The sequence below is a fragment of the Sphingomonas sp. SUN039 genome (genome assembly GCF_024758725.1).
Lineage (GTDB): Bacteria > Pseudomonadota > Alphaproteobacteria > Sphingomonadales > Sphingomonadaceae > Sphingomonas_O.
The window spans coordinates 740,761-1,202,133 of the sequence record NZ_CP096972.1 but is presented as its reverse complement, the minus strand read 5'-3'; the positions used below and the strand labels follow the sequence as shown (position 1 = coordinate 1,202,133).

Annotated in this window: 429 protein-coding genes, 8 tRNA genes and 1 riboswitch (2 of these 438 cut by a window edge); of the genes, 233 read left to right on the top strand and 204 right to left on the bottom strand. The window is 64.2% G+C overall.

The genetic code is table 11. From position 1 onward, the window contains the following. Window positions 1–620 carry the 5' portion of an SMP-30/gluconolactonase/LRE family protein gene (locus tag M0209_RS05860; RefSeq protein WP_258889578.1) on the bottom strand. Its footprint begins 256 nt before the window's first position, so 620 of the gene's 876 nt are visible here — the first part of the coding sequence; its start codon is at window positions 618–620; the stop codon falls past the left edge of the window. A gap of 68 nt (window positions 621–688) precedes the next feature. Here M0209_RS05860 and M0209_RS05855 point away from each other — a divergent pair, with 68 nt between their 5' ends. From M0209_RS05855 to M0209_RS05825, 7 genes are all read left to right on the top strand, one after another. Continuing rightward, on the top strand, window positions 689–1,660 hold the full coding sequence (locus tag M0209_RS05855; RefSeq protein ID WP_258887353.1) for a phosphotransferase family protein: 972 nt from the start codon (window positions 689–691) through the stop codon (window positions 1,658–1,660). A 26-nt stretch (window positions 1,661–1,686) separates the two neighbouring features. Then, entirely contained in the window at window positions 1,687–2,868 is a 1,182-nt protein-coding gene (locus M0209_RS05850; RefSeq protein ID WP_258887352.1) for a hypothetical protein, read from the top strand. Window positions 2,869–2,877: 9 nt separating this feature from the next. After that, entirely contained in the window at window positions 2,878–3,930 is a 1,053-nt protein-coding gene (locus M0209_RS05845; protein WP_258887351.1) for a cyclase family protein, read from the top strand. An 86-nt stretch (window positions 3,931–4,016) separates the two neighbouring features. Next, window positions 4,017–5,762: an amidohydrolase family protein gene (locus tag M0209_RS05840; RefSeq protein WP_258887350.1), complete on the top strand. Its 1,746-nt coding sequence runs from the start codon at window positions 4,017–4,019 to the stop codon at window positions 5,760–5,762. 2 nt (window positions 5,763–5,764) lie between these two features. Continuing rightward, window positions 5,765–6,406 carry a TetR/AcrR family transcriptional regulator gene (locus tag M0209_RS05835; protein WP_258887349.1) on the top strand — a complete coding sequence of 214 codons (642 nt, stop codon included), beginning with the start codon at window positions 5,765–5,767 and terminating at the stop codon, window positions 6,404–6,406. Continuing rightward, window positions 6,403–6,765, top strand: coding sequence for a nuclear transport factor 2 family protein (locus M0209_RS05830; RefSeq protein ID WP_258887348.1), 363 nt, complete (start codon window positions 6,403–6,405; stop codon window positions 6,763–6,765). Before M0209_RS05835 ends, M0209_RS05830 begins: the two co-directional genes overlap by 4 nt. Before the next feature lie 141 nt (window positions 6,766–6,906). Further along, window positions 6,907–7,263 carry a hypothetical protein gene (locus M0209_RS05825; protein WP_258887347.1) on the top strand — a complete coding sequence of 119 codons (357 nt, stop codon included), beginning with the start codon at window positions 6,907–6,909 and terminating at the stop codon, window positions 7,261–7,263. A 267-nt stretch (window positions 7,264–7,530) separates the two neighbouring features. On the opposite strand, the gene M0209_RS05820 is transcribed toward M0209_RS05825, so the two are convergent. The 3 genes from M0209_RS05820 to M0209_RS05810 are packed head-to-tail and all read right to left on the bottom strand — an operon-like array spanning window position 7,531 to window position 9,571. Next, the gene (locus M0209_RS05820; RefSeq protein ID WP_258887346.1) at window positions 7,531–8,532 is read right to left on the bottom strand and encodes an NAD-dependent epimerase/dehydratase family protein; all 1,002 of its coding nucleotides are present in this window, start codon (window positions 8,530–8,532) and stop codon (window positions 7,531–7,533) included. Then, window positions 8,529–8,957 carry a nuclear transport factor 2 family protein gene (locus M0209_RS05815; protein ID WP_258887345.1) on the bottom strand — a complete coding sequence of 143 codons (429 nt, stop codon included), beginning with the start codon at window positions 8,955–8,957 and terminating at the stop codon, window positions 8,529–8,531. Before M0209_RS05815 ends, M0209_RS05820 begins: the two co-directional genes overlap by 4 nt. Continuing rightward, window positions 8,957–9,571 (bottom strand): TetR/AcrR family transcriptional regulator, encoded by a 615-nt coding sequence (locus M0209_RS05810; protein ID WP_258887344.1) that lies wholly within the window; start codon window positions 9,569–9,571, stop codon window positions 8,957–8,959. Before M0209_RS05810 ends, M0209_RS05815 begins: the two co-directional genes overlap by 1 nt. Window positions 9,572–9,654: 83 nt before the next feature. Between M0209_RS05810 and M0209_RS05805 the strand changes: the two genes are divergently transcribed. From M0209_RS05805 to M0209_RS05780, 6 genes are read left to right on the top strand one after another with little or no spacing between them, the layout of a single operon-like run. Beyond that, window positions 9,655–11,442: an NAD(P)/FAD-dependent oxidoreductase gene (locus tag M0209_RS05805; RefSeq protein WP_258887343.1), complete on the top strand. Its 1,788-nt coding sequence runs from the start codon at window positions 9,655–9,657 to the stop codon at window positions 11,440–11,442. Further along, the gene (locus M0209_RS05800; RefSeq protein WP_258887342.1) at window positions 11,439–12,206 is read left to right on the top strand and encodes an SDR family NAD(P)-dependent oxidoreductase; all 768 of its coding nucleotides are present in this window, start codon (window positions 11,439–11,441) and stop codon (window positions 12,204–12,206) included. Before M0209_RS05805 ends, M0209_RS05800 begins: the two co-directional genes overlap by 4 nt. 26 nt (window positions 12,207–12,232) lie before the next feature. Further along, complete coding sequence (locus M0209_RS05795; protein ID WP_258887341.1) at window positions 12,233–12,694, top strand: hypothetical protein; 462 nt, start codon at window positions 12,233–12,235, stop codon at window positions 12,692–12,694. Beyond that, a complete protein-coding gene (locus M0209_RS05790; RefSeq protein WP_258887340.1) occupies window positions 12,691–13,797 on the top strand; it encodes an alpha/beta hydrolase fold domain-containing protein in 1,107 nt (368 codons plus the stop codon). Before M0209_RS05795 ends, M0209_RS05790 begins: the two co-directional genes overlap by 4 nt. A 51-nt stretch (window positions 13,798–13,848) precedes the next feature. Further along, complete coding sequence (locus M0209_RS05785) at window positions 13,849–14,673, top strand: SDR family NAD(P)-dependent oxidoreductase (RefSeq protein ID WP_258887339.1); 825 nt, start codon at window positions 13,849–13,851, stop codon at window positions 14,671–14,673. A gap of 28 nt (window positions 14,674–14,701) precedes the next feature. Continuing rightward, a complete protein-coding gene (locus tag M0209_RS05780) occupies window positions 14,702–15,541 on the top strand; it encodes an SGNH/GDSL hydrolase family protein (protein ID WP_258887338.1) in 840 nt (279 codons plus the stop codon). A gap of 27 nt (window positions 15,542–15,568) precedes the next feature. Here the strand turns inward: M0209_RS05780 and M0209_RS05775 are convergent, their stop codons facing one another. The 8 genes from M0209_RS05775 to M0209_RS05740 are packed head-to-tail and all read right to left on the bottom strand — an operon-like array spanning window position 15,569 to window position 25,303. Then, window positions 15,569–16,597, bottom strand: coding sequence for an acyl-CoA dehydrogenase family protein (locus tag M0209_RS05775; RefSeq protein ID WP_258887337.1), 1,029 nt, complete (start codon window positions 16,595–16,597; stop codon window positions 15,569–15,571). Window position 16,598: 1 nt separating this feature from the next. Continuing rightward, window positions 16,599–17,759, bottom strand: a complete 1,161-nt coding sequence (locus tag M0209_RS05770) for an acyl-CoA dehydrogenase family protein (RefSeq protein ID WP_258887336.1) — start codon at window positions 17,757–17,759, stop codon at window positions 16,599–16,601. Beyond that, on the bottom strand, window positions 17,756–18,649 hold the full coding sequence (locus M0209_RS05765) for an enoyl-CoA hydratase (RefSeq protein WP_258887335.1): 894 nt from the start codon (window positions 18,647–18,649) through the stop codon (window positions 17,756–17,758). Before M0209_RS05765 ends, M0209_RS05770 begins: the two co-directional genes overlap by 4 nt. Then, window positions 18,646–20,760: an acetate--CoA ligase family protein gene (locus M0209_RS05760; protein ID WP_258887334.1), complete on the bottom strand. Its 2,115-nt coding sequence runs from the start codon at window positions 20,758–20,760 to the stop codon at window positions 18,646–18,648. Before M0209_RS05760 ends, M0209_RS05765 begins: the two co-directional genes overlap by 4 nt. Next, on the bottom strand, window positions 20,757–22,709 hold the full coding sequence (locus tag M0209_RS05755) for an NAD(P)/FAD-dependent oxidoreductase (protein ID WP_258887333.1): 1,953 nt from the start codon (window positions 22,707–22,709) through the stop codon (window positions 20,757–20,759). Before M0209_RS05755 ends, M0209_RS05760 begins: the two co-directional genes overlap by 4 nt. A 14-nt stretch (window positions 22,710–22,723) precedes the next feature. Next, window positions 22,724–23,722 carry an alpha-ketoacid dehydrogenase subunit beta gene (locus M0209_RS05750; protein ID WP_258887332.1) on the bottom strand — a complete coding sequence of 333 codons (999 nt, stop codon included), beginning with the start codon at window positions 23,720–23,722 and terminating at the stop codon, window positions 22,724–22,726. Beyond that, complete coding sequence (locus tag M0209_RS05745) at window positions 23,722–24,732, bottom strand: thiamine pyrophosphate-dependent dehydrogenase E1 component subunit alpha (RefSeq protein ID WP_258887331.1); 1,011 nt, start codon at window positions 24,730–24,732, stop codon at window positions 23,722–23,724. The genes M0209_RS05750 and M0209_RS05745 overlap by 1 nt, the downstream gene beginning before the upstream one ends. A 40-nt stretch (window positions 24,733–24,772) precedes the next feature. Then, the gene (locus tag M0209_RS05740; protein WP_258887330.1) at window positions 24,773–25,303 is read right to left on the bottom strand and encodes a hypothetical protein; all 531 of its coding nucleotides are present in this window, start codon (window positions 25,301–25,303) and stop codon (window positions 24,773–24,775) included. A gap of 213 nt (window positions 25,304–25,516) precedes the next feature. Here M0209_RS05740 and M0209_RS05735 point away from each other — a divergent pair, with 213 nt between their 5' ends. The 7 genes from M0209_RS05735 (at window position 25,517) to M0209_RS05705 (ending at window position 32,263) form a co-directional block, all read left to right on the top strand. Continuing rightward, on the top strand, window positions 25,517–26,581 hold the full coding sequence (locus M0209_RS05735; protein WP_258887329.1) for an aromatic ring-hydroxylating dioxygenase subunit alpha: 1,065 nt from the start codon (window positions 25,517–25,519) through the stop codon (window positions 26,579–26,581). Window positions 26,582–26,591: 10 nt separating this feature from the next. Next, window positions 26,592–26,903 (top strand): DUF4286 family protein, encoded by a 312-nt coding sequence (locus M0209_RS05730; RefSeq protein ID WP_258887328.1) that lies wholly within the window; start codon window positions 26,592–26,594, stop codon window positions 26,901–26,903. Next, window positions 26,900–27,670 carry an SDR family NAD(P)-dependent oxidoreductase gene (locus M0209_RS05725; protein WP_258887327.1) on the top strand — a complete coding sequence of 257 codons (771 nt, stop codon included), beginning with the start codon at window positions 26,900–26,902 and terminating at the stop codon, window positions 27,668–27,670. The genes M0209_RS05730 and M0209_RS05725 overlap by 4 nt, the downstream gene beginning before the upstream one ends. 17 nt (window positions 27,671–27,687) lie before the next feature. Further along, window positions 27,688–28,128: a hypothetical protein gene (locus M0209_RS05720; RefSeq protein WP_258887326.1), complete on the top strand. Its 441-nt coding sequence runs from the start codon at window positions 27,688–27,690 to the stop codon at window positions 28,126–28,128. After that, window positions 28,128–29,462 carry an alpha/beta fold hydrolase gene (locus M0209_RS05715; protein ID WP_258887325.1) on the top strand — a complete coding sequence of 445 codons (1,335 nt, stop codon included), beginning with the start codon at window positions 28,128–28,130 and terminating at the stop codon, window positions 29,460–29,462. Before M0209_RS05720 ends, M0209_RS05715 begins: the two co-directional genes overlap by 1 nt. Window positions 29,463–29,553: 91 nt before the next feature. Continuing rightward, window positions 29,554–30,771, top strand: a complete 1,218-nt coding sequence (locus M0209_RS05710) for a CaiB/BaiF CoA-transferase family protein (RefSeq protein ID WP_258887324.1) — start codon at window positions 29,554–29,556, stop codon at window positions 30,769–30,771. 13 nt (window positions 30,772–30,784) lie between these two features. Beyond that, window positions 30,785–32,263, top strand: coding sequence for a class I adenylate-forming enzyme family protein (locus M0209_RS05705; RefSeq protein WP_258887323.1), 1,479 nt, complete (start codon window positions 30,785–30,787; stop codon window positions 32,261–32,263). 1 nt (window position 32,264) lies between these two features. Here M0209_RS05705 and M0209_RS05700 read toward each other — a convergent pair whose 3' ends face one another. Beyond that, on the bottom strand, window positions 32,265–33,116 hold the full coding sequence (locus M0209_RS05700; protein ID WP_258887322.1) for an alpha/beta hydrolase: 852 nt from the start codon (window positions 33,114–33,116) through the stop codon (window positions 32,265–32,267). Further along, window positions 33,113–33,907, bottom strand: coding sequence for an SDR family NAD(P)-dependent oxidoreductase (locus tag M0209_RS05695; RefSeq protein WP_258887321.1), 795 nt, complete (start codon window positions 33,905–33,907; stop codon window positions 33,113–33,115). The genes M0209_RS05700 and M0209_RS05695 overlap by 4 nt, the downstream gene beginning before the upstream one ends. A 142-nt stretch (window positions 33,908–34,049) precedes the next feature. Here M0209_RS05695 and M0209_RS05690 point away from each other — a divergent pair, with 142 nt between their 5' ends. Next, window positions 34,050–35,000, top strand: a complete 951-nt coding sequence (locus M0209_RS05690; RefSeq protein ID WP_309547051.1) for a LysR substrate-binding domain-containing protein — start codon at window positions 34,050–34,052, stop codon at window positions 34,998–35,000. Beyond that, window positions 34,997–35,314, top strand: coding sequence for a hypothetical protein (locus M0209_RS05685; RefSeq protein WP_258887320.1), 318 nt, complete (start codon window positions 34,997–34,999; stop codon window positions 35,312–35,314). Before M0209_RS05690 ends, M0209_RS05685 begins: the two co-directional genes overlap by 4 nt. An 8-nt stretch (window positions 35,315–35,322) precedes the next feature. On the opposite strand, the gene M0209_RS05680 is transcribed toward M0209_RS05685, so the two are convergent. Beyond that, complete coding sequence (locus M0209_RS05680) at window positions 35,323–36,372, bottom strand: ecdysteroid 22-kinase family protein (RefSeq protein ID WP_258887319.1); 1,050 nt, start codon at window positions 36,370–36,372, stop codon at window positions 35,323–35,325. A gap of 83 nt (window positions 36,373–36,455) precedes the next feature. Between M0209_RS05680 and M0209_RS05675 the strand changes: the two genes are divergently transcribed. The 12 genes from M0209_RS05675 (at window position 36,456) to M0209_RS05620 (ending at window position 54,360) form a co-directional block, all read left to right on the top strand. Then, window positions 36,456–37,511 (top strand): phosphotransferase family protein, encoded by a 1,056-nt coding sequence (locus tag M0209_RS05675; protein WP_258887318.1) that lies wholly within the window; start codon window positions 36,456–36,458, stop codon window positions 37,509–37,511. A gap of 99 nt (window positions 37,512–37,610) precedes the next feature. Next, on the top strand, window positions 37,611–39,191 hold the full coding sequence (locus tag M0209_RS05670; RefSeq protein ID WP_258887317.1) for an MFS transporter: 1,581 nt from the start codon (window positions 37,611–37,613) through the stop codon (window positions 39,189–39,191). Between the two features lie 196 nt (window positions 39,192–39,387). Continuing rightward, window positions 39,388–41,973, top strand: a complete 2,586-nt coding sequence (locus tag M0209_RS05665) for a TonB-dependent receptor (RefSeq protein ID WP_258887316.1) — start codon at window positions 39,388–39,390, stop codon at window positions 41,971–41,973. Window positions 41,974–42,060: 87 nt separating this feature from the next. After that, a complete protein-coding gene (locus M0209_RS05660; protein WP_258887315.1) occupies window positions 42,061–43,215 on the top strand; it encodes an alpha/beta hydrolase in 1,155 nt (384 codons plus the stop codon). A 101-nt stretch (window positions 43,216–43,316) separates the two neighbouring features. Then, window positions 43,317–45,833, top strand: a complete 2,517-nt coding sequence (locus M0209_RS05655; protein ID WP_258887314.1) for a glycoside hydrolase family 2 TIM barrel-domain containing protein — start codon at window positions 43,317–43,319, stop codon at window positions 45,831–45,833. A gap of 104 nt (window positions 45,834–45,937) precedes the next feature. Then, window positions 45,938–47,119, top strand: coding sequence for an amidohydrolase family protein (locus M0209_RS05650; RefSeq protein WP_258887313.1), 1,182 nt, complete (start codon window positions 45,938–45,940; stop codon window positions 47,117–47,119). 32 nt (window positions 47,120–47,151) lie between these two features. Beyond that, the gene (locus M0209_RS05645; protein WP_258887312.1) at window positions 47,152–48,174 is read left to right on the top strand and encodes an NADP-dependent oxidoreductase; all 1,023 of its coding nucleotides are present in this window, start codon (window positions 47,152–47,154) and stop codon (window positions 48,172–48,174) included. A gap of 2 nt (window positions 48,175–48,176) precedes the next feature. Then, on the top strand, window positions 48,177–49,637 hold the full coding sequence (locus M0209_RS05640; RefSeq protein ID WP_258887311.1) for an aldehyde dehydrogenase family protein: 1,461 nt from the start codon (window positions 48,177–48,179) through the stop codon (window positions 49,635–49,637). Window positions 49,638–49,639: 2 nt separating this feature from the next. Beyond that, window positions 49,640–50,794, top strand: a complete 1,155-nt coding sequence (locus M0209_RS05635) for a thiolase family protein (protein ID WP_258887310.1) — start codon at window positions 49,640–49,642, stop codon at window positions 50,792–50,794. Continuing rightward, window positions 50,791–51,189: a Zn-ribbon domain-containing OB-fold protein gene (locus M0209_RS05630; protein ID WP_258887309.1), complete on the top strand. Its 399-nt coding sequence runs from the start codon at window positions 50,791–50,793 to the stop codon at window positions 51,187–51,189. The genes M0209_RS05635 and M0209_RS05630 overlap by 4 nt, the downstream gene beginning before the upstream one ends. 10 nt (window positions 51,190–51,199) lie before the next feature. Then, entirely contained in the window at window positions 51,200–52,798 is a 1,599-nt protein-coding gene (locus tag M0209_RS05625; RefSeq protein ID WP_258887308.1) for a GMC family oxidoreductase, read from the top strand. Further along, complete coding sequence (locus M0209_RS05620; RefSeq protein WP_258887307.1) at window positions 52,795–54,360, top strand: alpha/beta hydrolase domain-containing protein; 1,566 nt, start codon at window positions 52,795–52,797, stop codon at window positions 54,358–54,360. Before M0209_RS05625 ends, M0209_RS05620 begins: the two co-directional genes overlap by 4 nt. A 9-nt stretch (window positions 54,361–54,369) precedes the next feature. On the opposite strand, the gene M0209_RS05615 is transcribed toward M0209_RS05620, so the two are convergent. From M0209_RS05615 to M0209_RS05605, 3 genes are all read right to left on the bottom strand, one after another. Continuing rightward, window positions 54,370–55,599, bottom strand: coding sequence for an amidohydrolase family protein (locus tag M0209_RS05615; RefSeq protein WP_258887306.1), 1,230 nt, complete (start codon window positions 55,597–55,599; stop codon window positions 54,370–54,372). A gap of 16 nt (window positions 55,600–55,615) precedes the next feature. Beyond that, the gene (locus M0209_RS05610) at window positions 55,616–57,352 is read right to left on the bottom strand and encodes an amidohydrolase family protein (protein ID WP_258887305.1); all 1,737 of its coding nucleotides are present in this window, start codon (window positions 57,350–57,352) and stop codon (window positions 55,616–55,618) included. A gap of 79 nt (window positions 57,353–57,431) precedes the next feature. Further along, window positions 57,432–58,817: an aromatic ring-hydroxylating dioxygenase subunit alpha gene (locus tag M0209_RS05605; RefSeq protein WP_258887304.1), complete on the bottom strand. Its 1,386-nt coding sequence runs from the start codon at window positions 58,815–58,817 to the stop codon at window positions 57,432–57,434. Window positions 58,818–58,946: 129 nt separating this feature from the next. Here M0209_RS05605 and M0209_RS05600 point away from each other — a divergent pair, with 129 nt between their 5' ends. From M0209_RS05600 to M0209_RS05590, 3 genes are read left to right on the top strand one after another with little or no spacing between them, the layout of a single operon-like run. Further along, on the top strand, window positions 58,947–59,708 hold the full coding sequence (locus tag M0209_RS05600; protein WP_258887303.1) for an SDR family NAD(P)-dependent oxidoreductase: 762 nt from the start codon (window positions 58,947–58,949) through the stop codon (window positions 59,706–59,708). After that, window positions 59,705–60,877: an acyl-CoA dehydrogenase family protein gene (locus tag M0209_RS05595; protein WP_258887302.1), complete on the top strand. Its 1,173-nt coding sequence runs from the start codon at window positions 59,705–59,707 to the stop codon at window positions 60,875–60,877. Before M0209_RS05600 ends, M0209_RS05595 begins: the two co-directional genes overlap by 4 nt. Further along, entirely contained in the window at window positions 60,867–61,931 is a 1,065-nt protein-coding gene (locus M0209_RS05590) for a phosphotransferase (RefSeq protein WP_258887301.1), read from the top strand. Before M0209_RS05595 ends, M0209_RS05590 begins: the two co-directional genes overlap by 11 nt. Before the next feature lie 3 nt (window positions 61,932–61,934). Here M0209_RS05590 and M0209_RS05585 read toward each other — a convergent pair whose 3' ends face one another. Both M0209_RS05585 and M0209_RS05580 read right to left on the bottom strand, forming a co-directional pair. Next, window positions 61,935–62,270 (bottom strand): hypothetical protein, encoded by a 336-nt coding sequence (locus M0209_RS05585; protein ID WP_258887300.1) that lies wholly within the window; start codon window positions 62,268–62,270, stop codon window positions 61,935–61,937. Window positions 62,271–62,272: 2 nt separating this feature from the next. Then, entirely contained in the window at window positions 62,273–63,523 is a 1,251-nt protein-coding gene (locus tag M0209_RS05580; protein ID WP_258887299.1) for an MFS transporter, read from the bottom strand. A 148-nt stretch (window positions 63,524–63,671) separates the two neighbouring features. On the opposite strand from M0209_RS05580, the gene M0209_RS05575 reads away from it, so the two are divergent. The 7 genes from M0209_RS05575 (at window position 63,672) to M0209_RS05545 (ending at window position 71,970) form a co-directional block, all read left to right on the top strand. Then, window positions 63,672–65,405 (top strand): class I adenylate-forming enzyme family protein, encoded by a 1,734-nt coding sequence (locus M0209_RS05575; RefSeq protein WP_258887298.1) that lies wholly within the window; start codon window positions 63,672–63,674, stop codon window positions 65,403–65,405. Between the two features lie 69 nt (window positions 65,406–65,474). After that, the gene (locus M0209_RS05570; protein ID WP_258889576.1) at window positions 65,475–65,900 is read left to right on the top strand and encodes a Zn-ribbon domain-containing OB-fold protein; all 426 of its coding nucleotides are present in this window, start codon (window positions 65,475–65,477) and stop codon (window positions 65,898–65,900) included. After that, complete coding sequence (locus M0209_RS05565) at window positions 65,897–67,039, top strand: thiolase family protein (protein ID WP_258887297.1); 1,143 nt, start codon at window positions 65,897–65,899, stop codon at window positions 67,037–67,039. Before M0209_RS05570 ends, M0209_RS05565 begins: the two co-directional genes overlap by 4 nt. A gap of 2 nt (window positions 67,040–67,041) precedes the next feature. Next, on the top strand, window positions 67,042–67,821 hold the full coding sequence (locus M0209_RS05560; RefSeq protein ID WP_258887296.1) for an SDR family NAD(P)-dependent oxidoreductase: 780 nt from the start codon (window positions 67,042–67,044) through the stop codon (window positions 67,819–67,821). A gap of 20 nt (window positions 67,822–67,841) precedes the next feature. Then, window positions 67,842–69,863 (top strand): FAD-dependent oxidoreductase, encoded by a 2,022-nt coding sequence (locus M0209_RS05555; RefSeq protein ID WP_258887295.1) that lies wholly within the window; start codon window positions 67,842–67,844, stop codon window positions 69,861–69,863. Window positions 69,864–69,875: 12 nt separating this feature from the next. Further along, window positions 69,876–71,045: an acyl-CoA dehydrogenase family protein gene (locus M0209_RS05550; protein WP_258887294.1), complete on the top strand. Its 1,170-nt coding sequence runs from the start codon at window positions 69,876–69,878 to the stop codon at window positions 71,043–71,045. 7 nt (window positions 71,046–71,052) lie between these two features. Next, on the top strand, window positions 71,053–71,970 hold the full coding sequence (locus M0209_RS05545) for a ThuA domain-containing protein (protein WP_258887293.1): 918 nt from the start codon (window positions 71,053–71,055) through the stop codon (window positions 71,968–71,970). Between the two features lie 22 nt (window positions 71,971–71,992). On the opposite strand, the gene M0209_RS05540 is transcribed toward M0209_RS05545, so the two are convergent. Both M0209_RS05540 and M0209_RS05535 read right to left on the bottom strand, forming a co-directional pair. Then, the gene (locus M0209_RS05540; protein ID WP_258887292.1) at window positions 71,993–72,733 is read right to left on the bottom strand and encodes a 2OG-Fe(II) oxygenase family protein; all 741 of its coding nucleotides are present in this window, start codon (window positions 72,731–72,733) and stop codon (window positions 71,993–71,995) included. A gap of 20 nt (window positions 72,734–72,753) precedes the next feature. Beyond that, complete coding sequence (locus tag M0209_RS05535; RefSeq protein WP_258887291.1) at window positions 72,754–73,608, bottom strand: amidohydrolase family protein; 855 nt, start codon at window positions 73,606–73,608, stop codon at window positions 72,754–72,756. Window positions 73,609–73,776: 168 nt separating this feature from the next. Here M0209_RS05535 and M0209_RS05530 point away from each other — a divergent pair, with 168 nt between their 5' ends. From M0209_RS05530 to M0209_RS05505, 6 genes are read left to right on the top strand one after another with little or no spacing between them, the layout of a single operon-like run. Then, window positions 73,777–74,757: a nitronate monooxygenase family protein gene (locus tag M0209_RS05530; protein WP_258889575.1), complete on the top strand. Its 981-nt coding sequence runs from the start codon at window positions 73,777–73,779 to the stop codon at window positions 74,755–74,757. After that, a complete protein-coding gene (locus tag M0209_RS05525) occupies window positions 74,754–75,881 on the top strand; it encodes an acyl-CoA dehydrogenase family protein (RefSeq protein WP_258887290.1) in 1,128 nt (375 codons plus the stop codon). The genes M0209_RS05530 and M0209_RS05525 overlap by 4 nt, the downstream gene beginning before the upstream one ends. Then, the gene (locus M0209_RS05520; protein WP_258887289.1) at window positions 75,878–77,104 is read left to right on the top strand and encodes an acyl-CoA dehydrogenase family protein; all 1,227 of its coding nucleotides are present in this window, start codon (window positions 75,878–75,880) and stop codon (window positions 77,102–77,104) included. The genes M0209_RS05525 and M0209_RS05520 overlap by 4 nt, the downstream gene beginning before the upstream one ends. Before the next feature lie 2 nt (window positions 77,105–77,106). Next, entirely contained in the window at window positions 77,107–78,075 is a 969-nt protein-coding gene (locus M0209_RS05515; protein WP_258887288.1) for an aromatic ring-hydroxylating dioxygenase subunit alpha, read from the top strand. Next, window positions 78,072–78,950 carry a TIGR03620 family F420-dependent LLM class oxidoreductase gene (locus M0209_RS05510; RefSeq protein ID WP_258887287.1) on the top strand — a complete coding sequence of 293 codons (879 nt, stop codon included), beginning with the start codon at window positions 78,072–78,074 and terminating at the stop codon, window positions 78,948–78,950. Before M0209_RS05515 ends, M0209_RS05510 begins: the two co-directional genes overlap by 4 nt. Window positions 78,951–78,987: 37 nt before the next feature. Continuing rightward, window positions 78,988–79,959 (top strand): alpha/beta hydrolase, encoded by a 972-nt coding sequence (locus M0209_RS05505; protein ID WP_258887286.1) that lies wholly within the window; start codon window positions 78,988–78,990, stop codon window positions 79,957–79,959. A 10-nt stretch (window positions 79,960–79,969) separates the two neighbouring features. On the opposite strand, the gene M0209_RS05500 is transcribed toward M0209_RS05505, so the two are convergent. From M0209_RS05500 to M0209_RS05480, 5 genes are all read right to left on the bottom strand, one after another. After that, on the bottom strand, window positions 79,970–80,197 hold the full coding sequence (locus tag M0209_RS05500) for a hypothetical protein (RefSeq protein ID WP_258887285.1): 228 nt from the start codon (window positions 80,195–80,197) through the stop codon (window positions 79,970–79,972). Window positions 80,198–80,214: 17 nt separating this feature from the next. Further along, entirely contained in the window at window positions 80,215–80,715 is a 501-nt protein-coding gene (gene msrB / locus M0209_RS05495; protein ID WP_258887284.1) for a peptide-methionine (R)-S-oxide reductase MsrB, read from the bottom strand. A 13-nt stretch (window positions 80,716–80,728) separates the two neighbouring features. Further along, a complete protein-coding gene (locus M0209_RS05490) occupies window positions 80,729–81,550 on the bottom strand; it encodes an enoyl-CoA hydratase-related protein (RefSeq protein WP_258887283.1) in 822 nt (273 codons plus the stop codon). 2 nt (window positions 81,551–81,552) lie between these two features. Then, complete coding sequence (locus tag M0209_RS05485) at window positions 81,553–82,359, bottom strand: sugar phosphate isomerase/epimerase (RefSeq protein ID WP_258887282.1); 807 nt, start codon at window positions 82,357–82,359, stop codon at window positions 81,553–81,555. 152 nt (window positions 82,360–82,511) lie between these two features. Further along, window positions 82,512–82,892, bottom strand: coding sequence for a nuclear transport factor 2 family protein (locus M0209_RS05480; RefSeq protein WP_258887281.1), 381 nt, complete (start codon window positions 82,890–82,892; stop codon window positions 82,512–82,514). A gap of 115 nt (window positions 82,893–83,007) precedes the next feature. Here M0209_RS05480 and M0209_RS05475 point away from each other — a divergent pair, with 115 nt between their 5' ends. Then, window positions 83,008–83,781 carry an SDR family NAD(P)-dependent oxidoreductase gene (locus M0209_RS05475; protein ID WP_258887280.1) on the top strand — a complete coding sequence of 258 codons (774 nt, stop codon included), beginning with the start codon at window positions 83,008–83,010 and terminating at the stop codon, window positions 83,779–83,781. Here the strand turns inward: M0209_RS05475 and M0209_RS05470 are convergent. Then, a complete protein-coding gene (locus M0209_RS05470; protein ID WP_258887279.1) occupies window positions 83,771–86,056 on the bottom strand; it encodes a TonB-dependent receptor in 2,286 nt (761 codons plus the stop codon). The genes M0209_RS05475 and M0209_RS05470 overlap by 11 nt on opposite strands. Window positions 86,057–86,310: 254 nt before the next feature. Between M0209_RS05470 and M0209_RS05465 the strand changes: the two genes are divergently transcribed. From M0209_RS05465 to M0209_RS05420, 10 genes are all read left to right on the top strand, one after another. After that, a complete protein-coding gene (locus M0209_RS05465; RefSeq protein ID WP_258887278.1) occupies window positions 86,311–87,855 on the top strand; it encodes an AMP-binding protein in 1,545 nt (514 codons plus the stop codon). 434 nt (window positions 87,856–88,289) lie between these two features. Continuing rightward, the gene (locus tag M0209_RS05460; protein WP_408988227.1) at window positions 88,290–89,768 is read left to right on the top strand and encodes an acyl-CoA carboxylase subunit beta; all 1,479 of its coding nucleotides are present in this window, start codon (window positions 88,290–88,292) and stop codon (window positions 89,766–89,768) included. An 11-nt stretch (window positions 89,769–89,779) separates the two neighbouring features. Beyond that, the gene (scpA, locus tag M0209_RS05455) at window positions 89,780–91,924 is read left to right on the top strand and encodes a methylmalonyl-CoA mutase (RefSeq protein ID WP_258887277.1); all 2,145 of its coding nucleotides are present in this window, start codon (window positions 89,780–89,782) and stop codon (window positions 91,922–91,924) included. Then, window positions 91,921–92,931 carry a biotin synthase BioB gene (gene bioB, locus M0209_RS05450; protein ID WP_258887276.1) on the top strand — a complete coding sequence of 337 codons (1,011 nt, stop codon included), beginning with the start codon at window positions 91,921–91,923 and terminating at the stop codon, window positions 92,929–92,931. The genes scpA and bioB overlap by 4 nt, the downstream gene beginning before the upstream one ends. Beyond that, window positions 92,928–93,677: an electron transfer flavoprotein subunit beta/FixA family protein gene (locus tag M0209_RS05445; protein ID WP_258887275.1), complete on the top strand. Its 750-nt coding sequence runs from the start codon at window positions 92,928–92,930 to the stop codon at window positions 93,675–93,677. Before bioB ends, M0209_RS05445 begins: the two co-directional genes overlap by 4 nt. Continuing rightward, window positions 93,674–94,603: an electron transfer flavoprotein subunit alpha/FixB family protein gene (locus tag M0209_RS05440; protein WP_258887274.1), complete on the top strand. Its 930-nt coding sequence runs from the start codon at window positions 93,674–93,676 to the stop codon at window positions 94,601–94,603. The genes M0209_RS05445 and M0209_RS05440 overlap by 4 nt, the downstream gene beginning before the upstream one ends. Before the next feature lie 49 nt (window positions 94,604–94,652). Continuing rightward, window positions 94,653–95,855 carry an ADP-forming succinate--CoA ligase subunit beta gene (gene sucC, locus M0209_RS05435; RefSeq protein ID WP_258887273.1) on the top strand — a complete coding sequence of 401 codons (1,203 nt, stop codon included), beginning with the start codon at window positions 94,653–94,655 and terminating at the stop codon, window positions 95,853–95,855. Next, window positions 95,852–96,748 carry a succinate--CoA ligase subunit alpha gene (gene sucD / locus M0209_RS05430; protein ID WP_258889573.1) on the top strand — a complete coding sequence of 299 codons (897 nt, stop codon included), beginning with the start codon at window positions 95,852–95,854 and terminating at the stop codon, window positions 96,746–96,748. The genes sucC and sucD overlap by 4 nt, the downstream gene beginning before the upstream one ends. A gap of 4 nt (window positions 96,749–96,752) precedes the next feature. Continuing rightward, a complete protein-coding gene (locus tag M0209_RS05425) occupies window positions 96,753–98,774 on the top strand; it encodes an acetyl/propionyl/methylcrotonyl-CoA carboxylase subunit alpha (RefSeq protein WP_258887272.1) in 2,022 nt (673 codons plus the stop codon). A 140-nt stretch (window positions 98,775–98,914) separates the two neighbouring features. Next, window positions 98,915–99,916: a nucleotidyltransferase domain-containing protein gene (locus tag M0209_RS05420; protein WP_258887271.1), complete on the top strand. Its 1,002-nt coding sequence runs from the start codon at window positions 98,915–98,917 to the stop codon at window positions 99,914–99,916. Between the two features lie 367 nt (window positions 99,917–100,283). Here M0209_RS05420 and M0209_RS05415 read toward each other — a convergent pair. Further along, window positions 100,284–100,358: transfer RNA gene (locus tag M0209_RS05415), tRNA-Glu, on the bottom strand. A gap of 43 nt (window positions 100,359–100,401) precedes the next feature. Next, on the bottom strand, window positions 100,402–101,520 hold the full coding sequence (locus M0209_RS05410; protein ID WP_258887270.1) for a DUF3089 domain-containing protein: 1,119 nt from the start codon (window positions 101,518–101,520) through the stop codon (window positions 100,402–100,404). A 52-nt stretch (window positions 101,521–101,572) separates the two neighbouring features. On the opposite strand from M0209_RS05410, the gene gatC reads away from it, so the two are divergent. The 9 genes from gatC to M0209_RS05365 all read left to right on the top strand — a co-directional run bounded on the left by gatC (window position 101,573) and on the right by M0209_RS05365 (window position 109,063). Continuing rightward, the gene (gatC, locus tag M0209_RS05405; RefSeq protein WP_258887269.1) at window positions 101,573–101,860 is read left to right on the top strand and encodes an Asp-tRNA(Asn)/Glu-tRNA(Gln) amidotransferase subunit GatC; all 288 of its coding nucleotides are present in this window, start codon (window positions 101,573–101,575) and stop codon (window positions 101,858–101,860) included. Then, window positions 101,861–103,342, top strand: a complete 1,482-nt coding sequence (gene gatA / locus M0209_RS05400; RefSeq protein ID WP_258887268.1) for an Asp-tRNA(Asn)/Glu-tRNA(Gln) amidotransferase subunit GatA — start codon at window positions 101,861–101,863, stop codon at window positions 103,340–103,342. Window positions 103,343–103,394: 52 nt separating this feature from the next. Next, window positions 103,395–103,679, top strand: coding sequence for an AbrB/MazE/SpoVT family DNA-binding domain-containing protein (locus M0209_RS05395; protein WP_258887267.1), 285 nt, complete (start codon window positions 103,395–103,397; stop codon window positions 103,677–103,679). Then, window positions 103,676–104,077 (top strand): type II toxin-antitoxin system VapC family toxin, encoded by a 402-nt coding sequence (locus M0209_RS05390; RefSeq protein ID WP_258887266.1) that lies wholly within the window; start codon window positions 103,676–103,678, stop codon window positions 104,075–104,077. Before M0209_RS05395 ends, M0209_RS05390 begins: the two co-directional genes overlap by 4 nt. Window positions 104,078–104,132: 55 nt before the next feature. Then, entirely contained in the window at window positions 104,133–104,918 is a 786-nt protein-coding gene (locus tag M0209_RS05385) for an FkbM family methyltransferase (RefSeq protein WP_258887265.1), read from the top strand. Between the two features lie 41 nt (window positions 104,919–104,959). After that, complete coding sequence (gene gatB / locus M0209_RS05380; RefSeq protein ID WP_258887264.1) at window positions 104,960–106,426, top strand: Asp-tRNA(Asn)/Glu-tRNA(Gln) amidotransferase subunit GatB; 1,467 nt, start codon at window positions 104,960–104,962, stop codon at window positions 106,424–106,426. Window positions 106,427–106,470: 44 nt separating this feature from the next. Next, window positions 106,471–107,223, top strand: coding sequence for a hypothetical protein (locus M0209_RS05375; RefSeq protein ID WP_258887263.1), 753 nt, complete (start codon window positions 106,471–106,473; stop codon window positions 107,221–107,223). Between the two features lie 104 nt (window positions 107,224–107,327). Continuing rightward, window positions 107,328–108,476 (top strand): M48 family metallopeptidase, encoded by a 1,149-nt coding sequence (locus M0209_RS05370; RefSeq protein ID WP_258887262.1) that lies wholly within the window; start codon window positions 107,328–107,330, stop codon window positions 108,474–108,476. Further along, window positions 108,473–109,063, top strand: coding sequence for a hypothetical protein (locus M0209_RS05365; RefSeq protein ID WP_258887261.1), 591 nt, complete (start codon window positions 108,473–108,475; stop codon window positions 109,061–109,063). Before M0209_RS05370 ends, M0209_RS05365 begins: the two co-directional genes overlap by 4 nt. Here the strand turns inward: M0209_RS05365 and M0209_RS05360 are convergent. Continuing rightward, window positions 109,060–109,194, bottom strand: coding sequence for a hypothetical protein (locus tag M0209_RS05360; protein WP_258887260.1), 135 nt, complete (start codon window positions 109,192–109,194; stop codon window positions 109,060–109,062). The genes M0209_RS05365 and M0209_RS05360 overlap by 4 nt on opposite strands. A 101-nt stretch (window positions 109,195–109,295) precedes the next feature. On the opposite strand from M0209_RS05360, the gene M0209_RS05355 reads away from it, so the two are divergent. The 3 genes from M0209_RS05355 to M0209_RS05345 all read left to right on the top strand — a co-directional run bounded on the left by M0209_RS05355 (window position 109,296) and on the right by M0209_RS05345 (window position 111,963). Further along, a tRNA-Leu gene (locus M0209_RS05355) sits at window positions 109,296–109,380 on the top strand. Window positions 109,381–109,432: 52 nt separating this feature from the next. Then, window positions 109,433–111,007 (top strand): trigger factor, encoded by a 1,575-nt coding sequence (gene tig, locus M0209_RS05350; protein WP_258887259.1) that lies wholly within the window; start codon window positions 109,433–109,435, stop codon window positions 111,005–111,007. Between the two features lie 32 nt (window positions 111,008–111,039). After that, window positions 111,040–111,963, top strand: a complete 924-nt coding sequence (locus M0209_RS05345) for a glycosyltransferase family 2 protein (RefSeq protein ID WP_258887258.1) — start codon at window positions 111,040–111,042, stop codon at window positions 111,961–111,963. On the opposite strand, the gene M0209_RS05340 is transcribed toward M0209_RS05345, so the two are convergent. Then, complete coding sequence (locus M0209_RS05340; RefSeq protein WP_258887257.1) at window positions 111,960–115,925, bottom strand: autotransporter domain-containing protein; 3,966 nt, start codon at window positions 115,923–115,925, stop codon at window positions 111,960–111,962. The genes M0209_RS05345 and M0209_RS05340 overlap by 4 nt on opposite strands. A gap of 66 nt (window positions 115,926–115,991) precedes the next feature. Further along, on the bottom strand, window positions 115,992–116,384 hold the full coding sequence (locus M0209_RS05335; RefSeq protein ID WP_258887256.1) for a hypothetical protein: 393 nt from the start codon (window positions 116,382–116,384) through the stop codon (window positions 115,992–115,994). 246 nt (window positions 116,385–116,630) lie between these two features. On the opposite strand from M0209_RS05335, the gene M0209_RS05330 reads away from it, so the two are divergent. The 5 genes from M0209_RS05330 to M0209_RS05310 all read left to right on the top strand — a co-directional run bounded on the left by M0209_RS05330 (window position 116,631) and on the right by M0209_RS05310 (window position 123,091). Then, window positions 116,631–117,998, top strand: a complete 1,368-nt coding sequence (locus tag M0209_RS05330; protein WP_258887255.1) for a sensor histidine kinase KdpD — start codon at window positions 116,631–116,633, stop codon at window positions 117,996–117,998. Continuing rightward, complete coding sequence (locus M0209_RS05325) at window positions 117,995–118,645, top strand: response regulator transcription factor (protein ID WP_258887254.1); 651 nt, start codon at window positions 117,995–117,997, stop codon at window positions 118,643–118,645. The genes M0209_RS05330 and M0209_RS05325 overlap by 4 nt, the downstream gene beginning before the upstream one ends. Before the next feature lie 97 nt (window positions 118,646–118,742). Further along, window positions 118,743–119,375: an ATP-dependent Clp endopeptidase proteolytic subunit ClpP gene (clpP, locus tag M0209_RS05320; RefSeq protein ID WP_258887253.1), complete on the top strand. Its 633-nt coding sequence runs from the start codon at window positions 118,743–118,745 to the stop codon at window positions 119,373–119,375. A gap of 84 nt (window positions 119,376–119,459) precedes the next feature. Beyond that, window positions 119,460–120,728: an ATP-dependent Clp protease ATP-binding subunit ClpX gene (gene clpX / locus M0209_RS05315; RefSeq protein WP_258887252.1), complete on the top strand. Its 1,269-nt coding sequence runs from the start codon at window positions 119,460–119,462 to the stop codon at window positions 120,726–120,728. A 104-nt stretch (window positions 120,729–120,832) separates the two neighbouring features. Continuing rightward, window positions 120,833–123,091: an EAL domain-containing protein gene (locus tag M0209_RS05310; RefSeq protein WP_258887251.1), complete on the top strand. Its 2,259-nt coding sequence runs from the start codon at window positions 120,833–120,835 to the stop codon at window positions 123,089–123,091. Between the two features lie 3 nt (window positions 123,092–123,094). On the opposite strand, the gene M0209_RS05305 is transcribed toward M0209_RS05310, so the two are convergent. Both M0209_RS05305 and M0209_RS05300 read right to left on the bottom strand, forming a co-directional pair. After that, window positions 123,095–124,690 carry an AMP nucleosidase gene (locus M0209_RS05305; RefSeq protein WP_408988183.1) on the bottom strand — a complete coding sequence of 532 codons (1,596 nt, stop codon included), beginning with the start codon at window positions 124,688–124,690 and terminating at the stop codon, window positions 123,095–123,097. Further along, window positions 124,629–125,108 (bottom strand): peroxiredoxin, encoded by a 480-nt coding sequence (locus tag M0209_RS05300; RefSeq protein ID WP_258887249.1) that lies wholly within the window; start codon window positions 125,106–125,108, stop codon window positions 124,629–124,631. The genes M0209_RS05305 and M0209_RS05300 overlap by 62 nt, the downstream gene beginning before the upstream one ends. Window positions 125,109–125,251: 143 nt before the next feature. Between M0209_RS05300 and M0209_RS05295 the strand changes: the two genes are divergently transcribed. Continuing rightward, the gene (locus M0209_RS05295; protein WP_258887248.1) at window positions 125,252–125,734 is read left to right on the top strand and encodes a hypothetical protein; all 483 of its coding nucleotides are present in this window, start codon (window positions 125,252–125,254) and stop codon (window positions 125,732–125,734) included. Between the two features lie 95 nt (window positions 125,735–125,829). Next, entirely contained in the window at window positions 125,830–127,245 is a 1,416-nt protein-coding gene (gene ahcY, locus M0209_RS05290) for an adenosylhomocysteinase (protein WP_258887247.1), read from the top strand. Window positions 127,246–127,287: 42 nt separating this feature from the next. Here the strand turns inward: ahcY and M0209_RS05285 are convergent, their stop codons facing one another. Then, window positions 127,288–127,815 (bottom strand): hypothetical protein, encoded by a 528-nt coding sequence (locus M0209_RS05285; protein ID WP_258887246.1) that lies wholly within the window; start codon window positions 127,813–127,815, stop codon window positions 127,288–127,290. Next, window positions 127,809–129,368, bottom strand: coding sequence for a YadA-like family protein (locus M0209_RS05280; RefSeq protein ID WP_258887245.1), 1,560 nt, complete (start codon window positions 129,366–129,368; stop codon window positions 127,809–127,811). Before M0209_RS05280 ends, M0209_RS05285 begins: the two co-directional genes overlap by 7 nt. 196 nt (window positions 129,369–129,564) lie before the next feature. Here M0209_RS05280 and M0209_RS05275 point away from each other — a divergent pair, with 196 nt between their 5' ends. From M0209_RS05275 to M0209_RS05235, 9 genes are all read left to right on the top strand, one after another. Further along, window positions 129,565–130,290 (top strand): LuxR C-terminal-related transcriptional regulator, encoded by a 726-nt coding sequence (locus M0209_RS05275; protein WP_258887244.1) that lies wholly within the window; start codon window positions 129,565–129,567, stop codon window positions 130,288–130,290. Window positions 130,291–130,393: 103 nt separating this feature from the next. Further along, on the top strand, window positions 130,394–132,679 hold the full coding sequence (locus tag M0209_RS05270) for a PAS domain-containing sensor histidine kinase (RefSeq protein ID WP_258887243.1): 2,286 nt from the start codon (window positions 130,394–130,396) through the stop codon (window positions 132,677–132,679). A 10-nt stretch (window positions 132,680–132,689) separates the two neighbouring features. Then, window positions 132,690–133,136: a tRNA (adenosine(37)-N6)-threonylcarbamoyltransferase complex ATPase subunit type 1 TsaE gene (gene tsaE, locus M0209_RS05265; protein WP_258887242.1), complete on the top strand. Its 447-nt coding sequence runs from the start codon at window positions 132,690–132,692 to the stop codon at window positions 133,134–133,136. Further along, window positions 133,133–134,110 carry an aminoglycoside phosphotransferase family protein gene (locus M0209_RS05260; protein ID WP_258889572.1) on the top strand — a complete coding sequence of 326 codons (978 nt, stop codon included), beginning with the start codon at window positions 133,133–133,135 and terminating at the stop codon, window positions 134,108–134,110. Before tsaE ends, M0209_RS05260 begins: the two co-directional genes overlap by 4 nt. Beyond that, window positions 134,107–134,832: a nucleotidyltransferase family protein gene (locus M0209_RS05255; protein WP_258887241.1), complete on the top strand. Its 726-nt coding sequence runs from the start codon at window positions 134,107–134,109 to the stop codon at window positions 134,830–134,832. Before M0209_RS05260 ends, M0209_RS05255 begins: the two co-directional genes overlap by 4 nt. Next, window positions 134,825–137,851, top strand: a complete 3,027-nt coding sequence (addB, locus tag M0209_RS05250; RefSeq protein WP_258887240.1) for a double-strand break repair protein AddB — start codon at window positions 134,825–134,827, stop codon at window positions 137,849–137,851. The genes M0209_RS05255 and addB overlap by 8 nt, the downstream gene beginning before the upstream one ends. Further along, a complete protein-coding gene (gene addA, locus M0209_RS05245; protein ID WP_258887239.1) occupies window positions 137,835–141,281 on the top strand; it encodes a double-strand break repair helicase AddA in 3,447 nt (1,148 codons plus the stop codon). The genes addB and addA overlap by 17 nt, the downstream gene beginning before the upstream one ends. A gap of 49 nt (window positions 141,282–141,330) precedes the next feature. Next, window positions 141,331–141,651 (top strand): thioredoxin TrxA, encoded by a 321-nt coding sequence (gene trxA / locus M0209_RS05240; RefSeq protein ID WP_258887238.1) that lies wholly within the window; start codon window positions 141,331–141,333, stop codon window positions 141,649–141,651. A 66-nt stretch (window positions 141,652–141,717) separates the two neighbouring features. Then, complete coding sequence (locus M0209_RS05235; RefSeq protein WP_258887237.1) at window positions 141,718–142,002, top strand: virulence factor; 285 nt, start codon at window positions 141,718–141,720, stop codon at window positions 142,000–142,002. On the opposite strand, the gene argJ is transcribed toward M0209_RS05235, so the two are convergent. After that, on the bottom strand, window positions 141,999–143,222 hold the full coding sequence (argJ, locus tag M0209_RS05230; protein WP_258889571.1) for a bifunctional glutamate N-acetyltransferase/amino-acid acetyltransferase ArgJ: 1,224 nt from the start codon (window positions 143,220–143,222) through the stop codon (window positions 141,999–142,001). The genes M0209_RS05235 and argJ overlap by 4 nt on opposite strands. Before the next feature lie 60 nt (window positions 143,223–143,282). Here argJ and M0209_RS17410 point away from each other — a divergent pair, with 60 nt between their 5' ends. The 6 genes from M0209_RS17410 to M0209_RS05205 all read left to right on the top strand — a co-directional run bounded on the left by M0209_RS17410 (window position 143,283) and on the right by M0209_RS05205 (window position 149,798). Then, window positions 143,283–143,666: an energy transducer TonB gene (locus M0209_RS17410; protein ID WP_408988182.1), complete on the top strand. Its 384-nt coding sequence runs from the start codon at window positions 143,283–143,285 to the stop codon at window positions 143,664–143,666. A gap of 39 nt (window positions 143,667–143,705) precedes the next feature. Beyond that, window positions 143,706–143,999 carry a hypothetical protein gene (locus M0209_RS05225; RefSeq protein ID WP_258887236.1) on the top strand — a complete coding sequence of 98 codons (294 nt, stop codon included), beginning with the start codon at window positions 143,706–143,708 and terminating at the stop codon, window positions 143,997–143,999. Between the two features lie 77 nt (window positions 144,000–144,076). Beyond that, the gene (gene secA / locus M0209_RS05220) at window positions 144,077–146,806 is read left to right on the top strand and encodes a preprotein translocase subunit SecA (RefSeq protein WP_258887235.1); all 2,730 of its coding nucleotides are present in this window, start codon (window positions 144,077–144,079) and stop codon (window positions 146,804–146,806) included. A gap of 187 nt (window positions 146,807–146,993) precedes the next feature. After that, window positions 146,994–147,740 (top strand): sulfite exporter TauE/SafE family protein, encoded by a 747-nt coding sequence (locus tag M0209_RS05215; RefSeq protein WP_258887234.1) that lies wholly within the window; start codon window positions 146,994–146,996, stop codon window positions 147,738–147,740. Between the two features lie 47 nt (window positions 147,741–147,787). After that, on the top strand, window positions 147,788–149,251 hold the full coding sequence (locus M0209_RS05210; RefSeq protein WP_258887233.1) for an NAD(P)/FAD-dependent oxidoreductase: 1,464 nt from the start codon (window positions 147,788–147,790) through the stop codon (window positions 149,249–149,251). Between the two features lies 1 nt (window position 149,252). Beyond that, window positions 149,253–149,798, top strand: a complete 546-nt coding sequence (locus M0209_RS05205; protein ID WP_258887232.1) for a hypothetical protein — start codon at window positions 149,253–149,255, stop codon at window positions 149,796–149,798. Between the two features lie 103 nt (window positions 149,799–149,901). Here M0209_RS05205 and M0209_RS05200 read toward each other — a convergent pair. The 3 genes from M0209_RS05200 to moaA form a co-directional block, all read right to left on the bottom strand. Then, window positions 149,902–149,976, bottom strand: a tRNA-Asn gene (locus tag M0209_RS05200). 53 nt (window positions 149,977–150,029) lie between these two features. Then, window positions 150,030–150,806, bottom strand: coding sequence for an NAD kinase (locus M0209_RS05195; RefSeq protein WP_258887231.1), 777 nt, complete (start codon window positions 150,804–150,806; stop codon window positions 150,030–150,032). Further along, window positions 150,803–151,807: a GTP 3',8-cyclase MoaA gene (gene moaA, locus M0209_RS05190; RefSeq protein ID WP_258887230.1), complete on the bottom strand. Its 1,005-nt coding sequence runs from the start codon at window positions 151,805–151,807 to the stop codon at window positions 150,803–150,805. The genes M0209_RS05195 and moaA overlap by 4 nt, the downstream gene beginning before the upstream one ends. Before the next feature lie 73 nt (window positions 151,808–151,880). On the opposite strand from moaA, the gene M0209_RS05185 reads away from it, so the two are divergent. Then, a complete protein-coding gene (locus M0209_RS05185) occupies window positions 151,881–153,551 on the top strand; it encodes a GGDEF and EAL domain-containing protein (RefSeq protein ID WP_258887229.1) in 1,671 nt (556 codons plus the stop codon). Here M0209_RS05185 and mfd read toward each other — a convergent pair. Next, a complete protein-coding gene (gene mfd, locus M0209_RS05180) occupies window positions 153,502–156,954 on the bottom strand; it encodes a transcription-repair coupling factor (RefSeq protein WP_258887228.1) in 3,453 nt (1,150 codons plus the stop codon). The genes M0209_RS05185 and mfd overlap by 50 nt on opposite strands. Beyond that, window positions 156,951–157,217, bottom strand: coding sequence for a succinate dehydrogenase assembly factor 2 (locus M0209_RS05175; protein ID WP_258887227.1), 267 nt, complete (start codon window positions 157,215–157,217; stop codon window positions 156,951–156,953). Before M0209_RS05175 ends, mfd begins: the two co-directional genes overlap by 4 nt. 86 nt (window positions 157,218–157,303) lie before the next feature. Here M0209_RS05175 and recG point away from each other — a divergent pair, with 86 nt between their 5' ends. Then, window positions 157,304–159,358, top strand: coding sequence for an ATP-dependent DNA helicase RecG (gene recG / locus M0209_RS05170; protein ID WP_258887226.1), 2,055 nt, complete (start codon window positions 157,304–157,306; stop codon window positions 159,356–159,358). Window positions 159,359–159,509: 151 nt separating this feature from the next. Here the strand turns inward: recG and M0209_RS05165 are convergent, their stop codons facing one another. Then, window positions 159,510–159,842 carry a PilZ domain-containing protein gene (locus M0209_RS05165; protein ID WP_258887225.1) on the bottom strand — a complete coding sequence of 111 codons (333 nt, stop codon included), beginning with the start codon at window positions 159,840–159,842 and terminating at the stop codon, window positions 159,510–159,512. Window positions 159,843–159,912: 70 nt separating this feature from the next. Continuing rightward, window positions 159,913–161,136 (bottom strand): tyrosine--tRNA ligase, encoded by a 1,224-nt coding sequence (gene tyrS, locus M0209_RS05160; RefSeq protein WP_258887224.1) that lies wholly within the window; start codon window positions 161,134–161,136, stop codon window positions 159,913–159,915. 133 nt (window positions 161,137–161,269) lie between these two features. Between tyrS and M0209_RS05155 the strand changes: the two genes are divergently transcribed. From M0209_RS05155 to M0209_RS05145, 3 genes are all read left to right on the top strand, one after another. After that, entirely contained in the window at window positions 161,270–162,160 is an 891-nt protein-coding gene (locus tag M0209_RS05155; protein ID WP_258887223.1) for a GIY-YIG nuclease family protein, read from the top strand. Window positions 162,161–162,269: 109 nt separating this feature from the next. Then, window positions 162,270–163,463, top strand: a complete 1,194-nt coding sequence (locus M0209_RS05150) for a DUF1343 domain-containing protein (protein ID WP_258887222.1) — start codon at window positions 162,270–162,272, stop codon at window positions 163,461–163,463. 117 nt (window positions 163,464–163,580) lie between these two features. Further along, the gene (locus tag M0209_RS05145) at window positions 163,581–163,748 is read left to right on the top strand and encodes a hypothetical protein (protein WP_258887221.1); all 168 of its coding nucleotides are present in this window, start codon (window positions 163,581–163,583) and stop codon (window positions 163,746–163,748) included. A 1-nt stretch (window position 163,749) separates the two neighbouring features. Here the strand turns inward: M0209_RS05145 and M0209_RS05140 are convergent, their stop codons facing one another. Further along, window positions 163,750–164,928, bottom strand: a complete 1,179-nt coding sequence (locus M0209_RS05140; protein ID WP_258887220.1) for a VWA domain-containing protein — start codon at window positions 164,926–164,928, stop codon at window positions 163,750–163,752. 137 nt (window positions 164,929–165,065) lie between these two features. Here M0209_RS05140 and M0209_RS05135 point away from each other — a divergent pair, with 137 nt between their 5' ends. From M0209_RS05135 to M0209_RS05125, 3 genes are all read left to right on the top strand, one after another. Beyond that, window positions 165,066–165,737 (top strand): DUF6975 family protein, encoded by a 672-nt coding sequence (locus M0209_RS05135; protein ID WP_258887219.1) that lies wholly within the window; start codon window positions 165,066–165,068, stop codon window positions 165,735–165,737. A gap of 84 nt (window positions 165,738–165,821) precedes the next feature. Beyond that, complete coding sequence (locus M0209_RS05130; protein ID WP_258887218.1) at window positions 165,822–166,673, top strand: MoxR family ATPase; 852 nt, start codon at window positions 165,822–165,824, stop codon at window positions 166,671–166,673. A 4-nt stretch (window positions 166,674–166,677) separates the two neighbouring features. Next, window positions 166,678–167,535 (top strand): DUF817 domain-containing protein, encoded by an 858-nt coding sequence (locus M0209_RS05125; protein ID WP_258887217.1) that lies wholly within the window; start codon window positions 166,678–166,680, stop codon window positions 167,533–167,535. On the opposite strand, the gene M0209_RS05120 is transcribed toward M0209_RS05125, so the two are convergent. Together M0209_RS05120 and leuB are read right to left on the bottom strand one after the other, a co-directional pair. Next, window positions 167,520–168,929 carry a methyl-accepting chemotaxis protein gene (locus M0209_RS05120; RefSeq protein ID WP_258887216.1) on the bottom strand — a complete coding sequence of 470 codons (1,410 nt, stop codon included), beginning with the start codon at window positions 168,927–168,929 and terminating at the stop codon, window positions 167,520–167,522. The genes M0209_RS05125 and M0209_RS05120 overlap by 16 nt on opposite strands. A gap of 52 nt (window positions 168,930–168,981) precedes the next feature. Further along, entirely contained in the window at window positions 168,982–170,037 is a 1,056-nt protein-coding gene (gene leuB / locus M0209_RS05115; RefSeq protein ID WP_258887215.1) for a 3-isopropylmalate dehydrogenase, read from the bottom strand. A gap of 275 nt (window positions 170,038–170,312) precedes the next feature. Here leuB and M0209_RS05110 point away from each other — a divergent pair, with 275 nt between their 5' ends. Continuing rightward, the gene (locus M0209_RS05110) at window positions 170,313–170,969 is read left to right on the top strand and encodes a hypothetical protein (RefSeq protein WP_258887214.1); all 657 of its coding nucleotides are present in this window, start codon (window positions 170,313–170,315) and stop codon (window positions 170,967–170,969) included. A 16-nt stretch (window positions 170,970–170,985) separates the two neighbouring features. On the opposite strand, the gene M0209_RS05105 is transcribed toward M0209_RS05110, so the two are convergent. The 3 genes from M0209_RS05105 to dnaG are packed head-to-tail and all read right to left on the bottom strand — an operon-like array spanning window position 170,986 to window position 175,583. Further along, on the bottom strand, window positions 170,986–171,663 hold the full coding sequence (locus M0209_RS05105; protein WP_258887213.1) for a nitroreductase: 678 nt from the start codon (window positions 171,661–171,663) through the stop codon (window positions 170,986–170,988). A 12-nt stretch (window positions 171,664–171,675) separates the two neighbouring features. Next, window positions 171,676–173,712, bottom strand: a complete 2,037-nt coding sequence (gene rpoD, locus M0209_RS05100; protein ID WP_258887212.1) for an RNA polymerase sigma factor RpoD — start codon at window positions 173,710–173,712, stop codon at window positions 171,676–171,678. A gap of 17 nt (window positions 173,713–173,729) precedes the next feature. Further along, window positions 173,730–175,583, bottom strand: coding sequence for a DNA primase (gene dnaG / locus M0209_RS05095; RefSeq protein WP_258887211.1), 1,854 nt, complete (start codon window positions 175,581–175,583; stop codon window positions 173,730–173,732). Between the two features lie 111 nt (window positions 175,584–175,694). Between dnaG and M0209_RS05090 the strand changes: the two genes are divergently transcribed. Next, window positions 175,695–176,318 (top strand): hypothetical protein, encoded by a 624-nt coding sequence (locus tag M0209_RS05090; RefSeq protein ID WP_258887210.1) that lies wholly within the window; start codon window positions 175,695–175,697, stop codon window positions 176,316–176,318. On the opposite strand, the gene ald is transcribed toward M0209_RS05090, so the two are convergent. Then, window positions 176,315–177,412 (bottom strand): alanine dehydrogenase, encoded by a 1,098-nt coding sequence (gene ald / locus M0209_RS05085; RefSeq protein WP_258887209.1) that lies wholly within the window; start codon window positions 177,410–177,412, stop codon window positions 176,315–176,317. The two genes, M0209_RS05090 and ald, sit on opposite strands and share 4 nt — an antisense overlap. Before the next feature lie 139 nt (window positions 177,413–177,551). On the opposite strand from ald, the gene M0209_RS05080 reads away from it, so the two are divergent. Next, window positions 177,552–179,474 (top strand): potassium transporter Kup, encoded by a 1,923-nt coding sequence (locus M0209_RS05080; protein ID WP_258887208.1) that lies wholly within the window; start codon window positions 177,552–177,554, stop codon window positions 179,472–179,474. A 94-nt stretch (window positions 179,475–179,568) separates the two neighbouring features. On the opposite strand, the gene M0209_RS05075 is transcribed toward M0209_RS05080, so the two are convergent. Next, on the bottom strand, window positions 179,569–180,195 hold the full coding sequence (locus tag M0209_RS05075) for a carbonic anhydrase (RefSeq protein ID WP_258887207.1): 627 nt from the start codon (window positions 180,193–180,195) through the stop codon (window positions 179,569–179,571). A 65-nt stretch (window positions 180,196–180,260) separates the two neighbouring features. On the opposite strand from M0209_RS05075, the gene lipA reads away from it, so the two are divergent. Both lipA and M0209_RS05065 read left to right on the top strand, forming a co-directional pair. Further along, window positions 180,261–181,187, top strand: a complete 927-nt coding sequence (lipA, locus tag M0209_RS05070; RefSeq protein ID WP_258887206.1) for a lipoyl synthase — start codon at window positions 180,261–180,263, stop codon at window positions 181,185–181,187. Beyond that, window positions 181,187–181,657 (top strand): type II toxin-antitoxin system RatA family toxin, encoded by a 471-nt coding sequence (locus tag M0209_RS05065; RefSeq protein WP_258887205.1) that lies wholly within the window; start codon window positions 181,187–181,189, stop codon window positions 181,655–181,657. Before lipA ends, M0209_RS05065 begins: the two co-directional genes overlap by 1 nt. On the opposite strand, the gene M0209_RS05060 is transcribed toward M0209_RS05065, so the two are convergent. The 3 genes from M0209_RS05060 to M0209_RS05050 all read right to left on the bottom strand — a co-directional run bounded on the left by M0209_RS05060 (window position 181,606) and on the right by M0209_RS05050 (window position 183,558). Next, a complete protein-coding gene (locus M0209_RS05060) occupies window positions 181,606–182,085 on the bottom strand; it encodes a CinA family protein (RefSeq protein WP_258889570.1) in 480 nt (159 codons plus the stop codon). The two genes, M0209_RS05065 and M0209_RS05060, sit on opposite strands and share 52 nt — an antisense overlap. 65 nt (window positions 182,086–182,150) lie before the next feature. After that, complete coding sequence (locus tag M0209_RS05055; protein WP_258887204.1) at window positions 182,151–183,296, bottom strand: bifunctional 2-C-methyl-D-erythritol 4-phosphate cytidylyltransferase/2-C-methyl-D-erythritol 2,4-cyclodiphosphate synthase; 1,146 nt, start codon at window positions 183,294–183,296, stop codon at window positions 182,151–182,153. A gap of 52 nt (window positions 183,297–183,348) precedes the next feature. Beyond that, complete coding sequence (locus tag M0209_RS05050; RefSeq protein ID WP_258887203.1) at window positions 183,349–183,558, bottom strand: type II toxin-antitoxin system prevent-host-death family antitoxin; 210 nt, start codon at window positions 183,556–183,558, stop codon at window positions 183,349–183,351. Between the two features lie 244 nt (window positions 183,559–183,802). Between M0209_RS05050 and M0209_RS05045 the strand changes: the two genes are divergently transcribed. The 8 genes from M0209_RS05045 (at window position 183,803) to hflX (ending at window position 194,090) form a co-directional block, all read left to right on the top strand. Beyond that, the gene (locus tag M0209_RS05045; protein ID WP_258889569.1) at window positions 183,803–184,990 is read left to right on the top strand and encodes a restriction endonuclease; all 1,188 of its coding nucleotides are present in this window, start codon (window positions 183,803–183,805) and stop codon (window positions 184,988–184,990) included. Window positions 184,991–185,062: 72 nt separating this feature from the next. Next, window positions 185,063–186,061: a tRNA dihydrouridine synthase DusB gene (gene dusB, locus M0209_RS05040; RefSeq protein WP_258887202.1), complete on the top strand. Its 999-nt coding sequence runs from the start codon at window positions 185,063–185,065 to the stop codon at window positions 186,059–186,061. Continuing rightward, on the top strand, window positions 186,037–187,134 hold the full coding sequence (locus M0209_RS05035) for a nitrogen regulation protein NR(II) (RefSeq protein WP_258887201.1): 1,098 nt from the start codon (window positions 186,037–186,039) through the stop codon (window positions 187,132–187,134). Before dusB ends, M0209_RS05035 begins: the two co-directional genes overlap by 25 nt. Next, entirely contained in the window at window positions 187,131–188,555 is a 1,425-nt protein-coding gene (gene ntrC / locus M0209_RS05030) for a nitrogen regulation protein NR(I) (protein ID WP_258887200.1), read from the top strand. The genes M0209_RS05035 and ntrC overlap by 4 nt, the downstream gene beginning before the upstream one ends. Window positions 188,556–188,623: 68 nt before the next feature. Next, window positions 188,624–190,819 (top strand): ATP-binding protein, encoded by a 2,196-nt coding sequence (locus tag M0209_RS05025; RefSeq protein WP_258887199.1) that lies wholly within the window; start codon window positions 188,624–188,626, stop codon window positions 190,817–190,819. Then, window positions 190,819–192,195: a sigma-54 dependent transcriptional regulator gene (locus M0209_RS05020; protein ID WP_258887198.1), complete on the top strand. Its 1,377-nt coding sequence runs from the start codon at window positions 190,819–190,821 to the stop codon at window positions 192,193–192,195. The genes M0209_RS05025 and M0209_RS05020 overlap by 1 nt, the downstream gene beginning before the upstream one ends. Further along, entirely contained in the window at window positions 192,192–192,788 is a 597-nt protein-coding gene (gene hfq / locus M0209_RS05015) for an RNA chaperone Hfq (protein ID WP_309547086.1), read from the top strand. The genes M0209_RS05020 and hfq overlap by 4 nt, the downstream gene beginning before the upstream one ends. Further along, a complete protein-coding gene (gene hflX, locus M0209_RS05010) occupies window positions 192,789–194,090 on the top strand; it encodes a GTPase HflX (protein WP_258887197.1) in 1,302 nt (433 codons plus the stop codon). Window positions 194,091–194,690: 600 nt separating this feature from the next. Here the strand turns inward: hflX and mazG are convergent. The 10 genes from mazG to M0209_RS04960 form a co-directional block, all read right to left on the bottom strand. Continuing rightward, on the bottom strand, window positions 194,691–195,428 hold the full coding sequence (gene mazG / locus M0209_RS05005; protein ID WP_258887196.1) for a nucleoside triphosphate pyrophosphohydrolase: 738 nt from the start codon (window positions 195,426–195,428) through the stop codon (window positions 194,691–194,693). Window positions 195,429–195,475: 47 nt separating this feature from the next. Continuing rightward, window positions 195,476–196,069 carry a TIGR02281 family clan AA aspartic protease gene (locus tag M0209_RS05000; protein ID WP_258887195.1) on the bottom strand — a complete coding sequence of 198 codons (594 nt, stop codon included), beginning with the start codon at window positions 196,067–196,069 and terminating at the stop codon, window positions 195,476–195,478. Continuing rightward, a complete protein-coding gene (locus tag M0209_RS04995) occupies window positions 196,066–196,830 on the bottom strand; it encodes an MBL fold metallo-hydrolase (RefSeq protein ID WP_258887194.1) in 765 nt (254 codons plus the stop codon). Before M0209_RS04995 ends, M0209_RS05000 begins: the two co-directional genes overlap by 4 nt. After that, window positions 196,827–197,600 carry a TatD family hydrolase gene (locus tag M0209_RS04990; protein ID WP_258887193.1) on the bottom strand — a complete coding sequence of 258 codons (774 nt, stop codon included), beginning with the start codon at window positions 197,598–197,600 and terminating at the stop codon, window positions 196,827–196,829. The genes M0209_RS04995 and M0209_RS04990 overlap by 4 nt, the downstream gene beginning before the upstream one ends. Next, window positions 197,600–199,216, bottom strand: coding sequence for a methionine--tRNA ligase (gene metG, locus M0209_RS04985; protein WP_258887192.1), 1,617 nt, complete (start codon window positions 199,214–199,216; stop codon window positions 197,600–197,602). Before metG ends, M0209_RS04990 begins: the two co-directional genes overlap by 1 nt. Window positions 199,217–199,335: 119 nt before the next feature. Next, the gene (locus tag M0209_RS04980; protein WP_258887191.1) at window positions 199,336–200,313 is read right to left on the bottom strand and encodes an AAA family ATPase; all 978 of its coding nucleotides are present in this window, start codon (window positions 200,311–200,313) and stop codon (window positions 199,336–199,338) included. After that, complete coding sequence (gene tmk, locus M0209_RS04975; RefSeq protein WP_258887190.1) at window positions 200,310–200,969, bottom strand: dTMP kinase; 660 nt, start codon at window positions 200,967–200,969, stop codon at window positions 200,310–200,312. Before tmk ends, M0209_RS04980 begins: the two co-directional genes overlap by 4 nt. After that, a complete protein-coding gene (locus M0209_RS04970; RefSeq protein WP_258887189.1) occupies window positions 200,936–202,102 on the bottom strand; it encodes a D-alanyl-D-alanine carboxypeptidase family protein in 1,167 nt (388 codons plus the stop codon). Before M0209_RS04970 ends, tmk begins: the two co-directional genes overlap by 34 nt. A gap of 18 nt (window positions 202,103–202,120) precedes the next feature. Further along, window positions 202,121–202,897, bottom strand: coding sequence for a septal ring lytic transglycosylase RlpA family protein (locus tag M0209_RS04965; RefSeq protein WP_258887188.1), 777 nt, complete (start codon window positions 202,895–202,897; stop codon window positions 202,121–202,123). Further along, a complete protein-coding gene (locus tag M0209_RS04960) occupies window positions 202,887–203,933 on the bottom strand; it encodes a lytic transglycosylase domain-containing protein (RefSeq protein ID WP_408988181.1) in 1,047 nt (348 codons plus the stop codon). Before M0209_RS04960 ends, M0209_RS04965 begins: the two co-directional genes overlap by 11 nt. A 93-nt stretch (window positions 203,934–204,026) precedes the next feature. On the opposite strand from M0209_RS04960, the gene M0209_RS04955 reads away from it, so the two are divergent. Then, a tRNA-Ser gene (locus M0209_RS04955) sits at window positions 204,027–204,116 on the top strand. A 43-nt stretch (window positions 204,117–204,159) separates the two neighbouring features. On the opposite strand, the gene M0209_RS04950 is transcribed toward M0209_RS04955, so the two are convergent. The 3 genes from M0209_RS04950 to M0209_RS04940 all read right to left on the bottom strand — a co-directional run bounded on the left by M0209_RS04950 (window position 204,160) and on the right by M0209_RS04940 (window position 209,878). Further along, complete coding sequence (locus M0209_RS04950) at window positions 204,160–205,668, bottom strand: tryptophan halogenase family protein (RefSeq protein ID WP_258887187.1); 1,509 nt, start codon at window positions 205,666–205,668, stop codon at window positions 204,160–204,162. Between the two features lie 148 nt (window positions 205,669–205,816). After that, window positions 205,817–207,274, bottom strand: a complete 1,458-nt coding sequence (locus tag M0209_RS04945; protein WP_258887186.1) for a putative 2OG-Fe(II) oxygenase — start codon at window positions 207,272–207,274, stop codon at window positions 205,817–205,819. Window positions 207,275–207,370: 96 nt separating this feature from the next. Continuing rightward, window positions 207,371–209,878 carry a TonB-dependent receptor plug domain-containing protein gene (locus M0209_RS04940; protein WP_258887185.1) on the bottom strand — a complete coding sequence of 836 codons (2,508 nt, stop codon included), beginning with the start codon at window positions 209,876–209,878 and terminating at the stop codon, window positions 207,371–207,373. 187 nt (window positions 209,879–210,065) lie between these two features. Between M0209_RS04940 and M0209_RS04935 the strand changes: the two genes are divergently transcribed. From M0209_RS04935 to M0209_RS04925, 3 genes are all read left to right on the top strand, one after another. Further along, window positions 210,066–211,394, top strand: a complete 1,329-nt coding sequence (locus M0209_RS04935; protein WP_408988226.1) for an MFS transporter — start codon at window positions 210,066–210,068, stop codon at window positions 211,392–211,394. 1 nt (window position 211,395) lies between these two features. Then, a complete protein-coding gene (locus tag M0209_RS04930; protein ID WP_258887184.1) occupies window positions 211,396–213,456 on the top strand; it encodes an alpha-galactosidase in 2,061 nt (686 codons plus the stop codon). A 75-nt stretch (window positions 213,457–213,531) separates the two neighbouring features. Further along, window positions 213,532–214,650, top strand: coding sequence for a glycoside hydrolase family 68 protein (locus tag M0209_RS04925; protein ID WP_258887183.1), 1,119 nt, complete (start codon window positions 213,532–213,534; stop codon window positions 214,648–214,650). Here M0209_RS04925 and M0209_RS04920 read toward each other — a convergent pair. The 8 genes from M0209_RS04920 to ccmC are packed head-to-tail and all read right to left on the bottom strand — an operon-like array spanning window position 214,647 to window position 220,508. After that, complete coding sequence (locus M0209_RS04920) at window positions 214,647–215,678, bottom strand: LacI family DNA-binding transcriptional regulator (protein WP_258887182.1); 1,032 nt, start codon at window positions 215,676–215,678, stop codon at window positions 214,647–214,649. The genes M0209_RS04925 and M0209_RS04920 overlap by 4 nt on opposite strands. Before the next feature lie 48 nt (window positions 215,679–215,726). After that, window positions 215,727–216,377, bottom strand: a complete 651-nt coding sequence (locus M0209_RS04915; protein ID WP_258887181.1) for a cytochrome C biogenesis protein — start codon at window positions 216,375–216,377, stop codon at window positions 215,727–215,729. Beyond that, window positions 216,377–216,784 (bottom strand): cytochrome c-type biogenesis protein, encoded by a 408-nt coding sequence (locus M0209_RS04910; protein ID WP_258887180.1) that lies wholly within the window; start codon window positions 216,782–216,784, stop codon window positions 216,377–216,379. The genes M0209_RS04915 and M0209_RS04910 overlap by 1 nt, the downstream gene beginning before the upstream one ends. After that, window positions 216,781–217,305 (bottom strand): DsbE family thiol:disulfide interchange protein, encoded by a 525-nt coding sequence (locus M0209_RS04905; RefSeq protein ID WP_258887179.1) that lies wholly within the window; start codon window positions 217,303–217,305, stop codon window positions 216,781–216,783. The genes M0209_RS04910 and M0209_RS04905 overlap by 4 nt, the downstream gene beginning before the upstream one ends. Further along, window positions 217,302–219,227 carry a heme lyase CcmF/NrfE family subunit gene (locus tag M0209_RS04900; protein ID WP_258887178.1) on the bottom strand — a complete coding sequence of 642 codons (1,926 nt, stop codon included), beginning with the start codon at window positions 219,225–219,227 and terminating at the stop codon, window positions 217,302–217,304. Before M0209_RS04900 ends, M0209_RS04905 begins: the two co-directional genes overlap by 4 nt. After that, the gene (gene ccmE, locus M0209_RS04895) at window positions 219,224–219,658 is read right to left on the bottom strand and encodes a cytochrome c maturation protein CcmE (protein WP_258887177.1); all 435 of its coding nucleotides are present in this window, start codon (window positions 219,656–219,658) and stop codon (window positions 219,224–219,226) included. Before ccmE ends, M0209_RS04900 begins: the two co-directional genes overlap by 4 nt. After that, a complete protein-coding gene (locus M0209_RS04890) occupies window positions 219,655–219,795 on the bottom strand; it encodes a hypothetical protein (protein ID WP_258887176.1) in 141 nt (46 codons plus the stop codon). The genes ccmE and M0209_RS04890 overlap by 4 nt, the downstream gene beginning before the upstream one ends. Then, entirely contained in the window at window positions 219,792–220,508 is a 717-nt protein-coding gene (gene ccmC / locus M0209_RS04885; protein WP_258887175.1) for a heme ABC transporter permease CcmC, read from the bottom strand. Before ccmC ends, M0209_RS04890 begins: the two co-directional genes overlap by 4 nt. A gap of 180 nt (window positions 220,509–220,688) precedes the next feature. On the opposite strand from ccmC, the gene M0209_RS04880 reads away from it, so the two are divergent. The 5 genes from M0209_RS04880 to M0209_RS04860 all read left to right on the top strand — a co-directional run bounded on the left by M0209_RS04880 (window position 220,689) and on the right by M0209_RS04860 (window position 224,693). Next, window positions 220,689–221,660 (top strand): nitronate monooxygenase family protein, encoded by a 972-nt coding sequence (locus M0209_RS04880; RefSeq protein ID WP_258887174.1) that lies wholly within the window; start codon window positions 220,689–220,691, stop codon window positions 221,658–221,660. Between the two features lie 78 nt (window positions 221,661–221,738). Further along, window positions 221,739–222,422, top strand: coding sequence for a 3-oxoacyl-ACP synthase (locus M0209_RS04875; RefSeq protein ID WP_258887173.1), 684 nt, complete (start codon window positions 221,739–221,741; stop codon window positions 222,420–222,422). Then, window positions 222,419–223,480, top strand: a complete 1,062-nt coding sequence (locus M0209_RS04870; RefSeq protein WP_258887172.1) for a 3-oxoacyl-ACP synthase III family protein — start codon at window positions 222,419–222,421, stop codon at window positions 223,478–223,480. The genes M0209_RS04875 and M0209_RS04870 overlap by 4 nt, the downstream gene beginning before the upstream one ends. Window positions 223,481–223,562: 82 nt before the next feature. Beyond that, window positions 223,563–223,952 carry a thioredoxin family protein gene (locus M0209_RS04865; protein WP_258887171.1) on the top strand — a complete coding sequence of 130 codons (390 nt, stop codon included), beginning with the start codon at window positions 223,563–223,565 and terminating at the stop codon, window positions 223,950–223,952. A 15-nt stretch (window positions 223,953–223,967) separates the two neighbouring features. Further along, window positions 223,968–224,693, top strand: a complete 726-nt coding sequence (locus M0209_RS04860) for a cytochrome c biogenesis CcdA family protein (RefSeq protein ID WP_258887170.1) — start codon at window positions 223,968–223,970, stop codon at window positions 224,691–224,693. A gap of 6 nt (window positions 224,694–224,699) precedes the next feature. Here the strand turns inward: M0209_RS04860 and M0209_RS04855 are convergent, their stop codons facing one another. After that, the gene (locus tag M0209_RS04855) at window positions 224,700–225,161 is read right to left on the bottom strand and encodes an Lrp/AsnC family transcriptional regulator (protein ID WP_258889565.1); all 462 of its coding nucleotides are present in this window, start codon (window positions 225,159–225,161) and stop codon (window positions 224,700–224,702) included. A gap of 65 nt (window positions 225,162–225,226) precedes the next feature. On the opposite strand from M0209_RS04855, the gene M0209_RS04850 reads away from it, so the two are divergent. Further along, a complete protein-coding gene (locus M0209_RS04850; RefSeq protein ID WP_258887169.1) occupies window positions 225,227–225,820 on the top strand; it encodes a LysE family translocator in 594 nt (197 codons plus the stop codon). Here the strand turns inward: M0209_RS04850 and fabG are convergent. Both fabG and fabD read right to left on the bottom strand, forming a co-directional pair. Continuing rightward, entirely contained in the window at window positions 225,817–226,554 is a 738-nt protein-coding gene (gene fabG, locus M0209_RS04845; protein ID WP_258887168.1) for a 3-oxoacyl-[acyl-carrier-protein] reductase, read from the bottom strand. The two genes, M0209_RS04850 and fabG, sit on opposite strands and share 4 nt — an antisense overlap. Beyond that, a complete protein-coding gene (gene fabD, locus M0209_RS04840) occupies window positions 226,554–227,489 on the bottom strand; it encodes an ACP S-malonyltransferase (protein ID WP_258887167.1) in 936 nt (311 codons plus the stop codon). The genes fabG and fabD overlap by 1 nt, the downstream gene beginning before the upstream one ends. A 311-nt stretch (window positions 227,490–227,800) precedes the next feature. Here fabD and rpsF point away from each other — a divergent pair, with 311 nt between their 5' ends. The 4 genes from rpsF to M0209_RS04820 all read left to right on the top strand — a co-directional run bounded on the left by rpsF (window position 227,801) and on the right by M0209_RS04820 (window position 230,033). Beyond that, window positions 227,801–228,214 (top strand): 30S ribosomal protein S6, encoded by a 414-nt coding sequence (gene rpsF, locus M0209_RS04835; protein WP_258887166.1) that lies wholly within the window; start codon window positions 227,801–227,803, stop codon window positions 228,212–228,214. Between the two features lie 12 nt (window positions 228,215–228,226). Then, window positions 228,227–228,451, top strand: coding sequence for a 30S ribosomal protein S18 (gene rpsR / locus M0209_RS04830; RefSeq protein ID WP_258887165.1), 225 nt, complete (start codon window positions 228,227–228,229; stop codon window positions 228,449–228,451). An 8-nt stretch (window positions 228,452–228,459) separates the two neighbouring features. After that, window positions 228,460–229,056: a 50S ribosomal protein L9 gene (gene rplI, locus M0209_RS04825; protein WP_258887164.1), complete on the top strand. Its 597-nt coding sequence runs from the start codon at window positions 228,460–228,462 to the stop codon at window positions 229,054–229,056. A gap of 119 nt (window positions 229,057–229,175) precedes the next feature. Then, a complete protein-coding gene (locus tag M0209_RS04820) occupies window positions 229,176–230,033 on the top strand; it encodes a fatty acid desaturase (protein WP_258887163.1) in 858 nt (285 codons plus the stop codon). Here M0209_RS04820 and M0209_RS04815 read toward each other — a convergent pair. Further along, window positions 230,013–231,161 (bottom strand): sterol desaturase family protein, encoded by a 1,149-nt coding sequence (locus M0209_RS04815; protein WP_258887162.1) that lies wholly within the window; start codon window positions 231,159–231,161, stop codon window positions 230,013–230,015. The genes M0209_RS04820 and M0209_RS04815 overlap by 21 nt on opposite strands. A gap of 84 nt (window positions 231,162–231,245) precedes the next feature. Further along, window positions 231,246–231,863 (bottom strand): GTP cyclohydrolase I FolE, encoded by a 618-nt coding sequence (folE, locus tag M0209_RS04810; protein WP_258887161.1) that lies wholly within the window; start codon window positions 231,861–231,863, stop codon window positions 231,246–231,248. 205 nt (window positions 231,864–232,068) lie between these two features. Between folE and M0209_RS04805 the strand changes: the two genes are divergently transcribed. Beyond that, window positions 232,069–234,675, top strand: a complete 2,607-nt coding sequence (locus M0209_RS04805; RefSeq protein WP_258887160.1) for a TonB-dependent receptor — start codon at window positions 232,069–232,071, stop codon at window positions 234,673–234,675. A 79-nt stretch (window positions 234,676–234,754) separates the two neighbouring features. Here the strand turns inward: M0209_RS04805 and M0209_RS04800 are convergent, their stop codons facing one another. Next, on the bottom strand, window positions 234,755–235,219 hold the full coding sequence (locus M0209_RS04800; protein WP_258887159.1) for a DUF3237 domain-containing protein: 465 nt from the start codon (window positions 235,217–235,219) through the stop codon (window positions 234,755–234,757). A 49-nt stretch (window positions 235,220–235,268) separates the two neighbouring features. On the opposite strand from M0209_RS04800, the gene M0209_RS04795 reads away from it, so the two are divergent. Then, on the top strand, window positions 235,269–236,639 hold the full coding sequence (locus M0209_RS04795; protein ID WP_258887158.1) for an aromatic ring-hydroxylating dioxygenase subunit alpha: 1,371 nt from the start codon (window positions 235,269–235,271) through the stop codon (window positions 236,637–236,639). On the opposite strand, the gene M0209_RS04790 is transcribed toward M0209_RS04795, so the two are convergent. From M0209_RS04790 to M0209_RS04765, 6 genes are all read right to left on the bottom strand, one after another. Then, window positions 236,636–236,893, bottom strand: coding sequence for a hypothetical protein (locus M0209_RS04790; RefSeq protein WP_258887157.1), 258 nt, complete (start codon window positions 236,891–236,893; stop codon window positions 236,636–236,638). The genes M0209_RS04795 and M0209_RS04790 overlap by 4 nt on opposite strands. Before the next feature lie 26 nt (window positions 236,894–236,919). Continuing rightward, window positions 236,920–236,996 (bottom strand) — tRNA-Arg (locus M0209_RS04785). 34 nt (window positions 236,997–237,030) lie between these two features. Continuing rightward, window positions 237,031–237,441, bottom strand: a complete 411-nt coding sequence (locus tag M0209_RS04780) for a DUF1178 family protein (protein ID WP_258887156.1) — start codon at window positions 237,439–237,441, stop codon at window positions 237,031–237,033. After that, window positions 237,438–238,259: a carbon-nitrogen hydrolase family protein gene (locus tag M0209_RS04775; RefSeq protein ID WP_258887155.1), complete on the bottom strand. Its 822-nt coding sequence runs from the start codon at window positions 238,257–238,259 to the stop codon at window positions 237,438–237,440. Before M0209_RS04775 ends, M0209_RS04780 begins: the two co-directional genes overlap by 4 nt. Beyond that, a complete protein-coding gene (grxC, locus tag M0209_RS04770) occupies window positions 238,256–238,516 on the bottom strand; it encodes a glutaredoxin 3 (RefSeq protein ID WP_258887154.1) in 261 nt (86 codons plus the stop codon). Before grxC ends, M0209_RS04775 begins: the two co-directional genes overlap by 4 nt. 44 nt (window positions 238,517–238,560) lie before the next feature. Next, window positions 238,561–239,262 (bottom strand): ComF family protein, encoded by a 702-nt coding sequence (locus M0209_RS04765; protein ID WP_258887153.1) that lies wholly within the window; start codon window positions 239,260–239,262, stop codon window positions 238,561–238,563. Between the two features lie 42 nt (window positions 239,263–239,304). Here M0209_RS04765 and M0209_RS04760 point away from each other — a divergent pair, with 42 nt between their 5' ends. Next, window positions 239,305–240,093: a class I SAM-dependent methyltransferase gene (locus M0209_RS04760; RefSeq protein WP_258887152.1), complete on the top strand. Its 789-nt coding sequence runs from the start codon at window positions 239,305–239,307 to the stop codon at window positions 240,091–240,093. Here M0209_RS04760 and M0209_RS04755 read toward each other — a convergent pair. Beyond that, window positions 240,090–240,503: a (deoxy)nucleoside triphosphate pyrophosphohydrolase gene (locus M0209_RS04755; RefSeq protein WP_258887151.1), complete on the bottom strand. Its 414-nt coding sequence runs from the start codon at window positions 240,501–240,503 to the stop codon at window positions 240,090–240,092. The two genes, M0209_RS04760 and M0209_RS04755, sit on opposite strands and share 4 nt — an antisense overlap. Window positions 240,504–240,547: 44 nt before the next feature. Between M0209_RS04755 and M0209_RS04750 the strand changes: the two genes are divergently transcribed. The 3 genes from M0209_RS04750 to M0209_RS04740 all read left to right on the top strand — a co-directional run bounded on the left by M0209_RS04750 (window position 240,548) and on the right by M0209_RS04740 (window position 241,324). Beyond that, window positions 240,548–240,748 (top strand): Flp family type IVb pilin, encoded by a 201-nt coding sequence (locus M0209_RS04750; RefSeq protein WP_258887150.1) that lies wholly within the window; start codon window positions 240,548–240,550, stop codon window positions 240,746–240,748. Window positions 240,749–240,881: 133 nt separating this feature from the next. Further along, a complete protein-coding gene (locus M0209_RS04745) occupies window positions 240,882–241,049 on the top strand; it encodes a Flp family type IVb pilin (protein ID WP_258887149.1) in 168 nt (55 codons plus the stop codon). A 95-nt stretch (window positions 241,050–241,144) separates the two neighbouring features. After that, window positions 241,145–241,324 carry a Flp family type IVb pilin gene (locus tag M0209_RS04740; RefSeq protein ID WP_258887148.1) on the top strand — a complete coding sequence of 60 codons (180 nt, stop codon included), beginning with the start codon at window positions 241,145–241,147 and terminating at the stop codon, window positions 241,322–241,324. A gap of 20 nt (window positions 241,325–241,344) precedes the next feature. On the opposite strand, the gene M0209_RS04735 is transcribed toward M0209_RS04740, so the two are convergent. Genes M0209_RS04735 through M0209_RS04720 form a run of 4 tightly spaced genes read right to left on the bottom strand, consistent with a single transcriptional unit; the run spans window position 241,345 to window position 245,615 of the window. Further along, window positions 241,345–242,793 (bottom strand): M48 family metalloprotease, encoded by a 1,449-nt coding sequence (locus M0209_RS04735; protein ID WP_258887147.1) that lies wholly within the window; start codon window positions 242,791–242,793, stop codon window positions 241,345–241,347. Continuing rightward, complete coding sequence (locus M0209_RS04730; RefSeq protein WP_258887146.1) at window positions 242,790–243,695, bottom strand: tyrosine-type recombinase/integrase; 906 nt, start codon at window positions 243,693–243,695, stop codon at window positions 242,790–242,792. The genes M0209_RS04735 and M0209_RS04730 overlap by 4 nt, the downstream gene beginning before the upstream one ends. Continuing rightward, the gene (locus M0209_RS04725; protein WP_258887145.1) at window positions 243,692–245,491 is read right to left on the bottom strand and encodes a hypothetical protein; all 1,800 of its coding nucleotides are present in this window, start codon (window positions 245,489–245,491) and stop codon (window positions 243,692–243,694) included. The genes M0209_RS04730 and M0209_RS04725 overlap by 4 nt, the downstream gene beginning before the upstream one ends. After that, window positions 245,475–245,615, bottom strand: coding sequence for a hypothetical protein (locus M0209_RS04720; protein WP_258887144.1), 141 nt, complete (start codon window positions 245,613–245,615; stop codon window positions 245,475–245,477). The genes M0209_RS04725 and M0209_RS04720 overlap by 17 nt, the downstream gene beginning before the upstream one ends. A gap of 79 nt (window positions 245,616–245,694) precedes the next feature. Between M0209_RS04720 and M0209_RS04715 the strand changes: the two genes are divergently transcribed. Genes M0209_RS04715 through M0209_RS04705 form a run of 3 tightly spaced genes read left to right on the top strand, consistent with a single transcriptional unit; the run spans window position 245,695 to window position 247,498 of the window. Continuing rightward, window positions 245,695–246,237 carry a shikimate kinase gene (locus M0209_RS04715; protein WP_258887143.1) on the top strand — a complete coding sequence of 181 codons (543 nt, stop codon included), beginning with the start codon at window positions 245,695–245,697 and terminating at the stop codon, window positions 246,235–246,237. Beyond that, window positions 246,234–247,343, top strand: coding sequence for a 3-dehydroquinate synthase (gene aroB / locus M0209_RS04710; protein ID WP_258887142.1), 1,110 nt, complete (start codon window positions 246,234–246,236; stop codon window positions 247,341–247,343). Before M0209_RS04715 ends, aroB begins: the two co-directional genes overlap by 4 nt. After that, window positions 247,343–247,498, top strand: coding sequence for a DUF2256 domain-containing protein (locus M0209_RS04705; RefSeq protein ID WP_258887141.1), 156 nt, complete (start codon window positions 247,343–247,345; stop codon window positions 247,496–247,498). The genes aroB and M0209_RS04705 overlap by 1 nt, the downstream gene beginning before the upstream one ends. On the opposite strand, the gene M0209_RS04700 is transcribed toward M0209_RS04705, so the two are convergent. Genes M0209_RS04700 through M0209_RS04670 form a run of 7 tightly spaced genes read right to left on the bottom strand, consistent with a single transcriptional unit; the run spans window position 247,489 to window position 251,513 of the window. After that, entirely contained in the window at window positions 247,489–247,761 is a 273-nt protein-coding gene (locus tag M0209_RS04700) for a hypothetical protein (protein ID WP_258887140.1), read from the bottom strand. The two genes, M0209_RS04705 and M0209_RS04700, sit on opposite strands and share 10 nt — an antisense overlap. After that, on the bottom strand, window positions 247,758–248,093 hold the full coding sequence (locus tag M0209_RS04695; protein WP_258887139.1) for a DUF423 domain-containing protein: 336 nt from the start codon (window positions 248,091–248,093) through the stop codon (window positions 247,758–247,760). Before M0209_RS04695 ends, M0209_RS04700 begins: the two co-directional genes overlap by 4 nt. Then, window positions 248,090–249,868, bottom strand: coding sequence for a cation:proton antiporter (locus M0209_RS04690; RefSeq protein WP_258887138.1), 1,779 nt, complete (start codon window positions 249,866–249,868; stop codon window positions 248,090–248,092). The genes M0209_RS04695 and M0209_RS04690 overlap by 4 nt, the downstream gene beginning before the upstream one ends. Continuing rightward, window positions 249,865–250,290, bottom strand: coding sequence for an iron-sulfur cluster assembly scaffold protein (locus M0209_RS04685; protein WP_258887137.1), 426 nt, complete (start codon window positions 250,288–250,290; stop codon window positions 249,865–249,867). Before M0209_RS04685 ends, M0209_RS04690 begins: the two co-directional genes overlap by 4 nt. After that, window positions 250,287–250,799, bottom strand: coding sequence for a CvpA family protein (locus tag M0209_RS04680; RefSeq protein WP_258887136.1), 513 nt, complete (start codon window positions 250,797–250,799; stop codon window positions 250,287–250,289). The genes M0209_RS04685 and M0209_RS04680 overlap by 4 nt, the downstream gene beginning before the upstream one ends. A gap of 10 nt (window positions 250,800–250,809) precedes the next feature. After that, a complete protein-coding gene (locus M0209_RS04675; RefSeq protein ID WP_258887135.1) occupies window positions 250,810–251,259 on the bottom strand; it encodes a DUF1465 family protein in 450 nt (149 codons plus the stop codon). 56 nt (window positions 251,260–251,315) lie between these two features. After that, window positions 251,316–251,513, bottom strand: a complete 198-nt coding sequence (locus M0209_RS04670) for a YdcH family protein (protein ID WP_258887134.1) — start codon at window positions 251,511–251,513, stop codon at window positions 251,316–251,318. 154 nt (window positions 251,514–251,667) lie between these two features. Between M0209_RS04670 and M0209_RS04665 the strand changes: the two genes are divergently transcribed. Continuing rightward, window positions 251,668–251,823 (top strand): DUF465 domain-containing protein, encoded by a 156-nt coding sequence (locus tag M0209_RS04665; protein WP_258887133.1) that lies wholly within the window; start codon window positions 251,668–251,670, stop codon window positions 251,821–251,823. 13 nt (window positions 251,824–251,836) lie between these two features. On the opposite strand, the gene M0209_RS04660 is transcribed toward M0209_RS04665, so the two are convergent. The 3 genes from M0209_RS04660 to M0209_RS04650 form a co-directional block, all read right to left on the bottom strand. Further along, window positions 251,837–252,196 (bottom strand): PilZ domain-containing protein, encoded by a 360-nt coding sequence (locus M0209_RS04660; RefSeq protein ID WP_258887132.1) that lies wholly within the window; start codon window positions 252,194–252,196, stop codon window positions 251,837–251,839. 92 nt (window positions 252,197–252,288) lie between these two features. Continuing rightward, the gene (dksA, locus tag M0209_RS04655) at window positions 252,289–252,759 is read right to left on the bottom strand and encodes an RNA polymerase-binding protein DksA (RefSeq protein ID WP_408988180.1); all 471 of its coding nucleotides are present in this window, start codon (window positions 252,757–252,759) and stop codon (window positions 252,289–252,291) included. A gap of 496 nt (window positions 252,760–253,255) precedes the next feature. After that, window positions 253,256–254,167 (bottom strand): hypothetical protein, encoded by a 912-nt coding sequence (locus tag M0209_RS04650; RefSeq protein WP_258887131.1) that lies wholly within the window; start codon window positions 254,165–254,167, stop codon window positions 253,256–253,258. Window positions 254,168–254,235: 68 nt separating this feature from the next. Here M0209_RS04650 and serS point away from each other — a divergent pair, with 68 nt between their 5' ends. The 3 genes from serS to M0209_RS04635 are packed head-to-tail and all read left to right on the top strand — an operon-like array spanning window position 254,236 to window position 257,190. Then, window positions 254,236–255,537 (top strand): serine--tRNA ligase, encoded by a 1,302-nt coding sequence (gene serS / locus M0209_RS04645; RefSeq protein WP_258887130.1) that lies wholly within the window; start codon window positions 254,236–254,238, stop codon window positions 255,535–255,537. Continuing rightward, window positions 255,537–256,307: a 5'/3'-nucleotidase SurE gene (gene surE / locus M0209_RS04640; protein WP_258887129.1), complete on the top strand. Its 771-nt coding sequence runs from the start codon at window positions 255,537–255,539 to the stop codon at window positions 256,305–256,307. The genes serS and surE overlap by 1 nt, the downstream gene beginning before the upstream one ends. A gap of 10 nt (window positions 256,308–256,317) precedes the next feature. After that, the gene (locus M0209_RS04635) at window positions 256,318–257,190 is read left to right on the top strand and encodes a M23 family metallopeptidase (protein WP_258887128.1); all 873 of its coding nucleotides are present in this window, start codon (window positions 256,318–256,320) and stop codon (window positions 257,188–257,190) included. Here M0209_RS04635 and M0209_RS04630 read toward each other — a convergent pair. Both M0209_RS04630 and M0209_RS04625 read right to left on the bottom strand, forming a co-directional pair. After that, window positions 257,187–258,989 carry an acyl-CoA dehydrogenase C-terminal domain-containing protein gene (locus M0209_RS04630; protein WP_258887127.1) on the bottom strand — a complete coding sequence of 601 codons (1,803 nt, stop codon included), beginning with the start codon at window positions 258,987–258,989 and terminating at the stop codon, window positions 257,187–257,189. The genes M0209_RS04635 and M0209_RS04630 overlap by 4 nt on opposite strands. Window positions 258,990–259,009: 20 nt before the next feature. Continuing rightward, on the bottom strand, window positions 259,010–259,435 hold the full coding sequence (locus tag M0209_RS04625) for a MerR family DNA-binding transcriptional regulator (RefSeq protein ID WP_258887126.1): 426 nt from the start codon (window positions 259,433–259,435) through the stop codon (window positions 259,010–259,012). 109 nt (window positions 259,436–259,544) lie between these two features. Here M0209_RS04625 and M0209_RS04620 point away from each other — a divergent pair, with 109 nt between their 5' ends. Beyond that, window positions 259,545–260,045 carry a hypothetical protein gene (locus M0209_RS04620; RefSeq protein WP_258887125.1) on the top strand — a complete coding sequence of 167 codons (501 nt, stop codon included), beginning with the start codon at window positions 259,545–259,547 and terminating at the stop codon, window positions 260,043–260,045. Here the strand turns inward: M0209_RS04620 and hisI are convergent, their stop codons facing one another. Beyond that, window positions 260,046–260,405, bottom strand: coding sequence for a phosphoribosyl-AMP cyclohydrolase (hisI, locus tag M0209_RS04615; protein WP_258887124.1), 360 nt, complete (start codon window positions 260,403–260,405; stop codon window positions 260,046–260,048). A gap of 87 nt (window positions 260,406–260,492) precedes the next feature. On the opposite strand from hisI, the gene purF reads away from it, so the two are divergent. Genes purF through M0209_RS04600 form a run of 3 tightly spaced genes read left to right on the top strand, consistent with a single transcriptional unit; the run spans window position 260,493 to window position 263,041 of the window. Next, on the top strand, window positions 260,493–261,962 hold the full coding sequence (gene purF, locus M0209_RS04610) for an amidophosphoribosyltransferase (protein ID WP_258887123.1): 1,470 nt from the start codon (window positions 260,493–260,495) through the stop codon (window positions 261,960–261,962). Then, entirely contained in the window at window positions 261,959–262,660 is a 702-nt protein-coding gene (locus tag M0209_RS04605; RefSeq protein ID WP_258887122.1) for an SDR family NAD(P)-dependent oxidoreductase, read from the top strand. The genes purF and M0209_RS04605 overlap by 4 nt, the downstream gene beginning before the upstream one ends. A 57-nt stretch (window positions 262,661–262,717) precedes the next feature. Then, entirely contained in the window at window positions 262,718–263,041 is a 324-nt protein-coding gene (locus M0209_RS04600; RefSeq protein ID WP_258887121.1) for a PilZ domain-containing protein, read from the top strand. Window positions 263,042–263,044: 3 nt separating this feature from the next. On the opposite strand, the gene M0209_RS04595 is transcribed toward M0209_RS04600, so the two are convergent. The 5 genes from M0209_RS04595 to M0209_RS04575 all read right to left on the bottom strand — a co-directional run bounded on the left by M0209_RS04595 (window position 263,045) and on the right by M0209_RS04575 (window position 269,572). Further along, window positions 263,045–264,190: a serine hydrolase gene (locus M0209_RS04595; RefSeq protein ID WP_258887120.1), complete on the bottom strand. Its 1,146-nt coding sequence runs from the start codon at window positions 264,188–264,190 to the stop codon at window positions 263,045–263,047. Further along, entirely contained in the window at window positions 264,187–265,527 is a 1,341-nt protein-coding gene (locus tag M0209_RS04590) for a deoxyribodipyrimidine photo-lyase (RefSeq protein WP_258887119.1), read from the bottom strand. Before M0209_RS04590 ends, M0209_RS04595 begins: the two co-directional genes overlap by 4 nt. A gap of 127 nt (window positions 265,528–265,654) precedes the next feature. After that, window positions 265,655–266,689, bottom strand: a complete 1,035-nt coding sequence (locus M0209_RS04585) for a 2-oxoacid:ferredoxin oxidoreductase subunit beta (RefSeq protein ID WP_258887118.1) — start codon at window positions 266,687–266,689, stop codon at window positions 265,655–265,657. 36 nt (window positions 266,690–266,725) lie between these two features. Then, window positions 266,726–268,600, bottom strand: coding sequence for a 2-oxoacid:acceptor oxidoreductase subunit alpha (locus tag M0209_RS04580; protein ID WP_258887117.1), 1,875 nt, complete (start codon window positions 268,598–268,600; stop codon window positions 266,726–266,728). 78 nt (window positions 268,601–268,678) lie between these two features. Then, entirely contained in the window at window positions 268,679–269,572 is an 894-nt protein-coding gene (locus M0209_RS04575; RefSeq protein ID WP_258887116.1) for a histone deacetylase, read from the bottom strand. Window positions 269,573–269,702: 130 nt separating this feature from the next. Between M0209_RS04575 and M0209_RS04570 the strand changes: the two genes are divergently transcribed. From M0209_RS04570 to M0209_RS04560, 3 genes are read left to right on the top strand one after another with little or no spacing between them, the layout of a single operon-like run. Beyond that, a complete protein-coding gene (locus tag M0209_RS04570; protein ID WP_258887115.1) occupies window positions 269,703–270,674 on the top strand; it encodes an alpha/beta hydrolase in 972 nt (323 codons plus the stop codon). Further along, window positions 270,671–271,150, top strand: a complete 480-nt coding sequence (locus M0209_RS04565; RefSeq protein WP_258887114.1) for an RNA pyrophosphohydrolase — start codon at window positions 270,671–270,673, stop codon at window positions 271,148–271,150. The genes M0209_RS04570 and M0209_RS04565 overlap by 4 nt, the downstream gene beginning before the upstream one ends. Further along, on the top strand, window positions 271,147–271,521 hold the full coding sequence (locus tag M0209_RS04560) for a DUF1761 domain-containing protein (RefSeq protein WP_258887113.1): 375 nt from the start codon (window positions 271,147–271,149) through the stop codon (window positions 271,519–271,521). The genes M0209_RS04565 and M0209_RS04560 overlap by 4 nt, the downstream gene beginning before the upstream one ends. 4 nt (window positions 271,522–271,525) lie before the next feature. Here M0209_RS04560 and M0209_RS04555 read toward each other — a convergent pair whose 3' ends face one another. The 3 genes from M0209_RS04555 to M0209_RS04545 form a co-directional block, all read right to left on the bottom strand. After that, window positions 271,526–272,062, bottom strand: a complete 537-nt coding sequence (locus M0209_RS04555) for a DUF4199 domain-containing protein (protein WP_258887112.1) — start codon at window positions 272,060–272,062, stop codon at window positions 271,526–271,528. Between the two features lie 93 nt (window positions 272,063–272,155). After that, window positions 272,156–272,569 carry a response regulator transcription factor gene (locus M0209_RS04550; RefSeq protein WP_258887111.1) on the bottom strand — a complete coding sequence of 138 codons (414 nt, stop codon included), beginning with the start codon at window positions 272,567–272,569 and terminating at the stop codon, window positions 272,156–272,158. Window positions 272,570–272,575: 6 nt separating this feature from the next. Then, on the bottom strand, window positions 272,576–274,675 hold the full coding sequence (locus M0209_RS04545; protein WP_258887110.1) for a malate synthase G: 2,100 nt from the start codon (window positions 274,673–274,675) through the stop codon (window positions 272,576–272,578). A 122-nt stretch (window positions 274,676–274,797) separates the two neighbouring features. On the opposite strand from M0209_RS04545, the gene M0209_RS04540 reads away from it, so the two are divergent. The 4 genes from M0209_RS04540 (at window position 274,798) to M0209_RS04525 (ending at window position 278,575) form a co-directional block, all read left to right on the top strand. Next, window positions 274,798–276,003 (top strand): hydrolase, encoded by a 1,206-nt coding sequence (locus M0209_RS04540; RefSeq protein WP_258887109.1) that lies wholly within the window; start codon window positions 274,798–274,800, stop codon window positions 276,001–276,003. Beyond that, a complete protein-coding gene (locus M0209_RS04535; RefSeq protein WP_258887108.1) occupies window positions 276,003–277,004 on the top strand; it encodes an arginine N-succinyltransferase in 1,002 nt (333 codons plus the stop codon). Before M0209_RS04540 ends, M0209_RS04535 begins: the two co-directional genes overlap by 1 nt. After that, entirely contained in the window at window positions 277,001–278,245 is a 1,245-nt protein-coding gene (locus M0209_RS04530) for an N-succinylarginine dihydrolase (protein ID WP_258887107.1), read from the top strand. The genes M0209_RS04535 and M0209_RS04530 overlap by 4 nt, the downstream gene beginning before the upstream one ends. Window positions 278,246–278,335: 90 nt before the next feature. Further along, window positions 278,336–278,575, top strand: a complete 240-nt coding sequence (locus tag M0209_RS04525) for a hypothetical protein (protein ID WP_258889563.1) — start codon at window positions 278,336–278,338, stop codon at window positions 278,573–278,575. Window positions 278,576–278,581: 6 nt separating this feature from the next. On the opposite strand, the gene M0209_RS04520 is transcribed toward M0209_RS04525, so the two are convergent. After that, a tRNA-Arg gene (locus tag M0209_RS04520) sits at window positions 278,582–278,658 on the bottom strand. 81 nt (window positions 278,659–278,739) lie between these two features. Between M0209_RS04520 and M0209_RS04515 the strand changes: the two genes are divergently transcribed. Continuing rightward, window positions 278,740–279,195 (top strand): hypothetical protein, encoded by a 456-nt coding sequence (locus tag M0209_RS04515; RefSeq protein ID WP_258887106.1) that lies wholly within the window; start codon window positions 278,740–278,742, stop codon window positions 279,193–279,195. Here the strand turns inward: M0209_RS04515 and M0209_RS04510 are convergent. The 5 genes from M0209_RS04510 to M0209_RS04490 all read right to left on the bottom strand — a co-directional run bounded on the left by M0209_RS04510 (window position 279,185) and on the right by M0209_RS04490 (window position 284,975). Further along, window positions 279,185–279,739, bottom strand: a complete 555-nt coding sequence (locus M0209_RS04510; protein ID WP_258887105.1) for a gamma carbonic anhydrase family protein — start codon at window positions 279,737–279,739, stop codon at window positions 279,185–279,187. The genes M0209_RS04515 and M0209_RS04510 overlap by 11 nt on opposite strands. Then, entirely contained in the window at window positions 279,724–281,952 is a 2,229-nt protein-coding gene (locus M0209_RS04505) for a spermidine synthase (RefSeq protein WP_258887104.1), read from the bottom strand. Before M0209_RS04505 ends, M0209_RS04510 begins: the two co-directional genes overlap by 16 nt. Window positions 281,953–282,013: 61 nt before the next feature. Beyond that, window positions 282,014–282,550 (bottom strand): GNAT family N-acetyltransferase, encoded by a 537-nt coding sequence (locus M0209_RS04500; protein WP_258887103.1) that lies wholly within the window; start codon window positions 282,548–282,550, stop codon window positions 282,014–282,016. Then, window positions 282,547–283,539 (bottom strand): porphobilinogen synthase, encoded by a 993-nt coding sequence (gene hemB, locus M0209_RS04495; RefSeq protein ID WP_258887102.1) that lies wholly within the window; start codon window positions 283,537–283,539, stop codon window positions 282,547–282,549. Before hemB ends, M0209_RS04500 begins: the two co-directional genes overlap by 4 nt. Continuing rightward, window positions 283,536–284,975, bottom strand: coding sequence for an MATE family efflux transporter (locus M0209_RS04490; protein WP_258887101.1), 1,440 nt, complete (start codon window positions 284,973–284,975; stop codon window positions 283,536–283,538). Before M0209_RS04490 ends, hemB begins: the two co-directional genes overlap by 4 nt. Before the next feature lie 71 nt (window positions 284,976–285,046). On the opposite strand from M0209_RS04490, the gene M0209_RS04485 reads away from it, so the two are divergent. Then, window positions 285,047–285,955, top strand: coding sequence for a diacylglycerol kinase family protein (locus M0209_RS04485; protein ID WP_258887100.1), 909 nt, complete (start codon window positions 285,047–285,049; stop codon window positions 285,953–285,955). Window positions 285,956–286,107: 152 nt separating this feature from the next. Here the strand turns inward: M0209_RS04485 and M0209_RS04480 are convergent, their stop codons facing one another. The 8 genes from M0209_RS04480 to ligK form a co-directional block, all read right to left on the bottom strand. After that, window positions 286,108–288,921, bottom strand: coding sequence for a valine--tRNA ligase (locus M0209_RS04480; RefSeq protein ID WP_258887099.1), 2,814 nt, complete (start codon window positions 288,919–288,921; stop codon window positions 286,108–286,110). A gap of 48 nt (window positions 288,922–288,969) precedes the next feature. Next, the gene (locus M0209_RS04475) at window positions 288,970–289,596 is read right to left on the bottom strand and encodes a zeta toxin family protein (RefSeq protein WP_258887098.1); all 627 of its coding nucleotides are present in this window, start codon (window positions 289,594–289,596) and stop codon (window positions 288,970–288,972) included. 212 nt (window positions 289,597–289,808) lie between these two features. Continuing rightward, a complete protein-coding gene (locus M0209_RS04470; protein ID WP_258887097.1) occupies window positions 289,809–290,321 on the bottom strand; it encodes a DUF2497 domain-containing protein in 513 nt (170 codons plus the stop codon). A gap of 35 nt (window positions 290,322–290,356) precedes the next feature. After that, window positions 290,357–291,811, bottom strand: a complete 1,455-nt coding sequence (locus tag M0209_RS04465) for a TolC family outer membrane protein (RefSeq protein WP_258887096.1) — start codon at window positions 291,809–291,811, stop codon at window positions 290,357–290,359. A 19-nt stretch (window positions 291,812–291,830) separates the two neighbouring features. After that, window positions 291,831–292,493, bottom strand: a complete 663-nt coding sequence (locus M0209_RS04460) for a protein-L-isoaspartate O-methyltransferase (RefSeq protein WP_309547050.1) — start codon at window positions 292,491–292,493, stop codon at window positions 291,831–291,833. A gap of 108 nt (window positions 292,494–292,601) precedes the next feature. Beyond that, complete coding sequence (locus tag M0209_RS04455) at window positions 292,602–293,471, bottom strand: amidohydrolase (protein WP_258887095.1); 870 nt, start codon at window positions 293,469–293,471, stop codon at window positions 292,602–292,604. Then, the gene (locus tag M0209_RS04450; RefSeq protein ID WP_258887094.1) at window positions 293,468–294,517 is read right to left on the bottom strand and encodes a 4-oxalomesaconate tautomerase; all 1,050 of its coding nucleotides are present in this window, start codon (window positions 294,515–294,517) and stop codon (window positions 293,468–293,470) included. Before M0209_RS04450 ends, M0209_RS04455 begins: the two co-directional genes overlap by 4 nt. After that, on the bottom strand, window positions 294,510–295,184 hold the full coding sequence (gene ligK, locus M0209_RS04445) for a 4-carboxy-4-hydroxy-2-oxoadipate aldolase/oxaloacetate decarboxylase (RefSeq protein WP_258887093.1): 675 nt from the start codon (window positions 295,182–295,184) through the stop codon (window positions 294,510–294,512). The genes M0209_RS04450 and ligK overlap by 8 nt, the downstream gene beginning before the upstream one ends. 101 nt (window positions 295,185–295,285) lie before the next feature. On the opposite strand from ligK, the gene M0209_RS04440 reads away from it, so the two are divergent. From M0209_RS04440 to M0209_RS04390, 11 genes are all read left to right on the top strand, one after another. Then, window positions 295,286–296,434, top strand: a complete 1,149-nt coding sequence (locus M0209_RS04440; RefSeq protein WP_258887092.1) for a LysR family transcriptional regulator — start codon at window positions 295,286–295,288, stop codon at window positions 296,432–296,434. Between the two features lie 49 nt (window positions 296,435–296,483). Further along, on the top strand, window positions 296,484–296,687 hold the full coding sequence (locus tag M0209_RS04435; RefSeq protein ID WP_258887091.1) for a hypothetical protein: 204 nt from the start codon (window positions 296,484–296,486) through the stop codon (window positions 296,685–296,687). Further along, entirely contained in the window at window positions 296,684–297,262 is a 579-nt protein-coding gene (locus M0209_RS04430) for a Fic family protein (protein WP_258887090.1), read from the top strand. The genes M0209_RS04435 and M0209_RS04430 overlap by 4 nt, the downstream gene beginning before the upstream one ends. 63 nt (window positions 297,263–297,325) lie before the next feature. Next, a complete protein-coding gene (locus tag M0209_RS04425) occupies window positions 297,326–298,093 on the top strand; it encodes an NAD(P)-dependent oxidoreductase (protein ID WP_258887089.1) in 768 nt (255 codons plus the stop codon). After that, window positions 298,090–299,106, top strand: a complete 1,017-nt coding sequence (locus tag M0209_RS04420; protein WP_258887088.1) for an amidohydrolase family protein — start codon at window positions 298,090–298,092, stop codon at window positions 299,104–299,106. Before M0209_RS04425 ends, M0209_RS04420 begins: the two co-directional genes overlap by 4 nt. Then, window positions 299,103–299,549, top strand: a complete 447-nt coding sequence (ligA, locus tag M0209_RS04415; protein ID WP_258887087.1) for a protocatechuate 4,5-dioxygenase subunit alpha — start codon at window positions 299,103–299,105, stop codon at window positions 299,547–299,549. The genes M0209_RS04420 and ligA overlap by 4 nt, the downstream gene beginning before the upstream one ends. 1 nt (window position 299,550) lies before the next feature. Continuing rightward, entirely contained in the window at window positions 299,551–300,393 is an 843-nt protein-coding gene (locus M0209_RS04410) for a class III extradiol dioxygenase subunit beta (protein ID WP_258887086.1), read from the top strand. Continuing rightward, window positions 300,390–301,328, top strand: a complete 939-nt coding sequence (locus tag M0209_RS04405; RefSeq protein WP_258887085.1) for a Gfo/Idh/MocA family oxidoreductase — start codon at window positions 300,390–300,392, stop codon at window positions 301,326–301,328. Before M0209_RS04410 ends, M0209_RS04405 begins: the two co-directional genes overlap by 4 nt. 176 nt (window positions 301,329–301,504) lie before the next feature. After that, window positions 301,505–302,659 (top strand): 4-hydroxybenzoate 3-monooxygenase, encoded by a 1,155-nt coding sequence (gene pobA / locus M0209_RS04400; protein ID WP_258887084.1) that lies wholly within the window; start codon window positions 301,505–301,507, stop codon window positions 302,657–302,659. Between the two features lie 16 nt (window positions 302,660–302,675). Then, window positions 302,676–303,545 (top strand): amidohydrolase family protein, encoded by an 870-nt coding sequence (locus M0209_RS04395; protein WP_258887083.1) that lies wholly within the window; start codon window positions 302,676–302,678, stop codon window positions 303,543–303,545. Window positions 303,546–303,552: 7 nt separating this feature from the next. Further along, window positions 303,553–304,548: an aldo/keto reductase gene (locus M0209_RS04390; protein WP_258887082.1), complete on the top strand. Its 996-nt coding sequence runs from the start codon at window positions 303,553–303,555 to the stop codon at window positions 304,546–304,548. A gap of 333 nt (window positions 304,549–304,881) precedes the next feature. Here the strand turns inward: M0209_RS04390 and manD are convergent, their stop codons facing one another. Further along, complete coding sequence (gene manD / locus M0209_RS04385) at window positions 304,882–306,090, bottom strand: D-mannonate dehydratase ManD (RefSeq protein ID WP_258887081.1); 1,209 nt, start codon at window positions 306,088–306,090, stop codon at window positions 304,882–304,884. 86 nt (window positions 306,091–306,176) lie between these two features. Here manD and M0209_RS04380 point away from each other — a divergent pair, with 86 nt between their 5' ends. From M0209_RS04380 to M0209_RS04280, 21 genes are all read left to right on the top strand, one after another. After that, on the top strand, window positions 306,177–306,929 hold the full coding sequence (locus M0209_RS04380; protein ID WP_258887080.1) for a FadR/GntR family transcriptional regulator: 753 nt from the start codon (window positions 306,177–306,179) through the stop codon (window positions 306,927–306,929). Next, window positions 306,926–308,326: a glucuronate isomerase gene (gene uxaC / locus M0209_RS04375; protein ID WP_258887079.1), complete on the top strand. Its 1,401-nt coding sequence runs from the start codon at window positions 306,926–306,928 to the stop codon at window positions 308,324–308,326. Before M0209_RS04380 ends, uxaC begins: the two co-directional genes overlap by 4 nt. 32 nt (window positions 308,327–308,358) lie before the next feature. Next, window positions 308,359–309,705, top strand: coding sequence for a mannitol dehydrogenase family protein (locus M0209_RS04370; protein ID WP_258887078.1), 1,347 nt, complete (start codon window positions 308,359–308,361; stop codon window positions 309,703–309,705). A 246-nt stretch (window positions 309,706–309,951) separates the two neighbouring features. Continuing rightward, a tRNA-Cys gene (locus M0209_RS04365) sits at window positions 309,952–310,025 on the top strand. A 170-nt stretch (window positions 310,026–310,195) separates the two neighbouring features. Further along, window positions 310,196–313,252, top strand: a complete 3,057-nt coding sequence (locus M0209_RS04360) for a CHAT domain-containing protein (protein WP_258887077.1) — start codon at window positions 310,196–310,198, stop codon at window positions 313,250–313,252. Window positions 313,253–313,254: 2 nt separating this feature from the next. Continuing rightward, entirely contained in the window at window positions 313,255–315,261 is a 2,007-nt protein-coding gene (locus M0209_RS04355; RefSeq protein ID WP_258887076.1) for an adenylate/guanylate cyclase domain-containing protein, read from the top strand. Next, the gene (locus M0209_RS04350) at window positions 315,248–315,979 is read left to right on the top strand and encodes a hypothetical protein (protein ID WP_258887075.1); all 732 of its coding nucleotides are present in this window, start codon (window positions 315,248–315,250) and stop codon (window positions 315,977–315,979) included. Before M0209_RS04355 ends, M0209_RS04350 begins: the two co-directional genes overlap by 14 nt. 120 nt (window positions 315,980–316,099) lie before the next feature. Then, the gene (locus tag M0209_RS04345) at window positions 316,100–317,872 is read left to right on the top strand and encodes a ShlB/FhaC/HecB family hemolysin secretion/activation protein (RefSeq protein ID WP_258887074.1); all 1,773 of its coding nucleotides are present in this window, start codon (window positions 316,100–316,102) and stop codon (window positions 317,870–317,872) included. Between the two features lie 17 nt (window positions 317,873–317,889). Further along, a complete protein-coding gene (locus M0209_RS04340; RefSeq protein ID WP_258887073.1) occupies window positions 317,890–325,719 on the top strand; it encodes a hypothetical protein in 7,830 nt (2,609 codons plus the stop codon). Window positions 325,720–325,766: 47 nt separating this feature from the next. Next, window positions 325,767–327,281 (top strand): cysteine--tRNA ligase, encoded by a 1,515-nt coding sequence (gene cysS, locus M0209_RS04335; protein ID WP_258887072.1) that lies wholly within the window; start codon window positions 325,767–325,769, stop codon window positions 327,279–327,281. 217 nt (window positions 327,282–327,498) lie between these two features. Next, entirely contained in the window at window positions 327,499–328,437 is a 939-nt protein-coding gene (locus tag M0209_RS04330) for a D-2-hydroxyacid dehydrogenase (protein WP_258887071.1), read from the top strand. A gap of 97 nt (window positions 328,438–328,534) precedes the next feature. Then, on the top strand, window positions 328,535–330,196 hold the full coding sequence (locus tag M0209_RS04325; protein WP_258887070.1) for an acetolactate synthase large subunit: 1,662 nt from the start codon (window positions 328,535–328,537) through the stop codon (window positions 330,194–330,196). A gap of 140 nt (window positions 330,197–330,336) precedes the next feature. After that, complete coding sequence (locus tag M0209_RS04320; protein ID WP_258887069.1) at window positions 330,337–331,767, top strand: aldehyde dehydrogenase family protein; 1,431 nt, start codon at window positions 330,337–330,339, stop codon at window positions 331,765–331,767. Window positions 331,768–331,834: 67 nt separating this feature from the next. Then, window positions 331,835–332,308 (top strand): hypothetical protein, encoded by a 474-nt coding sequence (locus M0209_RS04315; protein ID WP_258887068.1) that lies wholly within the window; start codon window positions 331,835–331,837, stop codon window positions 332,306–332,308. Next, a complete protein-coding gene (locus M0209_RS04310; RefSeq protein WP_258887067.1) occupies window positions 332,308–332,658 on the top strand; it encodes a hypothetical protein in 351 nt (116 codons plus the stop codon). Before M0209_RS04315 ends, M0209_RS04310 begins: the two co-directional genes overlap by 1 nt. A 114-nt stretch (window positions 332,659–332,772) precedes the next feature. Continuing rightward, complete coding sequence (locus M0209_RS04305) at window positions 332,773–334,164, top strand: multiheme c-type cytochrome (RefSeq protein ID WP_408988225.1); 1,392 nt, start codon at window positions 332,773–332,775, stop codon at window positions 334,162–334,164. Next, entirely contained in the window at window positions 334,161–336,083 is a 1,923-nt protein-coding gene (locus M0209_RS04300) for a heme-binding protein (protein WP_258887065.1), read from the top strand. Before M0209_RS04305 ends, M0209_RS04300 begins: the two co-directional genes overlap by 4 nt. 90 nt (window positions 336,084–336,173) lie before the next feature. Then, entirely contained in the window at window positions 336,174–338,072 is a 1,899-nt protein-coding gene (locus M0209_RS04295) for a hypothetical protein (RefSeq protein ID WP_258889561.1), read from the top strand. Further along, window positions 338,072–342,076, top strand: a complete 4,005-nt coding sequence (locus M0209_RS04290; RefSeq protein ID WP_258887064.1) for a hypothetical protein — start codon at window positions 338,072–338,074, stop codon at window positions 342,074–342,076. The genes M0209_RS04295 and M0209_RS04290 overlap by 1 nt, the downstream gene beginning before the upstream one ends. A gap of 57 nt (window positions 342,077–342,133) precedes the next feature. Continuing rightward, on the top strand, window positions 342,134–342,379 hold the full coding sequence (locus tag M0209_RS04285; protein WP_258887063.1) for a type II toxin-antitoxin system VapB family antitoxin: 246 nt from the start codon (window positions 342,134–342,136) through the stop codon (window positions 342,377–342,379). Continuing rightward, window positions 342,379–342,771: a type II toxin-antitoxin system VapC family toxin gene (locus tag M0209_RS04280; RefSeq protein WP_258887062.1), complete on the top strand. Its 393-nt coding sequence runs from the start codon at window positions 342,379–342,381 to the stop codon at window positions 342,769–342,771. The genes M0209_RS04285 and M0209_RS04280 overlap by 1 nt, the downstream gene beginning before the upstream one ends. Here the strand turns inward: M0209_RS04280 and M0209_RS04275 are convergent. From M0209_RS04275 to M0209_RS04260, 4 genes are all read right to left on the bottom strand, one after another. Further along, window positions 342,768–343,616 carry a phosphodiesterase gene (locus tag M0209_RS04275; RefSeq protein ID WP_258887061.1) on the bottom strand — a complete coding sequence of 283 codons (849 nt, stop codon included), beginning with the start codon at window positions 343,614–343,616 and terminating at the stop codon, window positions 342,768–342,770. The genes M0209_RS04280 and M0209_RS04275 overlap by 4 nt on opposite strands. A gap of 61 nt (window positions 343,617–343,677) precedes the next feature. Then, window positions 343,678–345,399: a cytochrome c3 family protein gene (locus tag M0209_RS04270; protein WP_258887060.1), complete on the bottom strand. Its 1,722-nt coding sequence runs from the start codon at window positions 345,397–345,399 to the stop codon at window positions 343,678–343,680. Between the two features lie 7 nt (window positions 345,400–345,406). Then, window positions 345,407–346,279: a hypothetical protein gene (locus tag M0209_RS04265; RefSeq protein WP_258887059.1), complete on the bottom strand. Its 873-nt coding sequence runs from the start codon at window positions 346,277–346,279 to the stop codon at window positions 345,407–345,409. Further along, window positions 346,279–348,804, bottom strand: a complete 2,526-nt coding sequence (locus M0209_RS04260; RefSeq protein WP_258887058.1) for a cyclic nucleotide-binding domain-containing protein — start codon at window positions 348,802–348,804, stop codon at window positions 346,279–346,281. The genes M0209_RS04265 and M0209_RS04260 overlap by 1 nt, the downstream gene beginning before the upstream one ends. A 92-nt stretch (window positions 348,805–348,896) precedes the next feature. On the opposite strand from M0209_RS04260, the gene M0209_RS04255 reads away from it, so the two are divergent. The 4 genes from M0209_RS04255 (at window position 348,897) to M0209_RS04240 (ending at window position 352,930) form a co-directional block, all read left to right on the top strand. Further along, the gene (locus M0209_RS04255; RefSeq protein ID WP_258887057.1) at window positions 348,897–349,811 is read left to right on the top strand and encodes a tetratricopeptide repeat protein; all 915 of its coding nucleotides are present in this window, start codon (window positions 348,897–348,899) and stop codon (window positions 349,809–349,811) included. 28 nt (window positions 349,812–349,839) lie between these two features. Then, the gene (locus tag M0209_RS04250; RefSeq protein ID WP_258887056.1) at window positions 349,840–351,213 is read left to right on the top strand and encodes a class II 3-deoxy-7-phosphoheptulonate synthase; all 1,374 of its coding nucleotides are present in this window, start codon (window positions 349,840–349,842) and stop codon (window positions 351,211–351,213) included. A gap of 97 nt (window positions 351,214–351,310) precedes the next feature. Beyond that, entirely contained in the window at window positions 351,311–351,769 is a 459-nt protein-coding gene (gene ruvX, locus M0209_RS04245) for a Holliday junction resolvase RuvX (RefSeq protein ID WP_258887055.1), read from the top strand. A 228-nt stretch (window positions 351,770–351,997) separates the two neighbouring features. Further along, window positions 351,998–352,930, top strand: a complete 933-nt coding sequence (locus tag M0209_RS04240) for a helix-turn-helix transcriptional regulator (RefSeq protein WP_258887054.1) — start codon at window positions 351,998–352,000, stop codon at window positions 352,928–352,930. 585 nt (window positions 352,931–353,515) lie between these two features. Here the strand turns inward: M0209_RS04240 and proS are convergent. Continuing rightward, window positions 353,516–355,048, bottom strand: a complete 1,533-nt coding sequence (gene proS / locus M0209_RS04235; protein ID WP_258887053.1) for a proline--tRNA ligase — start codon at window positions 355,046–355,048, stop codon at window positions 353,516–353,518. A gap of 47 nt (window positions 355,049–355,095) precedes the next feature. Between proS and M0209_RS04230 the strand changes: the two genes are divergently transcribed. Together M0209_RS04230 and M0209_RS04225 are read left to right on the top strand one after the other, a co-directional pair. Beyond that, window positions 355,096–356,013 carry a DMT family transporter gene (locus tag M0209_RS04230; RefSeq protein WP_258887052.1) on the top strand — a complete coding sequence of 306 codons (918 nt, stop codon included), beginning with the start codon at window positions 355,096–355,098 and terminating at the stop codon, window positions 356,011–356,013. Between the two features lie 38 nt (window positions 356,014–356,051). Continuing rightward, window positions 356,052–357,914, top strand: a complete 1,863-nt coding sequence (locus M0209_RS04225; RefSeq protein ID WP_258887051.1) for a DUF885 family protein — start codon at window positions 356,052–356,054, stop codon at window positions 357,912–357,914. A gap of 23 nt (window positions 357,915–357,937) precedes the next feature. Here M0209_RS04225 and M0209_RS04220 read toward each other — a convergent pair whose 3' ends face one another. The 6 genes from M0209_RS04220 to M0209_RS04195 all read right to left on the bottom strand — a co-directional run bounded on the left by M0209_RS04220 (window position 357,938) and on the right by M0209_RS04195 (window position 363,906). Next, a complete protein-coding gene (locus M0209_RS04220; protein WP_258887050.1) occupies window positions 357,938–358,126 on the bottom strand; it encodes a hypothetical protein in 189 nt (62 codons plus the stop codon). A 151-nt stretch (window positions 358,127–358,277) separates the two neighbouring features. Continuing rightward, window positions 358,278–359,813: an aminomethyl-transferring glycine dehydrogenase subunit GcvPB gene (gene gcvPB, locus M0209_RS04215; RefSeq protein WP_258889560.1), complete on the bottom strand. Its 1,536-nt coding sequence runs from the start codon at window positions 359,811–359,813 to the stop codon at window positions 358,278–358,280. A 32-nt stretch (window positions 359,814–359,845) separates the two neighbouring features. After that, window positions 359,846–361,219: an aminomethyl-transferring glycine dehydrogenase subunit GcvPA gene (gcvPA, locus tag M0209_RS04210; protein WP_258887049.1), complete on the bottom strand. Its 1,374-nt coding sequence runs from the start codon at window positions 361,217–361,219 to the stop codon at window positions 359,846–359,848. Window positions 361,220–361,354: 135 nt separating this feature from the next. Then, on the bottom strand, window positions 361,355–361,732 hold the full coding sequence (gene gcvH, locus M0209_RS04205; RefSeq protein ID WP_258889559.1) for a glycine cleavage system protein GcvH: 378 nt from the start codon (window positions 361,730–361,732) through the stop codon (window positions 361,355–361,357). After that, the gene (gene gcvT, locus M0209_RS04200) at window positions 361,729–362,847 is read right to left on the bottom strand and encodes a glycine cleavage system aminomethyltransferase GcvT (RefSeq protein ID WP_258887048.1); all 1,119 of its coding nucleotides are present in this window, start codon (window positions 362,845–362,847) and stop codon (window positions 361,729–361,731) included. Before gcvT ends, gcvH begins: the two co-directional genes overlap by 4 nt. Window positions 362,848–363,008: 161 nt before the next feature. Continuing rightward, window positions 363,009–363,104, bottom strand: a riboswitch (glycine riboswitch). A gap of 79 nt (window positions 363,105–363,183) precedes the next feature. After that, on the bottom strand, window positions 363,184–363,906 hold the full coding sequence (locus tag M0209_RS04195; RefSeq protein WP_309547049.1) for a hypothetical protein: 723 nt from the start codon (window positions 363,904–363,906) through the stop codon (window positions 363,184–363,186). Here M0209_RS04195 and ispH point away from each other — a divergent pair. From ispH to rnhA, 3 genes are read left to right on the top strand one after another with little or no spacing between them, the layout of a single operon-like run. Continuing rightward, window positions 363,905–364,858: a 4-hydroxy-3-methylbut-2-enyl diphosphate reductase gene (gene ispH / locus M0209_RS04190; RefSeq protein ID WP_408988179.1), complete on the top strand. Its 954-nt coding sequence runs from the start codon at window positions 363,905–363,907 to the stop codon at window positions 364,856–364,858. The genes M0209_RS04195 and ispH overlap by 2 nt on opposite strands. After that, window positions 364,859–365,797: a homoserine kinase gene (gene thrB, locus M0209_RS04185; protein WP_258887046.1), complete on the top strand. Its 939-nt coding sequence runs from the start codon at window positions 364,859–364,861 to the stop codon at window positions 365,795–365,797. Next, on the top strand, window positions 365,794–366,237 hold the full coding sequence (rnhA, locus tag M0209_RS04180; protein WP_258887045.1) for a ribonuclease HI: 444 nt from the start codon (window positions 365,794–365,796) through the stop codon (window positions 366,235–366,237). The genes thrB and rnhA overlap by 4 nt, the downstream gene beginning before the upstream one ends. A 4-nt stretch (window positions 366,238–366,241) precedes the next feature. Here rnhA and M0209_RS04175 read toward each other — a convergent pair whose 3' ends face one another. Genes M0209_RS04175 through M0209_RS04165 form a run of 3 tightly spaced genes read right to left on the bottom strand, consistent with a single transcriptional unit; the run spans window position 366,242 to window position 368,494 of the window. Further along, complete coding sequence (locus M0209_RS04175; protein ID WP_258887044.1) at window positions 366,242–366,415, bottom strand: DUF1508 domain-containing protein; 174 nt, start codon at window positions 366,413–366,415, stop codon at window positions 366,242–366,244. Between the two features lie 49 nt (window positions 366,416–366,464). Next, window positions 366,465–367,556: an FAD-binding oxidoreductase gene (locus M0209_RS04170; protein WP_258887043.1), complete on the bottom strand. Its 1,092-nt coding sequence runs from the start codon at window positions 367,554–367,556 to the stop codon at window positions 366,465–366,467. Next, window positions 367,553–368,494: an alpha/beta fold hydrolase gene (locus M0209_RS04165; protein WP_258887042.1), complete on the bottom strand. Its 942-nt coding sequence runs from the start codon at window positions 368,492–368,494 to the stop codon at window positions 367,553–367,555. The genes M0209_RS04170 and M0209_RS04165 overlap by 4 nt, the downstream gene beginning before the upstream one ends. A gap of 46 nt (window positions 368,495–368,540) precedes the next feature. On the opposite strand from M0209_RS04165, the gene M0209_RS04160 reads away from it, so the two are divergent. The 8 genes from M0209_RS04160 (at window position 368,541) to M0209_RS04125 (ending at window position 376,112) form a co-directional block, all read left to right on the top strand. Then, the gene (locus tag M0209_RS04160; RefSeq protein WP_258887041.1) at window positions 368,541–369,104 is read left to right on the top strand and encodes a prepilin peptidase; all 564 of its coding nucleotides are present in this window, start codon (window positions 368,541–368,543) and stop codon (window positions 369,102–369,104) included. Window positions 369,105–369,188: 84 nt separating this feature from the next. Beyond that, entirely contained in the window at window positions 369,189–370,208 is a 1,020-nt protein-coding gene (cpaB, locus tag M0209_RS04155; protein WP_258887040.1) for a Flp pilus assembly protein CpaB, read from the top strand. Window position 370,209: 1 nt separating this feature from the next. After that, window positions 370,210–371,904 carry a type II and III secretion system protein family protein gene (locus M0209_RS04150; protein ID WP_258887039.1) on the top strand — a complete coding sequence of 565 codons (1,695 nt, stop codon included), beginning with the start codon at window positions 370,210–370,212 and terminating at the stop codon, window positions 371,902–371,904. Between the two features lie 17 nt (window positions 371,905–371,921). Then, entirely contained in the window at window positions 371,922–372,545 is a 624-nt protein-coding gene (locus tag M0209_RS04145; protein WP_258887038.1) for a CpaD family pilus assembly protein, read from the top strand. A gap of 1 nt (window position 372,546) precedes the next feature. Further along, the gene (locus tag M0209_RS04140) at window positions 372,547–373,842 is read left to right on the top strand and encodes a pilus assembly protein CpaE (protein ID WP_258887037.1); all 1,296 of its coding nucleotides are present in this window, start codon (window positions 372,547–372,549) and stop codon (window positions 373,840–373,842) included. Window positions 373,843–373,845: 3 nt separating this feature from the next. Next, window positions 373,846–374,820, top strand: a complete 975-nt coding sequence (locus M0209_RS04135; RefSeq protein ID WP_258887036.1) for a type II secretion system F family protein — start codon at window positions 373,846–373,848, stop codon at window positions 374,818–374,820. Window positions 374,821–374,836: 16 nt separating this feature from the next. Then, window positions 374,837–375,832, top strand: a complete 996-nt coding sequence (locus M0209_RS04130; RefSeq protein WP_258887035.1) for a type II secretion system F family protein — start codon at window positions 374,837–374,839, stop codon at window positions 375,830–375,832. 58 nt (window positions 375,833–375,890) lie between these two features. Continuing rightward, window positions 375,891–376,112, top strand: coding sequence for a hypothetical protein (locus M0209_RS04125; RefSeq protein WP_258887034.1), 222 nt, complete (start codon window positions 375,891–375,893; stop codon window positions 376,110–376,112). 67 nt (window positions 376,113–376,179) lie between these two features. On the opposite strand, the gene M0209_RS04120 is transcribed toward M0209_RS04125, so the two are convergent. The 5 genes from M0209_RS04120 to M0209_RS04100 are packed head-to-tail and all read right to left on the bottom strand — an operon-like array spanning window position 376,180 to window position 381,105. Beyond that, a complete protein-coding gene (locus M0209_RS04120) occupies window positions 376,180–376,650 on the bottom strand; it encodes a glutathione peroxidase (protein ID WP_258887033.1) in 471 nt (156 codons plus the stop codon). Window positions 376,651–376,663: 13 nt separating this feature from the next. Further along, window positions 376,664–377,422 carry a class I SAM-dependent methyltransferase gene (locus M0209_RS04115; protein WP_258887032.1) on the bottom strand — a complete coding sequence of 253 codons (759 nt, stop codon included), beginning with the start codon at window positions 377,420–377,422 and terminating at the stop codon, window positions 376,664–376,666. 5 nt (window positions 377,423–377,427) lie between these two features. Beyond that, the gene (gene aspS / locus M0209_RS04110; protein WP_258887031.1) at window positions 377,428–379,200 is read right to left on the bottom strand and encodes an aspartate--tRNA ligase; all 1,773 of its coding nucleotides are present in this window, start codon (window positions 379,198–379,200) and stop codon (window positions 377,428–377,430) included. Window positions 379,201–379,246: 46 nt separating this feature from the next. Further along, window positions 379,247–380,767 carry an FAD-binding protein gene (locus M0209_RS04105; protein WP_258889557.1) on the bottom strand — a complete coding sequence of 507 codons (1,521 nt, stop codon included), beginning with the start codon at window positions 380,765–380,767 and terminating at the stop codon, window positions 379,247–379,249. Continuing rightward, window positions 380,767–381,105, bottom strand: coding sequence for a hypothetical protein (locus M0209_RS04100; RefSeq protein WP_258887030.1), 339 nt, complete (start codon window positions 381,103–381,105; stop codon window positions 380,767–380,769). Before M0209_RS04100 ends, M0209_RS04105 begins: the two co-directional genes overlap by 1 nt. A gap of 70 nt (window positions 381,106–381,175) precedes the next feature. Here M0209_RS04100 and rnd point away from each other — a divergent pair, with 70 nt between their 5' ends. Continuing rightward, window positions 381,176–382,378 carry a ribonuclease D gene (gene rnd / locus M0209_RS04095; RefSeq protein WP_258887029.1) on the top strand — a complete coding sequence of 401 codons (1,203 nt, stop codon included), beginning with the start codon at window positions 381,176–381,178 and terminating at the stop codon, window positions 382,376–382,378. Between the two features lie 240 nt (window positions 382,379–382,618). Further along, entirely contained in the window at window positions 382,619–382,894 is a 276-nt protein-coding gene (locus M0209_RS04090) for an I78 family peptidase inhibitor (RefSeq protein ID WP_258887028.1), read from the top strand. 50 nt (window positions 382,895–382,944) lie between these two features. Here the strand turns inward: M0209_RS04090 and M0209_RS04085 are convergent, their stop codons facing one another. From M0209_RS04085 to M0209_RS04060, 7 genes are all read right to left on the bottom strand, one after another. Beyond that, entirely contained in the window at window positions 382,945–383,409 is a 465-nt protein-coding gene (locus M0209_RS04085) for a HEPN domain-containing protein (RefSeq protein WP_258887027.1), read from the bottom strand. Further along, entirely contained in the window at window positions 383,410–384,522 is a 1,113-nt protein-coding gene (locus tag M0209_RS04080; RefSeq protein WP_258887026.1) for a DUF262 domain-containing protein, read from the bottom strand. Window positions 384,523–384,569: 47 nt separating this feature from the next. After that, window positions 384,570–384,797 (bottom strand): DUF1778 domain-containing protein, encoded by a 228-nt coding sequence (locus M0209_RS17405; protein ID WP_408988178.1) that lies wholly within the window; start codon window positions 384,795–384,797, stop codon window positions 384,570–384,572. Window positions 384,798–385,001: 204 nt separating this feature from the next. Then, window positions 385,002–386,450: a Ppx/GppA family phosphatase gene (locus M0209_RS04075; RefSeq protein WP_258887025.1), complete on the bottom strand. Its 1,449-nt coding sequence runs from the start codon at window positions 386,448–386,450 to the stop codon at window positions 385,002–385,004. Further along, window positions 386,451–388,559: an RNA degradosome polyphosphate kinase gene (locus tag M0209_RS04070; protein WP_258887024.1), complete on the bottom strand. Its 2,109-nt coding sequence runs from the start codon at window positions 388,557–388,559 to the stop codon at window positions 386,451–386,453. 9 nt (window positions 388,560–388,568) lie between these two features. Continuing rightward, window positions 388,569–389,183, bottom strand: coding sequence for an HdaA/DnaA family protein (locus tag M0209_RS04065; protein WP_258887023.1), 615 nt, complete (start codon window positions 389,181–389,183; stop codon window positions 388,569–388,571). Further along, window positions 389,180–390,397: a heavy-metal-associated domain-containing protein gene (locus M0209_RS04060; protein ID WP_258887022.1), complete on the bottom strand. Its 1,218-nt coding sequence runs from the start codon at window positions 390,395–390,397 to the stop codon at window positions 389,180–389,182. The genes M0209_RS04065 and M0209_RS04060 overlap by 4 nt, the downstream gene beginning before the upstream one ends. Before the next feature lie 61 nt (window positions 390,398–390,458). Here M0209_RS04060 and purM point away from each other — a divergent pair, with 61 nt between their 5' ends. The 3 genes from purM to M0209_RS04045 all read left to right on the top strand — a co-directional run bounded on the left by purM (window position 390,459) and on the right by M0209_RS04045 (window position 393,145). Then, window positions 390,459–391,565 carry a phosphoribosylformylglycinamidine cyclo-ligase gene (gene purM / locus M0209_RS04055; protein WP_258887021.1) on the top strand — a complete coding sequence of 369 codons (1,107 nt, stop codon included), beginning with the start codon at window positions 390,459–390,461 and terminating at the stop codon, window positions 391,563–391,565. Between the two features lie 183 nt (window positions 391,566–391,748). Beyond that, window positions 391,749–392,696, top strand: a complete 948-nt coding sequence (purN, locus tag M0209_RS04050; protein ID WP_258887020.1) for a phosphoribosylglycinamide formyltransferase — start codon at window positions 391,749–391,751, stop codon at window positions 392,694–392,696. A gap of 146 nt (window positions 392,697–392,842) precedes the next feature. Beyond that, a complete protein-coding gene (locus M0209_RS04045; RefSeq protein WP_258887019.1) occupies window positions 392,843–393,145 on the top strand; it encodes a hypothetical protein in 303 nt (100 codons plus the stop codon). Here M0209_RS04045 and ndk read toward each other — a convergent pair whose 3' ends face one another. Both ndk and M0209_RS04035 read right to left on the bottom strand, forming a co-directional pair. Continuing rightward, complete coding sequence (gene ndk / locus M0209_RS04040) at window positions 393,146–393,568, bottom strand: nucleoside-diphosphate kinase (protein WP_258887018.1); 423 nt, start codon at window positions 393,566–393,568, stop codon at window positions 393,146–393,148. Window positions 393,569–393,636: 68 nt separating this feature from the next. Further along, the gene (locus M0209_RS04035) at window positions 393,637–395,094 is read right to left on the bottom strand and encodes a leucyl aminopeptidase (RefSeq protein WP_258887017.1); all 1,458 of its coding nucleotides are present in this window, start codon (window positions 395,092–395,094) and stop codon (window positions 393,637–393,639) included. A 193-nt stretch (window positions 395,095–395,287) separates the two neighbouring features. On the opposite strand from M0209_RS04035, the gene M0209_RS04030 reads away from it, so the two are divergent. The 4 genes from M0209_RS04030 to rsmA are packed head-to-tail and all read left to right on the top strand — an operon-like array spanning window position 395,288 to window position 400,730. Continuing rightward, the gene (locus M0209_RS04030) at window positions 395,288–397,489 is read left to right on the top strand and encodes an LPS-assembly protein LptD (RefSeq protein ID WP_258887016.1); all 2,202 of its coding nucleotides are present in this window, start codon (window positions 395,288–395,290) and stop codon (window positions 397,487–397,489) included. 13 nt (window positions 397,490–397,502) lie between these two features. Next, the gene (locus tag M0209_RS04025) at window positions 397,503–398,921 is read left to right on the top strand and encodes a peptidylprolyl isomerase (protein ID WP_408988177.1); all 1,419 of its coding nucleotides are present in this window, start codon (window positions 397,503–397,505) and stop codon (window positions 398,919–398,921) included. Window positions 398,922–398,925: 4 nt separating this feature from the next. Further along, window positions 398,926–399,909, top strand: a complete 984-nt coding sequence (gene pdxA, locus M0209_RS04020) for a 4-hydroxythreonine-4-phosphate dehydrogenase PdxA (RefSeq protein ID WP_258887015.1) — start codon at window positions 398,926–398,928, stop codon at window positions 399,907–399,909. Then, entirely contained in the window at window positions 399,906–400,730 is an 825-nt protein-coding gene (gene rsmA, locus M0209_RS04015) for a 16S rRNA (adenine(1518)-N(6)/adenine(1519)-N(6))-dimethyltransferase RsmA (RefSeq protein ID WP_258887014.1), read from the top strand. Before pdxA ends, rsmA begins: the two co-directional genes overlap by 4 nt. A gap of 166 nt (window positions 400,731–400,896) precedes the next feature. Here rsmA and M0209_RS04010 read toward each other — a convergent pair whose 3' ends face one another. Genes M0209_RS04010 through guaB form a run of 3 tightly spaced genes read right to left on the bottom strand, consistent with a single transcriptional unit; the run spans window position 400,897 to window position 404,103 of the window. Beyond that, window positions 400,897–401,406 carry a M48 family metallopeptidase gene (locus M0209_RS04010; RefSeq protein ID WP_258887013.1) on the bottom strand — a complete coding sequence of 170 codons (510 nt, stop codon included), beginning with the start codon at window positions 401,404–401,406 and terminating at the stop codon, window positions 400,897–400,899. A gap of 31 nt (window positions 401,407–401,437) precedes the next feature. Then, window positions 401,438–402,604 carry an RsmB/NOP family class I SAM-dependent RNA methyltransferase gene (locus tag M0209_RS04005; protein ID WP_258887012.1) on the bottom strand — a complete coding sequence of 389 codons (1,167 nt, stop codon included), beginning with the start codon at window positions 402,602–402,604 and terminating at the stop codon, window positions 401,438–401,440. Further along, window positions 402,601–404,103, bottom strand: a complete 1,503-nt coding sequence (guaB, locus tag M0209_RS04000) for an IMP dehydrogenase (RefSeq protein ID WP_408988176.1) — start codon at window positions 404,101–404,103, stop codon at window positions 402,601–402,603. The genes M0209_RS04005 and guaB overlap by 4 nt, the downstream gene beginning before the upstream one ends. A gap of 98 nt (window positions 404,104–404,201) precedes the next feature. On the opposite strand from guaB, the gene M0209_RS03995 reads away from it, so the two are divergent. Both M0209_RS03995 and M0209_RS03990 read left to right on the top strand, forming a co-directional pair. Next, a complete protein-coding gene (locus M0209_RS03995) occupies window positions 404,202–405,185 on the top strand; it encodes an SPFH domain-containing protein (protein ID WP_258887010.1) in 984 nt (327 codons plus the stop codon). Next, window positions 405,182–405,625 (top strand): NfeD family protein, encoded by a 444-nt coding sequence (locus tag M0209_RS03990; RefSeq protein WP_258887009.1) that lies wholly within the window; start codon window positions 405,182–405,184, stop codon window positions 405,623–405,625. The genes M0209_RS03995 and M0209_RS03990 overlap by 4 nt, the downstream gene beginning before the upstream one ends. Window positions 405,626–405,628: 3 nt before the next feature. Here M0209_RS03990 and M0209_RS03985 read toward each other — a convergent pair whose 3' ends face one another. Genes M0209_RS03985 through M0209_RS03965 form a run of 5 tightly spaced genes read right to left on the bottom strand, consistent with a single transcriptional unit; the run spans window position 405,629 to window position 409,372 of the window. Then, complete coding sequence (locus tag M0209_RS03985) at window positions 405,629–406,195, bottom strand: Uma2 family endonuclease (RefSeq protein WP_258887008.1); 567 nt, start codon at window positions 406,193–406,195, stop codon at window positions 405,629–405,631. Between the two features lie 47 nt (window positions 406,196–406,242). Then, window positions 406,243–406,575 (bottom strand): hypothetical protein, encoded by a 333-nt coding sequence (locus M0209_RS03980; RefSeq protein WP_258887007.1) that lies wholly within the window; start codon window positions 406,573–406,575, stop codon window positions 406,243–406,245. 26 nt (window positions 406,576–406,601) lie between these two features. Further along, the gene (locus M0209_RS03975; RefSeq protein WP_258887006.1) at window positions 406,602–407,243 is read right to left on the bottom strand and encodes a DUF937 domain-containing protein; all 642 of its coding nucleotides are present in this window, start codon (window positions 407,241–407,243) and stop codon (window positions 406,602–406,604) included. Between the two features lie 37 nt (window positions 407,244–407,280). Further along, window positions 407,281–407,721, bottom strand: a complete 441-nt coding sequence (locus M0209_RS03970; protein ID WP_258887005.1) for a hypothetical protein — start codon at window positions 407,719–407,721, stop codon at window positions 407,281–407,283. A 43-nt stretch (window positions 407,722–407,764) separates the two neighbouring features. Then, window positions 407,765–409,372 carry a phosphoenolpyruvate carboxykinase gene (locus tag M0209_RS03965; protein ID WP_258887004.1) on the bottom strand — a complete coding sequence of 536 codons (1,608 nt, stop codon included), beginning with the start codon at window positions 409,370–409,372 and terminating at the stop codon, window positions 407,765–407,767. A 178-nt stretch (window positions 409,373–409,550) separates the two neighbouring features. Here M0209_RS03965 and M0209_RS03960 point away from each other — a divergent pair, with 178 nt between their 5' ends. The 7 genes from M0209_RS03960 to M0209_RS03930 are packed head-to-tail and all read left to right on the top strand — an operon-like array spanning window position 409,551 to window position 414,675. Then, window positions 409,551–410,267 (top strand): response regulator transcription factor, encoded by a 717-nt coding sequence (locus M0209_RS03960; RefSeq protein WP_258889555.1) that lies wholly within the window; start codon window positions 409,551–409,553, stop codon window positions 410,265–410,267. After that, the gene (locus M0209_RS03955) at window positions 410,260–411,789 is read left to right on the top strand and encodes a sensor histidine kinase (protein ID WP_258887003.1); all 1,530 of its coding nucleotides are present in this window, start codon (window positions 410,260–410,262) and stop codon (window positions 411,787–411,789) included. The genes M0209_RS03960 and M0209_RS03955 overlap by 8 nt, the downstream gene beginning before the upstream one ends. Window positions 411,790–411,806: 17 nt before the next feature. Further along, complete coding sequence (locus M0209_RS03950) at window positions 411,807–412,244, top strand: HPr kinase/phosphorylase (protein ID WP_258889554.1); 438 nt, start codon at window positions 411,807–411,809, stop codon at window positions 412,242–412,244. Further along, window positions 412,241–413,182 (top strand): RNase adapter RapZ, encoded by a 942-nt coding sequence (gene rapZ, locus M0209_RS03945; protein ID WP_258887002.1) that lies wholly within the window; start codon window positions 412,241–412,243, stop codon window positions 413,180–413,182. The genes M0209_RS03950 and rapZ overlap by 4 nt, the downstream gene beginning before the upstream one ends. Next, complete coding sequence (locus M0209_RS03940; RefSeq protein WP_258887001.1) at window positions 413,179–413,598, top strand: PTS sugar transporter subunit IIA; 420 nt, start codon at window positions 413,179–413,181, stop codon at window positions 413,596–413,598. The genes rapZ and M0209_RS03940 overlap by 4 nt, the downstream gene beginning before the upstream one ends. Continuing rightward, window positions 413,595–413,861 (top strand): HPr family phosphocarrier protein, encoded by a 267-nt coding sequence (locus M0209_RS03935; protein WP_258887000.1) that lies wholly within the window; start codon window positions 413,595–413,597, stop codon window positions 413,859–413,861. The genes M0209_RS03940 and M0209_RS03935 overlap by 4 nt, the downstream gene beginning before the upstream one ends. 4 nt (window positions 413,862–413,865) lie before the next feature. After that, a complete protein-coding gene (locus tag M0209_RS03930) occupies window positions 413,866–414,675 on the top strand; it encodes an RNA methyltransferase (protein ID WP_258886999.1) in 810 nt (269 codons plus the stop codon). Here the strand turns inward: M0209_RS03930 and M0209_RS03925 are convergent. The 6 genes from M0209_RS03925 to recR form a co-directional block, all read right to left on the bottom strand. Further along, entirely contained in the window at window positions 414,649–415,017 is a 369-nt protein-coding gene (locus M0209_RS03925; RefSeq protein ID WP_258886998.1) for a type II toxin-antitoxin system VapC family toxin, read from the bottom strand. The two genes, M0209_RS03930 and M0209_RS03925, sit on opposite strands and share 27 nt — an antisense overlap. Next, window positions 415,014–415,223 carry a type II toxin-antitoxin system VapB family antitoxin gene (locus M0209_RS03920; RefSeq protein WP_258886997.1) on the bottom strand — a complete coding sequence of 70 codons (210 nt, stop codon included), beginning with the start codon at window positions 415,221–415,223 and terminating at the stop codon, window positions 415,014–415,016. The genes M0209_RS03925 and M0209_RS03920 overlap by 4 nt, the downstream gene beginning before the upstream one ends. Continuing rightward, window positions 415,223–416,620 (bottom strand): DNA recombination protein RmuC, encoded by a 1,398-nt coding sequence (rmuC, locus tag M0209_RS03915; protein WP_258886996.1) that lies wholly within the window; start codon window positions 416,618–416,620, stop codon window positions 415,223–415,225. Before rmuC ends, M0209_RS03920 begins: the two co-directional genes overlap by 1 nt. Before the next feature lie 167 nt (window positions 416,621–416,787). Then, the gene (def, locus tag M0209_RS03910) at window positions 416,788–417,324 is read right to left on the bottom strand and encodes a peptide deformylase (RefSeq protein ID WP_258886995.1); all 537 of its coding nucleotides are present in this window, start codon (window positions 417,322–417,324) and stop codon (window positions 416,788–416,790) included. A gap of 32 nt (window positions 417,325–417,356) precedes the next feature. Continuing rightward, the gene (locus tag M0209_RS03905) at window positions 417,357–417,716 is read right to left on the bottom strand and encodes a VOC family protein (protein WP_258886994.1); all 360 of its coding nucleotides are present in this window, start codon (window positions 417,714–417,716) and stop codon (window positions 417,357–417,359) included. Between the two features lie 15 nt (window positions 417,717–417,731). Further along, window positions 417,732–418,328: a recombination mediator RecR gene (gene recR, locus M0209_RS03900; RefSeq protein ID WP_258886993.1), complete on the bottom strand. Its 597-nt coding sequence runs from the start codon at window positions 418,326–418,328 to the stop codon at window positions 417,732–417,734. A gap of 113 nt (window positions 418,329–418,441) precedes the next feature. On the opposite strand from recR, the gene fmt reads away from it, so the two are divergent. Together fmt and truA are read left to right on the top strand one after the other, a co-directional pair. Further along, complete coding sequence (fmt, locus tag M0209_RS03895) at window positions 418,442–419,341, top strand: methionyl-tRNA formyltransferase (RefSeq protein ID WP_258886992.1); 900 nt, start codon at window positions 418,442–418,444, stop codon at window positions 419,339–419,341. Window positions 419,342–419,350: 9 nt separating this feature from the next. Further along, on the top strand, window positions 419,351–420,088 hold the full coding sequence (gene truA, locus M0209_RS03890; protein WP_258886991.1) for a tRNA pseudouridine(38-40) synthase TruA: 738 nt from the start codon (window positions 419,351–419,353) through the stop codon (window positions 420,086–420,088). A 139-nt stretch (window positions 420,089–420,227) separates the two neighbouring features. Here the strand turns inward: truA and M0209_RS03885 are convergent, their stop codons facing one another. From M0209_RS03885 to M0209_RS03830, 12 genes are all read right to left on the bottom strand, one after another. Next, window positions 420,228–422,105, bottom strand: coding sequence for an XrtA/PEP-CTERM system amidotransferase (locus M0209_RS03885; protein ID WP_258886990.1), 1,878 nt, complete (start codon window positions 422,103–422,105; stop codon window positions 420,228–420,230). Between the two features lie 6 nt (window positions 422,106–422,111). After that, window positions 422,112–423,608, bottom strand: coding sequence for an exosortase A (gene xrtA / locus M0209_RS03880; protein WP_258886989.1), 1,497 nt, complete (start codon window positions 423,606–423,608; stop codon window positions 422,112–422,114). Next, on the bottom strand, window positions 423,605–424,771 hold the full coding sequence (locus tag M0209_RS03875; protein ID WP_258886988.1) for a TIGR03087 family PEP-CTERM/XrtA system glycosyltransferase: 1,167 nt from the start codon (window positions 424,769–424,771) through the stop codon (window positions 423,605–423,607). The genes xrtA and M0209_RS03875 overlap by 4 nt, the downstream gene beginning before the upstream one ends. Continuing rightward, on the bottom strand, window positions 424,768–425,784 hold the full coding sequence (locus M0209_RS03870; RefSeq protein WP_258886987.1) for a FemAB family XrtA/PEP-CTERM system-associated protein: 1,017 nt from the start codon (window positions 425,782–425,784) through the stop codon (window positions 424,768–424,770). The genes M0209_RS03875 and M0209_RS03870 overlap by 4 nt, the downstream gene beginning before the upstream one ends. Further along, window positions 425,784–426,623 carry an XrtA system polysaccharide deacetylase gene (locus M0209_RS03865; RefSeq protein ID WP_258886986.1) on the bottom strand — a complete coding sequence of 280 codons (840 nt, stop codon included), beginning with the start codon at window positions 426,621–426,623 and terminating at the stop codon, window positions 425,784–425,786. Before M0209_RS03865 ends, M0209_RS03870 begins: the two co-directional genes overlap by 1 nt. A gap of 19 nt (window positions 426,624–426,642) precedes the next feature. Continuing rightward, the gene (locus tag M0209_RS03860) at window positions 426,643–427,761 is read right to left on the bottom strand and encodes an XrtA/PEP-CTERM system-associated ATPase (RefSeq protein ID WP_258886985.1); all 1,119 of its coding nucleotides are present in this window, start codon (window positions 427,759–427,761) and stop codon (window positions 426,643–426,645) included. Window positions 427,762–427,778: 17 nt separating this feature from the next. Then, window positions 427,779–429,383 (bottom strand): hypothetical protein, encoded by a 1,605-nt coding sequence (locus M0209_RS03855; protein WP_258886984.1) that lies wholly within the window; start codon window positions 429,381–429,383, stop codon window positions 427,779–427,781. After that, complete coding sequence (locus M0209_RS03850; protein WP_258886983.1) at window positions 429,380–430,339, bottom strand: AAA family ATPase; 960 nt, start codon at window positions 430,337–430,339, stop codon at window positions 429,380–429,382. The genes M0209_RS03855 and M0209_RS03850 overlap by 4 nt, the downstream gene beginning before the upstream one ends. Then, window positions 430,336–431,868, bottom strand: a complete 1,533-nt coding sequence (locus M0209_RS03845) for an XrtA system polysaccharide chain length determinant (protein WP_258886982.1) — start codon at window positions 431,866–431,868, stop codon at window positions 430,336–430,338. The genes M0209_RS03850 and M0209_RS03845 overlap by 4 nt, the downstream gene beginning before the upstream one ends. A gap of 13 nt (window positions 431,869–431,881) precedes the next feature. After that, window positions 431,882–432,526, bottom strand: a complete 645-nt coding sequence (locus tag M0209_RS03840; protein WP_258886981.1) for an XrtA/PEP-CTERM system exopolysaccharide export protein — start codon at window positions 432,524–432,526, stop codon at window positions 431,882–431,884. A 136-nt stretch (window positions 432,527–432,662) separates the two neighbouring features. After that, entirely contained in the window at window positions 432,663–433,874 is a 1,212-nt protein-coding gene (locus tag M0209_RS03835; protein WP_258886980.1) for a pyridoxal-dependent decarboxylase, exosortase A system-associated, read from the bottom strand. After that, window positions 433,871–435,364, bottom strand: a complete 1,494-nt coding sequence (locus M0209_RS03830; RefSeq protein WP_408988175.1) for an acyl-CoA ligase (AMP-forming), exosortase A system-associated — start codon at window positions 435,362–435,364, stop codon at window positions 433,871–433,873. Before M0209_RS03830 ends, M0209_RS03835 begins: the two co-directional genes overlap by 4 nt. Before the next feature lie 46 nt (window positions 435,365–435,410). Here M0209_RS03830 and M0209_RS03825 point away from each other — a divergent pair, with 46 nt between their 5' ends. The 4 genes from M0209_RS03825 to M0209_RS03810 are packed head-to-tail and all read left to right on the top strand — an operon-like array spanning window position 435,411 to window position 438,177. After that, the gene (locus tag M0209_RS03825; protein ID WP_258886979.1) at window positions 435,411–436,436 is read left to right on the top strand and encodes a GNAT family N-acetyltransferase; all 1,026 of its coding nucleotides are present in this window, start codon (window positions 435,411–435,413) and stop codon (window positions 436,434–436,436) included. 33 nt (window positions 436,437–436,469) lie between these two features. Then, window positions 436,470–436,736 (top strand): phosphopantetheine-binding protein, encoded by a 267-nt coding sequence (locus M0209_RS03820; RefSeq protein ID WP_258886978.1) that lies wholly within the window; start codon window positions 436,470–436,472, stop codon window positions 436,734–436,736. Further along, window positions 436,733–437,416 (top strand): hypothetical protein, encoded by a 684-nt coding sequence (locus tag M0209_RS03815; RefSeq protein ID WP_258886977.1) that lies wholly within the window; start codon window positions 436,733–436,735, stop codon window positions 437,414–437,416. The genes M0209_RS03820 and M0209_RS03815 overlap by 4 nt, the downstream gene beginning before the upstream one ends. Then, entirely contained in the window at window positions 437,401–438,177 is a 777-nt protein-coding gene (locus tag M0209_RS03810) for a hydrolase 1, exosortase A system-associated (RefSeq protein ID WP_258886976.1), read from the top strand. The genes M0209_RS03815 and M0209_RS03810 overlap by 16 nt, the downstream gene beginning before the upstream one ends. A gap of 138 nt (window positions 438,178–438,315) precedes the next feature. Here the strand turns inward: M0209_RS03810 and M0209_RS03805 are convergent. The 3 genes from M0209_RS03805 to rpmE form a co-directional block, all read right to left on the bottom strand. Then, a tRNA-Met gene (locus tag M0209_RS03805) sits at window positions 438,316–438,392 on the bottom strand. 51 nt (window positions 438,393–438,443) lie between these two features. Further along, window positions 438,444–438,953, bottom strand: a complete 510-nt coding sequence (locus tag M0209_RS03800) for a 2'-5' RNA ligase family protein (RefSeq protein ID WP_258886975.1) — start codon at window positions 438,951–438,953, stop codon at window positions 438,444–438,446. 35 nt (window positions 438,954–438,988) lie between these two features. After that, the gene (gene rpmE / locus M0209_RS03795) at window positions 438,989–439,216 is read right to left on the bottom strand and encodes a 50S ribosomal protein L31 (RefSeq protein WP_258886974.1); all 228 of its coding nucleotides are present in this window, start codon (window positions 439,214–439,216) and stop codon (window positions 438,989–438,991) included. A gap of 109 nt (window positions 439,217–439,325) precedes the next feature. Between rpmE and M0209_RS03790 the strand changes: the two genes are divergently transcribed. Beyond that, window positions 439,326–439,865, top strand: coding sequence for a hypothetical protein (locus tag M0209_RS03790; protein WP_258886973.1), 540 nt, complete (start codon window positions 439,326–439,328; stop codon window positions 439,863–439,865). A gap of 265 nt (window positions 439,866–440,130) precedes the next feature. Here the strand turns inward: M0209_RS03790 and fabZ are convergent, their stop codons facing one another. From fabZ to rpsB, 11 genes are all read right to left on the bottom strand, one after another. After that, window positions 440,131–440,577: a 3-hydroxyacyl-ACP dehydratase FabZ gene (gene fabZ / locus M0209_RS03785; RefSeq protein WP_258886972.1), complete on the bottom strand. Its 447-nt coding sequence runs from the start codon at window positions 440,575–440,577 to the stop codon at window positions 440,131–440,133. Window positions 440,578–440,585: 8 nt separating this feature from the next. Further along, complete coding sequence (locus tag M0209_RS03780; RefSeq protein WP_258886971.1) at window positions 440,586–441,185, bottom strand: OmpH family outer membrane protein; 600 nt, start codon at window positions 441,183–441,185, stop codon at window positions 440,586–440,588. Continuing rightward, window positions 441,185–443,845, bottom strand: a complete 2,661-nt coding sequence (bamA, locus tag M0209_RS03775; protein WP_258886970.1) for an outer membrane protein assembly factor BamA — start codon at window positions 443,843–443,845, stop codon at window positions 441,185–441,187. The genes M0209_RS03780 and bamA overlap by 1 nt, the downstream gene beginning before the upstream one ends. 75 nt (window positions 443,846–443,920) lie before the next feature. Beyond that, on the bottom strand, window positions 443,921–445,045 hold the full coding sequence (rseP, locus tag M0209_RS03770) for an RIP metalloprotease RseP (RefSeq protein ID WP_258886969.1): 1,125 nt from the start codon (window positions 445,043–445,045) through the stop codon (window positions 443,921–443,923). Continuing rightward, a complete protein-coding gene (locus M0209_RS03765) occupies window positions 445,042–446,223 on the bottom strand; it encodes a 1-deoxy-D-xylulose-5-phosphate reductoisomerase (RefSeq protein WP_258886968.1) in 1,182 nt (393 codons plus the stop codon). Before M0209_RS03765 ends, rseP begins: the two co-directional genes overlap by 4 nt. Further along, complete coding sequence (locus tag M0209_RS03760) at window positions 446,205–446,882, bottom strand: phosphatidate cytidylyltransferase (protein WP_258886967.1); 678 nt, start codon at window positions 446,880–446,882, stop codon at window positions 446,205–446,207. Before M0209_RS03760 ends, M0209_RS03765 begins: the two co-directional genes overlap by 19 nt. Next, on the bottom strand, window positions 446,883–447,626 hold the full coding sequence (locus M0209_RS03755; RefSeq protein ID WP_258886966.1) for an isoprenyl transferase: 744 nt from the start codon (window positions 447,624–447,626) through the stop codon (window positions 446,883–446,885). A gap of 67 nt (window positions 447,627–447,693) precedes the next feature. Then, entirely contained in the window at window positions 447,694–448,251 is a 558-nt protein-coding gene (frr, locus tag M0209_RS03750) for a ribosome recycling factor (RefSeq protein WP_258886965.1), read from the bottom strand. Beyond that, complete coding sequence (pyrH, locus tag M0209_RS03745; RefSeq protein WP_258886964.1) at window positions 448,251–448,973, bottom strand: UMP kinase; 723 nt, start codon at window positions 448,971–448,973, stop codon at window positions 448,251–448,253. Before pyrH ends, frr begins: the two co-directional genes overlap by 1 nt. A 64-nt stretch (window positions 448,974–449,037) precedes the next feature. Further along, window positions 449,038–449,976, bottom strand: a complete 939-nt coding sequence (tsf, locus tag M0209_RS03740) for a translation elongation factor Ts (protein WP_258886963.1) — start codon at window positions 449,974–449,976, stop codon at window positions 449,038–449,040. A gap of 102 nt (window positions 449,977–450,078) precedes the next feature. Next, entirely contained in the window at window positions 450,079–450,969 is an 891-nt protein-coding gene (gene rpsB / locus M0209_RS03735) for a 30S ribosomal protein S2 (protein ID WP_258886962.1), read from the bottom strand. A gap of 211 nt (window positions 450,970–451,180) precedes the next feature. Here rpsB and M0209_RS03730 point away from each other — a divergent pair, with 211 nt between their 5' ends. Then, the gene (locus M0209_RS03730; RefSeq protein WP_258886961.1) at window positions 451,181–451,411 is read left to right on the top strand and encodes a hypothetical protein; all 231 of its coding nucleotides are present in this window, start codon (window positions 451,181–451,183) and stop codon (window positions 451,409–451,411) included. Here the strand turns inward: M0209_RS03730 and M0209_RS03725 are convergent. Together M0209_RS03725 and M0209_RS03720 are read right to left on the bottom strand one after the other, a co-directional pair. After that, entirely contained in the window at window positions 451,350–452,213 is an 864-nt protein-coding gene (locus tag M0209_RS03725) for a phosphatidylcholine/phosphatidylserine synthase (protein ID WP_258886960.1), read from the bottom strand. The genes M0209_RS03730 and M0209_RS03725 overlap by 62 nt on opposite strands. Then, the gene (locus tag M0209_RS03720) at window positions 452,210–452,944 is read right to left on the bottom strand and encodes a phosphatidylserine decarboxylase (protein WP_258886959.1); all 735 of its coding nucleotides are present in this window, start codon (window positions 452,942–452,944) and stop codon (window positions 452,210–452,212) included. Before M0209_RS03720 ends, M0209_RS03725 begins: the two co-directional genes overlap by 4 nt. Before the next feature lie 120 nt (window positions 452,945–453,064). On the opposite strand from M0209_RS03720, the gene M0209_RS03715 reads away from it, so the two are divergent. Next, complete coding sequence (locus M0209_RS03715) at window positions 453,065–454,285, top strand: NADP-dependent isocitrate dehydrogenase (protein WP_258886958.1); 1,221 nt, start codon at window positions 453,065–453,067, stop codon at window positions 454,283–454,285. On the opposite strand, the gene M0209_RS03710 is transcribed toward M0209_RS03715, so the two are convergent. Then, window positions 454,282–455,487, bottom strand: a complete 1,206-nt coding sequence (locus tag M0209_RS03710) for an FAD-dependent oxidoreductase (RefSeq protein WP_258886957.1) — start codon at window positions 455,485–455,487, stop codon at window positions 454,282–454,284. The genes M0209_RS03715 and M0209_RS03710 overlap by 4 nt on opposite strands. A 39-nt stretch (window positions 455,488–455,526) precedes the next feature. Between M0209_RS03710 and M0209_RS03705 the strand changes: the two genes are divergently transcribed. After that, a complete protein-coding gene (locus tag M0209_RS03705; protein WP_258886956.1) occupies window positions 455,527–457,266 on the top strand; it encodes a cation:proton antiporter in 1,740 nt (579 codons plus the stop codon). Between the two features lie 113 nt (window positions 457,267–457,379). Here the strand turns inward: M0209_RS03705 and alaS are convergent, their stop codons facing one another. The 3 genes in view from alaS to M0209_RS03690 are tightly spaced (at most 45 nt apart) and all read right to left on the bottom strand, a layout consistent with a single transcriptional unit that may run on beyond the window. After that, window positions 457,380–460,037, bottom strand: a complete 2,658-nt coding sequence (gene alaS / locus M0209_RS03700; protein ID WP_258886955.1) for an alanine--tRNA ligase — start codon at window positions 460,035–460,037, stop codon at window positions 457,380–457,382. A gap of 31 nt (window positions 460,038–460,068) precedes the next feature. Beyond that, on the bottom strand, window positions 460,069–460,641 hold the full coding sequence (locus tag M0209_RS03695; RefSeq protein WP_258886954.1) for a hypothetical protein: 573 nt from the start codon (window positions 460,639–460,641) through the stop codon (window positions 460,069–460,071). A 45-nt stretch (window positions 460,642–460,686) separates the two neighbouring features. After that, window positions 460,687–461,373, bottom strand: partial view of a Xaa-Pro peptidase family protein gene (locus M0209_RS03690; RefSeq protein WP_258886953.1) — the 3' portion only. 540 nt of this gene lie beyond the right edge of the window; 687 of the gene's 1,227 nt are visible here — the last part of the coding sequence; its start codon lies off the right edge, out of view; it ends in the stop codon at window positions 460,687–460,689.

Sequence of the window (461,373 nt, the reverse complement as noted above, 5' to 3'; positions counted from 1 at the left end):
CCTTCGGCATCGACCGTGGCACCATCGATATGGCCGTCCCCCGAGGGCAGCGACAGAAAGATGCGCTCGTTCGACAACGCTCCCGATCTCGGATCGATATCGAATGCTTTGACGGTACGTTGCGGGGTGCTGGCCGCGAACATCGTGCGACCGTCAGCGCTGAAAGCCAGACCATTGGCGACTGCAATGCCCTCGATAACCGGCGTGAGAACTTGGTTGTCCAGCCGGAAAAATGCGCCGCCCGCAGCGCTGCGGTCCGCCGGAAAACGATGATCGAACGCGCCCACCCAAAACCGGCCGTGCCGGTCGCAGTGACATTCGTGCAGCGTCACATGCGCCGGAAGCGGCGACGCCGCGCGTAACGTCACCGTGCCGCGGACGGCATCGAAATCATAGATACCGTCTGCAAGCGCGACGACCAAACCGCCGTCGGCCTTGGTCGCGAGGCCCCCGATGCGCTGGGGCATCGGCCAGCGGTTGAGCGCCTGCGTCGACGGCACCCAGCGAAGGATTTCAGCCGGGTGCTCGCAATTGACCCACCACAGGGCTTGGGCATCAACCGACCAGACCGGCGACTCGCCCAGATAATTGTCGGCATCGAGAACACATGTCGCTTGCATCACGACGCAATCATTGTCGCTTGCGCGCGCTAATGCAATGCACGATGTTCAATCGCGAGAGGATGGGCATGCGCGATTTGGATTTGATTCGGGACGGGTTGACGCGCGTCCTGCCTGACGGCGGCGGCATTACGGGCATCCGAGCGTTTTCGACGGGCCATTCGAACGAGACCTATCTGGTCGAAGGACTTGATCAGATATTGCGACTGCCCGCGTCGGCCGAGCCGCTGATGCCTGGCAGTCATGACGTCCTTGCCCAGGCACGCATCTATGGAGCGGCGGCAGCGCAGGGTTTGCCGGTTCCGGCAATTCTCTGGACGGGCGAAGATACCGCCGTCCTCGGCGATCCCTTCTTCGTGATGGCGCGCGTCGCCGGCGAGGAGGTCAACGACTATCAACCCCAGGCCAGTTTCGCCGATGCTTCGCCCGAAGCGCGCGCGGCGATGTGTGAAACATGGATGAACCTTTTTTGCGGCCTGGCCCGCAGCGCACCGCTCGACGTTCTGGGAGCGACGATCGGCCCGGAGGATCAGGCGCGGCGCTGGCAGGACATGGCATGCGCGGCACATTGTCCCGAACTGGTCGCGCAGATCGACCGCCTGCTTGCTGTGCCTGCACCACGGTCGGGGCCGGTTGCTGTCGTCCATGGCGACCCCAAACTGGCCAATCTGATGTGGGACGCGGGCGCGTTGACCGCCGTGCTCGACTGGGAACTGGCCTATAATGGCGACCCGCTTGCCGACCTCGGCTATATCCTGTTCTTCTTTGCGTCGGACAACCATCCGGCCAATCGCGCTTGCGGCTACCCCGGTATGTGGACCCGCGACCGGATTATTGCGAACTGGACTGCCAAGACCGGGCGTCCCACCGCCGGAATCGAATGGCACGAAATTGCCGCTGTCGCGAAAATGTCCGCGATCATCGCCTATGGCCATTACCTCTATACCAGCGGGAAAAGCGCCGATGCGCGCTTCCTCCAGTGGAAAGTGCCGCTCGACCGCAATCTCGTGCTGATCGACACGCTCCTCACCCACCTCTGAGCCGGCTGGCCAAGGAGACTTCCATCATGGTTCCCACGATTTCGGCCCTGATCGGTGCCGACGAATTCTTTAACCACCAGGTCGTCAACACGCACGCGAGTGTCGGGACCGGCGACCGGAGCTGGACCGAAAAGATCTGGTTCACGCTGATGCGCAAAGATGCGGCGTTGCAGGCCAGCTTCGGGCTCGGCAAATACACAAACCGCAACGTCATGGACGGCTTTGCCGGCATCCAGCGCGGCACGACGCAGCGCACAGTCCGCGCCAGCCGCGTTCTCTTGCCGCAGATCGACGAGATGGTGGTGGGGCCGCTGTGCTATGAAGTGATCGAGCCGTTCCGCAAGCTCAGGATCGCCGTCGCCGAAAACAGCGCTCAGCCGTTCCGCTACGACCTGATTTTCACCTCCGACTTGCCCGCCTTTTTCGAAAACCGCGATATCGTGCTCGCGGGCGGTCGCACCGCATCCGATGTCATCCGCTATCATCAGGGCGGCACGGTCGAAGGCTGGATCGAGATCGAGGGCGAACGCATCACCGTCGAGCCCGGCGACTGGTACGGGTTCCGCGACCACAGCTGGGGCATTCGCGAACATGTGGGTCTCGATCCGACAGACCTCGTTCCCGGCAATCTGGTACCGACCTCGGCGAGCAAGGCGGGCAGCAATTATCATTTCAACTGGCTGGTGTCGCAAATCGTGCGTCCCGACGGTAGCCGCTACGAGCTCGCTTATTATTTCCGCGATTTCGGCGGCGACGGTCCGCCACAATTTCTCAGCGGTTTCATCAACGAGGCCGACGGGCAACAGACGCCGATCCTCCATCTTTATCCTGAAATGACCTATCGCACGATCGACATGGCCGCGATTCAGGGGCGTATCCATGTGTTCGTGGCGGGCAAGGGCAGGGAGGTGATCGAACGCATTTTCGAGATCGAGGCGATCGACAGTGAAATGGGCTTCCGCCTGCTTCCCGGTATGTACGGCGCGTGGAAAGGTCAGCTTCACGGCAGCTTCAAGGGCGAGGACTTCCTCGACGGCGAAAGCATCGACGATGTCAACCACCCCGACAAAACGACCGAGAACTACCGTTGGCAAATCCGCGACCGGCCGGTGCGAATACGCGAGGGCGAGAACAAGGGCTATGGCGATATGGAAAGCATCATTCTCGGCAACTATCCCGGCGTGACGTTCGCCGAAGGCAGAGGCTAGAGCGAACTTATGACCGCATCGCCGACCGATCGTTGGACTGCCAGACCCGAAGGGTCAAACTGGGGCGACTTCGGTCCTGACGACCAGATCGGGCGCCTCAATCTGATCACCCCCGAACGGCGTCGTGCCGCCGCGGCCGAAGTGCGCGAGGGGATTGCGTTCTGCCTGTCGCTACCGCTCGACTGCCCGCGTCATGTCGAACTCCACCCGCGCCGCAAGTCGCCCGAGATCGGCTATTTCCTGCGCGGCGACGACCCGACAATGAATTATCCGATGGCACGCGTGACGCCGGGGCAGGACGATGTCGTGTGCGACGACAAGGCGCTGATCTCGCTCCAGTTCTCGACGCAATGGGACAGCCTGTGCCACATCGGCGCGCTGCACGACGGACATGGCGACGGCACCCGCGACGTCACTTACTATAATGGCTATCGCGCGCCCGACCATATCTGCGGCCCGGTCGATTATCTCCACGGCAAGGCCGCTCTCCCGGCGCCTTATGGGGCCCGCGCGCTGGGGATCGAAACAATGGCGGCCACAGCGTTACAGGCACGTGGCGTGATGATCGACCTGTTCAGCCATGTCGGGTTGGAGCGGGTCGCCGTCGGCTACGACCGGCTGATGTCGATCCTCGAGGCCGACGCGATCGAGGTGGAGACCGGTGACGTGCTTTGCTTCCGCACCGGCTTTGACCGTGCCTTGCTCGCGCGCTACGGCGATCCTCGCGCGTCGTTCGAGCAGCACCGGTGCGCCGGACTCGACGGGGCCGATGAGCGTCTGCAGCGCTGGATCGACGATTCGGGTGTCGCTGCGCTGGTTTCGGATAATGAGGCGGTCGAAGTCCTTCCGCCGACAAGCGTGCCCGACGGACACGGCACGCATATTCCGCTTCATCATCTTTGCCTGTTCAAGCTCGGCATCCCGCTGGGCGAGTTGTTCCTGCTGTCCGATCTTGCCGACTGGCTCCGCGCGCATGGTCGCGCACGCTTCCTGTTCACCGCGCCGCCGTTGCGCTTGCCGGGGGCGGTCGGGTCGCCCGTAACCGGTGTCGGCACCGTCTAGCACGTCAACTTTACAGTCCATTCCGTTATCGTTACACCCTGTCACAGTAGCGAGCGAGACTCGCGCGGCGGCAGAGGATAACGGCCATGGAAATCCGGATTTTGATCAAGGGCGGCACTGTCGTCGATGGATCGGGCGCACCTGCCTATCCGGCCGACGTGCGCGTCGCGCGCGGCAAGATCGTCGAGATCGGCAAGGGGCTGGTCGCATCCAAAGGCGAGCGCACGGTCGATGCGACCGGTTGTTTTGTCACGCCCGGCCTCATCGAAACCCATAATCACTGGGACGGGGGCGTCTGGTGGTCGCCCAACCTCGATCCATTGCCCGGCTATGGCGCGACGACGTCGATCAACGGCAATTGCGGCTTCTCGATGGCCCCCGCGCCGCAGAGCGCCGAGGGCAAGCAGGACGTCATCGACATCTTCAATTACTTCGAGGACATCCCCGAAGAACCGATGCGCGAAATCGTGCCATGGGACTGGACCAAGTGGAGCGAATACAAGGCATCGATGCAGCGCAACGTGCGTGTTCCGATGAATTTCTGCGCGTTTTGCGGTCACATTCCGCTGCGCCTGTCGGTGATGGGACAGGACGCCTGGACGCGGGCGGCGACATCGGCCGAAATCGCGGCGATGTGCGATTTGCTTGACGATGCGCTTGCGGCAGGCGCAATGGGCCTTTCGTCGAACTATCTCGACTATGACAAGTTTGAACGGCCGCTGCCGTCGCAGCTTGCCGACGATGCCGAATTTGCCGCCCTGCTTGGCGTGATCGGGCGCTATCCCGGCGCCACCTTCCAGGTCATTCTGGACTATTTCATGCGGATGTCTGCCAACGACATGCTCGAACGCTTCGGGCGTCTCGCCAAGGATGCCGGCATCCGGATGCAATGGGCAGGGATGCCGACACTCGAATATATGGCCCCGCAACTGCCGCGCGCCGAGGCACTGCACGCGAAGTTCAAGGCGGAAGGGTTGGAGATTTACACCAGCTTCAACGTGCTGTCGCCGACCTCGGTGATCAATTTTGGACGGACTCTGGTCTTTGGCCAGAACGGCAATCCGGTGTGGCAGGAGCTCGTCAACACGCCGGGCTGGGACGCGAAGGTGGTCATGCTCAACGATCCCGTGTGGCGGGACCGCGCCCGTGAATCATGGAACAACCAGTTCGCGCACAGCTATCTGCATGTGCCTTCCGCCCTGTTTTTGCGCGAAAGCGAATCTGGCTATGGCCCCATCGGCGTCACGCTCGCCGATGTGATGGCCGAAACCGGCACGGCGCATGCGTCGGACGCGCTGGCGGACTGGGTGCTCAACAACGGGCAGGAATCGGTTATCCTCAAAAAATCGTGGGAAAAAAGCGAGCCGATTCTCGAAAAGCTGCTCGAAGACTCGCATTCTCTCGCCAACGTCAGCGACGCGGGAGCGCACGGGAAGCTGTTCTGCGGCGCGGGCTATAATGTCTTTCTGCTCACCGACTATGTGCGTGACCGCAAGATCATCTCGATCGAGCAGGGCGTGCACATGCTCACGGGGCGGCTTGCGGACTTTTTCGGCCTGCACGACCGTGGCGTGCTCGAGGTCGGCAAGGCCGCCGATATCACGGTGTTCGACCTCGACGAAATCGAGATGCGGCCCGAGATCAAGACCTGGGACGTGTGGGACGGCACCGGCGGGCGCACCTATCGCTACACGCGCGATCCCGCGCCGATGCGGCTGACCCTGGTGAATGGCGAGCCCACGTTCGACCGGGGCGAGTTCACCGGGCGTTATCCCGGCCAATTCATCGGGCCGGTGGCGGCGGTCGAGGCGTATGCCCTCGCGGCGGAATAAATATGTTCGACTTGTCTCAGGAAACGCAGGTCACGGGGCTGGCGGCATTCCATCGACAGCGCAAGGCCGACAGCCGCGAGCGTCTGCTCGCTGCTGCGGTCGAGCAGTTCGGTCGGTCGGGCTACTCGCCGGTGTCGGTCGAGGACATTGCGACCGTCGCCGGGGTCAGCCGAATGACCTTCTATCGCCACTTCCGGGGCAAGGCCGACATCGCGACCGCGCTGTTCGACCGCAACGTCGTCGAGGCGGGGCCGGACCTTCTACGCGTGCGCGAGATCGACTGGCGGTCGCGTGGCGCTGTACACGGCTGGCTCGAACGGTTGTTCGCTGCCGATCACGCCAACCGCATGCTGCTGCGTGTCTTTGTCGAGGCTGCTGCCATTGAGCCCGAATTTACCAGGCAGGCGCATGCCCAAATCGATGCCTGGATCGCAGAGATAGGCGAGGCAATTCCGGCGTTTGCGCTCGACGGTTCCAACGCTGGGGACCGCCGTCGCTGGCTCGAGGCGTGGTTGTTGGTTTACGAAATCCTCGACCAGAGCAACCATGCCGCGCTCGATTCCGGCATCGCCCGCGATCCGTTGATGCTCGACGTCCTCGCAGACCGGTTTCTTGCTTTTGTTGTTCCTGGAATGCCCGCATGACCGAGACGAACGTGATCGACCGTATGTACGCCGCGCTGGTGGCAGGCGATGTTGCGGGAGCGTGCGACTGCTACGCAGCAGATGCGGTTATCTGGCACGGCTTCGACCGCCTTGAAATGACCCGCGATGAAGCCGCGCAAAGCTGGGCCGCCATGACCGCCCATTTTCCCGAGCGCCGCATTTCCGACGTGCGCCGCCAGGCAACTTCCGCCGGCTATGTCCAGCAACTCAACTGGCACGCGCGCACGCACGAAGGGAAATGGATGGGCTGGCCGGTATGCATCGTGGTCGATATCCGCGACGGGCTGATCGCGCGAATCGACGAATATATCGATCGGGCAGGGTGGTTCGAGGGGTAAGGGGTCCGGCTACATTGGCCGAGCTGTACGGCATTGAGCGCGCTTGCGGGGGCTAAGGACCGTATCGGAGGTTCCTCAAATCTGACGATTATTCGTGTAGTTCAGGGGCGCGCGGGATAGCCTAAAACCCACTCATTTTCCATGCATCAGAACGTCGCTCGCATTCACCGGGGAGGTGATGCGATCAATCAAGAAAGTCAGTCAATGCGTAATTCGCTGTTCGCCATATGGATAGGAATCGGCTTCGACGCCTTAAAGCTCGGCATGGACGCGAACAGCGTCATCGGTCTTCGGCTCGCAAAAATCGCGACGGGCGGCGTTGCCGGAACCGAAGAAGCGCGTTTGATGGTTGCCGAGAAAATGCAAGCGGCGGCACAGTTGCAAACCGCGTTCCTGACGGGCAGGCTCGGGATTACGCCTGTGGCCGTGGCGCAAACAACGCTTCGGTACTGTTCGAAAATGGTGGTGGCAAACCAGCGCCGGTTGCGAATCGGTTAGCCATCGCCACCCTGCTTGCGATTCTTGGCCTGCCCAAGTCAGCCGAAGGTGCAGGTCGAGTCTCGGCTGGGACAAGAGTCCTTTATTCCAGTGTCGGTCCATCAAAGCGCTGGTCAGCACTGCGCCAAGTGCTGGTAGTCGGGTGACTCTTTCAGCGCGCTTCAAGACAGACATTGCTCGCCGCGTAGGGTGTGCCTGTGTGCCTGTGTGCCTGTGTTTTGGGACGCCCGATGCCAGAAAACGTTGCATCGTCATGCGATGGTCTGACTAATTTATTTCGGCATCGTGCGCCGCGAACCAGTTCACCGCGTCGCGCACGGTCTCGCTAATCGGTCGCGGCGCCCAGCCGAGTTCGCGGCGCGCTTTGCTGCTGTCCATTCCCCGGAAGACCTTCGACAGGAAAATTGCGTCGGTACTGACGACATAATCCTTGCGACGCAGGAGTTTCATTGCCCGCTCGACGCCCCACGCGATTGCATGGGCGGTGCGATAGGAGATCAGCATAGGCGCGGCGGTGCCGCGATCCACCGTGGCAAGCGCATGGAATGCGCGCGCACCGATGAACTCATTGGCGATGATGTAGCGCTGGCCGGTTCTGCCGCGCGTTTCCGCCGCAACTGCAGCTTCGGCGACGTCGCGGATGTCGACCGTCGGCTGGGCCACATCGAGGGCAACTTTGGCTTTGCCTTGAGCGATCTGCCACAGCTGGCCGTTGTGCGGTGTCGGCTGATAATCCTGCGGACCATAGGTGTTGGCAACGCAGAGCGCGACGCCCGGTAAGCCCTTTTGACGACAGTATTCGAAAAAGCGGTTTTCGGCTTCGAGGCGCGCCCTGATGTAGGGCGGGGCGCGGTCGAGCCAGTTGAACGGAATGTCTTCGGTCACTGGTCCATCGGGGTTGAGTCCCAATGTTCCCATGGTGCTGGTGAAAACGAAGCGGTTCACGCCACAAGCGAGCGCGGCGTCCATGGCATGGACCAGGCCGTCGACATTGTTCCGGAAGATCGGCGTCTGGTCGGTAAGCCAGAAGCGCGGATCGACGACGCTGTGAAAAACAGTGGCGCATCCCTGCATCGCTGCCTGCAACGATGCCGGATCGAGCACATCGCCGTAAACGATCTCGATCGGCAGATTGTGCAGGGCCGCTTGGCTGCTGGACTTCCGGAGCAGAACACGGACCTTGCGGCCCCGCGCCGTCAGAAGTCGGACGATATGGCTGCCGACAAATCCGCTCGCCCCGGTGACAAGTGCGAGACTTTCGCCCTTCACGCCGCCTCCGCTTCTTTGAAATCAATGAACAGTCGAGCGAGTTTACTTGCCGCAATCCGCCAGGTGCCGTCGCGCTTTACATAGGTTTCGGTGTAGTGGCCGTAGCCGGTCAGGCTGGGGCCAGCGCCGAGGACGACGCGGTCCTGCATCGCGCAGATCCCATGCGCAATATTACGATCGATGCTGATTTCCGGTGCGTGTACATGGTGCACTGTCCGCGCCGCTTCGATGAACGCCCGAACCGAGGCGAGTGCTTCATCGCGCCCGGCGATAGGCGGCGGGCCGCCTGCTTCGGACGTGTCGAGCGCGAAATCCTCAGTGAACAAGTTCGACCACGCGTCCCACTGCTTTGTGCCGAGCAAGCCGCAGTAGCGTGCCTTGAGTTCGCAGATCGCAATACGATCGGCGAGGGTCTCGATCGTCATTACCCAACCCCGTCCAATTGTTTGATCGCTGTTTCTGGTGCCGTGGCGCCATCGGCAATCTTTTGCGTCGTCTCAGACAGCCAGCGCAACGTGGCCTCCTCAAAATCATGGACAGGTCGCGTCGGCAGGATCTGACGCGCCACCATGTAGCCGACCCAAAGCAGGTTTAGCTGGCCAGCACGCGCCAAGGCATCAGCGCCCCCGAGCCATTCGGCTAACGGCTTAATAATCTTATCATGAAGCAGGTCAGCGCACAGCGCGCGCGCGGCTGGATCTGCTGTCGCCAGAATCATCATCGCGACCGGGTTGGGTAGCGTCTCTGCATTGAGGAGGAGCCTGACCGAACGGGCGCCGAAGTCCCCCCGGTTTCCCTCGAAGAAGACGTCGATGATCAGGAACTCCTCGACAGCTGCACGAAGCAGTCCTTCCTTCGACCCGAAATAGCGGCGCACCAGCGCCGAGTTTACGCCTGCTAAGGCTGCGACCTCGCGAACGCCTGTGGTCGTATATCCTTGGGCGGCGAACAGCTCCTGAGCTGCACGCAAGATACTCTGCGCCGTGCGCGCGGCGTCGCGTATTCTGGGCTGCTCGTTAATGTTATTGCCAACGTTCATTGTCGTTTACATAGGATGTGCAGGCTGTTACGTCCAGTAAGTACACAGTCGTAGACTAACGGCGAAGCGAGGATCTGAAAGCCATGTCGGACACTGAATCGGCGCGCGCGTCGCTCGACTCGATCAAGGCCAAATATAGCGCCGAACGCGAGAAGCGGCTTCGGTCTGATGGTGCCGACCAGTATCGCGACCTGACCGGCCTGTTCGAAGAGTTCGACCGCGATCCCTATGCCGATCCGGATTTCCAGCGCGATCCTGTCACAGCTGACACGGAAGTCGCGATTATCGGCGGCGGTCTCGGCGGCTTGTTGGCCGCTGCCCGTCTGGCGCAGCGCGGCATTACCGATGTGCGCGTGATCGACAAGGCGGGAGATTTCGGCGGCACGTGGTACTGGAATCGCTACCCGGGCGCGGCGTGCGACATCGAATCCTACATCTACATGCCGATGCTCGAAGAGACGGGGTACATTCCGACCGAGAAATACGCCAAGGCCCCCGAAATCTTTGCCCACTGCCAGCGCATCGCCAAGCAATATGACCTTTATTCCGGAGCGCTGTTCCAGACGCTGGTTCAGGAGGTCCGGTGGCAGGACGACACCGGGCGCTGGGACATTTCGACGAACCGCGGCGACAAGCTTCACGCGCGCTTCCTGATCATTGCGGGGGGCATCTTGCACAAGGCCAAGTTGCCCGGAATTCCAGGCGTCGAGACGTTCAAGGGCAAGAGCTTTCACACCAGCCGCTGGGACTATGGCTACACCGGCGGCAGCCCGACGGAACCGATGGCGAAACTCGCGGACAAGCGGGTCGCGCTGATCGGGACGGGTGCCACATCGGTGCAGGTGATGCCGCGCGTGGCGGAACAGGCCGCACATCTTTTCGTGGTGCAGCGCACACCTTCCACGGTGGGCGAGCGTGCCAACCGGCCGACAGATCCCGACTGGGCGACATCGCTCCAGCCGGGCTGGCAAACCGATCGGATGGAGAACTTCACCCGGATCGTCGCAGGGCAGGAGGCGGGGGCTGACCTTGTCGACGACGGCTTCTCGCGGATTTTCGGGCGCAATCCCAAGGCACTGCAGATTTCGACCGAGGAAGAGGAACTGATCGATCTCGCGGCGATGGAAGAGGTTCGCGCGCGGATCGAATCCATCGTCACTGATCGGGCAACGGCCGAAGCGCTAAAGCCCTGGTATAACCAGATGTGCAAGCGGCCCTGCTTCCACGACGATTATCTGCCCGCTTTCAATCGACCCAACGTCACGCTGGTCGACACTGGCGGAAAGGGTGTCGAACGCATCACCGAGGATGCGCTCGTCGTGGATGGTGTGTCTTACCCCGTCGATTGCATCATCTATGGCTCGGGGTTCGAGGTCGGCACGGGATATAAAAGCCGGTTGGGGTTCGAAATCTACGGTCGCGGCGGTGTCAGCTTGACCGATGCCTGGGCCGGGGGACCCGCCACCCTGCACGGAATGCTCGCCCGAGGATTTCCCAATCTGATGATCTTCGACCAGCTCCAGGGCGGCGTCGCGATCAATTTCGCGCATCTGATGACCGAGCTCGCCAATCACGCGAGCTGGCTGATCGCGCAGTGCATCGAGCGGGGAATTGGGGAATTCGAACCCACCGCCGAGGCACAGGAGGCGTGGTTCCATACCCTGCTCGGCAAGATCGGCGCGCAGGCCATGTTCTTCGCGCAGTGTACCCCGGGCTATTTCAACGCCGAAGGGCGCATGGACCCGTCGGCGATACGCCAGATCCCCTATTTCGGCCCGCTGCTCGATTTCATCCAGATCCTGCGTGACTGGCGAGCCGACGGGACGCTCGCAGGCGTCGAGACCCACGCCACCCACAAGGCGACCGCATGATGACGACGGCACATGGAGAGTTTCTGGGCAAGGTCGTCGTCGTGACCGGCGCAGCATCGGGCCTGGGCCGCGCGACCGCGCTGGCGTTTGCGCGCGAAGGGGCCAGGGTCGTCGTGGCGGATATCGATGCGGCCGGACTTGAACAGACCGCCGACGCGGTTCGTGCGGGCGGCGGCGAAGCGCTGAGCGTCCGCACCGACATCAGCGATGCCGACGCCTGTATCGCGCTGCCCGGCAAAGCCGTCGCAGCTTACGGACAACTCGACGTGCTGTGCAACGTCGCGGGCGCATTCCGCTTCGATCGGGCGACAGACATCACACCGGCGGGCTGGGACAGAATCCACGGCGTGAACGTGCGCGGTCCGTTTTTTATCATGCAGGCTGCACTGCCCTATCTGGTCGAAAGCGCGGGGAGCATCGTCAATGTCGCCTCGGCATCGGCATTTCTAGGACACGCCTATCTGACGCATTATGCGTCGAGCAAGGCGGCGCTCGTCAATCTGACAAAGTCTCTGGCGATGGAATATATGAACACGCCGGTGCGGATTAACGCGGTCGCGCCCGGCGGCATCAACACGGCGATGACAGCATCGTCCGTCATGCCCGAAGGCATCGAGGTCCCGCTGCTCATGCGCTACGTCCCGTTGCGCGGCTCATCCGACCCCGAGGATCTCACCGACTTGATCCTGATGCTCGCCGGACCGCGCGGCAAACCGTTCCACGGGGCCTGCATCAACGCGGACCGCGGCATAACTGCCGGATAATCACCTTCCTACGGAGACATATTGCCATGCCGCATAGCAAGCTCGAAGACCTGCCAAGTGGTGGCGACCGTTGGCCCGCCATCGGTCGCGAAGGATTCCGGTCGACCCAGTGGGGCGACATGGAAGTCGGCCTGACGACCGTTCACGCGCCGCTCGACTGCACCGAGCAGTACAAGTTCGGCGGTTTGCCCGGTGGCGTCTGCCCCTGCCCGCATTACGGCTATGTGTTCGAGGGACGCCTTCGCGCCCAATATCCCGGATCGGACTGGCCTGAGGAAGTCATCGAAGCGGGCGAGGCCTATTTCATCCCGTCAGGTCACGTGCTGATCTACGACGAGCCGAGCCGGGTTTTGGAATTCAACCCCGCAGCGGCCTTGCAGACATGCATGGATGCCATCTCGAAGGCGATCGAGAAAATGACGGCGGCGGGTATCGCCGCAGCGCCGGCGCCTGCCGAGACGCAGGGCAGTGCTGACACCTCATCATGAATATGAATCGGCATGGCGCGCTGACTGCCTGTGTCGCAGCACTGACCATTGGCACGGCAATTCGGGCATCGGCGCAGGACACGGCTGCCAGGCGCCCGACATTTGCCAAGGACGGGACGGTTCACGTTCCCGCGTTCGACCTGCCGCCATCTGCGTTCTCGAGCAAGCAAGCCGCTGACGCGCTCAAGGCAAGAGCCGACGTCCCGCCCTTCGACATCCCGCCGAACATCGACATCAAAATGATGCGAATGGGGATGGAGGCCGTGCTGAATCCGGCCGTGAAGCTGATGCAGGCGCGCTATCCCGCCGATGTTACGCAGCAGCTCATTGCGGGCGTGCCAACCCGGATCGTCCTGCCGAAAGGGATGAAGACCAGCAGCAACCGCGTGCTCATCAATCTGCACGGCGGCGGCTTTTCGATGTGTGCAGACGCCTGCGCGCTTCTCGAATCGCTGCCGATCGCAGCCGTAGGGGGCTATAAGGTCATCAGCGTCAATTACCGCCAGGGCCCGGAAGCGAAGTTCCCGGCCGCGAGCGAAGACGTGGCGGCGGTTTACCGCGAACTTCTGAAAACCTACAAGCCGTCGCAAATCGGTATCTATGGATGCTCGGCAGGCGGCGCGCTGTCGGGGCAGGTTGCCGCCTGGCTTCCAGCGCATGGCTTGCCGGTGCCTGGCGCGATCGGCATCTTCGGGTCGGGCGCGGCTAGGTTTGCCACCGGCGATTCCGCCTATCTGTCCGGCTATATCGACGGCTCGTTTCCAGCGCCGGCCCCCGCCGGAACCAACCCGCCGCCATCGGCGCTGATGAAGACGATGATGTCGTACTTTGAAGGTGTCGATTCCAACGACCCGCTGGTTTCACCCGCAGGGCATCTCGACGTGCTGGCCAAATTCCCGCCGACGTTAGTCATTACCGGTACGCGTGCGCCCGACATGAGCCCGGCAATCTACACCCACTCGCAACTGATCAAGGCAGGCGTGCCGGGCGATTTGATTGTGGGGGAGGGACTTGGACACTGCTATATTTATCAAGCCGATCTGCCGGAGGCGCAGGACGCCTATGCCGCGATTGCCAAGTTCTTTCGCGCGAATCTGCATTGAGGATGCGACAGCAAGCTTCGCCCACGCTCTCGCAGAGACTAAGGTGACATCGTGAACGAACAGGTAGACGAGGTTGCTATCGTCACCGGTGCTACGGGCGGGATGGGTGCGGCAATCGCCACGGCGTTTGCCCGCGACGGTCGGTCCTTGGTCCTCTGCGACCTGCACGCCGAGCCGCTCGAAACCTTGGCTGCGTCGCTTCGCGCGCATGCGCCCGTAGCGTGCCTCGCGGCCGACGTTACCGATCCGGAATATCCGTCTCTAATCGTCAAGGCCCTCGACGGCCGAAAGATTGCGGCCTTGGCCCATGCCGCAGGCGTCTCGCCGTCAATGGCCGACGCTCGGCGGGTGTTTGCAATCAACTACACGGCAACGACGGCACTCGTGCAAGCCTTGTTGCCGCATATGGCAAAGGGCGGGACGGCGGTGCTGATCGCGTCCAACTCGGGGCAGATCATGGGCCATCCCATTTTCGACCGCGCGGTACGGCAGGTGATGGACGGTCGATGGTCGATGCTCGGCGGTCTGGCCTTGCGCAATTCGCGCACCGCCTATCCGTTGTCGAAGCGGGCCGTGCAGTTTTACGCACAAAAAATGTCCCCGGCGTTTGGCAAAGCCGGCGCACGGATCGTATCGCTCTCGCCGGGTATTATCGACACTGCGATGGGGCGGCTGGAGAATGACGCCGGGCCGGAGATGCAGCGCATGATCGACGTCACGCCGCTCGGTCGCCAGGGCCGCCCCGAGGAGATTGCTTCGGTCGTAGCCTTTCTTGTTTCGCCGGCCGCAAGCTACATCACGGGAACCGATATTCTGGTCGATGGCGGCACAGTTGCCGGCATTGAGGATATCGGCGGCGTGCTGAAGCTGCGATGATGTCCTTGTGAACCTCCGGCGCATTCTTATGTGGCTGCTGCTGTTCCTCGCAGGTGTCGTTTTTTTGGGCGGTGCTTCCCTCGTGAAACAGATGCGTACGCCGCCTGTCACCAATTCCGCTTACGTGGCGCTCGGCAGCTCCTATGCCGCTGGTTTGGGGTTGGGTCCGCGCGCGCCGGGCAGCCCGATCGTCTCGGGGCGCACAGTGAACGGCTATCCGCAGCAACTGGCCCGCTTGCTCAAGGTGCCGAGCTTCTCCGACATGTCGTCATCGGGATCGACCGTTCAACACGTGCTACACGGTGGCCAAATGCTGCTGGGTCCCCAGATCGATGCGCTCGGTCCTGACACGCGGCTCGTAACGTTGACGGCTGGAGGCAACGATGTTGGATATGTCGGCGATCTGACGGCGATGGCTTACGCCAACCGGGGCGGAGTTGTCGGCGTTTTAGTCGGCGTGTTCTGGAAGGGAGCCAAACCCTTGGCTGAGCGCAAGTTTTCCGAACTTGAGAGTAATTTGACGGCAACCTTGGCGGAAATCCGCAAGCGCTCTCCTCGCGCACGGATCGTAGTTGTCACCTATCCGACGATCCTGCCCGACAGCGGGACCTGCGCCACACTCGGCATTTCAAAAGAGCAGGCGGACCTGATGCGTGCCGTGGGTGTGAAGCTTGCCGAAGCGACCCGAACGGCGGCGATCAAAGCCGGCGTCATCACCGTTGACATGGCAAGCCGGTCGCAGGGCCATGACGCGTGCAGCAGCGACCCCTGGGTCAACGGGTTTCGCCCGAAGGCCGGCGCCGATTTTCATCCGACGCTGGCGGGCGCGCGGGCTACCGCACAGGCTGTAGCGGCGACAATCCGCTAGGCCCCGGCCATTCGCTGACTCAAGAATTTATGCCAGTTCGCTGGCAAAGGTTGCGTCGGGTCCTGTCCGCAAGGTCTTTACGCGTTCCACCACCGTCTCACGGTGCGCGGCAGCTGTGCCCCAGGCATAATTCAGCGCCATTGCGCGCTTGAGAAAGAAGTGGAGATCCACTTCCCATGTCATCCCCATCGCGCCGTGCGCCTGCACCGCCATGCGGGCTGCGACATCGGCGGCTTCGCCCGCAGCGATCTTGGCATGGGCGACGCGCGCGCGCGCCGCCAGGGTGCCGAGCGGCAGTTCGGCGGCAGCGGCGTGAACAACCGGCTTCGCGAACTCGACCTTGACCTGTGCCGAGGCAATCATGTGCTTGACGGCCTGCGTGCTGCCGATTGCTTTGCCGAATTGCTGGCGGTCCTTGGCATAGGCGACTGCCATGTTGATGCAGCGCTGGGCGAGCCCGACCATCTGTGCAGCGGCAAGCAACGCGCCGCGATCGGCCGTATCGCCCCAGCCGCTGCCGACCTTAGTGGCGGGCGAGGGTGTCCATTCGACCGCATACAGACGACGGAACGGATCGAAGCTCTCGGTGCGCGTCAGCGCAACGGCGCCGCGCTCGACGAGGTGGAGGTCCTCCCCGTCTCCCAGCAGTAAGGCATCGGCGGTGTCGGCGTCGGCAACAAGCGGATTGACCGGGTGACCGATGGCGACGACCGCGCCTGCCATTGCCCGTTCGAGCCAGCCGCGCGTTTCGTCGAGCCGCGACAGCAGGGGCAGCGTAACACCTGCCAGCTCGATGAGGGGCTCGGGCAGGGCGACATAGCCTGCTGCTTCGGCGATGCCTATAAAATCGACAAGCGTCATGCCCATACCGCCCGCGTTCTCGGGCGCGAGCATCCCGATCAGGCCCATCTCGTTGATCGTCGACCAGCGCGCGTCGTCGCGGGGCTCATCACTTTCGAGCAGACGGCGCAGATCTGCGGGCTGACAACTATCGACCAGCATCTCGCGAGCGGCCTGGGTCAGTGCCAGCTGGTCGTCGGTAAAGGCGAATTCCATGCTAGGCCCTTGGTAGCCCGAGCATACGCTCGGCAATGATGTTGCGTTGGATTTCGTTCGACCCGGCATAAATCGGCCCGGCGAGCGCGAAGATATAGCCATCGAGCCAGTTGTCGTCAGGCGCGTTGCCCTGGTCTTGCGCGACCAGTTCGGCACGCGAACCCAATATGTCGAGCGCGGTCTGATGCAGCGCCACATCGAGTTCGGACCAGAAAATCTTGTTGGTCGATGATTCTGGGCCGATCGTGCCGCCGGCTTCGAGTCGCGATGCGGTCGAGTAGATCGACAGGGCATAAGCTTCGGCATCCATCCAGCTTTGCGCGACGCGCTCGCCGACCGACGCGGGCAATTGTTTCTTGTTGGCCTCGTAGAGTGCGGCGAGTTTCGACGCGGCCATCTGGTAACGTGCGGGCGAGCGGAGCATGAGTCCGCGCTCGAAGCCGGCGGTCGCCATGCAGACATGCCAGCCCTGGCCCTCGTCCCCCAGCCGGTCGGCGACAGGTACGCGGACATTGTCGAGGAAGATTTCGGCAAAGACCAGCTCGCCGTCCATGCGCGCAATCGGGCGGCGGGTGACACCGGGTGCGTCGAGCGGGAACAGGATGAGCGACATCCCCTTGTGCCGCTCGCTGCCGGGCTCGCGGAACAGGCCGAATGCCCAGTCGGCGAAGACGGCGCGCGACGACCAGATTTTCTGGCCGTTGAGAACATATTCGTCGCCATCGCGGGTGCACGTCGAGCGCACCGCGGCCAGATCGCTGCCGGCGCCGGGTTCGGACCATGCCTGGGCCCAGATATCGTCGCCGGCCGCCATGCGCGTCAGAAACCGCGCCTTCTGGTCGTCGGTGCCGAACTCCATCAGCGTCGGGCCGAGCAGAAAAATACCGTTCTGGTTGACGCGGGTGGGAGCACCGGCGCGGTAATATTCTTCCTCGAAAATCAGCCAGCGAATGAGATCGAGTTCACGACCGCCGTAGGCCTCTGGCCAGGTTACCATGCCCCAACGGCCTTCGCTGAGTTTGCGCTCCCAGTCACGGTGCGCCTCGAACCCTTCGCGGGTCAGATCGAACGAAGGCAGGCGGGCAGGGGGCACATTGGCGGTCATCCAGCTCCGCACTTCCTGCCGGAACCGCTGCTGATCCGGGGTATAGTCGAGCTTCACTGGCCGGCCTGCCGCTTGTTTTCGGCCGCCATCGATTTGGCATCGAGCCCGCCAAGGCTGTTGTCCGAAGTCAGATCGTTCTGGGCGTGCGCGAAGTGGTGCATGTGGAAGACCGCGTCCATTGCGGCGCGTTTGCCACGCAACTCCTCGACGTGATTGACGGCTTGTTTGGTCAGCCATGCGCCGAGGCGCGGCTGGGCCGCGAGCTTGGCTGCAATCGCTGCCGTCTCTTCACGCAGCTGGTCGCGCGGGAAGATCTTGTTGACCATGCCGAATTGTGCGGCGCGTGCGGCCGGCATGCGCTCGCCAAGCAACAGGAATTCCTTGGCGATGCGTGGCGGGAGCTCGAAGGCGTGCGCAAAATATTCGACGCCGGGAATTCCCATGCGGACGACCGGATCCTGGAAGAAAGCGTCTTCGGACGCAATGATGAGATCGCAGCACCATGCCAGCATCAGCCCGCCCGCAATGCATGCGCCCTGAACCATCGCGACGGTCGGCTTGGCGACATCGCGCCAGCGGCGGCACATGCCGAGATACTGCTCCTGCTCACGCGTGTAGAGAAGCTCGGCGGCCGGACGCGTGACGTGCGGCGGCACCATCAGCCGGTTGTCGAACTGCTTCAGCAGATCGCGCCCCGGTGTGCCGATGTCGTGACCGGCGGAGAAATGCTTGCCGGTGCCACCCAGCACGATGCAGCGGACGTTGTCGTCGTTGGTCGCGCGCTGGAAGGCGTCGTCCAGCGCATAGGTCATCTGGCCGTTCTGCGCATTGTTGAAGTCGGGCCGGTGCATCGTGATCCATGCGACCTGATCGATCACTTCGTACAGGATCGGCGTTTCGGTTTCATAGACCGGCTCGAAGGGCTTGGGTTCGACCAGATCGCTCATGCAGCCTTCTCCATCATTTCGGGTGCCGCTTCGCCCAGCAGCACCAATGCATCCACCGCCACCGCACCGCGCCCCTCGGGCATCACCAGCAGCGGGTTGATCTCGACTTCGCGCAAGGCATCGCCGCCGGCAAGCACGGCCTCGCCCAGCGCCGCAATCGCCTTTGCCGCAGCCGCAACATCAGCCTTGGGCGCGCCGCGATAGCCGTCAAGCAGCTTGAATCCCTTGAGGGCGCGCAGCATCGCTTCAGCGCCCACGACATCGACCGGCAACAGCCGGTGCTGCACATCCTTCATCAACTCGGTCCACACCCCGCCAAGGCCGACGGTGAGCATCCACCCGAACACCGGGTCGCGGGTGACGCCGGCGAGGATTTCGACGCCGCCGGTCAGCATCGGTTCGAGCGTGACACCCTCGATATGGATGCCGGTCATCGCCTTCGCTTTGGCCATGACCTCGTCGAATGCGCCGGCGACCGCGTCAGCACTGTCGAGGCCGAGCCGGATCAGGCCGTATTCGGTCTTGTGCGCGACATCGGGGCTGACCAGCTTGAGGACCAGCGGATATCCGATAAAGTCGGCGGCGCGGCGCGCTTCAGCGCGGTCATGAACGAGCTTGTCGGTGACAACAGGCACGCCGAAGCGTGCAAGTGCCTCCTTGCCCTCGGTTTCGGACAGCGCCGCGCGTCCCGCCTCGATCACCGGCCATTGAACGCTGCTGGACTTATGCATAGCGGCAGTTCCGCCCGCCTTGCGCCATTGGCCATAGGCCGAGATCGCGCGTGCGGCGCGGTCGAAGTCGTCGAAATAGCCGATGCCATGCGCGGCGAGCCGGTCCTGATCGGCGGTCGCAAATGTATCGATAACGATCAACGTCTTGTGGGTCGTTGCTGCCACCAGCTCAAGCTGCTCCAGAGCCTGCGTCAGGAAATAACCCGGCAGATAAAGCAACAGCACATCGATCTCATCGGGTTGTAGTGCCAGCCTGATGCATTCGGACAGGAACGTGTTCGAATTGACGATATTTCCGGTCAGATCGACCGGGTTCGAGACCATCGAATGCCCGGGAATCTGCGCGGCAAGCCCGTCCTGGACATTTTTGGGGAATGTCGGCGTGTCACCGCCCGCCAGCGCCAGCGCGTCGGCAAGGATCGCACCTGCTGCGCCGGAAATGCTCAGCACACCGCAATTGCTGCCGCCGATTTTGCTGGTGCCGGACTTGGTGCCGAGGGCGTGGAGATAGGCGAGGTCGGCAAGTTCGGCGAGCGAACTCGCCCGCGCGACCCCGGCGCGGGTAAAGGCAGCGTCATAGGCCGCACTGTTGCCGGCCAGCGCCGCGGTGTGCGACCGCGTGGCCTCCGCCCCCTTTTCTGACGCCCCGACCTTGTAAACCGCCAGCAGCTTGCCTGCCGCGCGGAACCGGGCGGCGGCGTCGAGGAACTTGCGACCATCGCGCAGCTCTTCGATATAACAGACGGCAGCATGGGTTGCCGCATCGTCCGCCAGATAGTCGAGATAATCGCTGAATTCGACTGAGGCTTCGTTACCCGTGTTGATGACATGGCTGAACGTCACGCCCGCACGCCGTGCCATGCGGAACACTGTGGCGCACATATTGCCGCTTTGGGTCAGCAGCGCCGTGTTGCCCGCAGGCTCACCCGGCTGGAAAGACTGGCCGAAGCTGGTGAAAATGCCGTCGGTAAAATTGGCATTTCCCATGCAATTCGGACCGGCGACGTTCATGCCGGTGCGACGCGTAAAGGCGGTCAGCGCGTCCTGACGCTGCATGCCTTCGGCTTCGTTGGTTTCGGCGTATCCCGATGCATAAGCCATTGCCGCCTTGATTCCCAAAGCGTGGCAGCGTTCGAGCATGGGCAGGGTCGCATCCGCAGACACGGCGATGATGGCGAGATCGACCACCTCGGGGACCGACTCGATGTCCTTGTAAGCCGCCTTGCCTTGCACCGTGTCGTTTTTGGGATTGACCGCATAAACACGCTCGAACCCCGCACGCAGTAACAGATCCATCGGCACGCCGCCGATGCGCGCCTTGTTGTCGGAGGCACCGATGATCGCGATGGATTTCGGCTTGAGCAGTGCAGCGAGACTCATGCGGCGGCCTTCTTGGTAAAAACATATTCGGTGGGGTCGAATTCAGCGGTCAGATTGCGATAATCAACCAGCCGCCATGGTGAGTTCTGGGTCACGCGACCCTTGGAATTCTTGTACCAGCTGCTCATGCCGGGATGCGCCCACGCCATCTTCGAAATCGCTTTGTCGACCTTTAACTGGTAGGCCTCGAAGGGTTCGTGTCGCACCTCGACCGTCGCTTGATTGCCTTCGATCAGCTCGCGGATAGCGAGCATGATGTAGCGAACCTGGCATTCGGAATGGAACACCGCGCTGCCGCCATGGGCAAGGTTGGTGTTAGGTCCGTAGGTGACGAAGAAATTGGGAAAATTGGGCACGGTGATGCCCAGATGCGCGCGCGGATCGTCCTCGCCCCATTGGTCGCGGATCGAGATGCTGTTGCGACCGACGACGTGCATCGGCGACAGCATCCGGCGCGCCTGAAACCCGGTTGCCAGCACCAGGATGTCGAGCTCGTGGCGGACACCGTCTTTGGTGATGACTGCGCCTTTTTCGATATGGTCGATGTGCTCGGTGACCAGATCGACATTGGGGCGCGTCAACATCCGGTACCAGTGGTTGTCGCGCAGCATGCGCTTGCCATAGGGCGGATATGCGGGGGTGGCCTTGCGGATCAGCTCGGGGTCGTTGCCGACTTCGCTGGCAATGTGGGCCACGAGCATCTCGCGTACCTTCGCGTTTTCGGCGTTCAGCGAATGCTTCTGGTCGGGCCAGTTGGGATCGACCTTCAGATTGTGGTGGAATGTGTCGGACGAGGACCAGAAGAGCTGGAACCGGAACCATTTTGTGTAGAAGGGGATGTTCTTGAGCACCCATTTCTTGCCGTCGCTGACGGTCTCGAAATAAAGCGGGTTATGCATCGCCCAGTGCGGCGAGCGCTGGAAGATTGTCAGATTCTCGACTACCGGCGCAATCGCCGGGCCGACCTGCATCCCGCTTGCACCGGTGCCGATCATGCCGACGCGCTTGCCTGCATATCCTACGCTGTGGTCCCAGCGCGCGGTGTGGAAAACCGGCGCCTGAAAATCTTCGAGCCCCGGGATCGTGGGATATTGCGGCTGATTGAGCTGGCCCGTCGCGGTGACCAGAACATTGGCCGCGATCTGGTCGTGTTTGCCATCCTTGGTGACGGTGTCGATACGCCACAGCATCGCTTGTTCGTCCCAGACCGACTGCGTAACTTCCTCGTTGAAGCGAGTATGATCTTTGAGTGCCGCCAGCTCGGCATTGCGCCGGATATAGGCGAGGATGTCCGGCCCCTTGGCAAAGAAATGATTCCAGTCGGCATTGTTGTTGAACGAATAGGAATAAAAATGATTGGCGGTATCGACGCCAATGCCGGGATAGGTGTTTTCGAACCAGGTGCCGCCGACGCTCGGGTTCTTTTCGATGATCGTGAAGGGAATGCCCGCCTCTTTGAGCTTGATCCCCATGGCAACGCCAGTGAAGCCCGAGCCGATGACCGCGACATGGAAATCGGCCAGCACGGCGGGCGCAGGCGGGATGCGCCACTTGACGGTTTTGGGATCGCTGTCCTCGAGGTCCATTTCCTCGATGACCAGCGGATAATATTCGGGCGGCACCGTACCGCCGGTGCAGACGTCGAGCATTCGCGGCAACAGGTCCATCGGGGGCGAGAGCGGCAGCGACCGACCGGAGTGGGCATAGTCGGTCAGGACATCGACCAGCGCCTGCCGTAGCTCGGCCTTAAGTTCTTCGGGCGCTTCCTCGTGAAAGCTCCAGGGGCCTTTGATAAACGGCGCAATCCGGTCGAGCCACACCGGATCGCCGCCGAGATGCACGAGCACCATCAGTAGGGGGGCAACGTCGGCCGACTTCAGGGCTTCCTGAAGGTGCGTGCGGTCCCCAACAAGAGCGCGAAGGGCCGCGATGTCTTTGGTGACGGTCATGCGCCCAACGCCATTCAATTGGCCGCCATCGTGGCACGCGCCGCCTCGACGATGGCGCCGGGCTGCACGAGGAACGCCTGTTCGAGGTTGCCGGCGAACGGCACGGGGGTGAAGGGCGCGCCCAACCGACCGACCGGTGCCTTGAGTTCGCGAAACAGCTTTTCGTGCAAGATTGCGGCGATCTCCGCACCGACGCCGAACGTCCGCACCGCTTCATGAACGATGACCGCGCGTCCGGTCTTGCGAACCGACGCCAGCACGGCTTCTTCGTCCCACGGTGAGATTGTCCGCAGATCGACGACCTCGGCGGAGATGCCGTCCTTTTCCAGCTCGGCCGCTGCCGTCAGGCAGCGGGTGACCATTTCGGCATAGCTGATGAGGGTCACATCCGCGCCTTCGCGCGCGAGGCGGGCCTTACCGAGGGGGATCGGGGTCGCGTCCACCGGAACGTCGCCCGCAACGCCATAGGCGCGCGAGGTCTCGATGAAGATGCACGGGTCGGGATCAGCGATGCACGACAGCATAAGCCCCTTGGCATCCGCCGGGTTGGACGGCGCCACAACTTTCAAGCCTGGCGTATGCGCGAACCATGCCTCGAGGAAGTCGCTATGCTGCCCGCCGCTCGAGATGCCGGCACCCGTCATCATGCGGATGACGATGGGAACCGTCGTCTGCCCGCCCGACATATAACGCAATTTGGCGGCATGGTTGACGATCATGTCCATGCAGACCGTGGTGAAGTTCATCAGCATGATTTCGGCAACGGGCTTGTAGCCATCGATGGCGGCGCCGATCGCCGCGCCGATAATGGCCTGTTCCGAAATCGGGGTGGATTTGACCCGGTCGTCGCCGAAGCGGGTGGACAATCCCTTGGTCACCCCGACGACGCCGCCGCCTTCGCGGTCGGCGATGTCTTCGCCGAGCACCAAAATCGTGGGGTCGGCATCCATTGCCTGGACCAGGGCCTGATTAATCGCCTGAATGAAATTCAGTTTTTTGGTTTCTACAGACATCAAGCGGCTCCCGCTTCGGCATAAACATCGCGTGTTAGTTCTTCGAGCGGCGGCATTTCGCTCGACAGCGCGAACTGGATGGCATCCTCGATCTGGGCGCGAATGTCGGCATCGAGTTCGGCGAGCGTCGCCTCGGTGGCCACGCCGTCCGCGATCAGGCGCGCCCGGAATAGCGGCAACGGGTCTTTTGCCAATGCCGCTGCTTTCTCTTCCTTGGTCATATAATGGTCGTCGTCGCCGAACACATGGCCATAGAAGCGAAACGTCATGGCTTCGATCAGCGTCGGCCCCTCGCCGTCGCGCGCGCGGTTGATGGCGGCGTGCGCGGCGGCGTACATCTCGAACGGGTCGTTGCCGTTCACCGTGACCCCGGGCATGCCATACGCCACGGCGCGTTTGGAAATCTGGTCAACCGAGGTCGAGTTCTCGAATCGGGTGTGTTCGCCGAACAGATTGTTCTGACAGATAAAGACGACCGGCAGCTTCCATACCGAGGCCAGGTTGAGGCTCTCGTGAAACGCGCCGATATTGGACGCCGCATCGCCGAAATAAGCTACCGTGACGCGTTTGCTGCCCGACAATTTCGCGGCCCAGGCAAGGCCGTTGGCTATCGGCATCGATGAACCCACGATACCTGTCGTCAGGATCGCCCCCGAAGCCGGGTGCGTGACGTGCATCGGGCCGCCCTTGCCCTTGCAGGTGCCCGTCACCCGCCCTGCCATTTCCGCCCAAAGGTCGCGCAACGGCACCCCTTTGGCGAGCATGTCGTGCGTCCCGCGATAGATCGTGCAGATGCGGTCGTCATCGTTGAGGTTGACCGAGACAGCCGACGGAATGACTTCCTGTCCCTTGGGCGAATAATAAGGCATCATCAGCCGGCCCGACTTGACCGTTTTGCGTGCGGCCTCGTCGTTCTGCGAAATCAGCGACATCCGTCGATAGATGTCGATCTGTGTCGCGGCGTCGGGAATCGCGGCGTTGGTGCCCGATTCGGGGGATGCTGTGGTCATGGGCAAGGCTTCCTCGGCGTAGGGCTCATTGTTGGTCGGTTTATGCGGTTGCGGGTTCGGCGAAGGCATCGCTCGGTCGACGCGCGGTTTTCCACTGCGCGGCATTGGCGGCGACGGTCGCCGCCGCTTTTGCCCACCAGGCTCCGCCTTTGGCCAGATTGAGGAAATTGAACTGCGTTGCCTGACGAAATTCGAGCACTTCGACGCCGTCGGGTCCGGGCCGATAGCTGTAGGGCACGCCCGCGGGCACGAAAAAGCTGTCGCGCGGGCCCAGTGCCTCGGTGCCCATCGTCAGCGTTCCGGCAACAATATAATACAGGCAGTCCGAATCGTGGCTGTGCAGCGGCAGCGGATAATCCTTTTTGAGCCAGGCGTGCGTGAGCGAAAAGCCGGGAATGTCGCACAGCACTTTGACCTCGTCGCCTTCGCCGTAACCGGCTGCCAAGAGCGCCGTGACACCGGCACGCTGTACGTCCGAATAGGGCTCGATCGACATGCAGCCCGCCGCCATGAGGGCAGGCGCGTCACCCGCGCGCATGATTCTGAAGCCTGTCGGCGAACCCTCGGTCATGCATCCTCTCCTCGATTGAAATGCCATAGCGCAGTTGCATTAGCTGGCCAAGTCAGGATTTTGATTCACCGGGACCGTTGTGCGGCGATCTGCGCGATTCCGCTATCGCATCTGGCGAAACAATGCGCTACAGGCGTTGCATTAGTCGACGCTAGGACATAGCGCGCCGCGAAGACGGTCGAACCGGATGGATGAAGGAGCCTCGAAAGCGCCATGACTTTCCTGAAGAACACCTGGTATGTTGCTGCCAGTGCCGCCGAGCTCGACGAGCCGATGGTGAGCCGCAAGATCTGCAACGAGCAGGTCGTCATGTTTCGGCGGAGCGACGGCAGCGTCGCCGCGATTCAGGATCGTTGCCCGCACCGGTTCGTCCCGCTGTCGATGGGCAAGCGCGTCGGCGATACGCTCCAGTGCGGCTATCACGGCCTGCGTTTCGACGGCAGCGGGGCCTGTGTCGAGGCCCCGCACGACGACGACAGCCAGAAAGCGCGTGCGTGCATCAAGGGCTATGCGGTCGTAGAGCGCCACAAGTGGATCTGGATCTGGATGGGAGCGGCTGCAGACGCCAATCCCGACCTTATCCCGGACTTCGGTTTCTTCGACGACACGGCAAAGTTCACCTGTTGCCAGGGCTACACCCATATGAAAGGAAATTTTCAGCTCATTTCGGACAATTTGCTCGATCTTAGCCACATTCACTATCTGCATCCCGGCGTCCATGAAGGGTCCAATTTCGAAGACTTCACCAATAAGGTGAAGCGTGAGGGCGACACCGTCTATTCGATGCTTTACCGCCATCATTATCACATCAACGCGGCGATGCGCCCGGTCTATGGCATGGGGGAGGGTCCCGAGGACGTCGAGGGCCAGGGCCATTCGCGCTGGGATGTGCCGGGTGTTCTTTTTGTTGACACCGCCTTTTGGGATCACGGCAAAACCATCGACGAGGGCTATCGTACGCCCAACGCGCATTTGATCACGCCTGAAACCGAGTTTTCCAGCCATTATTTCTGGGGATCGGGGCGCACCTTCGCGCTCGATAGCGAGCAGTTTACCGCAGGTGCTGCGGCGACGATGAAGAACGTGTTCGAAACACAGGACGGCCCGATGATCGAGGCGCAGCAACGCGACATGGGCAACTCGACCGATTTCCTGAAACACAACCCGATCATCCTGAAGGCCGATGCAGCAGGGGTGATGGCGCGCCGTATCATGCAGCAGAAAATCCGCGCCGAAGCAGGTGGCACAGCTGCCGAGATGCAGGTCGCAGCTGAATAGGAACCGCAGAATGGCGAGATACATGCTGTTCGCGCTTAACGGTCCGACCGAAGGCGCGGGCGATGAGGCGACCTATAATGAATGGTATCACAGCGTGCACATGCCCGATCTTCTGGCATTGGACGGGGTGATCGCGGCGCGACGTTTCAAGGCGGTCAGCAGCAAGCGGATCGACTGGCCCTATGTCGCGACCTACGAAATCGAGACCGACGACCTTGCCGCCGTTCTGAAGGATATGGAAACCAAAATCCGCCCGTTCACGCCGACCTTCGACCGATCGAAGTCGGGCATGGTCATCGCGATGGAGATCACCGACCAATGAGCGACACATTGGCAGGCAAAGTCGCCATCGTCACCGGCGGTGCGCGGGGAATCGGCCGGGCTTATGCCGACGCGCTGGTCGGGGAGGGTGCTGCCGTCGTCATTGCCGATATGCTCGAGGCGGAGGGGCAAGAGACCGCAGCGGCAATTCGCGCGGGTGGTGGCCGCGCCGTTTTCCAGCGGGTGGATGTGGCGGACCAGGCTTCGACTGAAGCCATGGCCGATCAGGCGGTCGCCGAATTCGGGGGCATCGACATTCTCGTCAACAATGCCGCGATGTTCGCCAGCTTAAAGGGTGGTCCGCTGACCGATCTTACGGTCGAGCGCTGGGACAAGACGATGGCGGTCAACGTCAAGGGCGCATGGCTGTGCATTAAGGCCGTCGTGCCGCACATGCGCACCCGCGGCGGCGGCGTCATCGTCAACCAGTCGTCGATATCGGCGTTCGGCATGCCGTATATGCTCGACTACACCGCTTCGAAAGCCGCTGTTATCGGCCTGACCAAGAGTGTCGCGAGCGAACTCGGCCGCGACAATATTCGTGTCAATTGCATCGCGCCGGGCGGCACCGCCACCGAGGGTTATTCGGAAATCATGGGCGGCAACATGGCCATGGCCGAAGAGCGCGCCAAGGCTACCCAGCTGATCGCCGAGCAGATGAAGCCCGATGCTATGGTCGGCACTTTGCTTCATCTGGTCAGCGACGGGTCGCGGTTCGTAACGGGCCAGACATTGGTCGTCGATGGCGGGCGATATTTCCTGGGTTAGAAAATCGGAGAGAGACGATGCCGCATTGCAAACTGGAAGATCTGCCGAGCGGCGGCGATCGCTGGCCGGCGCTCGGCCATGAAGGCTTTCGCACAGCACATTGGGGCGACATGGAAGTGGGGTATACCACCCTAAATTCGACGCTCGATTGCACTGAGCAGTATAAATGGGGTGGCCTTCCTGGCGGGGTCTGCCCGTGTCCCCATTATGGCTATCTGTTCGAAGGGCGCATCCGCGTGAAATATCCCGAGTCGGCGTGGCCCGATGAAGTGATCGAGGCCGGGGAAGCTTATTTCGTTCCATCGGGGCATGTGCTTGTTTACGAAACCGACAAGACCCGCTGCTTCGAGCTCAATCCCGCGCATGCTTTGAAAATGTGCCTCGATGCGATGCAGGTCGCGGTGATCAAGATGGGCCAAACTGCCGATACGCCCACCGCAGCGCCCACCGCGGCGTGATGGAACAGCTTGACTTTAAGGGTTTCGGTGGGCTTCATCTTGCCGGAAGTGCGTTCGGGTCGCCGGACAACCCTTCGGTCCTGCTGCTCCCATCACACGGTCAGACGCGCGAGTTCTGGTACGGGTCGGCGGCTGCACTGGCCGAGGCGGGGCGCTACGCGATCTGCGTCGACCTGCGCGGCCACGGCGACAGCGCGCCTTCGCCCGACGGACAGTATCGGCTCGACAGCTATATCGGCGATCTACGCGCCATATTGGCGGCGCTGCCCAACCGCGCCGTGGTGGTGACGGCGGGACTGGGTGCCCTGATCGCAATGGCCGCCGTGGGCGAAGGCGCGCCCGATCTGGTCAGCGGGCTGGCGCTGGTCGATGCTAATATATGGGTCGAACAGGCCGTCGCTGCGCATATGGGCCAGGCACTCGCATCGCGCACTATGGAGTTCGACGACCCGACGCAGATCGTCGACGCGATTGCCGCCGCCTATCCTTCGGAGCCGCGCCCGGTCACCGTTCGCATCATGGCCGCCTATGCCCGTCGCGACGACGGTCGGTTCTATTGGCGCGGCGATCCCAGGGCGCTGGCGAGCGGCAGCCTGCCGGAGTTCGAATCGCGCCTGACCGACGCGGCTTCCCGCCTAGTCTGCCCCGTCACGCTGATCCGGGGTTCGCTCAACGCGACCGTATCTTCGGCAGTCACGGAAAAGCTTCAGGCACTCATCAGGGGGGCAGAAATTGCCGAGATCGAAGGGGCGGGCCATTACGCCACCTCGGACCGCGAAGATGATTTCAACGCCATTTTGCTCGACTTCCTTGAGCGCAAGGCACCGCGCCAGGCGCTAACCTTCATCGAGGGGTCCGAGCCGCGCATCCTTCGCGATGCGCTAGGCTGTTTCGCAACCGGTGTGACCGTGGTCACAACGTTCAATGAGGCCGGCGAACCGCTCGGGCTGACGGCCAACAGCTTTACCTCGGTCTCGCTCGATCCGCCGCTGATCCTGTTCGCGCTTGCCCGCAAATCGGCCAATCTCGCCGCTTTCGAAAAAGCGGGCCATTTTGCAGTGAATGTGCTCCACATCGGCCAGCAGCCGGTAGGCGGGCGTTTCGCCTCGCGCGATGTCGCACGTTTCGACGGCGTGGACTGGGCAGTTCGCGGCGTGGGCGGCTCGCCGATCCTTGCCGGATCTCTGGCGTCGTTCGATTGCCGTACCCATGCCGTTCATGACGGCGGCGATCATTTGATTTTCGTCGGGCATGTCGATCACGCTTGGTTCGAGCCGCACCGCGACCCGCTGCTCTATTTTCGCGGCAAGTTCCGGCGTCTCCATTTCGCGTGACGGATTGATAATGCATATAGGTATGTGCATAATGCCGGTTGAGTTGGTATGCGCATGCTGAACGATGTGCGCGCCGCCACAGGGGACAGTGATGACTGATATTTTCGAGGGCGTCCGGGTGGTAGAGCTGGCACAATATGTGTTCGTACCGGCGGCGAGCACGCTGCTGGCTGATCACGGCGCCGAGGTGATCAAGATCGAGCCGCCCGGCACCGGCGATCCCTACCGTACGCTCAAAATCGGTGATGGTCGCGAAACCGCGACGGCCAATCTGGCGATGGAACAGAATAACCGCGGCAAGAAGAGCGTCGCCATCGACCTGAAGAACGAAAAGGGTCGTGACGCGCTGCTGCGCCTCATCGATACGGCAGATGTGTTCATAACGAGTCTGAGGCCGCTGGCGCTGAGGGCGCTGCGGCTGGAGCCGGAAGACCTGATGTCGCGCAATCCACGCCTGATTTACGCGCGCGGTAACGGCTTAGGGTTCAAGGGCGCCGAGTTTAACAAGGCGGGCTATGACGCCTCGGCGTTCTGGGCCCGTGGCGGTTTTGCCGATCTGTTGACCGCCCCCGACGCGGATATTCCCACGCGTCCCCGCCCGGCGCTGGGTGACCACAGCAGCGCGATCTCGCTGCTCGCCGGGATCTCGTCGGCACTGTTCCGGCGCGAACGTTCGGGCAAAGGCATGGTTGTCGAGACCTCGCTGTTGCAGAATGCGGCGTGGATCCTGTCGTCCGATCTTGTCTACTCGCGCAACAACGCCAGCTATGACCCGCATGCCGGATTCGCCAATGGCCACCGCGCGCCGCTGATGCGTGCCTACAAGACGAGCGACGGCCGCTTTATCCAATTGATGCTGCTGTCACCCGACAAACCCTGGCCCGAGCTGTGTGCGATGATCGGCAAACCCGAACTGGCTGACGACCCGCGCTTTATGTCCAATGCGCTGCGTATCGAGAATGGTGCTGAACTGTGCGGCATACTCGACGCCAGCTTCCGCGCGCGCAGCTGGGCCGAATGGGCGCCGCTGTTCCTTGCGTGGAATGCGCCGTGGGAATTGATTGCCAATATCCGGGAACTCGGGGACGACCCCCAGCTCGCGGCCGCCGGAACCGTGTTCAAGCTACCGCTGAAGAGTGGCGAAATCGTCGATGTCGTCGCGGGGCCGATTGGGTTCGACTCGCAGAGCGCGCCGACCAAGCTCGTCTGCTCGCCCGATCTCGGCGAACATAGCGATGCGATCTTGGGCAGCATCGGTTTCAGCGCGGACGAACTCGCCGCGCTGCGCGCCGCGCAAGTCATCGGGTAAGGACGCGGCAGTCATGAGCACGCTCGACCAACTCAGCCGCGCTGCGCTCGACCGCGCGCCCGAGTCCCAGGCTCTCGAATATGAGCATCGCTGGTTCAGTTGGGGCGAATTGCGCGGCATCGGGGACGAAGTGGCGCGCCTGCTCGCCAAGGCCGGGGTTGCCGAACGGCAGACCGTCGCTTTCGTGCCGCGCAACCGCCCGTCGGCGTGTGCCGCCGAACTGGGCATGATCGCGGCGCGGTATTCGATCAGCATGATCTATGCGTTTCAAGCCGCCGCCGGCATCGCGCGCGATGTCGGCAAGGTGGGCGCGGCTGCGGTTGTAGCGGGAGAGGATGATTTTACGCCCGAACTGCTCGCGGTCGTTGCCGAACAGGGATTGGCAGCGATTGCGCTCGGCGAAACCAGCGCGCGCGTCATCGAGGGGGCGGCACGTTCGACCGCTGCGGGTGTCGCACCCACACCCGAACCGCAGATCGCGGTGCATACCAGCGGCACGACGGGCGCGCCCAAAAACGTCGGTTTCACCTATGATACTATCGCGCGGTACATGGTCGGCCAGAATGTCGCTTCCGCCGCGGCTTCCGGTACAATAGATGAGACGACGCCGCCGACCTTGCTAACCTTTCCACTCGGCAATATTTCCGGGATCTACGGTCTTTTGCCGACTTTGCTGGGCGGCAAACGCGCCGTTTTGCTCGACCGCTTCACGCTCGATCACTGGCGCGATTTCGTGCGCCGCTATCAGCCACCGATGCCGATCCTGCCGCCGGCCGCGATTACGATGGTGCTCGACGCCGATATCCCGCCGGAAGAATTGTCATGCATCACGATGATCATGACCGGCGCGGCACCGCTCGACCCGACTGTGCAACAGCGCTTTCAGGACCGCTACAATGTGCCGATCCTGTTGTCCTATGGCGCGACCGAATTCGGCGGGCCGGTCACGTTGATGACGCCCGAAGATTACAAGCAGTTCGGCGTCGCCAAGATCGGCACCGTCGGTCGCCCCTTCGCAGGGGCGCAGCTGCGCGCCATCAACGCCGAGACGGGCGATATTTTGCCCGCTGGCGAGGAGGGCCTGCTCGAAGTCGTCGCCCCGCGCATCGGCGACCACTGGATTCGGACCACCGACATCGGGATGATCGACGCCGACGGCTTCCTGTTCCTGCGCGGCCGTGCCGACGGGGCCATCGTGCGTGGCGGGTTCAAGCTGCTGCCAGAAACGATCGAGCGCGCGCTGCTGCTCCATCCGGCGGTCGTCTCAGTAGCAGTGGTCGGTGTGGCCGACAAAAGGCTCGGGCAGGTTCCGGCGGCGGCAATCCAGATCAAGTCGGGCATGACCGAACCGAGCATCGCCGAACTCGACAAACATCTTCGCCAACACGTCTATGCGACGCACGTCCCGACGATGTGGAAGTTTGTCGATGCCATCCCGAAGAACAAATCGCTCAAGACCGATGCAGCAGCGGTACGGGCGCTGTTCGAGTGACCTAAACGGCGCGCACGCGTTCGTCGACGAACGCAGCGACCGTTGCGAAGGTTTGCGCTGCACCGGGTAGGGCGAGATCGCGGGTGACGGCGACGTGGTCCATGCCTTCGATGATCTCGACGAGCGATTCCACACCGGCAGCTCGGAGGCGATCAAAGAACGCGCAGGCATCGTCGATCAGCACTTCGCCTGCGCCGATATTGATTAGCGTCGGCGGGAAATTGTCCACGGCAGCGAACATCGGCGACGCGCGCCCGTCGTCAGGAGAAAAGCCTTGCAGGTAGAGTGTTGCCGCTTCGCGCGCGGCTTCGCCTGAAAACAGCGGGTCGTGCGCGGCATTCGTGGCAAAGCTGGCGGCGCTGACGGTCAGATCCAGCCACGGCGACAGCAGCGCCAGCCCGGCAAGCGCCGGGGCTTCGTTGGAATTGCGAGCAGCCAGCCCCGCTGCGATGCCGCCGCCCGCCGAATCGCCCGATACAATCAGCCCGCCCGTGTTGAGTGCCGTCATCACGCGGATGGCATCGTTGAGTCCGGAAGGGAAGGGATGTTCGGGCGCGAGACGGTAAGCCGGACAGATGACAACGACCCCGCAACGTGTTGCCAGTGCCGTGGCAAAAGGCCCGATCATCTCCGGGCACCCCTGCCGGAATGCACCGCCATGGATATGAAGGACCGTCCCCCGCGATTCTGTCGACGGTAAGAAACGTAGACAGCGCACGCCGCCAATCTCAAGCTCTTCAGGGGCATTGTCCGTACGCCACACGCCTGCAGCAACCGCCTCGGCAATCGCGGCGCGACGCGCGATCAGGTCGGCAGAGGCGGCGTGCCCCGTGCGTTCGGGCGGCAGCATCATGGTGCGGACGCGTGGCCGTCCGCCAGCGGGATGAACGGATTGGTGGCAAGCGAGCCGCCATCGACCGCAAGCGTCTGCCCTGTGACATAGGGCGATAGGTCAGAGAGGAAGAAAGCGATGCCCTTGGCAATGTCCTCGACACTGCCGCGCCGGTGCATTGGCACATTGACCATCATCTTGCGTTCGCCTTCTTCGCCGGTGTGGGGGATGCGCGGGGTGACGATCGGACCGGGAGCGACGACGTTGACGCGGATGCCGAACGGCGACCATTCGGTGGCCATTGTGGCGACGAGGTTGATCAGACCCGCCTTGGCCGCGCCATAGGCTCCGTGGTTCGGTGCGGACCGGATGCCATTGACCGACCCGACGCAGACGATGCTGCCCGCTGCGCGCCGCGCTATCATGCAGCGCGCAACTTCGCGGGCGGCGAGGAAAAAATAGCGCAAATTGCGGTCCTGGTCAGCGTCCCAGGTCGCCATATCGATGTCGATCAGGGCGCCCCAGGCGGCCATCCCAATCACCGTCGCCATGCCATCGAGCGGGCCGAAACCGCGCTCGATCTGCGCGATGCCGGCCACGAGCGCGTAGTCATCGAGTACATCGATGCAATAGGCCACTGCCGTGCCGCCGTGTGCGGCAACAGCGTCCGCGACGGCCTGCGCGCGTTCGAGCTCGCGGTCGACGATGGCAACATGGGCGCCTTCCACTGCGATTAGCCGGACCGTCGCCTCACCGATCCCGAGCCCGCCGCCGAGCACGAGGATGCGTTTGCCTTCGAACCCCAGATCCATCGTCGCTCTCCGCCACATTGTATTGCACACATGTAATAGCATTATTTCGCGCTTGCAGCCGGAATCATTTGGCGCGACGCAAATTCGCATTTACCGGTTTGGTGGCGACTGGTGATCGAGCCAGCTAGAGGAGCGAGATCACATGGACCTGCGGCACATGCGCCATTTCGTCGCGGTTGCCGAGGAACTGCATTTCGGACGCGCTGCGCTCCGCCTCAACATCGCGCAGCCGCCGCTCAGCCAGTCGATCCAACGGCTCGAGCTTGATCTCGGTGTCTCGCTACTCAACCGGTCACGGCGCGGCGTCGAGATGACTGATGCCGGACGCGCGTTCCTGATCGAGGCGCGGCGCACGCTGATGCAGGCCGAATTATCGCGCAAGATGGCCAGGCGCGCCGCCGAGCATAACGACGAGCTCCGCATCAGCTTTGTGGGTCCCGCGCTCTATCGCGTCCTGCCGCAGCTGCTTGTGACGTTCCGCGAAAAGCAGCGGCATGGAAGCACCTTGCTCTACGAAAAGGCATCGCCGGAGCAGATGCTGGGGATGCTGGCGGGCGAATTCGATATCGGTTTCGTGACTGCTGCAACCGACCAGATCGAACGATGCGAATCCTTGCTGGTCGAACGCTCCGCCTTTCTGGCGGCGGTTCCCGGCGACTCAGTTTTGGCCCATCACGCGTCGGTCTCGCTGGCCACGCTCGCCGAGCAGGATTTCATCTCGCCGCCGCGCAAATTCGCGCCGCAGGGCTATGACGCGCTGTCGATGTTTAAAAGTGCAGGTGTCATTCCCAAGGTCACCCAGGAAGCGACCCAGACCAACACTACCCTCAGCCTTGTCAGCGTGGGCCTGGGCTGCGGCATCGTCGCCGGAACGGCAGCTTTGCGGGAGACACCCAATGTCATCTTTCTGCCGATCACCGACATGCCGCCCTATATGCGCTGGGAACTGGTCATGGTCTGGCGCCCCGATCATCTGAGCGCGACAGCGGCGGCATTCGTCGATGTGGCCAAATCGCTCATTGCGGCGCATCCGGAGTGGCTCGACGTCGATGCACCGATCAATCCCGCAACCGCAGCAAAGGAACGACGATGAACAAGATGACCGTATTGGCAAAGGCGAAGCTCGGGCAGGTCGAGGCACTGGCCAAATGGTATGACGAAACGCACATTCCCGACCTACTGGCGGTGCCGGGTCTGGTGTCGGCGGAAAGGCACAATGTGATGCCGCTAAAGGCACCCGACGGCGTTCCCGCCTGGGATTTCATGCTGATCTACGGGCTCGAGGGCGATCCGATGGCAGTGCTTGGAAACATGGCCAAGGCGCAGGTTGCGCTGTCGGATCTTATGGACAGCACATTGACGCTGTCGATCGTTGCCATGTCGCAAGGTGTGCGGAACAAGGGCTGACGTGCCGATCAACCTGCGGCGACGGTAAAGCTGTCGAGGTCATCAACGGCAATGCCGAGGCGATGGGTGAAGACCTCGGTGATCACCGGATCGACCCGCTGGGTGATCGCCCACAGGAAATAGCCGTATATCATCGCGGCGCGGTACCGCAGCCAGGCTTCTTCAGCGTCGAGCCGGGGGCCGCCCAATGCTGCAAGCCGATCGCGATAATGGTCGAGCAGGGCGCGTTCGTGCGCGCGCCGGTCGTCGGGCAAGAGCACGGCCGCCAGATGATAGGCTACATCCTGTGCCCATTCGCCTTTTTGCAAGACCTGCCAGTCGACGAGACCGAAGCCCTCCGCGCTGCGATAGATGTTCCCGGCATGGGCATCGCCATGGACGAGGCAGGCAGGGCGCTCGCGGATTTGTGCGGCAAATGCGGCTACACCGGCTTGCAAGCGCGTTGCGTCCTTGACCGCGGGCGGCAACCGTGCGGCTTTCGGCCCATCGAGCAGCGCTTGAAGCCTGTCGAGCGGCATGATCGGCGCGGCAGCGATCTGGTCGAGAAAGCGCGGCACCCAGGGCTGATCGAACAACGGGCGGTCGTGCCATCCCGCAGCATGAAGCCGCGCCAGTTGCTCGAGAGTCTGGCGCACCTCATCGAGCGTGAACGGCAGCAGCGCGGACAGAAAAACACCGCCCGCCGCAATCTCGTCGCGCATGACGATCACGCCATTGTCGCCTGCCGCGTTGAGCGCCGCATAGATGCAGTGGGGTACGCGGACGGGCTGGTGCGCGGCACAATCGCGGTAAAAGCGCGTCTCGACGACCGACGCGGTTCCGGGCACCTGTGTCGGCGTCAGGATACCCTTGATGCAGATGTCCAAGGGTCCCTCATCGCCGACCCCGGCAACATCGAGGACGAGACGCACCTTGGTCGCTTGGGTGACAAGCGTTTCGGCGACCGTCACGTCGCGTACGACTGCGTCGGGCCAGCGGGCAGACAGCATTCTCGTCAGCCAAGCTGGATCGAGCACATCGTCGAGACGGGTCGGCGCCGGGTCGAATGATAAGGGCATATCGGTTCCCGTTGGGACGGAGTCCGGGTTGTCACTGGACACCGGGAGCGGCAGCGTCAATCAACCCATTGGGAGAAGGCCAGATGAGCATCACCGATCCGGCGATCGTTGCACCGAATGTGCGCGATCTCAATATCTTCGCGACCACGATGGCAGGGTGGCTCGGCGAGCGCATTCCCAAGGCGCGCGATCTGCGCCTCACCGATCTGCGCTATCCGCTCGGCGCGGGCATGTCGCACGAGACGATCCTGTTCGATGCCTCATGGACCGAAGATGGCCGTACCATGCATCGCGGCATGGTCGTCCGCATCAAGCCGACGCGCCACTTCGTCTACCAAGACGACATGTTCGACCAGCAATATCGGCTGATGCAGCTGATGCACGATAGCGGCGGTGTTCGGGTAGCCCGGCCGCTGTGGATCGAGCACGACCCTGAGCTTCTCGGTGCGCCGTATTTCGTCATGGAAAAAGTAGCAGGGCGCGTCGCGGTCAGCTACCCGCCCTATTCGCAGACTGGCTGGCTGGTGGATGCAGCCCCAGCCGATCGACGGCGCATGTGGGTCGATGCAGTGACCCAGCTCGCCGCGATCCAGAAAGTGCCGGTCGCTGACGGCGCCTTCCTTAATCTGCCGGGAGATTTCGCCGAGCATTTCGACCAGGAAACCGATCGCTGGCGACGCTATCTCGACTGGATCGATCCGGTCGGCAAACTCGTGCTGCTGCGCGACGGGTTCGACCGGTTGCGCGCGCGCAAACCGGTCAACCGCCCCCCAGGGATCGTCTGGGGCGATGCGCGCCTGGGTAACATGATGATCGCCGATGATTTCAGCGTCGCGGCAGTTATGGACTGGGAACAGCCGTCGCTCGGCGGCGCGCTGCACGATCTCGGCTGGTGGCTCTATAGCGACCATGTCCAGACCGCGGGGCGCGGCATTCCTGTGCTTGACGGCATGGGGTCGCGCGACGAGACGATTACGCTCTGGTCCGAAATTGCCGGGAAGTCGGCTGCCGATATCGACTGGTATGAAATCTTCGTCGTGTTCAAGATGGAATGCCTCGGCGTGCGGATGCAGGTGCTCCGCGGGATGGCGGCGGTAGCCGAACCCGGCAGCCAGACTGCCCGTTACCTCGCGCGCTGACCGGCACGCCCCGTTTGCACAATGCACAAGGCGTGTTGCATTATCCACGTGATATTTTACGGTGTCGTTCAAGAACATTGAACCGAAACGAGGATGAGCATGGCAACCCAGGCACGCAATGCCGCAGGAGTCGGAACCGGACAGGGCGGAATCCAACGCGCCACGCCTTACGCCTATTACGCGCTGTTCCTGCTGATCCTTGCCAATCTGTTCAATTACCTGGACCGCCAAATCGTCTCGATTTTGGCTCCGGCGATCCAAGCGGAGCTCCACTTGACCGATACCCAGCTGGGGTTCCTGCTGGGCACCGCCTTCTCGGTGCTTTACGGCGTTTTGGGAATCCCGATGGGCCGGATCGCCGACGCCCTCAGCCGCACACGCCTCATGGCGTTCGGACTGGCGCTATGGTCGGCAATGACGGCCGTTGGGGCCGGTGCGACGAGTTTCTTCGGTCTCGGTGTCGCGCGCATCGGTGTCGGTGTCGGGGAGGCGACTGCGAGTCCCGTCGCGCACTCGCTGCTCTGCGATTACTTTCCGGCTCGCAACAGGGCGGCCGTGCTGGGCACCTATCTGGCGAGCGTGCATTTGGGGATCGGCGGTTCGCTCGTGCTGGGAGGATTGCTCATCCAGAACTGGTCGCAGTGGTGTCATAGCTTTCCCGGCAATGCATGCAGCTTGTCGAACTGGCGCGCCAGCTTTCTGATCGTCGGGATTCCGGGCCTTCTGCTAGCGATTCTGATTGCCTTTCTGCGAGAGCCGCCGCGCCCTGCGGCGCATGTCGCAGTTCCCGCGCGTACCCTGATCCTAAACGAGCTTTCCGCCGCGATTCCTCCGTTTACGCTATTCACACTCGCGCGGGTGGGCGGCCAGCATGCGGTCAAGGCGAACCTCGCTTTCTTGGCGGTGCTGACGATCACCGTGGTCGGCCTCGCCAGCGTGACTGGCGATTGGGCTCAATGGATAGCGGTGGGCATCGGGGGCTATTCGATCACGACCTGGGCGCAGGTGCTGCGTCATGTCGACCGTCCGCTCTATGCGCTGACCTTCGGCTGCCCCACCTTCATGTTCTCGATGCTCGGTGGGGCGTTTCTGACGTGCTTCGTCGGCACCGTGAGTACCTGGGCCGCCCCCTATGCCATGCGGACATTGCCCGGCACCGCTGGACAGATCGGTATTGCGCTGGGGCTCGCCCAATTGGGTTCGGCGGCGGTCAGCGTCATCGTCGGCGGTTTCCTGTCCGACTGGTGGAAACGTCGCGACAGGCGCGCGCCGATATGGATTGCGCTTGTTGCGCTCGCCGTGCCGGTTCCCATGCTATTCGTTCTCCTCAGCGCCACGACGCTGGGGGGTTTTATCGCCGCTTTCTGCGTGCTGACCTTCTTTTCGATGTCATGGCCGGGTGCCTTCGCCGGTCTCGTGCAGGATCTGGTGCTGGTACGGATGCGCGGCGCGGCGGCGGCGATTTTCACACTCGTCATGATCGTGATTTCATCGGGATTCGGCCCGTATTGGGCGGGCAAGATCAGCACGATGACGGGATCGCTCACGACTGGGCTTTACGGTCTCCTCGCCTTCGTTCCGTTGGCCGCAGCGATGCTGATCATGGCGGCCCGGCGTATCGGGCGGGAGACGCCGGAGGTACGCGTGGCGCGTGCGACAGCGGCGGGTGAAATCGGTTAGGCAGGGCCCGCCGAAAAGAACTCAAAAAGTGTCCATTTGAACTAAATCTGCCGTCTACGGCAGGACCTCAGCCATGTTGCTCATTTCACGCAATGCGCTTTTGCCATTGCATTAGTTTTCTGTCCGATTTAGGGGCGGGAATTATGTTCAAGTGATCCCGAGAGGGAGGGTCACAACAGCTAAAGGGGAGATGGTGATGCGCCTTCAGGCACAACAGCAGATTGAGTTGCCACGGACAGTCCGCGTCGCGCTTCTGGCGTCAGCCGGATCGCTTGCATTGTGCGCGCCGATTGCAGCACTCGCCCAAGCGGCACCGGCCCCGGCAGAAGACCGGGCTGTCGTCGAAGCCGACATCATCGTTACGGCGCGCCGTTCGGACGAGCGGCTGCAGGACGTGCCAGTGAGTGTTCAGGTTGTCACCGGCGACAAGCTTTCGCAGCTTTCAATCACGTCGGCCGACGAACTCGGCAAGCTGGCGCCGGGTCTTACACTCGTCAACGACAACGCCGCCACCCAGGTTTCACTGCGCGGCGTATCGTGGCGTCCGGGGTCGGGCACGCCCGCCACCCCGATTTATTTCAACGAAGTGCCGTTCGATCCGGGCAACACCGTTGTGTCGCTCTTCGATATCGGTCAAATCGAAGTGCTACGCGGGCCGCAAGGCACGTCGCGCGGCGCGCCATCGATCTCGGGTGCGGTTACGATCGCCACGAAGAGGCCGAACCTGTCCGAAATCGGTGGCTATGTGCAGGGCTTCTATGCTTCGGCCAATCATTGGGACGTGCAGGCCGCGATCAATGTCCCGATCGTCAAAGACGTCCTGGCCATTCGCCTAGCGACCAATATCGAGAACAGCGAAGGCAACCGGGTCTATAGCGTCAACAGCGCGATCAAGCCGAGCATCAAGGATCGATCGTTCCGCGCTACAGTGTTGTTCACGCCGACCGACACAGTCAGCATTCTGGCCATGTACCAGCGCCGCACGACGGACAAGATGTTCTACAACCAGGTTGTGGGCACGGGCAGCCCCGGTGCCGCCGCTTCGCCTGTCGCGTTCCTCGGCGCACTCGGTGCCATTCCGGCAAATTTCAACGGACCGGCACTGACAATTGGTCAACGCGCGTCGGTCCAGGACGCGCCCAGCATCTTCAAGGAGCAGATCGATCTGCTCACCGTCAACGCCAGCTGGGAAGTGTTCGGCCAGAAGCTGAGCTACAACTTCGGTCGTCAGTTCAATCGCGGGCCGGCCAGCTTTACGACGTCGGACCCGCTCAACATGATTCCCGGCTTCGAATCGTACACCTCGCCGAGCAACGTCGGGCTGCCAGCCTGGTCGTCCCACGAAGTGCGCCTGTCGTCGATGCCCGACTCCGACCGGCCGTTCGATTATGACATCGGCTGGTTCTCGAAGCATTCGCAAGGAACGATCAATTTCAACGCGCCTACCTACCTTGCGGGCGCCTTCGGCGGACCGACGTCGCTGCCAGGGACCGTCAGGACGCCGAACCCCGCCTACGTGCTCAACAGTTCGACGAATATCGCCATCGGGCAGGTGTTCGACTCGTTCTATGGCGACGTGAAATTCCATATCGGTCCCAAAACCGAACTCACCGGCGGCCTGGCAATTGTGCGCGACCGGGTGCCTGTAACCCTCAATATTACGACGTTCCCGGCGCTGAACAACATCGGTAATCTCAATGTCGTCCGGCTGGGTTTCCCGGCTGCGTTTCAGCCGCTGGTGACGTCATGCGCGGTGGTGGGCGCGTTTTCCGGTGCCAACATTGTCGCGAGTACCGCTTATCCCGGAACGTGCGATGCGGTCGTGGCGGCTGGCGTCGGCAATGCGACCCAGAGCAACAACGACAAATATACCGATGCGCTCTATAACTTCTCGCTGTCGCACAAGTTTACCGACGACATTCTCGTCTATGCAACAACCGGAAGCTCGTTCCGCACCGGTCTGCCGGCGATCAACAATCCCGGCCTGCCTGCCAATCTGGTAACGCCCGCGCCTGAAACAGCAAAATCGTACGAGGTCGGCATCAAGACGAGCTGGGGACGCGCGCTGCAGATCAATGCGTCGGTGTTCCAGCTCGACTACAAGAACCAGCTGACAACGTTCGAAGGCGTCCAGTACTGGAATACGGTGTCGAGCCGGGTGGCGCGGACCAGCCTCGCATTCTATCGCAACGTCGACTCGCAGGTTCGCGGATTCGAGCTCGAGATTAACGCGCAGCCGGTCAGGAATCTGACGCTGAACGCGACGCTCGCCTATTCGCAGATCAAGTCGAAGGGCGGTCTCGTTCCGGCCAATCCCGGCGATTGCGCCGGAACGGCTCCCGTTACAGCCGCCAATCCGATCAACTTCTGCCCTTCTGCTGCGGGACAAGTGCTGAATCAGGATGCGCCCTTCTCGGCCACGGCGAGCGGGAACTACAACATCCCGATTACTGACTCGCTCGAGGGCTATCTGCGCTTCAACGTCGCGTACAAGGGCAACAATCCCAACTACGGCAACTTTAGCACGGCGGGCGTTTTCAGGGCGACACCTGCATATGCCATCGTCGATCTCTACGCCGGTCTGTCGGGGGGACACAGTGCCTGGAGCCTCGGCGTCTATGCTAAAAATGTGTTCGACAAGCAGGCGGAACTGGCGCGGATCACCCCAGTGAACAATGTATACAGTCCCTATGCCGTGGCACCGGGCGGCTACGATCAGGTCCGCACGACCCTGCCGCGCGAACTTGGCGTGACGTTGCGTTACGCCTTCGGTTCGAAGTAGGATCGGGACGAACATGAAAGGCGCGGCTTCTTCGGATGGCCGCGCCTTTTTTGTGTTCGGGAACGGAGCGCGCGGGTGGCCACAGCCTTGAAGTTCCTTGCCTATGCGGTGCTTTCGCTCTTCGGCTTTGCGGCGATCGGCAGCTTGATTCCGGCCATTCCGGTCTTAGGCGAACTTGGACCAATTCTCACGTCGACGGCCGGCCCGTGGGTCACTCTGATTTCTCTGTTCGGCGCGGTCTGGCTTTTTTTGCGTTCGCGCCGCAACCGTCGCCGACGTACATATTTCGTGGCTGCACTCGCGGCGACGGCCGCGCTGGGATTTGGCTATGTTCAATCGCAGCAGATTAGCGTCGCGCGGGCAAATGGTGTCGGTATCGATATGACCCAGGCCTTGTTTGCGACCTCGCAAAACGCGGCAAGCCCGAAGCCCGAAACGGTCATTTACGCAGCCTATGACGGCCAGAAATTGCCACTCGACATTTACCGCCCTGCGTCCGGCAGCCGTCCTGCGCCGGTGATCGTCTATATTCACGGCGGTGGCTGGGTCAGCCAGACGCTCAAGCAGCGCGAGGCGGATTATCGCTGGTTCGTCGCGCACGGTTATCTGGTGATTTCGCTCGAATACAGCCTCTCGACCGATAAGCGTCATACCTGGAATGTCGTCGAGCCGCAGCTTGGCTGCGCGCTTGCCTGGGTCGGGGCCAATGCCGGGCGATATGGCGGCGACGCGTCCAAGCTGGCGCTGTGGGGAGAGTCTGCCGGCGGGAACCTCGTTCTCAACATTTCCTATCGCGGCAACGCCGGAACGTTGAAGCCTTCATGCACGGGCACCATGCCGCATATTGTCGCGGCGCTCGCGCTCTACCCCGTCGTCGACCCAGCGCGCATGTACCGCCCTGTCGATTCCGTGCTTGGCGGGTTCGGGCGAATGATGGGAGACAATTACACGGGCGGCTCGCCTGAGAAATTTCCCGACCGCTATATGGCAATTGCCTCGGCGACGCACATCGGTGCCAAAGCGCCGCCGACGCTGCTGATCGTTCCTGAGGCCGACCACCTGGTCGACCCGCAAGCGGCTTATTTTTTCGAAGCACGGGCGCGGGCCGCGGGTATCCCTACGCGATTGATCAAAGTGCCTTATGCAGAACACGCCTTCGATCTTCGCAGCGGCAGCATCGGCAACCAGCTGGTGCGGCGGGCTATGCTGCGCTTTCTCGACGAACATGGAATGAGGGCGTGAATCCGATGACTGACATCTCCAGACGAAGCGCACTCAAAGCGTCGGCAACCGCCGCTGCTGTCATTACCGCCCCACGCCTCCACGCCGCTGCCGGCTCGAGCATGCCTGTCGCACGCGACATGTCGTTCGACGAAGGCTGGAAATTCTTCCTCGGCGATCCTGACAACGGGCAGGCTCCCGGGTTCGCCGATGGCAACTGGCGCACGCTCGATCTGCCGCACGACTGGCGGATCGAGGATTTGCCGAATGCCTCCGACGACGGCGGTGCGACCGCCGATCCGTCGCTCTATGCCTTTCACACCTTGCCCTCACCCGATGGCGTCGCGCCGCCGGTGATCGGCCCGTTCGATCTGAATGCCGATCCGAAGCCCGACATGGACATTACGATCCCCGGTTTCGGGCGCATCCTGATGCCGGGCGGGCGCGGACAAGGCTATACGGTTGGCAACATCGGCTGGTATCGCAAGCACTTCGACATGCCGCCCGGCGGAAATCGCCGTATCGAACTGCGTTTCGATGGCATTTACCGCAACGCCGACGTCTGGATCAACGGCAAACACCTTGGGTTTCACCCCAATGGCTACACCAGCTTCGCCTATGACTTGACGCCGCACCTCGACCCGCGCGGAAACAATGTTGTGGCGGTGCGCGTCGACAATCGCGGCAAACCGAGCCGTTGGTATACTGGATCGGGCATTTATCGGCATAGCTGGCTGACCGTCACGGACTATGTACGCATTCCCACATGGGGCGTGCAGGTGACGACGCCGGTGGCCGACCCGAAACGATCGGTGGCGCGCTTTGCGGTGACGACGGCCAACGCGCACACTGCGCCGGTCGACGCAAGCGTGCGCCTGACCGTACTCGATCCGCAAGGACGCGCGGTCGCAACCCAAACTGCAGAGGCGCAGACCGTAGCGGGCGCTGGCGAGGCCATCTATCACGCTGAGATTGCGCTCAAGGGAGCCGCGCTGTGGTCGCCCGAGCACCCCAATCTCTACAAGGTCCGCGCCGAAGTTCTGATCGGCGGAAAAGTCGTCGATACGGTCACCACGCCCTTCGGCATCCGCACGTTGTTGTGGAACGGTACTGTTGGCTTCCAGCTCAACGGCAAGACCTACAAGCTGCGCGGCGGCAACATCCATCACGACCATGGCCCGTTGGGCGCGGTAGCCATCGACCGGGCTGAAATCCGCACGGTCGAAGTGATGAAGGCGGCCGGCTTCAACGCCATCCGCGCGGCGCACAATCCGCCATCGCCCGCGATGCTCGATGCCTGCGACCGGCTTGGCATTATGGTGCTCGAAGAGTTTTCAGACATCTGGGACATCCCGAAACTCTCTGACGACTACCACACCCATTTCGTCGAATGGTGGGAGCGCGACTTGAGCGCGATGATCCGGCGCGACCGCAACCATCCGAGCGTCATCTATTGGTCGGTTGGCAACGAGATACCGTCCGACCCAAACAAATATGGTCCCAAGCTCGCGGCGCTCGTGCGGTCGCTCGATACAACACGCCCGGTCGGGCGCGGCGGCATGAATGTGGCCGGGTTCACCGGCAACGGGGCCGGGCCCGAAATCTGGGCCTATGTCGATGTTGGCGATTTTCATAGCGCGCCGTCGTCGGCTCAGCGCGCGGCCCATACCGACAGGGCGTTCTTCCAGAGCGAGAATACCGTCGCGCATATCTATGATGACTGGAAGCTGGCGAATGACAACGCTTGGTACGTCGGCAGCTGGGTGTGGTCGGGCTGGGACTATATGGGAGAAGCAGGATCGGGCGCGCCGATCATTGGGCGTTCGCTTAAGGAAATGGCCGTCCACGCCTATGATCCTGTCACGGGCAAAATCCCCTATCCCTGGTTCAGCAATGCCCAAGGCGACATCGACCTGATCGGCCAGCGCCGACCGCAGAGCTATTACCGACATGTCGTCGAGGGGCTCAGCCCGCTGGAGATGATGGTCGAACGGCCGATCCCCGGTGGGCTCAGTGCTTTCAACGTCGGCTATTCGTGGTTCGATGAACTGAAAAGCTGGACATGGGGCGTCCCTGCAGGACAGCCGATGCTGGTGAGGGTCTACACGCGGGGCGACAGCATCACGCTGATGCTCAACGGCAAGCCAGTCGAAACCAAAGCGCTGGTCGAAACTGACAAGTGCATTGCTGTGTTTAAGGTGCCCTATGCGCCGGGCACACTGGTTGCGGTCGCGAGCCGGGGCGGCAAGGAAATCGCCCGCAAGATGCTGGCGACCACAGGCAACCCCGCCGCGCTGCGCCTCGTGTCCGACGTGCGCGGTTTGACGACCGGTCGTGCCGACCTCGCGCATGTGCTCGTCGAAGTGATCGACGATCGCGGAAGCGTCGTGCCGGATGCAACACTCAGGATCGACTTTGCGGTCGAGGGCGCGGGTGAACTCGCCGGGGTCGCGAACGGCAACCCGCACAATGTCGACAGCTTCAAGCGGCCGCGACGCTGGACCTGGCATGGGCAGGCCCTGGCAATCCTGCGACCGGGCAAGCAATCGGGGTGGCTGGTGCTTACGGCAAAGGCGGCGGGCCTAAAACCTGCGCGGCTCAACCTGCAAGTGGCCGCCGCGAGCCGTGAGTCTGGATGAACTGACCATCGCTTGATACCTGTATGATATCAATTTGCCGTTGTTTCATATTTGTCTCGATAGGCTGGAGCAGGTAATTTCAACGGCAACGAAGGAGAGACCGCATGGCTGAACACACCGACACGCTCATCGCCCCCCGGCCCGACACCCGCGCGAAGGCGCTGATCGTCGATGCCGACGCGCACGTGAATCCGTCGCATGATATGTGGGCAGACTATCTGCCTGAACGCTTGCGCGAACACGCGCCGCAAGTCGAGCATGGCGAGGACTGCGATTACATCGTGTTTGAAGGCAAGCGCCGGAAGGTCAACCTGATCAGCGCGCAAGCCGGTCGCAAGGGCGAAGATTTCAAGATGGAAGGCCGCGTCGCCGATGCCCGCGCAGGCGGCTGGATGCCCAAGGCGCGGATTGCCGATATGGATGAGGACGGCATCGACACTGCCGTGCTGTTCGGCGGCGGGCCGCTCGGCACGTCGAACATCGAACTCTTCACCGCGAGCTTCACCGCATACAACAATTGGCTCGCCGATTTCTGCGCGCACGACCCGAAGCGCTTCGTCGGTGTCGGCTACATTCCGATGCAGGATGTCGATGTCGCGATTGCGCTGATGCGCGACTGCGTGAAGCGCGGCCTGAAGGCGATCAACATTCCTGCCTTCCCGATGAAAAAGCTCGAGTCGCTGAAAAGCAGTGAATCGCAGACAATGGCGCTAACCGGCGACGTCACGGGCGACCGCAGCTATGCCGATGCCGAGTTCGATCCGTTCTGGAAAGCGGCGTGCGATCTCGGCGTGCCGATCACGATCCATCTCGGCGGTCGCGCCGTGCGCTTCACCGAGCCGAAATTCTTCCTGTCCGATCTGCTGATGTCGAAATTCGGCATGGCCGAACCGATTGCGATCATGATCTATGGCGGCGTGTTCCAGCGCTTTCCCGATTTGAAGCTCGTTTCGGTCGAGAGCGGCGTCGGCTGGCTCGCGTTCGCGGCGAATTACATGGATGAAACCTGGCATAAACAGCGCCACTGGGTGAATAGCGTCCTCGAAAAGCCGCCGAGCTATTTCATGGACCGCAACATCTATGGGTCTTTCATCCATGACCGCGTCGGCATCCTGACGCGCGATATGCCGGGTGCAGGCAACATCATGTGGTCGTCGGATTATCCGCATTCGGAAACGACATTCCCGCACTCGATGGACAAAATCGAGGAACTGTTCGCGGGCGTCCCCGAGGCTGACAAGAACATGATCATCGGCGGTCGGGCGAAGGTGCTCTACAACCTCTGATCGACCCGTACGACAACAAGCCGGAGAGATAAATGCCGAACGGACAGCGCGTCGTCCTGCGCCACTACCCGCACGGGGCGATGCAGCCGTCAGATTTCGGCATCGAAGAGCTGTCCTTGCCCGACATCGGCGCCGGCGAGTTCCTCGTGCGCGCGCTCTATGTCTCGGTCGACCCGATGCTGCGGCTGTTCATCGATCCGGCACCGCTCGGCGGTAAAATGCCGCCAATGCCGCTGGGAACGACAATCCCGGGACCGGCTGTCGGTAAGGTCATCGAGTCCAATCATCCCGACTTCGCCGTCGGAACGATTGTCGAGGGCCGTTTCGGCTGGCAGCATTTTGCCGTGTCGAACGGGACGGGCGTGCAGCGGGTCAGCTCGAAACTCGGCAGTCCCGAGAACGCGTTGAGCATCGGGGGCCTGCCGGGATTCACCGCCTACGTCGGGCTCGAGGTCGCCGGTGGCGTCAAGTCAGGACAGACATTCCTCGTTAGCGGCGCGGCAGGCGCGGTCGGGTCCGCAGCGGGGGCGCTCATCCACGCGCGCGGCGGCCGCGCCGTCGGAATTGCAGGCGGTGCGGACAAATGCCGCTATCTGGTCGAGGAGATCGGCTATGACGCGGCCATCGACCGGCTCGCGCCCGATTTCCTGGCGCAGCTTGCCACCGCTTTGCCCTCCGGCGCAGACGTCTATTTCGATAATGTCGGTGGGGCGATGCTCGCATCGATCGTGCCAATGATGGCGCGCGGCGGACTCGTGCTGATCTGCGGCCTGATGGCGCAATATCAGGGCGAAGCGGCGACCAGTGTCGATCACCTGCCCGATGTTTTGCGCGCGGTGATGTTCAACAGCTTGCGAATTCAGGGCTTCACTCAGGTCGGGCAGGACGCGCTGCGCCCTGCTTTCGAGGCTGAACTCGTCGACCTCGTCGCCAGCAATCGCATGAAGGTGGCGATGCATATCGAGGACGGCATCGAGCGCCTGCCGCAGGCGATGGCCGGGCTGTTCGACAACAGCGTAACCGGCAAGGTCGTCGTCCGCGTAGGAGAGATTTGATAATGATGACTGACATGCTGATCGACGGCCGGCTCGTGAAGGGCGCAGGTGCGCCGGTCATGGTGCACAATCCGTCGTCGGGAGAAGTGGCCGCGACCTTTCCCGGGGCCTCGATCGACCAGTTCGCGGCGGCGATTGCCTCTGCCCGCGCGGCTGCCGACAAGGGCGTGTGGGCGGCACTTAAGCCGAGCGAACGCGTCACCGTACTTCGCCACTTTCTGGAATTGCTGGTCGATCAGACCGCCGCGCTCAAGTCGCTCATCACCCTTGAAACCGGTGCGCCAGTGGGTGGGTTCATCATCGAAGCCCAGGTCGCCGGCCCGCTGCGCCAGATCGGCGAGATGTTCGATCTTTATGCGAAACTGCCCGAGCTCGAGGAAAACCCCCTGACGCTCGAGGAGCGAATCAACAGTTCGGGCGGCTTTGTCCAGAGCATCAAACGTTATGTTCCAGTTGGCGTCGTCGCGGCAATTTCGGCGTACAATTTTCCGCTACATATCAGCCTGTGGAAGCTGATGAGCGCGCTCGTCACCGGCAATTGCGTTATCCTGCGTCCCAGTCCGCTCACACCGCTCGCGACCCTTGCCCTTGGCGAGGCAGCGCTCGCGGCGGGTCTGCCAGCCGGGGTGCTTCACATCGTTGCCGAAGCCGGGCCGGAGGGCGCAACGCTGATGACCAGCGATCCGGCCGTCGATATGGTCAGCTTCACCGGCTCGACCGAAGTCGGCAGCAAGGTTGCCGCGCAGGCTGCGCCCTCGATGAAGCGGTTGCAACTCGAACTGGGCGGCAAGTCGGCGCAGATATATCTGCCTGACCGGATTGAGGCAGCGTTCTCGGCCGCGATCGGCGTGTGCCTCGCCCATGCCGGACAGGGCTGTGTGCTGGGTACGCGGGTGTTCGTGCCAGAAGCGGACAAACCCAAGGTCCTTGCGGCGATGGCGGCGAGCCTCGCCTATGCCAGGATCGGTGATTCGACCGACCCGACCACGACGATGGGGCCAGTGATCAGCGCGGCACAGGCGGCGCGTTGCGAACGCTACGTCCAGCTGGCGGTCGATGCGGGTGCGACGGTGGTTGCCGGTGGCAAGCGCCCCGACCGGCCGGGATTTTACTTTGAGCCGACCATCCTCGACGTTCCCGACAACAAGAACCCCGCCGCGCAGGACGAGATTTTCGGCCCCGTGGTCTGCGTGATCGGCTACCGCGATGTCGATCATGCGGTTGAAATGGCGAATGATTCCTCGCTCGGCCTGTCGGGCTATGTCTATGGCAAGGATGCGCGCGCTGCGCTTGATGTCGCCAAACGGATCCGCACCGGCACGATCAACGTCAATTCCTTCTTTTCCAGCCCCACAGCCTCGATCGGGGGACACAAGATGAGCGGTGTCGGGCGCGAGAAGGGGATCGAGGGCTTCAGGGCGTTCCAGGAAATCCAGGTCATGAACCTTGGCTCGGCCGTCTGACGATGGAACGCGCTAGCATCGCCATCGTCGGCATGGGAGTGACGAAACAAGGCCGCGCGCTCGGCGTCACCGAGGTCGAACTGCGGCGGCAGGCGCTGGAACTTGCGCTGGTCGATGCCGGGATCGGGCGCGACGCCATCGATGGGTATATCCTTGCGTCGCACGAGCGCGAGGATCTGCGCTATCTCGGTCTCTCGCCTAATTTTTCCTGGCCGGTGCAGACCGGCGGAGCGACGGCGCCGTGCACCTTCATCATGGCAGCAGGCGCAATCCTGTCGGGCCAGGCGGACATGGTCGCCTGCGCCTATGCCATGGCCCCGTCCTCGGGCGGCATGCCGGGCTTCGGCGGCAAGATGTCGTTCGGGTCGCTCGGCTATGGCTATCCCGCGCAGGTCGGGATGATCGGCGCAGCCAGCGCTCACGCGCTCCATGCGCGTTGGCATATGGACCATTATGGCACCACCAGCGAGCATCTCGGGGCGGTCGCGGTGCAGCTGCGCGACCACGCCGTCAACCGTCCCGATGCGATGGGTTACGGCCAGCCGATCACGCTGGCGGACCATCAGGCCTCGCCGATGGTCGTCGATCCGTTTCATATGCTCGATTGCTGCCGCGACACCGATGGCGGCGCCGTTTTCATCGTGACGAGCGCCGAACGCGCCAAGTCGATGGCACAGAAGCACCCTGTGTTCCTGCTGGGGGCGGGCACGGGGCATAATATCGGCAATTGGCACAAGCGGGACGTCTACGCGCATCACGACGCCATTGCCCCGGCGATCGGGCGCGCGCTGGCGCAGGCCGGCGTGTCGCTCGGCGATATCGATACCGCCCAATTCTACGACCCGTTCACGATCTCCATAATCATGCAGCTCGAACATTATGGGTTCTGCGCGCCGGGGACGGGCGGGCCGTTCGTTGCCGACGGTGGCATTTCGCTCGGCGGCAAAATCCCGTCGAACACGGGCGGCGGACAGATTTCCGGCTTTTACGCTGCAGGATTTACGCCGCTGATCGAGGCGATGAAACAATTGCGCGGCGAGGCCGGGGCAACGCAGGTCAAGGGCGCTCGCATCGCGCTGACGAGCGGGCATGGGTTGAACGGGGGCGTGCAGAATACCTGGTCGCACGGCACGCTGATCCTGGGAGCCGAGGCATGACCGCCGAAAACGTCGGGCCGCTCGTGGCCGGTGAACTGGACGCACCATTCTGGGATGCATGGAAAGCCGATGAGAGCTTTCTGCTCCACCGTTGCAGCACCTGCGGCCGCCACGACTGGCCCGCGTCCTGCTGTATCGACCACGGCCAGGCACCGATGGTCTGGGTGCCGACATCCGGTGCCGGAACGATCGACACCTACACGATCTTCTACCGGGCCTATGTGAAGGAACTGGCGGGCGACGTGCCTTATGTCGTCGCCGTGGTCCGCCTCGACGAAGGACCCTATTTTCATACGCGCATCACCGGCATTGCGCCTGATGCCGTGAAGACCGGCATGCGCGTTCGCGTTCGGAAAGGGGAGGGCGACGCCTTCCCGCTTTTCCAGCCTGAATGATAAAGGTCTGATGCTTCCGGCGGAAGCCGACTTCGTGATTGCCGGGGGCGGCGCCGCAGGGTGCGTGCTGGCGGCGCGACTGTCGGAAAACCCTGCGCACAGGGTCGTCCTGCTCGAAGCCGGTGCGCGCAGCGATGGCTTTCTCGTCAAAATGCCGGTCGGGTCGTACCTGATGCTCGGCAAGCCCGCGAGCGACTGGCTGTACACGACCGAACCTGACCCTTCGCTGCTGGGGCGCGAAAGCATCTGGTCGGCGGGAAAAATGCTCGGCGGGGGGTCGGCGATCAATGGCATGGTCTACATTCGGGGGAGCCGGGCGGATTATGACGACTGGGCCGACCGGCTGGGGTGCGTCGGGTGGGGCTGGGACGACGTCCAGGCTTATTTCCTGAAGTCCGCAAGCTATGCAGGTGAATCCCGTCGGACCCATTCGACGTCGGGACCGCTCGGCGTATCATGCCCGCGCAGCGTGCATAAGCTCTCGCGTGCCTTTGTTGCCGCCTGCAAAGAGCGGGGCTTAGCCGAGATCGAGGATTATTGCGTCGGCGACATCGACGGTGCGTTCGTCAATCTGGTCACCCAGCGGAACGGCCAGCGGTCGAGCGCGGCGCGCGCGTTCCTCGAACCGGCGATGCGACGGCCGAACCTGACCGTGGTCACCGGGGCGCTGGTCGACAAGGTGGTGATTGCGGACGGGCGCGTCACAGGGGTGCGCTATATCAAGGGCGCCCAAATCCGCGAGATTACGGTACGACGTGAAGCAATCGTCAGTGCCAGCACGTTGCAATCGCCCGCAATCCTGATGCGCTCGGGCATCGGTCGTGCCGCGGCGTTACGGGCGCTGGGCATCGACGTGCAGGTCGATGCACTCGAGGTCGGGCGTAATCTTCAGGAACATGCCAGCGTTCAAACCAGCTATTTCGTCGATGTGCCAACCTACAACACGATGGTCAGTCGCTGGCGGATGCCGATGAATCTCTTGAACTATTTGGTGTTCAGTCGCGGGCCGTTGTCGGCGACGCCGGTCGAAGCGATGGCTTATTTGCGGTCTCGGCCCGAACTGGCCGAACCCGATATCAAGCTTCAGTTCGGCCCGCTTGCCTTCGACCCGGCCACACGCCGCCCGCACAAGCGACCGGGTGTGGTGGTCTTCGCCAATGTCGCCAAGCCGCGCAGCCGGGGCGAAATTCGTCTTCGCAGCGCAGACCCTGCGGATAAGCCGGTCATCGATCACCGGTTGCTGGGCGACCCGTACGATGTCGCGGCGTTGATCGGGGGATTGAAACAGGTCGACGATATCCTGAACGCCGCGCCGTTCGGCAACCATCTCCGGGGTCGGCTCAGCCCTGACGCCAGGCCGACGAGCGATGAGGAATGGGAACACCGCATCCGCTCGACGGCCGGCATCGGCTATCACCCCGTCGGCACCTGCCATATGGGCGGGGATTCGGCAGCGGTGGTCGATCCCAGACTCCGGGTACGCGGCGTCACAGGGCTGCGCGTCGCCGATGCGTCGATCATGCCGATCATGCCCGCCGCCAATACCAATGCGCCGGCGATCATGATCGGTGAAAAGGCCGCCGATCTGATCAAGGAGGATGCGAGATGAAAGTCCATACGACATGCACGCGCTTTGCTTTGGCCGTCGCGTTGTTGATGCAGCCCGCGCTGACAGCGGCGCAGGTCCCGGTATCGAAGGCGATTCCGCAAGTTTCCGGACCCATTCCCGTCACCGCGGACTCCAAACCCTTCCTCTACGCCCAAAAGGCGCTCGACGCCGTCGACTATGTCGAAGAGGAATACTTCCTGTCGGGTATGGCCAATGTCTATGACTGGGCAGGGTCCGGCCACCAGGTAAAGGTCGTCGCCGGGCCGGGCAAATATGTGACGCGCATCCTCGTCATGCGCCCGCGCGACGCCGCCAAATTCGGTGGCAATGTCGAAGTCACCGTCCTTAACGCCAGCCTCAACCTCGATTTTGGCGGGCCCACCGACTTCGCGCAAATGGTCAAGCAGGGCGATGTCTGGATCGGGATTACCACCAAGGCGGTGACGGCCAATGCGCTGAAGAAGTTCGACCCTGTCCGCTATGCACCGCTCGACTGGAGCAACCCCGCGCCACCGGCCAGCCGCTGCCCCCAGCCGACGATGATCCCGACCTATATGGTCGGGGACAAGGCGGCGCTGGACGCGGCGCTCAAATCGGGCGTGAAAAGCAGCTGGCCCGAATATGAGGACGGGCTGGTCTGGGACATGCTCGGGCAACTGGGGCTGCTGTTGAAGAACGAGCAGCGACAGCGCCTTCTGCCCGGGTTCGGCAAGCCGTTTGTCTACATGTCGGGCATTTCCCAATCGGCCATCTACATCCGCACCTGGATCGCGGGCCTTCATAATCGATATCGGACCGCGGATGGCAAACCGGTCTACGACGGATATCTCGGCATCGTCGGGCCTGCGATGATCCGGATGAACCAGTGCGCCGCCGACCTGGCGCTTACGGACCCGCTCCAGAAACTCATCCCGCCCGACGTGCCGTTCATCTCGCTCTCGTCGGAGGGAGAAATGTGGCAGGCGCGCGCCACCCACCAGCCCGATCGCTTCACGGCCAGAGGCGGGATCGTGACTTATGAAGTGGCCGGAGCCTCGCACCGGGGTGGCAATGTGCCGGGTCTCGCGCCGGATGCGATCTCGTTCGCGGCGATTCCGGATATGATGAAGGCCGGCTTCAAGATGCCCGACACCGGGGGGCTGGCAAAACTTTTCCCCGCCGGCGCGGTTCCCAATGACTTTATCTGGCAACCGCTGGAGCGCGGCGCGTTTCGCAACCTCCAGCTTTGGGTGCGCCACGGCATCAAGCCGCCACAAGCGCCCGGCATCGCGCTGGATGCGCGGCGCGAGATTCGGCGCGACGCGAATGGAAATGCACTGGGTGGGGTGCGGATGCCGTACATTGATGTGCCGGTCGCCAGCTATACCGGCTATTTGTCGGCGGGTGGCATGGGTGGCGTAACGGGGGCGAAGAAAGCCTTCGCGCCGGAAACGCTTAAATTGCTCTACCCCGATCACGCCGCTTATGTGGCGACGTTCTCGGCGTCGACGGACCGCCTGGTCGCGGGCCGATGGATTTCGCCTGAAGATGCTGCCGCAATGAAAGCGGCAGCCGCAAAATAGCTCGGCGACCTAGGCGAAGGTCAGTTCGCGGGCATTCTCCAGCATGATCTTGCGCTTGTCGGCTTCGGAGAAGCCCGCCAGATTGTCGAAGAAATCGCGCGGATTGCCGACGCCTTCGGCATGCGGCCAATCCGAGCCGAACAATATGCGTTCGACCGGGATGTGTTTGGCGAGGTCGGCGACATCATCTTCGACGAACGGCGCGACCCAGCAATTGCGGTGAAATTGATCGACGGGGTGCTGCGCGAACATGCCGGGATGCTGGACATGCGCGACCGACAGATCGCGCAGCAGCGATGCGACCCAAGTGCCGCCGTTTTCGATGAAGGCGAATTTGAGCCGGGGGAAGCGGACGAACAGGCCGTGCGCGACCAGCACAGCGGCAAAGTCGCGGACCAGCCGGTGTTTCTGGATCATGCTGATCAGGTTTGTGTCGAAATCCGATGTGTCCTCGAGGCCTACCGACATCGTCTTGGTCTTGCCCTCGAGGTCGAGGTTCCAGACCTTGCCGACCGCAGAATCGACCGAGCCATAGCCATCCTCGAACCCGGCATGGACCGTCGCGGTAATCCCCGCTTCCTCGACCCGCGCCCAGAAGGGGTCGAAAACGGAATCGGCGGGCGAGCGCATGCCGGACGCGGTGAACACCGGCCCGTTGCGGATCGTGATAATCCGTGCGCCGCGCGCGATCGCCCATTCGAGGTCGCGGACGGCCGCATCGAGGTCGGAGAGCGACAGCAGCGGCGCAGCGAAGATCCGGTTCTTATAGGCAAAACCCCAGTCCTCTTCGATCCAGCGGTTGAACGCGCCGAGGATGTGGAGCGATGCCTCGATATCCGGCTGCATCGGGCCTTCGATGCAGACGCCGTGCGACGGAAACAGCCAGCACGCCTCGATCCCCTGGTCGTCCATGCAGGTCAGGCGGGCGTCGCGGTTGTACCACTCGGGATGGTCGGCTGGCCGTTCGGACCATAGCGACGGCTGGTGCGGGTCGCTCGGCGCCGTGCCCGCGAAATAATCGAACAGCGATCCCGGCACCGGGCGACCGTGCAGGTCGCCGGGACCCGGCAGGATCGGGTGGACCTTGTCGCTGATATAATAGCGGACGATGCCATCTTTCTCGACCAGCCTCAGCCCGCGATCTTTGAATTTGGGGTCGCGATACCGGGTGAAGGCGTCGTGCGCTTCCCAATAATGATTGTCCGCATCGAATATGGTGCCGAATTCGCTGTTCCGCATCGCTCAGCTCCTATCGTCAAGCCACGCCGTGGCGCAGTAATTTACCGGGTGTCGCCTCGGTGCATTCGCCATCGATGAACGTGATCTCGCCATTGACGATGATGTAGTTATAGCCTGTCGCCTTCTGGATCAGCCGCCACTCGCCCGCAGGATAGTCCCACGCGCGCTCGGCGGGGAGGCTGTCGAGCTGCTCATAGTCATAGACGAGAATATCGGCAGGCATGCCTATGGCGAGCGACCCGCGTCCTTTGAGACCCGCGGCCTGGGCGGGCATGGCGGAAAGCCTCCAGTGCGCCTCTTCGAGCGACATGATGTTGTGCTCACGCACCCAATAGCTGATCAGCTCGGTCGGGAAACGGCCGGTGGTCACGAATTTGGTATGCGCGCCGCCGTCGCTGACGCCCGGCAGCGAGACAGTCCCGTTGGCGATTTCCTTCATCGCTTCGGGCGGGGTGATGATCAGCTTGGTCTCGAACCCGCTCTTCAGTTCGCCGTAAAGGGCGATATCGAGCAGCACGTCGAGCGGGTGCTTGTTCTCGCGCGCGGCAATCTCGCCGATTTTATAGCCTTCGTATCGGTCCTGAAGGGCGAGCCCATCGGGCACATCGAGCGGAATCCAGCCGACCTTGATTTCATCGACGACATAGCCCGCCCCGAACAGCCCGCCGCGCTCTTCGTGAATGGCCTTCAACGCCTTACGCCGCTCGGGATCTTTGAATTTCGCGGTTTTCTCCGCAATCGTCCCCATGCACAGGTCTTTCCACGCCGGGATCGCGTCGGCGAGGTTGTAATCCTCGAAGGTGAATTGCGAGGCGAAATTGGTGGTCAGCGCCTGGGCGAAGACGCGCAGCCCGTCTTGTTCATTGAGCTGCCGTAGCCGCGCCAGGGCATCCCTGGGCAGAATCTTCATGCCCCCATGCTGGTTGAGCGCGCCTTCGGCGATCAACGCGTTCCAGATCACCGGACGCCCGCTTTCGCGCGCCATGATTTCGGCGAGGTCCATGTCTCCCGTGATCTGGGAAACGCCGCGGCCGAGCTTGCCCATCGTCCGGCAGAACGCCGTCAGGTCGCGCTCGCTCATCAGGTCGGTGACCATGGGCGTGCCGTCATGGTCGAGCTGGACATTGCCCTCGACGCCGAGAATCTGCGCGCTGATGCCGCAGCCGCCGACTTCCATGCCTTCGGTCAGCAGGTCGCACATCTGTTGAAGTTCGTCATCGGTTGCCGCGCGCCGCTTGGCTTCGTCGGTGCCGACAACATAACCATAGAGCGGGGCGAGCGGGACGAACGACATCACGTTGATGCCCTTTGGGGTGCGCTCGACGCTGTCGAGATATTCCTTGAAGCTCACCCAGTCCCACGGCATCCCTTGCCGCATTGTCTCCAGCGGCACCGCCTCGTTGCGGACGAGCGAAAGCATCGTCCGCTCGCGGTCTTCGGGCTTGCAGGGCGCAAAGCCGAAACCGCAATTGCCGATCACGACGCTGGTTACGCCGTGCCAGCCCGAGATGGTGCACCACGGGTCCCAGAAAATCTGACTGTCGTAATGGGTGTGGAGATCGACCGCGCCGGGGGCGACGATTTTGCCGCCCGCGTCGATGACCCGCTCCGCATCGGTGACCGGGATGTTCCCCCCGATCTCGACGATCTTGCCGTCGCTGATGCCGATGTCGGCACGATAGCGCGGGGTTCGCAGGCCATCGATGACCGTGCCGCCCTTGATCACGAGGTCGTATGTGCGTCCTCTCGCCATGCTACTCTCCGACTCGGCGGCGATAGCCCCGCTCTTTCGGAAAGAATGTATCACACGATGTGCATTTACTAAAGAACGATCAGAAGCCGATGTCGGCAATCGGCGCTTCGAACCCGCTGTTGACCACATGCGCGGCCTTGGCGAGCACCTGCGGGTCGCGTCCGGCGAGATAGCCATCGATCAGGCGCTGGTAATTGCTGATCAAGCCCTCGTGCGAATGCGACAGACGCATGTGCGTGAAGCCGCCTGCGTGCAGGCCCAACTGTTGCAGCGGCAGGTTGTAATAATCCTGGCGCGGAATTTCGGGGAATTGATCGCTGTTGTAGGGCAGCACGGTCGGTTCGCGCGGGGTATCATGTGGCTCACCTTCGGGGCGCAGCGCGAGCGACCAGATTTCGAACAGGCACGTCTCCGGGGTCAGCGGGCGGATCCGGTACGACGACATGGCGCTGATCATCGGCAGCAAGAAGAAATGCGGGAACATGTATTCCACCGCGTGAAAAGGCTGTTCCTGCATGACCTTGTTAACGTCGAACATCGGAACGCCGCGGGCATAACCGTCGGCCGTCACGGCCTCGTTCGCCTTGCCGTAGAACATCATCGTCGCCTGGACCGGATCGTCAGGCACTTCCATGTCGTGAAGTTTCTCGATGACCGCGATTTCGCTTTCATGGACCATACCGGCCATGCCCGAGCTAAGCCGCGCCATAAACTCGATGTTGACCTTGACGGTATCTTTGGCGCTGATGCCTTTGTTCGGCGTCATGCCCTCGGCGTCGTTGCCATAAGGGTTGCCCAGCGCCGACAGCGTATTGAGCTGCGGGTGGGTCTTCATCGTGTGATAGCCTTCCTGGAAGGCCTCCATCGCGAGCTTCCAGTTGGTCGGGAGCACGGTGGCATACCACCAGTCCATCTTCAGCTTGTCGACATTGCGCGCGTTCAACCGGTCGACGACCGGTCCGAGGCTGTCGAGCAGCGACGGGGCGCTGTCGTCGAAATTGATGAACGCGCAGCCCGCCCAGAATTCGACGCGGCAGGGGGCAAGATCGATCTCTGCGTGGTCGAGCAGCGCGGCGTTGAACACCTGCTTGCCGAACACGAAGGTGTTGGCACCGTCCATATTGTAGCGCCAGCCATGGAAAGGGCAGATGAAGCCGGTGGTCTTGCAATTGCCCGGACCGGTCGCAAGACGTACGCCTCGATGGCGGCAGGCGTTATGGAGCGCCTTCACGCCGGTCTTGGTGCGGACGATGATGACAGACTTTTCGAGGATCGAATATTCGACATAGTCCCCGACCTCGGGAATTTCCTCGAGGCGGCACGCCATCTGCCAGACGTGTGGCCAGAGCTTTTCCTTCTCCAGCTTGAAGAACGCCTCGTCATAATAGCGCTCGACTGGAATCATTTCGGGGTCAGTAACCGCATAGGGAACGGGGGTCAGCGGCGTATCCATCGTGTCAGCCATCGAGTCTCTCACAATCAGAATTCTCCGGGTTCTGCGACCACGGCGACGGGTGCACCATAGCCAATGACAAAATGCATTGCTAGATGTGCATTATGCACATAGCGGGGATGGCAAAGGGAGAGGGGTCCGATGAAAACGCTTGATGGCCGCGTATGTCTGGTCACCGGGGCGTCGTCGGGTCTCGGCGCCCATTTCGCGCGGATCATCGCCGCAGCCGGGGCAAGCGTTGTGGTTGCGGCCCGGCGTACCGGCCGGATCTCGGCGCTGGCGACTGAGCTTGCCGAGAGCGGCGGAAGGGCGTTGGCAGTGGAGATGGACGTCACCGACGCGGCCTCTGTCGCCGCTGCTTATGATGTCGCCGAAAACGCCTTCGGGACCGTCGACACGATCATCGCCAATGCCGGGGTCTCCGCACCAGGTCGCTCGACCGATATTTCGGTCGCCGAGATTCGTTCGGTGCTCGATACCAACGTGGTGGGCGCGATGCTGACCGCGCGCGAGGGCGCGCGACGTCTTATTGCAACGGGCGGGCGCGACAGCGGGCGTGGGCGCATTGTTCTCATCGGTTCGATCACCGCCGACATGACGGGTCAGGGCGAAACAATCTATAGCGCGAGCAAGGCCGCCGTCGCCCATTTGGGCCGCAATCTGGCGCGCGAATGGGTGCGCCAGGGCATCAACGTCAACGTCATCCAGCCCGGCTATATCCAGACCGAATTGTCAGGCGACTGGTTTGCCAGCGACGGTGGCCAGGCACAGATCGCCGCCTTTCATCGCCGTCGGTTGCAGCCGATCGGCTCGCTCGACGCGCCTTTGCTCTACCTGTGCGCCGACGTATCGGCGCAGACGACCGGCGCGGTTTTCACCATCGATGACGGACAAAGTCTATGACGATCACCCAGCGCGCCCTCGAGATATCCGACCGCGTCGAAACTTTCGTTCGGGACACCATCATCCCTTATGAGCGCGATCCACGCCGCGATCATCACGGCGCCCCCCTCGACGAGCTGGTGGTCGAGATGCGCGCGGCTGCGCGCGGGGCGGGCGTCCTCACCCCGCATATCCTGCCCGACGGCAGCCACCTGACCCAGCGCGAGACGGCGGTCGTTCTGATCAAGTCGGGGCTGTCCCCGCTCGGGCCGCTGGCGTGCAATACCATGGCTCCCGATGAGGGGAACATGTATCTGCTCGGCCATGTGGGGAGCGCCGATCTCAAGGCGCGGTTCCTGGCACCGATGATCGATGGCAGCGCACGCTCCGCGTTCTTCATGACCGAGCCTGCCGAGGACGGCGGTGCCGGATCCGATCCGTCGATGATGAAAACGACCTGCCGCCTCGACGGCAACCACTGGGTTATCGACGGGCGCAAGACGTTCATTACGGGCGCGCAAGGGGCCAGCGTCGGGATCGTCATGGCCAAGGCAGAGGAGGGGGCGTGCATGTTCCTTGTCGACCTGCCAGATCCGGCGATCCGCATCGACCACGTGCCCAATACGATCGACAGCTCGATGCCGGGTGGCCATGCCACGCTCACCATCGACAATTTGCGCGTGCCCGCCGACCAGATGCTCGGCGTCGCTGGGGAGGGGTTCAAATACGCGCAAATCCGCCTCAGTCCCGCGCGGCTTTCGCACTGCATGCGCTGGCTCGGCTGCTGCATCCGCGCGCACGAAATCGCGACGGACTATGCCAACCGCCGCACGGCCTTCGGCAAAACGCTGATCGATCACGAAGGCGTCGGGTTCATGCTCGCCGAGAACATGATCGACCTGAAGCAGTGCGAACTGATGATCGACTGGTGCGCGGGCGTGCTCGACACCGGATCGCTCGGCACGGTCGAAAGTTCGATGGCGAAGGTCGCCGTGTCCGAGGCGCTGATGCGGATCGCCGATCGCTGCGTGCAGGTGATGGGCGGGACCGGTGTGACCGACAAGACCATCGTCGAACAGGTGTTCCGCGAAGTCCGTGCTTTCCGCATCTATGACGGTCCGACCGAAGTCCACAAATGGAGTCTGGCCAAGAAGATCAAGCGCGACTGGAAAGCGGCGCATGGCGTCTGACACGTCCGTGAACCAAGGCGTCGGCGCTGTCCGTACGGCGCTCGACGCGATCGCACTCGAACGCTGGCTGTCGGCTAATGTTGCGGGCTTTGCCGGCCCGCTGGCCGTCGGGCAGTTCAACGGCGGCCAGTCCAATCCGACATACCGGCTCACGACCCCTACCGCGACTTATGTCCTGCGGCGCAAACCGTCCGGCGATATCCTGAAAGGTGCGCATGACGTACTGCGCGAAGCGCGCGTGCTTTCCGCGCTTGCTGCGACCGATGTGCCGGTGCCGCGCATCTTCGCCACCTGTAACGATTCCGCTGTGCTGGGATCCGACTTTGTCGTCATGGAAATGATCGAAGGCCGCATCTTCTGGGATGCTGGCTTTCAGGACGTGCCGAAGGGCGAGCGCGCCGCCTATTTCGACGCCATGAACGGCGCGATCGCTGCCCTCCACGCGCTTGAACCGGCGAACATCGGGTTGGCGGATTATGGCAAGGCGGGAAATTATTTCGACCGGCAGATCGGTCGCTGGTCGCAACAATATCTGGCTGACGACCTTGCCGGACGCGATGCGAATATGGATGCGGTGGTCGCATGGCTGCCGACCGCGATTCCGGACAGCGACGACACACGTCTGGTGCACGGCGACTTCCGCTGCGACAATATGATCTTCCACCCCGCCGAGCCGCGCATCGTTGCCGTCCTCGACTGGGAGCTGTCGACGCTGGGTCATCCGCTCGCCGATTTCGCCTACCACGCGATGATGTATCACATGCCGCCCGATATCGTTGCCGGATTGGGCGGTGCCGACCCGGTCGCGTTCGGCTTGCCGATCGAGGCAGAGTACATCGCCGCCTATTGTCGCCGGACGGGTCGCGCGGGGATTGCAGACTGGAACTTTTATGTGGCGTTCAGCTTCTTCCGGCTGGCGGCGATCTTCCATGGGATCAAGGGGCGGGTGCTGCGGGGCAATGCCTCTTCCACAACGGCCCGCGAACGTGCAGAAGCGTTCCCCCGACTTGCCCGGCTGGCGCGCGAAGCGATGGTACGGTGCGAAACGCGTTGAAGGTCAGCCGACCACCGCGATCTGTCGACCCACGGTCTGGATCATGCCCGACCGGTCGAGCGCATCGCTGAGCGGCATGACGTCGGTGCCCGCAACAGCAAGAATGGCATCGATGACTCTTTGGGGGTCGTCACCCGCCAGTTCGTAAATCGTCATCAGCGTCCATTGCGGCGCGTCGAGGTCATAGACCTTCTGGAGCGCCAGCCGGTGCAGCGTGCCGCTGACGACGCCCTCGATGCGGCAGACGTCAGCCAGATGCTGCTCGCTGTACCAGCGGATATAGTCTTCTTCTTCGCCGGGCTTGGATCGTGACAGGATGACGTACCGGTAAAGTGCCATGATCAGTGTCCTGCCGGTTCGGCCCGGTCGGCAGCAGGATAGGTGCCGAGCAGCAGAAACAACAGCGCCGCAACGCCACAAATCGGAATCGTCGCCCAGAGCGCGGGAATGTACGAACCCGTCGCATCGAAAACGGCATTGAGCGCGACAGGCCCATTGCTGGCCGCAAGCCCGAGGAATCCGGCGATCGTGCCGAACAGGAACCCGAAATTTTCAAGCCGGAAGTAGCGCGACGTCAAATAGGCGATGATGTCGAGTTCGGCCCCGAGCGAAAAACCGATGATCAGTACGGCCAGGGACGCGGCAGGGATCGAGCCGGGAAAATGGATCAGGATGAGGACGCCGATGATTGGCAACAACACGCAGAATGCCGCAAGATACCGCCCATGTATCCGGTCAAGCAGTGCACCGATGCCAAGCCGCCCGATAATGGCTGACACCCCGAGCAGCGACGCGATCCCCGCTGCCTGGCCTCGCGTAAGGCCGTTCGAAGAAAGGACCGGGACCAGGCTTGTTCCCAGTGTCACCACGACAGCGGCAATTCCGACGCCGCCGAAGAGCAATTGCGCGTAGCGGCGGGTGAGCATGCCGCTCTCGCGCAGCGAGCGCCGCGGCGGCGCGACGGTTGCGGGCGTTGACGAACGCCGGGCACTGTCTTTTGCGCTGGTAAAGAACAACCAGATGAGCGGCAGGGCCAGCGTCGCCCAGAAGGCCGCGATGCCGATCCATGCCACCCGCCAGCCATATTGTTCGATCAGGAAATAGGTAAGGGGGGGTGTGACGATCGACGAGAGGCTCCCGCCGCACAGGATCACCGCCAGAGCGAGACCGCGCCCTGCCGAGAACAGGCTGGTAATCGCCGCCGTCCAGACCGACGGCTGGATAATGACGATGGCCAGCGACATGGGCACCCAGAGCGCCCGCCACATCCAGATGTCTGGTCCGGCAAGGCTGAACAACGCGGTGGCGAGACAGATTGCCGCGACTGCGAAAATACCGAGGCGTCGCGGGCCGATCCGATCGACGAGCAGTCCGGTAAACGGGGCGGCGATCACACCGGTGACCGAGGCAATGCTGTGGCCGGACATGATCTGTGCACGGCTCCAGCCAAATTCGTGCTGGAGCGGCTGGATGAACAGGCTGCTCGAATAGGAGATGATCGTCGAGGCCCCAAAGCCCGCGCAGGCCGCCAGAACGACCGTCCAGTGCGCACGCCATTCGGCGCCGGCATTGCCTTCGATGCGTGCCGACATCATTCTCTCCATCGACCTTTGTTCTGCGTAGCGGCCTAGCGAACCGAACTTGCCATGTCGCGCTGGTATTGCAATGGCCGTGTTGCAATATGAGCTTTCGGGGTGTCGGGTCGTGGCATCACCGACTGTCTGGCCACTGGAGAGTATTGTGACGGAAAGCGACGCGACGACAGGGGTGGGGCACCGACCCAATGTCCGCGACCCGCTAGCGGATCGGCTCATCGGACCAGATCGGGCGTTCGAACTGATCGATACCCGTATCGGGAATGCGACCGTGCCGGTGTTCAAGGACGCGCCGCGCACCCTGGCGGCCCTGTACCGTCAGGGCATGGCGTTCGGCAGTCGCCCGATGATCGTGCAGGACGATGTCGAGCTGACGTTCGACGAGGTTTTTTCCAAGGCGGCAGCCCTGGCCGACGCCTTGCAGCACCGCTTTGACGTGACGCACGGAACCAAAGTTGCTGTCGTCGCCAGCAATCGTCCCGAATGGATTGTCGCCCTGATCGCGGTCACGGCGGCCGGTGGCATCGCGGCGCTGGTCAACAGCCGGGGCGCAGCGGAGGAAATGCTGCGCGCAATCGCCGCTGTCGGATGCGAAGTCGCGATCGTCGATGCCGCCTTGGCCAATGCGATCGCCGTCGAAGCCCCCGATCCCGGTTTTCGCAGGATCGTTATCGGTACGCCCGACGCGCCCTTGCGCCCGGGGCGCGACGGCGATTTCGACAGCCTCATCGCGAAGCCGCGGGCCTTCTCGCCGATCGATATGGATCCCGCTGACGGCGCGGTGATCCTGTTTACGTCGGGCACGACCGGGTTTCCGAAGGGCGCGCTGCTCAGCCACGGGGCGATCGCCCATTCAGTGTCCCTGTCGCGGTTCATGGGAACGCTGCAAGACATCCGGTACGACGAAGAAACCGGCAAGACCCTGTCCAGCGACCGTCGTTCGATGGCGACGCCGACGGTGATTCTGGGGCCGATGTTTCACCTCAGCGGCATGGTGCCGATTTTCCGGTCGGTGAGCGTTGGCACGGCAATCCACATCATGGGCAAGTGGAACGTCGATATTGCCTTCGACATGATCGAGCGCGTCGGCATGACCCGGCTTTCCTTCGTGCCTGCGATGTTGTGGGACATGCTGCGGAGCCCGCGCGCCACGCCCGAGATGCTCGGCAAGGTCTGCTATATGGCGAATGGCGCGGCAGCGCTGAACCCGGCGCTGCTTGCCGAAATCCGCGCGCGAATGCCCGATTGCCTGATGTCGAACACCTACGGCCAGACCGAGACGACGGCATGGACCTGCACGATCAGTGGCCGGGCCTATCTCGACAATCCGGCATCATGCGGCTGGGCCTGCCCGACGGTCGATGTGCAGGTCCGCCGCGACGACGGCAGCGCCGCCGAGATCGGCGAGCCCGGCGAACTCTGGGTCCGCAGCGCGGGGTTGATGACCGAATATGTCGGCGATCCGGCGGCGACGGCCGAGGCACTTCACGACGGTTGGCTGGCATCGGGCGATGTCGGGATCGAGGATGCCAATGGCATCTTCACCATTGTCGATCGCAAGAAGAACATGGTCATATCGGGGGGTGAAAACATCTATTGCGCCGAAGTGGAGCGCGTTCTGTCGGATCATCCCCAGGTCCGCGATGCCATTGCCTATGGGCTCCCCGACGAAAGGCTGGGCGAGCGGCTGGTCGCGACCGTGGTTGTCGAGACCGCGTCCATGGTCAGCGAAGACGAACTGAAGACTTATTGTCGCGGACGACTCGCGATCTACAAAGTGCCGCGCAGCATCGCTGTGTCGCCCGACCCGCTGCCGCGCACAGCGTCCGGCAAGGTCGATCGCGGCACCTTTTTGAAAGCGCGGCAAGCCAAACGATGACTCGCCTTTGATAATGCATTACCATATGTGCAATGCGTCGTTGTTCGACAGGAGAGAGTGGCTTTGACGATGGAAAACTCGACCTTGGCCAAGCCGGGAACCAAAGTCGTTCGGGTTGGCCCCGACGGGTCTGCCTGGATCGAGGGGTACCGCTGCCAAGCGTGTGGTGCGGTCGTGACCGTCGCCACTATGGCATGCCGCAGCTGTACCTCGCGGACGCCGCCCGCGGCGTTTCGTGCGACGGACCATGGGAAGCTGTTTTCATGGGCGGTCGTCCATCGCAGCTATCCCGGTATCGCTGTGCCGTTCGTCTCGGCGATCGTCGACCTCGATGACGGACTAAGCCTTAAAGGCACGCTTCGGAACGTCGAGGCGAACGCGTTGCGGTCAGGAATGCCGGTCGTCGTCGTTCTCGACGACGCCGGCGGGACCCATGACAAGCATGGGGCATCCTATGTCGGCTTTCATTTCGTCCCTGAAGGAGCACACGCATGACCGATGTGTTCATTGTCGGTGCCGGGATGATCAAATTCGGGCGCTATCCGGACCGCACCTATTTTCAACTCGGGGCGGAAGCCGCGCTGATGGCGCTCGACGACGCGGGTCTCGGTATCAAGGATGTCGGTGCGGTCTACGCCTCATCCACCTTCAACGCGGCTTCGATGCTCGGCCAGAAAATCCTCCAGCAGATCGGCCAGACCGGCGTGCCGTGCATCAACGTTTCGAACGCCTGCGCGTCGGGCGCGAGCGCAGTGCGCGAAGCGTTCACCGGCATCAAGAGCGGGCTTTATGACATCGTCCTCGTCGTGGGCGCCGAGAAGAACCCGAGCGGCATGCTCGGCGGGTCGCCCGTCGACGGACCGCCGCCCGAGGGGCTGTTCGGATCGGTCACGATGCCGGCGCTGTTCGCCGAGGCGGGGATGGTCCATACCAACGCCTATGGCACGACGCTCGAACAATTTGCGCAGGTCGCGGTCAAAAACCATCATCACGCGACGATGAACCCCAAGGCGGCATATCAGAAGGAAACGCCGCTCGACATGGTTCTGGCAAGCGAGATGATCGCTTATCCCCTCACCAAGCTGATGTGTTCGGCCAATGTCGATGGCGCGGCAGCGCTGGTGTTGGTGTCGGAAAAGCGAGCGCGCGAGCTTGGCATGGCGCGCGCCGTCCGCATCCGGGGCTCGGCGATGGCGTCCGATGTGTTCGAGCCGCGAAGCCCGGAAATGCTCGAACCCAATTCGGTCACGCGTCTGGCGGCGGCGCGCGCCTATGAAATGGCAGGCGTCGGACCCGAAGATCTCGACCTTGTCGAGCTGCACGATTGCTTCGCAACCGCAGAAATTCTGCATTACGAAAACCTCGGGCTGTGCGCCGCTGGCGAAGCCGGGCGAATGATTTCGTCGGGCGAGACAGCGCTGGGTGGACGGATCCCGGTCAATGTTTCGGGCGGGCTGTTGTCCAAAGGGCATCCGATCGGCGCGACAGGTGTCGCCAACATGATCGAGATCGTCGAGCAACTTCGCGGCGAAGTCGGCGCGCGACAGGTCAGCGGCGCGCGGATCGGCATGACGCATGTGCTCGGCTTCGGCGGGTCGTCAGCGGCCGGCGTCCACATCTTCGAAAAGGCCTGAAGGTGGACGGTCCCTGGATCGATCTGTCGGGCCAAGTCGCCGTGATTACCGGTGCGGCGGCCGGGATCGGACAGGCGTCTGCGGAAGCGATTGCACGCGCAGGCGCCGCAGTGATTTTGCTCGACCGCGATCACGTCGGCGTTGCGGCGGCGGCAGCTGCACTCGACAAGGTCGGTTGCAAGGTCGTCGCCAGAACCCATGACGTGACGCAAGAGAACGACTGGCAGGCGCTGGGCGACTGGATCGCTGCTGAATGGGGGCGGCTCGACATATTGGTCAACAGCGCAGGCATTGCGCGTTTCGACCGGGTCGATGCGAGCATCTTTCCGACTTATCATGAGGTTTTCGCAGTCAATGTCGAGGGAACCTTGCGCGGCATGGCGCTGGCCCTCGATCACATGCGCCTTGTCGGCCGTGGCGCCATCGTCAACGTGTCATCGACGGCTTCGCTTAAGGGCAATCCGGCAATGGCATCCTATGGGGCGAGCAAGGCGGCTGTCTCGCATTTCACGCGCAGTGCCGCGCTCGAAACCAACCGCGCGGGACTCGATATCCGGATCAACGCGGTCCTGCCGGGCTTTACCGAAACCGGCATGGCACAGCAGGTCTACGACCAGTTCGACGCAAAGCTGGGCGGCCGTGAACAGACGCTGCAGGTCTTCGCCAGCGGCAGGCCCGCGCAACCCGCTGAAATTGCCGACCTGATCCTGTTTCTCGTGTCAGATCGCGCCAGTTTCATTTCCGGCTCGATCTACAGCATTGACCGCGCCCAGGGCGCGTGAGACTTCCTTTGGAGCATCCCGTGAACGATCCGCTACTCGAACCTTTCCAGACCAGGCATCTGACGTTCAAGAACCGTATGGTCCACGCGCCGACGACGATGAACATGTCGGATGACAAGGGCTACATTACCCGGCGCGCCGTCGGGGCGTATGAAGCCTTTGCGGCGGGGGGATTCGGCGCCGTGTGCGTTGGCGCGACCTGTGTGCGCTGGGACGGACTCATCAACGAACGCATGTTCGGCATCTATGACGATACCTATATCATCAGCCACCGTGAGCTCGTCGAGGTCATCCACAACAACGGCGCTCTTGCTGGTTTGCAGCTTTTTTACGGCGGTTTGATCCCTGGCGTTGGCGCGACGTCGCCCCTCGAACCCGGCAAGGGGTGGATTCCGGGCACGGTTTCATGGGGACCGACGGGCAAATATCCGATTGGTAACCAGCAGCCCGGTGTTTTGACGACGCAGGATTATGACGACCTCGTAGAAGTCTTCGCGCAGGCGGCACGCCGCGCGAAAGAGGCGGGTTACGATTATGTTTCCTATCATTTCTGCCACGGGTCGTTGCCGCACGTCACTTTGTCGCTGCTCGAGAACCAGGGCCGCAACGACGCTTATTCGGATCGCTTCCTGTTTTGTGAACGCATCATCCAGCGCGCGCAGGCATTGTGCGGGGTCGATTACCCGCAAATCCCGCGCATGGTGTGCGAAGAGAACTTCGACGGCGGCTACGATGTCGAATATTTCATCGAGCATTACGCCACGCGCCTCCATGCGCTCGGCATCGATGCGATGGACTGCACCTTTGGCTCGATGCTTCCGGCCAAGAGCCGTAGCCAGGAAGTGACTTCAGGCGAAGTGATCGGCGGCGGGTTTTACGTGCCGAACCTTGTTGCCCTGCCCTATATCAAGCGCATGCGCGAAGGGCTGAGGGCGCGTGGCATCGACATGCCTTTGATGGGCTCGTGCAACATCAACACGCCCGAACAGATGCGCGAAATGATCGGCGAGGGCGCAGCGGACTTTTTCGCGTCGTGCCGTCAGTCGCTCGACGATCCTGATTTTCCGCGCAAGATTGCCGAGGGGCGCGAAGCAGAAATCCGCAAATCCACGCGAACCGGCGCTTCGCTGTTGGCCGGGAATATCTTCAACAAGGGGGTGGCCGGTTCCGCGCAGAACGCTGCGTTCAGTCGCGATCGCGACTATCGAATTGTCCCAACGACAAAGCCCAAGCGTGTGTTCATCGCGGGCGGCGGTTCGGGCGGTATGGAATATGCCATTACGGCAGACGAGATCGGCCATGACGTAACTCTGTTCGAAAAGTCCGACAGGCTCGGCGGCGTAATGAACTGGGCGGGCAATTACCGCACGCTGCGCAATATGGAACAGATTGCCTATCAGCCCGAATGGCACCGTCTCATGATCGGCAAGTCGAACGTGACGGTGCATCTCAACACCGAGCTGACCCTCGAACGCATTCTGGATGAAGAGCCCGATGTTCTGGTCGTCGCCACGGGTGCCGTTGCCGCACTGCCCGAGGTCGAGGGACTTTCGGCAGCGCTAATCAGCGGCTTTGCCCGTACGATCGACCGAGCGCTGGCCGAGGGGCCCGAAACGCTCCCGCCAGGCGCTGTTGTTGTCTGGGGCGCGGCCGAAGGTGTCGAACTGGCGCTCGATCTGGCGCGGGCGGGGCGCGTCGTCCGGCTGCTCGAGCCCGCCGCGACCTTCGTACCGACTTCGTACATCGGCTCACGTGCGCGCTTCGTGATGATGTGGGCAGGAGAGGTCGGACTGACACCAGAAACCGGCGTCTCGCTGGAAACCATCGGCGATGGCAGTGTTGCGGTGCGCCACGCCGATGGACGTATGGAATCTCTCGCCTGCGCTGCGATAGTGGTGTCGCCGGGACGGGTCGCCTATGATCCGCTGTCGATCAGATTGGCGAAGACCGGCATCCAGGTGCAGGTTATCGGCGACGCGCGCAAGCCGCGTTCCTACGGCAATTCGATCCATGAGGCGGCCTACCTCGCGCGCAATATTTAGGAATCTTTTTTGATGCTCGACTGGCTGAACGACGAACAGCGTGCCCTGCGCGATATGGCGCAGGCCTTTGCGGCGAAGGAAGTCGAACCGCTGGCGGCGCAGATCGACCGCGATGAGCACACGCCCGACGCGCTGATTGCCAAGGCGTCTAAGGTGGGGCTGTTCGGCCTTTACACCTCGCCCGACTATGGCGGGTCAGGCGCCGATCTCGTTTCAGTGTGCCTTGTTTCCGAACAAATCGCCAAGGCCAGCCCCGCATTTGCAGGCGCATTGACGGTGCAGATGGTGCTGTCCCCACGCACGGTCGAGATGCTTGGCACCGCGGACCAAAAGCAACGGCTTCTTCCACCGTCCGCCAGCGGCGAACGGGTGATCGCCTATTCGCAGAGCGAGCCCGCGGGAGCGGCGAATGTCGCATCTCATCTGACCAAGCTGACGCCCGACGGCAACGGCTGGCGGCTCGATGGGGCAAAGCTTTATTGCACGCAGGCGAATGCCAAGGTCGTGCTGGTCATGTGCAAAACCTATGGCCGCGATGGCAAGGAAGGCTATGGCTGCATCGCGGTCGACCTGGACCGGGCCGGCGTCGAGATCCTACCCCATGAGCACAAGCTCGGCTGGCGCGGAACCAACACGGGATCGATCAACTACAACAACATCCGAATTGAGGATGACGATATCCTAGGCGACGTGCTGACCGGCGGCTTCTCACACCGCCCGGCCAACCACGCCAATGTGCTCGCCCATGCCGCGACGTCGCTCGGCTGTGCACAGGGGATGCTCGACAAGACGCTCGACTATGTGAAGGCGCGTCGCCTCTACGGCAAGGACATGGCCGAGTTGCAGCCGATCAGCTACTGGCTGGCAGAGGCGCACGCCAAGCTCGTTGCAGGGCGCGCGTTGCTTTACGCCAACGCCCGCGCGTTCGATGCAGGCGCGATGGAACCGGCGATGGGCAGCGTCTGCAAGGCGTGGATCGGCGACACTGCGTTCGAGGTATGCGCCAAGCTCCTCCAAATGTGGGGCGGCAGCGGCATCATGGATGCCACCGGCGTCAACCGCTACATGCGCGATGCCAAGGCAAAGTGCATCGCCGAAGGGGCGTCCGAAATGCATTATGCGATCATTGCCAACCAGTTGCTGCACGGCGTCGGGACACTGGTGCGGCCAATAGCGGCTTAATGCGGCCATGCGCCGCGTACTCAAATGGGGCGGCGGCTTGGTCTCGGCGCTGGTCCTGCTGCTGGCAGCGCTGTTGTTGTGGGGCATGGGGCCGGGTAATATCGGTCGGATGATCCTAGGCGTGGGAATCGTTTACGACGCGGACGCGCCGAAGCTGCCCGACTTCAACGCGCCGACGATCCTGATTTTTTCCAAGACCAACGGATTTAGAGATTCTGCCCAGATCGACGCCGCCAATAGCGCGCTCGAGAAGCTCGCTAAAGACAAGGGCTGGTCGACCTACACCACCCAGAATGCCGCCGTGTTCAACGGGGCGCAGCTGAGCCAATTCAGGGCGGTAGTCTGGAACAGCGTCAGCGGTGACGTACTCACGGTCGGCCAACGCGCAGCGTTCAGGACCTGGCTTGAAAGCGGCGGCGGTTATGTCGGGCTGCACGGTGCGGGCGGCGACCCTTCGTATAAATGGCGCTGGTATGCCGACGAGCTGATCGGGGCGCAGTTCATCGGCCACACGCTCAGCCCGCATATTCAGCGCGGCCGGTTAATCGTCGAAGACCACACCCATCCCGCCACGCGCGGACTCGGCGCCGAATGGATCCGTAATGACGAGTGGTACAGCTTCGACAAAAGTCCGCGCGCCAAGGGTTATCTCATTCTCGTCACACTCGACGAGACATCCTACGCTCCGCGCCTCAGGTTTCCGCTCGTGATCGACAAGGATATCAGCATGGGCAAGGACCATCCGATGGTCTGGGCCCACTGCGTCCGCAATGGCAGCGCGTTTTATTCAGCGCTGGGGCATCAGGCGGGGGCCTATTCCGAATCTAGGCACTTGGCGATGATTTCAGGGGCGATTAGCTGGGCGGCAGGGTTTGAGGGGCCGAAGTGCGCGGGGGGCAGAGAAATCTTGCGCTCCAACGGATAATGCAGCCATTTTCGCGTTGTCTCTATCGGCAAAGCCAGCCAGTGATTGCGTAGCGTGGCAATGCGGCGAAAGGGGCGACAAAGGTGACGCTGTGCACTTGGGGTACGCGAAACAGGTGGATAGTGTTGAACCCGGGCTTAAGCGCGAGCGGGACGTCGCCGGAACCTGTCTGGAATTGCAGCAATCCGCCCCAATCGGTCCGCCAGCCCTTGGTGAGGTTGATGACATAGGCGGCGACGCGGTTTTCACCGTCGATGCCATCGTCGTGGCTCGTCAGGAAATGCCCGGGCAGATACCGCGTCGCCTGGCCGTTGACGCGGTAGATATCGGGCGTCCCGGTGATCGCGCGGAACGCGTCGAGCGAGGCTGGATGGTTGAGTGCGTCGACTACCCGGTCGATCAATAATCCACGGTCAGCGCGCGCATCGGCATCGTCGGACACGATCAGCGAGTCGAACAAAAACTGGAAACCATCGCGCGCCGTGTCGTGGACGGCAGTTAGAAAGGCCTTCTGCTTGTCCCCGTCCAGCGCGGCGATCGCCTCCGGCGTCAGATCCCAGGCATCCTTCTCTCCTCGGCTGAACGTTCTGCCCCAGGAGATTTCCGTGTCGAGATGGCGGTGCAGCCGCTCGGCGACATCGGCGGAAAAGGGTTCGGCAATCCGGATGATGCCGCTGCGGGCAAAGCTGCTCGCGGCATCGCCGATCTGTGCGGCGGACAACGCCATCTGCAGCTCGGCGTCGTGATGCGTCATCTGTTTCATCCGCCCTACGTCGGGTACCGCTACGCCGAAAGGCCAAGCACCTTTGCGGCATTGTCATGCAGGAATTTCGACCAGACTTCATCCTTGAACGGCACGTCGTCCATCTCGCGGAAGATGCGCTCGAGATCCAGCCCCATCGGGAAATAGCCGCCGTAGATGATCTTGTCGCTGCCACGCGTGTTGGCGAAGTCGATGATCTCCTTGGGCCAGTATTTCGGCGCGAAGGCAGTCGTCGAATAGTAGAGGTTCGGCCATTTGAGCAGCAACTTGACCGCGAGGTCGACCCACGGGTCCGCACCGTGGCGCATGACGAATTTCAGCTCGGGAAAGTCGTAGCAAACTTCGTCGATCAGCTCGATCTTCTGCGGGGCGAGCGGGATGCGCGGACCGGGGACGCCCGTGGTGCAGAACACCGGGATGCCGAGCTCGCAGCATTTGGCATAAACCGGATACCAGTGCTTGTCGTTGATCGGGCAGGGCGGGTTTTGCCCCGAGGGGAACATCGACACGCCCTTCAGACCATAGGTGTCATACGCGCTCTGAATGTCGCGCACCGCGTCCATGCCACGGTGCGGATTGGTCGGCATGATGCCGACGAACCGGTCGGGGTAACGGCGCAGGGCTTCGGCGGTGCGGTCATCGTTGGTATGGATGACACCGACGCGGATGTTGAATTCGTCCATCTTGGCGAGCGTTTCCTCGATCGAGGAATCGCGCGTTCGTCCCTCGGCCAGTTCGCCGGGCAGGTCCTTGAACATATATTCCGCCGGGTGCCGGTCCCACTTCACCTTTTCGCTGGCGACCAGCGGCGCATGGGTGCGGTCTCGAAAGCCGATCAGCGTATCGATAACGCCAATGTCGCGGGGACGGGGCATGGTTTTCCTCTCGCAAGCGCGCGTTTCGTCAGCTATTGCGACAGGGCATGTGCATTGTAAAGCATGCGCTGAGGGCCTTGCCCGAAGCGGCTTTTTCCGACAGGAAAAAAGTGTAATGCAACAGACGCGTTACATTAATGACGTGAAAGACAAGGGACGGGATTGGCACTGGGACCGGCACTGGCATCGGCGGACGTGAGCGGCGGTGCGACATTGCGCGGCTGGCGTGACCGGCTACGCGTGCCTGTCATCGCCGCGCCGCTGTTTCTGATCTCGACCCCGAAACTAGTCATCGCCCAGTGCATGGCGGGCGTGATCGGCACCTTGCCCGCACTTAACGCGCGTCCGTCGGCGCAGTTCGGCGAATGGCTGGCCGAGATCGTCGAGACCCTCACCGGTTGGAACCGGCGCAATCCGGACAAGCCCGCTGCACCCTTCGGCGTCAATCTGGTCGTTCACCGAAGCAATCCGCGACTCGACGACGATCTGGCTCGGTGCGCGCAATATCGGGTGCCGCTTGTCATCAGCTCGATGGGCGCGCGTGGCGACGTCAACACGGCGGTACAGGCCTATGGCGGGGTGACGCTGCACGACATCACCAATCAGGCGCATGCGCGCAAAGCGATCGAGCGCGGCGCAACCGGGCTGATTGCGGTCGCCGCAGGCGCGGGGGGGCATGCCGGGGCCGTGTCGCCCTTCGCGCTGATGCAAGAATTGCGGACATGGTTCGACGGGCCGCTGGTGCTTGCCGGGTCCATCGCGTCGGGGCGGGCAATCGCGGCGGCGGGGATGCTCGGCGCGGACTTCGCCTATGTCGGGTCGGCGTTTATCGCGACCGACGAAGCCCGCTGCGGCGTGGCGCAAAAAAACGCTGTTGTGGCCTCTGGCGCCGACGACATTGTCTATACGCCCGCGTTCAGTGGCACGCCGGCCAATTATCTGCGAAGTTCGATCGTCGCGGCCGGACTCGATCCCGACGATCTGCCGACGACACGGCGCGCGACCGACGTAGCCGCGCAGGCCAGCGCGGCCAAAGCCTGGACCGACATCTGGGGCTGCGGCCAGGGCATCGGCACGACGCACGCCATCGAACCGGCGGCCGCAGTCATCGATCGGCTCGCCCGCGAATACGACGAGGTCAGCCCATGAATTTCGATTATACCGACGACCAGAAGGCGCTGAAGGACGAAGCGCGGCGATTCCTGCTCGCTGCCTCGCCCCTGTCGGTCGCGCGCGGGGTGCTCGAGAATTCTGCCGCTGGATATGACGCGGCACTATGGGCGCGCATCGGCGAGCAGGGCTGGTGCGGAGCCGCAATCCCCGAGACTTACGGCGGCCTGGGCCTCGGCTATGTCGAATTATGCGCGCTGGCCGAGGAACTGGGCCGAGCCGTCGCGCCGATCCCGTTTGCGTCGAGCGTCTACCTGTTCGCCGAGGCGCTGCTGCTGGCAGGGTCGGAAGACCAGAAATCGATGCTGCTGCCCCTGATCGCCAGCGGAGAATTGATCGGGACGCTCGCCGTGTTCGAAGGACAGGGAGCGCTCACGGCGGAACGGATCGCGGCGCGCGTGACGGGCGGCAGGTTGTCGGGGATGAAGCTGCCTGTTGCCGACGGCATGGCGGCGGGCAAGGCTGTGGTGCTGGCGCAGGGTGAGGCGGGGCTCTCGCTCTACCTTGCCGATCTGAACGGCCCCGGTGTCAGCCGTGAAACCGTGTCGACGCTCGACCCGACGCGTGGCATGGCGCGCGTGCGCTTCGACGACGCGCCGGTGGAACCGCTCGGCACGCCGGGTGAGGGACTGGCTTTGCTCGCACGTATTCAGGAACGCGGCGCCATCCTGCTCGCGTTCGAACAATTGGGCGGTGCGGATCGTTGCCTTGAAATGGCGCGCGACTATGCGCTTGAACGCTATGCCTTCGGCCGCCCCATCGGCAGCTATCAGGCGATCAAGCACAAGCTCGCCGATGTGTTCGTGAAGAACGAAGTAGCCCGCGCCAACGCCTATTACGGGGCATGGGCGCTGTCGACCGATGCGCCCGAGCTGCCGCTGGCAGCGGCAGCAGCGCGCGTCGCGGGATGCGCCGCTTACTGGATGGCGTCGAAGGAAATGATCCAGACCTATGGCGGCATCGGCGTGACATGGGAGGCGGACTGCCATTTCTTTTTCCGTCGTGCGCGTCACCTGGGACTGGTCGTCGGCGCGCCACGCGACTGGAAACGGCGGCTCGCCGACCGGCTTGAGGAACGTGTCGAAGCGGAGAAGCGGTCATGAACTTCGACGACAGCCCGGCGGAAGCCGAATATCGCGCGACCGTCCGCGCCTGGATCGAGGCGAACGGACCCGATTTGTCGGTCCTTGCGCCCGAAGAACGCCGCGCCTGGCACGACAAGCACAAGGAAATTGCCCGCGTCTGGCAAGCGACCAAGGCCGATGCAGGCTATGCCTGCATTTCGTGGCCGAAGGCGCGCGGCGGCGCAGGCGGAACCGCGATCGACGAAGCGATCTTCAATCAGGAGGAAGCGCGGGCCGGCTTGCAGTTCACTTATTTCATGACCGGGCTGCACATGCTGCTGCCGCCGTTGATGGAATTCAGCGCCGACCCGGAATCGCTCGCCCGTGTCGCCCCGGCGGTGCGCGGCGATGAAATCTGGTGTCAGCTGTTTTCCGAACCGTCGAGCGGATCGGATTCGGCGGCCACGCGGACAATGGCGGTTCGCGTCGGCGACGATTGGGTGCTGAACGGGCAAAAAGTCTGGAACAGCGGGGCGCATGCCGCCGATTACGGCATGGTCATCGCGCGCACCGACCCCGAGGTGCCCAAGCACAAGGGTTTGTCGGCGTTCTGGCTCGATATGAAGACGCCGGGCCTCGAAGTCCGCCCGATCAAGATGATGTCGGGCGACAGCGAGCTCAACGAAGTGTTCCTCGAAAACGTTCGGATACCGGCCAACCAGATGGTCGGTGCGCCGGGCGATGGCTGGAAAGTCGTGATCTCGACCTTGATGAACGAACGCGCGGCGCTTGGATCGGGGACAGGTCTTGGCTGGCGCGACGTGATGGAGATTGCGCGGCGCAGCCCCGCGTTCGACGGCTCGACGCTCGAGGATCCGGCGTTCCGCGAATGGCTCGCGGACTATTATGTGAATGCCGAGGCCATCCGCCTGCTCAGCTTCCGCACCCTGACCGCGCTGTCGCACGGCAAGGCACCGGGGCCCGAAGGATCGGCGGGCAAGCTGCTCTGGGCGACGCAGACGCAGGAGCTCACCAATCAGGCACTGGATATCCAGGACGCATTCGGCCTTATCGACGATCCCGATATCGCACTGCTGAACGGCGGATTCCAGCACCGCTTCATGTGGGCGCCCGCGCTGAGGCTCGGCGGGGGCACCGACGAGATCATGAAGAACATCATTGCCGAACGCGTGCTCGGCCTGCCTGGCGACGTCCGCGTCGACAAGGCCGTGCCGTTCCGCGAAATTCCGACCGGGAGATGACGATGGCAAGCAACCCAAGATCCGACCGCGGCTATACAAGCCTGCCGATTCCTTTCGGCTGGTTCGGCGTCGCGATGTCGAGCGAGATCGCGATCGGCGAGATCAGGACGATGCGCTATTTCGACACCGAGTTTGTGATGTGGCGCGGGGGCGATGGCGTGCTCAATGCCGTCGACCCCTATTGCCCGCATCTTGGCGCCCATCTCGGCGTGGAAAGCACGGTCAACGGCAACGATCTGCGCTGTGCGTTTCATCACTGGAGCTTCAGCGGGGAGGGCGGTGTCACCGACATTCCCTACACCAATGTCATCGCGCCGCGTCTGAAACGGCAATGCCTGCCCACCTGGCCCGTCAAGGAATCCGAAGGCGTTGCCTATGTCTGGTATCATCCGGGAAAGGCGGCACCGAAATGGGAGGTGGCAACGATGCCCACCTGTCCCGAAGGCGACTGGATCCTGCATTCGACCTATGAATGGGTCATCGACATCCACGTCCAGGAAATTACCGAGAACGGCCAGGATCATGCCCATTTCAACGCTGTCCATGGCGTTACCGGGCCTGCCGAGGGCGATTTCAAAATCGACGGCTGGGTGCGGTCTAACAAGGTCGTCGCCGAGATGGTGACGCCACGTGGGCCGATGACGGGCATCATCGATGTAACGGCGACGGGTCCCGGCCAGTCAATTACCGAATTCAAGGACGTGACGCACGTCGTTCACAACCAGCAGCAGACGCCGATTGATGCGGAACATACCCATTTGCGCTGGCAAATGTACCATGCGCCGGGCTTGAGCGAGGGCCGCCTGCGCGTCACCGACGCGCGCATTCGCGATCTAGTGAAGCAGGTCAACCAGGACATTCCGATCTGGAATGCGAAGATTTTCAGGGCCGAGCCGCTGCTCGTCAAGGGCGATGGGCCCATTCTGGCCTATCGCCGACAATATCAGAGATTCTATGAGGTCGGTGCATGACCACAGCGGTGACGCCACGGATCGGGCGGATCGGAATCTGGTCGATGGAGCTGCGGTTCGGCGATTCCGCCGAGCCAGCTGAGGCAGCAGCAGAACTCGACGAACTCGGATATGGCGCATTGTGGATCCCGGGGGCAACGGGCGGCGACCTGCTGAACGACCTGTCCCACCTGCTGGCGGCGACGCAGCACACAACCATTGCCAGCGGCATTCTCAACATCTGGAAGCATCAGGCGACCGACGTGGCAGGCTGGTGGCACGAACTGCCCCATAACCAGCGCGCGCGCTTTCTGCTCGGGCTTGGCGTCAGTCACAGCGAGGCTGTTGGTGCCGCCTATGCCAAGCCGCTGACAGCGATGAAGGCGTATCTCGACCGGCTGTTCGACGCGGGGGTAACTGCCCGCGCGATCGTGCTGGCCGCGCTCGGGCCGAAAATGACCGAGCTTGCGCGCGACCAGACCGCAGGCGCGCATCCCTATCTCGTCACGCCCGAACACACCGCGATTGCGCGTGCCGCCCTCGGCCGGGGACCGATCCTTGCGCCCGAGCAGGGGGTAGTGCTCGACGCGAACCCGGCGCGGGCGCGTGATCTCGCACGGCCCTATGTCCAGGGCTATGGGCGACTGGAAAATTATGCGAACAGCTGGCGGCGACTGGGGTTCACCGATGACGATATCGCGCAGACAAGCGATCGGCTCGTCGATGCGGTATTTGCCTGCGGCGATGTGGAGGTGATCTCGGCCCGGCTCGATGCGCACTTCAGTGCCGGCGCGGATCATGTCTGTTTGCAGGTGGTCGGAACCGCCGCACCTGGCACGAACGACCTTGCCGCGTTACGCCCTGTCTGGCGCAGGCTGGCGGAAGCGCTTTTATAACAAGTGGCGCTTGGCGCGCCGAACAAAGGAGAAGGCTGTGCAAGAGGGCGACAACAGCGGCGCCATTCATGTGCCCGCACGCGATGTTCCGATACCCGAATACCTGAGCCCCGTTGCGCGCGCCTACCTGACGCCCTTGCCGACATGGGGAGAATATCCCCCCCTCGACGACAAGGACGCGTGGCGGGCCTATGTAACGGCGGTCGACGAGGCGGTCCTGTCGCGGTTCCCGGCATGGAGCGAAGCGACGGGAACGCGGGCAGACGAACGCGACGCCGGTGGTGCGCGCGTCTTCGACATCGCGCCGTCAGGGCTAGACCCGGAGGACAGAAGCGTGATTCTCGATCTTCACGGCGGCGCGCTGATCCTGTGCGGCGGCGAGATGTGCCGTATGATGGGCGTCGGCACCGCTACGCGGTTGCAGCGGCGCGTCTGGTCGGTCGATTACCGCATGGCACCCGATCACCCCTATCCAGCAGCGCTCGATGATTGCATCGCAGCTTATCGCGCACTGCTCGGCGAACGCACGCAGAACGAGATCATCGTCAGCGGCGGGTCGGCGGGCGGCAATCTCGCTGCGGCGTTGATGCTGCGTGCGCGTGACGAGGGGCTGCCGATGCCGGCGGGTCTGATCCTCGGCACGCCCGAGATCGACCTGACTGAATCGGGCGACAGCTTCCACACCAACATGGGCATCGATCCCGGCCTGCGGAGCCTAATGCCGGTCAACTTGCTCTACGCCGCCGGGTATGATCTGGCCCACCCCTATCTCTCACCCCTGTTCGGCGACCTCAGCGCTTTTCCGCCGACGATCCTGACGACGGGGACGCGCGACCTGTATTTGTCGAACACGGTGCGGATGCACCGGGCCCTGCGCGCGGTAGGTGTCACGGCGGAGTTGCATGTCACCGAGGCGGGGCCGCATACCGGCTTCCCCGGCGGACCCGAGGGTGCGGAAATCGACAAGGAACTCCGCCGCTTCGTCGAGAGTGTTCTGAAGCGGAACTAGCCGCGAGTCCTCATTTGCCCTTGTAATAGCTCGCGCGAGTGTTGCTCCACCAAATCTGGCCGACCCCGACGAGCGCAAGGAGTGTACCCCACATCGCCCATTGCTTGTCGTTCGCCATGAAGCTGTTCAGGAAAGCAATGTTGAAGCCCTGCAGGATCCAGATGCCGCCCATCAAGACCATGCACAGGCCGATCAGGCTGCTGATGCCGCGCATGACGCCGTTGAAAAAGTCGCTCATCGTCTAACTCCCGTTGTTCAAGCCTGTGCCGCGTGAAAGGCCAGCGCCACGCCATTCATGCAATAGCGATAATTTGTCGGCTTCGGCCCATCGTCGAAGATATGGCCGAGATGGCTGCCACAACTGCTGCATCGCACCTCGGTCCGCATCCTGGCCATGGTGAAGTCGGGGCGTTTAAAAATGGCACCCGGCAGGCTGTCCCAGAAACTTGGCCAACCGGTGTGGCTGTCATATTTGGTGCTCGAGGAGAACGCTGGTTGGTCGCACCCGGCACAAGCGAACTTGCCGGGCCGGTGCTCGTTGACCAACGGGCTGGAAAACGGCTGTTCGGTCGCATCCTTCCGTAGCACATTATAGCTCGCCGGGCTCAGTCTTGCGCGCCATTCGGCATCGGTGTGACGAACCCGAAAACCGGTATCTGCGCGTTCGGTATCGCCGATCGTTAGGGCGACGCGCCCGACCAGCGCGGCTGCGACAACGCCAACGCTGGCCATCCCCAAAAATTCCCGTTTTGTCATGCGAGCGTCCTCCTCATCCGTTCAGATCGATATGTGCCAATTCCTGCGGGAGTGCAGGGAAGTTCGGCGGCCGTCCTTCCTGCCAGCTTGCCATGCCTTCCTTGAAATCGGGCGCAGCAAATGCAGTGTCGAGCAAGGCAACCGATCGGTCGAAACTTTTCAGAAACGGCTGCATCAAATCCGCAAAGCTTTGCTGCTTGATCGCGCGCATCGAATAGGGCGAGCAGTGCCTGACAAGCTGCGTCGCATAGGCCTGCGCCTCGGCCAGCAGGTCGCCGGCGGGAACGACGCAATTGACCAACCCGATCCGTTCCGCTTCGGCAGCGCGCACGAGGCGCGCCGAGATCAGCAGGTCCATGGCATGGCCGGTCCCGACGAGACGGGGAAGCAGCCAGCTCATGCCCATTTCCGCAACCAGCCCGCGCCGCGCATAGGCTGTGGAGAATTTGGCGTCTTCCGAGGCAAAGCGGATGTCGCTGACCAGCGCCTGTTGCAAGCCGATGCCGAAACACGCGCCGTTGATCGCGGCGATGATCGGCTTGCCGATGGTGAGCGGAAACCAGTAGGGTTGCGGGGCAGCGGATTTGATGTCGCCGGTATCGGCCACGACCGCCAGCTTTTTGCCGTCGCCGCCGACGCAAAAAGCCTTGCCCGCGCCAGTGACGATGATCGCGCGCACTTCGGGGTCTTGTGCGGCTTGTTCGAGCAGCGCGAAATACCCTTGGGCCATCGGCCCGTTCCACGCATTGCCCCGGTCCGGGCGGTTGAGCGTGATTGTCATGATTCCGTCTGCGACGTCGGCCAGAACCGTCTTTTTGTCGTCGGCGTGCGCCATGATTAGTTCGCCCTGGCTTGTTCGATCAAGGCGCCGATCAAATCGCCAGCGCGGCGGAGACCCATTTCCTCGCCTTCGGCCCGAAGACGCGGCCCGATGATTTCCAGATCGAAATATCCGCCATAGCCCGCGTCGACAATCGCGGGGATCAACCGGGCGAGAGGAACTGCACCATCGCCGGGTACTGCGCGACACGGCAGCCCCCGATCCCCGTAAATATAATCGCTGACTTGCACGAGCGAAGCGAGCGGCGCCGCTTCCGCGATCGCTGCTTCAATATCGGCGTCGAACCAACAGGCGAACAGGTCGATAACGACCGCAATGTCCGCCTTGCGGGCGATCTGCACCGTGTCGGACAGGCGGTGCGCGATCGAGACGTCGGCGTAGAGGTGCGAAGTGGGCTCCACGCCGAGCGCGATACCCGCCGTCAGCGACTTGGCCGCGCATGGCGCGATGGCTTCGGCGAACCGGTCGGTGGCGTCAGCCCAACCGCACGAACCGCGTCCACCGGTCGTCAAGACAATAGACCGTGCGCCGATCTCAATGGCTATATCGATGGTTCGGTCCAGTCGCTCGTGCGCTGCCGCCACGTCATTTCGTGTGGCGAAAGCAAAAGCGCGGTGGGTGAGGGCGGCAGTCTCAAGGCCTGTGTCGCGGAACAGAAGCGCGGTTGCGGTGGCCCCAAAGGCCAAGACCTGCTCTAAATCGGGGCTTATCGCCTGTGCGCCGATCCGGGCAACCTGGTCGGCAAGCTTATCCAGCCGGGCGGGCGCGAAGCTCAACGCGTTGATCGAGATGTCGGCGTGCATCGCCTTAGCGACGCATCGGGCTGATATCTGCTTCGCGTAACGGTTCCACTACGGTGAAACCGGTGCATTCGGGATAACCTCCGACGTGACCTGGAAAACAGCCGCAAAACGCACCCCAGAACCGCAGACCTTCATGTGCATATGTCTGCTCCTCATCCCGCGATCGGCGTCGATTGGAATGCCACCAACCGCCACATCCCATCGGTCCGGCCCCAGACGCTCATGACGCGGTTCCTGAGCGCCTTGGCAGCACCCTCGACGGAAACATTCGTGGCCATCCCTCCGGTAAGCAAAGCGACGTCGGGCGCGAGTTCGGTGACGACTTGCTCCGTCCAGTCGATGCCGATGTAGACGATCCGCCCTCCGGCCATCTTGGTCAGATACGTCCGCTTGTCATCGACCACCCCCGTCGCATGCGCGAATTGCAGCCGCGGATCGAGGATTGCGTCGAGCACTGCTGCGTCATTGGCGAGCATGGCGGCGCAGCGCTGTTGCTCGGCCGCGCGGACTGCCGCGGCAAGGCTTTCGGTCATGCATGCATCCTCGGATTTGCTGTGTTTTTGCTATGCTGAAAAACGACAATGCACAAGCGCATTGACGATAATCATGCGACTGGCCAGTCACTGCGTGAGGGTGCAAGGAACGGACATGAACAGATTCCATGACAAGGTGGCCATCGTCACCGGCGGCTCGAACGGCATCGGCGCGGCGATTGTGGCGCGGCTGGTTGCCGAAGGCGCGAAGGTCATCATTGCCGACCTTGCGCCGCCGGCAACGCTGCATGATGCCGTGCGCTTCGTACGCACCGACGTGGCCATCGCCGCCGATGTGCCGGCTGCCGTGGCGGCAGCGCTCGCGGCTTGGGGCCGTCTCGATGTGCTGGTCAACAACGCCGGGATAGGCGCGCTTGCCGAAACCGCTGACATGGCAGAGGAACTCTGGGACCGGGTTTTCGCAGTCAATATCCGGTCGGTCTATTTGTTCTGCCGCGCTGCCATTCCGGCGATGCGGGGGCAGGGCGGGGCGATCGTCAACATCGCGTCGATCTCGGGCCTCGTCGGCGATTATGGCATGGGCGCGTATAATGCGTCCAAGGGCGCGGTGATCAACTATACACGTTCCTTGGCTCTGGACTGCGCGCGCGACGGCATCCGGGTAAACGCATTATGTCCGGGGCTGATCGAAACCGCGATCATCGGCGCAACACTGGCGACCGAAGAGGGACGCGCTGCCTGGCTGACGCCGATCCCGCTTGGGCGCCCGGGCACGCCCCAAGAGATGGCCAGCGTCGTCGCCTTTCTCGCGTCGGACGACGCCGCCTATATGACTGGATCGATCCTCACGGCCGACGGGGGTGTGACCGCGCACACCGGCCAGCCCAACATCCCGCTTCGCCAGAGACTGCGCGACGCTAAAACTTGAACCCTGCGCGCACGCCATAGGTCGCGGGCTCGTTACCTTGCGAGTAATCGCCGAACGCGCCGCCCGACAGGACGAAATTATAGCGCGTATTGGTGATGTTATCGCCGTAGACGCCGAAAGTGTAATGCCCGCTCGGATCGGTCCAGTTCACCTGCGCGTTCAGCAATGCATAGCCGTCCTGGCGATAGCGTTGCGTATTGGCGAGCGCAGGGTTCGCGAGCAGCCCATATAAGGATGGATTGGCGACAACGTAGGATGACGTGTAGCTTCCGTTCGCCGACAGTGCCAGTTTGCCACCCGCCAGATCGGTCTCGTAATTGAACCCCAGATTTGCGGTAAACGATGGCGCGCGGGCCATTTGCTGCCCTGTCCAGTTCTGGACCTGACCGGTGACGTTGAGACCGGTCGTGGCGTTGAATCCGGTGCCCGTCGCGTTGGAAAAGTCGGTGTAGCGTGCGTGGATATACGAAGCACCGGCGCGGACGCTGAGCTGCGGCGTCGGGGTGTAGGTGACTTGTGCTTCGGCGCCGTAACTCTCGGCCTTTTTGGCGTTGCTGATCAGCTGGACGACGCTGTTGGGAACGATCGGGTTGGGGATGGAAACGCCGACCTGCAAATCGCGGAAGTCATAATAATAGATGGCGGCATCCAGACGCCAGGTCGGTGACGCCGTTTTGAACCCAAGCTCGAAAGCACGCAGCTTTTCGGGGTTGATCGGGATCACAAGTCCAGGGTTGGGTAGCACCGTCGTGTTGAAAACCCCCGCCCGGAACCCTTCCGAATAGGACGCATAAATGTTCGTTCGCGGTGCGATTTCGTAGCGCAGCACGGCCCGCGGCGTTACCGAACTGAACGTGGCCGAGTTGCTGGCTGGCGGAGCAATGGCGGTTACCGTCCCCGGCACCTCATAATAGCTGATGCCGCGCTTTTCGTTGCTGTAGCGCAGACCGCCGGTGAGAAACAGGCGGTCGGAGATGTGCCATGTGCCGTCGATGTAAAACGCATAGGACCGTGATGTCAGGCGGATGAACTGGCTGCGCTGAAGCCCGGCAGGCGTGACGGAGCCGGCATAGCTCTCGCCCCCGTCCACGCGCAGCTTGTCGTCATAGAAAAAAGCGCCGACGATCAGGTCGAGGCGATCGATCGCCTTGATGCTATAGTCGAGCGTCTGCTGAACCGTATATTCGCGGATGTTGTTCGATACCGACTGCGTTATGACCGGTTTGCTGGCGTCAAAATCGAACGTCGAATGGCTCAGGCGCGTGGCATAACCCGTGTACGATGTGAGCGTGCCGATGCCTGTTTCGAGCACGATCTTGGCTGTGGCTTCGGTTGCGCGCGCTTTGGCATCGGCCGGAATAGTGGGCGATGCCGTGTCGCGGAGCGTCGCGCGTGCGGGCGGGGTGGGAATGAACGATGCGGGAAACGCATTGATCGTATAGAGGAGCCCGCGCGAGTCTTCGACGAAGCCGTGATTCAAGCCGAGCGTGACGCTGAGGTTGTCGGTCGGTGTCAGCAGCAATTTCGCCCGGAGCGACAAATTTTTCTGCGGCGCGGCGTTGGTGTCGTCGGCTGCCGACAACGGATCGGCCCCGATGTCGCGAATATACCCGTCGCTCGTGCGGTAATAGGCGGCCAGGCCCAGTGCGATCTTGTCGCCGAGCGGACCCGAGACATAGCCCTGCAGCCGCAAATCGTTGAAGCGCCCATAGGATGCCTGGCCACTTGCAGTAAACTCCTTCGCCGGGGCCAGCGTGTCGATAACAATCGCGCCGCCCGTCGCGTTGCGTCCATACAAGGTGCCTTGCGGCCCCTTGAGAACCTGAACACTGGCCAAATTCGCAAAGTCTCCGTTGATCGTCACCATATCGGGTTGGTAAAAACCATCGACATAGACCGCGACATTGTTCTCGAACCCGAAGCCGAGTGTCAGCGTCGTAATACCGCGGATCGCCGGTTGGGTGAACGCGCCCGCGCGGTTGATCTGGACGCTAGTGGCCACCTGACCGAGATCGGTCATGTGCTGGACCCCTGATTTTGCCAGCGTGTCGCCCGTCAGCGCCACAATAGCGACGGGCACATCCTCGAGCCGCTCTGCGCGGCGCTGGGCGGTGACGATAATGTCCCCGGCACCGACTGCATCGGCGCCCTGAGTATCGGCCTGCGGTGGCGCAGTGGCCGTCTGGGCATAAGCGACGCCCGCCGTCAGGGCAGACAGAGCACCGCCAACCCGCAACACCGTCGATAGGGCTCGACCCATATAATATCTCGACATCCCACGCTCCTCATCCCGAATTTATACTTCTAGGCAGAATTTAGCGCTCAGCTCGGCTCTGACGGCCGACTTCTTGGAGCATATTAAAGACACAAGCGATGTGCAATAAGATTCAATGCACGTGTTGCATTGCGTTTTGGGGATGAGCATGTGTTGCGGCATCAAAGGTGTTACCCGGGCTGACACGCTTGAAAATAATGCACATGTAGCTATGCATAAAATTGCCCGACAGGGTGTATCGGTGAGGATCAAGGATGGCTCCAGAATTGTTTCGATCGGTGCTCGGCACCGACTTGCTGGCCCACGCCCTGAACCGCGATCTGGACCGCACGGTCCTGATGCTGGCCGACGGAACCAGGCTGACGGCAGGCGCGCTGCGCGACTCGGTCAGCAGATGCCAGCAGGTCTTCGAGGCGATGTCGCCGCGCCCCGCGCGCGCGGCCGTGCTTGCGCGCAACCGGATCGAAGTGCCGGGCGTCATGACGGCGCTGTCATTTGCCGGTGTTGTCGCGACGGCGCTTCACCCAATGGGCGCGCTTGAGGACTACCTCTATGTTCTCGACGATGCCGCGATCGACCTGCTCATCTACGACGGCGATCATTATGAGGATGTCGCCATCGCGCTGAAAGAACGGGCACCCAGTCTGCGTCACGTCGTCGCGCTGGGCGGGGAGGGCGCCGAATCGCTCGACCGCATGGCAGCCGCCTTTGAGGCTCATGTGCTCGTTGCCCCGACCGCCGATCCCGAGGCTTTGGCGCGGATCGCCTATTCGGGCGGCACGACCGGCAAGCCCAAGGGGATCATGATTTCGCATCGCGGCATCGTGACGTCGGCGCTGATCCAGCTGACAGAATGGGAATGGCCCGCCCAGATCCGCCATCTGATTTGTGCGCCCCTGAGCCATGCCGGGGCAGCCGTGCTTACGGCAATCCTGATGAAGGGCGGGTCGATGGTGGTCCTGCCCGGTTTCGACCCCGTTCGTGTCATGGAGGCGATCGAACTGCACCGGATCACTTCGGTGCTGATGGTGCCAACGATGGTGCTGGCGCTGATCGATCATCCGCGCTTCGGCGAATTCGATCTCTCGAGCCTCGAAATCGTCTTTTACGGAGCGTCGGCCTTTCCGGCGGCGCGGCTGAAGGACGCGATCGGCAAGCTCGGGCCGATCTTCTTTCAATTCTATGGCCAGGCCGAGGCCCCGATGTCGGTCACGCTACTGCGTCGCGATGAACATCTGGTCGGTGACCCGCTGCGCCTCGCGTCCTGCGGGAGGCCGACGCCCTGGGTTCGGGTCGCGCTGATGGACGACGCGATGCTCGAAGTCGCCGACGGAGAGCCCGGAGAAATCTGCGTGCAGGGGCCGCTGCTGATGAAGGGCTATCTCAACAAGCCCGAGGAAACCGACGTGGCTTTCGCGAATGGCTGGCTGCACACCGGCGATGTTGCGATCCGCAGCGACGACGGTTTCCTTCGGATCGTCGATCGCAAGAAGGACATGATCGTGACAGGCGGCTTCAACGTATTCGCGCGCGAGGTCGAAGATGTCCTTGTCAGCCATCCCGCCGTGCGTCAGGCGGCCGTCATCGGGATCCCCGATCCAAGATGGGGTGAGACGGTAAAGGCCGTGGTCGTGATCGACCCCGAGCAGAGCGTCACGCCCGAAGAGTTGATCGCCCTCGTCCGTGATCGCAAGGGATCGGTGCAGGCGCCGAAAAGCGTCGATTTCGTTGACGTCATTCCGCTGTCGCCCCTCGGTAAGCCAGACAAAAAGGCCCTTCGCGCGCGCTATGTCGAATGACGCCTGCGGGCCGCTTATTAAATAGATTGCATCTCTAGCGATTCATTATGTATTGGTCGGGCGGGCCAGTTTCTGCCGTCGGATTTAGCGACGTGAGAGCGGGCCCGCTTCGCGGTCAGGCAGGCCGATCTGGGAAGGAATGGCGGGGATGAAAGTCGATTGGGTAGCAAAGATGTCAGCGGATGCCCGATCGCTGGGCGGGAAGCCCTGCGACAATTTTCGGCCCGACTTTGTTTCGATTGACTGCATTTGTGGTCACCCGATCAATGAGCACGGGTCTTCGGTCGAAGTCGCGGCCGCGACGCCAAGGAAATTCACAGCCAGATAGGCTGAACCGGGGCCGCCAACGCATCGGTTGTGGCTCGGTTCATGAAATTCGGGAAAATCTGATTTTGCATTTAGCGGACCTGGAACGGCGGCGCGATGCCGCACGTATGGGCGGCGGGCAGAAGCGCATCGACGCGCAGCACGCCAAGGGTCGCCTGACCGCGCGCGAACGATTGGACGTGCTGCTCGACGAGGGGTCGTTCGAGGAACTCGACATGTTCGTCGAGCACAATTGCGCCGACTTCGGCATGGGCGAGCAGAAATTTTCCGGCGATGGCGTCGTGACGGGGTCGGGCACGGTGAACGGCCGTCTGGTGTTCGTCTTCTCGCAGGACTTCACCGTATTCGGCGGCAGCTTGTCCGAACGCCACGCGCAGAAAATCTGCAAGGTGATGGACATGGCGATGAAAGTCGGCGCGCCGGTCATCGGCCTGAACGACAGCGGCGGCGCCCGCATTCAGGAGGGCGTGGCCAGCCTCGGCGGCTATGCCGAAGTGTTCCAGCGCAACGTGCTCGCGAGCGGCGTCGTGCCGCAATTGAGTCTTATCATGGGGCCATGCGCGGGCGGCGCGGTCTATTCGCCGGCGATGACCGACTTCATCTTCATGGTGAAAGACTCGAGTTACATGTTCGTGACCGGTCCTGACGTCGTGAAGACGGTGACGAACGAGGTTGTCACCCAAGAGGCACTGGGCGGAGCCGTGACGCACACGACCAAGTCGGGCGTGGCCGACAATGCCTTCGACAACGATATCGAGGCGCTGCTCGCGGCCCGCGACTTCGTGGACTTTTTGCCGGAGAACAACCGCGCGCCGGTGCCCGAACGCCCGACGGCGGACGATTGGGACCGGATCGAGCCGTCGCTGGATACGATCATCCCCGACAGCGCCGCCCAGCCGTACGACATGCACGAAGTCATCCGGAAGACGGTCGACGAGGGTGACTTCTTCGAGCTGCAACCTGCGCATGCGGGCAACATCCTGATCGGATTTGCGCGGATCGAGGGGCGCACCGTGGGCGTGGTCGCCAATCAGCCGATGGTGCTGGCCGGGTGCCTCGATATCAACTCGTCGAAAAAGGCCGCGCGCTTCGTGCGGTTCTGCGATGCGTTCGACATTCCGATCGTGACTTTCGTGGACGTGCCGGGCTTCCTGCCGGGCGTCGCGCAGGAGCACAGCGGCATCATCAAGCACGGCGCGAAACTGTTGTTCGCCTATGCCGAGGCGACCGTGCCGAAGATCACCGTCATCACGCGCAAGGCCTATGGCGGGGCATACGACGTCATGGCGTCGAAGCACTTGCGCGGCGACCTCAACTACGCCTGGCCGACCGCCGAGATCGCGGTGATGGGTGCGAAGGGTGCGGTCGAGATCATCTTCCGGGGCAAAACCACTGAGGAGATCGCCGAGCGCACGGCGGAGTACGAGGCGCGGTTCGCCAACCCGTTCGTGGCGGCGAGCAAGGGATTTATCGACGAGGTCATCATGCCGCACTCGACCCGGCGACGGGTGGCGCTGGGGCTGCGCAAACTGCGGAACAAGAACCTCGAGAATCCGTGGAAGAAGCATGATAATATTCCGCTTTAGGGACATGCCTCATGCCTGACCGCAAAGACTGGGAAGCGCTCGCCGCCAAAGAGGTGAAGGGCAAATCGCTCGACTGGGCGACGCCCGAGGGCTTCACGATCAAGCCGCTCTACACCGCAGAGGACAGCGCCAATCCCGGTCTGCCCGGTTTCGCCCCGTTCACGCGCGGCGTGCGGGCGAGCATGTATGCAGGGCGTCCCTGGACGATCCGGCAATATGCAGGGTTCTCCACTGCCGAGGAAAGTAACGCCTTCTACCGCCGTAATCTGGCCGCCGGGCAAAAGGGGCTGAGCGTCGCCTTCGACCTCGCCACGCACCGCGGCTACGACAGCGACCACCCCCGCGTCGTCGGCGACGTCGGCAAGGCGGGCGTCGCGATCGACAGCGTCGAGGACATGAAGATCCTGTTCGACGGCATCCCGCTCGACCAGATGTCGGTCAGCATGACGATGAACGGCGCGGTCATCCCGATCCTCGCCTTCTTCATCGTCGCGGGCGAGGAACAGGGCGTGCCGCAGGCGCAGCTCGACGGGACGATCCAGAACGACATCCTGAAGGAGTTCATGGTCCGCAACACGTACATCTACCCGCCCGAACCATCGATGCGGATCATCTCCGACATCATCGCCTACACCTCGGCCAACATGCCGAAATTCAACAGCATTTCGATCAGCGGCTATCACATGCACGAGGCCGGCGCGACGGCGGTTCAGGAACTCGCCTTCACCATTGCGGACGGCAAGGAATATGTCGTGCGCGCCATCGAAAGCGGCCTCGACATCGATGCGTTCGCGGGGCGGCTGAGCTTCTTCTTCGGCATCGGCATGAACTTCTTCATGGAAGTGGCGAAGCTCCGCGCGGCGCGCACCCTGTGGCACCGGGTCATGGATGGGCTGGGCGCGAAGGACGAGCGCAGCAAGATGCTCCGCACCCACTGCCAAACGTCGGGCGTGTCGCTGCAGGAGAGCGACCCGTATAACAACGTCATCCGCACCACTGTCGAGGCGATGGCGGCGACGCTCGGCGGCACCCAGTCGCTGCACACCAACGCGCTCGACGAGGCGATTGCGCTCCCCACCGAATTCAGCGCCCGCATCGCGCGCAACACGCAGATCGTGCTGGCCGAGGAGACCGGGATCACCCGCGTCGTCGATCCGCTCGGCGGCAGTTATTACGTCGAGGCGCTGACGAGCGAACTCACAGAGCAAGCATGGAAGATCATCGGCGAGGTCGATGACCTCGGCGGCATGACCAAGGCGGTCGCGACCGGCATGCCGAAACGACTGATCGAGGAAGCCGCCGCCGCCCGGCAAGCCCGCGTCGACAAGGGCGAGGACGTCATCGTCGGGGTCAACAAGTACAAGCCCGAAAACGCCGACAACATCGACTTCCTCGACGTCGATAATGTAAAGGTCCGCGAGGGCCAGGTCGCCCGGATCGCGGCGACCAAGGCGGCGCGCGGTGAGGCGGCGTGTCAGGCAGCATTGGCGGCGCTGACCGAGGGGGCGAAGGGCGGCGAGAACCTGCTCGCCCTCGCCGTCACTGCCGCCCGCGCACGCGCGACGCTCGGCGAAATCTCGGACGCGATGGAGCTGGTGTTCGGCCGCTACGCCACCACCCCTGAGCCGGTGCGCGGCATTTATGGCAGCGCGCACGAATTCGACGCGGCCTGGGCGCGCGTCACAGACGGTGTCGAGGCGACCACCCGTCGCCTCGGCCACAAGCCTCGCGTGCTGATCGCCAAAATGGGCCAAGACGGGCATGACCGCGGCGCAAACGTGGTCGCGAGCGCGTTTGCCGACATGGGCTTTGACGCGATCAGCGGCCCGCTGTTCCAGACACCCGAGGAGACGCTGGCGCTGGCATTGGAGCGCAACGTCGACGCCATCGGCGCGTCGAGCTTAGCTGCGGGGCACAAGACGCTGATCCCCGAACTCATCCGGCTTTTGCGCGAGGCCGGGCGTAGCGACGTCAAGGTTTTCGCCGGCGGCGTCATCCCCCCGCAGGATTACCAGTTCCTCCGCGACGCAGGCGTGGTCGGGATTTACGGGCCGGGCAGCAACATCGTCGAATGCGCAGCGGACGTGCTGCGACTGCTGGGGCATAATATGCCGCCTGAGGGCCAAGGACTAGAGCCTCGCGAGGCAGCGGAATGACACGCACCGACTGGACCCGTGCCGACGTTGCCGCGTTGTTCGACTTGCCCTTCGACGATCTCATGTTCCGCGCGCAAACTGTTCACCGCCAGCACCATGCGCCGGGCGAGGTTCAACTTTGCACGCTGCTCTCGATCAAGACCGGCGGCTGTCCCGAGGATTGCGGCTATTGCTCGCAAAGCGTGAAGGCGGACAGCGGGCTTAAGGCCGACAAGCTGATGGACGTGACCGCCGTCCTCGCCAGCGCCGCCGAGGCGAAGGCCGCGGGCAGCCAGCGCTTCTGCATGGGCGCCGCGTGGCGCGAGCCCAAGGACCGCGACATGGACGCCATTGTGGAGATGGTGTCCGGCGTTCGCGCGATGGGGCTGGAAACCTGCATGACGCTCGGCATGCTGACCGCCGATCAGGCGCGGCGGCTGGCCGAGGCGGGCCTCGATTACTACAACCATAACATCGACACCTCGCCCGAAAATTACGGCAACGTCATCACCACGCGCACTTTTCAGGAACGCCTCGACACGCTGAGCGAAGTCCGCGCCGCGGGGATCAGCGTGTGCTGCGGCGGCATCGTCGGCATGGGCGAGACGCGGGCCGACCGGGTGGGTTTCGTCCACGCGCTCGCCACCCTGCCGCAGCATCCCGAAAGCGTGCCGGTCAACGCGCTGGTCCCGGTCAAGGGCACAGTGCTGGGCAACATGCTCGCCGACACGCCGCTGGCGAAGATCGACGACATCGAATTCGTCCGCACCGTCGCCGTCGCGCGGATCACCATGCCGCGCAGCATGGTCCGCCTGAGCGCGGGCCGCGAAAGCGTGAGCGAGGCGACGCAAGCCTTGTGTTTCATGGCGGGTGCGAATTCGATCTTTACCGGCGACAAGCTGCTGACCACCGGCAATGCAGGCGGCGGCGCGGACGCGGCGCTGTTCGCGAAACTAGGGCTGAAGCCGATGGTGGCGGAAGAACCGATGCGTGCATCAATCAAGATCGGAAGCGGAGAAAGCGAATGAAAATCCTCGTCCCCGTGAAACGGGTCATCGACTATAACGTGAAGCCCCGCGTGAAGGCGGACGGCAGCGGTGTCGATCTGGCCAACGTCAAGATGAGCATGAACCCGTTCGACGAGATCGCGGTCGAGGAAGCCATTCGCCTGAAGGAAAAGGGCGTCGCGACCGAAATCATCGCCGTCAGCATCGGCGAACAGAAGTCGCAGGAAACGCTGCGCACCGCGCTCGCCATGGGTGCCGATCGCGCGATCCTGATCGTCAGCGAAACCGAAGTCGAGCCGCTGGGCGTGGCCAAGCTGCTTGCGAAGGTCGTCGAGGAGGAAGCTCCCGGCCTCGTCATCCTCGGCAAGCAAGCAATCGATGACGATTCGAACCAGGTCGGCCAGATGCTTGCCGCGCTGACGGGCCGTCCGCAGGGCACGTTTGCGAGCGCGGTTGTCGTCGAAGGCGACAGCGTGACCGTCACCCGCGAGGTCGATGGCGGGCTTGAAACCGTCAAGCTGGCGACCCCTGCCATTGTCACCACCGACCTGCGCCTGAATGAGCCGCGCTACGCGTCGCTGCCCAACATCATGAAGGCCAAGTCCAAACTAATGGCGCAGAAGACACCGGCCGATTACGGCGTGGATGTCGCACCGCGCCTGACGACGCTGAAGGTCGTCGAACCGCCCAAGCGCACCGCCGGGATCAAGGTCGCCGACGTCGATGCGCTGGTCGCCAAACTCAAGGACATGGGAGTCGCAGCATGAAGACCTTGGTCTGGGTTGAATATGATGCCGCGGGCATCAAGGACGCCACATTGTCGGCGATAACCGCCGCGTCGCAACTGGGCGAAGTCCATCTGATCGTCGCGGGCAAGGGTATCGACGGCGTTGCCGCCGACGCCGCCAGGATCGCGGGCGTGGGCAAGGTGCATGTCGCCGACGATGCCGCGTTCGACCATGCACTCGCCGAAAACGTGGCTCCTCTGATCGTCGAACTGATGGGCCATCACGACGCCTTCGTCGCGCCCGCCACGGCCAATGGCAAGAACATCGCGCCCCGCGTGGCCGCCCTGCTCGACGTGATGCAGATCAGCGAAATCCTGTCGGTCGAAAGTGCCGATACCTTCACGCGCCCCACGTACGCGGGCAACGCCATCGCGACCGTCCAGTCGAGCGACGCGAAGAAAGTCATCACCGTGCGCGGCACCTCGTTCGCGAAGGCCGAACGCAGCGGCGGCAGCGGCACGGTCGAGGCGGTCGCCTCGACCGGTGACAAGGGGCTGTCGAGCTTCGTGGGCGCCGAGCTGTCGAAGTCCGACCGCCCCGAACTGGCCAGCGCCAAGATTATCGTCTCGGGCGGTCGCGCGCTGCAGAACAGCGAGAACTTCCACAGCCTAATCGAACCGCTCGCCGATAAACTCGGCGCGGGCGTCGGTGCGAGCCGCGCGGCAGTCGATGCGGGCTATGTCCCCAACGACTATCAGGTCGGCCAGACCGGCAAGATCGTCGCCCCCGAGGTCTATATCGCCGTCGGCATCTCGGGCGCGATCCAGCACCTTGCGGGCATGAAGGACAGCAAGACGATCATCGCGATCAACAAGGACGAGGACGCGCCGATTTTTCAGGTCGCGGACATCGGCCTGGTTGGGGATCTGTTCAAGATCGTGCCGGAGTTGACGGAGAAACTGTGATCGCGGGTCGAACGCAGAACCAATCCTACTTTCCAGGTCAACCGATCTTATGAACATCCATGAATATCAGGCCAAGGAACTGCTGGCCAAGTTCGGCGTCCCTGTTCCCATCGGCTATGCCGCGATGTCGGTCGACGAAGCCGTTGCCGCATCGGCCAAGCTGCCTGGGCCGCTTTATGTGGTGAAGGCACAGATTCATGCCGGTGGCCGCGGCAAGGGCAAGTTCAAGGAACTGGGCCCCGATGCCAAGGGCGGTGTGCGACTGGCCAAGTCTGCCGATGAGGTTCGTGCCGCCGCGGCCGATATGCTCGGCAACACGCTGGTGACGATCCAGACGGGCGACGCGGGCAAGCAGGTCAACCGGCTGTACGTCACCGACGGCGTCGACATCGCCAAGGAATTCTACCTCGCGCTGCTGGTCAACCGCGCATCAGGGCGCATCGGCATGGTCGTTTCGACCGAAGGCGGCATGGATATCGAAGCGGTCGCGCATGACACGCCCGAAAAGATCGAGACACTCGACATCGACCCGGCGACCGGCTTCATGCCGCACCACGGGCGTGCGGTTGCGGCGGCGCTCGGATTATCGGGTGATCTTGCGAAGCAGGCGGCGAACGTCGCGTCGAAGCTGTACGACGCCTTCCTCGGCACCGATGCCGAACAGATCGAAATCAACCCGCTCGCGGTGACGAACGACGGCAAGCTGCTGGTGCTCGATGCCAAGGTCGCCTTCGACGGCAATGCCATGTTCCGCCACAAGGATCTGGCCGAGCTGCGCGACCTGACCGAGGAAGACCCAGCCGAGATCGAAGCGTCGAAATACGACCTCGCCTATATCAAGCTCGACGGAAATATCGGCTGCATGGTCAATGGCGCGGGCCTTGCCATGGCGACGATGGATATCATCAAGCTCAACGGCGAGTTCCCCGCGAACTTCCTCGACGTCGGCGGCGGCGCCACGACCGAAAAGGTGACGGCCGCGTTCAAGATCATCCTGCAAGACCCGGCGGTGAAGGGAATCCTTGTCAACATTTTCGGCGGGATCATGAAATGCGACATCATTGCCGACGGCATTGTTGCTGCGGCAAAGGAGGTCAATCTTTCGGTGCCGCTCGTCGTGCGCCTGGAAGGCACCAACGTGCAGCAGGGCAAGGACATCCTCGCCAATTCGGGCCTGCCGATCATGGCAGCGAACGATTTGGGCGATGCCGCGAAGAAGATTGTCGCCGAAGTCAGAAAGGCAGCATGTTGAGTATTCTTGTCGACAAGAACACCAAGGTCATCACACAGGGGATGACCGGCAAGACCGGTGAGTTCCACACGCTGGCCGCGCTCGAATATGGGTCGAAAATGGTCGGAGGGGTCACCCCGGGCAAGGGCGGGACGACGCATATCGACCTGCCGGTGTTCGACACGGTGGCCGAAGCAGTCGAGAAGACCGGCGCGACCGCGTCAGTCGTGTACGTGCCGCCGCCCTTTGCTGCAGATTCGATCCTTGAGGCCATTGACGCCGAAGTGCCGCTGATCGTGTGCATCACCGAGGGCATTCCGGTGCAGGACATGGTCAAGGTCAAGCGCTCGCTGTCGGGCAGCAAGTCGCGCCTGATCGGCCCGAACTGCCCCGGCGTGCTGACGCCCGGCGAGTGCAAGATCGGCATCATGCCGGGCTCGATTTTTTCGAAGGGCAGCGTCGGCGTCGTGTCGCGTTCGGGCACTTTGACCTATGAGGCGGTGTTCCAGACGACGGCCGAGGGCCTCGGCCAGACGACGGCGGTCGGCATCGGTGGCGATCCAGTCAACGGGACGAACTTCATCGACGTGCTCGAGCTCTTCCTGGCAGACGACGCGACGAAATCGATCATCATGATCGGCGAAATCGGTGGAGATGCCGAAGAGCAGGCCGCGCAGTTCCTGATCGACGAAGCGAAACGCGGTCGCAAGAAGCCGATGGTCGGGTTCATCGCGGGCCTGACCGCGCCGCCGGGACGTCGCATGGGCCATGCCGGCGCGATCGTGTCGGGCGGCAAGGGCGATGCGGGCAGCAAGATCGCGGCGATGGAAGCTGCGGGTATCATTGTGTCGCCTTCACCATCCGAATTGGGGACGACGCTAAAGGCCGTGCTCGATAACCGAATTGAAGCGTAGGAAGATGTTCACTAAAATCCTCATTGCCAACCGGGGCGAGATCGCCTGTCGGGTCATCCGCACGGCTAAGAAAATGGGCATCGCGACGGTTGCCGTCTATTCGGACGCCGACGCGCGGTCCCCCCATGTCCTGATGGCCGACGAGGCCGTCCATATCGGCCCAGCGCCCGCTGCCGAGAGCTATTTGATCGCCGACAAGATCATCGCGGCGTGCAAGGCGACGGGCGCGGAGGCGGTGCATCCCGGCTATGGGTTCCTGTCCGAACGCACGAGCTTCGCCCAAGTATTGGCCTACAATGGCATCGCTTTCATCGGACCGCCGATCAATGCCATCGCCGCGATGGGCGACAAGATCGAGTCGAAGAAGCTGGCGCTCAAAGCTGGTGTCAACGTCGTCCCCGGCTTCGTCGGCGAGATCGAAAACACCGAACACGCCGTCGAGATCGCCAATGGTATCGGCTATCCGGTGATGATGAAGGCGTCGGCCGGCGGCGGCGGCAAGGGGATGCGGCTGGCGTATAGCGAGGCCGACGTCCGCGAAGGGTTCGAGGCGACCAAACGCGAGGGGCTCGCCAGCTTCGGCGACGACCGGGTCTTCATCGAGAAATTCATCCTCAATCCGCGCCATATCGAAATCCAGATCCTCGGCGATCAGCAGGGCAATATCCTCTACCTCAACGAACGCGAGTGCAGCATCCAGCGGCGGCACCAGAAGGTGGTCGAGGAAGCGCCGTCGCCGTTCGTCACGCCCAAGATGCGTCAAGCGATGGGCGAGCAGTGCGTCGCGCTGGCGCGGGCGGTGGGCTATTATTCGGCTGGCACGGTCGAGCTGATCGTCTCGGGCGCGGACCCGACGGGCGAGAGCTTCTACTTCCTCGAGATGAACACCAGGCTTCAAGTCGAACATCCGGTAACCGAATGCATCACCGGCATCGATCTGGTCGAACAGATGATCCGCGTCGCGGCGGGCGAGTCGCTGGGCTTCGCGCAGGCGGATGTGAAGCTCGAGGGCTGGGCGGTCGAGAACCGTGTCTACGCCGAGGATCCCTATCGCGGGTTCCTGCCCTCGACCGGTCGCCTCGTCCGCTACAATCCGCCCGAAAAGAGCTGGGTAGACGACGGCGACGGCAACAGCCGGCGTGGCGTTGGCGGCGTACGTTTGGACGAAGGCGTGTATGAAGGCGGCGAGGTCAGCCGTTTTTACGACCCGATGATTGCCAAGCTGATCACTTGGGCCCCGACCCGCATGGAAGCCATCGACAAGCAGATCACCGCGCTCGACAGTTTCGAGATCGAGGGCGTCGGTCACAATATCGATTTCGTCAGCGCGATCATGCAGCACCCGCGCTTCCGCTCGGGCGAGATCACCACCGGCTTCATTGCCGAGGAGTATCCCGAGGGCTTCCACGGCGCGCCCGCCTCATCCGAACTGCTCCGCGCCCTGGCTGCCGTCGCCGCGTTCGCCGCAACCGCCGAGGCCGACCGCGCGCGGCGCGTGGACGGGCAGCTCGGCAAACGGCTGCAACCGCCCGCTGACTGGCAGGTGCACGTCGGCGGCGCGGACCATGAAGTCTCGATCAGCCCCGATGGCATTGTCGTCGATGGCGATGAGCTCGACGTCGAACTCGAATATACCCCTGGCGACCGGATCGTATATGCCAACCTTAACGACGCCCCGCTCGCGGTCCGCATCCTTCGCACGCGCGCCGGGTTCAAACTGACAACGCGGGGCGCGTCGCACATCGCCCGCGTGCTCCCTGCGCACGTCGCGCCGCTCAGTGCGCACATGATCGAGAAGATCCCGCCCGACCTCTCGCGCTTCCTGCTCTCGCCGATGCCCGGCCTGCTGACCGCGCTCCACGTCGGCGCCGGCGACAAGGTCGAGGCCGGACAGCCGCTGGCGGTGATCGAGGCGATGAAGATGGAAAACATCCTCCGCGCGGGCAAAACCGGCACGGTGAAGAGCATCAGTGCGGCCCAAGGTGAGAGCCTGAGCGTCGATCAGATCATCCTCGAACTCGATTAGTGATCAACGGCCGTTTATTACTGCTTTGAGGTCGTAAAACGGAGTGACAGCTTCACAAAAGATTTTCGGGCTTTAGCATATACATACAGAATTTATCCCACATATTGACAGATAAAGGAATTGTGGGATAAATCTCATTCATGGCTGCGGTCTTACCTTTTTCCGACGAGCAGGCCCGCCTGCTTGTAAACCTTCGTCAGCGTTACGAAGTGTGGATGGCCGCCGAGCAAACGCTGTCAGTGATGCCCTATGATCTGCGGCGCAAGCTCATCAACGGTAACTACTATCTGTATGAGATTTTTGACCGAAACGGCAACGGCAAGTCGTTAGGCCGCTGGACCGACTCTGCTGCGGAACAGCTCAATGGATACCGCGAAGCAAAAGCGCTTGAAAAGGAACGACGGGACGGTAGCCGCGCTCTGCTCGATGAAAGCGCGCGACTGTATCGGGCACTGAGGCTGCCCTTGCTGTCAAGCGACGCTGGCCCGATCCTGCGCGAGACAGATCGCCGCCAATTGCTCGGCTCCCACCTGTTCGTCGTCGGCACGAATGCTATGCTGGCCTATAGTGTCGAAGCTAACGGCATCATCGTTGCACCGGATGAAACCGAAGATTTCGACTTGGCCTGGGTATCGGAAACGCCTGACGATGGCGAACGTCGCGTTTGGGACCTGCTGAAAGCGGTCGATCCGACCTTTACGATCAACAGCGAGCGCGATTTTCAGGCACGGAATGCCAAGGCCTATGAGGTCGAGCTCCTGGTCGCTCCGTCGCGTGCCACCACGCTCGGGCCCACGGATCGACCAAGACCTATTCCGCTTCCCGAGCAGGAATGGCTCTTGCTCGGTCGGCCCGTCGATCAGGTCGTCGGCTGTCGCGACGGCTCACCTGCGCGCATTGTGGCGCCAGATCCGCGCTGGTTCGCACTTCACAAGCTCTGGATGGCGGCACAGTCAAAGCGCAATCCGCTTAAGCGTCCCAAGGATCGCAAACAGGGTTTGGCGCTTCTCGACGCGATCGCCACGGCAATGCCGCATTATCGGCTAGACACCGAATTCGAGAGGGCTCTGCCCGACGAATTGAAATCGCACTTTTCGCAATGGCAGGATGGCCGACCGACGCTTCCCAAGCCGGAATGGTAAGGTGTGCCCCATTCGCCAGAGGCAGCAAGGCTTTTCTCGGCGAATAGTGCCTGACCCGCTCCCACACTTGGTCGAGAAGAGTAACGCTCGTCGGCGGACACGCGTGGACAGTTCCAAAATAATTGCCAGATTTAATGGAATTTTTCGACAACGATGGACACGCTGGTGCTGGTCAAAAAAGCGCAAGTTCCGCCTCTCGACGGCGGCATAGGGATCCTGCGGGCATATGCGTCGCGCTTAATTCTACTTGTCCGCCAAGACTCCACTTTATTCCTAGAGCGAGCAACCGCGCACCAAGAGCCAAGAATGTATATTAGATATCCATTGGATAAATACGCCGCCAGCAAGTCAAAAATGGCGGAAAAGCTGGTGACCCCTACGGGAATCGAACCCGTGTTTCAGCCGTGAGAGGGCCGCGTCCTAACCGCTAGACGAAGGGGCCGTGCCAGCGAGGCTGCGCCCCTACGCGTTGGCCGCCGCCAAGGTCAAGGTTTTGCAGCGAATGCCGCCAGCCGCCGTGCCGCGTCGGCACGGATGTTTGACCAGAACAGGCTATAGTCGAACACATGGTAATTATTGCCCGGCAGGACATAGCTTTTGATGTCCGCAGGCGATGCTCCGATCAGCAGAAACCCGCGCGCATCGCACCGCGCGGGGATGGTGCCGACCTGCAGGGTGCCATCCTTCAGGTCGCCGGTGGGAATGACCGCACCGAGATTTGCCTTGGCGTCCGCCGCCATATTCGGTGCGCCGGTCAGCGGGTTGGTGCACAGCATCGCCGTCCCCTTGCGCGCGCGACCGTCGAAGCCGGTCGTCGCGTCGTACACATCGGTGATCTGCCTGGTATCGGCGGGTTCGGCGAAGCTCTGCCACGACAGGATGCATCCGCTCTGGTCCGCGGTCGCGCACGCAGGCAGACCCATCGCGGGGATGTCGGTGTCAACAGACACCGGCCAGCCGATGACATAGGCTGCAACGATCCGGGTGGCGATCGGCTTGCCTGCGACCTTCTCGCGCAGCAGCCGTGTCAGGTGCAGTGCGCCCTGACTATGGCCCGCCAGGATGATCGGCCGGTCCATCGGGGCCTGTTCGACGAACGCATCGAAGGCGAGGGCGACATCGCTGTACGCGGCATCGAGCGCCTTTTGCGCCTCCGCCTTGGTGGTCAGGAACGATCCGAACGTCGCCTGACGATATCGCGGGGCCCAGATCGCGCCGACGCCGTTGAACACGCTCGCCTGCCCCTTGATGAAAGTGCGCGCCAGATCTGCCGACGTCTGGTCGTCGAGCGGCGCATTCCACGCGGCGCGCGTCAGATAGCTGGTCGGGTGGACGAAAAACACCGATGCGCCGCGCGCTGCCGGACTCGCCGCGACTCCCGTGGGCCGCCATTCCGCCGGATTGCCGGGGCCGGCATCGGGATGCGCGTACCACATCGCGCGGTCGGAATAGGCGTTCGCTGCCATCGGTCCCTGCACGACGAACGGCGCACCGGGCACGAAGGCCATCCGGATCAGCCGGTCGCTGAACAATGCCCAGACAACCCCCGCGAGAATCACGAGGAACGTCAGGAACGCGACGACATACAGAAACTTGCGGGCCATGCGGGCGTCCAACCGTTGAAGGGGCAGGATGTTGCTGCTAGCGGCCACCCGCATGTCAGTCGATAGCGCAACCGTCCGGAAAATCGCGTCGCTCGCGCGCATCGCCGTCACCGACGATCAGGTCGCGGCGATGGTGCCCGAGCTCAACAACATCCTCGGCTGGATCGAGCAACTCGGCGAAGTCGATACGAAGGATGTCGCGCCGATGACGGCGGTGATCCCCAACACGCTGCGCCTGCGCGACGATATCGTCTCCGACGGCAACGTGCGCGACGCCGTACTCGCCAATGCGCCCGCACCCGAACACGGGTTCTTCGGCGTGCCGAAAGTGATCGAATAAATGTCCGAAGTTACCGACCTTGGTATAGCCGCTATCCGCGACGGTGTGCGCGACGGCGCATTTTCGGCGCGCGAAGTCGCGACCGCGTTTATCGACAAGGTCGCGGCGGCCAAGGCGCTGAACGCATTCCTCGTCGAGACTCCCGATCATGCGCTGGCGGCGGCGGACGCGGCGGATGCGGCGCGCACCTCGGGCGACCTCAAACCCATGTCGGGCGTCCCCATCGGGATGAAGGATCTGTTCTGCACCAAGGGTGTGGCGACGACAGCGGCGAGCGACATTCTCGGCGGCTTTACGCCCCCCTATGAATCGACCGTGTCGGGCAAGCTGTGGGACGCGGGCGCAGGGATGCTCGGCAAGCTCAACATGGACCAGTTCGCCATGGGATCGTCGAACGAGACCAGCGCGTTCGGCAATGTCATTTCGCCGTGGCGGCGCAGCGACGGCGGCAATGCATCGCTTGCGCCGGGCGGTTCGTCCGGTGGGTCGTCGGCCGCGATTTCAGCGCGGCTGTGTCCGGGCGCGACCGGCACCGATACCGGCGGCTCGATCCGCCAGCCTGCCGCCTTCACGGGCATTTCGGGCATCAAGCCCACTTACGGACGCTGCTCGCGCTGGGGCGTGGTCGCCTTCGCCTCCTCGCTTGATCAGGCGGGCGCAATGGCGCGCGACGTGCGCGACTGCGCGATCATGCTGGAGGCCATGGCAGGTTTCGATGCGAAGGATTCGACGTCGCTCGATCTGCCCGTGCCCGACTGGGAGGGCGGCCTGAACGCCAGTCTCAAGGGGAAGCGCATCGGCATTCCGAAGGAATACCGCGTCGATAACATGCCGGCCGAGATCGACGCCCTGTGGGAACGCGGCATTGCCTGGGTCAAGGATGCGGGCGCCGAAGTCGTCGAGGTCAGCCTGCCGCATACGAAATACGCGCTGCCTGCCTATTACATCATTGCCCCTGCCGAGGCGTCGTCGAACCTCGCCCGCTACGACGGCGTTCGATACGGCTTGCGCGACCTGCCCGAAGGGGCGGGGTTGCAGGACATGTACGCCGCCACCCGCGCCGCCGGGTTCGGACCGGAGGTCAAGCGCCGCATCATGATCGGGACTTATGTCCTGTCGGCAGGCTTTTACGACGCATATTTCACACAGGCTTCGAAAGTCCGCACGTTGATCGCGCGCGATTTCGACGAGGCGTGGAAGTCGTGCGACTTGCTGCTCACGCCGACCGCCCCCAGCGCCGCCTTCGCGCTTGGCGAAAAGAGCGCCGACCCGCTGGCGATGTACCTCAACGATGTGTTCACGGTGCCGAGTTCGCTCGCGGGTCTGCCGGCCATGTCGGTCCCCGGCGGGCTCGACGCGCAGGGCCTGCCGCTCGGGCTTCAGGTGATCGGCAAGGCGCTCGACGAACAGGGCGTGCTGAACGCCTGCCTCGCGATCGAGCAACGCGCGGGGTTCAATGCGCGGCCGGAGGCTTGGTGGTAATTGCGTGCCCCTCCTTGATGTGTTACCAGGAGTAACACCGAAGGGATTTGCGATGCCGCTCGCGAACGAACAGGTCAGCCGCGTCACTAGTAAAGGTCAGGTGCTGCTCCATAAGAGCGTGCGTGAACGGGCCGGGATTGCGCCGGGTGCGCGGGTCCGCGTGGGTACAAACGATCAAGGGCAAGCCATCGTCGAACCGGTCGATGTCTGGCCGACCGATCCCGAGGAACGGAGTCGCAGGATCCGGGCAGCGATTGCCGAGTATGCTGGCAAGTTCGCCACCGGCACTAGTACCGACGAGCAGATGCGCGAGCTGCGCGGCGACCGCGAACTTTGATTCTCGTCGATTCCAACATCCTTATCGACATTCTCGAGCAGGACCCGACGTGGTTCGGCTGGTCGTCCGAACGGCTCGATCACGCGAAAACCAGCGACGCAGCCGCGATAACGCCGGTTGTAGTGGCCGAAGTCGGACCCAAGTTCCCGACGCTCGAGCAATTTAATACGATGATCGGTAAAATGCTGCTTACCGTTGAGCCGCTCACGGACGAAGCGGCCTTTGCAGCAGGTCAGGCGTTCCGCGAATACCGCCGAGGTCGCGAAGGTCCCAAATCGGTCATCGCCGACTTCCTCATCGGCGGGCAGGCGGCAGTGTCGGGCGCGACGATCCTGACCCGCGATCCGGTCATTTACGCCCGCTTCTTTCCGACGGTGCCCTTGATTGCGCCCGTTTAAGGCTGTTGTAATCACCCGCTGTTAAGGCGACCGTCGAACAATCGGCGGGGGTTTCGTGGGCAGGCTCGATCATCTTATCCTGACGCTGACCGACCTGCGTCATCTCGGGCTGCGCTTCGCCTGGGCGGCACTGATGCGCTGGCGGCGGCCGTTGCCCTATGCCGTGGCCATCGAGGGTGTGGGCGATGTCTGGGTGCGCGGGCGCGACAGCGATCTGGACACGTTACGGACCGTTTTCATCCACCGCGATTACGAATTGCCCGCCGCCGTGCAGGAACGCCTTTCGACCCGCTACGACGCGATCCGGGCAGCAGGAAAACAGCCGCTGATCGTCGACGCGGGAGCAAACACCGGCATGTCCGCCTTGTGGTTTGCGCGCCTCTATCCCGAGGCGATCATCCTGGCGGTCGAGCCCGATCCGGCGACGCTCGCCATGCTTGACCGCAACGTCGAACGCTTTCCCGATATCCGCGTCGTCCGCGCGGCCATCGGCAGCGAGGCGGGGACCGTGGCGCTCGAACACGGCCATGCCTCCGACGCGACGCGCACGGTGCGCTCGGACAGCGGCATGCAGGTCACGACCTTTGCCGAACTGCTCGCCTCGGCCCCCGACGCCGTACCCTTCATCGCCAAAATCGATATCGAGGGATTCGAGGCCGATTTGTTCGCGTGCAACACAGGCTGGATCGACGATTTCTACGCCATCGCGGTCGAACTCCACGACTGGATGCTGCCGGGCCAGCGCAGCAGCGGCAGTTTCCAGGCCGCCATGGCCGCGCACGACGGTTTCGAGGTGTTCCTGAAGGGCGAGAACCTGATTTACGTCCGCCTGAACGCCTAAGCCGCTTGTCAGAAGCCACCGCGCGCGGCATCGGTCGCCGCATGGAACAGAGCAGCTACCGCATCAAAGGGGCAACCGGCGACTGGGAAGTCGTCGTCGGCCTCGAAGTCCACGCCCAGATCACCTCGAACGCCAAGCTGTTCTCGGGCGCGTCGACCGCGTTCGGGGCGGAACCGAACTCGCAGGTGTCGCTCGTCGATGCGGCGATGCCGGGGATGTTGCCGGTGCCGAATGCCGAATGCGTGAAACAGGCCGTCCGTACCGGCCTGGCCATCGGGGCCGAAATTCACCGCTGGAGCCGGTTCGACCGCAAGAATTATTTCTACGCCGATCTGCCGCAGGGTTACCAGATTTCGCAGCTGTTCCACCCGATCGTCGGCGAGGGGGCGATCACCGTCACCACCGACGAAGGCACCAAGACCATCGGCGTCGAGCGCATCCATATCGAACAGGACGCGGGCAAGCTGATGCACGACCAGCATCCGACGATGTCCTATGTCGACCTCAATCGGTCGGGCGTGGCGCTGATGGAAATCGTGTCGAAACCCGACATGCGAAGCCCGCAAGAGGCCGGCGAATATGTCCGCAAGCTGCGCCAGCTGGTCCGCTATATCGGCAGCTGCGACGGCAATATGGAGCAGGGCTCGATGCGCGCCGACGTCAACGTCAGCGTCCGCAAGACCGGCGATGTATTCGGTACGCGGACAGAGACCAAGAACGTCAATTCGGTGCGCTTCATCCAGACCGTCGTCGAGATCGAGGCACGGCGTCAGGTCGACGTCATCGAAGGCGGCGGCACCATCGTACAGGAAACCCGGCTGTTCGACCCCGACAAGGGTGTCACCCGCAGCATGCGGTCGAAGGAAGACGCGCACGATTATCGCTATTTCCCCGATCCTGACCTGCTGCCGCTGGTGCTGACCGAGGATTTCGTCGCCGAATGCGCGGCGAGCCTGCCCGAATTGCCCGATACCAAGCGCGCGCGCTTTACCGACGCGCTCGGCATCTCCGCCTATAATGCCGACGTGCTGACGGCAGATGTCGACACCGCCAACTGGTTCGAAACACTGCTGGCCGAGGGCGTCGAAGGCAAAGCAGCGGCGAACTGGGTGACCGGTGAGCTGTTCGGTGCGCTCAACCGCCTCGGCCGCGACATATCCGACAGTCCGGTCAGCGCCGCGCATGCCGCCGAGCTGCTCAAGCTCGTCGGCGACGGCACTTTGTCGGGCAGCATGGCCAAGACCGTGTTCGAAAAGATGCTCGAGACCGGCGACGGGGCAGGGGCCATCGTCGAGCGCGAGGGGCTGAAACAGACCAGCGATACCGGCGCAATCGACGCCGCCATCGCGGACATCCTGGCGGCAAACGCCGACAAGGTCGCCGAATACAAGGGCGGCAAGGAAGCGCTGTTCGGCTTCTTCGTCGGCCAGACGATGAAGGCCATGGCAGGGAAGGCTAACCCAAAACTGGTCAATGAGCGGTTGCGGGAATTGCTCGCATCTGCCTAACCTGCCGCAACGACCGACAGAGTCGGATTGTAGCAGGGGGTTATATGGGTCGCACCATCACCATCGCGCTGGCTTGTGCTGCGTTCGCGGCATCGCCGGTGCTTGCCGGTACCAAGGCGATGACGGCGTCGGGCTATGCCCTGCCGAAGGACAAGCCGGTTACCATCGTGCTGATGCGTCCCGACACCGATGTCGGCGAGTTGGCAGCGGGCGGGCTGCCGCAGCCCAACGCCGACTGGACCAAGGCAGCGCGGGCCAACATCGCCGAAGCACTGCGCGCGAACGGCGCGGCCAAGAAAATCGAATTCAAATTCATCGACGAACAGTCGGGCGATGCGGCGCAGCTCATGGCCGATTACACCGCGCTGCATAAATCGGTCGCCGATGCGATCATCGTCCATAAATATTATGGGGCGAAACTGCCCACCAAAAAGGGCAAGTTCGACTGGACCATGGGGCCCGGTGCCCAGCGCATCGGCGATCTGTCGGGCGGCAATTACGCGCTGTTCCTCTACACCCGCGACAATTTTGCCAGCGCCAGTCGCAAGGGGATGCAGGTCGCGGGAATGCTCGGCTGCATCGTCGGTTTTTGCGTGATCGTCACCGGCGGCCAGCATGTCGCCTATGCCTCGCTGGTCGAACTGTCGTCGGGTAATGTCGTGTGGTTCAACGTCCTGCGCGGGTCGAAAGGCGATATCCGCGAGAAACCGGGCGCACAGGGGATGATCGACTCCATCATGGCCTCGATGCCGACGCAGCCCGGTGAAGCCCCCAAGGCCGAGGTGGCGGCGAAGTGAAATCCAAAAGCCTCGTCGGCCCGGACTTGATCCGGGCCTTGGCTTCTTCTTCTGAGACTTCGGTCCAAAGGCAGCCCAGCCCCGGATCAAGTCCGGGGCGACGGATGCTTTGGGGAGCGATTGCTCTATCGCTTACAGCCGCCGCGCCGCCGCCCGTCACGGTGACACCGGGCTACACGCCCCAGGATGCCGACGAGCGCGGGCTGTGGATGCAGGTCGACGAGTACGAACGCCAGTTCAAGACGTCGAACTTCGTCATGCGCGATGCCGCGCTCAACGCCTATGTGCGGCAGGTGTTCTGCAAGACGGTGGGCGAGGCGGAGTGCAAGGACGTCCGCATCTATGTCGTCCGCACCCCCTATTTTAACGCAAGCATGGCGCCCAATGGCATGATGCAGGTCTGGTCGGGCCTGTTCCTGCGGTGCCGCAACGAGGCACAGTTCGCCGCCGTGCTGGGACACGAATATACCCATTACCGCAACCGCCACACGGTCCGGCAGTTCCGCGACATCAAGAACAAGACTGATGCCATTGGCTGGCTGTCGGTTATTCCGCTGGGCGGCGCGATTGCGGGCGGCATTGCGCTGGCACAACTCGGCATGATCGGTTCGGTGTTTTCCAACTCGCGCGAGATGGAACGCGAGGCGGACACCGGCGCACTGCCGATGCTGGTCAAGGCCGGGTACGACCCGTCGGCCGCGTCGAAAGTATGGGGCCAGATTCTCGCCGAGGACGCTGCCACCGCCGCCGAACGCAAGCGCGCCAAACGCCGCGAGGGCGGCATGTTCGCGACCCACCCGCAGAGCATCGAACGACAGGCCGAACTCGACAAGCAGGCAAAGGCGCTGGCTTCGCCGACCGCAACCGCGCTCAACGCTGCCGAATATCGCGCCGCGCTCGCCCCTTGGTGGGCCGATTTCATCGATGACCAGATCAAGCTCAACGATTTCGGCGCGACCGAATTGCTGCTGGGGCAGCTGGCCGACGGCAACTGGACCGGCGAACTGCTCTATGCCCGCGGCGAACTCTATCGCTCACGCGGCAAGCCGGAGGACTTCAAGGCTGCGGCGGGCTTTTACCGCGATGGGCTGGCCAAGGGTGCGCCGGTCGAAGGCTGGCGCGGTCTGGGTGTCGCGCTGCTCCGAAGCGGCGACACGCCCGGCGGGCAGGCGGCGCTCAGGACCTATCTCGAGAAAAAGCCCGATGCGAAGGACAAGGCGATGATGGCAATGATGGCCGGGGTGACGTCATGAAGCGCATTTTTCTGGCGCTGATCCCGGCAAGCCTGATCGTGGCCCCTGCACAGGCGGGCTTCAAGCTCATGCCGACCGGCAAAGTTCAGCTCGTGGGCAAAATGGGCTTGAACGTGACCCCGCCCAACGACTGGAACCGGCTCGGTGCCAAGATCGGGCGCAATGCCGAGAGCTGGACGCTCGACGGTCTGTCGCTCAACGACCTGAGCTTTTACGCCGGGATCGAGGAAGGGCGCACGCTGTTCCGCGAAGTGGACAAGAAAAACCGCCCGCTGCCCAAATTCACTGCGGCCATGCTGCCGACCGACATCGTTTCGCTGTTCGAGGGCAGCTACCGCGTCGCGGCAGGCACTTCGCTCTTCGAAATCGGCAAGGTCGAACCCGCGACCTTCGCGGGCAAGCCGGGGGTGCATTTCACCTACAGCTTCGTCCAGCAGGGCGAAGAAGTGCGACGCAACGGCGAGGGCACCGGTGCGATCATTGGCGGGAAACTGTACCTGATTACCTTCGAGGCACCGGTGATCCACTATTTCGACCGCGATATCGCGCAGTATCGCACCTTGGTAGGCACCGCGCGCGTCGGCTAACCGTTCATCTGCTTCACCGGCTCCGGCACATCCACATCGCCCGGCATGGGCGGCAGTTCGCTCGGCGGGACGGTCGGTTGCGGGCTGTCGACGGGACCGTAATCGGGTTCGGGGTTGGGGACGCTGGCCATGGAACTTCTCCTTCGCGGCTCCAACGCGCAGAACCCGCAACGGCTCCCTTGCCCTTCGCGGCAACCGCCCATATAGACCCGCGCCTTGTCGGCGCTTCCGTGCGGGCGTGGCGGAACTGGTAGACGCAGCAGGTTTAGGTCCTGCCATCGCAAGATGTGGGGGTTCGAGTCCCTTCGCCCGCACCAGAGCCCGCCGCACCTGGAAACGCCAAAAATCTAACTGGATTGCTGTTTGACCATGCAGATTGCCGAAACGCTGAACGAGGGCCTCAAGCGCGCCTTCATGCTCACCATCCCCGCCAAGGATATCGAGGCGATGGTCGAAGCCGAGGTCAAGAAAGTCGCGCCGCAAATGCGGATGCCCGGCTTTCGCCCCGGCAAGGTGCCCGCGAACCTGATCCGCAAGATGCACGGGCCCGCGCTCCAGCAGGATGCGCTCAATTCGGCGATCCAGGACGGCGTTTCGAAGCTGGTTGCGGACAACAAGTTCCGCCCCGCGATGCAGCCTTCGGTCGAACTGACCGACGGCTATGAGCCCGGCAAGGATGCCGAGATCAAGGTCGCGCTGGAAATCCTGCCAGACGTTCCGACGCCCAATATCGAGGGGATCAAGCTCGACCGCCTGACCGTCGAGCCCGACGAAGCGGCAATCGACGAGCAGGTCAACGCGCTGGTCGCCCAGCAGAAGTCGTTCGAGGACGCGCCCGCCAAGCACAAGGCCGCGACCGGCGACCTCGTCACGATGGACTATCTCGGCAAGGTCGACGGCGAGCCCTTCGACGGCGGCAAGGGCGAAGACATGTCGGTCGAGATCGGCACGGGGCGTCTCATCCCCGGCTTCGAGGACCAGCTTGTCGGCGTGAAAGCCGGTGACGAGAAGCAGATTTCGGTGACCTTCCCCGAAGATTACAACGCCGCCTATCTCGCCGGAAAGCCCGCGACGTTCGATCTCGTCATCAAGAAGGTGCAGACGGCGAAGGCCGCGACCGCCGACGATGCGTTCGCCAAGACGCTCGGTCTCGAAAGCCTCGAGCAATTGCGCGGTTTGTTCAAGGGACAGGTCGAACAGGAACTCAACGGGCTGACCCGCACCTATATGAAGCGCAAGCTGCTCGACCATCTGTCGGAAACGCACAGCTTCGACGTGCCGCCGTCGATGGTCGAGGCCGAGTTCGGCCAGATCTGGCAGCAGCTCGAACATGAAGCGGGACACGAGGCCGATCCCGCCGCCGCGCGCGCCGAGATGGAGAAGGACCGCGACGATTACCGCCGCATCGCCGAGCGCCGCGTGCGTCTGGGCCTTTTGCTGTCCGAAATCGGCCAGGCGGGCGGGGTGGAGATCAGCCAGAACGAGATGAACATGCTCGTCAACCAGGCCGCGCAGCAGTACGACCCGAAGGACCGCGAGCGCTTCGTCGAATATCTCCGCAACGAGCCGATGGCACAGGCCCAGCTCCGCGCGCCGATGTACGAAGACAAGGTTGTCGATTATTTGTTCTCGAAGGCCGAAATCACCGACCGCGCGTCGACCAAGGCTGAGCTCGAAGCGCTGATCGAGACCGAGGAAGGCCATGTCCACGGCCCGGGCTGCGGACACGACCATATCGACGAAAAGCCTGCCAAGGCGAAGAAAGCTGCCGCACCCAAGAAGGCGAAAGCCGAGGAATCGGCACCGGTCGAGGCAGAGCCGAAGCCCGCAGCCAAGGCCAAGAAGGCAGCAGCGCCCAAGTCTGTCCCGAGCGAAGTCGAGGGGGCCGAAGCGGCGCCTGCTGAAAAGCCCGCAAAAAAGGCTCCGGCCAAAAAGAAGGCTTGATCTTAACCGGACGGCGCTAGGGGGCGCACCCTATGAAAATCGCCGTCCTGCTCCCCTGCTATAACGAGGAAGCCGCGATCGTGCAGACGGTCGCGGGCTTTCGCGCCGCGCTGCCGACCGCAACGATCTACGTTTACGACAATAATTCGTCGGACCGCACCGTCGAAGTCGCCCGCGCCGCCGGAGCCATCGTCCGCACCGAACGGATGCAGGGCAAGGGCAATGTCGTGCGCCGCATGTTCGCCGATATCGACGCCGATGTGTACGTCATGGCCGATGGCGACGCGACCTATGAGGCCGCCGCTGCACCCGCGCTGGTCGCCCGGCTGGTCGACGAACAGCTCGACATGGTCGTCGGCGCGCGCAAGTCCGAAGTCGAGGAAGCGTATCGGCGCGGACACCGTCTCGGCAACAAGCTCCTCACCGGCATGTTGACCCAAGTCTTCGGGCGGAGTTTCACCGATATTTTATCGGGTTACCGCGTGTTCTCGCGACGATTTGTTAAAAGCTTCCCGGTGCTCTCGGCGGGCTTCGAAATCGAAACAGAAATCAGCGTCCATGCGCTCGAACTCAAAATGCCGACCGCCGAGGTGGTCACCGCTTACGCCGCGCGGCCCGAGGGGTCGGTGTCGAAGCTCAGCACCTACAGCGACGGCTGGCGCATCCTGAAAACGATCGCAATGCTCGCGCGGTTCGAACGCCCGCTGGCGTTCTTCGGCTTTGCCGGGTTCGTTTTCGCGCTGATGGCGGTGTTCCTGTCGATCCCGCTCGTCATGACCTATCTGGAAACAGGTCAGGTGCCGCGCTTCCCGACCGCCATCCTCGCCACCGGCCTGATGATTCTGGCTTTCCTCAATTTCTTCGCCGGACTCATCCTCGACACTGTCGTGCGTGGGCGGCGCGAAGTGCGGCGGCTGGCCTACCTCCAATATCCGGCACCGGTGGCGGACGCCTAGAAGGCGACCGTTACCCCGGCCTTCGCAGCATGGCTGCGTGCGCCGCTGCGGAAACTGCCGTCATAGCCCGCCCACAGGTGCACATTCCCGCCGACGGCAGCGTCGAGCGAGCCGCCGAGTTCGGCGACCGTGCGTCCCACGCCGGGGCCGACCGCCTGCATGACGGGACCGTTCGGCGCGCTGACGAAGACGAGATCGGCAACCCCGCTCGCGTCGCCGCTGTCGCTCGCCGCACGGGCGTGGACGCGGGGGGTGATGGTCACGCCGCCGAGGTCGAGGCGCGTCGCGACTTCGACGCCGCCATAGAGGCGCGTGCGGGTCACGGTCTTGGACAGGCCCGATAGCGGCGTCGGGCCGCCGGTTTCGGTGAAGGCATCCAGCTTGGCCGAGGTGTGCCGTACGCCCGCGACCAATGTCACGCGCGTCGCATCAACATCGAACCCGTATCCCGCCTGTGCACCGACCGACCAGCTCCGCACATCGCGGGTGGCGGTGGCGGGGGTTGTCGGCGTGGTCAGGGTCGTTCGCACCGTGCCGAAGCCATAGGCCGCCGCCCCGTCGAGGCTGAAGCCACCGCTCTTCCAGTTGGCGAACAGCCCCACTTGCGCGTGCTTCATCGACAGCGCCTCGGGACAGGTCGCATCGCGGACGGTGTAGTCGGACGTGCCATGATCGACCGCCACGCCGATCCGCGCGTCACCGAGCGTCTTCTCCAGCCCCAGCACGAACCCATCGGTGTTACCGCGCACACTGGCAACGGGCACGCGGCTGTCCGCATCGATGCTGGCCCAATTGCCAAAGTATCCGCCGAACATGGTCAGCCCGCTGCCGCCGACCGCCGCGCGGGTAACGGGTGCCGCACCGCCCGCGCCGCCCATATCGATCAACTGCCCGATCAACCGGTCGCCGCGCTCGAACGCCACCGGCCCGACCAGCGCATGCACCGTGCCGAACTGGTTGCCCGCCGTCGCGCTGACCTGCCACTTGGCGCTGACCAGCTGGTTGACCGTGGTCGTGGTCGTCGGCGTCACCGAATTGATCGTGTTGGTGAAGGTGTTGGTGTTGATCACATTGGCGTTCACCGTCACTGGCGTCCCGGGCAGCGAGCAGCCGGTCGGATTGATGCCATCACTCGCCGCCCGGGCGCAGATGCCGAGGTCGCCCGTTGCGACCGTGGCAGGGCCATTGGTGACCACTGCGGCCGTCGTGACCTGCGTGCCGGAGGCGACGTTGACCGTGTTGCTGGTGCTGCTTTGCACGGTGGTGGTGTTGGAGATCAGCACCGGCGCGCCAATCACCACCCGGCGCAGGCCGCTGGTCTGCTGCAACGATGTGCGCGCATCGGCCAGCGCGGTGACGCCAAGGCTGCCGGCGATCTGATCGCCCACCGTGCGCGTGAACACGGTTGTGCCGTTGAGCCTAGCATCAACCTGCGTCGAGAAGGTCTGGTTGACAATCGAGGTCTGCGTGACACCCGGCAGAGTCAGCGTGACGATCAGGCGCGCCGTGGTGCTGAGCGTGGTGGGTGCCGCGACGCGCGCGATCTGGAACACATAGCCACGAAACTGGGTGCCGTCGGTCGAGTTGCCGGTGACGACTTCCCCGTTGTCTGACAGACCCACCGCATCGGTCAGGACGTAGCCGCCCAGATTGATACCTGCATTGGCCGCAAACACGTTCAGGTCTTGCATTCCGCCCGACGCCGTCCAGCGCCACGCGCGGTCCAGTGTCGCCGTCGATGCGCGTCCGACGATGACCGACCCGTCGAGATTGGCAGCAAGCGCATGTGTCGCCCCCGCTGCGTTGGTACCAGTGCCGGTCGGTGCAGCCACACCGGGCAAGAAGCCGAGGCTGTTTATCGCACTACCGCGCCAGTACACCGCTTGCACTTGGCCCGTGCTACCCCGCGATTCACCCACGATCGTCGTGCCGTCCCGGCTGATGCCGCTGGCGATGGAGTGGCTCCGTACGGTTCCCCCGACCGGAGCTGCGGACAAATCCACCAGACGGCTCATGCCGCCGGTTTCGCTCCACCGGAAAGCCGCCCTATCGAAAACAGGCAGGGCGATGCCCGGTTGTCCGGCGGGTACGCCGGTAAAATCCAGCGGCTGGGGAATGCTTAAATCGTCGGCTTCGCCCACGATTATGCTGCCGTCGCCGCTGATGCCGTTTCCTTGCATCCCCCATGTCGCGCCAAAGCTGCCGATGCTCTGATACCCACCGGCCATTGTGTAGCGATACGCAGAGCGAATGCGGTTTATGGCCGTCGATCCCGGGTCGTACGTGCCGGTGTTCACGGCAAAATAGGTGCCAGTTGAATCTATGGCCGCTGACCCCGTCGCGATCTCCCGCGCCGAACGATTGGCGATCAGAAACGCACCGGTCCCCGCCGTCCAGACGATGGCATTTCGGTCGGGGCTATCCGGATTGAAACCGGACATTGCCAGCCCGTTCCCGCTAATCCGCTCGTTGATGTAGAGGAAGCCCGGACTGAAACTGACGGGCACACCGTTTCGCCAGACGACCGGGATATTCAGGTTGCTGCCCGACACCTGCGTCCCGTCTGCCGTAATGCCGCGTACCGAGGTGTTCGTCCCGGCGTCGCTGCCCGCAGGTGCGGCAAGGAAGTTCAGGCCTACCACCGGCGCCGCGGCGATGGAGAGGACGTAGCCCTGCTGTTCCGCTGGCGTTCCAAAGGCATCCAGCGCGCCCTTACGTGCTGACCCGGTAATGTACTGACCACTATCGGAAATTCCCAGAGCATCGTTCAGGACAAAACCATTGAGATTGAGGCCAGCATTGGATGCAAGCAGATTGAGGTTTTGCATCCCCTCAGCTGCCGTCCAGCGCCACGCCAAACCGCCACTGCCGCCAATGGCACTGCCCACAATGATTGATCCGTCGGCACTGGCGCGCAAAGCGGTTGTCACGCCTGTCGCGGCAATATCGGTTGTGGTGGGCGATGCCAGACCGGGGAGATAACCCAGTGCATGGATGCCATCGCTGCGCCAGTAGGTGGCCTGAAACCGCCCGTCGCTGCCGCGTGATAGCCCGACAATCGTCGAGCCATCGCGACTGATGCCGCCTGCCTCGGAATAGGTTGCCAGTGTGCCACCAAGTGGTGCAGCCGACAGATCGGGCAGGCGACTGAGGCCCGCCGAGCTATCCCAGCGAAATCCGCCAAGGCTGATCGGGTTGCCATTCACATCGATATTTGCAGCCGAGAGATCGTGGGCAGTTCCAAAAATCACATTACCCGCGCCGCTGATGCCGGTGGCCACCATGTTGATGGTCGCGCCAAGGCTGCCCACGCTGAGATAGCCATCTGTCGGGCTATAGCGGAAGACCTTGCCCGGCGTGGTCAGGCGCAGTGGATTAGGCGTGCCATCGGACAAGTATGGAAACAGGCGGCTGGTGACTGCGAAATAGCTGCCGTTCGTGTTTACATAAGCGTTGCCGAGCGCAATTTCAGTCGCCGAAATATCAGGGAAATAATTGATGCCGGTCGCTTGCGTCCAGTAAACTGGTCGAATGACAGCGGGCCGCTGGCTTGTCCCCGGAAAGGCATTCACAAAACGCCCCGTAATGGTTTTGCCGTCACCGCTTATCCGGTTCGAAAAATAAAACCCGGACACCTCGCCATTGGCAAGTGTCGGGCGATTGATGGCAATCGTCCGCGGTATTCCGTTGTCCCATACCCAGATATTGCGAGCTTGATTAGTGATAAGCGCGTTTGGGCTGTTGGAGGGCGTCGAGGGGTCGGCAAGCACGGTGCTACCGTCGGCAGTGATACCGGTTACGGTGATGTAGCTGTCGGGGAACATGTCACGGTTCGCCGAAGGTGTGGCGGGCGGCGCGATGAAGGTAACACCGGACGCCACGGTTTGGGCATTCGCCAATTGCGGGGCGGTGAACATTGCCAGCGCGGTTGCGGCCAGCAGAATGGATTTGGTGCGTTTCATGGGTGCTTCCCCTGTCCGATTTCTGATCTGGTGTGCCGCTACCGGCTGACGATGTGCCGTTAGTCCTCAGTCTTCGCGCCGATGCTTGATTTTGTGCATTCCCGGGCTGCCGTCGTCTTCGGTTTCGCGCTCGCAATAGGAATAACACATGCTCATTGCGCTCAGGCCGTCGCGCCACGCCCATGCGACCGGCACCATGGTATCCAGACGTTCGCGCAGACTCTCTCTGGTCTCGAATGTCACCTCAAGTCCGGCTTCGACCTGCAATATTCCATCAGGCAAAACCTGAAACGCGCCGGTTTGTTCGCAGTGCATATGCGGCATGCAGATGCCGAGGTTATAGTCCGCCAGCTTTTTAAGCATCGACTGGACTTCCGGAAGTTGGACCGAAGCCAGCGCAGTCTTTAACGCTGGCGGCAGATCGGCGACTGCGCGATCTGTTACATTTACTGCTGTCATACCTCATTCCTTTCATGATCGGGGTGCGCGCCACTTTGCCGCATCCGGTTTGACGTCGACGCTACGCACCGACTGAACTCTGCTTCTGCGAACCCGGATTGTTTTATGCCCCAAGGCTAGCGGCCCCGATGGGCAGTCCGCCATCGGCCAGATGGGGGAAGGCGGCGCATTTCCCTTCCCCCAAATGGGGGAGGCCATGCCCGTCGTTGACGTAAGGCAGCGGCGGGGCGCATTTCGGGTGCCGAGATGACCGAGGGCAAAACGACCGGGGCAGCAATGCTTCCTGTGGACGCGGCGGACTATGCCGTGCGCCATCCGCTGCGCCCGCTATTGCTCGCGGGGACGTTGACCTTCGTCGCGTTCGGGCTGGTCGGCTTTGTCGTCGGGACGTTCATCATCCCTTATGTCCCGCCTGCGCGCCTGCTGCCATGGGCGGTGTGCGTGGCGTTGTTCTGGGCGAGCTGGGCAATCATCCTGATCGTGATGGCGATCCGCCGGCCCGACGCCGCCGAAAGCGTACGGGTATGGAGCCGGGCCGCGCAATTTCTGGTCATCGGGTCGCACACCCTTGCCGTGTGGGCGATCTGGGCGTTTCTGCCCTATTGCCCGCAGGCGCTGCGTTTCATGCTGGCCGCATTGCTGATGTGCAATTCACCGTGCCAGATCATCTGCACACCTGAAAATGTGGCGGTGAACCGGATCGGCGTCGTCGCGACGAGCGGATCGCTGGTGCTGTGGTTCGTGATGGCGGGCGGCGCGACCGAATGGGCGTTTGCCGCTTTTGCCGGGGTGTTCGGGCTCATCCAGTTCGTGTTCTGCAGCATCGCTCGCAACGCGACCGATGCAACAGTCGCCGCGCGGCTTGAAAGCGATGCGGCGGCGCGGCGGCTGGAACGCGCGCTGGCCGACGTCGCCGAGGAACGCGATGCCAAGACTCGGTTCATCGCCGCCGCATCGCACGACCTTGGCCAGCCGTTGCAAGCGGCCAGCCTGTTCTTCGACCAGACGCTGCGCGCGCCTGACCCCGACCAGCGCAACCGCGCGGCGGACGGCGTGCGTAAGGCGTTTGCTTCAGCCGACCAGTTGCTGTCGCATATGCTCAACCATTTGCGGCTGGAGGCCGATGCCGTCGATCCGCATTTTGCTCGGTTTTCGGTGGGGGCAGCAATGGGCCGGATTGCTGCGCAGTTCGGCCCGGCCGCGGGCTCGGCCGGGATCGACATTCGCCTCGTCAAATCGCGCGCGCAGTTGCGGCTCGACAAGGTGCTGTTCGAACGCGCGCTCGGCAATCTCGTCAGCAATGCCATCGAACACAGCGGCGCAAAGCGGATCGTCATCGGTGCGCGAGCCTCGGGCGACCGCATCCGCATCTGGGTCATCGACGACGGCAGCGGCATCGCGCGCGTCGATGCAGGGCGCATCTTCGACGATTATTATCGCGGGTCGGATTCGCGCGCGGCGGTGAAAAGCGGGTTCGGCCTCGGCCTGTCATCCGTTCGGCGCATCGCCATTTTGATGCACGGCACGGCGGGGCTCGACCCGCGCTGGTTGGGTGGCTCGGCGTTTTTCCTCGAATTCCCGGTGGCGGGCGCCACCAAGGAGACGACATCATGAAGTCCTGCCTGATCTGCGACGACCACGCGCTGGTCCGCGAAGCACTGGCGGGCACCGTCCGCATGGGCTGGCCCGGGGCGACCGTCGATGTCGCGGGAGATTTCCCGAGTGCGTGGGCGATGGCAGCGGCGACGCGATACGACCTGATCCTGTGCGACCTCATCATGCCGGGCAGCGGGCCGCTGGCGGGCATCGACGGTGTCATCCGCGCCGCGCCGGATGCGAAGCTGCTGGTCGTGACGGGGACCGAGGACGACGCGCTGCTGCTCGACCTGCTCGACCGCGGCGTCGCCGGGTTCGCGCCCAAGACCGCGAGCGGCTCGATCATCGACGCCGCGATGCGCCTGATCCTCGCCGGAGGGCGCTACCTGCCGCCGCGCCTTGCCGAGATCGCCTCGGCACGCATCGACGATGGTTCGGTCACCGCGATCCGCGACGATGTCGCCCGTCTCGCCGAACGGCTGACCGACCGGCAGATGCAGGTACTGCGGCTGATGGCACAGGGCCAATCGAACAAGGAAATCGCCCGCGCGCTCGACCTCGCGCCCTCTACGGTCAAGACGCACCTGAGCCAGTTGCTGGTGCACCTGGGTGCCGCCAACCGTACCGACGCCTCGATCAAAGCGCGGATGCTCGATTTGGTTTAGGTGCCTCGGTAAAGCAGCCAAATCTAATCCCCACTTGAACCGGCTGGCATGACCGCCGAAATAGGGCGCGGCAAAAGGATCAAGGACAAATATTCGCATGAGCACGCCCGACCACGCCGACATCATCGGCGGCCTCGTCCCCATCGTTATCGAACAGTCGACGCGCGGCGAACGCAGCTTCGACATTTATTCGCGCCTGCTGCGCGAACGCATCATCTTCATCACCGGCGGGGTCGAGGACCATATGGCCTCGGTCATCACCGCCCAGCTGCTGTTCCTCGAATCGGAAAATCCGAAGAAGGACATCTACATGTACATCAACTCGCCGGGCGGCGTCGTGACGGCGGGTCTCGCGATCCATGATACGATGAACTACATCCGCCCCGAAGTCGGAACCGTGTGCATCGGTCAGGCCGCGTCGATGGGGTCGTTCCTCCTTGCCGCCGGACAGCCGGGCAAGCGCGTGGCGCTGACGAACAGCCGCATCATGATCCACCAGCCCTCGGGCGGCGCGCAGGGCATGGCCTCGGACATCGAAATCCAGGCGAAAGAGATTTTGCGGATGCGCCACCGGCTCAACACGCTCTATGCCAAATACACCGGCAAGACCGTCGAAGAGATCGAGCGGGCGATGGACCGCGACAATTTCCTCGAAGCCGACGAAGCCAAGGCTTTCGGCCTGATCGACGAGGTGATGGACAAGCGTCCGGCCCCGGTCGAGGAGGCGTAACGCGATATTCGGCATTGCCCGTTAGTTTCTTGACGGTAATGTGACCAAAGCCGCGCGCGACGCGCGGCAGCAGGATTAGATTTGATGACGAAACTCAGCGGCAGCGACTCGAAGAGCACGCTCTATTGCTCCTTCTGCGGCAAGTCGCAGCACGAGGTGCGAAAGCTCATTGCCGGGCCGACGGTGTTCATCTGCGACGAGTGCGTCGACCTGTGCAACGACATCATCCGCGAGGAGACGAAGTCGGCGCTGGTCGCCAAGAAGGACGGCGGCGTGCCGACACCGCAGGAAATCTGCGACGTTCTCGACGATTATGTCATCGGCCAGAAAAAGGCGAAGCGCGTCCTCTCGGTCGCGGTGCATAATCACTATAAACGTTTGAATCATGGCGCAAAAGGTGCCGATGTCGAGCTCGCCAAATCGAACATCCTGCTCGTCGGGCCCACCGGCTGCGGCAAGACCCTGCTTGCGCAGACACTCGCCCGTATCCTCGACGTGCCATTCACAATGGCTGACGCAACGACGCTCACCGAAGCCGGCTATGTGGGTGAGGATGTTGAAAATATCATCCTGAAGCTGTTGCAGGCGTCCGACTACAACGTCGAGCGTGCCCAGCGCGGCATCGTCTACATCGACGAAATAGACAAAATCAGCCGCAAGGCAGAGAACCCCTCGATCACCCGCGACGTGTCGGGCGAGGGCGTGCAGCAGGCGCTGCTCAAGATGATGGAAGGCACGGTTGCCAGCGTTCCTCCGCAGGGCGGCCGCAAGCACCCCCAGCAGGAGTTCCTGCAGGTCGACACGACGAACATCCTGTTCATCTGCGGCGGCGCGTTCTCGGGCCTCGAAAAGATCATCGGCGACCGCTTGCAGGGCAAGAGCATCGGCTTCGGTGCGCACGTCGCCGCGCCCGACGAGCGGCGCACGGGCGAGATCCTGCAAAAATGCGAGCCCGAGGATTTGTTGAAGTTCGGGCTGATCCCCGAATTTGTCGGTCGGCTGCCGGTCATCGCGACCCTCGAGGATTTGGACACGACTGCGCTGGTCAAGATCCTCACCGAGCCGAAGAATGCGCTGGTCAAGCAGTATCGCAAGCTGTTCGACATGGAAGACGTCGAGCTGGGTTTCAACGATGAAGCCCTGATGGCCATCGCCAAAAAGGCCGCCGAGCGTCGCACCGGCGCGCGGGGCCTTCGCTCGATCCTTGAGGGTATCTTGCTCGATACGATGTTCGACCTGCCCAGCATGGACGGTGTCGACGAGGTGATGATCGACAAGGATGTCGTCGCGGGCACCAAGGAGCCGGTGCGCGTCTACGCCAAAAAGCAGGAAGCGGCAGACGAGGCCGCCTGACCTTTTCCGCTAAGAGCGGGCAGGTGGTTATTTACGTATCCGAAATGTGTCTTGTGTAACGCCTCCCTGTTGAACGGGACCAAGGCGAGCGGGATTTCATGGGCATGTCTGGCGCAGAAGAGCGTGCGGCGAGCGACGAGGCTGGCGACAACGGCCCCGCGCGCCGTTTGCTGGCCACGCTCGGCAGCCGTTTCGAACGGCGCAAGGCTGTCGCACAACCCCATGTGGTGCTCGACAACAACAGCGAGGCCCTGCTCATCCTGAAGAACCACGAGGAATCGGGACAGGGGTGGTTCTGGGCGACGAACGCTGCGGGCGAACTTACCTATTTGACCGAAAGCATCTCGAAAGTCCTGTCGCCGGAAGCGGAGTCGTTGATCGGCACGTCCTTCTCGAACCTCTTTTCGCACGGAGAGGATAGCGCGGGCAACCGCCGGACTCTGGCCTTTGCCCTGTCGAAGCGATCGAAGATCGGCAAGCTCGCCGTGGTCGCCGCGAACGCGGACGAAGAACGCTGGTGGGAAGTCTCCGGTTCCCCCCAGTTCGACAAAAGCGGGGAATTTTGCGGCTTTCGCGGTAGCGGGACCGATGTCACCGAACAGCGCCGATCCACTGAACAGGCATCGCAGATGGCGATGTACGATGCGCTGACCGGACTGACCAACCGCCGCCATATGGGGCAGGTTCTCGAATCCACGCTCCAGGCATTCGCGCACCAGAACCGCTCCTGCTCGATCATGCTGATCGATCTGGACCGTTTCAAACAGGTCAATGACACGCTTGGCCATCCTGCAGGCGACGCACTGCTCAAACAGGTGGCCGAACGGTTGCTCAAGATCATCGGCGACAAGGAAAAAGTGTGCCGCCTCGGTGGCGACGAATTCCAGATCATCCTGCCCGACAGCGAGGACCGCGGGGCGATCGGCGATCTGGCCGCACACATCATCTCCAGCCTGTCGCAACCCTATTCGGTCGAGGGATCGCGCTGCGTCATCGGCGCGTCCGTCGGAATCGCGGTCAGTCCCTATGACGGATCGACCAGCGAAGAAATCGTCCGCAACGCCGATCTGGCGCTCTATGCCGCCAAGGGCAGCGGTCGCGGCCGGTTCCGCTTCTTCAGCAGCGATTTCCTGCGTTCCGCAGAAGACAAGCGGGTGCTGGAAGAGGACTTGCGCGACGCCGTTACCAAGGGCGAGATGGCCATGCACTACCAGCCGGTCGTCTGCGCCAAAACCAATTGTGTGACCGGGGTCGAGGCGCTGATCCGCTGGAACCACCCTGAACGCGGCTGGATATCGCCGGCGCTGTTCATCCCGATTGCCGAAGAAGCCAATCTGATCGAACAACTCGGCGAATTTGCGCTGCGCCGGGCCTGCGAGGATGCGGCGAGATGGCCAGGCAAGCTGCGTGTCGCGGTCAATGTCTCGCCGATCCAGTTCGCCAACGAGGCATTGCCCGGCATCGTGAAGCAGGCGCTTGTCTCCTCGGGGCTTCCCGCGAGCCGCCTCGAACTGGAAATCACCGAGGGCGTTTTCCTCAGCAATTCGGACGAAACCGACGACATGTTCGGCGCGCTCAAACAGGTCGGTGTTCGCCTTGCGCTCGACGACTTCGGGACCGGCTATTCCTCGCTCGGCTATCTGCGGACAGCACCGTTCGACAAGATCAAGATCGACCAGAGTTTCGTACGCGGCGCCACCGAACCCGGATCGCGCAACGATGCGATCATCGCGGCCATTGTGGCGCTGGCCGAGGCGCTCGACATGGACACCACGGCCGAAGGTATCGAATCGCTCGACCAGCTCGCGCTGATGCGCAAACTCAATGTCAGTCACATCCAGGGCTTTATCTACAGCAAGGCCGTGCCCGACGAGGATGTGCGCCGCATGCTGGAGGCCGGGGACTGGGTCATCGAACCCGTCGGTCCCGCCCGCCAGCGCGACGACCGCCAGTCGGTCTATCGCAAGGCGACGGCCGTGCACGAGGATCACTGCTACCAGATCGTCATCCGCAATATCTCGGTTTCCGGTGCGCTGATGGAAGGATTGGTCGATGTTCCGGTCGGCACGCGCTTCGTTATCGACCTCGGCGAGGGCCAGCTGGCAATCGCGACGGTGCGCCGCTCCGAAGGGCACCAGCAGGGCGTCGAATTCGACGAACGGCTGGTCAGCGACGGCAATGGCGGGCTGTGCACGCGGCACCGCGTCTCGCAGTATCTGCTGGCCCTCGCCGGCCTGCCCGATGTTGCGGGCCAGAACATCGGTCTATCGGGGCAGCGAGTGAAGGGCGTGCAGATGAACGTGCCTTCGTTCAAGGCGGCCAAGCTGTGGAACAGCGCCCAGCGTTACACCGAGGCGGCCTGAGTTCTACCGGAACGGCGGCTCGTTGAAGGCGCGCAGCTTGCGGCTGTGCAGCTTGCCGCCCTCGCGGCGGAGCTCGTTGCACGCCTCGATGCCGATCTTCATATGCTCGGCAATTGCGCGTTCGTAGAATTTGTTCGCCTGTCCCGGCAGCTTGAGTTCGCCGTGCAGCGGCTTGTCCGACACACACAGCAAGGTGCCATAGGGAACACGGAACCGGTACCCTTGCGCGGCAATCGTCGCCGATTCCATGTCGATCCCGACCGCGCGGCTCTGTGAAAAGCGCAGCGCGGATTTCGAGAACATCAATTCCCAGTTGCGGTCGTCGGTGGTGACGATCGTTCCGGTACGAAGCCGCCGTTTGAGCACATCGCCGGTCTCACCCGACACTGTCTCCGCCGCGCGCGCCAGCGCCTGCTGGACCTCGGCAATCGCGGGAACCGGAATTTCGGGCGGCAGGACGTCGTCGAGGACATGGTCGTCGCGCAGATACGCATGGGCCAGCACATAGTCGCCGATGCGCTGCGACGGGCGAAGGCCGCCGCAATGCCCGATCATCAGCCAGGCTTCAGGCCGCACGACCGCCAGATGGTCGGTAATCGTCTTGGCATTGCTCGGCCCGACGCCGATGTTCACCAGAGTGATACCGCTGCGGTCGGGTGCGCACAAATGCCACGCCGGCATCTGGTGCCGCCGCCACGCATCGCCCGCAATGACGCTTTCGGCATCATGTGTGTCGCGCGTCACCTTGATCCCGCCCGCGCCCGACAAATGGGTATAAGGTGAGTCCCCGCCCAGCTGGCTCAGGGCCCAGCGCGCGAATTCATCGACATAACGGTGGTAATTGGTGAACAGCACATAGCGCTGGACGTCCTCGACGGGCGTGCCGGTATAGTGCCGCAGCCGCGCCAGCGAAAAATCGGTGCGAAGCCCGTCGAACAGCGCGAGCGGTCGTGCACCCTCCGCACCCATGTCGAAAACGCCATCGGCGATTTCGTCGCCGATATGCGCCAGTTCGGTCGCGGGAAACCACCGCGCGAGCTCGGTCGGCGTGATGTCGCCCAGCTCCATCTCGGCATCGAGCACATAGGGGAAGGGAATCTCCTGGTCCGATGCCCCGACTTCGACCGTGACGTCATAGTCCATCATCAGCAGGTCGAGCTGTTCGGTCAGATAATCCGCGAACAGGGCAGGGCGGGTCACGCTAATCGCGTAATGCCCGGGCTGGGTCAGCCGCCCGAACGAGCGCATCGGCACCTGACGCTTCTCGTCTTCGCCGCCATAGGTGACGCGGATTTCCGGATAGGCGAAGCTGCCGTCGCTACGTGCCGAGGGATCGGGGCGGGTGCCATGCGCGACATAGGCCTCGATCGCGGCACGAAGCCGCGCGGTCGCAGCGGTGAAGAGGGTGTCGAGTTGCGCGACGATTTCGCGTGCGGATTGCGGTGCGGTTTTCGGTTCTGTCATTGCAGGCATGTAAACGCCCGTCGTTACGGGGGCAAGTCGCACCCCCTCCCACACCGGGAGGGGGTGGCGCGCCTCACATGTGTTCGAGCATATACTCCGCGCTCGACACGCGGAATTCGCCGCCCGCCTCGACATGAAGCGCCTCGACCGTGCCGTCGTTGACGACCATCGCGAAGCGCTGGCCGCGCGTGCCCATGCCGAACTTGCTGCCGTCCATGGTCAAGCCCAGCGCCGTCACGAACTCCGCATTGCCGTCGGCCAGCATGGTCACAGCGTCGGCCCCGTTGGCCTTGCCCCAGGCACCCATCACGAACGCGTCGTTGACGGCGGTGCAGGCGATCTCGTCGATACCCTTGGCCTTCAGCGCGTCGGCCTGTTCGACGAAACCGGGCAGGTGCTTGGCCGAACACGTCGGCGTATAGGCACCCGGCACCGAGAACAGCGCGATCTTGCGGCCCGCGAAGTAATCGGCGGTCGAGACGGCTTCGGGACCGGCGGCGGTGACCTTGGTCAGGGTAGCGGCAGGGATTTTGTCTCCAACGGCGATGGTCATGTCAGGCTCCTTCAGCTGAATTGCGGCAGCCCGCATCGCCCGCCGCCACATCGAATGCAAGGTCATTAACCGTAACGATCAAGGAACGCGCAACCGACTGTTGAGACCCTCCCTTCCGCCACAGGGGCAAAGGGGAAATGAAAATGAAAAAGGCGATGACAGTCGCGGGGGCGGTGCTCGCGCTCGTGTCGACACCGGTAAACGCGGCCTGCTGGACGCAAAGCGAAGTGGCCGCCGCCAAGGTCCGCGATTTCGACACGATGCTGATGGTGTCGGGCCTGCGCTGCCGGTTCCAGAGCGCGGCGCTGCTCACGACGTATAACGCCATGGTCGTGCGCCACCGGGCCGCGCTGACCGAAGCGAATATGCGGTTGAAGGGGCATTTCGTGCCCGCAATCGGCGGTGCGAACGCCCTCGATCGCTACATCACCCGCGTCGCCAATCGCTACGGCGCGGGGGCCGAAGATCTTAGCTGCGACTCGCTCCAGTCGATTGCCGAGGCCGCAATGAACGAGCCGCCGACGCTGGCGGCACTGACCGCGTTGGCAGAGCGTGCTGCTGTCCGGCCCGACCTGCCCGAGGGGGCCTGTCCGGCGCTGCCGCTCCAGATCGCAGCGCTCCGATAGGTCACATATAAAGAAGTCTTTATATTCGATTTGACGAAACACCGGCGTCGAGCTAGGGGCCACGGCAACCAATCCTGAAACCGGAGTTTGCCGCCGTGGCCACTGTTCTCGACCGCACCGATTATGTCGTTGCCGACATCGACCTTGCCGATTTCGGCCGTCGCGAAATCCTGATCGCCGAAACCGAAATGCCCGGCCTCATGGCGCTGCGCGACGAATTTGGCGTGTCGCAGCCGCTGAAAGGCGCGCGCATTGTCGGGTCGCTGCACATGACGATCCAGACTGCCGTGCTAATCGAAACGCTGACTGCGCTCGGTGCCGACGTCCGCTGGGCGACGTGCAACATCTTCTCGACGCAGGACCATGCCGCTGCCGCCATCGCCGCCTCGGGCGTCCCGGTGTTCGCGGTGAAGGGCGAGAGCCTGGCCGATTACTGGAACTATGTCGGCGATATTTTCAACTGGGGCGCCGACACCGACGGCACCACGGCCAATATCATCCTCGACGACGGCGGTGACGCCACGATGTTCGCGCTCTGGGGTGCCAAGCTCGAGGCCGGTGCCACGCTCGGCGAGCCTGAGAACGAAGAAGAAGTCGAGTTCCAGCGTGCGCTCAAGGCGTTCATCGCGAAATACCCCGGTTATCTGACCGAAACCGTCAAGAACCTGAAGGGCGTGTCGGAGGAAACGACCACCGGCGTCCACCGCCTGTACGAAATCGCCAAGAAGGGCGAGCTGCCGTTCCCCGCCATCAACGTCAACGACAGCGTCACCAAGTCGAAGTTCGACAACCTGTACGGCTGCAAAGAGTCGCTGGTCGACGCCATCCGTCGTGCCACCGACGTGATGTTGGCCGGCAAGGTCGCCTGCGTCGCGGGCTTCGGCGATGTCGGCAAGGGGTCGGCCCAGTCGCTCCGCAACGGCGGCGCGCGTGTGATGGTCACTGAAGTCGATCCGATCTGCGCGCTGCAGGCAGCGATGGAGGGCTTCGAAGTCGTGACGATGGAAGAGGCCGTGACCCGCGCCGACATCTTCTGCACCGCGACCGGCAACGCCGACGTCATCACGGCCGATCACATGAAGGCGATGCGTCCCAACGCCATCGTCTGCAACATCGGCCACTTCGACAGCGAGATCCAGATTGCGGCGCTCAGCAACTACAAGTGGACCGAAGTGAAGCCCGGCACCGACCTGGTCGAGTTTCCCGACGGCAAGCAGATCATCGTGCTCGCCAAGGGTCGCCTGGTGAACCTCGGCTGCGCGACCGGCCATCCCTCGTTCGTGATGTCGGCCAGCTTCACCAATCAGGTGCTGGCGCAGATCGAGCTGTGGACCAAGAGCGAGAATTACCAGAACCAGGTCTATGTCTTGCCCAAGCACCTCGACGAAAAGGTCGCGATGCTCCACCTCGAAAAGCTCGGCGTGAAGCTGACCAAGCTCAGCGAGAAGCAGGCCGGCTATATCGGCGTGAACACGAGCGGGCCGTTCAAGCCGGACCATTACCGCTACTGAGCTAAGGCGCGCCCCGCTCCACTGGAGCGGGGCCGCTCGCGGCTACTTCCGCACTCCCGCTACAGGCTGTTCGTTGCCCATCGTGCTCGGCACGATCGACACGCCCAGCAACCGCCATTTGCCCTGCACCCATTGATAATAGAGCTCGAAAGTAATCGCGGTGGGGCGCAGGCCGAAATATCCCTGCACATACAACACCCCGGGCTGCACCAGTTTCGGCACACTACGGTACGTCGGGGCAAGCAGCAGCGTGTTCGATAAATCCGTACCGCTCGCGCGCAGGCTCGCGAAAATCTGGGTCAACTTGGCCGGATCGTTGGCGATCTGGAAACTCGGCGAGGCCAGATCGCGCAGCACCGAATAATTGCCCGATTGGTTGGCGTGATCGACCGCCGCCATCGTCGTCCACACCAGCTTGACGATTTCGAGTTCGCCGGGGATCGGTACAGCCGAGATTGCGGGCGGGGACGCGGGCGGCGGGGTCGCCGGTGCAGGCTGTTGGGCCTGCACCGGTATGGCCGCAATCATCAACGCCGCAGCCCCGAACAGGCGTGCGGCGCGGCTTACCACGCGATCTGGAACCCGCCGCGTGCGCCGACTTCGCCGCTGTTGAAGCCGACGCCGATGCCCGCCGAGACCGAGGCGTTGGCGCCCACCCGCGCGGTGATCGCGGTCGTCGCGGCCGTCCGGTCCTTATAATAACCGATCCCGCCCGACAACGCGAACTTGGTCCCTTCGGGCAGCGAGGGCGACTGCATCGCCAGCGCCATCGCGACGCCTTCATACGCCTTTTGCACGCCGACGCGGTTGGCTTCGGTTTGGGTCTGAAGCGTTGCGATCTGGCTGGTATGCGTCGAGGTAAGGGTCTGCAGCGACGTAATCTGGCCGGTTTGCGTTGTGGTCAGGGTCTGGAGCGCCGCTATCGCAGTGTTTTGCGTAGCGTTCACGCCTTCAACTGCCGTCAGTCTGGTGTCCTGCGCGGTGTTGACCGCCTGAATCGCCGCAATCGCCGGACGAATGGTTGCATCGCGCCCAACTGTTCCAGTGCTGTCGACCGTCATGACGTCGGTTACACCCACCTGCGCCGCCGTGCTGGCGGCGATATCGCCGATCGTCACCGAACTGCCCGCGCTGCCGAGGACAACCTGGTTGGCGCGCGTGGTCGTCGCCCCAAAGCCGAGCGCGGTCGAGCCGTCGAACGCAGCATTGGCGTTCTTGCCGACGGCAGTGGCATTCGCCCCCCCGGCGACGGCCTGATGCCCTGCTGCGAGGCTCACGTTGCCGGTCGCGCGTGCCTGCCAGCCGAACGCCTGCGCGCCCCGCCCGGAGGCGACCGACTCGCCGCCGACTGCGGTCGAATGGAAGCCTGAGGCATTTGCCTGATCGCCGATCGCCACGGCGTCCTCATCGGTTGCGCGGGCAAGATTGCCGACTGCAACTGCCGTCCCCAGCGAGGCGGCATTGGCTGTCGCCGTCGTGGCGCTCGTCCCGATGGCGACCGAGTTAAGGGTCGAGGAACGTGAACTGAAGCCGATCGCGATAGTGCCCACGCCCGTGGCTTGCGCGTCGTTCCCGTTGGCCGTGGAGTTAAGAGCGGAAGCACGCGCGTTGGTCCCCGTCGCCGTGCCATTATTTCCGGTGGCGCTCGCACCCAGACCGGTCGCGGTGCTGTTCGTGCCGCTGGCAAAGGCGAGGACGCCGAACGCTTGGGCGCCTGCACCTGTAGCGGTCGAGTTCGACCCGATCGCGCTGCTGTTTGCGCCGCTGGCAATGGCAAGTTCGCCGAATGCCGAAGTGAATGTGTCCGATGCCGTCGAGAACGCCCCAACCGCCGTGCTCGCAAGTCCCGACGATACCGCAGCCGAACCAACCGCAGTACCGAAACCGCCAGCCGAGGCGGCACCCGCACCTACTGCCGTGTCGTTGGTGCCCGGACCCGTGGTCGATCCGGTGCCGCATTCTGTCGAAGCTGCAGCCGGGCCGTTGACGCATCCAGGTGTCGGTCCCGCCAGCGCGGGCGTGGCAAAGGCGAGTGCCGCGCCGCCGACGGTCAGCATCAACACGTGGCGCACCGAAAGGCAGGTGACGGGCACTCGGATGTGAGAATCATATACGATTTGCATCAGGTATCTCCCTGTCAAATATGTGAATCCCCTGCGCCGGTGCGTAGTCTCAGCGTCAAGCCGACAGTCTGGCGCGACGAGCGAGAGGGCGACACCTCCCGGATCCGACAGGTTGACTATCCTGGAACAGAACGATTTCGAATCTTGAATAAACGTGAAATCCGTGCATGATCGCCGAGCTTGCTGGAGACTGCCGATGCTTGCACGCATCATGTCCCACGCCGAAAAGGCCCTGTCTGCGGCGACGCCAAAGGCGGCGAGCGATGCCCTGTTCGACGCATTCAAGCCGCTGGGCGCGAGCTATCTCCAGACGCGGCATTACTATCGGCCCTCTTCGGTACTTACGCCCGAAACGCATTTCGCGGCCGGGGGTGTCATCACCCGCGTCGCGCCGGATGCCTGGCCGGGAAGCGCGGCTTACAACTATATCTGTTTCGACCAGAATCCGCTCATTGCCGCGATCCGCGAAGGCCATACCCGCTACCGCTTCAGCGACTTTGCACCGCATGAGGACCCGGCCTACCGCACATATTGGGATGCGCTTGGCGAGGCCGGAATTTCCGAAGCGCTTTGCGCGACCTCTTATGGTGCCAACGGTGCGATCGCCTCGCTCCATCTCGGCTTCGACCATGCGGATTTCGACCCACGGGAGGCGATGGAGATCCAGCTGGCGGGCCTGATGCTTACCGAGCGGTTGATGGCCTTTCGACAGCCTGCACGCCCCCGCGAAACGCCGTTGACCCCGCGCGAACGCGACTGCATCGCGCTCGTCGCCGACGGCAAGACCGATTGGGAGATTTCGGTCATCTTGTCGGTTTCGGAATCGACTGCCCGCTTCCACGTCGACAACGCCCGCCGCAAGCTGCACGCCGTCAACCGCGCGCAAGCCGTGGCGAAACTCGCGAATTTGCGGTTGATCTGACCCGGTGCGAAAAAGGGGCAATCGGCGGGCATAGCCCATTCGACATCTTTGCCCGATGCGGTAATGCCCGCCGCATAATGCCATTTCGCGCCCCGATTTCGACATGCTGACGCTGACGACCAATATGGCCGTGCTGATCGGCATCGTCATGGCGCTATGGCTCGGCGCGGCCACCTGGGCGATTATCACCGGCTTACAGCTGCGACGGCGCGCGGCGTTTGCCACGTCACAGGCGGACCGGCTGGCGGCATTGCTCGATACCACGCCTGCGCTGCCTGTCGTCGTCCGGGCGGACGGGCGGATCGAGGCACCAGAGCGGCTCGGTCAATGGCTAGGCCTGCCGCGTACGCCGGGGTTCGTGATCGATTTCCACACGCCCGCCGCCGGACTTACTGAAAGCGATGCGAACGAGTTGTCGCGCGATGTCGCCGCCGCACAACGCACCGGCGCGCGTTTCGTGCGGGCGGTGCGCGCCAGCGGATCGGGGCGGACGTTGCTGATGCGCGGCGGCCCGGCCCCGGCGGCACTCGGCGCATCGGGCAGCGTCATCTTCTGGGTTTTCGATGCTACCGAGAGCCAGACCGAAATCGGCGAACTCGCCGACGAGGTCGCCCGGCTCGAGCGCGCTTTCGCGGCATTGTCACAACTGATCGAGGCCGCGCCGGTGCCGATGTGGCATCGTGGCCCCGACTTGCGGCTGACTCTCGTCAACCGCGCCTATGTCGAGGCGGTCGATGCCGCGAGCGCCGAGGATGCAGTGGCCCGGGGACTCGAACTCGTCGAGGCGGTCGGCGGCCTGACGCCGATTGCCGCTGCCGACGCGGCGCGGGTGGCGGGCGCGGCGACCAGCCGCGACGTCCCTGCGACCATCGGCGGCAAGCGGCGCTCGATGCGCGTCGTGGATGTGCCGCTCGGGGCGTCGGGCGTGGCGGGTTATGCGCTCGACAATGACGAGCTCGACCGCTCGCGCGCCGAACTCCGTCGCTTTGCCGAGGCGCAGCGCGACACGCTCGACCGGTTGTCTGCGGGCGTCGCACAATTCGCCGCCGACCGGTCGCTCACCTTCAGCAACACGCCGTTCCAGTCGATCTTTGCGATGAAGCCCGAATGGCTGTCCGACCGGCCAGAATTCGACCGCGTGCTCGACCGGATGCGCGAGGCCGGCCGCGCACCCGAAGCCCGTGATTTCCCGGCGTGGCGCGCCGAACGCGCGGCGTGGTTCACCACCGATGCGGGGGCGGAGGAAAGCTGGCTGCTGCCCGACGGCACACACTTGCGCGTCGTCGCGCAACCGGTCCCCGACGGCGGCTTGATCGTGGTGTTCGAGGACCGCACCGAGCAACTGCAGCTCGCCAGCGCGCGCGACACGTTGCTACGCGTCCGCACGGCGACGTTCGACAATCTGTTCGAGGCGGTCGGCGTGTTCGGGGCCGACGGGCGGCTGACCTCGTGGAACAACCGTTTCCGCGACGTGTGGGGTTTCGACGAGGCAATGCTGTCGGCGCACCCGCGCGTCGATGCGCTGGTCGAGGCGGCGGCGGGCACGCTGACGACCCCGTCGCGCGCGGCGCTGATCCGCGACCTCGTCCGTGCCGCGACCATCGAGCGCAAGTCGCAGGGCGGACGCGTCGCGATGAAAGACGGGCGGCATTTCGAATTCGCCGCCGTGCCGTTGCCCGACGGCAATGCGCTGTTCACGATGCTCGACGTGACCGACAGCCGGCGGGTCGAGCGTGTCCTGCGCGACCGCGCCGAGGCCTATGAAGCGGCGGACAAGGTCAAGACAGCGTTCGTCGCAAATATGAGTTACGAATTGCGGACGCCGCTGACCTCGATCGGCGGCTTCGCGGAGATGCTCGACAAGGGCTATGCCGGCGACCTCACCGCCGAGGCGAAGCAATATGTCGAGGCGATCCTTGAATCGGTCGGCAAGCTCGGCTCGCTGGTCGACGACACGCTGCAACTGACGCAAAGCGACGCGGGGCTGGCGGCGGTGGACCGCGAGACGGTCGATCTGCTCCAGATGCTCGACCGTGCGGTCGCCGCGTCGGAGGATGTCGCGCTGGCCAAGGGTATCGATTTCGCGACCGACCTGCATGTCTCGGTCGGGCGGGTCGAGGGCGATGCGCGGCGGCTGTGCGAGGCGGTCGAGAAACTCTTGCTCCATGCCGTCGACGCGACTCCCCCCAAGGGCCGCGTCCTGCTCCACGCCAGCGGCACGACCGAGGGCGCGCTGATCGTGGTATCGGACAACGGCCCCGGCACCGACGACGGCGACACCCCCGCGCTCGCCGCGCCGCGCGATACGATCAAGGCGCACGGCGGCGCGCTGTCGGTGATGGCCGAAGCGGGGCAGGGGACGCTGGTGCGGATCGACCTTCCCCGATGAGCCTGGCGCGATGATCCGGCTGGGATCGCCGGATGAGACGCTGGCGTTCGGGGCTCGGCTCGGCGCGATGCTCGGCACGGGTGACGTCATGACGCTGAGCGGGCCGCTCGGCGCAGGCAAGACGGTCTTCGCGCGCGGCATCCTGGCGGGGCTCGGCCATCACGGCGATGTTCCCAGCCCGAGCTATCCGCTGGTTATTCCCTATGATCCGCCCGCGGTGCGGCTGCCGCTGCTCCACGTCGATCTCTACCGCCTCGACAGCCCTGACGCGCTCGACGAACTCGGGCTCGATGAGGCGCGCTACGACGGCGCCCTCGTGATCGAATGGCCCGAGCGGATGGGGGCGCGCCTCTGGCCCGATGTCCTCGCCCTGACGCTCGCCGCGCACAAAGACGGTAGCCGTGCCTTGACAGCACAAGTGCCGCCCGCTTGGGGAGGCCGATGGCCGCCGAGATGATTCCGCCCGCTGCGGCACCCGATTTCCTGACCCGCGCAGGCTGGGGCAACGCCCGTATCGAGCCGCTGGCGGGCGATGCCTCGTTCCGCCGCTATTTCCGCGTGATCGAGCCATCGCGCCGTGCCGTCCTGATGGACGCGCCGCCTCCGCACGAAGATCCGCGCCCGTTCATCGGCATCGCGCGGCATTTGTGCGCGCTGGGGTTCGCCGCTCCCGCGATCCTGGCCGAAGATCTCGACCACGGCCTTGTGCTGCTGGAGGATTTCGGCGACGCCCGGATGCGCGAGATGGTCGATGCGGGCGATGTCGACGAGGCCGCGACCTATACGGCCACGGTTGCACTCCTCGCCGAACTCCACCGTCATCCGCCTGCAAATGTACCACCCTATTCGCGCAAGGAAATGCACCGCGAGGCGGGATTGCTGACAGAATGGCATTGCCCCGCCGTGGGCCTCACGGTGGATGCCGACGGCTATCACGTCGCGTGGGACACCGTGTTCGACCGCATTGACGACGTACCATCGGTGACGGTGCTGCGCGATTACCACGCCGAAAACATCATGCTGCGCGACGGACTTGAGGGGCATGCCCGCCTCGGCCTGCTCGATTTTCAGGACGCGCTGGTGGGCCACCCTGCCTATGATCTTGTCTCGATGCTTCAGGACGCGCGCCGCGACGTTCCCGAGGACATCGAAACGCAGATGCTGGTCGAATATCAGCGGCTCGCGCAACCCGGCACCGCGTTTCTCGACAGCTACGCCATTCTCGGCGCGCAGCGGAACGCCAAGATTATCGGCATCTTCACTCGTCTGTGGCAGCGCGACGGCAAGCCGCGCTACCTCGATTTCCTGCCGCGCGTCTGGGGCTATCTCGAGCGCGACCTCGCGCATCCGGCACTTGCCGAAGTAGCCGCGTGGTTCGACGCCAATATTCCGGCGGACAAGCGCGGCGGCTATCTGAAAGACCCCGCATGACCGGCGCGCCCGTCCCCAAAACCGCAATGGTCATGGCGGCGGGTCTCGGCAAACGGATGCGTCCGCTCACGGCGACACGTCCCAAGCCGCTGGTCGAGGTCGCGGGCGGTGCACTGATCGACCATGTCCTTGCCCGGCTCGCCGCAGCCGGTGTCGAGCGCGCCGTGGTCAATGTCCATTATCTGGCCGACGCGCTCGAAGCGCACCTCAAGCGCCACAACCACGGACTCGATATCGCGATTTCCGACGAGCGCGCCAAGCTGCTCGAAACCGGCGGCGGCCTGATCAAGGCGCTGCCGCTGATCGACGCCGACCCGTTCATTCAGGTCAACAGCGACAATTTCTGGGTCGACGGCCCGATCGATACTTTCGACCTGCTCGCCCAGCGCTGGAACGACGCGACAATGGACGCGCTGCTACTGCTCGTCCCGCTCGCGCGCGCCAATTGCCATGGCGGAAAGGGCGATTTTCATATGGACGCAGGCGGACTGATCTCGCGGCGCAAGGTCGGTCGCATCGCCCCGTTCGTGTGGACCGGCGTGCAAATGCTGTCGCAACGCCTGATCGCCGACCCGCCCGCCGACGCCTTTTCGACGAACGTATTCTGGGATCGCGCGATCGCGGCGGGGCGCTGTTACGGCGTCGTACATCAGGGGCTGTGGTTCGACGTCGGCAGCCCGCCCGCCATCGCCAAGACCGAAGCCATGTTGGCCGATGCCTGAGGCGCGCGGCCCCAAGGTTTTCTCCATCCCCGTCTACCGGTCGTTCGCTGACGCGTTGGTGACGGGCATTCTCGCCCAGCACGGCAAGGACCGCATGGCGCTGGCGCGCGGCATGATTCTGCTGCCCAACAACCGCGCGATCCGGGCCGTCACCGATGCGTTCGTGCGCCGCGCCGAAAGCGGCCTCTTGCTGCCGCGCATCGTCGCCATCGGCGACGCGGGCGAGGCCCCCGGTGTGGCGCTTGACGGCATCGACAGCGACGTTCCACCCGCCGTCGATCCGCTGACCCGCCGGATGATCCTTGCGCGACTGGTGCAGCAGGAACGCAGCCTGATCGGACAGAGGGTCGGCACGGCAGAGGCGGTGCGCCTCGCGACCGAACTCGGCAGCACCCTCGATGAACTGATTGCCGAGGATCGCACCCCTGCCGACTTGTGCGAACTCAGCGTTGGGCCGGACCTCGCCGGGCACTGGCAGAAATCGCTCGACCTGTTCGCCACCGTCATTACGCGCTGGCCCGAGGAACTGGCCAAGCTGGACCGCATCGACCTGCCCGAACGCCGCAACCGCCTGTTGCGCGGCCTCGCCAGCCGATGGCGCGACACCCCGCCCGATCATTTCGTCATCGCGGCGGGCGTGACAAGTGCGGCCAAGGCGATTGCCGATCTGCTCGCGGTCGTTGCGCGGTTACCGGACGGATCGGTCGTGTTGCCGGGACTCGACCTCGCCAGCCCCGACGCCGAATGGGATGCGATTGCGGGCGACGAGAACCGCGCCGCCATCGAAACCCATCCCCAGCATCACTTACGCCTGCTGCTCGACCGCATTCGCGTCACCCGCGCCGAGGTCGTTCGCTGGCGCTGGGGTGACGGCAAACCGCGCAAAGCGGTGCGGGGCAGGGCAGTCTCGAATGCGTTCGCCCCGGCACGCTTCACCAGCAAATGGATCGACCTCCCCGCGCCGCAGCGCAGCCTCAAGGGCGTTCGCCTCGCCACTTTCGCCGCGCCCGCCGATGAGGCGCAAGGTATCGCGATTGCGCTGCGCGAGGCGCTCGAGACGCCTGAACGCACTGCCGCGCTGATCACCCCGGACCGGGGTCTTGCAGGCCGCGTCGGCGCACATCTCCGGCGCTGGGGGATAGAGGCCGACGATTCGGCCGGACAACCCCTTGCCGCGATGCCGGTCGGCGTCCTTATTCAGGCCATTGCGGCGCTCGGCGTCGAACGCTTTGCGCCGACCGCCTTGCTCGCTGTTCTCAAACACCCGCTGGTCCGCAGCGGCGAGGCGCGTTTGCCCTGGCTCGACGGCGTCCGCCGCCTCGATCTCGCGCTGCGCGGGCCGCGACCTGCACCGGGGCTGGCGGGCCTCGCGGCATGGCTGCGTTCGGGCAACGACCGCGAACGCCCCGTCCGCGACCGCGCGACCATATGGTGGACCGAAACCGCGCCGCTGTTTGCCGATTTCGAAGCTGCCTTTGCTTGCCCGCGCGCCTCGTTCGGCGATCTGCTCGCGGCAATCCGCACCCTGCTAGAAATGCTCGGCGGCGAAGGCGTCTGGGCCGGACCCGCTGGCCGCTGCGCCGCCGACCTGTTCGCCGATCTGGAGGCCCGTCACGACCTCGGCCCCGCCGATTTCTCTCGCGACGACCTGCTCCCGCTTCTCCGCCAACTGCTCGGCGAAAAAGCCATCCGCCCGCCGCAGGGCGGCCATCCGCGCATCAGCATCTACGGCCTGATCGAGGCGCGGTTGCAACAGGCCGATTTGCTTGTGCTCGGCGGCCTCAACGAAGGCAGTTGGCCCCCCGCGACCGGCGCCGACCCGTGGCTTAGCCCCCGCGTTAGGCGCGAACTGGAACTGGCCGATCCCGAACGCCGCGTGGGCCTTGCCGCGCATGATCTGGCAGTGGCACTCGGTGCAGGCGAAGTCCTGCTGACCCGCGCCATCCGCGATGCCCGCTCGGCGACGATTGCCTCGCGCTTCCTGTTGCGGCTGGAGGCGATGACGGGCGGCCTCGACAAGGACGAACGCCTGCCCGCGCTCGCCACTGCCATCGACGCCAACCCCGGCGCGCCGCAACCCGCGCACCGGCCCGCGCCGTCGCCGCCCGTCGCCGACCGCCCGCGCCGCATTTCCGTGACCGAGGTCGACCGGCTGAAGGCCGACCCGTACGCCTTTTACGCCCGAGCCATGCTCCGCCTGTCGCCGCTCGACGCGGTCGACGCCGACCCCGGACCGGCCTGGCGGGGCAGTGCGGTCCATGCCGTGCTCGACGCGTGGATGCGCGAGGACAAGCTCCACCCCGACAAGCTGCTTCCCCGCATCGCCGCGCTGCTCAACGAACCCGGCGTCCACCCCATCGTTCGCACGTTGTGGGAGCCGCGTCTGGTCGAGGCCTGCCAATGGGTCGCGGACCGCATCGCGACCCAACGCATCGAGGAGCGCCGCGAGCCGATCGTGTCGGAGGTGAAGGGCAAGGCCAATATCGCAGGCATCGACCTCAGCGGTATCGCCGACCGCATCGACCGGCTCGACGACGGCAGCCTCGCGGTTATCGATTACAAAACCGGCAGCGCACCGAGCGGCAAGTCCGTGGCGGCAGGCTATTCGATGCAACTCGGGCTCCTCGCGGCGATTGCGGAACGGGGCGGGTTCGATCTCAAGCCAAGCGGACAGGGGGCCGTGCCAGACCAAGTCCGGCCCGAACCTATGTGGGTCGAAGACTCGCCAGCCACGCCGACATCGGCAAACATCGGGCGACCACGGGTCAGCGAATTCGAATATTGGTCGCTCACCAAAAACGGCGACAGCTTCGGCAAAGCCTCATCGCCCGTCGGCGGGCGAGCGCCCATCGCCAAGGAGGATTTCGTCGCGCACGCCATCGCCATTTTTACCAAGGCAGCCGAAAACTGGCTGACAGGCGAAGCGCCTTTCAAGGCGAAGCTGCACCCCGAATACGCCCCTTACGAAGACTATGACCAGCTGATGCGGCGGGACGAGTGGTATGGCCGCGAAGACTGAGCCCTTTGCCGAGCTGCGTGGCACGCAGGCGGCTGCGTCGTCACCCGATGCCGATGTCTGGCTGTCGGCGTCGGCGGGGACGGGCAAGACCTATGTGCTCGCCGCGCGCGTCCTGCGGCTGTTGCTGCGCCCCGGTGTCCGCCCCGATTCGATCCTGTGCCTGACCTTCACCCGCGCGGGCGCGGCGGAAATGGCTGAGCGCGTCCACACCCGCCTCGCGTGGTGGGCGCGGCTCGACGACAAAGCGCTGAAACACGAATTGTTTGCGCTGGGCGAAAACGACGACCCTGAAGACGTGGCCCGCGCCCGGACCCTGTTCGCGTCGGTACTGGAGGCGCGCGGCGGTGGCTTGCGCGTGATGACGATACACGCGTTCTGCCAGACGTTGCTGGGCAGCTTTCCGCTGGAAGCGGGTCTCGCGCCCGGCTTTCGCGCCGTCGAAGGGCGCGAACAGGCGGCGCTGGCCTCGAACGTGCTCGGAGAGTTGGCTGAGAGAGCGGAACGCGATGGCGAGGTGAGGCTTATCACAGCTCTGCGCGCGCTCTCGCGACGATTGGGCGAGGCGGGGACGCAGAGCTTCCTGTTGCGCGCTGCAAAAAACGTCGAGGCGCTGGAGTCGCTGCCCGAGGGCATCGAGGCGGTCGTCCGCCGCGCGCTCGGTATTCCCGCCGATTTCTCTCCCAACGACGTGGTCGAGGCGTGCGAGGAAGACAATTTTGACCGCGACACGCTGTTCGACCTTGGCCAGGTGCTCGCCGACTGGGGCAAAACCGGCGAAAAACGCGCGACAATTATCTCCGACTGGTTCCACGGCGAACCCGCCCAACGCGCCGCCGAACTGGCCAAGCTACACCTCGTCTGGAACAAGGCCGACGGCGACCCGCGCACCGGCAAGGGGCAGGTGCCCACCGACCCGCGTTACGAGCCGCTCGCGGCGCGGATACGTGAGTGGTACGGGGCGTTGCTGGCGTTGCAACAAAAGGCGGCACTGGCGCAGGACATCGCCCACGGCCTCCACGCCGCACGCCGTTATGCGCGCGCCTATGCGGATGCGAAGAAGGCGGCGGGGCTGGTCGATTTCGACGATCTGATCGGGAAAGCCGTTGCGCTGCTCAAAGAGTCCGGAATGGGCGCATGGATCGCCTATAAGCTCGATCAGGCGACCGACCATATTCTCGTCGACGAGGCGCAGGACACCAACGAACGCCAGTGGGAGATCGTCAAGGCGCTGGCGGGCGAATTCTGGGCAGGCGAGGGCGCGCGGGCCGATGTACTGCGGACCCTGTTCACCGTCGGCGACTACAAACAGGCGATCTTCGGGTTTCAGGGCACCGATCCGCGCTTCTACGCCGATGCGGGCGAGGATTTCGAGGGTCGTGCCGCCGCCGCAGGGCGCGAACTGGCGCGGCTGTCGCTTGATCGCTCGTTCCGTTCGACGCCGCCGGTACTCGAGGTGGTCGATGCGCTGCTCGACGAGCTCGGCGAGGACGCATTCGGCGAACAAGCGCTCGACCGCCACGAGAGCGCCAAGGGCGGGGCAGGGAGCGTCACCCTGTTGCCCCCCGTCCGTGCACCCGAGGGCGAAGAGGAAGACGGCGAAGAGGGCTGGGTGCCGACTGCAACGCGCACGCTCGCTTCGCGTATCGCCGTGCAGGTCAAGGACTGGATCGCCGAAGGGCGGATGCTCGAAACTAAGAACAACGGTGAAGGTAAACCGCGTGGCGGACCGCTCACCGCCGGCGACGTCATGATCCTCGTCCGCAAGCGCAGCGACCTTGCCGCCTTGCTCGTGGCACGCCTGCAAAAAGAGGGCGTTCCCGTCGCGGGCGTGGACCGCTTGCGGCTCGCCTCGCCGCTGGCGGTCAAGGACTGCCTCGCCGCGCTGCGTTTCGCGGTACAGCCCGACGACGACCTGACTCTCGCGTCGTTGCTCGTCTCGCCGATCTGCGGCTGGACGCAGGAACAGCTATACGACGCGGCGCATGTGAAGCGGAGCGGGTCGCTGTGGGAGCACCTTCGCACCCATAGTTCCGAACAGTCCATAGCTATTCCCCGTAAGCTATTGACAATAGCAGACTATGTCTCGCCCTACATCTTTCTCGAAACAATGCTCTCCGGCGATATCGCCGCCCGCAAAAACCTGCTCCGCCGTCTCGGCAACGAAGCCGCCGACCCGATCGATGAACTGCTCAACGCCGCGCTCCAGTTCGAGCGCGAAGGCGTCGCAACTTTACAGGGCTTTCTCGACTGGTTCGACCGCGGGGAAGGCGAGATCGTGCGCGACGCTGGCGGGCAGGGCGATGCCGTCCGCGTGATGACCGTCCACGCGGCAAAGGGATTGCAGGCGCCGCTCGTCATCCTCGCCGATGCGACCGGCGACCCCGAGGCGGCAAACGACCGCGATTTCAGCTTTTTGATCGATGAACTGACCGAACCCGTTCCGCTGTTCCGGCCCAATGCCAAGGAGCGGCGGCTGGATATCAAGCTCGAAGCAATGGCTACACATCTGTCGGAACAGGACCGGCGCGAACATTGGCGTCTGCTCTACGTCGCCATGACTCGCGCGGAAGAGCAACTCGTCGTCGCCGGATCGCTTTCGCAGCGACAAAAAACCGTGCCCGAGGCAAGCTGGCATAGCGTTATCGAGCGCGCGATGATGCGAATGGGCGCGGCGCAGGTCGAAATTCCCGATTGGGGAAGCGCGCGGGTGCATGAAGTCGCGGGTCGCAGCATCACGAAACCTGCCAAAGTGGATGAGGCATCGCCGATCGTCACCCGCCCCGACTGGCTCGACCGTCCCGCGCCGCCCGAGGCTCGTCCGCCGCGCCCGCTCAGCCCGTCGTCGCTCGGGCCGGACACCGTCGCCGACCCGCCGCCGTCCGCCGTCATGCAGGCCGTTGCCGAGCGCGGCCGCCTGATCCACGCCTTGTTCGAGCGGTTGCCACAACTCGCGCCCGCAACACGCGCCACCGCTGCCGACCGCTGGCTCTTACGGTCGGCAGGGGTCGCGGAGCCTGCTGTCCGCGCCGACCTCACCGGCGCGGTACTCGACGTGCTCGACCACCCGGCCTGCGCGCACCTGTTCGGCCCCGACGGCCTGGCGGAAGTGCCGGTGGCGGGTGTCGTCGCGGGCGTGGTGATTTCAGGCACCGTCGACCGGTTGATCGTCGGCACGGACACCGTGGATATCGTCGATTTCAAGACCGGCCGCCGCGTACCTGCCGATGCAACCGCTGTGCCCGAAGCGTACAAGCGCCAGATGGCCGCCTATGTTGCGGTCCTGCGCGGCGTTTTCCCCGACCGCACCGTGCGCGCGGCGTTGCTCTACACGTCCGGTCCGCGCCTCATCGCGCTCAACGATGCCGACCTTGCGCCGCACAAGCCGGGCTTGCAGGCGGCACAGCAACTCTTGCCGTCACCAACCGGTTGAGTCCGGCGAACTTGGCCTTACTTAGAGTGACGACATTCAGGAGATTCCCATGGCTACCCTCAAGATCACCGACGACAGCTTCGCCACCGATGTGATCGCGGCGGGCGGCCCCGTGCTCGTCGATTTCTGGGCCGAATGGTGCGGCCCGTGCAAGATGATCGGGCCGAGCCTAGAAGAACTGTCCGACGAACTCGGCGAGCAAGTTACCATCGCCAAGCTCAACATCGACGAAAACCCCGACGCGCCGGGCAAATATGGCGTCCGCGGCATCCCGACGATGATCCTGTTCAAGAACGGCCAGCCCGCCGCGACCAAGGTGGGCGCGGCCCCCAAGGGGCAGTTGAAGGCTTGGCTTGAGAGCGAGCTTTAGGTAGCATTCCCCATGGCTGGCATCGGACATAATCGTACAAGCGGGAAACCAAGCTTAGGGGGAAGTATGTACGCAATTGTCTTTGATCTCGATACGCCGACACTTGAGGCGACTTATCCCAATCCCTCTTGGCGCAATGCTTATTCAGACGTTCGCAGAACGCTGGAACAGCGCGGCTTCGACTGGCAACAGGGATCGACCTATTTCGGCAACGATGCCGTAACTGCGGTGGACTGTGTGCTTGCCGTGCAGGAATTGAAGCGCGCCTATAACTGGTTCCAGCCCTCGGTACGCGATATTCGGATGTTACGGATTGAGGAAAACAACGACCTAGGACCGGCGCTCAACTAACTCCGATAGTCCGCATTGATCGAAATATAGCCATGCGTCAGATCGCACGTCCAAACGGTCGCGCGACCGGATCCGAGGCCCAGATCGACCGATATGTCGATGTCCGCCCCCTTCAGATGCGCGGCGACCGGCGCTTCGTCGTACCCCTCGACGACCAGCCCGTCGCGCGCCACTTCGACGCCGCCGAAGCTGATCGACAGCCGGTCGCGGTCGGCAGGTTCGCCAGCCTTCCCGACCGCCATCACGACGCGGCCCCAATTGGCGTCCTCGCCCGCGATCGCAGTCTTCACCAGCGGCGAATTGGCGATGCTCATCCCGATGCGGTGCGCGCTGGCGTCGCTCTCGGCACCGGTCACGCGTACTTCGATGAACTTCGTCGCACCTTCGCCGTCGCGCACCACGAGATGCGCGAGTTGGCGGCACAGGTCGGCCAGTGCCGCCTGAAACGCGTCAGCCCCGGCATCGTCGAACCCGGCCAGCGGCGCATTGCCTGCCTTGCCGGTCGCAAAGGCGAGTACCGTGTCGCTGGTCGAGGTGTCGCTATCGACCGTGATGCAACTGAACGTCGCCCGGTTGGCCGCGCTCAACATCGTCTGGAGGAAAGCCGGTTCGACCGCGGCATCGGTGAAGATGAATCCCAGCATTGTCGCCATGTCGGGCGCGATCATGCCGCTGCCCTTGATGAAGCCCACAAGGCTCACCGTCTGCCCGCCGATCACCGCGCGGGTCATCGCCGCCTTGGGAAAGGTATCGGTCGTGCCGATCGTGTTGGTCGCTTCCTCCCATGACGCGGGCGACGCGACGAACGCCGCGTCGAGTCCGGCTTCGGCCTTGGGAATGGGCAGCGCCGTGCCGATCACGCCGGTCGAGGCAACGAACACATCGGAGGGCTGGCACCCGAGATGCCCCGCGACCTTCGCCGCAATCGCCTCAACCGCCACCTTGCCGCGATTGCCCGTGAACGCATTGGCGTTGCCCGCATTGACGACCAGCGCGCGCGCCTGTCCGAGCGTCAGCGCCGCGCGGCACCATTCGACTTCGGGCGAGGGGCATTTGCTCTGCGTCGTCACGCCCGCGACGGTAGTGCCGGGGGCAAACTCGGCAAAAGTCAGGTCGCAGCGGCCCCAGTCCTTGTACCCCGCGCGGGCAACGCGGATCGTCACGCCGTCGAGGGGCGGCAGGTCGGGGAAGGGGGTGGCGAGGGGGGAACGGGCAGCTATCGACACAATTTGCTCTCGAGGGTAGCATCACTCAGTTTGTTGAGCTTTGCGGAATAACCTATGCTCCTCCCGTTACTACTTGCTCAGGCAACGGCAACGCCTGATCTCAAAATCCCAGCATTATCGTCGCCAAGGTTCACTTTGGCACCAGGAACAAAGACTGCCTGCGAACGTGGCGGACCCGTAGGGTCTTGGGTCAGCGACGCCGACTATCCCGCCGCAGCCCGTCGAAGCAATATGCAAGGCCTCGTTAGCTTCACGCTTGAGATATCTGAAAAGGGGTGTCCGGTTGCATGCACCGTCGATAACTCGTCGGGTTGGGAACTGCTAGACACCCACACATGCCAACTGATGCTCGTCCGAGCTAGGTTTAAGCCTGCCAAGAACGGCGGCTTGCCGATAACGGCAAAATGGAGCGGGAAGTTCAACTGGAATATGAAGTAGGCTTGGGCGAGGTCACGTTTTGCAATTCCACGCGTTAAGGTGGACGAAAGCGCCGCGCGCTATTACATGATCGTCACGATGCGTTTGCTGCTGCTCCTTTCTGCGTTCCTGACCGCCATGGTCGGTGTCGGCACACCTGCCGCCGCTGCCCCGCGTCCGGCGTGCGAGGTCTCGGCGACCGCCAGCGTGCGTGTCGAGCGTCAGGCACCGCGCCTCATGTCCGTTTCGCCCCGCACATTCGGGGCATCGGACCGCGTAAACTTCGGTCCGCTGGCGCGGCACAGCGCCCCCGTCCGGACGACCCCGCTCTATGCAGGGCGGCTGCGCGTCTAGCCTTTCGCGCACGTCAATCGCCGAAATCTCTTGCCCGCGCCACGCGCGGGTTCCCCTTATCATTACTGGAATTTCTCATGCTCGGTGGCGTCGCCAAAGCAATTTTCGGGTCGTCGAACGATCGTTACGTCAAATCCCTTGGCGGTCTTGTGTCCAAAATCGCGGGCTTCGAACCGACGATCTCGGCGATGACCGACGAAGAACTTGCGAACCAGACCGTGCTGTTCCGCGCGCGGCTCGACGAAGGCGCGACGCTCGACGACCTGCTTCCCGAAGCATTCGCCACCGTGCGCGAGGCGGCCAAGCGCGTGCTCGGCCAGCGGCATTATGACGTGCAGATGGTCGGCGGCATCGTCCTCCACCGCGGCGAGATCGCCGAGATGCGGACTGGTGAGGGCAAGACCCTCGTCGCGACGCTCGCGGTCTATCTCAACGCGCTGCCGGGCACGGGTGTCCACGTCGTCACCGTCAACGATTACCTCGCCCGCCGCGACGCCGAATGGATGGGACAGGTGTACAAGTTCCTGGGCCTCAGCGTCGGCGTCATCGTGCCCAACATCGGCGATCAGGAACGCCGCGACGCCTATGCGTCCGACATCACCTATGGCACCAACAACGAGTTCGGCTTCGATTATCTGCGCGACAATATGAAGTACGAGCGGACCGACATGGTCCAGCGCGCCTTCAGTTTCGCCGTGGTCGACGAAGTCGATTCGGTGCTGATCGACGAAGCCCGTACGCCGCTGATCATCTCCGGCCCCACCGACGACAAGTCCGAGCTGTACATGCAGGTCGACAAGCTCGTGAAGGAGCTGGTCCCCGACGATTACGAGCTCGACGAAAAGCAGAAATCGGTGATCCTGACCGAGGACGGCACCGAAAAGATGGAACGGATGCTCGAAGCAGCAGGGTTGCTCGAGGGCGATAACCTGTATGATTTCGAGAACACCCAGGTGGTCCACCACCTCAACCAGTCGCTGCGCGCCAACGTCATGTTCCGGAAAGACATCGACTACATCGTCAAGGACGGAAAGGTCGTCATCATCGACGAGTTCACCGGCCGCATGATGGACGGGCGGCGCTGGTCGGATGGCTTGCACCAGGCGGTCGAGGCCAAGGAAGGCGTCGAGATCGAGCCCGAAAACCAGACGATGGCCTCGATCACCTTCCAGAACTACTTCCGCATGTACCCCAAACTCGGCGGCATGACGGGCACGGCCGCGACCGAGGCGGCTGAGTTCCACCAGATCTACAAGATGAACGTCGTGACCATCCCGACGAACCTGCCCGTGGCGCGCGTCGACGAGGAAGATACGTTCTACAAGGACACCAACGACAAGTTTCAGGGCATTGCCAAGGCGATTGCCGAAAAGGCCGCTGCCGGTCAGCCGGTGCTGGTCGGCACCGTGTCGATCGAGAAATCCGAACTGCTCAGCGAATTCCTGACCGCCGAGGGTGTCGAGCACAAAGTGCTCAACGCCCGTTTCCACGAGCAGGAAGCCCATATCGTCGCGCAGGCCGGCAGTCTTGGCGCCGTGACCATCGCCACCAACATGGCGGGGCGCGGCACCGACATCCAGCTCGGCGGCAACGTCGAATTCCGGATCGAGGACGAACTGGGCGACATGCCCGACGGTCCGATGCGCGACGCCGCCATTGCCGAGATCAAGGCCGAGGTTGCCGAGAACAAGGCAAAGGTTATCGCCGCGGGCGGGCTGTTCGTGCTCGGCACCGAACGCCACGAAAGCCGCCGCATCGATAACCAGCTACGTGGCCGCTCGGGTCGGCAGGGCGATCCCGGCCTGTCGCGCTTCTATCTCTCGCTCGACGATGAGCTTTTGCGTATTTTCGGCCCCGACACGATGTTCGCGAAAATGATGCGCGCCAATCTGGAAGACGGCGAGGCGCTGCCGCCGTCGCGCTGGATGTCGAAGGCCATCGAAACCGCGCAGAAAAAGGTCGAGGCGCGCAACTACGACATTCGCAAGCAGGTCGTCGAATACGACGACGTCATGAACGACCAGCGAAAAGTCGTGTACGAACAGCGCGCGGACATCATGGATTCCGAAGCCGTCGATGACGTGGTGACCGACATGCGCGCGGAGACAGTCAACGGCCTGATCGCCGACGCCTGTCCGCCGAACAGCTATCCCGAACAATGGGATGTGGCGGCGCTGCACGACCGTGTCATCGAGACCTTCGGGCTCGACCTGCCGTTCGCCGACTGGGCACGGGAAGAGGGGATCGATCCCGAAGCGCTCGAAACGCGGCTGCAGGAAGCCGCCGACGCGACGATTGCCGCCAAGACCGAGGAGATCGGCAAGGAAACCTGGGGTACGGTCGAAAAGAGTGTGCTGCTCCAGAACCTCGACCATCACTGGAAGGAACATCTGGCAACGCTCGACGCGCTGCGCCAGGTCATCCATCTCCGCGCTTATGCCCAGAAGACGCCGATCAACGAATACAAGCAGGAGGCGTTCGCGCTGTTCGAGCGTATGTTACAACTGATCCGCGAGGACGTGACCAAATTGCTCGCCCACGCTCAGTTCATGGCCCCGCCCGAACTGCCGTCGATGCCCGATATCTTCACCAATCTCGATGCCTTCCCCGAAGCCGGGGCGTGGCCCGATACCGGCGCGTTCGGCAATTTCTCGAGCGGCGAGGCGGGCACTCTGACGATGGCAGCACCGACCGAAGCGATCCAGTTGGGCAGCGATCCGGCGTCGTGGGAAGGTAATGTCAGTCGCAATGCGAATTGCCCGTGTGGGTCGGGGAAGAAGTATAAGCATTGCCACGGGGCGCTCTAATTCCTCCCCGCAACGGGGAGGGGGACCGCGCAGCGGTGGAGGGGGCTCGCCGCACCTGGTGCGTCTCCGGTGGAGACCCCCCTCCGTCAGGCTTTGCCTGCCACCAGTTTCGGGTCGTCCAGTCCCCCGGACTGGACTTGGATTGCCGGGGGCAATCCAACCCGAAACTCGTTCCGGGGAGGACTAATTGACCGCCCTCGCCGCCGCTTTCTTCCTCACCGCGCTGCTCTATGCCAGCGTCGGGTTCGGCGGCGGATCGACCTATATTGCGCTGCTGGTGCTGGCGGGGGTCAGTGCACAGCTTGTCCCGGTCATCGCCCCGCTGTGCAACATCGTGGTCGTCACCGGCGGCACGATCCGCTTCGCGCGGGCGGGGCTGGTGCCATGGCGGCGCGTCCTGCCGCTGGTGATCGTCTCGGCACCGCTTGCGTATCTGGGCGGGCTCACGCCGATTAAGCAGGCGACGTATATTGCTATTCTCGGCGCCAGCCTGTTCGTCGCGGGCCTGCTGTTGTTGTTCCAGCGCACCCGCGCCGCCGAGGCTACGCGCAAGACGACCGGCGTCGGCGATGCCGCCATCGGCGGTGCGGTCGGCTATCTCTCCGGCCTCGTCGGGATCGGTGGCGGTATTTTCCTGTCGCCGCTCCAGCATCTGATGCGCTGGGGACCGCCGCGCCAGATCGCTGCGACCGCCAGTGTGTTCATCCTCGTCAATTCCATCGCGGGGCTTGCCGGACAACTCAACAAGCTCGGCACGTCGGGGCTGGCGAGCATCGCGGCCTTCTGGCCGTTGCTCGTCGCCGTACTGATCGGCGGCCAGATCGGGACGCATGCGGGCATCCGGATATTCAGCGAGCCGATGGTCCGCCGTGCCACCGGCGTCCTGATTCTCTACGTCTCCGGCCAGTTGCTGTGGAAAACCTTTAGCGGTTGACGCGCGCGTCAATCGGACTGACATTGCTGTCAATAAAGGAGAGCGGTGTGGAGCATGTTGACGTCCTGATCGTCGGTGCGGGCCTGTCGGGCATCGGCGCGGCATGGCATCTGCAAGACCGCTGCCCCGGCACGAGCTACGCGATCTGGGAAGCGCGCGATGCCATTGGCGGGACATGGGATTTGTTTCGCTACCCCGGGATCCGCTCGGACAGCGACATGTTCACGCTCGGATACCGGTTTAAGCCGTGGCTCGAAAAGAGAGCCATTGCCGACGGTGCCTCGATACTGCGCTACGTCCGCGAAACCGCACGCGAGAATGGCATCGACCGCAATATCCGTTTCGGCCACAAAGTCGTCGCGGCGCACTGGAACGCGGCGGACGCGGTGTGGGAGGTTGAAGCCGAAACGCCGCAGGGCCGCGTGACGATCCGCGCGGGGTTCGTGCTGATGTGTTCGGGCTACTATAGCTATGACGAGGGCCACCGCCCCGAATGGCCGGGCGAAGCCGACTTCGAGGGCCGTTTGGTCCACCCGCAATTCTGGCCCGCCGACCTCGATTACACCGGCAAGCGCGTCGTCGTGATCGGCAGTGGCGCTACAGCGGTGACGCTCGTGCCCGAAATGGCGAAGGCTGCGGCGCATGTGACGATGCTGCAACGCTCGCCGACCTGGGTCTTGTCGATGCCCGCTGAAGACAAGTTCGCGAACCTCACGCGGCGCACGCTTGGCGCCAAGCTGTCTTATTTCCTGACCCGCTGGCGCAAGGTCGGGTTACAGATGTTGTTCTACCGCATGACGCGCAAGCGACCGGAAAAGGTGAAGGAGCACCTTCTCGGCATGACGCGCGCGGCGCTCGGCCCCGACTACGACGTCGAGACGCACTTCACCCCGCGCTACAATCCGTGGGACCAGCGCCTGTGCCTGATCCCCGACGAGGATTTGTTCGCGTCGCTGCGCGACGGGCGGGCGTCGGTCGCGACCGACACCATCGAGCGGTTCGAAGCCGATGGCATCCGTCTGGCATCGGGCGCAAAGCTCGACGCCGATATCGTTGTCACCGCGACCGGCCTGAAACTCAACGTGCTGGGCGATGTCGCGTTCGACAGGGACGGGGTGCCGGTCGATCTGGGCAAGGCGCTGATCTACAAGGGGATGATGGTCGGCAATGTACCGAACCTCGCCTTCGTGTTCGGTTACACCAACGCGAGCTGGACGCTGAAGGCCGACCTGACCAGCGAATATGTCTGCCGCCTGATCAACCATATGAAATCGCGGGGCCTCCGCGTCGCTACCCCGCGCCCGCAGCCGGGGATTACCGAGGAGCCGTTCCTCGATTTCTCCTCGGGCTATGTGCAACGCGCGCTCGACAAGCTGCCCAAGCAGGGCAATGTGAAGCCGTGGAAGCTGTACCAGAACTATGCGCTCGACCTGGTGACCTTGCGGTATGGCAAGCTCGAGGACGGGACGATGGAGTTTTCTGGGGTGGGGTTTGTAAAGGAGGCGGCGTAGGGTGCGGTTCTCGCTAACTTTCCAAGGCGATCTTCCTCCACGCGGCTCGCCAAGCCAAATTCAGAATGTTCGAGCGCAATTTGATCCACAGATGCGGCGATTGTGGAACACCGAACCGTTGATCGGTTCTGCGAAGTTCATCGATCCACTGTACATGCCGAACGATTGCTATGTGCCGCGTAGGATCAAGGATACAGAATATGTTCCACTCGTCTCTGACAAGCTGGCTCTTCGAGCTAGCCTAAGCGTGACGTTGTACTCATCTGATCTCCCTGGCGGGATGTTGTCGCATGGCGACATCGACAATCGAATGAAAACACTTCTCGATGCTCTTACCATTCCTCCAATCCAACAAGCTCCAAACCTCTCTACCAACGACGGTCGCACCTTTTGCCTTTTGGACGATGACAGACTGGTGAGTGAGTTGGCCATCAGGAACGAACGCCTTCTGACGGTGGAGGTTGGCAACAGGCAATCGTTGGCAATCATCGATGTGAAGCTGATCGCCGCGCGCGCATTGATGTGCAATGTGGGAATTGTCTTCTAGGCGACGCGGCAAAGCCGCGCCGTCGGTCGTTATGCTGCGCTAACGCCGTACGCGCTGGCGCGTCTGTGATTTAGCTCCGCTAAATCATCTGCGCGCTGCGCGGTGGCTCCCTGAGTAGGATTCGAACCTACGGCCATTCGATTAACAGTCGAATGCTCTACCGCTGAGCTATCAGGGAATACCGCTGCGGAAGGCGGGCCTATACCAGTGCGGGCGCGCGTTGCAACCCGGTCAGGTGGCAAATTGCTCCATCACGATGCGGTCGTCGAGGGCATGTTCGGGGTCGAACAGTAGTTTCAGGGTCTGCGACTTGTCGATCGACACGCTGATCGTGGCGACGTCGCGGACTTCGCGCTGGTCGGCGACGCACGATACCGGCCGTTTCACCGCGTCGAGCACGCGGAACGCGATGCGCGCGCTTTCGGTCAGGATTGCCCCGCGCCAGCGCCGCGGCCGGAACGGGCTGATCGGGGTCAGCGCCAGCATCGCCGAACCGAGCGGCAGGATCGGCCCTTGCGCCGACAAATTATAGGCAGTCGAACCGGCCGGTGTCGCGACGAGCACGCCGTCGCAGACGAGCTCGGGAATCACGATGCGGTCGTTGACGCTGACCTCAAGCTTTGCGGTCTGGCGGGTTTCGCGCAGCAGCGACACTTCGTTGATCGCGGGCAGCGTGACCTGCTCGCCGTCGATGGTCGTCGCCTCCATCTTCAGCGGGGTCACATTGAACAGTTTCGCGCCCTCGATGCGCTCGTCGAGCCGCTTCTCGCGCCATTCGTTCATCAGGAAACCGACGGTGCCCAGATTCATGCCGAACACTGGCAGGATGCGCCGCCGTTCGAGCATCTGGTGCAGCACCTGCAACATGAATCCGTCGCCGCCCAGTGCCACGACCATTTCGGCCTGGTCGAGTTCGACCCAGTCGCGGCGCTCGCGCAGCTTGACTGCCGCGTCCTGCGCCGCATCGGTCGGTGAGACGAGCAGCGCGCGTTTGGGTTCGGCAATCATCCGCCGGTAACGCTCATGTGCCGCGCGGTGGCAGGCGTCGCGAGGTCGAAGTCGTGGCGCGCGGGTTTCAGGCGAAGTGCGCGGTCGATGGCGATGTCGAGCGCGGTGTCGTCGCCCGAACGCAGCGCCGCGCGCAGATCGACATTGTCCTCATGCCCCAGGCACATGAACAACTGCCCCGACGCCGACACCCGGATGCGGTTGCAGCTGTCGCAGAAATTGCGCGTTAGCGGCGAGATCAGGCCCAAAGTCACGCTGAGATCGGGCACCTGCCAGTATCGCGCGGGACCGCCGGTGCGTTGGGCACTGGGGACGAGCGCGTGTTCGGCCTCGATCCGCGTCTTCGCCTCGGTCAACGGATAGAACCGGTCCTGACGGTCGTCGTCGATCTGCCCCAGCGGCATCGTCTCGATCAGCGACAGGTCGAACCTCCGTTCGCCGCACCAACGCAGCATCGGCACGATCTCGTCGTCGTTCAACCCTTTCAACGCGACCATGTTGATCTTGATCGCAAAGCCGCGCGCCCGCGCTGCCTCGATCCCCGCCAGCACGCGCGCCAGGTCGCCTTGTCGCGTCACATAGCGGAAACGCGCTGGATCGAGCGAATCGAGGCTGACATTGATCCGCCGGATGCCCGCATCCCACAGGCCATCGGCATGTTCGGCCAACCGCGTCGCATTCGTCGTCAGCGTCAACTCGTCGAGACCATGGCCGATCAGACCGCCGATTTCATGCGCGACATCGACCGCGCCACGCCGGGCCAGCGGCTCGCCGCCGGTCAGCCGGATGCGCGTCACCCCCCGCGCCACGAAACGCCGCGCCAGCTCGGCAACTTCTTCCAGACTCAACACCTCGGCGCGCGGCAGGAACACCATCTCCTCGGCCATGCAATACCGACACCGCATGTCGCAGCGGTCGGTCAGCGACAGCCGCACATAGTCGATCCGGCGACCGTGCCCGTCGTGCAGTGCCGTGGCGGCGGGCGTCGCTTTGCTGGTCATGGATGTTGGGTGTTACATTTACCCTTGGCGCGCGACAAGCGGCGCGGCTAGCGTGACTTTTTGTGGAGCCTGCGTGAGCCAAACCGAATCCAGTTCGACCCTGCTGGCGATGTCGAGCGTCAACCGCAATGCGCTGGTGACCGCATTGTCGCGGAGCGGGTGGAATGTCGTCGGCGCGCGCGGCTTCGACAAGCCGCTCGACCGGATCGCCGAAACCCAGGCTTCAGGAGTCATCGTCGACCTGCGCGACGACGGCATGTCGGCGCTGGCCGCGATCCGCGAACTGGCGGGTCACGCGCTGGTGCTGGCCATCGTGCCGGGGCGCGACCTTAAATGGATTACCGCTTCGATCGATGCCGGGGCCACGCATTACCTGACCAGTCCGTTCCCGCAGGCCGAACTGGCGCAGGCTGTGCGCCTGCTCGTCGGCAATGCGGTACAGGGCCGCGCGGCATCGAGTGTGGAGGGCGGCCCCGTCCTCGAAGGGACCAAGGCAACCGGCGAGATCGAACGGCGGTTGAAGGCGGGCCGGGTATCCGCGCTGCTGGTCGCGGCGACGCGGTTCGAATCGGTCAACGCCGCCTATGGCCGTGAAGTCGGCGACGAACTGCTAGGGGCGGTCGCCCAGCGCATTGCCGGAGCGGTGCGCGAGGCCGACCCGACCGCAACGATTGCGCGCGTTTCGGGTGCAGAATTCGCGGTGCTGGTGCCGCAGGGCAGGGGTGAGGCGCTGGCCGTCGATATCTGTCACCGCATCGACCGCCCGTTCATGATCGGCGGGCAGATCGTCGCCATCGGCTGCCGCATCGGCGTCGTCGAAAGTGCGGCAGGGGAGGATTCGGTCGGCTTGTTGCGTCGGGCCAGCCTCGCGCTCGCCGAAGCGCGGATGTCCGACACGTCGTCGATCCGCGCGATCGGGGCCGACGACGACGGCGAAGCGCTGTTCGACGCGAGCCTCGAATCAGATTTGCGCCGTGCGCTCGACGACCAGGAAATCGAACTGCTGTTCCAGCCGCAGGTCGAACTGTCGTCGGGGCGGATGATCGGCGTCGAGGCACTCGCCCGCTGGCGCCATCCCGACCATGGCGACCTCAGCGCCAACACATTATTCGCGGTCGCGGGGCGCTCCGACTATCTGCTCACCCTGTCGCAGCATGTCCAGCTGCGCGCCCTGACGAGCGCGGCGGCCTGGCCAGTCGCCCTTTCGGATTTGCGCCTTGCGATCAATCTGACGGCCAGCGACATTGCGGTCGCAGGTTTTGCCGACGCGTTTCTGGCGATGGTCGATGCTTCGGGGTTCCCCCGTGCGCGGTTGACCGTGGAGATCACCGAGAGCGGCCTGATCGACAATCTGGAGAGCGCAGCAACGGTGTTCGCAACCTTGCGCGCTGGTGGTGTACGCGTCGCCATCGACGATTTCGGCACCGGCTATTCGTCGCTGGCGTGGTTGAAGGCGCTGCCGCTCGACTATCTCAAGATCGACAAGGAACTGGCGCAGGATATCGCGGGCACCACCCGCGACCGTATCGTGGTGCGCGGGGTGATCGACATGGCGCGGTCGCTGGGGCTGGCAGTCGTTGCTGAGGGGGTCGAGACCGAGGAGCAACTCGCCTTGCTGGCAGCAGAGGGCTGCAACTACTGGCAGGGCTTCCTGTTCGCCGAAGCGCTCGGCGTCGAGGGATTGCTCGAACTCGTCATTTCGCGACCTTGGCCAGCCCCTTCGACAGTTGCAGCGCACCGTTGAGTCGGGCGCGGGGGGTGTCCCAATCGCGCGATATGCTCAGCTTGCTGTCGGGCCGCAGTTTCGCGGTGCCCTTCAGCCGTTCGACATAAGCCAGCAGGCCCGGCAGATTGGGGAAGCTGTCGTTCCAGAAGCTGACCAGTGCGCCCTTTGCACCCACATCGATCTTGGCGATATGGGCGTCGCGGGCGTTGAGTTTGATCGACATCAGCGTCAGCAAATTCTCTGTTGCATCGGGCAGCGGGCCGAAACGGTCGATGAGTTCCGCGCCGAACGCCTCGATCCGCTCGGCGTCCTCCATCTCGTTGATCCGGCGATAGAGCGACATGCGGAGGTCGAGGTCGGGGACGTAATCCTCCGGAATGAGGATCGGCGCATCGACGGTGATCTGCGGCGACAGGTCGGCCTTGCGCGCGGCGACGATTCCGCCCGCCTTGGCCTCCATGATCGCTTCCTCGAGCATCGACTGGTAGAGTTCGAAGCCGACTTCGCGGATATGCCCCGATTGTTCGTCGCCGAGCAGATTGCCCGCCCCGCGAATGTCGAGATCGTGCGAGGCGAGTTGAAAGCCCGCCCCCAGGCTGTCGAGATCGCTCAAAACTTTCAGGCGTTTCTCCGCGCCCTCGGACATTTGCCGGTTCGCCGCCGTTATCATGTAAGCATAGGCGCGCGTTTTGGCGCGGCCGACGCGGCCCCGGAGCTGGTAGAGCTGCGCGAGGCCGAAGCGGTCGGCACGGTGGATGATCATCGTGTTGGCGCTCGGGATATCGAGCCCGCTTTCGACGATCGTGGTAGATAGCAGCACATCGTATTTGCGGTCGTAGAACGCCGACATGCGGTCCTCGACTTCGGTCGGCGACATTTGCCCGTGCGCGGTGACGGCCTTCACCTCGGGTACTTCCTTGGTCAAAAACTCCTCGATGTCGGGCAGGTCGGCGATGCGCGGCACGACGAAGAAGCTCTGCCCGCCGCGATAATGCTCGCGCAGTAGTGCTTCACGCAGCACCACCGGATCCCAGGGCATGACATATGTCCGCACCGCAAGGCGATCAACCGGCGGCGTCTGGATCACCGACAGCTCGCGCAGGCCCGACATCGCCATTTGCAGCGTGCGCGGGATGGGCGTTGCGGTCAGTGTCAGCATATGGACGTCGGTCTTGAGCGCCTTCAGCCGCTCCTTGTGAGTCACCCCGAAGCGCTGTTCCTCGTCGACGATGACAAGACCGAGCCGCTTGAACTCGACCGACTTCGCCAGAATCGCATGGGTGCCGATGACGATATCGAGCGTGCCGTCAGCGATCCCGCTGCGCGTTTCGCCAGCCTCCTTCGGCGCGACGAGCCTCGACAGGCGCCCGATTTTCAACGGGAAGCCCTGATAGCGTTCGACGAACGTCTTATAGTGCTGGCGGGCGAGCAAGGTCGTCGGACACACCACCGCGACCTGTTGCCCCGCCATCGCCGCGACGAAGGCGGCGCGCAACGCGACCTCGGTTTTGCCGAACCCCACATCGCCGCAGACGAGGCGGTCCATCGGCTTGCCCGCGCCGAGATCGTCGATGACTTCGGCGATCGCGCGGTCCTGATCGTCGGTTTCCTGATAGGGGAAGCGATCGACGAATTCGTTATACGCGCCGTCGGGTGTCATGACGTCGGCGGGGCGCAGCGCCCGTTCGGCGGCCACGAGAATGAGTTCGCCCGCGATCTCGCGGATGCGGTCCTTCATCTTCGACTTGCGGCGCTGCCATGCCTCGCCGCCGAGCCGGTCGAGGGCGACGCCGTCGCTCTCGCTGCCGTAACGCGACAGGACGTCGATGTTTTCGACGGGGACGAAGAGCTTATCGCCGCCCGCATAGGTCAGCTGGACGCAATCGTGCGGCGATTTGCCGACCGGGATCGAGGTCAGCCCCTCGAACCGGCCGATACCATGGTCGCGGTGGACCATGAAATCGCCCGGCGACATCGTGGCCAATTCGGAAAGGAACGCGTCGGCGGATTTCTTGCGCTTGGCGCGGCGGACGAGGCGGTCGCCGAGGAGATCCTGTTCGGTGACGACCGCCAGCGACGGCGCGACAAAGCCCCGGTCGAGTGGCACGACGGCGAGCGCGACCTTGCCTTTCGCCGCCAGCCCCTGTGCGTCCTGCCAGGTCTCGACCATCGCGGTGTCGGTGAGGCCGTGGTCGGCAACGAGTCCTGCAAGCCGCTGGCGCGACCCGCCCGAATAGCTCGCGAGGATGAGGCCGGTTTTCTTGAGCGATTTCCGGTAGTCGGCCAGCGCTTCGTAGACGTTCTCCGACCGGCTACGCTCTGCGCCGAAATCGCGCGGGCCGTCGATGCCAAAATCGAGGACGGCGGCGGATTCGGGTTCGTGAAACGGCGTGACGAGGTGCACGCGGCGCTCGGCCAGCAGCCCGTCCCATTCGGGGCGCGCCAGATAGAGCGCGTCGGCGGGCAGGGGGCGATAGCCGCCCGGATCGCTCGACGCCGCGCGGACGCGGTTGGCGTGGTAGTCGGTAACCGCTTCGAACCGCGCATCCGCCGCCCCCGGCGATCCGGCATCGCGCACGATGATGTCGTCGGGGCCGAGGTGGTCGAAGAAGCTGGCGAGCTTCTCCTCGATCAGCGGCAGCCAATGGTCCATCCCTGCCAGCCGCCGCCCCTCGCTGACGGCCTGATAGAGCGGGTCGCCGGTCGCGGTCGCGCCGAATGTTTCGCGATACCGGCTGCGGAATCGCTTGATCGACTCCTCGTCGAGCAGCGATTCGGAGGCCGGGAGCAGCGTAAAGCTGTCGACGGGGCCGATGCTGCGCTGGTCGGCGGGGTCGAAACTGCGGATGCTTTCGATTTCGTCGCCGAAGAAGTCGAGGCGCAGCGCGTGCTCCATCCCGCTGGGGAACAGATCGACGAGGCTACCGCGCACCGCATAGTCGCCCGCATCGGCAACGGTTTCGGTGCGGACATAGCCATTGGCTTGCAGCAGCTTGGCCAAGTCATCGCGGTCGATCCGTTCGCCCGGCGCGAGCCGCGCCACGAGTTGGCGCAGGCGGAACGGCGTCAATGTGCGTTGCGACGCGGCGTTGACGGTGGTGACCAGCAGCTGCGGCGCGTCTGCCTTGTCCTGCAGCGCCGACAAGGTTGCCATGCGTTCGGACGTCGCCCGCAGGCTGGGCGAGGCACGGTCGTAGGGCAGGCAGTCCCATGCCGGAAAGGTCAGCACGCGGACCTCGGGCGCGAACCAGTGCGCGGTGTCGGCGACGCCGCGCATCTCGGCCTCGTCAGTCGCGATGAACACCGCGCGCTTCGTTGCCGCGCGCGCGAGGTCGGTCATCAACCACGGGAGAAAACCTGTCGGCACGCCCGCCAGCGTCAGCGGCCCCGCTGCGCATGTAATCCGCGAGATGTCGGTCATTCGGGAATCGAAATATAGTCGAGCCGCTGCATCGCGGTCAGCATGGGACCGGCAACATGCTGCGGCGGCGCGGCGGTGCCCATTGCCCAGGCGAGGATATCGACGTCCTGTTCGTCCATCAGCATTTCGTACCAGGCGATTTCGGTTTCATTCCATTGGCTCGAAAACCGGTCGAAAAATCCACCGACCGTCATATCGGCTTCCTTCGTGCCGCGATGCCAGCTGCGAAAGCGCAGGCGTTTCAGGCGGGTTTCGCGGTCCAACGTCTATTCCTTGCCTTTGGCGCAACGCCAAATGGTCGGCGGGCATTTTCATTGCCTGCCGACTTCGTGATAGGCACCCCCTAGCCATGCGCCCCGACCTGCTCAACCCGTTGTTTGCCGAGATCGCCGCGTTGAAAGGCGTCGGCCCTGCGCTCGCCAAACCGCTCGAACGGCTGGGCCTGTCGCGCGTCGTCGATGTGCTGTTCCATCTGCCGACCGGATCGGTCACCCGCCACCGGGTGGAGCGGCTCGACGATGCCGTGCCGGGCGAGACGGTCGCCATTGTGGTGTCCCCGGTCGAGTATCGCGGCGGCCGCAGCCCGCGCAGTCCGATGAACGTCCACGCCGTCGATGTCGCAGGCGATTATCTCAGCTTGACCTATTTCGGTGCCAACACCGGCTATGCGAAGAAGCTGCTCCCGCTCGGCGAATCGCGCCTCGTCTCGGGCAAGCTCGAAATCTACGGTGATATGCGCCAGATTGTGCATCCCGAGATCGGCGGGCCGGACGAGGCGCTCGCCCTGCGCGAGGCGATCTACCCGCTGTCGGAAGGGCTGACCGGCAAAAAGCTCAATCAACTTGCGGCTCAGGCGCTGGAGCGCGCGCCATTTTTAAGCGAATGGATCGAACCCGGCTTGCTCGCGACGCGCGGCTGGCCGTCGTGGCATGAAGCGATTGCGACCGCGCACACCGATCCCGACGACACGTTGCCCCGCGACCGGCTCGCCTATGACGAAATTTTCGCCAACCAGCTTGCGCTGATGCTGGTGCGCGCCTCCACCCGGCGACGGCGCGGGACGCCGCTGATCGGCGACGGGCGGCTGCGCGCGGCGCTCAAGCTGCCTTATGTCCCCACCGGCGCGCAGACGCGCACGATCGGCGAGATCGAGGGCGACATGCGGCAGGCAACGCCGATGGTTCGCCTGCTCCAGGGCGATGTCGGGTCGGGCAAGACGCTCGTCGCTTTGAACGCCATGCTGGTCGCGGTCGAGGCGGGCGCGCAGGCGGCAATGCTCGCGCCGACCGAAATTCTCGCGCGCCAGCATTACGACACGCTGTCGCGGATGTTGTCTGGCGTCGATGTGCGGATCGCGGTGCTGACCGGCCGCGACAAGGGGCGGGCGCGCGAGGCGACGCTGATGGGCCTTGCTGACGGCAGCATCGACATCCTCGTCGGCACGCATGCGATCTTTCAGGAAGCGGTCAGTTATCGGCGGCTCGGCCTTGCGGTGGTCGACGAACAGCACCGCTTCGGCGTCGCCCAGCGTATGTTGCTGACCGCCAAGGCCGAAACCCCGCCGCATCTGCTGGTGATGACCGCGACGCCGATCCCGCGCACGCTGACCCTGACCACCTATGGCGAAATGGACGTCAGCCGCCTCGACGAAATGCCGCCGGGCCGGACGCCAGTCGAGACGCGGGTGATTTCGGGCGAACGCATCGACGAAGTCGTGGACGGCCTCGCGCGGCACATTTCCGAGGGCAAGCAGGCCTATTGGGTCTGCCCGCTGGTCGAGGAAAGCGAGGTCAGCGACCGCGCGGCGGCCGAGGCGCGCGCGGCGGGGCTGAAATTGCGCTTCGGCGACCGCATCGGCCTCGTCCATGGCCGGATGAAGCCGCCGGAGAAGGACGCGGTGATGGCGGCATTCGCGAGCGGCGCGCTGTCGGTGCTGGTCGCGACGACGGTGATCGAGGTCGGCGTCGATGTCCCCAATGCCTCGCTGATTGTCATCGAGGAGTCCGACCGCTTCGGCCTTGCCCAGTTGCACCAGTTGCGCGGGCGGGTAGGGCGGGGGGCCGAACGCTCGGTCTGCCTGTTGCTACGTGGCAATGCGCTATCGGAAACGTCGCGCGCGCGCCTCGCCTTGATGCGTGAAACCAATGACGGCTTTCGCATCGCTGAGGAGGATTTGCGCCTGCGCGGTGGCGGCGAAGTGCTTGGCACGCGGCAATCGGGCGAGGCACGGTTTCGCTTGGCGAGCATCGAACAAATGACCGCGATGATCGCGACCGCCACCGACGATGCGCGGCTGCTGGTCGATCGCGACGGCGGGCTGGAAGGGGCGCGCGGGCAGGCGGCGCGGACGGCGCTGTACCTGTTCGAACGCGACGCGGCGGTAAGTTTGCTAAGAGCCGGCTAATTTCTCCCTCTCCCTCTGGGGAGAGGGCGACACGCGCCCCTCAGGCGCGGCGGGGTGAGGGATAACACTGCCCCAATCGAAGCATTGCACTGCCCTCACCCTCCCGCGCTGGTGCGCGTGGACCCTCTCCCTAGAGGGAGAGGGAAGCAGTCTACCTCGACACGTCCCGCACCACCGCGCCCATCTGCATCGGCGTCAACGGCTCCCGAAACGCGGCACCGATGCGTTCGCCCAGCACCCAGACGATGTCGGCACGCACCCAACCGACGACCGGCATGTCGATACGGATCGGTTCACGCTCGCATTGATCCATGTCGGTGATCGCCATGAACCCGTCTTCCGACAGGTTGAGCAGGCGCACCCCTGACAGCCGCCCCTCGCGGTCGGTCATCAACGTGTCCGCCTGGATCTCCTCGCGCGCTGCACGGCGGCGATTGACGTGCGCGACATGCGCGGCGAGCGGTTCGGCGGTGGCGGTCTGCATGGTTGTGGAGGGTTGCGCCCACGCGCCGATTTTTTCGTGAAGAATCAATGTTGAAAAGGTGTTTACCCTGTCAGCGGACGATCAATCCGTGCTGCTTCTTGCCCGCCGACACTTTCACCGGCTCGGCCCCCGGCGCGATCAGGGCGGTGTCGTCGGTGACCTTCTCCCCGTCGATCCGCGCGCCGCCGCCCGCGATCAAACGGCGCGCCTCGCCCTTCGACGCCGCGAACTTCAGCGCGACCAGCGCATCGACAATGCCGATGACTTCGGTGGCAATCGCATGGCTCGGCAAATCATTGCCATGCCCGCCCGCAAAGGTCGCGTCAGCGGTCGCCTCGGCCATCTTCGCCGCCGGAACCCCGTGCGCCATCGCGGTCGCCTCATAGGCCAGCAGACGCTTCGCCCCGTTGATCTCCGCACCCTGCAGCTTTTCGTGCCGCTCGATCTCGCTCAGCGGCAAATCGGTGAACAGCCGCATAAACCGCCCGACATCGCCGTCCGCCGTATTCCGCCAGAACTGCCAATAATCGTACGGCGACACCAGATCGTCGTTCAGCCACACCGCACCCGCAGCCGTCTTGCCCATCTTGCCGCCGTCCGCCGTCGTGATCAGCGGCGTTGTCAGCCCGTAAAGCTGGGTCGAATCCATCCGCCGGGTCAGTTCGATGCCGTTGACGATATTCCCCCATTGGTCGCTGCCGCCCATCTGCAGCCGGCACCCGGTGCGGCGCGACAGTTCGAGGAAGTCGTACGCCTGAAGGATCATGTAGTTGAATTCTAGGAAGGTCAGCGGCTGCTCGCGTTCGAGCCGCAACTTCACCGAATCGAATGTCAGCATCCGGTTGATCGTGAAATGCCGCCCGACATCGCGGAGGAAGGGGACGTATTCCAGCTTGTCGAGCCAGTCAGCGTTATCGATCGTGATCGCACCGGTCGGGCCGTTCCCGAAGTCGAGGAATTTCTCGAACACGCGGCGGATTCCTGCGATATTCGCCGCAATATCCTCGTTCGTCAGGATCTTGCGCGATTCGTCCTTGCCCGACGGATCGCCGATCTTGGTCGTTCCGCCGCCCATGATGACGATCGGCTTGTGTCCGGCCTGTTGCAGACGGCGCAGCATCATGATCTGGACGAGCGAACCGACGTGGAGCGACGGCGCAGTCGCGTCGAAGCCGATATAGGCGGGGACGATCTGGTTTTGCGCGAGCGCATCGAGCCCGCCCGCATCGGTGATCTGGTGGATATAGCCGCGCGACGATAGGGTGCGGAGCAGGTCGGACTGGTATTCGGTCATGGCGCGGCTTTAGCGGGAAGGGGAGAAAGAAGGGAAGGGCTTCGACAAGCTCAGCCAAGTCGGTTTGGAGACGGACCTCTACAACCGACTTGGCTGAGCTTGTCGAAGCCCCTTCTTCTTCTACACTCCGCCGATGCCCTTCTGGACCTACATGCTCCACTGCGCCGACCGGACGTACTACGTCGGGCACACCGACAATGTGGAGCAGCGGATCGGGCAGCATCAGGCGGGCGCGATCAAGGGATACACGTCAGAACGGCTGCCGGTGGCGCTGGTATGGGCACAGGAGTTTGCGTCACGCGACGAGGCGAAGGAAGCCGAACGGCAGCTGAAAGGTTGGGGGCAGGCGAAGAAGCAGGCGTTGATCCGTGGTGATTGGGAAGCGATCTCGGTCTTGGCCAGAAAGAAAGGGGCTTCGGCAAGCTCAGCCAAGTCGGTTGGTGAGGGCGACTCTCTCTCCCCGACTTGGCTGAGCTTGTCGAAGCCCTCTCCTTCGCAACGCGAAAAACCTCTCCTTTTCCTCCACCCGCACCCAGCCAGCCGACCCTCGCAACCCTACAATCTCGAAGCAAGAGCAGCATTTTGCGGCGACACCCTCGACGTCCGTTTCCGCCTGACCGGCGACCTGTCGACCGTCATCCTGCCGCCGAAGCGCGCAGGCTCCCGCCGTGACGAACTCTGGAAAAGCACATGCTTCGAGGCCTTTGCTGCGTTCGGCAAAGGCGGTGAGTACCGCGAATTCAACCTGTCGGCCGCCTCGGATTGGGCGATCTACGATTTCGCTTCGTACCGGACGGGCTTGCAAGGCTCGGATGCCGAACCCGCTCGGCTGTGGCAATCGCGCAAGACTTTCGAGTTCCGGCTGGAAGCGACGCTGCCCCTCCCGCCGGGGACGACGCGCATCGCCCTCTCAGCCGTCATCGAGGAAACCGACGGCACCAAATCCTACTGGGCGCTGCGCCACCCACCGGGGGCACCTGATTTTCATCATGCGGATTGCTTTGCACTCGAAGTGCCGGGTTGAAGAAGAAAGGGGCTTCGACAAGCTCAGCCAAGTCGGGTGTGGAGGGTGCTCTCCCAACCCGACTTGGCTGAGCTTGTCGAAGCTCACTTCTTCCGACAAAGCCACCCCCATGAACTTCGGTATCGACCGCCTCCTCGCCGACCCCGCCCTGCGTGCCCCACTCGAAGGAAGGCGCATAGCGCTGCTCGCGCATCCGGCCTCTGTGACAGCCGACCTCACCCATTCGCTCGATGCGCTGGTCGCCACCGGCCTCAACGTCACCGCCGCCTTCGGGCCGCAGCATGGGCTGCGCGGGGACAAGCAGGACAATATGATGGAGTCGCCCGACTTCACCGACCCGGTCCACGGCATCCCCGTGTTCAGCCTCTACGGCGAGGTCCGCCGCCCGACCGGCCAGTCGATGGGGACGTTCGACACGATCCTGATCGACCTGCAGGACGTCGGCTGTCGCATCTACACCTTTATCACGACCCTGCTCTATGTGCTTGAGGCGGCAGCGGAACATGGCAAGTCGGTCTGGGTGCTGGATCGCCCCAACCCCGCCGGGCGCCCGGTCGAGGGACTGACTTTGCTGCCGGGCTGGGAAAGCTTCGTCGGCGCGGGGCCGATGCCGATGCGCCACGGGCTGACGCTCGGCGAGCTCGGCCACTGGTTCATCGATCACTACAATCTAGACGTCGATTACCGCGTCATCGCGATGGAGGGCTACGACCCCGACGGCCCCGGCTTCGGCTGGCCGACCGACCGCATCTGGATCAACCCCAGTCCCAACGCCGCCAACGTCAACATGGCGCGCGCCTATGCGGGAACGGTGATGCTCGAGGGGACCACGCTTAGCGAGGGCAGGGGGACGACGCGCCCGCTCGAACTGTTCGGCGCGCCCGATATCGATGCCCGCGCGGTGCACGCCGAAATGCGTCGCATTGCGCCGCACTGGCTGGACGGCTGCACCCTGCGCGAAATCAGCTTCGAACCGACCTTCCACAAGCATGTCGAGCAATTGTGCCACGGCCTGCACATCCATGCCGAGGGTGCAGCCTACGACCATGACGCCTTCCGTCCCTGGCGTGTGCAGGCGTTGGGCTTCAGGGCAATCCGCAACCTCTATCCCGACTATGATTTGTGGCGCGATTTTCCGTATGAATATGAATTCGGCAAACTCGCGATCGATGTCATCAACGGCGGGCCGGGTTTGCGGACATGGGTGGACGACCCTGCCGCGACACCGGAATCGCTTGACACGCCAACACGCCACGACGAGCAAAATTGGTCCGATTCGCGACGAAAATATTTGCTGTACTGATTCGTCGTACAATAAAACCGTTTGCTCTCAACGCATTGAGTGTCGGTGTTGACGCGCCGACGAATCATCATATCGTCACCTGCAATCAATTGCGTCCGGAGAGGGGCGGGGGTCGTCGTGGAATCGGATTACCGCTATTACCAGCGGCGCGCTGCGTCGGAAAAGGCGGCTGCGCTGCGTGCTGTGACGCCGGCAGCCCGCGAGCGGCGTTTGACCCTCGCGCGCACCTATATGGCCAAGGCACAGCAATGCCTCGACGCGCCTGCCTTCGCACTTTCCGCCTGAGCTAGTTCTTCCGCGTCAGCGCCCGAATCGCATCGTCGAGGCCGTCGAGCGTCAGCGGAAACATACGCTCGTTCATCAACTCGCGGATCAGTGCGATCGACTGCGAATATCCCCAATGCGCCTCGGGCACCGGGTTGAGCCACGCCGCCGCCGGATAGGTGTTGGTCAGCCGCTGCATCCACACCACGCCCGATTCCTCGTTGAAATGTTCGACCGACCCGCCGGGATGCGAAATTTCATAGGGTGACATCGACGCATCGCCGACGAAGATCAGCTTATAGTCGTGTCCATATTTGTGGAGCACGTCCCACATCGGCGTGCGCTCGCTATAGCGCCGCTTGTTGTCCTTCCAGACGCCCTCGTACGGGCAATTGTGGAAGTAGAAGAATTCCATGTTCTTGAATTCGGCGGTCGCCGCGCTGAACAATTCCTCGCACAGCTTGATATGCGGATCCATCGACCCGCCGACGTCGAGGAACAGCAACAGCTTGACCGCATTGTGCCGCTCGGGCCGCATATGGATGTCGAGCCAGCCCTGCCGCGCCGTGCCGCTGACCGTCGCGTCAAGGTCGAGTTCGTCCGCTGCTCCTTCGCGCGCGAACCGGCGCAGGCGACGCAGTGCGATCTTGATGTTGCGGGTGCCCAGTTCCTTGGTCGAATCGAGGTTCCTGAATTCGCGCTTGTCCCAGACCTTGACCGCCTGCTTGTGCTTCGATTCGCCGCCGATCCGCACGCCTTCGGGGTTGTAGCCGCTGTTGCCGAACGGCGATGTGCCGCCGGTGCCGATCCACTTGTTGCCGCCCTCGTGGCGTTCCTTCTGTTCCTCGAGCCGCTGTTTCAGCGTCTCCATCAGCTCGTCCCATGTCCCGAGCTTCTCGATCTCGGCCATTTCCTCGGGCGTCAGGAATTTCTCGGCGACCGCGCGCAACCAGTCGGCCGGAACCTCCGCCCCCGGTTCGCCGAAAGTCGTGGCAATCCCCCTGAACACCTTGGCGAAAACCTGGTCGAACCGGTCGATCAGCCCCTCGTCCTTCACATAGGTCGCGCGGGCGAGATAATAGAACTCTTCAGGTGTCCGGTCGATCACCTCGCCGTCGAGCGCCTCCAGCAACACCAGATGCTCTTTCAGGCTGGCAGGGATGCCCGCTGCGCGCAGCTCGTCGAGAAAATTGAGGAACATGGGGCAGGGCGTGCCCGATCCGCGCCGAACCCGCAATCCTTCCCAGATACCTAACGCCGTCTCAACCCAGTCTTTACGCGCTTCGGTTAGGGAGATGGTTCAGGAATTGACCGGCGTTCGGTCAGGAAGGTTCGAGTATGGCGACCCAGACAGCACCGGTGACGGCAAAAGGCCCGGCGACATCTGCGCTTACCGCGCTGGTGGTTCGTGAGGCCTCGGCGTCGCACCCGCATGTCCGGTCGCTGCTTTCGCTCGACAGCGCGCGCGATACGCGCAACGCCGCTGACGCGCTCCATCATTTGTCGATGCTCCATGGTCGGCACCCGGGCGTAATCGATCATGCTGCGGTCCGGACGCTCGATTCCGCCGCACGGAAAACCTTGTTCGCGCTGGCCGATGCTTTTGCGGCGGAGCGCGAGGCGCTCGGTCGTGTCGTCGTCGCCGCCGGCCCGATCCCGAGCACGCCAGGACAGGCTCAGACCGAAGCCAGCGTCATTGCCCAGCACCACGCCATCGACATGCTGGCCCAGTCCGACCGTCAGGGCTGTGCACTCGGCGCCGCCATTGCGCTTGCGCTCGACTGGCATGCGATCCGCTGTGTCATCGATGCGGCGGCAAAGCGTTTCGGGGTCGATCTGGCGATCAGCACCCTGCCGCCCGTTACGACGCTCGGCGCGGCGGCAGAAGCGGCGGCAACATCGCCTGCCATCGAACGTGCGGCGCTGTTTGGCGCGCAACAGATCGTTACCCAGCACCGGGGTCTATGGGATTTGCTCGAAGCGCGCGCGTTGTCGCGCGTGGACGACTGAGCGCGCTCTAAATTGCTTGGCGTCCGCGCCGACCTGTCCTAACGCCAGCCCTGACTTTACGTAAACGTCAGGGCGAGCGCGCAGATGAAATTTACCGGCACATCCGATTATGTCGCGACCGACGATCTGAAAGTCGCGGTCAACGCCGCCGTCACCCTGCGCCGCCCGCTGCTGGTCAAGGGCGAGCCGGGAACGGGCAAAACCGTCCTCGCCCACGAGATCGCCAAGGCCGCGAACGCCCCGCTCATCGAATGGCACGTCAAATCGACGACCAAGGCCCATCAGGGGTTGTACGAGTACGACGCCGTCGCCCGCCTGCGCGACGGGCAGCTTGGCGATGAGCGCGTCCACGACATCCGCAACTACATCCGCAAGGGCAAATTGTGGGAGGCCTTCACCTCGCCGCAGCTCCCCGTCCTGCTGATCGATGAAATCGACAAGGCCGACATCGAATTCCCCAACGACCTGTTGCAGGAACTCGACCGGATGAGCTTCGACGTTTACGAGACACACGAGACTATCGCGGCGAAGGAACGCCCCATCGTCGTCATCACGTCGAACAACGAAAAGGAACTGCCCGACGCGTTCCTGCGCCGGTGCTTCTTCCACTACATCAAATTCCCCGACCGCGACACGATGCAGGCCATCGTCGACGTGCACTTCCCCGGCATCCAGAAAATTCTCGTCAACAAGGCGATGGATATTTTCTACGACGTCCGCGAGGTGCCGGGCCTCAAGAAAAAGCCCTCGACCAGCGAACTGCTCGACTGGCTGAAACTGCTGCTCGCCGAAGACATGCCGCTCGACGTGCTGCAATCGCGTGACCCGAGCAAGGCGATCCCCCCCCTGCACGGCGCGCTGCTCAAGAACGAACAGGATGTGATGCTGTTCGAGAGGCTGGCATTCATGGCACGACGGCAGGGCGCGAAGGTCTAGCCTTGTGGCGGTGCCGGGGCAGGGTGCCACCCGTTTCGCCGCTATCCGCGTGCAGCTTGAAAGCTGGGAGCCGAAACCCGGTTTTCAGGCGTTCGCCTATGAGTTTCTGTTGTTCGGATTCAAGCAGGGCTGGGCGTGCCTGTTCGGCGGACTGATGCTCGCGCTGCTGATGGGCACGCATCTCTTCTACGCGAAGGATGCACCGCTCGCGCGCTATGATTTCCTGACACTTGCCGCGCTCGCGATCCAGATCGCGATGTTGCGCTTCAAGCTCGAGAGCTGGGATGAAGCCAAGGTGATCCTCGCCTTTCACGTCATCGGCACTGTCATGGAGCTGTTCAAGACGGCAGCGGGTTCATGGACCTATCCCGAGCCCTCGCTGCTCCGCATCGGCGATGTGCCGCTGTTCTCGGGGTTCATGTACGCCAGCGTTGGTAGCTACCTCTCGCGGGTCTGGCGGATATTCGATTTCCGTTTCGACCATTTTCCCGCGCGCAAACTGCTGATCGTGCTCGCCACGCTCATTTATGTGAACTTCTTCGCGCACCACTGGCTGCCGGATATCCGCATCGCGCTGTTTGCGGCGATTGCCGTACTGTTCTGGCGCACCACCGTCTGGTTCCACCCGTTCCGCACCCATCGGCGGATGCCCTTGCTGCTCGGCTTTCTGCTCGTGGCGCTGTTCATCTGGTTCGCCGAAAATCTGGCGACCTTCTCCAATGCCTGGCTCTACCCGAGCCAGAAGCACGGCTGGACCCTCGTGTCGCCGATGAAGCTTGGCGCCTGGTATTTGCTGATGATCATCTCGTTCGTACTGGTGTCGCTCGTCCAGCGGCCCGTCGAGGCTCAATCGATCCGGTAAGCGATCTCGAAATCGCCCCAGCGCCGTCCGTCGATGACCATTGGCACATAGACATTCCGCACCACATCGTATCCGCCATCGTCACGGTCGCGGCGAAAGACCGCGATGTGGAAGGGCTTGGTCGAGGCCTTGGCGATCCGGTCGGTGTCGTCCGCCAGAATGCGCCGGTTGCGGCACCACGCGGCGTCATGCGCCGGTTCGCCGGTCGGTGTGCGGCTGTACCGCGTGGTGTGGGTCGGCAAATAGCCGTTGATGTCGGTGCACGCCGTCGAGATGATCGCGGGGTCGGATTTCACGATGCGGTCGAGTTCGGGCCGCCACTCGGCATCGGCAAAGGCGTTGAGCGCCGTATCGAAGCGCGGCGGGTTAGACCCTGTAATCTCGCGATAGCCGGTATCGAACAGGCTGGCCGTATCGAGCCGCCCGTCGCGCAGCGCCGCTGTCGTCAGCGCAACGAAGCGGTCGCGCAATCCCACCGCGATATCGACCAGTCGCCGGTCGGCGACTGCAAAGCCCGAATGAACAATCGTGTCGAGCATCTCGTGCGCCTGCCGCTCCAGCCCGCGTACGGTGCGGTGGGTTTCGCCGAGCAAAGTGCTGTTCGCACGCGCGGCGTCCGAAAAGCCGTCCAGCTCGTCGCCGACACGGCACACGCTCTGGTGAATCAGGCTGGTCGCGCGCGCGATATCGGCGGCCTGCGCGTCGACCTGTTCGACCAGATGCGTGACTTCGCCGACGGTTTCGGTGACGCGCGCCAGCCCCTTTTCGGCGGCACGGCTGCGCGCCATGCCGTCCTGCAGCTCGACCATGAACGCGTCGCCTTCGCGGTTCAGCGAGTCCATCGTCGCGCCGATCTCCTCGGTCGCGGCGCGTGTGTCGAGCGCGAGCTTTTTCACCTCGGCCGCGACCACGGCAAAGGTGCGGCCCGCGTCGCCCGCGCGTTCGGCCTCGATCGCGGCGTTGAGCGCGAGCATGTTGGTCGTCCGCGCGATCGTATCGATCGTGTCGGCGGTGCGGCGAACCTGCTGCATGGCGGCGGCAAAGCTGGTGATCTGTTGCCCCAACCGCAGGACGAGCGCCGTCAGCTCGCCGAACTCGCCGACAGCGGCGGAAATCGTGCGTCCGCCCTCGGTCAACCGCGCACGGGCGCTCTCGGCGAGCAACCGCGCTTCGTCGGTCGCGTCGGTCACCTGACGCTGATCGGTCTCCAGACTGGCCATCACTGCCTGTAGTTCGTCCAGCACCCCGATCTGCCCGGTAATGCTCGTCGCGACCCGGTCGACAAGCCCGCCCGCATCGGTACAACCCACGGCGACTTCGCCGCAGGCCTTGGCCACGCGGTCGACCGCCGCCGGATCGGCGGGCTTGGCTGCCTCGATACGTGTTTCGATCATGCGTGCGTTCCCGTCTGCGGAAACACGCTAGATTACAGGTCTTGCCGACCCGTTAACCGAGTGCGGCAATCACCGCATCGCCCATCGCGGTAGTGGAGTGCGTGCCCCCGATATCGCGCGTGAGTGCGCCACCGTCGAGCGCGCGCGTCACCGCCGCGAACAGCCGGTCCGCCGTGTCCGCCCGCCCGAACGACCAGCGCAGCGCCATCTCGAACGACAGGATCGCCGCCAGCGGATTGGCCACGCCCTTGCCCGCAATATCAGGCGCGGACCCGTGGATCGGCTCGTACAGCCCCGGCTTACCCGCTTCGCCCAGCGCCGCCGAGGGCAGCATCCCCAGCGACCCCGTCGCCTGCGCCGCCGCGTCGGACAGGATGTCACCGAACAGATTGTCGGTCAGCAGCACGTCGAACTGCGTCGGCGCGCGGACGATCTGCATGGCGGCATTGTCCGCCAGCATATGGTCGAGCTGCACATCGGTGTAGTCGCGCGCGTGGAGCGCGGTCACGACCTGCTTCCACAGGACGCCCGACTCCATGACATTGGACTTTTCGGCGCTCGTCACCCGATTGCTGCGTCCCCGCGCCAGCTCGAAAGCGACCCGCGCCACCCGCTCGATCTCGCCGGTGGTATATACCTGCGTGTCGAACCCGCGCTGTTGCCCGTCGGCGAGCGTCTCGATCCCGCGCGGCTCGCCGAAATAAACCCCGCCGGTCAGCTCGCGCACGATCATGATGTCGAGGCCCGCGACGACCTCGCGCTTCAGGCTCGACGCATCGGCGAGTGCATCGAAGCAGAGCGCCGGGCGCAGATTGGCGAAGACCTGCATTTCCTTGCGGAGTTTCAGCAGTCCTGCCTCGGGGCGCAGCGCCCGCGGGGCATTCGCCCATTGCGGCCCGCCGACCGCACCCAACAGCACAGCGGTGCTCGACAGGGCGCGCGCCAGCACGTCGTCGGTCAGCGGCGTCCCGTGCGCATCGAAACTCGCGCCGCCGTAAATCGCCTCGTCGATAACGATATCGGGCGTCAGGGCGGCGGCGACGCGGCGGACCTCGGCACAAACTTCGGGGCCGATGCCGTCGCCGGGGAGCAGGAGGAGCATTTGCATGGCGAGCGCCGCTAAAGGCTGAAAGACAAGCGGGCAAGGGCAGGTCGCTCGTGCGCGCGACGACAGCTGCGTCAACGGGTTGAAAATCGAGGAGAATGCCTTCAAATAATACGCGACGATCCGCTTCGCGTCCCTTTTGAGCGCGCTGCGTGTTGTCGAGTTTCAAAACGGCGGACCGACAGCCTTGGAGCGGTCGCCGAGTAGCCGGGATAGATCCATGTCCACCCTGAACGACTTGCGCGCCTGCCGGTGCGCCCCGTCGCGCTGAGCCCCCGATGCACGTCGAGGGCAATTACCGCGAAGACGGTTATGCGACGATCCGGGGGCTTGTCCCGCCGGAGGTTGCGGCAAATCTGTTCAAACAGCTGCACATGGACCTGGAAAGTGCGGGCAAGTCGTTCGACACCTTTGCCCGGCCGCAACCGCTTTCGCGGCATCCGACCGTCGAGATTTCGGGCCATTTCTACCGGCCGTTGACCACTTTTCTCTGGGCGCTGACGCCGACGATCGCCAACCTGACCGAAGCGGATGTGCTGCCCAGCTACGACTATTTCCGCATCTACCGAAAGGACGATATCTGCCGCGTCCATTCGGATCGCCCGTCGTGCGAACATAGCCTGTCGCTCACGCTGGCCTATAGCGATGACCTGCCCTGGCCGCTCGAAATGGGATCGGAGCGGGTCGACGAGGAGCGGCCTTGCGTCGAGGATTTCGGCGACGAACCGCATAGCGCGGTCGCAATGCAGCCGGGGGACGCGGTCCTCTATCGCGGGATCGACCTGCGTCATGGCCGGACGCAGCCCAATCCCAATCGCTGGTCGGCGCATCTCTTTCTGTTCTGGGTCGAGCGCCACGGCGAATTCGCGCAGCATGCCTTCGACGAGCAGCGCTTGCGATCCGAATTGCGCCGGGTCGCCAATCTGGACGTGTAGCGCGGGTTACCCCGCCTTAATCGTAGAAACCGACGAACACCGTCGCCTCGTCGACCGACTTGCGCGGAGATACGACCGCATTTGCCGGAAAGCTCTCGTCGGGCCAGCCGAGCGCGATGCTTTTCATGATGACCTGATCCCCGGCAATGCCCGCATGTTCGCGCACGACCGGCGATTGCATGATGCCTTGGCTGTTGATGACCGCCCCCAGCCCGCGTGACCAGGCTGCGTTGACAAGCGCCGTCGCCACCGCGCCGCAATCGAACGGGGTGTCGTCGCTGCCGTCGCAGGCGCGGTCGTAGGTGATGATGACGCAAACCGGCGCGTCGAACTGGCGAAAGCCGCGCAGCACCCAATCCTGACGGGCCGCCGCATCGTCGCGGGCAATGCCCATCGCGGCGAACAATTGCTTGGCGACGCCGATCTGGCGGTCGCGATGCGGTCCGGCAAACGCCTCGCCGGTGCGAAACTCGCGCGATTGCGGCACGCCCGCGACCATGCGCTCGGTGTTGCCCGCGCGGATGCGATTCAGCGGTTCGCCGGTGACAACCGTAAAATTCCACGGCTGTGTGTTCATCGACGACGGCGCGCGCATGGCAAGGCCGATCACCTCCTCGATCAGCGCGCGGGGCACCGCATCGGGCTTATAGCCTCTGATGCTCCGGCGACCGAGGATAACGTCGTCGAACAGCACGGCGTACCGGACCTATTGGTCGAGGAACGACCGCATCTTCCGCGAACGGCTCGGGTGCTTCAACTTCCGCAGTGCCTTCGCCTCGATCTGGCGGATGCGTTCGCGCGTTACGCTGAACTGCTGGCCGACTTCCTCGAGCGTGTGATCGGTGTTCATGCCGATGCCGAAGCGCATGCGGAGGACGCGTTCCTCGCGCGGGGTCAGCGATGCCAGCACCCGGGTGACGGTTTCCTTGAGGTTCGCCTGGATCGCCGCATCGACTGGAATGACCGCATTCTTGTCCTCGATGAAATCGCCGAGATGCGAGTCCTCCTCGTCGCCAATCGGCGTTTCGAGGGAGATCGGCTCCTTGGCGATTTTCATCACCTTGCGGACCTTTTCGAGCGGCATCGACAGGCGCTCAGCCATTTCCTCGGGCGTCGGCTCGCGGCCCTGTTCGTGGAGGAACTGGCGGCTGGTGCGGACCAGCTTGTTGATCGTCTCGATCATGTGCACCGGGATGCGGATCGTGCGCGCCTGGTCGGCGATGCTGCGCGTGATCGCCTGGCGAATCCACCAGGTCGCATAGGTGCTGAACTTGTAGCCGCGGCGGTACTCGAATTTGTCCACCGCCTTCATTAGGCCGATGTTGCCTTCCTGGATCAGGTCGAGGAACTGCAAACCGCGGTTGGTGTATTTCTTGGCGATGCTGATGACGAGGCGCAGGTTGGCCTCGACCATTTCCTTCTTGGCGATCCGCGCCTCGCGCTCGGCCTTTTGAACGGTGTTGACGATGCGGCGGAACTCGCTGAGCGACATGCCGGTCGCCTGCGCGATTTCGGCAACCTCGACGCGGATACGCTCGACCGCATCGCCCTCATTGGTCGCGAACGCTGTCCACTTCTTGTCGATGGCCTTGACCGAATCGAGCCAGCTTTCGTCGAGCTCGCGATTGACATAGCTGTCGAGGAACGCCTTGCGCGGCACTTTGTGACGCTCGGCCAGACGCAGCATCTGGCCACCGAGCGCGGTCAGGCGACGGTTGAAGCTGTAAAGCTGATCGACCAGATATTCGATCTTGGCATTGTGGAACTGGACGCTTTCGACCTGCGCGGTGAGCTCCTCGCGCAGCTTGTGGTATTTCTTTTCCTCGCTGCCGGGGAAATCATTGCCGACGCCCAGCGCATCGATGCGCGCCTGCTGGACCTTGCTGAACTTTTTGAACAGCGCGGTGATGGTCGCGAATTTCTCGAGTGCCGAGGGCTTGAGCAACTCCTCCATCGCGGCGAGCGACAGCGTGTTGTCCTCTTCCTCGTCGTCCGACGGGCGCGGCGTGCGGCGCTCGGTCAGCGAGTCCTCGTCATGGTCGTCCTCGCCCGCAGTGGCGACGACTTCCTCGGGCTCTTCCTCTTCCTTGAACGTCGGCCCGGCGTTCTTTTCGCTGATCTCGCCGTCGGCCTCTTCGTCGTCGTCGGTCAGCGTCTCGGGCGCGGGGTCTTTCGACAGCATCGCGTCGAGGTCGAGGATTTCGCGCAGCTGCATCGTGCCGGCGTTGAGCGCGTCCGACCAGCCGATGATCGCGTGGAAAGTGATCGGCGATTCGCACAGGCCCAGGATCATCGTGTCGCGACCGGCCTCGATCCGCTTGGCGATGGCGATTTCGCCTTCGCGGCTGAGCAGTTCGACCGCGCCCATTTCGCGCAGGTACATGCGGACAGGATCGTCGGTGCGGTCGGTGACCTTGACGACCTTTTCGGCGACATGGCCCTGATCGGCGCCGTCGACGGCCTCGATCTCTTCCTCGTCTTCCTTCTGGTCGTCGCCGTCTTCGCTGGCTTCGTCGTTCTCGACGACATTGACGCCCATCTCGTTGAGCGCCGACATGACGTCCTCGATCTGGTCGGTCGTCAGCTCGCCGACGGCGGAGTTCAGGTCGTCGACCGTGATGTACCCGCGCTTCTTGGCGCGGGCGACCATCTTCTTGATATCGGCATCGTTCAGATCGATCAGCGGCGCATCGGTCCCCTCGGGGGCTGCTTCCGGCGCCTCGGCCACGTTCGTTTTCGCCATCTAAAACCCGTTCCCAATCATTCGTCTTCATCCGCCGATAACGCCGCAAGGGCGCGATCGGCTTCGGCGCGCGCGGCAATCAGCCGCATCTGCTCGGCAAAACCATCGGCATCCGGCCCCATCGCCAGCCGTGCCGTCGCCGCCTCCAGCGCCGCGTCTAGTTCGGGCCGCGATGCCAGTGCCTCGATTGCCAGTGCCAAATCCCTGCGCGCCACCTCGGCGTCCGCTTCGCTGCGTGCGAACGAAAAGGCAAGCCCGTTCGCACGCCGCAGCGACTCGACGAGCGCCGAAAGGCCCGTCTGGGCGAATATGGTATCGATTCCGCCCGATTCAACCGAGGGCGGGTCGTAGGCCGCGTCGAGCAGCACCGAGCGCAGCCGGTCGAGCGCACCGTCCCCGATCACGAGCATCGATAGCGCCTCGGCACAGGTCGACACCATGGTGGGGTGGCGGAGCAGCCCGGCCATGATCGCGCGTCCGTACAACGCATCGACGCCGCCGCCACCGATCCGCCGCGCATTTTCGCCCGGCAGGGCAGGGGCGGGGTCGAACCATTTCTTGCCCGCCGGACGATTCCCACGAACGGGAGCGGGGCGACGGTCCCCGCGCGGCGCGAAGAACGCCGCCTCGAACCGCTGGCGCAATTCCTCCTGATATTGCTGGCGGACGTCGCCGTCGGCAATCAGTGCCGATAACTCCGCCAGCCGCCGCTTCAGCCCGGCCCGCGCCTCGGGCGTCTTGAGCGGCAGCGCGGCTACCTCATGGTCCCACAACAGATCGACGAGCGACAAGGCGCTCTCGACCAGCGGCTCGAATGCTGCCGGTCCGCCGCTGCGGACCATATCGTCGGGGTCTTTGCCCGCAGGGAGCATCGCAATCGACAGCGACCGTCCTGGCGCGAGCAACGGCAGCGCGCGTTCTGCGGCCCGCACTGCCGCCTTTTTCCCGGCACTATCGCCGTCGAAGCACAGCACCGGCACATCGACCACACGCCACAGACGTTCGAGCTGCGCTTCGGTCAAGGCGGTACCGAGCGGCGCGACCGCTTCCGATATCCCCGCCTGGGCGAGCGCGATCACGTCCATATAACCCTCGACGACGATCAGCCGTCCGGCCTTGCGCGCCACGGGTGCGGCGCGGTCGAGGTTGTACAGCGTGCGCCCCTTGTCGAAGAGCGGGGTGTCGGGCGAATTGAGGTATTTCGGCTCGCCCGCACCCAATATCCGTCCGCCGAACGCGATCACGCGACTGCGCGGATCGCGGATGGGGATCATCAGCCGCCCCCGGAACCGGTCATACGGCGTTTTTTCCTCGACTTGGATCAGCAGTCCGGCCTCGATCAGCGCCGCGTCGCCGAAGCGTGCGAGTGCGGTCTTCAGCGCATCGCGGCGGTCGGGCGCAAAGCCCATGCCGAATGTATCGACCGTGGCGGGGGCAATCCCGCGCTTCGCCAGATACGCCCGCGCTTCCGCGCCGCCCTCCTCGCGCAACTGCCCCGCAAACCATTCCGCCGCTGCCGCCATGACGTCATGTTGCTTCGACGCGCGCTCGTCGCGCTCGGCGGCGCGCGGGTCGGGGGCGGGCAGGGCAAGCCCCGCGCCATCGGCCAGTTCCTTGACCGCATCGACGAACGACAGCCCGCGCTGGTCGGTCATCCAGCGAATGGCATCGCCATGCGCCGAGCAGCCGAAGCAATGGTAGAAGCCCTTGTCGTCGTTGACATAGAAGCTCGGCGATTTCTCGTGGTGGAACGGGCAGCACGCCTTCCACTCCCGCCCCGCGCGGGTCAGCTTCAGGCTGCGTCCCACCAGCGCGGACAACAGCGTGCGACCGCGCAACTCGTCGAGGAACTGGGGCGAGAAGCGGCTCAAGATTTGGACAGCCCGCAGCGGACGCATTGGTTCATCGTCGTGCGTTCAACCTTGTCCGAAACGGATGCAACGGCGCGCCATACGGTCCAAATCATGGTATCAGAACATTCCATGAACGAAACCATCCTCGCCCCGAATGGCGATCCGGTCGGGTTGACCGTGTCGATCGCGCCCTGGTCGTCGGCAGGTCGATCCTCAGGGTCGGCCGATTATACTGCCATGTCCGGCATCGCGAGTCGAGTGGACACCGACGCAGAATCGCTGGTGCTCGAGTGCGACGACGCGGTCGGCGCGGTCGCGCCGCTCGTCCAGCTGAAACGCCTGATGACGGCGGCGGCAGCGCTGATGCAGGGGGTCGCGGATGCCCACATGACGCTGACGCATTCGGGCGTGGTGCTCGATGCCGGACAGCTCGAAACCGCACTTGCCGAATGGTCCGACGACAGCGTGCCCGTGCACAGCCTGATCGCCTTCGATTTCGCCACCCGCGGCGACCCGCCCGGCGCGCGGTCGTTCGGCCTTGCGGCGCTGGTCGGGCAAGACGTCGCGGCATGGCCGCCCGAAGAATCGCTGAGGCTGGTCTGTGCGCGCATGGTGGTGCGCCTGGCGCACGACATGCTGCTCAATGGACCGGTGCTTGCCGAAACTGCCTATCCAGCGCCGGAGACCCCGCGCGGGTCGGTAACTTTGGTCCCGCGCGCGGTGCCCGAGCCGGTGGTGCAGATCAGGTTCTAGGCGACAAACGGCAGATCGAGTGCTTCCGCCACGGCCTTGTGCCGGATTTGCCCACCCATGACGTTCAGCCCTGCCGCCAGATGCGGGTCCGCCGCCATCGCGCCCGCAGCGCCCAGATTGGCAAGGCGCACGACGAAGGGCAGGGTGGCATTGTTGAGCGCGAAAGCCGACGTGCGCGCGACCGCGCCCGGCATATTGGCGACGCAATAATGGATGACGCCTTCCTCGACGAACACCGGATCGTCGTGGGTCGTCGGGCGTGATGTCTCGAAACAGCCGCCCTGGTCGATGGCGATGTCGACCAGCACCGATCCGCGCTTCATCGTCTTGAGCATCTCGCGGGTCACCAGCTTGGGCGCGGCAGCCCCCGGCACCAGCACCGCACCGATCACCAGATGCGCGCGCTCGACCGCCGCCGCAATCGCCGCACGCGACGCGTATTGCGTCTTGATCTGCGACGAGAAAAACATGTCGAGTTCGGCGAGCCGGTCGTTGTTAATGTCATAAATTGTCACATCGGCACGCATCCCGACCGCCATCTGCGCGGCATTGACGCCCGAAATGCCGCCGCCGAGGATCGCGACCCGCGCCGGAGCCACGCCGGGAACGCCGCCGAGCAGGACGCCACGCCCGCCCTGTTCCTTTTCCAGATAATGCGCGCCGACCTGTACCGACATGCGCCCCGCGACCTCCGACATGGGTTTCAGCAGCGGCAGCGCGCCCGACTTCGAGGTCACCGTTTCATAGGCGATGCACGTCGCACCCGACGCCATCAGCCCCTTCGCCTGGGCAGGATCGGGGGCGAGGTGGAGGTAGGTAAACAACGTGTGGTGGGGCCGAAGCATCGCGATTTCAGAGGGTTGCGGCTCCTTCACCTTCACGATCATCTCGGCGGCGGCGAATACTTCGGCCGCATTGGGCAGGATGCGCGCGCCCGCGTCCATATAATCGCGGTCGCTGAAATCGATGCCATTGCCCGCCAGCGCCTCGACCAGCACTTCATGGCCCGCCGCCGTCAGTTCGGCGACCGACGCCGGGGTCAGCCCGACACGATATTCGTGGTTCTTGATTTCCTTCGGGACACCGACGCGCATTCCGACTCTCCTCGTAATAATATTGCTCTCAGCCGTAACATGATTCCCCGAACTTGTCTCGATTGCACGGCACTTTCCACGGTGCTAGGGGCGCGCGTCCGGCAGCAAGCCGTATCTTTTTGGCAGGTTCCGACCGTCGATGACCAGCGCCGACACCAATTTAGCGCAACCGCACAGCGACGACGAGAACCATGAGGGGCACCGCATCGAGGGCAGCCTGCCCAAGCTGGCCGTCGGGGCGATCGGCGTCGTGTTCGGCGATATCGGCACGTCGCCGCTCTACGCTGTCAAGGAAACCTTTCGCGGCCATCACCCGCTGCCGGTCGATCAGCTCCACGTATTCGGCGTGCTCAGCCTGATTTTCTGGTCGCTGATGATGATCGTGACACTCAAATACGTCATGCTGGTCACCCGTGCCGACAATAAGGGCGAGGGGGGCAGCATGGCCCTGCTCGCGCTGATCACGCGCAAGACCGGTGCGGGGAAACGCTCGGGCCTGCTGGTGATGCTGGCGGTCACGGCCACTGCCCTGTTCTTCGGCGATGCGATGATTACGCCGGCCATGTCGGTGCTGTCGGCGGTCGAGGGTCTCGGCGTCGTCGATGAGCGGTTCAACCGGCTCGTCCTGCCGATTGCGGTCGGAATCCTCGTCGGGCTGTTCATGGTCCAGTCGCGCGGAACCGAGACGATCAGCAAATTCTTCGGCCCCATCGTGCTCGTCTATTTCGCGACGCTCACGGTGCTGGGCGTGATCCAGCTGCTCCAGCACCCGCAAGTCCTCGCCGCGCTGTCGCCGCATTATGCCTTCCTGTTCTTCGAAAACGACCCGCTGCTCGCGTTCCTGGCGCTCGGCTCGATCGTCCTTGCGGTGACGGGTGCCGAAGCGCTCTACGCGGACATGGGGCATTTCGGCCGCAAGCCCATCGGTGTAGCCTGGCTGTGGGTCGTGCTGCCCGCGCTGACGATCAACTATTTCGGGCAGGCGGCGTTGCTGATGCGGATGCCCGAGGCGGCGGAGAACCCGTTCTTCCTGATGGCCCCCGACGAGATGCGGCTGCCGCTCGTCATTCTCGCGACGCTCGCAACGATCATCGCAAGCCAGGCCATGATTACCGGCGCGTTCTCGGTCGTCCAGCAATCGGTCCAGCTTGGCATGATGCCCCGCCTGAAGATCATGCACACCAGCGCCAGCGCGTACGGCCAGATCTATGTGCCGGTGGTCAACTGGGTGTTGATGGTCCTGGTCCTGCTGCTCGTGCTGACGTTCCAGAAATCGAGCAACCTTGCCGCAGCCTATGGCATTGCCGTGATGGGCACGATGTTCATTTCGACGATGATGATCGGCGTGCTGACGGCGAAGGTCTGGAACTGGCCGAAATGGCGCGTGTATCTGGTCACCGGCACGTTCCTCATCATCGATGGATCGTATCTGTCGTCCAACCTGTTGAAAGTGCCGGAGGGCGGCTGGCTGCCGCTGCTGGTCGCGGCGATCATCTTCGTCCTACTGACGACCTGGGCCAAGGGCCGCGAACTGATGATCGCGCGCCTGCGCGAAGCGGCGATGCCGGTAAAAGTCTTCATCCAGTCGGCGGCCAGTTCGGCAACGCGCGTGGGGGGCACGGCGGTGTTCATGACCTCGGCCTCGGACGGCGTACCGCACGCGCTGCTCCACAACCTCAAACACAACAAGGTCATCCACGACCGGGTTATCCTGCTGACGGTCAAGATCGCCGACATGCCGTTCGTCGAGGAGGACACACGTTGCCGCCTCGAAGATCTGGGCGAGGGGTTCCACCGGCTTGTCGTCAAATACGGCTTCATGCAGGAACCCGATGTGCCGGCCGCCCTCGCGCGCCTCACCGGTTGCGGCCCCGCGTTCAAGATGATGGACACCAGCTTCTTCCTCGCGCGCCAGACGCTGCTGCCGTCGTCACGCCCCGGCATGGCGATATGGCGCGAAAAGCTGTTCGCCTGGATGCTCAACAATTCGGAAAGCGCGATGGAGTTCTTCCGCCTGCCGACGAACCGGGTGGTGGAACTGGGGAGCCAGGTGGAGATTTAGGCGCAGCGCGGGGCTGCGCTACGTTAGCGCACCCTCGCGCAAGCCCGGACGGCGGCTCGCCGACCGACGACGCGGCTTTGCCGCGGCGGGCGATTCAAGCCGGCGAAAACTCTCCTGTCGCCTCATCCAACAGGTACAACACCCCCTCGGTCAGCGCGAAATAGCTGCCCCTGAGCTGCAATGTGCCCGCGGCTTCGCGAACCGGAATGCAGGGGAAGGTCCGCAGATTGGCGAGGCTGACCTTCACGCCCTCCATCTCCAGCGCGCGCTGGGCTTCGGCACCGGTGCCATGTTCGGCACTCACCCGGTCGCGCGCCTCGTCGAGCAGGTCGATCCAGTGCGCGATGAACCCGCCTTCGCCGGCGCGAGCGTGCTCGAAGGTCCGCGACAGCGCCGCTGCACAGCCGCCGCACGCGCCGTGCCCCATCACCATGACCTCGGCGACTTCGAGCTGGGTCACCGCAAATTCCAGCGCCGCCGAGACACCGTGACGCCCGCCGCCGGTCTCGAAGGGCGGCACGAGCGCGGCGACATTGCGGACGACGAACAATTCGCCCGGGGCCGCCTGAAAAATGATCGTCGGATCGACGCGGCTGTCCGAACAGGCGACAATCATCGTCCGCGGACTCTGGCCCTGGGCCAGTTCCTCCCACCTGGCTTTTTCACGCACCCAACCGGTGTCGCGGAACTTGCGATAGCCTTCGATCATCTTGTCGGTCATGCCACGCCCGTAACGCGGCAGGGCAGGGGGTGGCAAGACAGCGCGCGCGACGCTATCTGCACGCCATGAGCGAAGCCGACCCCGCAATCGTCCCCCCGCGTCCCCGCAAGCCCGACTGGATTCGCGTGAAAGCGCCGATGGGCGCGGCCTTTGCCGAGACCAAGGCGCTGATGCGCCGCCTCAACCTTGCCACCGTGTGCGAGGAAGCGGCGTGCCCCAACATCGGTGAATGCTGGACCAAGAAGCACGCGACGGTGATGATTCTCGGCGACACGTGCACGCGGGCGTGCGCGTTCTGCAATGTGAAGACGGGGATGCCGCGCGCGGTCGATGCGATGGAGCCGCAGCATACCGCCGATGCCGCCGCCGAACTCGGCCTCGAACATATCGTCGTCACCTCGGTCGACCGCGACGACCTGCCCGATGGCGGCGCGTCGCAGTTCGTGAAGGTGATCGAAGCACTGCGGCGGACCACGCCGAAAACGACGATTGAAATCCTGACACCCGATTTCAGGAACAAGTCGCAAGCGGCTGTAGAATCTATCGTTTCGGCGCGACCCGATGTGTACAACCACAATCTCGAAACCGTGCCGCGCCTCTATCCGACGATCCGCCCCGGCGCGCGATATTATGCCTCGCTGCGCCTGCTCGAGAGCGTCAAGCGCCACGATCCGACGATCTTCACCAAATCGGGCATGATGATGGGGCTCGGCGAGGCGCGCATGGAAGTGCATCAGGTGATGGACGACATGCGCTCGGCCGATGTCGATTTCCTGACCCTCGGCCAGTATCTCCAGCCGACCCCGCGCCACGCCAAGGTCGAGGAATTCGTCACCCCCGCGACCTTCAGCGCCTATGCCGCCATCGCCCGCGCCAAGGGGTTCCTGCTCGTCGCCTCGACGCCGCTGACGCGGTCGAGCTATCACGCGGGCGATGACTTCGCGAAGCTGAAGGCGGCGCGAGAGGCAAAGCTCGGGGCAAGGCTCGGCTGATGCCCCGTCACCACGAACGCCGCAGCCTGCCCTATGGCGCAGAAGCGATGTTCGATCTGGTCGCCGATGTCGCGCGTTATCATGAGTTCCTGCCTTGGGTGTCGGCAGTGCGTGTCAAATCGGACAGCGACACCGAAATGGTCGCCGACCTGCTCGTCGGCTTCAAGCAATTGCGCGAGAAATTCACCTCGCGCGTGGTCAAGGCACGCCCCCGCACCATCCATGTCGATTATCTCGACGGCCCGCTCAAGCATCTCCGCAACGAATGGGTGTTCGAACCGACACCCACCGGCTGTACCGTCGACTTCACTGTCGATTTCGCGTTCAAGAACCGGTTGTTCGAGGCGATTGCCGGGCAATTCTTCGATCAGGCGCTCCGCAAGATGATCGGCGCGTTCGAGGCGCGCGCGCACGAACTCTATGCAGCTTCCTCGGGCATCAGCAGTTCGAGCGCACACAGCGCCGCCTGAAGCCGCACCCCGCCGCGCCCGTTGTCGGGGAAATGGCGTTTCTGGGCATCGATATCGTCGGGATTGCCGCCGCGCAGCGCCTTGGCGAACACCACCGTCCCGACCGGCTTTTTCTCGGTGCCGCCATTCGGCCCCGCAACGCCCGTAATCGCGACCGCGACATCGGCGCCGCTGCGCTCCATCATCCCGCGCGCCATCGCCCAGGCCGTCGCGACCGACACCGATCCGAAGGTTTCGACGATATCGCTGCCCACGCCGAGCAGTGAAATCTTCGCTTCGTTGGCATAGGACACAATGCTGGCGAGCAGCACGTCGGACGAGCCCGGAATCTCGGTCAGCGCCGCGCCGACCAGCCCGCCGGTGCAGCTTTCGGCGACCGACACGGTCCGGCCCGCCGCGCGATTGGCCTCGATCACGCGCTTGGCCATCTCGACCAGCTCGTCGGGCAATAAGTAGTCGCGGTGCGGTGCAGCACCGGCTTCGGCAGTCTCGCTCACATATCCTCCGGAACACGAACCGTCGCGATGGCCTGTGCGGCGATCCCCTCGCCACGCCCCGTAAAGCCCAGTCGCTCGGTCGTCGTTGCCTTGATACTAATGCGGCGCGGCGGCACCTGCAAGATATCGGCAACGCGCGCGCGTATCGCCTCGCGGTGCGGCCCGATCTTCGGCGCTTCGCAGATCAGGGTCAGGTCGACGAAATCGATGATCCCGCCGCGCGCCGCGACCAGCGACGCGGCATGGGCGAGAAACCGGTCGGACGACGCCCCCCGCCACTGCGCGTCGCTCGGCGGAAAATGGCTGCCGATATCGCCTGCGCCGATACACCCGAGCACCGCATCGGTGATCGCGTGGAGCGCGACATCGGCGTCCGAATGCCCCGACAGCCCGTGGGTATGCTCGATCTTCACACCCCCGAGCCACAATTCCTCGCCCTCGGCCAGCCGGTGGACGTCGTAGCCAGTGGCCGAACGCGAGATCATGCGGCTCGCCAGCATCGCCTCGGCGCGCGCAAAGTCTTGCGGGTGGGTGATCTTGTCGAGCATCGCATCCCCCCGAACCATCGCCACGCCGAAACCGCAAGCCCGAACCACCTGCGCCTCGTCGGTCGCATCGCCGCCGGTCCAGCGGTCGAGCGACGTCATGAGGGCATCCCAGCGGAACGCCTGCGGGGTCTGCACGCGGTAAAGCGCGTCGCGCGGCACGGTATCGCCGAGCATATCGTCGCCGCGCGCAAGCGTATCCGCCACCGCCAGCACCGGCACCGCCGCGTCATGCGTCTCGAGCGCCGCCATCAACGCTTCCAGCACCGCGCGCGGCAACAACGGCCGCGCCGCATCGTGCACCAGCACGCGGCTCGCGCCGCCCGCCGCCGCAATCGCGGACAGGCCATTGCGGACCGACTCCTGGCGGCTCGCCCCCCCGGTCACGACACCCGCGACGCTACGCCCGCCCAATGCAGAGGCCAGCGCCTCCTCCTGACCCGCCCCGATCACAACAAACACCGGCAAGTCCCCGAACGCCCCCACCGCCCGCGCCACCACCGCCGCCCCGCCGAGCAAGGCAAATTGCTTGGGCACCGCCCCACCCGCACGCTCCCCGCGTCCGGCAGCAACGATCAGGACGGCGGTATCGGTCACGCGACGGCTCGCGTCATGACACCGAGCGCGCGCGACGTGTCGAGGTAATGCATCAATAGCGGTCGCCGTCGCGCATCGCCCGGACGAACGCCTGCGCGCTTTCTTTCTGGCGCGGCATCGCGGACGTCAGGGCGCGAAGACTGTCGATATCGACCGCGCGGCGCTTCTCGACCGAGGCGAACTGCGTGGCCTTGTTGCCCTGCGGGTTTATTGCGACCGATCCGCCGCCCTCTGCGGCATCGACCGGTCTAACCGTGCTCATTGCGCTTCCTAACCAGTTGGCTCGCCATATACAGGTTGCTGGTAAGCGCTGCTAGGGTCGATGGCTTTCTATCGACGTAGCGTGCCGAACGCCGCTACGGCCCGAGCTACCACCGGCACGCCACCGTACTGGACATGCAGCTTGGGCAACTTCCCCCCGCATGGTCCCGTTCATACTAGTATGCGTGGATCGACTGGCTGCAATGCGTCTATCGTATAAACGCAAAGGATCACGGAACGCATTGATGGTCGAGCTTCAACACACCGATGACTACCTTGCCGGTAAGATTTTCGACCTACAGCAAGCAATCCAGACATGGGCACAATCTCACCAGCTTTGGTACGATTCCCTTTTCAAGACCTTTGCTGAGCATGTCGATGCTGAACCGGGCAGCCCTGCAGTTGTCACCATCCTGATTTCGGATGGCGACCTTCTGCGCGTGGTCGAAGACGACGCAGAGCTGTACGAGCAATTCGACCAGCTCGTGCGGAACCACGGCTTCTGGCATGAGTCTTACAATGCCCACACGGTCCACATTTACGCTGAAGAAGACGGTCCTCTAGCGGTCGCATATGACAGCTACTTCCGGTGGCAATGGATATGCGGCTTGCTCGAACCTGATTTCGGCGACGTTTACGAAGAGCTTTATAGCCACTTTGCTGGGCGACCAGAAGACCTGCATCGTCTATCCTGGCGCGAGTACGAAAAGTTGCTGGCACGGATCTTTCAGGCCCAAGGATTCGAGACCGAACTCGGTCCCGGTTCAGGCGATGGCGGTGTGGACATTCGATTGTTACAGCGCGACCCGCTGGGTGATCTCCTGACGCTTGTCCAAGCAAAAAAGTATGCACCTAATCGAAAGATTGGCCTCGAAGCTGTGGCGGCGTTGCATGGCGTGGCCAATGTAGAGGGGGCGGATCGAACATTATTCGTCACTACCTCAGCTTATTTGCCAGTCGCCCATAATTTCGCTGGCCGAACCTCAGGATCAATGCAGTTGAGCGTGACGCATGATGTCATCACATGGTGCAAACAGGCCTCTGACGGTATCATTGCGGACAAGTCGATCCTTGTATCGCCACAACATCTTGAGCGCATGTTGCATGAAATTGGCGGCAGGAAAGACCCGCGTATCGTGCACGCAAGATGGGGCTACAATGTTACAATCAACGACTTTGCCCTCGTCCTAAAGGAGACAAAGTACGCGGCGTTACTGATGTCGCTGCCCAAGTTCACTGTCTCCGACGACGGTTACGGGCAAATCGGCACTGAGGTTCCCGTTATGGATCAAACCGCATTGCCTATGCTCACAGCGCAATGTGTTTGGCGCGTTCGACGCAAACAAAACGAAGGTCGCGTTCACTATTGGGATGGTCGACGCCTCTTCACTCCTTGGGATGGTATGCCGCAGGACTTCAACTGGGTGGATTGACGGCTCTGGAGGCCCCGACCCTTGCCCCCACGCCCCACCTCAGCTACTGCCCAAAAAACAGGCAGCATCCCCATGACCCCCCTCCGCCCCATCAACATCGGCCCGATCCGTATCGAGACGCCGGTCATCCTCGCGCCGATGACGGGCGTCACCGACATGCCGTTCCGCAGGATCGTGCGGCGGTTCGGGTCCGGCCTTAACGTCACCGAGATGATCGCGTCGCAGGCGATGATCCGCGAGACGCGGCAGTCGCTGCAAAAGGCGGCGTGGCATGCGACCGAGGAGCCGGTGTCGATGCAACTCGCTGGCTGCACCCCGTACGAGATGGCCGAGGCGGCAAAGCTGAATGCCGATCGCGGCGCGGCGATCATCGACATCAACATGGGCTGCCCGGTGAAGAAGGTCGTCAACGGCGACGCGGGGTCGGCGCTGATGCGCGACTTGCCGCTTGCCGCCTCGCTGATCGACGCGACGGTGAAGGCGGTCGATGTGCCGGTGACGGTCAAGATGCGGATGGGGTGGGACCACACGCGGCTCAACGCGCCCGAACTCGCGCATATCGCCGAGGATCTGGGCGCGAAGCTCATCACCGTCCACGGTCGCACCCGCAACCAGATGTACCGTGACAGCGCCGACTGGGCTTTCGTGCGCCGGGTGAAGGACGCGGTCGGCATTCCCGTCATCGTCAACGGCGATATCTGCTCGCCCGAAGACGCGGTGACCGCGCTCGACCAGTCGGGCGCGGACGGGGTGATGATCGGGCGCGGGGCGTACGGACGCCCCTGGCTGCTCGCGCAGACGATGGCGTTCCTCACCGACGGGCGGCGCGTCGCCGAGCCGAGTATCGAGGAACAATATCACCTGATTATCGAGCATTACGCGATGATGCTCGATCACTATGGCGAGATGACCGGTGTCAACATGGCGCGCAAGCACATCGGCTGGTACACCAAGGGGCTGCACGGTTCGGCGGAGTTCCGCAACGACGTGAACCGCATTCCCGATCCGAAAACCGTGTTGTCGATGCTCGACCAGTTTTATGCGCCGTGGCGCTCGCGCGCAGCGGCCTGACCCCGCGCGTGAGCCTTGTCGGCCCGCCTTCGGCCGAGGCGCTGGTCGCGGCGCTGCCTACCGCCTTGCTCGTGCTCGACGGGGAAGGGTGCATCGCCAGCGTCAATGCGGCGGCGGAAATGCTGCTCAACGCCAGCGCCGCGCACCTGCTGCACAAGCCGCTCGGCATCGTCCTGCGGGTGCCGCCGTCCTGCTATGACGGGCTGCGCGAGGAATCGGTCTTCGCCGCCTATGATTGCCAGCTCGAAACCGCGCGCGGGGTGCGGCTGCGCGCGGATTTCCATGCGACGCCGCTCACCGACCATCCGGGGTGGCGGCTGGTCACCCTGCAAAGTGCCACCGCTGCCCAAGCCATGGGCCAGCAGTTCGACCGGCGCGACCGCAGCCGTTCGGCCATCGGCGCGGCGGCGATGCTCGCGCACGAGATCAAGAACCCGCTGTCGGGCATCCGCGGCGCCGCGCAACTGCTCGAACGCCACGCGGGCGGGGAGGGGGCCGACCTGACCCGCCTGATCCGCGACGAGGTCGACCGCGTGACGGGCCTGATCGACCGGATGGAGGCCTTTACCGACAGCCGACCGGTCGAACGCAGTGCGCAGAACCTGTACGCGATCCTCGAACACGCCCGCGCGGTCGCGGCGGCGGGGTTCGGCGACCGCATCGATATCCACGACGCCTATGATCCGTCGCTGCCGCCGGTTTTCGTCCACAGGGATTCGCTCGTTCAAGTGCTGCTCAACCTGATCAAGAATTCTGCCGAAGCCGTGCCTGAGGGACAGCGCGGCACCGTCACGCTGACCACGCGCTATCGCCACGGGGTTTCGGTCGGCGGCGGTAGCGAGCGCCGCGCGCTGCCGATCGAAGTCGGGATTGTCGATGACGGCCCCGGCCCGCCGGATGAAATCGTCGATCATTTGTTCGAACCCTTTGTTTCGTCGAAATCCTCGGGGCGCGGCCTCGGGCTGGCGCTGGTCGACAAGCTTGTCCGCGACAATGGCGGCATCGTCCAGTTCGCCCGCGACGGCAGCCCGGCGAAATCGGTGTTCCGTATCCTTTTGCCGAGAGCGGCATGAGGGGCGCACGCATCCTGGTTGTCGATGACGACGCCGCGATCCGCACGGTCGTGGGCGAGGCATTGCGCCGCGAGGGCTATAATGTGCAGGCGGTCGGCAGCCTCGCCGCGCAGGCAGCGGCGCTCGAGAAGTTCACCCCCGATCTGCTGATTACCGATGTTATTCTGCCCGATGGCAACGGGTTGGACGTCGTTCCCGACATATTGGCGAAGCATCACGAGCTGCCGGTGATCGTGCTGTCGGCGCAGAATACGCTGAGCACGGCGGTGCGCGCGACCGAGCAGGGCGCGTTCGACTATCTGCCCAAACCGTTCGATCTCGATGCGCTGACGCAGGCCGTCCGCAGCGGGCTGGCGCGCGCCGGCAGCGGGGAGGGCGACCTTGCCGAATCCGACGCGGCGCTGCCCCTCATCGGGCGCTCGCCGCCGATGCAGGACGTCTACCGGATGATCGCGCGCGTCGTCGGCAACGATTTGAGCGTGCTGGTGCTCGGCGAATCGGGCACGGGCAAGGAACTTGTCGCCCGCGCGATCCATGACATGGGCGGACGGCGCAAAAAGCCGTTCGTGCCGGTTAACATGGCCGCGATCCCGCGCGAGCTGATCGAGGCCGAATTGTTCGGCCACGAACGCGGCGCGTTCACCGGCGCCAATGCGCGCGCAACCGGGCGGTTCGAGGAAGCCAATGGCGGCACATTGTTCCTCGACGAAATCGGCGACATGCCGATGGAGGCGCAGACGCGACTGTTGCGCGTGCTTCAATCGAACGCGTTCACCACCGTCGGCGGGCGCACGGTCAGCGTCGACGTCCGCATCGTTGCCGCCACGCACCAGAATCTGCCCGCGCTGATCGAGGCGGGGCAGTTCCGCGAAGACCTCTACTACCGCCTCAACGTCGTGCCCATTCCGCTGCCGCCGTTGCGCGAGCGCGGCGACGACATCCTGCTGCTCGCCAATTCATTCCTCGAGCGCGCGGCGGCCGACGGGCTGCCGCGTCGCCGCCTGTCGGGCGATGCTGAAGGCCGCCTGCGCGCGCACGGCTGGCCGGGTAATGTCCGCGAACTCGACAACCTCATGCGGCGGCTGGCCGCGATCAGCCGCGATCCGGTCGTGCCCGCCGCGCTGATCGACGCGCAACTCGGTTCTGCCGTTCCGGAACGCGCCCTGGTCGCCGAGACCCTTTCCGATGCCCTCGACCTCCACCTCGCGCGCTATTTCGTCGGCTTCGGCGACGCCCTGCCGCCACCGGGACTCTATGATCGCGTTCTCGCCGACGTCGAACGCCCGCTGTTCCGCGCAACCCTCGCGGCAGTGAAGGGGAACCAGCTCCGCGCCGCCGAGTTGCTTGGTATCAACCGCAATACGCTGCGCAAGCGATTGACCGAACTCGGCATCGAACCCGGCCGCCGCAGCCGCGACTAGGCGCAGCCACGGGTGACCCCGCCGCAGCTGTGCTTGAAATGCCACGGCATTGTTGTATTGCGGCAACAATGACGGCGTCTCCCCTTCGCCAGATCCGGATCCGAACCGCGCTGTGGCTGCGTCGGCGCCGCTGGGTGCCGTTCGTTGAGATCGGCACCTTCTCGCTGTCGGTGGCGATGGCGCTTATTACCTGGGCCACACTGACCGGCACGGATACCCAGCGCCTGTTGACCCCACCGGTGGTTGCCGCGTTGCTGCTCGGCAATCTCATTCCCGCCATCGCGCTGCTCGTGCTGATCGGGCGCCGCATTGCCAAGGGCAGGGCGGCACGGTCCATTGTCGGCGGCGACGGGCGGCTGCATGTGCGGCTTGTCGCGATCTTCTCGCTGGTCGCGAGCATCCCCACGCTGCTCGTCGTGGTCTTCGCCTCGCTGCTATTTCAGGTCGGGGTGCAGTTCTGGTTCTCCGACCGCGCCAAGGCAACGCTCGAAGGCGCGGCCAGCGTCGTGCAATCGAGCTATGATTTCGAACAGGCGCGCATTGTTTCAAACACGACGACGATGGCAGGCGACATGGCACGTTTCCTGACCTATCTCCCTATCGATAGCCGCGAATTCCTCGGCAATTTCGGCGGACAACTCGTCCAGCGCGAAATGTCCGAAGGCATGATTTTTCATGCAGCCCCAGGCAGGGACATCCAGGCGCTGGTCCTGCTCGATCCAAGGTCACGCGATCTCAACAAGTTCATAACGCCGGTCATGTTGCAAAAACTGCGCGCGGGCGCTGCCAGTGTGACCGTGCCAAGCGAAAATGGCATTGGCGCTTTGACGCGGCTACCGATGGGAACGGACAACTATCTCTACGCCGCGCGTTTCGATCCGAGTTACAGCGAACAAATACAGCGCGCCCGCGCTGTCCTCACCGATTACCGCGAACTTTCTGCCCGCTCGCGCTCTTTGCAATTGCGCTTCAACGCGGCGCTGCTCGTCATCTCGCTGCTGATCGTCGGCGCGGCGGTGTGGATCGCGCTCGGCGTCGCCGACCGCCTTGTGCAGCCCGTCGGCGCGCTGGTGGATGCGGCGCGGCGCGTCACCGGCGGCGACCTGTCGGCACGTGTCGCCGGGCCGCATAGTCGCGACGAGGTCGGCACCCTGGCGACCGCCTTTAACCGCATGACCGGGCGCTTGCAGGAACAGACCGGCGACCTGATCGCCGCCAACGACCAGATCGACCGCCGCCGTGCGCTGATCGAAGCCGTGCTGTCGGGAGTCAGCGCGGGCGTGGTGTCGATCGACAAGACGGGCGAAGTCCGGCTGACCAATGCCTCTGCGGCGGCGCTGCTGTCCTCGGCGGACGGGCCGCTTGTCGGCCAGCCCCTTGCCGCCATCTCGCCCGAGCTCGCCGAGCTGATCGCCAGCGGCAAGCGCGAATCGGTGATCGAACTTGCCCGCGACGGCGATACGCGCACGCTGGCGGTGAAGGTCGCGCGCGACGACAGCGGCCATGTCCTGACCTTCGACGACATGACTCAGCAGCTCTCGGACCAGCGCCGCGCCGCCTGGTCCGATATCGCGCGGCGAATCGCGCACGAGATCAAGAACCCGCTGACCCCGATCCAGCTTGCCGCCGAACGGCTGAAGCGCCGCTATGGTGCCGAAATCACCAGCGATCCCGGCACTTTTACCAAACTGACCGACACCATCGTCCGCCAGGTCGGCGATCTGCGGCGGATGGTCGACGAATTCTCGTCGTTCGCGCGGATGCCGAAGCCGTCGTTCCGGCCGGAATCGCTCGTCGATATCGCGCGCCAGACCTTGTTCCTGCATGAAGTCGCGCACCCCGCGATCAAGTTCCGCATGGTTGCGCCCGATATCCACCCCGACCTGATATGCGACCGCCGCCAGCTCGGGCAGGCGCTGACCAACATCGTCAAGAATGCGGTCGAGGCGGTCGAGGCTGTCGAAGGGCAAGAGGGTGGCGAGATCGTTTTGACGATCACGACAACGCCCAACGCCGTCCAACTGTCGGTCAGCGATACCGGAATCGGCCTCCCGGCCGACCGCGAGCGGCTTGTCGAACCCTATGTGACCACCCGCGCGCGCGGGACCGGGCTTGGCCTCGCCATCGTCAAAAAGATCGTCGAGGAGCATTTCGCGACGATGCGCTTCGCCGACCGCGACGGTGGCGGCACCGTCGTGACCATCGATTTCGACACCGCAGCACTCGCCGCGATGGAATCCGAACCTGCGGAGGCAGCAGCCTGATGGCGCTCGATATTCTTATCGTCGACGACGAGCGCGATATCCGCGAACTGGTCGCGGGTGTGCTCGAAGACGAGGGCTATACCACCCGTGTTGCCGCTGACAGCGATGCCGCGCTTGCAGCGATTGCCGAGCGCCGCCCGTCGTTGGTGCTGCTCGACGTCTGGTTGCAGGGCTCGCGGCTCGACGGGCTCGAATTGCTCGATGTGCTCAAAGAACGCGACCCGACCCTGCCGGTGCTGGTGTTTTCGGGGCACGGCAATATCGATACGGCCGTCCACGCGATCCGACGCGGCGCGGTCGATTTCATCGAAAAGCCTTTCGAGGCCGAGCGGCTGACCTTGCTGGTGGCGCGCGCCACCGAAACCGAGCGGCTGCGGCGCGAGAATGCGACGCTGAAGGAACGCGTCGGCACCGACGACGAACTCAACGGCACGTCCAACGCGATCAATGCCGTGCGGGCGACGCTCAAACGTGTTGCCCCGACCGGCAGCCGCGTCCTCATCACCGGTCCGGCGGGCGTCGGCAAAGAAATCGCCGCGCGGATGCTCCACAACTGGAGTCCCCGCGCCGATGCCCCGTTTGTCACGGTCAGTTCGGCGCGGATGGACCCCGACCGGGTCGAGGAGGAGTTGTTCGGCAGCGAGGAGGGCGACCGTGTTCGCGCGGGCCTGCTCGAACAGGCGCACGGCGGCACCCTGTTCCTCGACGAGATCGCCGATATGCCGGTCCCGACCCAGGCGAAAATCCTGCGCGTGCTGACCGACCAGAGCTTTACCCGCGTCGGCGGCCAGCGCGTCGTCCGCGTCGACGTCCGCGTCGTGTCGGCGACAGCGCGTAACTTGGCCGAGGAAATCGCGGCGGGGCGCTTTCGCGAAGACCTTTATTACCGGCTCAACGTCGTGCCCGTGCACCTGCCGTCGCTGGCCGAGCGGCGCGAGGATATCCCGGTGCTCGCCGACCATTTCGTCGCCCGTTTCGCCAGCGAGCGCCGTGCGCGGACGCCCGCGATCTCGCCCGAAGCAATGGCGACGCTGCAATCGTTCGACTGGCCGGGCAATGTCCGCCAGCTCCGCAACATCATCGAACGCACGCTCATTCTTGCCCCCGATGCACGGCTCGACCTGATCGACACCGACCTGCTCCCGGGCGAAGTGACCGCGACACCGGCGGCGGCCAACCCCACGGCGCTGGCGATGGGCGCACCGCTACGTCAGGCCCGCGAGACGTTCGAGCGCGAGTATCTGCGCGTCCAGATCCGGCGTTTCTCGGGCAATATCTCGCGTACCGCCGCGTTCATCGGGATGGAACGCTCGGCGCTGCACCGCAAGCTCAAGATCCTGGGCATTGCCGAGGATCGCGACGATATCGACGACTGACCGCTTGCAGCGCCGCACGGCTGCGCTATCTTGGAGCTGCGTTCCGTAACGCCAAGAGCAACTGCCCGCCTACGCGGGCCAAAAGCAAAAGGTCTGACGACATGGCAGAAAAGCCCAATAACCTTCAGGATTTGTTCTTGAATTCGGTCCGCAAGGCAAAGACCCCGGTGACGATGTTTCTCGTCAAGGGCGTCAAGCTGCAGGGCATCATCACCTGGTTCGACAATTTTTCGGTGCTGCTGCGCCGCGACGGCCAGTCGCAGCTGATCTACAAGCACGCGATTTCGACCGTGATGCCGTCGAACCCGCTCGATCTGGCCCCCGTCGCGGCGGCCTTTGCCGAGGACAACGCCAAGCCCAAGCAATTGCAGGACATTTTCCTGACGGCCGTGCGCCGCCAGAACAACCCGGTGACGATGTTCCTCGTCAACGGGGTGATGTTGCAGGGCGAGATTGCGGCCTATGACCTGTTCTGCATGCTGCTCCAGCGCGACGGCATGGTCCAGCTCGTGTACAAGCACGCCGTCTCGACGGTGCAGCCCGCGCACCCGCTGAACCTCGCCGAGGAAACGGTCGAAGACAGCGAGGACTGATTGGCCGAATTCCAGCTCCAGCGCGAAGAAGGTGTCTCGCGCGGCGCCCGGGCGCTGGTGGTCTATCCCGACCGCCAGAGTGCCGGCGCATCGCGCGACGCCGACGCACGCCTCGACGAGGCGGCGGGGCTTGCGGCGGCGATCGGCATCCAGGTCGTCGACCGGGTCGCGATCAAGGTCCGCGATCCCAAACCCGCGACGTTGTTCGGCAGCGGGCAGGTAGAAACCATCGCCGCGCGGGGAAGAGCGGTCGAGGCCGAACTGACCATCGTCGATGGCGCGCTGACCCCGGTGCAGCAGCGGAACCTCGAAACCGAGACCAAAACGAAAGTCATCGACCGCACCGGGCTGATCCTCGAAATCTTCGGCGAACGCGCGGCGAGTGCCGAGGGGCGATTGCAGGTCGAACTCGCGCATCTCGACTATCAGGCGGGGCGGCTCGTGCGGAGCTGGACCCACTTGGAACGCCAGCGCGGCGGCTTCGGCTTTCTCGGCGGCCCCGGCGAAACCCAGATCGAGGCCGACCGCCGCCTGATCCGCGACCGCATGGCAAAGCTGAAGAAAGAGCTCGACCAGGTCGTCCGCACCCGCGGCCTGCACCGCGACCGGCGGCGGCGCGCGCCCTGGCCGGTGGTCGCGCTCGTGGGGTACACCAATGCGGGCAAGTCGACGCTGTTCAACCGGATGACCGGCGCGAAGGTCATGGCCGAGGATCTGTTGTTCGCGACCCTCGACCCGACGATGCGCGAAGTCTCGTTGCCAGGTATCAGCAAGGCGATCCTGAGCGACACCGTCGGATTCGTCTCCGACCTTCCGACGCAACTCGTCGCCGCCTTCCGCGCCACGCTCGAAGAGGTCGTTTCCGCCGACCTCATCGTCCATGTCCGCGACATCGCCCACCCTGACAGCGAGGCGCAGGCGGCGGACGTCGTGCAGGTGCTGACCGATCTCGGGGTTCTCGGCGATGCGTCGGCGACGCCGATGATCGAGGCGTGGAACAAGATCGACCTGCTCGACGACGACGCGCGCGCTTTCGTCGCGAATGAAGCGGCGCGGCGCGACGACGTGGTCATGCTGTCGGCAATCGACGGGGAGGGGATCGATACCCTGTCGTTGCGCGCCTCGGCCATTCTGACCGCCGCGCGCAAGCCGCATGACCTGCGGGTCGCGGCCAACGACGGCGCCGCGCTTGCCTGGCTCCACGCGCACGGCAGCGTAGAGCGCGAAAGCGGGGAAGGGGACGAGCGCACCGTCACCGTGCGCCTGACCGACGAGGATTTCGCCCGCTATTTGGCAAGGTAACGACCAGTTGCCATTTTGTTCTTGACACATTTAACCGTATCGGTTATGTCGCGCTTCTGCCTACCCGAGCGTCCGATCAACGCAACGGCTGGCAGCGCGGAAAGGGCGAAAGCCTCGCCCGTGACATGCGACCGGCGCGGAGCCATCCGGTTTAACAAAGCCGATGCATCGCCGTCGGATCGCCGAGTTGCCCGGCTGTCCGGGGTGTACAGAGCTCGAAACTTCTTTCGCGGTCCTGCGGGACTTAAGATCGCTCAAGGCGGCATAAGCGACAAGACTGGCCTTGCGGCAACGATCCGCACAACAGTTCGTCTCTATAGGCATCCACGGCGCAGCCACATCCAATGCGAAGCCGGGCACAATGGCGATACGGCACCCTCTAACCAAGCGTGCCTGACTGGAACGACCCACAAAGTCGTCCCGCCCGGATGCCCGTGGCAGGACGCGCCGGTCGCATTGTCGCGGGGAATGCTCCAGCCGGTGGACGGGCGCGTCCGCAAATGTTGGAGAATTTTAAAAAGAGGGGGCTTCGACAGGCTCAGCCAAGTCGGGTGGAAAGCATTGTTCCCAAACCGACTTGGCTGAGCTTGTCGAAGCCTCTCACTTCTTCTTGACCGCCACCCACAACCGCTCTTTCTCATCGAGAGACATTCCCGCAAACCCCGGCACCGTCTCGATCGACCGAAACCGCCCCTCGAACTTCGCATTGGCCCCGCGTAGCGCGACTTCGGGATCGACGCCGAGGTGCCGGGCATAGTTGACCACCGCGAACAGCAGGTCGCCGACCTCGTCCTCGTGCTCTGCAGGCGTGCTCGCCGCTTCGATTTCAACGAGTTCCTCGTCGATTTTCGCACGCGGACCCGAAGCGTCGGGCCAATCGAAACCGGTTCGCGCCGCGCGCTTCTGGAGTTTCTCGGCGCGCATCAGGGCGGGCAGCGCAAGTGCCACGCCGTCGAGCGCACTCGCCGCGTCGGACCGTTCAGCCGCCTTGAGGGTTTCCCAGTCGGGTCGCGCCTCGGCATCGCCGAACAGATGCGGGTGGCGGCGTTCCATCTTGTCGGCAATCGCCGCCGCGACATCGCCGAGCGAGAACGCGCCGAGTTGCTCCGCAATGCGGCTGTGGAGCACGACCTGGAACAACAGGTCGCCGAGCTCGTCCTTGAGCGCCGCCATATCGTCGCGCGCAATCGCGTCGGCGACTTCATAGGCTTCCTCGATCGTGTACGGCGCGATGGTCGCAAAGGTCTGGACACGGTCCCAGTCGCACCCGTCGACCGGATCACGCAGGCGCTCGACAATGGCGATGATGCGGTCGAGGGGGGTCGGGATCGGCTTCATCGTTCTTCCTGTCTTAAAGCCCGATAATATACATTATGTAAAATACGCTAAGGCTCCAGAGTGAGAGTGCGCCCCTCGACCTTCCAGCTCTTGAGCTGCGACAAAAAGTTCATCCCCAGCACATTGGTGTCGCCGAAACTCTTGCCGATCACTGCGCGCGCGTCGGTCTGTCGGACGTTGCCGACCTCGAGCAAGCCGATCCGCGCGGTCGAGACCATCACGGTGCCATTGGCGGTATCGACCGGCATCTGGATCGAAGAATCGGGCTGCACATTCGCCTGCCGCGCCGTGCGCTCAGTCAGCCCGGTCGACGTAGCACCTGTATCGATCAGAAAATCGTACGCCTGACCGTTGATCTTGGCCAGAACATGGAAATGGCCGTCTGCGCGCATGGTAACGCGTGTGACGCCCCCCGAGACTGTAGCGGTTTCACCGCCGACTTCGGCCTTGATCCGCGACCACACCACCCTCGCCTCGTCACGGAACAAAAACGCAACAAAGACAATCGCAAAAATCGCGCACCATGCCAATACCATCCGCAGGGTTGCGCCGAGCTTGAGCCCGCGACCGAACAGGCTGCTGGCGACGAGCGCAATCATCAGGCCCGCAGCGACCAGCCGCGCGGTATCGTCGCCGCTCACAGCACGATCTCCATCCCGTCATAGCCCGGCTCGACGCCCTCGGGCAGCGTCGCACACAGGCTACGGTAATCCATCGTCTGGTCCATATGCGTCAGAACCGCACGCTTCGGCTTCAGCGCCTCGATCCACGCCAGCGTCTTCGCCAGATGCGGGTGCGTCGGGTGCGGCGCGTGGCGGCACGCATCGACGATCCACAGGTCGATATCCTGCACGAGTGCCGCAGCTTCATCGGGCAAAACATTGAAATCGGTGAAATACGCCAGCGAGCTGCCCCCCGCGTCGAAACGCAGGCCCGCGCTGGTGATTTCGCCATGCGGCAAATCGACCGCGCGCACCCGGATGCCGCCGATCTCGCTGTCATCGCCCAGATCGCCGCAGGTAATATACGGCGGATAGGCCTGATGCCCGGCAAAGGCGAAGGCGAAGCGCAGGGTCAGTTCGGCCCTGGCGCGCGGCCGCGCAAAGCCCGTTATCGGCTCCTTGCCATAGAAATAGAACGGCCGCAGGTCGTCGATGCCGTGGCAATGATCGGCGTGCTCGTGCGTCCAGATCACCGCCGAAGGCCGTCCGCCACCTTCGCCGATCAATTGCTCGCGCAGATCGGGCGATGTGTCGACCAGGATGCGCGTGCCGTCATGCTCGACGAGGATCGACACCCGCCGCCGCCGGTTGCGCGGCTCATCCGGATCGCAAGTCCCCCAATTGCCATCGACGCGCGGTACGCCGGACGACGTGCCGGAACCAAGGACTGTGACCTTCACGCGGCCTTCGCAAACAAGCGGTGGAAGTTTGCGGATGTCGTTGCACCCAGCGCCTCGACCGAAACGCCGCGCAAACCGCTCAGGAACCGCGCGGTGTCGGCAACGAACGCGGGTTCGCCGGTCTTGCCGCGATGCGGGACCGGCGACAGGAACGGCGCATCGGTTTCGATCAGCAGCCGATCCTGGGGAATCGTGGACGCCGTTGCCTGCAAGTCCTTGGCATTCTTGAAGGTCACAATGCCCGAGATCGAGATATAAAGGCCGAGGTCGAGCGCGATGCGGGCGAAAGCGTCGCTTGCGGTGAAGCAATGGATCACGCCGGGGAAGGCCCCCTTCCCCATTTCCTCGGTCAGGATCGCAGCGGTATCGTCCTCGGCATCGCGCGTATGGACGATTAGCGGCAACTGCGTGGCGCGCGACGCCGCTATGTGACTGCGGAACGACGCCCGCTGCCGCTCGCGGTCGCTGTGGTCGTAATAATAGTCGAGCCCCGTTTCACCGATCCCGATGACACGCGGGTGCGTGGCGCGCGCGACGAGCTTGGCGGTATCGACATCCGGATGCGCGTCGGCCTCGTGCGGGTGGATGCCGATCGAGGCCCACACGTCGCGGTTGTTCTCGGCCGTGGCAACAATCTCGTCCCATTCACGCTCGCGTGTCGAAATGTTGAGCATCGTGTCGACGCCTGCCCCGCGTGCGCGGTCGAGGACGGCAGCCTGATCTTCGACCAACCCCTTGTAATTCAGGTGACAATGCGAATCGACGAACATCAGGCCGGATCTTCGGCGGGCAGTTCGAGACGGGGGAAGATAGGGGTCGGCTTCGCAATAAATTGACCGGACGACAGCAACCTATCGTACCACTCCATGTCATCGATGCTGCCAAAGTCCCTTTCCGCTTCCGGTATTCCAATTGCGTCCAACAGTCGATCACATGCTGTTGGGGCGATTGGGCGGAGCATGATCGCTAGATCATGCAAAACGATCATGAGATGAGCGAGGACCGATGCCATCAAATCGGGATCTGTCGCCTTCAGTTTCCAAGGCGAAGTCTCATCCACGTAGCTGTTCGCTTGAAACACGACCTTGAGCCACGCGTTAAACGCCCTCTGCCAATCAAGAGAAGCAAACGCCTCACGGTATTCATGAGCAGCCCGAAGGCTATCGCACAGAAATCCGGTTCCTAGAGTTGCGTGGCGCCGGTCATGATCGTTTGCCGCCTCTCGTCGATCGGCTAGACTAAGCCCCTGTAGTACGGGAATTTTCCCACCGAGATTGCTTGCAACCATGCTCAACACGCGTTGCGCCAAGTTCCCGAAGCTGTTCGCGAGTTCGGCATTGCACCGTGCGACAATGGCTTCCTCGCTCCACGTCCCGTCCGACCCGAAGCTCACTTCTCGCAGCAGGAAGTACCGGAACGCATCGACGCCATACCGCTCGGCCAGCGCCATCGGATCGACGACATTGCCCGCCGATTTCGACATTTTCGCCCCGTCGCGCGCCAGCAGGAAGCCGTGGCCGAAGACCTGTTTGGGCAGCGCGATCCCCGCCGACATGAGGAACGCGGGCCAGTACACGGCGTGGAACCGCACGATGTCCTTGCCGATCAGGTGAAGGCTTGCGGGCCAGAATTTCGCCATATCGGGCGTTGCATCGGGATATCCCAGACCGGTCAGATAGTTGGTCAGCGCATCGACCCAGACGTACATCACATGGTCGGGCGACCCGGGAACCTTGACGCCCCAGTCGAAGCTGGTCCGCGACATGCTGAGGTCGCGCAAGCCGCCTTCGACAAAGCGCACCACCTCGTTGCGGCGGCTCTCGGGCCGGATAAAATCGGGTTGGTTTGCATAGAGTTCGAGCAGGGGCTTCTCGTATTTCGAGAGCTTGAAGAACCAGCTTTCCTCGACCGTCCATTCGACCGGGGTGCCCTGCGGTGACAGCTTCGCGCCGCCCTCGCCCTCGGTCAGTTCCTTCTCTTCGTAATAGGCCTCGTCGCGGACCGAGTACCAGCCTTCGTACCGGTCGAGGTACAGGTCGCCGCTGGCCTTCATCGCTTCCCAGATGGCGACGCTGGCGCGGTGATGCGCGGGGTCGGTGGTGCGCTGGAAATTGTCGTAGCTGACGTTCAGCGCGTCGCACATCGCCTGGAACTGGTCGGACATCTCGCGCGCCAAGTCAGCGACTTCGACGCCGCGTTCGCGCGCGGTCTGGACCATTTTCAGGCCGTGTTCGTCGGTGCCGGTCTGGAACCGCACCTCGCGCCCCTGCATCCGCTGGAACCGCGCAATCGCGTCCGCCGCTATCGCCTCATAGGCATGGCCGATATGCGGGCGTCCGTTGGGATAGCTGATCGCAGTGGTGATGTAGAAGGGGTCGGAGGGCATGGATTGCCCCTAATGGGCGAATCGCGTGTTGCGAAGGGGGAGGCTTCGACAAGCTCAGCCAAGTCGGGTGGAGGACTGCCTCTCCCGCCGACTTGGCTGAGCTTGTCGAAGCCCCTTTCCTACCTGGCCGCCGCGCCGAGCGAAGCCACCCGCCCCGCGATCTCGAACACCACACTTTCCTGCGGCAACGACTGCGGGATCGCGACATCGGCGAGTTGACGCGCTTTTTCCCACGCATCGATGGCGGTCGCGAGCTCCCGCCCCGTTCGCGTCCGCGCCTGCGCCGCAATGAAGGCCGGCGCACGGCGCAGGAACGCCTCGTAACGCGGCAGCGCGGCCTTCAGCGCGAGCTTGCCCGCCAGATCGAGGCGCAGGACATTATGCGGATCGCCGGTCGTCGCGATCTCGCGCAACGCCGCGTCGATGCCGGGCACATCGGCCTCGATCACCGACAGCGCCGCTCCCGGTGCGCCGCCCGCCACCGCAATCACCACCGCGCGAGTCATGTCGTCGAGGTGCGCGGCGTGTTCGGCAAGAACTGCCGTCATGACGTCATCGCCCAGCCGCGCGAACGCGAGGCTGCGGCAGCGCGAACGGATCGTCGGCAGCAAGCGGCCCGGCGCGTGGCTGACCAGCAGGAATGTCGTGCTGGCGGGCGGCTCTTCCAGACTTTTGAGCAGCGCATTGGCCGCGCCGCGTTCCATGTCATCGATGCTGTCGACCACGACGACACGGCGGTCGCCTTGCGACGGGGTGCCGCTGAATACACCCTTCAAGGTGCGAACCTGATCGACAGTGATATTGCGCGCGAGGTTGCCGGTCTTTTCGTTCTCGAGGCGGGCGAGCGTGACGAGATCGGGATGCGATCCCGCGGCGATCAGCCGCGCGGTCGAGTTATTCTCATCCAGCGCAAAGCTGGTATCGGCAGGCGGCGTCGCCGAAGCCTCGGCCAGCAACCGCGCCGCGACGATCTGCGCGAAGCTCCCCTTCCCCACACCCTTCGGCCCATGCAACAGCCACGCATGATGCATCCGCCCGCTGTCGATGGCGGCGCGCATCGCATCGAACTGCGCGTCATGGCCGAGGATCGCGGTCATGGCGCATCGGTCGCGGCAGCGAGTACCCGCGCGGCGACCTCATCGACCGAACCCGAGGCGTCGACGATCCGGAACCGCGCCTCGCCCGCCTCGGCAAAGCGCCGGAACCGCGCGGCGACATCGGCGTAATAGGCGGCGTCGCGGCTGCCCATGCGGTCGGGGCTGAGCAGGTCGCGGCCATAGGTGCGTTCCATGCCGAGTTCGACCGGGAATTCGAACAGCAACGTCCGGTCGGGCAGCAATCCCTCGCTGCCCACCCTATGCAGCGCCATGATATCGGCGTCCGACACGCCGCCCGCGCCGCCCTGATACGCCCGTGTCGAATCGATGAATCGGTCGCAGATCACCCAGTCGCCGCGCGCGAGCGCCGGCCGGATGACACACGCGACATGATCGGCGCGGGCGGCAGCAAAAAGCAACGCCTCGGCGCGCGCGTCCCAGCGCTCGGCCTCGCCCGTCATGAGCAGCGCGCGGATGGCCTCTGCCCCCGGCGTGCCACCCGGTTCGCGGGTCAGCACGACCGTCCGCCCCAGCGCCCGCAATGCCTCCGCCAGCCGCGCCGCCTGCGTCGATTTCCCGACGCCCTCGCCGCCTTCCAGCGTGATGAACCGCCCCGCCAGCGTCAGGCTCCGAAGAACGACAGCAACCCCGCCCAAGCGCGGCGGAAGAACCCGGCCTCACCGACTGCCTCTTCGGCGACCAGCGGCATGACTTGCGGCGGGGTCGACGGCGTTTCGACGACCAGATCGGCGATATGCTGCCCCTTGGCGATCGGTGCCTTGACCGGGCCGTCATAGACAACCTTGACCTTCATGCCGGTGAACGCGCCCGCCGGCATCGTCACCGCCAGATTGCGCGGCGCGATCAGGTTGACCGACCCCGCATCGCCCAGTTGCACTTCCGCCGTCTCGACCTTCGCGCCCTTGGCGAACAGCGGCTTGGTGCTCCACGCCTTGAAGCCCCAGTCGATGAACCGCACCGATTCCTCGATCCGCTGGTTGAAACTGCCAAGGCCCGCGACGACCATGACCAACCGTCGGCCGTTCTGCTCGGCAGACCCGGTGAAACCGTACCCCGCTTCCTCGGTATGTCCGGTCTTCAACCCGTCGGCACCCGCGACACGGCCCAGCAACGGATCGCGGTTGGCCTGCGTAATGTCCGCCCCCGCTCCCAGCGTCTTGCCCCAGGTGAACGACGGCAGCGAGTAATACGCCTTATAGAGCTGCGGGTGATCCTGGATCGTCGCCGCCGCCAGTGTCGCGAGGTCGTGGGCGGTCACATAGGTGCGCCCCTCGTCGGGCCAGCCGTTCGAATTGCCGAACTGACTGTTGGCGAGGCCCAGCTTCTTCGCCGCGTCGTTCATCCGCGCGGCAAAGGCTTCCTCGGTACCCGAAATCCCCTCGGCCAGCACGACGCAGGCATCATTGCCCGAAAGCGTGACAATGCCCTTGAGCAAATTGTCGACGCTCACTTGCTCGCCCGCCGACAGGAACATCGTCGATCCCGCCGCCGGACCATGCCATTTCGCCCAGGTTTCGGGCCGCACAGTCATCATCTGGTCGCGCTTCAGCTCGCCCTTTTTGATCATGTCGAACGCGACATAGACCGTCATCATCTTGGCCATCGACGCCGGCGGCATCCGACGGTTCTCGTCCTTGCGGTAAAGCACGGCTCCGGACGACATGTCGATCAGATAGGCAACCGGCGCGGCGGTCTCGAACGGCGGTGCGGCGGCAGTGACCGGCGTCGTAGCAAGCAACAGGGCGAGGACAGGCAGATAGGGCTTCACGAACGACTCCGACACGGTTCAGCGGGTGATGACGGCGTCCGGATAGCCCCTTGCCGCCAGCGGTGCCAGTGCCGCCATCGCCCGTTCGGCCGAATTATACGGCCCGAGCCGCACCCGCCATGTCCCCGCGATCTGCGAGACGTCCGCACCGAGCCGTTCGGCCATCGTCCGCGCACGCTGCTCGCTCGAAAAGCTCGCGACTTGCAGGAAGAACGGCCCCGGCCCGACCGGCATTTTCGCCGTGGCCAGCGCACGCTGCGGCTCGATCCTCCCGCCGCGCAGCATGACCGGTTGCCCGCGCCGCAGACTGAGCTTGTCACGCTCGTCGGGTTCGACCCTGCGGACCCGCACCTGATGCGCGCCGCGCGCGGTGATCCCCAATTGCCGCGCCGCACCCAGCGACAGGTCGATGATCCGGTTGCCGTGGAACGGGCCGCGATCGTTGATCCGCACCAATATCGCCCGCCCCGATTCGAGCGACGTTACCTCGACATAGGACGGCAGTGGCAGCGTCCGGTGCGCGGCGGTAAAGCCGTCGGGGTCGAAGGGTTCGCCATTGGCGGTGCGGCTGCCGCGCAGTTCCTCGCCGTACCAGCTCGCCATGCCGGTCTCGTCGTAATCGCGGTCGTCGCGCGGGGTGTAGCTGTTACCGCCCGCGCTATAGGTCGCGCCGACCTTGACGAAATTGTCGCTGGCGGGTGCGCGATAAACCGGCGGGCGCGATGCGGTGCGCGGCTCGGGCGCTCCGACGCAACTGGCGAGTAACAGGCCCGCCAGCAGGGGTTCAGCCCGCAACCGCATCGGCCAGCAGCCCGACCGACAGGCCGTAGAAATTCGAACAATTGTAGTCGAGGATCACCCGGTAATTGCCGGTCAGCAGATAGGCGGTCGCCCCCGGCCCGTCGGGTTCGAGCAGCGAAGCCATATCGCTGTCGCGCAGCTTCGACGACACTGGTGTCACGCCCAGCGCGCGCCATTCGCCGACGGTTTTCCACATGCTGTGACGGGCATGGACGCGCGGGCAGCGTGGGCTGTTGGTGCGGTTGGCGATGGCATTGCGGTCGAGCGACGCGGGTACGCTCGCTGCCACGCCCCAAGGCTGCCCCGGTCGCCAGCCCGCATCGCGGAAATAATTGGCGATACTGGCGAGCGCATCGGCTTCGCTCCGCCAGATGTCGGCACGCCCATCGCCATCGCCGTCGCGCGCCAGCCGCAGCACGACCGACGGCAGAAATTGCGGATAGCCCGTCGCCCCCGCCCAGCTGCCGACCAGCTGGTCGCGCCGGTATCCCCGGTCCATCAGTTTCAGCGTATCGATGAATTCCTGCTGGAACAGCGCGCGCCGCCGCCCCTCATAGGCCAGGCTCGCCAGCGCGCGGGCGAGGTCGAAATTGCCGGTGAACGCGCCGTAATTGGTCTCGTTGCCGTAAATCGAGATCATGATGCCCTCGGGCACCCCGGTCTCGCGCTCGACGCGCTGGAGCAGCGGCCGGAGCGCGGCGTATTTGGCACGACCCCGCGTAATCCGCGCGCTATCGACATGCTGCGCGCGATAGGGCGCGAATTTGGGGATCGGCGCATTGGGATTGGTTTCGGGCTGTTGCCGGTCGAATTCGACGACGCGGGCGTTGAAGGTCAGCGTCGGCAGGACACTGTCGATCGTCCCCTGCGACACGCCCTGCGCGCGGGCGATCCCGGCAACCTGCTGAAGATAGGCCTGAAATCCGGCATCCTCGGACTGGGCAAACGCCCGTCCGCCGCCGAGCTGCGCCACCGGCACCACCAGCACCGCCATCGCGACCGCATATCCGAACTGTCTGAACCCCCGCATCGCCCGACCATGGCACAGGCGGGCCGCTTTGCGAATCCCGTTTCGTCGCGCGGCTTGCACGGCGCGCCTTGCATCCGTAACCGGATCGTGTGCGGACAGGTGGCCGAGTGGTTTAAGGCTACGGTCTTGAAAACCGTCGTGGGTGCAAGCTCACCGTGGGTTCGAATCCCACCCTGTCCGCCAGCACGCCTCACCCCCCCCCTGCGCTGCGCTGGGGAGGAGTTTGTCATCCCGCCCGGCAATTCGCCTCGATATACCCCGCATGTGTCGGCATACCTTCCCCTGCCCGCGCCAGCGCATCGGCGAGCTTGCGAAGAAACACCGCACTGTCCTGTCCCCGATGCGCCAGCAGCGGGTCAGTGGCCTCCGGCATATTCCCCTGCCCGACATGCACCGCCAACCAGCTCGGCGGGCCGAACAGATCGGCTTCGCGCGCCAGCAAGCGGCCGTAGCGGCGGAAATGGTCGATCTTCCAGGTCACGCTGTCGGGCACGTCCATCGCGCCGCAATAGCGCCATAGCTCGGTGTCGGTGCGCGTCGTCAGCTTGTAGTGCAGGATGATAAAGTCGCGGATGCGCTCGAACTCGGCGATGCCGAGGCGGTTGTATTCGTCGGTTACCAATGGATCGAAGTCGCGGTCGGGGAACAGCGCGAGCAGCTTGGCAATCCCGGCCTGGATCAAATGGATGCTGGTCGATTCGAGCGGCTCCATGAACCCGCCCGACAGGCCGATGGCGACGACATTCTTGTTCCAGAACAGGTTCCGCCGCCCGGTGACGAAGCGCAGCGGCTTCGGATCGGCGAGCGCCTTGCCGTCGAGATTGGCGAGCAGTTTTTCGGCCGCCGCCGCCTCGTCGATGAACTTGCTGCAATAGACATAGCCATTGCCAGTGCGGTGTTGCAGCGGGATGCGCCATTGCCAGCCCGCCTCGCGCGCGGTCGAGCGGGTGTAGGGGGTGAACTCGCTCGCGCGTTCGCACGGCACCGCCAGCGCGCGGTCGCAGGGCAGCCAGTGCGTCCAGTCCTGATAGCCCGTCTCCAGCGCGCCCTCGATCAGCAGCCCGCGAAAGCCCGAGCAATCGATGAACAGGTCGCCGGCAAACCCGCGCCCGTCCTCCAGCGTGACCGAGCGGATGAACCCGGTTTCGGCGGTTTGCTCGTAATCGGCGATCTTGCCCTCGATCCGCACGACGCCCCGCGCCTCGGCATAGGTCCGCAGGAAACGTGCATAGAGCCCGGCGTCGAAATGATAGGCATAGTCGAAGGTGGACGCGACGCTGCGCGGGTCCGCAGACGGTTGTGCGAACTTGCCGCGACTTGCCGCAGCCCACGCCATGCACAGATCGTCGAGCGGCGGTGCCTCGCCTTTGCGCTGCGCGTCGAGCCAGTATTGGTGCAGTGGCACCATGTCGAAATCGCGGCCATAGGTGCCGAAGGGGTGGAAATAGCGGTGGTCGCGCCGCCCCCAATCGACGAACTCGATGCCCAGTTTGAACGAACCCTGCGTCGCGCGGACGAACTCGTTCTCGTCGATGCCGAGCGTCGCGTTGAAGGTGCGGATCGGCGGGATCGTCGCCTCGCCGACGCCGACAGTGCCGATTTCGTCGCTTTCGATCAGCGTGACGGTACAGTGCGCCTTCAACGCATTGGCCAGCGCCGCTGCCGTCATCCAGCCCGCAGTGCCGCCGCCGACGATGACGATAGAGCGGATCGCACGGGGGTTAGTCTGCTTCATAGGGCTGGCATCGCAATCGATTGTGGCGCAGTCAATAGCGCTCTCCCCCTGCCGACTTGGCTGAGCTTGTCGAAGCCCCACTTCTTTGCATTCATGCTTGGAGAAAGAAGAAAAGCCCTTCGACAAGCTCAGGGAAGTCGGACATCACTCAATACGCCGGACGGCGAACATCGAGCGCCAGCACCAGCCGCTCGCCGTCATCGAACGGCAAAGTGCTGTGCCACATCGTCGAGGGGAACACTGCCGATTGCCCGACGCGCGGGACAATAGTGCGATACGGCTTCAGGTCGAGGCCGAGATCGGCAGGCGGCGTGCCGAACGCGATATGTCCGGCTGGCGGCGGCCCCATCGCGGCAGTGTCGGGCAGCGCAATGTAGAACGCCGTACTCAGCCAGCCCATCGGATGGGTGTGCGGCACATTATGCCCCTGTCTCAGCAGTCGTACCGACCAGCTGCCCTCGATCAGCAATTGGGTGCGCGGGGTGCCGAGCAGCGGGTGGCCTTCCTCGAGCGGCGGCAGGTCCGCGACATAGCCCCGGATGGCGTCGATCCACGCCGCGCGCGTCCTTTGCAGGATCGGTTCGTGCCGCAGCATGACCGAACGGTCGGTCTGGGTGCCCCCGCGCACCGACTGTTCGACATAGGGCCGCGCCATGTCGTGCAGCCCGCGCAGCACCTCGGCGAGTTCGATGTACTCGCTCGCCGTAAGATCGACATCGACGGATTTGATCGAAGTTTCGGGCCGGTCGAGCCATTCGTGGCGCGCGTCTCCGGTCAGTCGCCAGATCAGCGAGAGATACGGCCAGAACAGGGTCGCTGATGTGGTTCGGGTCAGCGGCAACGCCAGATCCTGCGCCTCGGCAAATCTCCCGCGCCTCAGCAGGTAGCGGATGCGGGTCAGGTTGGTCGCATCGCCTGTTATGTTGCCGGTTGCGGCGAATAGTGCGTCGGCAGTTGCGGTGTCGCCCGACTCGCTGGCGAGAAAAAAACGACTGGCAGCGATACCCGCTGTCGTACCCAGATGTTGCTCGGCCTGGTCGAGGATTGCGCCCGCCGCTGCCCAGTCACGCGTCTGCGTAACCGCCGCAAACCACGCAAGCCACAGCGCGGCCTTCTCCGGCTGCGCGCGGCATGCCGTCGCGTAGCTGTCGACAAAGCGCGTCTGGTCGCCGCGAGTCCAGCGCAAGGTCGCCAGCCCCTTGTGGCCGTCGAGCCAAGCCGGGTGCTGCGCCAGCGCGGTTCCCAGCAGGCGCTCTGCACCTGCCGTATCGCCCTCTGCCGCCATGGCTGCCGCGCGGTTCTTCACGATATCGGGGTTGGCTGGATCGAGGCGACCAGCTTGCTCGAACAATGTCGCCGACGGAAGGCCCAGCTCGTAGCGCGTTTGGGCCAGTCCGAAACTGCATCCGGGATCGGAGGTTCCGGTCGCCGCCGCAAACACGGACTCGGCCTCGACCAGTCGCTGCTCCTGCCGCAACGCGAAGCCTAGAAGCCGCGCAATATCGATGTCGCTGGGCCGGTCACGGTGCAGCGCGTCAAGCATCGGCACGGCGAGGTCGGCGCGCCCCGCCTGCATCGCCTGTCGTGCTGCCGCAATGCCGGTCATTGCCTCCCCCGCTCCATCTTCCGCGCTTTGAACGGAAAAAGGGGAGCGGTCGATGACCGCTCCCCTCCCTAACCGGCGCGACCCGATGGATTAAACTCAGAAGCTGTATTTCAGCGTGCCGAGGAACGTCTGGCCGACAACCGGCGTGCCCGTCAGCACGACCGAATTCGCCCCGGTCACATCGGCGACATTGCTGCCGTTGCCGCGGAAATCGAGCTTGTTGAACAGGTTGTACGCCTGCAACCCGACTTCCAGATGTTCGACCGGCCGCACCGAGATCGTCGAATTCACGATGATTCCGCCCGGATAGACATTGCCCGGATCGTCGCGCACGCTCGACTGGCCGGTGGCGGCAAGGCCCAAAGTCACCATATCGCCGATGTCATAGTTGGTCGACACCGTATAGGTCAGGCTCGGCAGATACGAGGCGCGGCGATAGGTCGTGCCGTCGAGCTGTTGCGAGTCCGAATAGGTGGCGTTGGCGACCAGCGAGAAAGCGCCGAACGACAAGGTTCCGAAGAACTCCGCACCCGTCGAGCGATACTTCGAGTCGATGATGCACCCGCCCGCCGCACCGCCGCAGCGCGTGGCCGACAGTTCGAACGTGCTCTGCTTGAAATCGGCCTTCAGCAGCGAGAATTCGACCGAATAACGCCCGGTTCCGATGTTGCCACGGTTCTTTATCCCGATCTCATACTGGTTCACAAAATCGACCGAGGGGGTGACACCATCGGCCGTGCAACCGTTGGTCGCGGCCCGTGCCTGGGCACTGGTGCACAGCGCGCCGGTCGTCGTGAACTTGCCGCCGAAAGTCTGACGGTCGCCGTTGAAACGTCCGCCCTTCGACGCACGGATGAAGATGCTGGTGTTAGCATTCGCCTTCCACAGCGCACCCGCGGTCCAGCTGGTGTAGCTGCGCGAATAATCGACCACCTCGCGGACGCTGTTGCTGAGCAGCGCGGGCAGGTTCACGCCACCCGAACTCACCGTGATCGTCGTGCCGCCTTGCGTGCCGCCGCCCTTGGCCTTCACGTTCTCGAAGCGGACACTGCCGTCGAGCGCAAAAGCTTCGCCGTCGAGATCGAGCGACAGGAATGGCGCGGTGTTGGTGTAGCTCAGATCGTAATCGCGTGCGCAGCACGTGCCCCAGTTGTTGTTGTAGCCCGAGATGCCTTCGTTGGTCAGCCGCGCGCCCGCCGCCGTGTAAAGGTCGAGCTGCGCCGGATTGTCGCCGCTGACTTCGCGGGTCGACTGGTTGACGTGCCAGTCCATCCCGATGTTCTGCCTCATCACGAACAGGCCAGCGCGCGCGGTGACCTTGGCAAAGCCCGCATCGAACTTGCCCGACAGCGCTAGGTCGTTGGCGATCGAACCCGCATCGCGGATGTTGGTCCGCACGTTGACGTTATTGTCGACATAGGTGCCGGTGTAGACCTGTCCGGCGCGCGGACCCGCTGCATAGCGCAGCGAGGCCACGACGCCGCCGTTCACGGTCGAACCGATGATGCCCGTGGTCCGCGTCAGGTTGAGGAACGGCGCCGCGAACGCGCCGCTGATGTCGCTCCAGCGGAAGTTGTTATCGACGGTGAAATTGTCGCCGAATTCGTAATGGAACTGCGCGCCGATCGAGAACTGCTTGGTGGTGATGCCATCGATGTCGCGGCGCTCCAGTGCCGTGCCCGCGCGGTTGAGAAACAGCCCGGTCGTGTTGTAGACTGAATAATTGTTCTGGCTGCGCCCGTCGAACCCGGCGAATGGCGTGATGTTGCTGACGGTGTTGCCGTTCCGCGTCGCCAGCGCCGGCGCGCCGGTGTAGTTCGGATCCTTGGTGTTGGCGAATTTGGCGAGCAGGCGGACATAGCCCTTGCCGTCGCCGAATTCCTGCGTGAGGTTCGCCTTGATCTGGATGCTGTTGCTGACCCGGAAATTGTTCAGCGGGCCGTTACCTACCTTGTAAAAGCCGCCGATGTGGAACCGCGTGTTTTCACCGATGGGTGCACCATAGCGGAAATCGACCCGCGCCTCGCGGAAATCGAGGCCCTGGTTGATCCCGAAGAACCCGCCCGCTTTCTCGCCGGTATTGCTGATATAGTTGATGATCGCGCCCGGCGCCTGCGACGCATAGGTCGTCGCCCCGCCGCCGCGCACCGATTCGAGACGCTCGACGCTGGCATCGTAGCGCGTGAAATAGTCGTTGTTGCCGAACTGGATGTCGCCGAACAGGACGGTGGGGAGGCCGTCCTCCTGCAGTTGGACAAACGGCGAGCCGCCGGTTGCGACCGGAAGGCCGCGCACAGCGATGTTCGAGTTGCCGCCCGGACCCGCTGTACCGGCAGCCTGAATGCCGGGGATCAAGCGGTAGATTTCGGATTCCGACACTGGCTTGAAGTTCGCAATCGTCGCCGCATCGACGCTGGTGACCGCAACCGCGCTTTGCAGACGCGACTTATCGCGACCCGAGGCGGTAACAACGATTTCGTCGAGGCCCGGCTCTGCGGATGCAGCAGGTGCAGCCGGGGTTTGGGCAAACGCCGGGGCGGAAACCGCCATCATGACCGCGATCGCGCCCAAAGAAGCAGCGCTTTGGCGAACCGAATTCTTCATAAATCCTCCCCGGATATACATTGAGCATGCTTGCTTGACGCAAGTCCGCATCCTGAGTCGCACGTCTAGCAATCGATTGCAACATGAATCTGCAATCGATTGTTGCATTGCGCCGTCCGCCTGTTACGTCCCTAATCCAGAAGCCTTGCATAAAGGGCCAGGGAGGATCGTCGTGACCAGTGCAACCATGAGCATCGCGCCCAGCGGCGCCGCCCAAAAACCGCATCTGTCGCTCTGGCGGATCGTGCAGATGAATCTCGGCTTCCTCGGCCTGCAGTTCTCGTTCGGCCTGCAACAGGGCAATATGGGACCGATCTACAGCTATCTCGGCGCGAACGAAGCGGCGCTGCCGTTGCTCCAGCTTGCGGGTCCGATGACCGGCCTGATTATCCAGCCGATCATCGGGGCGATGAGCGACCGCACCGACAGCAAATGGGGTCGCCGTACCCCTTATTTCCTCGTCGGGGCCGTCATGTGCAGCCTCGGCCTGCTTGTCATGCCGTTTTCATCGAGCCTGTTGATGGCGGCGAGCCTGTTGTGGCTGCTCGACGCGGGCAACAACATCACGATGGAGCCCTATCGCGCCTATGTCAGCGACCGGCTCAATCCCGAACAGCACAACGCCGGATTCCTGACCCAGAGTGCGTTCACCGGCATCGCGCAATGCCTCGCACTCGGGACGCCATCATTGCTCGTCGGGCTGTTCGGCATGAACAAGGATGCAGTCGACGCGCACAATATCCCCTATACCGTGCACGTCGTCTTCATGATCGGCGCAGTCCTGTCGCTGTCGACGATCCTGTGGTCGGTGATCCGCGTACCCGAACTGCCGCTGACGCCCGAACAGCGCGCCGAAATCGCCGCCATGCCGAAATCGGCGGGTTCGACCTTCGCCGAAATCTTCGAGGCGATGCGCGAGATGCCGGCACCGATGAAGAAGCTCGGCATCATGATGCTGTTCCAATGGTATGCCTTCGGCAGCTACTGGACCTATGTCACTTATTCGATCAGCCGGTCGGTCTATGGCACCAGCGACCCTGTGTCGGACGGGTTCCGTTCGGCGGTGCTGACCAATGGCGAAATGGCGGCGTTCTACAATTTCATCGCCTTTGCCTCGGCGCTGGCGATGGTGCCGATCATTCGAAAAATCGGCCCACGCCGGACGCATGCGATCGCGCTCGTTTGCGGCGGCATCGGCATGGCGCTGATCCCGATGATCCAGGACAAGGCCTGGTTGTTCGGTGCGGCAATCGGCGTCGGCATTGCCTGGGGCAGCATCATGGGAACGCCTTATGTGATGCTCGCCAGTTGCATTCCGCCGCGGCGGACGGGGGTTTACATGGGTATATTCAACATGATGATCGTCGTGCCCATGCTGCTCAACGCCGCGACCCTGCCGTTTTACTACGGGCCGTTGCTGGGTGGCGATGCGCGCAATGTTCTGACATTGGCGGGGGTGCTGTTGCTGTGCGCCGCATTGGCGGTGATGCGCGTCAAGGACAGCGAACTGGGGTAGCATGTCCGACCGCTTCATCGTTCTCCATGGCCGTGCGACCTCGCTGGTGCTCGAGCGTTCGGGCAACACGTTGCTGTGGCGGCACTGGGGCGCGCGGTTGGCCGATAGGGTCGAGATGGACCCGCTGGTGCGGCCCCTGCCCTCCTTCTCGCTCGATCATGATATGCCGCTGTCGGTTTTCCCGACCTTCGGCATCGGCTGGTTCGGGCAAAGCGCGCTGCTTGCGCACCGCGAAGGCTTCGATTTTGCACAGGAGTTTACCGGGTGCACCGTCGAGCGGACCGGTACGGGCGAGGTCCGACTAAAGCTGTCCGACGCCGTTGCGCGTATCGAGGTCGCTATTAAGCTGGTACTCGACCCCGCCACCGACGTTTTAACGATCTCGAGTGCGTTAGCGAACACGGGAGACGCATCTCTCGACGTGCAATGGCTGGCGGCAGGGTGCCTGCCCCTGCCCCCCTTGGCCCGCAGCGTCCGGTCTTGGGGCGGGCGGCACAATAACGAGTTTGTCGAGTGCGAAGACACGCTGGGCGGTTCGATGTGGCGGCGCGAGAACCGGCGCGGACTGACGAGCCACGAGGACTTTCCCGGTGCCGTCGTTCTCGGCGATGGCGGCGCGGCATGGGGGGCACAGCTCGCGTGGAGCGGCAATCATGCGCAAATCATAGAGCCGCTCGACGATGGGCGACGGCAGTGGCAGATCGGCGAGTGGCTTGCACCGGGTGAAGTGCGACTTGCCCCGGGCGAGACGCTGAACAGCCCCGACGTGCTGGCGACCTTCTCGCCCGAAGGCACAAACGGCGTCGCGCAGAATTTCCATACTGCGGTGCGCGCGCGGATGGACTGGCCGGGCGGGAAAATGCGCCCGCGCCCGGTGCATCTGAACACCTGGGAAGCCTTGTATTTCAATCACAATCCCGACGACTTGAAATCGCTCGCCGATGCGGCAGCGGCAGTCGGCATCGAACGCTTCGTCCTCGACGATGGGTGGTTCAGGGGGCGCAACGACGACACCTCCTCGCTCGGCGACTGGACGGTCAATCTGCTGAAATACCCGCAGGGGCTAAAACCGCTCGCCGATCATGTGACGGCGCTCGGTATGGAATTCGGGCTGTGGGTCGAACCCGAAATGGTCAATCCCGACAGCGAGCTGTACCGCGCGCACCCCGATTGGGCGTTGCAGATCGCCGGTCGCGAGCAGCCAACGGCTCGGAACCAGCTCGTGCTCGACATGGCGCGCCCCGAAGTGACAGATTACCTGTTCGAGGCGTTATCGGTGCTGCTGACCGATCTGCCGATCTCTTATCTGAAATGGGATCACAACCGCGCGCTTGCGCCCGCTGCCGGAGCCGACGGGCGATCCTCGTACCGCAAGCAGGTGCTCGGCACTTACGCGCTGCTGGATCGAGTTCGCGCGGCCTTCCCCCATGTCGAGATCGAGAGTTGCGCCGGCGGCGGCGGGCGAATCGATGCGGGTATTGCGACCCGCACGCACCGCTTCTGGACCAGCGACAACAACGACGCGGTGTCGCGTGTGGTCATCCAGCGCGGGTTCCTGCAATTCATGCCGCCAGAGCTGATGGGCGCGCATATCGGCGCGAGTCCCGCCCATGCGACGGGGCGGCGGCAATCGCTCGATTTCCGCGCGCTGGTGGCGATGCCGGGTCATCTCGGGGTCGAAATGGACCCGCGCACCCTCGACCCTGCCGAGCGCGATAAGCTGGCGGGGTGGATATCGCGCTACAAGGACTGGCGCGAAGCGCTGCACTACGGGCGGACCTGGGCGGGTCAGGCGCCGGACTCGATCCACTGGCAGGCACAAGGCGACGCCGGTTCGCTGCTGCTCTTCGTTTATCGCCTCGACCCCGCGACGCAGCGTTACACAGTGGACCTGCCCCTACCGATGCTCGATCCGTCGCGGTGCTACCGGGTCGAAGGACTGTTCCCCAAGGGTGCCGTGTCAATGTTCGAGGGCAGCTGGCTCATCGCTGGCGGCCTGCCAATGCCCGACCTGAAAGCGGAGCGCGCTGCGGCATTCCAGATTTTTGCAATCGATTGTTGAAATCCTGTCAGCTATGCGTATGAGGGGCAATTAGCAGGACGGGGATAGCAGTTGCAGGCAGCGCAGGACTTGGGCGTGACAACGCACTGGCGCGCTGCGGACATCGCGCGGATCGACGCCCTCCCCCTTCCCGAGATCCCGGTTATCGGAGCCGCGCAAGCCGCGCGCGTCCTCGACGGTATCGATCTCTGGGACATGTGGCCGGTGTGCCTCACCGACGGGACGACCGCCGCGTTCGACGGTCGCACTTTGTGGATGATCCTGTCGGCCGCGACCGATCCCAATCCGGATCTGCGCCACGATGTCGCGCGGATCCGCCTGATGTCGCAAAAGGACAAAGTCTGGCGCGACCATGGCAATCTCCTGCCCGATGGCTTTGCCCCGGGGACGCGCGAATGGGCCGGGTCGGCAGTATTCGATCCGGCAAGCGCTCTGCTCATGCTGTATTTCACCTCGACCGGAAGGCGCGGCGATCCGTTCAGTTTCGAGCAGCGGATGTTTGCGGTAAGCGCACCGCTTGCGGTCGAGGGCGACGCGGTGAGCGTCGGCGACTGGTCGCCACCAGCGCAACTCTTCACCAGCGACGGCGACCATTATATCGATACCTGCCGCACTGCAGGCGGGCCGGGGCTGATCAAGGGGTTCCGCGATCCGGGGTTTTTCCGCGATCCTGCCGACGGTCGCGACTATATGCTGTTCACTGGATCGGACGGACGGTCGCCGCACAGCCACAATGGCGTCATCGGTATCGCAGAGAAGGTCGATGGCGCGTGGCAGCTACACCCGCCGTTGATCTCCGGTGACGGCATCAACAACGAATTCGAACGGCCGCATCTCGTCCATCGCGACGGGCGTTATTACCTGTTCTGGTCGACCCAACGCCATGTCTTCGCCCCCGGAGGGCCGTCGGGACCGAACGGACTGTACGGCATGGTCGCCGACAACATTCTCGGGCCTTACCGGCCGCTCAACGGGACGGGACTCGTCGCCGCCAACCCGGTCGCCGAACCGTTTCAGGGCTACAGCTGGCTGGTCACGAAATCGCTCGACGTGGTGAGCTTTATCGATCTGTGGGGCATGAAGGGACGCACGCGCGACAGCCATCCCGAGACCTTGGCGACGCAATTCGGCGGAACGCCAGCGCCGGTATTCACGCTGGCGCTCAACGGCGACGAAACTCGAGTCGTTCCCTAGCTCGACCCGCGCACGACCAGTTCGGGCGCCATCACCACGCCGTCGGTGTCCTCGCCCGCAATCCGGCGCAGCAGCAAGTCGACGAGATGCCCCGCGCCGCCCGCAATATCCTGCCGGATCGTGGTCAGGCGCGGCAGGGTCTGCTGGGCAATGGGCAAATCGTCATAGCCCACGACGCGGACTTCGTCGGGGACGGGTATCGCGCGCTCGACCATCGCCTGGATCGCGCTCATCGCGATGATGTCCGACGCGGCGACAATCCCCTGCGGTCGGTCGCCGCTGCCCGACAGAAAGCGGGCGATGTCGGGCTGGGCGTCTTCGGCCACCAGATGCGCGGGAAAGACAGTCAACGCATCGCTCAGACCCGCTGCGGCCATCGCCTCGCGGCAACCCGCCAGACGCTGTTCGATTTCCTGCGCGCGCGGATCGCCGAAGAAGGCGATACGCTTGCAGCCCCGCTCGATCAGGTGCTGCGTCGCCAGCATCCCGCCGCGCCGGTTGTCGGACCCGACCGAGCAATGCACCTGCCCCTCGCTGCGTCCGCCCCAGACGACCAGCGGGCGATAGCGTGCAGCGACCCGGTCGAGCGTTGCCGACTGGTCCGACTGACCGATGACGATGACGCCGTCGGTCCGTCCGGAATCGACGATGCGGTCGAGCCAGTCGCCATTGGTCGGAATCACGCGCGACAGCAGCAGGTCGTAACCGCGTTCGGTCAGCGCATCCGCCAGATGCCCGAGCATCGTCATGAAGAACGGATCGGAAATATGCTGTCCGGTCTCATGCCCCAGCGGAATGACAACGCCGATTGCCCCGGTCCGCTGGATGCGCAGGTTGCGGGCCATCGCATTGGGCGTGAATTCATGCTCGCGGGCTAGCGCCTGAATACGCTCGCGGGTTTTGCTGCTGATCAGGCCCGCGCCGCTCAGTGCGCGCGATACCGTACCCGGCGATACTCCCGCCAGTTCGGCCAGTTCGGCGATGTTGCGGATGCGTCGGGGCGGCGCGTCGGACGAACTGTGACTCATTTGCGGTATGTGGACGCAAAAAGCGCCGCACCGCAAGCGTTTGTGCAATCAATTGCCTAATTTGGCTTCCGGTGCCTGTGGTTCGGGCATGCCGCCGATGGCGGTCAACCGCGCCTCGAGGTCGGCACGCCACGGCGCATCCTTCGGCGTGCGGGCGAGCAAACCGCGCCACACCTGCCCCGCATCTTCGGCCCGTCCGGCATTCGCGAGCGCCAGTCCCATGAAGAACGGGGGCCCCGGATGTTCGGGGGACAATTGCGCGCCACGCTGAAAGGCGAATTCGGCTGCAGGCGACAGAGTGCCGCCCCCGTGCGCGACGAGCGTGTTCCCCAGCGCCACCCAGAGTTCGACATTGTCCGGGTCTTTCCGCATTGCCGTCTTGACCGCGATCACCCCTTCGCGGGTCAGTCCCATCCGGTCGAGCGTATCGGCGAATTCGGCAACCTTGGCGGCATCGCCGTAATTGTTGGCGGTTGCAGCGCGCGACGCGCGAAGCGCGACATTGGGGGGTACAAACCCCTTGTCCTTCGCCTCCACCGGCGATCCGGCCTGCGTTGGCGATCCTTGCCAGACATAGCCTGCGATCCCGACGAGGACAGCGGCCAGCGTCAGTTCGAGTCCGGTACGCGGCAATTTAGCGAAGCGCGAGATCAGGCCGAGCGCAACGACTACAAAACCGAGAGCGGAAACCCACGCCATCAGCGCCGCCTCCGGAAGCGACCGCGCGCCAGAAACAGCCCGAATCCAAGCAGCAGCAGCGGCGCGATCCACAAGGGTGCGGTCGCCATGTCGAGCGGCGGATCGTAGGTTACCCAATTGCCGTAACGCTCGACGAGCCAGCTACGGATCGCTTCGGGCCTTTCCCCGGCCTGCACCCGCGTCCGGATCAACGAACGCATGTCGGCGGCCATTTCGGCATCGCTGTCGGCGATCGACTGGCCCTGACACACGAGGCAGCGGATCGAGAGCATCAACTCCTGTGCAGCGGCTTCTTTCACCGGATCGGCAAGCTGGGTGTTGGCAAGCGGCGCCTGCGGCATCAGCGAGTCGGCCAGCGCCGGTTGGGCAATCGCCAGCAGCGCGACGAGGGCGATACGGCGGATCATCGCGCGGCCCCCAGTTTTGCCAATATCGTATCGACATCCCCCGGCCCGATCGGCCCGATATGCTGGTACCGGATCATGCCCGCGCCATCGACCACGAATGTTTCGGGCACGCCCGACGACCCCAGCGCAATCTGGACCTGCGACGCGGGATCGTCACCAATGGCGCGGAACGGATTGCCGTGGCGGGTCAGGAAACCGGCGAGATCCTGCGGGCGGTCGCGGATGGCGATGCCGTCGACAATGACGCCCTGTTGCGCGATCATGCCGAGCACCGGTGCCTCGGTCGCACAAGGGACGCACCAGCTGGCGAAAACGTTGACGAGGCGCGGCTGGCCGCGCAGGTCGGCACTGGTCAGGCCCGGACGCCCTGAGGCTGCAGGCGGCAGGTTGAACGTTGGCATCGGCTTGCCGATCAGTTTCGAAGGGTGGGTGCGGTCGTCGGGCGCGTACAGGCCGAGTGCAAGTATGCCGAAGAAGACGACAAACGCCCCGAGGGGCAGCCAGAGCAACAAGCGCTTCACCCATAGGCCTTTCGCAGCGACTGCCCGCGTTCGCGCAAGCTGCGCCCGATGAGCGAGAGCAGACCGCCCAGCGCGATCAGGGCACCGCCCAGCCAGATCAGCGTCACCATCGGCTTCCACCACAGCCGCAACTGCCAACGGCCCTGCCCGTCGGGCTTACCGAGCACGAGGTAGAGCTGCCCGTCGAGCCTCGTCGCAATCGCGGCCTCGTTGGTTTCCGTCGGCGGGTTAGAGAACATCCGCGATTGGGGACGCAGGGTGAATGGCGTGTTGTCGCCGCGCTGCGCCACCAGTTCGGCCTCGAGCGCGGTCCAATTCGGTCCGGCAACAGGCTCGATGGATTTCAGCGTGATCTTGTACGGGCCGACAGTGTGGGTCTCGCCCATCTGCGACGCGACCAGCGTCTCCTTGATGAACGCGCTCTCGGTCGCCATGCCCGCAAGGCTGACCGCGACGCCGAAATGCGCGAGCACCATGCCGTAGGTGATCATCGGCGTGCGGCGGAGGTTGCGGCCCCATAACGGCGCGAGGCTTGCCGCCCCGACTCCGACCGCCAGCACGATACCGAGGAACGACAGGATATGGATGCGCGGCGCGAACACGACCATCGCCAGCAATGCCGCCGCCGACAGGAGCACAGGGATGGCAACGCGCCCGACCACCGCGCGCAGTTCGTCGCGTCGCCAGCGGCTGACCGGCCCCAGCGCCATGACGATGACCAGCGCGAGCGTCAGCGGCCCCGCCGTCGCGTTGAAATAGGGCGGCCCGACCGAGAGCTTGTCGCCCGACACCGCCTCGGCAAACAGCGGATAGAGTGTCCCGACGAAGACGATGCCGAGGATCGCGGACAACAGCAGATTATTGGCGACAAGCGCGCCTTCGCGGCTGACGAGGTCGAACTGCGTCCCTTCCTTCACAGTTGAAATGCGGATTGCGAACAGTGCGAGCGCGCCGCCGATGTAGAGCGCCAGCAGCGCGAGGATGAAGCTGCCGCGTTCGGGATCGACCGCGAAGGCGTGGACGCTGGTCAAAATGCCCGAACGGACAAGGAAGGTGCCGATCATCGACATGCTGAACGCAACCACCGCGAGCATGATCGTCCAGGCGCGCAGACCGTCGCGCGTCGCCAGCACAGTCACCGAATGGAGCAGTGCCGTCGCGGCGAGCCACGGCATCAGCGAGGCGTTCTCGACTGGATCCCAGAACCACCAGCCGCCCCAGCCAAGCTCGTAATAGGCCCAGTAACTGCCCGCCGTGATGCCGAGCGTCAGGAATATCCAGGCGCCGAGCACCCACGGCCGCATCGCGCGAGCGAAATCGCGCCCGACGTCGCGCGTCACCAGCGCCCCGACGGCAAAGCTGAACGCGACCGACATGCCGACATAGCCGATATAGAGCGTCGGTGGATGGAAGGCGAGGCCGGGGTCTTGCAGCAAGGGATTCAGCCCCTGCCCGTCCTCGGGCACGGGAAACGCGCGCGCGAAAGGGTTCGAGGCGAACAGCAGAAAGGCGTAAAAGCCGAAAGAAATCAGCGCCTGCGCGCCGAGCGTCGCGGTCAGCGTCCGTTCGACGACGCGCCGTTCGAGCAGCGCAACAAGTCCGCCTGCTGCCCCCAGAATCGTGACCCAGAGGAGCATCGACCCCTCATGGTTCCCCCATGTCCCCGCCAGCTTGTAGAGCCAGGGTTTCGCCGAATGGCTGTTGGTCACGACCAGCTGCACCGACATATCGGACCGCAGGAAGCAGATGACCAGCAGGGCGAATGCGAGCGCGACGAACAGCCCTTGCACGACCGCAACGGCGCGGACGCCATGCCGCAATTGGGTGCGCTCGTCGTTCAGGCCGAGGCACGCCAGCGCGAACTGGAGCAGCGCAAGCGCGGCGGCGAGCCACAAGGCGGCAAGACCGGCTTCGGCAATCATTGCGCCGCGAGCGTCGTCGTCTTGTGCTGCTTGCCGTCCATCTGCGGCGGCATGTAGCGTTCGTCATGCTTGGCGAGCAAATTGCTGGCGACGAAGGTCGCTCCTTCGAAGCGTCCCTCCGCCACGACGCCCGAGTTCTCCTTGAAGAGATCGGGTGGAATCCCGCGGAAGCGCACCGGCACCTTCGCGGGGCCGTCATGGACGAGGAAATCGATAGTGACGCCGTCGGCAGCCTTTTTGATGCTGCCGCCGGTTACCATTCCCCCTAAGCGGATCGCCTGACCTTGCGGCACACCGTCCTTGGCAATGTCGGCAGGCGAATAGAAGAAGCTCGCCTTTTCCCCGATCGCCGACATGGCGAGGAAGCCCGAGCCGACAATGGCTGCGACCGCTGCCAGCCCGAGGAACAGGCGTTGCTGCTTGGGTTTCATCGATTGCCCCGGGGGTCTTTCAGGTCTTCGACGGCACGTTCGGCGCGGCGCATGGCGGACCATGCCCAGGCTGCGATGATCGCCGCCCCGCCCAGCGTAATAACATAGGCAGCAATGACGAACGGCCAGGGGTTCATGCGGCTGCCAGCCTTGCGAGCCGCGCCTCGACCTTCGCGCCCGCCAAAATGGCGCGCATCCGCATCAGCAAGATGGCCCCGAACAAAAAGCTGAAGCCAAGTACGGTAAAGCCCAGCGGCCAGAGCAGCTCGGACGAGATGGCCGACCCCTTGAGCGTGATCGACGGTGCCTGATGCAGCGTGTTCCACCATTGCACACTGTATTTGATGATCGGCAGGTTGATCGCGCCGACCAGCCCGTAGATCGCGGTGACGCGGCTCACGCTGCCCCGCTCGCTGCTGTTCGAAGCGAGTGCGATATAGCCGATGTAGAGGAACAGCAGCACGAGCACCGACGTCATGCGCCCGTCCCATTGCCAATAGGTGCCCCAGGTCGGACGGCCCCAGATGGCGCCGGTTATCAGGCAGATCGCCGTAAACATGGCACCCGGCACGGCAACTGCGCGCGCCGCCACGCCCGACAGTGGATGCCGCCACACCAGTTGCGCCAGGCTGGCAATCGCTATGCCGCTCCACCCCGCCATCGACAGCCAAGCGGCAGGTACATGGATGTAGAGAATGCGGACCGCATCTCCCTGCAAATAATCGGGCGGCGTCAGCACCAGCCCGGCATAACATCCGATCGCGATCAATAACGCTCCGCCGATCCCGAAGATCGCAGTCAGCGGCCGCGCGAGGCGCAAGAACTTGGCGGGATTTGCAAAGGCATGCATGCTGCAGCGGGTGTTAGCCAGCCGCGCGCCGCTTGGGAAGATGCGTTTCGCTGGCGATTCCCGGGCAAAAAATCCTGCGCCAGGCCCGTCCCGTCGGTTTGCCGCCAAAAGGCAGCTGCATTCCGTAGCGTCCGAAGTCGCGGCCTTGCGCGTCATTTCACCCTCGCTATGACCGCCTGCATGACCCTGCCCGCCATTCTTTCGAACCTTCGTCTTCCGCTCATCGGTTCGCCGTTGTTCATCGTGTCAGGCCCCGAACTCGTCATTGCCCAGTGCAAGGCGGGGATCGTCGGCGCGTTTCCGGCGCTGAACGCGCGGCCGCAGGGGCTGCTCGACGAATGGCTGCACCGGATCACCGAGGAACTGGCCGCGCACAACCGCGCCCATCCCGACCGGCCCGCAGCGCCCTATGCGGTAAACCAGATCGTCCATAAATCGAACGACCGGCTCGAGGCCGATCTGGCGACCTGCGCCAAGTGGCAGGTGCCGGTGACGATCACGTCGCTCGGCGCGCGCGAGGACCTGAACGCGGCGGTCCATGCCTGGGGCGGCATAACGCTCCATGACGTCATCAACGACAAGTTCGCCCGCAAGGCGATCGAAAAAGGGGCCGACGGCCTTATCCCGGTCGCGGCGGGTGCCGGCGGTCATGCCGGGGTCCAGTCCCCCTTCGCGCTTATCTCCGAAATCCGCGAATGGTTCGACGGGCCGGTCGCGCTGTCGGGCGCGATCGGCAACGGGCGCTCGATTCTCGCGGCGCAGGCGTGTGGGGCGGACCTCGCCTATATGGGCAGCGCTTTTATCGCGACGAAGGAAGCCAACTCCGATCCCGATTACAAACAGGGTATCGTCGAGGGACGCGCGGAAGATATTGTCTATTCGTCGCTGTTCACCGGCGTGCATGGCAATTACCTGCGCCAGTCGATCGAAGCGGCGGGCCTCGACCCCGACAATCTGCCCGAGGGCGACTTCAAGACGATGAATTTCAGCCAGTCGTCGAACGCACCTGCCAAGGCGTGGCGCGACATCTGGGGGTCGGGTCAGGGCATCGGTGCGATCCACGAGAGCCTGAGCGTCGCCGATTTCGTCGACAAGCTGGAACGTGAATACCGTGCGGCCAAGATGGAGCTGGACGCAAAGGTCCGCGCCTAAATCTCGTCGCCGCTAGGTTTGTAACCTCCTCCCTCCGTTCCGCGAACAGCGTGTTGGCTATTCGGGCGGAGGCTTGCCATGGCAGCAATTGTACCGCTGTGTTTCGAAATCGACAGTAGCCTCCCCGCGACGCCGGTCCGCGTCGCCCCGTCCGCCCGGCTGACCGACGATGCGGCAGCAGCACTTGCCATGCTCATCCCGCTGCTTGGATGCGGCGAAGAGGCTGCGGCAATGGCATTCGATGCTCTTTCGGATATCGCGGCGTTTCAGATCGAGTCGGAAGCGCTCGGGGTGATTGCAAGCGAAGAACGTGTCCATGACGCCCTGCTGCGCGGCATACGGGCAGCGCTCCCCGTACCGGTCGGGACCGAACGATTGCTGGTGTCGGCGCGGCGCTTTCATATCCGCCTGCAGTCGGGCGGGCCGACCGCCCATCTCGCGCGGATTGCTGCGCTGGATGCGGCAGTGTGTCTGATTCTGGGCCGCCTGACCCAAAGGCAAGGAGCTGTCGCGCGCGATCCTGTCATCTGTGGCGTCCTTAGACGCATCCGCAACGACGAGGCACGTCATGTCGCGGTCGCACGACAGCTTGTGATGCGCCATGGCACTCCCGCTGCGCTGCGCGATACGGCGGCAGCGGCGAGATGCGCGCTGGCCGATACGCTGGGTCTGGTCGGCGATGCTTTCGAACGCCTTGCGGTCGATCCTGCGGTACTCGACCGGGGCATCCGCCAACTGCCTGACGGGCTGCTCAAGGCGTGACGTCTGCCCCGACGACCGTCGCGCCTTGGCTGTCGACCGGTCGACTTGCCGTGCTAGGGACAGGCACGGCTCTACCCGGCGCTCCCGTCGAAACCGACGCGCTGATCGACCACATGGCAAACCGCTTCGGACTGAATCGCCGAGGCGAAGCACGCGCGATCTCCCGCCGGATGGCCATCCGCAGCCGCCATTTCTGCCGCCCTTTCGACGCCCGCGACGAAGTCGCCCGCCCCGGCCAGTCGAATCCCGACCTCGTCGCCAGCGCCGTCCTGTCGGCCCTCGACGATGCCGGCCTGACGGTTGACGATATCGGCTATCTGATCGGCCATACCACGACCCCGCTCCAGCCGATCCCATCGAACATTGCCCTGGCTGCCGACCGGCTGGGGTACAGGGGCCCGCATCTCGAGCTTCGTCAAGCGTGCACGGGATTTGCCAATGCGTCGATGATTGCGTTCGGTCTGCTGTCGGTACCGGATGCAAAGCCGGTCGTTCTGGTCGGGTCGGAAACTGGATCCTTGTGGTTCGATCCGGCCCACGCCATCGACGACACCTCCCAGCTCGTAAATCTCATGCAAATGGGCGATGGCGCGGCTGCCATCGTGCTCGGTCCGGCGGCTGACACCGGCCCTGTACTGCACGCGGCATGGTTCGGGGCGCTGGGGTTGGGTAAAGCGCCGGGGCTGCACGTGCGACATGGGGCGACTGAATTCGACCACGACTATGCCGCGATCCTCGCCTCCGGCCCCGCACTGTTCGACGCGGGCGTTGCCAGCGCGCGGCTCCAAGGCATTTCGCTTGAGAGTGCCGATATCATCGTGCCGCATCAGGTCAGTGGACGTGTTGCCACACAGATCGAACAGCGATTCGGCCTTGCGCCGGGGGATGCGTTCACGTGCGCGAATCGCCTCGGCAACACCGGCTCGGCGGCGATGTGGATGGCACTGTCAGAGCTTCGGCGCGACGGACTGGCACAGGGAGCCCGCATTCTGGCGCTCGGCGCCGAGGCCACAAAATTTATGTACGGCGGTTTTGTTTACGACCATCCCCGATCCTGACTCCGACGGGCCGAAGCGAGGAATGTAACCTGCCGCCGAAAGCGACCGAACGGGTATCGATCCACCCTGACGGAGACTTCCGATGCGTGCCTTGACCGCTATTTCCTATGTTGCAGCCCTGATCGGCGCGAGCGCGCCGGCAGTTGCCGCCGAATACAAACCGTTCGACCGCGCGACTTTTGACGCTGCGCAAAAGGCGGGTCGGCCGACCCTGGTCGAAGTGAATGCCTGGTGGTGCCCCGTGTGTGCGTCTCAAACGAACACAATCAAGGCAACCGTCGGCGCGCCCGAATACGCCAAGCTGCTCATCCTCCGCATCAATTTCGACAAGCAAAAGGCCGAATGGCAGGCATTCAACGTCACCAAACAATCGACGCTGATCGCGTTCAAGGGCGGACGCGAACTGGGCCGAGTGTCGTACATTACCGACAAGACCAAAATCCGCGATCTGCTCGCTTTGACGACGCGCTGAGCAGACACAACGACGATGGCCGATACGCTTTCGCCGCTCCTCGCGCTTGGCGCGGGCGCCTTGACGATCTTGTCGCCGTGCGTCCTGCCGCTCGTCCCGATCGTGCTCGGCAGCGCGGCGCATCAGCACCGCTTCGGGCCGCTGGCGCTGGCGGCGGGGCTGGTTGCGTCGTTCACGATCATTGGCTTTGTCGTCGCGACGCTTGGGGCTTCGACCGGCTTCGACGGCGAGGTGGTGCGGCTGTTTGGAGCTGTCTTGTTGGTGCTGGCCGGCATCTTCCTGCTCGTCCCCGCCGCGCAGGCATATCTGACCCGTGCTGCAACGCCCCTCGCCGATTGGGCGAGTCAGCGTCAGGCAGGGCTGGTGCGATATGGTCTTGCCGGGCAGGCCGCCATCGGCGTGCTGCTCGGCATGGTCTGGAGCCCTTGTGTCGGCCCGACACTGGGTGCGGCAACGGTGCTCGCCGCGCAGGGGGAGAATCTTGGCCAAGTCGCGCTCGTCATGTTTGCGTTCGGATTGGGCATTGCGGCGGTATTGCTGCTGATCGCTTTCACCTCCCGCGCGGTCTTCACTCGTTGGCGCAGCAAATTGATGGCGGCGGGCAGCGGCGGCAAGCGCGCGCTCGGCGGGCTCTTGCTCGTCGTCGGTGTCATGATCTTCACGGGTATCGACCGCATTCTCGAAGGCGTGCTTGTCAGTGCATCGCCCGAATGGCTCACCGAGCTGACAACGATGATCTAGAGCGGGTCAGGCACGTTCATCCTTGGGCGACTCCATAACGACATAGGTCTGGATCGAGCTGACCTGCGGCAGGACGCCGAGCACGTCGGTGTGGAAATGCTTGTACGCAGCCAGATCGACCGCCTCCACCCGGAGAATGAATTCGAACGACCCGGTGACATTATGGCATTCGCGCACTTCGGGAGCCACCTCCATCGCCGCCTCGAACCCCTGCTGGTCCTGCTTGGTGTGATGCGCGAGGCCGACGGCGACATAGGCGACGAAGCCGATCCCGAGCTGGGCGCGGTCGAGCACCGCGCGATAGCCGCAGATGAGACCGCGCCGCTCCATTTCCTGCACCCGGCGAAGGCAGGCCGACGGCGACAAGCCGACGCGATCGGCAAGCTCGATATTCGTCAGTCGACCATCCTGCGACAATTCATGCAATATCTTTGCTCCAATGGCGTCTATTTTGCCCGATAGTTGCATCGATAGAGGCATTTGAGCGCACTTTCACAATGTATTTCAATCAAAGTTGCAATAACAATGCGCGTATGATCACGCAACAGTTCCTCGGCCTGCTCGGCTTTGCTTTCGTCTCGTCGATCACGCCGGGACCGAACAACATGATGCTGATGGCGTCAGGCGCAAATTACGGGCTGCGTCGGACCATTCCGCACATGCTGGGCGTGGCGATCGGCTTTACCGTGATGATCGTGCTGGTCGGCGTGGGACTGGTCGGCTTGTTCGAGGCATGGCCGCCGTCGTTCATGGTGCTGAAGGTGGTGAGCGCCGCGTATCTGGTCTGGCTGGCATGGAAGATCGCCCTGTCGCCTGCCCCTGCGACGGTCGATGGAGATAGCAGCGGCAGGCCGATGACCTTTATGCAGGCCGCACTGTTTCAATGGGTCAACCCCAAGGCGTGGACCATGGCGCTGACCGCCATCGCGGTTTACGCCGGATCGCGCAGCGTCATCGCCGTCCTGGGCGTGGCCGCCGTGTTCGGAGCGATCAACCTGCCCACGGTCGGCGTCTGGGCGGTGATGGGCCAGTATCTGCGGCGCTGGATGACCGATGACACGCGGCGGCGGGTCTTCAACTGGGGTATGGCGGTATTGCTGGTGGGTTCGCTGGCGGTGGCGCTTTAGATCATCGCCATCCCGCCGTTGACGTGCAGCGTCTGGCCGGTGACGTACCCCGCCTCACGGCTGGCGAGAAAAGCGACAGCGGCGGCGATGTCGTCGCCGGTGCCCATCGCGCCTGCCGGGATGCGTGCATTCAACGCCTCCTTCTGCGCGTCGGGCAGCACGTCGGTCATGGGCGTGGCGATGAACCCGGGGGCGACGCAGTTCGCCGTAACACCACGGCTCGCCAGTTCTTGCGCGACCGACTTGGTCAGCGCGACCAGCGCGCCCTTCGACGCGGCATAATTGGCCTGGCCGGGGTTGCCGGTCGTCCCGACGACACTGGTCACCGAGACGATGCGGCCGAAACGCGCCTTCATCATCGGTTTTGCAGCCGCGCGGATGAGGCGGAAGGCGGCTTCGAGATTGACACGGATCACCGCGTCCCATTCCTCGTCCTTCATCCGCATGACGAGGTTGTCGCGTGTGACACCGGCGTTATTGACGAGGATGTCGAGCTTGCCGCCGAGTGCTTCGACGGCGCGGGGGACAAGGCCGTCGACGGCTTCGGCATCGGACAGGTTGCATGGCAAGATAACGGCGCCGGGAATATCCGCCGCGACAGCCTTCAACGCGTCCTCACGCGTGCCCGACAATGCGACCGTCGCCCCTTGTGCCGCCAGCGCCTTTGCGACGGCAGAGCCGATTCCGCCCGAAGCACCGGTCACGAGCGCGGTCATTCCATTAAGGTCGAACATCACAAATCCTTCGCCACAGCTTCGATATCCGCCATTGTCACGACGCTTCGCGTCGTGGCATCGGGCGATATGCGCTTGATCATCGGGCCGAGTACCTTGCCACCGAATTCGACAAACTCGGTCACGCCTGCCGCGACCATCGCCTCGACACTCTCGCGCCAGCGGACGGTGCCGGTGACCTGCCGGACGAGCAGCTCGCGGATCGTATCGGGGTCGGCGACCGGCGCGGCGGTCACATTGGCGTAAAGCGGCACAAGCGGTGCCTGAACCTTCGCTTCGCCGAGCGCCATCGACATGACTTCCGCCGCCGGGGCCATCAGCGCGCAATGAAAGGGGGCCGACACGGCAAGCGGCAGGGCGCGCTTTGCCCCGCGCTCCTTGGCCAGTTCCATCGCACGTTCGACGGCAGCGGCATGGCCGGAGATAACGACTTGTCCACCGCCATTGTCGTTCGCGGCTTGGCAGATCTCGCCCTGCGCCGCATCCGCCGCGACCGCTGCCGCTGCTTCGAAATCGAGCCCGAGCAGCACCGCCATCGCGCCCGTTCCGACCGGAACAGCCGCCTGCATTGCGTCGCCACGCATACGGAGCAGTAGCGTCGTCGTCGGCAAGTCGAAGCTTTCCGCCGCGCACAGGGCGGAATACTCGCCCAGCGAATGCCCCGCGACGAAAGCCGCCTTGTCCGCCAGCCGCACGCCGCCTTCGTGGGTCAGCACGCGCAACGTCGCGATCGCATTCGCCATGATCGCGGGTTGCGCGTTTGCGGTCAGCGTCAGCGCGTCCTCCGGCCCGTCGGTCATCAGCCTGAACAGCGCCTGCCCCAGCGTATCGTCGACCTCTTGGAACACGGCGCGCGCGGCGGCACTTGCTGCCGCCAACTCGCGCCCCATGCCAACGGCTTGGCTGCCCTGCCCCGGAAAAACGAAAGCGCGCATGATCTCTCCCTTTGTATTTCCGGTAGGCGATACCGCGCCGCAGGCGCAACCATAACCCGCGTTGCGGCAGGGTATGGGTTCAGACGAAGCTCACAAAGGCACAAAGGAAGAAGAAAAGAAAAATTCGCCCCTTCCTTTTCTTCCTTTCCTTCTTCGAGCCTTCGTGAGCATCGTGTGAACCAATGATAGCCTGCGGCGTGCGCCACACTTGCCTTTTCGCCCGGACCCCGCCATAGGCGCGCTCTCAAGAAAGCCGGAGGGGCGTTCCGCATGGTGCGGCGTCAGCGATCGGCAGGAAAGGTACAGACCGCATGGCTCTTTACGAGCATGTGTTTCTCGTGCGTCAGGACGTGGCCCAGAGCCAGGTCGATGCGCTCGCGGAAACCGCAACCAAAATCATCACCGACCATGGCGGCAAGATCGTCAAGACCGAGAGCTGGGGCCTTCGCACCCTTGCTTACCGGATCGCCAAGAACCGCAAGGCGCATTACGTCATGCTCGAGTTCGAAGCGCCCGGCAATGTTGTGGTCGAACTCGAACGCCAGACCCAGATCAACGAAGACGTCGTCCGCTACATGACGCTGCGCGTCGACGCGCACGAAGCCGGTCCGTCGGCGATGATGCGCAAGCGCGACCGTGACGACCGCCCCCGCCGCGAAGATGGCGATCGCCCGCGCCGCGACGACGACCGTCGTCCGCGCCGTGACGACGCCGAAGCGGCTTAAGGAGAATTTGAAATGGCTCGCCCGTTTTTCCGCCGTCGCAAGACCTGCCCGTTCTCGGTGAAGGATGCCCCGCAGATCGATTACAAGGACGTGCGCCTGTTGCAGGGCTTCGTGTCCGAGCGCGGCAAGATCGTGCCGTCGCGCATCACCGCCGTCAGTGCCCCCAAGCAGCGCGAACTCGCCCAGGCGATCAAGCGCGCGCGGCACATCGGCCTCCTCCCCTATGTCGTGAAGTGAGCTGAACGATGGAAATCATTCTCCTTGAGCGCGTCGAAAAGCTTGGGTCTATCGGTGACGTCGTCACCGTGAAGGACGGCTTCGCGCGCAATTTCCTGCTGCCCAACAAAAAGGCGCTGCGGTCGAACAACGCCAACCGCAAGGTGTTCGAGGCCAACAAGGCCAGGATCGTCGCCGACAATGAAGCCCGCAAGGGCGAGGCCGAAACGGCGTCGAAGGACGTCGACGGCAAGTCGGTGACCCTGATCCGTCAGGCGTCGAACACAGGCCAGCTGTACGGCTCGGTCGCGGTGCGCGACATCGTCGAGGCGCTCGAAGCCGAAGGCGCGAAGGTTCAGAAGAACCAGGTGGTCCTCGACAAGCCCATCAAGGCGATCGGCCTCTACGAGGTGCGCGTCCAGCTGCACCCCGAAGTCGCCGTCAGCGTCAAGGTCAACGTGGCCCGGTCCCCTGAGGAAGCCGACCTGCAGGCGCAGGGCGTCGACGTCATGGCCGCGATGTTCGAAAAGGACGAAGCCGGATTCACCGAGGATTACGATCCGAACGCGGAACCCGGCGAAATTGCGGTCGAAGCACTGGCTGCGACCGAAGAGTCCGCAGCCTAAAACGTCTGCAATTCGACAAAAAAGGTCCGGCAGCGCAACCTGCCGGGCCTTTTTCGTGCGTCTTGCCGCCGTCCGGCACAGCCGATAGCGTGTGACCCCGAAAGCCTAAGGGGAGCACTATGAAATCCTACAATGCGATCGGCTATGCCATCATTGTTGCCTATGCTGCGGCCTGTATGCTGCTCGCGCCTGCCCCGATCGGCCCGTGGTGGGGTTTGCTGATCGGCACGGCATACCTGCTGACCTTCTGGTATCTGGCGGGAACCTATCTCGCCGACGTATTGCACCTTGGCATCGCGCACCGCTCGCTCGATTTCTCGCCCGCGTTCATTAAGGCAGTCACGCTCATCAACAACGTGTTCGGCGTCTATGTCGATCCTATCGGCTGGGTGAACCGCCACCGGCTGCACCACCGCCATTCGGACCACGAGGGCGACCCCAACAAGCTGGCCGACGACGGGTTCTGGAAGACATTGTGGCTGTGCCTGTTTCCCTATCCGACCAATGCGAATGTCGCGAACGACGACATTCTGAAAAGCTGGGTATTCCGCCTGACCGCGCGCTGGGAATTCGGCATCGCGGCAACGGTCCTGAATTATGCGTTGCTGGCGTGGCTGACGGGCAGCTGGGCGTTTGCTGCCGCGATGTGGATCGGACTGCGCGTCTTCGCTTTATGGGTCAACATGATCCAGAATTACTGGACGCACACGCGAAGCTATGGCTACCGCCGCTACGACGACGATCACGACAATGCGATGAACATCGGTGAATGGCTGCCGGTGACCGCCACTTTCAGCGCCTGCCTCCAGAACAACCACCATCATTCGCCCAACGTCCTGCGCCTGAGCCATGACGAGAGCGAGTATGATTTCGGCTTCAAGACGATTCGCTGGATGAAGGCGCTGGGTGTCGTCAAATCGACGGTGCGGGGGACGCAAATCCCCGCCGAGGCCCCGTTACAGCGGCTGGGATTCTGATATCCGCCTGTTGGGCCGGACGAACGGTTCCCACGTCTGGCGGATAAAGCCGGACCCGATCTCCTCCTCGTCCAGCCCGTATTTTGTGGGCCAGTGCTTTGGATAATAGTACGTCCCGAACAGCCGGTCGATCCACGGGAAATGGATCGCGAAATTCACGTCGATCGCTTCCTTTTGCGAGGCGTGATGCCAGTGGTGGTAGCGCGGCATTACGAGGAACGGCTCGAGCCACTTCACGTTCATGCGCGTGTTGCAGTGCGTCCAGGTGGCATGGAGCGTCACGAACACCAGATAAGCCATGATGATCCCTTGCGAGAAGGCGAGCATCATCGGCACGAGGATGAACCCGCGCACAACGAAATCCTCGACAAAATGCGCGCGCGATCCCGCGATCCAGTCGAGCGCCTTCGACGAATGATGGATCGAGTGGAAGCGCCACAGGAACGGCACCTTGTGCATCGTGAAATGGATCGCCCATTCGGCAATATCGGCGACGACAACCGCAAGGAAGAACTGCACTACCAGCGGCAGGTCGGCAATCGCGCCGGCAACCGAGGGGATTGCAAGATATTTGGTTGCCTGTGTCGCGGGCAGCATGATCATGAACGACATGATCTGGATCGGCAGATGGGTCGAAGCGAAGTAGATCACGTCGAGCGCCCATTGGTCGCGGAACGTCCCCTGGTCGACGTAATAGGGCCATAGCCGCTCGATGGGCACATAGATCGCCGCCATCAGCAGCATGTCGAGCAGGAACCAGTCAAAGCCGATCGCGGGACCGTTGTGCAACGTGGCATCGATGACGACGCTCGACCCGCCGAGCAGCGTCGCCAGGAACGCCGCGATCAGGCCGGTCAGCGCGAGTGCCTTTTTCTGCCGCAGTAACGCTGCGACAACGCCGAAGACGAGTGCTGCAACGATCAGCCCCTTGATGCCCCAGCGCATGACATCCATCGGGTAGAAAGCGCGCAGTTCGGGCGCAGTCAGATATTGCGGGAAGTGCAGGCAAAGCACGGCGCCCAAAGCGAGCAGACCGAAGAATGCAGCCAGAACACCGCTCCACCAGCCGGTGCCAAAACCCTTGGGCGCGTCGTCGCCGAAAAAGGCGTTGATCTGCTTTTCGTCCACGACACCTCCCGCCAGCTAACCCCTATGTGCCCCGCCTAGCCCGAATGAGGCGAAAACATCGTTAAGCCCGAAACAACCGGAACCTTAGTAGCCCATCAGCCTGAGTACTTCGCTGCGACTCCGGTGGTCTTCGAGAAAACATCCCAGCAACCGCGACGTCGTCATCCCCACGCCGGGCGTCCGCACGCCGCGCCCCGTCATGCAGCCATGCTGCGCCTCGATAACCACCGCGACGCCTTGCGGGTGGAGGTTGCTCCAGATGCATTCCGCGACCTGTGCGGTCAGGCGCTCCTGGATTTGGAGGCGACGCGAAAAGCCGTTGAGCACGCGCGCCAGCTTCGAAATGCCGACCACGCGCTTGTCGGGCATATAGGCAATCGACGCCTTGCCGGTGATGGGGGCCATATGGTGTTCGCAGTGCGACTGGAACGGAATGTCCTTGAGCAGCACGAGTTCGTCATAACCGCCGACCTCGTCGAAGGTGCGCGAGAGGTGGATCGCCGGATCTTCCTCCATGCCCGCGCAATATTCGCGCCATGCCCGCGCCACGCGTTTGGGCGTGTCGAGCAGCCCTTCGCGCGTCGGATCATCGCCCGCCCAGCGGATCAGCGTGCGGATCGCCTCCTGCACAGGCTCGGGCACAGGCAGCTTCGCCGCTTCGATTTCGTCGCCCCTCAGCGGGCCATCGTCATAATCGGACATAAGCCCCGAATAGACGCTTGCTGCCCGAGCGCAACACCCGACGCCCTGACGCTACGGCATCCATCGCTGCGTGGGAGAAGATAGGTAGCGCGTTGAAACCCATCGCGATTGTCTCAATTCCGCCATTGACGCGCGCGTAAGGTTGCGCGACCTAGGTCGCCGAAGACGCCGACGAGCGTCGCTTTTTCGCAGGGGAGACATTCCAATGAACCGCATCCAATTCGCCGGCGCGTCGCTGCTGGCGCTCGCCATCGCCACCCCGTCGTTCGCGCAGGGAACCGCGCCCGCGCCGCAAGCAGCCGAGGCCGAGGACACCAGCGCCGACATCATCGTGACCGCATCGAAGCGCGCCCAGACGTTGCAAGACACCCCGATTTCGGTGGCAGTCGCCAGCGCGCAGCAGATCGAGCAATCGAACATCCGCGACCTTATCGACCTTCAGACACTGGTCCCCTCGCTCAAGGTCGGGCAGTTGCAGAGTTCGGCCAACACCAACTTCATCATCCGCGGCTTCGGCAACGGTGCGAACAACGCCGGTATCGAACCGTCGGTCGGCGTGTTCATCGACGGCGTCTATCGCTCGCGTTCGGCGGCGCAGATCGGCGATCTGCCCAACATCGAGCGCGTCGAAGTGCTGCGCGGCCCGCAGTCGACCCTGTTCGGCAAGAACGCGAGCGCCGGTATCATCAGCATTGTCACCGCCGAGCCGAAATTCGAATTCGGCGGACAGCTCGAGGCTTCCTATGGCAATTACAACGCCGTCGTCGTCAAGGGCAGCGTGACAGGGCCGATTTCCGAGACGCTCGCGGTGAGCCTGGCCGGCAATTACAACCGTCGCGACGGCTATGCCCGCTACCTCAACCTCAACCAGCAGGGGAACAACCGCAACCGCTACGGCATCCGTGGCCAGATCCTGTGGCAGCCGTCGTCGGACTTCAAACTCCGCATCATCGGTGACTACGACAAGATCGACGAAGTCTGCTGCACTGTCGTCAACATCTTCGACGGGCCGACCGGCGGTGCAATCCGCGCGCTCGGCGGGCAGATCAATTCGAACAACCGCTATTCGTACGACAGCTATGCGAACATTCCGTCGGTTAACAAGATCGACAATTACGGTGTTTCAGCACAGATCGACGCGCGCGTTTCCGACACGCTTTCACTGGTTAGCATCACCGCCTATCGCGGCGTGAAAATCTTTACCAATCAGGATTCGGACTTCACGAGCGCCGACCTGATCGGCGATAACCGTGCGAACACCAAGATCGATACCTTCACGCAGGAACTGCGCCTGCTCTCGGATTTCGACGGCCCGATCAACTTCCTGTTCGGTGGCTATTATTTCAACGAAAAGATCAAAAGTTCGTCGCAGCTGCTGTTCGGACGTGACTTCCGCAATTACGCGAACCTGTTGAGCGGCGGTGGCTATGCTGCAGCCGAACCTACCCTGCGTGCCGTGAACGGCATCGCGGCCACGGTCCCGGCCTTCGGGTCGCAAGGTCTCGGGGTTTTCGAGAATTACGACTACAGCAATGAATCGTTTTCGATTTTCGGCAACATCGATTTCGAGATCACCGACAAGCTAACTCTGTCTGGAGGTGCAAACTACACCGTCGATCGCAAGCGCGTGGCGACGAATAACAGCACGACCGACACGTTCTCGACGATCGATCTCGTCCAGTCGGCGGCGAACGCGGGCATTCCGGGCACCATCCCGGCGGGCACCTTCCCCGGTCAGACCGCCGCGCTGTTTCCGCGCACGACGGCCTGCCCGAGCCCTAACACTGCGCCTGCCGGTACCTGCAACCCTTTCCTCGGGCTGTCGGCACTGCAGTTCCTGCCCGGGTTCCTGAATTTCCCGAATGCCGTGGAAAGTGGTCGTACCAAGGATGACAATCTGTCGTACACCGTCCGGTTGGCGTACAAGTTCAACCGGAATATCAGCGCGTATGCAACCTATGGCACGGGCTTCAAGGCCACGTCCTTCAACCTGACGAGAGACAGCCGCCCGTTCGCATCCGATTTCATCCCCGGATCGCCGTTTCAGGTGCCAGCACCGGGCGCTTCCGCCATTCGGACGGCGGGCCTTGCGGTCAACAACCTGACGAGCGGCACGCGGTTTGCCGCGCCGGAAAAAGCGCAGGTTTACGAAATTGGCCTGAAGGGCAACTGGCCGGGCTTCGGCTTCAATCTGGCGGTCTTCAAGCAGATCCTGAAGGGCTTCCAGAGCAATGTCTTCGTCGGTACCGGCTTCGTGCTCGGCAATGCACCGAAGCAATCGACGCAAGGTCTGGAATTCGATGCGTCACTGACTCCGGTCCGCAACCTGAACTTCACCTTCTCGATGACCTATCTCGATCCGAAGTTCGACGATTTCCCCGCTGGCACCGCGTTCAATCCGGCCACGCGCAACACCGGCCCGGCGAATTTGACCGGCCTGCGTCCTAGTGGTCAGTCGGAATATTCGATCGCCGTTGGCGCGACCTACACTGCCGCGCTCAGCGACAGCATGAAGGCGATCTTCCATGTCGATTACGACCATTCGAGCGCATTCTTCATTGCACAGGGTCTGACGTCGGAGCAGGCCGCAGGACCGGCTCAGGGCCAGTTGTACAAGGCCAGCCCGGAAACGCTCAACGCGTCGGTGACGCTCGCAATGATGAACGGTCTCGAACTGACCGCATGGGGTCGCAACCTGACCGAGCCGAAGTTCAACCCGGTGATCTTCCCCGGCGTCGCCCAGTCGGGCACGCTGTCGGGCTATCCCAGCCCGCCGAAGACCTATGGTGTAAGCGCCCGCTTCAAGTTCTGATCGGGCTGAAACAAAATAGGGGGGCGCGGGACCGCAAGTTCCGCGCCCCTTTTTTTGTCCTAGTACCGGCAAATAAGGGTCAACGTCCGATCTCGAACAGGGTATAGATAGGACCCGTCACGGTCTGTGCGCCCGTGCCGACGACGATCGCGTCATTAAGCCAAGCATAACGCGGATCGCCGCATTCGAATTTCGCGACGATGATCAGGCTGTAATCCTCCGCCGCCAGTCTCTCGCCTTTGCGAAAGCGCGCCATTGCGTCGCCCCGCCCGACCATGCGTCCGGTATAAGCAATATAGATGGTCGCACCATCGCCCGTCTTCAGCGTCAGCCGTACGTCGATGACCAGCACACCGTCGGCGCGCGTCACGAACCAGTCATGTCCCGGCAAGACGGTGCCGCTCAATCTTTCCCCCGTGCACCGTCCACCCGTCACCGGCGCAATCCCGCGATGACCGGCGGGGATCGCACCAATGGGCACGACAGCGGCAAAATCGACGTCGAGGGCGAGGGTCGTCAGGTGACGATGGGCGAGCATATCCATTGCGCGACCGCTAGCATGGCGGCAAGCTGTGGCAAAACGGGAGCAGGACATGGCGGACGATAGCGACATCATCGCGCGGCGGCCCGGGCCGTCGGTGCAGGAGGTGTTCGACACCGATTTCATCGCGCCGCCCGCCGTGCTCCGCAGTGAATCGCCGCCTGAGGGACAGAGCAGCGAGGACGTCTCTGCCGAACGCTATTATTCGCGCGACTGGCACGAGCGCGAGGTCGAGAAAATCTGGCGCAAGACATGGCAGCTGGCGTGCCGGATCGAGGAGATCCCCGAGGTCGGCGACCAGATCGTCTATGACATCGTCAATGACTCTCTGGTGGTCGTGCGGACGGCACCGAATACGGTGAAAGCGTATATCAATTCATGCCTGCACCGTGGCACGTTGCTCCGCACCGAGGCGGGCAATGCCAAGCAAATCCGCTGCCCCTTCCACGGCTGGACATGGGACTTGGACGGCAAGCTGAAGGTTATCCCCGGCCAATGGGATTTCCCGCATGTCGACAAGGGCAAGATGTGTCTGCCCGAGGCGCAGGTCGGCCAATGGGGCGGGTTCGTGTTCGTGAACTTCGACAAGGATTGCGAATCGTTCGAGAGCTACCTCGAAAACCTGCCCGCGCATTTCGAGGCGTTCGAGCTGGAGAAGCGCTACAAGGCCGCGCACGTCGCCAAGATCATGCCCTGTAACTGGAAGCTGGGCATGGAGGCATTCATCGAGGCGTACCATGTGCCCGCCGCGCACCCGCAAGTCGTGACCTATTACGGCGACAGCAACACGCAGTACGACGTCTGGCCGGGCGTGCGACATGTATCGCGCATGTTGAGCGTGCAGGGCGTGCCCTCGCCCGCGATGAAGCATGTCGCGCCCGAGGTCACCGTCGCCGACCTTCGCCGCGATGCGCCCTTCTATGCGGGCAAACCCATCGAGGTCGGTCCCGGCGAAACCGCGCGCGGGAAACTTGCCGAACGCGCACGCGAGAAGATTTCGCGTTCGTCCGGTACCGATATGTCGGGGTTGTCCGACAGCGAAGCGCTCGACCTGATAGAATATCTGCTCTTCCCCAATATGGTCCCCTGGGGCGGGCAGGCGCTGCCCATCGTCTATCGGTTCCGCCCCAATGGCGACGACCCCGACACGCACATCATGGAAATCATGTTCCTGTTCGCCAAAGCGCCCGACGGATCGCACCCGCCGCCCGCCAGGATGAACATGCTGGGGCCGGACCAGAACTGGATCGACGCGTCCGAACTCGGCTCGGCGGCGATGGTCGCCGATCAGGACACCGACAATTTGCGCCGCATCCAGAAGGGTTTGAAAACTTCGCGCAAACCGGGGGTGACCTTCGCCCGCTATCAGGAGAGCCGCCTCCGACATTTCCATGCGACGCTCGATGCCTATTTGGCGCGCTAGGGTACCTTTTTGCGGATCAGATATCGGTAAACACCGATCAGGTTGATCACGAGCAGAATGGCGTTCTGCCAGCCGATCCCCTCGCTGTCCTCTTGCAGGAACCCCCAGGCAATCAGCGCGGCCGATGACGTGACGAACAGGACGAAGGCCCACCCCGTGGGGCGACGACCGAGGTCGAGCGATACCACGAGCGCAGCGATCACGCCTGTAGCGGCTCCATAATATTGCATCGCGGTTAGCACAGTGTCGTTCATGTGTTGGAGAACGATGCAGCGGCAAATGGTGTCCCGAGAGAGACTCGAACTCCCGACCTGCGGTTTAGGAAACCGTTGCTCTGTCCTGCTGAGCTACCGGGACACGGGGGTCTGCTAGCCGTGCGGGGCCGTGCCGGTCAATTCTGTTGTTCGGGCGGGACGACGGCAAACGGCAGCGGCATCACCGTGATCCCGTCGTCGTGCAACTCCTTCGCTTGGCCGATCGTCGCTTGGCCATGGATCGTGGCTTGCGGTGTGTCGCCATCGGCCATCGCGCGCGCTTGCCGGGCGAAATCGTCGCCGACCCATTTGGAGTCTTTGAGCATTTCGGCTTGTAGCCCGGCGAGCTTCTGGACGAGTTCGGCCGGTTCGCTGCGGTTCCCCTTCGCGCCTATCCGCGGCACCGACAGCGCACGTTCGACCGCCGTACTGCCGCAATAGGGACAGGGAATCTGCCCGCCGTCGCGCTGGTCCGCAAAGGAATCGCTGTCGGCGAACCAGCCCTCGAACCCGTGGCCCTGCGCACATTTCAGGTCGAAAACGATCATGCTGGGACCGGAATGGCACGGCGATGAGCAATGACCGGGACGCGGCTGCGAACATCGTCGACGGCGGCAGGGTCGATCTCGCAGACGGCCAGGCCTGCCGTCGTCTCCATATCGAGCACTACTTTGCCCCACGGATCGACCACGAGCGAATGCCCGTAAGTGCTACGCCCGTCCTCGTGCGTGCCGGTCTGGGCCGCCGCGACGAGCCAACAGGCATTCTCGATGGCGCGGGCACGCAACAAGGTGTGCCAGTGCGCCTGTCCAGTCGGGACAGTAAAGGCCGCCGGGACCGACAGGATCGTCGCTCCTGCTCCGCTCAACGCCTGAAACAGCGCGGGGAAGCGCATATCGTAACAGATCGACAAGCCTAGCTTACCGACGGGGGTATTGACCAAGGCCGTGTCTTGCCCCGGCACGTATCGCGACGATTCGCGCCAGCTCTCGCCCGTCGGTAGGTCGACATCGAACAGATGTACCTTGTCGTAGCGCGCGGCGATTTCGCCATCCGCGTCGATTACGAAGGCGCGGTTGGCCCAGCGCGGGTCGCCCTCGTCGCCCTCTACTGCCAGCGAGCCGAGATGGACCCAAACACCCTCACGGGCAGCCGCTGCGCGGACCCGGGCCAGCACGCGGTCATGTACCTCGTCGGTCACCTGCGTCGCCGCACGCGCGCCGTTCGAATCGAGCAGACCCGACATTTCGGGCGTAAACAGCATCGCTGCGCCTTGCCCCGCCGCATCGGCAATTGCCGTTTCGAGGGTCGCGGCATTGACATCGGGATCGATCCCCGATGTCATCTGGAGCAGCGCGATCTTCACGACATCGCCAGCAAGCGGTCGAGTTCGCCGCTCTGCTCGGCGGCAGCGAGATCGTCCGACCCACCGATATGTGTGCCGCCGACAAATATCTGCGGCACGGTGAGGCGTCCACCGGAACGTTCGACCATTTCGGCGCGCTTCGGACCGCCCATTGTGATGTCGTACTCCTCGTAAGCAACCCCCTTGCCGCCGAGCAGCGACAGCGCCCGCGAGCAGAACGGGCAAAACGCCTTGGTATAGATTTCGACGCGCGGCATGGCGTTCCTTTCCCCGTGAGACGTGCGGACAGGGTCGGCGCTTGTCAATCCTCGCGCAGGACACGCGCCCAGACGAGGACGAAGACACGGTCGGCCCCGGCACGTTTGAGCGCAGCGGCACAGGCATTGGCCGTTGCCCCGCTGGTATAGACGTCATCCACCAGCCAGACAGTACCGCCCTCGATCCGCGCGGTCGTCCGAAAGGCTCCCCGCACGGCATCGGCCCGTTTGCGTCCCGATAGGCCGCGCAGCGACGGCGTCGCGCGTTTACGGACGAGCAGGCCGGTGTGCAGATCGAGCGCTCGGGCTTCGGCAATGGCGTGTGCGACTGCCGCTGCCTGATTGAATCCGCGCGACCAGATCCGCCAGCGGTGCAACGGCACTGGCACGACGATCCCCGGCGCGTCGGCGTGATGCTCCATGACCGACGCCATGGTGCGCGCGAGGCCCGTGCGCCGCCCGTATTTGAGCCGAAGCGCGATGTCGCGGGCAACCGGTCCGTAAGCGACGGCTGCGCGCACGCCGTCATGACGCGGCGGCGCGGCGAGGCAAGGGCCGCAGATCGTTCCTGAAACGGCTGCCATGGGCAGGTTGCACAGCGCACAGCCGTCGCCGGTCAGGAAATCGAGCGAGGTCCAGCAAGGCGTACAGAATCGATGATCGGCCTCGACAATCGTCCCGCACCCGCCGCAGCGCGGGGGCAGCGCGAAATCGACAATCTGCTTGATCGGCCATGCCATCTGCATTGCACGGTTGTCGCGCCGCACGGGCGGCGGCACAAGCCGGTCATGACGTCGCCGCCGCCCGTTATTTTCGACCGCGTCGCGCGCCGACTGCGCCGCGACCGGGTGGCGTGTAGCGAGCCGTCGCCGCTGGAGGCGGGAATCGCGCGGGAGTTGCTCGAACGACTGGATGCGGTCACCCGGCCCTTTGCGACTGCGTTGGTCATCAACACGGGCCCGCGTATCGTGGCGACGGCACTGCGCGAGCGCGGCATCGCGGTCACTGAGACCGACCATGGCGTCGTATATGCGGCGGCCGCATCGGGAAATTTTTGCGACGAGGACCGGCTGGACGTGGCATCAGGGCTTTACGACCTCGTCGTCATGCCGTCGGGGCTCGACACCGTCGACGATGTGCCCGGTGCGCTGATCGCGGCGCGGCGGGCGCTGCGCGACGACGGGCTGTTCCTTGCCTGTCTGATCGGGTCGCCAAGCCTGCCGGTGCTGCGCGATGTAGCGAGTGCTGTCGATGCGGCGCAGGGGCGCGCCGTGGCGCGGCTGCATCCGCAGATCGACGTGCGGGCGGCGGGCGATCTGCTCGTGCGTGCAGGATTTGCGCTGCCAGTGGCCGATGCGGAGACGCTGCGGCTGTCCTATCCGTCGTTCGACCGGCTGGTCGGCGATATCCGCGCAGCAGGATTGGGCAATGTGCTGGCCGAGCGTCGCGGAGTCTCGCCGGGATGGCTGGCGGCGGCACGCGCGGCATTCGAACGGTCTGGAGGTGCCGACGGACGGGCGATCGAAACGGTGACGTTGCTGATTCTGACAGGCTGGGCAGCGGCTGCCAAAACCTAGATCGACAACCGATTTTCCAGAAACGCGACCAGCGGCCCGTCGGCGGGCGGCATCGGCAGAATGTGCAAATCGGCCGGAAAATGCCAGCCGATAGCCGCGGCCTCTCGCGCTTCGGCTTCGCCCTGCCAGCGGTGGCAGGTGTAGAGCAGCATGACCAGGTGCCGGTCGCCGAGCGGTTCGCTCGCGAACGGGCCCGCCACGAGATCGTCCGGATCGACCTCGATCCCCAATTCCTCACGGAGTTCGCGAACGAGCGCCGCTTCCGGCGTTTCGCCGGATTCGACTTTGCCGCCGGGAAATTCCCACAGCCCGGCCATCGACTTGCCCGCCGGGCGCTGCTGAACGAGCACGCGGCCGTCGCCATCGACGAGCGCCGCCGCCACTACCCACAATGTCGAGACTTGCCCCATCAAGACTTTCTTAACCGCTCCGCCCCTAATTCCAACCTGCCGTAATGGGACGACGGCTCGACCGGGGACTGTCGATGAGATCGGGACTAAGCAAATTGTTGCGCGACAAGCGCGGTGCCACTGCCATCGAGTACGGCCTGATCGCCGCGCTCGTGGTGTTGGGCGCGTTTCTTGGGATCAAGAACTTCGCCACCACATCCGTGAATATGTGGAACAATGTGTCGAACACCGTCGCCAAGAGCTGACCCGCAAAAAAGTCGTTCCGGCATTAAGTTTTTGGAAACTTCCCCACCCTAACTTCCAAATCACTGGCTCACTAATTCAAGCGGGACAGTCGGGTAGTTGAACACTGGGATTAACCCCAACAGGAGACCGGAAATGAAAATGATTCGCAAAATGTTCGCCGACAAGAAGGGTGCCACCGCCATCGAGTACGGCCTGATCGCCGCTCTGATCGCCGTCGCTGCCGTTGGCGCGATGTCGGGCCTCGGTTCGCAGATCAGCAAGACCTTCAACAACTCGTCGACCACGATGTCGAAGGGCTGATTTGTCGCCCGCCGTTCGCGGCGGGCAACAAACGAAGTTCGAAAGTGGGCGGGAAATTTCGGTTTCCCGCCCATTTTCATAAGTGGAGCAAGAAGATGGTTAACTTCCTTCACGCCCTTCGCATGGTCGCCACGCACAACCGTGGAGCGACCGCCATCGAATATGGCCTGATTGCCGCCCTGATCGCCGTTGCCGCCGTCGGCGCAATGTCGGGCATGGGGACGCAGTTGAAAAAGACGTTCAACAACTCCTCGACAACGATGTCGAAGGGCTGATTACTGTCACGGACTGGTCGTCATCCGATGACGACCAGTTTGACCTTTTGCCCCGGCCGGACGACCGCATCTGCCGCAAGTCCGTTGAGGACGCGAAACCGCTCCGCCTGCATCGCCGGATAGGCCATGCGCGCCGCGAGGGTCGCCACCGTATCGGTGCGCCCGACCGTCACTACCTTGATCCGTCGCGGCTTGATCGCTGCGGATTCGCTCGCGGACAGGCGGCGAACCGAATTCACCAGCGACTGGAACGGCCCGATCCCCGACCCCTGCGCGGTGATCAGCACGAAATGATAAGCCGCTTTGGCTTCAGCGGCGTAGGCGACGACCGTCACATCGACCGGTCCTGACTGGGTGGTCGCGCCGACGGTTGCGCTCGCGGCATCCATACCGCCCACCTGAAACCGCCGCGCCGCAGCTGCATCGAGATTGCTGTTCGGAGCCAGTGCCTTGAAAACACTGCGGATATAGGTATCGAGGTCGCCGGTATAGGCACCACCCGAAAAGCTGGCCTGCCCGCCTTGCCCGGTCATCGTGACAGCATCGGTCCCGTTCGCCATGGCAAAGCCCGTCGGTGCCGTGAAGGCGAGTTTCAGGCCGGGATGACGGAAGGTCTGCCCGTCGACGATACCCTGCGCGGGGTCGTCGCCATAGATCATGCCGTCGATCGCCGCGAGAAATGCGTCGCGGTTGCGGACTCCCTTGGTAAAACCGGTCGCGGTCGCTTCCTGCCGGGTGCGGGCGACGCGCCCCAAGGGATCGGGGTGGGTACTGAAAATCGTTGGCGTCCCGCCGCTTTTGCCACCGATCCGGGCATCGAGCGTGTTCTGTGCCGCCAGATCGCCGAGCATCGACGAGGCAGCAAGGGGATCATACCCCGCCTTGACGAGATACTGCACGCCGAGGCTGTCGGCTTGGGTTTCCTGCCCGCGCGAATAGCTGAGTACGCCGAGTTGAGCCACGGTCCCGACACCGCGCGTTGCAAGCTGTCCCAGCGCAGAATTGCCGAGCAATGCGCCCAGCAGCGACGTGCCGATGCCGACAGCGGTCGAGGTATTGTTGCGGGCGCGCGAATGGCGCGCCGCAACGTGACCGACTTCATGGCCCATGACCGAGGCCAGTTCGGCCTCGTCGTTCATCAGCGCAAGCAGGTTGCGGGTGACGTAGACATAGCCGCCGGGGATCGCGAAAGCGTTGTCGACCGGCGAGTTGAGCAGAGACACGGTGAAGTCGCTCTGCGCGTTCGACAGACCCGACTGGACGGCAATTTTCTGCCCGACGCGCCGCACGTAATCGGCTTGCGGTCCCACATAGGCACCGCCGTATTCGCGCAGCAGCTGCGGATGCGCTTCTGCGCCTTGCGCCTTGTCCTGCGCCGAAATCGACGACGCGCTCTGTGCGAGCAAGGGCTGCGCCGGCAGTGCAGCAACGGCGATCGCGGCGGCAATGCCCCAGGTTCGCATGGTCATGTCTCTCTCCCTTTGTCGGCCAAAGGATGCCGCGTCGTGACCAACTCGACAAGCCGCGCCGTTTCGACATGGGTGTAAATTTCTGTGGTCGCGATATCGGCGTGGCCGAGCATAGTCTGAAGCGCGCGCAAGTCTGCGCCCCCCTCGAGAAGGTGGGTGGCAAAAGCATGGCGCAGCACGTGCGGGCTGATCCGGTCGGGCGGGATGCCCGCCTCGGCCGCCAGCGTCCGAAGCAGCTGGAACAGGCGAACGCGGCTCAAGTGCTTGGCACCGGACGGGAAAAGATAACCGGGCGCATCGCCGCGCACTGCTTTCCAAGCCGTCACGGCAGCGCGGGCGCGGTCGGAGACAGGCACAAGGCGTTCGCGTCCGCCCTTCCCTTTGAGAATCGCGTAAGGCCGGTCGGGCGAGATTGCGCGGACCTCCAGCGAGACCAGTTCGGTCGCGCGCAGACCCGAGCCGTAGAGCAATTCCACCAACGCTAGCAGGCGGAGATCGGCGGAGGCATCTTTGCTGGCGGCCAGACGCGCGGCGAGCACGGAGAACAGCCGGTCGATATCGATGTGGTCGAGGACGCGTGGCAGACGTCGCTGCATTCCCCCGGGGCGCGGCAAGGCACTCGACGGATCGTCGGCGCGCAATCCTTCGTCGAGCAAAAACCCGAAAAAGCGTCGCAGTGCGGCTGATTTGCGGGCAACGGTGGACCGCGCCAGCGTCGCCCAGCCATCGGCAAGCCGGTTGAGGTCGGTCGGCTGCGCGCGCCCCAGCCGTCCCGACAGCGCGTCGGACGCCAGTTCGAGGTCCGACCGGTACGCCATCAAGGTGTTGCGCGCGGCCCCGGCCTCGGCGGCCAGCGCCGACAGAAAGGCCGCAATCGCAGCGCCGTCGTCGGGGACGTTCAAGCGCGGGTCAGCGCCTCGGCAGCGATCATCCGTGCCTCGGGTTCGAGGCCGACCCGCCGGAAGGCGACGACGATGTGGTAGAGCGATTCGGGCGGGACATATTGCCATTCGCGCGTCTGCATCCCCGCCGCCGCAATCAACACGACGGTGCCGGCCTGCCCTGACTTTGCCGCGCGGTCGAGCGCCTGTGTCCACTTGGTCTGCCGACCGAGAGGTACGGCATAGCTTTCGGCAAGGCTGCTCGCATCGTCGGCGGAAATCCGGCCGAGCCCTGCGAGCGCCGCAAGCATGAATTTCGCCCGCCGGTCCTCTTCGCCGCCGTCGATGGCACGCACGGCGGACGCATCGAGTCCCTGGATCGCGCGCGGCGCGCCAACAGCAAGCAACGCCCAGGCGAGCGAACCGCGCTGCGCCGCCGAGCCCCAGCGGGCGGCCTGAATATCGAGGCCCGCCGACAGCATCGAGCCGACCGCCCGGTCGAGATCGTCGCCCGACGCACCCGACCCCGGCGACAGCATCGCCGCCGCACGGGCGGTCAAGACCTGACGCGCATAGGGGTCGGCACCCGTTGCCGACCACAAGGTTCGCATGGCGCCCAACCGCGCGGACTCATCGCCCGAATAGGCGGCCCGCAACGTCTCCCCGACACTGCTGCCACGCTCGGCAGGGTCGGTCGCGTCCCAGACGGTTCCGAAGAAATCGACCAGTGCCTCACTCGAAAACACGCCCATCGCCGCAGCGCGTTCGGCAAAAGCCACGCGCGCTGCGGGAGCCGCCAGCGGCGCGCGTGCCTGCCACGCCTGAACCTGCGGCCCGACCGTCGCAAACAGCTTCGGCGGGATCGCTACCCCTGTCGCCGTCGCGAGCCCGAAACGCCATGACGTCAGTTTGTCGACACCGTCCCACTGGATGCTGACCGAACGCCGCGTGTTGGTGGCAGCACCCACGACCTTTTCGGCAAGCAGCACGTCGATGCCGCGCGCGTCGCCCGCGTCGCGAACCTTGTCGACCAGCGCGCTGGCTGTGCCGGATTCGCCCGACAGCCCCGCGCACATCGCCTGTGCCAGCGGCCATGACGGTTCGTCGCTGACACTCGCCGCCGCATTGGCAATCGGGCACAGCGAGGCGGGGTCGCCGGTTGCCAGCGCCGCCTGCATCGCAACGGCGTAGAGCTTCGGCGTGAAATTCTCTGCGTCGACTCGCGCCACCAGGGCACGGGCCATATCGGCCTCGCCCATCCGCAGCAGCAGCCATGCACGTTCGGCGACCCAGTCCGCACCGCCGATGCCGGGCGGAATATCCGATTGGGAGAGCAGCGACCGGCGCAGCAGGATCGACAGCCAGCGCGAGGCGATGGGCGCGTTCATCCGCTGCATCATGGTGCCGAGGAAACGACCGTCGGTCGATGCATAGGCGTTCAGCGCAAAGCCGGTCTCGTCGGCATCGGCGACGCCGACGCGGTCGAGCGAGCGGCGGGCCTGGGGCGGCAGGTCCATCGGGGCCGTGACGACGGCAGTCGAGTTATTCGATGTGTCCTCGATCAGGTCGCCGATGACGTCGGTCGGCGTGCCGGTCTGCGCTGGTGCGCCGGGGACGTTGAGGCGGACATCGGGGACAAGATCGGTCGTGGGACGCTGCGGCCGTTCGGGCGCAGGACGCGCGGAGTTTGCCGGTTCGGGTTCGCCGAAGCCGGGCGGCAGGATCGATTCGGGGCTGCGCTGAGCGACCGCCGGCCACAGAGCGACGGCGCTCGCCGCGACCAGCAGCGCGGCGGGGAGGCTATTTCGCCAGCGCATTTTCGGAGACCGGTTTTTCGACGCGCTTCTGGGTCTTGGTTGCATCGACGAGCGACAGGCCCACCAGCGCTGCCACGATAACAGCAAAAACCAGCACTAGGAGGAGGTAGGGCGGACGACGCATCGACAAAAACTCTGCAATATTTCGGGCTCGGGACGCGCTCTTTGCCCGACGCGACCCGCCTCTGTATAGCCCCGCCGTCATGAGCGGCCAACACTCCCCCAATCGCCCTTTCGCGATCGCACGACCGGTCGTGCTGGTCGGCCTGATGGGCGTGGGCAAGACGACGATCGGGCGGCGGCTGGCCAAGCGGCTCGATGTGCCGTTCGTCGATGCCGACCACGAAATCGAGACGGCAGCGGGCATGACGATCAGCGAAATTTTCGAGCGGTTCGGCGAGGCCCATTTCCGCGATGGTGAGCGGCGGGTGATCGCCCGCCTGATCGACGGCGCACCGCGGGTGATCGCCACCGGCGGCGGCGCGTTCATGAATGCCGACACCCGCGCGCTGATTCTCGAACAAGCAACCGCGATCTGGCTCGATTCGGATATCGACACGCTGGCCGAGCGGGTGGGACGACGCAGCGACCGGCCGCTGCTCGCCGGACGCGACGCGCGAACGGTGTTGCGCGATCTGGCGGCGGTGCGGAACCCGGTCTACGCGCTCGCACCCGTCCATGTGATGTCGCATCCCGCCCCGCATGAGGAAACTGTCGACGCCATCATGAACAAGCTGCCCGCATGACCCCCTTGTACCAAATCGTCCACGTCGAAACCGGACGCCCCTATGACGTCGTGATCGAGGGCGGTGTGCTGGGTCGCGCCGCCGACTATCTGGCACCGCTGGCACGCAACGGGCGGATCGTGGTGATCGCCGACGCCAATGTCGTCGCGCCGCATCTGGCGACGCTGACGGGGTCGCTGGAAGCGGAAGGCTTGCGCGTCGAGCCCATCGTGGTCCCTTCCGGAGAGGCGAGCAAGAACTGGCGGCAGCTGGAAGCGCTGACGGACCGGCTGCTCGCGCTCGAAATCGAACGCGGCGAAGCGATTGTCGCGCTCGGCGGCGGGGTGATCGGCGACCTGACCGGTTTTGCGGCGGCTATCGTCAAGCGCGGATGCAAATTCGTGCAGGTGCCGACGACTCTGCTCGCACAGGTCGATTCATCGGTCGGTGGCAAGACCGCGATCAATACGGCGGCGGGGAAGAATTTGATCGGGGCGTTTTACCAGCCGGAGCTGGTGCTGATCGACCCTGAGGTGCTCGACACCCTGCCCCCGCGCGAGTTGCGCGCGGGCTATGCCGAAGTCGTCAAATATGGATTGATCGACGATCCCGCTTTCTTCGACTGGTGCGAAGCGAACGGGGCGGCGCTGCTGAATGGCGATATGGCGGCGCGGGTTCATGCAATTGCGACCAGCGTTGCCGCCAAGGCGCGCATTGTCGCCGCCGACGAGCGCGAGACGACGGGGACGCGGGCGCTGCTCAACCTCGGACACACTTTCGGTCATGCACTCGAAGCCGAAACAGGGTTCTCCGACCGGTTGCTCCACGGCGAGGGCGTGGCAGCCGGCATGGCGCTGGCGTTCCGTTTTTCTGTGTCGCGCGGGTTGTGTGCGGCGACGGACAGCGAGCGGGTATCTGCCCATCTTGCCGAAGTCGGGCTTCCCACCGGTGCCCGCCCCGCGACCAACGCAAGCGGCGAGACGCTCGCCGCACATATGGCGCATGACAAGAAGCGCGAAGGGGGCGATGTGCCGCTTCTGCTGGCGCGCGGGATCGGGCAGACCTTCCTGGCCAAGGGGATCGACTTGTCCGAGGTCGCAGCGTTCCTCAACGCGGATGACGCCTGATGCCGAACGGCGTCGCCAAGCGCGACCTGCCGACCAAGATGTGTCCTGCCTGCGACCGCCCCTTCACTTGGCGCAAGAAATGGGTGCGCGACTGGGATTCAGTCGTCTATTGTTCGGACAAGTGCCGGGAAAACAGGGCGACCCGTCAATCGTAACATCCTACTTTCCAAACATGTGCCAAGGAGTGTCCGGCGATGTTCGTCGGCACCACCAAAAGTGCAGCTACGGCCAAAGCGATTGCGGCCTCCTTTTTGCCCTTCGGCATTAAGGCGAAGGCGGTTGCTGCGCCGACCGCAAAGGGTAGCGCAACGAAGTGCGGGTTTGCACTCGGAAATGCTAAATAAATCCAAGGCGAGAATATCATTACGATAAGGACGGCGAGGCAGGCCAAGACCATGCGGGTATCGAGGCGTTTCATCTGAGCCTTGCACCATAGGCTAGCCATAGCCACCCGCCGATCATCGCCGCGCCGCCGAGGGGCGCGATCGCGCCGAACCAGCGAGGGGCGCCGAGTGCCATCGCGTACAGGCTGAAAGCGAACACCGCCGCGCTGCCGAGCAGCACCCATGAAACGCGCGGGTCGAGCCGCGCCAAGGCGATGGCAGCAATGGCGTGGGGTAATTGGTAGGTCGCCCCGGTGCGAAGCCATTCTTTCGCCTGATCACCCGCCCCGTGCGCGCCGAAAGCGCCTGCCGCGATGGCTATAGCGGCCGACAGTGCCGCAACGCGGACGATGCGAGCAGCGCTCACAGCGACGTCTCCCCTTCCCCGTCGGGTCGCGGCACAACCGCCCAGCCGCCGGTCTGCGCGATCACCTCGGGCCGCGACGCGCGCAGGTCGCCTGCTTCGAGCTGGATTTTCAGCCGCTCGCGGTCGCGCTTGCGGTACAGGTCTTCGGTGCGGTCGATTTCCTCGCCTTCGACGCCGACGGCTTCCATCGCCTGTCGCGCCATCCGGACCGCCGAATCGAGCACTTCGCGCACGACACCCGCGACCGGCGCGTCTTTGAGCTTAAGCAGTGCACGCCGGTCATAGGCGCGCACGAAGATCGCAGCCTTGGGAAACGACTCGTGCACCGCCTCGACGAGTTGGGGGCCGATCTGGTCGCCGTCGGTGCAGAACATGATAAGTTCGGCCTCCGCCGCCCCTGCCTGACGCAACAGGTCGAGCCGCGTGCCGTCGCCGTAATAGACTTTCGCGCCGAATTGCCCCGCGACATCGATCATCTCGATATCGGTGTCGACGAGCGTAACCGCGATGCCCTGCGCGATCAGCATCTGGCCGACCGTCTGGCCGAACCGCCCATAGCCGATGATCAGCGCGCTCGATCCGTCGGCAACCGGGCCGTCGCGCTCCTGAGGATCGACCGGTTCGGCGCGAAACCGGCTCGTCACCATCATCAGGAACGGTGTGGTCGCCATCGACAGGGTCACGACCGCGCCGAACAGGCTGGCGGCCTCGGGCGCTATCAGTTGCGCGTTCTGCGCCTGCGTAAACAGCACGAAACCGAATTCGCCACCCTGGCTGAGCAAAAGGCCCAGCGCCAGCGCAGGCCGCCACGCCATGCGGAACGCCATGGCGAGCCCGGTGATGATCGCCGCCTTGGTCGCGATCAGCGCCAGCGCCATGCCGACAACGAAAAGCGGGCGTTCGGCGATCGCGTGCAGGTCGAGCATCATGCCGACCGACAGGAAGAACAGCCCGATGAGGATGGTGCGGAACGGCTCGACATCGGCTTCGAGCTCGTGGCGATAGGGCGAATCTGCGAGCATCACGCCTGCGACGAAGGCCCCGAGCGCCGTCGACAGATGCAAGGACTCCATCAGTGCGGCGCTTGCGATGACGGTGAACAGCCCCGCGAAAACGAACATCTCGCGTTCGCCCAGATTGCCGATCAGGCGGAACAGCGGGCGCAGGATGAACCGGCCCGCCAGCACCAGCCCGATCACCGCGCCGACGGTGGACAGGAATAGCAACCACCCCGGCGGTCCGCCCGCGTCCGCCGGGTTGCGGCTCATTGCAGCGACAATGGCGATGAGCGGGACGATCGACAGATCCTGGAACAACAGGATCGAAAAAGCGCGCTCGCCGAACGGGGTCCGCATCCGCCCCGCCGATCGCAGCATCGGCAACACCTGCGCGGTCGAACTGAGCGCGAGCGGCAGGCCGAGCGCGATGGCTGCCGAGGGGGAAAAGCCCACGACAAGCCAGACGATGGCACTGACAGCCGCACCGCACAGCGCCACCTGGGCGAGACCGAGGCCGAAAATATCCTCCTTCAGCCGCCACAGTCGCGTCGGATTGAGTTCGAGACCCACGAGAAACAGCAGCAGCGCAATACCAAGTTCGGCCACGCCCAGCTTCGATTCGACACTGCCGACCAGGCCCAGCCCCTGAGGGCCGATCAGCGCGCCCGCAACCAGGAAACCGAGCACGGCACCAAGGCCGAATTTGCGGAACAGCAGCACGAAGACCAACCCCGCACCAAGCAGAATCACCGCTTCGCCGAGCAGGGAGCCGTTCATGCCGTTACCTTAGCGGCTGCGTCCGCTGCCGCCTCGAACGGCAGCCGCATCGCGCCATGGCGTGCGGGATAGGCCCGGGCAGGTGCCAGCACTTCGATGCCCGGCCAATCGGGTGCCGGGGCATCCGGTTCGATGAGCCAGAGTGCAAATGCATCGCGCGCGGCGACGAGTGCCGCGCCGTGCCGCCCGGCGACGCCACGCCCGAAAATCGTGGCGGCGGCCTGCCCCAGCGCACAGGCATTTACCGAATGGCCATAGGTATCGACGCGCCCGTCGGCGTCGAACGTCAGTCCGACCGTGACCCTGCTACCGCACGTCGTTGCGCGGCGTTCGGCGGTCGCGTCAGGCGATACAAGCGGCGGGAAATCGCCCGTTGCAGCCGCAAGCCGCAGGACATCGAGCGTGTAGAGCGGCGCGCTCATCGCGCGCGCCCCGCCTCGACGGCCCCGATCAGCGCCGCGCTGCTCGCGCGAAGCAAGTCGTAGGTCCGCGATTTCACCATCCAGTCGGGACGCGCAGCGTTGCGACCGTTGAGGATGTCATAGACCTGCCCCATCAGCAGAAACGCCAACGTCGCCGCCAGCAACCCCTTGACCATGCCGAAGCCCAGACCCAACACCCGGTCGAAGAGCCCGAGCAACGAACTCCGCGCCGAGTGGCCCAACCGGCTCCCCAACAGCTTGACGGCGAGAAAGGCCAGTCCGAAGACCAGCGCCACCGCGAGGATCGAGGCTCCACCTTCGCTACCGACGGGTTTGACCAACATCGGCATGGCCATTCCGTGAAGCAGTTTCACGGCGACGATACCGGCAATCCAGGCCGCCAGCGAGAACACTTCGCCGACAAAACCCCGCATCGCGCCGAACCCACCCGCGACCGACAGCGATACCAGCACCATCATATCGAGCGACGTAAAGCCCGCGCCTGTCACTTCGCCCCCATCAGAACGACTGCTGCAGGCGGCTGTATAGCTGGCGTGCGGGGCTGGCCGCCGGCAAATCGTCATCGAGACCCGATTCGAGCCGCGCCACGCGGGTATAAAGCGCAATGCTGGCATCGACGAAGCGCCGTGCCTCGGCAGGCAGCCGGGCAAGCGTTTCGGCATCGCTGTCCACCGCCCCGCCCAGCCGTCGCGATGGCTCGCGCGCGCCGTCCGCCGACAGTTCGCCCACCTCGACTGCGCGCTGGGTCAGCAGCCAGGCAATGACGTGCATCAGGCGCGTCGTCACCTTCAGCGATTCGCAGCTGAACAGCACCCGGTCCATCGGATCGAGCGAATCGCGGGTATCGCGCCCGATATCGTCGAAATACGCACGCACTTCGTCGGCGAGCAGCATGGCCTCTGTATACAGGCCGTCGATCAGGCGGTTGGCAAGCATTGCGCTCCCCATGCCACAGGCGGCGCTGCGGTAAAATTGCTATTCAGGGTAAACGGCGGATGCAAAGCTCAGGCGATGATATCCGGGATCAGCCGCGATTCGAACGATGCGATTTCGTCGCGCAGGCGCAGTTTGCGCTTTTTGAGGCGCGCTAGCCGCAGCTGGTCGGGTGCACCCGCATCGCGCAGCGCGGCAATCGCTTCGTCGAGATCGCGATGTTCGAGCTTCAACGCGTCGAGGCGTTCGATCAGGTCGCGGTCGTTCACCGGCGCGACGCTACATTGCCGGGTGGCGTCCCTCAACGGTCAAATCGCTTGATAGCGTGCGAGCAATCGTTCGTCGTTCAAGATGCGATTTTTACGAGACAAACGCCCGCGTCCATGATTGTATGTCGATCCCAAGCCGAAGGAGACACGGGCCATGGCCACCGCGCATGTTTCTTCCCTGACCGCCAAGCACGCCGATATCGAAGCGCGCCTCGACGACGAGCAACGCCGTCCGCGCCCCGACACCGTGCTGATCGCGTTGTTGAAGAAACAGAAGCTGCGGCTGAAGGAAGCGATTTCGACCGGTTGAACCGGCCTACGCTTCAGCGGATCGCCAGTCCCGGGCGGCGTCCGACCGGTGCTTTCAGATAGTCGGGCAGGTCGATTTTCGTCGATGTCGTGGCGCGGGCCAGACGCGGGTCGATATCCTCGTCGAAGGCGACGCCGGCGCGTCCCGGCGACGCCCAGGCGATCCGCCCGTCGATCTCGCCGATACCGCGCAATTCAGCCACCACGGGCGTCCCGGGAACAGGATCGTTGGCGACGTCGATCATCATGCCGCCAGCCGACAAATTGCGGACGCGCGTCGAAAACGGCTTACCGCTCTCGATCGTCACGGTCGCGCTGAGGAAAAGGCTATCGCGCTTTTCCTGCCGCTGGCCCTGTTCGCTATCCACCATCATCGACCCGAGCTATCCCTTTATGCACTTTGACAAGGGTGTAGGGCCGAATTGTCGCCAAATTGTAAACAGGGGTGCTGCAGCTGCTCGAACGACTATTCGTCGCGCGAGACCTTTTCATTGCGCTCGTGGCGTTCCTGGGCCTCGACGGTCATTGTCGCAATCGGGCGCGCCTCCAGCCGACCCAGCGAAATCGCCTCGCCGGTGACTTCGCAATAGCCGTATTCGCCCTCTTCGATCCGGCGCAGCGCGGCGTCGATCTTGGAAATCAGCTTGCGCTGCCGGTCGCGGGTCCGAAGCTCGATCGACCAGTCGGTCTCGCTAGATGCGCGGTCGGTGACATCGGGCTCGCGCAGCGGCTCGTTCTGCAACGTCGCCAGCGTATCGAGCGATTCGCGCAGGATCGCTTCTTTCCAGTCGATCAGCTTTGCCCTGAAATAGGCAAGCTGCTTGTCGTTCATAAAGGGTTCGTCCGCCGAGGGGCGGTAGTGCGTGTCGTTTGCGTTCGCGCTCACATGCCCACCCGATTGCTGTCCGAATCCCGACGTGTCCAATGCCGTCGCCATCCCGATCTCCATTGACGGTCCCGTCCCGCCCGTAACCGGCGTTCGGATGCAGACCCGTTCGTTGGCGCGGCCTATAGACAGCGGCCCGAGGCGGCACAAGCACGCGACCCGAAATGAAAATTTAGGTTACGAAAACAAGGTTTGAGGGGCAAAACAGCCCCTAAATGAAACATTAACCGTGATCGTTGGCGCAAGATGTGGGAAAAGGCGCTAATCGGGTGCCGAATATGGGTTAACCGGGTTGCGGACTGTGAATTATCGCCGCACTCCTCGCCTTCTGGACAGTCCCGGTCACACATGTTGTCGCCGGAACAGCCTTTGATGAACAGGACGATATTATGTCGGTGAAGATGGCTCTTGCCAAACTGTGCGTCGCGGCCTGCGGCGGTGCGATTGTCGGCGGTGGTGCGATGCATGTCGCCAGCCAGCCCGATGCGCGCCCGGCGAGCGTCTACAAGACGAAAAAGGGCAGCGCCGTCCGCGTAGCGCGCGTCCATCACGTCAAGCCGACACGCATCGTCAAGCGCGTTCGCCGCGTTGTGATGGCCTCCTCGGGATGCGCGATGCGGACCTCGCAAGTTATCGGCGGCAAGCGCCGCATGGTCATGACGCGCGTACCGTGCGGCACGACGCGCACGGTCACCACGACAGTGACCGGCGGCGGGATGCCGATGCCCCCGATGGCACCGCGTGAAGCGGCCTTTGCCGGTGGCGGCGGTGGCGCAGTCCCGATCGTTGTCGGCGGTTCGGGCGGCGGCGGTTTCGGCGGCGGCTTCTTTGCAGGTGGCTTCTTCGGCGGTTCGGGCGGGGGCGGCGGCAGTGTTGTCGTATCGACCACGACCGGCGGATCGTCCTCGACATCGAGCGGCGGTTCGGGCGGTAGTTCGACATCGACTGGCGGTCTCTCAACCACCGGAGGATCGACTTCGACCTCAACCGGTGGCGTGTCGAGTACTACTGGCGGTGTTTCGAGCACATCGTCCACCAGCGGCGGGTCGTCCTCGACGAGCGGCGGATCGACGTCGAGTTCGACGTCGACCGGCGGTCTGTCATCGACCACGACCAGCTCCACCGGCGGGTCTTCGTCGAGCGGCAATGTTTCTTCCTCGTCGTCGGGCAATGTCTCTTCGTCGTCCTCAGGCAACGTCAGCACGAGTTCCTCGACCAGCAGCTCGTCGAGCGGCAATGTGACGTCGAGTACCTCAAGCGCATCGAGCGGGAATGTGACGTCGAGCACCTCGACCAGCAGCAGCACCTCGTCCTCGACGAGCGGCAGCACCTCGTCAGGCATCACGAGCAGCGGCACGAGTGGAGATCCGGGTGGTCCGAACCCGGTGCCTGCACCGCCGATGGTCGTGCTGTTCGGTTTGGGCGCAGCGGGTCTCGTCGCCCGCAGCCGCTTCGCCAAGCGCAAGACCGCCTGAACCAGCGACCGGAGGTTGCAAGCGTGCTGGCCCGACGCCATAGCGCCGGGCCATGCATGACATCCGCCTGATCCGCGAAGACCCTGCCGCCTTCGACGCAGCGCTCGCGCGCCGCGGGGTCGCCGCCGCGTCGGAAACGCTCCTCCAGCTCGATACGATCCGCCGCGCGCGCATGACGATGGCCGAACAGGCCGTTGCCGAGCGCAATCGCATCTCGACCGCGATCGGGCCGCTGACGGGCCGGATGAAAGCGGCGAGCGATGCCGGCCGCCCTGCCCTTGCTGCCGAAATCGAGGCATTGAAGGCGAAGCTGGGCGACAAGGCCGAGATCGAACGACTGGAGCGCGAAGCGGCGGACACCGGTGCGCAACTGGACGCTATGCTTGCTGCCCTGCCGAACCTGCCCGATGCCGAAGTTCCCGATGGCGCGGACGAGGCGGGCAATGTCGTTGTCAGTGAGGAGGGACGACGTGCGGCCTTTGCCTTTGCGCCGCGCGAGCATTTCGACTTCGGTCCGGCGCTGGGCCTCGATTTCGAGACGGCACAGACGGTCTCCGGTGCGCGTTTTGCCTATCTGCGCGGCCCCGCTGCACGGTTGTCGCGGGCGCTGGGGCAGTTCATGCTCGACGTGCACACGCGCGACTTCGGCTATGAGGAAGTCGCGCCGCCGGTGCTGGTCCGCGACGAGGCGATGTTCGGGACGGGGCAATTGCCCAAATTCCGCGAGGATTCGTTTCAGACGACCGACGGGCGCTGGCTGATTCCGACGTCCGAGGTCAGCCTGACCAATCAGGTGCGCGAGCGCATCCTTTCCGACGCGGACCTGCCGATGCGGTTCACCGCGCTGACGCAATGCTTTCGATCAGAAGCGGGGTCGGCAGGCCGCGACACGCGCGGGCTGATCCGCCAGCACCAATTCGAGAAAGTCGAACTGGTGTCGATCACGACGCCAGAAGAGTCCGTTGCCGAACATGAACGCATGACGCTGGCGGCCGAGGCGATCCTCGACCGCCTCGACCTGCCCTATCGCCGGATGCTGCTGTGCGCGGGGGATATGGGATTCACGGCGAAGAAGACCTACGACCTCGAAGTCTGGCTGCCCGGGCAGAACGCCTATCGCGAGATTTCGTCCTGTTCGAACTGCGGCGACTTCCAGGCACGGCGGATGAACGCGCGCTATCGGGTTACCGGCGAGAAAGGCACGCGCTTCGTCCATACGCTCAACGGATCGGGTGTCGCGGTTGGGCGCGCGCTGGTCGCGGTGCTGGAGAATTACCAGCAGGACGGCGGCGCCGTGCATGTGCCCGAAGTGTTGATCCCGTACATGGGCGGCGCGACGCGGCTGGTGCCCTGATGCGGATATTGCTGACCAACGACGACGGCATCCACGCGCCGGGGCTGGCGGTGCTGGAGGCGATTGCCCGCACGCTAAGCGACGACATCTGGATCGTTGCCCCGCAGGAGGAGCAATCGGGTGCGGGGCACTCGCTGACGCTCAGCCGCCCGGTGCGGGTCCGCAAGCATGACGAGCGCCGGTACTCCGTCAGCGGCACGCCGACCGATGCGGTCATGATGGCGCTGGGGGTCGTGATGGGAGAGGCCAAGCCCGATTTGATCCTGTCGGGCGTCAATCGCGGCGCGAACCTGGCCGAGGACGTCACCTATTCGGGCACGGTCAGCGCGGCAATGGAAGGCACGCTGGCGGGCTATCGCTCGATTGCGCTCAGCCAGGTTTATGCGCGCGAGGGGATGGGCGACACCGTGCCCTTCGCCGCTGCCGAGGCGTGGGGCGAACGCGTGCTGCGTCCGCTGATCGCCGCCGACATGCCGCCGCGCACTCTAGTCAACGTCAACTTTCCTGCGCTCGCCCCCGAGGCTGTGCACGGCGTGAAGGTGGTCGAACAGGGATTCCACGATTACGGGCGCGCGCGGATCGTGAAGGGCACTGATCCGCGCGGCTATCCCTATTACTGGTTCGGGCTGGGCGCGACGCAGGAGACACCGGGGCACGCCACCGATCTGGAAGCGATTGCCGAGGGGTTTATCACGGTCACTCCGCTGCACCTCGACCTTACCCATTATGGCTCCATTCCGACCCTTACCGAAGCGCTTTCGGGCTGCTAGGCTCTCTCTCGTGAGCGGGGGTCGAACACAGCTGGCGGTTCTTGCCGCGACGATGGCGCTGGGCGGGTGTATCCCGCCGGGCACCGTCGCCCCCGCCGCGCCGCCGCCGCCCCCGGTCGCACAGACGCGCCCCGATAGCCCGCGCCTCGATCTCGACCTCAGCCAGTTGAAGGACGAACGTCCGATCTGGGAAATGCGCCCCGTCACCGCGCGCGCCGTCACCGAAAACGGGAAACGCGTGCATGTCGTGGCGGCGGGCGAGACGGGCATTGCCATCGCGCGCGCCTATGGCCTGCCCTGGCCCCGCATTGTCGAAGCCAATGCGCTCGCCGAACCCTTCGTCCTTCGCGTCGGGCAACGGCTGCTTCTCCCCGGCGATGCCGCCGCGACCGCCGCGATGTCGCCCGAAGCCCGCGCCGCCGCCTTCCAGATCGGTATCGACGATCTCGTTACCGGCAGCGAACCGGCACGCGTCGCGACGGCACCCGCCGTTCGCCCCGCGCCGGTCCAGACGGCATCGTCGACGCAATTTCTCTGGCCGCTGACCGGCACGATCATCAGCCGCTTTGGCCCGCAGGGCAGCGGCCGCGTCAACCAGGGCATCGATATCGGTGCCGCGCCGGGCGCAGGCGTCCGCGCCGCCTCGGCAGGCACGGTCGCCTATGTCGGGACCGGCGTCCCCGGCTATGGCGGCCTCATCCTCCTTCGCCACGACGGCGGCTGGATCAGCGCCTATGGCCGGATTGCGGGCGCGGGCGTGGCCAAGGGCGATACCGTCCGCGCCGGACAGATGCTCGGCAAATCGGGCGGCGAGCCGCTCCATTTCGAACTCCGCCGCGCGCGGGTGCCGGTCGATCCGGTCAAATATCTGCCGGGGCGTTAAGTCGCCTCGAACATCTCGACCGGCATCGACATCATGCTTTCGGCCCCTGCCTCCAGCTTGCGGCGCAGCGCGCCGGTATCGGGCATGATCCGTTCGGCATAGAATCGCGCGGTTAACAGCTTCGCGTTCAGGAACGCTGAGTCGCCCTCGCCGGCTGCCAGCAGCCGCTGTGCCGCGCTCGCCATCCGCAGCCACATCAGGCCGACGGCGACAATGCCCATCAGGTGCATGTACGGCACCGACGCCGCGCCGGCATTGTCGGGGTTGGCAAGCCCGTTCTGCATCAGCCACATCGTCGAGGCCTGAAGGTCGCCGGTCGCCTTTTCGAGCCGTCCGGCAAAGTCGGCGAGTTCGGGCACTTCCTTGGCGACCGCGATTTCCTGCGCGAGTGTGGCGAAGAACAACTGCACCCCGCGCCCGCCGTCCTTGGCGAGCTTGCGGCCGACCAGATCGAGCGCCTGAATGCCGTTGGTGCCTTCGTAGATCATCGCAATCCGGGCATCGCGGACGTACTGCTCCATGCCCCATTCGGCGATATAACCGTGACCGCCATAGACCTGCTGGCTGGTCGTCGCGATCTCGTAACCCTTGTCGGTGCCATAGCCCTTGATGACGGGCGTCAGCAGCGACAGCAGATCGTCGGCGTGCTGGCGCTCCTCCTCTGTCTGCGCGGCGTGGATGAGGTCGCCCTGCAACCCGCCCCACAGGACGAGCGCGCGCAACCCCTCGGTCAGCGCCTTGGCTTCCATAAGCATCCGGCGGACGTCGGGATGGACGAACAGCGTGTCGGCCTTTTCGCCGGGTTCCTGCGTGCCGGTCAGCGCGCGGCCCTGACGCCGGTCCTTGGCATATTGGACCGCGTTTTGCCGCGCGACTTCGGCAATGCCGAGGCCTTGAAGGCCGACGCCGAGGCGCGCGTGGTTCATCATGATGAACATAGCCTGCAAGCCCTTCATCTCTTCCCCGACCAGATAGCCGGTCGCTCCGTCAAAATTCATGACGCAGGTCGAATTGGCGTGGATGCCCATTTTGTGTTCGATCGACCCGCAACTGACGCCGTTGCGCGCGCCCAGGCTGCCGTCGTCGTTGACGAGGAACTTGGGTACAATAAACAAGCTGATCCCCTTGACGCTGTCGGGCGCGCCGGGAGTTTTTGCCAGCACCAGATGGATGATGTTCTCGGTCAGGTCGTGTTCGCCCGACGAGATGAAAATCTTGGTGCCGGTGATCGACCAGTTCCCGCCGGCATCCGGCTCGGCGCGCGTCTTGATGAGGCCCAGATCGGTGCCGCACTGCGGCTCGGTCAGGTTCATCGTCCCGCCCCATTCGCCCGCGACCATCTTGGGGACGTAGGTCGCCTTTTGTGCGTCGCTGCCCTTGGCGAGGATCGAACTGATCGCACCCGCTGTCAGGCCTGGATACATGCCAAACGCCATGTTCGCCGAACTCAGGAACTCGGTGAACGCCGTCGAGACGACATGCGGTAGCCCCTGCCCGCCAAATTCCTCGGGCATCGACAATGTGCCCCAGCCGTTTTCGGCATATTGCTTATAGGCTTCCTTGAACCCCTTTGGCGTCGTCACCGATCCGTCGGGATGCCTTGTGCACCCTTCCTGATCGCCCGACAGGTTGAGCGGGAACAGCACCTCCGCGACGAACTTGCCGCCTTGTTCGAGCACGGCCTCGACAGTGTCGGGCGTCGCGTTCTCGAAACCGGGCAGATTCGAATAGCGGTCGAGCCCGATGACATGGTCGAGAATAAAGCGCGTGTCGCGCACGGGGGCGGTGTATTGGGGCATCGTTGCGTCCTTAAATCCGTTCAGTGCGCGTCGTGTTCGGCCGCCTGGACCATTTTTACGAAGCGGTTGAGTTCATCCATATGCGCGTCGATGTCGTTGCGCTGACGTTTGAGCAGGTCGATCCGCGACAGGCATTTTTCGATGGTAACGTGACGCTGTGTCGCCCGCCCGTCGCCGACATCGTAGAGGTCGATCATCTCGCGGATATCGGCAAGGCTGAACCCGACGCGTTTCGCCCGCAAGATCCACGCCAGCCGCGCCCGATCGCGCTTGGTATAAATGCGCGTGGTTCCGCGCCGGACGGGTGCGATCAGTCCCTCGTCTTCATAGAAGCGCAGCGCGCGCGCGGTGACCCCGAATTCCTCCGACAGGTCGGAAATCGAATATTGGTGCCGGTCGCGGAAATCCGGCGTTTCGATGGTCGCGTGCGATCCGGTCTGGTCCATGTGTGGAATGCTAGTTGACGTAAACGTAAAGTGCAAGCGACAGCGTTGCGATCCTCACGGCATCTGATACCTCGACCGATACCGTGCCACTCCCGTGAAAGTGTCGGCAATGCTAATCCAGACAAGCGCAAATCTGAAACCCGCGTTGCGCACGCTGCCGGGAACGCCTGTGGCTGCGCTCGACGCCGACGGCAATCTCGTCGGCGCCGGACTTCGCCTCGACAGCAACCCCGAAAAGCACAACGGAGATGTGCAGCGGTTCAACCATATCCTGCTCGACAATTCAGAGCGGATCGGATCGGCGGCGAACCTGCTGTCATCGGGATTGGACTTGGCGGCATTTTACCAACCTGACGTCGCGGACGGCATGGCGAAGGGCGGTGCCGTCATCGCTCTGATGGCAAACGGCCTGGCACTCGCGCATGCCATCGACAAGAGCGATACGCGGGCGATTACAATTGCAACGATCAAGACCGGTGCCGATGCCCTCGACCTGATCGAAAAATCCGGCGTTCTCGGCAGCATTCCGGCGCTGCACGGTGCGGTACTTATCCTGAAATCGGGCAGCGCAGCCGTCGAAACCTTTTATCCGAAACCTGCGGGAACCTGATCAACCGGAAACGAGGCTGCCCCGTTCGATCTTGCGATAGAAACAACTCCGCTCCCCCGTGTGACACGCCGGCCCTGCGGACTCCGCCTTGATCCACAGCGCGTCCTGGTCGCAATCGATGCGGAGTTCGACAACCCGGAGGACATTTCCCGATTCCTCGCCCTTGCGCCACAACCGCTCCCGGCTGCGCGACCAGAAATGCGCTTCGCCGGTCGACTGGGTCAGCGCCAGCGCTTCGGCGTTCAGGTGCGCGACCATCAGCAGGTCGCCGGTCGTGGCATCGGTGACGACACCGGTCACAAGGCCGTTCGCGTCCCATTTGGGGTCGAGCACAGTTCCGGTTTCTCGCGGATCGGCCACGGCAAATTTTCCTGTTACAAAAGCGAGACAGCGGGCGCGCTTGTCCCTATAGGCCCGCCATCCGACCCCGACAACGGACCCACGCCAGTGCTGACAACGAACCCGTTCGAGGACGACAAGCTCCGCGAGGAATGCGGCGTATTCGGCGTTTGGGGGTCCGAATCGGCTTCCGCGCTGGTTGCGCTCGGCCTTCACGCGCTCCAGCATCGCGGACAGGAAGCAGCCGGGATCAGCTCGTGGGACGGGCACCAGTTTCATACCCACCGCGCGATGGGTCATGTCGCGGGTAATTTCGACCGCGACGACATTATCCGCGCGCTGCCGGGCAGCATGGCGTGCGGCCATGTCCGCTATGCAACCACGGGCGAGACAGCGCTGCGCAACGTCCAGCCGCTCTATGCCGACCTCGCCTCGGGCGGGTTCGCCATCGCGCACAACGGCAATGTCTCGAACGCCATGGCGATCAAGCGCGAACTGGTCCGGCGCGGGTCGATCTTCCAGTCGACCAGCGACACCGAGGTGTTCATCCACCTCGTCGCGACCAGCACCTATCGTACCCTGCTCGACAAGTTCGTTGACGCGCTGAAGCAGGTCGAAGGGGCCTATTCGCTGGTCTGCATGACGACCGAGGGGATGGTCGCGTGCCGCGACCCGCTCGGCATCCGGCCGCTGGTGATGGGCGAGCTGAACGGCGCGACGATTTTCGCGTCGGAGACGGTAGCGCTCGATGTCGTCGGTGCGACCTATGTCCGCACCGTCGAGCCCGGCGAACTGGTGATCGTGACCGCATCGGGCGTGCGTTCGGTCAAGCCCTTCCCCGCCGCGCATGCCCGCCCCTGCATTTTCGAACATGTCTATTTCAGTCGTCCCGACTCGATCGTCGCCGATTCGGCACAGGGCCTGAGCGTCTATGATGTGCGAAAGGCGATCGGCGCGCAGCTCGCCATCGAGAACCCGGTCGAAGCAGATCTGGTCGTGCCGGTGCCGGATTCGGGAACGCCTGCCGCCATCGGCTATGCCCAGCAATCGGGTATTCCGTTCGAACTCGGCATCATCCGCTCGCATTACGTCGGGCGCACCTTCATCCAGCCGGGCGATCAGGTCCGCCACCTCGGTGTCAAGCTGAAGCACAATGCCAACCGTGCGCTGATAGCGGGTAAGCGGGTGGTGCTGGTCGATGACAGCATCGTACGCGGCACGACGAGCCTGAAGATCGTCCAGATGATGCGCGATGCGGGCGCAAGCGAGGTCCATCTGCGAATCGCGTCGCCGCCGACCCGGCACAGTTGTTTCTACGGGGTCGATACACCCGAGCGGACCAAGCTGCTGGCGCACAAGCTCGACGTCGGCGGGATGCAGGATTTCATCCATGCCGATTCGCTTGGTTTCATCAGCATTGACGGCCTGTACCGTGCGCTCGGCGAGACGCAGCGCGCTGACATCCGTCCGCAATATTGCGATGCCTGCTTTACCGGCGACTATCCGACGCGGCTGACCGATCAGGACGACAGCGCGGTGGAGGACCAGTTCGAAATGCTGGCGGAGCGGGTGGTTTGAGCGAGGGGAAACTGGCGCTCGTCACGGGTGCTTCACGCGGAATCGGTGCGGCAACAGCAGAGGCATTGGCGGCGAACGGCTATCATGTCGTGCTGACCGCCCGCACAGCGGCAGGTCTCGAAGAGGTCGAGAACCGCATCCACGACGCCGGCGGTAGCGCGACGATTGCGCCGATGGACCTGACCGACGGCGACTCGATCGGGCGTCTGGCGACGGCAATTGCGGGTCGCTGGGGTGCGCTCGACGCACTCGTCCTCAACGCCGCGATGCTCGGGACGCTGACGCCGGTACCGCATATCGACCCCAAGGAGTTTTCGCGGGTGATGACGCTGAATGTCACCGCCCAGGCGACGATGATCGCCGCGTTCGATTCCATGCTGCGGGCGTCGAAGGATGCCCGGGTTATAGGCGTGACGTCCAGCGTCGGAGCGACGCCGCGTGCCTATTGGGGTGCCTATGGAGCGTCCAAGGCCGCGTTCGACACGCTGCTCGGCAGCTATGCCGACGAAACCAGCGGGCGGGTCAAGGTCGCCATCCTCGACCCCGGTGCGACCCGCACGGCGATGCGTGCACGCGCCTATCCCGGTGAAGACCCGGCGACGCTGAAAGGTCCGGAAGTCGTCGCGGCGCGCCTTGTCGGGCTGTTGCGCGACGGGTTCGAAAGCGGCGAACGGATTGTCGTTAACCAGACCGGGTAAGATTCGCGTAACTTGCGGGGCGCAGGGTCGAAGCTGAGATCGAAGGGGAAAAACGGCATGACCTTGTCTCTCGTAAACGACAGCTACACTCAGGCAGCGCAAGAGGATCGCTGCGCGCCGCGCATCGTGCTCAACATCCCGGCGATGCTGCGCCCGTCGGGGTCGAGCGCTTTTCCGACCAATTTGATCGACCTGTCGATCGGCGGGTTTGCCGCCCAGGCGGTAACAGGGATGCGCGCGGGGAGTCTCTGCTGGCTGACCATCGGCCCGTTCAAGGGGCTTCAGGCCGAAGTCGTGTGGAACGACGGCCAGGTCGTCGGCTGCGCGTTCGCGAACCTGCTCAACCCGGCGGTGTTCGATTCGATTATCAACGCGCGCTAAGCGTTACCGCCCTGCGTCGACCGCTGCCTGTACGGCCTTGTAGAACCGCTCGCGCTCGGCCCCGACCGTATCGGGGTCGGTCGCCTTGGGCCAGTTTCCGTTCGACGCGATAACGAGCTTGCGCTTCGGGTCGATGAAAATCCCCTGCCCGAAAATGCCCTGCGCGGCAAAGCTGCCATCGTCGTTCGTCCACCATTGATAGCCGTAACCGCGTCCCGGTTGGCCGATGTCGGCCTGCTTGGTGGTCGCCGCCGCGAACCAGCCGTCGGGCACCGTGCCCGGCCCGCCTTCGAGAACGAACTGGCCGAAACGCGCATAATCGCGCAGTCGCGCCGAGAGACAGCAGCCGCTGATCTCATGGCCTGTATCGCCCAAAATCCAGAAGGCGTCGGCCTCCATGCCAAACGGCTTCCACACCTTATCGGACAGATAGGCGCTCAGCGACTTCCCCGTTGCGCTCGACACGAGCACGCCGATCAAATTGGTCTCGCCGGTTTTGTAGACCCATTTCGTACCCGCAGGCGCCTCGCGGGTCAGCTTTTTCATATAGCTTACGGTGATATCCTCGCCGGGCACCGGCTTTTGCAGCGCGAATTGCGCGACGTCGGATTTCGGGTCGGCGTAATCCTCGTTCCATTTCACGCCCGACGTCATGGTCAGCAGCTGTTTGACCGTTACGTCGTCATACACGGAACCGCGCAGGGTCGGGATGTACTGCGTCACCTTGTCGTCGAGGCTCTTGATATAGCCATCCTTCACCGCTGCACCGACCAGCGTAGACGTGAAGGATTTCGCGACCGAAAAACTCGTCCAGCGCCCCTGCGGGCTATAACCGAGCGCGTATTTTTCGAAGCGTATCTTGTTGTCCTGAATGACGATCAGTCCCGCTGAACGCTGGCTTTTCATGTAAGCGTCGATGTCGATCGGCAGTTTCAGCGGCACCCCTTGGCCAAAAGCAAGGATCGACCCGCCAGCGGGGATGCCGCGCACGGTTGCCAGCTTTTCGAGCGCGCGAAAGCCGTTATCGCGCTGGTCTTGCGTCCAGAAGAGCACATTCTTGTCCTTCGGCAGGTCGCTGTAGAGTTTGATCGTATCGCACGCGCCGAGCAGCATTGCCGCGCCGAGTATCGCCAGTCCGAACCGCCTCATGCCTTGCTCTCCCGGTACGCCTCCAGGGCGCGCTCGCGTCCTTCGCGATGTCCGACTAGCGGTTTGGCATAAGTGGCAGGGGCAACACCAGCGCCGTGCGGATCGTGGATCGTCGCATCGGGCAGCTTAGCAAGCTCTGGCACCCATTTGCGGATGTAATCGCCCGCGTCGAACTTTTCCGACTGGCTGAGCGGCGCCATGATGCGGACGAACATGTTCGAATCGACGCCCGACCCCGCTGTCCACTGCCAGTTGACCGCGTTCGATCCGTAATCCGCGTCCACGAGCGTGTCCCAGAACCAGCGCTCGCCGCGCCGCCAGTCGATCAGCAGGTGCTTCACGAGGAACGACGCGGCGATCATACGGACGCGGTTGTGCATCCATCCCGTCGCCCAGAGTTCGCGCATGCCCGCATCGACGATGGGGTAGCCGGTCTGGCCCTTGGTCCAGGCCGCAAAGTCCTTGTCGCTGCGCCGCCACGCGATCCGGCCGATGTCGTCGCGCGCACTCTTCGTGCCGTAATCTGGGAACTGGTCGATGGTGTTGGCGGCATAGTCGCGCCAACCGATCTCGCGCAGATAAGGCTCGCCCTTCGCGCCGACCTTTTTCGCAACATGATGCCACACCGTCGCGGGCGAGATTTCGCCGAAGTGCAGGTGCGGCGACAGGCGCGAGGTGCCCGCCTCCGATGGCATGTTGCGCGCGCGGTCATAGTCACCGACGACGTCGAGGAAGGTGCGGAACGCGGCCTTTGCGCCGTCCTCGCCCGGCGTCCAGACATCGAAGCCGGTCGCCCAATCGGGTTCGACCGGGAGCAAGTGCCAGTCGTCGAGCTTGTCGCTCTCCGCCGTTACCGTCTCGATTCTTTCAGGGACGGGCAAGGGCTTCGCGGGCGGCATCCGGTCGAGCAGCGCGCGCCAATAGGGCGTGAAGATTTTGTAACGCCCGCCCCCGCCGGTGCGGATGCTGTCCGGGTGCGCGAGGTAATTGCCGTCGTGAAGCGTCAGCCGCTCCCCGAGTTCGCTGTCGGTCCGCTGCCACCATGGCTCATAGGCGCGCGTAGCGTGGATGTGCATCGCGCCGGTTTCGGCCATGACCGCTTCGAGGACGGCAAGGCTGTCGCCGCGGCGCAGCACCAGCTTGCCGCCGAGGCTCGCGTCGAGCGCAGTCAGGCTGTGATGCAGCCACCACCGTTGCGCGCCGCCGATGGCGTTATCGCCGGGGGTGGTGTCATCGAGGATGTAGAGCGGAACGATCTTGCCCGCCGCAACCGCTGCGGTGAGCGCGGGATTGTCGGCGAGGCGGAGGTCTTGGCGGAACCAGAGGATGGCGGTCATCTAGTTCCTCCCCGGCACGGGGAGGTGGCAGCGAAGCTGACGGAGGGGGTTCTCGACGTGCAGCGAACCAAGTGTGGCGAGCCCCCTCCACCACTTCGTGGTCCCCCTCCCCGTTCCGGGGAGGAATTCAGATGACATGCTCTTCCTTGTCCACCTGCCATGTCTGCCCCTTGGCGATCAACGCGGCGAGGTCGGGGGTCTTGCCTTTGGCCGCTGCCGCGTTCTGCGCGACGACGGCGCTTTCGAAAGTCGGCGCGGGGCTGTCGTAGATGACGCCGAGCGCGACGGGAAAACTGCCGAGCGGCAGTTCGACGAGCAGATGCGCGAGCATCCGGTTCATGACGTCATGGACCTGCACGCCCGCCGCCGCCCAGTCGCCATCGACCACATCGACGATCTCGAACGACAGGGTGTCGCGGTTCAGCCGCAGCCCCTTGGTGCCGCCGTCGAACAGCATCGGCTCGCCATGCGACAGCCACAGCTGGCCGGTCGCAGCATTCGCCTTGTCGGTGAACGGCGCGAACACGTCGTCGTTATAGACGATGCAGTTCTGGTAGATTTCGACAAAGGCCGTGCCCTTGTGCGCGTGCGCGGCCTTGAGCACTTCGGGCAGGCGTTTGTGGACGTCGATGCCGCGCGCGATGAAGCGTGCGCCCGCGCCCAGCGCAAACGCGCAGGGACTGGCCGGACGGTCGACCGAGCCAAACGGGGTCGAGGGGCTGCGCGTCCCCACCCGCGACGTCGGCGAATATTGCCCCTTGGTCAGACCGTAGATCTCGTTGTTGAACAGCAGCACCTGGCAGTCGAGGTTACGCCGCAACAGGTGCATAGTGTGGTTGCCGCCGATCGACAGCGCGTCGCCGTCGCCGGTGATGATCCACACATCGAGCTCGGGATTGGCGAGCTTCACCCCCGTCGCGACTGCCGGTGCGCGGCCGTGGATCGTGTGGAAGCCATAGGTTTCCATGTAATAGGGGAAACGCGACGAGCAGCCGATGCCGCTGACGAACACCGTCTTTGCCGGGTCCGCGCCGATCTCGGGCATGGTGCGCTGCACCGCCTTCAGCACGGCATAGTCGCCGCAGCCGGGGCACCAGCGGACTTCCTGATCGGTCTCCCAGTCCTTGGGGGCCGAGGCGCGGATGGAGGTGATGGCGTTCATGCGGGGAGCCTAATTGAAGCGAAAGGTTAGTAAAGGTTACGCCAAACGCCGGTTTATAGCGTCTTCGATCTCGGCGATGCGGAAGGGTTGCCCACTAACCTTGTTGAGCGGTTTGGCATCGACGAGATACTGGTCGCGCAGCACGGTCTTGAGCTGGCCGGTGTTCATCTCGGGTACGAGGATATGCTCGTAACCCTTTAACAATGCACCAAGGTTGCGCGGCATCGGCCAGATGTGGCGCAGATGGATGTGGTGGACGTCCTGCCCCTTTGCCCGTGCGCGGCGCACCGCCTGGTGGATCGGACCATAGGTCGAACCCCAGCCGACGACAGCAAGCTTGCCCGATGTTGTCCCAAGTTCGACCGCCTGTTCGGGAATATGGTCTGCAATCCCGGCAACCTTGGCTTGCCGCAAGTCGGTCATCGTCTGGTGGTTGGCGGCTTCGTAATTGATATGACCGGTATCGACCTGTTTCTCGATGCCGCCGATGCGGTGGAGCAGGCCGGGGGTGCCGGGCTTGACCCACGGTCGCGCGAGCTTGGCGTCGCGGGCATAGGGCTTGAAACCGCCTTCGGGGACTTCAGCGGTGAATGTCACCGGGAACGGTTCGAGCGCCGTCGTGTCGGGCACTTTCCATGGCTCGGCGGCGTTGGCGATATAGCCGTCGGTCAGCAGCATCACCGGCGTCATAAATTGTGTCGCGATCCGCACCGCTTCGATCGCGCATTCGAACGCATCGGCAGGGCTGCGCGCAGCGATCACCGGCATCGGCGCGTCGCCGTTGCGGCCGTAAACTGCCTGGTACAGGTCGGACTGTTCGGTCTTGGTCGGGAGGCCCGTCGAGGGGCCGCCACGCTGCGAATTGACGATGACCAGCGGCAATTCGGTCATGATCGCCAAGCCCATCGCCTCGCCCTTCAACGCGATGCCCGGACCCGACGACGAGGTAACGCCTAGCTGCCCCGCATAGGAAGCGCCGATGGCTGACGCGATGGCCGCAATCTCGTCCTCGGCCTGAAACGTCGTGACGCCGAATTCCTTCAGGCGCGACAGATAATGCAGGATCGCCGAGGCGGGCGTGATCGGATAGCCGCCGAAGAACATCTTCAGCCCCGCGAGTTGCGCGCCCGCGACAAGACCCATCGCCAGCGACTCCGCCCCCGTCACCGTGCGATAAAGCCCCGGCTCGGCAGGCGCGGCAGCGACGCTGTGCTGGCGCACCGACGGCCCGAGCTCAGCGGTCTCTCCATAGGCGTGGCCCGCGTTCAGCGCCGCGATATTGGCATCCGCCAGCACCGGGTTCTTCGCAAATTTCTCACGCAGCCAATCGATCAGCGGTTCGCGGTCGCGATCGAACATCCAGAGCGCCAACCCCAGCGTCCACATATTCTTGCAACGCAGCGCTTCCTTGTTGCCGAGGCCGAACGGCTTCACCGCGTCGAGCGTCAGCTGCGAGATGTTGAACGCGATCAGCTGCCATTGCGCGAGGCTGCCGTCGGTCAGCGGCGAGACGTCGTACTGCGCCTTGGCGAGGTTGCGGACGCCGAATTCGCCTTCATCGGCGATGATGAGGCCACCGGGTTTCAGCGACCCGACATTGGTCTTGAGCGCCGCCGGGTTCATCGCGACGAGCACATCGGGCGCGTCGCCCGCGGTTTCGATCTGGGTCGAGCCGAAATTGATCTGGAACGCCGACACGCCGAACAGCGTCCCCTGCGGTGCGCGGATTTCGGCGGGGAAGTCGGGGAAAGTGGCGAGATCATTGCCCGCGAGCGCGGTCGACAGCGTGAACTGCCCGCCGGTCAGCTGCATCCCGTCGCCGGAATCGCCGGCAAAACGAACGACGATGCTTTCGGGGTTGGGGTGCGCTTCCGCTTCTTCGCGGGTGAGTTCGTGAACGGCGGAGGCCATGCATCTTCCAGTTTTAACGTCGCGCCGCCTGTAGGACGCGGATTGCGTTGTCGCCACTTAGTAAAACTTGGGGGGCAATCAATCGAAATAGGCGGCAGCGCAGCTTCGCATCGCGGCGGCGTGGCGGCGGGTGACCGCCAAAACGTCATCGCCATACCCGCCGCCCATGGCGCTGGCGAGCGGAATGCCGAGGGCGCGGGCAGTGCTGGCGACATGCGTATCGCGCGCGGCAATTCCCGCATCCGAGAGCGCCAGCCGCCCCAACCTATCGTCGGCATGGACGTCGACGCCCGCCTGATAAAGGATCAGGTCGGGCCGCACGCGGTCGATCATGGCGGCAAGCGCGGGCCGCAATGCCGCGAGATAGTCGTCGTCGCCGGTCCCGTCGGGCAGTGCCACGTCCAGTGTCGAGCGGGCCTTTCGCGCCGGAAAATTCTTCTCGCTGTGCACCGAGAGTGTCGCGATGTCGGGCCGTCCGGAGAGGATGACGGCGGTCCCGTCGCCCTGATGGACGTCGCAATCGACGATCAGGATGCGGGTTGCATCGCCCTCCCCCGCCAGCCGCAGCGCCGCGATGGCGAGGTCGTTGAATACGCAAAACCCTGCGCCGCTGTCGGGCAGCGCATGGTGGCTGCCCCCCGCTGCGTTCGCGGTATAGCCGTGTTGCAGCGCCAGCTTCGCCGCCAACCAGGTGCCGCCGGGGCTGACTTGTGCGCGACGCGCGACTTCGCGCGTGACGGGAAAGCCGATGCGGCGTTCGATCGCGGGCGCGACCTGCGCCGCAAGCACCGCCTCGACATAGGCGGGGTCGTGAGCGGCCTCCAGCCATGCGCGCGGCATCGGATCGGGGCGGTATTCAGCCAAGTCGCCGCTCTCGCGCAGCACATCCATCACCGCGCCGTATTTGCTGAACTGGTGCGCGCCCCCGCGCGCGGTCACGACATAATCGGGGTGGTGGACGACGTGGAGCATGGACGCATCATCCACCGTCAGGGTGGAATCGAGAACCCCAATTCCTCCCCAGCCCAGCGCTGGGGAGGAATTGGGTTCACCTCTCCACCGGCTTACGTTAGCGTAAGGCGAAAACGGAGAGATACCGCACATGACCTATAGCGACCGCCCCGACGTCAACGCCTTTCTAACGTTCCTCAACGCCGTGCCCGGACCCAAGATGCATGAGTTGCCTGCGGCGACCGCGCGGCTGACCATGGTTGCGATGCGTGCGGTGGCCGATGCCGAGGTCGGGCCGCTCGCGGTGATCAAAAACCTCGAAATCCCGACACCTGCCGGCATGATTTTCGGGCGGCTCTACGATGCACGGACGTCGCGCGACCCGGGGCCGGTGATGGTGTTCTACCACGGCGGCGGATTCGTCATCGGCAACCTCGACACGCACGAGCCCTATTGCGCGGAGGTCGCCCGTGTCCTCGACATTCCGGTCATCGCGGTCGATTACCGGCTTGCACCCGAATACCCCTGGCCAGCGGCTCCCGACGATTGCGAGGCGGCCACGCGCTGGATCGCGGGCAGTCCGTCCGAACTCGGGCGCACGGTGACGGGTCTGATTACCTCGGGCGACAGTGCAGGCGGCAATCTCGCGGTGGTCACGACCATGGCGCTGCGCGACAAGCCGGCCGCCGTGCCGGTGATCGTCCAGTTCCCGATCTATCCGGTCGTCGACGATACCGAGGACTGGCCTTCGTTCGCCGAGCACAACCAGGGCAAGCTGCTCACGCAGGATTCGATGCAGTATTTCACCGACGCCTATGCCGCCGAGCTGGGCCACGTGCGCGCATTCCCGCTGCGTCACGATCACACGGGCATGCCGCCGACATTGGTGGTGACGGCAGGTCTCGACCCCTTGCGCGATCAGGGCCGCGCCTATGTCGGCGAACTGGCAAAGGCCGGCGTGCCGGTGACTTATCGCGAGGCGGTGGGCAACATCCACGGCTTTATCTGCCTGCGGAAAGGCATCCCCTCGTCGAAGGGTGATATCGCCGGGTTCCTTGCGGTGCTCAAACCGATGATCGACGAGGCCGTCGGAAATCAGACGCAGGCGGCAAAGGCGGCGTGACGCTCGAATACCGTCCTGCCGCAGCGGTGATGCTGCTCAATGCCGACGACAAGGTGTTCGTGGCGCAACGGATCGATTCGAGTCTCGACGCCTGGCAGATGCCACAGGGCGGACTCGATCCCGGTGAGGACGCGCGGACAGGGGCGCTACGCGAACTGGAAGAGGAAACGGGCATCGGCACGCATCTGGTCGAGGTGATCGCGCAGTCGTCGCGCGAATTGCTTTACGACCTCCCTCCCGAATTGGCCGGAAAACTGTGGAAGGGACGCTATGCGGGCCAGCGGCAGAGCTGGTTCCTGATGCGCTTTCTGGGGAGCGACGTGGACGTGAACCTCGACACCGAACACCCCGAGTTCCGCAACTTCCAATGGGTCGATCCCTGGCGGCTGCCCGAATTGATCGTCGCCTTCAAAAAGCCGTTATACGAAGCGGTGCTGGACGAATTCGCCGCGCATCTGCCGCCGAGGACGACATGATCTACATCTGGATCAACATCCTGCCCATCATTGTCGCGGCGCTTGCAAGCGTCGCGCTGGCGGGCCTGATCTATGGCCGCAAGGCCGCCCCCGCGACGCTTGCGGTCGTGTTTCTGGCACAGGCGTGGCTGGCGGCGATATTGGCCGGGGCACTGATTCTTGCGCCGCCCAAAGGTGGCTTATGGACCATGACCATCGGCAGCGCGGTCGTTATCTGGGCCGGATTCGTCGCGCCCACGCTAACCGCGAGCTACCGGTTGCGCGGACAATCGTGGCGAACGATCGGTGTCGACGGCGGCTATTGGCTTGCCGCGATGGTCCTGCAGGCAATCATCATGCGCCTGATCGGACTGGTGCCGCCACCGGTGTAGGCCGTCAGCTCCGCGCCGCCACCGCCGGAAACGCACGGCTGTTGCGAAGGATGGCGGCGGAGGCCAGTGCCACTAGGACGCCAACGGGGGCGATCTCTGCAAAGGTCATCGGCATGCGGAACAGCGGGTTGGCGTACTGTAACTTGAACGCCTCCATCTCGGCACCGAACTTGACGATTTCAGCCGCAGATGCGCCCGACGCCATCTTCTCGGCAATCGCCTGTTTCGCATATACGTCCATGAACCCGTAGTCGGTCGCGTACATATACGCTTCCCAGCCGATGACGTAGCACAGCCCCGCCACGCCCGCGATGCCGAGGCCGACACCCAGCGCGGGCCAGAAGCGGATGACGCCGCCGTGCACCGTGTCGCGGTATCTTTTCACCCCGACGAACACCATCGACAGCGCGACGAGCATGGTCAGATAGCCGACGACCATCCCGAGCGTCCCGTGATCGCTCACGAACCGGATGCTGAGCTGCATGCCGAGCGCAACAACGATGCCGCCGATGATGCCGTAAACCGCGATGATCCGTCCCATGACGCTTCCCCTGCAAACTATGCGGGCACTTCACGACAGATGCGTTCCCAAGTCTATCGCCCGAACGGGTGATTCGGCGTTTCCCGCCCGAATTTACGGCAAGATATCGAACGAACGCGCGCGGTCGACCGCCTGCGTGCGGCTCGCAACCTCCAGCTTTTCAAACACATGCGAGACGTGTGTTTTCACCGTGTTAGGCGAAATGGCGAGTTGCCGAGCGATGACCTTGTTGGAATGGCCCGCCGCAATCAGGGTCAGGACTTCGGCTTCGCGCGCACTGATGCCGAGCGACTGGAGCGCGGCAGCGTTGGGCACGAACATCGCGGACCTCGGCGACGGCGTCAGCCGGTGACCGACCCAGATGCCGAGCGCCACGAACAGCACTGCGATGCACAGCACATAGAATTCGGTCGAATGCAGCCGCATCGCATGGCTGTAGTCGAGCCAGTCGAGCAGCAGCGCGACGGCCGCGAGGGCAAGACCGTAAAGGACGGCTTGCCGGACCATCCGTTCCTACCCTGCCGCTTTCACGTCGAGCCGGAACTTGTGCAGCAACGGCTCGGTATAGCCATTGGGCTGAGTCACGCCCTCGAACACCAGCGCGCGCGCCGCCTGCATCGCGATGCTGTCAGGGGACAGCTTGCGGTACAGCGGGTCGCCTGCGTTCTGCCCGTCGACCTTCGCGGCCATCCGCGTGAACGCCGCTTCGACCTGTTCGCGGGTGCAGACCCCGTGCAACAACCAGTTAGCCAGCGCCTGCGAGGCAATACGCAAGGTCGCGCGGTCCTCCATCAAGCCGACATCGTCGATGTCGGGCACTTTGGAGCACCCCACGCCCTGATCGATCCAGCGGACAACATAGCCGAGGATGCCTTGAGCGTTGTTGTCGAGTTCGCGCTCGATCTCGGCGGCGCTCCAGTTACGACCCGTTGCCAGCGGCACACTCAGCAAGTCGGCAAGCGGCGGGATTGCCGTCAATTCCTTCTGCCGCGCGAACACGTTGAGCTGGTGATAATGCATCGCGTGCAATGTCGCGGCGGTAGGCGACGGCACCCAGGCGGTGTTCGCACCTGCGGTCGGATGGCCGATCTTCTGCGCGAGCATATCCGCCATCTTGTCGGGCGCGGCCCACATGCCTTTGCCGATCTGCGCCTTGCCGCTCAGGCCGCAAGCAAGGCCGATGGCGACGTTGCGCGCCTCATAGGCCTTAATCCAGGCGCTGGTCTTCATTTCGCCCTTGGGCACCATTGGCCCCGCGCGCATCGACGTGTGGATTTCGTCGCCGGTGCGGTCGAGGAAGCCAGTATTGATGAACGCAATACGGTGGCGGACTGCATGGATCGTCGCGGCGAGATTGGCCGACGTGCGGCGCTCCTCGTCCATGACGCCGACCTTGATCGTGTGGCGAGCCAAGCCGAGCATATCTTCGGTCGCATCGAACAGGTCGTTGGTGAAGGCGGCTTCCTCTGGCCCGTGCATCTTGGGCTTCACGATATAGATACTGCCGGTGCGCGAGTTGCCGCCCTTGTCGTGCATGGCGATAAGGCTGGTCAGTACGGCGTCGAGAATACCCTCGGGGACTTCGGGTCCATCGGGCAGCAAGAGCGCGGGATTGGTCATCAGATGCCCGACGTTGCGGACGAAGAGCAGGCTGCGGCCATGCAGCGTGAACGCGCCGTCCGGTCCATGCCATTGCCGGTCGTCCTCCAACGCCCGGGTCATGCTGCGCCCGCCCTTGTCGAAGGTCGCGGTCAGGTCGCCTTTCATCAGGCCGAGCCACGTGCGATAACCCTGCACCTTGTCGTCAGCATCGACCGCAGCGACCGAATCCTCGAGGTCGATGATCGTCGACAAGGCTGATTCGAGGATGACGTCCGCGATGCCAGCCGGATCATTTTTCCCGATAGGGTGCACTCGATCCACGACTATTTCGATATGAAGTCCGTTGTGCTGAAGAAGGAGCGAGCGCTCTGTCCTGCCCACAAGACTTTCGCCACCATCGGCCCCGAAGACAATTATTTGATCTTCAAGCTCGGCGACGGAACTCGCGGCCACATCGCTCCATGACTGATTGATAAACGGCAATACTTGGTCGAGAAAACCCTTTGCCCGTGCGATCACTGCAGCGCCACGCTCGGCATCATAGCCGCCGGGCTTCGCGGGCGGGGCATCGAGCGCATCGGTGCCGTAGAAGGCGTCGTAAAGGCTGCCCCAGCGCGCATTGGCTGCATTGAGCGCGAAACGGGTGTTGAGCGCGGGCACGACGAGCTGCGGCCCCGCCATCGTGGCAACCTCGGCATCGACATTGGCTGTATCGATGGCGAACGGCGCAGGTTTGGGGACGAGGTAACCGATTTGGGTCAGGAACGCCTGATACGCGGTGGTATCCCACGCCTGCCCTGCCCGCGCGCTGTGCCACGCATCGATCTGCACCTGAAGGTCGTCGCGCCTGGCGAGCAGTGCACGATTGACCGGCACGAAGCGCGCGAGGATGTCGGCCAATCCCGCCCATAGCGCGTCGGCGGTCACGCCCGTTCCCGGCAGCGCTTCCTGCTCGACGAATTCGGCGAGGACCGGCGCAACGCTCAGGCTAGCGCGGGGGATATAGGACATGCAGGACTCCCAGTCAGACGAAGGTACGGCCCCGGGGAGGAGGTGCGAGCGCCTATGCCGTCCGAACGGCGGCAGGACAAGCGCCGCTTTCGCGGGGATGACGCCCGTTGTAGAGGACGTCGATGGCACTCACCCAACAGGAAAATGCGCTGATCGCGCGCGCCTATGCCGCACCGATGCGGGCGCAGGTTGAGCGCTGGGCGGCAATCAACAGCGGGACGGGCAATCTGGCGGGGCTGGCTGAGGTCGCGGGCCTGCTCGCCGAACAGTTTGCCGTGCTGCCGGGCGACATCTGCTTGGTCGATCAAGCGCCGGAGGAAAGTATTTCGTCCGATGGACACGTCCGGACGACGCAGCGCGGGCAGCATATCCACCTCGCGGTCCGGCCGGGCGCCAACCGGCGCATCCTGCTGACCGGTCATATGGACACGGTGTTCCCCGCCGATCATCCGTTCCAGATGCTGCGCGAGATCGAACCCGGCGTGATCAACGGCCCCGGCGTTGCCGATATGAAGGGCGGCATTGCCGTGATGCTTGCGGCGCTGGCGGCGTTCGAGGGCAGCGATGCGGCCTCTGCGCTCGGTTATGATGTGCTCCTCAACAGCGACGAGGAAACCGGCTCGGCATCGTCGGCGGGGCTGATTGCCGAGCTGGCGCGCGGCAAGATTGCGGCACTGACCTATGAACCCGCTGCACTCCCCGACGGAACTCTGGCGGGTGCCCGCCCTGGCAGCGGCAATTTCAGCTTTGTCGTGACTGGAAAGTCCGCGCACGCGGGACGCAATCCGGACGACGGCCGCAATGCGGTGATCGCGGCTGCCGACCTCGCGCTGCGGCTGGCGGCACTGCGACGTGAAGGGTTGAGCGTCAATCCGGCGAAGATCGATGGTGGCGGGCCGAACAATGTCGTGCCCGATCATGCAGTGCTGCGCGTCAACCTGCGTCCGCTGACCCCCGAGCTCGAGGCCGAAGCGAAAGCGGCGCTTGCGGAAATCGTCGCGGACGTCGCGCGCCGTCATGACGTCAGCGTCCACCCGCACGGCGGCTTCGGCCGACCACCAAAGCCGCTCGACCCGCCTGCGGAGAAGCTGTTCGGCCTCGTCAGAGATTGCGGCGCGGACCTCGGGCAGAGCATTGCGTGGAAGGCGACCGGCGGCGTGTGCGACGGCAACAATATTGCCGCCTGCGGTGTGCCCGTCGTCGATACGATGGGCGTGCGCGGGGGTGCCATCCATTCGGATCAAGAGTATTTGATCGTCGAATCGCTGGCGGAGCGCGCGGCCTTGTCCGCGCTCACTCTTTACCGGCTGGCGAATGGGGCCATTTGATGACTTTCAGGATGCGTGCTGCGCGCGCCGACGACCTCGCTGCGCTTTACGAGATGGCGAAGCTGACCGGCGGCGGGTTCACCAACCTGCCTGCCGACCGCAAGTCGCTGACCGCCAAGCTCGACCGGTCGGGTGCCGCGTTCGCCCGCACGGACGACAGCATCGCCGATGACCTGTTCGTGCTTGTGCTCGAAAATACCGCGACGGGTCAGGTGCGGGGCACCTGCCAGATGTTCAGCCAGATCGGACTGACCGCGCCCTTTTACAGCTATCGCATCGGCACGCTGACCCAGCATTCGAAGGAGCTGGGAAGGACGTTCAGGGCCGATATGCTGACCCTGTCGACCGACCTTGAGGGATCGAGCGAAGTCGGCGGGCTGTTCCTGCATCCCCGCGAACGCGCCGGAGGGCTGGGCATGCTCATCGCGCGCAGCCGCTATCTGTTCGTTCGACAGCACCGTGCCCGCTTTGCCGACCGCATGATTGCCGAGTTGCGCGGGCTGATCGACGAGGGCGGCGGCTCGCCATTCTGGGACGGGCTGGCCGGTCGCTTCTTCGGCATGAACTTCCAGGACGCCGACGAATTCAACGCGATCAACGGGCACCAGTTCATTGCCGATTTGATGCCCAAGACACCGGTTTACATCGCGATGCTGACCGACGCCGCACGCGCGGCCATCGGCCTGCCCCACCCCTCGGGCCGCGCCGCGATGCGGATGCTGGAAGGCGAAGGGTTCAACCACGACGGCTATATCGATATCTTCGACGGCGGCCCGACGATGTGCGCTACAACAAGCCGGATCCGCTCGGTCGCCGATGCGCGCGAAGTGACGATTGCCCGCATCGCCGACAATATGGCACCACGAACCATCGTCTCGCACGGCAGCTTGACCGGTTTCGTTGCGGCCTGGGGACAGGTCGACGGCGACACTATCGATCCCGAATCGGCGGCGGCGCTCGAGATCGAGCCGGGACAGACCGTGCTGGTCGCGCCGCAATGACCCTGGTCGAGATCAACTTCGACGGCATCGTCGGACCGAGCCACAACTACGCGGGGCTGAGTACGGGCAACCTCGCCTCGTCGAAGAATGCCGGTGCCGTATCGCGGCCGCGCGCGGCGGCGCTGCAAGGTATCGAGAAGATGCGGACGAACCTGCGCCTTGGCCTCGCGCAGGGCTTCTTCTTGCCGCAGGTGCGTCCGGACACGAACTGGCTGCAATCGCTCGGCCACCATGACGAACACGGCATCGAGCCGCATATCCGTGCAGCCGCCATGTCGGCCTCGTCGATGTGGGCCGCGAATGCCGCAACCGTCTCGCCTGCGCCTGACACACACGACGGGCGCTGCCACCTGACGGTCGCCAATCTGATGACCATGCCGCACCGCGCGCACGAATGGCAGGGCACGCATGAGCAGCTGTCCATCGCCTTTCCCGGAAACATTTTCACCGTGCACGCCCCCGTCCCCGCCCCGTTCGGCGACGAAGGCGCGGCGAACCACATGCGACTCTGCGCGCATCACGGCGCGCCCGGGGTGGAGGTGTTCGTCTATGGCGTACGCGGCGGTGCCTTTCCGGCGCGCCAGCATATCGAGGCGTCGAAAGCGGTGGCGCGGCTGCACGGGGTCGCCAATGCGCTTTACGTCGAGCAATCCGAGGAAGCGATTGCGGCAGGCGCATTCCACAACGATGTGGTGGCGGTCGCCAACGAGCGCGTGCTGTTCGCGCACGAACAGGCATTCGCCGATAAAGCCACGTTTTATGCCGAGCTTCACCGGTTGCTGCCCGAGGTCGAGATCGTCGAGGTGCCCGCGTCGGTGGTGTCGCTCGCTGACGCGATTCAGTCGTATCTGTTCAACGCGCAGTTGGTCACGCTGCCGCAAGGCGGCGGTATGGCCCTGATCCTGCCGACCGAGGCGCAGGCCAACCCGCGCGTCTGGGGCTGGCTCGAGACGCTGGTCGCGGGCAACGGCCCCATCCGCCGCCTGATCCCCGTCGATGTCCGCGAGTCGATGGCAAATGGGGGCGGACCGGCGTGTCTACGGCTGCGCGTTGTCGCAGATCCCGCCACGGTCGATGCCCGGTTTATCGTGGACGAGAGAAAGCTCGACATGGTTGCAGGCATCGTGGCGGCGCACTGGCCCGAAGCGATTGCGCCCATCGATCTGGCGAGCGGCGCGCTGATCGCCGATATCGGTCGCGCACGGCAAGCGCTCGTCTCCGCCTTGGGCATCCCGATCTAGGACTGTCGGATTAACTGACAGGTAACCATGAACGCTAACCGGTTATTTACGCAAAACATCGGTTGGCCTAGTCCTTGCTGCATGAAACCCATGCTTCGCAAAATCGCTCGCCTGTTCGTCATCAAAACCCGGGTCGAGGCGTATCTGATTATCTTCGCGCTTGCCGTCGGCGCGATGGAGCGCGGCAAGGGCTATCTGGGCGAATATCCCGGCACCGGCGGCTGGTTGCTGTTCTGGGCATGCAGCGGATCGGTGATGCTGGCGGGGGCAAAGATCCTCGACGCGCTGCGCTACGAGCGCGAACGTTCGGCTTCTGTCGATCCAGCTTAGAAAAATTGGCGCGCCCGGAACGATTCGAACGTCCGACCCTCAGATTCGTAGTCTGATGCTCTATCCAGCTGAGCTACGGGCGCGCAGAGGCGCTGCACATAGCGATTGTGGGGCGCGGCGCAACCCCGTTGCGGCCGGGAAATGCAGCGCCTAGGGCAAGACCCATGAAAATTGCAGCGGTGCTTCCATTCATTTTGATCTCGGCCTGTGCAGGAGTGGTCGATGCCCCCTCACTACTCCCGCGCACTGCAGAAAACGCCGACATCGATGCACCTGCCCCACCGCCCGTGCGGCCGGTGGCGACCGATGCGGGACAAGCGGCCCTTATCGTGCGGCTGATAGATCAGGCGAAGCAAAGCAATGTCGCCTTCGAAAGAGCATTACCCGCAGCATCGACGAACGCCCCACCACAGAGCGAAGCTTGGATCGCCGCGCAAAATGCGCGTTCGGCAGTCGATGTCGCGCGGGGGCCCACGCTCGACGCGCTGTCAGCGCTGGATGTTGCGATCGGCGAGGCCATCGACAAGGGACAGGATACCACCGCGCTTACCGCTGCCCGTACCGAGGTGCAGGCGATCTACGACCGGCAGGGCGCGAAGCTCGACGCGCTTATCCGCTGACCGCCTCGGCATGGAGCGCGGCAAGGTGGGCGTAATGCGCCGCGCCGAGCTGGTTTGCGGCGATTTCTTCGGCTGACAATATGCGAAGCATTTTCGCCGGTCGCCCGATCCATAGTTCGCCCGCGCGGATGATCTTGCCCGGACTAAGCAACGCCCCTGCTGCGAGCATCCCGTCCGATTCGATCGTGCAGCCGTCCATCACGGTGCTCGACAGCCCGACAAAGGCGCGGTCGTGCAAAATCGAGCCGTGCAGCATCACCATATGCCCGATCAGCACATCGTCGCCGATGATCGTTGGCAGGCCCGCCGGGTTGCCGGGCTTGGGCGAATCGCAGTGGATGACCGTGCCGTCCTGCACATTGGTGCGCGCGCCGATGCGGATCGCGTTGACGTCCCCGCGCAGCACGCAATTGTACCAGATGCTCGAATTCGGCCCGATCTCGACATCGCCGATGATCCGCGCGCCCGGCGCAATGAACGCGCTTGGGTCGATCTTCGGTGTCTTGCCCTGAAAAGGGATGATCGTGTTCAATGCTTCGTCCATTTGATGACCGGCAGGATACTGGCGAAATCGTCGGTCCAGCCGTTGAACCCGGCGCGACGTTTTGTCGCTACCCATTTTGATGCACCGGTGCGGTCGATGAAAGCGGCGAAGACGGCCGGGTCGCGTGCGAGAACGATCCAGTGCGAGTCCGAATAGGCGCGCTTGCGCCCCTCGGCATCGGGGGCATAGTCGCGCTTGGCAAGTTGCCAGCCCCAGCCCTGCGCCGCCGCCAGCACCGGTTCCAGTTCGAGGAACCGGTTCGACACGTGCATCATCAGGATACCGTCGGGAGCCAGGCGGCGCTGGTAGATGTCGAGCGCATCGCGAGTGAGCAGGTGCATCGGCACCGCGTCCGAAGAAAAGGCATCGACGACCAGCACATCGAGCGGAGCCGCATTGCCGCGTACTTCACGGCCCAGCACCAGCCGCGCATCGCCGATTTCAACCAGAGCATCTGGCGCGCATTTCGCGAGGAAAGTGAAACGCTGCGGATCGCGCGCGATTTTTTCGATGGCAGGATCGATCTCGTAGAAGCGCCAGTCCTGTCCGGGCTGTTTGTAGCAGGCGAGCGTTCCCGCCCCGAGGCCGACGACACCGACGCGGCCATTGCCCTTGCGCGCGGCAAGATCGCGCATCGCGAGTCCGACTCCCGATTCGGGCGCGTAGTAGCTCAGCGGCTCGTTCTCGCGACCCGCCACCTTCGACTGGATGCCATGCACCGTGGTGCCATGGACCAATGTGCGCGTCGTCGCGGTTTCGCTGAAGGAATAGATGCCGAAGTAGCTCCGCACCCGCATCCCGCCGTCGATGGATAGCGCCAATACGCTCCAGCCGCCGAGCGCGAGCATCATCGCGGCAAGACACATCGTAAACGCAAGCCGGCTGCCGATCGCCAGCACCGCGAAGTTGATGATGACGAGAATACCCGCGATCTTGATCCACACCGGCACCGGCACTGTCATGCCGGGGAACAGGCCGACCGGCACCGTCGACGCGATCAAGACCATGGCGCCATAGATGAACGCGCGTCGCCACGACCCGCCCCACAATTTTTCGCCCCATGCGAACACCGGCGGTGCGGTAAGCAGCGCGGCACCAAGCAAAATCAGGATCGGGTGCTCATAGGCCCAGTCGAAGGCGAGCGGCGCAACCAGTGCACAAAACGCCCCGCCCAGCACACCGCCGAACGACATGATCAGGTAGAATTTGGTGAGTTGCGCGGGTTCGGGCCGCGTCCGGAAGAGCTCGCTGTGGAGCGCAACGGCAAAGCAGAACAGCAGCACCAGCCCTAGCGGCGCGAACAACCACGGGAATTGCGGGTTTTGCGCGAAGGCGACACCGCCGCCGAGCAGCACGACCAACAGCGTGACCTGCACGATCCCGTCGGCAAGCCGCCGGTTGTCGGCGAAGGCGACGCTGAAGCTGAGCAAGTACAGCCCGAGCGGGACGACCCAGAGCAGCGGCATCGCCACGATATCGGTGGTGAGATAGGTCGTCGTCGACAGCATCATACCCGAAGGAACCGCCGCGAGCGCGATCCAGTGGACGATGCGGCGCAGCGGGATCGGCGCGGTCGCGACAGGCACTGCCTCAACCGCCGCAGCCCCACGCGGCAGCAGCAGCGCGCAGGCGGCCACCAGCACACCGACGAGCACATAGCCAGTGCTCCACAACAGGCTCTGCCCCGCAATCGGCAGCAACGGCTCGACCAGCAGCGGATAGGCGATCAGCCCGGCAAAACTGCCCAGGTTCGAAGCGGCATAGAGCGGATAGGGATCGCCCCCGCCCGAAATTGCGAACCAGCGCTGGAGCAGCGGGGCTTGCGCGGCAATCACGAAGAACAACGGTCCGATCGAGGCAGCAAGGAACCACGGCGTCCACAGCGCCGGATTGGCGGTCGCCGACGGCTCGGCCGCAATCAGCCCGATCGGCAGCATCAGCGCGGCTGCGGCCAGCAGGAACAGATGAACCCCCGCCTGTACACGGGGCGCGAACCGCCCGATGAAATGGGCATAGGCATAGCCGCCGAGCAGCAACGCCTGATAAACGAGCATCGCTGAATTCCACACCGCGGGCGCGCCGCCGAGGCGCGGCAGCGCCATGCGCGCGATCATCGGCTGGACGAGGAACAGCAGGAACGAGCCTGCCAGGATGGCTAGCGTGAACCGCCATTTCGCTGAAGCGTTAGTCGTCGGAATTGCGGCGCTCGCCATTGCGGTCTCCCTGATCGCCGTCCGGCCTAGCCGCCAAGCCCTGACACATGGTTAACGCGGCTTAAAGGGGACGGGCAATCGAATAGACGATGTGGCGGCAGAGTTCGTGCCCGGCAGGAAACATCGGGTGGTCGAAATCGAGATCCGACCGTCGCGTCATGCCGAGCCGCTCCATCAATCCCCAAGAGGCTGAATTGCCGGGAACGGTGTAGGCGACTTGCTCATCATCGCGCAGCTCGTCCCACCCCCAGGAAATGCATGCCAGCGCGGCTTCCTTTGCAAGGCCCTGCCCCCACACCGTTTCGCTGAGCCGCCAACCGATTTCGAGCTTGCCGTGTACCGGCGTGCCGGGATGTCCCGCGCGGCGCAGACCGCAAAGTCCCAGAACCTTCCGATCGTCGCGACGTTCGACAATCCAGAAACAGTGTCCGTGTGCCGACTGTTCCGCCTGCATGCGTGAGGCCATGTCGGCATAATGCGACGCGTCCTGCAGTCCGCCGAGCCAGCGGCTGACGGCGAGCGTGTTCGTCGCTGTCATGAAGGGGGCAATATCGGCGTTTTGCCAGGGGCGCAGGGTCAGCCGCGCAGTTTCGATCATCCGTTCATCAGCCGGGCCGCATGGGCCGCGTGATAGCTCAGCACGCCCGAACACCCCGCGCGCCGGAACGCCAGAAGTGTTTCGAGAACAAGCGCATCGCGGTCGCCCGCCCCGGCGGCCGCCGCCGCCTCGATCATCGCATATTCGCCCGATACTTGATAAGCGAATACAGGGACTTCGAAGCGTTCTTTTACAGCGCGAACAATGTCGAGATAGGGCAAACCTGGCTTGACCATGACGCTGTCGGCTCCTTCGGCGAGGTCGAGTTCGACTTCGCGCAGCGCCTCCTCGGTATTGGCGGGGTCCATCTGGTAGGTTTTCTTGTCCCCTTTCAGCAGCCCGCCCGAGCCGACCGCGTCGCGAAACGGGCCGTAAAAGGCCGAGGCGTATTTGGCGGCATAGGCCATGATCTGGACGTTGACGTGCCCGCCTTCCTCCAGCGCGTCGCGGATCGCGCCGACGCGCCCGTCCATCATGTCGCTGGGCGCGATGATGTCCGCGCCCGCCGCTGCCTGATTGAGCGCCTGCGCGACCAGAACCTCCGATGTGGCGTCGTTGAGCACATAACCGCCGCCATCGACCAGCCCGTCGTGCCCGTGCGCCGTATAGGGATCGAGCGCGACGTCGGTCAGCACGCCGATATCGTCGCCGAGCGCGTCCTTGATCGCCTTCACTGCGCGGCACATCAGATTGTCGGGGTTGAGCGCCTCCTCGCCGCGCTCGGTCCGCAGCTCGCGAGGGGTGTTGGGGAACAGAGCGACGACCCCGATACCGAGCGCCTTCGCCTCCTTCGCCCGTGCCACGATGCCGTCGACCGACCAGCGCGACACGCCGGGCAGGCTCGCAATCGGCTCCTCGACCCCCTGCCCGCTCGTCACGAACAGCGGCCAGATGAGGTGCGCGGGCGCCAGATGCGTTTCGCGGACCAGCGTGCGGCTCCATGCCGTCGATCGCGTGCGCCGCAACCGCAGCGCTGGATACATGCTCATACTGCCTCCCCCACAGGTGTGCCGACCGGGGCGCCGCCCGCCACCAGCCGTTTCTTGCGCCAGCCGCCGTGGAAATAATAGGCAAAGCTCAGCACCATCGACGTCAGGGCGCTTGCCACCGACGACCACCAGATCGCCTCGGCACGCCATGTCGGATACAGGCCGAACGCAAAGCTGAAGCGTACGACCACTGCCGAGATCACCAGCATCACGAACGGCACCACCACCGCGCCGTTCGCGCGGACGACCGAGGTGACGATCATCGACACCCCCATCATCAGATAGATCCACGCGACGATACTGTTCATGTGGATGCCGATCGGGATCGCCGGGCTGTCGGCGGGCAGGAACAACTGCATCAACGGGCGCGCGAACACGGTGATGGCGACGATCAGAACAAAGCTCATCAGCGTGTTGATCCCGATCCCCGCCCAGGTGATCTTCGACAGCCGGTCCCACTTCTCCGCGCCGATATTCTGCGCGGCCATCGCGCTGACCGCGCTGCCGACCGCGACGGCAGGCATCGAGACATAGCTCCACAGCTGGTTCATCACGCCGAACGCCGCAGTCGTATCGACACCCTCGCGGTTGACCAGCCCGATCAGCACCAGCATCGACCCTGACATGACGATCATCGACGCACCCATCGGGAAACCGATGGCGAGGATGGTTTTCGCGACATCCGCATGCGGCTTGAGCCAGGCGAGTTCGGCCCCGCGCAGCCTGATCGGTAAATCCTTGGCATAGATGCGGTAGACAAGCACCGTCACACTCACCAGCCCCGCGATCAGCGTCGCCAGTGCCGAGCCGGCAATCCCCATTGCCGGGATCGGCCCCAGCCCGAGGATCAGAATCGGATTGAGCACGATGTCGAGCGAGACGTTGAGGATCGCATTCCACAGCGGCGTGATCGAATCCCCCACCCCGCGCAGCGACGAGGTCAGCAGGATCATCACGAAGGTGAACGGCATACCGAGGAAAATGACGCGCAAATACGACAGCGCCAGCGGATAGGCGTCACGCGGCGTCGCGAGCGCATGCAACAGTTGCGGCGCGAAAACCCAGCCCAGCGTCGCGGTCGCAACCCCGGCGATTGCGAACAGCGCGAGCGCACTGCCCAGGGTCCGCCGCACCGCCTCGATATCGCGCCGCCCCATATGCTGGCCGATCAGCACCGTCGTCGCCATCGCGAAACCGAACAGCGTGCCGAACATCAGGAACATCACCTGCGACGCGTTCGACGCTGCCGCCAGCGCGGCCTCGCCCAGCGAATGGCCGATCCAGATGGAATTGATCGAGCCGTTGATCGACTGGAGGATGTTGACGCCGAGTGAGGGCAGCGCGAACGCGAACAGGGTCGCAAAGACCGGACCCGTCGTCAGGTCGCGGCGCTGCGGTGAACCGGGCGGCGGCGCAGGTGTTTCCGAATCGGCCATCCACATCCCCTAACGCGGCGGCGCAACAAATGCGCGCAACCAAAAAACCGTTTCGTTCGTTTAACGACTCTATGAACGAACTCTCCTCGCGCGCCGCGCCACCCCTTCCGACTTCCCTGCCCAGATCGGCAACCCTGATCGTCAATGCTCAGTCGCGGCGCGGACGCGACCTGTTCGACCAGGCCAAATCGCTGATCGAGGCGCGCGGCATCACGCTCGACGCAGCGCACGCCCTCGACAAGCCCGACAGGCTGGTCCCGACCGTCAAGGCGGCAGTCGCGGGCGGCACGAAAATGGTGGTGATCGGCGGCGGCGACGGAACGCTGTCGTCCGCAGTCGATCTGCTCGTCGGCAAGGATGTCGTGTTCGCGTTGCTGCCGCTCGGCACCGCGAACAGCTTTGCCCGGTCGACCGGGATTCCGCTCGACCTCGAAGCGGCGGTCGATGTGATCGCCGACGGACGGCGCGCCCGCGTCGATCTCGGGATGATCGACCTCGACTATTTCTGCAACGTGGCGGCAATCGGCCTTGCGCCGCTGATCGCCGAGACGATTCCGCATGGACTTAAGCGCTGGCTCGGGCGCATCGGCTATCTCAGCTGGGTGGCGGTCTCGCTGTTCCGGTTCCGCGCGTTCACGCTGGTCGTAAACGGCGAAGCGATGGAGGCGACCGAAGTCCGCATCGCCAACGGCCGGTTTCAGGGCGGTACCGAGCTGATCGACGACGCTGACCCCCAATCGGGCGAGATCGTCGTGCAAGCGGTGCGGGGCAGCACGCGTTTCGGCCTGATGTGGTCCTGGATCGCCTCGGTGCTCCGCCTGCCGCACCGCCATGCCACGACCCGCGATTTTCATGGCCGCGAACTGCGGATCGAAACGATCCCGCCGCTACCGATCTCCATCGACGGCGAGGTTCTGGCGCACACGCCGGTGACGGCGCGGGTGGCGGCGAAGGCCATCGAGATGGCGTTGCCTCGTTAGCTTTTCCCTCTCCCTCTGGGGAGAGGGTCCTCGCGCTCCAGCGCGGGAGGGTGAGGGCAGTCCCATGCTTCAATTGAAGCATCACTCATCCCTCACCCCGCCGCGCATAGAGGGCGCGTGTCGCCCTCTCCCCAGAGGGAGAGGGAAGAAGGTCACCCCAACCGCGCCAATGCCGCCCGCAACCGCTCGGCCTCGGCCGACTTTTCCGCATGATCCGCCCGCGCCTTCTCGACTGCCTCGGGCTTGGCCTTTTCGACGAAGGCGGGATTGTTGAGCCGACCCGCGAGCGACACCGCTTCCTTCTCGGCGGCTTCAGCCGATTTGGTGAGGCGGGCGCGATCTGCTTCGCGATCAATTGGCTCGTCAACATTTAGAATGAAGACAGCCTCATCGAACGGCACCTGAATTCCTTCGAATAGGACTTCAAGCTGGAGTGGAGCATGCTCGGGCCGTTGGTTTGGTCCCAGCGCACCGATGTGATCGCTTTCGTCAATTTGAACAGCACTAAACCGCGCTTGCCGACCTATAAAATCAGCATGACTCAAAAGCCGCTCGCGATTTTTTGGTGACAGGCCGCGAATGTAACAATTGTTTTTCTGGGTTGGCGAAATTGAGTTTTCGCTTCGCGCCTGCCGCAGCGCTTCGACAAGTTGCTGTACCCACGCAATTTCAGCTTTTGCGTCCAGATCAATCGTAGCCGTCGGAACTGGCCAACTTGCGTGGATAAGTCTCGTCGTCCTATCGCCCCACAATTCCTCCGTGATAAACGGCATGAATGGGTGCAGCATCACCAGAATCTGGTCGAACGCCCAGCCCGCGACCGCGCGGGTTTCGTCGTCGAATGCGCCCTTCACCAGCTCGATATACCAGTCGCAGAAGGTGCCCCAGGCGAAGTGGTACACCGCATCGGCCATTGCGTCGTAGCGCAGGTCGGCGAATGCCGCGTCGAGCTTGGCCAGCGTCTCGACGACCTCGCCGATGATCCATTTGTTGACCGCGAGGGTCGCCTCCGGAGCCTTGATCGAGGTCGACGCCCCGACCCCGTTGCCCTGCAAAAACCGTGCGGCGTTCCACAGCTTGGTCGCGAAGTTGCGGTATCCCTCGACGCGCTTCTCATCGAGTTTGATGTCGCGCCCCTGGCTTTCCATCGCCGCCAGCGTGAAGCGCAACGCGTCCGCGCCGTATTTGTCGATCAGGCCGAGCGGATCGACGGTATTCCCCTTCGACTTCGACATTTTCGAGCCATCGGGGGCGCGGACGAGACCGTGGAGATACAGGGTCTTCCACGGCACTTCTTTCATGAAGTGCAAACCCTGCATCGCCATACGGGCATCCCAGAAGAACAGGATGTCGAAGCCGGAGATCAGCACGTCATTGGGGTAATGTTTGGCGAGCTTGGCGTCCGCATCCGGCCACCCCAGCGTCCCGAACGGCCACAGCGCAGACGAGAACCAGGTATCGAGGACGTCCTCGTCCTGCGTCAGTGCCACGCCCTCGCCCGCCAGCGCCTGCGCGCCAGCCGCGTCTTCGGCGACATAGTGATTGCCCTCGGCATCGAACCACGCCGGAATCCGGTGCCCCCACCACAACTGCCGCGAGACGCACCACGGCTGGATATTCTCCAGCCACTGGAACCAGGTTTTCTCCCAGCTCTGCGGCACGACCTTGATCGCGCCCGAGCGCACCGCCTCGATGGCGGGCTGGGCGAGCGTCTTGGCATCGACATACCATTGGTCGGTCAGCATCGGCTCGATCACGACGCCCGAGCGGTCGCCGAACGGCTGCATAATCGTCTTGTCCTCGACGCGGAGCATCAACCCTTCGGCGTCGATGTCCGCCACCACCTGCTTGCGCGCGGCATAGCGGTCGAGACCGCGATAGGCGTCGGGCACGAGATTGAGCGCATCGATATCGGCTGCCGATGCCACGCCGCCCGCCGCAATCGCCTTCGCCCGCGCGGCAGCCTCGGCATAGGGCGCGCCATCGGCCCGCAGATACGCCCCCTCGTCCATCAGCCGGTACATCGGGATGCCATTGCGTTGCGCCACGCCATAGTCGTTCTGGTCGTGCGCGCCGGTGATCTTGACCGCGCCCGACCCGAAGTCGGGATCGGGATAGTCGTCGGTAATGATCGGGATCAGCCGCCGCTGCGCCTTCGGCCCCACCGGGATTTCGCAGAGCTTGCCGACGATTGGCGCATAGCGCGCGTCATCGGGGTGGACCGCGACCGCGCCGTCGCCGAGCATCGTTTCGGGGCGTGTGGTGGCGATCGAGATGTAGTCGCGCTCTTCCTGAAACACGACCTGCCCGTCCGCGTCGCGCTCGACATAGGTGTAGGTCTCACCGCCCGCGAGCGGGTATTTGAAGTGCCACATATGCCCCTGCACTTCGCGCGTCTCGACCTCGAGATCGGAAATCGCGGTCTTCAGCTCGGGATCCCAGTTCACCAGCCGCTTGTCGCGATAGAGCAGACCCTGGTTATACAGATCGACGAACACCTTGATGACGGCCTTCGAAAAGCCCTCGTCCATCGTGAAGCGTTCGTTCGCCCAGTCGCAGCTTGCGCCGAGCCGCCGGAGCTGGCGCGTGATGGTGCCGCCGCTCTCGGCCTTCCAGTCCCACACTTTCTGGACGAAATCGTCGCGCGAATAATTGGTGCGCTTGTCCTGCCGTTCCATCATCTGCCGCTCGACGACCATTTGCGTCGCGATGCCGGCATGGTCGGTTCCCGCAACCCACAGCGCGTCCTTGCCGCACAGCCGCGCGTGGCGGACGAGCACATCCTGCAAGGTGATGTCGAGCGCATGGCCGATATGCAGGCTGCCCGTGACATTGGGCGGCGGCATCACGATGGTAAACGGCGGCGCGTCGGGCCGCTCGGGGCGGAAAGCGTTGCTCTCCTCCCAATGCGCGTACCATTTCGCCTCGATAGCGGCGGGATCGAAGGTTTTGGGGAGTTCGGTCATGTCGGGCGCGGCTTTAGCCGTGCGAGCATCAGAAAACCAAGGTCGTTCTCAACGGAGGTCCATGCCTTCGCGCACCAGTACCTCGGCCATGTCAGCAGGCAGCGGTTCGAGAACGACAAATTGCCCGCCCGCATTGATCGCCGCAAGTTCGGGTTCGCCACCTGAATTGTTGAAGACGAAACATCGATCTACATGCCGGGCGAACCACGCGAACTCGGCAAATGACCGCAGCCGTCGGTCGCGCACCTTGTCCGGCGGCACGTCATGGCCACCCTCCGCTACGCGGACCCTTATCCGCTCCAGCTGTAGCTCTGCGCTATCGAGTACAGCATAAATCATGCGAACTTCGAAGCCACGCGCCTTGGCAAGGTCGACCAAACGGCGATATTTCGGCGACGACAGAACGGTTTCCACGCCGATGGTCTGATAGGCTTCGATGGACGATTCGAGCCATTTCTCGACCCGCTGCACAGCAGCGAGATTTGCCTCAATCAGCGAAAGACCTTCGCTCTGTTCGATTTTTGCGGTCAGGAGGTCGGGATTGATGATCCAAACAGATCCACCCCATCCCTCGATATTCGTGAGGTTGTAGAACGAGCTTTTTCCGCTCCCGTTCGGACCTCCGACGATCCAGAAAATCGGCCGTTCAGGCCTCCGCGGATTCGGCGACTGCACCCGCCTTCTTTCGTTGCGCCTTGATGCGTCGGACGTTCGAACGAAACGCCGCCAGCAAGTCGTACTCAAGTGTCGGACTGTCTGACTGCACGACTTTCATCCGCACGATCGTCCCATCGGGCGCACGCACCCGCTTGGTGGGAAGGTCGCTCGGACGAATGGTAGTTGCGCGGGATGCCATAACGACAACCTTAGGCGTCAAACGCAGCTATTCAACCCCGCGCCGAAATCCGCGCGATTTCCTGGGCGACCTGACGCTCAACGATTTCGGGCAGTTTCGCGTCGAGCCAGTCGGCGAGCATGGGCTTGAGCATTTCGCGGACCAATCCCTCCAGCGTGTCGCTGCCGGTCATCTCAGGCTTGACGATCAACGCCGACAGCGCGGCAAGCGATGTGCGGCTCGCTTCGGCTGTGGAGGTCGACACCAATGTCGGCTTCGGGTCGGCGGGCACGGCTTCGGCCTTTGCTTTGGGTTTCACGGCAAGCACCATCGGTTCGGGCTCGGGATCGGGCTCGACAGCGACCGGATCGGTCAGTTCGAGCACTTCTTCCTCCTCGGAAACCTCCGCGATCTCGTCGGCGGGTTCGGGACGGGTCAGCGGCGACAGGCCGACCGATCGCTTAACACGAGGTGTCGACAATGCGGCCTCGCTGTCCTCGGCGATGATGCGTTTGATCGACGAGAGGATGTCCTCCATCGATGGCTCTGCATGTCCGTCGGCCATGGCCAACCCCCTAAAACAGCTTGCTTTCCCCCGGCCTAATTGGCCGCTGGACCGATCAATGCCGGTGTTTGCGCCACTGTGTCAACGGTGCGGGTGGCAACCGGCGCGGGCTTGGGGTCGCTCGCCCAGTCGTTGACGCTGCGGCGGACGCGACGGTAATTGACCTGCGGATCGTAGAGCGGCCCGCCGTCGAGCCCCAGATCCTGCACGCCTGCCTTGCCCATCGCCGCCAGCAGCGAGAAGCCCGCAACATAGGCGTTGCGCCGCGCCGCCACGAGATTGGTCTGCGCGTTGAGCAGTTCCTGCTCGGCGTTCAGGATGTCGAGAATCGAGCGCGTGCCGACACTGTTCTCGGCACGGACACCTTCCAGCGACAGCGAACTCGCCGCGACCGCCGCCTCGGACGACGCGATCAACTGGTTCGACGCCTGCCAGGCCGCATAGGCCGAACGCGTCTGCGCCACGATGTTGCGCTCGGTTGCGGTCACCGTTTCGATCGCTTGCGATTCGAGTGCCTGCGCTTGCCGAACTTGCGCGCCGGGAAGCCCGCCCTGAAAGATCGGGATCGAGGCTTGCAGGCCCACGGTGGTGCTGCGCGAAGTCTGGCTGACCCCGGTCGCGCCGGTGCCGAGATTGCCGAGCGAACCGAGGTAGTCGGTGTAATTCTCCGACCCTACGGCGGAAAGTTTCGGCAACCGGCCTGCGCGCGCCGTCTTGACGTCGAAGGCGCTCGCGTCGCGCCGCTGTTTCGCGGCGGCAAGACCGGGATTGCCGTCGAGCGCGACCGTGACCGCCATATCTGCCGATCCCGGCAGGTTCGGCAGCGGCGGCGGCGGCTCCAGCGCAACCGGTGCGGTACCGACCAGCTGGATGTAATTTTCCTTGCTGCCGATCAGATTCGATTGCGCCTGTTCGAGCTGGCCCTGCGCCAGCGCCAGCCGCGATTCGGACTGGGCAACATCGGTGCGGGTCAGGTCGCCGATCTGGAACCGGTCGCGCGTCGCCTCCAGATTGGTCCGCAACACCCCGACTTGTTTCCGGTTGAGCGCGACAATGGCCGAGTCGCGGATCACGTTCATGTAAGCAGCGACAGTCTGTGAAAACACGCTTTGCTCGGTATCGCGCAGCCCCGACTGCCCCGCCGCGACGCGGGTTTCGGCGGCGAGCGTGGAATTGCGGACGGCCCCGCCCTGATAGATCGGCACCGACAAGGTCAGTCCCGCCGAGAACTGGCGACGCGGCGACGTAAAGCTGTTCGAGGCGGTTTCGAGGAACTCATTGTACTGCGCCGTGGTGTTGACAGCGGGCAGTCCGCGCGACCGGGCAATCGGCACGCTCTCATCGGTGGCGCGCTGCCCCGCGCGCGCGCCGGTGATCGTCGGATTGGTCTGATACGCCTTGACCAGCGCCTCGCGCAGCGTCTCTGCGGACAGCGGGCATGCGGTCGTCACGGCCAGCAGGGCGACAAGGATACGGCGGCGGTGACTCATAACTGCTGAAACTTTCAACCTAGAAAACGAATTCACGAGGGCGGACGAACCCCGGCAGCACCACGGATTCGGCATCGACGAACGTCGACAGCGCGAACCCGCTGCCGCCACGCCGACCGACAGCGAGGTGCGCGACGCCGTTTTCGAGGATCGCGGCGGTGAGCCGTCCGGTCAGAGCGAGTTGCGCGACCAGCGCCTCGGGCACGAATTCGACCGCGCCGTCGATCACAATCGCGTCATAAGGCGCATGCGCTGCCGCGCCGTTTTCCAGCGGCCCTTCGACCAGCCGGACGCCAGATATGTTGGATTTTGCCTGCGCCGCCAGCGCCGCATCGCTCTCCACGCCGGTCACATCGGCAGCCATCGAGGCCGCCAACGCCGGCGCATAGCCGGTCGCTGCACCGACGATCAGGACGCGGCTGTCGGGTCCGATTTCGGCGGCATCGAGCAGCAGCGCCGTCGTCATCGGCGGGTTGAGCGCACGCCCCCCGCCGAGCGGTACCGCGCGATCAATATAGGCCGTCGTGCCGCGCTCGGCAGGCACGAACTTTTCACGCGGCACACGACCCAGCGCATCGAGCAGCGCCAGATCGGTGACGGCATTGGTGCGAAGCTGGCTTGCGACCATGGCTGCGCGCATTGCGGCGAAATCGCCGGTCGGAGACGAATTTGTTTCGGTCACGCTGCTTCCGTGGCACAACTGTGTTACGCTTGCAATACAGCAAGCAATGTTTTGCTTCTATCCGAGGCCCGCGCGGACGCCAAGGGCGCAGCAGCGATTGTTCCGGCGTTAGTCGGGCCAGTAGAGGCGCATCGGATTGTCGACCAGCAATTTGCGCTGCAACTCTGCCGTCGGCGCGATGCGCGGGATGACGTCGACCAGCGTACCGTCGTCGGGAATACGGTGTTCCATATTGGGGTGCGGCCAGTCGGTGCCCCACAAGACGCGGTCGGGATAGCGTTCGACAACCGGACGGATCACCTCGACGAAATCGTCGAACGGCGGCCCCATCGGCGACAGGCGCTCTGCCCCCGACACCTTGGTCCAGATGTCCGTATGGCTGTCGAGCAACGCCCTGAACGCCGTAATGTCGGCCCCGTCCGGCCCCTGCGCGATGTCAGGACGGCCGAGGTGATCGACGACGACGATGGTCGGGATCGCTTCGAGGAAGGGAACCATCTCTTCCAGAATATCGGCCTCGAAATAGACGACGACATGCCATCCGAGCGGCTCGATGTTTTTCGCGATCTCGAGGAACTTGTCCTTGGGCGCATTGTCGACGAGCCGCTTGAGGAAGTTGAAGCGCACGCCGCGAATGCCCCCTGCGTGCAGCGCTTTCAGCTCGTCGATACCGATGTCGGGATCGACCACCGCAACCCCGCGCGCGAGGCCGTTCGACTTCGCAATGCCGGCCAGCGTCGCGCTGTTATCGGTGCCGTGGCAACTTGCCTGCACGATAACGTTGCGGCTGAGCCCGAGATGGTCGCGCAGGGCGAACAGCATTTCGGGGGTCGCATCCTCGGGATGATATTTCGCCTTCGGACTGAACGGGAACTCCGCCTCGGGTCCGAAGACATGGACGTGCGCGTCCACCGCGCCCGCCGGGGGCACGAAGCACGGTTTCGAGGGGGCATCGACCCAGGTCTGGCTGCGACTCATCCGAACACGACTCCATCCATCAATTTGCGCGCGGTTCGTAACAGCGCTGCAGAGGTGACCGCGCCGTCCGCACCGGTTTCCAGCACGCAGGTCATTTCGCCGGTCGGATGCTCGACCGACAGGGTCTTGCGCGTCCCGTCGGGCACCGACGCGACCTCGGCAGCGGGCGAGCCGGGAATGAGGCAGGCCGTCGCTACGCTGACCGCGCCGAGGACACCGACACTGGCATGCGCGCGCTTCGGAATGAAGCTCCGCACCGTCACGGCACCGCCATGACGTGGCGGCGCGACCAGCATCATCTTGGGCACCGATTTGTCGGCCACGTCGCCGAGATTCATCAGCGGTCCCGCCTTGAGCCGGATCGCCTCGATCTTCGCCTTTACGGCGTCTGCCGCATCGAGCGTATCGCGGTCCTCATAGCCTGTCGCGCCGACATCGACCGCCTTCAGCACAATGCACGGCATGCCGTTATCGATCAGCGTACAGGCGACACCGTCGATGACATCGACCGCATTGCCGGTCGGCAGCAATGCGCCGCAGCTCGACCCTGCCGTGTCGCGGAACTCGAGGGGCACGGGCGCCGCTGCCCCCGGCACGCCGTCGATGCGCGCTTCGCCGGAATAGGTCACCTGCCCGCCCGGTGTCGCCACCGTCGCGACCGCCACCTGGCCGGTATTCTCCATGAAGATGGTGACCTTGGTCTCGTCGCCGCCAGCGAGGACCAATCCGCGTTCGAGCGCGAACGGGCCGATACCGGCCAGGATGTTCCCGCAATTCTGCTGGTCGCTGACGATAGCCTGATCGACGAAGACCTGCAGGAACAGGTAATCGACGTCAACGCCGGGACGCGCAGACTTGCTGACCACCGCGACTTTGCTCGTCAGCGGATCCGCCCCGCCCATCCCGTCGATCTGCCGCGGATCGGGCGACCCCATCACGCGCAGCAGGAAGGCGTCACGCTCTGCGGGCAAGTCGTCCTTGAGGAAATAGCCGCCTTTGGAGGTGCCGCCGCGCATCCACATGCAGGGCACACCTCGCTCAGACATATTTCAGGCCCATCTCGGCGAGCTTTTCCCGCATCTTGTACATATCTAGCCCGAGCTCGCCGCTGCCGAGCCGCGCCCGCTTGTCGCCCTCATTGGCCTCGCGCGCCTGCGCCTTGGCCAGCACATCGGCGGCATTGGCACGGGGCACTACGCAGACCCCGTCGTCATCGGCAATGATGACATCGCCGGGCTGGATCGCGGCACCCGCACAGACGATGGGGATGTTGACCGAGCCCAGCGTCGCCTTGATAGTGCCCTGCGCCGACACCGCCTTCGACCATACCGGAAAGCCCATTTCGGTCAGGTCGCGCAGGTCGCGGACCCCGGCGTCGATGACGAGGCCGCGACAGCCGCGCGCCTGAGCCGATGTCGCGAGCAGGTCGCCGAAATAGCCGTCCTCGCAGGGACTGGTCGGGGCGAGGACAAGGATGTCGCCCGCTTGCAGCTGCTCGATCGCGACATGGACCATCCAGTTGTCGCCTGGGGGCGAGGAGATGGTGACGGCAGACCCCGCAATGCGGGCGCCGCTATAGATCGGGCGCATATAGGCAGCGAGCAATCCGGTGCGGCCCTGCGCTTCATGGACGGTCGCAACCCCGCATAAGGCGAGCGCATCGATCACGTCGGGCGCGGCACGATCGATGGACTGGACGACGATTCCCGACATGGCGGATCCTCTCTGGAACGCAGCGCATCTTCAACAAGCTAACGCATGGAACGGCAATTCGGAAGTTGCGCCCCGGTATAAGAATGGACTAATCCTGTTGGATGCAGCCCGATGCGCTCAACCTTCGCCACCTTGCGGCTCTGGCGGCGACCGCAAGGCTCGGCAGCCTGTCGGCGGCGGCACAGGCGGTGAGCCTGACCCAGCCCGCCCTGACGCAGGGACTGGCCAAACTCGAACGGCAATTCGACGAACCGCTGTTCGAACGGCACCCGGGCGGCATGGTCGCCACCGCAGCGGTGCAGGTGCTCGCCCCCCGGATCGAGGCGGCGCTGGCGCATATCGCGTCGCCCCGCGTGACGATGGCCCAGATGCGCGCGCTGGTCGCGCTGGCCGATGCGGGCAGCTATCCGGGGGCAAGTGCGGCGACCGGCCTGTCGCAACCGACCTTGCACCGTGCCGTCGCCGACCTGTCGATCGGCCTGCGCCGCCTGCTGGTCGAGCGGCGCGGCAAGGGGATTGCGTTCACCGAGGCGGGCCGACGCACGGTGCGTGCATTCCGGCTGGCGCGGGCCGAACTCGTGGCGGGCCTGTCCGAGGTGGCGGCATTGCGCGGGCAGGAGACCGGACGGATCACGATCGGTGCCATGCCATTATCACGTGCACGCCTGCTGCCCGCAGCGGTCACGGCGTTCCACCGCACGCACCCCCATGTCGAAATCCGCATTGTCGAGGGGTCGCACGCCGAGCTGATCGAGCCGCTGCGCGACGGCGAGATCGACCTGCTGATCGGTGCCCTGCGCGCGCCGTCACCGGGCGATGACGTAAGCCAAGTGCCGCTGTTCGAGGATCAGCCGGTCGTGATCGCGCGGTCGGGGCACCCGTTGGCAAAGACGGATGACGTGACGCCCGGGCTTCTCGCCGCCTACCCTTGGACGATCTCCGCACCGGGAACCCCATTGCGCCTGTTGTGGGAGCGCATGTTCGAGCGGGAGCATGTCCCCCTGCCCCCAGTGCCGGTCGAATGCGGATCGGTAATCACCATCCGCCAGATCCTGCTCGACAGCGATTTCCTGACCCTGTTGTCGCCCGACCAGATCGCGGTCGAGCTGGAGGCGGGCTGGTTGACCCAAATCGGCGACCCGCCGGCTGCGCTGCGCCGGACCATCGGGACGACGACGCGCATCGGGTGGCGGCCGACGGGCATGCAGCAGCATTTTCTCGACGCGCTGACCAAGCTTGTGGCGGGATGATTTGGGCGAAATCGGCGGTCGTGGTAGCGTGACGCCAAGGAGCCGACCGATGAACGACCTGTCGCACAAATTCCCGCGCGCGCCGCAGTTGAGCGAGCCTTTGCAGCAGATCATGGCGATGCAGGCCATCGAGGCGAACCCGCTGAGCGAGGAGGACATCGCGATGTTCGAGATGTTCGAGCGCGAGGGGTGGTCGCACGAACGTCGCAGGGCGCATATTATCGCCCAGATCGGGGTACCCGGCAGCCGGTGAGCGACGACGTATATTGCTACCCTGGCACTCACATTCTGAGGAACCTGCACGACCTGACCGATGCCGACGAGCTCGACAGGGTCGAACGGCGGCTGGTAGCCGACCGATTTGCCGAAGGGGCACCGACCGGCAATTTCGATCTGCCCCATCTTCGCGCCATCCACCGCCACTTGTTTCAGGATATCTACGACTGGGCAGGCGAAATACGGACGCTGGAAATCGCCAAGGGCGGCAGCCAGTTCATGTACGTCCGCTACATCGCGACCGGCATGGCCGACGTCCACCGACGGGTGATTGAATGGAAATATCTACGCGGGCTGGATGCCGATGAGTTCGCCGCCAAGGCAGGCGAGATCATCGGCGACATCAACCACATTCACCCGTTCCGCGAGGGCAACGGGCGAACCCAACTGACCTATCTGCTGCAACTCGCGGCCCAGGCGGGCCATGTTGTCGACGTCCGCGCTATCGACCGGACGCAATGGTATGCGGCATCGGTCGAAGCCCATAAAGGGCACTTCGAAGCCATGGCCGAGGCAATCGGCGGCGCGATAGCGCGAGAACGAAATTCGTAAAACTTTATAGGGGGTGCGGCCTTTGGATTGGCGCAGGCCGCACAGACACTTTAGCCCGAAACTGTGACATTCACGGTCTCTCTTATCGGCTTCGGCGAAGCGGCGCGCACGTTTGTTGCGGGCGGCCTCGGTGCAACGGCGGCCTATGATATCGACCCTGCCAAGCGCGAGGGCATTGCTGCGCGCGTTACGCTGGCCGACGCGCTGGCAGGGGCGACCGCTGTCCTGAGTTTGGTGACTGCCGATCAGGCACTTGCCGCGGCGAAGGCGGCGGCACCGATCATGCGCCCGGGCACGCTGTATTTCGACATGAATTCGGTCGCGCCCGATACCAAGCGCGCAGCGGCGCGGGCGGTCGAGGAGTCGGGCGGGCGCTATGTCGATGTCGCGGTCATGGCACCGGTCGAACCTGCCCGGCTCGCGGTGCCGCTGCTGCTGTCGGGTCCGCATGCAACGAACGGCGCGGGCGTTTTGACCGACCTCGGCTTTGCAAAGGTCCGCGCACTGCCCGGCGAGGTCGGGCGCGCGTCCTCGGTCAAGATGATCCGGTCGGTGATGGTCAAGGGGATCGAGGCGCTGACCGCCGAAATGATGCTGGCGGGCGACGCGGCGGGTGTTTCGGACGAAGTGCTCGCGTCGCTCGGCGACGGCTGGGACGCAAAGGCCGCCTATAATCTCGAACGCATGGCGACGCATGGGTTGCGCCGTGCCGCCGAAATGGAGGAATCGGCCAAGACGCTCGCCGCGCTCGGCGTCGATCCGGTGATGACGCGCGGGACTGTGGTGCGGCAGCGCGCGATGGCCGAACCCCTGCTGAAGGACGCCGCATGATTATCGACTGTCACGGCCATTATACCGTTCTGCCGCCCGCGCACGATGCGTGGCGCACGGCACAGGTTGCGGCATTCAAGGCGGGCGAAGCTGCCCCGCCCTACCCCGTCATCACCGACGACGAAATCCGCGAGACCATCGAGGCCAACCAGCTGCGCCTGTTGCGCGAGCGCGGGGCGGACATGACGATCTTTTCGCCGCGTGCTTCCGCTATGGCACCGCATGTCGGCGACCAGAATGTGGCAATTGCCTGGGCACGCGCCTGCAACGATTTGATCGCGCGGGTCGCAGGCCTGTATCCGGATGTTTTCGCGCCGGTGTGCATGTTGCCGCAGTCGCCGGGGGCGGATTTGTCGGCATCGGTTGCCGAGCTCGAACGCTGCGTCGGCATGGGCTTCATCGGGTGCAACCTGAACCCCGATCCCGGCGGCGGGCGTTTCCAGTCGCCGCCGCTGACCGACCCGTACTGGTTTCCGATCTACGAGAAGATGGTCGAGCTGGACGTGCCCGCGATGATCCACGTTTCGGGCTCGTGCAATCCGGGGCTGCACGCCACGGGGGCCTATTATATCGCGGCGGACACGATCGCGTTCATGCAGCTAATCGAGGGCGACCTGTTCGGGCAGTTCCCGACCCTGCGTTTCATCATTCCGCACGGCGGCGGCGCGGTGCCCTATCACTGGGGGCGGTATCGCGGGCTGGCCGACATGCTCAAAAAGCCCGATCTGTCGGGGCATCTGATGAACAATGTGTTCTTCGACACCTGCGTCTATCACCAGCCGGGGATTAATCTTCTCGCCGACGTGATCGAGAACAAGAACATCCTGTTCGGCAGCGAAATGGTCGGCGCGGTGCGTGGGATCGACCCGACCACCGGGCACTATTTCGACGACACCAAACGCTATGTCGACGCGCTCGATATCACCGATGCCCAGCGTCATGCGATTTTCGAGGGCAATGCGCGGCGGGTGTTTCCGCGCCTCGACGCGCAGTTGAAGGCCCGCGGGCGATGAGCGGAATCCGCGACATCCACGCCTATCTCGCCGAGTTCGACGACATTCCCGGCACGACGGTGTTCACGGCGGCGCGCGCGCGCAAGGGGTATCACCTCAACCAGTTCGCAATGAGCCTGATGAAAGCGGAAAACCGCGAACGCTGGAAGGCCGACGAGGCCGCCTATCTGTCCGGATGGAAACTGACCGAGGCCCAGCGCGCAGCGGTCGTCGCGCGCGACTACAACGCGATGATGGCCGAGGGCGGCAACATCTATTTCCTGTCAAAGATATTCTCCACCGACGGCATCCCCTTTGCCGAAGCGGTGAGCACGATGACCGACCAGAGCTGGCCCGAATATCGCCAGATGATGATGGACGGCGGTCGCAGCCCCGAGGGCAATCGCTCGATTCGGGCCAGCCGTGCGGCCGAAGGCGGCACGGACAACGAAGGAGCCCGCTGAGATGGCGCGCATCACGGCAGGGGTCGGATCGAGCCATGTCCCTCTGCTCGGCGTCGCGGTGGATCAGGGCAAGACACGCGACGAATATTTCGGACCGATTTTCGCAGGCTATGACTGGACGCGCGACTGGGAAAAGGCGGAAAAGCCCGACGTTATCCTGCTGGTTTACAACGATCACGCCAGCGCGTTCGACGCGAACATCATTCCGACCTTCGCAATCGGCTGCGGCGAACATTACAAGCCCGCCGACGAAGGTTGGGGGCCGCGCCCGGTTCCCGATGTCGAGGGGCACGCCGATATGGCTTGGCACATCGCGCAAAGCCTTATCCTCGACGATTTCGACATGACCATCATCAACGAGATGGACGTCGATCACGGGCTGACCGTGCCGTTGTCGATGATGTTCGGGCAGCCGGACGAATGGCCCGCAAAGGTTGTTCCACTCGCCGTCAACGTCGTCACCTATCCCGTGCCGTCGGGCAACCGCTGCTGGGCGCTGGGCGAAGCGATTGCGCGTGCCGTCGAGAGCTTTCCCGAGGATCTCAACGTCCAGATCTGGGGGACCGGCGGCATGTCGCACCAGTTGCAGGGGCCGCGTGCCGGGCTGCTCAACCGCGAATGGGACAACAGGTTCATGGACCTGCTGGTCGGCGACACACAGGCCGCGCGCGCGATCCCGCATATCGAATATCTCCGCGAAACCGGGAGCGAAGGCATCGAGATGGTGATGTGGCTGATCATGCGCGGCGCGCTGGGGGCGAAGACCAGACTGCTTCACCGCCACTATCACATCCCGTGCAGCAACACCGCCATCGGGCATATCGTTCTGGAGCCAGTAACATGAGAATCGCACTCGCGGGCGCAGGCGCCTTTGGCGAAAAACATCTCGACGGGCTGAAGCTGATCGACGGGGTCGAGATCGTCTCGATCATCAGCCGCACCGGCGAACAGGCAGCCGAAGTCGCGAAGAAATACGGGGCGAAGCACAGTTCGACCGAGCTCGAAGATGCGCTCGCCCGCGACGATGTCGATGCCGTCATCCTGTGTACGCCCACCCAGATGCACGCCGAACAGGCGATCATGTGCATGAATGCGGGCAAGCATGTGCAGGTCGAAATTCCGCTGGCCGACTCGCTCTCCGATGCGGAAGCTGTGCTGGCGAAGCAGGTCGAGACCGGCCTCACCTGCATGGTCGGCCACACCCGCCGCTTCAATCCGTCGCACCAATATGTCCACAACCGCATCGAGAGCGGCGCATTCAACATCCAGCAGATGGACGTGCAGACGTACTTCTTCCGTCGCAAGAACATGAATGCGAAGGGGCAGCCGCGTTCGTGGACCGACCATCTGTTGTGGCACCATGCGGCGCACACCGTCGACCTGTTCGCCTATCAGGCGGGGCCAATCGTCAAAGCGAACGCGGTCGAGGGGCCGTATCATCCGGAACTCGGCATCGCGATGGATATGTCGATCCAGCTCAAGGCCGAAAGCGGGGCGATCTGCACCTTGTCGCTGAGTTTCAACAACGACGGGCCGCTGGGGACGTTCTTCCGCTATATCGGCGACAGCGCGACTTACATTGCGCGTTACGACGATCTCGTGACGGGCAAGGAAGAACCGATCGACCTGACCGGCGTCACCGTCTCAAACAACGGCATCGAACTGCAGGACCGTGAATTCATCGCCGCAATCCGCGAGGGGCGCGAACCCAATTCGAGCGTGGCACAGGTGCTGCCGTGCTATCGGGTGCTCGATCAGTTGGAGAGGCAGCTTGTCTGAACTCCTCCCCAGCGGAGCGCAGGGGAGGTGCCCGCAGGGCGGAGGGGCCGCCGCGTTCAGCGGCGGGACGCTTTCGCCGCAGCAGCGCCGCTCGCTGCGCTCGCACCCCTCCGGCGCATTCGCGCCACCTCCCCTGCGCTTCGCTGGGGAGGAATGAAAATCTCACGATGCTTCGAATGAAAACCCAGGTCGCTATCATCGGCTCGGGTCCAGCGGGGCTGCTCCTCGGGCATCTGCTCCGCGCCGAGGGCATCGACTGCGTCATCGTGGAGCGCACCTCGCAAGCACGCGTGACCGACCGCATCCGCGCAGGCGTGCTCGAACGCACGACGACCGACCTGCTCCACCGGCTTGGGATCGACGAACGGCTCAACCGCGAGGGGATGCTGGAGGAAGGATTTGCGCTCGCCGACGGCGACCGGCTGATCCGCATCGACACCTTTGCGCTGACCGGCAAGCATGTGACGGTCTATGGCCAGACCGAGGTCACCAAAGACCTGATCGACGCCGCGCCGGAACGCGGGCTGGAGATCGTGTGGGAGGCCGCGAATGTCGCGCTCCACGATGTCGACAGCGACGCGCCCTATGTGACATGGGACGGGGGACGTCTGGACTGCGATTTCATCGCGGGTTGCGACGGATTCCACGGCCCCTCGCGCAAAGCCATCCCCGATGGTGTGCAGCGCGAGTTCGAGCGGGTCTATCCGTTCGGGTGGCTGGGCATCCTCGCCGATGTGCCGCCGTGCCATCACGAGCTGATCTACGCCAACCACGACCGGGGCTTTGCGCTTGCGTCGATGCGGTCGCCGACTCGCAGCCGTTACTATGTGCAGGTGCCGGTCGACGAAGATATCACGCTGTGGCCCGACGAGCGCCTGTGGGACGAACTCGCGCTGCGCCTGCCGCAAGTCGCCGACAGCATCGTGCGCGGTCCCGCGCTCGAGAAATCCATCGCGCCGCTGCGCAGCTTCGTATCGGAACCGATGCGCCACGGGCGGCTGTTCATGGCGGGCGATTCGACGCACATCGTTCCGCCGACGGGCGCGAAGGGATTGAACCTCGCTGCGTCCGACGTCGCTTATCTTTCGGACGCGCTTATCGGTCACTACAAACGCGGCGATAACGACGGCATCGCGGGTTATTCGGCGAAGGCGCTGGCGCGCGTGTGGAAAGCCGAGCGCTTCAGCTGGCAGCTGACCAAGCTGATGCACCGCTTCCCCGAAGACGGCCCGTTCGAGCGGCGGATGCAGATTGCCGAGCTCGACTATATCGCGTCGTCGAAGGCCGCGCAGACCGCGATTGCCGAAAATTATGTCGGACTGCCGCTTTGACGTTAAGTTGGCCGATATGATCGACCTGTCGAAAATCACCGCCATCGACGTCCATGTGCATGCCGAAGTGTCGTGCCACGACCCCGAAGACCCGGTGATGGGCAAATTCTTCGACGCGGCCAGCGCTTATTTCAAGGCCCCGCGCGAACGCCCGAAAATTCCCGAGATCATCGAGATCTACCGCGCGCAACAGATCGCCTTTTGCCTGTTCACCGTCGACGCCGAGAGCGGCATCGGCGCGAAACGCGTCAGCAATTACGAAATTGCCGATTATGCAGCGGCGAACAGCGACATCTGCATCCCGTTCGCCTCGATCGATCCGCACAAGGGCAAACTGGGTGCGCGCGAAGCCCGCGACCTCGTCGAGAACCACGGGGTGCGCGGGTTCAAGTTCCACGGCATCATGCAGGACGCGCATCCCGCCGACCGCATGGCCTATCCGATCTACGAGGTCATCGCCGAGCACAAGCTGCCCGCGATTTTTCACACCGGCCATTCGGGCATGGGCACGGGGATGCGCGGCGGCGGTGGCGTGCGGCTGAAATGGGGTCAGCCGATGCTGGTCGACGATGTCGCGGTCGACTTTCCCGACATGAAGATCGTCCTAGCGCACCCGAGCTGGCCATGGGTCGACGAGAGCCTGTCGATGGCATTGCACAAGGACAATGTGTTTATCGACCTGTCGGGCTGGTCGCCGAAATATTTTCCGAAGCAGGTCGTCCAGTACGCCAACACCCAACTGAAGCATAAGATGCTGTTCGGCAGCGATTTCCCCTTGATCCATCCGCAAAAATGGATCGAAGCGGCGGCGGACGTCGGCTTCCGCGACGAGGTCATGCCCGGGATCATGAAGGACAATGCCGCGCGGCTGCTCGGCCTGTCCTGAGAGTGGAGTGAGAGTATTGACGCGCACGATCAACGGCCATCCGGTCAACCCCATCGGCCTTGGCTGCATGTCGCTCAGCTGGGCTTATGGCATTCCGCCCTTGCCCGAGGACGGCGCCAAGCTGCTCCACCGCGCGCTCGACCTTGGCTACAACCATCTCGACACCGCGCGCATCTATGGCGAGGGCAAGAACGAGGCGCTGATCGGCGAGACGCTCAAAGGGCGGCGCAACGAATTCTTCCTCGCGTCGAAAACCGGGATCATCGTCGAGGGCAAGGACCGGCGGATCGACTGCAAGCCCGCGACGATCCGGAGCGCGCTCGAGGAAAGCCTGCGGCTGCTCCAGACCGACCATATCGACCTCTATTATTTGCACCGCCGCGATTTCGACACGCCCATCGAGGACTCGGTCGGCGAACTCGCCCGTGCGGTGGAAAGCGGCAAGATCGGGAGCATCGGCCTGTCCGAAATGTCGGCGGAAACATTGCGAAAAGCCCACGCGGTTCACCCGATTGCGGCGATGCAAACCGAATATTCGCCGCAGACCCGCAATCCCGAGATTGCGGTGCTCGATGCGTGCAAAGAACTCGGCACGACCTTCGTCGCCTTTTCGCCGGTGGGCCGCGGATCGCTCCCCGGCACGTTGCGCGATCCCGCGGCGCTGCCCGAAGGCGACTTGCGGCGGCACTGGCCACGGTTCAAGGGCGAGAACTGGACAAACAACCTTGCGCAGATCGACGCGTTTGGTGCGGTCGCAACCGGAGTCGGCGTTACCCCGGCGCAACTCGCGCTCGGGTGGGTATTGGCAAAGGGGGACCACATCGTCGCCATCCCGGGCACAGCGAATATCGCCCACCTCGAGGAGAACATCGCGCGCGGCGACTGGCGGCCCGATGCCGCGACGATCACCCGGATCGATGCGCTCATCAACCAGACGACCGTAGCCGGTCCGCGCTATCCGGCAGCCGCACAGGCCGCAATCGATACCGAGGAATTTGCCTGAAAGAGCTTACCCGGCAGGCGCTGTTCCACACAGGAGAGGGTCGATTAAGGGGGGTATTGCATCGTTGATCGGTGGCGAAGTTTCCGTTGCTGGGATCGCTTTAAAAATTGGGCGTCATTGACACGTCCGACCATAGTCGACACTGGCCTTACCAATAACTGTCAGGTAGCAGCATCGACATACGCGCGCGCGAGGAACTCTGCCGAAATAGATGCAGGCAAGTTGCGCTGGCGGATCATCAGCCTCGTCACGCTCGGTATAAGACTCTGATGCTTCGCTTTGCCTAGGCATGGGCGATCAGCGACAGGGCACACGCCACAGCATCTGGCGGACTCACCAATTCCACATCGTGCCATCCTCCAGACGCGCGACCGGGAGATAGGCGGGCTTATAGGGATATTTCGCAGCCAGTTTCTCGTCGATGTCCACGCCGTGGCCCGGCGTATCGCCGACGAACAGTGCCCCTGCCTCGAACCGGTAATCGTGCGGGAAGACGGCGTCGGTTTCCTCGCTGTGGCGCATATATTCCTGGACGCCGAAATTCGGCACCCAGGTGTCGAAATGGAGCGCGGTCCCCATTGTCACGGGCGACAGGTCGGTCGCGCCGTGGCAGCCGGTGCGAACCTGATAGAGCGCCGCGAAATCGGCAATCCGGCGTAGGTGCGTCACCCCGCCCGCCCCCACGATGGTGCAGCGGATATAGTCGATCAGCTGGTTCTGGATCAGGTCCTTGCAGTCCCAGATCGTGTTGAAAATCTCACCCACCGCGAGCGGCGTGGTGGTGTGGTGGCGAACCAGCTTGAACGCCTCCTGATTTTCGGCGGGCGTGCAGTCCTCAAGCCAGAACAGCTGGCTCGGTTCGAGCATCTTGCCCAGACTGGCGGCCTCTTGCGGCGTGTAGCGGTGGTGGCCGTCGTGGAGCAGATGATGGTCGAAACCATAGGTTTGGCGCAGCTTCTCGAACAGTTTCGGTACCGTATTGAGCGCTTTGCGGGTGTCCCATCCGGTCACGCTCGGCAACGCAGCATCCGCCGGTTCGTAGAACAGCTTGCCGCGACCGACGCCGTACGCATCCTTGATCCCCGGCACCCCCGTCTGCGCGCGGATCGCCTTATACCCCATGTCGATATACTGGCCGACGGCCTCGACCGTCTCGCCGATGTCGCTGCCATTGGCGTGGCCGTAGACCATCACCCCGTCGCGGCTGCGGCCGCCGAGCAACTGGTACAGCGGCATCCCCGCCATCTTGGCCTTGATGTCCCAGAGCGCAACATCGACGGCGGCAATCGCCCGCATCGTCACCGGCCCGCGTCGCCAATAGGCTCCGCGATAAAGATACTGCCAGACATCCTCGATCCGGCGCGGGTCCATGCCGATCAGGCACGGAACGACATGGTCCTCAAGATAGGAAACCACCGAAAGCTCGCGACCGTTGAGGGTCGCGTCACCGATGCCGTAAACGCCCTGATCGGTCTCGATTTTGAGCGTCAGGAAATTGCGCCCGGGGCACGTAACAATAACACGGGCAGCTGTGATCTTCATGAACGCAGAACCTCTCGATTGGCTTGACGTTGGCTCAAGGGACTGCCAGCGTCTAGTAATTGGTCAGGCCAAATGCAAGGAAGCATATGGAGCGTGTAAGGACACAGGATCGGCTTTATCAGGAGCTCGTGCGCAAGCTGATGAGTGAGCTGGCGAGCGGAAGATATCCGGTTGGCGCGCGCCTTCCCGCTGAGCGCGAACTGGCCATAGAATATGCGGTCAGTCGACCGACGGTGCGCGAAGCGATCATCGCGCTCGAAGTCCAGAACCTCGTCGAGGTTCGCATCGGCTCGGGAGCCTATGTGAAGCGCGTGCCCGGCAAAGACGATCACCCTGGCTTCGACATCAGCGGATTCGAACTGACCGAAGCACGATTGCTGTTCGAGGGCGAGGCCGCCGCGCTCGCGGCAAGCCAGATCACCGAAGAGGAGCTGGCCGAGCTCGATGCGCTGGTCGAACGCATTGCAATCGAGAATTTGGAAAAAGCAGGATCCGAGGACGCCGACCGTGGTTTTCATCTCGCGATTGCGCGCGCGACGCGGAACGCCGCCGTGTATCGGACGATCGAAGGTTTGTGGGAGCTACGGCGCACCTCTCCGGCCTGTGCGCAGCTGCACGCGCTCGCGCGTACCGCGAATATCAAGCCTGTGGTCGACGAGCACAGCGCCATTCTCGACGCCTTGCGCGCGCGCGATCCGGCGGCGGCAAGAAGCGCGATGCGGACCCATTTGAGCGCGGTGCTCGATTCGCTGCTGTTCGCCACTGAGGAACAGGCAATCGAAGACGCGCGTCGCGCCGTTGCGGTCAAGCGGCAGCGGTACAGTCAGGCTGCGGCATGAGCCGGCCGCTGACGCTCCACCCCGACCGGCTGTTTCCGGCGGACGACGATGTGCGGACAATCGCAAGGCGGCTGTATCGCGAAGTTTCCGGATTGCCGATCATCTCGCCGCACGGCCATACCGATCCGGAATGGTGGGCGACCGACGCACCGTTCGGCAATGCGGCCGAGTTGCTGCTGCATCCCGATCATTATGTCTTCCGCATGCTCTATTCGCAGGGCGTTGCACTCGAAGCACTTGGCATCGGCAACCCGGACGCCGACCCACGGCAAAGCTGGCGGCTGTTCGCCGAGCGATACCATCTGTTCCGCGGGACGCCGTCGCGAATGTGGCTCGATTGGGTTTTCGCCGAAGGGTTCGGGATCGACCTGCAATTGAGCGCAGCAACTGCAGACCGCTATTATGACACGATTACCGAATTGCTCGCCACCGACGCATATCGTCCCCGCGCCTTGTTCGAACGCTTCAACATCGAAGTGATCGCGACGACCGAGAATCCCCTCGAGGATTTGCGCCACCATAAGGCGATCCGCGACAGCGGGTGGAGCGGCCGCGTGATCACTGCCTATCGTCCCGATCCGGTCGTCGACCCCGAATTCGAGGGCTTTGGAGAAAACCTGAAGATCCTGTCCGATCTTACAGGCGAGGATTGCCTGGCCTGGTCCGGCTATCTCGCGGCGCACCGCAAACGTCGCGCCTTCTTCAAGGCGATGGGCGCAACTTCTACCGATCACGGCCATCCGACGGCACGCACGGCGGACTTGGGAGCCGGGGACGCCGAACGATTATTCAAGCGGGTTACCAGCGGGTCGGTCACCCCGGAAGATGCCGAGTTGTTCCGCGCACAGATGCTCACCGAGATGGCGGGGATGAGCGCCGATGACGGCCTCGTCATGCAAATCCACCCCGGCAGTTTCCGCAACCACAATCCGGCGGTGTTTGCGCGCTTCGGGCGTGACAAGGGTGCCGACATCCCGATGCGGACCGAATATGTCGAGGCGCTGCGCCCGCTGCTCGCCAAATACGGCAACCGCGCCGACATGACGATTATCGTCTTTACACTCGACGAAACGGCTTATGCACGTGAACTCGCGCCGCTCGCGGGCCATTATCCCGCGCTGAAACTCGGCCCAGCATGGTGGTTTCACGACAGCCCCGAAGGCATGCGCCGCTTCCGCGAAAACATGACCGAGACGGCCGGTTTCTACAACACGGTAGGCTTCAACGACGATACCCGCGCCTTCCTCTCGATCCCCGCGCGGCACGACGTGGCGCGTCGTGTCGATTGCGGCTTCCTCGCCCGGCTGGTGGCCGAACATCGGCTGGGGGAGTGGGAAGCCGCCGAGCTTGCGGTCGACCTCAGCTACAATCTGGCCAAAGCGGCCTACAAGCTTTGAGACTGTGCGGTGCCACGCTCGACGTCGTTCCGATGACGGTCGGACGGCCGACCTACGACCGTGCCGCGCAGGCGGCAGGGATCGTCCACTTCGGCATCGGCGCGTTCCACCGCGCGCATCAGGCGGTCTACACCGACGCTGCGATGAATGCGGGGGATGTCGACTGGGGTATCGTCGGCGTGTCGCTCCGGTCGGCCAATGTGGCCGAGCAGATGAACCCGCAAGACGGGCTGTATACGGTGGCGGCGCGTTCGAGCGACGGGGTCGCGACCAGGCTGATCGGTGCCGTGCAGACCGTTCTGGTCGCTGCCGATAATCCCTCGGACGTGGCGGAAGCGGTCGCCGCGCCCTCGACGCGCATCGTGAGCTTCACAATCACGGAGAAGGGCTATTGCCGCGGCCGCGACGGTCGGCTCGACGCGGAGGTCGCGACAGGCACCAGCGTCTATCGTTACATGCGGGACGGGCTCGCGTTGCGGCGGGCGCGGGGCTTGTCAGGCCTGACCTTGCTGTCGTGCGACAATCTCGCGAACAACGGCGCGCAGTTGCAGGCGCTGCTCGGCCAGTATCTCGCGCAGCACGACCCGGCGCTTGCGGACTGGGTGCGGGCAAACTGCACCTTTCCGTCGTCGATGGTCGATCGTATCGTGCCCGCCACAACGCCCGCCGACCTTGACGCCGCACGGCTCGCGCTCGGTGGACTGCACGATGCCGCACATGTCGTCACCGAACCGTTCAGCCAATGGGTCATCGAGGACCAATTCGCCGAAGGTCGTCCGCGCTGGGAGGTCGCAGACGCGACGTTTGTCGATGATGTGGCACCCTATGAGACCGCCAAGCTCCGAATGCTCAACGGCGCGCACTCAGCGCTTGCCTATCTCGGCCTAAAGGCCGGATATGATTTCGTGCACGAAGCGATCGCCGACGCTCGCCTGCGCGCGACGGTGGGCACGATCATGAGGACCGAAGCGGCCCCGACGATCGATGCGGCGCCGGGTCAGGATTTGACGGCATACGCCGACCAATTGATCGACCGTTTCGCCAATCCCGCGCTGAACCACCGGCTGATCCAGATCGCCATGGATGGCAGCCAGAAAGTGCCGCAACGCTGGCTCGACACCCTGGCCTGGCATCAAGAGCGCGCCAGTTGCTGCCCGGCGATCCTGGAGGCCGTCGCGGCCTGGATCGACCATCTTGCGGGCAGGAACCGGCGCTGGGGCCGAGTCGACGACCCGCTGGCCGACGCTCTCCAGCCGCTGTGCGTCGATGGCACAGCGCGCTCGATTGCCAGGCTGTTCGAAAAGTCCGGCCCGCTTGGATCGCCGTGGCAGCCATCGATTGCCGATTGCGACCGTCTTCTCGAATTGGTCAGTACATAGCCGACCGCTTGCAATATTGGCCTGACCAGTATTACGTCCGCAAGCAACCGATAGCTTGCTTGCCCCGGGTTTGCGGTTCGCCGCATCCAAATCCTTGCAGCCCGCAGTGGCAGGCGTGTTTGAGCGCCGACATCGGCCACCATTGCCAAGGTTGAGACCGCCGAATATGGGGGCGGTCCGCGACTGCGAACTCTCCTGCGAACTTTTCGGTTTTTAATCGAGAAAAAGCATCAAGTTCAATCGGATGGCCCGATGGCGGAGTGGTGACGTAGAGGACTGCAAATCCTCGCACCCGGGTTCGATTCCCGGTCGGGCCTCCATCTTTTTCCCGCGACCGTCGTATCTTGGCACAGGATGACAAGCCCTGCCCGCTGGGCTAGGCTGGTCAAACCCGGTCGGGGCGCGCAGACAGTCTATCGGACGACACGGGATACCCGGTCGCCCCCAGTGCCGTAAAAGGCAGCGGACGGGAGGTTTCGACGTGCGGGGAATGCGTTCGACAATTGGCATCGTGCTGGGCTTTGCGGCGCTGGTTACGGTCGCGCATCCGGCTGAGGCTGCTGCACCCGGCCTGTCCGACAGTTTCCGGCTCGGGTCGGGCGGCGGCGTCCTGTGCCGCGTCCAGACCCGGTCGCGCGATGCCGCGCTGGCGACGATGTTCGACCGCAGCTGGGCCATCGTCTGCCGCGATGCCGCCAAGCCCATCGGGACGGTGCGCGCCTTGCGGGGACGCGAAGCCGAAGCGCGTGCCGTGGCAGCGCGTGCCGATACCGCGACGTGCAGCGGCAGCGAGCGCGAAAGTGTCGACGACCTCGGTTCGCTCGCCGTCGGCCAGTGCCGACTGAAGGCGGCGAGCGTAGGTTACAAGGTTTACACGTTGCGGCGGGGCAATGTGACGTGGATCGCCGAGGGGCTGGCGGGTTATGACTCGGCATTGAAGCTGGCGCTGCGGACGGTCGTCACCGACCGGATCGTGCCCGGCAAGGTGACGGTCGCGACGACGTCGGTCGACGATCCCGTTGCCTTTGCGCGCGTGCAGGCGGGGACGCTCGACCCCGACCAAGCGCTGGCCGAGGGGTATCGGCGCAACAACAGCGGCGATTATGCCGAGGCAGCCGAGTTCTTCGATACGCTGCAACAGCGCGTCGCCGACGGGTCGGGCAAAACCGACCGCAGCGGCGAATACCGCATCAACCAGGCGCTGCAGCGGTCGAACCTCGGCGATTTTGCCGAAGCCGATGCCCTGTTTGCCGAGGCGCGTGCCGTACCGACGACCGACCGGGTGCAAACCCGGCTGCGGCGCAATTTCGAAGCGCTGCATCTGCTCAACCAGCAGCGGTACAGTGAGGCACTGGTCCGGCTCGACCAGCCGGTCGTGCCGCTCGAAAATGCGGTCGCGACAGCCGGCGGCGTCGAGATCGGCGCGGCGATTGCCGCCGAAATCAACAGCGGCGTGCCCGTTGCCAAACGGCTGGGCGCGACCGAGTCGACGTCGCTCACCGCCGACGAGCGGGCCGAAATCATCGACGCCCAGGCCTTGCAGATCAAGGGTACCCTGCTGCGTCTGACCGGCAAGCCTGCCGAGGCGCGCACGGCGCTGGAGGCGGCGGGCGCGCAGGCCGTGGCGGTACGGCAGGGACGCGTCCTGTCGATCGTACGGCTGCGCGCACAGGTGCTGGCCGAGACCGGGCTTGCGCTCGAAGACATGGGCGATGTGGCGGGCGGCGAGGCGCGGCTGCGCGCAGCGCTGGCGCTGCTCGAAACGCGCTATCCGCAGACCATTGCGGTCAATGGCGCGCGGGCACGGCTCGCGGCCTATCTGGCGCGACACGGCCAGTCGGCAGCGGCGATGACCGAGTTCCGTGCCGTTGTGCAGTCGGCGGCAGAGACACGGTCGTCGGTGACCGGCCTCGGCAATCTGCTCAGTCCCTATTTTGCGCTGCTGGTCGACGGGATGCCTGCCGATCCGGCGCTGGCCGACGATTTCTTTCTGGCAACACAGACGCTGGTCAGGCCCGGCGTTGCCGACACGCAAGCCATTCTCGCGCGCGAATTGAGCGAAGGTGCGGGGCCCGGATCGCGCCTGTTCCGACAGGCACGCACGCTGGAACGCGATATCGAACGGACCCGGATCGAACTCGCCAACCTTGTGGCCGCGCCCCAGCAGAGCGCCGACATCCGTCAGGCCATTGCCGCGCTGAACGCCGACCTAGCGCAGTATGCGACCGAGCAGATTGCAACGCAGAGCGAACTTGCGGCATTCCCGCAATATCGCGCGCTGACGCCGAATGCGCTGACGCTTGGCGAGCTGAAATCCACGCTCAAGCCGGGCGAGGCCTATCTGAAACTGACCGTCGCCGGACGGGGCGTGTTTGCCATTTTGGCGCGACCCGAAGGCGCCCAGGCATGGCGGGTCGCGCTGTCGCCCGACCAGCTCGATGTCGCGGTAACGTCGTTACGCGAAACCATCGTCACCAACGAGAACGGCCAGCTCAATACCTATCCCTTCGACGTGGCCGCCGCGCACGACCTGTATGTCGCGCTGGCGGGGCCGACGGCGGCTCAGCTGCCGAATGTGAAGCACCTGATTTTCGAGCCCGACGGCGCGATGCTGCGGCTGCCGCTCGACCTGCTGGTCACCGATGCGGCGAGCGTGGCGCAATACAAGGCGCGCACGGCCGATGCCAATGCCGACCAGTTCGATTTCACCGGCACCAAATGGCTGGGGCGCACGACAATGGTCAGCACCGCCGTGGCCGCGCGCGCGTTCCGCGATGTGCGCGCTTTGCCGCAATCGGCAGCCACCGCCCAATACCTCGGCTTCGGCCAGAATGCGCCGGTGGCGGGCCTGATTCAGGCGTCGGCAACACGCTCGCTGGGCGGTGCAGGTGCCGTCGATTGCAACTGGCCGGTTGCCGAATGGAGCAAGCCGGTCTCCGCGGCTGAGTTGCGGACGGCAGCCGCCGCGACCGGCGGTAGCCAGATCGTGACCGGTGCCGATTTCACCGATAGCGCGGTAAAGGCACGCGCCGACCTCGCCAACTACCGCATCCTGCATTTCGCGACCCACGGACTGGTCACCGCACCGCGCCCCGAATGCCCCGCGCGCCCTGCCCTGCTGACCTCGTTCGCACCCAGCGCATCGGACGGCCTGCTCGATTTCGGCGAGATCTATGCGCTCAAGATCGATGCGGACCTCGTCATCCTGTCGGCGTGCGACACGGCAGGCACGGCGACGGTGGCGGCGACTCGCGCGGCCGGGATCACCAGCGGCGGCGGCAATGCGCTCGACGGGTTGGTCCGCGCGTTTATCGGTGCAGGCGGGCGCTCGGTGCTCGCCAGTCACTGGCCCGCGCCCGACGATTTCAACGCCACCGAACGCCTGATTTCAGGGCTGTTCAAGGGCGGTAGCACCGCCAGTGTCGGTGAGGCGCTGATGGGCGCGCAGGCGACGCTGATGGACGAAGCGGCGACCTCTCACCCCTATTACTGGGCGGGCTTTGCGGTCGTCGGGGACGGTGCCCAGCGGCTGTTGTCCGCGCGCTGAGCATGCACGGCTGGAGCGGCGTTGCACGTCGCGCAGGCTTTGTCCTGCGCCAGTTGGGGAAGCTGCGTCTCGCCGCGACACTGGTGATGCTGGTGCTGGCGGTCCTGCTGGCACGGTTCAGCTGGCAAATCGTGTTCGCGCAGGATGCCGAGGCGGCCCTTTATGACCTGCGTAGTGCACTGACGACGCTCCGGGTGGAAACCGATCCCCGCATCGTGATCGTCGCGTACGACGACGACACGCTCAGCCTCACGGGCAAGCGGTCGCCGGTCGATCGCACTGTACTCGCCAAGGCGCTGCGGCGCATCGACACAATGGGGGCAAAGTCGATCGGGATCGACGTGCTCGTCGACCAGCCGCAACCCGAGGATCCGGTTCTCGTAGAGGCCTTCCGGTCGATGCGGACGCCGACCTGGCTTGCCTATGCGTCGAACGACACAAACGGGGCCAAGATTACCTATGAGCAGCAACAATTTCTCGAGGGGTTCATCGGCCGGTTGAAACCGGGAAATGTCGGGCCGGCGAGCATCCGGCTGGAGTCCGACAGCGGAAACGTGCTGCGCCGCTGGCCCCAGCGCGAAGCCAGCCTTCCTCCCTTGTTGCCGCAGGCGAGCGCGAGCGTGCCGACCAGCAGCGCGCATCTGGGACAAAGCGTGGCATGGCGTCGGGCGACGACCGAAGACCGTCCGTTGTTCAACGCCATTCCGATCCATGTCCTGGCGGACGACGCCCTCGCCGCCAGCCCCGAGGCATCGGCGCTGTTCCGCGACCAGATCGCGGGGAAATATGTCCTGATCGGCGGACATATCCAGGATATCGACCTGTTTGCCACCCCGATCACGCGCATCACCCGCGAGCCGATGTGGGGGGTCGATGCCTTCGCCCAGATGCTGGCCCAGCAGCTTGACGGACGCACCTATCGCGCAGTGCCGGACTGGGTGCTGTGGGCCGCCGCTATCGTTGCGGCCATAGCAGGCGCCGTCACGGCGCTCGGTTCGTTAAGACCGTTCTCGCTTCTCCTGCTCCTCTTCGCGCAGCTGGGGCTGATCGGGGCGCTCCCCTTCTATCTCCACCAGCAGATGATCGACACCTATGGGCTGCCGGTCTTCGGCTGGGGCAGCGGGTGGATCGTGGCATTTCTCGCCATGGGCACGGCGGTGCGCGCTATCAGTGCCGAGCAGCGCCGCTTCGCCCAGTCGGCACTCGGCAAATACCTGCCGCGCGACATTGCCGCGCAGATTTTGCGCGACCCCGAGGGGCTGTCGCTAAAGGGCGAGAAGCGCGAATTGTTCATCGTGTTCAGCGATCTGGAGGGCTTTACCAAGCTGAGCCACGCCATCGACCCCGATGTCGTCGCCTCGCTGCTCAACCGCTATCTCGAAACGCTGAGCGAGGTGGTGCTGGCGCATGGCGGCACGATCGACAAATTCGTCGGCGATGCGGTGGTCGCCTTCTGGGGCGCACCGATCGCACGGCCCGACGACGGCGCGCGCGCGGTCAAGGCTGCCATCGCGATGCATGCAGCCGGCGAGACGTTCCGCAAGACCGTGCCCGACGGCGTCCCGGCCATCGGTCGGACGCGCGTCGGGCTGCATTTCGGTGAGGTCATCGTCGGCAATTTCGGGGGCGAAGGCCGCATCCAGTACACCGCCCTGGGCGATGCGATGAACACGGCGGCGCGGCTGGAGGGCGCGAACAAGCAGTTGGGCACGTCGGTGCTGATCAGCCGCGATGCCGCCGAACGGTCGGGCCTGTCGGGGTTCCGCGCGCTGGGGACCGTCGAATTGCGCGGACGGGCAACGCCGGTCGATATCGTCGAGCCGTCGACGGCCGATGCCGCAACGCTGGCGACTCTGGCAGACTCGATTGCGCGCGCACAGCGGGGGGACCAGGCAGCCATCCTCGAAGTCCGCGCCTTTGCCGACTTGCATCCGAATGATGCAGCGATGCGTAACTTGGTGTATCGACTGGGCAACCGAACCGAGGGAGGGTATTTTGTCCTGGATTAGGGTCACCAAGATTTCCGCATCCGCGCTGGCGCTGGGCGCTGCGTCGGCGGCGCTCGCGGGAACCATCGTCATCCGGTCGAGCGGGCCTTCGGCCAAGGCTTATCCAGTCGGCAAATCGCTGTCCGACGGATCGCGCGTCGCGCTGAAGGCGGGCGATACGCTGGTGCTGCTCGATGCCAAGGGCACGCGGACGCTGGCGGGTGCGGGCAATTTCGACATCGGCAGCAATGTGCGCGGTGCGGCGACCGCGTCGGCCTTCACGGCGCTGATCGGCAATTCGGGGACGCGGCAGGTCCGCACCGGGGCAGTGCGTGGGACAAACATCGGTGCGCCCCGTGTCGCGAGCCTTTGGTATATCGACCTGTCCAAAAGCGGGACGGTCTGCCTGAAAGACATGGCCACCGCGACTTTGTGGCGCGCCGACATGACCAAACCGGTGGTGATGACGCTCAGCCATATGGGCAAATCGGTACCGCTCGCCTTTTCGGCGGGACAGGCGGTGAAGACCTGGCCTGCTGCCGATATGCCGCTCATGGCAGACGGCGAATACCGCATTTCCGGCCCCGGGCTGGCCACACCTACCACGATCCGTCTCGCGGCGTTCGCCGCTGCCAGCGATGCACCCGATGCGGTGGCGGGGGCGCTGATCGGAAAGGGCTGCACCGCGCAGCTCGACGCGCTGGTCGAGGCGGGAAAAACCGCGGTAAACAGCGGCTGACACGCCTTGCCGCGCTCGCGGCGGGCTGATAGCCCTTCCGCCCTCAAGGTTGCATCGGGGAACGGACTGCCAATCGGGCAGCCGGTCCGGGTACAAGGTACCGAGTGGCAAGGGGAAGCCATGCGACGGGTGGTGTTCGGCATAGTGTTGATAGGCGCGGCGATGCTGCCGTCGGTTGCGGGCGCGCAGGGCGTGGCCGGCCAGCCGACGCGCGAAGAGATCGAACGCGCGCCGGTGTTGCCGCGCGTGCCGTCGAACAACCGCCTGGCCATCGACGGTGAAGTCGAGCGCGCACCCTGCCCGCTCGCCGATGCCGCCTACAAGGACATCACGGTCGATTTGCGCGAGGTGCGCTTCTCGGGTCTGGGCACGATTTCGGCAGATACGTTACGCGGCAGCTGGAGCGGTTATGCCGGACAGAAAGTCCCGATTGCGACCGTTTGCGAAATCCGCGACCGGGCCGCGACGACCCTGCGTCAGGCGGGCTATCTCGCCGCCGTCCAGGTGCCGCCGCAGCGCATCGAGGGCGGTGTCGTCAATTTCGACGTGCTGCTGGCAAAGCTCGCCGGGTTCCAGGTGCGGGGGGCGGCGGGCAAGTCCGAAGGGATCATCGGCCGCTATCTGAAGGCGCTGCAGGATCAACCCGTCTTCAACATCCGCTTTGCCGAGCGCTATTTGCTGCTCGCGCGCGACCTGCCCGGTTACGACATCCGCCTGACATTGCGGCCCGCAGGCACGGTGCCGGGCGAAGTCATCGGCGAAGTGCAGGTCGTCCGCACGCCGGTCGAAGTCGATTTCGCGGTCCAGAACTACGGATCGCAGGAGGTCGGGCGCGGCGGCGGCATCTTGCAGGCGCGGTTTAACGGCATTTTCGGCCTCGGCGACCGCACGACGCTCGGCGTGTTCAGCACCCATGATTTCCGCGAGCAACAGGTCGTGCAGGTCGGTCAGGAGATCCGCGTCGGCGGCGAAGGGCTTACGCTCGGGGCCGATGTCAGCTATGCGTTGACCCGCCCGACCCTCGGCGCAGGGATTTCGCTCAAGTCCGAAACGCTGGTCGCGACCGTGCGTGCGACCTATCCGGTCATTCGCCGCCAGACGTTCAATCTGAACCTCGGCGGTGGGATCGATTTCGTCAACCAGTCGAGCAGTTTCAACGGTATCCCGTTTACCCGCGACTGGCTGCGCGTGCCGTTCGTGAAGCTCGACTATGACGCCTTCGACCCCAAAAGCGTGGTATCGACGACCGGCTATTCGATCGGCGAACCGCGCTGGCGCGTCGGTGCGTCGCTGGAGCTGCGCCACGGACTCGACGCCTTGGGCGCGAGCCCGGACTGCCGGAGCAATGCAGCGGCCTGTGTGGCGGGCGGCGCGGTACCGCCGAGCCGGCTGACCGCCGACCCGAGCGGTTTCGTCGTCCGCGCCGGTGCCACTTTCGAATTCCGGCCGATACCGATCATCGGGTTCAGCCTGTCGCCACGCGTACAATATTCCCCTTCGACCTTGCTCAGCTACGAGCAATTCTCGGCGGGCAACTACACGGTCGGGCGCGGGTTCGATCCCGGCACGCTGATCGGCGATTCGGGCGTCGGCGTGCGCGGCGAAGTGTTCGCGGGCAGTCTGATCCCCTCTTCGCGCAAGGGTTTTGCCTTTCAGGGCTATGCCTTTGTCGATGCGGCCTGGGTGTGGAACCACGACCCGCTGCCGGGCCTCAGCGATCCGCAAAAGCTGCAATCGGCAGGCGGCGGCGTCCGCGTCGCCTTTGGCGACCGGTTCCTGTTCGACGCGGGAGTCGCGGTGCCGTTCGCTGCCGCCGGACTGCAGACCGCACGGGGCGATACCCGCTTGCTGGTGTCGCTCACCACCCGCCTGTTCCCGCTCGACCGGCCATGAAAGCCATGAGGTTCCCCATGATCGCTTCGCCGCTCCGCTGCCGGTTGCTCGCGACCTGTGCCTTCGGGCTTCTGGCGGCACCGGTGTTCGGGCAAACCTATGCAGATCGCGCGCTGCAGGGCGATGCGACGTTCAACCCTGCGGAAGTCGTGATTGCGCGGACTCCGGTCAAGGACACGATCACCGTCCGTACGCCGCAAGCGATCATCAACTGGAATCCCGAAACCGGGCCGGGCGTATTGCCGCCCTCCCCCTTGCCGATCAATTTTCTGCCGAGCGGGCGCGAAGCACTGTTCGATGGTGCCCCCGGTCTGACCGATTATGTCGTCCTCAACCGCATACTGCCCAGCACGAACCGGCCGATTTCATTCAATGGCACGGTGACGAGTCAGGTCACGCCTGTGGCAGGCTTGCCCGCGCAGCGCGGCGGTTCGGTATGGTTCTACTCGCCGGGCGGCATCATCGCGGGGCCGACGTCGATCTTCAACGTCGGCAATCTGATCCTGACCGCGAACGACATCGACGCAACGGGTGGGCTGTTTTCAGGAACCGGCGCGATCCGGTTCCGGGGAGCGTCCAATTCGACCTCGGCGGTCACTATCCAGCCCGGCGCGCAGATCAATCTGACGCGCGCGGGCAGCTATTTCGGCGTGGTCGCCCCCCAAGTGACGATGGGCGGCACGGCGACGGTCAACGGCTCGACTGCCTATGCCGCCGCCGAACAGGTCGACCTTGAGCTGAACGGCGGATTTTTCAACATTTCGTTCCTGACCGGTACGGGTGTCGCCAATGCGTTGACGCACACCGGAACCACCACCGGGCCAGCGGGCAATGGCACAATCGCCATGGCCGCCATGCCCAAAAACACTGCGATCACGATGCTGGTCGGCGGGACGGTCGGTTACACGCCCGCCGCGACCGCGACCGTACAAAACGGGACGATCGTGCTGTCCGCGGGTCAGAACGTGGTGTTCGGCAACATCGGCGGCAATTCGAGCACTACAGCCGCCAATCTGAACATCGGCAGCGGCCTGTTCCGGTCTGAGGTCAATGCGCAGGCGACGAATATCGTTGCTGCCCCGGCGGGGGGTGCACCGCTGACATTTACCAGCAACGTCAGCCTCGCCAGCGCGGTCAGCACCCAAGTGCGCATCGATGCCGGGCAGACGATGACCGTTGGCGGAAACCTGCTCATGGGTTCGGGGCAACCCGGGCAAGGCGGGGCAACCGGAATCACTGTCAACGACGGGACGCTGACGGTCGCGGGACAAACCTTCCTCAATGCGACCGCATTCGGCAAGGACGACCCGGTCGGTACGGGCGGCAATGCCACGGGCGGGCAATCGAGCATCGCGATCAATGGCGGCACGGTCACGTTCGGCGACACGCTGTCGCTGTCAGCGGACGGCGTTGGCGGCGGTGGCCCGATCCTCAGCGGCAACGGCATTGGCGGCACCGCGTCGATCACGCTTAACGCGGGCACCACCCCCACGGTGCTCAACCTGAACGGGTTCGGGAACCAGCTCTCGGCAACCGGTAGTGTCGGGGGGCAGTTTCCCAGCATCGGCGGCGGCAACGCCACTGGCGGCAATGCCTTGCTGACGATCAACAGCGGCACGATGAACTCGACCGAACTGACCCTCGATGCGTCCGCCACCGGCGGCGATGCCACCACGGGTCTGGCGGGTGTGGCTTCGGCCGGCACCGCGCGCGTTTTGGTGACCGGCGGTCGATACAATACCGACTCGCTGTTTCTGGCATCGCGTGAAAGACAGGCAGGGGCGAGCACAGGCGGCACTGCCGGCGCCACCGCCGGTAGCGGTCTTGCCGCCGTGGATGTCAGTGGTGCGGGCATCTTGTCGGTCGGAGCCAACGGCGGCAATGGCATGAGCATCGACGCCGATGCCGTAAAGGCAGGGCCACGGGTCGGAGTACCCGCTGCAGGCGGTGCCGTAATCGCTGGAACCGCGCGTCTGACGGCGACCAACGGCGGCACAATAACGACGGACGCGACAGCGCCCAGCGCGCCCAAGCCACCGGTTCTGGTAACCGCCAGCGTTGTTTTTCTCGACACCGTTCTGGGAGCCCCGACTTCGAGCCAGCGTGCCGGAACAGTGCTGGTCAACGCCGACGGCGGCACGATGACGCTGCATAGGCTCGACATGCGGGCGCACGCACTCGCGCGCGATTTCAACATCCCCAATGATCGCGCAGGCGCGAGCTTCGGCGGCACCGCGACCTTGGCCGCGCGCAACGGCGGCAGCATCACGGTCGTCACTGGTGCGGGCGTGACACCGATTTCGGCCTATGGCACCGGCGGCAGCACGAATACCCCTGCGCTCGGCACCGGCGGCACGGTCGATGTCTTGGCGCTGGGCGGTACGCTTGTCCTGCCCGACGGTCTTTCTGTCGATGCCAGAGGATTTTCGGGAACGACGCTGGGTGGCACCGGCGGGACGATAAACGTCCGGTCCACAACCGGAGCAGCGTTACAAGCCGGGTCGCTGACCGCCGGTGTAACGACGCTGGATGCCTCGGGGCAAATCTCGGCGGGCCTGCCCAACGCGACTGCAGGGGCGATCACTGTGGCCAATATCGGCGCAGGTCAGACATTGACCTTTGCCAATCTCTTCGCGCGCGCGGGTGTGTCGGGGAGCGGCGCGGCGAGCGGGTCGATCACGCTGACGGCGGACAATGCCCCGATTGTCACGACCGCAAATACCACCGGTATCGATCTCGGCACGCTCGGCACGCTGACACTCAGTGCGGCAGGCGCCGCGGGCGGCATCGTCGGGTCGACCGGGGTGTTCGGTTACGGCAACGACATATTGGTCGGGCACACCGGCGTCGCGCCAGGAACGGCAAGCACCGTTACCGGGCCGAGCGTCCAGCTGCAGGCAGGACGCGACCAGATTCACACCGGGTCGGTCACATTGCGCGGCGGCACGGTGAGGCTGGTCGGTCAGCGCACGCTGGGAGGAGTCGATTCATCGGTCATCTCGACCGGCGGAATCGAATTGGGCAGCGGATTGCTCGCGACGACCAATAGCGTCCGCTTCCGCACGCTCGACACAACGGGCCTGCTGCGCGGTTATCAGGGGGCGAGTTCGTACACGCCCGAAATCACGACGACGGGCACGTTCATCGTCGGCGAGCGCGCCTTTGCCGGTGCGGGAAACATCGACATTCGTGCCAATGCCGGCGTCGACATTGCGGACGCGGGGACGAGCGCGACCGGGCAGGTCCTGCTCAGCTCGACCGCAGGCGATGTGCGGCTCGGCACGTCGGGTATAGCGCTGGCGACGCGCCCGAACGGCATCACGCTGACCGCGCCTGCAGGGACGGTGCGCTTCACCAATTTGTTCTCGCGCGCCGCGATCACGACTTCGGGTCTGGCGATTGCGGGCGGCGACGCCAATGCGGCGACAAATTTGTTGCTGAACGGAACTGGCGGGACGACCGTTTTTGGCACCGTCGTCGCCGGGGGAGCCTTGGCAGCAGCGGGCACCAAGATTACGGGGACCAGCGCCACCGCAACCACGGGAACGCTGAGTCTGGTCGGGCCGACGGGCATCACAGTCCCGACCGTCGTGGCAGGCGGCGCCATCGGTCTGGTCGCGACCAACGGTGCGGTGACCGTCGCATCCAACCTGCAACCCGGCGGCACGGCGACGGCAACCGGACAATCGATCTTCCTCCGCTCGCTCGGTGCGTTGACCTTCAGCAATCTCAACGCCACCGCCGGGAACCTCGATGTTGCGACCGTCGGCGCACTGTCGGTGACAACGCCGCAGGCGACCGGATCGGTGTCGCTGGCGAGCAGCGGCGGCAATGTCGCGTTCGGCACGGCAACTGCGGGAACATCGTTCACAGTCGATGCCGCCGGAACCGCGACGGGCACCAGCGCAACGGGCACGGCGGGACCGGTGTCGATCAGCGGTACGACCGGCGTCACGATCCCGACAATCGTGTCGGGCGGCACGACCGCACTGACGGCGGCCAATGGCGCGATTACGGTTGCCACCAATCTCCAGTCCGCCGGACTGGTCACCGCGAGCGCGCGTTCCGCCTTCATCCGCAGCACCGGCGCATTGGCTTTCGGCGCGCTGACTGCGACGGCAGGCAATCTCGATGTCTCGACGGCAGGCGCGCTGTCGCTGGTCACACCTCAGGCGAGCGGGTCGATCACGCTCGCCAGCACCGGCGGCAATGTCGCCCTGGGGGCGGCGACGGCAGGAACGTCGCTGGCGGTGACATCGCCGGGAACGATTGCCGGCACCAGCGCCACGGCAACGACCGGCCCGTTGACCCTGAACGGCGCGACCGGCGTGATGATGCCGACCGTCGTGTCGGGCGGTACCGTCAGCCTGAGCGCGGTCAATGGCGCGGTCACGGTGGCAACCAACCTGCAACCCGGCGGCACGGCATTGGCAACCGGACAATCCATCTTCCTCCGCTCGCTCGGCGCGTTGAGCTTCAACACGCTCAGCGCGACCGCGGGCAATCTCGACGTATCGAGCGTCGGCGCGCTGACGATTGCGACACCGCAGGCAACGGGGTCGGTGGCGCTGGCCAGCACCGGCGGCAATGTCGCCTTCGGCACGGCAACGGCGGGCACATCGTTCACGGTTAATGCCGCCGGAGCCGCGACAGGCACCAGCGCGACCGCCACGAACGGCCCGGTGTCGATCACCGGCGCGACCGGTATTACCGTGCCGACCATCGTATCGGGCGGGACGACGACGTTGAGCGCCGCCAATGGCGCAATCAGCGTGGCGACCAACCTCCAGTCGGCCGGCCTTTTCACGGCCAGCGGCCGATCGCTGTTCCTGCGCTCGACCGGGGCGCTGACCGGGGGTGTGCTGACCGCGACAGCGGGCGACGTCGATGTTGCGGCGGGAACGGGGCTGACGGCGGCGACCGTGCAGTCCAGCGGCGATGTTATTCTAGGTGCGGGTACGGTGCTGACCCCCGGCGCGGTGACGGCGGGACGCGACATCGTCCTGACCGCGCAATCGCTTCAGGCGGGCGCGCTGACCGCGCCGCGCGACCTGCGGATCGTGACCACCGGTATGGCGATGGCGACGGGGACGATTGCCGCCACCCGCGACCTGACGATCGATGCCGGGCAAACAAACTTGCAGGCCGTCAACGGCGGCAGCGTGGCGATCACCTCCGGACAGGGCGTGATCTTCAACACGATCAATTCGGCCAGCACGGTGGCGCTGAACGCGGGCGATGACGCGGTCGGCACAAGCGTCGTGGCCACTGGCGCTGTCACCACAACGGCGGGACGCAATCTCAACTTCGGCACGTTGCAGGCAGGCGGCAATGCGACGCTTACGGCGGCAGGATCGCTGGCTCTTGGCACCGTCACCGCAAGGAACCTGATCGCCAACGCGACTGGGAATTTGACGACAGGCAGCGTCACGGCCGTCGAAGACATCCGCCTGTTCGGCGGCCCCGGGCCAGCCGTTATGACGACAGGCAACATGACCGCCGGGGATGACATCATCGCCACGGGCAATGCGATTACGACGGGCAATTTGCTGACGACCGGACTGGGGCCAGACAACGAAGACGATGGCAGCACGATCAACCTGCAGCTCAACCGGATTGCGACCGGCACCGCCAATTCGGCAGGCACGATATTGTACGCCGCATCGCAGCCGATCACCTTTACATCGACGACATCGCGCTTCGGCACGGTCATCCGCAGCTCAGGGCCGATTACCGGCGGCAATTCCACGGCGGGGACGACGCTCGATATTCAGGGCGGCTCGATAAACACGGCCAATGGCCAAGCAGGCGGCGCGCTGAATTATATAAATTTCGATCCGACAGACACCATTCGAACGGGCACGCTGACCGGCGCGACCGTCACTGCATCCAGCCGGGGAACGCTGGCGACGGGTGCGGTCAATGCGCCCGGCGCGGTCAACCTGTTAGGGGATCTCGGCCTGACCGTCGCGTCGGCGACCAGCACAGGCGGCGATCTCCAATTGATTGCCCAGACCTCGGGGTCGATCAGCAGCGGCGCGTTGCGGGCGGGCGGAAATCTAAATGTCAGCGGACAAGCGGGCAACGATGTGCTCACGACGCTCGACGCGGGCGGACGCATCCTGATCGGCGCGGGCGGCGGCACCCTCACTTTCACCCGCGCGACGGCGGGCGGGCTCGTCGGCGTCAGCGCGGGCGGCAATATCGGCTTCGGCACAGTGACAGCGGGCGGCACCTTCCAGATGCAGACGCCGCGGGCGATCACGGGCACTTTGGTGACCTCGGCCAGCGGTGCGCCCAACATCGTGCAGGGCGACACCGGGATAACCTTGCCGACACTGGCCACCAACGGCGTAACCGTGCTGTCGGCCGTGAACGGCGCGATCTCGGTCGGGACCGATTTGCGGTCGACTGGCGCGGTCACGGCGACCGGGCGGTCGGTGTCGATCCGTTCGACGGGCGCTTTGGCCTTCGACCAACTGACCGCGACCGCCGGAAACGCCGATGTCACGACAGCAGGCGCGCTGACCGTCGGTCCTGCGACTGCATCGGGCGCACTGACGCTCGCCAGCGGCGGCGTCGCGACGGTCAACGGGGTCGCCACCGGCGCGACCGTTGCTGTCGCCTCGCCCGACATCGTGATCGGCGCGAACGGGCGGCTCGGCACGCTCGGCACGACGACGCAACTGACGCTGACCAACAATTCGACGCAGAACCGGACCTTTATCGGTGGCACCGGCGGCTCAGGCTATAGCCTGTCGGCGGCGGAAACCGGGCGGCTGTTTGCGAACAATATCGCCATTGTCGCGCCGGTTATCGGCACCGCGTCCACGGCATTCAACTCGACGCGCACGCCCGATGTCGTGATCGACGCCTTCACCTTCGGCGCCAATACCAATCTCGGCGCGCAAGGCACTTTCTCGATCTCCAACGGGGGCAAGGTCCGGATGATCGGCGCGGTCGGCTTCACCGGTGTGGGCAGCGGCCAGACCTTCGCGATCCGGGGCGACGAGGCGATCGAGGTACTCGATGCGGGGCGGATTGCGTTGGGCGGTACAGCAGGCCTCGCCGGTACACTCGACCTGACCAGCCGCAATATCGTCGCGTCGTCCAGCGCGGCGCTGGCAGATTTCGGGGCAGCATCGACCCTGTCGGCGATCAGCGACCGCGCGGGCAAGAACGATGGCGCGGTCGATGACGGCGGTTATCTGCAAGCCGGCGGCATCCGCGCGACCCTGCTCAACTCGACATTGATCATCCAGAATACCGGCGCGGCAACGACAGCGGCGAACCGCGATTACAGCGGGCGGCGCGGCTACACTGTCGGTACGGGCGGGTTCACAATCGTTCAGGGCGGCTCCAATCCAGTGCGGATCGCGATCAACGGGCGACAGGTCGGGGCAACGACACCGCTCGGCGCGCCGACGGTTGGCGGGTTTGTGACGGGTCTCGATGACATTCCGTTGATCAAAATCCGGAGCGTCGATGCACAGGCCAGCGACATCTTCCAGGTTCCGGCGAGCGGCGTGTTGACCGCGGAACAACTCGCCGCAGCCCCCCGCCTGTTCGACACCACCTCGACCGTCAACGGCTGCACGATCACCGGCGGCAGCGGGTGCCGCGTCGTGCCGAACGACCCGATCCGAGACATCCTGCTGGGCGATTTCGGCGAGGGCTCGGTCGGCAACCTGCTGCCGCTCGCGCTGATCCAGCTCAAGGATTATGTGACACCGGGCGACGAGCCGCTGATCGACGAACCGGTGACGGGCGCGGGCAACGACGATCTGTGGTCGGTCGACGACACCAAGCCGAAGTGCGACCCGGCGAAGGAGAAATGCCCGGCGTGAAGCGCGCAAGGTTGACGGGCACGCGAGGCTGAACGAAGGCGCGCGGCATGACCACCCCACTGCGCCTGTTCAATTCGCTGACCCGCGAGGTCGAGGAATTCCGCCCCATCCGCGAGGGCGAGGCGCGCGTCTACACCTGCGGGCCGACGGTCTATAACTACCAGCATATCGGCAACATGCGCGCCTATGTGTTTGCCGACACGCTGGGGCGGGTGCTGAGCTTCAAGGGGTACGACCTGAAGCATGTCATCAACATCACCGATGTCGGCCATCTGACCAGCGACGCCGATGCGGGCGACGACAAGATGGAGAAGGCGGCGAGCGCGGCGGGCAAAAGCGCGTGGGACATTGCCGCATTCTATCAGGCCGATTTCGAGAACGACCTTGAGCGCCTGAACGTCCGCAAGCCGCAACATCCGCGCGCCACCGACTATGTTCCGCAGATGATCGAATGGGCACAATCGATCGAGGCGAAGCATTGCTACCGGCTCGACAGCGGGCTGTATTTCGATGTCTCGACGGTGCCCGATTACGGGCGGCTGGCGCGGGCGCATACCGATCAGGGCGAGAGCCGGATCGAAGCGGTCGCGGGCAAGCGCAGCCCGCTCGACTTCGCGATCTGGCGCACGACGCCGCCGGGGGAAACGCGCCAGATGGAATGGGACTCACCCTGGGGTCGCGGCGCGCCGGGCTGGCACCTCGAATGCTCGGTGATGTCGGGTGCGCTGCTCGGGTTTCCGTTCGACATCCACACCGGCGGCATCGATCACCGCGAAATCCACCACCCCTGCGAAATCGCGCAGAACCAGGCGCATGAGGGGTATTGCGAAGGCGACCAGACCGGCGCGCGGCTGTGGATGCACAATAACTTCCTGATCGACCGCACGGGAAAAATGTCGAAGTCGAGCGGAGAGTTTCTGCGGCTGCAGGCGCTGGTGGATCGCGGGTTTCATCCGCTGTCGTACCGGCTGATGTGTCTGCAGGCGCATTACCGGAGCGAGCTGGAGTTCAGCTGGGAGAATCTGCTGGCGGCGCAGGTGCGGTTGAAGCGGATGGTGATGGGAGCTTCAAACCTCTACCAAGAGGTAGAAAGTCTCGCCCATCACCTAGCCGCAACGTCGAATGTTCAAGCACTCGACTCCACCTTTTTGCTCCGAGCTGCCGACATTACAAATCAGCGTCTCAAGGACATCGTGAAAGAATTCGAGACCGCGCTCTCCGATGATCTAAATTCAGCGGTCGCACTCACACTGGTCGAAAAAGTTCTCGGGCTGAAGGGTGCCAATGCTTCAGAAAGGTTTGCTGTTGTCGAGTGCATGGATGAGGCGCTGGGGCTGAACTTAGAGAACGCGACTTTGTCTCGTGTTGCTCTCCGCATCCGCCCCACCTCCGCTACCCTCACCGAACCCGAAATCGAAGCCCGCCTCGACGAACGCAAGGCCGCGCGCGTGGCGAAGGATTTCGCCACCTCCGACCGCATCCGCGACGAACTCGCCGCTGCCGGAGTCGAGGTGATGGACGGCGATCCCTCGTTCGAGTGGGACTGGAAGATCGAGCTCTGACCAAGCGCCGCAGGCCTTCCCCCTTCTTCCCTTCTCCTTTGTGCCTTCGTGAGCTTCGTGTGAAACCCCTTTCTCTAGTCGCAGGGTTGCACATGCCCATCGGGAGCCTTTCGTTCACACGAAGCTCACGAAGACACGAAGGAAGAGAAAGAAGGAGATTTACGACCTGCGGTCGGCCGATGTTCGCACTCCAGGTCAAGCGACGCTAGGACACACTATGACCTTCGCCACGCTCCCCGCCCTCGTCCGTCCGCTCATCGAATCGCGCCTGCCCGACTGGCTCACCCCGCGCTGGTTTGCGACCAAGGACGAGGCCATTGCGCTGGCCGCCGATGCCGAGATCGGCTGGTTCGATTTCTACGAAAAGCCCGACATGGCGGCGGCCATCGGCCATGCGACCGCGATGCGTTGGCTGCACACGCTCTACGCCGGGGTCGATGGCATCCCGCTCGACCAGCTCGCGCGGCAAGGCGCGGTGCTGACCAATGGCGCGGGGACCAATGCGGTCGGGATCGCCGAATATGTCGTTATGGGGATGCTCAGCATCGCCAAGGGGTACCGCGAGGTCGTGCGCGCGCAGGACCGGCATGAGTGGCTGCAGAACCCGCCGTCGAAGGTTGAACTCGCGGGGACCAGGGCGTTGCTGCTCGGCTATGGCGCGATCGGCCAACTGCTCCTCCCGCGCCTGACGGCATTCGGGATCGAGGTCAGCGTGGTGCGGCGCTCGCCGGGGCCGGATATGCTGGGTCCGGACGACTGGCGGCCGCGCCTCGGCGAGTTCGACTGGGTGATCCTTGCGGTGCCCGCCACGCCCGAGACCGACGGCATGATGGACGCCGCGGCCATTGCCGCGATGAAGCCCGGTGCGGTGCTGCTCAACATCGCGCGCGGCAGCGTTGTCGATCAGGACTCGCTGGTCGAGGCACTGGCGGCAAAGCGCATCGGTGGGGCTTTCCTCGATGTGACGACGCCCGAGCCGCTGCCGCCCGAACACCAATTATGGTCGCTGCCCAACGCGCACATCACGATGCATTTGTCGGGGCAGGCGCAGGAGAAGATGTTCCTGCGCGGGGCCGACCGCTTCCTCGCCAATCTCGAGCGCTGGCACCGGGGTGAACCGCTGGAGCACGGTGTGGATTTGCAGCTGGGGTATTGACCGCTCGACCTGCCCGTTTTCGCCCGCTAGTCTCACATCCAAGCGGGCCAACCCGCAACGGTCGCCGTCAGCCACGCACCCGGGGGATACGCGCATCATGGCCAAAGCATCCGATCTGTTCATCCAGTGCCTCGAAGACGAGGGCGTCGAATATATCTTCGGCGTGCCCGGCGAGGAGAATCTCGATTTCCTCGACAGCCTGTCGCGCTCGACCAAGATCAAGCTGATCCTGACGCGCCACGAGCAAGGCGCGGGGTTCATGGCCGCGACCTATGGGCGGCATACCGGCAAGACCGGCGTGTGCCTGGCGACGCTCGGGCCGGGCGCGACCAATTTCGTGACGGCGGCGGCCTATGCCCAGCTGGGCGGCATGCCGATGATGATGATCACCGGCCAGAAACCGATCAAGAAGTCGAAACAGGGCCGCTTCCAGATTCTCGACGTGGTCGCGATGATGGGGCCGATCACCAAATACACCTATCAGATGGCGAGTGCCGACAATATCCCGAGCCGGGTGCGCGAGGCGATCCGGCTGGCCGAGGAGGAAAAGCCCGGCGCGGTCCACCTCGAACTGCCCGAAGATATCGCCGACGAGCAGACCGACTCGGTGCCGATCCCGCGCAGCGTCGCGCGGCGACCGAGCGCCGACCCCAAAGCGGTGGCGGCGGCGGTCGCCAAGCTGAAGGCCGCGAAATCGCCGGTGCTGGTGATCGGTGCCGGCGCGAACCGGACGATGACATCGAAAATGCTGCTCGAGTTCGTCGACAAGACCGGCATCCCGTTCCTGACGACGCAGCTCGGCAAGGGTGTGATCGACGAACGGCACCCCAAGTTCGTCGGCTGTGCGGCGCTCAGCGCGGGCGATTTCGTCCACCGTGCGGTCGAGGCGGCGGACCTGATCCTCAACATCGGTCATGACGTCATCGAAAAGCCGCCGTTCTTCATGAAGGCGGGCGGCGCCGAGGTCATCCACATCTCGACGCGCACCGCCGAAGTCGACCCGGTCTATTTCCCGCAGATCGAGGTGATCGGCGATATCGCCAATGCCATCTGGCAGATGAAGGAGGCTTTGGGCGACGGTCCGGGCGTCGATCCCTGGCCGTGGAAGTCCGACTTCATGCTGAAGGCGCGCGCCGCCGAAGTCGCGCACACCGCGAGCATTTCAGGCGACACCCGCTTTCCGATCTATCCGCCGCATCTGGTCGAGCAAGTCCGCCAGTCGATGCCCGAGGACGGCATCATCTGCCTCGACAACGGCGTTTACAAAATCTGGTTCGCGCGCGGCTACACGGCCTATCGTCCCAACACGGTGCTGCTCGACAATGCGCTGGCGACGATGGGCGCTGGGCTGCCCTCGGCGATGATGTCGAGCATGGTTTACCCTGACCGCCGGGTCATGGCGATCTGCGGCGATGGCGGGTTCATGATGAATTCGCAGGAAATGGAAACCGCTGTCCGGTTGAAGCTCAATATCACCGTGCTGATCCTCAACGACAACAGCTATGGCATGATCCGCTGGAAACAGGCGAATATGGGCTTTGCCGATTGGGGGCTGACCTATGGCAATCCGGATTTCGTGAAATATGCGGAGGCATACGGGGCGCACGGCTATCGCGTCGAAAGTGCGGCGCATCTGGCCGAACTGCTGGCGCACACCGGCGCGACACCGGGGGTGCATCTGATCGACTGTCCGGTCGACTATTCGGACAACGACCGGATTTTGAATAAGGATATCAAGGAATTGGCAAAGGCCGTTTGACCTACCCTCTCCCTCTGGGGAGAGGGTCGACTCGCGCGAAGCGCGGCGGGGTGAGGGAACTTCCCTCGGACACATTTCCCTCACCCTGCCGCTTCGCGGCTGTCCCTCTCCCCAGAGGGAGAGGGTAAGAAAGAAGAAGAATGCTCAAGGAAGTCTACCCCCTCTACCTGGCCAATGAGGCACAACAGCCGAACACCGACCTTGCCGTCACCGACAAGTTCACCGGCGAGGTCGCGTTCCGCTGCGCGCAGGCCGATGCCGCGACCATTGACGCCGGTATTGCCGCCGCCGTCGAAGCCGCCGAACCAATGGCGCGGATGGCGGCGTATGAGCGGCAGGCGGTGCTTCAGCACTGCGTCGACCGGTTCAAGGCGCGCTTCGACGAGCTCGCTTATGCGCTGTGCGTCGAGGCCGGGAAGCCGATCAAGGACAGCGAGGGCGAAGTCGGCCGCCTGATCGACACATTCCGTATCGCTGCGGAAGAGTCGGTGAGGATGACGGGCGAAGTCCAGCCGCTCGACATTTCGCCACGCGCCAAGGGGTATCAGGGCATCTGGAAACGCGTGCCCATCGGTCCGTGCAGTTTCATCTCGCCGTTCAACTTTCCGCTCAATCTGGCCGCGCACAAGATCGCGCCCGCGATTGCGGTCGGCTGTCCGTTCGTAATGAAACCCGCGAGCCGGACGCCGCTGGGCGCAATCATCATGGGCGAGGTGTTGGCGGAGACGAACCTGCCGAAAGGCGCGTTCTCGATCCTTCCAGCGCATCGCGACGGGGCTGACCTCTTCACCGAGGACGACCGGCTGAAATTGCTGAGCTTCACCGGCTCGCCCGATGTGGGTTGGGCGCTGAAGGCGAAGGCGGGCAAGAAGAAGGTGGTGCTCGAACTCGGCGGCAATGCGGCGGTAATTGTCGATCACGATGCCGACCTCGACGATGCGCTCGAACGGGTGATTTTCGGTGCGTTCTACCAGTCGGGCCAGTCGTGTATCGGCGTGCAGCGGATCATCATTCACGCCGATGTGTACGACCGGTTCCGCGACATGCTCGTTGCCAAAACCAAGACGCTTGTGTCCGGCGACCCGAAAGACCGCAACACCTTCATCGGCCCGATGATCGATGTGAAGGAAGCCAGCCGCCTCGACATGTGGATTGCCGAAGCGGTTTCGCAGGACGCCAAGCTGCTCTGCGGCGGCAAGCGCGACGGCGCGATGCTCGACGCGACGTTGCTCGAAAATGTGCCGCGCACAACCAAGCTCTACCGCGAGGAAGCGTTCGGCCCGGTCGCGATCCTGTCGAAGTTCACCGATTTCAATGCCGCGCTCGACGAGGTCAACAACAGCAAATTCGGGCTGCAGGCGGGCATTTTCACGCGCGACCTGTTCAAGATGTTCGACGCGTGGGACCGGCTCGATGTCGGCGGCGTCGTCATCAACGACGTGCCCAGCTACCGCGTCGATAACATGCCCTATGGCGGGGTTAAGGACTCCGGCCTCGGCCGCGAAGGTATCCGCTTTGCGATGGAGGACATGACCGAAATCCGCAATCTGGTGATCCGCAGAAACCAGTGATGCTTTGCTACCGGCATCCCTTGCACGCGCCGCGCGATTTTGCTTACTGCAAAGCAAGGGGGAATTATTGTTGCTGGCGCTTTACTCGACTGTTTCCGCTCTCGCTTACAACATCAATGAGCGATACTATGGCGGTCTCCACTGGATTTGGGCAGCACCAGCGCCTCCCTTCGACAGGTCGATGGGATACAACCCGGACTCGTCGAATCCTTGGGCACTCTACCGGCGCTTTCAAGCCGATATCACCAAGCGCGAGGGACATAGCGACCTTATCGACCGGAACCGCACCGGTATCGTTCGCGGTGCCCAGAGCCGATACGGGCAAGGCCAGATTACGGCAGCGCAACGCGATGCCATACAGGAGACGGCCGAAACGGCCGACCGGTCGGAATTTCACCCCATGTTCATTGTCCTGCCCTACGCTCAGGTCGAGTTATTGGCTCAGGAAGTCGGAATTTCGCAGCGCGCAAGCATCCTTTCGCAGGAGTACATCGTTGCCGATTTACCCCGCACACTGTTCGATGTATGGAGCGAGTCCTGATGAACCCCGCTGATATCGTTGCTTCCCTGAAAGGACTGCCCCGCGCGGTCGCCATTGAGGTCGTGTATCTCGTCGGGCACCAGTTGGCGCATCCTGACCTGTCCGTGATCGACGCCCAAATTCCCACTGCGGCGTTGAGCGTAGAAGAGGCCGCGCTCGCGCGCGCCACAGCCCATAAGGTCATCGAGATGGCCGAAAGTGCGCTAGGGAGGTCGATGAAGGCGTTTACGAAGCATCAGGCGGGCAGCATCAATGAAGCGCTGCGGGCCTATATGCGAAACCGCATCATCAATCCATCCGCAGCCGCGAAACGCGAAGCGTCCGAATTTCTCGGCTCGCTGGCTGCTTAGCCGCTTGCCGACGCCGCTCGCGTCGCTAGACTACCCAGGATATAAGAAGGGGTCGCCGCCAAGTAGCAGCGTCCGGCGCACGACCGCCGGATTTGGGGGTAAGCGGTGCGGAATTTGATCGTCGCGTCATTACGGCATCGCACGGCGCTGGTCGCGTCGGCCCTGTGCGTGTGTCTGGCGGTCGTTGCGGTGCTGATCGGCACGCGCCCTGCCCCGGCGGTCGCCGCCCTTCCTAGTGATGCGGTCCATCTCGGCGTCGCCTCGTGCGCGGGATCGACGTGTCATGGACGGCCGGTTGCTGACGGCAAAATCGTGCGGCAGGACGAACTGGCACGCTGGCAGGAACCTTCGACTCCGGGCGGCGCGCACTCGCGGGCGTTCGCTATGTTGAACGAACCGCGTGGACGCCAGATTGCGGCGCGCCTCGGTATCGGCGCGGCAACGGCAGCGCCCGAATGCCTCGGCTGCCACACCGACTACCCTGCCGCGAACCTGCGCGGCGGATTGTGGCGCGCCAATGACGGCGTTGGCTGCGAGGCCTGCCATGGCGGCGCGCAACCGTGGATCGCCTCGCACTATGCCATCGGCGGTACCCACGCCGCCAATGTGTCGCGCGGCATGGTTCCGCTCGACCGCCCCGCCGTGAAGGCGGCTGTCTGCCTCGACTGCCATTTCGGCAGCAGCGATGGCGGGCAGTTCGTCACCCACCGGATCATGGCGGCGGGGCACCCGCGCATCAGCTTCGAACTCGACCTGTTCTCGACGTTGCAGACGCATCACAATGAGGATGCCGATTATGCCGCGCGCAAGGGGCGGACCAATAACGTCCGGGTCTGGGCAGTGGGGCAAGCCATGGCGCTCGACCGCGCGTTGTCGCTGTTCGCCAACCCGACGCTAGCGACGAACGGCGCGTTTCCGGAGTTCTATTTCTACGACTGCCACAGCTGCCATCGCCGCATCCAGGATGCAGGCAGCTTCCAGCCGACGGCGCTCGACAATCCCTCTCGCCCGGTCCCGCCGGGGACCGTGCCGTTCAACGACGAAAACATGATCATGCTGGCGGCAGCGGCCAAAGTCGCGGCACCCTCGCTTGCCGCGCGGCTCGATGCCGACAGCCGCGCCTTCCACCGCGCCAACACCGAAAGCCGGGCGGCGGCGGTGGCAGCAGGCGCAAAGCTGCGCGCGACTGCACAGGCGCTGGCACAGGCGTTCGGCAGCACCGGATTCGACCGTGCGCAGACCATGGCCATCGTCAACACCATCGCCGGCGAAGCGATCTCGCCGCGCTTCACCGACTATACCGGCAGCGCACAGTCGGTGATGGCGGTCGATACGCTGCTCAACGCGATGGTCAGCGCGGGCCAAGTCCCCGCCGGTACAGCGCAGGCGGTGCGCGGCGATATCAACCGCGCCTATGCGGCCGTGCGCGACCCGAACGACTATCGCCCGCTCGAATTCCGGCGTGCGCTGGGCAGCGCGGTACGGACCATCGGGACACTGCGGTGAGAGTGCTTGTCGCCAGCGTGACGACGCTCGCCTTCCTGCTTGCTTCCTGCGGCGGGTCGGACTCGTCACCGAGCGCCGCCGTCACGCCGACGCCCTCCCCTACACCGACCACGCTCTACGCTGTCCCCGCGCAGGAATCGCTGAGCATCGCCGACGTCCAGACGATCATTGCGGGCGCTGCTGCCGAAGCGACGGCGCGCAGCCTGCCTGCCGTCATCGCGGTCACCGACCGGGTCGGCAATGTGCTCGCGGTTTACAGCATGGCGGGCGCGCGGACTACGGCGCTGACCACGCCCGCGCCGAACGGCGTCAGTATCGACATCCAGAACCAGACCGTCCCTGCAGGCGGGGGGGCCATCGCCAAGGCCATTACTGGTGCCTATCTGTCGTCGGGCGGCAATGCATTTTCGACCCGCACTGCGAGCCAGATCGTGCAGCAGCATTTCCCGCCCGCGCCGACCACCGTCGGCCTCGAAAGCGGTCCGCTTTACGGGGTGCAGTTCAGCCAGTTGCCCTGCTCCGACCTGTCGGCCCGTTTCGGCAGCGGCAGTCCGATGATCGGGCCGAAGCGTTCGCCGCTCGGCCTCGCGGCCGATCCGGGGGGTTTTCCGCTTTACAAGAACGGCGTTGTCGTCGGTGGCATCGGTGTGATGGCCGACGGGGTTTACGGGTTCGATCCCAACATCCTCGACGTCGACAGCGATGCCGAGGAATTCATCGCTCTCGCCGGGACTATCGGGTTCGAGGCCCCCGATACGATCAAGGCCGACCGGATCAGCGTCGATGGAACGACCTTGCGCTATAGCGACGCGACGGTGGCCGGATTGCGGCGCACCAGCGTGCCTGCTTTCGCGAGCATCGGCGGCAGCCTTGCGGTCGTGCGCGGTTATTCGGCCGGGGCGATCATCGCAGGTGCGGCCTATGGCAGCGAGGCCTCGGGCGTGCGCCCCTCGACGGCCACCGAATTCTCGAACCGCGATGCCTTTGTCCTGACCGACGGCGCGGGCACGAACCGTTTCCCCGTCCGCGCCGGGACCGACAGCGGCGCGATGACCGCTGCCGAAACCCGCGCGCTGCTCGAGGAAGCCTTTACGATCATGAGCCGCGCCCGCGCGCAGATCCGCCGCCCGCTCGACAGCCGCGCGCAAGTAACGATCAGTCTTGTCGATACCAATGGCGCGGTGCTCGGCATCGTCCGTTCGCCCGATGCGCCGATTTTCGGCACCGATGTCTCGCTGCAAAAGGCACGGACGGCGATGTTCTTCACCAATGCCAACGCGGGCGCGAACCTCGCCGCCGACCCGTCGTCGAGTGTGCGGGCCTATGGCGCGGCGATGCCGGGGTTCCTCGGCGATAGCGCAGCACTGACGGGCAAATATGCCTATGGTGCGCGCAGCATCGGCAACATCGCGCGGCCCTATTTCCCCGACGGCGAAGTCGGACGCCCCAATGGGCCGCTGTCGCCGGGCATCGCGCAGTTCAATCCGTTCGCAACGGGACTGCAGTCCGCACTGATCGCGACCAACCTTGTCCAGCACCTGACCTTCGTCAACGGCGGGCTGACCGATACGCCGCAGCGCTGCACCTTCATCCCGGATGCGAGCGCGGGGCAGAACTGGCTGCAGAACGGCATCCAGATTTTCCCCGGCGGGGTGCCCGTTTTTCGCGGTAACACACTGGTCGGCGGGCTGGGCGTTTCGGGCGACGGCATCGACCAGGACGACATGATCGCTTTCCTCGGCGCGCTCAACGGCGGGAGCAAGGCCGGCACCGGGCTCGGTAACGCACCCGCCGCGATCCGTGCCGACCAGATCGTCGTCGCGCTGTCGGGGTCGCCGGGGGTTCGCCTGCGCTATGTCTCCTGCCCGTTCGCGCCGTTCCTCGACACGAGCGAGAGCAATGTCTGTCAGGGACGCTGAGCGGTGAGCCTCGACTATCTCGGCGCGGTCCTCAGCGTGCTGGCGAGCCAGTCGGCGAGTGTGCCGTCCGAGGAACCGAAGCCCCCGCCGATGGCACGCGAAGATGGCAAGCCGGTCGTTCCGTCGAAAAACGCGCTACCGCCGCAACTGCCCGGGACGACACGGGATGCCGGTCCCGATGCCGACGGCGCGCTGATCGATGGCCGCCGCCGCCCCGGCTTTCGCAACCCTCTCCCCGACCGGCTTACGCAGGAGAATCCCGGTGCCGTCCGCGCGCCGCCGCCCGAGGCGTTTCCGACGAGCGAGTTCCCGATCCCCGATCGCTACCGGCTGCTCAAGGCATTCTGCCCCGAAGGCGGCCTGTTCACCGGCATCAACGCGGTGTGCCATTCGACGCGCGATCCCTATCACCAGAACGTCCTGAAGGGCGACCGCCCGCTGTGCCTGCCGACCGAGGAGGAACAGCACCGGCGCGAGGAAGCGGGTATTCCCCCCTGCGCGACGCCCAAATTCCTCGGGCTCAAGCACGAGGATTGGTTCTTCGTCGGCACCGCGATCAGCGATACCGTGGTCGAGCCGCGCAGCTTTCCGACGCCGCAAGGGGTGCAGACGACCGAGCGCCCCGGCAGCCTCGACGTATTCGGACGGGCGGACTCGCTCGTCCTTTCGCAGACCTTTCTGGCCGGTTTCTCGCTGTTCAAGGGGTCGACCGCGTTCAAGCCGCCGGAGATCGAATACAAGCTGCTGATCGCCTACAACATCAACTATGTCGACGTGAACGAGCGCCGCATCCTCAATGTCGCGCCGTCGGTGCGCTCGCGCCGCTTCGATCATTTTCTGGGCGTCCAGGAAGCGTTCGTCGATTACCACCTTCGCAACACGTCCGACCGGTACGATTTCGACAGTTTGCGGATCGGCATCCAGCCGTTCCAGTCCGACTTTCGCGGCTTCCTGTTCAACGACCAGCAGCTCGGGGTGCGCCTGTTCGGCAATCGCGACAACAACCGCTGGCAGTATAATGTCGCGGCGTTCTTCCGGCTCGAAAAGGACACCAATTCCGGCCTCAACCGCGTCGATACGCTGCCGCGCCGCGACGTGATCCTGACGGCCAACGCCTATCGCCAGGATTTTCCGGTCGTCGGCCTGACCAGCCAGCTCTCGGTCACCTATAATATGAACCGCGAACGCAACGCGGTGAAGAGCGATACCAACGGTTTTCCGGTCCGCCCCGCGTTGCTCGGCGACCTGCGCGGGCGCGATTACGATGTCGTCTATTTCGGCTATGGTGCCGACGGGCATATCGGGCGGCTTAACCTGACCGCACAGGCCTATGCGGTGGTCGGACGCGACCGGAACAGCTTCTTCACTTCGCGCTCGGCGAACATCCGCGCGTATTTCCTCGCCGCCGAACCTAGCATCGATACCGACTGGGCGCGCTTCCGCGTGTCCGCGCTCTACGCCAGCGGCGACGGCAACCCCTATGACGACATCGAGGAGGGTTTCGACGCGATTTTCGAAAACCCGGTATTTGCCGGGGCCGATACCAGCTACTGGATCCGCCAGACGATCCCGTTCGCGGGCGGCGGACGCGCGGTGGCGATCAACGGGCGCAACGGCATCCTCAATTCGCTGCGTTCGTCGAAGGAGCAGGGGCAGTCGAACTTCAACAACCCCGGCACGATGCTGCTCGGCGCGGGGGCGGATTTCGACCTGACGCCAAAATTCCGGCTGTCGGTCAACGCCAATCATTTGTGGTTCGCCAACACGACAACGCTGCAGGTGCTGCGCGTCGAGGGCAGTATTCCGAAGGCCATCGGCTGGGATTTGAGCGCCTCGGCGATCTGGCGACCGAAGGCGATCCAGAATGTCGTGCTGCGCCTGTCGGGTGCAGCATTGCTACCGGGCAACGGCTTTCGCGACCTGTTCACGACGAACAGGCGGGACGGCACCTTTTATTCGATCCTCGCCAATGCGACGGTGAGTTTCTGATGCGCCGCCTGCTGCTCCTCCTCGTGTTGCTGGTGCCCGCATCGATGCTACGCGCCTCGGACGAGGAAAAGCCGCAGCAGATCGCCTACGCCTTTGCGCCCCCTGCCCCGCAGACGCAGACGCCCGCGCAGGCCAGGGCAAAGTCCGCCGGGTGCATTTCGTGCCATTCGGCGAGCGACGCCTGGTCGATGCACAAGTCCGAAGCCGTCGTGCTCGGCTGCACCGATTGCCACGGTGGCAATGCTGCGGTCATGCTGACCGATGCTGCATGGAAGATGGACGACCCGCGTTACGCCAAACTCCGCAACGCCGCGCACATCCTGCCGCGCTACCCCAAGGCCTGGCACTGGCCGTCGTCGGCGAATCCGCAGCGCAGCTATACGTTGCTGAACCGCGAGGCCCCCGAATACATCCGCTTCGTCAATCCGTCCGACTACCGCGTCGTGCGCGAGAGTTGCGGGGCATGCCATATCGAAGTGATCGAGGCTGCCGAACGCTCGATCATGGCGTCGGGCGCGATGCTATGGGGTGGCGCGAGCTACAACAATGGCATATTGCCGTTCAAGAATTACACGCTGGGAGAAGCGTACACGCGCACCGGCGAACCGGCGAAGGTGATGTCGCCGGGCAGCTCGCACGGCACCGTCACGCCCGAGCAAAAGGCGCGCGGGGCATTGCCCGTCCTATACCCGCTGCCGACCTGGCAGGTCGTGCCGCCTGCCGACATTTTCCGCGTGTTCGAACGCGGCGGGCGCAACATCGGCACGCAGTTTACCGAGATCGGCCTGCCCAACTCGACGGGGCAGATTCAGCGGCTCGAAGAGCCCGGCCGGCCCGACCTGAAGCAGTCGAACCGCGGCCCCGGAACCGGCCTGCGCGTCGCCATTCCGGTGCTCAACATCCACAAGACGCGGCTCAACGATCCGTTCATGTGGTTCATGGGGACCAACGACCAGCCGGGCGATTATCGCCAGTCGGGCTGTGCCGGGTGCCATGTCGTCTACGCCAACGACCGCGAGCCGCGTCATTCGAGCGTGTGGGCGAAATACGGGCGCGACGGCCAGACCGCGACGGTCGATCCGACGATCAGGGACAAGCTGGAACCAATGCCCGGCGGCCATGGCGAGCCCGGCAATCACGCCCCCGCGCACGGCGCAATGGCGGCAGCACACGGCGATGAGGGCGTCTTCCCGCACGGCAATCCAGCCCGCGAGCCGGGGATGAAGGAAAAGGGCCACCCGGTCGAACATGCCTTCACCCGCGCGATTCCCACCGCGCAGTGCATGAACTGCCACATGCACCAGCCGAACATCTTCCTGAACAGCTACCTCGGCTACACGATGTGGGATTACGAGAGCGACGCGCCGCGCATGTGGCCGGAGAAGCAGCGCTACCCGACGGCAAAGTTCGCGCGCGAGGTGCTCGACCGCAATCCGGAAGCCGCAGCGGTCGGCGGCAAATGGGCCGATCTCGATTTCCTGCGGAACGTGTACGACCTGAACGAGGGGAACGAGGACACCCAGTTCGCCGATTACCACGGTCATGGCTGGAACTTCCGCGCGATCCTGAAGCGCGACCGCGCGGGCAATCTGCTCGATGCGGAAGGACGGATCGTGCCGAACGACGACCCCGAGAAATTCCGCAAGGCAGGCGAAGGCAAGTTCGTCCCCATCGGCACCAACCCCGGCAAATCGGTGCACATGATGGATATTCACGCGGAGAAGGGCCTGCAATGCGCCGACTGCCATTTCGCGCAGGACAGCCATGGCAATGGCCTGATCTATGGCGAGGTCGCCAACGCCGTCCAGATCGGCTGCAAGGACTGCCACGGCACCGTCGATGCCTATCCCAACCTGTTGACCTCGAACGTCGCGGCACGGCCCGAAGGCGAGAATCTGGCGCTGCTCCGCAACCCCGACGGACAGCGGCGTTTCGAGTGGATGACCGAACCAAGCGGTCGCCGCGTGCTGATGCAGCGGTCGATTACCGATCCCAAGCTCGAATGGCGGGTGCATCTGGTCAAGGACTCGGTCGACCCCACCTCGCCCGATTTCAACATGAAGGCGGCGCGCGCGAAGCTGATGGGCAAGCTGTCACCAGCGGGCACGATGAACTGGGGCAGCGGTATCGCCAAGACCGACCGCGCGCACGGCGACGACAATATGACGTGCTTTACCTGCCACTTGTCCTGGACAACCTCGTGCGGCGGGTGCCACCTTCCCATCGAGGCGAACTGGAAAACGTCGAGCCACAAATACGAGGGCGAGGAGACGCGCAACTGGGCGAGCTACAACCCGCAGGTCGCGCGCGACGACATGTTCCAGCTCGGGCGGCACCAGACGACCAAGGGCAACATCATCGCGCCGGTGCGCTCGACCTCGGCGCTGGTGCTGTCGTCGACCAATCTCAACCGCGAACGCATCTACATCCAGCAACCGCCGATTTCGGCCATCGGTTTCTCGTCACAGGCGTTCGCACCGCACTTCCCGCACACGGTGCGGACAACCGAAACCAAGACGTGCAGCGACTGCCATCTGTCCGCCGCCGACGACAATAACGCGATCATGGCGCAGCTTTTGCTCCTCGGCACCGGCACGGTCAATTTCGTCGGCATGAACGCGTGGACCGGGCTCGAGAGCGGGTTCGAGGCGGTGCGCGTAACCGAATGGTCTGAGCCGCAGGCGGTGATCGGTAGCTACCTCCACCGCTATGCCTATCCCGATTTCTACAAGGCGCATGTCGAGCGCAACAAGCGCGAACTGATCGAGTGGACGCGCGGCGTGAAATTCGACAAAAATCTATCGGGCGAAACCAATCCGAGCGAGCAATTCCGCAACGTGACACAAGGCACGAAGGACGCTGTCGGCTGCCTGCAACTGCGCGGCGAATATATGTTCGTGGCGGAGGGGCGCGGCGGCTTCCGCGCCTATGACGTTGCCTCGATTGCCAACAAGGGCTTCTCCAACCCCATCGTCAGCGCGCCCTTCTCGCCGCTCGGGCAGGACACGCATGTAGCGACCACGAATGCGACCTGCATGGCGCTGCCGACCGACCAAAACATCGCGCCAACCCGCAACACGGCGGAAATGCGCGAACTCAACCAGGAACAGGCATTCCACCCGATCTATAACTATGCCGTGGTCACCGATGCTGTCGAGGGCCTGATCCTCGTCAACATCGACGCCTTGGCCGATGGCGAGTTCCGCAACAATTTCCTGAAACGCGCGGTGACGTGGAACCCGGGCAATGTGCTGAAAGGAGCGCGGCATGTGACCTTGGCGGGCCATTTTGCCTATGTCACGACCGACGCGGGCCTTGCGGTGATCGACCTCGACGATCCGTTGAAGCCCAAACTCACCGCGCAAATCCCGCTCGACGACGCCCGCGCTTCGGCAATCCAGTTCCGCTATTTGTGGGTCAGCGACCGGACGGGGCTGAAACTCTTCGACGTCACCGACCTGTCGCAACCGGTCGCGGTCCCCTCGGGCAACATCGCGCTCACCGACGCGCACCGCATCTACCTCGGGCGCACCTATGCCTATGTCGCGGGCGGGGCGGAGGGACTGGTTATTGTCGATATCACCAAGCCGCGCGCACCGTCCGTCTATCTGAAGGAGACATTCGGCAGCGCCATGACCGATGTCCGCGATGTCGTGATCGGCGGCACCAATGCTTCGCTGTTCGCCTATGTGGCAGACGGGCGCGCGGGCCTGAAGGTCGTCCAGCTCACCAGCCCCGCCAGCCAGCCCAATTTCTACGGCTTCTCGCCCCCGCCCAAGCCCGAACTGATCGCCTGGGCCAAAACGCCCTCCCCGGCGCTCGCCCTGTCACGCGGCCTCGACCGCGACCGCGCGGTGGACGAAACCGGCGGTCAGATTGCGGTGTTCGGCCGCCTCGGCTCGCGCCCGTTTACGCGGACCGAAATGGAGAAGCTGTTCCTCGGACCCCGCCGCGTCCCGTACAAGGTCATCGATACGCCAAGCATGGCAGACTGGGTCGGCTGATCTTGAAATCTAGCCGGATAGCCGCTATCGTCTAGCCGTCTAGCCGGAGCTGCCCCGATGGCCTTCCACGTCCGCGACGTCAAAGTCGATTACAAGGTCCGCGATCTCGCGCGCAAGGAAGGCGTCGGCCTGACGCGCGCCATCGAACTGGCCGTCGAGGAGCGTTTGGCGAAGCATGAGCCGACACTGCTGGAAAAACTCAGAAAGCGTCAGGAGGCGCTCGCCGCTGTGCGTGTCCCGATCACTGACGGAATGACCGACAAGGAATTCGACGACTGGATCAACGGCGAAGACGAACGCTGATGTTCGTCGATGCGTCGGCAATCGTGGCGATGTTGCTGCGCGAGCCGAATTTCGAACTGCTGGTCAAGTCGCTCGACAAGCACGCCGAACGGCTGACATCGGCGATTGCGATCTGGGAGGCTACAGCCCGTATCGAACGGAATCACGCGCCGCTCGAAGCGCGAGCACAGGTTCTAGGACTGCTCGACGATGCGAACATCTCAGTCAGCGCCATCGGTCCCGAGGAGGCCCGTATCGCCTCCGAGGCTCGCGTCAGGTACAACACGGGCAGATACAAGCTGAACATGGGCGATTGCTTTGCCTACGCCTGTGCAAAGTCGAACGGTGTGCCGCTGTTGTTCGTCGGCATCGATTTCACCAAGACGGACGTCAACGACGGCTTAGACCTTTAGGCGGGCCGCTCCGCGATCAGGCTCCGCACCAGTCCCTGCATTTTCGCGTCGAACTGTGCGAGCATTACATGCGCGCCCGCCGTGTCGAAATGGGTGATGAGTTCGCTACCGTTCCACCAGTGCAGCGCGAACGCGGGCGGGTCGGCGATGATCATCGGGCGGTTGTCGGGACGCTCCGGATCGATCGGCGACATGTCGAGCGCGACCTGCGGCGAGGTTGCGGGGCAGATCGCAATCGTCGTCCCCTCCCACTGGGTTGTGATCGGGCGGTGAAGGTGGCCGCAGATTATCGCGACGATATTGCTCCGCTCCGCGACACAGGCGCGGAACCGCTGCACCCAATCCTCTTCAGGGTGCGTGTTCATCCACTCGATGCCGACTTCGACCGGGGGGTGGTGCATGACGACGACAGTGGGACGCGCGCGATCCTCGTCGAGCCGCGCCGTCAGCCACGCCGCGCGCACCGCACAGAATGCGCCGCCGTGCCGCCCGTCCTCGAGCGTATCGAGCATCAGGACACGCAGCGGCCCCGCGTCGAATTCATATTGAACGAACCCGTCATGTCCCGGCACGTCGGGGAAATGCGCCGCGAAATTGGCGCGGATGTCGTGGTTGCCGACCATCGGCCACACCGGAAAATCGAGCTGGGCAAAGGCGTTCTTCAACCGGCGATAGCTGTCGGCATCGCCGAACTCGGTCAGGTCGCCGGTCGCAATGAGGCAGTCGGGTTTCGGCACCATCGACTTCAGTTGCTTGAGCACCTGGTCGAGCCGCTTGCGGTTGAACTCGGCCGGGTTGTCCGGCTCGAATCCGAGATGGATGTCGGTGACCTGCGCGATCAGCACGGCACGGCGCCCCTCTCCAGCCGTTACGGATGGGGAATGTGACGCTTTTAGGGGGTGCGCGTCAAGGTTTGCGTCGCTCTGCCAAGGCGATGGTGCGCCGCGCGGCCCCCGTGGGTCGCCACGGGGCCTGGCTGTCGAGGTGATAGTCGTGGCACATCGCGCATGACGACGGCACTTTGCTGGCCGACGCTTCGCCGCCGTGACAGCTGCGGCACGTCGCCCCGTTCTTGTCGCCAACCGCGCCGATCGCGGGAATCAGCAGGTCGCTGGCGCTCTTCGACGCTGCAGCATTGTGGCACGACGAACAGCTTTCGGTTGCGTGGGCTTTGTGGTCGAACCAGCCCTTGGCCATGAAGCGCATCGGCTGCGTCACCTTGGCGACGCGCCACCCGTTGGTCGCGGCATCGCCGGTCCGTTCGATGACATGGCAGTCGTAACACGCGCCGCCGCGAACGAAGAGCGCGTCCGCAGAAGCCGGACGCGCGCCTTGCGACGCCGGGGCATTTTCGCCCGGCCGACGCCGCCCGGCCAGCATCGATGGCGCGACTGTCGGACGCCAGCCCAGCGCACGGACATCGGCAACCGCCTGTGCGACATCGCCGTGCTTCAGCGTGCGAACCGTGCCCGCGACGCGGTCGTAGCCGAGCGAGTGGCACGACTGGCAGTTCTTCTCCATATCGACGGGCAGGAACCGGACCCCGTCGGCAGTCGGCGAGTGGCAATCGGCACAGACCATCCCCGGGCCGTCGCGCTTGCCGCCGAAGTCGGCGGGCATCGTCTGTGCCATGCGCGCGACACCGTTCACTTTGGACAAGTGCGTATCGTGCGGAAATTTCAGCCCGCCATCGACGCGCAGCGGCGTGAAGGCCGGATGGTCGCGCCCGAAATCGCCTGCATTCGCCAACTTTGTATCGGGCAGCCGCGCCTTCATCGTGGCATGGCAATCGGTGCAAAAGGCTTGCGCGGTGGCAGGCATCGGCCCCGCGCCCTCATGCTCGCTGTGGCAATCGACGCAGCGTTGGCCGGTCGGTTTGCCGAAAGCGACCTTGAACGCGTTGCCGACCGACTTGCCGAAATCGGGCGCGGCCATGGCGGCAACCTGCCGCTTCGGGTCGGCGTGGTCGTGAACGCCAGTGTGGCAGGCGACGCATTTGCTATCCTCGACCGACACGAACGCCTTGTCGTGACAGGCCTGACAATTCCCCTCCAGCGCGTGGTGCGCCTTCGACAGCGGCCCCGACGACCAAGCGGTGTCGGCGTGGAATCCGGCGGGGCGCGTCTTGGCAGTGCTGTAGCTTGCCCAACTCCACAGGGGCGCGATCAGGAACGCGGCAAGCACCAGCGCTGCGAATGTCCATGCGCCGGTGCGTTTGCCAGGGAGCAGCCCTTTCAACGAGAACGCGGTTCGTTCGTCCTTGTCACCGGTCGCATCCGACACCGCCGCCGTCCGCTCGACCCGGACGATCACATTGTCACCGTCCGAACCGATGGTCAGGAGATGCCCGCCGAAGCGGAGTTCCGCGCCCTTATCAGGGTCGACTTCGGCTCGCTGCGTCGTTCGCCCGTCGAGCGCGAAGCCCAGACCGCCGACGCTCTCGACGCGCAACTTGCCCCCGGGGATCAGCGTCAGCCGCGCATGAAAGGGTTCGACGGCCAGATCGGCGAGGTGAACATCGTTCGACGCATCGCGCCCGATGGCAATGCTGTCTTGTGCCAGCGTTACCGGGCGGACGATCTCGCGTCCGTCGGCGGTGCGCGACACAGTGCGGATGACGAAACTCATGCCGCCCCTACCAGTAGAAAAATACGGAGAAGATGTGCGCGGAGAGCGCCGCGATGAGCGCGAAGGTGACGGGCACATGGACGTAAAGCCACACCTCCAGCAGCGCCTTGATCCGCAAATGCCGCCGCACGCGCGCCAGTACTGCTTCCTTGCGTTCGAGCAACGCGTCGATCTTTTCGAGCGGGTCGTCGCCGGTGCGCGGCTTATAGGCTGTTTCGCTACGGATCGCTGCCTTGGCCGCGCGCGTCGTACAGCGCGGATAATTGCCCGAGAGCCGCGCCCACAGCCCGCCGCCGAAGGGATCCTGTTCGAGGCTGGCACGAACCAGATCGGCATGGTCCTGTCCCAGCGGCTGCGCCGCCTCGTTCAGCTGGCGGTCGACCGAGCGCAATTGTTCGAGCATCTGCGGCTCTGTTGTCTCGTTGCGGTTGTCCGACAGGACGCGCGGCAGCGTTGCATAGGCGAACACGCCGAACAGGCCCGACACGATGACCAGCATCATCAGCGCATAGGCAAGCGTATGGACATTCCAGCCAAACTGGAAGCCGGTATGCAGCGTACCGATGACGATCAGGCTCAACCCCAGCCAGACGTGCGCCGAAGTCCAGCTCTTCAGCGACCAGCGCCCCCGTGTCATTGCGCGCTTGCGAATGCCGAGCGCAGTGAGCCACAGGATGAGCAGCGCGCCGATGGTGCCGAGCGTATAGCCGTACCATGTCCCCCCGTTCGGGCGCGGTTGCGGATCGTGCAGGATGTAGATGCCGAGCACGACGACCGAGATCGTGAGCACAATCTTCGCCCAAAGCGATCCACCGAGCGTCAAAAATCCCTCATGTGCGGAGGCGCGGACACGATTCTGCACGGAGACGCGCGTTGCCATCAGGCATCACCCCCATCGAGCCGCGCGACCGTCAGGAACTCTTCGGGTGCAACGCGGATTGCGGCACCCGTCGGGCAGGCGCGGACACAGGCGGGGCCGCCTTCGATCCCCGAACACATGTCGCACTTGATCGCCTTTTTGGCCTTTTCGACGCCGGGTTCGGCGTTGGCATAGCTCCAGGCCTTCGATGGTTCGCCCGGACCAGGACCGCTGCCGAACAGCAGCCAGTTGAGCAGCGACGGCTTTTTCGGCGGCTTGGCGTCCATACGGATGACGCCGTACGGGCAGTTGCGTTGGCAATTGCCGCAGCCGATGCAAGTGTCGTCGATGAACACCTCGCCGTCCGGCCCACGGTGGATCGCATTGGGCGGGCAGTCGGCCATGCAATGCGGGTGTTCGCAGTGGCGGCACGATGTCGGCACGTGCAGATGCGCGTAGGTGCGCCCCGCCTCGCGGTCGAGGCGCGAGAGACCCTCGTGCGAATCCGCGCACGCCTTTTCGCAATTGTCGCAGCCTACGCACAGGTTCTCGTCGATCAGCAGCACGTCGGTCGCCTCGCCGACACCCTGATCGACAAGGAAAGTCGCGACGTTCGAATACATGTCGACGACGCCCGAGAAGCTGTCCTTCTTGGCCTCGATAAACGCGTTGACGTCCTGCCGCGCGGCCATGTCGCGGCGGACTTTTTCGAGGAGCGCGGGCTTGCGCGCGAGCAGTTCCTTGAACGCCGCGCCCGGCAGCTTGATGACTTCGGACTTGATCGCCGCCTTGACCGATGCCGTACGCCGACCGCCCGCGATGAGCGCCATTTCGCCGACGAACGAACCTGCGGGCAGATACGACAGGAACACCGGTTTGCCGCCGATCTTCTTTTCGACGACCATCGATCCGGTGCGGACGACATAGATGTCGTCGCCCTCCTCGCCCTCGGTGATGACATTGTCGCCGGCCTTGACGCCGACCACCTCGGCACCCGCGACGACCTCTGCGACGTCCTCCTTGGTCAGGCCCGAACCGAACATCTGGAGCAGCTGGCGCTCGATGCCGATGCGCGTGATCGTCCGCCGCGCGGCGGGCACCTGCGACTGGAGCTTGAGCGCGGCGGTGCGCGAGATTTCGACGCACAAAGTGTCCTCGGCGGCGGTGATCGTCGCGCCCCGCCGCCGTCCGGAAATCAGGCCGACCTCGCCGAAGATCGATCCCGTTTCGATGGGGACCGTTGCACCACCGCCGAGTTCGACGAGCACCGACCCGCTGGCAATCGCAAACAGCGACGATCCCGGCGCGTTCTTTTCGAAGATCGTCGCGCCGCGCTTGTAGAAGCGTGCCTCGCTGTCGAGCATGAATTCGCGCATCTGCAAGGGGGACATGCCTTCGAGGATCGAGATGTTCGAGCGCAAGAGCTCGAGCCATTCGTCGACCGACTTGCACCCCGGAAGTCCGGCAAACTTGGCCTCGAGGATCGGCTCGTCCGCCGGTTTCAGCGCGGTGTTGCCGTTGATGAACTCGACCACGTCATGGCCCTGGTTCATGCAATGCTTGATCAGCGGATAGCCCGCGAGCGCGCCGATGACGAAAATGCCGGGCGCGGTCGTCTCGAACGTCGGCGAGAGTTTCGGAAACGCCAGCCGGTCGTTCGAAGAGAACTCGATTCCGCACCCTTCGACGAAGCCGCGCGGCGGGGCCGAGCCCATGCGCGCGATGATTCGGTCGCATTTGACGCGCAGCTCGCCATCGCGCGTGTCGAGCACGATGGTCCCCGGTTCGACCGCGCTGGTGTTGCACTCGACATGGATGATGATCCGCCCCGCGTCGCGCGCTGCCAGCAACGCCTTCACATTGGCATCCTTGGCGGTCGAAAACTCCGCGCCGCGATTGACCAGGCTAACGACATTACCCTGCGCCACATCCGCTGCGAGACCGAGCGCATTCTCGATCCCCGCATCGCCGCCGCCGATGACGAAAATATGCTCGTCGTTATATTCGGCCGGATCGTTGAGCTGGTACTGGACGTGCGGCAGGTCGCCGCCCGGACAGCGCATCAAATTGGGGTTGCCCTGCGTCCCGATGGCCAGAATGACCGCGTCGGCGATCACTTCGGTTTTGTCGGACAGCTTCAGCCGGTACGGCGGCGCATGACGCTGCAGCTCGGTCGTCTGAGAGCTGCCGTCGCGACCGCGTGTGACGATCTGTTGCACCGACCCGGCAATCGGCCCGCCCGTCCCCTCGATAGCGACGACCTCGGCCTGTTCGCGGACACCCACGCCGTTGGCGGCGGTCTGTACGTCCCAGGTTTCGAGCACCGCCTCGCGCTTGCCCGCCGCAAAATCCAGATCGGCGCGGAGCACCAGCTGCGACGGCGTTGCCATCACTTGTTTGCCCTTCTGGTATTTGTAGATCGTATCGCTGAGGTGGTCGGTCTTTTCGAGCAGGATGTGGCTGAGGCCGAGCTTCGCCGCACGCGACGCCGCGCTCAGCCCCGCCGGTCCCGATCCCACAATGGCAATGCGATAACTCTCGCCCACGGCGCGCACGTCCCCCGAATTTCCCTGACCAGTGCGACCTGTCTTTCGGGGCAGTCTAGCATCGCGGCATCGATGCGCTAGACACTAATGCCATGAGCGACACGACCACCCGCCGATTCAGCCGTATTGCCCTGATTGGGGCCGCCCTTCTGGCCGTCAGCGCTATCGGCGTGAAGCTGTGGCGCGACCGCGCACCCGAAGTGCCCACCGCCGCTGCGACTGGGCCGACCGGCCCGCAGGACGTCGGCGCGATGATCTCGTCGCTCGAAGCCAAGCTGAAGACCGATCCGAACGACGCCGAGGGGTGGCGCATGCTCGGCTGGTCGTTCTTCCAGACGCAGCGCTATGCCGAGGCAGCGATGGCGTACAAGCGGGCGGCAACGCTGAAGCCCGACAATGCCGATTACTGGTCGTCACTCGGCGAGGCGCTGGTGACGGCGGGCCCCGGCAATGTCCCCGCCGATGCCCGCGCCGCATTCGACAAGGCGGTCGCGCTCGACCCCAAGGATCCCCGCGCGCGGTATTTCATCGGCGTGTCGAAAGACATGGCGGGCGACCACAAAGGCGCCATCGAGGACTGGTTCGCGCTGCTGAAGGATTCGCCTGCGGGGGCCCCATGGGAAGCCGATGTCCGCCGTACGATCGAGGCCGTCGGGGCAAAGGACAAGATCGATGTGAAAGCGCGACTGGCCGCGCTGCGCCCCGCCGTCCCCTCGGGCACCGCTGCCGCCGCGATCCCCGGCCCCAGCACCGACCAGATGCGTGCCGCGTCGCAACTCCCCTCGGGCCAGCAAGAAGCGATGATATCGGGCATGGTCGAGGGGCTGGCCGCGAAACTGAAAGCAAACCCCCGGAACGCCGAAGGCTGGATCATGCTGATGCGGAGTTATGCGACGCTGGGCCGGAGCAGCGATGCGGCGGCGGCTTACCGGACGGCATTGGCGGCAAATCCGGATGCGAAAGCTCAACTTGACGACGCCGCAAAAACCCTTGGAGTTGCGCGATAGCCGCCACGCGCGCATAGGCGCGCGCACTATGGCGACGAACTGGACCCCGCAGAGCTGGACCGCGCATGAGGCGCGCCAGCTCCCGACTTACCCCGATGCCGACGCGCTGACCCGCGCGACGACGACGCTGTCGTCCTTTCCGCCGCTTGTGTTTGCGGGCGAAGCACGCGAGCTGACGGACGAGCTGGCGAAGGTCGTCGACGGGCGCGCCTTCCTGCTTCAGGGCGGCGATTGCGCGGAGAGTTTCGCTGAATTCCACCCGAACAATATCCGCGATACGTTCCGCGTGATCCTCCAGATGGCGGTGGTGCTGACCTTCGCGTCGAAGCTGCCGACGGTGAAGCTCGGCCGCATGGCGGGGCAGTTCGCCAAGCCGCGCAGTGCCGATACCGAAGAACTCGATGGCGTCTCGCTCCCCAGCTATCGCGGCGACATCGTCAACGACATCGCATTCGAGGCGGCGGGCCGCGCGCCCGATCCACAGCGGATGGTGCAGGCCTACAACCAGTCGGCGGCGACGCTCAACCTGCTGCGCGCCTTCGCGGCGGGCGGCTATGCAAACCTGCATCAGGTTCATGCCTGGACGCACGATTTCATGGGCCGTAGCCCGTGGACCAAGCAATATCGCGACGTCGCCGACCGCATCGGCGAAGCGCTCGATTTCATGAACGCCTGCGGAATTAATCCCGACACCGTGCCGCAGCTCAAGGGCACGCAATTCTACACCAGCCATGAGGCGCTGCTGCTCCCCTATGAGCAGGCGCTGACGCGACAGGATTCGCTGACCGGCGGCTGGTACGATACCAGCGCGCATTTCCTGTGGATCGGCGACCGCACGCGGTTCGAGAACAGCGCGCATGTCGAGTTCTTGCGCGGCATCGGCAATCCGCTGGGCATGAAAGTGGGGCCGAGCCTGACCCCCGACGTGCTGCTGCGCCTGCTCGACACGCTCAATCCGGGACGCGTGCCCGGCCGCATGACGCTCATCACGCGCTACGGCCATGACAAGATCGAGGGCGCCCTGCCCGCGCTCGTCCGCGCGGTAAAGCGCGAGGGGCATCCGGTGCTGTGGAGCTGCGACCCGATGCACGGCAATGTCGTGAAGGCGGCGAACGGCTACAAGACGCGCCCGTTCGAGCGCATCCTCGCCGAAGTGCGCGGCTTCTTCGCGGTCCACCGCGCCGAGGGGACATTCGGTGGCGGCATCCATGTCGAGATGACCGGGCAGAACGTGACCGAGTGCACCGGCGGCGCGGTCGACGTGACCGAGATCGACCTCGCCGACCGCTACCACACGCATTGCGACCCGCGGCTGAATGCGGCGCAGAGCCTGGAACTGGCCTTTACGCTGGCGGAAATGCTCAACGCGGAGTTGAACGACCGACGCAAGGTCGCGGCCTAGCCGTCATTGCGAGGAGCGCAGCGACGCGGCAATCCAGACTCGCGCGCGGCGAGATGGATTGCTTCGCTACGCTCGCAATGACGGGCTATAGCGCGTCATGATCACCACCGACCCCAACGCGTTCGCCGACACCCTTCCCGAGCGCGGCCGCCTGCTCGGCCTCGACGTCGGGACCAAGACCATCGGCACCGCGCTATGCGACGCAATGTGGACCATCGCGTCGCCCGCCGAGCTGGTGAAGCGCACGAAGTTCGCGGCGGACAAGGCGGCGCTCGAACGGCTGATCGCGGCACAGGCCGTGCGCGGCATCGTCATCGGCCTGCCCCTCAATCTCGACGCCAGCGACAGCCCCCGCACCCAGTCCACCCGCGCCTTCGCGCGCAATATGGACGCACTCGGCCTCCCCATCCTGCTGTGGGACGAACGCTGGTCCACCGCCGCCGTCACCCGCACGCTGATCGATGCCGACGCAAGCCGCGCGCGGCGGGCGGATCTGGTCGACAAGCTGGCGGCGAGTTATATTTTGCAGGGGGCAGTGGATCGGCTGGCGAGTTGAGCGATTCGCTGGCGCGGTATGAACGGCCTTCTTGGCAGAATCGTAGGCATTGTGGTGTGTGGCTCAGTTTCGCGGCTCGTTTACCGTGCTTGAAGCGGCAGATTTGTCGGCAGCGATTATCTCAGCTGAGATTTGATTTGCTAGCATCAATGTGGTTTTTTGGGTAAACGCCTATAGATAAGCTAGCGGTATGTAGTCATATTATCTCCACAGCCCACGGAGACGCATATGGCCCGCATCAATCCAATCCTGCTTCGCTACTACCGTGAAAAGCAGAATCTTAGTCAGGAAGACCTCAGTCGCCGTTCTCACGTCGATAAAGGGACAATCTTTCGGATTGAGGCGGGCCGCATGAAGCGCAACAGCCAGCGCGTGATTACCGACCTTGCTAAAGAGCTGAAAATTGACGGCGATAAGCTGACCGCCAGTGAGGCCGAAGGCCTGCCAGCCCCAGACGAAAACCTGCTATCCCCGAAGTCGCAGTTGAACGTGCGTGTCGCCCCCGAAATCCGAAATGCTCTTTTCTTGGTGGGCGAGCGGTATGGCGTGTCTGCGCTCGATGTCATCGAGTTTGCGCCGCTTCTATTTCACTTGGCTGCAAGCGAAAGTCTGAAAGCCCGGACGGACCGGCTCTCGGCTCTGAGGTCCGCTCGGGAGACCGTCAGCGCATTCAGCGGTCGATTCAAACATCTGACGGAGCGTTTGCTGCATGACTGGCAAGCCGAGGAGGTCGAGGTGCTGGAAGAGCGGTCGATAACCCGACGCGACCTTCGGGGTAGCACTATCGATCAAGTCGATTGCATCACGGACGCAAGGCCATTGGAATATGACGAGGACGAAGCCAGCCCGTTTGTCGTCCATTTGCGCGAACGACTGGCAACCGTTCAAGCAGACAGCCAGACTGATCGGCTGGAAGGCTGGTATGACTCGGGTGGCATCCGCTACGAAATCTGCCGGGAACAGGCTTCGGAATGGTTCGGAGGTGATGAAGACGCTGCGGACAGTCTCGTCTCCGGGCGTTTCAGTATAACTGATGTTCCCAAGGAAATTCGAGCTGGAGGAACTGAGGAGCGGGTCGCCTGGGCGAAAGCCAAGAGCGAGGAAGCGAGTGCACGCGCCAACGAATATTTCGCTTCGCTAGGCCTCGGAGACTTGCTGTGATCTCCTTTGAACTCGACGAAGCCGATCTGCGGGTCGGGCGCCACCTAACAGCTAGCCGCCATGCACGGCAACGTATGAAGGATCGCTCGATCCCGCCGTCAATCGTCGAAGCGCTCCTCGATTTTGGTGAACGGGCACCCTGTGGCGGTGGTGCTGAAACTTGCTATTTCACGAAACGCAGTTGGCGACGGTATTCGGCCTACCTAGGCTGTGAGGCGCGCCATTTTGAACGCTATCGTTCGACCTATGCGATTGTGGCGGGGGATGGCGGAGTCATAACGACGTGCTGGCGGCATTGATTGCTATCAAATGTTGGCGAGTTCTTAGCCCCTCCCCTAAGGGAGGAGGGGCTTTAGTAAGTGCGGCCACGACAGGCCTTTCCTACGCGAATTGTTCCTGATACGTTCGAAAAGCCGAGTTGTTTACCCGCTCTTTCAGATCGTCGAACCCCGCCCGCACTAGACGCGACGTCGCGCGGCTGACATCCAGCCCGCGCACCGACACGGCAGACACTTTTCAGGTGTGAACTTTGTGACCTTTGGCGGAAATCGGCCATTTCTCGCCAACCTCGTCAGCGACCAAACTTTAATAAGTCCGCCCAATCAATATCATCTCGACCGTTGCCTCGCCCGTGAACACGCATGCCCCTGTCGGCGCAGCCCCACCCAAGGGCGTATTCCGCGCGGTCAGTTTCAGTGCTTTCAGCCGCTTCACCACATCCTCCAGCGCTGCACCGGTCGGGCGTGACCAGCCGCAGCTGACCCAGCCCTTCACCGCGTCCTCGTTCCCGGCAAAATACGCTTCGATCTCAGCCCAGCTCGTCACCGGCACGATGGCGGCGTCGCGGCGCGCCGTGGCTTCGCTGTGGAGCGACCGTTCGATGTCGGCCAGCGTCGCCGCCGCCTCGGCGACGAACGCATCGCGCGGCGTGAACGCCGTCGCCAGCTTGCCGCCCTCGCCGTAGAGCCGGTCGCGGCGCAGCACGGCCGCCTTGCCCTCGCCGACATCGCGCGGGCCGACTTCGACGATCAGCGGAGCGCCTTTCTTGACCCAGGCCCAGCGCTTGTTCGACGCCTTGTTCGCTTTGGTGTCGAGCAGCACGCGCACCGGCTCGCCGAACGCGGCCTGCGCCGACAGGTCGCGGTGCAGCGCGCGGCAATAGTCGAGCACCGCCTCGTCCTCCGGCCCGTCGCGCAGCATCGGCACGATCACCACCTGCCAAGGCGCAATCTGCGGCGGGCAGCGTAGCCCGTCATCGTCGCCGTGCGTCATGATGACCCCGCCGATCAGCCGCGTGCTGACGCCCCAGCTCGTCGTGTGGCACAGCGCCTGTCCGCCATCCTTGTCCTGGTAGCGGATGCCCGCGGCCTCGGCGAAGGTCGTGCCGAGATAATGCGAGGTGCCCGCCTGCAGCGCTTTGCCGTCCTGCATCATCGCCTCGATGCTGTAGGTCGCATCGGCACCGGGAAAGCGTTCGTGCTCGGGCTTTTCGCCCGCAATCACCGGCATCGCCAGCGGCCCTTCCGCAAAGGCGCGATACATTTCGAGCGCGCGCAGCGTCTCGGCCATCGCATCGCCCTTGTCGGCGTGCGCGGTATGTCCTTCCTGCCACAGGAATTCGCTCGTCCGCAGGAACATCCGCGTCCGCATTTCCCAGCGCACGACGTTCGCCCATTGGTTGATCATCAGCGGCAGGTCGCGCCACGACTGCACCCAGCGGGCCATCGCCGCACCGATCACGGTTTCCGACGTGGGGCGGACGACCAGCGGCTCCTCCAGTTTCGAACCCGGATCGGGAATGAGCTTGCCCGCGCCGTCCGCGATCAAGCGGTGGTGGGTGACGACCGCCATTTCCTTGGCGAAGCCCTCGACATGGTCGGCTTCTTTCTCGAAATAGCTGAGCGGGATGAACAGCGGGAAATAGCAGTTCTCGACGCCCGCCTTCTTGATCTCGGCGTCCATCAGCTTCTGGATGCGTTCCCACATCCCATAGCCCCAGGGGCGAATGACCATGCACCCGCGCACGCCGCTTTCCTCGGCGAGGTCGGCCTCCTTGATGACGTCCTGATACCAGGCAGCGAAATCGGTGGCGCGGGTGACGGAAAGTGCGTGTTTCATGGGGATGTGCTTTGACCGAGCGCCCCGTGCGATGCAATGGCGCTGCCATGCAGCAAACCCATCGTCCGGCGGATCGTCCGCTTGCCGGAATCGGCATCCGGGTGGTGGCAACGCTGTTGCTGACGTCGATGTTTGCCTTCGCCAAGCTGGCCCAGGGGTACGGCGTCAACATCGTCGAGCTGGTGTTCTTTCGTCAGTTCATTGCGATCCTGCCGGTGCTGCTGCTCGTGCTCGCGGGCCCCGGACTCGCCTCGCTCCGGACAAGCCGGCCGTGGATGCACGCGTCGCGGACCGCCGTCGGTACGACCGGCATGGTCCTGAATTTCCTGACCGTCAGCCTGCTCCCGCTCGCCGAGACGCAGGCGTTGTGGTTTACGACGCCGCTGTTCGCGACGATCCTGTCGGCCATGGTCCTGCACGAAGCGGTAGGTCGCCACCGCTGGAGCGCGGTCGCGCTAGGGTTCGTCGGCGTGCTGATCGTGGTCCAGCCGCAATCGGGGCACCTGCCCATCATCGGCGCGGTTACCGGCCTGACATCGGCGCTGCTGACCGGCTTTGTCACGATCCTGCTGCGCCAGCTCGGTCGCACCGAACCGGCGCTGACCACCGTGTTCTGGTTTTTCACCATGTCGTCGCTGCCGCTCGCCTTTGTCATGCCGTGGTTCGTGCAGAGCCATCCGCCGGTGGTCTGGGTGCTGCTGATCGGCATGGGTATTGTCGGCGGGCTGGGCCAGGTCGCGCTGACGCTGTCGCTCCGCTATGCGCCGGTCTCGGCGCTGGCACCGGTCGATTATGCCAGCCTGATCTGGTCGACCCTGTTCGGCGTCTTGCTGTTCGCCGAGATTCCCACGGTTTGGACCTGGGTCGGCGCACCGATCATCATTGCCAGTGGACTTTACATCGTGTGGCGCGAGCACCGGTTGCGGCTGGCGAATACCCTTGCGGCGTCGGCAGCGGAGGCATAGCGTCCCGCGTAACAATCTTTCAGGCGAGGGACATTTTCATGACCACTGCGACCGGCTTCACCTTTACGCGCCGCGCTCTTCTCTCCACCGGATCGGTTGCCGCCGGGATGGCCGCAACGCCCGTTCTCGCCAAGGCAGCGGCAAAGGCCGCCAGGCCCGCAACTTTCCGCCAGACCATCGACGGCTTTGCCGAGGAAGTGCTGAAATTCTCGCCCGAAACCGCGACGTCACTGGGCGTCGATACCGGCGCGCGCGCGGGGCTGCGGGCGAAACTGTCGGACGGATCGGAGGCGGGCAATGCGCGCTTCGCTCTTGCCGCTGGGAACATGATGGCGCGGCTGCGCAAGATCGACCGCAAGACGCTTCCCCCCGCCGACCAGCTCCGCTGGGACACGGTGCATTACGCGCTGGAAAGTGCGGAAATGGCCAAACCGTTCTTCTACGCCAGCGCCGGACAGGGGTTCAGCGGCGGCACCTCGCCCTATGCGGTGACGCAGCAGAGCGGTGCCATCGCGAACACGCCCGAATTCCTCGATTCGCAGCACCCGATCAACACGTCCGCCGATGCCGAGGCGTATCTGTCGCGCGTCGCGGCGCTGGCAAAGCAACTCGACGACGAGACCGCCCAGATCCGGCGCGATTCGCGGCGCGGTGTGATGCCGCCCGATTTCATCGCGAAAACCGTGCTGACGCAGCTCGGCGGTTTCCGCGCCGCCGCTGCGGCCGACCAGAAGCTCGTCACCTCGATCGCCACCCGCACCGCCGCCAAGGGGATCAAGGGCGATTGGGGCGCGCGCGCGCAGAAACTGGTCGAGACGATGGTCTATCCCGCGCTCGACCGCGAGATTGCCGCGTTCAAGGCTGCGACCGCCAGCGCGCCGCACGACGCGGGTGTCCAGCGCCTGCCGATGGGCGATGCGTACTACGCCTGGGCGCTGCGCCTCGGCACCACGACGACGCAGACCCCCGCCGAAATCCACAAGATCGGCCTCGCCCAGAACGAGGAACTCAAAAGCCGGATGGACGCGCTGCTCCGCAAGCAGGGCATGACCAGCGGCACGGTCGGCGAGCGGGTGCAGGCGCTGAACAAGGACCCCAAGCAACTGTTCAGCGACGACGATGCGGGCCGCGCGGCGCTCATCGCCTATTGCAATGCCAAGATCGCGGCGATCCGCCCGATCCTGCCGAAGATTTCGCATCTGGGCCTGAAGGCCGATGTGATGGTCAAGCGCGTTCCGCAAGATATTCAGGACGGCGCGGCGCTCGGCTATATGAACTTCGCGTCATTGGACGGCTCGCGCCCGGCGATTTACTACATCAACCTGAAATCGACGACGCTCTGGCCGAAATACCAGATCGCGACCCTGACCGCGCATGAGGGCGTGCCGGGGCACACCTATCAGGGTGCGTATCTGGCCGAGCACCACGCCGAAATCCCACTGATCGCGTCGCTGATCGGGTTCAACGCGTTCGTCGAGGGCTGGGCGCTGTATGCCGAACAGCTGGTCGATGAGGCCGGGCTGTACGCAGACGATCCCTTCTCGCAGCTCGGCTATCTGCAGGCGCAACAGTTCCGCGCGTGCCGCCTCGTCGCCGATACCGGCCTGCACGCGATGCACTGGACCCGCGAACAGACGGTGGCGTTCCTGACCGAACAGACCGGCAAGGGCACAGGCGCCATGACCAGCGAAACCGACCGCTATTGCGTCGCGCCGGGGCAGGCCTGCGGGTACAAGACCGGCCACAACGAAATCCTGCGCCTGCGCGCGGTGGCGCAGGCGGCGCTGGGGCCGAAGTTCGACCTGGCGGCGTTCAACGACACGCTGATCAAGACCGGCGGCGTGCCACTGTCGGTGTTGCCGGCCGCGGTGGACGGGTATGTGCGAGGGGTGCGGGGGTAGTGCAAGCCGCTATGCTGAGCGAGCTACCTTGGCGGGCCGAGGTCAACCGAGCCGACCTCGGCGCGAACATCGTTGAATCCCGCCTGCCGAACTAGTTTAATCGCCTTGTTTACGCACTTCTTCGGCACGTTCGCAGTGTGAAATACCGTCACGCCTTGCGTCAAGTCGAACCGGGCCTTGAGATCCTCGCGAAAGCCCGCTGCGCCGAACATGACGTCTCCTGTCCAGAATCGGCATTGCCCTTCATAAAAGGATACGGAGGTTGCGTAATAAACGCGCGCCGACGTGTTTGGCTGTTGAGACAAGGCAGAGGAACCCAGCACTGCTAGTGCCGCCACAAGCGCTATCCGGTTCATTTTGCGTCTACTCCGCCGCCACAGCCAGCTCCGGTTCTTTCCACACCAGCACCGGCTTGCGCGCGGCCAGCGTCTCATCCAGCCGCCGCCTTGGCGCGAAGTGCGGGGCGGATTTCAGCGAGGCGTCGCCTGCTTTCGCCCGCTCCGCCACACTCCGCAGCGCCGTGATGAACTGATCAATCCCGGCCTTGCTCTCGGTTTCGGTCGGTTCGACCAGCATCGCGCCGTGGACGACGAGCGGGAAATAGACGGTCATCGGGTGGAAACCCTCGTCGATCAGCCCCTTGGCGATATCGAGCGTGCTGAATCCCTCGGCCATGCCATCGTCGCTGAACAGCGCCTCGTGCATGCACGGCCCGCTGCCCGCGAACGGCGCGTCGAGCGTGTTCTCCAGACTGCGCAAAATGTAGTTGGCGTTGAGCACCGCATCGCCCGACACCTGCCGCAGGCCGTCCGCGCCGTGGCTCATGATATAGCTGAGCGCGCGGGTGAACATGCCCATCTGTCCGTGGAACGCGACCATGCGCCCGAAGGAGGAGGCGTGGTGGTCCTGCGCGGTTTCTTCCTCGACCAGATGATAGTCGTCGCCATCTTTCTCGACGAAGGGCAGCGGCGCGAACGGGCTGAGCGCTGCGCTGAACACCACCGGCCCCGACCCCGGCCCGCCGCCGCCGTGCGGGGTGCTGAACGTCTTGTGCAGGTTGATGTGCATTGCATCGACGCCGAGGTCGCCCGGCCGCACGCGACCGACGATCGCGTTGAAGTTTGCGCCGTCGCAATAGACGAACCCGCCCGCCGCATGGACGGCGTCCGCAATGATCTTCAGGTCGCGCTCGAACAGCCCGCAGGTGTTGGGGTTGGTGATCATCACCCCCGCGACATTCGGCCCGAGCTTGGCGATCAGCGCGTCGGTATCGACCCGCCCGTCGCGCGCCGGAATGCTCTCGACGCGGTAGCCCGCGAACGCCGCCGTCGCCGGGTTGGTGCCGTGTGCGCTTTCGGGCACCAGAATGACTTCGCGCGCATCGCCGCGTGCCTCAAGCGCCGCGCGGATCGCGAGCACGCCGCATAGCTCGCCATGCGCGCCCGCCTTGGGCGACATCGCGACCGAATCCATGCCGGTCAGCGTGACCAGCCAATGCGCGAGCTGATGGATGACCGCCAGCGCGCCCTGCACCGTCGAGATGGGGGCAAGCGGGTGGATGTCGGCAAACCCCTTCATCCGCGCGACCTTTTCGTTCAAGCGCGGGTTGTGCTTCATCGTGCAGCTGCCGAGCGGGAAGAAACCGAGGTCGATCCCGTAATTCTGGCGCGACAGGCGGGTGTAGTGGCGGACGGTTTCGGGTTCGGACAGACCCGGCAAGCCGATGGGGCGGCTGCGCGACAGGTCGCCCAGCCGCGACGTGTGTGCGGGCACCGGAGACAAATCGACGCCGCAGGTATCGCTGCCGCCGATCTCGAAGATCAGCGCTTCTTCCAGCATCAAAGCCCGGTTGCCCGTGGTGGTCGCCGGAGTGCCGTCACTGCTGTCGTTCGCACCCATTTCGGGCTTCCATCCGCTTGCGTTGATCGTGCTCATGCCAGTGCCTCCGCCCCCAACGCTTCTGTCAACGTTGCGGCAAATGTCTCGATATCCTCGGCGCTCACCGTTTCGGTCACCGCGACGACGAGGCCGTTCTCGATACCCCCGCCGTCGGGATAGAGCCGCCCCAGCGACACGCCGCCGAGCACGCCCTTGTCGGCCATTGCCCGCACGACGGGCCGCGCTTCCTTCGGCAATTTCAGCGTGAATTCGTTGAAGAACGTGGGCGTGACCAGTTCGACGCCCGGGATCTGCGTCAGCCGCTCCGCCGCGACGCAAGCATTGGCGTGGTTTACCGCCGCAAGTTCGCGCAGCCCTTTTTCGCCGAGCAACGTCATGTGGATGCTGAACGCCAGCGCGCACAGGCCCGAGTTGGTGCAGATATTCGACGTCGCCTTCTCGCGCCGGATATGCTGTTCGCGCGTCGACAGTGTCAGGACGAAGCCGCGCTTGCCCTCGGCATCGACCGTTTCGCCGCACAGCCGTCCCGGCATCTGGCGGACGAATTTCTCCTTGCACGCGAACAGCCCGACATACGGCCCGCCGAACTGGAGGCCGACGCCGAGCGACTGTCCCTCGCCCACCACGATATCTGCGCCCATTTCGCCCGGCGACCGACAAGCGCCCAGCGCCACCGGCTCGGTGACGACCGCGACCAGCAACGCGCCGTGCTCATGCGCCTTGGCCGCGACCTCGCTGAGATCGGCGATGCGCCCGAGAATGTCGGGATATTGCACGACGACACACGACGTCTCGCTGTCGATCGCCGCGAGCAGCCGCGCCTCGTCGGTTTCGGCGACCAGTTCGGGCGTGGCGATATCGAGGACATCGCCGGTAAACTTCGCCATCGTCTGCGCGACGCTGACATAATGCGGGTGAAGGCCCGACGAGAGGATCGCGCGTTTGCGTTTGGTCACCCGCGCGGCCATGCCGATGGCTTCCCAGCACGCGGTCGAGCCGTCGTACATGCTGGCATTGGCCACATCGCAGCCGAGCAGCCGCGCGACCTGCGTCTGGAACTCGAACAGCATCTGCAACGTGCCCTGCGCGATTTCGGGCTGATAGGGGGTGTAGGCGGTCAGGAACTCGCCGCGCTGGATCAGGTGATCGACGCTGGCGGGCACATGGTGGCGGTACGCGCCGCAGCCGAGGAAGAACGGATGGTTCGCCGCCGCGCGGTTCTTGCGCGCAAGGTCGGAGAAGTGCCGCTCGACCAGCATTTCGGGCATGTGATCGGGCAGATCGCGGATCGGCCCTGTCAGCTGCGCGTCTTCAGGCACATCGACGAAGAGCGCGTCGATGTTGGGCGCACCGATAACGCGCAGCATCGCGTCGCGGTCGGGATCGGTAAGGGGAAGGTAGCGCATTGTTGTCCTTCACTCCTCCCCGGAACGGGGAGGTGGCAGCCGCAGGCTGACGGAGGGGGCTCTCCGCCAGCGATGAACCTCGGGTGGAGAGCCCCCTCCACCACTTCGTGGTCCCCCTCCCCGTGCCGGGGAGGACTATAGTGAATCCACGAACGCCTTGTACGCCGCCTCATCCATCAAGCCCTCCAGCTCGCTCCTGTCATCGAGCACCAGCGTGAAGAACCAGCCGTCGGTTTCCGCCGCCGTGTTGACCAGCGCGGGTTCGCCTTCGAGGCTGGGGTTGCCTTCGCTCACCGTGCCGCTGACCGGCGCATAGACGTCCGACGCGGCTTTGACCGATTCGACCACCGCCGCATCGCCTCCCTTGGTCAGCCGCGTGCCGCTCGCGGGCAGTTCGACGAAGACGATGTCGCCGAGTTGGCCCTGTGCGTAGTCGGTGATCCCGACCGTCGCGGTCTCGCCGCTGTCGGCAACGTCGATCCATTCATGGTCTTCGGTGAAATAGCGCATCAGGCGACTCCTCTGCGGTGATAGCGATGGGGAACGAAGGGCATGGCGGCGGTCGTGACCGGCACGCGCCGCCCGCGCACTTCGGCGTCGAGCACAGCGCCGGACGCGCTGTACGCTGCGTCGATCAGCGCCATGCCGATCGGATGATCGAGGCTGGGCGAGAACCCGCCCGAAGTGACCGTGCCGACCTGGCGCTCGCCCGCGAACAGCGGCGCGCCCTCGCGGACGGGCATTTTGCCCGCGACGGTGAAGCCCGCAAGCTTGCGCGCGGGGCCATCGCGAAGCGCCTTCAGGATGCGGTCCGCGCCCGGAAAGCCGCCCTCCTCGCGCCGCCGCTTCTGGATCGCGAAGCTCGCATTGCCCTCGACCGGATCGACCGTGTCGTTCAGGTCATGCCCGTAAAGCGGCAGCCCGGCCTCCAGCCGCAACGAATCGCGCGCGCCCAGGCCTACCGGCTTCACTTCCGGCAGCGAGCAGAGCACTTCGGCGAAGGACTCGGCATAATCCACCGGAACCGACACTTCGAAGCCGTCCTCGCCGGTGTACCCCGACCGGCTGACTTCGAGCAGCTGGTCGCCCCAAGAAAAGCGGCTCGCCTCCATGAAGAACATTGCCTCGCATCCGGGGATCAGGCGGCGCAGCGCGTCGACCGCCTTCGGCCCCTGCACCGCGAACAGCGCGCGGTCCTCAATGTGATTGATCGTGACCTCATCGGGCAGATGCTCGCGCAGATAGGCGATGTCGTCGTGCTTGCACGCGCCGTTGACGATGACGAACAGCCCGTCGGGCCGGTTGGTGACCATCAGATCGTCAAGGATGCCGCCATCCTCGGCCAGCAACAGCGAATAGCGAACCCTGTCGCGACCGATCTCTTTGATATTGCTCGGCAGAATGGCTTCGAGCGCTTCCGCCGCACCCGCCCCTGTGATCAGCAACTGCCCCATATGCGACACGTCGAACAGGCCCGCATTCTCGCGCGTCCACAGATGCTCGGCGACGATCCCCTCATACTGGATCGGCATCGCATAGCCCGCAAAGGGCACCATCCGCGCGCCCTGGGCGCGGTGCCACGCGTCGGCGGGAAGCGGCAATGTTGCGGTGTGTTGGTCGTCGGCCACAGGCAATTCCGTCGTCAAAGGGCAGCAAACACCGCGAAAACGGTGCCTTTCACGCTGCCCCCTCTGTCACGGAAACCTGAGAGCTTTGATCCTGCAAATGATGCAGGACTTACCCCTTCGGTGGTCGCGGCTTGCGCCCCAACGCTTTCCAGAGTCGCCTTGTCGTCCGCGCGGTCCTTTGGGCCTGAGAGTTTCCGGGGCGGTTGCTCCTTCGGCGCTGCCGGGGATTCCCGTGTCAGCTCTCCCGCGCGGCCGTCCGGGTTGCCCCGACCGGCTTGAGTCAGGCGATGGGCGAGCGACCGATTCGTGTCAACCGGGCATCAGTCTCTCAGGCGGCTAGCGCGTCGCGTTATACTGCAGCTGGTCGGCGGTCAGCTGAAAACCGATAAGCAGTTCGAAACTGGCGCGCGCGACGGCGGCCTTGATCTCGGGACGGGCGAGCGGATCGGTTGCTGCTTCGGCATCGCCCGCACGACGTTTGCGGGTCAGCAGCTTCTGGATATCGGGCGGCAAGGTCGCATCGGCGCGCGCGATCACCGCCCCGCCCTCGCCCCGCGCCGAGGCGCGGGTCTGGCCGTCAGGAAAGACGATACGGACGGTCGAAATGCGTTTCGCCACCACCGTCGTTCCGGCGCGCATCACCGTCGCGAAATAGGGGATGACGACTTCACGGGCACCGCGCGGATCGGCGCGGCGCGCCAGCACGTCGAACGTGGCGTTAGCGACGACATCGCTGCCCTGCTCGTTGCATGCCACCCGCATGTTGGTGATCGACGCGGTCACGTCGATGGCGGTGGAGGCGCGGCTGTTCGCGGGATTGAAGAACGTCACATCGCCGGTCGAGGCGGGAACGGCGACAGCCGGACAGGCGCTGCGCGTGATGGCGATGCCGCCGGTCTCGTCGATGTCGCCGTCCTTGGCGCAACCGGCCAGCAGAGTGAGGGCAATCGCAGCAGCGGCGGGACGAAGCTTCACTAAAATACCCTCTCGGAACATCTGGCGGTCGTCATAGGAAGCGGCTTTGCCGGTGGCAAGCAATCGCGTAAGGGGCATGTCCATGAGCCTTGCCGATCCCAAACCGCCCCTCAACCTGCTGATCGCCGCACCGCGCGGATTCTGTGCAGGCGTCGACCGCGCCATCCATATCGTCGAACTCGCCATCGAGAAGCACGGCGCGCCGGTCTATGTCCGGCACGAGATCGTCCACAACCGTTATGTCGTCGACACGTTGCGCGCAAAGGGCGCGGTCTTCGTCGAGGAGCTCGACGAAGTGCCCGATGGCGCGCCCGTGGTGTTTTCGGCGCATGGCGTTCCCAAAAGCGTTCCCGAGGCGGCGCAGGCGCGCGGTCTTGCCTATCTCGATGCAACTTGTCCGTTGGTGTCGAAAGTCCACCGGCAGGCCGAACGGCTTGTCGAGAACGACCGGCACATCATCTTCGTCGGCCATCGCGGCCATCCCGAAGTGATCGGGACGTTCGGGCAGGTGCCAGAGGGTGCGATGACCCTGGTCGAAACCGTGGAGGATGTCGCTTCACTTGCGCCCGCCAACCCCGACTCGCTGGGTTTCCTGACCCAGACGACGCTGTCGGTCGACGATACCAACGAGATCGTGGATGCGCTGAAGATCCGGTTCCCCTCGATCCAGGGACCGCGTGGCGAGGACATTTGCTACGCGACGTCGAACCGACAGGAATCGGTCAAGGCAATCGTCCCCGAATGCGACAAGATGATCGTTATCGGCTCGCCGAACTCGTCGAATTCGCAACGTCTGGCCGAAGTCGCGCGGCGCTCGGGAGTGCCGTCCGAACTCGTCGAGCGCGCGGGCGAAGTCGATTTCGGCTGGCTGGAAGGCGTCCGCACCTTGGGCATCACGGCCGGGGCGTCGGCTCCCGAAGTGCTCGTCCGCGAACTTGTCGACCATCTCGCCACCCGCTTCACCGTGACCGAACGCCAGGTCGAAACCACGGTCGAGACGATGTCGTTCAAACTGCCGCGCGGGCTTGCCGCGTAGGTGGCCGTCTATACGGTTGTTACCGCCGAAGCGCTGACCGATCTGCTCAAGCGCTATAATGTCGGCACGCTCGTTTCTGCCAAGGGCATCGCCGAAGGGGTCGAGAATACCAATTACCTGGTCGATACGACCGAGGGGCGGTTCATCCTCACGCTCTACGAAAAGCGCGTTAATGAAGCGGAACTGCCGTTTTTCCTGTCGCTGACCGACCATCTCGCCGATCGCGGCCTCGCTGTCCCGCGCGCCATTGCCGATCGCGACGGCCTGCAGTTGCAGAATGTCGCGGGGCGGCCCGCCTGTCTGATCCAGTTTCTGCCCGGCTTCTCGGTGAGCGAACCGACACCGGCTCAGGCGCATGCGGCGGGCACCGCGCTCGGCGACATGCATAGCGCGCTTGCCGGCTTTGCGGGACAACGGCCCAATGCGCTGGGCCTTGCCGACTGGCATACGCTGGCCGGGCGATGCGGCAGCGATCTCGACGGCATCGCGCCCGGGCTGGGCCAGCGCGTTGCCGACGAACTCGACTGGCTCGACCGGCATTGGCCGCGCGATCTGGCAACCTCGGTCATCCACGCCGACCTGTTTCCCGACAATGTCCTGATGCGTGGCGACACTGTCGGCGGCATTATCGATTTCTATTTTGCCTGCACCGAAGTGCGCGCATGGGACGTGGCGGTAACACATGCGGCGTGGAGCTTCGACCATGACGGACGCGGCTACCGGGCCGAGATCGGCGATGCGATTATCGCGGGGTATCGGACCGTCCACGGCCTGACCGCGAATGAGGAAGCCGCTTTTCCTGCTCTTGCGCGTGGCGCCTGCCTCCGCTTCCTGCTAACCCGCGCCTGGGACTGGCTCAACACGCCCGCCGATGCGCTCGTCACGCGCAAAGACCCCCTCGCCTTTCTGCGCCGCCTTGATCACTACGCCGCGCAATGAGCGAACTCCCCAAAGTGGAAATCGCCACCGATGGCGCGTGCAAGGGCAATCCCGGCCCGGGCGGCTGGGGCGCGGTCCTTCGATACGGCACGGTAGAAAAGGATTTGTCCGGCGGCGAAACGCCCACGACCAACAACCGCATGGAGTTGATGGCGGCAATCCGCGCGCTCGAGGCGCTGAAGCGGCCGTCGCATGTGACGCTGTCGACCGACAGCCGCTACGTGATGGACGGGCTGACCAAATGGCTGAAGGGATGGCAACGCAACGGCTGGAAAACCGCATCGAAACAGCCGGTCAAGAACGCCGATCTATGGCGCGAACTGATCGCCGCTGCCGAACCGCACCGCATCGACTGGGTGTGGGTGAAGGGTCATGCCGGACACCCCGACAACGAACGCGCCGACCGGCTGGCGAGCGACGCGGCGCTCGCCAGCCGTTAACGCCTCAGGCCTCGCGGATTTCTGCGCCGGGACCGTTCTTCAGGATCGATTCGATGGCGTTCTTGGCCGACGCCTTGGATTTGTAGCCCTCGGTCCAGAACATCGTTTCGCTGTTGTGCTTGAAATAGGCGACGAATTCGCCCGCCTTGTTGGTTTTGATCTCGAAATAATGGGCCATGCCACGCTCCTCGGTTCGAACCGCTTGCGATCCTATCCAACCACGCGCCTCATGCAAACCGGTCGGATGCAAACGATTGTGGATCGACGCCTTCAGGCAATTCCACACGGTCGCCCAGGATCAGATGCGCGCACAGCGCACCGGCGGCGGGTGCCGTCTGGATGCCGACCCCGCCCTGCCCCGCGCACCAGAAAAAGCCCGGCGCGTCGGGTGCAAAGCCGTACACCGGCAGCCGGTCCGGCGCGAAGCTGCGCAGGCCCGCCCATTTGCGCTCGACGGCGACCACACGCCATGACGTCACAGTCTCGAACCGGTCGATGGCAATCGCGACGTCGAGTTCCTCGGGCGCGGCATCGCCCGCCTCGACGGGGGTTTCGTCGTGCGGACAGACCCAGACGCGGTTCGGACCTTCGGGTTTGAAATAATATCCGCCCGCAATGTCGATGGTCAGCGGGCCGTGAGGCGGCACATCGTCGCCATCGACGCGGACTTGCGCGATCGTCCGGCGTTTGGGCGCGATGCCGACCGGCGCGATTCCCGCCATCGCCGCGACGCCATCCGCCCAGCTTCCGGCGGCGTTGACAACGACATCGGCCCGGACGCTCTCCGTGGCTGCGGCAACCAGCCAGCCATCGCCGTCACGCGCGATCCGGTCCACGCGGAAATCCGTTTTCAGGATACCGCCCGCCCGCTTGAAGCCCGCCAGCATCTGCGCGTGCAGCCCCGCGACATCGATATCGGCGCAATCCTCCTCGACGACGCCGCCTGCAAGGATAGCGGTAGCGCGCGGGACGAGCGCAGCGACCCCGGCGTGGTCGAGCCGGGTGAGGCGGACACCGGTCCCCGCAAAGCTCGCTTCCAACCGGTCGAGCAGCGGCAAATCTTCGGTGGTCGCGACATTCAGCGACAGCCGGGATTTGAGAAAGCCGCCTGCTTCGAGCGCCACCCGCGATGCGGTGGTCAGCGGCTGGATGAGCGGACCGCCCAGCGTCTCGTGCCAGAATGCAGCCGAACGACCGGTGCTGTGATAGCCCGGCATATCCTCCGCCTCGAGCAGCACGACGCGGCAATGGGGGGCGAGTTCGGCGGCAACGCTCGCGCCGGCAATTCCGGCACCGACGATCGCAACGTCGAACTTCACCGCGCGGGTGCCGCGCGGTCGAGGAAAGCCGCAATCCGGCCCAGAATGCCGTTACGCACGCTATCGATTTCGCGAAGCACCTCATGCGCCACGCTCTTGTCGAACATCAGCAGCTCGGGCTTGGACAACCGTGCAGCGGCGCGACGGATGGCGGCGGGGCTGACCAGCCGGTCGCCTTCGGTTCCGACGACAAGAATCTCGGACGTCAGTCGTTCGAGCGCGCCGGGCGCATCGATCAGTGCGTTCGAGCGATAGGCGGCGGCAACCCATGCCCAGCTTGCCGGTCCCAGCTCGAGCGAAGGGTCTTGCGTCTTCCACCAGACTTCGTCGGCATAGCGCCCGGCATCATGGGTCAGATAAAACTGGCGGCGTGCATCGACCGCACCCGGTTTCTCGCCCTGTTTCCAGGCCTTTGTCTCGGGTATGAATCTGGCCAGTACTGAAGCCAGCGGCGCGGCGAGCCACGTCGGCAGCCCACCGCTGAATCCCAGCATCGGCGCGGACAACACCGTCGCCGCCGGGTCGATCCGCCGTTCGAGCACCGCGCGCAGGACGAGGTGCCCGCCCATCGAATGCCCCATGACGACATGCGGTCCCGGCGTCCGCGCGGTCCAGTCGGCCCAGAACGCCGCCAGATCGTCGATCCAGGTTGCGAAATCGGGCATATGGCCCACGCTCGGGTCGGCCAGCAACCGGCCCGATCCGCCCTGCCCGCGCCAATCGAATGCGGTGACGTGCCAGCCCGCACCATGCCATTCTTCAAGGCATTCGAGATATTTCTCGATGATGTCGCCGCGCCCGCCGATCCATAATATGCTGCCGCGCGTCCCTTGTGCAGGACGGTCGAACACGCGCATCGGCCAGCCGTCTGGCAACGGAAACATCGAGCGTGTCGCATCGGCAGGGATGGTGCGGCGGGCAGCAGGATAAGCGGTCATCCGCTCCGGTTACGTTTTGGCAAGCCCGCTCGTCTAGGGGGAATGGATGGTTACCTTCGAATTGACCCTTGCCGCTGTGGTCGTCGCCCTGCTCATCGTGGCGTCGGTGACCGATGGACACAGCCGGATCATCCCCGATTGGGTAAACATCTCGATTGCGCTGCTGGCCCTGCCGTTCTGGTGGGTGACTCATCTGACGCTGTGGCCCGGGCTGGCCTTGCAACTCGCCATCGCGACCGTCGTGTTCGTGGTCTTCCTCGGGGCTTTCCGGATCGGGCAAATGGGCGGCGGCGATGTCAAGTTGCTGACGGCAGTCGCGCTCCTGCTGCCACCGCTCGATTTCCTCGATGCCTTCGTCGGCACCGCGATGGTCGGCGGCATCCTGACATCGGTGCAACTCGTGCGGCACACGCTGCACGCGGAAGGACGGCGGTTCGAAAATCCCTATGGCATTTCCATCGCGCTCGGCGCGATCGTCGCGCTCGGCGGACGCTATGGCTATTTGCCCGAAACCGACATCCTCCGCATCGTCACCCCGGTCGCAATTCTGTCCTGCGTCGCTGCCTTTGCGTTTCGGCTGGCGCACCGCCGTTTGTCACGCAGCCGATAACTTGTCCGAACGATATCTTAACCATTTGGCCTGAAAGGTCGGCCCCGATCGCAAACGTCGCGATATGCTGGAGGCTTGGGGGCCATGGAGCCTAAGAAGATCGCTTTGCTCGTAGGTGCAGTTGTGGTGGCGCTCGTCACCGCATTGCTTGCCCGGCAGATGTTCGTGAAATCGGCAACGCCTGTTGCAGTCGCGGCACCCGTCCTGTTCTCGCAGCCCACCGGCCCGAAGGTGCTGGTCGCCACGCACGCACTGCCCGTCGGCACGATTCTGGGAGAGGCCGATTTCAAATATCAGCCCTGGCCCAAGGACCTGATCAAGGGCGCCTATTACGTCGAGGGCAAACTCGACATCAACGTTCTACGCGGTTCGGTCGTGCGGAACGAGATGGCCGCTGGCCAGCCTCTGACGATGGGCTCGTTCGTCCAGCCGGGCGACCGGGGTTTCCTCGCTGCAGCGCTCGGACCGGGAATGCGTGCCATTACGGTTGCGGTTCGCGCTGAAACCAGCGTCGCGGGCTTTGTATTTCCGGGCGACCGGGTCGATGTCATGCTGACTCAGTCGGTCGACGGCAGCGGCGGCGGCGGTCCTCCGCTCAAGACATCGGAAACGATCGTCCGCAACATGCGCGTGCTTGCCACCGACCAGCGCACCTCGTCGGAAGACAAGGATGGGAAGAAGGAAGTCAAGGCTTTCAACACCGTCACGCTCGAAGCAACGCCGCGCATCGCCGAAAAGATCGCGGTCGCCCAGTCGATCGGCCAGTTGACCCTCAGCTTGCGCCCGATCGCCGACACGACTGCCGAACTCGAACGTGCCATTGCGTCGGGCGAAGTGAATGTACCGACAAGCGGCGATCCGAAGGCCGATCGCAAGCTCGCGCTCAGCGTCGCTTCGCAGCCGCTCGACAGCAACCCGACCTTCGTCACGGGTGCCGATGTCTCGCGCTTCCAACGTCGCAGTGCGCCTACACCGGGTCCGGTCGCCGCGCGACCGACCGAGCGGCAACCCGCCGGCGGCATCAATCCCGAAGCGCCGAAAGGTCCGGTCGTCAAAGTCGGCCGCGGCAACAGCGTCACCGAAGTTCCGATTGGGGGCAAGTAACATGCGCTACTCCACTCTTCTGCACCGTTCGGTTGCAGCGACCATGGCGGTCGTCATGATCGCCGGGATGCCTGCCGCCAGTGCGGCAGCGCCCAAGAGCCGCAAGGCCACGGCAGCAAAGCCTGCACGCCAGATCGCCCGGGTCGCACAGTTGCCGGTCGGCACCCAGCGTCCGACGTCGGAAATCACGCTGTCGACCGGTCAGGGTCAGCTCGTGACCCTGCCAACTGCGGTCAGCAGTGTGTGGACGTCGAACCCGCAGGCCGCCGATGTGTACGTCAACAATCCGCGCCAGATCCACATCTTCGGCAAGGATGACGGCGAAGCGACGATCTTTGCGACCACGGCATCGGGTCAGGTGGTCTATGCAACCAACGTCCGCGTGTCGCAGAACCTGACGTCGATCGACAAGGTCATGAAACTCGCGATGCCCGACGCCAACATCAAGGTGACGATCGTCGGCCAGGTCGCGGTGCTGACCGGCACGGTGGCGACGCCCGACGATGCCGGTCAGGCGGAAAACCTGGTCCGCGCCTATCTGAACCCTGGCGTCGATACCAACCAGCCCGGCGCGATGCTCAAGATCGTGCCGATCAACCGTCTGCGCGCGGCGACGCCGTTGCAGGTCAATCTGCAGGTCAAGATCGCCGAAGTCAGTCGGTCGCTGTCGAAACAGATCGGCGTAAACCTGACGTCGCGCGATCAGGGCACCGGCCTCAACTTCGGGGTCATCCAGGGCCGCAATTTCGGGTCGATCGGCAAGGTCGACGTATCGGGCTTCCCCAAGCTCGACGCCTCGTCGCTCTACGGACTCCCGGCGGGCTCGATCGCGCTGCCGTTCAATCCGGCGACGGGCCAGTTCATCACCCAGGCGGGTTCGGCGATCAGCTATACCGGCCTTGGCGCGGGCAAGACCACGCTCGGCTTCCTCGGCAGCTTGTTTGGCATCGATCTCGGTGCCGCGCTCGACCTGGCCGAGAACAACGGCCTCGTGTCGATGCTCGCCGAACCCAATTTGACCGCTCTGTCGGGTGAAACCGCCAGCTTCCTTGCGGGCGGCGAATTCCCGATCCCGATCTCGCAGTCGCTGGGCACGGTCTCGGTCGAATACAAGCAGTTCGGTGTCAGCCTGGCGTTCACGCCGACGGTGCTGGCCGACGGCCGCATCTCGATGCGCGTCCGCCCGGAAGTGTCGCAGCTGTCGTCCGAAGGGGCGGTGACGCTCAACGGCTTCACCATTCCGGCGGTGACGACACGCCGCACCGAAACGACGGTCGAACTCGGCTCCGGCCAGAGCTTCATGATCGGCGGATTGATGCAGAACACCAATACCAACTCGATCGACAAGGCACCCGGCCTCGGCGACGTGCCGATCCTGGGTGCCATGTTCCGGTCGACAGGATACCGCCGCAACCAGACCGAGCTGATGATCATCGTCACGCCCTATCTGGTGAAGCCGGTGTCGGCGAACGACATCAAGCTGCCGACCGACGGGTTGCAGACCCCGACCGACCTGCAGAACTTCCTGATGGGTCAGGATTTCAGCGGCAAAAAGGGCATGAAGCGTCCGACGCCGACCCTGGCCCCTTCGGTAACCGTCCCGGCGCGTCCGGCCGTCGGGTCGCTGACCCCTGCCCCGCTCCAGCGGCAGGCCGCACGCAAGCCGTCCTCGGCTGCGCCCGGTTTCAGCAATTGATCGCGAGAGGTATCGACATGAAGCACAGCCTTACCGTCCTTGCCCTGCTCGGCTGCAGCATCCTTGCGGGCTGCGGCACCGAGAACCGCGGCCTTTCCTCGGTCCATCAGCCGGTCGTGAGCCGTACCGATTATGTCTATGACATGCCCGCCCCGTCGGATCGCCTCGGCGACAGCGACGACCGTGCGCTGACCGGCTGGTTCGAATCATTGTCGCTACGTTACGGCGACCATGTCGCGGTCGACACGCAGGGCTATGGCCCCGGTGCCCGCGACGCGGTGTCGGCCGTGGTGGCACGTTACGGGTTGCTGGTCGACGAAGCCGCACCGGTGACGCAAGGCGACATCCCGGCGGGATCGATCCGCGTGATCGTTAGCCGGATGAGCGCCAGCGTGCCAAATTGCCCGGACTGGAGCCGCCCCGCGAACCCCAATTTCGACGGGCATGCCCTGTCGAACTACGGCTGCGCGACCAACGGCAATCTCGCTGCGATGGTCGCCGACCCGCGCGATCTGATTTCGGGCCGCACCGGTGCGACGTCGCCCGATGGCGCGACGGCTGCAAAGGCGATCCGTACCTATCGCAATGCCGTGCCGACCGGCGCGGGCGGCCTCAAGTCCGAAGCCACAAAGGGGAAATAAGATGAACGCGCCTTGGTCCCCTTCACGCACCGGCACGATGCGCGAGCCGTTCACGGCCTTTGTCTGCGATGACATGACCGCCGACTCGCTGCGTCCGGTCGCCGTAGAGCTCGGCTGGGCTCCCGACAAGATCAACAAGGGCGGTCTGCGCAACGCGGTCCAGACCCTGTCGGTGTCGGCATCCCCGCAGATCCTGTTCGTCGATCTGTCGGAAAGCGGCGATCCGCTCAACGATATCAATGCGCTCGCCGAAGTTTGCGAGCCGGGCACCGTCGTGATCGCGGCAGGCCAGGTCAATGACGTCCGCCTGTTCCGCGACCTCGTCGCGAGCGGCATCCAGGATTATTTGCTCAAACCGTTCAGTCCCGACCAGCTGCGCGATGCCTTTGCCAACGCGCAAGCCGTGTTCAACGCGCCGCGCCACGCCGATGCCAGTGTCGAGCGGCCGCATATGATGGCCGCCGTCATCGGTGCACGGGGCGGCGCCGGAGCCTCGACGATTGCAACATCGGTCGCGTGGATGATGGGAGACCGCGCCGGTCGCTCGACCGCATTGCTCGACCTCGACGTCCATTTCGGCACGGGCGCACTCGCGCTCGACCTCGAGCCGGGCCGTGGCCTGACCGACGCCATCGAGAACCCCAGCCGCATCGATGGCCTGTTCATCGAGCGCGCCATGGTCAAGGCGAACGACAAGCTCGCGATCCTCAGCGCCGAGGCGCCGATCAACCAGCCGATGCTGACCGATGGCGCGGCATTCTATCAGCTCCAGGAAGAGATGCGCTCGGCATTCGAGACGACGGTCATCGACTTGCCGCGTGCCATGCTGGTCCAGCATCCGCACCTGATGCAGGACGTGCAGACCACGGTTCTCGTCACCGAACTCACGCTGGCGTCGGCGCGCGACGTCATCCGCATCCTGTCGTGGCTGAAATCGAACGCACCGCAGACCAGTGTCCTGGTCGTCGCCAACCGCGTCACGTCGACCGGCCCTTCGGAAATCAGCCGCAAGGATTTCGAAAGTTCGATCGAACGCAAGGTCGATTTCATCGTTGCTTTCGATCCAAAGGTCGCGACCCAGGCCGCCAAGCTCGGCAAGACCGTTGCCGAAGCGGGCAAGGGAACCAAGGTCGGCGCGGCACTGGGCGAGATCGTCGACCGGCTTGCTGCCGTCGGCGACGAGGCAGCGGCGAAATCTGCCGACGGCGATGCCAAGCCGGCGAAACCGTCGCTGCTCGGCAAGCTGGGCGGCCTCAAGTCGATGCTGCCCAAGAAGTCCAAAGCCAAGGCCGACTAAGCCATGGACATTTTGCCGATCGCTGCGATGGCTGGCGGGGTCCTGGTGGTCCTCGTCCTGATGGTCTTTGCCTTTGCCGGCCCGTCGGTCGACAAGGCGAAGGCGCGTCGCCTGATTGCGCTGAAGGACCGGCATTCGAGCTCGACGGGCGCGGTGGTCGAGGCGCAGCTGCGGCGGATCCAGGCCAATCGCGCGACGCGCATGGACGGGGTGGCCACACGCATCCTGCCCAACCCCGCGCAGCTGCAAAAACGCATTGCGATGACCGGCAAGAGCTGGACGCCCGCGCAGTATCTGATGACTTCGGTCGGCATCCTCGTCGTCGTCGGGATGCTCGCCTGGCTGAAACTAGGCAGCCTGCCGCTCGGGCTGGCGCTCGGCGCTGCGACCGGATTCGGCCTGCCCCATTTTGCGCTCGGCTATCTGATCAACAAGCGCATCAACCTGTTCAACAAGCGTTTTCCCGATGCGATCGAGCTGCTCGTGCGCGGTCTGCGTTCGGGTCTGCCGATCTCCGAAACCATCGGTGTCGTGGCGAGCGAAGTCCCCGGCCCGGTCGGAGTCGAATTCCGCAGCGTCAGCGACAAAATCAAGATCGGACGGACGATGGACGCGGCGTTGCAGGACACCGCCGACCGGCTCGGCACGCCTGAATTCCAGTTCTTTTGCATCACCATCCAGATCCAGCGCGAAACCGGCGGCAACCTCGCCGAAACGCTGTCGAACCTCGCCAATGTCCTGCGCTCGCGCGCGCAGATGAAGCTGAAGATCAAGGCGATGTCGTCGGAATCGAAGGCGTCGGCCTATATCATCGGCGCGCTGCCGTTCATCGTGTTCGGCCTGATCTACACGATCAACGACCATTATATGCAGCAGTTCTTCACCAATCCGAAGCTGATCGCGACCGGCTTGGGCGCGATGTGCTGGATGGGCCTCGGCGCGTTCGTGATGTCGCGCATGATCTCTTTCGAAATCTAGGGGGAACGGACCAGTCATGCAGCCCGTTCAAACCGGACCGACGCTTTTGGGAGTCGATGTGCTGTGGGTGGCAACGCTGCTCGCCGCCGTCGCCGCCATGGCCGTCTTCGTCGCGATCTATGCCGCCACGACGGTGCGCGACCCGATGGCCAAGCGGGTCAAGGCGCTCAACGACCGCCGCGAGCAGTTGAAGGCGGGTATCGTCGCCTCGACCTCGAAACGCCGCGCCAAGCTCCAGAACAAGAGCGAAACCGCCGACAAGATGCGGACGTTCCTGAACTCGCTCAAAGTGTTGCAGGACAGCCAGCTTGCGGAAGCGCAGAAAAAGCTGATGCAGGCCGGTATCCGGTCGAAGGATCTTGCCGTCATCGTCATCTTCGCGCGCATGGTCCTGCCGATCTTCCTCGGCGGTGGCGTCGTGCTGTGGGTCTATGCATTTGGCGGACTCGAAACCTGGACGCCGTGGAAGCGAACCGGCGTCGTGCTGGGTTCGCTGATCTTCAGCTACAAGGCAGCCGACATCTGGCTGGGCAATATGGTGACCAAGCGCGTGACGGCGATCCGCAAGGGTCTGCCCGACGCGCTCGATCTCCTCGTCATCTGCGCCGAAGCCGGTCTGACTGTCGATGCCGCCTTCGGCCGAGTCGCCAAGGAACTGGGCCGCGCCTATCCCGAGTGCGGCGACGAGTTCGCGCTGACCGCGATCGAGCTGGGCTTCCTGACCGACCGTCGTCAGGCGTTCGAAAATCTCGCCGCGCGCGTCCCGCTCGATTCGGTCAAGGGCGTCACCACGACGATGATCCAGACCGAGAAATACGGCACGCCGCTGGCCTCGGCACTGCGCGTGCTGTCCGCCGAATTCCGCCACGAGCGCATGATGCGCGCCGAGGAAAAGGCCGCACGTCTGCCGGCGATCATGACGGTACCGCTGATCCTGTTCATCCTGCCGGTGCTGTTCGTCGTCATTCTCGGACCCGCAGCCTGCTCGATTTCCGAGGTCTTCAAGGGCTAAGGCGGAACCTGCCAACCGCTCCCGTCGTTGCTGCATGGTAACAACAGGAGAAGTTGCGATGGAAAGTTTCACCGGAAACGGCTGGTTCATCCTCGGCCTGACGCTCGTCATCGGCTGGCTGCTCGGGCTGCTCAGCCGGTCGGGCGGGGCCAAATGGAAAAAGGCGTACGAAACCGAACGCTCCGCCCATCTCGCGCTCCGCAAGGACTATGACGCGCATCTGAAGCGGCACGGCGAAGTCGTTGCAGCCGGACAGCCGGTCCAGACGGGGGCGTTCTAGCAAACTCTACGGGACGACTTGCGGCGCAGCGCGTCGATGGCCGTTCGGCGTTGCGGGTCTTCGCGCCCTAAAGCAGCTTTTCGATGCTCGGTTTAATGCTCTCGGGCTTGTCGGTCGGCGCGAACCGCTCGACGACCTTGCCGTCCTTGTCGATCAGGAATTTGGTGAAATTCCATTTGATCGACGAGCCGAGCAGGCCGGGCTGCTCCTTCTTCAGGTGCTTGTAGAGCGGGTCCGCACCGCTGCCGTTGACCTCGACCTTGGCCAGCACCGGAAAGGTCACGTCATAGGTCAGCGAACAGAAGCTGGCGATCTCGTCCGCCGTGCCCGGTTCCTGCCCCATGAACTGGTTGCAGGGAAAGCCCAGGATGGTGAGCCCCTTCGGCCCATATTCTCGGTTGAGCGCCTCCAACCCCTCATATTGCGGGGTCAGCCCGCATTTCGACGCGACGTTGACCGCCAGGATAGGCCCGTCGATTTCCGCCAGCTTCATGCTCGTCCCATCGGCCTTGCGTACGGTAAAGTCCTTGGCGTTCATGTCGTCCTCCTGCTCATCCCTGCGCCACCGACCTAAATGCGCGAACGGTGGCCGGAGCAAATGTTCCAAAGGTGATCGCGCGCAAAAACCCGAAGCGCAAGCGCGATAGGATGACGATCGATACGTCGGTGCAACCGAGCGCCGCCAACGCCTCCGAATATTCGCCGTGATTGACGATGTCGGTAAGAAGGATTGAGCCGCCGGGGCGGGTAACTCTCACCATTTCGGCCAATGCGTTGCGTCGCTCAGCGACGTCGTCGACATTGTGTACCACCCAGTTGGATAGGATGACATTGAAACTGCCATCAGGGAACGGCAGGTCGCGCATATCGGCAGTCAGTACCTCAACCCGTTCAGCCACGCCCTCGCGCCGGGCATTTTCAAGCGGGCGCTCGGCATCATTCGACGCTTGATCGCGGGCCGACCAGATATCGATGCCAACGGAACGCCCGGTTGTCAGGCGCTTGGCGGCACCCACGAGCATCAGGCCGCGCCCGCACCCGACATCGAGGACACGCTCGTCGCCGCGCCACTGCACGAGGTCGAGGATGCGTTCTCGATCGCGCACTTTCACGATCAGACTGCCGTGCAGCATGAGCGCGCACATGCCGAGCGAATAGAGCGCAACGATCAAGAGGGCCGACCCCAGCATCGATGCCCAAGACGCTGCAAACCCAAACGACAGCGCTAAGCCAGCGACTGCCAAAACCACACCAGTTCCGGCAAAGCCCCGGACCAGACCGGGCGCGTCGATGCCATAGGCGGGACGCACCCCGCTCATTCGACCACACGTATACCCAATTCGCGCAATTGTTTCATCGTTGCGGGCGCAGGCGCGTTCATCATCAGGTCTTCGGCCTTCTGGTTCATCGGAAACACGATGACTTCGCGGATATTCGGCTCGTCGGCCAGCAGCATGACAATGCGGTCGATGCCCGGTGCAGACCCACCGTGCGGCGGCGCACCCAGCTTGAACGCGCCGATCATGCCGGCGAAATTCGTATCGACCTGCTCCTGCGTGTAGCCGGCAATCTCGAACGCCTTGTACATGATGTCGGGCCGGTGGTTGCGGATCGCCCCCGACGACAGCTCGATGCCATTGCACACGATGTCGTACTGATAGGCGAGGATATCGAGCGGGTTCATCGTCTCCAGCGCGTCCATCTCGCCCTGCGGCATCGAGAAGGGGTTGTGGCTGAAATCGATCTTCTTCGCGTCCTCGTCATATTCGAACATCGGGAAATCGACGATCCAGCAGAATTCGAAGCGATTCTTATCGATCAGGTCCAGCTCGTTCCCGATCCGCGTCCGCGCAGCACCTGCGAGTTTCGCCGCCGTTGCTTCGGGGCCAGCCGCAAAGAAAATCCCGTCATCCGGTCCAAGCCCAAGCGCCGCGACCAGCTTGCGTGTCGCTTCCTCGCCATGGATCTTGGCGATGGGACCGCCGAGTTCGCCGCCCTTTTGCGTGATATAGCCCAGCCCCGCAAAGCCCTCGCCCTGCGCCCAGCCGTTCATGTCGTCGAAGAACTTGCGGCTCTTGTCCGCCGTTCCGGGTGCCGGAATCGCGCGGACGACATCGCCCGCCTCGACCATCGACGCGAAACGCCCGAAGCCCGAACCCGCGAAGTGCGTCGACACATCGGTGATGACGATGGGGTTGCGAAGGTCGGGCTTGTCCGACCCGTATTTCAACATCGATTCGCGATACGGAATGCGCGGGAACGGCGCAGCGCTCACCGAACGACCGTGCGCGAATTCCTCGAATACGCCGTGCAGCACCGGTTCGATTGCCGCGAACACATCGTCCTGCGTGACGAAGCTCATCTCGAAATCGAGCTGATAGAATTCCCCCGGCGAACGGTCCGCCCGCGCGTCCTCGTCGCGGAAGCACGGCGCGATCTGGAAATAGCGATCGAAGCCCGCGACCATCAGCAGCTGTTTGAACATCTGCGGCGCCTGCGGCAGCGCGTAGAACTTGCCCGGATGGACGCGGCTCGGCACGAGGTAATCGCGCGCGCCCTCGGGGCTGCTCGCGGTCAGGATCGGCGTCTGGAATTCGGTAAACCCCTGCCCGATCATGCGCTGGCGGATGCTCGAAATGACGTTCGAGCGCAGCACGATATTGGCGTGCAGCCGCTCGCGCCGCAGGTCGAGATAGCGATACTTCAGCCGGATTTCCTCGGGATACTCCGCCTCGCCGAACACCGGCATCGGCAGTTCGGCGGCGGTCGATTGCACCACTACCTCGCGCGCGCGAACTTCGATCTCGCCCGTCGCCAGTGCCGCGTTCACCGTCTCTGCCGACCGCGCCACGACATCCCCGGTGATCGTCACCACGCTTTCGGCGCGCAGCCGGTCGAGCACGGCATGCGCCGGGCTGTCGGTGTCGGTAACGACCTGGGTGATGCCATAATGGTCGCGGATATCGACGAACATGAGGTTGCCATGGTCGCGCTTGCGGTGAATCCAGCCCGAAATCCGGGCGGTCGCGCCGACATCGGACGCGCGCAAGGCGGCACAGGTGTGCGAGCGGTAGCTGTGAAGTGTCATGGCGCGGCTAACACAGGGGCCGCGCCGGAATGTCAAGCAATCAGGGTCAGGCGATCAACCCGAGCCGCGCCAGTTCGGGTGCATGGAACACCGCGCGGTCCCCCGCATCGGGCATGATCCGCACTTGCGCCGCCAGCCAGCGGGTCAGCCGCTCGCCATAATCGGCCCGCACGCGCGCCGCGTCGAGCGCGTTGGCCTTCGCCCAGTGCCGACCGAACGATATGCCCGCCGCGTCGAGCGCCGCAACCACACGCCGGTAGGAGTCGAGGCTCGCCGCGCTCCGCACCCCGTCGAAATCGATCACGGCGTTGTGATCGAACCGCGCGGGTGCCAGCAGCCCGGTCGCGGCGTCCATGAAACGGATCGTCACGCTGTTGCTGCCGCCGCCCGAGGTATAAGCCTTCAGGATGGTATCGAACGCGCGGCACAGCTCGGCACGCGGCACCGTCACCGATCCGTTGAAGAGATTCCCCAGCGGCGTGTGCGTCTCGGTAATTTCGCCCCATGTCCCGATCGGCAGCGCTTCACCCGGCTTGGGCGCGTCGGGATAGCTCAGCTCCATCGCTTTCTGGAGCAGCCACCCGCGCAGGAACGGAAAGCGTTCGAGCAAATCGCCGAGCAGGCTCAGCGTGTCGTAGCTCGCCCCCAGCGGCACGACGCCCGGCTGCGGATAATCGGGCCGCCAATCGCGCCGGTACATCGTCTTGACCAGCGCCTTGCCCTTGGTCGGGTTAGACGGGTTGACGATGACCTGGACGAAATAGGGATCTTCGTCGCGCCCCAGCAGCCGCGAAAAGCCCCGAAAATCGCCGCTGCCGAGCATGTCGATCTCGGCATGCGCGACGATCCGTTTGGCCTGAAACACCTCGACCAGAAAGCGCGGCACCGTTTCGAGCACCAGCGCCGTCACCACCCCCAGCGATCCCACCGCCAGCCGCGCCGCCGCAAAGGCATCGTCGTCGCGCAGCGGCCTGGCCCCCGATGCCGCAATGAACGCGTCGCCGAGGAAACCGGCCGACGGCTCCACCCACCACACATCGGTCGGCGTCACAATCTGCACCGCGCGGACATGATCCTGAATGCCACCCGCGCCGATCACCGACCCGTGGGTACCGGTCGCACACGCCCCTGCGATCGTCTGTCCGTTGCTTGCGCCTGTCGTCCGCAGCGAGCGGTGCAGCTCGCCCTCGACCCGATCATTGATCTCGTCGACCAGTGCGCCACCCTGCGTCAGGATCAAGGTCGCCGGATCGACCGCATTGCCCGCCGCCAGATCGCCCGCCGCCAGCCGGAACGTCCGGTTGAGCCGCGGCATTTCGAACTGCCAGCCCCCCGGCGACATCGCAATCGGCGCGGGCGACCAGCCCGACCCGACCGGACGCACGGTCACCCCCGCCGCCTTCGCTTCGCGCAACAGCCCCTGCACCAGCACAGCAGCCTCGCTCAGCGCCTGACGCCCCGAACTAACCGCATCGTTCCACAGCTCGATCCGGTCGGCGAGCGCACACGACGCGGTGCCGTGGTAATTCTCCCAGACCTGCGCCCCGCGCCGCACCGCATGCGCCATCACGCGTCGCCCATCGGATAGCTGCCCGCGTGGTGGCGATAGACGATGCTGACCGGGCGCAGGAAACCGAGCGTCACGAACGATGTCATCGCCTGTTTGGGCGTCGCATAGAAACGCACATCCGACAGCCCCTGCCCCGCGCCGCCCGACACGAACCGGCTTTCGGGACTTTGCATGACAAAACCCCATGCCCGCGCGGTCACGATCAGCGTGCGTTCCCCCACCGGGCGCGGATTGGCCACCGCGATGAAGAAATCCGCCGTCGCCGCGATCGATTGCCCCGCGAGGATCAGCCCGAGCACCGCTGCCACGATCCATCCCGCACATGCCCAGCTCATCGCATCCCCCTCGCGTCGTTCCACCCGGCAAACAATTTGCCAGCGAATTTGCGACCGGTATAGACGGGCGATGCAGATTCACCCGATGATCGAAGACACCGCCACGCTCGCCGCAATGTGCGAACGCCTGAGCAAATCGAACTTCATCGCGGTCGACACCGAATTCATGCGCGAAAACACCTTCTGGCCCGACCTGTGCCTCATCCAGATCGCCGACGAGCATGAGGCCGCCGCCGTCGATCCCAAGGCACCGGGACTCGACCTGAAGCCGCTGCTCGACCTGATGACCGAGAACGACGACGTGCTGAAAGTCTTCCACGCCGGCGGGCAGGACATCGAAATCGTCTACAACCTGACCGGCAAGACGCCCTTCCCGCTGTTCGACACGCAGGTCGCGGCGATGGCGCTGGGTCAGGGCGAACAGGTCGGCTATTCGAACCTCGTCGACCAGTGGCTCGGCATCACACTCGATAAAGGCGCGCGCTTTACCGATTGGGGCCGCCGCCCGCTCGACAAGCGCCAGATCGATTACGCCATCGGCGACGTCACGCATCTGTCGAAGATTTTCCCGATGATGCTCGAAAAACTCCACAAGACCGGGCGCGGCGCATGGCTCGACCAGGAAATGGACCGCCTCGGCAACCCGGCCAATTACGCGCAGGAACCTGGCGAAGCGTGGAAGCGCGTCAAGATCGCCAGCCGCAAGCCCGAAGTGCTGGGTCGTTTGAGGGCATTGGCCGCCTGGCGCGAGCATGAGGCGCGGACCAAGAACCTGCCGCGCGGCCGCATCGTCAAGGACGAGACTTTGGGCGACCTCGCGCTCCACCCGCCGCGCACGCAGGGGGAGCTGTCGAAAGTGCGTGGCCTCTCGACCAGCTGGGCCGGCAACGACATCGGCGGGCGGATGATGGCGGCGCTGGGCAATGCCGGGCCGCTGGCGGCGGAACTGATGCCCCCGCGCGACGACCGCAAGCCCGGGTTGGGCAAGGACGGCGCGCTGGTCGCCGACCTGCTCAAACTGCTCCTGAAAATCCGCGCCAAGGAATCGAACGTCGCGCCGAGATTGCTGGCGCGCACCGATGACCTGGATGCGCTGGCCGCGGGCGTCCGCGAAGGCCTGTCGATCCTCACCGGCTGGCGCTTCGACCAGTTCGGCCGCGATGCGCTCGACCTCGTCGAGGGAAGGCTGGCGTTCGCGGTAGTGAACGGGAAGCTGAAGATGACGCGGACGGAGGATGTCGGGCCGGAAGCAGTCGTCGCGGACGTGGCCTAAACAAACCGCTTCCCTGAGCTTGTCGAAGGGCTACCCTTCTCGTCGAAATGTTACGATCGAAGGACAGGGCTTCGACAAGATCAGCCAAGCGGTTTGGGGTCACCCTTCGCCGAGCGCCAGCGAGGTGCCCCTTCGAGCGCTAGCGAGAACACGGCGTTTGCCACAAGAACCTCGCTGGCGCTCGGCAGAGCACCTCGCTAACGCTCGGCGAAGAAGAATTCATCTCAGGGAAGTCTCCCCATGCACAAGACCACCCTCCTCCTCCCCCTAACCCTCCTCACCGCCTGCGAAACCATCCCCACCACCGGCAAAGGAACCTGCGACGCCACCCGCGTCCAGAACTTCGTCGGCGCCCTCGGCACCGCCGACCTGGGCACCGCCCTCCTGAACCGCAGCCGCGCCCGCACCCTCCGCTGGCTCGCCCCGGGCACGATGGCGACAATGGACTATCGGCAGGATCGGTTGAACGTGCGCGTGGACGGGCGGAATTTCGTGACGGGGGTGGATTGCGGGTAGAAGTGAGAGATGTTGCTTCTAATGTGGCTTACCGACAATGCGACTGGAGCTCAGCGGGTAGCGTCTTCTATTGCCATGACGATAAGCTTGCAGTCATCGTACAGAGCCATCACGCCGGCTAAACCGCGATTCTGGTCCCCTCCATGAGCTATAGAGTTTCGAAGCGCGTAGAGTGACGATAGCGAAGTGACCCATTGATCGTTTCTGCCGAGCTCGACCCTCATGCGAACATCCCAATCAGTGTCAAAGCGAGAGAGAAGCTGACAAATCGTTTCGCAGTCGTAATTTGTGCCCCTTTTGAAGAAAGTTTTTACAAACCTAATGACGCGCTCGTGTGCACGATTTGATAAACGTTCAAGAACGATCACTTCAACACAACGCTCAACATATCCACAAACCAAAACTGCGCCCAGCTTGGCCAGATCGGCAGTTATTTCGTCATCAATCGACTGCTTTTTTGCGCGTAGAAAAAAGTCGTCTAGCTTCCGCTCACGACTGTCTATCGCATGCCGCATTTACAGGGCTGCGAAAGCAGCTGTTGCGAGATTGAGACGTGTTTTTACGTTTTCCTCATCAGCCGTTGCACGTTCACAGGCCTGCTTGAAATCGTTCGTAGCGATCAATCCGTCGTATGCCATACTCACCGCTTCATCGGCGGGCGGATTGCCTTTGTCGAGACGCCGTGCGAGCCCGACCATCACAGAGTCGTACGCGGCAGCATTTAGCGATCTGATAATACGAAAGGCACGCGGCCCAATAGCCGAGTTAATTTTGTCAATCGTATATCGGAAGGTTTCGTCGAGTTTATCTAAATCAGCCTTATCAACTTTATTCATTGCGGCTGAAAACTTGTTAAGAAATCCATTCATCGGCCGAGCATAAGCATTACCTTTGGTGTACAAAGCTGCAAACCGCACTATCAGTTCTTCATCTTTAGACCGATTATTGATTGGTCCAAAAACAGCTCGCCAAGAAGGATAGCCATTAAGGGCTTTTACTCGCTCGATAAACGGCCCCAAACTTATACAATTACGAATTTCCTGAGGAGATAGGCGAATGCCTCCAGTATTAATTCGTTCGAAAACAAAATAGATGCTATCTAAAACATCCTCAGGTTTATCTTGTTTGAACACGGTTGCATGAACAATAGAGTCGTCAAGCTTAAGTACATCTGAAGGATCTAGTGTCTTGTAAGTCTTATTTAACCAAGGCTCGCGCACGCCTTGTAATTTGAACTCCTTACCCCTTAAAACTCCATCATAGAAAGCTTGCAACGTACGCAAACGCTGTTGGCCGTCTATGACCAAATGCTCATTTGTCTCAGCTTCCTTGTAGAGAAAAATTCCTGGCACGGGTAGGCCCATGAGCAATGATTCTATAAACTTTGATGCGTGCTTAAATGTCCATACAAATTGACGTTGAAAATCTGGAATCTTGAACGCCTCGCCACGCATGCGTTTGACTAAGCTGTCAACTGTATAGTCTGCACCATAGCTTGATATGCTAAATTTGATAGCTCCGGGGTCTTCGAGCAGCGTTTCATCCTCGACACCATCCTGAAGAGCTAGCTCAAATTCGTCCTGACGAAGCTCGTCGGTAATTGCTTCGCTAGTGATTTCTTCGATCATTCGTCGGTCCTTGCATGCCTACCGGCCTGCCATGTCTGAACACACCGCTACAAAATCTGCAAGTCACTGCCATCGGCAGCATGGTTTCGGGCAGCCCACCCCGGCACGCGCCGCATTAGAGCGCGCAACTTTGGTCCGGGCGCTGATGAACTTTCAAGGGCTGCCACGAACGAGTTGAAATCAGCAGCGCTAAGCACGAGTGCCGTATCGTCGATCAACCAGCTTGACCGAACATCGGGGCGGCTGAGCGGCTGAGTTTTGGGTTGCTGATTCATATACAGCCTATCGCTCGCAGAGCCTGCAATGTCGATACTGCAGCAAAATCTGCGACCATGACATCTTGACAAACAATAGCGAAAGTGCCATATAGGTTCAAGAATTGGTATTGCTCTTTCCACCTGTCGATCGCCCATCCCGCCGGAAACATCCCCCCGCCGCACACCACGTTTCAGGTGTGACCTTTGTGACCTTTGGCGGAATCAAGCCAGTTTTGCGGTCCGCCCCAGCACCGATGCCAGTTGCTTGTGCCGCCGCTCGACCGCTTCACCGTAGAGCAGCGCTTGCCCCTCGGGCAGGGTCAGGGTCAGCGCCTTGTCGTCGAGCGTCAAACGGCTCACCTCCAGCGGCCCTGCCACACCGCCGCTGAGCCGTTGGCCCAGCCGCATTGCCAGACCCCAGATCGCGGCCTGCGCGCAATCCTCCGGCGACGACAGTTGCGCGACCAGCGGCGCGGGCGTGTTGCCGCCGCCGAAGCTCGTGAACAGCGCGTGTGCGATCATCGCTCGCCCGCGCGCCTCGACGCCGATCCAGTTGCCATAGAGCGCGATGTCGAGGCCGCGCTGCGCGCGCAGTTCGGGGTTCGCCATCCAGCCGACATCGCCGAGCAGGCACGCGACATGGCGCAGCCGCGCGCACCGCGCATCCTCATGCGCGAACAACGGCGCGATCCAGCGGTTCAGCAGGTCGCCATGTTCGGGAAAGCGGCCGAGCGCGCTGCCGACCTGATGCGCGGCCTCGATCAGCGGATCGGTCGCGCGCTGTTCCGCGGTCAGCCCTTCGTAGAGCAACCCTTCGCGCAGGCCGTACGCCGAGACGATCAGTGCCTTCGAGCCGAGCAGCCGCGTCAGGGTCGCGAGCAGTGCCGCCGCATCGCCCAGCGCGCCGATACGGCCCGTCGGAATGGCGTCGATGCCCTTCAGCCGCTTGCGGTCCATCCGCCCCAGCGCGCGGCTCAGCCGCGACGCGGCCTCGGGCGGCATCGCATAGCCGTGCAGCACCGGCAGCGGGTAATCGGTCAGGTGCATGTGGAGTCTTGCAAGGGCGCGCCACGACCCGCCGACCAGCCAGAAGGGCAAGTCGCGCTCGACGCCCTTCCACCCCGCCTTGACCAGCATCTTGCGGACATGGCGGTCGAGGACGCCGCGCCCCTTTTTGAGGCCCGCCAGCCGCAGCACGCCAAGCGGGAGCGACACCGTCTCGTGCACTTTGCCGCCGCGCACGCGCACCAATTCGAGGCTGCCGCCGCCCAGATCGCCGACGATGCCATCCGCCTCGGGGAACGCCGATATGACGCCATACCCCGAGGCGCGCCCCTCTTGCTCGCCCGACAGCAGTTCGACCGGCAGGCCGAGCGCTTCGATCTGTTTGACGAACGCCTTGCCGTCGCTCGCGTCGCGGACGGCAGCGGTGGCGACAGTGCGGATGTCGCCCGCGCCCATCGCCTGCGCGACCGCGCGGAACCGGCTGAGCGCGCGCAAGGCCTGCGCCGCCGCTTGCGGATCGAGCTTCGCGCCGTCGCCCAGCCCCTTGCCCAGCCCTGCCGAGACCTTTTCGTTGAACAACACCGACGGCGCACGGGCGGGGCCGTTATAGACGACGAGGCGGACCGAGTTCGACCCGATGTCGATGATGGCTTGGCTGTCGGTCACTCAGCGTCGCCGGAGGCTCAGCGTGGGCACGCTGTCGCCTTGGTCGAGTGCAGCGCCACGCCCCGACAGCGAGGGATTGGTCATGAAATAACGGTGCAAGTTGAACGGCTTGGCGCCCGGCTCGACGCGGATATACGATCCGTCCGCCTGTAATTCCCAGCTTTGCTCGGTATCGATCAGATTGGCGACCATCACCTGATCGAGCACCTGATCATGGACCGTTGGCGTTTCGATGGGCAGCATATATTCGACACGCCGGTCGAAATTGCGCGGCATCCAGTCGGCGGACGAAATGAACACCTTTGCCCGGTCGTTGGGCAGCGCCTTACCATTGCCGAATGCCCAGATGCGGCTGTGCTCCAGAAAGCGACCGACGACCGATTTGACGCGGATGTTGTCCGACAGGCCGGGCACGCCCGGGCGCAGGCAGCAGATACCGCGCACGATCAGCTCGACCGGCACGCCCGCCGCGCTCGCCTCGTACAGCTTGTCGATAATCTTGGGATCGACCAGCGAGTTCATCTTGGCCCAGATGCCCGACGGCGTGCCGGTACGGGCATTGGCAATCTCCGCGTCGATCAGGTCGGTCAGGGTCGAGCGCAGGCCGCTCGGCGACAAGGTCAGCAGTTCCAGTGCGCGCGGCTCGACGTACCCCGTGATATAGTTGAACATCTGCGCCGCATCGCGCCCCGCGCGCGGGTCCGCCGTGAAGAAGCTCAAATCGGTGTAGATGCGCGCGGTGATCGGGTGGTAATTGCCCGTGCCGAAATGGCAGTAGGTGCGGTTCAGCCCGCCTTCGCGCCGGACCACCATCGACACCTTGGCGTGGGTTTTCCAGTCGATGAAGCCATATACGACCTGCACGCCCGAGCGTTCGAGTTGCGACGCCCACAGCAAATTCTGCTCCTCGTCGAAACGCGCCTTCAGTTCGACGACGGCGGTCACCGATTTGCCCGCCTCCGCCGCGTCGCACAGCGCGCGGATGACGGTCGGCTGCTTGCCCGCGCGATACAGCGTCTGCTTGATCGCGACGACATCGGGGTCGGCGGCGGCTTGCCTGAGGAACGCCAGCACCACGTCGAACGTCTCATACGGGTGATGGATGACAATGTCCTTGGCGCGGATCGCCGCAAAACAGTCGCCGTCGTAATCGCGAATGCGTTCGGGAAAGCGCGGCGAATAAGGCGTGAACTTCAGGTCGGGCCGGTCCTCGTCGACCAGCGCCTCGAGCGCGCCGATGCCGAGGAACGCCTCTTTCTCGATGATCAGCGCATCGCCGCCGCCGAGTTCGGCCTTGAGCACCGCCTCGAGTTCGGCACTCATGCCGGTTTCGAGATCGAGGCGGATCACCCGTCCGCGTCGTCGCCGCATGATCGCGGTGCGGAAATAGCGGACGAGGTCTTCAGCCTCTTCCTCGATCTCCAGATCGCTGTCGCGGATGATGCGGAACACGCCGGTGTCGCGGACCTCGTAGCCGGGGAACATCGTCGCGGCGGAGCGGCGCAACAGGCTCTCGATCGCAATATAGGTGGCGTTCTCGCCGGGCAGCCGGACGAAACGCGGGACCGTCGGCGGGATCATCACCAGTTCGCGGATCGCCTCTCCGTCGGAAAGGCGCTTGAGGTCGAAAATCAGACTGAGCCCGAGATTGGGAATGAACGGAAACGGGTGGGCGGGGTCGAGCGCCTGCGGAGTCAGGACAGGGAAAATCTGCTCGCGGAAATGCGTATCGAGCCAGTCGGCCGACGCTGCGGGGACATCGTCGGGCTCGACCACATATATGCCCGCACCCGCCAGTTCCATGGCGATGTCGAGCCAGATATCCTGCTGCGTATCCGTGAGCAGGTCGGCATCGGCGGCCAGCGCGGCCAGTTGTTGAGCGACGGTCATGCCGTCGACCGACATCTCGTCGACGCCCTGCAGCTGCTGTCCTTTCAGTCCCGCGACGCGGACCATGAAAAATTCATCGAGGTTGTTGCCCGAAATCGACAAGAATCGGAGCCGTTCGAGCAGAGGGTGTGCGCGGTTCGTCGATTCCTCGAGCACGCGGCGGTTGAACGCCAGCCAGCTCAGCTCGCGGTTGAAATATCGACTTTCACTCTCCGACATATCCCGTCCCTAGCCCGCTTCGGACGAGGCGTCGATTGGCCCGAGAACCTCGCGCGCGAGCGGAATCGTCACCGCGCGCCGCCGCGCCAGCGACGCGGTGTCGAGCGCATCGGCGAGCGCGATGACGCCGTGATGACTGCGCGGGGCACGGGGAATGAGGTAAGCGCGCACTTCGAGGGTGAGTTCGAGGCCGCGGCGCTCCAGTTGCTTGGCCAGCAACCGTCCGATCAGGTCGTCGTCGGGCGGGCCGAGGGTCACGGTCGGCGTGGCGGACAGGCGTGATGCCAGATCGGGCAGCACGATCTTCCAGTCCGGGGGCGGCAGTTCGGCAACGAGTAACAAGGGTTTGCGCGTCGCCTGCGCTTCGTTCCACGCCGAAAACAGCGTGCGTTCGTCGGTGCGGTCGGCATCGTCGATCACCCTGCCCCCGCTGCGCCGCCCGAATACCCGTCCGAGCAGGCTGCGGCCCGATTTGCGCGGGCCGGTCAGCAAGGTTGCAAAGACCGGCCATGTGCCGGGCCGTTCGAGGTGGGCGACCGCAACCCGGTTCGATTCGGTTACGATGAATTCGCTGTCGCCATCGTCCACCGGCCAGTCGAGCGGCAGCGCGGGCTGGCTGCTCACCGGCGGATACGCAGCGCCCCGCCGCCTTCGCTGACGCGGAATCCGCGTGCCTCCAGTGCCAGTTTCAGCGTCGCCGCATCGCCCGCAAACGACACGCTCATTACCGATGTGCCACCGAGCGCAAGGCTGGTCGTCGTCGCCGACCTGACCCCCGGCACCCCGCGCACCGCCGATTCGGTGCCGCTGACCGACCCGACATCGGGCGTCTCGAACTGGACGCTGATCGTCGCGACCGTCGTAGCCGGCTCGGGCACAGCCTGGGTGGTGTTGTCGGCAACCGTCTCCTCGGACACGGCTTCGGTCGCGTTCTCGATCAGCGACGGATCGATCACCGGCGTTTCGATCAGCGATGGGTCGGGACGCAATATGCCCATCGCCAGCGCATCGGCATAAATGCCGTCCATCCGCTTGACGCCCTCATCGAGCATTGCCGGTATCTTGTCGCTGCTGTCGACGCGCAGGGCAAAGCTCTGGACGACATTATTGCCCGGGCCGTGCCGCGCGGTGAAGAAGCCGGTTACCGGACCGCCGGGATAGCTGTACTGCAAACGGACGGTCGGGATCAGCACATCCGCCGCGCCGTACTGGTCGAGAATCATCCGCCACCAGTTCCGCCCCGGCCGCTGGGTCTGGCCGTAATTCAGCAGCAAGGGGTCGGATCCGGTACCACTCGGCCGGACATAATCGATCGGACTGTTGCCGGTGCGAAAGCGCGCCCAGGCCTTCTGCCACTCGGTGCGCTGCTCGAAGGTATAGGCAGTGCCGCCCGACCACATCACTGGCACGACCAGCATCGGCGCCGAGCGCGAGACCTCGCCGGTCACGCCCAGTATGGCCCCAGCGCGGGCGCGGTCGAACAGCACGCCCAGGGTCGCGACATAGCGGTTGGGGCCGATCTGCTCGCTCTCGACCACGATCCCGGCGACAATACCGTCGAGCGCCGAATCGCCGAGCGCGGGCGCACCACCGCTGCCGCCGTGCATCTTTGCCCACAGCATCTGCCAGCCCTTGCGCTGTGCGATTCGCCAGCCGCCGAGCCGGGCCGCTTCGGCAGTCTTCGCGCGGACGTCGATGGCGATGCCCGATACCTCGAAGCTGCCCGACGAATCGATAGGCGCGACACCGCGGTCGCCGCCCTCGATCTGGGCGATGACAGCCGCCGCGAGCAACGACGCGCCGACGATGGCAAGAAAGGGAGCAATCCGGAACTTCACGGCGCGCCTTTTGGCGAGTTGCGGTTGGAAAACCAAGCACGATGTCGCTAGCAGCAATTGGATGGACCCGAAACATAACCAACTGTCGCCCTACACCTACGAACAAGCTGGCGTTTCGATCGCGGCGGGCAACGCGCTGGTGCGCGCCATTGGCCCCTTGGCAAAGGCCACACGACGCGCAGGAGCGGATGCCGAACTCGGCGGATTCGGCGGGTTTTTCGACTTGAGGGCGGCCGGATTTACCGATCCGCTGCTGGTCGCTGCGAACGACGGGGTCGGGACCAAGCTGAAACTCGCCATCGAGCACAATCGCCATGACGGGGTCGGCATCGATCTCGTCGCGATGTGCGCCAACGACCTGATCGTGCAGGGTGCCGAACCGCTGTTCTTCCTCGATTATTACGCGACTGCAAAGCTCGACAACAATGTAGCGACCCGCGTCGTCGCGAGCATTGCCGAGGGATGCAAACAGGCGGGCTGCGCGTTGATCGGCGGCGAGACGGCGGAGATGCCGGGAATGTACGCGCCGGGCGATTACGATCTCGCGGGCTTCTGCGTCGGCGCGGTGGAGCGCGATCAGGTCGTGACGGGTACGACTGTTGCCGATGGCGACGTTATTCTCGGTCTGGCCTCATCGGGCGTCCATTCCAACGGCTTTTCGCTGGTTCGCCGATTGGCGATGGATCGCGGTTGGAAGCTCGACCGTCCTGCCCTGTTCGACCTCGACACGCTGCTAATCGACGCACTGATGGCCCCCACGCGGATTTACGTGAAGGCGCTGCTGCCGTCCGTTCGAGACGGCAAAATCAAAGCGATGGCGCACATCACCGGCGGCGGATTGCTCGAAAACATCCCGCGTTGCCTGCCGGACAATATGCAGGCGCGCATCGACGCCGACGCCTGGGAGCAGCCGCGCCTGATGGCCTTCCTGCAGGCACAGGGGAATATCGAGCCTGCGGAGATGGCGAAGACGTTCAACTGCGGGATCGGCATGGCGGTTGTTGTCGCAGCGGGCGATGCGGCGGAGGTGATGGCGGCGCTCGAAGCGGCGGGCGAGACGGTATACCGGATCGGCAAGATCGTCGGCGGCGCGAGTGGCTGCGTCGTGTCAGGATCGGTCGAAACGTGGAGCGCGCAAAGTGCGTGGGAAGCGAGTTATGGGGTCTGAGAAAATCCGCCCCCACCGGGGGCGGGGAACCGCGCCCTCGCGGTGGAGGGGGGCAAACAACGGCTGCGGCAGCAGCCTCGCGCAGCGACACGTGGCGCTGGCGCGCCAGTGCGCTACCGCGCACGTCGTCTGCCCCCCTCCACCGCCGTCGGCGGTTCCCCTCCCCCATCGGGGGCGGATTTGATGAAAACCCCCGTCGTTGTCCTCATCTCAGGCACCGGCACCAACATGGCCGCGCTCGTGTACGCCGCCAAACACCCCGATTGCCCCTATGAAATCGTTCTCGTCGCCTCGAACAACCCCGATGCACCCGGCCTGATCCTGGCGAGTGCCGAGGGCATCGCCACTTTCGCCCATCCCCACACTGGTCTGAAGCGCGCCGAATTCGATGCCATCCTCGACGCCGAAATCCGCAAGTCCGGCGCGCAGTACGTCGCACTCGCCGGCTACATGCGCCTGCTGTCGCCCGAATTCATCGCGAATTGGCGCGACCGCATCGTCAACATCCACCCCTCGCTCCTCCCCGCGCACAAGGGACTTCACACGCACGAGGCCGTCCTCGCGGCGGGCGAACGCGTCACCGGCTGCACCGTCCATGTCGTAACCGAGGCGCTCGACGACGGGCCGGTGCTGGGCCAGACCGAAGTCGCGGTGATCGACGGCGACACGCCCGAGACGCTGGCTGCCCGCGTCCTGATCGCCGAGCACCAGCTCTACAGTCGCTGCCTCGCCGGTTTCGTCGCTGCCGCGACCGGCCCCGAGGCGCTGATCGCCCAAGTCCGCGCACGCGCGGTGGCGCTGCCCGAGGCCGACGAAGTCACCTCGCACGGTATGCCCTGCTGGGGCATCATCAAGGGCAAGAAATTCGCCTATGTCTCGAACGACCATCACGGCGACGGCAAGGTCGCGCTGCTGGTGAAGATCAGCGGCGTCGAGGAACAGGCGACGCTGATCGAGAACGACCCCGACCGCTATTACCGCCCGCCGTATTTCGGCGATGGCTGGGTCGGGATCAGACTCGACCTCGGCGACAACGACTGGGATCACATCGGCGAGTGGCTGGCCCGAAGCTGGCGCGCGGTCGCGCCGCCACGGCTGACGAAGCTGATGAGTATTGCGGACGAGTTTTGATGCGCGCCAAAGGACTCACTGTTAGCACGGCGTTCTTACTAGCTGCATCGTGTGGTGGAGCGTCCAAGCCGCCTCTTCCTCCGTTACTCAAGGGCGCCACAAGCGGCGGCGGTTCGGACTCTCTTTGCCACCCAGTGTCGCCAGACATGAATAATATGCTCGGCGGCAATACGCCGGAGACGGCCGCGCATTCGCCAGAAATTGTTTCCCGCCTCAACGCGCAGTTCCCACCTGGAAGTCCCGCTTTCGCGCTGGAACGCGCGCTTCTCCAGCAGGGCTTCAAGTTCGAGGCGTGCGAGTCCCCGAACGTTAAATTGGCGATCTTTAGGCAGGTCCGCCACAACGGCCTAAATGCTTATCAAGATGCCTTTGGCACAGTCACCTGGAAGACGGACGCATCTGGCAGCATTGTTTGGGCGACCGGAAACATCGCTTTCACTGGCCTGTAATCAGCCCACAATCTCTTCCGGCTTGAAGAAATACGCGATCTCGATTGCCGCATTTTCGTCGCTGTCGCTGCCGTGCACCGAGTTCGCTTCGATGCTTTCGGCGATTTCCTTGCGGATCGTACCCGCATCGGCGTTCGCGGGGTTGGTCGCGCCCATGATGTCGCGGTTGCGCTGCATCGCATTTTCGCCCTCGAGCACCTGCACGACGACGGGGCCGGAGATCATGAACGACACGAGATCGTTGAAAAACGGCCGCTCGCGGTGGACCGCGTAAAAGCCCTCGGCCTGGTCCTTGCTCATCTGGATGCGCTTCGACGCGACGACGCGCAGGCCGCCGTCTTCCAGCATCTTGGTGACGGCACCCGTCAGGTTGCGGCGGGTGGCGTCGGGCTTGATGATCGAGAAGGTGCGTGTCGCGGCCATGACTGGTGCGGCTCCATTTGACAGGGTTGTAAGGTTGCGAGCGCCCCTAGCGGCGGGGCGCTCTTCAATCAACCTTCGTGATTGTCGGCAATATACCGGTCGAGCAACCGCACGCCGTAACCCGTCGCGCCCTTGTCCCAGCCCGGCCCGGGCTTCGACGCCCACACCATCCCCGCAATGTCGAGATGCGCCCAGGCCACGCCCTCGTCGATAAAGCGTTGCAGGAACTGTGCGGCGGTTATGCTGCCGCCTTCGCGGGGGCCGACGTTCTTCATGTCGGCAATCGGGCTGTCGATCAGCTTGTTATACGCCTCACCCAGCGGCATCCGCCACAGCGGGTCGCCGACTGCGCCGCCCGCTGCCACCAGTTGCGTCGCCAGCGCGTCGTCGTTGGCGAAGATGCCGCCATGCTCATGCCCCAGAGACACGATCATGGCGCCCGTCAGGGTTGCGAGATCGACCAGCACCTTGGGGCTGTAGTTCTTCTGCACCCAGGTGATCGCATCGCACAGCACCAGCCGCCCCTCGGCATCTGTGTTGATGACTTCGATGGTCTGGCCCGACATGCTGGTGACGACATCGCCCGGCCGCTGCGCCTTGCCGTCGGGCATGTTCTCGACGAGCCCGCAGACGCCGACGACATAGGCGTTGGCCTTGCGCCCCGCGAGCGCCATCATCGCGCCTGCGACCGCCGCCGCGCCGCCCATGTCCCACTTCATGTCTTCCATGCCAGCGGGGGGTTTCAGCGAAATACCGCCGGTGTCGAAGGTCACGCCCTTGCCGACGAAGACGACAGGCGTCTTCGCAGCGCCGCCAGTGCCGTCCCACTTCATCACCAGCAAGCGCGAGGGCCGTTCGGACCCCTGCCCCACGCCAAGCAACGCGCCCATCCCTGCGGCGGCCATCGCCGCCTCGTCGAGCACTTGCAGCTCGACTCCCATCGCCGCCAGCCGCTGGCAGCGTTCGACGAAGCTTTCGGGATAGATGATGTTCGCCGGTTCGGTGACCAGTTCGCGCGCGAAGCTCACGCCGTCAATCACGGCCGACGCCTTGGTCCACGCCGCGCTTGCATCGTCGCCCGCACTTGCCACGACAATCCTGTCGAGCGTCGGCTTCTGCGTCGCGGGCAGGCGCGTGCGATAGCGATCGTACCGCCAGCCGCGCAGCACGACCCCTTCGAGCATCCGCATCAGCACCGGCGTGGCGACCCCGCCCGCATCGAGTACCAGCGCCGTTTCGCCCGAGGTCAGCAGCTTCGCGGTCAGCGCCGAGCCTGCCTTTACGGCATCGCTTTCGTTCGCGCTGCCGGTGCCGAGCAGCAATATTCGCCGCGCAACCCCGCCCCGCGTCTCGACATATTCGGCAATGCTCCCCGCCTCGCCCTCGAACCGCGCCAGCGACGCGGCAGCGCGCAATCCCTCGGCTGCGGCCTCGCCAGCGATCCGTTCGGCCAGCACGCCCTTGGCGACGGGCAGCACGACAGTCGTAGCAGTATCGGGACGGCTCGGGGCGAATTCGACGTTCATGCGAAGGGGTATTCCTTGAAATCGGCAGCCGGACATTACCGACTCGGCAAGGGATTGCTGTTAGCTGGGCGAGGTGAAGCGTGCAAAAGCCGGATTGCCTCGGACCCGCATCGGGTGCGATAGGCCAGCTGCGATCCGGCGCGCGACAGGTGCTGCCGTTCTCAAGTGCGTGCGAGGCTGTGTGGCAGGGACGATGAAGGTGTTGGGAACGACTGCGGGCCTTTGGCTGGCCGTCGCCGGACCTGCGTTCGCCCAGACCGTCGTCGCGGGAACCGGCGCTGTGCCGCAGGGCGACAAGCCGGCCGAACAGATCGACTTCGCCGCCGATACGCTCGAATATCAGAGCGACGCCGACATCGTTACCGCCAGCGGCGACGTGCGGATGGTGCGGGAGGGCAACCGTGTCCGCGCCGACCGCGTCGTGTGGAACCGCAAGACCGGGCAGGTTCGGGCCATCGGCAATGTCCGCATCGTCAATCCGGGCGGCGACATCGCCTATGGCGATTCGGTAGTGCTGACCGACACACTAAAGGACGGCATGGTCGAAAACCTGCTGATCGTGCTGATCGACGGCGGGCGGATCGCGGCGCGGCGCGGGGTTCAGACGAACGGCATTTCGACCCTTGAGAATGCGGCCTATTCGCCCTGCCCCGTCACCGACAGCAACGGCTGCCCCAAAAATCCGTCGTGGAAGATTTCGGCGGTAAAGGTCATTTACGATCCGGTCCGCAAGCGCATCCGTTTCAACGGTGCGCGGCTCGACGTCTTCGGCATCCCCATCGCAGTGCTGCCGGGCCTTATCGTACCCACCGGCAACGAAGGGGGCAGCGGCCTGTTGATCCCCAATATCGAATATAACCGCACCAACGGCGTACGGGTCGATTTACCCTATTATTTCCGCCTCTCGCCCAACCGCGAGCTTACCCTCACGCCGCGGCTCTATTCCGCGGCGCCACCCGCGCTGGAGGGAAGCTACCGCGCGCTTACCGAAAACGGTGCGTACCGGATTGGTGGCTTTGCCACCTACAGCAAGCGGCTCGTGGCAGGCACGGCGGTCGGATCGAACGAGTTTCGCGGCTATCTCGACGCTGCCGGCAAGTTCCAGATCGACCCTTTGTGGAGCGTGTCGGGTTCGATCCGGCGCGTCACCGACCGGACCCTGTTGCGCCGTTACGACCTTTCCTACGACGACAAGCTGCGTTCGACGATCGCGCTCGAACGGGTCGATCGCGACAGCTATTTCGCGCTGACCGGCTGGGCGGTGCAGACCCTGCGTGCGGGCGTCGTGCAGGGCAGCATCCCGATCGCACTGCCCGAAATCGACTATCGCCGCCGCTTTAACGATCCGCTGCTGGGGGGGCGGGTCGAGTTGCAGCTCAACTCGCTCGCACTCGCCCGCACGGCGGGTCAGGATACCCAGCGGGCCTTTGCCGGCGCGCGGTGGGATTTGCGCCGTCTGACCGACATGGGCCAAGAAATCGTCCTGACCGCCTATGCGCGCGGCGATGTCTATCACAGCAAGGAAAATGCGCTGACCACGACGGTGCAATATCGCGGCACCGGCGGGTGGCAGGGACGCGGCATTGGGGCGCTGGCAGCCGAAATCCGCTGGCCGCTGGTCGGAGCTCTGTGGGGCGGCACCCAGCGGCTGACGCCGCGCCTGCAAGTCGTGGCCTCTCCCGCAACGACGAACCTCAACATCCCCAATGAGGACGCCCGCTCGGTCGATCTCGAGGACAGCAATTTGTTCGCGCTCAACCGTTTCCCCGGCTACGACCGGTGGGAGGACGGCACGCGCATCACCTATGGCCTCGACTGGAATTTCGACGCGCCGCGCTTCTCGGTCGCTGCCACCATCGGACAGAGCTACCGCCTGAACGCCAAGCCGACCCTTTTCCCCGATGGGACCGGCCTGACCGACCGGCTGTCGGACATCGTCGGGCGGACGACGATCCGGTACCGCGACGTCGTGACGCTGACGCACCGCTACCGGCTCGATAAAGACGGCTTCGCGCTGCGTCGCAACGAAGTGGATGCGACGATCGGCAACGACCGCACCTATGCGCTGATCGGCTACCTCCGTCTCAACCGGAACATTTCTGCCACCCTAGAGGATTTGCGGGATCGCGAGGAAATCCGTGTCGGCGGACGGGTCCAGGTTACCCGCTATGTCTCGGTGTTCGGCTCGGCAACGGTCGATCTCACCGACCGGGCAGAGGATCCGCTGTCGATCGCCACCGGGTACCAGCCCGTCCGCCACCGGCTCGGCATCGCTTATACCGACGATTGCCTCGACATCGGCTTCACCTGGAAGCGCGACTACGACACCAGCGGCGACGCCCAGCGGGGGGACTCGTTTCTGCTCAGGCTGGCATTCCGCAATCTAGGTCGCTAACGTCCGGTTCAGCATGGCCGCTGCACAGGCGGTCGCAGGGACGCACCCGGCAGCATTGGCCTACAGGATTGGAACGCAGAGCTTGAAACGAATTGCACAGGGTGCGGCCGTCGCCGCGCTTGCCGTGGCGGCGCTCGCGCCGGTCCTGTCGCCAGCCCAGACCGTTGCCGATTCAAAGGATGTGCCCTCGGCGGCGAACCTCAATTTGCCCGCCGAAATCACCTTGTTCGGCAAGAACGATCCGCATGTCCGCAAGGCGACGGCAATCGTCAACGGCGAGATCATTACCGGCACCGACATCGACCAGCGCCTTGCGCTGATCGTGCTCGCCAACGGCGGCAAAGTGGCGGACGAGGAGCGCGAGCGTCTCAAACTGCAGGTGCTCCGCAATCTGATCGACGAGACGCTGCAGATCCAGGAAGCCAAGGCGCACGACGTCAAGATTTCGCGCGAGGAGATCGAGCAGAGCTATGCCCGTGTATCGCGCAACTTCAAGCGGACGCCCGAGGCAATGAACGCCTATCTGCGCGAGCAGGCATCGTCGGACAAATCGATCAAGCGCCAGATCGAGGGCGAACTCGCGTGGAGCCGGCTGCTTCGCCGTCGTATCGAGCCGTTCGTGAATGTCAGCGACGAAGAGGTGCAGGCCGTCATCGACCGCCTCGAAGCGTCGAAAGGCACCAGGGAATTCCGCGTCGGCGAAATCTATCTGTCGGCAACGCCGGAAAACCAGAATGAAGTGGCCGCGAACGCGCGCAAGATTATCGAACAGATCAAGCAGGGCGGATCGTTCCCCGCCTATGCGCGCCAGTTTTCGGAAGCGTCGACCGCATCGGTCGGGGGCGATCTCGGCTGGGTGCGGAGCGGGCAGTTGCCCGACAGCCTTGCCGCCGCTGTGCAGGAACTGACCGTCGGGCAGCTTGCCGGTCCCATCGCGACACCGGGCGGCTTTTCGATCCTGTACCTGTCCGACAGCCGTCAGGTGCTGACGGCCGACCCGCGCGACGCGCAGCTCAACCTGCGCCAGATGTCGGTGCGGTTCCCGCCGAACATGGCAGAAGCGGACGCCACCGCCCGCGCCGAAGCCTTTGCCAAGGCCACGCGCGAAATGGGCGGGTGCGGCAAGGTCGACGAAGTCGCGAAGGCACAAGGGGCCGAAGTCGTCGATAACGACGCGGTCAAGGTCCGCGACTTGCCCGCGCCGTTGCAGGACATGCTGCTCAAATTGAGCGTCGGCCAGGCGACACCGGTATTCGGGTCGCGCGCCGACGGTATCCGGGTGCTGGTGCTGTGCGGCCGGGACGAGGCGCGCGCCGCTTCGGGCCCGTCTTCCGACCAGCTCCGCCAGCAGATCGAGGAAACGCGCGTCGGCCAGCGTGCCCAGCGCTATCTGCGCGACCTGCGTCGCGACGCGGTGGTGGAGTATCGCTGATCGCATGACCGCTATCGCCGTTGCCTTGGGCGATCCTGCCGGGATCGGGCCGGAAATCGTCGGCAAGGCCTGGGCACAACGCAGCGAAGCGGGCCTCGCGCCCTTCTTCGCCGTCGGCGATACCGGATCGCTCGGGCACGGCTGGATGGGTCCGGTGGCGCGCATATCCGCACCCGAAGACGCCGAGAGCGTGTTCCGCGACGCGCTGCCGGTGCTGCACGTTGCCGATGGCGGCCGCATCACCTCGGGTCAGCCCGATGTCGAGGGCGCACGCTGTGCGCTCGGTTCGCTCGAACTCGCGACCGGGCTGACCCGTTCGGGCGCATCGTGTGCGCTGGTCACGGCCCCCGTATCGAAAGCGCAGCTGTACGGGGTCGGCTTCACCCACCCCGGTCAGACCGAATTCATCGCGGAACGCTGTGGCGTGTCGCCGGACAACGCAGTGATGATGCTGGCGGGGCCGACCCTGCGCGTCGTGCCGGTAACCACCCATATCCCGCTCGCCGAGGTAGCCGGGACGCTGACCACCGAATTGATCGTCGCCAAGGGGCGGGCAACGGCACGCGGCCTCGAACGCGACTTCGGCATCGCCGCGCCGCGCCTTGCCGTTGCGGGCCTTAATCCGCATTCTGGTGAATCGGGGATGATCGGACGCGAGGAAATCGAAATCATCGCGCCTGCCGTCGAGCTGCTGCGTGCCGAGGGGATCGATGCGTTCGGCCCGGTTGCCGCCGACGGCCTCTTCCACCCGCGCGCGCGCGCCACCTATGACGCTGTCATCTGCATGTACCACGACCAGGCGCTGATCCCGCTGAAAGCGCTGCATTTTGACGAGGGCGTCAATGTGACGCTTGGCCTGCCGATCATCAGGACGTCGCCCGATCATGGCACGGCGTTCGGTATCGCGGGCCGTAACATCGCCAATCCCGGTGCGATGATCGCGGCGATCAAGCTGGCTGCCGAGGCTGCCGCCGCACGCGCGGCGTGACCGGAAATATCCGCGCCCCGCTGCGCGAGGTCATTGCCCGCCACGGGCTTTCGGCATCCAAGGCGCTCGGCCAGAACTTCCTGCTCGACGCGCAACTGCTCGACCGGATTGCGCGCGTTCCGGGCGATTTGCGGGGCGCATCGGTGTTCGAGGTCGGCCCCGGTCCCGGCGGCCTGACCCGCGCGCTGATCGATGCGGGCGCGACGGTGACCGCCCTCGAGCGCGACCATCGCTGCCTGCCGGCACTCGCCGAACTCGGCGACGCTCATCCGGGGCTATTGCGGGTGATCGAGGGCGATGCGCTTGCTATGCCGCTCGCCGATGTCTTGCCCGAGGGCGGGCATATCGTCGCCAACCTGCCCTATAATGTCGGGACCGCGCTGTTTACCGGCTGGCTGTCGGGCGAGGCATGGCCGCCGCGCTGGGCGTCGCTGACCCTGATGTTCCAGGCCGAAGTCGCCGAACGCATTGTCGCCGCCCCCGATAGCGGAGCCTATGGCCGCCTCAGCATATTGTCGCAATGGCGCAGCGAAGCGAAGATCGCGATGCGCGTCAATCGCGCCGCCTTTACCCCGCCGCCCAAGGTGATGTCGGCAGTGGTCCATATTGTCCCGAAGCTCGCGCCGGAGGGCGTCCGTGCGGGTACGCTCGAACGATTGACGGCCGCGGCGTTCGGCCAGCGCCGCAAGATGCTGCGTGCCTCGGTCAGAGGCGTGCCGGGTGCCTTAGCGGCGCTCGAAAAGCTGGGTATCGACGCCACACGCCGGGCGGAAACGCTCTCGGTGGAGGAGTTTGTGCAGGTGGCGAGGGAATTGGGCTGACCAAATTCCTCCTCAGCGAAGCGCAGGGGAGGTGGCGCAAATGCGCCAGAGGGGCGCGAGCGCAGCGAGCGACACTGTCCCACACGAAACATCGCCCGCCGCTGAACGTGGCGGCCCCTCCGCCCTGCGGGCACCTCCCCTGCGCTTCGCTGGGGAGGAGTTTAGGTTAGCGCGGCGTGGTCACCGGCAGCACCGGCGCAGCCTGTGCCGATTGCACCACGGGCGGGGGCCCCTTTTCGATCACTGCCGCCAGCCGTGCGCCATCGGGACAGGCCCCGACGCACAATGTCTTGATCCGCGCAAGATTCTCCTTTGCCTTGGTCACTGCGCCCTTGGCGACCATCGCTTCGCCCTGCCCGGCCAACGCCGCAATATCATTGGGTTCGATCAGCAGCGATTCACGATAGAGGCGGATCGCCTTGCCCGGCAGGCCCTGTTTCTGCGCGACTTCGGCGAGCAGCGCGTACGCCGTGCGGTTGCGCGGATCGACCGCCAGCGCGGATTCCAGCGCGTCATTGGCGGTCTCGAACCGGCCGGCCGTCAGCTCGCTTCTGGCCTGCGTGACCAGCAACACAGACCGCGCATCGATGACCGCATCGGGCCGCTGGCCATGGCCGACACTCGATACCGTCGCCAACAGCAGGGCGATCCCGAGGGCGGGCGGGGTAAGACGCATGGCAAGCTCCAGAACCATTTAGGCGTTCAGGCTAGCACGGCGAAACCAGCCGCGCGACGAAAAAACCGTCGGTGCCGTCGTGACCGGGCGAGAGCACCCGCCCCTTCCCCGCCGGACGCCCGTGGTCGAACGGCGAAACGCTCGTCCAGCCGGGATAGCGCGCCAGAAATGCGTCGACCTGCCCAGCTCCCTCACGCGCGATCAGCGAGCAGACCGCATAAACAATCGCGCCGCCCGGTTTGACCAGCGGTACGGCGAGATCAAGGACGTGGCGCTGCACCTGCACCAGCTTGTCCAGCCGCGCCGGTTGCAGCCGCCAGCGCGCTTCGGGATTGCGGCGGAGCGTGCCCGACCCTGAACAAGGCGCATCGACCAGCACGACATCGGCCTGCCCGGCAAGCGGGGCAAGGTTCTCCACCTCATGCCCGCCGTCGAGCAACTGCACCTCGACCGCCGCGCCCGCACGCTCGGCGCGCGCCGGAAGTTGCGACAGCCGGCGCTTGTCGGTGTCGGCGGCGATCAACCGGCCTTCTCCCCGCATTGCCGAAGCCAAGGCCAAAGTCTTGCCGCCCCCGCCCGCGCAAAGATCGACAACGGTCATCCCCGCCGCCGCCGCGCAGGCCGCAACGATCATCTGGCTCCCGGCGTCCTGAACCTCGACCAGCCCGCCCTGCCATGGCTCGCTGGTTTCGACGTTGAAACTGTCGGTGAAGCGTAGCCCGTCCTCGGTGTGCGGGATAGCGGTTGCCTCGGGCCATAGCGCGAGCAATTCCTCGCGCGTCGTCCTCAAACGGTTGGCGCGCAAATCGAGCGGTGCCCGTTCGAGCAACGCGGCATGCTCGACCTCGGGTATCATCCGCGCCAGCCACGCGGGCATCGGCACCGGCTCGTCGCGAACTTCGCCTTTTTCGAGCGGGGCCGGACCATAGGGAGACCCGTCGAATAGCGGCGCGAGCGTCTCGTCGTAATCGGCCAGCCGCCCGAACGCCGAACGCCCGCTGACCGGCATCTCCCCGAAGCTGCGGATCGCGCGATAGACCAGATCGCGCACCGCGCGGCGGTCCTTCGATCCGGCAAAACGCCGCGTCGAAAACCATTTGGCGACAATAGTGTCCGCGGCCGCCCCGTTGTCGCGGGCTGACGCAAGGATCAGGTCGAGGATTTCGATAGCGGATTGAAGTCTGGCGGAGGGAGTCACCGGGTGGGGTAATTCGGGGCTTCGCGCGTGATCGTCACGTCATGGACATGGCTTTCGCGCAACCCTGCGCCGGTGATCCGCACGAACCGCGCGCGCTTTTGCAATTCGGCAATGGTCGCCGCGCCGGTATAGCCCATCGCCGCCTTCACCCCGCCGACAAGCTGGTGAATGACGTCCTTGGCCGGACCTTTATAGGCGACCTGCCCTTCGATTCCTTCGGGCACCAGCTTGAGCTGATCCTTGATATCCTGCTGGAAATAGCGGTCGGCCGAGCCCCGCGCCATTGCGCCGACACTGCCCATGCCGCGATAGGATTTATACGCCCGGCCCTGGTAGAGGAAGGTTTCCCCCGGTGCCTCGGTTGTCCCCGCGAGCAGCGACCCGACCATCACGGCGCTGCCGCCCGCTGCCAATGCCTTCGCCACATCGCCCGACGTGCGCAAACCACCGTCGGCAATCACCGGCACGCCCGATTTTGCCGCTTCCTCGGCACTGTCCATGATCGCGGTCAGCTGCGGTACACCCACGCCCGCAATGACGCGCGTCGTGCAGATGCTCCCCGGCCCGATGCCGACCTTCACCGCATCCGCCCCCGCGCCGATCAGCGCACGCGTCGCTTCGCCCGTCGCGACATTGCCCGCGACGATCTGCACCGAATTCGACAGTTTGCGAACTCGTTCGACAGCAGCGGCGACCATCTTCGAATGGCCGTGCGCCGTATCGATGACGATCAGGTCGCATTCGGCATCGATCAGCGCTTGCGTTCGCTCGAAGCCAGCGTCGCCGACGGTCGTCGCCGCCGCGACCCGCAGCCGCCCTGTGCTGTCCTTGGTCGCGTCGGGATAGGTGACCGCCTTTTCGATATCCTTGACCGTGATGAGCCCGACGCAGCGATAATCCGCGTCCACCACCAGCAGTTTCTCGATCCGCCGCTGGTGCAACAAGCGACGGGCCTCGTCCTCGCCGACCCCCGCTTGCACAGTGGCGAGGTTTTGCGACGTCATCAATTCGCTGACCGGCTGGTTAGGGTTACCGGCAAAGCGCACGTCGCGGTTGGTCAATATGCCGACGAGCTTGCCCGACGCCTCGACCACCGGAATCCCCGATATCTTGTGCCGCGCCATCATCGCCTGCGCATCGCCCAAGGTCTGGTCGGGGTGGATGGTAATCGGGTTGACGACCATGCCGCTCTCGAACCGCTTGACCTGGCGCACCGCCGCGCATTGTTCTTCGAGAGTCAGATTGCGATGCAGCACGCCCAGCCCGCCAAGCTGCGCCATGACGATCGCCATATCGGCCTCGGTCACCGTATCCATCGCCGACGACAGGATCGGAATGTTGAGCGTGATGTCGCGGGTGATCCGCGTGCGGGTATCCGCCTGGCTGGGCAGCACATCGGACGCGCCGGGCTGAAGCAGGACGTCGTCGAAAGTGAGTCCGAGCGGAATGTCGAAAGCCAAGCGATATGCCCTTTTGTCTGGCGAGTCGTGGCGGTCCATGTAACCGCGTGTCCCGCTCCACGCCAGTCGTGCCGATTCCGCTTGGCGCACCCCGTCGAACCCGCGATACTGCGTACCATTCGCGGGGAGAGCTTTCGATGGAATATCTGGTCATCACATTGGCCGTACTCGGCATCGTCTATGTCATGATGGCTGTGAAGATGGTCCGGCAGGGCTATCAATACACCATCGAACGCTTCGGCAAGTTCACGACCGTCGCACAGCCCGGCCTCACCCTCATCTTCCCGTTCATCGACCGCGTCGGGCGCAAGGTGAACATGATGGAGCAGGTGCTCGACATTCCGGGCCAGGAAATCATCACCAAGGACAATGCGATGGTCGCGGTCGACGGGGTGGTGTTCTTCCAGGTGCTCGACGCTGCCAAGGCCGCTTACGAGGTCAGCGACCTTTATCTCGCGGTCATGCAGCTCACGACGACCAACCTGCGGACCGTGATGGGCAGCATGGACCTCGACGAAACCCTGTCGAAGCGCGACGAGATCAACGGGCGGCTGCTCAGCATCATCGATCTGGCGACCGAGGCCTGGGGTGTGAAGATCACCCGTATCGAGCTGAAGGACATCCGCCCGCCCGCCGACATCGTCAACGCCATGACCCGCCAGATGAAGGCTGAACGCGAAAAGCGCGCGACCATCCTTGAGTCGGAGGCTGCGCGCCAGAACGACATCAACCGCGCCGAGGGGCAGAAACAGTCGCAAATCCTCGAAGCCGAGGGCCGCAAGGAGGCCGCCTTCCGCGATGCCGAGGCGCGCGAACGCTCGGCGCAGGCCGAAGCCGAGGCCACCCGCCTCGTATCGACCGCGATCGAGAACGGCAGCAGCCAGTCGCTGAACTATTTCATCGCGCAGAAATATGTCGAGGCGGTCGGCCTGTTCGCGACATCGCCCAATGCCAAGACCATATTGTTCCCGGTCGAGGCGACGCAGCTGATCGGCACACTCGGCGGCATCGGCGAGCTGGCGCGTGAAGCCTTCGGAGACGCCGCGCCCAAACCCCCGACCCCGCCCGCCCCGCGCCGTCGCGGGCCGTTCGAGGGACCGGCGGAGGTTGCCGGACAATGAACGGGCCGTTCGGGTTGGCAGACCATTGGCTGTGGATGATCGCCGGCGCTTTGCTCGGCATTGCCGAAATGCTGCTGCCGGGCGTTTTCCTGATCTGGATCGGCGCAGCGGCGGTGTTGACCGGCGTGCTCGCGCTGCTGCTGCCCATCGGCGCAATCCCGCAATTCCTGATCTTCGCAGTCGCCAGCGTCGCCGCGATCTACGCGGGGCGTAAATATCTAACGCACAACCCGATCGTCAGCGCCGACCCGCTGCTCAACGACAAAAGCGCGCGGTTGGTGGGGAGTATCGTGACTGCCGTCGAACCCGTCGATGCGTTGTCGGGGCGGGTGAAGGTCGGCGACGGGGTATGGTCGGCGCGAGGGGCAGAGGCCGCCGTCGGCGACCGGCTAAGGGTAACCGGTTGCGACGGGGCAGTGCTGGTGGTGGAGCGGGCTTAGACTTTACAGCTCGCTTGTTTCGATACTCACGTCCGCCAGCGTCGCCGCCGTCACCCGCTCGCCGAACGCCACCGCCCGCCGCTCGGCGTAAACGCCGTCCGACGGTGCCCACATCTGGTGGATGACACGTGCGTCGCGCTCGACAACCCAATATTCAGGGACGCCCGCGCCCGCATAGAGCCGCAGCTTCACACCGAGGTCGGTCGCCGCCGTCGAATCCGAAATCTCGATGGCCAGTTTCAGCTTGGCGAGCGGCAAAACCCCCTCGTCATTGTCTTCGCAGACTGAAATATCGGGTTCAGGGACCGAGTCGTCCGTGAGCGACACCGAGCCGCCACTGAAAACGCGCAACGAACTTTTGACCTTTCGAAGTGCCAGACCCAGCTCGAAATTGAAATCGGACACGGTTCGCGCGTGCCAACTATGTGCTGGAGACAACGTCCAAACCTCCCCCTCGATCAGTTCGGTTCGACCATAGCCGTCGAATGCCCCCGCATCCGAAAGCATCAGATAATCGATCGCGCGCAGACCGATCTTTTTCGGCGAGGGAAAGGGCGTGACTGCGTTCATAGCGCAAGCATATCACCCCGGCAGTTGTGCTGCCAGAGGGCGGGCGCTCAGTCTTTCTTGCCGCCCAGTAACCCCGACGCCAGCCCGCCGAGCGTGCCCATGATGCCGCCTGCGCCGCCGCCTTGGTCGCCCAGCATTTCGGCAAAGCGGCCCAGCGATCCCTCGCCACCGATATGGCCGACGATCTGTTGCAGGACATCGCCCGATAGGCCGGTGTTGGCCGCCGCCGTCTCGATGGTGTCGGTCGGCGCGGTGTGGGCCTGACCGAGCGCGGTCATCGCCATTTCGACCTGTTCTTCCGACAGGCCGACCTTGGTCGCGAGGTTCGCGACATCGACATTGCCGACCAGCTGGCCGAGGATTCCGTCGAGCATTCCCATGAGATCCGTCCTTTCGTGGAGAAAATTCAGCGCGCGAATTTGGCTGCCATACCCATGATGTCGTCGAGCGGATTGCCGTCGCCGTCCATGTCGAGCATCGAGGCAAGGCCGCCCAAACCGCCCGCCGGTGCCGCCGCCTGCTGCTGCCCGCCGCCAAGAACCGACCCGAGGATGCCGCCGAGGCCGCCCGCACCCTGTTGGCCGCCACCGAGAACCGAGCCGAGAACGCTGCCGAGCATGCCCCCGCCGCCTTCCTGACCGCCGCCCGCCTGTTTCGCCATATAGCCAGCAACCAGCATGGCGACGAGCGGGAGCATCTTCTTGAGCAGGTCGCCCGACACGCCGCTTTTCGCCGAGGCGTCCGCCGCGACCGCGCGGCTGGTGTCCTTCGACCCGAAAATCTGGCCGAGCACATTGTTGCCCGCGTCGACATTCGACGGACCGGCACCGAGCACGCTATCGAGCAAGCCGCCGCCACCCAGCCCCTGCACGACGTTCAACAGGCCACCGAGGCCTTCCGGCTGCGCCTGAGCCTGCCCCTTGAACCCGCCGAGCACAGCGGGAAGCAGCGCGGTCACGCCCGCTTGCGCCGTGCCCTCGTCGATGCCGAGTTCTCGCGCGATCGAGCCGATACCGCCGCTTTGGGCAATGATGTCACCGATGTTCACAGACCGACTCCCGATTATTCGTTTCGCGGGCAGCTTATCAGAGTGCGGGCAGTGGTGCGAGGTCGGGTTCGATGAAGTCGCGCCGCGCCGCAACCGAGAACAACCGCGCATGGCTGTAGAAGTTCAGCGGCCAGCTGCGATTGCCGCAGGGCGACAGCAGCAAGGCATTGACGCGGTCGACCAGCGACCCGTGGGAACGATGCTGTCGCACCGCGTGGACAAAGCACCGCGTGATCGTCTCGTGATAGCCCTGACTGTCGTCATTCACCCCGCCGACGCTCTCGTTGTACCGCGAGATGATATCGCGCAGATCGCTGTCGGGGTCGATGTCTGGACGTTCGCTGACGATCCAGTGGCAAGCGGCAAGATGCGCCTCGTGCGTCCAGTCGGCACGCGGCAGGCTGCGGTCGAGCAGGCCAAGGCCGATGCGACGGACTTCGGCGTCGGTCGCAAACAGGCGGGGTGAATGGTCGATCATATCCGGGCTTTCAGTGCGAAGCCCGGATATGTCTCCGGGCGGTTCAGACAGTTTCGAGGAGCTTCGGGGCGGATTGTCGCACCCCCTCGTCGACGTGCGCCTCGAATTGAACGAAATTCTCGATGAACTCGCCGACCAGCTTGACCGCCGTCCTGTCATAGTCGGCCTTGTCGGCCCAGGCCGCACGCGGATCGAGCATCGTGCTGTCGACACCCGGCACCGCGACCGGCACGTCGAACCCGAAATTGGGATCGGTGCGGAATTCGGCGTTGCTGAGGCTGCCGTCGAGTGCCGCGTTGAGCAGCGCGCGGGTCGCCTTGATCGGCATCCGCTTGATTCCCGGCATCGTCGCCTTGCCGCCGGTCCAGCCGGTGTTAACCAGCCAGCAGGTCACGCCACCCTTGGCAATGCGCGACTTGAGCAGGTAGCCATAGACGCTCGGGTGCCGCGGCATGAACGGTTCGCCGAAGCAGGTCGAGAAGGTCGCCTGCGGTTCGGTGACGCCGATCTCGGTGCCGGCCACACGCGCGGTATACCCCGACAGGAAATGGTACATCGCCTGATCGGGCGTCAGCCGCGCAATCGGGGGCAACACGCCATAGGCGTCGGCAGTCAGGAAAATCACCGTCTTCGGCGGCGGCCCGAGGTTCTTTTCCGACGTGTTCGGGATGAAGTCGATCGGATAGGAACCGCGACTGTTCTCGGCGAGACTGTCGTCGTCGAAATCGAGTTCACGCGTTTCGGCGTCGATCACGACATTTTCGAGGATCGTCCCGAAGCGTTTCGAGGTCGCGAAAATCTCCGGCTCGGCTTCTTCCGACAGGCGGATCATCTTGGCATAGCAGCCGCCCTCGAAATTGAAGACGGCGGTGTCCGACCAGCCATGCTCGTCGTCGCCGATCAACGTACGGCTGGCATCGGCGCTGAGCGTCGTCTTGCCAGTACCCGACAGGCCGAAGAACACGGCGGTATCGCCGGCGGGGCCGATATTGGCCGAACAATGCATCGGCATGATGCCCTCGGCCGGCAGCTTGTAGTTGAGGATACCGAACACCGACTTCTTCATCTCGCCGGCATAAGCAGTGCCGCCGATCAGGATCAGCTTCTCGGTGAAATTGACCGCAATCACTGTCTCGCTGCGGCAGCCATGGCGTTCGGGGTCGGCGCGGAAGCTGGGCAGGTCGATGATCGTGAATTCGGGCACAAACGCGGCCAGCTCTGCGGCTTCGGGGCGCACGAGCAAGGTGCGGACGAACAAGCTGTGCCACGCGAATTCGGTGATGACGCGCACATTGACGCGCGTCTCGGGCTGCGAGCCGCCGAACAGATCCTGCACGAACAGCGTTTCCTTCGCGCCGACCGTCATCAGAAAATCGGCCTTGAGCGCCGCGAAATGCGCGGGCGTCATCCCCTTGTTGGTCTTGCCCCACCAGATCGTCTCTTCAGTTTCGGCATCGCGGACGATGAACTTGTCCTTGGCGCTGCGCCCCGTGTGCGCGCCAGTGGCCACGACCAGCGGACCGTCCTTCGCCAATATGCCCTCGCCGCGCTGCACGGCCATTTCGACCAGCGGCGCGGTAATCAAATTCCAGTGCAGCGTTGCGGACGTCGAAATGCCCTGCTGCGCGAGGTCGAAGGTTGATTTGGTCACGTCGGTCGCCTGTTCTTATGCATACGTATGTGACGACGGCCCTTGCGGGCAGGAGGCGCGAAACGCAAGTCCGCGAACAGCGCCGACACGATTGAAATCGATTGCCCTCATGCTTCTTTGAGTGGCCGCCGCACCGCACTGGCTTGCGTATCGCGCGCCCTGCCGCCACATCATGGCAATGCCCGGTGCAACGATCGCTCTCGTCGACGACGACCGCAACATTCTGACCTCGGTCGCGGTCGCGCTGCAGGCGGAGGGGTTCGTCACCCGCGTCTATACCGACGGCGATGTCGCGCTGAAGGCGCTGATCGACAATCCGCCCGATCTGGCGGTGTGCGATATCAAGATGCCCAAGCTCGACGGACTGGAATTGCTGCGGCGGTTGCGGGCGGTATCCGCCCTGCCCGTGATCCTGCTGACGTCGAAGGATCAGGAAAGCGACGAGGCCGAGGGTCTGGCCACCGGTGCCGACGATTACATCGCAAAACCGTTCTCGCAAGCACTGCTGATCGCGCGCATCCGCGCGATCCTTCGCCGCGTCGAATTCTCGCGCAGCGATGCCGATCCCGAGGGCACAAGCGCAGGCGGCGGCGAGCCGATCGTGCGCGGGCGGCTGTCGATGGACCCGCAGCGGCACCGTGTGCACTGGGACGGGCTTGAGGTAGCGCTGACCGTAACCGAATTCATGATTCTCGAGGCACTCGCCAGTCGCCCCGATGTGGTGAAAAGCCGCAACCAGCTGCTCGACGTCGCCTATCATGACGAAGTCTATGTCGACGACCGCACGATCGACAGCCACATCAAGCGCATCCGTCGCAAGTTCAAGGCGGTCGCGCCGTCGTTCGACGCCATCGATACGCTGTACGGCGCGGGTTACCGCTTCACCGATGGCTAGCGAGGAGATCGAGCCGTGGCAGGGGCGCGGCTCGCTGACGCGGCGCATACTCGCGGTCAATATCGTCGCGCTGGTGCTGATGGCCGGCAGTCTGTTCTACCTCGACAATTTTCGGGTGCGCCTGATCGAGGAAAGACGGGCCCAGGCCGAAGGAGAGGCCCAGATCGCTGCCGCCGCGATCAATGCCGCGCCGCGGCGCGCGCGTCAGGCGTTGATCGAAACCTTGGGCAAGCGCTCGGGCGACCGGTTGCGGCTGTTCGACAACACCGGCGAGCAACTGCTCGACAGCTGGGCAACCGGGCCGCGCACCTACGGGTTCGACGGTCGCGCCGATGAACCCTGGGACAATGAGGGCGCGCGCTGGGTCGACCGGCTGGCCGAGCGGCTGGTCGGTGCCAATGTGCCCGATCCCTTCACCGATGCGGGCGACCGGGCGAAGGACTGGCCCGAGCTGCAAAGCGTCATGGGCGGCGCGACGGTCGCCTCGCGCGTCTGGCTCGCTCCCGACCGCACGTTGATCGTTACTGCGGCAGCGGCCGTGAACCTGGAGCGCACCCGGTTCGTGCTGAGTGTCGGCAATTCGCGCGACGTGACGCGCCTCGTCCGGGCCGAGCGGTTCCGCCTCGCCATTATCGTGCTTGGCACATTGTTCCTGTCGATTGCCCTGTCGTTGTTCCTCGCGCGGACCATTGTGACCCCGTTGCGGCGGCTGGCGCAGGCAGCTGTGCGGGTGCGGCTCGGCCGGTCGCGCGACGTCATTGTGCCACGCCTGCCCGACCGCAACGACGAAATCGGGATGCTGGCGCGCGCGGTCAGCGACATGACGCAGGCCTTGCGCGAACGCATCGACGCCACCGAAACCTTTGCCGCCGATGTCGCGCACGAACTGAAAAACCCGCTCGCCTCGATGGCGTCGGCGGTCGAGAGTCTCGGCAAGACATCGGACCCGGCGATCACCGCCCAGCTCCATGCGATCCTGTCCGAGGACGTGCGCCGCCTCGACCGTTCGGTGACCGACATTTCTGAGCTCTCCCGCCTCGACGGCGAGCTGTCGCGCACCCGCTTCGAGACGATCGATGTGGTCGCCATGCTCGAAACAGTCGTTGCCGCCCGCGACCTGCGACGCGGTGCCGACACGCCGGTCGTCAGTTTCGACAAGCCGCAGGGCCGGATGCGGGTCATGGGCGACGAACCGCGTCTCGTGCGTGCCGTGGAAAACCTGATCGACAATGCCGTGTCGTTTTCGGCGGCCGGTGCGGGCGTCGCCGTTTCGACGGGTCGGACTCACGGCAGCATCTCCATCTATGTGGACGACAGCGGCCCCGGCGTACCGCCCGAACGCCGCGAAGCGATATTCCGGCGCTTTCACAGCGAACGGCCCGAGGACGCCTTTGCGCGCCATTCCGGGCTTGGCCTCGCGATCGCCAAGACGATTGTCGAAGCGATGGGCGGCAGCATCGGCGTGGAAGACCCGCCGTCGGGGACCGGCGCACGCTTCGCCATTCGTTTGCCGGTGGCGTGACGCGGGGCTAGGAGCACCTGGTGGCTATGCTCTCGTCCGACACGCTCCATGCGACAACGGTGTCGGTCGGCGGGCGCGCGATCATGATCGAAGGCGTTTCGGGTGCGGGAAAGTCCGACCTTGCGCTGCGCCTGATCGACCGGGGCGCGCTGCTGGTGAGCGACGATTACACCTTCGTTCAGCGCCGTGCCGGACGGATCGTCGCCTCGGCCCCCGCAACCATCGCCGGCAAGATCGAAGTCCGCGGCCTTGGCATTCTGGACATGCCCAATGTTGCAGAAGCACCGGTTGCGCTGGTCGTAACACTCGGCGAACCGGCGGCCCGGCTGCCCGAGCCTGGGCAGGCGCGCAGTCTGCTCGGCGTCGATATTCCGTTGCTGTCGCTGGACGGGCGCGAAGCCTCTGCGCCGTTCAAGGCTGAACTGGCGCTTCAGCGGTTGGGGACGCCGGCATGAAACAGCCCCGCCCGACCCGGATCCTGCTGGTCTCCGGCATGTCGGGCGCAGGCAAATCGACGGCGCTCGACACGCTCGAGGACATGGGCTGGGAAGTCGTCGACAATCTGCCGCTCATCCTGCTCAATCGCTTGCTGGCCACCGACCTGCCGCAGGGTGCCAATGACGCCCGCCCGCTGGCATTCGGGATCGACAGCCGGACGCGTGGATTCGATGCCGAGGCCATCGTGACGCGGATCAAGGCGATGCGCGACGACGGCGCACAGATCGCGACGTTGTTCCTCGATTGCGGCGGGGCGGAACTCGAACGACGCTATTCCGAGACGCGGCGACGGCACCCGCTCGCGCTCGACCGTCCGGCCGCCGACGGGATCGCCCGCGAGCGCGAACTGGTCGCACCCTTGCGGCGATGGGCCGACCATGTCGTCGATACGACGTCGTTCACCAGCAACGCGCTGAAGGCCGACCTCCGCGACCGGTTCGGCGACGGCGATACCAGCGGGCCGACCTTGTCGGTGATGTCGTTCGGGTTCGCCCGCGGCGTGCCACGCAACGCCGACCTGATGTTCGATATGCGTTTCCTGCGAAACCCGCACTGGGTCGACGACCTCCGCCCGATGAGCGGGCTCGACGCACCGGTGTCTGACTATATCGCCCAGGATCCTGCCTATGAGGACGTGGCAACCCGGATCGAGGATTTGTTGCTGACCCTGATCCCGCGTTACCAGGCCGAGGGGAAATCCTATGTCAGCATCGCGTTCGGCTGTACCGGCGGGCGGCACCGCAGCGTCCATATGGCCGAGCGCGTCGCAAAGCGGTTGCGCGATGCAGCATTTTCGCCCACGGTCACTCACCGCGATCTCGCCAGCCGCCCCGACGATTTGACAGAGGGTGGCAGCGCGCGCGGGGGCAGCAAAGGGACTTTGGAACAGCAATGATCGGTCTGGTGCTGGTGACGCATGGCGGTCTCGCCACGGAATTCGTCACTGCCATGGAACATGTCGTCGGCCCGCAGCGCGCCGTCGCCGCCATCGCCATCGGCCCCGATGACGATATGGAAGCGCGCCGCGCCGACATCGCCGCCGCCATCGCCGAAGTCGACACCGGGCGCGGCGTCGTGGTGCTGACCGACCTGTTCGGCGGTACGCCTTCCAACATGGCGATCAGCCTGATGCAGCCTGGGCGTGTCGAGGTCATCGCCGGGATCAACCTGCCGATGCTGATCCGGCTCGAAGGCGCGCGCCGCACGATGAACGTCCGCGATGCCGTCGCCGCCGCACGCGAGGCCGGCCGCAAATACATCACCGTTGCCTCCGAAGTGCTGGGCGACGTGCATGGCGAGCGCGCGGCATGATCGCGCGGACGGTCGCCATCACCAACAAGCGCGGGCTGCATGCGCGGGCGAGCGCCAAGTTCGTGACGCTGGCAAGCACACTGCCCGCGACCGTCGAGGTCGAAAAGGACGGCGCGCGCGTCGTCGGCACCTCGATCATGGGGCTGATGATGCTCGGCGCGGCGATCGGCGACTCGGTGACGATCAGCGCGAGCGGCGACGGGGCCGAGGAAGCGGTCGCGGCGCTGGCGGAGCTGGTGGAGAACAAGTTCGGGGAAGAGTGAGCCGGTGCGCGAGATCACCGGCTTCTCCAACCCGCTCGTCAAACAGGTCCGCAGCCTTCGCGACAAGAAGCACCGGCGCGCCGAGGGCAAGTTCCTTGCCGAGGGACTCCGCATCCTGACTGAAGCGCTCGATGCCGCGGTTGCGCCCGAGATGCTGTGGAGGACGCCCGACAGCGCTGGGCATCCGCTGGTGCAGCGGCTCGAAGCGGCAGCAGGCGAGACCTTCGTCACCAGTGCAGACATCCTGTCGAAGCTGAGCGGCAAGGACAATCCGGGCAGTGTCGTCGGTGTCTTCGCCGAATTCCCGACGCCGCTTGAGGCGCTCGACCGCGGCAAGGCCGATATCTGGATCGTGGCGCAGGCGTTGCGCGATCCGGGCAACCTCGGCACGATCCTGAGAACCGGCGACGCGGTCGGCGCGGGCGGGTTGATCCTGATCGACGACTGTACCGACCCGTTTTCGGTCGAAGCAGTGCGCGCGAGCATGGGCGCGATCTTTACCCAGAGCGTGTCGATGGCGCGCTGGCCGGAATTCATGGCGTGGTTGCGAAGCGGCCCCGGCCAGCTGGTCGGGACCAGCCTCAACACGACGACCGACTATCAGGCGGCGAGATACGACGCCCCGACGTTCATTCTTGTCGGCAACGAGGCGCAAGGCCTTCCCGCCGACTATGAGGCGGCCTGCGACCTGCTGGTCAAAATGCCGATGCGCGGCAAGGCGGACAGCCTCAATGCGGCGGTCGCGACGGCGGTGATGGCGTATGAGGTACTCAATCAGCGGCGGAGGTCAGGCGGGCTCGAACGCTACGCCTAACTCTCCGGCAACGCGGTTCAATTTCTTGTCGCGGGTCCAGATTGCGGTACCCGGGCGGGCAAGAACGGCTGCCAGCAAATGCGCGTCGACATAACCGACGCCCGATCCGCCGAGTTCGGCCGCATCGATCAGCGCCATCACGTCGCTGTGGCGAACCGGAAGGAATTCGGGCAACCGCGCGAGCTGGTCCTTCCACATCTTGCGATCTGCAAGATTCCCCAGCAACACTTCGGCAACTACGAACGGGTGCGTCACGACGGCACCATTTTCGAGCAATGCCGCCAGGCTGTAATCGCCCCGATCGATATAATCGGCCCAGATGCAGGTGTCGGCCAGAATCATTCGGGGTTCGTGAACTCGGGAGGGCGTCGCCGGGGGGCTGCAACGAAGCCGGGCTGGCTTCCCCCGAGCCTTGCCAAGCGTCGACCGGCTTCAAGCTGAACGACAGTCTTGAGCGCATGACGGACAAGCGCCGATGTTTCATCGATACCCGAGAACTCCCGCGCGTCTGCCAAAAGTTCATCGTCGATCTTGATCGTCGTCCGCATCACGCTGCTCCTTCGGCATCAGAAATGGCATCATTTGATGCAATTTTCAATGCAGAGCTGCCCTCGCCGACCAGCTTGACCAGCGGTCGCGTCGCCTGCTCGACGACGGGAGGCAGTTCGATCGCCTTCCCCCCCGTATCGATATTGAGCGTCTCGAACCTTTTAGCCTGCGTCAGCACGTTGGTCTCGAGGCTGCCGACGAACGCGTTATACGCGCCCACTGCCGTATCGAGGCTCTTGCCGAGCCGCCCGACGTGGCTGCCCATCACCGCAAGACGTGCGTAGAGTTCCTTGCCGAGTTCGGCGATTTCGCGCGCCTGTCCGGCGAGCTTCTCCTGCCGCCAGACTGCCGCCACCGTCCGGGCAATGGCAATCAAATTCGTAGGTGTCGCCAGCAGCACCTTCTTGTCGAACGCGAAATCCCACAGGGTCGGATCATGCTCGAGCGCCGCCGAAAGGAAATGTTCGCCGGGCACGAACATGATCACATAGTCGGGCGCGTCGGCGAACTGGCTCCAATAGCTCTTGTTGCCAAGGCCGTTCACATGCGTCCGCATCGACAGCGCATGTGCCGTCAGGTGCGTCGCGCGGTCGCTCTCGTCGATCGCGCCGAACGCGTCCTGATAGGCGTTCAGCGACACTTTCGCGTCGATAACGAGGCTCTGCCCGCCGGGCACGCGGATGATGACGTCGGGCCGCAACCGCCCGCCATCCTCGAGGCCGACGTTCACCTCCGTCTGGAAATCGGCGTATTCCGAAAGCCCGCAGCTTTCGAGGACGTTTTTGAGCTGCTGCTCGCCCCAGCGTCCGCGCGCCTTGGGGGCGTTGCGAAGCGCGTTGACCAGCTTGGCCGCTTCACCCGAAACGCGCTCGGTGCCGAGGCGCATCGCTTCGATCTGGCCCTTCAGATCGCCGAAGGCGTCGCGGCGCTCGGCCTCGACCTTGGCGACGCCCTCTTCATAGCGTTGCAGGCGTTCGGTCACCGGTTGCAACAGCGCCTTGATCCCCTGCCCCGTCGTCGCCTCGGATTCCTTGAACCGCGCATCGGCGCGTTCGAGGAACTGGCGCTGGGCGGTGTCGAGCAGCTTGCCTGCCGTCTCGGCGAATTGCGCGCCGAGGGCGTCCTTCGCCTCGGATAATTGCTTCAGCTGCGCCTCAAACGATTCGGCGCGCGCGCTGTGGTCTGCGCGCAACGCAGCAATCGTCGTGGTGGCGTCCTCCCGCTCGCGCTCGACCTCGTCGAGCGTCTTGCGGAGCAGTTCGGCTTGGTCGGCGCGCACCTGCACCGCCGCCAGTTCGGCGCGCACGGTCGCCGCCGTCCGCCCGCCCAGCAGCCAGCCAAGCAACAGCCCTATCGCCAAACCGACCACGGCAAAGATGATCAACTCGACGCTCATGCTGCGAAATGCCCGGAAAACTGCCGAAGGTCACAAAGGTCACACCTGAAACGCGCTGCCGCAAGGCGATGCGCGTTCTCGGTTTCGATCTGCTGGAAAACGAATCGGGCCATCGGCGGAACGTATATGGAACGATTGCTGTAGGACAGCGCTTTTTACGTCGGAGCTCAGGCGGCTTTCTTGAGCTTTGCCAGTTTCCGGAGCACCATCTCGCGCTTCAGGCGGCTGAGATGGTCGATGAAGAGAATGCCTTCGAGATGGTCCATCTCGTGCTGGAGGCAGGTCGCCAGCATCCCCTCGATCCGCTCGTCGTGCTGGACGCCGTCGAGGTCCATCCAGCGGGCGCGGCACGTCGCGGGGCGCTCGACATCGGCGTACTGGTCGGGCACCGATAGGCAGCCCTCGTTGTAGATGTTGGTATCCCCGGCAGGCTCGAGAATTTCGGGATTGATGAAGACGCGGGGGTCGTTGACCACCGTAGGCTCTTCACCCTCGGCTCCCTCGACCTCGCGCTGGAGATCGATAACCAGCAGGCGCAGCGGTTCGCCGACCTGAATCGCAGCAAGGCCGATGCCGGGGGCGTCATACATCGTCTCGAACATGTCGGCGACGAGCGTGCGGATGCTGTCGTCGATCGTCTCGACGGGCTTCGAAATCAGGCGCAGCCGGGGGTCGGGCGCTTCGATGATGGGGCGGATGGCCATGAGGTGCAGATAGGACGGCGTGGGCGGTGGTTTCAACCCTCTGCTGCCGGTTCCCATAATTCGATGGGGTTGCCCTCGGGATCGTGGATGCGGGCGAAGCGGCCGGTTTCGGGCGAATCCCATTCGGGCTTGGTGACGATTTCGATCCCCGCCGCGCGCAGCGAATCGAGCAACGCGTCAAGCCCCTCGACGCGCAGGTTGAGCATCCACTGCCGGTCGGCGGGGAAATAATCTGTGTCGGCCTTGAACGGCGAGAACACCGTCATCCCCGCCTGCTGGTTCCACAGGCCCCATTCGCCGTCGCCGACGCCGAGGTGCGTCGCATACCAGGCGGAAAGCGCCTTGGGATCCTGTGCGCGGAAAAACAGACCGCCGATGCCGGTGACGCCCATGATCGTTCCCCTTCCCTAACCCACCGGCCGCCGCGCGCGCAGCGCCTGTGCCAGCGTGCCGTCGTCGAGATAGTCGAGTTCGCCCCCCACCGGCAGGCCGTGCGCGAGCTGGGTCAGGCGCACCGGAAACCCCTCCAGCCGGTCGGCGATGTAATGCGCGGTCGTCTGTCCTTCGAGCGTCGCGTTCATCGCCAGCACGACCTCGTCCACGCCGCCCTTTTCGACGCGCGCGACCAGCCGGTCGATGGTGAGATCCTCGGGCCGCACCCCGTCGAGCGCCGATAGTCGTCCGCCCAGCACATGGTATCGCCCGGGAAACAGCCGTGCGCGGTCGAGCGCCCACAGGTCGGCGACTTCCTCGACCACCGCGATACTGCGGTCGTCGCGGCGCGGGTCGGCGCAGATGCCGCACGGGTCGCTGGTATCGATGTTGCCGCAAACCTGGCACTCGGCCAGCCGCTCATCGACCGCCTCCAGCGCGCGCAGCAGCGGCACCAGCGCCCCTTCGCGCTTTTTGAGCAGGTGCAGCACCGCGCGGCGTGCCGAGCGGGGGCCGAGCCCCGGCAGGCGGGCCAGTGCGGCGGACAGCGCTTCGATTTCGACAGAGGCCATAAACGGGACATAGCGCGATCCAGAGCCGCTTGTCGAAGCCCTGTCCTTCACTTTACCGCCGGTTTACTGGGTGCCGCGATAAAGGGCGCTTCCTCCGGCTGCGGAACGATCGAATGCGTATCATCTTCATGGGAACCCCGGACTTTGCCGTCCCCAGCCTGGAGGCGCTGGTTGCCGCCGGGCACGAGATTGCGGCGGCCTATACCCAGCCGCCCCGGCGCGCGGGGCGCGGCAAGGCACTGTCGCCTTCACCCGTCCAGCTTCGCGCCGAAGAGCTGGGGATCGCCGTCCGCCATCCCGAACGGCTGCGTGACCCGGTCGATCAGTTCGGCTTTGCCGCGCTCGGCGCCGACGTCGCCGTGGTCGCCGCTTATGGCTTGATCCTGCCGCGTCCCGTGCTCGAAGCGCCCCGGCTCGGGTGCATCAACGTTCATGCCTCGCTGTTGCCGCGCTGGCGGGGGGCCGCGCCGATCCAGCGGGCGATTCTCGCCGGGGACAATCTGACGGGCGTGACGATCATGCAGATGGAAGCCGGCCTCGATACAGGGCCGATGCTGGCGCGTGCGGTCACCCAGATCGACCAGAAGACCGCTGGCGAGCTGACCGCCGAACTGGCGCAAATGGGGGCCGGACTGCTCGTCCAGACGCTGTCGAACGCGCCGCCCGCCGTGCCGCAGCCCGAATCGGGCGTGACCTATGCCGCCAAGGTCGACAAGGCCGAGGCGCGGATCGACTTTACGACCGGTGCGGAAGCCGTCGAACGCCAGATCCGCGCTTTTGCGCCCACGCCCGGCGCTTGGTTCGAATTCGGCGGCGAGCGTATCCGCGTGCTGGCGGGCGAAGTGATCGAGGGCGGGGCCGATCCCGGGGTCGTCGCCGATGCGGGACTGGTCGTCGGTTGCGACATCGGCCTGATCCGGCTGGCGACGGTGCAGCGTGCCGGCCGTGCGGCGATGCCCGCCGAGGATCTGTTGCGCGGGTTCGATATTCCGGTCGGCACGATCCTGACCTAAGGGTCTGCCGTGACCCGCTTTCGCCTGACCGTCGAATATGACGGCCGCCCGTTCATGGGGTGGCAGCGCCAGGCGCATGGGCCGAGCGTGCAGACGGCGATAGAGGACGCCGCCGCTGCGATTCTGGGCGAAACGATTGCCGTGCACGGTGCCGGACGGACCGATGCGGGCGTGCACGGGCGCGGCATGGTCGCGCACATCGATGTGGCGCGCGCAATCACGCCGTTCCGGCTCATGGAGGGGCTGAACGCCGGACTGCGCGCCGATCCAGTATCGGTGATCGATTGCGTTGCGGTTTCGGACGATTTTCACGCGCGTTTCTCGTGTATTGCGCGGCATTATGAATACCGGATCGTCAACCGACGGGCACCGCTGACGTTCGACTCTGGACTGGCTTGGCGGGTGCCGAGCGCGCTCGATGCAGCGGCGATGCACGACGCGGCACAGGCGCTCGTCGGACGGCATGATTTCACGACCTTTCGCTCGGCGCATTGCCAGGCCGAGTCCCCGGTGCGGACGCTCGACCGCCTCGATGTGGTGCGCGAGGGCGACGCGATTACCATTTCGGCGAGCGCCCGGTCGTTCCTCCATCATCAGGTACGCTCGATGGTCGGCTGCCTGTCGCTGGTCGGGCGCGGGAAATGGTCGGCGGCGGACTTGCGGGGCGCGCTGGAGGCGAAGGACCGCGCGGCACTGGGCCTCAACGCGCCGCCGGACGGGTTATACTTTATGCGGGCGGATTACTGAGCGCCGCAGGCAAAGGGGGTTCACACGAAGCTCACGAAGACACGAAGGTAGAAGAAGGGGATGAAGCCGCTTCTCAATCTTCCTTCCTTCGTGTCTTCGTGAGCTTCGTGTGAACGATTCTTGCTGCCTTCGTCAGGAACTACAGCAGCGCCAACGCCTTTTCGAACATTGCCAACTGCCACAGCAGGCGCCCGTGATCGCGCTTGCCGGCGATATGGTCTTCGGCGACGCGCTCCAGCGTCGTCCGCTCGAACCATCCGGTGTCGGCGAGACCGGCCAGCCGCCGCGCTTCTCCTGCCAACGGTCCCCGGAACCACGCGCTCACGGGCGTCACAAAGCCCATTTTGCGGCGATAGAGAATGTCATCGGGCAAAGTGCCGCGCATCGTGCGCTTCATCAGCCATTTGCCCTCGCCGCCGCGGAGCCGCATCGACACCGGCAGGGTCGCGGCGAATTCGACGAGGCGGTGGTCGAGCAGCGGTTCGCGCGCCTCGAGGCTCACCGCCATACTGGTGCGGTCGACCTTGGTCAGGATATCGCCGGGCAGCCAGATCTTGAGATCGGCATATTGCGCGCGGTCGAGTGGATCGCGGGCAGGCGCATTCTGCATCGCGGCGACATAGCGGTCCTCGGCGCGGTGGCCCTGAAGGCTGCGCTTGAAGCTATCCGAGAACAGCCCCGCGCGCTCCTCGAACGGCGTAACGCCCACGGCCCGGGCATAGGCCTCGCCGCCGCCCAGCGCGAGCGCGGCAAAGGTCGATTTGGCGCGGAACATCTGCGGCGCCCAGTCGGCCTTGGGATAGGCGCGCGCGAGGCTGCCGAACACCGGCTCGCGCCAACCCTGCGGCACGATGCTGCGGACACGTTCCTCGGTGTGTTGGAATTTATAGCGGCGATATCCGGCGAAAATCTCGTCCGCGCCGTCGCCCGAGAGCGCGACGGTCACGGTTTCACGAGCGAGCTGGCTGACGCGCCATGTCGCCAGTGCCGACGCGTCGGCGAACGGTTCGTCGAACATCCGCGCGACGGTGTCGGCAGCGGCGTAATCGTCCGACGCGACGATGCGACTGCGGTGGTCACACGCAAAACGCTTGGCGATTTCGGCAGCGTAGCGGGTTTCGTCGTGCGCGGCGCTGTCGAACCCGATGGCACAGGTCTGCACCGGGTGCGACGACGCCTCCGCCATGAAGGCGACAACGCTCGACGAATCGACGCCGCCCGACAGGAACGCCCCCAGCGGCACATCGGCAACCATCCGCGAGGTCACCGCCGCGCGCAGCCGGTCGCGCATTTCGGCTTCGAGGTCGGCAACCGTGCCCTTGGCGCGCTGCGTGAAATCGACGTCCCACCAAACGCGCGGGGCCGGGAGCGGTTTGCCGCGTTCGAGCAGCAGGAAGCTGGCGGCAGGGAGTTTCTGCACCCCTTCGATCCAGCAGGTGTCGTCGGGGACGTAACCGAAGGCGAAAAAATCCTCGATTGCCTGCGGATTGAGTTCACGACGTACAGCAGGGTTGGCCAGCAACCCTTTCAGTTCGGACGCAAAGGCAATGCTGCCATCGGCGAGCGCCACATAGTGCAACGGCTTCACGCCGAGCCGGTCGCGCGCCAGGAACAGCATCTGCCGCGCGACATCGAACAGCGCGAAAGCGAACATGCCATTGAGGCGCGGCAGCAGGTCCGGCCCCCAGACACGCCAGCCGTGGATCAGCACTTCGGTATCGCTGTCGGTGCGGAATTGCGCGCCTGTGGCCTGCAATTCGCGACGGACGTCGGCGAAGTTATAGATTTCGCCGTTGAAGACGACGACGACCTGTTCGTCGGCACTGAGCATTGGTTGCGCCCCGCCGCCCAAGTCGATGATCGAGAGACGCCGGTGGCCGAGACCCACGCCTTGCGCCGTCCACACCCCCGATCCGTCCGGCCCGCGATGGGCAAGCGCATCGGTCATCAGGACGACCCGCGCCGGATCGACGGGCTTGGGGGTACCGAGATGGAAGAGACCGGCAATGCCGCACATGAGTCTTTAGCGCCCCTTTGCCTGCGCCAGCATCGCGGCGACGCGCGGTTGCGGATCGCCCATGTCGTGCAGGAAGGCAACCAGCGCGTCATGCGCGCCCTTCCCCTGCGCCGACACGATCAGCGTTGCCGCCGACTGGTCGCTGCCGGTCAGGCGCGCCTTCAATGTCGCGAGCTTGACCGCGGCACGGCCCTGCATTGCCGTGCCGCCGACGAACCAGAAAGTCGCGGCCTCGCGCTCGGCCTTCTCCGGTCCCATGATGCGTTCGACATGGCCGATAGCGAGCGGCGGCAGGTTCGCGGCCCAGGCCCAGTGGCCCGAGGGGTCGGCGGCCCCCTGCCCGAACGCGACGATTTCGCGCCCGTGCGACTGCCAGCCATAGAGCGCGACGCCGACATCGACGCGCTGACCGGCAGAATTGCCATATCGGCCGAACAGTCGGTGATCGGCCCCGTCGAAACGCGGCGTCCATGGCGGCGACGGGCGATCGCCAACGCGGGTCCAGCCCTTCACTACAGGCAAATCGACCGGTGCGGGCAAGGCCATGCGCCCTGCCCGTGCGGCCCAATTGTCCCAAACGACGGGCACTGCCGCCGCAGCCACCGCCAGCGGCGCGACAAGCAGCACCGGCGCAACGGGCCGCCAAGCGGGGAAAACCTTCCCGCCGAGCCAGTTTTCGCCGATCCGCCGGTCGAAAAACGGCCAGGCCGCGCCCATGATGAGCAGCATCACCACGGCAAAGAATACCCAGCCATAGACGATATGGTCGAACCCGGTCGCGGCCTCGACCCCGATACTTTCGGCAGCATAGATCGTGCCCCAGGCGCGTACGCCATTGGCGAGCACCGGCACAACGATGGCCGCGATCATGAACAGCGTGCGGCGCAGCGGCGAGCGGAAACATACATTGGCCGCCAGTGCGCCATAGGCGACCATGGCAACGAGGAACTTCACCCCCGCGCACGCCTCCGCCACTTCGAACCAGCCGGCGCGCGTCGTGATGAACACGCCGTCGATGGTGGCAGGGACACCGGTCAGATGGAGCAGCCCCATCGTCATCTTCGCGGTCAGGGTCTGCATCGGGCCGGTGAATTCGTCGCCGAAGGGCACGAGGAACACGAGGTAGAACAACGGGAACAGCACCGCGCGGGCGACGGCAGGGCCGAGAATCGCGATCACGCTCGCCTGGATCATGCCGACCAGCCCGATATGGCGGACGATCGCCACCCCACCCGCTTCGCCGATCAGCCAGACCAGTGCTGCGCCTAAAACTAACGCGAGGCCGGGGGGCCATGCGGCGGGGGTGGTCTGCGCGACTTCCCCGCGCCGCAACCAGATCAGCCAGGCGATGATCGGCAGGACATACAGGCAGTGTTGGTAGGTTGAGATGTTCCACCACAGCGAGCCCATGTCGCGGGCGTCGCGGGCGAATAGCAGGAGGAGTGCGAGGATGGCGAGAGCCGTGGCAGCAAGCGGTTTGCGCCACGCGGGTTCGATACTCACGCCACCAACCCCGCCAGCGGGGCCAGGCACGCGGACCAGCTGTAGCGCGATCGCACGAGGTCGCGCGCTGCGGTCCCGATGGCGCGGGCGTGCAACGGATCGGCAAGCAGCGTACCGATGACCGCTGCCTGCGCCGCCGGTGTATCGGCGACAAGCAGTTCGGCCCCCGCCTCGGCATCTATCCCGTCAGCAGCGGCGGGTGAAGCGACAACGGCTTTACCCATCGCCATCGCTTCCAGCACCTTGTTCTGGATGCCCCTTGCGAGCGCGAGCGGCGCGACCACCACATCGGCAGCAGCAAGCCAAGGCCGGGTATCGGGCACCTCACCGGTAACGATCACGTTGGGCGCGGCAAGCGCCCTGACGGCAGCGGTCGGCGAGCGCCCGACGATGGCGAAAGTGGCGGTCGGCAGCGACGGCAAGACGTCCCTGACGAAGCCGGTCACCGCTTCGACATTGGGCGCGTAATCCATTTGCCCGGTGAAGACGATTAGGGGATGCGGGGCATCGGCTGGCTCGACCGCGTCAGGCGCAAAATGCGCGGCATCGACGCCGTTTTCGAGTGTCTGGGCGGACAGTCCCGTTGTCGTCCGGAACAGCGCGGCTTCGGCTTCGCTGACGAACAGCGCCGCGTCGGCGCGACGAGCCGTCGCGGTCTCGAATGCCAGCAGGCGTTTCGCCTCATGACGCAGCGCGAGGCCCGACAGGCCGTGGGCGCTCGCGCCCTGCTGCGCGAATTTCGCCGAATCCATGTCGACGAAATCCATGATGAAGCGCGCCCCGACCCCCAAGGGGACATAATGCGCCATTTGCCCGGAAAAGGCGAAGACCGTGCCGATTTCGCCCGATGCGAGCCGGTTGCGGACCGCCTGATGCAGAACCGGCACCGAAAACAGCGCGACCGAAGCGGGGAGACCCGTCAACAGTGCGCGGGCGACCGCAATCCCCTTCGATGACGGGCGCACGGCGGTGGTCACGCTGGCGGCCACGCTTTCGACCTTGGCGATGTGCTGGCGGTCTTCGGCGCTGTCGAGCGGCGTGACGACATGCACGGGCCGCAGCTTCGCCAGCGCCTCGAGCATGTGCCACGACCGGATACGGTCGCCGCGATCAGGCGGCCAGGGCAAGCGATGGGCGAGGAAGAGGATATCCGTTCCGCTCACCCCAGCCCCCGCGCGATCATCGGGCCGAGGCGATTGGCGACGGCCAGCGGCAGTTTGCTCCACAATTTGACCTGAAGGCTGTACTTCGGGTCGAGCGGATTGACGCTGCGCTTGGGTCGTCCATCGAGCGTTTTCGACGCGTAAACAAGCGGTTGTCCCTCAAACCCCCAATTGTGCTTGAAGGCCGCCGCGCCCGTCCCGGCTTTCGAGCGACCGAAGTCGAAGCGTGTGCAAGCCCGCGCGCGGGCATGGCCCATCAGCGCGAAATACATCAGGTCGTTGGCCCGCCATTTGCGCGCGTCCGCCGTGCCGCCGCCCCAATAGGGCATCACGATTCCCCGGTGATAGAGCGACAACACGCTCGCGAGCGGAACGCCATCCCTGCGTACAGTCAGGATATCGGCATCGTCGCCGAACGCGTCGAGCACTTCGGCGAACAGCGCCTTCGGGAATACCGGCGTACCGAGGTTGCGGACGCTGGTCGCATAGACATGGTAATGCGCGTCGCGGTCGCCCAGATCGGTGGTTAGCTCGAAGCCGAGCGCCTTCCGCACCTCGGCGCGCTGTTTGCGCGGGATGGCGAGCAGTTCGGCCTCGTCGTCGTCGGCGAGGTCGCGGACGAAGCCGAGATAGGTCGTGTCGTCGCGGTCCCAGCCCTGCGGCAAATACCCGCCGCGCAGCTCGACGCCGGGGACCGAAAGGCGCGCAGCCATCGCCAGCGCCTCGGCTGCAAGCGCCTCGCCGGTCGCCTCGTCATCGGCAAGGATGCCGCCGCCGACCGCGAACCCGCTGGACGCCAAGGCGCGACCGAAAAGAGGCGAGTGCAGCTCAGTCAGAGGAAGGATGCCGCACAGCTCCTCCCCTTCAGCGACCAGAACATGCGCCTTTTGCCCGCACCCCCTGGCCACCGCCCGTCCCCACTCCAGCCGGTGGAATGCCGTCGCAGCCGCATGGCCCGCGACATAGGCGGCGATGGCGGCATCGTCATCAGGGGTGGCGAGACGGACGTGCATCACGCCATCCGTGCGCGTTCGCGCTCCACGACGGTGTCGTAGCGGCCCCAGTCGAAGTCCTTCGCCAGTCGGCGCAGCTTGCCCGCCATGCGCGCAAGATTGGGGTAATGGCGCAGCTTCGAACGCAGCGGCGCATCGGCCACGAACGGCTGGCCCGGGTCCATGTCCCAGGGGTGGAAATAGAAAGTCGCCGGTCGCCCTGCCCCGTTCACTTGCCGCATGCCGTAGCGCGAAAGTGCATAGGGGAGCAGGCGAAAAAAGCCGCCGCCGGTCCCCAATGTCCGCCCCGCAATATCGACGACGGCGGGTGGCAGTTCGATCAGCTCGCTGCCCGCAGCGGGTTTCCAAGCACCGCGCGGTGCATCGGCCTGTCCGTAATGGTCGTGCTTCAGCGGCGCGACGCTCGACGAATAGGCATAGCCCTCGTCGGCGAGAATGCCGTGCGCCCAGGGCGTGCGCGCATCGATCGAAAAGCTGGGCGCGCGATAGCCGGTCACTGCCTGTCCCGAGGCATCCTCAAGCGTGGCGCGTGCGCGGCGCGTATCGGCGCGGAACTGCTCGGCCGTCATCTCGAAAACCCGGACATGGTCCCAGCCATGGCTCGCGACCTCATGACCGGCGTCCACCATCCGCCGGATCAGCGCGGGATGCGCCGCCGCGACACAGCCGAGGGTGAAAAAGGTCGCCTTGACGCCCGCATCGCCGAACAGGGCGAGCACCGCATCGGTGTTGCGTTCGACACGGACTTCTTTCGACGGCCAGTCGGCGCGGCTGATCGTGCGCTCGAACGCGCCGACCATATACCAGTCCTCGACATCGACGGAGAGTGCGTTGAGCATTGCCGCCTCCTTAGCGGAGTCAGGCAGGACGTGCGCGCGGCAAATCGTGGATTTGTGCTTCGTCGCGCTCGACCCAGTCGATCATCAGGGTCAGCACACGGCGGAGTGCTGCTTCCTGCGCCTCGACCTGCTGTTCGAGCAGCGTGATGCGCGCGGCGTGATCGTCGGTGCGCGGATCGTCCCGCAGCACCTCCACCGTCTCCGGGACCGCCGCCGTGACTGGCCCGGCCGCCGAGGCGAGGGCTGCCGGCGCGACGGCTTCGGATGCCACGACTTCGGAGGCCACGGCGGCTGCGAGGGGCTGCGGCACCGCAGTTACCGCCTTCTGGTCCGCACTGAGGTCGCCCACGACGTCGTCGATCAAGGCGCTGTCGATCAGTTCCGCACCCTCCAGCGCTGCCGATAGCAGGGCGCGCGTGGCCAGCTGGTTGATCCGGCGCGGGATTCCTCCCGATGCGGCGTGGATCGCGCGCGCCGCGCCGTCGCCGATCTGCGGACGGCCATTCCAGCCGACCACACCGAGGCGGTGTTCGAGATAGGGCTTCACTTCGTCGGCGGTCATGCCGTCGAGGTGGTGGGTCGCGATGACGCGCTGGCGCAGCTGCTCCATTTCGGGCGACGCGAGCCGCTCGCGGAACTCGGGCTGGCCGAGCAGCAGGATCTGGAGCAGCGCACGTCCGCCCGACTGGAAGTTCGAGAGCATCCGCAGCTCTTCGAGTGCCGACACCGGCAGATTCTGCGCCTCATCGACGATCAACAGGGTCTTGCGGCCTTCGCGGGCACGATCGATCAGATAGCTCTCGATCCGCCCGAGCAGCTGGGCCTTGGCGACACCCTCGGTCGGCAGGTCGAATCCCTGCGCCGCGAGACGAAGCATGTCGTCGCCCTCGACCTGCGTCGAAACCAGCTTGACCACTGCCACACGCGCGGGGTCGAGCCGCTCCATCAGCAGGCCGACCAGCGTGGTCTTGCCCGCGCCGACCTCGCCGGTGACGACAACAAAACCCTCGCCCTGCTGCAGCCCGTAGCCGAGGTACGCCATCGCCTTTTTGTGCGTGGCGCTCTCGAACCAGAAACGCGGGTCGGGCGTCAGCGCGAACGGCGCGGCGGTCAGGCTGTAATGATCGATGTAACTCATCTTGTCTTGCCCTGCCCCTAGAAGGTGTATCGTGCGCCGATCTGCGCCGCGCCGGTCAGGCTCGACTCGAACCCTTCGACCTGGCTGGAATATAGCCCCACCGCTGCCTGACCCGAGAAGCGTGGGCCGAAGTTGCGGCGATAGCTGGCGGTGGCACCGACACCCGTGACGCGCGGTGCACCCGCCACGCCCGAATCGTACCAGTTGATGTACGCCGAGGTATCGAGGTTCGACTTCTCGTCGATCTGGTAGCTGAGACCGCCCTGCACATAAACGCTCGAATCGGTCGCGCCGTTGATTGCAAAGCCCGCGACCGGCGGTGCGTAGAAGCGACGCTGCGCATAGCCCGCCGCCAGGCCCCAGCCGAAACGGCCGGCCGATTTGCGGTAGATCGCGCCGATGCCGCGGCTGCGATAAACGCCCTGCGACACCGATTGCAGCGCGGGCGACAGGCACGAACCGGCCCCCTGCCCTTCGCCGCCATAAACGCAGCCGCCGAACTGGTTGTTGAACGGATCGCTCGACACGACAAAGCGCGTCGGCACGCGCGACAGCGCGCCGCCGAGCTGCTGGCCGAAGGTCGTGACGCCGTCATAGGCACCGACCTGGAACGATTCATTCTCGCTCATCTGCCAGCTGAAATCGCCGATATAGGTCATGCTGCCATAGCGACGGCCGACCTTGGCCTCGAGCGAGGTGCGGCGGCTGGGCCGCCACAGGACGCCGGTATCCCAGATAAAGCCCGAGGTGTCATACGACAGGCGGCGCGGCGAACTCTGGTCGGTGACGTAGCGCCCCGACGGCGTCACCACCGGATTGCCGGTCGCATCGCGCACGGGATCGCGCTGGCTCGCAGTGATTTTCTCGTAACCGACCCCGCCGGTGATGGCGACGGTCGGCGTCACCGGAAGAACGACATCGGCGCGGGCGAACTTGCCTTCGTAGCGCTGGTCGAGCTGGCTGGCGTCCTCGCGCGAATAGCCGCCCGACACCGTCCAGCCGAACGGCAACAAGCCGCTTTTCATGCCGACGCTGAGACCCGCCGAATGGCCGACCGCGCTGTCGAACGTGCCGATGACCGGGCTGCCGGTCGCCAGCGCCGTGCGGGTTTCGCTTTCGACCTTGGTATAGCCGAGGCGGTAAAAGGCAGTGACGCCGAGCTGGCCGACATGCGTCGACAGCGACGGCCCGACATAGGCCGAATAGAGCTGGCTGGTGTTCGACGGATTGCCGAGGCCCGGATTGAGCGATGTGCCGCGAATGTCCGTGCGTGTCCGCGTGGCAAGCGCGCCGGCGTCGAGCTGCAACAGGTTCGGCACGACTTCGTAGCGACCGCGCGCGAGGCCCGAGATGACATGCGCGTCCTGGGCGTTGCGGCCCCAGCCTTTGCGGTATTCGTAGCGCGCGCTGATCTGCGCGTCGGCGCGCGGCGTGCTGGTATAGGCGTCGATGCCTGCCGCAACCGTCGTATAGGTCGAAACCGGCCCGCGACCCTTCAGGTCGGCAAGCGCGGTCTGGTCGACCTCGAGATAGGGGTGAAGCTCGGTCCGCTTCTTGGCTTCGGCCGAGGGCGCGAAGACGACGACTGCCGCGAGCGCCGCGATGGGAAGGCTCCGCATCATGACTGTTCCGATCCGTAATACGACCCGTAGGTCCGGTTGGTCCCGAAAAAGCTGGCTCCGTTGAGCAGCAGTGAAATGTCGTTGCAGCCGTCGAGCAGCGCGATGGCTTCCTGAAGATCCGATTCCTTGGTGCGGTCGGCACGGACGATCATCAGGATGCGCCCGACGCGGTGTGCGAGCACGGACGCAGGCGAGGCGGCGAGCGCGGGCGCCGAATCGATGATGACGATGCGGCGTTCGTTGGCGGTCGCGAGGCCCGCGATAATTTCCGCCGCGCGCGCCGATGACAGCAATTCTGTATCGTCGTTGGTCGCCCTGCCCGCGGGCAGGACCGACAATTTGGGAATATCGGTGCGGACGATCAGCCGCTCGACGTCGAGCAACGGATCGGCGATCGCGTCGATCAGACCGCCCGAACTGGGCAGGCCGAGCGTCGAGAGCACTTGCGGTTTGGCGACATCAGCATCGACGAGCAGCACTTCGCTGTCGCGCTCGCTGGCGAGGCTCAAGGCGAGGTTGACCGCGCAGAATGTCTTGCCCTCATTGGGCTGTGCCGAGCAGACGAGGACCATGCGGTCCTTCGCCGTGCGTTCGCCCGGCTGTGCAGTCGCGCGCAGCAGCAACTGACGCTTCACCAGGCGGAATTCCTCGGCAAGCGTGTCGATGGGCGAATCGGGGATGATGAACCCGTTGTCGCGCAGCAGGGTGCGGTCGATTGTGGCGACGGGGCCACGCTGTGCTCCTGCGAAAACAGGAGCGGCGGCGACGGGTGCAATCTTTGCGGTTGTCACGCGTTCGACCGGCATGGCTCCTGCCTCCGCAGGAGCACGGGGTTCCTCGATGACGGGTGCAAACCCGCCGCGTCCACGCAGTGCGGCCCCGAAATCATAGACTTCGGCGGCACGCTCGATCAGCGAGTCCCGGCGGTTGTCGTTGCTCATTGCTGCCTCGCTCACGCCACCATGCTCCGCCGGACGAATTCCACGACCATCAGCAGTGCCCACATGCCGACGAGTGCCGCCGTGCCGCCCGCGAACTGGCGCAACCGCTTGCGGCGGAACACGCGTTCGGACGAGCGGACGACTTCAGTGATCGTGCCGATGACCGGCAGGCCGCTGGCCCGCTCCAGCCGCGTTGCGGTCGGGTAGGTCGTTTGCAACTGGCCGTAGCCGAACGCCGCGCCGATACCGCCGCCGATCGCCGCCAGCAGGACAAGCGTCAGCAACAGCGGCCGGTTCGGCGACGACGGCACCGACGGCGCCGAAGGCGGGTCGATGACGTTGAATTTGACCGGCGACGTCTGCGCCTGGACCTGACCGCGCAGGCGCAGGTCTTCACGGTCGGCAAGTAGCTTGTCGTACTGCGTCTTCAGCACCTGATAGTCCCGGTCGATGCCGTTCTGCGCGGCGCTGAATTCGGGATCGGACGCCTGCAGCGACAGGATGCGGTTGATCTCGCCCTCAAGCTGCGCCTTGCGCGCGCCGAGTGCACCGGCTGTCGCCTGTTTTTCGGCCTGCATCGAGCGCAGGGTCACGTACATCGGGTTCTGGGTGGACGTCCCCGCCACGACCCGCGAGCCACCGCCGCCCGCCGCCCTGGCGCGGGCAAGCTGGCCGCGCAGGGCGACCATGTCGGGATGATTGTCGGTCCAGCCACGCGACTGGCCCTCGGAAATCTGGCCCTGGATCTGCGCGACGCGACCGTCGACGCTGCTGACGACCGAACCGGGCGTATTGTTGGTGGCCGGGGTGCTGGCCAGCTGGCCGTTGACCGCCGCGAGACCGCTGGCGGCAGCCGCGTAATCCGACGACACCCGCGACAATTCGCTGCGCGCCAGTGCGACACGCTCGGCAATCGAGCCGCCGCCGGGCAATGCGCTCAAATATTTCGATTCGAACGCGGCGCGTTTCGCCTCGACCTGCGCGAGTTGCACGCCGCGCTGTTCGATCTGCGCGTCGAGGAATTTCAGGCTGGTGCCGGTTTCGGTCCGCCCGTCGCGCAGATTGCCGTCGACGAACAGGTCGATCAGTTTCTGGACGACGGCCTTCGACAGCTTGGCGTTCTCGGCGTCGGACATGCTGCCTTCGGCGACGACCGCGCTGATCTTGAACAGATTGTCCTGCTCGGCAACGATGGTGATCGCCTTTTGCAGGCTGCCCGCCTTGCCCAAAATCTCGGCATCGCTCGACACATGGTTGGCGAGTTCGGTGCCGCGCACGACCTTTTGCAGATTGTCGACCGAAGTCAGCGTCTGGCGGACGGTTTCGATGTTCGCCTTTTGCTCGCCCGCCGACATGCCGACCTTGTCGGGCAGCAGCGAGGCGGCCTGCACATAGATGCGGGCTTCGGATTTATAGGTGTTGGGAATCAGGCTGACGACCATCCAGCCGAGCAGGCCGATGCCCCACGCAACCGCGAGCGCCAGCCAGCGCCGACGCCAAACGCCGTGGAGCGCAACCAGCGCCTCGTCGTAGATGTTGCCCACTCGATTCGACCCCTCAGAACGCGCTGGTCGGAATGATGATGACGTCGCCGGGCTGGAGCCGGACGTTCGCTTGCGAATCGCCCTGTTTCAGCAGCCGCCCGATGCGGAGCGCATATTCGGTCTGCTTGCCGGTGTTCTTGTCGAAACGGACCAGCCGCGCGCGGTCGCCCGCCGCATATTCGTTCAAGCCCCCGACCGCGATCATTGCGTCGAGCAGAGTCATATTGGCGCGGAACGGGATCGAGGCCGGCTTTTCGGTCGCCCCGACGACGCGGACCTGCTGCGAATAGGTGCCCGAGAAATTGTCGACGATGACCGAAACGATCGGATCCTTGACGTAGCGCGCCAACTGAACCTTCAAATCATCCTGCAGCTGCGCCGCCGTCTTGCCGACGGCGGGCATGTCCGAAATCAGCGGGGTGGTGATGCGGCCGTCAGGGCGCACCTGCACCTTCGCACCGAGTTCGGGGTTACGCCATACGAAGATCGTGAGCTGGTCGAGCGGCCCGATGACATATTCTTCGCCCGGACCCTCGGTCGCCTGCACGAAGCTGGCAGGCGGCAATTGCGGACCGCTACCCGATCCACCGGCGCAACCGGTGAGCGTCATGGCAGCCAGTCCGGCCCCCAGGAAAAGCGACGAACGCGTGCGCTGCATAACCCAAAATCCTTGCCCGTTTGATGGAATTCGACCCCGCGCCCGGACGTCCGGACCCGCGCCAACCCCATGAAAGCGTCCCCATCTAGGACGCGAGAGGTGAATATTGCGTTAGTGGTGACGTCAGTTGCGGACGTTAGTCAGCGGCACCGATGATATGTTCCGGCGCGGGGCCGTGGCCCAGAAACGCCGCCGGACTGGCGCTGGCCCCGTAAGCCCCCGCCATGAACACCGCGATGACGTCACCCACGTCCGCGCGCGGCATCGACACGCTGTCGCCGAGCTTGTCCAGCGGTGTGCACAGGCATCCGACAATGTTCACAATTTCGGACGGAGGTTCGGCGAAGCGCGTCGCGACGGCGATGGGGTAGTTGCGGCGGACGACGGTCCCGAAATTGCCGCTCGCAGCCAGCTGGTGGTGCAGGCCGCCGTCGGTGACGAGGAAAGTCTCGCCCCGGCTTTCCTTGCGGTCGATGACGCGCGATAGATAGACGCCGCACTCGCCGACGAGCCAGCGACCGAGTTCGATCGCGAAGCGGCTGGTCTTTAGGCTGTCGGCACGTGCGGCGAGGGCATCGCCGAGGCGCGCGCCGACGAAAGTGACGTCAACGGTTGCGTCGTTTGCGAAATAGGGGATGCCGAAGCCGCCGCCGAGGTTGACCAACGGCGGGGTCGCACCCGCTTCCTCCGCCAGCCGCCCGGCGAGTTCGACCGTGGCGGCTTGGGTCGCGGCGATGGCTTCGCTGTCGAGTGCCTGACTGCCGGCGAAAATGTGGAAACCACGCCAGTCGGCTCCGGTCTGGATCAAACGGCGGACGAGCGGCGCTACACGCTCGGCATCGATCCCGAAGGCCGCTGCGCCGCCGCCCATTTTCATGCCCGAGCCCTTGAGCGAAAAATCTGGGTTCACGCGAACGGCGAGTTTGGGGGCGATGCCGAGGCGGCTGGCAATGGCGAGCGCGCGGTCCGCTTCGCCTTCGGATTCCAGGTTGAGCGTGACACCGGCACGAATGGCCGCTTCGATCTCGCTGTCGCGCTTGCCGGGTCCGGCAAACGAGACGTGCGCGTGCGGCGCGGCGCTCTCGACCAGCGCAAGTTCGCCCGCCGAGGCAATGTCGAGGCCGTCGACGAGCGCGGCCAGCGCCGCGATGATCCCGGGAAGCGGATTTGCCTTGACCGCGTAATGAATGCCGACCCCCGGCGGCAGCGCCGCGCGCAATGTCGCGACCTTGTCGCGGACGATGTCGAGGTCATAGACGAAGCAGGGCGTCGCCACGCTGCTCGCCGCCAGCGCACGATCCATGCGCGCGGCATCCCACCAGGGCGGAATGGTGCCGAAGGGCTTCATGCGACTTCGCTCCGGATCGCAGAACGATCGATCTTCCCATTGGCGTTGCGGGGTAACTCGTCGCGCCACTCGATGGTTTTGGGTTGCATGTGCGAGGGCAGTTCGCGCTTGAGGTGCGCCGACAGAGCCTCGCTGTCGCCGGTGCCGCGCAGTACCAGCCGCGTCGCTTGTCCCGTTGCAGGGTCGGGGATCGCGTGCGCCACCGCCTCGGCAACGACGCCGCTCGCCAGTGCCGCTTCTTCGATCTCGAGCGGGCTGATGCGATGGCCGCTGGTCTTGATCATCTCGTCGTCGCGGCCGACGAAATAGAACAGGCCGTCAGCATCGCGCTTCACCGTATCGCCCGACCACACCGCCATGCCGCCGCTTTGCGACCACCCGGGCGCGGGCTTGAAGCGCACCGCGGTGCGTTCGGCGTCCTGCCAATAGCCTTGCGCGACCAACGGCCCGGCATGGACCAGTTCGCCCGGCTGGCCGGAGGCGGCCTCGCTCCCGTCGGGCGCGACCGCCATCACCTCGGCAAAGGGAATGGCGCAGCCCATCGACGAGGGGTGCGACGCGACCAGCGCAGGCGGCAGATAGGTCGAACGGAAAGCTTCGGTCAGGCCGTACATCGGGTAGATATCGGCGTTCGGTACCCGCGGGCGCAAGCGGTCGATGAGCGCAGGGGTGAGCGCGCCGCCGGAATTGGTGATGCGGCGGATGGATTGCGCGGGCGGCGCCTCGGTTTCGACGAGTTGCAGCCACAGCGGCGGCACCGCCGCCAGCGTGGTGATCCCCTCGCGCTCGATGGCACGCCACACGTCCTTGGGCATGAGGAAATCGAACGGATAGACTGCCCCGCCTGCTTTCCACGTCGAGAACAGCTGGTTCTGGCCGTAATCGAAGCCGAGCGGGAGCACGGCGAGCGTGCGGTCGTCGGGCTGCAGCCCGAGATAGTGCGCGACACTGACCGCCCCGAGCCACAGATTGGCGTGGCTGAGCATCACCCCCTTTGGTCGGCCGGTCGACCCCGAGGTGTAGAGAATGGCGGCGAGAGTATCGGGATCGGCGCTGGATGGCCGCAACGCTGTTGCATCGACAGCGCGCGCCTCCTCCTCCAGCCACACGGCACACCCCTCGGGCACGTCCCCCGCTTCCAGCGTCGCCGCGCGCGCCGCGCTGGTCAGCAGCAGCGATGCCCCGCTGTCGGACAGGATATGCGCGACCTGCGCGCGTTTGAGCACCGGATTCACCGGCACGTGCACCAGCCCCGCGCGCGGCGCGGCGAGCGGCATCAGGCACGCCTCGACCGTTTTAGGTAGCCATGTCGCCACCCGAGCGCCGGGTTCCGGCACGCGCGCCTGCAACGCCCCCGCCAGCGTCCCGACCATCGTTTCAAGCTGCGCGAAGCTTATGGTTACCGATTTGGTAACCAAAGCAGGTGCATCGCCGTCACCTGACAGGGCGACGTGGTCGATCGGACAGTGTTTTGACTCAAGGACTTGCACCCGGAACAGGCTCCAGCAACATGCGCGCGACGGCGGAGATAGCCCTATGTGGGTAAAGGGTGAAATATTTCGTGACTTCGCCGATGCGGAAAGCGCCGCGCGCGGTTCGCTCGACCGCGAGGCGGGGCGCAGCCTGTTCGACCGGCTCGACTGGTTCCGACGGACCTGGACGCATTGCACGCCCGGCGACCGCCCGCTGATCGTCCGCGCCCGTGCCGAGGGCAGCGACGCATGGCTCTTTCTTGCCGAGACCGGCAATGCCGCCAGGGGGCTGGCCAGCTGGTACACGCTCGCCTTTCGCCTGATCGTCACCGGTGCGCCCCCGGAAGCCACTGCCCGTGCGCTGATTGTCGCGATTGCCCGCCGTCTGCGTTCACGCCTTGCCTCGATCATGCTCGACCATGTTCCCGAAGCCGAAGCCGAATTGCTCCGCAGCGGCTTTGCCCGCGCCGGCTGGGTCGCCCGCGTCACGCCGCAGACCGCGAACTGGAGCATCGACGTTACCGGCAAGACCTTTGCCGAATTCTGGGCCGAACGCCCCGGCCAGCTCCGCTCGACCGCCAAGCGCAAAGCTGCCAAGACGCCGATGGAGCTGTCCATCCTCGACCGCTTCGACGCAGACGCATGGGACGATTACGCCAGCATCTACGCCGACAGCTGGAAACCCGAGGAGGGATCGCTCGATTTCGTCCGGGCGATGGCCCAAGACGAAGGCGCGGCAGGCGCGCTGCGCTTGGGCATTGCGCGCATCGAGGGTCGTGCGGTCGCGGCGCAGTTATGGACTGTCGAACACGGTGTGGCGATCATCCACAAGCTCGCGCACCGCGAGGACGTCGCCGAGCTGTCGCCGGGCACGATCCTGTCGCAGGCGATGTTCGAGCATGTCATCGACCGTGACCGGGTCGACCTGATAGATTTCGGCACCGGCGACGACCGTTACAAAGCCGACTGGATGGACACGCGCGTCATGCGAATGCGGGTCGAGCTCTATAACCCGCGCAAGCCGAGCGGGCTGATCGGTGCCGCCAAATCGGGGCTGCGCGCGCTTGTCGGGCGCGGGCGCAGCGGCTAACGGCGCGCGTCTATCTTCGCTAACGAGGGCCGGATGAGCGGGGCAAGCAAAGTCGAACGGGTGGTGCGCGGTGTCCTGCGCGATGTGCTCGGCATTTCGCAGTCGCGCGTCGATGCGTTCGACGTCGACACCGAGCTGTTCGGCAGCTTGCCCGAACTCGATTCGATGGCGGTGGCGGGGCTGCTGACCGAAATGGAAGACCGGCTCGGCATCGTGATCGACGACGACGATGTCGATGGCGATATGCTCGCGACCTTCGGTGCGCTGTGCGACTTCGCCGAGAGCAAGGTCCGCGCGTGATCCATCGCTATGCCTGGCGCGGAGACGAGCGCGAGGCGATGCTGAAATTCGGCCCCGACCATGCGCCGCTGGTGTTGGTCCTGCCCCCTTTGTTCGAGGAGGCGAACCGTACGCGGCATTTTCTGGTCGAGGTGATTCGTGGCCTCGCGGCAACGGGCGTCGCGTCGATGCTCCCCGATTTGCCCGGCACCAACGACAGCCCGCTCGCGACCGTCGATGCACGGTTCGCCGACTGGCGGACGGCGATTGCCGCACTGCCAGCGCCTGTAGCGACCGTCAGTCTGCGTGGAGGAGCCCTGCTCGACGGCTTTGCCGCCACTGAACGGCACTGGCGGCTTGCGCCCGAAACCGGCGCACGGCTGCTGCGCGACATGGTCCGCGCGACGGCGATGACGGCAGGGATCAAGGCGGGCGAACTCGAAGCGGCAGCGCGCACGCAGCCGACGGCGCTGGCGGGCAACCTCATCCACCCGGACCTGTTTTCCGCGCTCGAAACCGCCATTCCGGCCGCAGACGGCACGATTCGCACCGTGCGGCTGGAGGACGAAGCAGGGGACGCCGATGTGCGGCTTGATGGTACCCCCTTGTGGAGGCGCGCGGAGCCCGACCACGATCCGGCGCTCGCCGCCGCTGCCGTCACCGACATAGCTCAATGGATGACGTCATGCGGCGTGCGCTGACCTTTACCTGCGAGGGTGCAACGCTGGTCGGGTCGCTCGACGACGCGGCGGACAAAGCGGGACTGCTGATCGTCTCCGGCGGCAACGAAATCCGCAGTGGCGCGCATCGCGGCATGGCCGAACTGGCCGCGGCTATCGCGGCGAAGGGCTATCCCGTGTTCCGCTTTGATCGGCGCGGCGTTGGCGACAGCGAAGGCGACAACCGGGGGTTCCGCTTCAGCGGGCCGGACATCATCGCCGCACTCGACGCATTCCGTCGCGAATGCCCTGCCCTCACCCACATCGTCGCGTTCGGCAATTGCGACGCGGCAACCGCGCTCGCATTGCACGGGACGCCGGTCGATGCCCGCGTGCTTGCCAATCTCTGGGTCATCCCCTCGACGGGCGAAATGCCGCCGCCTGCCGCGATCAAGGACCGTTACGTGCGCCGCCTGCGCGATCCGGAAGCCTGGAAGGCGCTGCTCACCGGCAAGATCGATATGGGCAAGCTCGCGAAAGGGCTCGGCCGCCTCGCCGCCGCCAAGCCCGCGCAGCCCGATAGCCTCGCCGACAAGACCGTCCGCGCGCTGGAGGCATCGCCGATCCCGACGACGATCTTGCTGGCGACCGGCGATGCGACCGCAATCGCCTTTGCCGATGTCTGGCGGGGCGACCCGGCGGTGAAGGTGGAACGGATCGAAACGGCGTCGCACAGTTTTGCGGGCGAAAGCGAATTCGGAGGTCTGGTGCGGGTGCTGGAGACGGCACTAAGTGAGGGGTGACGACGCCCCTTCGCTTTGCTCAGGATTTCCGACGCAAAATCTTCCCCCGGACGATTTTGTCCGGTCGCTCGCCCTTCGCCTTCGGCTCGGGATTTCGCGCCCAAAACCTTCCACCGGAAGGTTTTGTGTAGCGCGAAATGGTAGCGGAGGAGGGACTTGAACCCCCGACACGCGGATTATGATTCCGCTGCTCTAACCAGCTGAGCTACTCCGCCCCGTTCGGACCCCGTCCGGGAGCGCGGCCTATACCAGCGCCGCGAAACGCGTCAACAGGGTGGCTTTATCGCGTGCCCGGTCCCGAAGGCCCACGCGCCGACGGGTTCCCAAGGGCCGCCTCGGTATCGCCAGACGGCCAGCCCGCCGATGCTGAGCGGACGTGGCGCAAAACCGGCGGACAGCGTCGCCAGCAAGGCGCGCGCGACATCGGCGGCGACCTTATTCTGCACGGTGATATGCGGACGCCAGCCCGCGCTATCCTGCGGGGTCAGTACCGCCGCGAACCGGTCGGCAATGCGCGCGCGCACTGCCGTCAGATCGGGGCTGTCGATCCGGTAGGCGACGCCGCGTCCCAGCGACACAACCGAAGCCAGCCGTGCGGCAGGCGCGGGCGCGCGCGTCTCGTCCTTCAAGAGGTCGCATAACTCGCGTGTTACCGACGGCGGCAAATGGTGGAACAGGGTGACATGCGCACGCAAGAAGTTCCGCTCGGGCGGAAAATGCGCGCGACGCAGGGCATCCGCCCAGGCGAAGTCCTCTCGTCCGAGCAGCGCTGTCACGATAAGGGGGGCCGGAGCGGATGGCTCCGGACCGCTCACTTCTTGAGGCTGAGACCGCCGAAACGCTTGTTGAAGCGCGCGACCTGGCCACCGGCGTCGAGCATCGTGCCCTTGCCGCCGGTCCATGCCGGATGCGCGAGCGGATCGATTTCGAGCGTCATCAGATCGCCTTCCTTGCCCCAGGTCGAGCGCGTCTCGAACTCGGTGCCATCGGTCATCTTGACCTTGATCATGTGGTAATCGGGGTGGCCGGTGCTTTTCATGTCTATTCCTGCGATGTCGCCGGTTTCCGACCGGCAGACCAAGCGCGGGCCGTTAGCACATTGTCTGCTCTAGGCAAGTGGCTCGCGTTCTGACAAACTCGCAATCGTCATGAGCTGGTTCCCTGCCATCGCGCGCCCCTGCCCTGTTGCCGACCGTCTCGACACGGTGATGACCGGGAACGACTGCAGGCATTGCGGCCAGACTGTTCACAATCTCGACGGCACGACCGAAGCCCAGCGGCGACGGCTGATGGCCAAGGCCGCAGGTGAACTCTGCGTCCGCTATTCGCGGCCGCTCGCCAAAGCGGTGCTCGCCACGGTGGCGCTGGGCAGTGGTGCGCTCGTTCATGCGCAACAGACGCCGCGCGTCGATGCCGACGCCGCAGCCCCGGCGCCAGCGGATGCCCGCATCGCACCGATTTCCAGCGTCGTCGTGAAACCGCTCGATGAGAGCGACGACGCCGCAAATATGGAAATCATCGTCGGTGGCGCGGCGCGACGTATCCCGGCCGGCTACGAATATGTCGAGTCGACCGCTGCCGAGGACAGACGCGACGAGAAGGCCGCAGAACGTGCGGCTGCCCGCGAACAGCGCCGGTTAGCAGCACGCGCCCGGCGCGCGGCCAAAACAACAATACCGGTAATCTAGAGCGTGATGACGCCAGATTGCACCGCCGTGACGGAGCGGATTTTGGTGCAGGGCGAGGAGCGAGGAGGCGAGCGGGGCTATGCCCCCGCGACCGACGAGCGACGAAGCCTTGCGCCAAAAGGCGACCGCCCCGAAGGGGTTGCCCTGTGAAGTCCACCGGGTGCGTCGCGACGCTGGCACGGGCCACCAGCCCGCGCTGCGCGCCGCTCCTTCCCGGTGAACTTCACAGGGCAATCACGACGGTGCAATCTGACGTCATCACGCTCTAGGCCGGTGCGTCCGCGATCATTGCGGTGAAGCTCGCTTCTGCGGCGAGCTTGTCGCCGAGCATCGCGCGCCCGGAGAATTTGCACACCGTCGCCCGCTTCTGGACGAAGGCGACCTCGAGCCGCAGCAGGCAGCCTGGCTCCACCGGCGTGCGGAATTTCGCACCGTCGATCGCCATGAAATAGACGAGCTTGCCCGAACCGGCGAGTCCGAGCGATTCGACCGCCAATATCCCCGCCGCCTGTGCCAGCGCCTCGACGATGAGGACACCCGGCATGATCGGGCGGCCGGGAAAATGTCCGGCAAAGAACGGTTCGTTGATCGTCACCGCCTTGATCGCGACGATACGTTCGTCGACGACCAGTTCCTCGACCCGGTCGACGAGCAACATCGGGAAGCGATGCGGCAGGGCCTCCATCACGCCCCGGATGTCGATCTCGCCCATAGCCGGACTTAACGTCCCGGGGCGGCTGCTGGCGTGGCGGGCGCGGCAGGGGCAATCGTCGAAACGCTCGGCAGCTGCGCGTTGAGCTGTGCCAGCACATCGTTGGTCGCGTCGAGCGCGGGCTCATAGGCGAGAATGATCTGCGGATTGGGATCGACCGCGACATTCGCACCGCGCACCTTCATGGTCGCCACGATGATCGGGTTCAGCTTGGCGCTGACCTGCTGCCCGACATAGGCGCGATTGCGGTTGAAGGTTTCTTCGCGACCGGCGAGTTCCTTCTGCGCGTCCTGCTGCCTGGTCTGGAACGCCGTGGCGCGTGCCTTCAGCGCGGCGTCGGGTTCTTTTCCATTCAACGCGTTGACAGCAGCCTGGATTGCCTGACCCTCGGTCTGGAGCGGGGTGGCGAGCGCCTGCTGGCGCGCCTGGATAGCGTCGGCCTGAACCTTGAGCGCGGCCTGCGCAGCCTTGCACGCGGTGCACTCGGCGAAAATCTTGCCGGTATCGACCACGATCATCATCGTGGCGGGAGCGCGGCTCTGTGCCGACGCCGGAGCCGTACCGAGCACGATCGCGGCGAGCGACGCCGCAATGAGGATGTTCTTCATCAGAATTGGGTTCCTACGTTGAAAGTGAGTGTTTTGGTCTGGTCGCCCTCTTCCTTGAGCAGGACTTTGGCGAGATCGATACGAAACGGTCCGAACGGCGAGTTCCAGTTGACGCCGATACCGATCGACACGCGCGGACGTGGCGAATTGCCGAGGAAGATTTCCTTGAACGCCGGGATCGAGCTGGCATAGTCGATCGTGCCTGTCGCGCAGCCGGTAGAGGGACGTACTGTCAGGGTGCTGTCGGTCTGGTTGATACACTGCGTATTGCCCGAGGTGTCGAGGATATCGCGGACGATCGGCGCGCCGAGTGTGTCGGTCAGCGTCGGCGTCCGGACACCGAAGACGGCACCTGCATCGAGGAAGATCGACGGGCGCAGGCCGAGTTCCTTGGCTCCCGAACCGAGCGGAATCTCCAGTTCGAGCCGGCTCATGTAATAGGCGCGGCCGCCGAGCGCGTCGTCGCCATATTGCGTCCGGTCGGTGCTGAGCGAGGTCGTCACCACTCCATTGGCATCGGTCGTACTGATATAGGGAACGCGCAGCACACGCGGACCGACGCCGCGAATATCGAAGCCACGGATTTGGGGCTCGCCGAGGAAAAACCGGTCTGTCAGGCGCACCGGATCGGCCCCGTTCGCGGGTGTCCCGGTAAGCGGCAGAATCGAACCGGCCTCCGCGCTGATCGACAGGATGAAATTGCCCAGCACCGGCCAGTATTTGGCGGCATTGATCGTCTGGCGCAGATATTTGACCGACCCGCCGAGACCAGCCAGATCCTGGCTGAAGACAAAGCGCGTGCCGCGGCTCGGGCGGATGCGGTTGTTCAGGCTGTCAAAAACGATGCTGTAGCCGACCGACGATGTCGAGCGGTTGCCGATCGCGTCGCACAGATAACGCCCGGCGATCAGCGGGTCGCACGCGCCGTTGTAGAAATAGGTGTTCGGGTCGAGCGATACCTCGTCGAAACTCAAACCATAGCGCAGCGCCATCGACCAATATTCGGTGAGCGGCAGACCGGCGCGGATCTGGAACCCCGTTGTCGTCTGGGCGTAAGTCGTGTTGCGCGTATTACCGACGAAGTTGAAGCTGTTGTAATCGCGCCGGAAAATATCGCCGCCCAGCGCGATATTGCGGTCGAACAGATAGGGTTCGGTAAAGCCCAGCTCGACCGATTTCGAATAGGTCGAATAGTTGACCGAAGCGCGCAGTTCCTGACCCTTGCCGCGGAAGTTGCGCTGGCGGATCGAGGCATTGAGGATGAAGCGTTCGAGCGACGAGAAGCCCGCCGACAACTGGAGTTCGCCGGTCGATTTTTCCTCGACATTGGCCTCGAGCACGATGCGGTCGGGGGCCGAGCCTTGGCGCTGCGCGATCTCGAACTTCTCCTGAAAGAAGCCAAGCGACTTGATGCGGTCTTCCGAACGCTTGACCGAAAACGCGTTGAACGCGTCGCCTTCGGCAAGGCGGAACTCGCGCCGCAGCACCTTGTCCTGCGTCAGCGTGTTACCGTTGACGTTGATCGCCTCCACGTACACGCGCGGGGTTTCCCCGACGCGGAACGTGATGTTCATCGTCTTGTCTTCCTTGTTCCGGTTGAACACCGGATCGACGTTGGCGAAGGCATAACCGAACAGCCCGGCAGTCTTGGTGATGTTCTCGACCGTGTCCTCGACCGCCTTGGCGTTGTACCAGTCGCCGGTCTTCATCGGCAGCTGGGCCTTGATCACTTCGGGCTTGAAGTCGCGGATTTCGCTCTCGGCGAGCACATCGCCGAATTTATAGCGCGGCCCTTCCTCGACAACATAGGTCAGGATGAAATCGCGCTTGTCGGGGGTAAGTTCGGCGACCGCCGAGATCACCCGGAAATCGGCATAGCCCTGCGTCAGGTAGAACTGGCGCAACTTGCCCTGGTCATAGGCCAGCCGGTCGGCGTCATAGGTGTCGCGCGACGAGAAGATGCGCGTGATCGACGATTCCTTCGTCGCCATCTCGCCCTTCAGCTTCTTGTCCTTGAACACCTCGTTGCCGATGATGTTGATGCGGCGGACCTTCGATTTCGGACCCTCGCTGATTTCATAGACGATATCGACGCGGTTCTGGTCGAGCGTGACCATTTTCGGCTCGACCGTCGCGGCAAAGCGGCCCTGGCGACGGTAGAGTTCGACGATGCGGCCGATATCGGCGCGCACCTTGCTGCGCGTGAAAATCTGGCGCGGCGCGAGCTTCAGCTCCTTGGAGAGCTTGTCCTCCTTCAGCCGCTTGTTCCCTTCGAACACGATGCGGTTGATGACGGGGTTTTCGCGGACGAGGATGGTGAGTGCACCGTTATCGTCGCGAATCTGCGCGTCGGCGAACAATTCGGTATCGAACAGGTCGCGGATCGCTTCGTCGCCCAGTTCCTGCGTGTACGGCCCGCCGGGACGCAGCTTGAGGTACGACCGCACCGTTTCGGGCTCGATACGCTGCGATCCGATCACCGTGATCGACGTGATCGTGCTGCCCGTCGTCGGCGCGGCGCGCGGCGGGGTCGGCACCGTGGTCAGGTCGACCGGCGCGGGACGGGCCGGACGCTGCTGCGCGGAGGCGATAACCGGCACGCCGGCCAGCATCGTCCCGACCATCAATAGCGAGATCGTGCGGCGACCCTGGAAACCCATAAGTTCAGCTTTCAACTCAAATCCCGCCACTAGTCCGTGAATGCCGCCACGCCCTGCCCGATGCCCGTCCGGCAATCAACCCGCGAACCGGCCGAACAGACCGAAGCCCGCCAGATCGTTGATCGTCACGAACAGCATGAACGCGAGCAGGACGATAAGACCCGACCGGTATGCCCATTCCTGCGCCGCCAACCCGACCGGTTTACGCTGGACCGCCTCGACCGCATAGAATGCGAGGTGACCGCCATCGAGCGTGGGAATTGGCAGGAGGTTAATGAACCCCAGATTTATGGACACCATGGCCATGAAGAACAGAAAGCTGACAAAGCCGAGCTGCGCGACCTTTTCCGACGTCGCGGCCATCTTCACCGGCCCGCCGAGTTCCTTGACCGAGCGATTGCCGGTGGCGATCTGCCCCATCGCAACTACCATCGTCCGCACCGAATAAACGATGAACCGCGTGGCCGCCCCGGGCAGTTCGACCGGCGACAACTTTACGCGTTCGATGCTCGATGGACCGATGCCGATCCGCCCCGTCGGGATGCCGACTCCCGTGATGTCTTTTATTGTCTCCCGGCGCGGCGTGATGTCGAGGACAACGCGCGTCCCTTGCCGGTCCACCACAAAGGTCGTCGGCTGCTCGGCACGCGCCTGCACGATCAGGCCGATGTCCTCGAACCGCCGGATCTCGCCGCCATCGACCGAGAGGATGCGGTCGCCGATCTTCATCCCCGCCGCTTGTGCCGCCGAATTGGCGGTGAAAACCCCGATCTGCGGCGCAATGCGCGGCTCGCCGTACACGCCGAACAGTCCCGCGAGCATGACAATCGCGAACAGGAAATTCACCGCAGGACCGGCGAACACGATCAATGCACGCTGCCATACCGGTTTCGATTGAAACGTCTTGTTGCGTTCCTCGGCAGGAAGGTTGAGCCAGGCCGGATCGGTCTGCCCCGCCGCGGTCATATCGCCTGCGAACCGGACGTAACCGCCGAGCGGGAGCCAGCCGATCCGCCAGTCGGTCCCGCGTTTGTCGGTCCAGCCCGCAATCCGCCGTCCGAATCCGATCGAGAAGACTTCGGCTTTCACGCCGAACCAGCGCCCGACGAGGTAATGCCCAAGTTCGTGAATGACGACGAGCGGGAAGATCGCGATCAGGAAGAACACGATGGCCCACAGGAAATTCGGGGTTTCGATCATGCGACAGCCCTGTCTTCCACAAAGGCGGCGGCAATGCGGCGCGCCTCGCCGTCCACAGAAAACACGTCCTCGACGCTGGCAGGAGCCGCAGGATCGTAGCGGTCGAGCACATCGGCGACCAAGGTGGCGATTTCGAGAAACCCGATCCGCCGTGCCAGAAACGCGGCGACCGCAATCTCGTTGGCGGCATTCAGTACCGCCGGACGCGCGCCACCGGCAGCAAGCGCATCCATCGCGAGCTGCAATGCCGGGAATCGCTCGAGATCGGGTGCCTCGAAATCGAGGCGTCCGATGCTGGGCAAATCCAGCGGCGTGCACGGCGTTTCCATCCGGTCGGGCCAGGCAAGCGTCGACGCGATCGGCACGCGCATATCGGGTGAGCCGAGCTGGGCAATGGTCGAGCCGTCGACATAATCGACCATCGAATGGATCACCGACTGCGGATGCACAACGACAGCGAGTTCGTCGGGGCGACACGCAAACAGGTGCTTCGCCTCGATCAGCTCAAGGCCTTTGTTCATCAGGGTTGCCGAATCCACGCTGATTTTCGCGCCCATCGACCAGTTAGGGTGTTTGACCGCGACCTCGGGAGTCACGCCCGCCATGTCCTCACGCTTCCAGGTCCGGAACGGGCCGCCGCTCGCGGTCAGCACGATGCGACGAACGCGCTCGCGCGGGCTTCCCGCGAGGCACTGGAAAATCGCGTTATGCTCGCTGTCGACGGGGAGGAGTTGCGCTTTCGACTCCGCCGCGACTGCCGTCATGACGTCACCCGCCGAGACCAGTGACTCCTTATTGGCGAGCGCGACCGTGCGCCCGCCACGCAGGGCGGCAAGCGTTGCAGGCAGCCCCGCGCACCCGACAATCGACGCCATCGTCCAGTCGGCGCCGCGCCCTGCAGCTTCGGTCACCGCGTCGCAGCCGCTGGCGACTTCGGTACGCGTCCCCGCCAGCGCATCTTTCAGCGCGCCGTACAGCGACGCATCGCCGATCACCGCAAGTTCGGCATCGGTGGCGCGCGCAGCCTTGGCCAGCCCGGCGACATCCTGATGCGCGGTCAGCGCGACGACGCTGAACTTTTCCGGCTCGCGCAGGATCAGGTCGAGCGTCGAGGTGCCGACCGAGCCGGTCGCGCCGAGAATGGTGACGCTGCGCCGGATCATGCCGGAGTCAGCCATGCGATGATGCCGCCGAACAATATGGCGACCGGCAACAGCCCGTCGATGCGGTCGAACAGCCCACCGTGCCCTGGAATCAATGCCCCCGAATCCTTCATTCCCGCCCGCCTTTTCAGCCAGCTTTCGAAGAAATCGCCCGCTTGGGCAATGACCGCGATCAGCACCGCGCCGATCATCGACAGCGGCAGGGCAATTCCCCATTGATTCGGATATTGCTCGGTGCGGTAGCTGAACACCACCAGGATGAAGGCGGCAACGGTGAGGATACCGCCGACCAGCCCGGCCCAGGTCTTCGACGGACTGATCCGCGGCGCGATCTTCGGCCCACCGATTACCCGCCCGAAGGCATAGGCACCGATGTCGGTCGCCCAGACGACACCGAACAAAACCATCGTGACGAAAAAGCCCTCTTCGGTGCTGCGCGCCACCCACAGGCCTGCGATGGCCGCACCGATATAGGCGATGCCGAACAGGCTCCACAAAACCCGTGCGGTGGACGACGGCCAGCCGCGCCAGATCAACCGGAGGTATTCGCGCGACAGGATCACGCCGCCGACGGCGAGCAAAGCGGCAAACCACCCTGCCCCCACCCAGACATCGCCGAATAGCAGCGCGGCAAGAATGACGCCCGACAATATGCGCTTGGTCAGCTCGCCCATCTACAGCCCGCCGAAACGGCGCTCGCGCAACCCGTAAGCCGTGACCGCCGCGCGCAACTCGTCCGCGCCGAAATCGGGCCAGAGCGTGTCGACGAACAGCAGTTCGGCATAGGCCGCCTGCCACAACATGAAATTCGACAGCCGGTGTTCGCCCGAGGTGCGGATCAGCAGATCGACCGGCGGCAAGCCAGAGGTGTCGAGCACGGTCTCAATGGCCGCAGCATCGATCATCGCCGGATCGCGTCCCGCTAGTGCCCGCGCGGCGCGGACGATCTCGTCCTGCGAGCCGTAATTGAGACCGATCACGAGGGTCGAACCGGTATTGGCCGCCGTCCGTGCCAGCGCGCCGTCGATCATCTTGACCAGATCGGGGGCGAACGCAGTGTGGTCTCCGATGACACGCAGCTTGACGCCTTCGCGCGCCAGTTCGTCGAGGTCGGATTTGATGAAGTGGCGCAGCAACCCCATCAGGTCGCTGATTTCCTCGGCCGGACGCCGCCAGTTTTCCGACGAGAACGCATAAAGCGTCAGTACCTCGATGCCGAGCGACCGCGCTGCGCGCGTCACGACGCGGACGGTCTCGATCCCCTTGCGATGGCCCGCGACACGCGGCAGGTGCCGCGCCTTCGCCCAGCGCCCGTTCCCGTCCATGATAATCGCGACATGACGGGGGGTCTCACCCTCTCCACTTTGTGGAGAGGGCGACCGCGCAGCGGTCGGGAGAGGCCCGGTCGCCGACGTCACAGGCCTCTCCTGGCTCCGCTTCGCTGCGCCGTCCTCTCCACGAGGTGGAGAGGATTTAGGAAGTCCGTCACTTCCCCAGAATCTCTTTCTCTTTCGCGCTCGCCGTCGCGTCGATATCGGCGATGGTCGCGTCGGTCAGCTTCTGGACCTCGGTCTCGTGGCGCTTGCGCTCGTCTTCGCTGATTTCATGCTTCTTTTCGTCGATCTTAAGCGCGTCCATCCCGTCGCGCCGGACATTGCGGACCGCAATGCGGGCCTTCTCCGCATATTGTCCCGCAAGTTTAGCCAGTTCCTTGCGGCGCTCCTCGGTCAAATCGGGGATCGGCAGGCGCAGCGTGGTGCCGTCGGTCATCGGGTTGAGGCCGAGCCCCGCCGCGCGGATCGCCTTTTCGCAGGGGCCGACGTTCGACTTGTCCCAGACCTGCACCGACAGCATCCGCGGCTCGGGCGCGCTGACGGTGGCGACCTGATTGAGCGGCATGTGCGCGCCATAGACCTCGACGGTCACCGGATCGAGCAGGTTGATCGAGGCACGCCCCGTCCGCAATCCGCCGAGGTCGCCTTTCAGCGATTCGACCGCGCCGTGCATGCGGCGTTCGAGATCCGATTTATCGTAAGCAGCCATTATCCATTCTCCCGGGTCACGATCGTCGCCACGCCCTCGCCCGCCAGAACCCGGGCGAGATTGCCCTGTTCGCGGATGTTGAACACGACGATCGGAATATTGTTATCGCGGCACAAGGCCACGGCCGACGCATCCATAACCTTCAGGTCGTTTGCGAGAACTGTCGAATAATCGATTGTATCATAACGCTTTGCCGAGGCGACCTTTTTCGGGTCGGCATCATAGACACCGTCGACCGAAGTGCCCTTGAACAGCGCATCGCACTTCATTTCGGCGGCGCGCAGTGCGGCACCGGTGTCGGTAGTGAAGAACGGATTGCCCGTCCCCGCCGCAAAAATCACGATGCGACCTTTCTCCAGATGCCGCTCAGCGCGGCGCCGGATATAGGGTTCGCAGACGCTCGCCATGGGAATCGCCGACTGCACACGGGTTTCGACACCGATGGCCTCCAGCGCATTCTGCACCGCGAGCGCATTCATCACGGTCGCGAGCATGCCCATATAATCGGCCGTAGCGCGCTCGAATCCCTTCGCTGCCGCAGCGATTCCGCGAAAGATATTGCCGCCGCCGACAACGACGCACAGCTCGAAGCCCATGGCCTTGGCATTGGCGATCTCGCTGGCGACGCGCGCGGTGACCTCGGGGTCGATGCTGAGGCCGCCCGGCCCCATCAGAACTTCGCCCGAGAGTTTCAGCAGGATACGGCGATAGGGCTGTGGCATGTCGGCTTTCGTCAAGAGGCGGCGCGAGCCTTAAGCCCGCGTCGCGCACTTGTGAAGCATTGGCTCAGTTGACGGGCTGCGGCACGCCCGACGCGGCGGCGACTTCGGCCGCGAAGTCGCTCTCGGCCTTTTCGATGCCTTCGCCGAGCTGGAATCGGACATAGTCGACCAGCGCAATGCTGCCGCCTGCGTCCTTCGCCGCAGCCGCGACGACGTCGGCGATCTTCGTCTTGTTATCCATGACGAAAACCTGGCTGAGCAGCGCATTTTCCTTGCGGAACTTCGCAATGGCGCCGTTGACCATTTTCTCGACGACATCGGCCGGCTTGCCGCTTTCGGCGGCCTTTTCCATGGCGATGGCACGTTCGCGGCTGACGAGCGCCTCGTCGAGGCCCTCTTCGTGCAGCGCCGACGGGCTGGCAGCGGCGATGTGCATCGCGAGCTGCTTGCCCAGTGCCTCGATGGCACCGGTGTTCGCATTGCCTTCGAGCGCGACCAGCACGCCGATCTTGCCCATGCCGGGGGCCGCAGCGTTGTGGACATAGCTGACCACCGCACCCTCGTTGACGCTCAGCGTCCGCACGCGGCGCAGCGACTGGTTCTCGCCGATGGTTGCGATGTTGGCGGTCAGCTTGTCCTGCACGCTTCCCTCGCCCATCGGCGCGGCGGCGAGCACGGCAATGTCGTTCGCATCCGTGGCGAGCGCGAGCGCCGTCACGTCGCCGACAAACGCCTGGAACTGGTCGTTCTTGGCCACGAAGTCGGTCTCGGAGTTGACCTCGACGGCCGCCCCCTTGGTCCCCGAAGTCGCGACGCCAACCAGACCTTCGGCAGCCGTACGACCGGCCTTCTTCGCCGCCGTTGCCAGCCCCTTGGTCCGCAGCCAGTCGACCGCGGCATCCATGTCGCCGCCGGTTTCCGACAGCGCCTTTTTGCAGTCCATCATGCCCGCGCCCGAAACATCGCGCAGTTCCTTGACGAGAGCGGCAGTGATCTCGGCCATTTCGATCTTCCTTATTATTGTGCCCCCGCGAAAGCAGGAGCCCGGGCGACAGGCGGTAGCGCTGGTCGCCAAGGCTCCTGCATCCGCAGGAGCACAGAATTGTTACGCTGCGGCTTCTTCGCCGGTCGCTTCGCCAGCAGGCGCTTCGGCAACAGGTGCCTCGACCGCAGCCACTTCGGCCGGAGCCTCAACGACAGCCGGAGCCGCTTCGACCGCAACCGGTGCAGCCTCGGCAACAGCCTCGACCAGCGCAGGTTCGACCGGCGGCTCGACCATCGCGCCGAAGTCCTGACCCTTGGCCTGTGCCGCCTGCGCGCCGTGACGCGTCGCTGCCGTTGCCAGCGCCTCGCAGTAGAGACGGATCGCACGACTGGCGTCGTCGTTCGCGGGGACCGGGAAGGCGATGCCATCGGGCGAGACGTTCGAATCGAGGATCGCAACGACCGGGATACCCAGCACATTCGCTTCCTTGATCGCCAGCTCTTCCTTGTTGGCGTCGATCACGATCATCACGTCGGGAATGCCGCCCATGTCGCGGATGCCGCCCAGCGACAGCTCGAACTTGTCGCGTTCGCGCGTCAGCTGAAGGACTTCCTTCTTGGTAAGGCCCGCCGTGTCACCGGCAAGCTGCTCTTCCATCGCCTTGAACTTCTTGATCGAGTTCGAGATCGTCTTCCAGTTGGTGAGCATGCCGCCCAGCCAGCGGTGGTTGACGAAATGCTGGTTCGAGGCACGCGCCGCGTCGCGGATCGGATCCTGCGCCTGGCGCTTGGTGCCGACGAACAGCACCTTGCCGCCGCCCGCCGCCGTCGCCGCGACAAAATCGAGCGCGCGCGCGAACAGCGGCACGGTCTGCGACAGGTCGAGGATGTGGACGCCGTTACGGTCGCCAAAAATATAGGGTTTCATCTTCGGATTCCAGCGATGCGTCTGGTGACCGAAGTGCGCGCCAGCTTCCAACAGCTGATGCATCGTGACGACAGGTGCCGCCATAGCCAATTCTCCTTACCCGGTTGAACCTCTGGGGAACGGAACCAGACGCAAAGTCCGGCACCGGTATGGTGCTCCCCATGTGGAATGGCGGCGCGCTTAACGGTCGCTATCGCGCTTGACAAGGGTGAAAGATACGAACAAAACATGAACATTGCCGATTCGGGAACAAAGCGAATCAGTAAATGTTCGAACCGGTCAGGGAGTGAAGACGATGATCTATCTCGTATCGATGCTGGGCGTGATGGCACTGCTTGCCGGTGCGCTGGCCGTGATTGCGGTCACGTTGCGCGACCATGCCGATGCCATGGTTGCCGCGCTTGCGGGTCGTTCGATCTCTGCGGCGGCGCTTGTTCCGCCGGTGACGCGCGTGCGGGTAACCGTCAGGACGACGGCGCGCCGTCCATCGTCGTTTCAGTCTCTGCCTCTGCGCGCCGCCGCCTGACTTTGGCATAGCTGCGCATGCTGAACGGTATGAGCGCCACATAGGCGACCGACACGCCGATCAGGGTCCATAGAGGTTCGGCGAACAAGGCCGTCCCGATGAGCGCGAGCAGCAGGATCGCCTCCAGTCGGATGTTGCGCCGTAGCCGGATCGATCCCCAGCTGAACGTCGCGACGTTGGAAATCATGAGTACCGCAACAAAGGCGACCCAAGGCGCAACGACGACGGGCGCGCGGAACCAGTCCTCTCCGGTCACGATCCACAGATAGAGCGGCAGGAAAGCAAGCCCTGCCCCGGCAGGGGCCGGAACCCCGGTGAGAAAGCCCGCCGATTTGTGCGGTTGATCGTCGACATCGATCCGGGCGTTGAACCGAGCCAGTCGAAGCGCCTGGCAGACGACGAACGCCAGCGCGCAGAACCAGCCGAAGCGGGGAAATTGCTGGAGCGACCAGAGATAGACGATCAGCGCCGGCGAAACCCCGAAGGCGATGACATCCGACAGCGAATCGAGTTCCGCACCGAAGCGGCTCTCCCCCCGGAACATCCGGGCGATGCGCCCGTCGACCCCGTCGAGGATTCCGGCGATGATGATCGACCCGATCGCCTTGGTCCAATTATCGAGGGCGAGCGCGCGACATGCCGCCGCAGCCATTTCCCGCGTACAGGTCGCGGGATCGGCCTCGATACCCGCTGCCGCAATCGCAAAGCGGATGCCGGTCAGTCCGAAGCACAGCGCCAGCGCAGTGATCGCGTTCGGCGCGACCGTCCGCAAGGGGATACCGCGCCGGAATGGCGGATTCACTGGCTGACGCCGCCTGCTGCCTGATTGTTGCCGATAGCGCCGAGAATAGTCTCGCCCGCAATCGTGCGCTGCCCCAGCGCCACGCGCGGTGCGGTCCCGGCAGGCAGATAGACGTCGACGCGGCTGCCGAAGCGGATCAGGCCAACCCGCTGCCCTGCGACTACCGTGTCGCCCGGCTTCACGAACGGCACGATCCGCCGCGCAACGAGGCCCGCGATCATCGTATAGCCGATCTTCAATCCGTCGCGCCGCTCGACGAGGATGTGCTGGCGCTCATTGTCCTCGCTCGCCTTGTCGAGATCGGCGTTGAGGAACTTGCCCGAGATATAGACGACTTGCCGGATAATGCCCTCGATCGGCGAGCGCTGGATATGGACGTCGAACACCGACATGAAGATCGACACGCGCGTCATTGTCGTGTCGCCGAGCCCCCCCTCGCCAGCCAGCTCTTTGGGCGGCGGCACATCGCGGATCAGCGTGATCAGGCCATCGGCCGGGGCAATGATCAGGTCGTCGCCCCGGGGCACGCTGCGAATCGGGTCGCGGAAGAACGCGGCGACCCAGATGGTCACGCCCAGCATCGGCCAGGCCAGCGTCTCCCACGCCATGAGCGCAAAGACGAGCGCGATGCCCGCTGCGATGACGACGAACTTGCGCCCGTCGGGATGGACGGAAGGAAAGCGCCAACGGACGCTCGGCGGCCCGTTATGGCCGATTTCAGGTTGCGACATTGTGACTTTGTAGTGACTCAGGGCGCGAACCGCAAACTTTGCGGCGAGAATGTCAGCCCGGTTGATTGCCCGCGCCGCCTTGCCTAGAGCGACCGCGACCTATTCCCCGAGGAAGCACGCATGGCCAAGATCAAGGTGAAAAATCCCGTTGTCGAAATCGACGGCGACGAAATGACGCGGATTATCTGGGAATGGATCCGCGAGCGCCTGATCAAGCCCTACCTCGATATCGACCTGCATTATTACGACCTGGGCGTCGAAAAGCGCGACGAAACCAACGACAAGATCACCGTCGATTCGGCCAACGCCATCGCCAAATACGGCGTCGGGGTGAAATGCGCGACGATCACGCCCGACGAAGACCGGGTGAAAGAGTTCAATCTCAAGAAGATGTGGAAATCGCCGAACGGCACGATCCGCAACATCCTAGGCGGCGTCGTGTTCCGCGAACCCATCGTGATCAAGAATGTCCCGCGCCTTATCCCCGGCTGGACCGACCCCATCGTCGTCGGCCGCCATGCGTTCGGCGACCAGTATCGCGCGACCGATTTCCTCGTCCCCGGGCCCGGCACACTGCGAATGGTTTTCGAAGGCGATGACGGCGCCGTCATCGACGAGGAAGTGTTCAAATTCCCCTCCTCGGGCGTCGCCATGGGCATGTACAATCTGGATGATTCGATTGCCGACTTCGCTCGCGCTTCGATGAACTATGCGCTTGGACGTGGTTGGCCGCTCTACCTGTCGACCAAGAATACGATTCTGAAAGCCTATGACGGCCGCTTCAAGGATTTGTTCGCCGAGGTTTTCGACAAGGAATTCAAGGACCAGTTTGCTGCTGCTGGCATCGTTTACGAACATCGTCTGATCGACGACATGGTCGCGAGCGCGCTCAAATGGTCGGGCAAGTTCGTGTGGGCGTGCAAGAATTACGACGGCGATGTGCAGTCGGACCAGGTCGCGCAGGGCTTCGGCTCGCTCGGCCTCATGACATCGGTATTACTCACTCCGGACGGCAAGACCGTGGAGGCAGAAGCCGCCCACGGCACCGTCACGCGCCATTATCGCCAGCATCAGCAGGGCAAGGCGACCTCGACCAACCCGATCGCCTCGATCTTTGCCTGGACCGGCGGTCTCAAATATCGCGGCAAGTTCGACGAGACGCCCGAAGTCGTTCGCTTCGCCGAAACGCTGGAACGGGTCTGCGTCGCGACTGTCGAGCAAGGGGCGATGACCAAGGATCTCGCGATCCTGATCGGCCCCGACCAGGCGTGGCAAACCACCGAAACATTCTTCGAATCGGTGCGCGCCAATCTCGAAACCGAGATGGGCAGCTGGAGCTAGGCTTTCGGTGAGCGGACGTGTTCCGACCGGAAGCCGATACCGATCACATAAGCCGGAATGCGCTGAAGGACAGGAAAGCGCTGCATCAGGCGCACTTGCCACGGCGCACGAGTAATCTGTACGTTCCTCAGGATGACGCCTGCGATCAACCGGGTTTGCGCGGCACGCTGCATAGACTGTACGAGCCGCGTCGGCAGCATCCGCCGACGCTGGACCTTGTCGAGCAAGCGATCGGCAGATCCGCCCGCCGCCAGCGGCCCCGCTAGGATATTGGCCGCCGCGACCGCATCCTGAATCGCGAGGTTGATCCCGACACCGCCGATGGGTGACATGGCGTGCGCCGCATCGCCGATCACGATCAGGCCAGGCCGGTGCCAGCGGTCGAGCCGGTCGAGCGACACGGTGAGCAGCTTGACCTGATCCCAATCCGTCAATTCATCGGCCGAGCCCGCCAGAAAAGGCGCGGTTCGTGCGACGTCTTCCCGGAAATCGCCAATCCCCGCTGCGCGCAGACGCTCGGCGCTCCCTTTGGCGAATACATAGGCACATTGCCAGTAATCGCCCCGGTCGAGCACCGCGAGTAACCGGCCCGTCGCGATCACGCCCGTGGACCGGTTATCGGGCGTGCGCGTCTTCGACAGTTTGAACCAGAACACGTCGATGGGCGCGCCGAGATCGGTCAGCGGCAGCCCCGACTGGCCGCGCAGGACCGACCGGCGGCCGTCGGCAGCAATGACGAGGCGGCTGCGGTAAGTGCGTTCGACGCCATCCTCAATGCAAGCGACTCCGACGATTTGTCCGTCCTCTTCGATCAGACCGGTTGCCTCCGCATTCATCCGCAATTCGAAAGCGGGGTGGCGGCGGGCGATAGCCGTCACACAATCCAGGAATTCCCACTGCGGCATGAGCGCAATGAAGCGGCATTTGCCCGGAAGATGGCTGAAATCGGCAATCGTCACTTTCTCGCCGCCGACGATGCCCCCCAAGACCTGCGCCTTGTCATGCGGTCGCGCGAGCAACGTGTCGAGTTCGCCGAGCTCGTCGAAAATCCGCAGAGTCGAAGGATGCACCGTGTCCCCACGGAAATCGCGCAGGAAATCGCCATGCTTTTCAAGCACCAGCGTCGAAATGCCCGCGCGCGCGAACAATAACCCCGCCATCATGCCCGCCGGTCCGCCGCCCACGATCACTACGTCAGCCATTGCGTGACATTGCACCCGCCCTGCCCCTAAAGTCGAGCCATGGCGCTCGATCCCTCCTCCGCCGGCCTCAGCGATGCGGTCGTCGTGCTCGGCGCGGCAGGGCTGGTCATTCCGGCGTTCGCACGCCTGCGGATTTCGCCGGTTATCGGATTCATTCTGGTCGGCATCATCGTCGGGCCGTTCGGGCTGGGCACGCTGGTCGATCGCATGCCCTGGCTGTTCTATGTGACGATCAGCGATCCCAAGGCCATGGCCCCGTTTGCAGAATTCGGCATCATCCTGTTGCTGTTTTCGGTCGGACTGGAGCTCAGCTTCCGGCGTTTATGGGCGATGCGGCGGGCGGTGCTGGGCATCGGCGCGGCGGAACTTGTCGGCAATGCGGCGCTCATCACTGCCGCGCTCATCGCCTTCGGTTATCCGCTCAACGCCTCGCTCGGCCTCGGCTTAGCCCTCGCGCTATCGTCGACGGCGCTCGTCCTGCCGATGTCGGGTACGACCAGCGCGGTCGGCAAGCTCGCCTTTGCCATGCTGCTGTTCGAGGATCTGGCGCTGGTGCCGATCATCTTCGGCCTGGGTGCGCTCGGACCGGGCGGCCGCGATCTTGGCGCGATGGGACAAGTGCTCGGCATCGGCATTCTCGTCGTCGTCGGGCTGCTCCTGCTCGGGCGGCTGCTCCTGCCGCGCGCCTTTGCCCAGGCGGCACGGACGCACAGCCCCGAACTGTTCTTGTCGGTAACGCTGCTCGTCGTAATTCTGGCGAGCCTGGCGACGCTGGTCGCAGGCCTGTCGCCGATTGTCGGCGCGCTGATCGCGGGGCTGGTCATCGCCGAAACCGACTATGTCCACGAGGTCGAGGGCGTCATCGCGCCGTTCAAGAATCTCGCGCTCGGTGTGTTCCTGCTCACTGTGGGCATGCAGCTCGACCTCGGGCTGCTGGTCGCGCAATGGCCCGCGCTGCTGGGTGCGGTCGCGATCGTGGTGACTTTGAAGGCGGCATTCACCAGCGGTCTGTTGTGGTTCGGCGGCGCGCGGACGGGGGTCGCGGCGGAGACCGGCATCTTGATGGCGAGTCCGTCCGAACTCACCCTTGTGGTGCTCGGCACTTCGCTCACCGCCGGACTGATCGACGCGCAGACCGCCACCTTCTGGTCGGGGGTCACCGCAATCGGGCTGATCCTCACCCCGCTGCTCGCCGCCATCGGCCACCGCGTCTCGGTACAAATCGGACGCGAGGGGAGCGACGCCGCGCCGCCGCCGGAGGGATCGGTCACCGTCGTGATCGGTTACGGACGCGTCGGCGAGATGGTCGCCGACATGCTCGACGTGCACAACAAGCCGTGGATCGCCATCGAGGCGGACGTCGATGTCGTCGCCGCCGCACGCCGGGCAGGCAAGTCGGTGCGTTATGGCGATGCCGGGCGCAGCGGCGCGACCGAAGCGCTGCACCTCGACCGGGCGGCAGCTGTGGTGCTGACGATGAACGACCCCGTCCAGAATGTGCGGCTGGCGCGGCGGCTGCGCGCCGATCACCCCGAGCTGACCATCGTCGCCCGCGCCCGCGATGCGGGTCATGCGGCGGAACTCTATCGCGCCGGAGTGACCGATGCGGTGCCGGAGACGCTCGAATCGTCGCTGCAACTGTCGGAAGCGGTACTTGTCGATCTGGGCGTCGCCATGGGCCCGGTGATCGCGAGCATTCATCAGAAGCGCGACGACCTGCGCGCGGAGATCAAGGATGCCGGGGGACTGAGCGAGAAGCCGAGGTTGAAGGCGCTTTAGCAACCCGTCGCCCCGGACTTGATCCGGGGCTTGGCTTCTTCTTCGCAGACATCGAAATGAACAAAAGCCTAGGCCCGGATCAAGTCCGGGCAGACGAGTCAAAAAAAGCTGGCCTAGGCTGAGACTGCGGCGCCCGCTATTACTGACTTAATCGCCTCAATCGCCTCGTTCGCTGCAGCACCATTCGGCCCGCCGCCCTGCGCCATGTCGGGGCGTCCACCGCCGCCCTGCCCGCCGAGCGCCGCAACCGCCGCCTTGACGAGATCGACCGCGCTCAGCCGGTCCTTCAGATCGTCCGTGACGCCGACCGCGACCGAGGCGCGGCCTTCGACGACCGTCACCACTGCCGCGACGCCCGAACCGAGCCGCGTCTTGGCTTCGTCGATCAGGCCGCGCAGCCCCTTGGGATCGAAGCCGTCGAGCAACTGCCCCTCGAACTTCACGCCCGCGATGTCTTCGACCGCCGGTCCCGCGCCGCTGCCGCCGCCGGTTGCCAGCGCCTTTTTCGCCTCCGACAGTTCGCGTTCGAGCTTCTTCTGCGCCTCGACCAGCGCCGCGACGCGCTGCGGCACATCGTCAGGCGCGGCCTTCAGCAGCGCGGCGGCTTCTTTCAGCCGGTCCTCGCGGGCGGTCAGCCAGTGGCGTGCGGCCTCGCCGGTCAGCGCCTCGATACGGCGAACGCCCGAGGAGACCGCGCTTTCGGACACGATCTTGAACAACGCGATATCGCCCAGCGCGGTGACGTGTGTCCCGCCGCACAGCTCGACCGAATAGGGCGCGTCCGCCCCCTGCCCCATCGACAACACGCGAACCTCCTCGCCGTATTTCTCGCCGAACAGCGCCAGCGCGCCCGCCGCCACCGCATCGTCAGGCGTCATCAGCCGCGTCGTCACTGCGTCGTTCTCACGGATGCGCGCGTTCACTTCCGCCTCGACATGCGCGATATCGGCGGGGGTGAGCGCGGCATTGTGCGCGAAGTCGAAGCGCAGGCGGTCGGGGGCGACCAGACTGCCCTTTTGCGTGACATGCCCGCCGAGGCGATTGCGGAGCGCGGCGTGGAGCAAGTGCGTCGCGGAGTGATTGGCGCGCAGCTGCGTCCGCCGCGCGACGTCGATGCCCAGTGTCACGCTGTCGCCGACCGCGATCCGTCCGCGCTCGACAACCGCCTGATGTGCGTGCAGCCGCCCGAGCGGCTTCGACGTGTCCTCGACCAGTACCGACAGTCCGTTTCCGCCGGTAATCCGCCCCGCGTCGCCCATCTGGCCGCCGCTTTCGCCGTAGAATGGCGTCTGGTTGGTGAGAATCGTCACCGCCTCGCCCGCTTCGGCGCTGGTGACGCGCGCGCCATCCCTAACCAGCGCCACTACTTCGCCGTCGCTGGTGTCGCCCGAATAGCCGGTGAATTCGGTGCCGCCGAGTTCGTCGGCGATGTCGAACCAGATATCGGCCGAGGCGCTTGCCCCCGATCCCTTCCACGCCGCGCGGGCCGCGGCCTTTTGCGCGGCCATTGCGGTGTCGAATCCGGCGCGGTCGACACCGATCTGCCGCGCGCGCAACGCATCCTCGGTCAGGTCATAGGGGAAGCCATAGGTGTCGTAGAGCTTGAACGCGGTCTCGCCGGGGAGTGTGTCGCCCGCGCCGAGCGCTGCGGTGGCCTCGTCGAGCAGGCCGAGGCCGTTGCGGAGCGTCTGGCGGAAGCGGGTTTCCTCCTGCAGCAGGGTCGCCTCGATCGCCGCCTGCCCGCGCACCAGTTCGGGAAACGCCCCGCCCATTTCGGCGACGAGGCTGGGCACCAGCCGGTGCATCAGCGGATCCTTCGCGCCCAGCAGATGCGCGTGGCGCATCGCGCGGCGCATGATCCGGCGCAGGACATAACCCCGCCCTTCGTTGGCGGGCAGCACGCCATCGGCGACGAGGAAGCTCGACGCGCGCAGATGGTCGGCGATGATGCGGTGCGAGCCCTGGTTTGCGCCTGTGGTTGCCGTCCGCGTCAGCTCGCCACTCTCGTGGATCAGCGCCTTGAAGGTGTCGGTGTCGTAATTGTCGTGCACGCCCTGCATGACGGCGGCGATGCGTTCCAGCCCCATGCCGGTGTCGATGCTAGGGCGCGGCAGGTCGACGCGTTCTTCCAGTGTCACCTGCTCATATTGCATGAACACCAAATTCCAGATTTCGACGAAGCGGTCGCCGTCCTCGTCGGGACTGCCGGGCGGTCCGCCGGGGATGTGGTCGCCATGGTCGTAAAAGATTTCGGAACACGGCCCGCACGGCCCGGTGTCGCCCATCGCCCAGAAATTGTCCTTGGTCGGGATGCGGATGATGCGCGCGTCGGGCAGGCCCGCGATCTTCTTCCACAGGTCGAACGCCTCGTCGTCGGTATGATAGACGGTGACGGTCAGTCGGTCCGGATCGAGCCCCCATTCGCGGGTGACGAGGTTCCACGCGAGCGTAATCGCGCGTTCCTTGAAATAGTCGCCGAACGAGAAATTCCCGAGCATTTCGAAGAACGTATGGTGGCGCGCGGTATAGCCGACATTGTCGAGGTCGTTGTGCTTGCCCCCCGCGCGTACGCATTTCTGGCTCGACGTCGCGGTGACATAGGGACGGCTTTCGAGGCCGGTGAACACATTCTTGAACGGCACCATGCCCGCATTGACGAACATCAAGGTCGGGTCGTTGTGCGGCACCAGCGGCGCGGACGGCACGCGCGCATGGCCTTCGTTCGCGAAATAATCGAGAAAGGAGCGGCGGATGTCGTTCGTCGAGGTCATGATGTGCGCTTAGGGGAGAGCAGGGGTTGGCTCAAGCGGCAGGAGATTTGGGCGCGACCTTCGGTGCGAACCCAATGTCAACAATTGGAGAAGTGCTGAGTTCACGGGCTAGAACCCTCTGCACAATTTCGTTCACGGCCTCTGCATAATGATGAGCCCAAACTGGCCACACCACCCTTAGCAGGTCCGCATGATAGCCGAGTTGATCCTCGACCGTGCGTAGCCAGGCCGATCGCGAGATTCCCCTCGTTTCAGCCGACAAGACCAGTTGCTCCATCGCGAATAGTACATAAGACATAAACCAGAGAGCCTTCTCGCCCTTGATCGTCGGACTTTCAAGAATGGTCTCGAAAGTCAGTGGTGAAATGAATTTCACCATCATGTATGACGAGCTTAGTTCGGGATGCTCAATACAAAGTCGCATGTAATCCTTGTGAGCGTCAAATGCTGTGGTTTGCCGCGAAACGCGGCCACTATAAATCGTCTGGATCAGCACGGCGATCAACGAAAGGCTAGCTATTAAAAGACCTAGACCGCCTGCCAAACCACCAATCACGGTCGCAACGGGAACCAACTGCTCCCAGAAAGTTGCGGCTTTAGACATTCAATCCCCCTACCGACGCTTTTTCGACTTCGGTCAATCCGCCGGCTATTCGATCGAGCGCTGCGGTTCGCTGAACCATTTCGGGCCGGCCTCGGTCATGTGGAAACAATCCTCGATGCGGACGCCGAATTTGCCCGGCGCGTAGATGCCAGGTTCGTTCGAGAAGCACATGCCGGGTGCCAGCGGCGTCGTCTCGCCATGGACGAGGTTCACCGGCTCGTGCCCGTCCATGCCGATCCCGTGGCCGGTGCGATGCGGGGTGCCGGGGAGTTTATAGCGCGGGCCATAGCCCATGCGTTCGTAGGCACCACGCACTGCATCGTCGACCGACCCAGCAGCCGCGCCGAGTTTGGCGGCGGCAAAGGCAATGCGTTGCCCCTCCTGCACCTGACCGAAGACTTTGCGCTGTTCGGTATTCGCGCCGCCGAGCACGAAAGTGCGCGAAATGTCCGACTGGTAGCCGCCGACCGAACAGCCGCAATCGATCAGGATGATCTCCTGTTTCACCACATGCTGCGGCTTGTGCGAGCCGTGCGGATAGGCGCTGGCCTCGCCGAGCAGCACCAGCCCGCCATCGGCCTCGCCACCCAGCGCCTTGGTCGCGGCCACGATCAGCGCGGTGATGTCGGCGGGCGTCATGCCTACTTCGGTGCGGGCGATGGCGTGATTTATCGCGCGGACCGTGACATCCGACGCGGCCTGCATCAGCGCGATTTCGGCCGACGTCTTGAT

Coding starts and splice junctions, on each gene's coding strand:
- M0209_RS04950 (WP_258887187.1), bottom strand. CDS start 205,668: ATGAAGCAGACTAACCCCCGTGCGATCCGCTCTATCGTCATCGTCGGC.
- M0209_RS03695 (WP_258886954.1), bottom strand. CDS start 460,641: ATGTCTAAAGCCGCAACTTTCTGGGAGCAGTTGGTTCCCGTTGCGACC.
- M0209_RS04380 (WP_258887080.1), top strand. CDS start 306,177: ATGGAGCGTGTAAGGACACAGGATCGGCTTTATCAGGAGCTCGTGCGC.
- M0209_RS04510 (WP_258887105.1), bottom strand. CDS start 279,739: ATGGACGAAGCATTGAACACGATCATCCCTTTTCAGGGCAAGACACCG.
- M0209_RS05840 (WP_258887350.1), top strand. CDS start 4,017: ATGGAAATCCGGATTTTGATCAAGGGCGGCACTGTCGTCGATGGATCG.
- M0209_RS05620 (WP_258887307.1), top strand. CDS start 52,795: ATGAAAGTCCATACGACATGCACGCGCTTTGCTTTGGCCGTCGCGTTG.
- M0209_RS03985 (WP_258887008.1), bottom strand. CDS start 406,195: ATGAACGCAGTCACGCCCTTTCCCTCGCCGAAAAAGATCGGTCTGCGC.
- M0209_RS04780 (WP_258887156.1), bottom strand. CDS start 237,441: ATGATCGTTTTCGACCTGAAATGTGCGCAGGGCCACGGGTTCGAGGGC.
- gcvPA (WP_258887049.1), bottom strand. CDS start 361,219: ATGCGCTACCTTCCCCTTACCGATCCCGACCGCGACGCGATGCTGCGC.
- M0209_RS05790 (WP_258887340.1), top strand. CDS start 12,691: ATGAATATGAATCGGCATGGCGCGCTGACTGCCTGTGTCGCAGCACTG.
- M0209_RS04535 (WP_258887108.1), top strand. CDS start 276,003: ATGACTTTCAGGATGCGTGCTGCGCGCGCCGACGACCTCGCTGCGCTT.
- M0209_RS05470 (WP_258887279.1), bottom strand. CDS start 86,056: ATGTCGAGATATTATATGGGTCGAGCCCTATCGACGGTGTTGCGGGTT.
- M0209_RS05565 (WP_258887297.1), top strand. CDS start 65,897: ATGACCGATGTGTTCATTGTCGGTGCCGGGATGATCAAATTCGGGCGC.
- recR (WP_258886993.1), bottom strand. CDS start 418,328: ATGGCCTCTGTCGAAATCGAAGCGCTGTCCGCCGCACTGGCCCGCCTG.
- M0209_RS05605 (WP_258887304.1), bottom strand. CDS start 58,817: ATGGCTGACACGATGGATACGCCGCTGACCCCCGTTCCCTATGCGGTT.
- rnhA (WP_258887045.1), top strand. CDS start 365,794: ATGAGCGAACTCCCCAAAGTGGAAATCGCCACCGATGGCGCGTGCAAG.
- rseP (WP_258886969.1), bottom strand. CDS start 445,045: ATGATCGAAACCCCGAATTTCCTGTGGGCCATCGTGTTCTTCCTGATC.
- M0209_RS05690 (WP_309547051.1), top strand. CDS start 34,050: ATGGACCTGCGGCACATGCGCCATTTCGTCGCGGTTGCCGAGGAACTG.
- fabZ (WP_258886972.1), bottom strand. CDS start 440,577: ATGGGCGAGATCGACATCCGGGGCGTGATGGAGGCCCTGCCGCATCGC.
- fmt (WP_258886992.1), top strand. CDS start 418,442: ATGCGTATCATCTTCATGGGAACCCCGGACTTTGCCGTCCCCAGCCTG.
- M0209_RS03705 (WP_258886956.1), top strand. CDS start 455,527: ATGGCGCTCGATCCCTCCTCCGCCGGCCTCAGCGATGCGGTCGTCGTG.
- M0209_RS04945 (WP_258887186.1), bottom strand. CDS start 207,274: ATGACCGGCATTGCGGCAGCACGACAGGCGATGCAGGCGGGGCGCGCC.
- M0209_RS04910 (WP_258887180.1), bottom strand. CDS start 216,784: ATGATCCGCCGTATCGCCCTCGTCGCGCTGCTGGCGATTGCCCAACCG.
- rpoD (WP_258887212.1), bottom strand. CDS start 173,712: ATGGCGAAAACGAACGTGGCCGAGGCGCCGGAAGCAGCCCCCGAGGGG.
- M0209_RS04865 (WP_258887171.1), top strand. CDS start 223,563: ATGCGTGCCTTGACCGCTATTTCCTATGTTGCAGCCCTGATCGGCGCG.
- M0209_RS04085 (WP_258887027.1), bottom strand. CDS start 383,409: ATGCGGCATGCGATAGACAGTCGTGAGCGGAAGCTAGACGACTTTTTT.
- M0209_RS04395 (WP_258887083.1), top strand. CDS start 302,676: ATGATCGACCTGTCGAAAATCACCGCCATCGACGTCCATGTGCATGCC.
- M0209_RS05625 (WP_258887308.1), top strand. CDS start 51,200: ATGCTTCCGGCGGAAGCCGACTTCGTGATTGCCGGGGGCGGCGCCGCA.
- M0209_RS05590 (WP_258887301.1), top strand. CDS start 60,867: ATGGCGTCTGACACGTCCGTGAACCAAGGCGTCGGCGCTGTCCGTACG.
- M0209_RS05715 (WP_258887325.1), top strand. CDS start 28,128: ATGGAACAGCTTGACTTTAAGGGTTTCGGTGGGCTTCATCTTGCCGGA.
- M0209_RS05280 (WP_258887245.1), bottom strand. CDS start 129,368: ATGCAAATCGTATATGATTCTCACATCCGAGTGCCCGTCACCTGCCTT.
- M0209_RS05610 (WP_258887305.1), bottom strand. CDS start 57,352: ATGGCGAGAGGACGCACATACGACCTCGTGATCAAGGGCGGCACGGTC.
- M0209_RS03935 (WP_258887000.1), top strand. CDS start 413,595: ATGATCGCGCGGACGGTCGCCATCACCAACAAGCGCGGGCTGCATGCG.
- M0209_RS04480 (WP_258887099.1), bottom strand. CDS start 288,921: ATGACCGAACTCCCCAAAACCTTCGATCCCGCCGCTATCGAGGCGAAA.
- manD (WP_258887081.1), bottom strand. CDS start 306,090: ATGAAGATCACAGCTGCCCGTGTTATTGTTACGTGCCCCGGGCGCAAT.
- M0209_RS04010 (WP_258887013.1), bottom strand. CDS start 401,406: ATGCGTCTTACCCCGCCCGCCCTCGGGATCGCCCTGCTGTTGGCGACG.
- M0209_RS04530 (WP_258887107.1), top strand. CDS start 277,001: ATGACCCTGGTCGAGATCAACTTCGACGGCATCGTCGGACCGAGCCAC.
- M0209_RS03710 (WP_258886957.1), bottom strand. CDS start 455,487: ATGGCTGACGTAGTGATCGTGGGCGGCGGACCGGCGGGCATGATGGCG.
- M0209_RS05275 (WP_258887244.1), top strand. CDS start 129,565: ATGCTTGCACGCATCATGTCCCACGCCGAAAAGGCCCTGTCTGCGGCG.
- M0209_RS04250 (WP_258887056.1), top strand. CDS start 349,840: ATGGCGACGAACTGGACCCCGCAGAGCTGGACCGCGCATGAGGCGCGC.
- M0209_RS04310 (WP_258887067.1), top strand. CDS start 332,308: ATGAACCCCGCTGATATCGTTGCTTCCCTGAAAGGACTGCCCCGCGCG.
- M0209_RS05670 (WP_258887317.1), top strand. CDS start 37,611: ATGGCAACCCAGGCACGCAATGCCGCAGGAGTCGGAACCGGACAGGGC.
- M0209_RS04280 (WP_258887062.1), top strand. CDS start 342,379: ATGTTCGTCGATGCGTCGGCAATCGTGGCGATGTTGCTGCGCGAGCCG.
- gatA (WP_258887268.1), top strand. CDS start 101,861: ATGTCCGAAGTTACCGACCTTGGTATAGCCGCTATCCGCGACGGTGTG.
- M0209_RS05340 (WP_258887257.1), bottom strand. CDS start 115,925: ATGAAACGCACCAAATCCATTCTGCTGGCCGCAACCGCGCTGGCAATG.
- M0209_RS05345 (WP_258887258.1), top strand. CDS start 111,040: ATGAAAATCGCCGTCCTGCTCCCCTGCTATAACGAGGAAGCCGCGATC.
- M0209_RS04285 (WP_258887063.1), top strand. CDS start 342,134: ATGGCCTTCCACGTCCGCGACGTCAAAGTCGATTACAAGGTCCGCGAT.
- M0209_RS04930 (WP_258887184.1), top strand. CDS start 211,396: ATGTCCGACCGCTTCATCGTTCTCCATGGCCGTGCGACCTCGCTGGTG.
- M0209_RS05645 (WP_258887312.1), top strand. CDS start 47,152: ATGCCGAACGGACAGCGCGTCGTCCTGCGCCACTACCCGCACGGGGCG.
- ispH (WP_408988179.1), top strand. CDS start 363,905: ATGAGCCTTGCCGATCCCAAACCGCCCCTCAACCTGCTGATCGCCGCA.
- M0209_RS05745 (WP_258887331.1), bottom strand. CDS start 24,732: ATGACCACAGCATCCCCCGAATCGGGCACCAACGCCGCGATTCCCGAC.
- ruvX (WP_258887055.1), top strand. CDS start 351,311: ATGATCACCACCGACCCCAACGCGTTCGCCGACACCCTTCCCGAGCGC.
- ndk (WP_258887018.1), bottom strand. CDS start 393,568: ATGGCCGCGACACGCACCTTCTCGATCATCAAGCCCGACGCCACCCGC.
- M0209_RS04760 (WP_258887152.1), top strand. CDS start 239,305: ATGACGTCGCCGCCGCCCGTTATTTTCGACCGCGTCGCGCGCCGACTG.
- M0209_RS05045 (WP_258889569.1), top strand. CDS start 183,803: ATGGTCGAGCTTCAACACACCGATGACTACCTTGCCGGTAAGATTTTC.
- M0209_RS04440 (WP_258887092.1), top strand. CDS start 295,286: ATGCAGCCCGATGCGCTCAACCTTCGCCACCTTGCGGCTCTGGCGGCG.
- rpsB (WP_258886962.1), bottom strand. CDS start 450,969: ATGGCGGCACCTGTCGTCACGATGCATCAGCTGTTGGAAGCTGGCGCG.
- M0209_RS04470 (WP_258887097.1), bottom strand. CDS start 290,321: ATGGCCGACGGACATGCAGAGCCATCGATGGAGGACATCCTCTCGTCG.
- M0209_RS05775 (WP_258887337.1), bottom strand. CDS start 16,597: ATGGAATTCGCCTTTACCGACGACCAGCTGGCACTGACCCAGGCCGCT.
- M0209_RS17405 (WP_408988178.1), bottom strand. CDS start 384,797: ATGAATCAGCAACCCAAAACTCAGCCGCTCAGCCGCCCCGATGTTCGG.
- M0209_RS05090 (WP_258887210.1), top strand. CDS start 175,695: ATGAACGAAACCATCCTCGCCCCGAATGGCGATCCGGTCGGGTTGACC.
- leuB (WP_258887215.1), bottom strand. CDS start 170,037: ATGCAAATGCTCCTCCTGCTCCCCGGCGACGGCATCGGCCCCGAAGTT.
- purN (WP_258887020.1), top strand. CDS start 391,749: ATGAAAACCCCCGTCGTTGTCCTCATCTCAGGCACCGGCACCAACATG.
- M0209_RS03810 (WP_258886976.1), top strand. CDS start 437,401: ATGCGGCGTGCGCTGACCTTTACCTGCGAGGGTGCAACGCTGGTCGGG.
- M0209_RS05695 (WP_258887321.1), bottom strand. CDS start 33,907: ATGGATCTGGGGTTCGAAGGCAAACGCATCCTCGTGCTCGGCGGCGGG.
- M0209_RS04720 (WP_258887144.1), bottom strand. CDS start 245,615: ATGCGTCGTCCGCCCTACCTCCTCCTAGTGCTGGTTTTTGCTGTTATC.
- M0209_RS05515 (WP_258887288.1), top strand. CDS start 77,107: ATGGCAAGCAACCCAAGATCCGACCGCGGCTATACAAGCCTGCCGATT.
- M0209_RS05510 (WP_258887287.1), top strand. CDS start 78,072: ATGACCACAGCGGTGACGCCACGGATCGGGCGGATCGGAATCTGGTCG.
- bioB (WP_258887276.1), top strand. CDS start 91,921: ATGACACGCACCGACTGGACCCGTGCCGACGTTGCCGCGTTGTTCGAC.
- M0209_RS05360 (WP_258887260.1), bottom strand. CDS start 109,194: ATGGCCAGCGTCCCCAACCCCGAACCCGATTACGGTCCCGTCGACAGC.
- dusB (WP_258887202.1), top strand. CDS start 185,063: ATGACCCCCCTCCGCCCCATCAACATCGGCCCGATCCGTATCGAGACG.
- M0209_RS04980 (WP_258887191.1), bottom strand. CDS start 200,313: ATGACCGCGATCCTCGGCCATGACGCGCAGTTCGATGCGATGCGCGCC.
- mfd (WP_258887228.1), bottom strand. CDS start 156,954: ATGACCGACATCTCGCGGATTACATGCGCAGCGGGGCCGCTGACGCTG.
- M0209_RS05595 (WP_258887302.1), top strand. CDS start 59,705: ATGACGATCACCCAGCGCGCCCTCGAGATATCCGACCGCGTCGAAACT.
- rplI (WP_258887164.1), top strand. CDS start 228,460: ATGGAAATCATTCTCCTTGAGCGCGTCGAAAAGCTTGGGTCTATCGGT.
- M0209_RS05765 (WP_258887335.1), bottom strand. CDS start 18,649: ATGAGCGATCTGGTCGAACCCAAGCCCTTCGAGCCGGTCTATGAAACC.
- M0209_RS05735 (WP_258887329.1), top strand. CDS start 25,517: ATGACTTTCCTGAAGAACACCTGGTATGTTGCTGCCAGTGCCGCCGAG.
- tyrS (WP_258887224.1), bottom strand. CDS start 161,136: ATGACCGAATACCAGTCCGACCTGCTCCGCACCCTATCGTCGCGCGGC.
- pdxA (WP_258887015.1), top strand. CDS start 398,926: ATGACCGCTATCGCCGTTGCCTTGGGCGATCCTGCCGGGATCGGGCCG.
- grxC (WP_258887154.1), bottom strand. CDS start 238,516: ATGCCGCGCGTCGAAATCTATACCAAGGCGTTTTGCCCGTTCTGCTCG.
- M0209_RS05485 (WP_258887282.1), bottom strand. CDS start 82,359: ATGCACGCCGACATCTCGATCAACGCGTTGAGCTTCGCGCCCGCCCGG.
- M0209_RS03765 (WP_258886968.1), bottom strand. CDS start 446,223: ATGGCTGACTCCGGCATGATCCGGCGCAGCGTCACCATTCTCGGCGCG.
- M0209_RS04340 (WP_258887073.1), top strand. CDS start 317,890: ATGATCGCTTCGCCGCTCCGCTGCCGGTTGCTCGCGACCTGTGCCTTC.
- M0209_RS04795 (WP_258887158.1), top strand. CDS start 235,269: ATGGCGGACGATAGCGACATCATCGCGCGGCGGCCCGGGCCGTCGGTG.
- M0209_RS05755 (WP_258887333.1), bottom strand. CDS start 22,709: ATGACCGTCACCAAAGACATCGCGGCCCTTCGCGCTCTTGTTGGGGAC.
- purM (WP_258887021.1), top strand. CDS start 390,459: ATGGACCCGAAACATAACCAACTGTCGCCCTACACCTACGAACAAGCT.
- M0209_RS04270 (WP_258887060.1), bottom strand. CDS start 345,399: ATGAGTTTCGTCATCCGCACTGTGTCGCGCACCGCCGACGGACGCGAG.
- M0209_RS04715 (WP_258887143.1), top strand. CDS start 245,695: ATGAGCGGCCAACACTCCCCCAATCGCCCTTTCGCGATCGCACGACCG.
- M0209_RS03790 (WP_258886973.1), top strand. CDS start 439,326: ATGAGCTGGTTCCCTGCCATCGCGCGCCCCTGCCCTGTTGCCGACCGT.
- M0209_RS05830 (WP_258887348.1), top strand. CDS start 6,403: ATGACCGAGACGAACGTGATCGACCGTATGTACGCCGCGCTGGTGGCA.
- M0209_RS04130 (WP_258887035.1), top strand. CDS start 374,837: ATGCAGCCCGTTCAAACCGGACCGACGCTTTTGGGAGTCGATGTGCTG.
- M0209_RS05580 (WP_258887299.1), bottom strand. CDS start 63,523: ATGTCGGCACGCATCGAAGGCAATGCCGGCGCCGAATGGCGTGCGCAC.
- M0209_RS05640 (WP_258887311.1), top strand. CDS start 48,177: ATGATGACTGACATGCTGATCGACGGCCGGCTCGTGAAGGGCGCAGGT.
- M0209_RS04570 (WP_258887115.1), top strand. CDS start 269,703: ATGACCTATAGCGACCGCCCCGACGTCAACGCCTTTCTAACGTTCCTC.
- M0209_RS05780 (WP_258887338.1), top strand. CDS start 14,702: ATGTGGCTGCTGCTGTTCCTCGCAGGTGTCGTTTTTTTGGGCGGTGCT.
- recG (WP_258887226.1), top strand. CDS start 157,304: ATGCGCCCCGACCTGCTCAACCCGTTGTTTGCCGAGATCGCCGCGTTG.
- M0209_RS05585 (WP_258887300.1), bottom strand. CDS start 62,270: ATGGCACTTTACCGGTACGTCATCCTGTCACGATCCAAGCCCGGCGAA.
- M0209_RS03920 (WP_258886997.1), bottom strand. CDS start 415,223: ATGCGGACGACGATCAAGATCGACGATGAACTTTTGGCAGACGCGCGG.
- M0209_RS05410 (WP_258887270.1), bottom strand. CDS start 101,520: ATGGCCCGCAAGTTTCTGTATGTCGTCGCGTTCCTGACGTTCCTCGTG.
- metG (WP_258887192.1), bottom strand. CDS start 199,216: ATGCCCTCCGACCCCTTCTACATCACCACTGCGATCAGCTATCCCAAC.
- ccmC (WP_258887175.1), bottom strand. CDS start 220,508: ATGCATGCCTTTGCAAATCCCGCCAAGTTCTTGCGCCTCGCGCGGCCG.
- M0209_RS04875 (WP_258887173.1), top strand. CDS start 221,739: ATGGCAGCAATTGTACCGCTGTGTTTCGAAATCGACAGTAGCCTCCCC.
- M0209_RS03730 (WP_258886961.1), top strand. CDS start 451,181: ATGATCTATCTCGTATCGATGCTGGGCGTGATGGCACTGCTTGCCGGT.
- M0209_RS04750 (WP_258887150.1), top strand. CDS start 240,548: ATGGGACGACGGCTCGACCGGGGACTGTCGATGAGATCGGGACTAAGC.
- M0209_RS04120 (WP_258887033.1), bottom strand. CDS start 376,650: ATGAACGCCAAGGACTTTACCGTACGCAAGGCCGATGGGACGAGCATG.
- M0209_RS05720 (WP_258887326.1), top strand. CDS start 27,688: ATGCCGCATTGCAAACTGGAAGATCTGCCGAGCGGCGGCGATCGCTGG.
- M0209_RS05310 (WP_258887251.1), top strand. CDS start 120,833: ATGTCTGGCGCAGAAGAGCGTGCGGCGAGCGACGAGGCTGGCGACAAC.
- M0209_RS04225 (WP_258887051.1), top strand. CDS start 356,052: ATGACCACTGCGACCGGCTTCACCTTTACGCGCCGCGCTCTTCTCTCC.
- M0209_RS05080 (WP_258887208.1), top strand. CDS start 177,552: ATGACCAGCGCCGACACCAATTTAGCGCAACCGCACAGCGACGACGAG.
- M0209_RS05675 (WP_258887318.1), top strand. CDS start 36,456: ATGAGCATCACCGATCCGGCGATCGTTGCACCGAATGTGCGCGATCTC.
- gcvPB (WP_258889560.1), bottom strand. CDS start 359,813: ATGGGTGCGAACGACAGCAGTGACGGCACTCCGGCGACCACCACGGGC.
- M0209_RS05795 (WP_258887341.1), top strand. CDS start 12,233: ATGCCGCATAGCAAGCTCGAAGACCTGCCAAGTGGTGGCGACCGTTGG.
- M0209_RS04625 (WP_258887126.1), bottom strand. CDS start 259,435: ATGGACCAGACCGGATCGCACGCGACCATCGAAACGCCGGATTTCCGC.
- M0209_RS05060 (WP_258889570.1), bottom strand. CDS start 182,085: ATGGCCAAGCGCGTGATCGAGGCCAATCGCGCGGCGGGCCGGACCGTG.
- ligK (WP_258887093.1), bottom strand. CDS start 295,184: ATGTCGGGAATCGTCGTCCAGTCCATCGATCGTGCCGCGCCCGACGTG.
- M0209_RS03870 (WP_258886987.1), bottom strand. CDS start 425,784: ATGCACGTCCGTCTCGCCACCCCTGATGACGATGCCGCCATCGCCGCC.
- M0209_RS04555 (WP_258887112.1), bottom strand. CDS start 272,062: ATGGGACGGATCATCGCGGTTTACGGCATCATCGGCGGCATCGTTGTT.
- M0209_RS05680 (WP_258887319.1), bottom strand. CDS start 36,372: ATGCCCTTATCATTCGACCCGGCGCCGACCCGTCTCGACGATGTGCTC.
- M0209_RS04550 (WP_258887111.1), bottom strand. CDS start 272,569: ATGGTCCGGCAAGCCGTCCTTTACGGTCTTGCCCTCGCGGCCGTCGCG.
- M0209_RS04735 (WP_258887147.1), bottom strand. CDS start 242,793: ATGACCATGCGAACCTGGGGCATTGCCGCCGCGATCGCCGTTGCTGCA.
- M0209_RS05150 (WP_258887222.1), top strand. CDS start 162,270: ATGAACTTCGGTATCGACCGCCTCCTCGCCGACCCCGCCCTGCGTGCC.
- M0209_RS04295 (WP_258889561.1), top strand. CDS start 336,174: ATGGCACGCGAAGATGGCAAGCCGGTCGTTCCGTCGAAAAACGCGCTA.
- M0209_RS04525 (WP_258889563.1), top strand. CDS start 278,336: ATGCTTCGCAAAATCGCTCGCCTGTTCGTCATCAAAACCCGGGTCGAG.
- rnd (WP_258887029.1), top strand. CDS start 381,176: ATGCAGATTCACCCGATGATCGAAGACACCGCCACGCTCGCCGCAATG.
- M0209_RS05335 (WP_258887256.1), bottom strand. CDS start 116,384: ATGACAGCAGTAAATGTAACAGATCGCGCAGTCGCCGATCTGCCGCCA.
- M0209_RS04090 (WP_258887028.1), top strand. CDS start 382,619: ATGCACAAGACCACCCTCCTCCTCCCCCTAACCCTCCTCACCGCCTGC.
- M0209_RS04465 (WP_258887096.1), bottom strand. CDS start 291,811: ATGAGTCACCGCCGCCGTATCCTTGTCGCCCTGCTGGCCGTGACGACC.
- M0209_RS05730 (WP_258887328.1), top strand. CDS start 26,592: ATGGCGAGATACATGCTGTTCGCGCTTAACGGTCCGACCGAAGGCGCG.
- guaB (WP_408988176.1), bottom strand. CDS start 404,103: ATGGACCGCCACGACTCGCCAGACAAAAGGGCATATCGCTTGGCTTTC.
- M0209_RS04290 (WP_258887064.1), top strand. CDS start 338,072: ATGCGCCGCCTGCTGCTCCTCCTCGTGTTGCTGGTGCCCGCATCGATG.
- M0209_RS04435 (WP_258887091.1), top strand. CDS start 296,484: ATGAACGACCTGTCGCACAAATTCCCGCGCGCGCCGCAGTTGAGCGAG.
- M0209_RS05520 (WP_258887289.1), top strand. CDS start 75,878: ATGAACTTCGACGACAGCCCGGCGGAAGCCGAATATCGCGCGACCGTC.
- M0209_RS03925 (WP_258886998.1), bottom strand. CDS start 415,017: ATGATTCTGGCCGACACCTGCATCTGGGCCGATTATATCGATCGGGGC.
- M0209_RS04540 (WP_258887109.1), top strand. CDS start 274,798: ATGGCACTCACCCAACAGGAAAATGCGCTGATCGCGCGCGCCTATGCC.
- M0209_RS04590 (WP_258887119.1), bottom strand. CDS start 265,527: ATGACCGCCATCCTCTGGTTCCGCCAAGACCTCCGCCTCGCCGACAAT.
- M0209_RS03840 (WP_258886981.1), bottom strand. CDS start 432,526: ATGCAGCGCACGCGTTCGTCGCTTTTCCTGGGGGCCGGACTGGCTGCC.
- M0209_RS04505 (WP_258887104.1), bottom strand. CDS start 281,952: ATGGCGAGCGCCGCAATTCCGACGACTAACGCTTCAGCGAAATGGCGG.
- rmuC (WP_258886996.1), bottom strand. CDS start 416,620: ATGAGCGTCGAGTTGATCATCTTTGCCGTGGTCGGTTTGGCGATAGGG.
- gatB (WP_258887264.1), top strand. CDS start 104,960: ATGGAACAGAGCAGCTACCGCATCAAAGGGGCAACCGGCGACTGGGAA.
- M0209_RS05815 (WP_258887345.1), bottom strand. CDS start 8,957: ATGACGATCGAGACCCTCGCCGATCGTATTGCGATCTGCGAACTCAAG.
- uxaC (WP_258887079.1), top strand. CDS start 306,926: ATGAGCCGGCCGCTGACGCTCCACCCCGACCGGCTGTTTCCGGCGGAC.
- M0209_RS04035 (WP_258887017.1), bottom strand. CDS start 395,094: ATGAACGTCGAATTCGCCCCGAGCCGTCCCGATACTGCTACGACTGTC.
- M0209_RS04355 (WP_258887076.1), top strand. CDS start 313,255: ATGCACGGCTGGAGCGGCGTTGCACGTCGCGCAGGCTTTGTCCTGCGC.
- M0209_RS04330 (WP_258887071.1), top strand. CDS start 327,499: ATGACCTTCGCCACGCTCCCCGCCCTCGTCCGTCCGCTCATCGAATCG.
- M0209_RS05445 (WP_258887275.1), top strand. CDS start 92,928: ATGAAAATCCTCGTCCCCGTGAAACGGGTCATCGACTATAACGTGAAG.
- M0209_RS05825 (WP_258887347.1), top strand. CDS start 6,907: ATGCATCAGAACGTCGCTCGCATTCACCGGGGAGGTGATGCGATCAAT.
- M0209_RS05270 (WP_258887243.1), top strand. CDS start 130,394: ATGCTGACGCTGACGACCAATATGGCCGTGCTGATCGGCATCGTCATG.
- M0209_RS04900 (WP_258887178.1), bottom strand. CDS start 219,227: ATGATTGCCGAAGCCGGTCTTGCCGCCTTGTGGCTCGCCGCCGCGCTT.
- M0209_RS04600 (WP_258887121.1), top strand. CDS start 262,718: ATGACCTTGTCTCTCGTAAACGACAGCTACACTCAGGCAGCGCAAGAG.
- M0209_RS04450 (WP_258887094.1), bottom strand. CDS start 294,517: ATGTCTGAGCGAGGTGTGCCCTGCATGTGGATGCGCGGCGGCACCTCC.
- M0209_RS05395 (WP_258887267.1), top strand. CDS start 103,395: ATGCCGCTCGCGAACGAACAGGTCAGCCGCGTCACTAGTAAAGGTCAG.
- M0209_RS04030 (WP_258887016.1), top strand. CDS start 395,288: ATGAAGGTGTTGGGAACGACTGCGGGCCTTTGGCTGGCCGTCGCCGGA.
- aspS (WP_258887031.1), bottom strand. CDS start 379,200: ATGACACTTCACAGCTACCGCTCGCACACCTGTGCCGCCTTGCGCGCG.
- M0209_RS05365 (WP_258887261.1), top strand. CDS start 108,473: ATGAAGCGCATTTTTCTGGCGCTGATCCCGGCAAGCCTGATCGTGGCC.
- M0209_RS04545 (WP_258887110.1), bottom strand. CDS start 274,675: ATGTCCTATATCCCCCGCGCTAGCCTGAGCGTTGCGCCGGTCCTCGCC.
- M0209_RS03905 (WP_258886994.1), bottom strand. CDS start 417,716: ATGGGCGTCACCGGCATCGGCGGTCTGTTTTTCCGCGCACAGGATCCC.
- M0209_RS05665 (WP_258887316.1), top strand. CDS start 39,388: ATGCGCCTTCAGGCACAACAGCAGATTGAGTTGCCACGGACAGTCCGC.
- M0209_RS04575 (WP_258887116.1), bottom strand. CDS start 269,572: ATGCTCCACGTCGTCCACCACCCCGATTATGTCGTGACCGCGCGCGGG.
- tig (WP_258887259.1), top strand. CDS start 109,433: ATGCAGATTGCCGAAACGCTGAACGAGGGCCTCAAGCGCGCCTTCATG.
- M0209_RS04585 (WP_258887118.1), bottom strand. CDS start 266,689: ATGAACGCCATCACCTCCATCCGCGCCTCGGCCCCCAAGGACTGGGAG.
- M0209_RS05110 (WP_258887214.1), top strand. CDS start 170,313: ATGCACGTCGAGGGCAATTACCGCGAAGACGGTTATGCGACGATCCGG.
- M0209_RS03990 (WP_258887009.1), top strand. CDS start 405,182: ATGAACGGGCCGTTCGGGTTGGCAGACCATTGGCTGTGGATGATCGCC.
- aroB (WP_258887142.1), top strand. CDS start 246,234: ATGACCCCCTTGTACCAAATCGTCCACGTCGAAACCGGACGCCCCTAT.
- fabG (WP_258887168.1), bottom strand. CDS start 226,554: ATGTTCGACCTTAATGGAATGACCGCGCTCGTGACCGGTGCTTCGGGC.
- M0209_RS05805 (WP_258887343.1), top strand. CDS start 9,655: ATGTCGGACACTGAATCGGCGCGCGCGTCGCTCGACTCGATCAAGGCC.
- M0209_RS04850 (WP_258887169.1), top strand. CDS start 225,227: ATGATCACGCAACAGTTCCTCGGCCTGCTCGGCTTTGCTTTCGTCTCG.
- M0209_RS04175 (WP_258887044.1), bottom strand. CDS start 366,415: ATGGCCCATTATTTCGAGATCAAAACCAACAAGGCGGGCGAATTCGTC.
- M0209_RS04920 (WP_258887182.1), bottom strand. CDS start 215,678: ATGAGTCACAGTTCGTCCGACGCGCCGCCCCGACGCATCCGCAACATC.
- M0209_RS03820 (WP_258886978.1), top strand. CDS start 436,470: ATGAGCGGGGCAAGCAAAGTCGAACGGGTGGTGCGCGGTGTCCTGCGC.
- cpaB (WP_258887040.1), top strand. CDS start 369,189: ATGGAGCCTAAGAAGATCGCTTTGCTCGTAGGTGCAGTTGTGGTGGCG.
- M0209_RS05370 (WP_258887262.1), top strand. CDS start 107,328: ATGCTTTGGGGAGCGATTGCTCTATCGCTTACAGCCGCCGCGCCGCCG.
- M0209_RS05800 (WP_258887342.1), top strand. CDS start 11,439: ATGATGACGACGGCACATGGAGAGTTTCTGGGCAAGGTCGTCGTCGTG.
- M0209_RS05710 (WP_258887324.1), top strand. CDS start 29,554: ATGACTGATATTTTCGAGGGCGTCCGGGTGGTAGAGCTGGCACAATAT.
- M0209_RS04800 (WP_258887159.1), bottom strand. CDS start 235,219: ATGGATATGCTCGCCCATCGTCACCTGACGACCCTCGCCCTCGACGTC.
- M0209_RS03720 (WP_258886959.1), bottom strand. CDS start 452,944: ATGTCGCAACCTGAAATCGGCCATAACGGGCCGCCGAGCGTCCGTTGG.
- M0209_RS05260 (WP_258889572.1), top strand. CDS start 133,133: ATGATTCCGCCCGCTGCGGCACCCGATTTCCTGACCCGCGCAGGCTGG.
- M0209_RS05235 (WP_258887237.1), top strand. CDS start 141,718: ATGTACGCAATTGTCTTTGATCTCGATACGCCGACACTTGAGGCGACT.
- rpmE (WP_258886974.1), bottom strand. CDS start 439,216: ATGAAAAGCACCGGCCACCCCGATTACCACATGATCAAGGTCAAGATG.
- M0209_RS05685 (WP_258887320.1), top strand. CDS start 34,997: ATGAACAAGATGACCGTATTGGCAAAGGCGAAGCTCGGGCAGGTCGAG.
- clpX (WP_258887252.1), top strand. CDS start 119,460: ATGACGAAACTCAGCGGCAGCGACTCGAAGAGCACGCTCTATTGCTCC.
- M0209_RS05120 (WP_258887216.1), bottom strand. CDS start 168,929: ATGATCGAAACACGTATCGAGGCAGCCAAGCCCGCCGATCCGGCGGCG.
- M0209_RS05655 (WP_258887314.1), top strand. CDS start 43,317: ATGCCTGTCGCACGCGACATGTCGTTCGACGAAGGCTGGAAATTCTTC.
- M0209_RS04100 (WP_258887030.1), bottom strand. CDS start 381,105: ATGAGCTGGGCATGTGCGGGATGGATCGTGGCAGCGGTGCTCGGGCTG.
- M0209_RS04140 (WP_258887037.1), top strand. CDS start 372,547: ATGAACGCGCCTTGGTCCCCTTCACGCACCGGCACGATGCGCGAGCCG.
- M0209_RS05615 (WP_258887306.1), bottom strand. CDS start 55,599: ATGCGGAACAGCGAATTCGGCACCATATTCGATGCGGACAATCATTAT.
- M0209_RS05750 (WP_258887332.1), bottom strand. CDS start 23,722: ATGTCTGTAGAAACCAAAAAACTGAATTTCATTCAGGCGATTAATCAG.
- ntrC (WP_258887200.1), top strand. CDS start 187,131: ATGAGGGGCGCACGCATCCTGGTTGTCGATGACGACGCCGCGATCCGC.
- M0209_RS05020 (WP_258887198.1), top strand. CDS start 190,819: ATGGCGCTCGATATTCTTATCGTCGACGACGAGCGCGATATCCGCGAA.
- M0209_RS04915 (WP_258887181.1), bottom strand. CDS start 216,377: ATGGCGTGGGTTTCCGCTCTCGGTTTTGTAGTCGTTGCGCTCGGCCTG.
- M0209_RS04860 (WP_258887170.1), top strand. CDS start 223,968: ATGGCCGATACGCTTTCGCCGCTCCTCGCGCTTGGCGCGGGCGCCTTG.
- M0209_RS05295 (WP_258887248.1), top strand. CDS start 125,252: ATGAAAAAGGCGATGACAGTCGCGGGGGCGGTGCTCGCGCTCGTGTCG.
- M0209_RS04240 (WP_258887054.1), top strand. CDS start 351,998: ATGGCCCGCATCAATCCAATCCTGCTTCGCTACTACCGTGAAAAGCAG.
- M0209_RS03715 (WP_258886958.1), top strand. CDS start 453,065: ATGGCCAAGATCAAGGTGAAAAATCCCGTTGTCGAAATCGACGGCGAC.
- M0209_RS04025 (WP_408988177.1), top strand. CDS start 397,503: ATGGCCGCTGCACAGGCGGTCGCAGGGACGCACCCGGCAGCATTGGCC.
- mazG (WP_258887196.1), bottom strand. CDS start 195,428: ATGAAGCCGATCCCGACCCCCCTCGACCGCATCATCGCCATTGTCGAG.
- M0209_RS04790 (WP_258887157.1), bottom strand. CDS start 236,893: ATGAACGACACTGTGCTAACCGCGATGCAATATTATGGAGCCGCTACA.
- proS (WP_258887053.1), bottom strand. CDS start 355,048: ATGAAACACGCACTTTCCGTCACCCGCGCCACCGATTTCGCTGCCTGG.
- M0209_RS03940 (WP_258887001.1), top strand. CDS start 413,179: ATGATCGGTCTGGTGCTGGTGACGCATGGCGGTCTCGCCACGGAATTC.
- M0209_RS04195 (WP_309547049.1), bottom strand. CDS start 363,906: ATGGACATGCCCCTTACGCGATTGCTTGCCACCGGCAAAGCCGCTTCC.
- surE (WP_258887129.1), top strand. CDS start 255,537: ATGCGGATATTGCTGACCAACGACGACGGCATCCACGCGCCGGGGCTG.
- M0209_RS04080 (WP_258887026.1), bottom strand. CDS start 384,522: ATGATCGAAGAAATCACTAGCGAAGCAATTACCGACGAGCTTCGTCAG.
- M0209_RS04125 (WP_258887034.1), top strand. CDS start 375,891: ATGGAAAGTTTCACCGGAAACGGCTGGTTCATCCTCGGCCTGACGCTC.
- M0209_RS04675 (WP_258887135.1), bottom strand. CDS start 251,259: ATGGGGAGCGCAATGCTTGCCAACCGCCTGATCGACGGCCTGTATACA.
- M0209_RS05025 (WP_258887199.1), top strand. CDS start 188,624: ATGACGGCGTCTCCCCTTCGCCAGATCCGGATCCGAACCGCGCTGTGG.
- M0209_RS04880 (WP_258887174.1), top strand. CDS start 220,689: ATGACCCTGCCCGCCATTCTTTCGAACCTTCGTCTTCCGCTCATCGGT.
- M0209_RS04515 (WP_258887106.1), top strand. CDS start 278,740: ATGAAAATTGCAGCGGTGCTTCCATTCATTTTGATCTCGGCCTGTGCA.
- alaS (WP_258886955.1), bottom strand. CDS start 460,037: ATGACCTCGACGAACGACATCCGCCGCTCCTTTCTCGATTATTTCGCG.
- M0209_RS05545 (WP_258887293.1), top strand. CDS start 71,053: ATGCGCCGCGTACTCAAATGGGGCGGCGGCTTGGTCTCGGCGCTGGTC.
- M0209_RS03970 (WP_258887005.1), bottom strand. CDS start 407,721: ATGATCGACCATTCACCCCGCCTGTTTGCGACCGACGCCGAAGTCCGT.
- M0209_RS05425 (WP_258887272.1), top strand. CDS start 96,753: ATGTTCACTAAAATCCTCATTGCCAACCGGGGCGAGATCGCCTGTCGG.
- folE (WP_258887161.1), bottom strand. CDS start 231,863: ATGTCCGATTATGACGATGGCCCGCTGAGGGGCGACGAAATCGAAGCG.
- M0209_RS05165 (WP_258887225.1), bottom strand. CDS start 159,842: ATGCAGACCGCCACCGCCGAACCGCTCGCCGCGCATGTCGCGCACGTC.
- M0209_RS04455 (WP_258887095.1), bottom strand. CDS start 293,471: ATGAGTCGCAGCCAGACCTGGGTCGATGCCCCCTCGAAACCGTGCTTC.
- M0209_RS04500 (WP_258887103.1), bottom strand. CDS start 282,550: ATGATCGAAACTGCGCGGCTGACCCTGCGCCCCTGGCAAAACGCCGAT.
- M0209_RS05540 (WP_258887292.1), bottom strand. CDS start 72,733: ATGAAACAGATGACGCATCACGACGCCGAGCTGCAGATGGCGTTGTCC.
- M0209_RS04745 (WP_258887149.1), top strand. CDS start 240,882: ATGAAAATGATTCGCAAAATGTTCGCCGACAAGAAGGGTGCCACCGCC.
- M0209_RS03865 (WP_258886986.1), bottom strand. CDS start 426,623: ATGCTCAACGCACTCTCCGTCGATGTCGAGGACTGGTATATGGTCGGC.
- M0209_RS04700 (WP_258887140.1), bottom strand. CDS start 247,761: ATGAAACGCCTCGATACCCGCATGGTCTTGGCCTGCCTCGCCGTCCTT.
- M0209_RS04705 (WP_258887141.1), top strand. CDS start 247,343: ATGCCGAACGGCGTCGCCAAGCGCGACCTGCCGACCAAGATGTGTCCT.
- M0209_RS04620 (WP_258887125.1), top strand. CDS start 259,545: ATGCTAATCCAGACAAGCGCAAATCTGAAACCCGCGTTGCGCACGCTG.
- M0209_RS04960 (WP_408988181.1), bottom strand. CDS start 203,933: ATGCGGGGGTTCAGACAGTTCGGATATGCGGTCGCGATGGCGGTGCTG.
- M0209_RS04990 (WP_258887193.1), bottom strand. CDS start 197,600: ATGTTCGTCGATTCGCATTGTCACCTGAATTACAAGGGGTTGGTCGAA.
- ccmE (WP_258887177.1), bottom strand. CDS start 219,658: ATGAAACCCAAGCAGCAACGCCTGTTCCTCGGGCTGGCAGCGGTCGCA.
- M0209_RS03855 (WP_258886984.1), bottom strand. CDS start 429,383: ATGATGCGGAGCCTTCCCATCGCGGCGCTCGCGGCAGTCGTCGTCTTC.
- M0209_RS03995 (WP_258887010.1), top strand. CDS start 404,202: ATGGAATATCTGGTCATCACATTGGCCGTACTCGGCATCGTCTATGTC.
- pobA (WP_258887084.1), top strand. CDS start 301,505: ATGAAAACCCAGGTCGCTATCATCGGCTCGGGTCCAGCGGGGCTGCTC.
- M0209_RS03980 (WP_258887007.1), bottom strand. CDS start 406,575: ATGGGAATGCTCGACGGAATCCTCGGCCAGCTGGTCGGCAATGTCGAT.
- M0209_RS05550 (WP_258887294.1), top strand. CDS start 69,876: ATGCTCGACTGGCTGAACGACGAACAGCGTGCCCTGCGCGATATGGCG.
- cysS (WP_258887072.1), top strand. CDS start 325,767: ATGACCACCCCACTGCGCCTGTTCAATTCGCTGACCCGCGAGGTCGAG.
- M0209_RS04490 (WP_258887101.1), bottom strand. CDS start 284,975: ATGGCCGATTCGGAAACACCTGCGCCGCCGCCCGGTTCACCGCAGCGC.
- M0209_RS04630 (WP_258887127.1), bottom strand. CDS start 258,989: ATGCCCCAATACACCGCCCCCGTGCGCGACACGCGCTTTATTCTCGAC.
- M0209_RS04940 (WP_258887185.1), bottom strand. CDS start 209,878: ATGAAGAATTCGGTTCGCCAAAGCGCTGCTTCTTTGGGCGCGATCGCG.
- gatC (WP_258887269.1), top strand. CDS start 101,573: ATGTCAGTCGATAGCGCAACCGTCCGGAAAATCGCGTCGCTCGCGCGC.
- M0209_RS03885 (WP_258886990.1), bottom strand. CDS start 422,105: ATGTGCGGCATTGCCGGTCTCTTCCATCTCGGTACCCCCAAGCCCGTC.
- M0209_RS04580 (WP_258887117.1), bottom strand. CDS start 268,600: ATGGCCTCCGCCGTTCACGAACTCACCCGCGAAGAAGCGGAAGCGCAC.
- M0209_RS04360 (WP_258887077.1), top strand. CDS start 310,196: ATGCGTTCGACAATTGGCATCGTGCTGGGCTTTGCGGCGCTGGTTACG.
- M0209_RS04135 (WP_258887036.1), top strand. CDS start 373,846: ATGGACATTTTGCCGATCGCTGCGATGGCTGGCGGGGTCCTGGTGGTC.
- M0209_RS04230 (WP_258887052.1), top strand. CDS start 355,096: ATGCAGCAAACCCATCGTCCGGCGGATCGTCCGCTTGCCGGAATCGGC.
- M0209_RS03955 (WP_258887003.1), top strand. CDS start 410,260: ATGGCTAGCGAGGAGATCGAGCCGTGGCAGGGGCGCGGCTCGCTGACG.
- M0209_RS05500 (WP_258887285.1), bottom strand. CDS start 80,197: ATGAGCGACTTTTTCAACGGCGTCATGCGCGGCATCAGCAGCCTGATC.
- M0209_RS04890 (WP_258887176.1), bottom strand. CDS start 219,795: ATGAACCCCTGGCCGTTCGTCATTGCTGCCTATGTTATTACGCTGGGC.
- sucC (WP_258887273.1), top strand. CDS start 94,653: ATGAACATCCATGAATATCAGGCCAAGGAACTGCTGGCCAAGTTCGGC.
- moaA (WP_258887230.1), bottom strand. CDS start 151,807: ATGACCAGCAAAGCGACGCCCGCCGCCACGGCACTGCACGACGGGCAC.
- M0209_RS04070 (WP_258887024.1), bottom strand. CDS start 388,559: ATGTCGGAGAGTGAAAGTCGATATTTCAACCGCGAGCTGAGCTGGCTG.
- M0209_RS04145 (WP_258887038.1), top strand. CDS start 371,922: ATGAAGCACAGCCTTACCGTCCTTGCCCTGCTCGGCTGCAGCATCCTT.
- M0209_RS04595 (WP_258887120.1), bottom strand. CDS start 264,190: ATGAGGCGGTTCGGACTGGCGATACTCGGCGCGGCAATGCTGCTCGGC.
- trxA (WP_258887238.1), top strand. CDS start 141,331: ATGGCTACCCTCAAGATCACCGACGACAGCTTCGCCACCGATGTGATC.
- M0209_RS05460 (WP_408988227.1), top strand. CDS start 88,290: ATGGGCGGCGGGCAGAAGCGCATCGACGCGCAGCACGCCAAGGGTCGC.
- M0209_RS05630 (WP_258887309.1), top strand. CDS start 50,791: ATGACCGCCGAAAACGTCGGGCCGCTCGTGGCCGGTGAACTGGACGCA.
- M0209_RS04410 (WP_258887086.1), top strand. CDS start 299,551: ATGGCGCGCATCACGGCAGGGGTCGGATCGAGCCATGTCCCTCTGCTC.
- M0209_RS05535 (WP_258887291.1), bottom strand. CDS start 73,608: ATGCCCCGTCCCCGCGACATTGGCGTTATCGATACGCTGATCGGCTTT.
- M0209_RS05845 (WP_258887351.1), top strand. CDS start 2,878: ATGACCGCATCGCCGACCGATCGTTGGACTGCCAGACCCGAAGGGTCA.
- M0209_RS05490 (WP_258887283.1), bottom strand. CDS start 81,550: ATGGCGCACGCCGACGACAAAAAGACGGTTCTGGCCGACGTCGCAGAC.
- rpsF (WP_258887166.1), top strand. CDS start 227,801: ATGGCTCTTTACGAGCATGTGTTTCTCGTGCGTCAGGACGTGGCCCAG.
- rpsR (WP_258887165.1), top strand. CDS start 228,227: ATGGCTCGCCCGTTTTTCCGCCGTCGCAAGACCTGCCCGTTCTCGGTG.
- lipA (WP_258887206.1), top strand. CDS start 180,261: ATGAGCGAAGCCGACCCCGCAATCGTCCCCCCGCGTCCCCGCAAGCCC.
- M0209_RS05740 (WP_258887330.1), bottom strand. CDS start 25,303: ATGACCGAGGGTTCGCCGACAGGCTTCAGAATCATGCGCGCGGGTGAC.
- M0209_RS05300 (WP_258887249.1), bottom strand. CDS start 125,108: ATGACCATCGCCGTTGGAGACAAAATCCCTGCCGCTACCCTGACCAAG.
- M0209_RS04755 (WP_258887151.1), bottom strand. CDS start 240,503: ATGGGGCAAGTCTCGACATTGTGGGTAGTGGCGGCGGCGCTCGTCGAT.
- M0209_RS03835 (WP_258886980.1), bottom strand. CDS start 433,874: ATGAAGCCCTTCGGCACCATTCCGCCCTGGTGGGATGCCGCGCGCATG.
- M0209_RS04820 (WP_258887163.1), top strand. CDS start 229,176: ATGAAATCCTACAATGCGATCGGCTATGCCATCATTGTTGCCTATGCT.
- M0209_RS05330 (WP_258887255.1), top strand. CDS start 116,631: ATGACCGAGGGCAAAACGACCGGGGCAGCAATGCTTCCTGTGGACGCG.
- bamA (WP_258886970.1), bottom strand. CDS start 443,845: ATGGGTTTCCAGGGTCGCCGCACGATCTCGCTATTGATGGTCGGGACG.
- M0209_RS05140 (WP_258887220.1), bottom strand. CDS start 164,928: ATGTTCCTCAATTTTCTCGACGAGCTGCGCGCAGCGGGCATCCCTGCC.
- M0209_RS05850 (WP_258887352.1), top strand. CDS start 1,687: ATGGTTCCCACGATTTCGGCCCTGATCGGTGCCGACGAATTCTTTAAC.
- M0209_RS04660 (WP_258887132.1), bottom strand. CDS start 252,196: ATGATGGTGGATAGCGAACAGGGCCAGCGGCAGGAAAAGCGCGATAGC.
- pyrH (WP_258886964.1), bottom strand. CDS start 448,973: ATGCCACAGCCCTATCGCCGTATCCTGCTGAAACTCTCGGGCGAAGTT.
- M0209_RS04255 (WP_258887057.1), top strand. CDS start 348,897: ATGAGCGACACGACCACCCGCCGATTCAGCCGTATTGCCCTGATTGGG.
- rapZ (WP_258887002.1), top strand. CDS start 412,241: ATGAAACAGCCCCGCCCGACCCGGATCCTGCTGGTCTCCGGCATGTCG.
- M0209_RS05725 (WP_258887327.1), top strand. CDS start 26,900: ATGAGCGACACATTGGCAGGCAAAGTCGCCATCGTCACCGGCGGTGCG.
- M0209_RS04220 (WP_258887050.1), bottom strand. CDS start 358,126: ATGTTCGGCGCAGCGGGCTTTCGCGAGGATCTCAAGGCCCGGTTCGAC.
- M0209_RS04150 (WP_258887039.1), top strand. CDS start 370,210: ATGCGCTACTCCACTCTTCTGCACCGTTCGGTTGCAGCGACCATGGCG.
- M0209_RS05065 (WP_258887205.1), top strand. CDS start 181,187: ATGCCCCGTCACCACGAACGCCGCAGCCTGCCCTATGGCGCAGAAGCG.
- M0209_RS05155 (WP_258887223.1), top strand. CDS start 161,270: ATGCCCTTCTGGACCTACATGCTCCACTGCGCCGACCGGACGTACTAC.
- M0209_RS05305 (WP_408988183.1), bottom strand. CDS start 124,690: ATGTCGAGGCGGGCGGCGAATTCCGCGTGTCGAGCGCGGAGTATATGC.
- M0209_RS05760 (WP_258887334.1), bottom strand. CDS start 20,760: ATGAGTCTCGCTGCACTGCTCAAGCCGAAATCCATCGCGATCATCGGT.
- fabD (WP_258887167.1), bottom strand. CDS start 227,489: ATGCGCGCTTTCGTTTTTCCGGGGCAGGGCAGCCAAGCCGTTGGCATG.
- M0209_RS05375 (WP_258887263.1), top strand. CDS start 106,471: ATGGGTCGCACCATCACCATCGCGCTGGCTTGTGCTGCGTTCGCGGCA.
- M0209_RS04405 (WP_258887085.1), top strand. CDS start 300,390: ATGAGAATCGCACTCGCGGGCGCAGGCGCCTTTGGCGAAAAACATCTC.
- dksA (WP_408988180.1), bottom strand. CDS start 252,759: ATGGCGACGGCATTGGACACGTCGGGATTCGGACAGCAATCGGGTGGG.
- M0209_RS04855 (WP_258889565.1), bottom strand. CDS start 225,161: ATGCAACTATCGGGCAAAATAGACGCCATTGGAGCAAAGATATTGCAT.
- M0209_RS04420 (WP_258887088.1), top strand. CDS start 298,090: ATGATTATCGACTGTCACGGCCATTATACCGTTCTGCCGCCCGCGCAC.
- M0209_RS04665 (WP_258887133.1), top strand. CDS start 251,668: ATGGCCACCGCGCATGTTTCTTCCCTGACCGCCAAGCACGCCGATATC.
- M0209_RS04045 (WP_258887019.1), top strand. CDS start 392,843: ATGAATAATATGCTCGGCGGCAATACGCCGGAGACGGCCGCGCATTCG.
- M0209_RS04345 (WP_258887074.1), top strand. CDS start 316,100: ATGCGACGGGTGGTGTTCGGCATAGTGTTGATAGGCGCGGCGATGCTG.
- addA (WP_258887239.1), top strand. CDS start 137,835: ATGGCCGCGAAGACTGAGCCCTTTGCCGAGCTGCGTGGCACGCAGGCG.
- msrB (WP_258887284.1), bottom strand. CDS start 80,715: ATGACAAAACGGGAATTTTTGGGGATGGCCAGCGTTGGCGTTGTCGCA.
- M0209_RS05600 (WP_258887303.1), top strand. CDS start 58,947: ATGAAAACGCTTGATGGCCGCGTATGTCTGGTCACCGGGGCGTCGTCG.
- addB (WP_258887240.1), top strand. CDS start 134,825: ATGCCTGAGGCGCGCGGCCCCAAGGTTTTCTCCATCCCCGTCTACCGG.
- hemB (WP_258887102.1), bottom strand. CDS start 283,539: ATGAGCATGTATCCAGCGCTGCGGTTGCGGCGCACGCGATCGACGGCA.
- M0209_RS04740 (WP_258887148.1), top strand. CDS start 241,145: ATGGTTAACTTCCTTCACGCCCTTCGCATGGTCGCCACGCACAACCGT.
- M0209_RS05130 (WP_258887218.1), top strand. CDS start 165,822: ATGAAATTTACCGGCACATCCGATTATGTCGCGACCGACGATCTGAAA.
- M0209_RS03760 (WP_258886967.1), bottom strand. CDS start 446,882: ATGGGCGAGCTGACCAAGCGCATATTGTCGGGCGTCATTCTTGCCGCG.
- M0209_RS03860 (WP_258886985.1), bottom strand. CDS start 427,761: ATGAGTTACATCGATCATTACAGCCTGACCGCCGCGCCGTTCGCGCTG.
- M0209_RS03825 (WP_258886979.1), top strand. CDS start 435,411: ATGTGGGTAAAGGGTGAAATATTTCGTGACTTCGCCGATGCGGAAAGC.
- clpP (WP_258887253.1), top strand. CDS start 118,743: ATGAGCACGCCCGACCACGCCGACATCATCGGCGGCCTCGTCCCCATC.
- M0209_RS04765 (WP_258887153.1), bottom strand. CDS start 239,262: ATGCAGATGGCATGGCCGATCAAGCAGATTGTCGATTTCGCGCTGCCC.
- M0209_RS04325 (WP_258887070.1), top strand. CDS start 328,535: ATGGCCAAAGCATCCGATCTGTTCATCCAGTGCCTCGAAGACGAGGGC.
- M0209_RS05810 (WP_258887344.1), bottom strand. CDS start 9,571: ATGAACGTTGGCAATAACATTAACGAGCAGCCCAGAATACGCGACGCC.
- M0209_RS05480 (WP_258887281.1), bottom strand. CDS start 82,892: ATGACCGAAAGCCTTGCCGCGGCAGTCCGCGCGGCCGAGCAACAGCGC.
- M0209_RS04685 (WP_258887137.1), bottom strand. CDS start 250,290: ATGAGCGCGCCGCTCTACACGCTCGATGTCCTGCGGCTTGCGGCTGCA.
- M0209_RS03960 (WP_258889555.1), top strand. CDS start 409,551: ATGCCCGGTGCAACGATCGCTCTCGTCGACGACGACCGCAACATTCTG.
- M0209_RS05135 (WP_258887219.1), top strand. CDS start 165,066: ATGGCGACCCAGACAGCACCGGTGACGGCAAAAGGCCCGGCGACATCT.
- M0209_RS04485 (WP_258887100.1), top strand. CDS start 285,047: ATGAACGAACTCTCCTCGCGCGCCGCGCCACCCCTTCCGACTTCCCTG.
- secA (WP_258887235.1), top strand. CDS start 144,077: ATGCTCGGTGGCGTCGCCAAAGCAATTTTCGGGTCGTCGAACGATCGT.
- M0209_RS04370 (WP_258887078.1), top strand. CDS start 308,359: ATGACGGTCGGACGGCCGACCTACGACCGTGCCGCGCAGGCGGCAGGG.
- M0209_RS05700 (WP_258887322.1), bottom strand. CDS start 33,116: ATGATGCTGCCGCCCGAACGCACGGGGCACGCCGCCTCTGCCGACCTG.
- M0209_RS05465 (WP_258887278.1), top strand. CDS start 86,311: ATGGCTCCAGAATTGTTTCGATCGGTGCTCGGCACCGACTTGCTGGCC.
- M0209_RS05325 (WP_258887254.1), top strand. CDS start 117,995: ATGAAGTCCTGCCTGATCTGCGACGACCACGCGCTGGTCCGCGAAGCA.
- def (WP_258886995.1), bottom strand. CDS start 417,324: ATGGCCATCCGCCCCATCATCGAAGCGCCCGACCCCCGGCTGCGCCTG.
- frr (WP_258886965.1), bottom strand. CDS start 448,251: ATGGCTGCTTACGATAAATCGGATCTCGAACGCCGCATGCACGGCGCG.
- M0209_RS04725 (WP_258887145.1), bottom strand. CDS start 245,491: ATGCGCTGGCGAAATAGCCTCCCCGCCGCGCTGCTGGTCGCGGCGAGC.
- M0209_RS04160 (WP_258887041.1), top strand. CDS start 368,541: ATGGTTACCTTCGAATTGACCCTTGCCGCTGTGGTCGTCGCCCTGCTC.
- M0209_RS05525 (WP_258887290.1), top strand. CDS start 74,754: ATGAATTTCGATTATACCGACGACCAGAAGGCGCTGAAGGACGAAGCG.
- M0209_RS05570 (WP_258889576.1), top strand. CDS start 65,475: ATGGAAAACTCGACCTTGGCCAAGCCGGGAACCAAAGTCGTTCGGGTT.
- tsf (WP_258886963.1), bottom strand. CDS start 449,976: ATGGCCGAGATCACTGCCGCTCTCGTCAAGGAACTGCGCGATGTTTCG.
- M0209_RS04165 (WP_258887042.1), bottom strand. CDS start 368,494: ATGACCGCTTATCCTGCTGCCCGCCGCACCATCCCTGCCGATGCGACA.
- M0209_RS05075 (WP_258887207.1), bottom strand. CDS start 180,195: ATGACCGACAAGATGATCGAAGGCTATCGCAAGTTCCGCGACACCGGT.
- M0209_RS05855 (WP_258887353.1), top strand. CDS start 689: ATGCGCGATTTGGATTTGATTCGGGACGGGTTGACGCGCGTCCTGCCT.
- M0209_RS05195 (WP_258887231.1), bottom strand. CDS start 150,806: ATGATTGCCGAACCCAAACGCGCGCTGCTCGTCTCACCGACCGATGCG.
- M0209_RS05440 (WP_258887274.1), top strand. CDS start 93,674: ATGAAGACCTTGGTCTGGGTTGAATATGATGCCGCGGGCATCAAGGAC.
- scpA (WP_258887277.1), top strand. CDS start 89,780: ATGCCTGACCGCAAAGACTGGGAAGCGCTCGCCGCCAAAGAGGTGAAG.
- M0209_RS05650 (WP_258887313.1), top strand. CDS start 45,938: ATGGCTGAACACACCGACACGCTCATCGCCCCCCGGCCCGACACCCGC.
- M0209_RS04105 (WP_258889557.1), bottom strand. CDS start 380,767: ATGGCGCATGCGGTGCGGCGCGGGGCGCAGGTCTGGGAGAATTACCAC.
- M0209_RS04690 (WP_258887138.1), bottom strand. CDS start 249,868: ATGAACGGCTCCCTGCTCGGCGAAGCGGTGATTCTGCTTGGTGCGGGG.
- ald (WP_258887209.1), bottom strand. CDS start 177,412: ATGCGCGTCGGTGTCCCGAAGGAAATCAAGAACCACGAATATCGTGTC.
- M0209_RS04935 (WP_408988226.1), top strand. CDS start 210,066: ATGAGCATCGCGCCCAGCGGCGCCGCCCAAAAACCGCATCTGTCGCTC.
- ligA (WP_258887087.1), top strand. CDS start 299,103: ATGAGCGGAATCCGCGACATCCACGCCTATCTCGCCGAGTTCGACGAC.
- tsaE (WP_258887242.1), top strand. CDS start 132,690: ATGATCCGGCTGGGATCGCCGGATGAGACGCTGGCGTTCGGGGCTCGG.
- M0209_RS05255 (WP_258887241.1), top strand. CDS start 134,107: ATGACCGGCGCGCCCGTCCCCAAAACCGCAATGGTCATGGCGGCGGGT.
- M0209_RS05475 (WP_258887280.1), top strand. CDS start 83,008: ATGAACAGATTCCATGACAAGGTGGCCATCGTCACCGGCGGCTCGAAC.
- M0209_RS05705 (WP_258887323.1), top strand. CDS start 30,785: ATGAGCACGCTCGACCAACTCAGCCGCGCTGCGCTCGACCGCGCGCCC.
- M0209_RS05835 (WP_258887349.1), top strand. CDS start 5,765: ATGTTCGACTTGTCTCAGGAAACGCAGGTCACGGGGCTGGCGGCATTC.
- M0209_RS04560 (WP_258887113.1), top strand. CDS start 271,147: ATGATCTACATCTGGATCAACATCCTGCCCATCATTGTCGCGGCGCTT.
- serS (WP_258887130.1), top strand. CDS start 254,236: ATGCATGACATCCGCCTGATCCGCGAAGACCCTGCCGCCTTCGACGCA.
- M0209_RS05050 (WP_258887203.1), bottom strand. CDS start 183,558: ATGAGCACGGTTAGACCGGTCGATGCCGCAGAGGGCGGCGGATCGGTC.
- M0209_RS04265 (WP_258887059.1), bottom strand. CDS start 346,279: ATGGCAACGCGCGTCTCCGTGCAGAATCGTGTCCGCGCCTCCGCACAT.
- M0209_RS17410 (WP_408988182.1), top strand. CDS start 143,283: ATGCTCCTCCCGTTACTACTTGCTCAGGCAACGGCAACGCCTGATCTC.
- M0209_RS05635 (WP_258887310.1), top strand. CDS start 49,640: ATGGAACGCGCTAGCATCGCCATCGTCGGCATGGGAGTGACGAAACAA.
- M0209_RS03780 (WP_258886971.1), bottom strand. CDS start 441,185: ATGAAGAACATCCTCATTGCGGCGTCGCTCGCCGCGATCGTGCTCGGT.
- M0209_RS04320 (WP_258887069.1), top strand. CDS start 330,337: ATGCTCAAGGAAGTCTACCCCCTCTACCTGGCCAATGAGGCACAACAG.
- M0209_RS05420 (WP_258887271.1), top strand. CDS start 98,915: ATGGCTGCGGTCTTACCTTTTTCCGACGAGCAGGCCCGCCTGCTTGTA.
- M0209_RS04805 (WP_258887160.1), top strand. CDS start 232,069: ATGAACCGCATCCAATTCGCCGGCGCGTCGCTGCTGGCGCTCGCCATC.